Source organism: Acidovorax sp. SDU_ACID1 (assembly GCF_045291395.1).
GTDB lineage: Bacteria > Pseudomonadota > Gammaproteobacteria > Burkholderiales > Burkholderiaceae_C > MR-S7.
The window spans coordinates 2030095-2476856 of record NZ_CP152342.1 but is presented as its reverse complement, the minus strand read 5'-3'; the positions used below and the strand labels follow the sequence as shown (position 1 = coordinate 2476856).

424 protein-coding genes, 6 tRNA genes, 22 pseudogenes and 3 riboswitches (2 of these 455 only partly in view) are annotated in these 446762 nt (G+C 68.0%); of the genes and pseudogenes, 257 read left to right on the top strand and 195 right to left on the bottom strand.

Annotated elements, in window-relative coordinates; all coding sequences use genetic code 11:
- The 6 genes from AAG689_RS12220 to AAG689_RS12195 form a co-directional block, all read left to right on the top strand.
- Window positions 1–2638 carry the 3' portion of an indolepyruvate ferredoxin oxidoreductase family protein gene (locus AAG689_RS12220; protein ID WP_406626171.1) on the top strand. 809 nt of this gene lie to the left of the window's left edge, so 2638 of the gene's 3447 nt are visible here — the last part of the coding sequence; the start codon falls outside the window, past its left edge; it ends in the stop codon at window positions 2636–2638.
- A gap of 118 nt (window positions 2639–2756) precedes the next feature.
- On the top strand, window positions 2757–3668 hold the full coding sequence (gene dapA / locus AAG689_RS12215) for a 4-hydroxy-tetrahydrodipicolinate synthase (RefSeq protein WP_406626170.1): 912 nt from the start codon (window positions 2757–2759) through the stop codon (window positions 3666–3668).
- Window positions 3669–3747: 79 nt separating this feature from the next.
- Window positions 3748–4236, top strand: coding sequence for a hypothetical protein (locus AAG689_RS12210; RefSeq protein ID WP_406626169.1), 489 nt, complete (start codon window positions 3748–3750; stop codon window positions 4234–4236).
- 273 nt (window positions 4237–4509) lie between these two features.
- On the top strand, window positions 4510–5049 hold the full coding sequence (phaR, locus tag AAG689_RS12205; protein ID WP_020227545.1) for a polyhydroxyalkanoate synthesis repressor PhaR: 540 nt from the start codon (window positions 4510–4512) through the stop codon (window positions 5047–5049).
- A gap of 307 nt (window positions 5050–5356) precedes the next feature.
- A complete protein-coding gene (rimO, locus tag AAG689_RS12200; RefSeq protein WP_406626168.1) occupies window positions 5357–6760 on the top strand; it encodes a 30S ribosomal protein S12 methylthiotransferase RimO in 1404 nt (467 codons plus the stop codon).
- A gap of 133 nt (window positions 6761–6893) precedes the next feature.
- Window positions 6894–7547 (top strand): FABP family protein, encoded by a 654-nt coding sequence (locus AAG689_RS12195; RefSeq protein WP_406626167.1) that lies wholly within the window; start codon window positions 6894–6896, stop codon window positions 7545–7547.
- Between the two features lie 13 nt (window positions 7548–7560).
- Here the strand turns inward: AAG689_RS12195 and AAG689_RS12190 are convergent, their stop codons facing one another.
- Entirely contained in the window at window positions 7561–8859 is a 1299-nt protein-coding gene (locus AAG689_RS12190) for an MATE family efflux transporter (protein WP_406626166.1), read from the bottom strand.
- 314 nt (window positions 8860–9173) lie between these two features.
- Here AAG689_RS12190 and AAG689_RS12185 point away from each other — a divergent pair, with 314 nt between their 5' ends.
- The 3 genes from AAG689_RS12185 to AAG689_RS12175 are packed head-to-tail and all read left to right on the top strand — an operon-like array spanning window position 9174 to window position 11878.
- Window positions 9174–10337: an SPFH domain-containing protein gene (locus tag AAG689_RS12185; protein WP_406626165.1), complete on the top strand. Its 1164-nt coding sequence runs from the start codon at window positions 9174–9176 to the stop codon at window positions 10335–10337.
- On the top strand, window positions 10338–11621 hold the full coding sequence (locus tag AAG689_RS12180) for a TFIIB-type zinc ribbon-containing protein (RefSeq protein ID WP_406626164.1): 1284 nt from the start codon (window positions 10338–10340) through the stop codon (window positions 11619–11621).
- A gap of 5 nt (window positions 11622–11626) precedes the next feature.
- Window positions 11627–11878, top strand: coding sequence for a hypothetical protein (locus tag AAG689_RS12175; RefSeq protein ID WP_406626163.1), 252 nt, complete (start codon window positions 11627–11629; stop codon window positions 11876–11878).
- 54 nt (window positions 11879–11932) lie between these two features.
- On the opposite strand, the gene efp is transcribed toward AAG689_RS12175, so the two are convergent.
- From efp to AAG689_RS12160, 3 genes are all read right to left on the bottom strand, one after another.
- Window positions 11933–12487 (bottom strand): elongation factor P, encoded by a 555-nt coding sequence (gene efp, locus AAG689_RS12170; protein WP_406626162.1) that lies wholly within the window; start codon window positions 12485–12487, stop codon window positions 11933–11935.
- A gap of 169 nt (window positions 12488–12656) precedes the next feature.
- Window positions 12657–13736, bottom strand: coding sequence for an elongation factor P maturation arginine rhamnosyltransferase EarP (earP, locus tag AAG689_RS12165; RefSeq protein WP_406626161.1), 1080 nt, complete (start codon window positions 13734–13736; stop codon window positions 12657–12659).
- Window positions 13733–14617 (bottom strand): LysR family transcriptional regulator, encoded by an 885-nt coding sequence (locus tag AAG689_RS12160; protein WP_406626160.1) that lies wholly within the window; start codon window positions 14615–14617, stop codon window positions 13733–13735. The genes earP and AAG689_RS12160 overlap by 4 nt, the downstream gene beginning before the upstream one ends.
- Before the next feature lie 96 nt (window positions 14618–14713).
- On the opposite strand from AAG689_RS12160, the gene AAG689_RS12155 reads away from it, so the two are divergent.
- The 10 genes from AAG689_RS12155 (at window position 14714) to AAG689_RS12110 (ending at window position 24744) form a co-directional block, all read left to right on the top strand.
- Window positions 14714–15940: a CaiB/BaiF CoA transferase family protein gene (locus AAG689_RS12155; protein WP_406626159.1), complete on the top strand. Its 1227-nt coding sequence runs from the start codon at window positions 14714–14716 to the stop codon at window positions 15938–15940.
- Window positions 15937–16914, top strand: a complete 978-nt coding sequence (locus tag AAG689_RS12150; protein WP_406626158.1) for a hydroxymethylglutaryl-CoA lyase — start codon at window positions 15937–15939, stop codon at window positions 16912–16914. The genes AAG689_RS12155 and AAG689_RS12150 overlap by 4 nt, the downstream gene beginning before the upstream one ends.
- 26 nt (window positions 16915–16940) lie before the next feature.
- A complete protein-coding gene (locus AAG689_RS12145) occupies window positions 16941–17918 on the top strand; it encodes a Bug family tripartite tricarboxylate transporter substrate binding protein (RefSeq protein WP_406626157.1) in 978 nt (325 codons plus the stop codon).
- 124 nt (window positions 17919–18042) lie between these two features.
- Window positions 18043–19311 carry a putative DNA modification/repair radical SAM protein gene (locus AAG689_RS12140; RefSeq protein ID WP_406626156.1) on the top strand — a complete coding sequence of 423 codons (1269 nt, stop codon included), beginning with the start codon at window positions 18043–18045 and terminating at the stop codon, window positions 19309–19311.
- A 1-nt stretch (window position 19312) separates the two neighbouring features.
- Window positions 19313–20131: a TIGR03915 family putative DNA repair protein gene (locus AAG689_RS12135; RefSeq protein ID WP_406626155.1), complete on the top strand. Its 819-nt coding sequence runs from the start codon at window positions 19313–19315 to the stop codon at window positions 20129–20131.
- Window positions 20132–20215: 84 nt separating this feature from the next.
- Complete coding sequence (gene uvrC, locus AAG689_RS12130; RefSeq protein WP_406626154.1) at window positions 20216–22156, top strand: excinuclease ABC subunit UvrC; 1941 nt, start codon at window positions 20216–20218, stop codon at window positions 22154–22156.
- A 32-nt stretch (window positions 22157–22188) separates the two neighbouring features.
- Window positions 22189–22758, top strand: coding sequence for a CDP-diacylglycerol--glycerol-3-phosphate 3-phosphatidyltransferase (gene pgsA, locus AAG689_RS12125; protein ID WP_020227528.1), 570 nt, complete (start codon window positions 22189–22191; stop codon window positions 22756–22758).
- A 312-nt stretch (window positions 22759–23070) separates the two neighbouring features.
- A complete protein-coding gene (locus AAG689_RS12120) occupies window positions 23071–23343 on the top strand; it encodes an HU family DNA-binding protein (protein ID WP_011805814.1) in 273 nt (90 codons plus the stop codon).
- A 15-nt stretch (window positions 23344–23358) separates the two neighbouring features.
- Window positions 23359–23434 (top strand) — tRNA-Val (locus AAG689_RS12115).
- Window positions 23435–23607: 173 nt separating this feature from the next.
- Complete coding sequence (locus AAG689_RS12110) at window positions 23608–24744, top strand: site-specific integrase (RefSeq protein WP_406626153.1); 1137 nt, start codon at window positions 23608–23610, stop codon at window positions 24742–24744.
- Here the strand turns inward: AAG689_RS12110 and AAG689_RS12105 are convergent.
- Window positions 24665–24943 carry a helix-turn-helix domain-containing protein gene (locus tag AAG689_RS12105; RefSeq protein ID WP_406626152.1) on the bottom strand — a complete coding sequence of 93 codons (279 nt, stop codon included), beginning with the start codon at window positions 24941–24943 and terminating at the stop codon, window positions 24665–24667. The genes AAG689_RS12110 and AAG689_RS12105 overlap by 80 nt on opposite strands.
- Before the next feature lie 80 nt (window positions 24944–25023).
- Between AAG689_RS12105 and AAG689_RS12100 the strand changes: the two genes are divergently transcribed.
- Together AAG689_RS12100 and AAG689_RS12095 are read left to right on the top strand one after the other, a co-directional pair.
- A complete protein-coding gene (locus AAG689_RS12100) occupies window positions 25024–25968 on the top strand; it encodes an HNH endonuclease (RefSeq protein WP_406626151.1) in 945 nt (314 codons plus the stop codon).
- Window positions 25969–26151: 183 nt separating this feature from the next.
- Complete coding sequence (locus tag AAG689_RS12095; RefSeq protein WP_406626150.1) at window positions 26152–26394, top strand: hypothetical protein; 243 nt, start codon at window positions 26152–26154, stop codon at window positions 26392–26394.
- Here the strand turns inward: AAG689_RS12095 and AAG689_RS12090 are convergent.
- Window positions 26356–26610, bottom strand: coding sequence for a hypothetical protein (locus AAG689_RS12090; protein WP_406626149.1), 255 nt, complete (start codon window positions 26608–26610; stop codon window positions 26356–26358). The genes AAG689_RS12095 and AAG689_RS12090 overlap by 39 nt on opposite strands.
- A 138-nt stretch (window positions 26611–26748) precedes the next feature.
- Here AAG689_RS12090 and AAG689_RS12085 point away from each other — a divergent pair, with 138 nt between their 5' ends.
- Entirely contained in the window at window positions 26749–27318 is a 570-nt protein-coding gene (locus AAG689_RS12085; protein ID WP_406626148.1) for a hypothetical protein, read from the top strand.
- Window positions 27319–27324: 6 nt separating this feature from the next.
- Here AAG689_RS12085 and AAG689_RS12080 read toward each other — a convergent pair whose 3' ends face one another.
- The 14 genes from AAG689_RS12080 to AAG689_RS12015 form a co-directional block, all read right to left on the bottom strand.
- Entirely contained in the window at window positions 27325–28233 is a 909-nt protein-coding gene (locus AAG689_RS12080; protein WP_406626147.1) for a recombination-associated protein RdgC, read from the bottom strand.
- A 172-nt stretch (window positions 28234–28405) separates the two neighbouring features.
- Entirely contained in the window at window positions 28406–28897 is a 492-nt protein-coding gene (locus tag AAG689_RS12075; RefSeq protein ID WP_406626146.1) for an NUMOD4 motif-containing HNH endonuclease, read from the bottom strand.
- A complete protein-coding gene (locus tag AAG689_RS12070; RefSeq protein WP_406626145.1) occupies window positions 28890–29303 on the bottom strand; it encodes a hypothetical protein in 414 nt (137 codons plus the stop codon). Before AAG689_RS12070 ends, AAG689_RS12075 begins: the two co-directional genes overlap by 8 nt.
- Before the next feature lie 42 nt (window positions 29304–29345).
- Window positions 29346–29933: a hypothetical protein gene (locus tag AAG689_RS12065; protein WP_406626144.1), complete on the bottom strand. Its 588-nt coding sequence runs from the start codon at window positions 29931–29933 to the stop codon at window positions 29346–29348.
- Between the two features lie 72 nt (window positions 29934–30005).
- On the bottom strand, window positions 30006–30293 hold the full coding sequence (locus tag AAG689_RS12060; RefSeq protein ID WP_406626143.1) for a hypothetical protein: 288 nt from the start codon (window positions 30291–30293) through the stop codon (window positions 30006–30008).
- A 26-nt stretch (window positions 30294–30319) separates the two neighbouring features.
- Window positions 30320–32083: a YqaJ viral recombinase family protein gene (locus AAG689_RS12055; RefSeq protein ID WP_406626142.1), complete on the bottom strand. Its 1764-nt coding sequence runs from the start codon at window positions 32081–32083 to the stop codon at window positions 30320–30322.
- Between the two features lie 3 nt (window positions 32084–32086).
- Window positions 32087–33256 carry a hypothetical protein gene (locus AAG689_RS12050; protein ID WP_406626141.1) on the bottom strand — a complete coding sequence of 390 codons (1170 nt, stop codon included), beginning with the start codon at window positions 33254–33256 and terminating at the stop codon, window positions 32087–32089.
- Entirely contained in the window at window positions 33253–33447 is a 195-nt protein-coding gene (locus tag AAG689_RS12045; protein WP_406626140.1) for a hypothetical protein, read from the bottom strand. Before AAG689_RS12045 ends, AAG689_RS12050 begins: the two co-directional genes overlap by 4 nt.
- A 102-nt stretch (window positions 33448–33549) precedes the next feature.
- Window positions 33550–33777: a hypothetical protein gene (locus AAG689_RS12040; protein ID WP_406626139.1), complete on the bottom strand. Its 228-nt coding sequence runs from the start codon at window positions 33775–33777 to the stop codon at window positions 33550–33552.
- Window positions 33774–34061, bottom strand: coding sequence for a hypothetical protein (locus tag AAG689_RS12035; RefSeq protein WP_406626138.1), 288 nt, complete (start codon window positions 34059–34061; stop codon window positions 33774–33776). Before AAG689_RS12035 ends, AAG689_RS12040 begins: the two co-directional genes overlap by 4 nt.
- Entirely contained in the window at window positions 34058–34252 is a 195-nt protein-coding gene (locus AAG689_RS12030; protein WP_406626137.1) for a hypothetical protein, read from the bottom strand. Before AAG689_RS12030 ends, AAG689_RS12035 begins: the two co-directional genes overlap by 4 nt.
- Before the next feature lie 531 nt (window positions 34253–34783).
- Window positions 34784–34963 carry a hypothetical protein gene (locus AAG689_RS12025; protein ID WP_406626136.1) on the bottom strand — a complete coding sequence of 60 codons (180 nt, stop codon included), beginning with the start codon at window positions 34961–34963 and terminating at the stop codon, window positions 34784–34786.
- 789 nt (window positions 34964–35752) lie between these two features.
- Entirely contained in the window at window positions 35753–36178 is a 426-nt protein-coding gene (locus tag AAG689_RS12020) for a hypothetical protein (protein ID WP_406626135.1), read from the bottom strand.
- On the bottom strand, window positions 36175–36480 hold the full coding sequence (locus AAG689_RS12015; protein ID WP_406626134.1) for a hypothetical protein: 306 nt from the start codon (window positions 36478–36480) through the stop codon (window positions 36175–36177). The genes AAG689_RS12020 and AAG689_RS12015 overlap by 4 nt, the downstream gene beginning before the upstream one ends.
- Before the next feature lie 179 nt (window positions 36481–36659).
- Between AAG689_RS12015 and AAG689_RS12010 the strand changes: the two genes are divergently transcribed.
- Window positions 36660–36857, top strand: a complete 198-nt coding sequence (locus tag AAG689_RS12010; RefSeq protein ID WP_406626133.1) for a hypothetical protein — start codon at window positions 36660–36662, stop codon at window positions 36855–36857.
- 404 nt (window positions 36858–37261) lie between these two features.
- Here the strand turns inward: AAG689_RS12010 and AAG689_RS12005 are convergent, their stop codons facing one another.
- The 4 genes from AAG689_RS12005 to AAG689_RS11990 form a co-directional block, all read right to left on the bottom strand.
- A complete protein-coding gene (locus AAG689_RS12005) occupies window positions 37262–37885 on the bottom strand; it encodes an IPTL-CTERM sorting domain-containing protein (RefSeq protein WP_406626132.1) in 624 nt (207 codons plus the stop codon).
- Window positions 37886–37950: 65 nt separating this feature from the next.
- Window positions 37951–38442, bottom strand: coding sequence for a thermonuclease family protein (locus tag AAG689_RS12000; RefSeq protein ID WP_406626131.1), 492 nt, complete (start codon window positions 38440–38442; stop codon window positions 37951–37953).
- 2 nt (window positions 38443–38444) lie between these two features.
- Window positions 38445–38684, bottom strand: a complete 240-nt coding sequence (locus AAG689_RS11995; RefSeq protein ID WP_406626130.1) for a hypothetical protein — start codon at window positions 38682–38684, stop codon at window positions 38445–38447.
- A gap of 10 nt (window positions 38685–38694) precedes the next feature.
- The gene (locus AAG689_RS11990; protein ID WP_406626129.1) at window positions 38695–39444 is read right to left on the bottom strand and encodes a helix-turn-helix transcriptional regulator; all 750 of its coding nucleotides are present in this window, start codon (window positions 39442–39444) and stop codon (window positions 38695–38697) included.
- An 84-nt stretch (window positions 39445–39528) separates the two neighbouring features.
- On the opposite strand from AAG689_RS11990, the gene AAG689_RS11985 reads away from it, so the two are divergent.
- Window positions 39529–39807 carry a transcriptional regulator gene (locus AAG689_RS11985; protein ID WP_406626128.1) on the top strand — a complete coding sequence of 93 codons (279 nt, stop codon included), beginning with the start codon at window positions 39529–39531 and terminating at the stop codon, window positions 39805–39807.
- A gap of 113 nt (window positions 39808–39920) precedes the next feature.
- Here AAG689_RS11985 and AAG689_RS11980 read toward each other — a convergent pair whose 3' ends face one another.
- Window positions 39921–40217, bottom strand: a complete 297-nt coding sequence (locus AAG689_RS11980) for a hypothetical protein (RefSeq protein ID WP_406626127.1) — start codon at window positions 40215–40217, stop codon at window positions 39921–39923.
- A 247-nt stretch (window positions 40218–40464) separates the two neighbouring features.
- Here AAG689_RS11980 and AAG689_RS11975 point away from each other — a divergent pair, with 247 nt between their 5' ends.
- The 31 genes from AAG689_RS11975 (at window position 40465) to AAG689_RS11825 (ending at window position 65537) form a co-directional block, all read left to right on the top strand.
- A complete protein-coding gene (locus AAG689_RS11975) occupies window positions 40465–40722 on the top strand; it encodes a hypothetical protein (protein WP_406626126.1) in 258 nt (85 codons plus the stop codon).
- Window positions 40722–41063, top strand: coding sequence for a hypothetical protein (locus tag AAG689_RS11970; RefSeq protein WP_406626125.1), 342 nt, complete (start codon window positions 40722–40724; stop codon window positions 41061–41063). Before AAG689_RS11975 ends, AAG689_RS11970 begins: the two co-directional genes overlap by 1 nt.
- Entirely contained in the window at window positions 41060–42061 is a 1002-nt protein-coding gene (locus AAG689_RS11965; protein ID WP_406626124.1) for a hypothetical protein, read from the top strand. Before AAG689_RS11970 ends, AAG689_RS11965 begins: the two co-directional genes overlap by 4 nt.
- Window positions 42054–42518: a hypothetical protein gene (locus AAG689_RS11960; RefSeq protein WP_406626123.1), complete on the top strand. Its 465-nt coding sequence runs from the start codon at window positions 42054–42056 to the stop codon at window positions 42516–42518. Before AAG689_RS11965 ends, AAG689_RS11960 begins: the two co-directional genes overlap by 8 nt.
- Complete coding sequence (locus AAG689_RS11955; protein ID WP_406626122.1) at window positions 42509–43213, top strand: hypothetical protein; 705 nt, start codon at window positions 42509–42511, stop codon at window positions 43211–43213. Before AAG689_RS11960 ends, AAG689_RS11955 begins: the two co-directional genes overlap by 10 nt.
- Window positions 43210–43413, top strand: coding sequence for a hypothetical protein (locus AAG689_RS11950; RefSeq protein ID WP_406626121.1), 204 nt, complete (start codon window positions 43210–43212; stop codon window positions 43411–43413). The genes AAG689_RS11955 and AAG689_RS11950 overlap by 4 nt, the downstream gene beginning before the upstream one ends.
- Window positions 43404–43856: a hypothetical protein gene (locus tag AAG689_RS11945; RefSeq protein WP_406626120.1), complete on the top strand. Its 453-nt coding sequence runs from the start codon at window positions 43404–43406 to the stop codon at window positions 43854–43856. Before AAG689_RS11950 ends, AAG689_RS11945 begins: the two co-directional genes overlap by 10 nt.
- Window positions 43849–45135 carry a hypothetical protein gene (locus tag AAG689_RS11940; RefSeq protein ID WP_406626119.1) on the top strand — a complete coding sequence of 429 codons (1287 nt, stop codon included), beginning with the start codon at window positions 43849–43851 and terminating at the stop codon, window positions 45133–45135. The genes AAG689_RS11945 and AAG689_RS11940 overlap by 8 nt, the downstream gene beginning before the upstream one ends.
- Before the next feature lie 22 nt (window positions 45136–45157).
- The gene (locus AAG689_RS11935; protein WP_406626118.1) at window positions 45158–45493 is read left to right on the top strand and encodes a hypothetical protein; all 336 of its coding nucleotides are present in this window, start codon (window positions 45158–45160) and stop codon (window positions 45491–45493) included.
- The gene (locus AAG689_RS11930) at window positions 45490–46278 is read left to right on the top strand and encodes a terminase small subunit (RefSeq protein WP_406626117.1); all 789 of its coding nucleotides are present in this window, start codon (window positions 45490–45492) and stop codon (window positions 46276–46278) included. The genes AAG689_RS11935 and AAG689_RS11930 overlap by 4 nt, the downstream gene beginning before the upstream one ends.
- A complete protein-coding gene (locus AAG689_RS11925) occupies window positions 46275–47654 on the top strand; it encodes a PBSX family phage terminase large subunit (protein WP_406626116.1) in 1380 nt (459 codons plus the stop codon). The genes AAG689_RS11930 and AAG689_RS11925 overlap by 4 nt, the downstream gene beginning before the upstream one ends.
- 567 nt (window positions 47655–48221) lie before the next feature.
- The gene (locus tag AAG689_RS11920) at window positions 48222–50432 is read left to right on the top strand and encodes a hypothetical protein (protein ID WP_406626115.1); all 2211 of its coding nucleotides are present in this window, start codon (window positions 48222–48224) and stop codon (window positions 50430–50432) included.
- A complete protein-coding gene (locus AAG689_RS11915) occupies window positions 50429–50722 on the top strand; it encodes a hypothetical protein (RefSeq protein ID WP_406626114.1) in 294 nt (97 codons plus the stop codon). The genes AAG689_RS11920 and AAG689_RS11915 overlap by 4 nt, the downstream gene beginning before the upstream one ends.
- A complete protein-coding gene (locus AAG689_RS11910) occupies window positions 50722–51363 on the top strand; it encodes a lysozyme (protein WP_406626113.1) in 642 nt (213 codons plus the stop codon). The genes AAG689_RS11915 and AAG689_RS11910 overlap by 1 nt, the downstream gene beginning before the upstream one ends.
- Window positions 51360–51938 (top strand): hypothetical protein, encoded by a 579-nt coding sequence (locus AAG689_RS11905; protein WP_406626112.1) that lies wholly within the window; start codon window positions 51360–51362, stop codon window positions 51936–51938. The genes AAG689_RS11910 and AAG689_RS11905 overlap by 4 nt, the downstream gene beginning before the upstream one ends.
- Window positions 51935–52897: a hypothetical protein gene (locus tag AAG689_RS11900; protein ID WP_406626111.1), complete on the top strand. Its 963-nt coding sequence runs from the start codon at window positions 51935–51937 to the stop codon at window positions 52895–52897. The genes AAG689_RS11905 and AAG689_RS11900 overlap by 4 nt, the downstream gene beginning before the upstream one ends.
- Window positions 52898–53171: 274 nt before the next feature.
- Entirely contained in the window at window positions 53172–54287 is a 1116-nt protein-coding gene (locus AAG689_RS11895) for a N4-gp56 family major capsid protein (protein WP_406626110.1), read from the top strand.
- A 38-nt stretch (window positions 54288–54325) separates the two neighbouring features.
- On the top strand, window positions 54326–54784 hold the full coding sequence (locus AAG689_RS11890; RefSeq protein WP_406626109.1) for a hypothetical protein: 459 nt from the start codon (window positions 54326–54328) through the stop codon (window positions 54782–54784).
- A 69-nt stretch (window positions 54785–54853) separates the two neighbouring features.
- A complete protein-coding gene (locus AAG689_RS11885; protein ID WP_406626108.1) occupies window positions 54854–55240 on the top strand; it encodes a hypothetical protein in 387 nt (128 codons plus the stop codon).
- Window positions 55241–55247: 7 nt separating this feature from the next.
- Entirely contained in the window at window positions 55248–55865 is a 618-nt protein-coding gene (locus AAG689_RS11880; RefSeq protein WP_406626107.1) for a hypothetical protein, read from the top strand.
- Complete coding sequence (locus AAG689_RS11875; protein WP_406626106.1) at window positions 55856–56488, top strand: DUF6682 family protein; 633 nt, start codon at window positions 55856–55858, stop codon at window positions 56486–56488. Before AAG689_RS11880 ends, AAG689_RS11875 begins: the two co-directional genes overlap by 10 nt.
- Window positions 56489–56508: 20 nt before the next feature.
- On the top strand, window positions 56509–56925 hold the full coding sequence (locus AAG689_RS11870) for a hypothetical protein (RefSeq protein WP_406626105.1): 417 nt from the start codon (window positions 56509–56511) through the stop codon (window positions 56923–56925).
- Window positions 56926–56938: 13 nt separating this feature from the next.
- On the top strand, window positions 56939–57556 hold the full coding sequence (locus tag AAG689_RS11865; protein ID WP_406626104.1) for a hypothetical protein: 618 nt from the start codon (window positions 56939–56941) through the stop codon (window positions 57554–57556).
- A gap of 3 nt (window positions 57557–57559) precedes the next feature.
- Window positions 57560–57835, top strand: a complete 276-nt coding sequence (locus AAG689_RS11860) for a hypothetical protein (protein WP_406626103.1) — start codon at window positions 57560–57562, stop codon at window positions 57833–57835.
- A 2-nt stretch (window positions 57836–57837) separates the two neighbouring features.
- Window positions 57838–59064: a hypothetical protein gene (locus AAG689_RS11855; protein WP_406626102.1), complete on the top strand. Its 1227-nt coding sequence runs from the start codon at window positions 57838–57840 to the stop codon at window positions 59062–59064.
- Between the two features lie 71 nt (window positions 59065–59135).
- Window positions 59136–59591 (top strand): hypothetical protein, encoded by a 456-nt coding sequence (locus AAG689_RS11850; RefSeq protein ID WP_406626101.1) that lies wholly within the window; start codon window positions 59136–59138, stop codon window positions 59589–59591.
- The gene (locus AAG689_RS11845; protein WP_406626100.1) at window positions 59591–60187 is read left to right on the top strand and encodes a DUF4376 domain-containing protein; all 597 of its coding nucleotides are present in this window, start codon (window positions 59591–59593) and stop codon (window positions 60185–60187) included. The genes AAG689_RS11850 and AAG689_RS11845 overlap by 1 nt, the downstream gene beginning before the upstream one ends.
- Before the next feature lie 13 nt (window positions 60188–60200).
- Window positions 60201–62906 (top strand): hypothetical protein, encoded by a 2706-nt coding sequence (locus tag AAG689_RS11840; RefSeq protein WP_406626099.1) that lies wholly within the window; start codon window positions 60201–60203, stop codon window positions 62904–62906.
- On the top strand, window positions 62903–64681 hold the full coding sequence (locus AAG689_RS11835) for a hypothetical protein (protein WP_406626098.1): 1779 nt from the start codon (window positions 62903–62905) through the stop codon (window positions 64679–64681). Before AAG689_RS11840 ends, AAG689_RS11835 begins: the two co-directional genes overlap by 4 nt.
- Window positions 64678–65094 (top strand): tail fiber assembly protein, encoded by a 417-nt coding sequence (locus AAG689_RS11830; protein WP_406626097.1) that lies wholly within the window; start codon window positions 64678–64680, stop codon window positions 65092–65094. Before AAG689_RS11835 ends, AAG689_RS11830 begins: the two co-directional genes overlap by 4 nt.
- The gene (locus tag AAG689_RS11825; RefSeq protein WP_406626096.1) at window positions 65073–65537 is read left to right on the top strand and encodes a GNAT family N-acetyltransferase; all 465 of its coding nucleotides are present in this window, start codon (window positions 65073–65075) and stop codon (window positions 65535–65537) included. Before AAG689_RS11830 ends, AAG689_RS11825 begins: the two co-directional genes overlap by 22 nt.
- 30 nt (window positions 65538–65567) lie before the next feature.
- On the opposite strand, the gene AAG689_RS11820 is transcribed toward AAG689_RS11825, so the two are convergent.
- A complete protein-coding gene (locus AAG689_RS11820) occupies window positions 65568–65831 on the bottom strand; it encodes a hypothetical protein (protein ID WP_406626095.1) in 264 nt (87 codons plus the stop codon).
- A gap of 249 nt (window positions 65832–66080) precedes the next feature.
- On the bottom strand, window positions 66081–66257 hold the full coding sequence (locus tag AAG689_RS11815) for a hypothetical protein (protein WP_406626094.1): 177 nt from the start codon (window positions 66255–66257) through the stop codon (window positions 66081–66083).
- A gap of 130 nt (window positions 66258–66387) precedes the next feature.
- Between AAG689_RS11815 and AAG689_RS11810 the strand changes: the two genes are divergently transcribed.
- Window positions 66388–67503, top strand: a complete 1116-nt coding sequence (locus AAG689_RS11810) for a tail fiber domain-containing protein (RefSeq protein WP_406626093.1) — start codon at window positions 66388–66390, stop codon at window positions 67501–67503.
- On the top strand, window positions 67503–69071 hold the full coding sequence (locus tag AAG689_RS11805; protein ID WP_406626092.1) for a hypothetical protein: 1569 nt from the start codon (window positions 67503–67505) through the stop codon (window positions 69069–69071). The genes AAG689_RS11810 and AAG689_RS11805 overlap by 1 nt, the downstream gene beginning before the upstream one ends.
- Window positions 69072–69092: 21 nt before the next feature.
- Here the strand turns inward: AAG689_RS11805 and AAG689_RS11800 are convergent, their stop codons facing one another.
- Window positions 69093–69278 carry a hypothetical protein gene (locus tag AAG689_RS11800; protein WP_406626091.1) on the bottom strand — a complete coding sequence of 62 codons (186 nt, stop codon included), beginning with the start codon at window positions 69276–69278 and terminating at the stop codon, window positions 69093–69095.
- Between the two features lie 119 nt (window positions 69279–69397).
- Window positions 69398–69652 (bottom strand): hypothetical protein, encoded by a 255-nt coding sequence (locus AAG689_RS11795; protein ID WP_406626090.1) that lies wholly within the window; start codon window positions 69650–69652, stop codon window positions 69398–69400.
- A 248-nt stretch (window positions 69653–69900) separates the two neighbouring features.
- Between AAG689_RS11795 and AAG689_RS11790 the strand changes: the two genes are divergently transcribed.
- The 7 genes from AAG689_RS11790 to AAG689_RS11760 all read left to right on the top strand — a co-directional run bounded on the left by AAG689_RS11790 (window position 69901) and on the right by AAG689_RS11760 (window position 84599).
- Entirely contained in the window at window positions 69901–70833 is a 933-nt protein-coding gene (locus tag AAG689_RS11790; protein WP_406626089.1) for a DNA-processing protein DprA, read from the top strand.
- Window positions 70834–70838: 5 nt separating this feature from the next.
- Entirely contained in the window at window positions 70839–71522 is a 684-nt protein-coding gene (locus AAG689_RS11785; protein WP_406626088.1) for a hypothetical protein, read from the top strand.
- 76 nt (window positions 71523–71598) lie between these two features.
- Entirely contained in the window at window positions 71599–72075 is a 477-nt protein-coding gene (locus AAG689_RS11780) for a hypothetical protein (RefSeq protein ID WP_406626087.1), read from the top strand.
- A 42-nt stretch (window positions 72076–72117) separates the two neighbouring features.
- Complete coding sequence (locus AAG689_RS11775) at window positions 72118–72558, top strand: hypothetical protein (RefSeq protein ID WP_406626086.1); 441 nt, start codon at window positions 72118–72120, stop codon at window positions 72556–72558.
- 152 nt (window positions 72559–72710) lie between these two features.
- Entirely contained in the window at window positions 72711–82364 is a 9654-nt protein-coding gene (locus tag AAG689_RS11770; RefSeq protein WP_406626085.1) for an LPD38 domain-containing protein, read from the top strand.
- 186 nt (window positions 82365–82550) lie between these two features.
- The gene (locus AAG689_RS11765; protein ID WP_406626084.1) at window positions 82551–84473 is read left to right on the top strand and encodes a SurA N-terminal domain-containing protein; all 1923 of its coding nucleotides are present in this window, start codon (window positions 82551–82553) and stop codon (window positions 84471–84473) included.
- 50 nt (window positions 84474–84523) lie between these two features.
- Window positions 84524–84599: transfer RNA gene (locus AAG689_RS11760), tRNA-His, on the top strand.
- Between the two features lie 56 nt (window positions 84600–84655).
- On the opposite strand, the gene AAG689_RS11755 is transcribed toward AAG689_RS11760, so the two are convergent.
- The gene (locus AAG689_RS11755; RefSeq protein WP_406626083.1) at window positions 84656–84958 is read right to left on the bottom strand and encodes a hypothetical protein; all 303 of its coding nucleotides are present in this window, start codon (window positions 84956–84958) and stop codon (window positions 84656–84658) included.
- Window positions 84959–84994: 36 nt separating this feature from the next.
- Here AAG689_RS11755 and AAG689_RS11750 point away from each other — a divergent pair, with 36 nt between their 5' ends.
- The 3 genes from AAG689_RS11750 to AAG689_RS11740 all read left to right on the top strand — a co-directional run bounded on the left by AAG689_RS11750 (window position 84995) and on the right by AAG689_RS11740 (window position 87109).
- Entirely contained in the window at window positions 84995–85390 is a 396-nt protein-coding gene (locus tag AAG689_RS11750; RefSeq protein ID WP_406626082.1) for a hypothetical protein, read from the top strand.
- Between the two features lie 381 nt (window positions 85391–85771).
- A complete protein-coding gene (locus AAG689_RS11745; RefSeq protein WP_406626081.1) occupies window positions 85772–85921 on the top strand; it encodes a hypothetical protein in 150 nt (49 codons plus the stop codon).
- A gap of 64 nt (window positions 85922–85985) precedes the next feature.
- A protein-coding gene (locus tag AAG689_RS11740; protein WP_406622737.1) for an IS3 family transposase occupies window positions 85986–87109 on the top strand; the annotation gives its coding sequence in 2 pieces (ribosomal slippage) (window positions 85986–86241 and window positions 86241–87109; 1125 coding nt in all).
- Between the two features lie 40 nt (window positions 87110–87149).
- Here the strand turns inward: AAG689_RS11740 and AAG689_RS11735 are convergent.
- The 12 genes from AAG689_RS11735 to AAG689_RS11680 all read right to left on the bottom strand — a co-directional run bounded on the left by AAG689_RS11735 (window position 87150) and on the right by AAG689_RS11680 (window position 95213).
- Complete coding sequence (locus tag AAG689_RS11735; RefSeq protein WP_406626080.1) at window positions 87150–87584, bottom strand: hypothetical protein; 435 nt, start codon at window positions 87582–87584, stop codon at window positions 87150–87152.
- 187 nt (window positions 87585–87771) lie between these two features.
- Entirely contained in the window at window positions 87772–88407 is a 636-nt protein-coding gene (locus AAG689_RS11730) for a hypothetical protein (RefSeq protein WP_406626079.1), read from the bottom strand.
- A complete protein-coding gene (locus AAG689_RS11725; protein WP_406626078.1) occupies window positions 88404–90266 on the bottom strand; it encodes a DUF927 domain-containing protein in 1863 nt (620 codons plus the stop codon). The genes AAG689_RS11730 and AAG689_RS11725 overlap by 4 nt, the downstream gene beginning before the upstream one ends.
- Window positions 90263–91168 (bottom strand): toprim domain-containing protein, encoded by a 906-nt coding sequence (locus AAG689_RS11720; protein ID WP_406626077.1) that lies wholly within the window; start codon window positions 91166–91168, stop codon window positions 90263–90265. The genes AAG689_RS11725 and AAG689_RS11720 overlap by 4 nt, the downstream gene beginning before the upstream one ends.
- The gene (locus tag AAG689_RS11715) at window positions 91165–91440 is read right to left on the bottom strand and encodes a hypothetical protein (protein ID WP_406626076.1); all 276 of its coding nucleotides are present in this window, start codon (window positions 91438–91440) and stop codon (window positions 91165–91167) included. Before AAG689_RS11715 ends, AAG689_RS11720 begins: the two co-directional genes overlap by 4 nt.
- Before the next feature lie 409 nt (window positions 91441–91849).
- Window positions 91850–92074: a hypothetical protein gene (locus tag AAG689_RS11710; protein ID WP_406626075.1), complete on the bottom strand. Its 225-nt coding sequence runs from the start codon at window positions 92072–92074 to the stop codon at window positions 91850–91852.
- A gap of 150 nt (window positions 92075–92224) precedes the next feature.
- Complete coding sequence (locus AAG689_RS11705) at window positions 92225–92374, bottom strand: hypothetical protein (protein WP_406626074.1); 150 nt, start codon at window positions 92372–92374, stop codon at window positions 92225–92227.
- Window positions 92375–92474: 100 nt separating this feature from the next.
- Window positions 92475–92732, bottom strand: a complete 258-nt coding sequence (locus tag AAG689_RS11700) for a HigA family addiction module antitoxin (RefSeq protein ID WP_406626073.1) — start codon at window positions 92730–92732, stop codon at window positions 92475–92477.
- Between the two features lie 65 nt (window positions 92733–92797).
- Window positions 92798–93076, bottom strand: a complete 279-nt coding sequence (locus AAG689_RS11695) for a type II toxin-antitoxin system RelE/ParE family toxin (protein WP_406626072.1) — start codon at window positions 93074–93076, stop codon at window positions 92798–92800.
- 81 nt (window positions 93077–93157) lie between these two features.
- Window positions 93158–93436 carry a helix-turn-helix domain-containing protein gene (locus tag AAG689_RS11690; RefSeq protein ID WP_406626071.1) on the bottom strand — a complete coding sequence of 93 codons (279 nt, stop codon included), beginning with the start codon at window positions 93434–93436 and terminating at the stop codon, window positions 93158–93160.
- Window positions 93433–93780 carry a type II toxin-antitoxin system RelE/ParE family toxin gene (locus AAG689_RS11685; RefSeq protein WP_406626070.1) on the bottom strand — a complete coding sequence of 116 codons (348 nt, stop codon included), beginning with the start codon at window positions 93778–93780 and terminating at the stop codon, window positions 93433–93435. The genes AAG689_RS11690 and AAG689_RS11685 overlap by 4 nt, the downstream gene beginning before the upstream one ends.
- Entirely contained in the window at window positions 93777–95213 is a 1437-nt protein-coding gene (locus AAG689_RS11680; protein ID WP_406626069.1) for a tyrosine-type recombinase/integrase, read from the bottom strand. Before AAG689_RS11680 ends, AAG689_RS11685 begins: the two co-directional genes overlap by 4 nt.
- A gap of 446 nt (window positions 95214–95659) precedes the next feature.
- Here AAG689_RS11680 and thrS point away from each other — a divergent pair, with 446 nt between their 5' ends.
- The 10 genes from thrS to AAG689_RS11630 all read left to right on the top strand — a co-directional run bounded on the left by thrS (window position 95660) and on the right by AAG689_RS11630 (window position 104457).
- The gene (gene thrS / locus AAG689_RS11675; RefSeq protein WP_406626068.1) at window positions 95660–97591 is read left to right on the top strand and encodes a threonine--tRNA ligase; all 1932 of its coding nucleotides are present in this window, start codon (window positions 95660–95662) and stop codon (window positions 97589–97591) included.
- Between the two features lie 78 nt (window positions 97592–97669).
- Window positions 97670–98272, top strand: coding sequence for a translation initiation factor IF-3 (infC, locus tag AAG689_RS11670; protein WP_082176391.1), 603 nt, complete (start codon window positions 97670–97672; stop codon window positions 98270–98272).
- A gap of 181 nt (window positions 98273–98453) precedes the next feature.
- Window positions 98454–98657, top strand: a complete 204-nt coding sequence (gene rpmI / locus AAG689_RS11665) for a 50S ribosomal protein L35 (RefSeq protein WP_019428895.1) — start codon at window positions 98454–98456, stop codon at window positions 98655–98657.
- A gap of 26 nt (window positions 98658–98683) precedes the next feature.
- Complete coding sequence (gene rplT / locus AAG689_RS11660) at window positions 98684–99043, top strand: 50S ribosomal protein L20 (protein WP_005795139.1); 360 nt, start codon at window positions 98684–98686, stop codon at window positions 99041–99043.
- A 102-nt stretch (window positions 99044–99145) separates the two neighbouring features.
- Window positions 99146–100198: a phenylalanine--tRNA ligase subunit alpha gene (gene pheS, locus AAG689_RS11655; RefSeq protein WP_020227524.1), complete on the top strand. Its 1053-nt coding sequence runs from the start codon at window positions 99146–99148 to the stop codon at window positions 100196–100198.
- A 120-nt stretch (window positions 100199–100318) separates the two neighbouring features.
- A complete protein-coding gene (gene pheT, locus AAG689_RS11650) occupies window positions 100319–102745 on the top strand; it encodes a phenylalanine--tRNA ligase subunit beta (protein WP_406626067.1) in 2427 nt (808 codons plus the stop codon).
- Entirely contained in the window at window positions 102742–103095 is a 354-nt protein-coding gene (locus AAG689_RS11645; RefSeq protein WP_034690144.1) for an integration host factor subunit alpha, read from the top strand. Before pheT ends, AAG689_RS11645 begins: the two co-directional genes overlap by 4 nt.
- A 98-nt stretch (window positions 103096–103193) precedes the next feature.
- On the top strand, window positions 103194–103598 hold the full coding sequence (locus tag AAG689_RS11640; RefSeq protein WP_406626066.1) for a MerR family transcriptional regulator: 405 nt from the start codon (window positions 103194–103196) through the stop codon (window positions 103596–103598).
- Between the two features lie 26 nt (window positions 103599–103624).
- Window positions 103625–103701 (top strand) — tRNA-Pro (locus AAG689_RS11635).
- Window positions 103702–104109: 408 nt separating this feature from the next.
- Window positions 104110–104457, top strand: a complete 348-nt coding sequence (locus AAG689_RS11630) for a DUF2200 domain-containing protein (RefSeq protein ID WP_406626065.1) — start codon at window positions 104110–104112, stop codon at window positions 104455–104457.
- A gap of 21 nt (window positions 104458–104478) precedes the next feature.
- Here AAG689_RS11630 and arsH read toward each other — a convergent pair whose 3' ends face one another.
- From arsH to AAG689_RS11595, 7 genes and pseudogenes are all read right to left on the bottom strand, one after another.
- Window positions 104479–105201 carry an arsenical resistance protein ArsH gene (gene arsH / locus AAG689_RS11625; protein WP_406626064.1) on the bottom strand — a complete coding sequence of 241 codons (723 nt, stop codon included), beginning with the start codon at window positions 105199–105201 and terminating at the stop codon, window positions 104479–104481.
- Window positions 105194–105616 (bottom strand): arsenate reductase (glutaredoxin), encoded by a 423-nt coding sequence (gene arsC, locus AAG689_RS11620; protein WP_406626063.1) that lies wholly within the window; start codon window positions 105614–105616, stop codon window positions 105194–105196. Before arsC ends, arsH begins: the two co-directional genes overlap by 8 nt.
- Before the next feature lie 27 nt (window positions 105617–105643).
- Window positions 105644–106861: an MFS transporter gene (locus AAG689_RS11615; protein WP_406626062.1), complete on the bottom strand. Its 1218-nt coding sequence runs from the start codon at window positions 106859–106861 to the stop codon at window positions 105644–105646.
- A gap of 3 nt (window positions 106862–106864) precedes the next feature.
- Entirely contained in the window at window positions 106865–107944 is a 1080-nt protein-coding gene (gene arsB / locus AAG689_RS11610) for an ACR3 family arsenite efflux transporter (protein ID WP_406626061.1), read from the bottom strand.
- 8 nt (window positions 107945–107952) lie between these two features.
- The gene (locus AAG689_RS11605) at window positions 107953–108450 is read right to left on the bottom strand and encodes an arsenate reductase ArsC (RefSeq protein ID WP_406626060.1); all 498 of its coding nucleotides are present in this window, start codon (window positions 108448–108450) and stop codon (window positions 107953–107955) included.
- Between the two features lie 12 nt (window positions 108451–108462).
- On the bottom strand, window positions 108463–108933 hold the full coding sequence (locus AAG689_RS11600) for an ArsI/CadI family heavy metal resistance metalloenzyme (protein ID WP_406626059.1): 471 nt from the start codon (window positions 108931–108933) through the stop codon (window positions 108463–108465).
- Between the two features lie 12 nt (window positions 108934–108945).
- Window positions 108946–109274 (bottom strand): annotated as a pseudogene (locus AAG689_RS11595) (ArsR/SmtB family transcription factor).
- 370 nt (window positions 109275–109644) lie between these two features.
- On the opposite strand from AAG689_RS11595, the gene radC reads away from it, so the two are divergent.
- From radC to AAG689_RS11560, 7 genes and pseudogenes are all read left to right on the top strand, one after another.
- Window positions 109645–110154, top strand: a complete 510-nt coding sequence (gene radC / locus AAG689_RS11590) for a DNA repair protein RadC (protein WP_406626058.1) — start codon at window positions 109645–109647, stop codon at window positions 110152–110154.
- A gap of 277 nt (window positions 110155–110431) precedes the next feature.
- Window positions 110432–110824, top strand: a complete 393-nt coding sequence (locus AAG689_RS11585) for an ATPase (RefSeq protein ID WP_406626057.1) — start codon at window positions 110432–110434, stop codon at window positions 110822–110824.
- Between the two features lie 293 nt (window positions 110825–111117).
- Window positions 111118–111474, top strand: coding sequence for a DUF2958 domain-containing protein (locus tag AAG689_RS11580; protein WP_406626056.1), 357 nt, complete (start codon window positions 111118–111120; stop codon window positions 111472–111474).
- Window positions 111475–111571: 97 nt separating this feature from the next.
- Window positions 111572–112042: an SRPBCC family protein gene (locus AAG689_RS11575; protein ID WP_406626055.1), complete on the top strand. Its 471-nt coding sequence runs from the start codon at window positions 111572–111574 to the stop codon at window positions 112040–112042.
- 513 nt (window positions 112043–112555) lie between these two features.
- A complete protein-coding gene (locus AAG689_RS11570; protein ID WP_406626332.1) occupies window positions 112556–113380 on the top strand; it encodes a DUF932 domain-containing protein in 825 nt (274 codons plus the stop codon).
- Between the two features lie 76 nt (window positions 113381–113456).
- A pseudogene (locus AAG689_RS11565) lies at window positions 113457–115489 on the top strand (ParB N-terminal domain-containing protein).
- Between the two features lie 62 nt (window positions 115490–115551).
- The gene (locus tag AAG689_RS11560) at window positions 115552–115761 is read left to right on the top strand and encodes a hypothetical protein (RefSeq protein ID WP_406626054.1); all 210 of its coding nucleotides are present in this window, start codon (window positions 115552–115554) and stop codon (window positions 115759–115761) included.
- Window positions 115762–115852: 91 nt separating this feature from the next.
- On the opposite strand, the gene AAG689_RS11555 is transcribed toward AAG689_RS11560, so the two are convergent.
- A complete protein-coding gene (locus AAG689_RS11555; protein ID WP_406626053.1) occupies window positions 115853–116785 on the bottom strand; it encodes a hypothetical protein in 933 nt (310 codons plus the stop codon).
- 850 nt (window positions 116786–117635) lie between these two features.
- Here AAG689_RS11555 and AAG689_RS11550 point away from each other — a divergent pair.
- Window positions 117636–117950: a DUF736 domain-containing protein gene (locus tag AAG689_RS11550; RefSeq protein WP_406626052.1), complete on the top strand. Its 315-nt coding sequence runs from the start codon at window positions 117636–117638 to the stop codon at window positions 117948–117950.
- Window positions 117951–118500: 550 nt separating this feature from the next.
- On the opposite strand, the gene AAG689_RS11545 is transcribed toward AAG689_RS11550, so the two are convergent.
- Both AAG689_RS11545 and AAG689_RS11540 read right to left on the bottom strand, forming a co-directional pair.
- On the bottom strand, window positions 118501–119412 hold the full coding sequence (locus tag AAG689_RS11545) for a hypothetical protein (RefSeq protein WP_406626051.1): 912 nt from the start codon (window positions 119410–119412) through the stop codon (window positions 118501–118503).
- Between the two features lie 45 nt (window positions 119413–119457).
- Window positions 119458–119751 carry a helix-turn-helix domain-containing protein gene (locus tag AAG689_RS11540; RefSeq protein WP_406626050.1) on the bottom strand — a complete coding sequence of 98 codons (294 nt, stop codon included), beginning with the start codon at window positions 119749–119751 and terminating at the stop codon, window positions 119458–119460.
- A gap of 220 nt (window positions 119752–119971) precedes the next feature.
- Between AAG689_RS11540 and AAG689_RS11535 the strand changes: the two genes are divergently transcribed.
- The 10 genes and pseudogenes from AAG689_RS11535 (at window position 119972) to AAG689_RS11490 (ending at window position 127618) form a co-directional block, all read left to right on the top strand.
- Window positions 119972–120319, top strand: coding sequence for a DUF2958 domain-containing protein (locus AAG689_RS11535; protein WP_406626049.1), 348 nt, complete (start codon window positions 119972–119974; stop codon window positions 120317–120319).
- A gap of 338 nt (window positions 120320–120657) precedes the next feature.
- Window positions 120658–121422, top strand: coding sequence for a DNA -binding domain-containing protein (locus AAG689_RS11530; protein WP_406626048.1), 765 nt, complete (start codon window positions 120658–120660; stop codon window positions 121420–121422).
- An 83-nt stretch (window positions 121423–121505) separates the two neighbouring features.
- Window positions 121506–121796 carry a helix-turn-helix transcriptional regulator gene (locus tag AAG689_RS11525; RefSeq protein WP_406626047.1) on the top strand — a complete coding sequence of 97 codons (291 nt, stop codon included), beginning with the start codon at window positions 121506–121508 and terminating at the stop codon, window positions 121794–121796.
- A gap of 26 nt (window positions 121797–121822) precedes the next feature.
- A complete protein-coding gene (locus tag AAG689_RS11520) occupies window positions 121823–122656 on the top strand; it encodes a replication initiator protein A (RefSeq protein ID WP_406626046.1) in 834 nt (277 codons plus the stop codon).
- A 250-nt stretch (window positions 122657–122906) separates the two neighbouring features.
- On the top strand, window positions 122907–123545 hold the full coding sequence (gene parA, locus AAG689_RS11515) for a ParA family partition ATPase (protein ID WP_406626045.1): 639 nt from the start codon (window positions 122907–122909) through the stop codon (window positions 123543–123545).
- Window positions 123542–123814, top strand: a complete 273-nt coding sequence (locus AAG689_RS11510) for a chromosome partitioning protein ParB (protein WP_406626044.1) — start codon at window positions 123542–123544, stop codon at window positions 123812–123814. Before parA ends, AAG689_RS11510 begins: the two co-directional genes overlap by 4 nt.
- Window positions 123733–124287: a DUF2840 domain-containing protein gene (locus AAG689_RS11505; RefSeq protein ID WP_406626331.1), complete on the top strand. Its 555-nt coding sequence runs from the start codon at window positions 123733–123735 to the stop codon at window positions 124285–124287. Before AAG689_RS11510 ends, AAG689_RS11505 begins: the two co-directional genes overlap by 82 nt.
- Window positions 124284–124811 (top strand): S26 family signal peptidase, encoded by a 528-nt coding sequence (locus AAG689_RS11500; RefSeq protein ID WP_406626043.1) that lies wholly within the window; start codon window positions 124284–124286, stop codon window positions 124809–124811. The genes AAG689_RS11505 and AAG689_RS11500 overlap by 4 nt, the downstream gene beginning before the upstream one ends.
- Window positions 124812–125259: 448 nt before the next feature.
- Window positions 125260–127238, top strand: a pseudogene (locus tag AAG689_RS11495) (DUF3363 domain-containing protein).
- A gap of 197 nt (window positions 127239–127435) precedes the next feature.
- Entirely contained in the window at window positions 127436–127618 is a 183-nt protein-coding gene (locus tag AAG689_RS11490; RefSeq protein ID WP_406626042.1) for a hypothetical protein, read from the top strand.
- A 155-nt stretch (window positions 127619–127773) separates the two neighbouring features.
- Here AAG689_RS11490 and AAG689_RS11485 read toward each other — a convergent pair whose 3' ends face one another.
- Together AAG689_RS11485 and sodC are read right to left on the bottom strand one after the other, a co-directional pair.
- Entirely contained in the window at window positions 127774–128637 is an 864-nt protein-coding gene (locus AAG689_RS11485) for an OmpA family protein (RefSeq protein ID WP_406626330.1), read from the bottom strand.
- Window positions 128637–129149: a superoxide dismutase [Cu-Zn] SodC gene (gene sodC / locus AAG689_RS11480; RefSeq protein WP_406626041.1), complete on the bottom strand. Its 513-nt coding sequence runs from the start codon at window positions 129147–129149 to the stop codon at window positions 128637–128639. The genes AAG689_RS11485 and sodC overlap by 1 nt, the downstream gene beginning before the upstream one ends.
- Window positions 129150–129327: 178 nt before the next feature.
- Here sodC and AAG689_RS11475 point away from each other — a divergent pair, with 178 nt between their 5' ends.
- The 23 genes from AAG689_RS11475 (at window position 129328) to AAG689_RS11365 (ending at window position 151805) form a co-directional block, all read left to right on the top strand.
- Complete coding sequence (locus tag AAG689_RS11475) at window positions 129328–130383, top strand: LuxR C-terminal-related transcriptional regulator (RefSeq protein WP_406626040.1); 1056 nt, start codon at window positions 129328–129330, stop codon at window positions 130381–130383.
- On the top strand, window positions 130380–131504 hold the full coding sequence (locus tag AAG689_RS11470; protein ID WP_406626039.1) for a helix-turn-helix transcriptional regulator: 1125 nt from the start codon (window positions 130380–130382) through the stop codon (window positions 131502–131504). The genes AAG689_RS11475 and AAG689_RS11470 overlap by 4 nt, the downstream gene beginning before the upstream one ends.
- Before the next feature lie 81 nt (window positions 131505–131585).
- Window positions 131586–132722, top strand: coding sequence for a LuxR C-terminal-related transcriptional regulator (locus AAG689_RS11465; RefSeq protein ID WP_406626038.1), 1137 nt, complete (start codon window positions 131586–131588; stop codon window positions 132720–132722).
- A gap of 112 nt (window positions 132723–132834) precedes the next feature.
- On the top strand, window positions 132835–133593 hold the full coding sequence (locus tag AAG689_RS11460; protein ID WP_406626037.1) for a choice-of-anchor R domain-containing protein: 759 nt from the start codon (window positions 132835–132837) through the stop codon (window positions 133591–133593).
- Between the two features lie 308 nt (window positions 133594–133901).
- Window positions 133902–135245 carry a hypothetical protein gene (locus tag AAG689_RS11455; protein ID WP_406626036.1) on the top strand — a complete coding sequence of 448 codons (1344 nt, stop codon included), beginning with the start codon at window positions 133902–133904 and terminating at the stop codon, window positions 135243–135245.
- Between the two features lie 211 nt (window positions 135246–135456).
- The gene (locus AAG689_RS11450) at window positions 135457–136368 is read left to right on the top strand and encodes a LysR family transcriptional regulator (protein ID WP_406626035.1); all 912 of its coding nucleotides are present in this window, start codon (window positions 135457–135459) and stop codon (window positions 136366–136368) included.
- A 286-nt stretch (window positions 136369–136654) separates the two neighbouring features.
- Complete coding sequence (locus tag AAG689_RS11445; protein WP_406626034.1) at window positions 136655–138673, top strand: conjugal transfer protein TraG; 2019 nt, start codon at window positions 136655–136657, stop codon at window positions 138671–138673.
- The gene (locus tag AAG689_RS11440) at window positions 138670–139116 is read left to right on the top strand and encodes a CopG family transcriptional regulator (RefSeq protein ID WP_406626033.1); all 447 of its coding nucleotides are present in this window, start codon (window positions 138670–138672) and stop codon (window positions 139114–139116) included. Before AAG689_RS11445 ends, AAG689_RS11440 begins: the two co-directional genes overlap by 4 nt.
- The gene (gene trbB / locus AAG689_RS11435) at window positions 139113–140162 is read left to right on the top strand and encodes a P-type conjugative transfer ATPase TrbB (protein WP_406626032.1); all 1050 of its coding nucleotides are present in this window, start codon (window positions 139113–139115) and stop codon (window positions 140160–140162) included. The genes AAG689_RS11440 and trbB overlap by 4 nt, the downstream gene beginning before the upstream one ends.
- Complete coding sequence (locus AAG689_RS11430) at window positions 140159–140542, top strand: TrbC/VirB2 family protein (protein ID WP_406626031.1); 384 nt, start codon at window positions 140159–140161, stop codon at window positions 140540–140542. The genes trbB and AAG689_RS11430 overlap by 4 nt, the downstream gene beginning before the upstream one ends.
- Window positions 140539–140835 (top strand): VirB3 family type IV secretion system protein, encoded by a 297-nt coding sequence (locus tag AAG689_RS11425; protein ID WP_406626030.1) that lies wholly within the window; start codon window positions 140539–140541, stop codon window positions 140833–140835. Before AAG689_RS11430 ends, AAG689_RS11425 begins: the two co-directional genes overlap by 4 nt.
- Window positions 140836–140847: 12 nt before the next feature.
- Window positions 140848–143283 carry a conjugal transfer protein TrbE gene (gene trbE, locus AAG689_RS11420; RefSeq protein ID WP_406626029.1) on the top strand — a complete coding sequence of 812 codons (2436 nt, stop codon included), beginning with the start codon at window positions 140848–140850 and terminating at the stop codon, window positions 143281–143283.
- On the top strand, window positions 143280–144020 hold the full coding sequence (gene trbJ, locus AAG689_RS11415) for a P-type conjugative transfer protein TrbJ (RefSeq protein WP_406626028.1): 741 nt from the start codon (window positions 143280–143282) through the stop codon (window positions 144018–144020). The genes trbE and trbJ overlap by 4 nt, the downstream gene beginning before the upstream one ends.
- A 7-nt stretch (window positions 144021–144027) precedes the next feature.
- Window positions 144028–144303, top strand: coding sequence for an EexN family lipoprotein (locus tag AAG689_RS11410; protein ID WP_406626027.1), 276 nt, complete (start codon window positions 144028–144030; stop codon window positions 144301–144303).
- A complete protein-coding gene (trbL, locus tag AAG689_RS11405) occupies window positions 144300–145601 on the top strand; it encodes a P-type conjugative transfer protein TrbL (protein WP_406626026.1) in 1302 nt (433 codons plus the stop codon). The genes AAG689_RS11410 and trbL overlap by 4 nt, the downstream gene beginning before the upstream one ends.
- Window positions 145602–145631: 30 nt before the next feature.
- Window positions 145632–146336, top strand: a complete 705-nt coding sequence (trbF, locus tag AAG689_RS11400; RefSeq protein ID WP_406626025.1) for a conjugal transfer protein TrbF — start codon at window positions 145632–145634, stop codon at window positions 146334–146336.
- The gene (trbG, locus tag AAG689_RS11395) at window positions 146333–147322 is read left to right on the top strand and encodes a P-type conjugative transfer protein TrbG (protein ID WP_406626024.1); all 990 of its coding nucleotides are present in this window, start codon (window positions 146333–146335) and stop codon (window positions 147320–147322) included. Before trbF ends, trbG begins: the two co-directional genes overlap by 4 nt.
- Before the next feature lie 2 nt (window positions 147323–147324).
- Entirely contained in the window at window positions 147325–148581 is a 1257-nt protein-coding gene (locus tag AAG689_RS11390; RefSeq protein WP_406626023.1) for a TrbI/VirB10 family protein, read from the top strand.
- Window positions 148581–148859 (top strand): DUF2274 domain-containing protein, encoded by a 279-nt coding sequence (locus AAG689_RS11385; RefSeq protein WP_406626022.1) that lies wholly within the window; start codon window positions 148581–148583, stop codon window positions 148857–148859. Before AAG689_RS11390 ends, AAG689_RS11385 begins: the two co-directional genes overlap by 1 nt.
- Before the next feature lie 146 nt (window positions 148860–149005).
- Window positions 149006–149689, top strand: a complete 684-nt coding sequence (locus AAG689_RS11380; protein ID WP_406626021.1) for a YfbU family protein — start codon at window positions 149006–149008, stop codon at window positions 149687–149689.
- Window positions 149690–150039: 350 nt separating this feature from the next.
- Complete coding sequence (locus AAG689_RS11375; RefSeq protein WP_406626020.1) at window positions 150040–150411, top strand: helix-turn-helix domain-containing protein; 372 nt, start codon at window positions 150040–150042, stop codon at window positions 150409–150411.
- 124 nt (window positions 150412–150535) lie between these two features.
- A complete protein-coding gene (locus AAG689_RS11370; RefSeq protein ID WP_406626019.1) occupies window positions 150536–151078 on the top strand; it encodes a hypothetical protein in 543 nt (180 codons plus the stop codon).
- Between the two features lie 364 nt (window positions 151079–151442).
- Window positions 151443–151805: a helix-turn-helix transcriptional regulator gene (locus AAG689_RS11365; protein ID WP_406626018.1), complete on the top strand. Its 363-nt coding sequence runs from the start codon at window positions 151443–151445 to the stop codon at window positions 151803–151805.
- A gap of 197 nt (window positions 151806–152002) precedes the next feature.
- Here the strand turns inward: AAG689_RS11365 and AAG689_RS11360 are convergent, their stop codons facing one another.
- Entirely contained in the window at window positions 152003–152812 is an 810-nt protein-coding gene (locus tag AAG689_RS11360; protein ID WP_406626017.1) for a hypothetical protein, read from the bottom strand.
- A gap of 38 nt (window positions 152813–152850) precedes the next feature.
- Complete coding sequence (locus AAG689_RS11355; protein WP_406626016.1) at window positions 152851–156639, bottom strand: hypothetical protein; 3789 nt, start codon at window positions 156637–156639, stop codon at window positions 152851–152853.
- 229 nt (window positions 156640–156868) lie between these two features.
- Here AAG689_RS11355 and AAG689_RS11350 point away from each other — a divergent pair, with 229 nt between their 5' ends.
- Together AAG689_RS11350 and AAG689_RS11345 are read left to right on the top strand one after the other, a co-directional pair.
- The gene (locus tag AAG689_RS11350; RefSeq protein WP_406626015.1) at window positions 156869–157408 is read left to right on the top strand and encodes a hypothetical protein; all 540 of its coding nucleotides are present in this window, start codon (window positions 156869–156871) and stop codon (window positions 157406–157408) included.
- Window positions 157409–157450: 42 nt separating this feature from the next.
- Complete coding sequence (locus tag AAG689_RS11345) at window positions 157451–157942, top strand: hypothetical protein (RefSeq protein WP_406626014.1); 492 nt, start codon at window positions 157451–157453, stop codon at window positions 157940–157942.
- Between the two features lie 357 nt (window positions 157943–158299).
- Here AAG689_RS11345 and AAG689_RS11340 read toward each other — a convergent pair whose 3' ends face one another.
- Window positions 158300–159862 (bottom strand): tyrosine-type recombinase/integrase, encoded by a 1563-nt coding sequence (locus AAG689_RS11340; protein WP_406626013.1) that lies wholly within the window; start codon window positions 159860–159862, stop codon window positions 158300–158302.
- 737 nt (window positions 159863–160599) lie between these two features.
- Between AAG689_RS11340 and AAG689_RS11335 the strand changes: the two genes are divergently transcribed.
- Together AAG689_RS11335 and AAG689_RS11330 are read left to right on the top strand one after the other, a co-directional pair.
- Entirely contained in the window at window positions 160600–160926 is a 327-nt protein-coding gene (locus tag AAG689_RS11335) for a transcriptional regulator (RefSeq protein WP_406626012.1), read from the top strand.
- Window positions 160907–161191 (top strand): helix-turn-helix domain-containing protein, encoded by a 285-nt coding sequence (locus AAG689_RS11330; RefSeq protein ID WP_406626011.1) that lies wholly within the window; start codon window positions 160907–160909, stop codon window positions 161189–161191. The genes AAG689_RS11335 and AAG689_RS11330 overlap by 20 nt, the downstream gene beginning before the upstream one ends.
- Window positions 161192–161351: 160 nt before the next feature.
- Here the strand turns inward: AAG689_RS11330 and AAG689_RS11325 are convergent, their stop codons facing one another.
- The 7 genes from AAG689_RS11325 to AAG689_RS11295 all read right to left on the bottom strand — a co-directional run bounded on the left by AAG689_RS11325 (window position 161352) and on the right by AAG689_RS11295 (window position 166808).
- Window positions 161352–161819, bottom strand: a complete 468-nt coding sequence (locus tag AAG689_RS11325; RefSeq protein WP_406626329.1) for a copper chaperone PCu(A)C — start codon at window positions 161817–161819, stop codon at window positions 161352–161354.
- A gap of 119 nt (window positions 161820–161938) precedes the next feature.
- Complete coding sequence (locus tag AAG689_RS11320) at window positions 161939–163219, bottom strand: hypothetical protein (protein WP_406626010.1); 1281 nt, start codon at window positions 163217–163219, stop codon at window positions 161939–161941.
- The gene (locus AAG689_RS11315) at window positions 163220–164419 is read right to left on the bottom strand and encodes an MbnH family di-heme enzyme (protein ID WP_406626009.1); all 1200 of its coding nucleotides are present in this window, start codon (window positions 164417–164419) and stop codon (window positions 163220–163222) included.
- A 2-nt stretch (window positions 164420–164421) separates the two neighbouring features.
- Window positions 164422–165360 carry an MbnP family copper-binding protein gene (locus AAG689_RS11310; RefSeq protein WP_406626008.1) on the bottom strand — a complete coding sequence of 313 codons (939 nt, stop codon included), beginning with the start codon at window positions 165358–165360 and terminating at the stop codon, window positions 164422–164424.
- A gap of 161 nt (window positions 165361–165521) precedes the next feature.
- Window positions 165522–165953 (bottom strand): DUF2946 family protein, encoded by a 432-nt coding sequence (locus AAG689_RS11305; RefSeq protein ID WP_406626007.1) that lies wholly within the window; start codon window positions 165951–165953, stop codon window positions 165522–165524.
- 21 nt (window positions 165954–165974) lie between these two features.
- Entirely contained in the window at window positions 165975–166118 is a 144-nt protein-coding gene (locus AAG689_RS11300) for a hypothetical protein (protein ID WP_406626006.1), read from the bottom strand.
- Window positions 166119–166442: 324 nt separating this feature from the next.
- Window positions 166443–166808 carry a DUF2946 family protein gene (locus AAG689_RS11295; protein WP_406626005.1) on the bottom strand — a complete coding sequence of 122 codons (366 nt, stop codon included), beginning with the start codon at window positions 166806–166808 and terminating at the stop codon, window positions 166443–166445.
- A gap of 140 nt (window positions 166809–166948) precedes the next feature.
- On the opposite strand from AAG689_RS11295, the gene AAG689_RS11290 reads away from it, so the two are divergent.
- The 5 genes and pseudogenes from AAG689_RS11290 to AAG689_RS11270 all read left to right on the top strand — a co-directional run bounded on the left by AAG689_RS11290 (window position 166949) and on the right by AAG689_RS11270 (window position 172923).
- Window positions 166949–167329, top strand: coding sequence for a hypothetical protein (locus tag AAG689_RS11290; RefSeq protein WP_406626004.1), 381 nt, complete (start codon window positions 166949–166951; stop codon window positions 167327–167329).
- 203 nt (window positions 167330–167532) lie between these two features.
- Window positions 167533–169629: a TonB-dependent receptor gene (locus AAG689_RS11285; RefSeq protein ID WP_406626003.1), complete on the top strand. Its 2097-nt coding sequence runs from the start codon at window positions 167533–167535 to the stop codon at window positions 169627–169629.
- A 2-nt stretch (window positions 169630–169631) separates the two neighbouring features.
- Entirely contained in the window at window positions 169632–171125 is a 1494-nt protein-coding gene (locus AAG689_RS11280; RefSeq protein ID WP_406626002.1) for a PepSY-associated TM helix domain-containing protein, read from the top strand.
- A 167-nt stretch (window positions 171126–171292) separates the two neighbouring features.
- A pseudogene (locus AAG689_RS11275) lies at window positions 171293–172082 on the top strand (mechanosensitive ion channel family protein).
- 262 nt (window positions 172083–172344) lie between these two features.
- A complete protein-coding gene (locus AAG689_RS11270) occupies window positions 172345–172923 on the top strand; it encodes a hypothetical protein (RefSeq protein ID WP_406626001.1) in 579 nt (192 codons plus the stop codon).
- A 77-nt stretch (window positions 172924–173000) separates the two neighbouring features.
- Here the strand turns inward: AAG689_RS11270 and AAG689_RS11265 are convergent, their stop codons facing one another.
- Window positions 173001–173684, bottom strand: coding sequence for a hypothetical protein (locus tag AAG689_RS11265; RefSeq protein ID WP_406626000.1), 684 nt, complete (start codon window positions 173682–173684; stop codon window positions 173001–173003).
- Window positions 173685–173967: 283 nt separating this feature from the next.
- Here AAG689_RS11265 and AAG689_RS11260 point away from each other — a divergent pair, with 283 nt between their 5' ends.
- The 5 genes from AAG689_RS11260 (at window position 173968) to AAG689_RS11240 (ending at window position 176799) form a co-directional block, all read left to right on the top strand.
- Window positions 173968–174441, top strand: coding sequence for a CBS domain-containing protein (locus tag AAG689_RS11260; RefSeq protein WP_406625999.1), 474 nt, complete (start codon window positions 173968–173970; stop codon window positions 174439–174441).
- A 40-nt stretch (window positions 174442–174481) separates the two neighbouring features.
- On the top strand, window positions 174482–175090 hold the full coding sequence (locus AAG689_RS11255) for a hypothetical protein (protein ID WP_406625998.1): 609 nt from the start codon (window positions 174482–174484) through the stop codon (window positions 175088–175090).
- Between the two features lie 5 nt (window positions 175091–175095).
- A complete protein-coding gene (locus AAG689_RS11250) occupies window positions 175096–175677 on the top strand; it encodes a cysteine hydrolase family protein (RefSeq protein ID WP_406626328.1) in 582 nt (193 codons plus the stop codon).
- Between the two features lie 20 nt (window positions 175678–175697).
- Window positions 175698–176174: a DUF421 domain-containing protein gene (locus tag AAG689_RS11245; RefSeq protein ID WP_406625997.1), complete on the top strand. Its 477-nt coding sequence runs from the start codon at window positions 175698–175700 to the stop codon at window positions 176172–176174.
- Between the two features lie 184 nt (window positions 176175–176358).
- Window positions 176359–176799: a hypothetical protein gene (locus AAG689_RS11240; protein ID WP_024001688.1), complete on the top strand. Its 441-nt coding sequence runs from the start codon at window positions 176359–176361 to the stop codon at window positions 176797–176799.
- 3 nt (window positions 176800–176802) lie between these two features.
- Here AAG689_RS11240 and AAG689_RS11235 read toward each other — a convergent pair whose 3' ends face one another.
- Entirely contained in the window at window positions 176803–177018 is a 216-nt protein-coding gene (locus tag AAG689_RS11235; protein ID WP_406625996.1) for a hypothetical protein, read from the bottom strand.
- A 186-nt stretch (window positions 177019–177204) separates the two neighbouring features.
- Here AAG689_RS11235 and AAG689_RS11230 point away from each other — a divergent pair, with 186 nt between their 5' ends.
- Entirely contained in the window at window positions 177205–178176 is a 972-nt protein-coding gene (locus tag AAG689_RS11230; protein WP_406625995.1) for an SDR family oxidoreductase, read from the top strand.
- A gap of 35 nt (window positions 178177–178211) precedes the next feature.
- Here AAG689_RS11230 and AAG689_RS11225 read toward each other — a convergent pair whose 3' ends face one another.
- From AAG689_RS11225 to AAG689_RS11205, 5 genes are all read right to left on the bottom strand, one after another.
- Complete coding sequence (locus AAG689_RS11225) at window positions 178212–178535, bottom strand: serine/threonine protein kinase (RefSeq protein ID WP_406625994.1); 324 nt, start codon at window positions 178533–178535, stop codon at window positions 178212–178214.
- A 129-nt stretch (window positions 178536–178664) separates the two neighbouring features.
- Complete coding sequence (locus AAG689_RS11220) at window positions 178665–179048, bottom strand: KGG domain-containing protein (protein ID WP_406625993.1); 384 nt, start codon at window positions 179046–179048, stop codon at window positions 178665–178667.
- Between the two features lie 153 nt (window positions 179049–179201).
- The gene (locus AAG689_RS11215; RefSeq protein WP_020229353.1) at window positions 179202–180119 is read right to left on the bottom strand and encodes an SPFH domain-containing protein; all 918 of its coding nucleotides are present in this window, start codon (window positions 180117–180119) and stop codon (window positions 179202–179204) included.
- Window positions 180120–180145: 26 nt separating this feature from the next.
- Window positions 180146–180577: an NfeD family protein gene (locus AAG689_RS11210; RefSeq protein WP_406625992.1), complete on the bottom strand. Its 432-nt coding sequence runs from the start codon at window positions 180575–180577 to the stop codon at window positions 180146–180148.
- 104 nt (window positions 180578–180681) lie between these two features.
- On the bottom strand, window positions 180682–182361 hold the full coding sequence (locus AAG689_RS11205) for a SulP family inorganic anion transporter (RefSeq protein WP_406625991.1): 1680 nt from the start codon (window positions 182359–182361) through the stop codon (window positions 180682–180684).
- Between the two features lie 141 nt (window positions 182362–182502).
- Between AAG689_RS11205 and AAG689_RS11200 the strand changes: the two genes are divergently transcribed.
- Entirely contained in the window at window positions 182503–182964 is a 462-nt protein-coding gene (locus AAG689_RS11200; protein ID WP_406625990.1) for a BON domain-containing protein, read from the top strand.
- A 28-nt stretch (window positions 182965–182992) separates the two neighbouring features.
- Window positions 182993–184207 carry a PLP-dependent transferase gene (locus AAG689_RS11195; protein WP_406625989.1) on the top strand — a complete coding sequence of 405 codons (1215 nt, stop codon included), beginning with the start codon at window positions 182993–182995 and terminating at the stop codon, window positions 184205–184207.
- Between the two features lie 51 nt (window positions 184208–184258).
- Here the strand turns inward: AAG689_RS11195 and AAG689_RS11190 are convergent, their stop codons facing one another.
- Window positions 184259–184888 carry an arylesterase gene (locus tag AAG689_RS11190; protein ID WP_406625988.1) on the bottom strand — a complete coding sequence of 210 codons (630 nt, stop codon included), beginning with the start codon at window positions 184886–184888 and terminating at the stop codon, window positions 184259–184261.
- 21 nt (window positions 184889–184909) lie between these two features.
- Between AAG689_RS11190 and AAG689_RS11185 the strand changes: the two genes are divergently transcribed.
- Genes AAG689_RS11185 through AAG689_RS11175 form a run of 3 tightly spaced genes read left to right on the top strand, consistent with a single transcriptional unit; the run spans window position 184910 to window position 187098 of the window.
- Window positions 184910–185605 carry an ABC transporter ATP-binding protein gene (locus AAG689_RS11185; protein ID WP_406625987.1) on the top strand — a complete coding sequence of 232 codons (696 nt, stop codon included), beginning with the start codon at window positions 184910–184912 and terminating at the stop codon, window positions 185603–185605.
- Between the two features lie 9 nt (window positions 185606–185614).
- Window positions 185615–186364: a 23S rRNA (guanosine(2251)-2'-O)-methyltransferase RlmB gene (gene rlmB / locus AAG689_RS11180; protein WP_406625986.1), complete on the top strand. Its 750-nt coding sequence runs from the start codon at window positions 185615–185617 to the stop codon at window positions 186362–186364.
- 2 nt (window positions 186365–186366) lie between these two features.
- Complete coding sequence (locus AAG689_RS11175) at window positions 186367–187098, top strand: SIR2 family NAD-dependent protein deacylase (RefSeq protein ID WP_406625985.1); 732 nt, start codon at window positions 186367–186369, stop codon at window positions 187096–187098.
- Here AAG689_RS11175 and AAG689_RS11170 read toward each other — a convergent pair.
- The 4 genes and pseudogenes from AAG689_RS11170 to AAG689_RS11155 all read right to left on the bottom strand — a co-directional run bounded on the left by AAG689_RS11170 (window position 187084) and on the right by AAG689_RS11155 (window position 189359).
- Window positions 187084–187674 (bottom strand): chromate transporter, encoded by a 591-nt coding sequence (locus AAG689_RS11170; RefSeq protein WP_406625984.1) that lies wholly within the window; start codon window positions 187672–187674, stop codon window positions 187084–187086. The two genes, AAG689_RS11175 and AAG689_RS11170, sit on opposite strands and share 15 nt — an antisense overlap.
- Window positions 187671–188194 (bottom strand): annotated as a pseudogene (locus AAG689_RS11165) (chromate transporter). The gene AAG689_RS11170 and the pseudogene AAG689_RS11165 overlap by 4 nt, the downstream one beginning before the upstream one ends.
- Window positions 188195–188365: 171 nt before the next feature.
- Window positions 188366–188728 (bottom strand): ribbon-helix-helix domain-containing protein, encoded by a 363-nt coding sequence (locus AAG689_RS11160; protein ID WP_406625983.1) that lies wholly within the window; start codon window positions 188726–188728, stop codon window positions 188366–188368.
- Window positions 188729–188777: 49 nt separating this feature from the next.
- A complete protein-coding gene (locus AAG689_RS11155) occupies window positions 188778–189359 on the bottom strand; it encodes a DJ-1/PfpI family protein (protein WP_406625982.1) in 582 nt (193 codons plus the stop codon).
- A 111-nt stretch (window positions 189360–189470) separates the two neighbouring features.
- Here AAG689_RS11155 and AAG689_RS11150 point away from each other — a divergent pair, with 111 nt between their 5' ends.
- Together AAG689_RS11150 and AAG689_RS11145 are read left to right on the top strand one after the other, a co-directional pair.
- Window positions 189471–190316 carry a fumarylacetoacetate hydrolase family protein gene (locus AAG689_RS11150; RefSeq protein ID WP_406625981.1) on the top strand — a complete coding sequence of 282 codons (846 nt, stop codon included), beginning with the start codon at window positions 189471–189473 and terminating at the stop codon, window positions 190314–190316.
- Between the two features lie 6 nt (window positions 190317–190322).
- Window positions 190323–190655, top strand: coding sequence for an SMR family transporter (locus tag AAG689_RS11145; RefSeq protein WP_020229331.1), 333 nt, complete (start codon window positions 190323–190325; stop codon window positions 190653–190655).
- 61 nt (window positions 190656–190716) lie between these two features.
- Here the strand turns inward: AAG689_RS11145 and AAG689_RS11140 are convergent, their stop codons facing one another.
- From AAG689_RS11140 to AAG689_RS11130, 3 genes are all read right to left on the bottom strand, one after another.
- Window positions 190717–191280, bottom strand: coding sequence for a DUF1569 domain-containing protein (locus AAG689_RS11140; protein ID WP_406625980.1), 564 nt, complete (start codon window positions 191278–191280; stop codon window positions 190717–190719).
- Between the two features lie 70 nt (window positions 191281–191350).
- A complete protein-coding gene (locus AAG689_RS11135) occupies window positions 191351–192664 on the bottom strand; it encodes a type II toxin-antitoxin system HipA family toxin (protein WP_406625979.1) in 1314 nt (437 codons plus the stop codon).
- 3 nt (window positions 192665–192667) lie between these two features.
- Window positions 192668–192970 (bottom strand): helix-turn-helix transcriptional regulator, encoded by a 303-nt coding sequence (locus AAG689_RS11130; protein ID WP_406625978.1) that lies wholly within the window; start codon window positions 192968–192970, stop codon window positions 192668–192670.
- A gap of 74 nt (window positions 192971–193044) precedes the next feature.
- Here AAG689_RS11130 and AAG689_RS11125 point away from each other — a divergent pair, with 74 nt between their 5' ends.
- Window positions 193045–194394, top strand: coding sequence for a D-serine ammonia-lyase (locus tag AAG689_RS11125; protein ID WP_406625977.1), 1350 nt, complete (start codon window positions 193045–193047; stop codon window positions 194392–194394).
- 21 nt (window positions 194395–194415) lie between these two features.
- Window positions 194416–195544 (top strand): annotated as a pseudogene (locus AAG689_RS11120) (NAD(P)/FAD-dependent oxidoreductase).
- Between the two features lie 12 nt (window positions 195545–195556).
- Here the strand turns inward: AAG689_RS11120 and AAG689_RS11115 are convergent.
- The 3 genes from AAG689_RS11115 to AAG689_RS11105 all read right to left on the bottom strand — a co-directional run bounded on the left by AAG689_RS11115 (window position 195557) and on the right by AAG689_RS11105 (window position 197929).
- Window positions 195557–195763 carry a putative motility protein gene (locus tag AAG689_RS11115; protein WP_406625976.1) on the bottom strand — a complete coding sequence of 69 codons (207 nt, stop codon included), beginning with the start codon at window positions 195761–195763 and terminating at the stop codon, window positions 195557–195559.
- Between the two features lie 65 nt (window positions 195764–195828).
- Window positions 195829–197253: a dihydrolipoyl dehydrogenase gene (locus AAG689_RS11110; RefSeq protein ID WP_406625975.1), complete on the bottom strand. Its 1425-nt coding sequence runs from the start codon at window positions 197251–197253 to the stop codon at window positions 195829–195831.
- Window positions 197254–197341: 88 nt separating this feature from the next.
- Entirely contained in the window at window positions 197342–197929 is a 588-nt protein-coding gene (locus tag AAG689_RS11105) for a YigZ family protein (RefSeq protein ID WP_020229323.1), read from the bottom strand.
- 162 nt (window positions 197930–198091) lie between these two features.
- Here AAG689_RS11105 and azu point away from each other — a divergent pair, with 162 nt between their 5' ends.
- Together azu and AAG689_RS11095 are read left to right on the top strand one after the other, a co-directional pair.
- Window positions 198092–198547, top strand: coding sequence for an azurin (gene azu / locus AAG689_RS11100; protein ID WP_406625974.1), 456 nt, complete (start codon window positions 198092–198094; stop codon window positions 198545–198547).
- Window positions 198548–198621: 74 nt separating this feature from the next.
- Window positions 198622–201056 (top strand): annotated as a pseudogene (locus tag AAG689_RS11095) (YgiQ family radical SAM protein).
- Between the two features lie 7 nt (window positions 201057–201063).
- Here the strand turns inward: AAG689_RS11095 and AAG689_RS11090 are convergent.
- The 3 genes from AAG689_RS11090 to AAG689_RS11080 all read right to left on the bottom strand — a co-directional run bounded on the left by AAG689_RS11090 (window position 201064) and on the right by AAG689_RS11080 (window position 202932).
- Window positions 201064–201474, bottom strand: a complete 411-nt coding sequence (locus AAG689_RS11090; RefSeq protein WP_406625973.1) for a hypothetical protein — start codon at window positions 201472–201474, stop codon at window positions 201064–201066.
- 163 nt (window positions 201475–201637) lie between these two features.
- The gene (locus tag AAG689_RS11085; protein WP_406625972.1) at window positions 201638–201982 is read right to left on the bottom strand and encodes a DUF1294 domain-containing protein; all 345 of its coding nucleotides are present in this window, start codon (window positions 201980–201982) and stop codon (window positions 201638–201640) included.
- A 74-nt stretch (window positions 201983–202056) separates the two neighbouring features.
- Window positions 202057–202932 carry a CoA transferase gene (locus tag AAG689_RS11080; protein ID WP_406625971.1) on the bottom strand — a complete coding sequence of 292 codons (876 nt, stop codon included), beginning with the start codon at window positions 202930–202932 and terminating at the stop codon, window positions 202057–202059.
- 48 nt (window positions 202933–202980) lie between these two features.
- Here AAG689_RS11080 and ygiD point away from each other — a divergent pair, with 48 nt between their 5' ends.
- The gene (gene ygiD, locus AAG689_RS11075; protein WP_020229318.1) at window positions 202981–203817 is read left to right on the top strand and encodes a 4,5-DOPA dioxygenase extradiol; all 837 of its coding nucleotides are present in this window, start codon (window positions 202981–202983) and stop codon (window positions 203815–203817) included.
- A gap of 46 nt (window positions 203818–203863) precedes the next feature.
- Here ygiD and AAG689_RS11070 read toward each other — a convergent pair whose 3' ends face one another.
- The 3 genes and pseudogenes from AAG689_RS11070 to AAG689_RS11060 all read right to left on the bottom strand — a co-directional run bounded on the left by AAG689_RS11070 (window position 203864) and on the right by AAG689_RS11060 (window position 205654).
- Window positions 203864–204022 (bottom strand): hypothetical protein, encoded by a 159-nt coding sequence (locus tag AAG689_RS11070; protein WP_406625970.1) that lies wholly within the window; start codon window positions 204020–204022, stop codon window positions 203864–203866.
- A gap of 2 nt (window positions 204023–204024) precedes the next feature.
- A pseudogene (locus AAG689_RS11065) lies at window positions 204025–204324 on the bottom strand (nucleotidyltransferase family protein); the annotation flags it as partial.
- Between the two features lie 133 nt (window positions 204325–204457).
- Window positions 204458–205654, bottom strand: a complete 1197-nt coding sequence (locus AAG689_RS11060; RefSeq protein ID WP_406625969.1) for an amino acid aminotransferase — start codon at window positions 205652–205654, stop codon at window positions 204458–204460.
- Window positions 205655–205763: 109 nt separating this feature from the next.
- Here AAG689_RS11060 and uvrB point away from each other — a divergent pair, with 109 nt between their 5' ends.
- The 11 genes from uvrB (at window position 205764) to AAG689_RS11005 (ending at window position 214616) form a co-directional block, all read left to right on the top strand.
- A complete protein-coding gene (gene uvrB, locus AAG689_RS11055; protein ID WP_406625968.1) occupies window positions 205764–207845 on the top strand; it encodes an excinuclease ABC subunit UvrB in 2082 nt (693 codons plus the stop codon).
- Window positions 207846–208082: 237 nt separating this feature from the next.
- Complete coding sequence (gene iscR, locus AAG689_RS11050; protein ID WP_020229314.1) at window positions 208083–208619, top strand: Fe-S cluster assembly transcriptional regulator IscR; 537 nt, start codon at window positions 208083–208085, stop codon at window positions 208617–208619.
- A 63-nt stretch (window positions 208620–208682) separates the two neighbouring features.
- Entirely contained in the window at window positions 208683–209903 is a 1221-nt protein-coding gene (locus AAG689_RS11045) for an IscS subfamily cysteine desulfurase (protein WP_406625967.1), read from the top strand.
- A gap of 19 nt (window positions 209904–209922) precedes the next feature.
- Entirely contained in the window at window positions 209923–210324 is a 402-nt protein-coding gene (gene iscU, locus AAG689_RS11040; protein ID WP_020229312.1) for a Fe-S cluster assembly scaffold IscU, read from the top strand.
- 5 nt (window positions 210325–210329) lie between these two features.
- Complete coding sequence (iscA, locus tag AAG689_RS11035; RefSeq protein ID WP_406625966.1) at window positions 210330–210653, top strand: iron-sulfur cluster assembly protein IscA; 324 nt, start codon at window positions 210330–210332, stop codon at window positions 210651–210653.
- 159 nt (window positions 210654–210812) lie between these two features.
- Complete coding sequence (hscB, locus tag AAG689_RS11030) at window positions 210813–211331, top strand: Fe-S protein assembly co-chaperone HscB (protein WP_020229310.1); 519 nt, start codon at window positions 210813–210815, stop codon at window positions 211329–211331.
- 43 nt (window positions 211332–211374) lie between these two features.
- Window positions 211375–213243 (top strand): Fe-S protein assembly chaperone HscA, encoded by a 1869-nt coding sequence (hscA, locus tag AAG689_RS11025; RefSeq protein ID WP_406625965.1) that lies wholly within the window; start codon window positions 211375–211377, stop codon window positions 213241–213243.
- A gap of 17 nt (window positions 213244–213260) precedes the next feature.
- A complete protein-coding gene (gene fdx / locus AAG689_RS11020; RefSeq protein ID WP_406625964.1) occupies window positions 213261–213599 on the top strand; it encodes an ISC system 2Fe-2S type ferredoxin in 339 nt (112 codons plus the stop codon).
- Between the two features lie 84 nt (window positions 213600–213683).
- On the top strand, window positions 213684–214412 hold the full coding sequence (gene dnaQ / locus AAG689_RS11015) for a DNA polymerase III subunit epsilon (RefSeq protein WP_020229307.1): 729 nt from the start codon (window positions 213684–213686) through the stop codon (window positions 214410–214412).
- Between the two features lie 23 nt (window positions 214413–214435).
- Window positions 214436–214510, top strand: a tRNA-Val gene (locus AAG689_RS11010).
- A gap of 31 nt (window positions 214511–214541) precedes the next feature.
- Window positions 214542–214616, top strand: a tRNA-Val gene (locus AAG689_RS11005).
- Between the two features lie 61 nt (window positions 214617–214677).
- Here the strand turns inward: AAG689_RS11005 and AAG689_RS11000 are convergent.
- Together AAG689_RS11000 and AAG689_RS10995 are read right to left on the bottom strand one after the other, a co-directional pair.
- On the bottom strand, window positions 214678–215871 hold the full coding sequence (locus AAG689_RS11000) for an MFS transporter (RefSeq protein ID WP_406625963.1): 1194 nt from the start codon (window positions 215869–215871) through the stop codon (window positions 214678–214680).
- Between the two features lie 32 nt (window positions 215872–215903).
- Window positions 215904–217070 carry a metallophosphoesterase gene (locus AAG689_RS10995; RefSeq protein WP_406625962.1) on the bottom strand — a complete coding sequence of 389 codons (1167 nt, stop codon included), beginning with the start codon at window positions 217068–217070 and terminating at the stop codon, window positions 215904–215906.
- 156 nt (window positions 217071–217226) lie between these two features.
- On the opposite strand from AAG689_RS10995, the gene AAG689_RS10990 reads away from it, so the two are divergent.
- Window positions 217227–218567 (top strand): NAD(P)H-dependent oxidoreductase, encoded by a 1341-nt coding sequence (locus AAG689_RS10990; RefSeq protein WP_034690031.1) that lies wholly within the window; start codon window positions 217227–217229, stop codon window positions 218565–218567.
- 32 nt (window positions 218568–218599) lie between these two features.
- Window positions 218600–222589 carry an ATP-dependent RNA helicase HrpA gene (hrpA, locus tag AAG689_RS10985; protein ID WP_406625961.1) on the top strand — a complete coding sequence of 1330 codons (3990 nt, stop codon included), beginning with the start codon at window positions 218600–218602 and terminating at the stop codon, window positions 222587–222589.
- A gap of 6 nt (window positions 222590–222595) precedes the next feature.
- Here hrpA and AAG689_RS10980 read toward each other — a convergent pair whose 3' ends face one another.
- The 3 genes from AAG689_RS10980 to lexA all read right to left on the bottom strand — a co-directional run bounded on the left by AAG689_RS10980 (window position 222596) and on the right by lexA (window position 224273).
- On the bottom strand, window positions 222596–223090 hold the full coding sequence (locus AAG689_RS10980) for a pyridoxamine 5'-phosphate oxidase family protein (RefSeq protein WP_406625960.1): 495 nt from the start codon (window positions 223088–223090) through the stop codon (window positions 222596–222598).
- Window positions 223091–223103: 13 nt separating this feature from the next.
- Complete coding sequence (locus tag AAG689_RS10975; protein WP_406625959.1) at window positions 223104–223439, bottom strand: hypothetical protein; 336 nt, start codon at window positions 223437–223439, stop codon at window positions 223104–223106.
- Between the two features lie 159 nt (window positions 223440–223598).
- Window positions 223599–224273 carry a transcriptional repressor LexA gene (lexA, locus tag AAG689_RS10970; protein WP_024000973.1) on the bottom strand — a complete coding sequence of 225 codons (675 nt, stop codon included), beginning with the start codon at window positions 224271–224273 and terminating at the stop codon, window positions 223599–223601.
- 68 nt (window positions 224274–224341) lie between these two features.
- On the opposite strand from lexA, the gene AAG689_RS10965 reads away from it, so the two are divergent.
- The 6 genes from AAG689_RS10965 (at window position 224342) to AAG689_RS10940 (ending at window position 229944) form a co-directional block, all read left to right on the top strand.
- On the top strand, window positions 224342–225316 hold the full coding sequence (locus tag AAG689_RS10965) for an asparaginase (protein ID WP_406625958.1): 975 nt from the start codon (window positions 224342–224344) through the stop codon (window positions 225314–225316).
- Window positions 225317–225340: 24 nt separating this feature from the next.
- Window positions 225341–225943: an isochorismatase family protein gene (locus AAG689_RS10960; RefSeq protein WP_406625957.1), complete on the top strand. Its 603-nt coding sequence runs from the start codon at window positions 225341–225343 to the stop codon at window positions 225941–225943.
- 11 nt (window positions 225944–225954) lie between these two features.
- On the top strand, window positions 225955–227001 hold the full coding sequence (locus AAG689_RS10955; protein WP_406625956.1) for an alpha/beta hydrolase family esterase: 1047 nt from the start codon (window positions 225955–225957) through the stop codon (window positions 226999–227001).
- A 189-nt stretch (window positions 227002–227190) separates the two neighbouring features.
- Window positions 227191–228072, top strand: coding sequence for an oxaloacetate decarboxylase (locus tag AAG689_RS10950; protein WP_406625955.1), 882 nt, complete (start codon window positions 227191–227193; stop codon window positions 228070–228072).
- Between the two features lie 56 nt (window positions 228073–228128).
- Window positions 228129–229088 carry a tripartite tricarboxylate transporter substrate binding protein gene (locus tag AAG689_RS10945; RefSeq protein ID WP_406625954.1) on the top strand — a complete coding sequence of 320 codons (960 nt, stop codon included), beginning with the start codon at window positions 228129–228131 and terminating at the stop codon, window positions 229086–229088.
- A 37-nt stretch (window positions 229089–229125) separates the two neighbouring features.
- Window positions 229126–229944, top strand: a complete 819-nt coding sequence (locus AAG689_RS10940; RefSeq protein WP_406625953.1) for an IclR family transcriptional regulator — start codon at window positions 229126–229128, stop codon at window positions 229942–229944.
- Window positions 229945–229954: 10 nt separating this feature from the next.
- On the opposite strand, the gene AAG689_RS10935 is transcribed toward AAG689_RS10940, so the two are convergent.
- From AAG689_RS10935 to AAG689_RS10910, 6 genes and pseudogenes are all read right to left on the bottom strand, one after another.
- Window positions 229955–231919, bottom strand: coding sequence for a response regulator (locus tag AAG689_RS10935; RefSeq protein ID WP_406625952.1), 1965 nt, complete (start codon window positions 231917–231919; stop codon window positions 229955–229957).
- Window positions 231920–231942: 23 nt separating this feature from the next.
- Window positions 231943–232842: pseudogene (locus AAG689_RS10930) on the bottom strand (sensor histidine kinase); the annotation flags it as partial.
- Entirely contained in the window at window positions 232799–233821 is a 1023-nt protein-coding gene (locus AAG689_RS10925; RefSeq protein WP_406625951.1) for an ATP-binding protein, read from the bottom strand. The pseudogene AAG689_RS10930 and the gene AAG689_RS10925, both read right to left, overlap by 44 nt.
- Window positions 233812–234192 (bottom strand): anti-sigma regulatory factor, encoded by a 381-nt coding sequence (locus AAG689_RS10920; RefSeq protein WP_034690036.1) that lies wholly within the window; start codon window positions 234190–234192, stop codon window positions 233812–233814. The genes AAG689_RS10925 and AAG689_RS10920 overlap by 10 nt, the downstream gene beginning before the upstream one ends.
- Before the next feature lie 13 nt (window positions 234193–234205).
- On the bottom strand, window positions 234206–234583 hold the full coding sequence (locus AAG689_RS10915; protein ID WP_406625950.1) for an STAS domain-containing protein: 378 nt from the start codon (window positions 234581–234583) through the stop codon (window positions 234206–234208).
- A gap of 13 nt (window positions 234584–234596) precedes the next feature.
- Entirely contained in the window at window positions 234597–235445 is an 849-nt protein-coding gene (locus AAG689_RS10910) for an STAS domain-containing protein (protein WP_406625949.1), read from the bottom strand.
- Between the two features lie 163 nt (window positions 235446–235608).
- Between AAG689_RS10910 and AAG689_RS10905 the strand changes: the two genes are divergently transcribed.
- The gene (locus tag AAG689_RS10905) at window positions 235609–237504 is read left to right on the top strand and encodes a propionate--CoA ligase (RefSeq protein ID WP_406625948.1); all 1896 of its coding nucleotides are present in this window, start codon (window positions 235609–235611) and stop codon (window positions 237502–237504) included.
- 56 nt (window positions 237505–237560) lie between these two features.
- Here AAG689_RS10905 and AAG689_RS10900 read toward each other — a convergent pair whose 3' ends face one another.
- The 6 genes and pseudogenes from AAG689_RS10900 to AAG689_RS10875 all read right to left on the bottom strand — a co-directional run bounded on the left by AAG689_RS10900 (window position 237561) and on the right by AAG689_RS10875 (window position 245676).
- Window positions 237561–241403, bottom strand: a complete 3843-nt coding sequence (locus AAG689_RS10900) for an EAL domain-containing protein (RefSeq protein WP_406625947.1) — start codon at window positions 241401–241403, stop codon at window positions 237561–237563.
- 175 nt (window positions 241404–241578) lie between these two features.
- Window positions 241579–242487, bottom strand: a complete 909-nt coding sequence (locus tag AAG689_RS10895; protein WP_406625946.1) for a DMT family transporter — start codon at window positions 242485–242487, stop codon at window positions 241579–241581.
- Between the two features lie 182 nt (window positions 242488–242669).
- Complete coding sequence (locus AAG689_RS10890; protein WP_406625945.1) at window positions 242670–243179, bottom strand: methylated-DNA--[protein]-cysteine S-methyltransferase; 510 nt, start codon at window positions 243177–243179, stop codon at window positions 242670–242672.
- 60 nt (window positions 243180–243239) lie between these two features.
- Window positions 243240–244734 (bottom strand): annotated as a pseudogene (locus AAG689_RS10885) (AlkA N-terminal domain-containing protein).
- Window positions 244735–244798: 64 nt separating this feature from the next.
- Entirely contained in the window at window positions 244799–245485 is a 687-nt protein-coding gene (locus AAG689_RS10880; RefSeq protein WP_406625943.1) for a LysR substrate-binding domain-containing protein, read from the bottom strand.
- Window positions 245398–245676, bottom strand: coding sequence for a LysR family transcriptional regulator (locus AAG689_RS10875; RefSeq protein ID WP_406625942.1), 279 nt, complete (start codon window positions 245674–245676; stop codon window positions 245398–245400). The genes AAG689_RS10880 and AAG689_RS10875 overlap by 88 nt, the downstream gene beginning before the upstream one ends.
- A gap of 100 nt (window positions 245677–245776) precedes the next feature.
- Between AAG689_RS10875 and AAG689_RS10870 the strand changes: the two genes are divergently transcribed.
- Together AAG689_RS10870 and argH are read left to right on the top strand one after the other, a co-directional pair.
- A complete protein-coding gene (locus AAG689_RS10870) occupies window positions 245777–246700 on the top strand; it encodes a Bug family tripartite tricarboxylate transporter substrate binding protein (protein ID WP_406625941.1) in 924 nt (307 codons plus the stop codon).
- Window positions 246701–246772: 72 nt separating this feature from the next.
- Window positions 246773–248275, top strand: coding sequence for an argininosuccinate lyase (gene argH / locus AAG689_RS10865; RefSeq protein WP_406625940.1), 1503 nt, complete (start codon window positions 246773–246775; stop codon window positions 248273–248275).
- A 77-nt stretch (window positions 248276–248352) separates the two neighbouring features.
- On the opposite strand, the gene AAG689_RS10860 is transcribed toward argH, so the two are convergent.
- Window positions 248353–249216: a MurR/RpiR family transcriptional regulator gene (locus AAG689_RS10860; protein WP_406625939.1), complete on the bottom strand. Its 864-nt coding sequence runs from the start codon at window positions 249214–249216 to the stop codon at window positions 248353–248355.
- Window positions 249217–249287: 71 nt separating this feature from the next.
- Between AAG689_RS10860 and iolC the strand changes: the two genes are divergently transcribed.
- The 6 genes and pseudogenes from iolC (at window position 249288) to AAG689_RS10830 (ending at window position 258718) form a co-directional block, all read left to right on the top strand.
- Window positions 249288–251243 carry a 5-dehydro-2-deoxygluconokinase gene (gene iolC / locus AAG689_RS10855; RefSeq protein WP_406625938.1) on the top strand — a complete coding sequence of 652 codons (1956 nt, stop codon included), beginning with the start codon at window positions 249288–249290 and terminating at the stop codon, window positions 251241–251243.
- Complete coding sequence (gene iolB, locus AAG689_RS10850; RefSeq protein ID WP_406625937.1) at window positions 251240–252046, top strand: 5-deoxy-glucuronate isomerase; 807 nt, start codon at window positions 251240–251242, stop codon at window positions 252044–252046. The genes iolC and iolB overlap by 4 nt, the downstream gene beginning before the upstream one ends.
- 94 nt (window positions 252047–252140) lie before the next feature.
- Entirely contained in the window at window positions 252141–253112 is a 972-nt protein-coding gene (locus AAG689_RS10845) for a Bug family tripartite tricarboxylate transporter substrate binding protein (RefSeq protein ID WP_406625936.1), read from the top strand.
- Window positions 253113–253187: 75 nt separating this feature from the next.
- Entirely contained in the window at window positions 253188–254576 is a 1389-nt protein-coding gene (locus AAG689_RS10840; protein ID WP_406625935.1) for a phosphomannomutase/phosphoglucomutase, read from the top strand.
- A 10-nt stretch (window positions 254577–254586) separates the two neighbouring features.
- Window positions 254587–255933: a 3-deoxy-D-manno-octulosonic acid transferase gene (locus AAG689_RS10835; protein ID WP_406625934.1), complete on the top strand. Its 1347-nt coding sequence runs from the start codon at window positions 254587–254589 to the stop codon at window positions 255931–255933.
- Window positions 255934–255998: 65 nt separating this feature from the next.
- A pseudogene (locus AAG689_RS10830) lies at window positions 255999–258718 on the top strand (GNAT family N-acetyltransferase).
- 3 nt (window positions 258719–258721) lie between these two features.
- Here the strand turns inward: AAG689_RS10830 and AAG689_RS10825 are convergent.
- The 9 genes from AAG689_RS10825 to AAG689_RS10785 all read right to left on the bottom strand — a co-directional run bounded on the left by AAG689_RS10825 (window position 258722) and on the right by AAG689_RS10785 (window position 265818).
- Entirely contained in the window at window positions 258722–259891 is a 1170-nt protein-coding gene (locus AAG689_RS10825; RefSeq protein WP_406626327.1) for an acyltransferase family protein, read from the bottom strand.
- Window positions 259892–259966: 75 nt separating this feature from the next.
- A complete protein-coding gene (locus AAG689_RS10820) occupies window positions 259967–261004 on the bottom strand; it encodes a MerR family transcriptional regulator (protein ID WP_406625933.1) in 1038 nt (345 codons plus the stop codon).
- Between the two features lie 7 nt (window positions 261005–261011).
- A complete protein-coding gene (locus AAG689_RS10815; RefSeq protein WP_406625932.1) occupies window positions 261012–261425 on the bottom strand; it encodes an FKBP-type peptidyl-prolyl cis-trans isomerase in 414 nt (137 codons plus the stop codon).
- 136 nt (window positions 261426–261561) lie between these two features.
- Complete coding sequence (locus AAG689_RS10810) at window positions 261562–262161, bottom strand: protein-S-isoprenylcysteine O-methyltransferase (protein ID WP_406625931.1); 600 nt, start codon at window positions 262159–262161, stop codon at window positions 261562–261564.
- A 174-nt stretch (window positions 262162–262335) separates the two neighbouring features.
- Entirely contained in the window at window positions 262336–262602 is a 267-nt protein-coding gene (locus AAG689_RS10805) for a hypothetical protein (protein WP_406625930.1), read from the bottom strand.
- A gap of 260 nt (window positions 262603–262862) precedes the next feature.
- On the bottom strand, window positions 262863–263369 hold the full coding sequence (locus AAG689_RS10800) for a hypothetical protein (protein ID WP_406625929.1): 507 nt from the start codon (window positions 263367–263369) through the stop codon (window positions 262863–262865).
- A gap of 92 nt (window positions 263370–263461) precedes the next feature.
- Window positions 263462–263908, bottom strand: a complete 447-nt coding sequence (locus tag AAG689_RS10795) for a hypothetical protein (RefSeq protein WP_406625928.1) — start codon at window positions 263906–263908, stop codon at window positions 263462–263464.
- Window positions 263901–264377 (bottom strand): hypothetical protein, encoded by a 477-nt coding sequence (locus tag AAG689_RS10790; protein WP_406625927.1) that lies wholly within the window; start codon window positions 264375–264377, stop codon window positions 263901–263903. The genes AAG689_RS10795 and AAG689_RS10790 overlap by 8 nt, the downstream gene beginning before the upstream one ends.
- Window positions 264378–264822: 445 nt before the next feature.
- Complete coding sequence (locus AAG689_RS10785) at window positions 264823–265818, bottom strand: hypothetical protein (RefSeq protein ID WP_406625926.1); 996 nt, start codon at window positions 265816–265818, stop codon at window positions 264823–264825.
- A gap of 141 nt (window positions 265819–265959) precedes the next feature.
- On the opposite strand from AAG689_RS10785, the pseudogene AAG689_RS10780 reads away from it, so the two are divergent.
- Window positions 265960–266979: pseudogene (locus tag AAG689_RS10780) on the top strand (integron integrase).
- Window positions 266980–267051: 72 nt separating this feature from the next.
- Here AAG689_RS10780 and gcvP read toward each other — a convergent pair.
- The 5 genes and pseudogenes from gcvP to AAG689_RS10755 form a co-directional block, all read right to left on the bottom strand.
- Window positions 267052–269950: pseudogene (gene gcvP / locus AAG689_RS10775) on the bottom strand (aminomethyl-transferring glycine dehydrogenase).
- Window positions 269951–270079: 129 nt separating this feature from the next.
- Window positions 270080–270454, bottom strand: a complete 375-nt coding sequence (gene gcvH, locus AAG689_RS10770; RefSeq protein ID WP_406625925.1) for a glycine cleavage system protein GcvH — start codon at window positions 270452–270454, stop codon at window positions 270080–270082.
- Window positions 270455–270539: 85 nt separating this feature from the next.
- The gene (gene gcvT / locus AAG689_RS10765) at window positions 270540–271679 is read right to left on the bottom strand and encodes a glycine cleavage system aminomethyltransferase GcvT (RefSeq protein ID WP_406626326.1); all 1140 of its coding nucleotides are present in this window, start codon (window positions 271677–271679) and stop codon (window positions 270540–270542) included.
- 24 nt (window positions 271680–271703) lie between these two features.
- A riboswitch (glycine riboswitch) is annotated at window positions 271704–271820 on the bottom strand.
- Between the two features lie 15 nt (window positions 271821–271835).
- Window positions 271836–271925, bottom strand: a riboswitch (glycine riboswitch).
- 10 nt (window positions 271926–271935) lie between these two features.
- Entirely contained in the window at window positions 271936–273213 is a 1278-nt protein-coding gene (locus AAG689_RS10760) for a TRAP transporter large permease (protein WP_406625924.1), read from the bottom strand.
- A pseudogene (locus AAG689_RS10755) lies at window positions 273210–273610 on the bottom strand (TRAP transporter small permease). Before AAG689_RS10755 ends, AAG689_RS10760 begins: the two are co-directional and overlap by 4 nt.
- Here AAG689_RS10755 and AAG689_RS10750 point away from each other — a divergent pair.
- Window positions 273513–273746, top strand: coding sequence for a hypothetical protein (locus AAG689_RS10750; RefSeq protein ID WP_406626411.1), 234 nt, complete (start codon window positions 273513–273515; stop codon window positions 273744–273746). The pseudogene AAG689_RS10755 and the gene AAG689_RS10750 sit on opposite strands and share 98 nt — an antisense overlap.
- 25 nt (window positions 273747–273771) lie before the next feature.
- On the opposite strand, the gene AAG689_RS10745 is transcribed toward AAG689_RS10750, so the two are convergent.
- Window positions 273772–274743, bottom strand: a complete 972-nt coding sequence (locus tag AAG689_RS10745) for a TRAP transporter substrate-binding protein (protein WP_406625923.1) — start codon at window positions 274741–274743, stop codon at window positions 273772–273774.
- 303 nt (window positions 274744–275046) lie between these two features.
- Between AAG689_RS10745 and AAG689_RS10740 the strand changes: the two genes are divergently transcribed.
- The gene (locus AAG689_RS10740) at window positions 275047–275502 is read left to right on the top strand and encodes an Lrp/AsnC family transcriptional regulator (protein ID WP_020230283.1); all 456 of its coding nucleotides are present in this window, start codon (window positions 275047–275049) and stop codon (window positions 275500–275502) included.
- Between the two features lie 59 nt (window positions 275503–275561).
- Here the strand turns inward: AAG689_RS10740 and AAG689_RS10735 are convergent, their stop codons facing one another.
- The 4 genes from AAG689_RS10735 to AAG689_RS10720 form a co-directional block, all read right to left on the bottom strand.
- Window positions 275562–276356, bottom strand: a complete 795-nt coding sequence (locus tag AAG689_RS10735; RefSeq protein ID WP_406625922.1) for an ABC transporter ATP-binding protein — start codon at window positions 276354–276356, stop codon at window positions 275562–275564.
- Window positions 276357–276367: 11 nt separating this feature from the next.
- Complete coding sequence (locus tag AAG689_RS10730) at window positions 276368–277252, bottom strand: ABC transporter permease (RefSeq protein ID WP_034691476.1); 885 nt, start codon at window positions 277250–277252, stop codon at window positions 276368–276370.
- A 72-nt stretch (window positions 277253–277324) separates the two neighbouring features.
- Window positions 277325–278293, bottom strand: coding sequence for an ABC transporter substrate-binding protein (locus AAG689_RS10725; protein WP_406625921.1), 969 nt, complete (start codon window positions 278291–278293; stop codon window positions 277325–277327).
- Between the two features lie 164 nt (window positions 278294–278457).
- Entirely contained in the window at window positions 278458–280164 is a 1707-nt protein-coding gene (locus tag AAG689_RS10720) for an electron transfer flavoprotein-ubiquinone oxidoreductase (protein ID WP_406625920.1), read from the bottom strand.
- 193 nt (window positions 280165–280357) lie between these two features.
- Here AAG689_RS10720 and AAG689_RS10715 point away from each other — a divergent pair, with 193 nt between their 5' ends.
- Window positions 280358–280777, top strand: coding sequence for an acyl-CoA thioesterase (locus AAG689_RS10715; protein WP_406625919.1), 420 nt, complete (start codon window positions 280358–280360; stop codon window positions 280775–280777).
- Here AAG689_RS10715 and AAG689_RS10710 read toward each other — a convergent pair whose 3' ends face one another.
- Both AAG689_RS10710 and AAG689_RS10705 read right to left on the bottom strand, forming a co-directional pair.
- Window positions 280778–282109 carry a sensor histidine kinase gene (locus AAG689_RS10710; protein ID WP_406625918.1) on the bottom strand — a complete coding sequence of 444 codons (1332 nt, stop codon included), beginning with the start codon at window positions 282107–282109 and terminating at the stop codon, window positions 280778–280780.
- Window positions 282106–282780, bottom strand: a complete 675-nt coding sequence (locus AAG689_RS10705) for a response regulator transcription factor (RefSeq protein WP_020230290.1) — start codon at window positions 282778–282780, stop codon at window positions 282106–282108. The genes AAG689_RS10710 and AAG689_RS10705 overlap by 4 nt, the downstream gene beginning before the upstream one ends.
- A gap of 89 nt (window positions 282781–282869) precedes the next feature.
- On the opposite strand from AAG689_RS10705, the gene AAG689_RS10700 reads away from it, so the two are divergent.
- Both AAG689_RS10700 and AAG689_RS10695 read left to right on the top strand, forming a co-directional pair.
- On the top strand, window positions 282870–283568 hold the full coding sequence (locus tag AAG689_RS10700; RefSeq protein ID WP_406625917.1) for a phosphatase PAP2 family protein: 699 nt from the start codon (window positions 282870–282872) through the stop codon (window positions 283566–283568).
- Between the two features lie 46 nt (window positions 283569–283614).
- Complete coding sequence (locus tag AAG689_RS10695; RefSeq protein WP_406625916.1) at window positions 283615–285351, top strand: phosphoethanolamine transferase; 1737 nt, start codon at window positions 283615–283617, stop codon at window positions 285349–285351.
- Window positions 285352–286125: 774 nt separating this feature from the next.
- Here the strand turns inward: AAG689_RS10695 and AAG689_RS10690 are convergent.
- Window positions 286126–286749, bottom strand: coding sequence for a tRNA-uridine aminocarboxypropyltransferase (locus AAG689_RS10690; protein WP_406625915.1), 624 nt, complete (start codon window positions 286747–286749; stop codon window positions 286126–286128).
- On the bottom strand, window positions 286746–287510 hold the full coding sequence (locus AAG689_RS10685) for an IclR family transcriptional regulator (RefSeq protein ID WP_406625914.1): 765 nt from the start codon (window positions 287508–287510) through the stop codon (window positions 286746–286748). The genes AAG689_RS10690 and AAG689_RS10685 overlap by 4 nt, the downstream gene beginning before the upstream one ends.
- Before the next feature lie 113 nt (window positions 287511–287623).
- On the opposite strand from AAG689_RS10685, the gene AAG689_RS10680 reads away from it, so the two are divergent.
- The 13 genes and pseudogenes from AAG689_RS10680 to AAG689_RS10620 all read left to right on the top strand — a co-directional run bounded on the left by AAG689_RS10680 (window position 287624) and on the right by AAG689_RS10620 (window position 300131).
- Window positions 287624–288604 carry a Bug family tripartite tricarboxylate transporter substrate binding protein gene (locus tag AAG689_RS10680; RefSeq protein ID WP_406625913.1) on the top strand — a complete coding sequence of 327 codons (981 nt, stop codon included), beginning with the start codon at window positions 287624–287626 and terminating at the stop codon, window positions 288602–288604.
- Between the two features lie 30 nt (window positions 288605–288634).
- Window positions 288635–289507: pseudogene (locus tag AAG689_RS10675) on the top strand (amidohydrolase family protein); the annotation flags it as partial.
- 30 nt (window positions 289508–289537) lie between these two features.
- Window positions 289538–290536, top strand: a complete 999-nt coding sequence (locus tag AAG689_RS10670) for a Bug family tripartite tricarboxylate transporter substrate binding protein (RefSeq protein ID WP_406626325.1) — start codon at window positions 289538–289540, stop codon at window positions 290534–290536.
- Window positions 290537–290568: 32 nt separating this feature from the next.
- The gene (locus AAG689_RS10665; protein ID WP_406625912.1) at window positions 290569–291255 is read left to right on the top strand and encodes an RraA family protein; all 687 of its coding nucleotides are present in this window, start codon (window positions 290569–290571) and stop codon (window positions 291253–291255) included.
- Window positions 291252–292169 carry an NAD(P)-dependent oxidoreductase gene (locus tag AAG689_RS10660; RefSeq protein ID WP_406625911.1) on the top strand — a complete coding sequence of 306 codons (918 nt, stop codon included), beginning with the start codon at window positions 291252–291254 and terminating at the stop codon, window positions 292167–292169. Before AAG689_RS10665 ends, AAG689_RS10660 begins: the two co-directional genes overlap by 4 nt.
- Window positions 292170–292195: 26 nt before the next feature.
- Window positions 292196–293185, top strand: a complete 990-nt coding sequence (locus tag AAG689_RS10655) for a Bug family tripartite tricarboxylate transporter substrate binding protein (RefSeq protein ID WP_406625910.1) — start codon at window positions 292196–292198, stop codon at window positions 293183–293185.
- Window positions 293186–293365: 180 nt separating this feature from the next.
- Complete coding sequence (locus AAG689_RS10650; RefSeq protein WP_406625909.1) at window positions 293366–294334, top strand: Bug family tripartite tricarboxylate transporter substrate binding protein; 969 nt, start codon at window positions 293366–293368, stop codon at window positions 294332–294334.
- Window positions 294335–294367: 33 nt separating this feature from the next.
- Window positions 294368–295324, top strand: coding sequence for a tripartite tricarboxylate transporter substrate binding protein (locus AAG689_RS10645; RefSeq protein ID WP_020230303.1), 957 nt, complete (start codon window positions 294368–294370; stop codon window positions 295322–295324).
- A gap of 5 nt (window positions 295325–295329) precedes the next feature.
- The gene (locus AAG689_RS10640) at window positions 295330–296205 is read left to right on the top strand and encodes an amidohydrolase family protein (RefSeq protein WP_406625908.1); all 876 of its coding nucleotides are present in this window, start codon (window positions 295330–295332) and stop codon (window positions 296203–296205) included.
- Between the two features lie 13 nt (window positions 296206–296218).
- The gene (locus AAG689_RS10635) at window positions 296219–297127 is read left to right on the top strand and encodes an SMP-30/gluconolactonase/LRE family protein (protein WP_406625907.1); all 909 of its coding nucleotides are present in this window, start codon (window positions 296219–296221) and stop codon (window positions 297125–297127) included.
- A gap of 165 nt (window positions 297128–297292) precedes the next feature.
- A complete protein-coding gene (locus AAG689_RS10630; RefSeq protein WP_406625906.1) occupies window positions 297293–298015 on the top strand; it encodes an IclR family transcriptional regulator in 723 nt (240 codons plus the stop codon).
- A gap of 104 nt (window positions 298016–298119) precedes the next feature.
- Window positions 298120–299097: a Bug family tripartite tricarboxylate transporter substrate binding protein gene (locus AAG689_RS10625; RefSeq protein WP_406626324.1), complete on the top strand. Its 978-nt coding sequence runs from the start codon at window positions 298120–298122 to the stop codon at window positions 299095–299097.
- Window positions 299098–299105: 8 nt separating this feature from the next.
- Entirely contained in the window at window positions 299106–300131 is a 1026-nt protein-coding gene (locus AAG689_RS10620; RefSeq protein WP_406625905.1) for an amidohydrolase family protein, read from the top strand.
- An 8-nt stretch (window positions 300132–300139) separates the two neighbouring features.
- Here AAG689_RS10620 and AAG689_RS10615 read toward each other — a convergent pair whose 3' ends face one another.
- The 3 genes from AAG689_RS10615 to AAG689_RS10605 all read right to left on the bottom strand — a co-directional run bounded on the left by AAG689_RS10615 (window position 300140) and on the right by AAG689_RS10605 (window position 303191).
- Window positions 300140–301129 carry a tripartite tricarboxylate transporter substrate binding protein gene (locus tag AAG689_RS10615; RefSeq protein ID WP_406625904.1) on the bottom strand — a complete coding sequence of 330 codons (990 nt, stop codon included), beginning with the start codon at window positions 301127–301129 and terminating at the stop codon, window positions 300140–300142.
- A gap of 14 nt (window positions 301130–301143) precedes the next feature.
- A complete protein-coding gene (locus tag AAG689_RS10610) occupies window positions 301144–302358 on the bottom strand; it encodes an alpha-hydroxy acid oxidase (RefSeq protein ID WP_406625903.1) in 1215 nt (404 codons plus the stop codon).
- A 68-nt stretch (window positions 302359–302426) separates the two neighbouring features.
- Window positions 302427–303191 carry an IclR family transcriptional regulator gene (locus AAG689_RS10605; RefSeq protein WP_406625902.1) on the bottom strand — a complete coding sequence of 255 codons (765 nt, stop codon included), beginning with the start codon at window positions 303189–303191 and terminating at the stop codon, window positions 302427–302429.
- 106 nt (window positions 303192–303297) lie between these two features.
- Here AAG689_RS10605 and AAG689_RS10600 point away from each other — a divergent pair, with 106 nt between their 5' ends.
- Complete coding sequence (locus AAG689_RS10600) at window positions 303298–304485, top strand: lactonase family protein (RefSeq protein ID WP_406625901.1); 1188 nt, start codon at window positions 303298–303300, stop codon at window positions 304483–304485.
- Window positions 304486–304504: 19 nt separating this feature from the next.
- Here AAG689_RS10600 and AAG689_RS10595 read toward each other — a convergent pair whose 3' ends face one another.
- Entirely contained in the window at window positions 304505–305956 is a 1452-nt protein-coding gene (locus AAG689_RS10595) for a catalase (RefSeq protein ID WP_406625900.1), read from the bottom strand.
- Between the two features lie 162 nt (window positions 305957–306118).
- Between AAG689_RS10595 and AAG689_RS10590 the strand changes: the two genes are divergently transcribed.
- Window positions 306119–307399 carry an NAD(P)/FAD-dependent oxidoreductase gene (locus AAG689_RS10590; RefSeq protein WP_406625899.1) on the top strand — a complete coding sequence of 427 codons (1281 nt, stop codon included), beginning with the start codon at window positions 306119–306121 and terminating at the stop codon, window positions 307397–307399.
- Between the two features lie 91 nt (window positions 307400–307490).
- On the opposite strand, the gene AAG689_RS10585 is transcribed toward AAG689_RS10590, so the two are convergent.
- On the bottom strand, window positions 307491–308036 hold the full coding sequence (locus tag AAG689_RS10585) for a LuxR C-terminal-related transcriptional regulator (RefSeq protein ID WP_406625898.1): 546 nt from the start codon (window positions 308034–308036) through the stop codon (window positions 307491–307493).
- A gap of 83 nt (window positions 308037–308119) precedes the next feature.
- Here AAG689_RS10585 and AAG689_RS10580 point away from each other — a divergent pair, with 83 nt between their 5' ends.
- From AAG689_RS10580 to AAG689_RS10545, 8 genes are all read left to right on the top strand, one after another.
- Window positions 308120–308827: a CoA transferase subunit A gene (locus AAG689_RS10580; RefSeq protein ID WP_020230316.1), complete on the top strand. Its 708-nt coding sequence runs from the start codon at window positions 308120–308122 to the stop codon at window positions 308825–308827.
- Window positions 308828–308830: 3 nt separating this feature from the next.
- Window positions 308831–309469 (top strand): 3-oxoacid CoA-transferase subunit B, encoded by a 639-nt coding sequence (locus AAG689_RS10575; RefSeq protein WP_024002166.1) that lies wholly within the window; start codon window positions 308831–308833, stop codon window positions 309467–309469.
- Between the two features lie 110 nt (window positions 309470–309579).
- Window positions 309580–310911, top strand: a complete 1332-nt coding sequence (locus AAG689_RS10570) for an HD-GYP domain-containing protein (protein ID WP_406625897.1) — start codon at window positions 309580–309582, stop codon at window positions 310909–310911.
- Between the two features lie 8 nt (window positions 310912–310919).
- Window positions 310920–311615: a helix-turn-helix domain-containing protein gene (locus tag AAG689_RS10565; protein ID WP_406625896.1), complete on the top strand. Its 696-nt coding sequence runs from the start codon at window positions 310920–310922 to the stop codon at window positions 311613–311615.
- 48 nt (window positions 311616–311663) lie between these two features.
- The gene (locus AAG689_RS10560; protein ID WP_020230344.1) at window positions 311664–312134 is read left to right on the top strand and encodes a DMT family transporter; all 471 of its coding nucleotides are present in this window, start codon (window positions 311664–311666) and stop codon (window positions 312132–312134) included.
- A 52-nt stretch (window positions 312135–312186) separates the two neighbouring features.
- Window positions 312187–312951: a translesion DNA synthesis-associated protein ImuA gene (imuA, locus tag AAG689_RS10555; RefSeq protein WP_406625895.1), complete on the top strand. Its 765-nt coding sequence runs from the start codon at window positions 312187–312189 to the stop codon at window positions 312949–312951.
- Window positions 312914–314245, top strand: coding sequence for a DNA polymerase Y family protein (locus tag AAG689_RS10550; RefSeq protein WP_406625894.1), 1332 nt, complete (start codon window positions 312914–312916; stop codon window positions 314243–314245). The genes imuA and AAG689_RS10550 overlap by 38 nt, the downstream gene beginning before the upstream one ends.
- Window positions 314242–317436 (top strand): error-prone DNA polymerase, encoded by a 3195-nt coding sequence (locus AAG689_RS10545; RefSeq protein ID WP_406625893.1) that lies wholly within the window; start codon window positions 314242–314244, stop codon window positions 317434–317436. Before AAG689_RS10550 ends, AAG689_RS10545 begins: the two co-directional genes overlap by 4 nt.
- 67 nt (window positions 317437–317503) lie before the next feature.
- Here the strand turns inward: AAG689_RS10545 and AAG689_RS10540 are convergent, their stop codons facing one another.
- From AAG689_RS10540 to AAG689_RS10525, 4 genes are all read right to left on the bottom strand, one after another.
- Entirely contained in the window at window positions 317504–318715 is a 1212-nt protein-coding gene (locus tag AAG689_RS10540) for a tetratricopeptide repeat protein (RefSeq protein WP_406625892.1), read from the bottom strand.
- Window positions 318716–318745: 30 nt separating this feature from the next.
- Window positions 318746–320449 (bottom strand): DUF4384 domain-containing protein, encoded by a 1704-nt coding sequence (locus tag AAG689_RS10535; protein ID WP_406625891.1) that lies wholly within the window; start codon window positions 320447–320449, stop codon window positions 318746–318748.
- 88 nt (window positions 320450–320537) lie between these two features.
- Window positions 320538–320957, bottom strand: a complete 420-nt coding sequence (locus AAG689_RS10530; RefSeq protein ID WP_020230350.1) for a hypothetical protein — start codon at window positions 320955–320957, stop codon at window positions 320538–320540.
- 63 nt (window positions 320958–321020) lie between these two features.
- Window positions 321021–321635 (bottom strand): hypothetical protein, encoded by a 615-nt coding sequence (locus AAG689_RS10525; protein WP_406625890.1) that lies wholly within the window; start codon window positions 321633–321635, stop codon window positions 321021–321023.
- A 643-nt stretch (window positions 321636–322278) separates the two neighbouring features.
- On the opposite strand from AAG689_RS10525, the gene AAG689_RS10520 reads away from it, so the two are divergent.
- Together AAG689_RS10520 and AAG689_RS10515 are read left to right on the top strand one after the other, a co-directional pair.
- Window positions 322279–322995 (top strand): LuxR C-terminal-related transcriptional regulator, encoded by a 717-nt coding sequence (locus AAG689_RS10520; protein ID WP_406626323.1) that lies wholly within the window; start codon window positions 322279–322281, stop codon window positions 322993–322995.
- A 48-nt stretch (window positions 322996–323043) separates the two neighbouring features.
- Complete coding sequence (locus AAG689_RS10515; RefSeq protein WP_406625889.1) at window positions 323044–323829, top strand: sensor histidine kinase; 786 nt, start codon at window positions 323044–323046, stop codon at window positions 323827–323829.
- A gap of 51 nt (window positions 323830–323880) precedes the next feature.
- Here AAG689_RS10515 and AAG689_RS10510 read toward each other — a convergent pair whose 3' ends face one another.
- Window positions 323881–326064 carry an AsmA family protein gene (locus AAG689_RS10510; protein WP_406625888.1) on the bottom strand — a complete coding sequence of 728 codons (2184 nt, stop codon included), beginning with the start codon at window positions 326062–326064 and terminating at the stop codon, window positions 323881–323883.
- 203 nt (window positions 326065–326267) lie between these two features.
- Between AAG689_RS10510 and AAG689_RS10505 the strand changes: the two genes are divergently transcribed.
- Window positions 326268–326522 carry a hypothetical protein gene (locus AAG689_RS10505; RefSeq protein WP_020226665.1) on the top strand — a complete coding sequence of 85 codons (255 nt, stop codon included), beginning with the start codon at window positions 326268–326270 and terminating at the stop codon, window positions 326520–326522.
- 39 nt (window positions 326523–326561) lie between these two features.
- Window positions 326562–327521 carry an RluA family pseudouridine synthase gene (locus tag AAG689_RS10500; RefSeq protein WP_406625887.1) on the top strand — a complete coding sequence of 320 codons (960 nt, stop codon included), beginning with the start codon at window positions 326562–326564 and terminating at the stop codon, window positions 327519–327521.
- Here the strand turns inward: AAG689_RS10500 and AAG689_RS10495 are convergent.
- A tRNA-Gly gene (locus AAG689_RS10495) sits at window positions 327488–327561 on the bottom strand. The two genes, AAG689_RS10500 and AAG689_RS10495, sit on opposite strands and share 34 nt — an antisense overlap.
- Window positions 327562–327713: 152 nt before the next feature.
- Here AAG689_RS10495 and AAG689_RS10490 point away from each other — a divergent pair.
- Window positions 327714–328841 (top strand): ROK family protein, encoded by a 1128-nt coding sequence (locus tag AAG689_RS10490; RefSeq protein WP_406625886.1) that lies wholly within the window; start codon window positions 327714–327716, stop codon window positions 328839–328841.
- Between the two features lie 162 nt (window positions 328842–329003).
- Window positions 329004–331626 (top strand): annotated as a pseudogene (gene alaS / locus AAG689_RS10485) (alanine--tRNA ligase).
- Window positions 331627–331679: 53 nt separating this feature from the next.
- On the opposite strand, the gene AAG689_RS10480 reads toward alaS, so the two are convergent.
- The 5 genes from AAG689_RS10480 to AAG689_RS10460 all read right to left on the bottom strand — a co-directional run bounded on the left by AAG689_RS10480 (window position 331680) and on the right by AAG689_RS10460 (window position 336493).
- A complete protein-coding gene (locus AAG689_RS10480) occupies window positions 331680–332684 on the bottom strand; it encodes a diguanylate cyclase (RefSeq protein WP_406625885.1) in 1005 nt (334 codons plus the stop codon).
- 34 nt (window positions 332685–332718) lie between these two features.
- Complete coding sequence (gene trmB, locus AAG689_RS10475; protein WP_406625884.1) at window positions 332719–333486, bottom strand: tRNA (guanosine(46)-N7)-methyltransferase TrmB; 768 nt, start codon at window positions 333484–333486, stop codon at window positions 332719–332721.
- Window positions 333456–334421: a tRNA glutamyl-Q(34) synthetase GluQRS gene (gene gluQRS / locus AAG689_RS10470; protein ID WP_406625883.1), complete on the bottom strand. Its 966-nt coding sequence runs from the start codon at window positions 334419–334421 to the stop codon at window positions 333456–333458. Before gluQRS ends, trmB begins: the two co-directional genes overlap by 31 nt.
- Entirely contained in the window at window positions 334418–335485 is a 1068-nt protein-coding gene (locus tag AAG689_RS10465) for an NAD(P)/FAD-dependent oxidoreductase (protein WP_406625882.1), read from the bottom strand. The genes gluQRS and AAG689_RS10465 overlap by 4 nt, the downstream gene beginning before the upstream one ends.
- 69 nt (window positions 335486–335554) lie before the next feature.
- Complete coding sequence (locus tag AAG689_RS10460; RefSeq protein WP_020226609.1) at window positions 335555–336493, bottom strand: LysR family transcriptional regulator; 939 nt, start codon at window positions 336491–336493, stop codon at window positions 335555–335557.
- Window positions 336494–336610: 117 nt separating this feature from the next.
- Between AAG689_RS10460 and AAG689_RS10455 the strand changes: the two genes are divergently transcribed.
- A complete protein-coding gene (locus tag AAG689_RS10455) occupies window positions 336611–337312 on the top strand; it encodes a pirin family protein (RefSeq protein WP_406625881.1) in 702 nt (233 codons plus the stop codon).
- Window positions 337313–337360: 48 nt separating this feature from the next.
- Window positions 337361–337774, top strand: a complete 414-nt coding sequence (locus AAG689_RS10450; RefSeq protein ID WP_406625880.1) for a DoxX family protein — start codon at window positions 337361–337363, stop codon at window positions 337772–337774.
- Window positions 337775–337842: 68 nt separating this feature from the next.
- Here the strand turns inward: AAG689_RS10450 and AAG689_RS10445 are convergent, their stop codons facing one another.
- From AAG689_RS10445 to dapC, 9 genes and pseudogenes are all read right to left on the bottom strand, one after another.
- Window positions 337843–338586, bottom strand: coding sequence for an arginyltransferase (locus tag AAG689_RS10445; RefSeq protein WP_406625879.1), 744 nt, complete (start codon window positions 338584–338586; stop codon window positions 337843–337845).
- A complete protein-coding gene (gene aat, locus AAG689_RS10440; RefSeq protein WP_406625878.1) occupies window positions 338583–339335 on the bottom strand; it encodes a leucyl/phenylalanyl-tRNA--protein transferase in 753 nt (250 codons plus the stop codon). The genes AAG689_RS10445 and aat overlap by 4 nt, the downstream gene beginning before the upstream one ends.
- 127 nt (window positions 339336–339462) lie before the next feature.
- A complete protein-coding gene (locus AAG689_RS10435) occupies window positions 339463–339801 on the bottom strand; it encodes a YggL family protein (protein ID WP_020226604.1) in 339 nt (112 codons plus the stop codon).
- Window positions 339802–340119: 318 nt separating this feature from the next.
- Window positions 340120–342102 (bottom strand): ABC-F family ATP-binding cassette domain-containing protein, encoded by a 1983-nt coding sequence (locus AAG689_RS10430; RefSeq protein WP_406625877.1) that lies wholly within the window; start codon window positions 342100–342102, stop codon window positions 340120–340122.
- 78 nt (window positions 342103–342180) lie between these two features.
- A pseudogene (gene prmB / locus AAG689_RS10425) lies at window positions 342181–343065 on the bottom strand (50S ribosomal protein L3 N(5)-glutamine methyltransferase).
- Window positions 343062–344236: pseudogene (dapE, locus tag AAG689_RS10420) on the bottom strand (succinyl-diaminopimelate desuccinylase). The pseudogenes prmB and dapE overlap by 4 nt, the downstream one beginning before the upstream one ends.
- 63 nt (window positions 344237–344299) lie before the next feature.
- Window positions 344300–345460 (bottom strand): PilT/PilU family type 4a pilus ATPase, encoded by a 1161-nt coding sequence (locus AAG689_RS10415; RefSeq protein ID WP_406625876.1) that lies wholly within the window; start codon window positions 345458–345460, stop codon window positions 344300–344302.
- A 27-nt stretch (window positions 345461–345487) separates the two neighbouring features.
- Window positions 345488–346321 carry a 2,3,4,5-tetrahydropyridine-2,6-dicarboxylate N-succinyltransferase gene (gene dapD / locus AAG689_RS10410; RefSeq protein WP_406625875.1) on the bottom strand — a complete coding sequence of 278 codons (834 nt, stop codon included), beginning with the start codon at window positions 346319–346321 and terminating at the stop codon, window positions 345488–345490.
- Window positions 346322–346329: 8 nt separating this feature from the next.
- The gene (gene dapC / locus AAG689_RS10405) at window positions 346330–347532 is read right to left on the bottom strand and encodes a succinyldiaminopimelate transaminase (protein WP_406625874.1); all 1203 of its coding nucleotides are present in this window, start codon (window positions 347530–347532) and stop codon (window positions 346330–346332) included.
- Window positions 347533–347699: 167 nt separating this feature from the next.
- Here dapC and AAG689_RS10400 point away from each other — a divergent pair, with 167 nt between their 5' ends.
- Window positions 347700–349202 carry a methyl-accepting chemotaxis protein gene (locus tag AAG689_RS10400; RefSeq protein ID WP_406625873.1) on the top strand — a complete coding sequence of 501 codons (1503 nt, stop codon included), beginning with the start codon at window positions 347700–347702 and terminating at the stop codon, window positions 349200–349202.
- 10 nt (window positions 349203–349212) lie between these two features.
- Here AAG689_RS10400 and AAG689_RS10395 read toward each other — a convergent pair whose 3' ends face one another.
- From AAG689_RS10395 to AAG689_RS10385, 3 genes are all read right to left on the bottom strand, one after another.
- A complete protein-coding gene (locus AAG689_RS10395) occupies window positions 349213–349833 on the bottom strand; it encodes an RnfABCDGE type electron transport complex subunit B (protein ID WP_406625872.1) in 621 nt (206 codons plus the stop codon).
- 29 nt (window positions 349834–349862) lie between these two features.
- Window positions 349863–351167, bottom strand: a complete 1305-nt coding sequence (locus AAG689_RS10390) for a polyhydroxyalkanoate depolymerase (protein ID WP_406625871.1) — start codon at window positions 351165–351167, stop codon at window positions 349863–349865.
- A gap of 179 nt (window positions 351168–351346) precedes the next feature.
- Window positions 351347–352405, bottom strand: coding sequence for a GTP pyrophosphokinase family protein (locus AAG689_RS10385; RefSeq protein ID WP_406625870.1), 1059 nt, complete (start codon window positions 352403–352405; stop codon window positions 351347–351349).
- A 184-nt stretch (window positions 352406–352589) separates the two neighbouring features.
- On the opposite strand from AAG689_RS10385, the gene AAG689_RS10380 reads away from it, so the two are divergent.
- Window positions 352590–353996, top strand: coding sequence for a CHASE domain-containing protein (locus AAG689_RS10380; protein WP_406625869.1), 1407 nt, complete (start codon window positions 352590–352592; stop codon window positions 353994–353996).
- Window positions 353966–355264, top strand: a complete 1299-nt coding sequence (locus AAG689_RS10375; protein ID WP_406625868.1) for a putative bifunctional diguanylate cyclase/phosphodiesterase — start codon at window positions 353966–353968, stop codon at window positions 355262–355264. Before AAG689_RS10380 ends, AAG689_RS10375 begins: the two co-directional genes overlap by 31 nt.
- 3 nt (window positions 355265–355267) lie before the next feature.
- Here the strand turns inward: AAG689_RS10375 and dusA are convergent, their stop codons facing one another.
- Together dusA and AAG689_RS10365 are read right to left on the bottom strand one after the other, a co-directional pair.
- A complete protein-coding gene (dusA, locus tag AAG689_RS10370) occupies window positions 355268–356272 on the bottom strand; it encodes a tRNA dihydrouridine(20/20a) synthase DusA (protein ID WP_082176299.1) in 1005 nt (334 codons plus the stop codon).
- Window positions 356273–356378: 106 nt separating this feature from the next.
- Window positions 356379–357302: a LysR family transcriptional regulator gene (locus AAG689_RS10365; RefSeq protein WP_406625867.1), complete on the bottom strand. Its 924-nt coding sequence runs from the start codon at window positions 357300–357302 to the stop codon at window positions 356379–356381.
- A gap of 136 nt (window positions 357303–357438) precedes the next feature.
- Here AAG689_RS10365 and AAG689_RS10360 point away from each other — a divergent pair, with 136 nt between their 5' ends.
- The 13 genes from AAG689_RS10360 (at window position 357439) to AAG689_RS10300 (ending at window position 374255) form a co-directional block, all read left to right on the top strand.
- Window positions 357439–358209, top strand: a complete 771-nt coding sequence (locus tag AAG689_RS10360; protein ID WP_406625866.1) for a glutaredoxin domain-containing protein — start codon at window positions 357439–357441, stop codon at window positions 358207–358209.
- 31 nt (window positions 358210–358240) lie between these two features.
- Complete coding sequence (locus tag AAG689_RS10355; protein WP_406625865.1) at window positions 358241–359212, top strand: Bug family tripartite tricarboxylate transporter substrate binding protein; 972 nt, start codon at window positions 358241–358243, stop codon at window positions 359210–359212.
- A gap of 6 nt (window positions 359213–359218) precedes the next feature.
- Window positions 359219–360154 (top strand): thioredoxin-disulfide reductase, encoded by a 936-nt coding sequence (gene trxB / locus AAG689_RS10350; protein ID WP_406625864.1) that lies wholly within the window; start codon window positions 359219–359221, stop codon window positions 360152–360154.
- Window positions 360155–360363: 209 nt separating this feature from the next.
- Window positions 360364–360628: riboswitch (cobalamin riboswitch) on the top strand.
- 350 nt (window positions 360629–360978) lie between these two features.
- The gene (locus AAG689_RS10345) at window positions 360979–363045 is read left to right on the top strand and encodes a TonB-dependent receptor (RefSeq protein WP_406625863.1); all 2067 of its coding nucleotides are present in this window, start codon (window positions 360979–360981) and stop codon (window positions 363043–363045) included.
- Between the two features lie 8 nt (window positions 363046–363053).
- Window positions 363054–363983, top strand: coding sequence for an ABC transporter substrate-binding protein (locus AAG689_RS10340; RefSeq protein WP_406625861.1), 930 nt, complete (start codon window positions 363054–363056; stop codon window positions 363981–363983).
- On the top strand, window positions 363983–364987 hold the full coding sequence (locus AAG689_RS10335) for a FecCD family ABC transporter permease (protein ID WP_406625860.1): 1005 nt from the start codon (window positions 363983–363985) through the stop codon (window positions 364985–364987). Before AAG689_RS10340 ends, AAG689_RS10335 begins: the two co-directional genes overlap by 1 nt.
- Window positions 364984–365751 carry an ABC transporter ATP-binding protein gene (locus AAG689_RS10330; RefSeq protein WP_406625859.1) on the top strand — a complete coding sequence of 256 codons (768 nt, stop codon included), beginning with the start codon at window positions 364984–364986 and terminating at the stop codon, window positions 365749–365751. Before AAG689_RS10335 ends, AAG689_RS10330 begins: the two co-directional genes overlap by 4 nt.
- A gap of 90 nt (window positions 365752–365841) precedes the next feature.
- Complete coding sequence (locus AAG689_RS10325; RefSeq protein ID WP_406625858.1) at window positions 365842–366747, top strand: LLM class flavin-dependent oxidoreductase; 906 nt, start codon at window positions 365842–365844, stop codon at window positions 366745–366747.
- The gene (locus AAG689_RS10320; RefSeq protein WP_020226582.1) at window positions 366740–367504 is read left to right on the top strand and encodes a (2Fe-2S) ferredoxin domain-containing protein; all 765 of its coding nucleotides are present in this window, start codon (window positions 366740–366742) and stop codon (window positions 367502–367504) included. The genes AAG689_RS10325 and AAG689_RS10320 overlap by 8 nt, the downstream gene beginning before the upstream one ends.
- A 33-nt stretch (window positions 367505–367537) precedes the next feature.
- On the top strand, window positions 367538–368593 hold the full coding sequence (cobW, locus tag AAG689_RS10315) for a cobalamin biosynthesis protein CobW (RefSeq protein WP_406625857.1): 1056 nt from the start codon (window positions 367538–367540) through the stop codon (window positions 368591–368593).
- A 58-nt stretch (window positions 368594–368651) separates the two neighbouring features.
- Window positions 368652–372455, top strand: coding sequence for a cobaltochelatase subunit CobN (cobN, locus tag AAG689_RS10310; RefSeq protein ID WP_406625856.1), 3804 nt, complete (start codon window positions 368652–368654; stop codon window positions 372453–372455).
- Window positions 372452–373687, top strand: a complete 1236-nt coding sequence (locus tag AAG689_RS10305; protein ID WP_406625855.1) for an ATP-binding protein — start codon at window positions 372452–372454, stop codon at window positions 373685–373687. Before cobN ends, AAG689_RS10305 begins: the two co-directional genes overlap by 4 nt.
- Window positions 373623–374255, top strand: a complete 633-nt coding sequence (locus AAG689_RS10300) for a vWA domain-containing protein (protein ID WP_406625854.1) — start codon at window positions 373623–373625, stop codon at window positions 374253–374255. The genes AAG689_RS10305 and AAG689_RS10300 overlap by 65 nt, the downstream gene beginning before the upstream one ends.
- A gap of 24 nt (window positions 374256–374279) precedes the next feature.
- Here the strand turns inward: AAG689_RS10300 and AAG689_RS10295 are convergent, their stop codons facing one another.
- On the bottom strand, window positions 374280–375194 hold the full coding sequence (locus AAG689_RS10295) for an ABC transporter substrate-binding protein (RefSeq protein WP_406625853.1): 915 nt from the start codon (window positions 375192–375194) through the stop codon (window positions 374280–374282).
- A gap of 388 nt (window positions 375195–375582) precedes the next feature.
- Here AAG689_RS10295 and purL point away from each other — a divergent pair, with 388 nt between their 5' ends.
- Window positions 375583–379590, top strand: coding sequence for a phosphoribosylformylglycinamidine synthase (gene purL, locus AAG689_RS10290; RefSeq protein WP_406625852.1), 4008 nt, complete (start codon window positions 375583–375585; stop codon window positions 379588–379590).
- Window positions 379587–380516 (top strand): hypothetical protein, encoded by a 930-nt coding sequence (locus tag AAG689_RS10285; protein ID WP_406625851.1) that lies wholly within the window; start codon window positions 379587–379589, stop codon window positions 380514–380516. The genes purL and AAG689_RS10285 overlap by 4 nt, the downstream gene beginning before the upstream one ends.
- Here the strand turns inward: AAG689_RS10285 and AAG689_RS10280 are convergent.
- The 4 genes and pseudogenes from AAG689_RS10280 to pcaC all read right to left on the bottom strand — a co-directional run bounded on the left by AAG689_RS10280 (window position 380517) and on the right by pcaC (window position 382638).
- A pseudogene (locus AAG689_RS10280) lies at window positions 380517–380926 on the bottom strand (hypothetical protein). It lies immediately after the preceding gene.
- Window positions 380927–381007: 81 nt separating this feature from the next.
- Window positions 381008–381130, bottom strand: a pseudogene (locus tag AAG689_RS10275) (glutathione S-transferase); the annotation flags it as partial.
- A 234-nt stretch (window positions 381131–381364) separates the two neighbouring features.
- Window positions 381365–382228: an NAD(P)-dependent oxidoreductase gene (locus tag AAG689_RS10270; RefSeq protein ID WP_406625850.1), complete on the bottom strand. Its 864-nt coding sequence runs from the start codon at window positions 382226–382228 to the stop codon at window positions 381365–381367.
- Window positions 382229–382239: 11 nt separating this feature from the next.
- Window positions 382240–382638 carry a 4-carboxymuconolactone decarboxylase gene (gene pcaC / locus AAG689_RS10265; protein ID WP_020227469.1) on the bottom strand — a complete coding sequence of 133 codons (399 nt, stop codon included), beginning with the start codon at window positions 382636–382638 and terminating at the stop codon, window positions 382240–382242.
- Between the two features lie 156 nt (window positions 382639–382794).
- Between pcaC and AAG689_RS10260 the strand changes: the two are divergent.
- From AAG689_RS10260 to egtB, 5 genes and pseudogenes are all read left to right on the top strand, one after another.
- A pseudogene (locus tag AAG689_RS10260) lies at window positions 382795–383459 on the top strand (GntR family transcriptional regulator).
- A gap of 100 nt (window positions 383460–383559) precedes the next feature.
- On the top strand, window positions 383560–384537 hold the full coding sequence (locus AAG689_RS10255) for a DUF808 domain-containing protein (RefSeq protein ID WP_406625849.1): 978 nt from the start codon (window positions 383560–383562) through the stop codon (window positions 384535–384537).
- A gap of 115 nt (window positions 384538–384652) precedes the next feature.
- The gene (locus tag AAG689_RS10250) at window positions 384653–385270 is read left to right on the top strand and encodes an OmpW/AlkL family protein (RefSeq protein ID WP_406625848.1); all 618 of its coding nucleotides are present in this window, start codon (window positions 384653–384655) and stop codon (window positions 385268–385270) included.
- Window positions 385271–385430: 160 nt separating this feature from the next.
- Window positions 385431–386438: an L-histidine N(alpha)-methyltransferase gene (gene egtD, locus AAG689_RS10245; protein WP_406625847.1), complete on the top strand. Its 1008-nt coding sequence runs from the start codon at window positions 385431–385433 to the stop codon at window positions 386436–386438.
- A complete protein-coding gene (egtB, locus tag AAG689_RS10240; protein WP_406625846.1) occupies window positions 386425–387684 on the top strand; it encodes an ergothioneine biosynthesis protein EgtB in 1260 nt (419 codons plus the stop codon). Before egtD ends, egtB begins: the two co-directional genes overlap by 14 nt.
- Window positions 387685–387726: 42 nt before the next feature.
- On the opposite strand, the gene AAG689_RS10235 is transcribed toward egtB, so the two are convergent.
- From AAG689_RS10235 to AAG689_RS10225, 3 genes are all read right to left on the bottom strand, one after another.
- Window positions 387727–389007, bottom strand: coding sequence for an O-acetylhomoserine aminocarboxypropyltransferase/cysteine synthase family protein (locus AAG689_RS10235; RefSeq protein WP_406625845.1), 1281 nt, complete (start codon window positions 389005–389007; stop codon window positions 387727–387729).
- A 92-nt stretch (window positions 389008–389099) separates the two neighbouring features.
- Window positions 389100–389714, bottom strand: coding sequence for a 3'-5' exonuclease (locus AAG689_RS10230; RefSeq protein WP_406625844.1), 615 nt, complete (start codon window positions 389712–389714; stop codon window positions 389100–389102).
- Window positions 389715–389775: 61 nt separating this feature from the next.
- Window positions 389776–391764, bottom strand: coding sequence for a U32 family peptidase (locus AAG689_RS10225; protein WP_406625843.1), 1989 nt, complete (start codon window positions 391762–391764; stop codon window positions 389776–389778).
- Between the two features lie 167 nt (window positions 391765–391931).
- On the opposite strand from AAG689_RS10225, the gene AAG689_RS10220 reads away from it, so the two are divergent.
- Genes AAG689_RS10220 through AAG689_RS10200 form a run of 5 tightly spaced genes read left to right on the top strand, consistent with a single transcriptional unit; the run spans window position 391932 to window position 395559 of the window.
- A complete protein-coding gene (locus tag AAG689_RS10220) occupies window positions 391932–392744 on the top strand; it encodes a sulfite exporter TauE/SafE family protein (protein ID WP_406625842.1) in 813 nt (270 codons plus the stop codon).
- A gap of 52 nt (window positions 392745–392796) precedes the next feature.
- Window positions 392797–393030, top strand: coding sequence for a hypothetical protein (locus AAG689_RS10215; protein WP_020227479.1), 234 nt, complete (start codon window positions 392797–392799; stop codon window positions 393028–393030).
- Window positions 393031–393090: 60 nt separating this feature from the next.
- A complete protein-coding gene (gene tadA, locus AAG689_RS10210; RefSeq protein ID WP_406625841.1) occupies window positions 393091–394137 on the top strand; it encodes a tRNA adenosine(34) deaminase TadA in 1047 nt (348 codons plus the stop codon).
- Complete coding sequence (locus AAG689_RS10205) at window positions 394124–395104, top strand: LD-carboxypeptidase (protein ID WP_406625840.1); 981 nt, start codon at window positions 394124–394126, stop codon at window positions 395102–395104. Before tadA ends, AAG689_RS10205 begins: the two co-directional genes overlap by 14 nt.
- Window positions 395105–395112: 8 nt before the next feature.
- Entirely contained in the window at window positions 395113–395559 is a 447-nt protein-coding gene (locus AAG689_RS10200) for an SRPBCC family protein (protein ID WP_406625839.1), read from the top strand.
- A gap of 41 nt (window positions 395560–395600) precedes the next feature.
- Here AAG689_RS10200 and AAG689_RS10195 read toward each other — a convergent pair whose 3' ends face one another.
- From AAG689_RS10195 to AAG689_RS10180, 4 genes and pseudogenes are all read right to left on the bottom strand, one after another.
- The gene (locus AAG689_RS10195; protein WP_406625838.1) at window positions 395601–396908 is read right to left on the bottom strand and encodes an efflux transporter outer membrane subunit; all 1308 of its coding nucleotides are present in this window, start codon (window positions 396906–396908) and stop codon (window positions 395601–395603) included.
- A 64-nt stretch (window positions 396909–396972) separates the two neighbouring features.
- The gene (locus AAG689_RS10190) at window positions 396973–398091 is read right to left on the bottom strand and encodes an HlyD family secretion protein (protein ID WP_406625837.1); all 1119 of its coding nucleotides are present in this window, start codon (window positions 398089–398091) and stop codon (window positions 396973–396975) included.
- Window positions 398088–399835: pseudogene (locus AAG689_RS10185) on the bottom strand (MFS transporter). The gene AAG689_RS10190 and the pseudogene AAG689_RS10185 overlap by 4 nt, the downstream one beginning before the upstream one ends.
- Complete coding sequence (locus AAG689_RS10180) at window positions 399832–400386, bottom strand: TetR/AcrR family transcriptional regulator (protein WP_406625836.1); 555 nt, start codon at window positions 400384–400386, stop codon at window positions 399832–399834. The pseudogene AAG689_RS10185 and the gene AAG689_RS10180 overlap by 4 nt, the downstream one beginning before the upstream one ends.
- Window positions 400387–400506: 120 nt before the next feature.
- On the opposite strand from AAG689_RS10180, the gene AAG689_RS10175 reads away from it, so the two are divergent.
- Window positions 400507–401391, top strand: a complete 885-nt coding sequence (locus AAG689_RS10175; protein ID WP_406625835.1) for a pirin family protein — start codon at window positions 400507–400509, stop codon at window positions 401389–401391.
- A gap of 67 nt (window positions 401392–401458) precedes the next feature.
- Here AAG689_RS10175 and AAG689_RS10170 read toward each other — a convergent pair whose 3' ends face one another.
- The 3 genes from AAG689_RS10170 to AAG689_RS10160 all read right to left on the bottom strand — a co-directional run bounded on the left by AAG689_RS10170 (window position 401459) and on the right by AAG689_RS10160 (window position 403484).
- Window positions 401459–402310: a MinD/ParA family protein gene (locus AAG689_RS10170; protein WP_020227488.1), complete on the bottom strand. Its 852-nt coding sequence runs from the start codon at window positions 402308–402310 to the stop codon at window positions 401459–401461.
- 10 nt (window positions 402311–402320) lie between these two features.
- Window positions 402321–403094 (bottom strand): GGDEF domain-containing protein, encoded by a 774-nt coding sequence (locus AAG689_RS10165; RefSeq protein ID WP_406625834.1) that lies wholly within the window; start codon window positions 403092–403094, stop codon window positions 402321–402323.
- A gap of 165 nt (window positions 403095–403259) precedes the next feature.
- On the bottom strand, window positions 403260–403484 hold the full coding sequence (locus tag AAG689_RS10160; RefSeq protein ID WP_406625833.1) for a YdcH family protein: 225 nt from the start codon (window positions 403482–403484) through the stop codon (window positions 403260–403262).
- Between the two features lie 142 nt (window positions 403485–403626).
- On the opposite strand from AAG689_RS10160, the gene AAG689_RS10155 reads away from it, so the two are divergent.
- Window positions 403627–404565, top strand: a complete 939-nt coding sequence (locus AAG689_RS10155) for a DNA ligase (RefSeq protein WP_406625832.1) — start codon at window positions 403627–403629, stop codon at window positions 404563–404565.
- A gap of 7 nt (window positions 404566–404572) precedes the next feature.
- On the opposite strand, the gene AAG689_RS10150 is transcribed toward AAG689_RS10155, so the two are convergent.
- The gene (locus tag AAG689_RS10150) at window positions 404573–406924 is read right to left on the bottom strand and encodes an Orn/Lys/Arg decarboxylase N-terminal domain-containing protein (RefSeq protein ID WP_406625831.1); all 2352 of its coding nucleotides are present in this window, start codon (window positions 406922–406924) and stop codon (window positions 404573–404575) included.
- 135 nt (window positions 406925–407059) lie between these two features.
- The gene (gene fabI / locus AAG689_RS10145; protein WP_406625830.1) at window positions 407060–407860 is read right to left on the bottom strand and encodes an enoyl-ACP reductase FabI; all 801 of its coding nucleotides are present in this window, start codon (window positions 407858–407860) and stop codon (window positions 407060–407062) included.
- Between the two features lie 45 nt (window positions 407861–407905).
- Between fabI and AAG689_RS10140 the strand changes: the two genes are divergently transcribed.
- Window positions 407906–409726 (top strand): extracellular solute-binding protein, encoded by a 1821-nt coding sequence (locus tag AAG689_RS10140; protein WP_406625829.1) that lies wholly within the window; start codon window positions 407906–407908, stop codon window positions 409724–409726.
- Window positions 409727–409785: 59 nt separating this feature from the next.
- Here the strand turns inward: AAG689_RS10140 and AAG689_RS10135 are convergent, their stop codons facing one another.
- A complete protein-coding gene (locus tag AAG689_RS10135; protein WP_406625828.1) occupies window positions 409786–410955 on the bottom strand; it encodes a diguanylate cyclase domain-containing protein in 1170 nt (389 codons plus the stop codon).
- Window positions 410952–411839 (bottom strand): amino acid ABC transporter substrate-binding protein, encoded by an 888-nt coding sequence (locus AAG689_RS10130; protein ID WP_406625827.1) that lies wholly within the window; start codon window positions 411837–411839, stop codon window positions 410952–410954. Before AAG689_RS10130 ends, AAG689_RS10135 begins: the two co-directional genes overlap by 4 nt.
- A gap of 60 nt (window positions 411840–411899) precedes the next feature.
- Here AAG689_RS10130 and AAG689_RS10125 point away from each other — a divergent pair, with 60 nt between their 5' ends.
- The 3 genes from AAG689_RS10125 to AAG689_RS10115 are packed head-to-tail and all read left to right on the top strand — an operon-like array spanning window position 411900 to window position 415592.
- Window positions 411900–412931, top strand: coding sequence for a microcin C ABC transporter permease YejB (locus AAG689_RS10125; protein WP_406625826.1), 1032 nt, complete (start codon window positions 411900–411902; stop codon window positions 412929–412931).
- Complete coding sequence (locus AAG689_RS10120) at window positions 412915–413955, top strand: ABC transporter permease (protein WP_024001023.1); 1041 nt, start codon at window positions 412915–412917, stop codon at window positions 413953–413955. Before AAG689_RS10125 ends, AAG689_RS10120 begins: the two co-directional genes overlap by 17 nt.
- A gap of 2 nt (window positions 413956–413957) precedes the next feature.
- Window positions 413958–415592, top strand: coding sequence for an ABC transporter ATP-binding protein (locus AAG689_RS10115; RefSeq protein WP_406625825.1), 1635 nt, complete (start codon window positions 413958–413960; stop codon window positions 415590–415592).
- A gap of 6 nt (window positions 415593–415598) precedes the next feature.
- Here the strand turns inward: AAG689_RS10115 and AAG689_RS10110 are convergent, their stop codons facing one another.
- The 11 genes from AAG689_RS10110 to AAG689_RS10060 form a co-directional block, all read right to left on the bottom strand.
- Window positions 415599–416705: a YeeE/YedE family protein gene (locus tag AAG689_RS10110; protein WP_406625824.1), complete on the bottom strand. Its 1107-nt coding sequence runs from the start codon at window positions 416703–416705 to the stop codon at window positions 415599–415601.
- A 97-nt stretch (window positions 416706–416802) separates the two neighbouring features.
- The gene (gene soxB / locus AAG689_RS10105; protein WP_406625823.1) at window positions 416803–418530 is read right to left on the bottom strand and encodes a thiosulfohydrolase SoxB; all 1728 of its coding nucleotides are present in this window, start codon (window positions 418528–418530) and stop codon (window positions 416803–416805) included.
- 16 nt (window positions 418531–418546) lie between these two features.
- The gene (soxX, locus tag AAG689_RS10100; protein ID WP_406625822.1) at window positions 418547–419227 is read right to left on the bottom strand and encodes a sulfur oxidation c-type cytochrome SoxX; all 681 of its coding nucleotides are present in this window, start codon (window positions 419225–419227) and stop codon (window positions 418547–418549) included.
- 17 nt (window positions 419228–419244) lie between these two features.
- Window positions 419245–420045 carry a sulfur oxidation c-type cytochrome SoxA gene (gene soxA, locus AAG689_RS10095; RefSeq protein ID WP_406625821.1) on the bottom strand — a complete coding sequence of 267 codons (801 nt, stop codon included), beginning with the start codon at window positions 420043–420045 and terminating at the stop codon, window positions 419245–419247.
- An 81-nt stretch (window positions 420046–420126) separates the two neighbouring features.
- Entirely contained in the window at window positions 420127–420438 is a 312-nt protein-coding gene (gene soxZ / locus AAG689_RS10090) for a thiosulfate oxidation carrier complex protein SoxZ (protein ID WP_024001025.1), read from the bottom strand.
- A 30-nt stretch (window positions 420439–420468) separates the two neighbouring features.
- Window positions 420469–420936 (bottom strand): thiosulfate oxidation carrier protein SoxY, encoded by a 468-nt coding sequence (gene soxY, locus AAG689_RS10085; RefSeq protein ID WP_406625820.1) that lies wholly within the window; start codon window positions 420934–420936, stop codon window positions 420469–420471.
- 50 nt (window positions 420937–420986) lie between these two features.
- Entirely contained in the window at window positions 420987–422057 is a 1071-nt protein-coding gene (locus tag AAG689_RS10080; protein ID WP_406625819.1) for a c-type cytochrome, read from the bottom strand.
- A complete protein-coding gene (gene soxC, locus AAG689_RS10075) occupies window positions 422041–423396 on the bottom strand; it encodes a sulfite dehydrogenase (RefSeq protein WP_406626322.1) in 1356 nt (451 codons plus the stop codon). The genes AAG689_RS10080 and soxC overlap by 17 nt, the downstream gene beginning before the upstream one ends.
- 40 nt (window positions 423397–423436) lie before the next feature.
- Complete coding sequence (locus AAG689_RS10070) at window positions 423437–423748, bottom strand: c-type cytochrome (protein WP_406625818.1); 312 nt, start codon at window positions 423746–423748, stop codon at window positions 423437–423439.
- Between the two features lie 137 nt (window positions 423749–423885).
- The gene (locus tag AAG689_RS10065; protein WP_406625817.1) at window positions 423886–424356 is read right to left on the bottom strand and encodes a hypothetical protein; all 471 of its coding nucleotides are present in this window, start codon (window positions 424354–424356) and stop codon (window positions 423886–423888) included.
- Window positions 424353–425345: an MBL fold metallo-hydrolase gene (locus AAG689_RS10060; protein WP_406625816.1), complete on the bottom strand. Its 993-nt coding sequence runs from the start codon at window positions 425343–425345 to the stop codon at window positions 424353–424355. Before AAG689_RS10060 ends, AAG689_RS10065 begins: the two co-directional genes overlap by 4 nt.
- A gap of 47 nt (window positions 425346–425392) precedes the next feature.
- Here AAG689_RS10060 and AAG689_RS10055 point away from each other — a divergent pair, with 47 nt between their 5' ends.
- The gene (locus AAG689_RS10055; RefSeq protein ID WP_406625815.1) at window positions 425393–426502 is read left to right on the top strand and encodes a YeeE/YedE family protein; all 1110 of its coding nucleotides are present in this window, start codon (window positions 425393–425395) and stop codon (window positions 426500–426502) included.
- Between the two features lie 87 nt (window positions 426503–426589).
- A complete protein-coding gene (locus tag AAG689_RS10050; protein ID WP_406625814.1) occupies window positions 426590–427003 on the top strand; it encodes a DsrE family protein in 414 nt (137 codons plus the stop codon).
- A 12-nt stretch (window positions 427004–427015) separates the two neighbouring features.
- Here the strand turns inward: AAG689_RS10050 and AAG689_RS10045 are convergent, their stop codons facing one another.
- Window positions 427016–427339: a metalloregulator ArsR/SmtB family transcription factor gene (locus AAG689_RS10045; protein ID WP_020227513.1), complete on the bottom strand. Its 324-nt coding sequence runs from the start codon at window positions 427337–427339 to the stop codon at window positions 427016–427018.
- A 176-nt stretch (window positions 427340–427515) separates the two neighbouring features.
- A complete protein-coding gene (locus tag AAG689_RS10040; RefSeq protein WP_406625813.1) occupies window positions 427516–428403 on the bottom strand; it encodes a LysR substrate-binding domain-containing protein in 888 nt (295 codons plus the stop codon).
- A 109-nt stretch (window positions 428404–428512) separates the two neighbouring features.
- Between AAG689_RS10040 and AAG689_RS10035 the strand changes: the two genes are divergently transcribed.
- The 5 genes from AAG689_RS10035 to AAG689_RS10015 are packed head-to-tail and all read left to right on the top strand — an operon-like array spanning window position 428513 to window position 433039.
- Window positions 428513–429508, top strand: coding sequence for a tripartite tricarboxylate transporter substrate binding protein (locus AAG689_RS10035; protein WP_406625812.1), 996 nt, complete (start codon window positions 428513–428515; stop codon window positions 429506–429508).
- Complete coding sequence (locus tag AAG689_RS10030) at window positions 429505–430425, top strand: alpha/beta fold hydrolase (RefSeq protein ID WP_406625811.1); 921 nt, start codon at window positions 429505–429507, stop codon at window positions 430423–430425. The genes AAG689_RS10035 and AAG689_RS10030 overlap by 4 nt, the downstream gene beginning before the upstream one ends.
- A complete protein-coding gene (leuC, locus tag AAG689_RS10025; RefSeq protein WP_406625810.1) occupies window positions 430426–431844 on the top strand; it encodes a 3-isopropylmalate dehydratase large subunit in 1419 nt (472 codons plus the stop codon).
- Entirely contained in the window at window positions 431841–432518 is a 678-nt protein-coding gene (leuD, locus tag AAG689_RS10020; protein WP_406625809.1) for a 3-isopropylmalate dehydratase small subunit, read from the top strand. Before leuC ends, leuD begins: the two co-directional genes overlap by 4 nt.
- A gap of 59 nt (window positions 432519–432577) precedes the next feature.
- Window positions 432578–433039 carry an SRPBCC family protein gene (locus tag AAG689_RS10015; protein ID WP_406625808.1) on the top strand — a complete coding sequence of 154 codons (462 nt, stop codon included), beginning with the start codon at window positions 432578–432580 and terminating at the stop codon, window positions 433037–433039.
- A 49-nt stretch (window positions 433040–433088) separates the two neighbouring features.
- Here AAG689_RS10015 and AAG689_RS10010 read toward each other — a convergent pair whose 3' ends face one another.
- Together AAG689_RS10010 and AAG689_RS10005 are read right to left on the bottom strand one after the other, a co-directional pair.
- The gene (locus tag AAG689_RS10010; protein ID WP_406625807.1) at window positions 433089–433955 is read right to left on the bottom strand and encodes a universal stress protein; all 867 of its coding nucleotides are present in this window, start codon (window positions 433953–433955) and stop codon (window positions 433089–433091) included.
- Between the two features lie 134 nt (window positions 433956–434089).
- Window positions 434090–435010, bottom strand: coding sequence for a LysR family transcriptional regulator (locus AAG689_RS10005; RefSeq protein ID WP_406625806.1), 921 nt, complete (start codon window positions 435008–435010; stop codon window positions 434090–434092).
- 83 nt (window positions 435011–435093) lie between these two features.
- Here AAG689_RS10005 and AAG689_RS10000 point away from each other — a divergent pair, with 83 nt between their 5' ends.
- The 3 genes from AAG689_RS10000 to AAG689_RS09990 are packed head-to-tail and all read left to right on the top strand — an operon-like array spanning window position 435094 to window position 437830.
- Complete coding sequence (locus AAG689_RS10000) at window positions 435094–436446, top strand: acyclic terpene utilization AtuA family protein (protein ID WP_406625805.1); 1353 nt, start codon at window positions 435094–435096, stop codon at window positions 436444–436446.
- A 4-nt stretch (window positions 436447–436450) separates the two neighbouring features.
- Window positions 436451–436816: a hypothetical protein gene (locus tag AAG689_RS09995; RefSeq protein WP_406625804.1), complete on the top strand. Its 366-nt coding sequence runs from the start codon at window positions 436451–436453 to the stop codon at window positions 436814–436816.
- A gap of 36 nt (window positions 436817–436852) precedes the next feature.
- Window positions 436853–437830 (top strand): tripartite tricarboxylate transporter substrate binding protein, encoded by a 978-nt coding sequence (locus AAG689_RS09990; protein ID WP_020229536.1) that lies wholly within the window; start codon window positions 436853–436855, stop codon window positions 437828–437830.
- 2 nt (window positions 437831–437832) lie between these two features.
- Here AAG689_RS09990 and AAG689_RS09985 read toward each other — a convergent pair whose 3' ends face one another.
- Both AAG689_RS09985 and AAG689_RS09980 read right to left on the bottom strand, forming a co-directional pair.
- A complete protein-coding gene (locus tag AAG689_RS09985) occupies window positions 437833–440082 on the bottom strand; it encodes a diguanylate cyclase domain-containing protein (protein WP_406625803.1) in 2250 nt (749 codons plus the stop codon).
- A 44-nt stretch (window positions 440083–440126) separates the two neighbouring features.
- Window positions 440127–441188 (bottom strand): AI-2E family transporter, encoded by a 1062-nt coding sequence (locus AAG689_RS09980; protein WP_406625802.1) that lies wholly within the window; start codon window positions 441186–441188, stop codon window positions 440127–440129.
- 222 nt (window positions 441189–441410) lie between these two features.
- Between AAG689_RS09980 and AAG689_RS09975 the strand changes: the two genes are divergently transcribed.
- The 3 genes from AAG689_RS09975 to lpdA all read left to right on the top strand — a co-directional run.
- Window positions 441411–444290, top strand: a complete 2880-nt coding sequence (locus AAG689_RS09975; protein WP_406625801.1) for a 2-oxoglutarate dehydrogenase E1 component — start codon at window positions 441411–441413, stop codon at window positions 444288–444290.
- Between the two features lie 54 nt (window positions 444291–444344).
- Window positions 444345–445598, top strand: coding sequence for a 2-oxoglutarate dehydrogenase complex dihydrolipoyllysine-residue succinyltransferase (gene odhB / locus AAG689_RS09970; protein WP_406625800.1), 1254 nt, complete (start codon window positions 444345–444347; stop codon window positions 445596–445598).
- 69 nt (window positions 445599–445667) lie between these two features.
- Window positions 445668–446762: the 5' portion of a dihydrolipoyl dehydrogenase gene (gene lpdA, locus AAG689_RS09965; RefSeq protein ID WP_406625799.1), read on the top strand. Its footprint extends 333 nt past the window's final position; only the first 1095 of its 1428 coding nucleotides appear in the window; it begins with the start codon at window positions 445668–445670; the stop codon falls past the right edge of the window.

The following is a 446762-nucleotide window of genomic DNA, read 5'->3' as shown; positions in this document are numbered from 1 at the left end:
CAACCGCATCGACCGCGTGGCGTTCGGGCAGCGCGAGGGCGCGCGCATCGGCATCGTCACCTCGGGCAAGAGCTGGCTCGACTTGCGGCAGGCGCTGGCAGACTTGGGGCTGGACGAGGCGCGCGCGCAGGCGCTGGGCCTGGCGGTCTACAAGGCCGGCCTGGTCTGGCCGCTGGAGCCCGAGGGCATCGCCGAATTCGCGCTGGGGCTGGACAAGGTCATCGTCATCGAGGAAAAGCGCGCGCTGCTGGAGGCGCAGCTCAAGGACATCCTCTACGGCCGACCCGGCGCGCCGCAGGTCATCGGCAAGAAGGACGAGCGCGGCGCCAAGCTGTTCCGCACGGAACTGGCGCTGGACGCCGCGATGATCGCCCAGGTGCTGGGCCACCGCCTGGCCGAGATCGACCCGGCGCTGCTGGAGACGACCCACGCGCTTGCGCGCCGCAAGCCCGTGCTGGGCGCGGTGGACGTGATGGCGCGCAGCTTCTACTTCTGCGCGGGCTGCCCGCACAACACCTCCACGCGCATCCCCGAGGGCAGCCGCGGCTACGCGGGCATCGGCTGCTCGTGGATGGCGCAGAGCATGGACCGCGGCACGCTGGGCTATACGCAGATGGGCGCCGAGGGCATGGCCTGGGTGGGCGAGGCGCCGTTTTCCAAGCGTCCCCACATGTTCCAGAACATGGGCGACGGCACCTATTTCCACTCGGGCCTGCTCGCCGTGCGCGCGGCCGTGGCGGCCAAGACCAATATCACCTTCAAGCTGCTCTACAACGACGCCGTCGCCATGACCGGCGGTCAGCGCCACGACGGTCCGCTGGACCCCGTGCGCATGACCCAGCAGGTGCATGCCGAGGGCGTGGCGCGCATTGCCGTGGTGGTGGACGACCCCGGCAAATACGGCGGCGTGACAGGCTGGGCGCCGGGCGTGACCATCCACCACCGCGACGAGCTGGATGCCGTGCAGCGCGCGCTGCGCGAGGTGCCTGGCACCAGCGTGCTGGTCTACGACCAGACCTGCGCGGCCGAGAAGCGCCGCCGCCGCAAGCGCGGCGAGTTCCCCGACCCCGACATGCGCCTGGTCATCAACGAGGCCGTGTGCGAGGGCTGCGGCGACTGCGGCGCGAAGTCCAATTGCGTGGCCGTGGTGCCGGTGGAAACCGAGTTCGGCCGCAAGCGCGCCATCGACCAGTCGGCCTGCAACAAGGACTTCTCGTGCCTCAAGGGCTTCTGCCCCAGCTTCGTCACCGTGCGCGGCGGCAAGCTGAGGAAGGGCAGCGGCACGGGGAGCGACAGTCTCGAATCACCCCTGCCCGAGCCCGCGCTGCCCGACCTGGCGCAGGGGGTCTACAGCCTCGTCATCACCGGCGTGGGCGGCACGGGTGTGGTCACCATCGGCGCGCTGCTGGGCATGGCCGCGCACCTGGAAGGCAAGGGCGTGGGCGTGCTCGACATGGCGGGCCTGGCGCAGAAGGGCGGCTCGGTGTGGACGCACATGCGCTTCGGCGCCAGCCCCCAGGCGATCGCCGCCGTGCGCGTGGCGCCGGGCGGGGCCGACGCGCTGATCGGCTGCGACCTCGTCGTGGCCGCCGCGGGCAACACGCTGACCATGACGCGCAAGGGCGCCACGCGCGCCATCATCAACACGCAGGAGGTGATGCCCGGCGCCTTCACGCAGAACCCGGACATGCAGTTCCCCGCCAACCCGCTGGTCAAGACCATCGCGCGCGCCATCGGCGAGGGCAACCTGGAGCTGGTGGACGCGGGGCGCCTGGCGCTGGCCCTTTGCGGCGATGCCATCGCCACCAACCTGTTCATGCTCGGCGCCGCGTACCAGCGCGGCCTGGTGCCGGTAAGCGCGCAGGCCATCGAGCGCGCCATCGAGCTCAACGGCGCCGCCGTGAAGATGAACCTCGCCGCCTTCCGCTGGGGCCGCCGTCATGCGGTCGATCCGCAGGCCGTGGCGGCCAGCGCGGGCGCCGTGCAGCGCAAGCAGGCCGCCAGCCTCGACGAGGCCGTGCAGCGCCGCGTGGAGTTCCTCACCGGCTACCAGAACGCGGCCTACGCCGCGCGCTTCAAGGCGTTGGTGGATGCGGTGCGCGCGCACGAATCGCGCGTGTGGCCCGGCCAGGAACAGTTGACCAGCGCCGTGGCCCGGAGCTTCTTCAAGCTCATGGCCTACAAGGACGAGTACGAGGTGGCGCGCCTGTATGCCGCGCCCGCGTTCCGCGCGCAGATCGATGCGCAGTTCGAGGGCGCGCCGCGCCTGGCCTTCAACCTCGCGCCGCCGCTGCTGGGCCAGAGGAAGCGCGAGTTCGGCGCGTGGATGCTGCCCGCCTTCGGCATGCTGGCGCGCCTGAAATTCCTGCGCGGCACGGCGCTCGACCCCTTCGGCCGCACGGAGGAGCGCCGCCACGAGCGCGCCATGATCGGCGAGTTCGAGGCCCTGGTGCAGCGCCTGCTGAAGGAAGCGCGGCCAGACCAGCACGAGCTGGCAGTGCAGATCGCCCAGGCGCCGCTGCAGGTGCGCGGCTATGGCCATGTGAAAGAAGCCGCGCGCCAGGCCTACGAGGCCGAGCTGGCGCAACTGCTGCAGCGCCTGCAGGAGCCCCAGGTGGTGCGCCTGCGCGCCGCGTGATTCTCAAAATTCATAGCTAGTAGCGCTTGGTATGCAAGGGTTTCGCATGGTTTTCATGCGGAGATCATTGAATACTAAGCGCGAGCAGCTCCTGTTTCCATAGTCTCCTGAATTACCCATGCACACACCGCCTGTTCCCGGCGTGCGCCCGGCTCTGCCTCGCGGCAGCCTGGTGGCGCTGCTCACGCCGTTCACCGACGACCTGCGCCTCGATCTGCCCGCGCTGCGCCGTCTGATCGACTGGCACATCGGGGCGGGCACGGCCGGTATCGTCATCGCCGGCACCACGGGCGAATGCGCCACGCTCTCGCACGCCGAGCACCGCGAACTGCTGGCGGCAGCGGTGGCGCACGCGGCGGGCCGCACGCACGTCATGGCCGGCGTGGGCGCCAATTCCACGGCCGAGGCGGTGGCGCTGGCGTGCTTCGCCGAGGAATGCGGCGCGGATTCGCTGCTCAGCGTGGTGCCGTACTACAACAAGCCCACGCAGCGGGGGCTGGTGGCGCACTTCAGCGCGCAGGCCGACGCGACCGCGCTGCCGCTGGTGCTCTACAACGTGCCGGGCCGCACGGTGATCGACCTGCAGGTGGCCACCCTGGCCGAGCTGGCGCGCCACCCGCGCATCGCGGGCCTCAAGGACGCGACGGGCGACATGGCCCGCGCGGCCGACGTCGCGCTGGCCGTGCCGCCGGGCTTCGCGCTGTACAGCGGCGACGATTTCACCAGCCTGCCGTACCTCGCGTTGGGCGGGCAGGGCGTGATCTCGGTGGTCGCCAACATCCTGCCTGCCGAAGTGGCGGCACTGTGCGCCCACGTGGATGCGGGCCGCCTGCCCGAGGCGCGCGCGCTCTTCGCGCGCATGCTGCCGCTCACGCGCGCCCTGTTCGCCGAAAGCAGCCCCGGCCCCGCCAAGCGCGCTGCGCAACTGCGCGGGCTGTGCGGCGGTGGCTTGCGGCTGCCAATGTGCGAGGTGTCGCCTGCCACGGCAACGGCCGTGCGCGCGGCGCTGGAGGCGTGGCTTGTGGAATAGAGTAAAAAAAGTGCCCCAAAATTTGGCAGCATGTTCGGGAGGCTTGGCTCCCCAAGTGTTGACTGTTCAAAGGCTGCCTATGCAGGACGCCTATGGGGGCGTCGGCATCACCGTACCGTTCTCGGTGGTGGCTGGCGCGCTGACCGGCACCGGCACCGAAGTGGAGGCCGTGCGCGCGCTGACAGGCATGGGAGTTGCCGAGACAGGGGCGAAACAGCTACTCAAGGCTCCTCTCAAAGAAGGTGGCCAGCAGGCAAGCCAATGCAGCAACACCGAGCCGGCTTGGCGACTGATGAGGCTACCTGCGGGACCGCTGCCGCACGCACTGCTTCAATGCGAGGAGCGCGCGCCCATCGGGTGTCAGCCCGTGGACGGTGGCGTAGCGTGCGCCAGTAGGGAGGACGTGAAGAACTCCCGTGACCAGCTCTTGCGCCCGCAGGGCCAGGAAGGTGTCGATATCCGCGTGTTCGACCAGCACGACGGCATGCCCGGTGCGGGCAGAGGCCTCAAGCAGCTTGGTATCCATGCCGTACTTTCGTTGCTGCAGCAAGGGTGCAGCGGAAGCTGAAAATCAGAAGCGTGGTTTCAAGGCGCTTGAGATGCGTAGCCCCACTGTATCCAGGCGGTGCCAAAAAGGTGGCAATGGCGTTGTGCGATTGTGTGCGCTGGTAACCGGCCGCAGCTCGCCGCCATGCTTGTGCGCTTGCGCTGCCGCAGCGCGCCGTGGCGGCTTTCACGGCCGGGCCTCAGGGTATTCCTGCGCGCTGCGCAGGCACCGCCTGCCTAGAATCTGTTGCACTGCAATACAACGCCTGAAGGGCAACGAATCCAGGAGCCGCCGGTGCCAGACCAGAACCCCGCACAAGAACCGAAGCCTACGCAACGCGTCATCAAGAAATACCCCAACCGCCGGCTGTACGACACCTCCACCTCCACCTACATCACGTTGACCGAGGTCAAGCAGCTCGTGATGGAGGGCGAGAACGTGGTGGTGCGCGATGCCAAGAGCAGCGAAGACCTCACGCGCAGCATCCTGCTGCAGATCATCCTGGAGGAGGAGGCGGGCGGCGCGCCCATGTTCAGCGAGGCGGCGCTGGCCAACATCATCCGCTTCTACGGCCATGCCATGCAGGGCTTCATGGGCGCCTACCTCGAAAAGAACGTGCAGATGTTCACCGAGATCCAGGCCAAGCTGGCCGAGCAGTCGCAGGGGCTCACGCCCGAGATGTGGGCCCAGTTCATGAACCTGCAGTCGCCGCTGGTGAAGGGCATGATGGGCAATTACGTGGAGCAGTCGCAGAACATGTTCCTGCAGATGCAGGAGCAGATGCAAAAGCAGACCGAGCAGATGCTGGGCGCGTTCGGCCTCAAGAAACGCTGAGAGCGTGTTCAAGGTCTTTTCATGGAGCCCGTTGCCCCACCCAGGGGGTAGCTGTTAGGCGCAAAGTGTAGCCGGGCTGGTGGCCCGGCAAGCATTTGCGCGGCCGGCCAGGCAACGCGGCAGATGCCCCCTGGGCGGGGCAACCCTGCGGGCAAGGCAGCAAACAGCCGCACTCGTCGTTGCGCACCTTGCCCAGGCCGCCTGGCATGGCCTGCGGTGCGCGCCTAGATTGCGGCTGTTTGCTGCCTTGCGGGCTCCATGAAAAGACCTTGAGCACGCTCTGAGGCGGAACTGGGACAATACGGGGATGAGCGAAGTACTCTCCCCCACGAAAATTTCCACGGCGGCGCCCAAGGTCGGGTTCGTTTCCCTCGGATGCCCGAAGGCGCTGACCGACTCCGAGCTGATCCTCACCCAGCTCAGCGCCGAAGGCTACGAAACCTCCAAGACCTTCGCCGGCGCGGACCTGGTCATCGTCAACACCTGCGGCTTCATCGACGATGCGGTCAGGGAAAGCCTGGACACCATCGGCGAGGCGCTGGCCGAGAACGGCAAGGTGATCGTCACCGGCTGCCTGGGCGCCAAGGCGGGCAAGGACGGCGGCACGCTGGTGCAGGAGGTGCACCCGAGCGTGCTGGCCGTGACGGGGCCGCACGCCACGCAGGAGGTCATGAACGCGGTGCACCAGCACTGCCCCAAGCCGCACGATCCGTTCATCGACCTGGTGCCGGGCGGCTTCGGGGAGGCGGGCATCAAGCTCACGCCCCGGCACTACGCCTACCTCAAGATCAGCGAGGGCTGCAACCACCGCTGCACGTTCTGCATCATTCCCTCGATGCGCGGCGACCTCGTCTCGCGCCCCGTGGGCGACGTGCTCAAGGAGGCCAAGGCGCTGTTCGAGGGCGGGGTCAAGGAGCTGCTGGTCATCAGCCAGGACACCTCCGCCTACGGCGTGGACGTGAAGTACCGCACGGGCTTCTGGGACGGCAAGCCCGTCAAGACGCGCATGCTGGAGCTGGTGCAGGCGCTGGGCGAGATGGCGCAGGCGCACGGCGCCTGGGTGCGGCTGCACTACGTGTACCCGTACCCCAGCGTGGACGATATCCTGCCGCTCATGGCCCAGGGCCACGTGCTGCCCTACCTGGACGTGCCGCTGCAGCACAGCCACCCCGACGTGCTCAGGCGCATGAAGCGCCCCGCCAGCGGCGAGAAGAACCTGGAGCGCATCCTGCGCTGGCGCGAGGCGTGCCCGCAGATCGTGATCCGCAGCACCTTCATCGCGGGCTTTCCCGGCGAGACGGAAGAAGAGTTCGAGCATCTGCTCGACTTCGTGCGCGCCGCGCAGATCGACCGCGCGGGCTGCTTCGCCTACAGCGACGTGGAGGGCGCCACGGCGAACGCGCTGCCCGGCATGGTGCCCATGGAGTTGCGCGAGGAGCGCCGCGCGCGCTTCATGGCCGTGGCCGAGGAGGTTTCCACCGCCAGGCTGCAAAAGCGCGTGGGCCAGACGCTGCAGGTGCTGGTGGACCAGTCCATCGGCCTGGGCAAGAAGGGCGGCACGGGCCGCAGCTATGCCGATGCGCCGGAAATCGACGGCGTGGTGCACCTGCTGCCGCCCGAGAAGATCAGCAAGACCTACAAGGTGGGCGACTTCGTGAAGGCGCGCATCGTGGGCACGCAGGGGCACGACCTGGTGGGCGTGCCGGTGTGATGCCCTGAAAAAATGAGCTGCCTGCGCTTGCTGCACAAGGGTTTCAGGTGGTTTTTCGCCTGAAACCATTGCATGGAAAGCGCAGCCAGCTATTGTTTTGATAGTTCCATCGATCCTTCTAGCGCCTCAGGCCATGCATTCGTACCCCCAAGATATCTACACCGAGCCGGAACAGGACGTGCACACCCTGGCCTGCCTGGGCCCGCTGGCGCCCCTGGCGGGCGTCTGGACGGGCGCGCGCGGGCTGGACGTGAACCCCAAGGCCGACGGCCCCGAGCGGCAGGCGTTCATCGAGCGCATCGAGCTGCAGCCGATCGACGCCCAGACCAACGGGCCGCAGCTCTACTACGGCCTGCGCTACCACACGCGCATCGTCAAGCCCGATGATGTGGAGACTTTCCACGACCAGGTGGGCTACTGGCTGTGGGAGCCCGCGACGGGCACGGTGATCCAGACGCTGACGATCCCGCGCGGTCAGACGGCCCTGGCCATGGGCCAGGCCGCGGCGGATGCGAAGGCCTTCCGCCTGGAGGCGGTGCGCGGCTCCACGGTGAACGGCATCTGCTCCAACCCGTTCCTGGAGCAGGCGTTCCGCACCGACCGCTATGTGGTCGAGGTCACGGTGCATGACGACGGCACCTGGTCGTACGAGCTGACGACCACGCTCGTCACCCCGGACCGGGCCGAGCCCTTCCTGCACACCGACCGCAACCGGCTCACCCGGATCGGCGCGGCCCAGCCCAACCCCACCGCGGCGGCCGCCGAGGGCGCGGCGCTGCGCGCCTGAAGGCCCGCGCGCGTCAGACCATCTGGCGCACGGGCTTGCGCTTCCACACGCGGTGGTAGTAGGCGGCCTGCAGCGCGAGCGTGAGGCTGTAGGACAGGGGGAACGCCATCCACACGCCCGTCAGGCCGAAGTGGCGGCTGAGCAGCCAGGCCAGGGGCAGCTCCAGCACCGCGAGCACGCCGATGGTGATGGCCGTGGGCACCAGCACGTCGCCGCTGGCGCGCATCACCGACGAGAGCACCACGAAGCAGCCGAAGACCAGCCCGCTCCACAGCACGATGTGCAGCAGGTGCGCTGCGGTTTCCACCACCTGCGCGTCGGTGAGGAACAGGCCCAGCAGCGGCCGCGCGAACACGGTGCCCGCCAGGGCCAGCGTGGCGCCGATCGCCAGGTTCATCCAGATCGCCGTGGCCGTGATGGTGCCCAGCCGCTGGGGCCGGCCCGCGCCGATGGCTTGCGCGCCCAGTATGGAGGCGGTGATCGCCACCGAGATGATGGGGAACTGCGCGAAGCCCATGATCTGGTTCACCGCGCCATAGGCCGCCGTGGCGCTGGAGCCGAAGCCGTTGACCAGCGACACCACCACCAGCGACGCGAACGAGGTGGCCACCATCAGCACGCCCGTGGGCACGCCCACGCGCAGGATGGTGCGCAGCAGCGCGGGCTGGATGCGCACCGCGCTCCACAGCGCCCGGCCGGGCGCCAGCGGGCTCTGGATGCGGCGCAGCCGCCAGCCCAGCCACAGCAGCGCCAGCGTGAAGCCCAGGATCATGGATACGCCAGCGCTCATCACCCCGAGCCGGGGCAGCCCCCACCAGCCCGCGATGAGCGCGGGCGTGACCACCAGCCCCACGCCGGTCGAGAGCAGCAGGGCCCACATGGGCGACACGGTGTCGCCCACGCCGCGCAGCAGCGAGGTGGCGAGTAGGAACACGCACAGCCCCGGCATGCCCAGCAGCACCACGCGCGCGTAGGCGGTGGCTGTCTCCAGCACGTCGGGCGGCGTGCCCAGCAGCCGCATGGCGGGCGCGGCGAACAGGCCGCCGAGCACGGCCGCCGCGAGGCCGAAGAGCACGCCCACCGCCAGCGCCGTGCCGGCGATGGCGCGCACCTTGTCCGGCTGGCGCGCGCCCCAGGCCTGGCCGATGGGCACCGACGCGCCCGCGCCCAGGCCGATCATGAAGGCGATGAACACGAACAGCACGGGAAAGAACGCCGATGCCGCCGCCAGCGCCTGCACGCCCAGCATGCGGCCCAGGAACACGCCGTTGAGCGTGCCCGACAGCGACTGCAGCAGGTTGGCCAGGACCATGGGGCCCAGGAAGCGCAGGAATACGCGCCACAGCGGGGCGGGGGAGGGGGCGGGGCGCTCATTGCCACAGCGGCGCCGCCAGGCGGTGCTGGCGCATTGCGGGCCGGGCGCCGTGCGGCATGCGGCGCGGGATCTGGAAGGCGGTGGGGTGCTGGTGCATGGCGCCAGTATTGCCCGGGTTGTGCCGCGTCTTTCCTTTCAGCCGCCGGCATGGCTGCATCGGCCCCCTCCAGGGACGGCCGCCGCTGCGCTTCGGATATGCTTTTGGCGTCCCGCCACCTCCCGGCGGTGCGCATTGACACAAGGAAAGCATCATGGGCCTCATCCAGGCAGCGGTGGGTTCGGTCGGCGGAGCGCTGGCCGACCAGTGGAAGGACTTCTACACGGTGCCGGACGGCCTGCCGCCCACGGCGGCGCTGTTCGCGGCGGTGCCGCGCGGCACCAATGCCGGGCGCGGCGCGAACACCAAGGGGTCGTCGAACATCATCACCAACGGCTCCAGGATCGTCGTGCCCGAGGGCTACGGCCTGCTGCTGCTGCAGGATGGCGCGATCACCGGCTTCGCGGCCGAGCCGGGCGCCTACGAGTGGAATTCGAGCGATCTCAATTCCCAGTCCATCTTCACGGGCGGCGGCCTCATGGATGCGCTCGTCAAGCAGAGCTGGGAGCGCTTCAAGTTCGGCGGCCAGCCGGGTTCGCAGCAGGCGGCGTTCTTCGTGTCGCTCAAGGAGCTGCCGGACAACCGCTTCGGCACGCAGTCGGAGATCTACTGGGACGACGGCTATCTGAATGCCCAGGTGGGCGCCATCACGCGCGGCAGCTATACGCTGAAGATCGTCGATCCCATCCTGTTCGTGAAGAGCTTCGTGCCGGCCGCGTACCTGCAGCCGGGCCAGGTGTTCGACTTCACCGACCTGGACAACGCTGCGGCGGGCCAGCTTTTCAACGAGGTGGTGGCCTCGCTCGCGCCGGCCTTCAGCCTCTATACCAACGACCCGGCCAAGGGCAACCGCATCACGAAGATCCAGCAGGACTCCGTGGGCTTCGCCCAGAGCCTGTCGGACGCGGTCGAGCGCGCCTACCAGTGGAAGTCCGGGCGCGGGCTGGCCATCATCCGCACGGCCATTGTCTCGATCGAGTACGACGCCCATACCCGCGAGCTGCTCAAGAGCGTGCAGCGCGCCGACGCGCTGGCCGGCGCGCGCGGCAATTCCAACCTGCAGGCCTCGGTGGCCGCGGGCATCCAGGGGGCGGGGCAGAACGCCGGGGTAGGCGGCCTCATGGGCATGGGCATCGCGACGGGCGGGCTGGGCGGGCTGGCGGGCCTGCAGCAGCCGGTGGCGCCTGCGCCCGCGCCCGCGGCACCGGCGGCGGACGACCCCGTCGCCCGGCTCACCAAGGCCAAGCAGATGCTCGACGCGGGTCTCATCACCCAGGCCGACTACGACGCGGTCAAGGCCAAGGCGCTCGGCCTGTAGATGCCGGCCTCCCTTCCGAGCGGGCCGGGGTCGCCGCGGGACGTGCCGCCCGCCCCCGGCGAGTTCCCGGTGGACCCGGCCACGCTGCCGGAGCCGATCCGCGACGAGCTGCTCGCGCCCGATCCCGTTGCCATCGACACGGCCTCCAGGGAGCTGCGCGACGGCGTCAACCGCTGCCCCAAGTGCGGCTCGACCGAGATCCGCCAGCGTGCGGGCACCGACAAGCTGGTCTGCCTGTACTGCCGCCACGAGTGGACGGCGGCGCGCGTGGAGGAGGCGTTCGGCCTGGGCGAGGGCATCGGCGAGCTGAAAGGCACGCAGATCGCCTCCGGCGCGCAGAACATCGCCGCCGACGCGGCCAGCCTGCGCACCTACCACTGCGCCGGCTGCGGCGCCGACGTGGTGGTCAACACCGAGACCGCCATGACCGCGCGCTGCCACTGGTGCCGCCACATGCTGGGGGTCAACGAGCAGATCGACAACGGCGCGGTGCCCGACGCGGTGCTGCCCTTCCACATCAAGAAGGACGACGCGGTGGCCCGCATCCGCCAGTTCGTGGGCAAGCGCCGCATGTTCGCGCTCAAGGCGTTCAAGGAGGAGTTCGCGCCGGAGAACGTGCTGGGCGTCTACCTGCCCTATATGGTGGTGGACGCCAACGCCAGCGCCGACGTGGCCGGCTTCGGTGAGGTGGAGACGCGCCGCTACACGCGCGGCGAGGGCAAGGACCAGAAGACCTACTACGACGCCGACGTGTACCGCGTGCAGCGGCACGTGGACTTCACGGTGGACGACCTGACGCTGGAGTCGAGCGCCAAGCGCGGCAACCTCGACACGCAGGCCAACACCCACAACGTCATCAACGCCATCCTGCCGTTCGACACCAAGAACGCGGTGAAGTGGAATGCCTCGTACCTCGTCGGCTACACCTCGGAAAAGCGCGACCGCGACGTGGAGCACCTGCACCCGCGCCTGGAGGACCAGCTGCTCTCCATCGCGCGCGCGCAGGTGCAGGCATCGGTGCGCCGCTACGGCCGCGGCGTGCGCTGGGAGCAGGAGCGGCTCGACGTGCACGGCACGCGCTGGGTGGCGATGTACCTGCCGGTATGGCTCTATTCCTACCACCAGCCGGGCCGGGGCGGCGGCATGCTGCACTACATCGCGGTGAACGGCCGCACGGGCGAGACCATGGGCAGCGTGCCGGTGCAGCAGTGGAAGCTCGTCACCGCCGCGCTCGCCGTGGGCACGTTCGTCGAGGCCCTGGTCCTCTGGTTCATCGGGCGCTGAACACCATGAACGACGACAGCATTCTTTTCCTGCTGGCCCTCGGGCCGGCCAGCGCGGTGGGGCTGTACTGGATGCTCTACCGCTACTACCGCAATACCGACAAGTCGCACGGCTTCGAGCACGAGACCCACATCACCGCCCAGCCCGCCACGGGCGCCGATGCGGATGCGAAGGTGAGCGAAGTGCGGGGCACGCAGGCCACGCAGATCACCGGCAACAACGTGGGCGACTACCGCCGGCGCGTGAAGCGGGTGTAGAAAAACAAAAAGGCTTCCCGGAGGAAGCCTTTTTTGAAGCAGCGCAGCGCGCGATCAGACGCGCTTGCGGTATTCGCCGGTGCGCGTGTCGATTTCGATCTTGTCGCCCTGGTCCACGAACAGGGGCACGGGCACCTCGAAGCCGGTGGCGATCTTGGCGGGCTTGAGCACCTTGCCGGACGTGTCGCCCTTCACGGCGGGTTCCGTCCAGGTGATCTCGCGCTCCACGCTGGTGGGCAGTTCCACGGAGATGGCCTTGCCGTCGTAGAACACCACTTCGGCGGACATGCCGTCTTCCAGGTAGCTGATGGCGTCGCCCATGTTGGCGGCTTCCACTTCGTACTGGTTGTACTCGGTGTCCATCCAGACGTACATCGGGTCGGCGAAGTAGGAGTAGGTGCACTCCTTCTTGTCGAGGATCACGTTGTCGATCTTGTCGTCGGCCTTGAAGACGACTTCGGTGCCCATGTTGGACAGCAGGGCCTTGAGCTTCATGCGCACGGTGGCGGCACCACGGCCGCCGCGGGCGTATTCGGTCTTGAGGACGATCATGGGGTCTTTGCCCTGCATGATCACGTTGCCGGCGCGGATTTCTTGAGCGATTTTCATGGCGTGCTTGGGAGTGAAAGGTTGGGCCGCTCCACAAGTCGGGGCGGGCGGGCGTGGCCCGTGGTGTTGCGTCAGCAGGGCCGCCTTCCACCCCGGCGCATGTTCCGCGGCGGGGGCGCCGGCTGGGCACGCTCGCGTGCCGCCTTGGTATGGCGCAAAACCACGGATTCTAGCTTTTTTCGCTGACGAACCCCAGCAGCTGGGTCAACAAGTCGCTCTGCTGCAGCAGCCGCGCGCGCGCGGCGCGCACGCAGGCGCCCCACTCGGCGAGCAGGGCGGCGTCCAGCGGCGGCAGCGCGGGCGCCTGCGGCAGGCCTTCCAGCCCGTTCCACAGCGCGTGCGCATGCCGCAGCGAGGCGGGGGCCTGCAGCCAGTCCAGGAAGGCGTGCAGCTTGGCGTGGTGCGCGCCGTCGTGCTGCGGGTAGATGTGCCAGACGAAGGGCTGGCCCGCCCAGAGGGCGCGCACCAGCGAGTCCTCGCCGCGCACGAAGTTCAGGTCGCAGGCCCAGAGCATTTCGTCGAAGGCGCTCTGGGGGCAGGGCTCCAGGTATGAAATTGATAGCTGCTCGCGCTTGCTGGATAAGCGCTGGAGGTCAATTTCGTTCAAAACTGCTGCGGTGGCACGTCCCGGCGTGACGAGCAGCCGCGCGTCGCCGCGTGCGCGCAGTTCCTCGAGCAGCAGGGGCAGGGCGGGCGGCTCGTAGCAGAACAGCGAGACGGCCAGCGCGTGCGGCGCGATGCCGCGGCGCGCGCGCCAGCCCTGGCGGTCGAAGGCGCGCTGGCGTTCGGCCAGGCCGCCCTCGCGCAGCAACCCGCCGGTGCGCGGCGTGAAGCCAGGGTAGAAGAACCAGCGCACGAGGCCCGCGCCGGGGCTGCTCATCAGGGGCGAGGGCAGGCGGTGGCAGCGCTCCACGTAGCCTTCGGCGCTCAGGTATTCGAGGTTGATCCACACCGGCCTGCGGCGGGCGATGGCGGCCACGAAGCCGGGGGCGATCTCGCAGCCGAAGGCTTCGACCACCACGTCGCCCGGGCCGTCCTCGGGCGCCTCTGCGGGCCAGGGCCGCACCTGCACGCCGGGCGCGCCTTGCGGCGCCATCCAGGCGAGGGCGCTGGCGTCGTCCACCCATAGGCGCACGGCGTGGCCGCGCGCGCCCAGGTCGGCGGCCAAGCGCCAGCACACGCCGATGTCGCCGTAGTTGTCGATGACCTGGCAGAACAGGTCCCAGCGCAGCACGGCCGCCTGGCTCATGGCGCGCGCAGGTGGTCGACCAGCAGCCGGGCGACGCGGGTGAGCGATTCTTCCGAGCGCACGCACAGCGATAGCCGCCGCCGCGCCCAGGGCTCGGCCAGGGGGATGGCGCGGATCGCCAGCGTGCCGCGGTAGATCTGCGCGCTGCCGCGCGGCAGCATGCCCACGCCGAGCCCGGCGGAGACCATGAGGCACAGCGCGTCGTAGCCGGTGACCTGCATGCGCAGCTTGAGCGGCATCTCCAGCTCCGCCGCCGCGCGCGTGAGCAGGTTGTTGATGGCGCTGCCCGGGTGCATGCCCACGAAGTCGCAGGGCAGGGCGTCGGCCAGGCGCACGCGCTGCCTGCGTGCGAGGCTGTGGCCCGCGGGCACGATGAGGACCAGCTCGTCCTCGCGGTAGGGCAGCAGCGTGACGCGCTCGCCGTAGCTGCCGTGGGTGAGGATGCCCACGTCGGCCGCGTTCTCGGCCACCGAGCGGGCCACGGCGGTGCTGATCTGCTCGTGCAGCCGCACGTCGACCTGCGGGTGCGCGGTCATGAAGCGCTGCAGCTCGGCGGGCAGGAACTGGGTGATGGCCGAGATGTTGGCCACCACGCGCACGTGGCCGCGCACGCCGGCGCGGAAGTCGCGCATCTGCGCGGCGATGCCGTCCATCTCGTTGAGCACGCCGCGCGCCATGTGCAGCAGCGCGTAGGCGGCGGCCGTGGGTTCGGTGCCCCGGTTGCTGCGCGTGAACAGCTCCACCTGCAGCGCGGCTTCCAGCTCGGCCAGGCGGCGGCTGGCGGCCGAGGGGGCGATGTGCTCGCGCGCGGCGGCGCGGGCGATGGCGTTTTCTTCCATCACCGCGACGAACAGGCGCAGGGAGACCGGGTCGAGCTTCATGGCTGGCGATGGTACTGCCGGCCATGCCGGTTTGCGATGGCAGCTTCGCAATCGAGCGTTTTGCGCCGCGCGCGGCGCGCCGCATCATCCGCCGCCATGCAACAGACACCAGAGACAACCACCCCCGCCGCGCCTGCGGCCGCGCTGGCCGGCGTGCGCGTGATCGAGATGGGCCAGCTCATCGCGGGCCCGTTCTGCGGCAAGACGCTGGGCGAGTTCGGCGCCGAGGTCGTCAAGATCGAGGCGGTCGGAGCGGGCGACCCGCTGCGCAACTGGCGGCTCATCAAGGAGGGCACCTCGGTCTGGTGGCAGGTGCAGTCGCGCAACAAGAAGTCGGTGGCGCTGGACCTGCGCCAGGCCGAGGCGCAAGCGATAGCGTGCAAGCTGATCGCCGAGGCCGACGTGCTGATCGAGAACTTCCGCCCCGGCACGCTGGAGGGCTGGGGCATGTCGCCTGCCGAGCTGCACGCGCTGAACCCGGGCCTGGTCATCCTGCGCATCTCGGGCTACGGCCAGACGGGGCCGTACCGCGACCTGCCGGGCTTCGGCGTGATCGGCGAGGCCATGGGCGGCCTGCGTCACCTCACGGCCGAGCCGGGCCGCGTGCCGGTGCGCGTGGGCGTGTCGATCGGCGACACGCTGGCGGCGCTGCACGGGGCCATCGGCGTGATGATGGCGCTCTACCACCGCAAGGTGAATGGCGGCGCGGGCCAGGTGATCGACGTGGCGCTGCACGAGGCGGTGTTCAACTGCATGGAAAGCCTGATCCCCGAGTACAGCGCCTTCGGCGCGGTGCGCGAGGCGGCGGGCAGCGCGCTGCCGGGCATCGCGCCGAGCAACGCCTACCCGTGCCAGGACGGCTGGGTGCTGGTGGCCGGCAATGGCGACAGCATTTTCAAGCGGCTGATGGCGACCATCGGCAGGCAGGATTTGGCGGATGACCCGCAACTGGCCGACAACGCGGGCCGCGTGGCGCGCGTGGGCGAGATCGACGCGGCGATTGGCGCCTGGACGCAAGCGCGCACCGTGGCCCAGGTGATGGAGCTGCTGGCCGCCGCGCGCGTGCCGGCGGGCAAGGTCTACACGGCCAAGGACATTGCCGAGGACCCGCACTACCAGGCGCGCGGAATGCTGCTGACCCAGCAGACGCGCGACGGCCACGAAGTAACCGTGCCGGGCATCGTGCCCAAGCTCTCGGGCACGCCGGGCACCATCCGCAGCAGCGCGCCGCACCTGGGCGACGACACCGACGCGGTGCTGGCCGAGGCGGGCCTTTCCACGGAACAGATCGCGCTGCTGCGCGGCAAGGGAGTCATCCAATGAACAGCGTCTGGAACGGCGCGGGCCGCCGCATCGAACTGTGCGACGTGGGCATGCGCGACGGCCTGCAGATGGAATGCCAGTTCGTGCCGACCGAGGACAAGATCGCGCTGGTCAACGCCCTGTCGGCGGCAGGCCTGCCGAAGATCGAGGTGACCTCGTTCACCTCGCCCACGGCCATCCCCGCGCTGCGCGATGCCGAGATCGTGATGCGCGAGATCGAGCGCGGCCCCGACACGGTCTACACCGCGCTGGTGCCCAATGCGCGCGGGGCCGAGCGGGCCATCGAGGCGCGCACGGACGAGCTGAACCTCGTCATGTCGGTGAGCGAGACGCACAACCTGTGCAACCTGCGCATGACGCGCGCGCAGTCGTTCGCCGCGCTCTCCATGGTGATCGCCATGGCGCAGGACGCGCGCGTGGCGGTGAATGTCTCGCTTTCGTGCGTGTTCGGTTGCCCGATGGAGGGCGACGTGCTGCAGGAAGAAGCCTTCGCCTGGGTGCAGCGCTTCGCGGATCTGGGCGTGCAGGGCGTGACGCTGTGCGACACCACGGGCATGGCCTATCCCACGCAGGTGGCGCAGCTCACGGCAGGTGCGCTCGCGCGCTGGCCGGGAATGGCGTTCACGCTGCATTTCCACAACACGCGCGGCATGGGCCTGGCCAACGTGCTCGCGGCCATCGACGCGGGCGCGAGCCGCTTTGATGCCTCGCTGGGCGGCCTGGGCGGCTGCCCCTACGCGCCGGGCGCGTCGGGCAACGTCTGCACCGAGGAGGTGGCGCATGCGCTGCAGCTCATGGGTTATGGCACGGGGATCGATCTGCCCGCGCTGCTGGCCGTGGCGCGGCGCCTGCCGGCGCTGATCGGCCACGACATTCCGGGCCAGATCGCCAAGGCCGGCCAGCGGCTGGATCTGCACCCGGCGTCCGCCGACTTCGAGGCCATCCGCGAACGCGCGCTGGCACGGAACACCTGATTTTTTTACCAGAGGAGACACGCACCATGCGCATCACACGCAAGCAATTCACCACCCTGGCGCTCGCCGCCGCAGCCCTGGCCTGCGCCGGCGGCGCTGCAGCGCAGGGCTACCCGGCCAAGCCCGTGACCTTCGTCGTGCCCACGGCGGCGGGCGGCACCACCGACCTGTCTGCGCGCATGGTCGCGCAGGCGCTGGGCCCGGTGCTGGGCCAGTCGGTGGTGGCGGACAACAAGGGCGGTGGCAACGGCGCCATCGCCGCCAGCATCGTCAAGCGCGCGGAGCCCGACGGCTACACGCTGCTCATGCAGTACTCGGGCTACCACGTCATCTCGCCGCACCTGACGAAGGCGCCGCAGTGGGACCTGAAGGACTTCCAGCCCATCGCCAACGTGATCTCGGCCCCGCAGATCATCGTGGTGCGCGACGGCCTGCCGGTGAAGACGCTGCCCGAGCTGATCGCCTACGCCAAGGCCAACCCCGGCAAGCTCAACTACGCATCGTCCGGCAACGGCTCGCTGCAGCACGTGACCGGCGCAATGCTGGAGCAGCAGGGCGGCGTCAAGATGGTGCACGTGCCCTACAAGGGCACCGGCCCCGCGCTGCAGGACCTGCTGGGCGGGCAGGTGGACCTGACCTTCGGCACCGCGCCGCCGTTCATGCCGCACATCCAGTCCGGCAAGCTGCGCGTGCTGGCCGTGACGGGCAAGGAGCGCCTGCCCAGCCTGCCCAACGCGCCCACCACGGCCGAGGCGGGCTACCCGGGCGTGAACGCCACGTCGTGGTTCGCGCTGTTCGCGCCCGCCGCCGTGCCCAAGCCGGTCATCGACAAGCTGGCCGCCGACCTGAAGAAGGTGGTCGAAGACCCGGCCTTCCGCAAGAAGGCCGAGGAGCAGGGCGCCACGGCCGACTACCTGGGCCCGCAGCAACTGGGCGAGCGCGTGAAGGCCGACTACGCCAACTGGGCGGGCGTGATCAAGAGCTCCAGGATCGAAGCCGAATAAGCCACGGGTTTCAAGCCAAATCGGCTTCCAGCGCTTGTGCAGCAAGCGCTGGAAGCTATTTTTTATGTAGTAAAAGAAATGGCCGGGCTTGGCATGCGGGAATGATTTACTGTAAATTCATACAGTGAATTTGCAATCCAAGCTCGCCATCCTGGCCGATGCGGCCAAGTACGACGCTTCCTGCGCGTCCAGCGGCGCCGCGCCGCGCGATTCCGTGGGCGGGCGGGGCATGGGCTCCACCGAGGGCATGGGCATCTGCCACAGCTACGCGCCGGACGGGCGCTGCATCTCGCTGCTCAAGGTGCTGCTCACCAACTACTGCCAGTACGACTGCCTGTACTGCGTCAACCGCGTCAGCAGCAACGTGCCGCGCGCCCGCTTCACCGTGGCCGAGGTGGTGGCGCTCACGCTGGACTTCTACCGGCGCAACTGCATCGAGGGGCTGTTCCTCTCCAGCGGCATCATCCAGAGCCCCGACTACACCATGGAGCAGGTGGTGGAAGTGGCCCGCGTGCTGCGCGAGGAGCACGACTTCCGCGGCTACATCCACCTGAAGACCATCCCCGACGCAGCGCCCGAGCTGCTGGAGCGCGCGGGCCGCTACGCCGACCGCCTGAGCATCAACGTGGAACTGCCCACGCGCGAGGGCCTGGCCGCGCTGGCGCCGCAGAAGAACGGTGCGGCCATCACGCGCTCCATGGCGCGCATGGCGGTGCGCATCGAGGACGCGCGGCAGGCGCGCAAGGAGCAGGCGCGGGCCCGGCCCTCGTCCGCCGCCCCGCGCCGCGCCGCCGCCCCGCACTTCGCGCCCGGCGGGCAGAGCACGCAAATGATCGTGGGGGCAGACGCCGCCGACGACCGCACCATCCTCGCCGCGAGCAGCGGCCTCTACGGCGCGCACCGGCTGCGGCGCGTCTATTACTCGGCCTTCAGCCCCATCCCCGACGCGGCGCGCGCCCTGCCGCTGGCTGCGCCGCCCGTGGTGCGCGAGCACCGGCTCTACCAGGCCGACTGGCTCATGCGCTTCTACGGCTTCACGCACGAGGAGATCGTGCCCACCCGGCATGGCGACGGCATGCTGGCGCTGGACATCGACCCCAAGCTCGCCTGGGCCCTGGCGCACCGCGAGCGCTTCCCCGTCAACCTGAACACCGCCCCGCGCGAGCTGCTGCTGCGCGTGCCCGGCCTGGGCGTGGCCACCGTCGACCGCCTGCTGGCCGCGCGCCGCGTGCGCCGCCTGCGCCATGCCGATCTGCTGCGGCTGCGCGTGCCGTTGAAAAAGGTGCTTCCCTTCGTGGAGGCGGCCGACCACCGCCCCGGCCGCGCGCTGGATGCCGCCGACCTCGCCGCGCGCTTGGCTTCACCCCCTGCGCAACTCCCGCTGTTTAGCTGACATGCACACCGTCACCCTGGCGCATCCCACGGATTGGCCAGGCTTTCGCCGCGCCGCCCGCGCGCTGGCGCAGGCCGGCGTGCCGCCGCAGGAGGTGTTGTGGCGCACCGCGCAGGATGCCGAGCACGACCTGTTCGCCGCGCCCGCAGACCCATTGCCATCGCCGCCCGGCCCCGCGCCGCACGTGCCCCAGAGCTTCGTGCGCCTGTGCGAGCGCATCGTGCTGCACCGCGACCCTGCGCGCTTCGCCCTCATGTACCGCCTGCTGTGGCGCCTGTCGCGCGATGACGCCCTGCGCCGCGATCCGCTCGACGCAGACCGCGTGCAGGCCCGCCACATGGCCCACGCCGTGGCGCGCGACATGCACAAGATGCACGCCTTCGTGCGCTTCCGCCCCGTGGCGGACGGCGCGGGCCGCACCGTGCAGGTCGCCTGGTTCGAGCCCGACCACTACATCACCGAGGCCAACGCCGGCTTCTTCGTGCGCCGCTTCACGCAGATGCACTGGGCCATCCTCACGCCCGACGCCAGCGTGCGCTGGGACGGCGCCGCGCTGCACGTGGGCCCCGGCGCCCAGCGCGCCGACGCCCCGCCGCCCGACGCGGGCGAGGCGCTGTGGCTCACCTATTACCGCAGCATCTTCAACCCCGCGCGGCTGAAGACCGGCATGATGAAAAAGGAGATGCCCCGGCGCTACTGGCACAACCTGCCCGAGGCCGTGCTGATCGACGAGCTGGCCCACGGCGCGCACGAGCGCAGCGCGCGCATGGTGGCGGCCGAGGCGACCGCGCCGCGCCGGCGCATCGTGCAATCCCTTTGAAGTGCTTCGGGCCTCCAGCGCTTATCCAGCAAGCGCGAGCAGCTATTTTTTCAGGAGCGCCATGGCGGCGGACACAATAGCGCCATGTCCCCCTCGCATTCCGAAGAACTGCTGGCCCAGGTGGCGGCCCTGCCGCCGCTGCCGGGCGTGTACCGCTATTTCGACGCACAGGACGCGCTGCTCTACGTGGGCAAGGCGCGCAACCTGAAGAAGCGCGTCGGCAGCTACTTCACCAAGCAGCACGGCGGCACGCGCACCGGCCACATGGTGGGCAAGATCGCGCGGCTGGAGACGACCGTGGTGCGCTCCGAGGCCGAGGCGCTGCTGCTCGAAAACAACCTCATCAAGTCGCTGAACCCCAAGTACAACATCCTGTTCAGGGACGACAAGAGCTACCCCTATCTCAAGATCACCGGCGTGGCGGCCAAGGACGGCACCGGCGACGCGCCCGGCCAGCGCTACCCGCGCATGGCCTACTACCGCGGCGCGGTGGACAAGCGCCACCGCTACTTCGGCCCGTACCCCGGCGCCTGGGCGGTCAAGGAGACCATCCAGCTGCTGCAGAAGGTGTTCCGCCTGCGCACCTGCGAGGACACGGTGTTCGCCAACCGCACGCGGCCCTGCCTGCTCTACCAGATCAAGCGCTGCACCGGCCCCTGCGTTCAGCTCATCTCGCCCGAGGCCTATGCGGGCGACGTGCACAGCGCCGAGGCGCTACTGCGCGGCGAGACCCAGGAGCTGCTGCAGGCGTTGGAGCAGCGCATGCTGGCGCATTCGGAGAAGCTGGAGTTCGAGCAGGCGGCCGAGGTGCGCAACCAGCTCACGGCGCTGTCGCGCGTGCTGCACCAGCAGGCGGTGGAGACGGTGTCGGACAAGGACGTGGACATTCTCGCCGTGCGCGTGCAGGGCGGGCGCGCGTGCGTGAATCTGGCCATGGTGCGCGGCGGCCGCCACCTGGGCGACCGCGCCTATTTCCCCGTGCATGTGGAGGAGGCGGCCGGCGTGTTCCAGGCGGAGGAGCCGGCCGAGGGCGAGGCCGCCGAGCGCAGCGTGGAGGCGCAGGTGCTGGAGGCCTTCATCGCCCAGCACTACCTGGGCGTGCCCGTGCCGCCCACGCTGATCGTCAGCGAGCCGGTGGGCCAGACGCTGCTCGACGCGCTGGCGCAGCAGAGCGGCGTGCGCGTGTCCGCCATCCACCAGCCGCGCGAGCAGCGCCGCGCCTGGCTGGAGATGGCGCAGCAGAACGCAGAGATCCAGCTCGCCCGCCTGCTGGCGGAGGAGGGCTCGCAGCAGGCGCGCACCCGCGCGCTGGCCGAGGCGCTGGACCTGGACACCGAGGGTCTGGAGGCGCTGACCATCGAGTGCTTCGACATCTCGCACACGGCGGGCGAGTCCACGCAGGCCTCGTGCGTGGTGTTCCACCACCACAAGATGCAGAGCAGCGAATACCGCCGCTTCAAGATCGAGGGCATCACAGGCGGCGACGACTACGCCGCCATGCGCCAGGTGCTCACGCGGCGCTATCGGCACGTGGCCGAGGCCCAGCGCGAGGCCGGCGGCGCCGAGGCCAAGGCGCACCTGCCCGACCTGGTGCTCGTCGATGGCGGCAAGGGCCAGGTGAGCATGGCGCGCGAGGTGTTCACCGAGCTGGGGCTGGACATCTCGCGCATCGTGGGCGTGGAAAAGGGCGAGGGCCGCAAGGTGGGCCTGGAGGAGCTGGTGTTCGCTGACGGCCGCGAGAAGGTCTATCTGGGCCGCGACTCCGCCGCGCTGATGCTCGTCGCCCAGATCCGCGACGAGGCGCACCGCTTCGCCATCACCGGCATGCGCGCGGCGCGCGCGCGGGTGCGGGTGGGCGGCAGCCGGCTGGAGGATATCGCGGGCGTGGGCCCCAAGAAGCGCGCGCGGCTGCTGCAGCGTTTCGGCGGCGTGCGCGGCGTGCAAGATGCCAGCGTGGACGATCTGGCCACGGTGGAGGGCATCTCGCGCGACCTGGCCGAAGAGATCTACCGCGCGCTGCGCTGAAGCGGCCGCGCGGGCGTGACACAATCGCCGCCATGTTCTGGACGATTCCCACCCTGATGACCTGGACGCGCATCGTCGCGATCCCCCTGATCGTGGGTGTGTTCTATGCGCCTTTGGCGCCCGCCACTTGCAACCTCATCGCCACGGTGATGTTCATCGTCTTCGCGGCCACCGACTGGCTCGACGGCTACCTGGCGCGCAAGCTCGACCAGACCTCGGCCTTCGGCGCCTTCCTCGATCCGGTGGCCGACAAGTTCCTCGTCTGCGCCTCGCTGCTGGTGCTGGTGCACATGCAGCGCGCCGACGTGTTCGTGGCCCTCATCATCATCGGCCGCGAGATCGCCATCAGCGCGCTGCGCGAGTGGATGGCCCAGATCGGCGCGAGCAAGAGCGTGGCGGTGCACATGCTCGGCAAGCTCAAGACCACGGTGCAGATGGTGGCCATCCCCTTCCTGCTCTACGATGGGCGCCTGTTCAACATTGTTGACACGGGCGTCTGGGGCACCTGGCTGATCTGGCTGGCCGCGGTGCTCACCGTGTGGTCCATGGTGTATTACCTGCAGAAAGCGCTGCCCGAGATACGGGCGCGCGTGTCCCGGTGAGGCAGGATCTGCGCGGCATACGGCGGTTTGTCAATTCGGAATCGGCCTAGACCGGCGTTTGCGAGACAAAAACCGCTGCGCCCGCCCGGAGGATGGGGCAATTGCGACTAGAATTTGCAAACAAGTTGACGCTGAGCGGTACGTCATATTGACACCCCGAAACGCGCTGGCTTTAATCTGAGGCGGCAATTTCTGACGCTGCCCCAGCCCCTTCCCGTTTCGAGCGCCTGCGGCCCTCCGGCCAGCGCGCACGCGTGAAGACACCAGATTTGCATAAGGCATTCCATCCACTCCTTTCCCGAGAGGCTTCTTGTGAATAAAACCGAACTGATTGAGCACATCGCTAACAACGCAGATATCTCCAAGGCGGCCGCGGCGCGTGCGCTGGAGTCCACGATCGAGGCGGTCAAGAAGACTCTGAAGAAGGGTGGCACGGTGTCGCTGGTCGGTTTCGGCACGTTCGCGGTGGGTAAGCGCGCAGCGCGCACCGGCCGCAATCCCCGCACGGGCGCTACGATTAAAATCAAGGCTGCTAAAGTGCCGAAGTTCCGTCCGGGCAAGGCATTGAAGGATGCCCTGAACTGATAGGTGAGATATGGGGGGTGCTTAGCTCAGTTGGTAGAGCGGCGCCCTTACAAGGCGTAGGTCAGCGGTTCGACCCCGTTAGCACCCACCACCCCGAAGGCTAAAGAAATCAAGGGCTTAGAGAAATCTAGGCCCTTTTTCTTTGCCCTGCTTACCGCCCTGAATGGACGCCCCAGGACGCATCCACCAACCTGAAAACGTGGGTTACCAACCTGCCTAGGCGTAGAATCGCGCTCCCTGGCAGGCAGGGCCTGAGGAGGGGTGATGGCAAATAAGCGACAGCTTTCAAATGGAACGTGGCAGTACACGTTCAAGCGCAAGGGTGTGCTGGAAAAGCCTCTGTACCTGACCTTCGGCAACGAGGCGGAAGGTGACGAGTACGCAGCAAGGCTTGAAGCGCTGCTGGCCAGGGGCATCGTGCCGACAGAGCACCAGCGGCGCGAGCGGGTGCTGACCATCGCGGAGCTGGTGCGCGAGTACGAGCGGGATTCTCACCCCTCGAAAAAAGACCAGGGCGCCTTGGGGCCTGTGCTGCGCGATCATGGCGATAGCTCCGTGACGGTCATCAATGTGGACTGGGTGGATGCCTGGATCGCCACGATGAAGCGCGTAGAGACGCTGGCTCCAGCGAGCATCAGGGCGCGCGTGGGCGCTCTGGCCCGTTGTACGGATTGGGGCGTGCGCAAGAAGCTCCTGACGTTGCCGGATACGCCGCTGCGCAATCTGCCGGATGGCTATGCCCAGTACACGAAGACCGATGAGGCTGAGGCCGGCGTGAAGCGCGAGGACGTAGAGCGTGACCGACGCCTGGAGGTCGGCGAATACGAGAAGATTCTGGGGGTAATCGAGGGCGGGGTATTGGCGCGCAAGCAGCGCCCCATGCCGCTCGAGCACAACAAAGCGTTGCGCTGCCTGTTCATCCTGGCCTTGGAGTCGGCCATGCGGATGCGTGAGATGTTCACGCTGACGGTCGGCCAGGTGGACCTGCCGCGGCGCACGGTCTTCCTCGACCGGACGAAGAATGGCAGTAAGCGCCAAGTGCCGCTGACGACTGTGGCGGTCGCAGAACTACGGGGCTATCTGAAGAAAGTGCATGGGTCTGCGCCTGACCCTACTGCACGGCTGTTCCCCTGGTGGAGTGGGGGAGCGAAGGACATGGACGCCACCAGCGACTACCTGAGCAAGTTGTTCCACAACGAGCGGAACCCTGGCATCTTCGATGTCGCTGGGTGCGTGGATTTGAAATTTCACGACTTGCGGCACGAGGCTACAAGCCGGTTGTTCGAGCGCACGAAGCTGTCGGAGACGGAAATCATGAAGATCACTGGGCACAAGAGCCACCGGATGCTGATGCGCTACGCGAACCTGCGCGCCTCCGACTTGTCGAAGGCGCTCTGGTAGTTCTGCTGCGCAGGCGGTCGGCAGTCTGATTGATGATGATCTTCTCGGCATAGGCGAGCACGTCGCGGGTCATCAGGACGTACGCGCGCCCGACCTTGCCGGCTGCTATCTCGCCGCTGCGGATCAGCTTTTCCAATGAGTGCGGATGGATCTTGAGGGTCTCGGCCGCTTCGGCCAAGCCCATCGTGTGGGTGGTCATGTTGGTGTTCCCTGAAAACAAGAAAGCCCGCTATGCGGGCTCTCGGTGGGTGTTGCGCCGGTCGTAGAAGGGAGGCGGAAATGAACTATTGGTGGGTGAACCACAAGCAAACCTACAAACACGAGGTGCTGGGCGGGTACATCTGGAGTCCGAAGACGAAGGCAAATGGACAGGCCAATGAGAGCTATCTCACGTTGACGCGTGTTCAGCCCGGCGACGTTGTGATCTCTTACGCTGATGGGCAGATCAAGGCTTTGGGTGTAGCTACCGGAGCTTTCCGTGAAGAAGGCAAACCCGAGAGCTTCGGCGCGGCTGGCGATGTATGGGCCACTGCTGGATGGTTGGTACCTGTGGAATGGGAACTCCTGCGGCAACCCTTGCGCCCGAAAGATCACCTGGCAGAGATCGCACCGCTGCTACCCACCAAGCATTCGCCTATTCGCAAAGAAACCGGCGATGGCAACCAGGGGTGCTACCTGGCAGCCATAAGCTCAGAGCTTGGTAAGCTGCTTCAGCGGTTGATCGCTCCGTCAGACTCCGCCGCGTTGGAGGTACTGGCTCGCCAGACTACGCAGGCGTCTGAGGACGCCCAGGAAGCGGCTATCGTGGCATCTGGCGGAAATCCGACCGAGGTAGAGCAACTTGTGCGCGCTCGCCGTGGGCAAGGCCGATTCCGCATCAACGTGCTGGCGGTGGAGAAGCGCTGCCGACTGACGGGCGTTGAGCTGGAGCCATTCCTCGTCGCCAGCCACATCAAGCCATGGGCTGCGTCATCTGATGCCGAGCGCCTGGACGGCAGCAATGGCCTAATGCTCGCGCCACATGTAGATCTGCTGTTCGACCACGGCTGGATTTCATTCGCTGATGACGGCTCTGTCTTGGTGGCGAACAGCGAGGCCGCGGCAATGCTGGCAATTTGGGCTTTGCCGGGCGACTCTTTCGTGCCCATTCCGTTCACCATGAAGCAGCAAGGCTATCTGGCCTTTCATCGTGAACATGTATTTCGCAAGGGTTTTGTGCTTTGATTTGCGGGTTTCAAGGGAAACTACGCTAGCTCCAACGCATCGAACAGCGAGGGCATCGTGGCCTCGCGCTCGGCCGCGCTCAAGAAGTCATGAGCGCGGATGTAGTACCTGTCCTCGTCGCATAGTTCGTGGTTGAGTTGTAATACTGCCGTCATACTGAGTTCTGTTGCACAGGAGAAATGCATGGTTGCTGGATCAATCATTGGGCATCCGTTTCAATTTGAATTCCAAGGCAAGCGGTACACAGCGTTTATCTCTTTCGAGGCCTTGCAGGACTACTTTTATGGCGTTGGGCGTCCTCCAGCAGAAGCGTATGCAGACAATGCTGCTGCCATCAATCAAAAGGCCATTGAAATCCTCCAGCGAGGCGAGCATCGCAGCCCATTTCTACTCGTCACCACGGACTTCAAGCTGCCCGGCCAGTGACGCTGTTTCGCGTTCTCTAAACGCGGCCACCGCTCTCCGCTGAACTTCCTGGATCACCAGCGCCGCGCGCGGCTCCCGGAACCACTGGCGCACCTTGTCCAGGCTCTTGATGACCTCGGACTCGCAGGCGTGGCGCTCGGGTTTTCCAGGCGGCCAAGTGGCCAGCTCAATGGCGGACTGCAGCGCGCGTTGTCGCCACATTCGGCGGCGCAGCATCAGGCGCTTGGTGTCGCGGTGCAGGCGTACTTTTGCGGGGGGAGGGGATATGGAGCGGTCATCGTGAACCCATGAAAAATGCCCTCGCAAGGAGGGCAGGTGGAGTGGATACCATCGACTCAAAACTGGAGGAGGTCGATGGACGCAAATCAGCTAGCAGACGCGCTCGCGCGCGCTGTAGAGGTGGCAAAGCCTGCTCAGGAATACTGCTTCCTGTGGATCGACTGGTGGGCCACATGCATGACCAAGGCTGAGTGGTCAGGATGGATGCAAGCGATTGGCTCTCTTGTGGCGTTGATCATCGCCATCGCGCTGCCATATTGGCAGACAAGGCAAAGTCACCGGAAGAACCACCGGCTTGCCAAGCACTGCCTGCTCCAGCAGATCGCACTGCTTCATGCAATACGAACTTCTTCCGCCTCCGCTGGGCCAAGGAAGGCTTTGTATAGGAGCCGAGAGTCGGTCGAAACGCTTTCGCTGACCTATCAAGAAGTCCGGGTATCTGAATTGCCTGTCGAATCTCTTCCGTCGTGGCTTAGCGCGCGTACGACGGCAGGCCAGCTCTCTTCATTGATTGCAGAATTGCCCAAATTGGGCGGGTCAGAGGATGGTCTGGCTGTCATCATCGACGGCTATTTGACTACGACTACGAAAAATCTTGATGATTTTTCGAGAAGTGGTCTTGATAGGGACCAGAGGAGGCAATGAGTGCGTTTATGGAGCGCCGCCTAGGTTTGCGCGCCCCTCGCCGCCCAGCGCCTCGATCAGGTCGGGGATGAGCTTGGACAGCTCGCCCGTGGCGATGGCCACGTCGGCATCGAAGCCGCCATCGTCCTGGCCCTGCCCCTCGAACACCGTGTCGAGGAAGGCCACTTTCTTGAGCTGCAGGCCCTCGGTGAGCACGAAGCTCACGCGGTCGTCCCAGGTCATGGCCAGCTTGGTGGGCAGCTTGCCGGCCTGGATGTGGGCCTGCACTTCCTCGATGTCCAGCGGGTGGCGGGCGTAGCGCACCACCGCCTTGCTCTCGTCGGCCGCCTTCAGCTCGCATTCGCGGTCGATGGAGAAGCCCGCGGGCGGCTCCTGCTCCTTGAGCCAGTGGGCCATGGCGGCCTGCGCGGAGGTCTGGGTGTCCAGCAGCGCCACCGACAGGCCGGGCAGCGCCTCGACCAGTGCGGTGACGATCTCGTCGGCGCGTCCCTGCGCGCCCGTGTCCAGCACCAGCAGGCGCGCTTCGCGGTCGATCCACACCCAGGTGGAGCCCTGCTTGGTGAAGGCCATGGGCAGCAGGTCCAGCTTGGCCTCGTCCTTGAGCTCCTTGGTTTCCTTCTTGCCGGGCTTGCGGCCGGTCTGCTGCTCGATCTGCGCGGCCTTTTCCTTCACCTTGCGCGCCAGCACCGTGCCGGGGAGCATCTTGGCCTCGGTCATGAAGCGCAGCACCCACTGCCCGCCCACGCTCTCGGCCAGCAGGCCGTGGGCCTCGCCGCGCGGCGGCACCCAGCCCGCCGACTTCTCTTGAGTGGGGCCGCATTCTGCGAATGGCGTCCTGCTCAAGACGCCCTCGACGGTCTGTAGATCAGGTGCCCAGCCTTGGGCGATGCGATAGATGATGAGGTCAGAAAACATGGAGACTCCACGAGAAAAGGCCGAGTGGGCGGCCGGGGACAGATCGGGGGCTTGAAGCAGGGATGTCCCGGCGAAAGGCCTTCTCAAGATGCAAGCCATCGACGGCATGCCCGCGTCTGAGCAGCGCGCGGCAGACCAGTGCCTGCTCGTGGTGGCTGTGGCTGGCCTGGCCTCAAACGTGGCGCCAGGTTTCTCCCCGCACGATGTAGCGAATCAACGCGCCTGTGACGCCAAAGTCCTTGGCGATGGCATTTGATCCATCCTCGCGCGAGCCTCGCTGATACCGCGCGCGGATTGCCTGGACATCCGCCGTGCACAACTTGGCTTGGTGATGGCGCTCTCCCAGCAGCGCAGTGCCATGCCGCACCTTGTCCTGCTCGTTCTCCGAGCGTGTGCCGTACAGCAGGTTGTCCGCCCGGTTGTCGTCGTTCGCGCCATTTCGGTGACGCACGACATGGCCAGCGGGAGCCGGCCCGTGGAATGCCAGCGCCACCAAGCCGCTGACACGTAGGTTCTTGGCCCTGGAGTGGCTCCACAGCTTCACCTTTAGGTAGCCCTTCGGATCCCTGAACGGCACCTTGATGCCGTTCGAGGACCGCACCCTGCCCGTGGAACTGGCTTCGTACCCAGGCCAGCCGGGTATCCCGCGCCATTCTTCAGTCATCGCTGAGCGTGAACGAGCGGAAGGGGCGGACACGGAACTCGTCGTGCCGGTCGTAGCGGTTCGTGGTGCCGTGCTCGAAATCGACCGCCCACGGCCAGCCGTGGTGCTCGCTGCGCGACCAGTACCAGGAGGACTTGTCGAAGTGCTCCCGGGCATTGATGTAGGCCAGCATCAGGTCTTCCTGATCGGGCGCGCGCCAGTCGCTGTGGCCGTTCAGTTCATCACCTTCGTTCACCACCTGTTCGACGCGGCTGAAAGGGACGTCCTCATGATCGAACTCCACGCCGCCGGGGATCACGACGTGGTGCACGGCACCATCGATCAGGCGCGAGCCGATGTAGATGCCGCCCTGCTCGGGCCAGGGCTGGTTGAGGGCGGGAATGCGGGTTTCGACTGCTGCGTTCATTGCAGGCTCCTGTGGTGAGGTTGAGGGAAAGGGGTGAAGGGATCAGTAGATGAATCTGCGGAAGGGGCGGACACGGAACTCGTAGCGCCGGAAGCCGTGGCTCGTGGGGCCGAGCTCGAAATCGACCGCCCACGCATAGCTGCCGCTGTAGGGCGTGCTGGACCAGTACCAGGAGGACTTGCCGAATTTGTCCGGCACGTTTGCGGCTGCAAGGTGCAGCTCGCGGCGCGCGGGCAGGTAGAAGTCGCTGTGCTCGTCGCGGGTGTACCCGGCGGCCAGCTTGGCGGCGGGGCAGGACTCGACCAGGGCGGCTGTGTTGGCCAGGCCATCCCAGTCCGTCAGGTTGGGCATGTCACCTTCGTGGGCCCAGCGTGCCCTGCCGATGTCCTCCTCCGCGCCCACGATCAGGCCGTAGACGGAGCCATCGCCGCCGCGAAAGTCGCCGGCGTAGATGCCGCCTTGACCTTCCCAGTACTCGCCGATCTGCGGCGGGCCGGCCACTGCCTGGGCCGCTGCTGGCGCTGTGGTGTCAGGGTCTTCATCGGTGGGCATCAGCGCGGCGAAGAACGCACGGCCCAGTGCTGGCGCTGCATGGAAATTGAATGTCGGATGGTTGATGGTGATGTTCACGGGAACTCCTTGCCCGACGCGGGCGAAAAAAGCCCGCATGGCGGCGGGCATGAGGTGGTGAATCGGTAGCGCTCAGTGCGCCTGTGCCTTGATCTGGTTCTCGTAGCCCTCAAACAGGGGCGAAAGTTGCACGCGGAGGTCTACGCTCTCATCGAGGACTGCGTCGTAGCAGGCCAGCGCAACACCAGCGGCGTAGAGGCAGCCGAACAAGGCGTTGGTCGCCCCGTGCTGCTTGCTGTATTCGTTCAGCACGTCGATGATGGATTGCGCCACGCCTTCTACGGCGCGGTTCACGTCTTCTGCGTTGATGATGTTGGTTTCGCGCCGGATGCCGGGCGGCAGGGTGGTTTCGTCGCTCATATTGAGTCCTTGAGGTTGGCGGGCTATCACGCAAGCACGGTTTGCGATGGCTCTGCAGCGGCTTCCATCGCCCGCTGCGCGATGGCGCGGCAGAGCGCCGGGAATCGGAAGGCAGGCAAGTGCACGGCGGCTTTCACGCGCGTGACCGCGAAGCCCATGGCCTCCAGCCCGGCCGCGTCCAGCTTGATTGGTGCCAGCCGAGCGTTGATCTGGCCAAGGGTGATCGTCTTGTCCATCGCTGCAGCGCTGGCCTGGGCGGCGCCGATGGCTTGTCGCGTGTCGATGGCGGAGACGGCATCGGCGCGCAGGTCGCTGGCCAGGTTGCTCAGGTCGTCCAGTAGCGGGGCGGGAAGCGCATCCGTGGCGCGCGCCTCGGCAATTCCGGCCTGGGCATCGCGCTCGGCTTGGATCAGCTTCTCGCGCATTTCCTTGTCCGCCCGCTCGTGCTCCTCGCGCTCCAGCCGCTCCGCCTCGGCTTTCTGGTGTTCGCTGATGCGCAGCGCGGCCAGCGCGCGGAAATCCTCGTGCTCCTTCTTGCCTACCGTGGCGAAGTCGGGGAACAGGGTGATCCAGTCGCGGCCCTCGGCGCGGATGAAGTCGCGGTTGAGCGCCAGCAGGTGAGATTGAGCGGTTGCCTCGGCCTGAGCGGAGCCCAGCGCGGCGCGCACCTTGTCCTCCATCGACTGCAGCGACTTCAGTCCCTTGACCACCGGGGCGAAGATGCCGCGGGGCAGGGGGATGTAGTTGGCGCCCATCTGCTGGTTCAGGCTGTCGATGTGCGTTTTCAGGTCCGCCTCGGCTGCGAGGATGATCTTCTCCTTGCGCGAATCCTTCTCGGTCTTGACCTTCTTCTCCAGGTCGAGGGCCTTCTGCGTCGAGAGGGCGTCCAGGTGCTCCAGCACGCGCAGCACTTCGTCCACCGATTCCATGCCGGCGCGCACGCGCTGCACGGCCGCCTTCATGCCGGCGGCGACATCGCGGAGCCACTTCGCGTCGGCGTCGGCGTCCGCGAAGTGCTGGTCCGTCTCCAGCTCGGTGTTGATGCTGTTGATGCGGGCCATGGCGATAGCCTGGAACTCGTCCAGGTTGCTGGCCGTGATCTCGCCGCGTGCGTCGATGCGCAGCGCGGGCAGCGCCTGCTGCAGCTTCGGCATGGGCTTCTCGGCCTGGGCCTCACTGCTCGGGTCGTAGGCGGCCACATCCTGCTCCAGCAACTTCCAGCCGGCGACGATCTTGGCGCGCAGCTCGGGGTTGGGTGTGTACCAGCAGTGGCGCTCCTCAACCAGCACCCATTCGCCAGTCTCGCGGTTCTGCACCCACTCCGAAGCCATGAACAGCACGCGCTCGGTGGCCGTGCTCACCATGCACTGGTGTTCCATTTGCACCTGGTAGTCCAAGGGCAGGTCGGTGCCGGTGCAGCCATCGAACATTGCTTCGCGCAAGCGCGCGTTGAGGCGCTTGTGTTCGAGCGCATCGACCTCCAGCATCGTCAGCCCGTCCAGGCTGGCGCTGTAAGGGCCCTCCACGCCGACCACCGGGTAGAGGTCTTCGCCCACGACCTTCTCGGCCAGCGGCCGCGCCAGCCGCTCGAATACATGGCCGCTGTTCAGAATGGCCTGCTGCGCGTGGCTGAAGTCCTGTCGGATGCCCGTCGCCAACTCGCGCACCAGCTCGGAGCGCGACTTGTACGGGCTGCAGTCCATCATGGCCGGCGCGTCGCTGGCGTTGAAATGCTGGGCCCGGTGGGCATGCCATTCAGGTGAGCCTTGTACGAGTTTGACAATGCGCATGGATCATCCCTCCAGCTCGGCCAGCCGAGCGTTGAATACGGTGTTCAGGTGCTCCAGCCGGTCGGCGGGCGCGGCGTCGAGAAGGCTTGCGGCCTCGTAGAGCGCGTCCAGATCGGCGGCTTCCTTCAAGCGCTTCTCCAGCGCTTCGGGGTCAACGTCGAAAGGCGGCTTGTTGCTGTCCTTCGGCGTCGGCTCCTTCACCACGGCATCCTGCGGCGCCAGTGCAGCCACGGCGGCCTGCAGCCGCTGCTTCTGCTCGTCGGTCAGCGAGGCCTTGGATTCCAAGGTGGCCACGAGGTCGGCCATGCTCTTGCGGCCGTCTGCAACGACCTTGGCCCAGCCCGGCAGGCCCTTGTCGAAGTCCGCAGCGGGGTAGCTGTCGGGTTCCTGACGCACATCGCCTGTGGTGTTGATCGTGCCGGCGCTCTTGGGCACGAACTGGCGGCCGGCGTGCACCACGTTGCCCTCGGCGTCCTGCACGAACACGTCTTGCACTTCTTCCGTGGTGGGCAGGCCCATCAGCAGCTCGGGCGCGTAGATGCGGCCGAAGAATGCGGCGCTGCGGTAGCGCAGCATCAGGTCGGGCATGCTGCGCCACTTGCTGCCGTTCTTGCTGTACCAGCCTTCGTTCACGGCCATTTCGATGGTCACGGGCGCCGACTCCAGGCGCTCGCCGGTGGCCTTCTCGATGGCCCAGGCCACGCAGCGCGCGTTCTTGATGCGCACCTTGTGCTTCTTCTCGACCTTCTGCCGGTTCTCCCACTCGTAGGTGGAATAGGTGGCGTCCATTTCCTCCAGCCACTCCACGTCGAAGCGCAGCGGCGAGAATTTCCCGCAGGAGTTGATGGCCGCGATGATGAACTGGCTGGACCAGCTCGGCTTGCCTTCGATGATGTGCAAGTTCTGCATGACCTGCAGCGGGTTGGCGTTCATCCGCTGGGCCATGTCCAGTGCGATCATGCAGTTGGGCACGGCGGCGGCATTGGGCTCGACGGTGGCCCGCTCGCCATAGCCCTTCGTCACCATCGCCTGATAGGCGGTGGGCACCATCGTGCTGTTGGCAAAGGCCTTTGCGCTGCGCTGCAGGAATTCGAAGCTGGCCACGTCGCCAAAGCCCATCGTGACGGGCGACTGCGTGGCCTGAGGTTGGGTGGTGATGGAGTTCGGGGTCATGCTCGTTCTTTCAGGTACTGGTCTTCGGTGATCTGGTCGCAGCGGGCCTTGCCGCCCTCCTTGGCGGCTTCGGCGGCGCGCGCAGCAAAGAAGCGCCCGGCGCTCCAGACGCGGTGACGCGCGACGTAGGAATTGCCTTCCTTGCTGGTGTGGCGTGCGTACACGTCGCGCGGCGTGAATTCGGTGGTCATTCGGAGCTTCCAATCAGGGGTTGATCTGCGCGAGCGCGCAGGCGAATGCGAGGGTGGTTGCGGCGAGCCAGACCCACAGGGCGGCGAGGAGGGTGAGGAGCCTCATGGCCGGCCTTCCGCCACGCTCACGGGGTCCAGATTGCGCAGGCACCGCAGGGTCATGTCGTCCAGCCACTCGGGCGTGGCATGCGGGCCGCAGGCCTGCTGGCCGGCCCAGTCGCGGCTTGCCAGGGCCTCGGCGTCTTGCCTGTCGGCTTCGGCGTCGTGGCCGGCGATGGCTCCCATGCCCAGCGTGAACACGGCGGCGATTAGCCAGAGTGCGTACTTCATGCGGGCTCTCCTTGTTCTATCGAGTTGGCGTCGAGGTCGGCGCCGATGGCGACAGCGCTGGGCGGCAGGGCCGTGTGCGCGTCCTGGCGCGCCTCGATCAGCGCGGCGCGCGCGCCGCCAAAATGGTTCGCGCAGTCGATGCCGTTGCCGCCGTGGAGGCCGATGAAGTCCAGGCCTTGGTCCAGCAGCCAGCGCAGCAGCTCGGCGTCATCACGGTCGGCTGTTTCCTGCTTGGCGCGGGCCTGCGCGGCCGCACAGGTGCGGCATGCTTGTGCGAGGCTCATAGCGGGCTCCCGGGGTACGCCTGCTGGCGGATCTGGAAGTCCAGCTCCATCGACTCGCGGATGCGTTCGCGGTGGTGCTGGTGCTGGATGTCGGCGTGCACGCGGGCCGCTTCGGTGGGATGCGTGTCGGGCTCGATGAGCGGCATGTGGCCGCGCAAGGCCTCGACCATCACGGGGTGGAGGTAATCCATGGGGGCTTCCTTGGGACGAAAAAAAGCCCGCTGGTGCGGGCGGGAAAAGAAAGAACCGCTGCCCCATCAGGGCGTGCCGGGGGAGTGAGAGAAGGGAGGGAGGAGACGATCCCCGGCGCGGTTGGAAAGTGGGGCCGTCTCTCCGGCCTGTCACGTCTACTACCTCACGGGGCCTACCGCGCCAGGACGTTCGGCGCTGCTACTGCCGTGACAGGCTCCGCACATCGCCAGCTTTGGCGGAGCATCCCTTTGCCACCCGAGGGTGCGCGGCGCGGGAAAGTGGGTGATGGTGCCTGCCGCTCTGCCAGCAAAGTCCAAAATCGGACTTTGCGCATCGGTCCCAGGGCTTGAGCACTGCTGGGGCAGGAACTCCGTCAGGCTTTCGCCTTCACCATCAAGAAAAAGAGCGGTATCTGCCTTGGTGACGCCTGCGGCGGGGTGCGATAGGCGATTCGCATTGATCCCAGGCAGCAGTCTTTTTGCCGCGCCGCGCTCTTTCTTGATGGCCCTGGCTTCTGCCAGGGCGGGCGATCAGGCGAGCGTGACGCAGCCAGGGCGCGTCATGAACGGCTTTTCGTCTTTGTTGTCGGGCTTGATCGTGACCCACTTGCCGTTGCTCGCTGCGGAGACTTCGGTGATGGTGCCGGCCACTTCGCGGGTGCCGCGCATCGTGCGCGCCTTGACGCGCTGGCCCTTCTTGAGTTCGCTCATAAGCTCTCCACTGGGTGAAAGTTGTTCGGTTTGCCCCGATGCGCTCGGGGTCGGCGTTGCCGGGATTCCAACCGGCATGACCATTCCTGTTCTTGGGCGTCTACCCCTCACCGTTGTCGAGCCGTTTACCGCGCTTTGGCGGACTGGCAGCGGGCCGGACTGCCCGCGCTCGCCCAGGCCCATGCCCCAGGTTCGCTCTTGTGCCCGATGAAGCGCCGCAGGTGGCGCAGCAACATGGGCATGCACGTTGTGAAGGAGCCTGCCAGGCGCTGCCGATCCAGCCCCACCGCGCTGCACTGGTCACAGACCCCATCCCTGCCATTGCGTCCTGGTCGGCTGCGGCCCCGTGTCGCTGGGCCTGAGGTGGTGTGCGTTGTTGCGCGTTGAGGTGTAATTTAGCGATACGCAAAATAGAAGTCAATAGCGTTACGCAAAATAAACGCCTACACTCCTCCCACGCCCGCACTCCACGGGCGCAAAAAAAGCCGCCTCGGTGGGCGGCTATGGAAGGAGTAGATATGGAAGCTGATGAACTGCTTTTTGAGCTACGCGGCCCCAGTGGCGAGGTGTGGCGTCTCTACCTGGATGGTCGGGCCGAGGGCTTCCCGGAGGGAACCGTAGTCGCGAACCATGCGTTACCGCTGGCTTCTCGGATGCTCGGGGAAGTGAACAAACAGCCCGTCTCCCTCCCCGCACAGTAGCCCCATGCTGTACTAATTGAGAGCAGGCTTCTCGCATGGTCGGGCTCCAAACTGTGTCGCAAGTGCGCTGGCGGCTGGGGTTCGCCCGTCAGAACGGCGGATACGGGTTGTCGATCACCTGCGCAGGCCCTGCGCCATCGAACACCACTTCCCCTGTTGCGCGCACCTTCACGATGGAGCGACCGCCCTCCTGGTTCTGCACGCTATAGGCCTCGGTCGGCAACGTCAGAGGCCGCTCATCCAGCACTGTGGGATTTGCCCAGAACGGAAAGCGGAGCAGGGTAGGGCCTACAGGGTGCTCAGGTTGTTGAGCGCCCTCGAAGGGGCGCATGTACATGCGCTGGTTCATTTCTGCGGTGGTTTCCGGGATCTGCCTCGTGACCTTCGTGTGGTCAATGCGGACCGCCTCCGGATGCTCCTTGCGGATCTGCTCCTCGCTGGCCTCGTGCCTGGTCGTGAACCACTTCCCGAGGTGGTTCTTCACTCGCCACCTATAGTAGTCCACGGACTTCATGACAGGCGCACCTCGAAGTAGGCTTCCTCGACTTCGCCGATCTGGGCCAGGGCGCGGTCGCGGGCGACAGTCGAGGCCTTCTGCCAGCGCTCGGCCAGCTTCTTGTCGGCGGCCGTGATGACGTCCGCGCCCTCCAGCGAGTAGATGGAGTCGAGCGCAGCGGCCACCTGGTCGGGGCCGCCCAGCGCGCGCTCCAGCTCGCGGGCGTAGCGGGTCTCCGCAGCGATCTTGGCGGCAGCCGGCAGGCTGTCAGGGGCGTCGCGCAGCGCGACGATGTACTGGGTTTCGGTGACGGTTTCCATGGTCAGCTCCTGGTAGAAGACTGTATATTTAAACAGTATTCTGTGGAGCTGTGTGGGCTGTTACATGGGAGGGTTCGCCCCAGGCTAACTTTTCGAAGTGCGCGGTTTAAGGTCTTTATTCGGAGTACTGTGAGCGTAGGCAAGTCGATCCGACTTGCCACCCTAGACCGGAGGTCTATATGTCAACACGCGCCATCCCCATCGGTAGTCTTTCCTTCTGGGAAGTCACGAAGAACATGCTGTTCCCCATGGCCGGCAACCCGCCGCCACAAGAGCAGCAAAAGCCATCGCCTCCAGGCAAGAAGGAGGAGGAAGAACAGCAGCAACAGATTTCAGCTCTGCGCCATACAGTGATGGCGCGTGAGATCTATGGGTAAGCGGTAGCTCTGCCTGTGCGGTCGCCTTAGGGCGACTTTTTTCGCCCAGGCTCAGTACACCCCGTACCGCCAGGAGAAGTACAGGGCCGCCAGAATGCCAATGATGGCCAGGATCGTCATTGCCCTTCCCATGATGCCTCCTTGGTGAAAGCGCATGGTAGCCCCAGACGTGAAAAAGCCCGCTCGGGGCGGGCTAGGTGTTGGCCGTGGGCACTTACGCGGCCCACGTTACGGCACATCCTATGCAGGAAGCTCTCTTTGTTTTTCTCGTCGTGAGGGCTCTTGTTCGACGTGCCGTTGCGTTCGGCGTTGCCTGCAGGCAATTGGTGAGGCAATCCCACCAAGGGCGGATTGTAGCAGGCTGCCTCTCGCCCATGAAAAAGCCACCCGAAGGTGGCTCTTGGTCAGCGCTGGCGCCGCCGCATCCTTGAGAAGCCCAGCATGGCCAGGATGGACGACAGCCCGATCAAGGCCCATTCAGAGAGCGTGGGGATTGCTGCTGGTGCAACTATGGCGCTATCGTCCGCACATACAGCGTAGTAGCCGACCCAGCCAATCCCTTGATGTGTCAGCGTGAGTGACGTAATCGAGGCGGGAGGGGAGTTGGTCATAGAAACAATAGCTGAACCTTCCCCCGATAGATTGACCACTTGCCCTCCGGATGCGCTAAGAGTGGCGCCGCCGATTGCGCCCGGAATGGGACCGCTTACGTCGGCGGCAATGACCGAGTAGGCCCCGGTGTTCGTGCTGATGGACGTGCTTTCGCCAGCATCGATATCCGCCATGTGAATGCGCATTGATGAGGTTGCTAGCGGCTTGCTGAATGTATACGTGCAAGCTGCGTCATCCCAGATCTCAATGGCCTGCATCCCGCCAGGGAAAGCGGTGGCGGATGTGATAGTACAGCTCCCAGAGGTCGTAACGGTCACTGCACCGTATGTGCCTGGACCTGCGAAGCACTGGGTGGCCGCCTGTATGGGCATGGCTGCCAACGTTGTGATTGCCAAAGCTACAAGCTTGAGTCTCATCCGCGTCTCCTCCGGTCAGGCGCTGTCTATTGGTGGTGAGGGATAATAGTAACCGTAAGAAAGTGTCAGTGCGATAGCTTTTTTCGATTTCGCCACTCCCACGGCGCTACCGGATCCTGATCTGCCCACAGCCCTGCGCGCTTGGCCCTGGCTTCTTGTTCCGCAAACTCGTACTGTCCGCGGGCTTCGGCCGTCTGCTCCCGCGAGTAGGCCCGATACCACCAAGCCATGCCCTGGGTGACCATGGCAAGCCCGGCATCGAGCGTCCTGGGGCCGTCAGGGGCCGATGCTGGTGCGACCCACACGGTGCACACCTTGCGGCGGTAGCGGTCGGTCTTCGGGCAGTCCAGCCGGGCCTGCTTTTGGAAGGTCAGCTCGGACAGAGCCTGGCGCGCGCGATTGCCGTAGGGCTGCTTCTTTTCAGGCGCATCTATCCCTTGAATGCGTACTTTAAGTTGCTGGTACGGGTGCGCAGCGTCTTCGGTCGGGCAGCGAGCGGTGAGGGTGTCGCCGTCCGCAATAGCAACAACAAGACAGAGAAGGGTAGCCGTCAGCACGGCTATTCGCGCTTTTCGTTTCTGCCTTCATTTCGGTGCAGAAGGCTTGCAAAAGCTGATCCGAGAAACACCGTGATGAAATAGGCAGGGGCCAAATAAGCGCCGCCGAGCACCCCCGCCACAATTAAATCTCCACGAGTGCATGCCGATTCCAGGCAGGAATACTGGCCAGCAGCAAAAAACAAGATGGCAATCCAAATTGCTCCCGCCACGGCGAAGCCTTTTTCGCTTAGAGACTGCATATTGTCCTAATTAAAATTGCTCGCTTCGCCATGCCGTGAGAATTTTTCCGAAGACTTCAAAATCCATCTTTCTTGTAATATCAAATGGATCGTAGTCTTTGTTAAATGACTTCGCACGCAATACCAACCCGTTCTCCGTAGGAATGCGCTGGAGTTGCTTGATAAAGCCGTGGCCGTCGACGCGGAAGAAATACACTCCGTCCACTTCAACATTGCGCACACCACGATCGCACAGCAGTGGATCGCCTGGGTTGTAGCGTGGCTTCATCGAGGGACCGAAGCCCGTCACGATGCACAAGTTCTCGATGCTGGTGTAAACCGGCACGTTCATTCGCAGCCATTCGTGGGTCACGCGCCAACTGCGGATGAGTCCTGGTGGGTTTTCTTCCAGGGCGAATCCATGCCCCATCGCTCCACCGGTGCTGTACTCGGTGATGACGAGATCTGGTTCTCCACCGTTCGGATTTGCAGCCTCGTGCGGGGCGGAGGCGACATGCCGAGTTGACGCGCCACCGGATGGTTGAACAGAGTGATCTGTGTCCAACCACCCCGCTGGCTTCTTCGCGCACTCTTCAATCCGACGCGCTGTCTCCTTCCTCATGCCCCGGGGCTTGCCGGTCTTGGAGTCTTTGGCGCCGTCCCGGAGGTTGGCGAACTGTGAAGGCGACATGCCGCAGAGTGTGGCGGCTTCAGTGGTGCCGCCCGCCTCACTCTCGATGAGGCGCATGTTCTCCCGCCGGATCACGTCGATGTCTTTCATGGTGCGGATTTCATAGCAATACGCGAAATTGGTATATGCGCGTAACGCTGTTGACTGGTTTTGCGAAACGCGAAACAATGCGGTATGCAACTCGCTACCTACTTCGCGCAAACACGCGGCGCACAGGCTGGCCTAGCGCGCGCACTGAGGGTGCCGCAGTCACTTCCGAGTGCGTGGGCGGCTACGGACCCCGAAAAGCGCCGCCCGGTTCCGATTCAGCACTGCGTTGCAATCGAGCGCGCCACCGGCGGCGCCGTCACGCGCCGCGATCTCCGCCCCGACGACTGGCAGAGCATCTGGCCGGAGCTGGCGTCGCCGGCCAGCGTGCATCCCGCCGCCGCAGGGGAGGTGGGCCATGGGTGATCGCGAAACCTGCCAGTGCGACGCCTGCCGTGGCGGCGTGCTGCATTGCTGCGGATGTGCCGTGCACCGCGCTCCTGCCGAGCCTGTGGGCCCGTGCGATTGCGGGGCCCTGGCTAAAGCTGAGCGTAGATACGCCGCATGGGTGGCTTGTCTCGCGCGTAGCCGGGTCGAGAGTTGGGAAACGAGACTTCGGACATGGTGGTGGCGCGTATGTCGCTGATGTTCAGCAGCTTCCAGCCTTGGCGCTCCCCGGAATCGCTGCCTCCACTGATCTGCCAGCAGAGGAGTTTTTCTTCGCCCTTGCTGTCCACGCCGTATGTATGCGGCTCGACTGAGCGGCTCCATCCGCTGTACCGCAATTCGACCAATTGCCGCTTGTTTATGGCTTCTGCCAGCAGAGGCTGTTTCATGTCCGCCCTCCTTGCGGTGGTTGATGGTTGCTGTGGAAAGCCCATCGTAGCCCAGGGAGTGGTGGGCGCCCCTCACAAGGAGGTCACCCATGGCTGACCATTCCCCCGACCTGTCCGCCATTGAGGCGGACGCCGCACGCCAGATCCTGGACCTGCTCAGCGCATTGGACGCGGGGCAGGCCGAGCGCGTGCTGGCGCATGTGGAGCACGAGCTGGCGGCGCGCGAGCGCCCCTGTTCGCGCGCACGGTGGCCGGCCCGCTCGGAAAGCTCGACACCCCAGTCAAGACGTGGCTGGACAGCGGCACCGCCGACCTGTTCCGCCGAAAGGCGGCCATGCGCAAGCAGGACGGCTCTGCCGCCATGCGCGACTGCGTGTACGCCTGGGTGCACGGCAAGACCTATACGTTGATGGTGGCGGAAAAAGCATTGCATGACGCCGATGCTATGGACGTTCTGGCGCACCTGACAGGGCCATTTGAGGGCCGCGAAACGGGAGGGCGCTGATGCTGCCTTTGGACATACGTGTGCGCGTGGCGCGCAAGCTCGGTGACGAGGCGGGCAATGCCTGCCTGGCGAAGGCCGAGGACAAGGACCCGGCTTTCTCCCAGAAGGCCTACGACTTCATCACGGCCCACATCCGCGAGCACGGGCCAGTGTCGGGCGAGTCCGCGACGCTGGCGGCGGTGCTGGCTGGCATTGCGCCGGCCGACCATCGCGCCTTCGGCCCTGTGTATGCCCGCGCGTTGCGCGAGGGGGCCATCCGTGTCGTTGGCGACGTGCCGCGCGTGCGGGGGCATGGCTCTGCTGGTGGGAAGGTCTACGCGGCGGGGGAGGGCGCGACATGAAGATGCCATGGTTCCGCGCCTACACGAAGATGGTGGACGACGAGAAGCTGCGGCTGCTGGCGTTCGAGGACCGCTGGCATTTCGTGGCCATCCTGTGCCTCAAGGGTGCCGGTGTGCTGGACGAGAACGACCCGCTGCTCATGCGCAAGGTGGCGGTGAAGCTGGGCCTGGATCTGCGCGCCCTCGATGAGGCGGTACGCCGCATTGCCGAGGTTGGCCTGATCGACCGCGAGACGCTGCAGCCGATCAAGTGGGACGAACTGCAGATGCGCAGCGACGCGGACACCACCGCTGCCGAACGCAAGCGCCGCCAGCGGCAGCGCCAGCGTGAGGCCTCGCACAGCAGCACCGATCCCGATCCTGGAGACGGTGAAAACCGCGACACGGAGGTGTCACGCGTGACGGGTACGGATGTCACGCGTACAGATACAGATACAGATAAAGAAGAAGACATAGCTGTGTCTTTGGATGTTGTTGGTGCCCCTCCGGCCGCCGCGGCGCCGCCTGCGGCTCCGCCGACACCCGCGCCGAAGCCTCGCCGCGCTGAGCCGGTGGGCACACGGCTGCCTGCGGACTGGGCGTTGCCGAAGCCGTGGGGCGAGTGGGCGCTGGCCGAGCGGCCAGACATGGCGGCGGACGATGTGCGCCGGGAGGCCGCGTGCTTCGCCGACCACTGGCACGCCAAGGCGGGCAAGGATGGGCGCAAGGCGGATTGGCTGGCCACCTGGCGCAACTGGATTCGCCGCTGCGACGGCGGCGCGCCCCGCACGGCGCGCGGCGGCCGGGCGGGGGTGTTCGATCCGCATGCGCAGGTCGAGACGTTCGCCCAGCGAGCGGCGCGCCAGCGCATGGAGGAGGTGGCGCCGATGGCGGCACGTAAGGCCCCAGGCGGCGGATTCGACGCAGCGCAGCGGTTCATGCGCGGCGGCGACGTGGTCGATGTAACGCCTGCGGCTCAGGGCCGGGACTTGGCGCTGGCGGGAGGTGCCCATGGCTGACACCTTCGTGGAAGTCATCGATGCCATCTTCGCCAAGATGGCGGTGCGCTACGGCGCGGCCTGGCTGCGGCAGTGGGACGGTCTAGACATGAACACGGTGAAAAGCGACTGGGGCTCGGAGCTGTCGGGCTTTTCCCGCAACCTGGAGCCCCTGCGCTATGCGCTGCGCAACCTGCCCGAGCGCTGCCCGAACGTGGGCCAGTTCCGCGCCATCGCCAATGCATGCCCGCTGCCGGAGTTCAAGCAGCTGCCGGTGCCCAAGGCGGATGAACGCGTAGTGGCGGAAGAGATCGCCAAGCAGACGAAGCTGCGGGAGGCCGTGGCGCCGGCGGCAGACGGCAAGGCTTGGGCGCGCTCGCTGGTGGCGCGTGCCGAAGCCGGGGAGCGCATCCGGCCGATCACGTTGCGCTTCGCCCGCGAGGCCATCGGCATGGAGGGCCGGCAGGTATGGCAGTGAAGCAGTACCGTTTCAGCAGGTCGGCCGTGCTCGCGCGCGTGCGCCTCGGGCCGGTGAAGCTGGCCGAGCTGGCGCAGGGTTCCGAAAACCACCTGGTGCGCAAGCGCCTGATGCGTCACGTTGAAAAGCTGCTGGCCGAGGGCGTGGTCAAGAAGCGATGGATGAACGGCTACCCGCACTACCTGCTGGCTGACGCTGAGCCTACCGTTGATCAGCATGTGCAGACGTTGCTGGACAACTGCAAGCCTATCGACGGCTGCATGGTGTGGGCCGATCACATTGACCCGCAGCGCGGCCCAATCGGGCGGGTGGATGGCAAGGTTGTGTCTGTGCGTCGCTTCATCTGGCGGTCCAAGCGCGGCGAGATTGGCCGCGACCAGATTGTCCGGATGCAGGACACCTGCGAGCACGGCTGCTGCGAATACGCGCACATGACGTTGGGTGCCCGCGGCGAGGCCCAGCGCGGCCGCGTGCTACAGCCCTCCCTGGTGCTGCGCATAACCGAGGCGGTGCGCCGCGCCAAGGGCAAGCTGGATTGGGCAGCAGTGCGCGCCATCCGCGCGAGCGACGAGCCGCAGCATGTTCTGGCCTCGCGGTATAGGGTTTCGCCTTCGCTCATCGGGCAGGTGCGTCGGCACGAGGTATGGAAGGAGCCGGGCGGCATGTTTACCGGCTTGATCCGGAGGGCGGCATGACGGGATTGCTCGAAACCCAGCGCCACCAGTGCGAGGTGCGCACGCTGATCCGCGCGCGCCGGGAGCCATCTCGCGGCGAGGAGTGGGTGCGCGGCTACCTGCGCGATCCCAAGGTGGCCGGCCGGCGCGCCGCGCTGATCCGGGACATCAAGGGCCAGCTCGACAAGGGCAGCACCGGCAAGGAGGGCTCATGGCTCTGATTCTGGGTGTGGACCCTGGCGCCAGCACGGGCGTGGCGCATTTCCTGGATGGCGATCTGGTGCGCCTGGACACCATCGGGCCGCACGAGATCGACCGGGCGATCCGCGAGGTGATGCCGGCCCGGGTGGTGTTCGAGGACTCCCGCCTGCAGACGCACGCGTGGACCGCGCAGGCCAAGGCGGCCCGCGGTGCGGCGCTGGCCACGGCGCGCAGTCTGGGGCAGGTGGACGCGTGGTGCCGGCTCATCAGCGAAATCTGTGGCGAGTTGGGTATTCCCGCCCACGGCATCAGCCCGGCGGGCAAGGGCGCCAAGCGCAACGCCGAGGCCTTCGGCATCGTCACGGGCTGGACGCGCAGCAGCAACCAGCACGAGCGCGACGCGGCCATGGTGGCCTGGCCCTACCGGAGGGCAGCCGATCTGCGGGGAGGGCGGCATGCCTGAAATCGTTCTCGTGCGCCAGGAGGCGGCCCAGATCACCGAGCAGGACGCCGCCGTGGCGCGCCGCGTCATCTTCGGCATCGTGGATGGCCTGGGCGACAAGGGCCGCAAGCAGTGGCGCCGCCTGTGGAATCGCATCATGGGCCTGGAGCCCGGCGAGATGATGGAGATCACCACGGTGCAGCCACGCCTGGGCTGGTATCACCGCAAGCACATGGCCCTGGAGCAGGCGGTATTCGAGGCGCAGGAGCGATTCGAGGACTTCGAGAGCTTCCGCACCTGGCTCAAGGTGGGCGCTGCGTTCGTGGACTGGTACCCCGGGCCCAAGGGCGGCGTGATCCCCGTGCCGCGCTCGATCAGCTACGCCAAGCTGGAGCAGGGCGAGATGGAGCAGTTCCACGGCGCGGCGGTGGACTTCCTGCGCACCGAGCATGCCGGGCGTACCTTGTGGAAGCACCTGAGCGAGCGCCAGCGCATCGACATGATCGAGACGATCCTGGGGGCTTCAACGAATGAACAACCACCTGACGGCCCGCGAGCGTACGCACCTGCAGCGGGTGAAGTCGCTCCCGTGCTCGGTGTGCGATGCGCCCGGGCCCAGCGAGGCGCACCACATCGCACAGGGCCAGCAGTACACGGCCGTAGCCCTGTGCGAGAGCTGCCACCGCGGCGCCCTGATGGGCCTGCACGGCCAGCGCCGCATGTGGGCGATCAAGAAGATGGACGAGCTGTCCGCCCTGAACAAGACCATCGAAAGGCTCCAGTGACCCCTTTGAAATTCCGCCAGCGCCTTGCTGGCCAGACCGCCATCGCGCAGAAGGTGTTCGAGCACGTCCCGGTGCAGGAGGCATGGACGGCCCAGGCCATCTACCAGGCCGCGCACCGCGCCGCCGGCATGAGCATGGATTTCCGTGTGTTCCAGGGCTGCCTCAAGGCGCTGGAGGACGCGGGCCTGATCCGTGCCGAAGCGCTTGGCGCATACCAGCGCGATCCGCTCCCCATCGTGAAGACCATTCAGCCCCAGCAGCCCAAGGAGAAAGCCGAAGTGACCGCAACTGCCGCCCGCACCGTTATCGCAAAGCCCGCGCCGAGCAAGCCCAGCAGCGCCATCGACGCCTTGGCCGGCCCCTTGGCCCGCCTCGCGGCCGTCGTGGCGGAGATCAAGGGCATCGTGAGCGACCTGGAAACCGCGGCGCTGGCCATCGATGAGCGCGGCCAGGAGCACGACGGCGAGGTGCAGAAGCTGCGCCAGCTCAAGACGCTGCTCAAGGAACTGGGCTGATCCGGATCGCGCCAGGGAGCATATGAACGATCCTATCGATTGGCTCGCCGGCCAGTTGGGCCGCGAGCAGGAGCCGGGCAAGCCCCGCCACAACAACCCTCGGCCGCCGGGCGTCATCCGGCCCGGGAGCGGCACGGACGTGTTGCTGCGCTACCTGCGCCAGCACCCGCAACGCTGGTTCTTCCATCCTGAGCTGGTACTGGCGCTCGGCCGCTCCAAGGGGGAAATCGACTGGGCGCTGCAGTACCTCGCGGGCCAGGGGCTGCTCGATGCCGAGATGGCGGAACTGCCGGGGCGCAAGGCAGTGATGCGCTATGCGCTGTCGGAGCGTGCCAAGCCTGCCATCGTGGCGGAATGAGCAAATCCACCCCCAAGCCCGCCAAGCCCAAGCGCGCGAAGGCAGGGGCAACCCCCAAGAAGCCACAGATCACGACTGAAGACCGTCATCGGGCCTTCGCGCGTGAGTACGTCGCATCCGGGTTCAACGCCACTCAGGCGGCTATTGCGGCGGGCTACAGCGCCAACACGGCAGCTTCGCAGGGCGCACGCCTGTTGAGAGATGCCAAGGTGCAGGAATATGTGGCCGAGGTGAAGGCCCTTGTGGTCGAGCGTGCCGAGGTGAAGGCGGAAGACGTGGTGCGCCGGCTGAACCAGATGCTGATGGCGGATCCGCGGGAGCTGGTGGAGGTGTTCGTCGCCTGCTGCCGCCACTGCTACGGCGCGGGGCACGAGTACCAGTACACCCTGGCCGAGTACAACACCAAGCGGGAGAAGTGGATCGACGGGGGCAAGGCGCCCGAAGAGTTCCCGGAGCTGGGCGGCATCGGCTACGACGCCAGGAGGCCGCCGCACCAGGAATGCCCCGAGTGCTTCGGCGCGGGCCAGTCGCGCACGGTGCTCAAGGACACGCGCACGATGTCGGCTGGGGCGGTCGCGCTGTTCGCGGGTGCGAAGGAGACGCGCAACGGCCTGGAGATCAGCCTGCATTCCCAGCTCGACGTGGCTGAGAAGCTGATGCGCTACCACGGCAACTACGACAAGGACAACCGGCAGCGCGGCGCGGGCGGTGGCGTGGGCCACTTCGAGCTGCACTTCGTGGAGCCGCCCAAGCGCGAGAACGATCCGGGGGCCGCCAGGCCATGAGGCTGTCGCCCATTCGGGGCACGACGCAGCCGTCTATCCTGGCGGCGACACTGGCCGATGCCTACGACGGCTCGGCCGTGGCCGACTTCGCCCAGGACTACGAGGTAGAGCGCGCGCGGGTGCGCATCGAGTTCCCGGTGAAGCTGCGCGGGCTGTTCGAGCCCCGGCGCTTCAAGGTGCTGTATGGCGGGCGGGGTGGCGCCAAGTCGTGGTCGGTGGCGATGGCGCTGCTGGTGCTGGGCAGCAACCGGCCGCTGCGCATCCTGTGCGCGCGCGAGGTGCAGAAGTCGATGCGCGACTCGGTGCACCGGCTGCTTTCGGACCAGATCGCCGCGCTGGGCCTGGGCGGGTTCTACGATGTGCTGGACACGGAGATCCGGGGCGCCAACGGGACGCTGATCCTGTTCGCGGGCCTGCAGAGCCACACGGTGGACTCGATCAAGTCCTACGAGGCCATCGACATCGTGTGGGTGGAGGAGGCCCAGTCGGTCAGCGCGCGCTCGTGGGAGGTGCTGGTACCGACGATCCGCCGGCCGGGCTCGGAGATCTGGCTGACCATGAACCCGGACATGGCCAGCGATCCGACGTACAGCCGCTTCATCACGAACGCGGACGCGGACACCTGGTTGTGCGAGATCAACTGGCGGGACAACCCATGGTTCCCGGAGGTGCTGGAGAAGGAGCGCCAGCGGCATTTCAAGCGCGACCCGGACACCTATTGGAACGTTTGGGAGGGCAAGCCCAAGCGCGTGGTGGCCGGGGCGATCTACGCCAAGGAGGTGGAGCGCCTGTACAACAACGGGCAGGTGTGCCGCGTGCCCTACAACCCCAAGCTGCCGGTGCACCGGGTCTGGGACTTGGGCTGGGCGGACAACATGGCCATCGCCATGGTGCAGCGCACGCCGATGGATTTCCGGGTCATCGACTATCTGCAGGACAACCAGCGCACGCTGGAGAGCTACATCGAGGAGATGGAGAAGCTGCCCTATCGCTGGGGCACGGACTTCCTGCCGCACGATGGCGCGCACGGCGATTTCAAAACCGGCCAGACGGCCCAGCAGATCCTGGAGGACATGGGCTGCGAGGTGGAAGTGCTGGAGCGCTTCGGGCTGGAAACCGGCATCCGTCTGGCGCGCGGCATCTTCGCGCAGGCCTACATCGATGAGCAGAAGTGCGCCGCGCTGTTGAGTTGCCTGAGCCGGTACAAGCGCCAGATCGACACGCGCACGAACGAGCCTGGCGCTCCGTTGCACGACGACGCCAGCCACGGCGCGGACGTGTGGCGGTACGTGGGCATGGCGCTGCCGCGCATGGACAACGACACCCAGGGCAAGCGCCCGCCGCCGTCGCGCAGGGGATCGAGCATGGCGCGCTGATCCCGTACCAAGCCTGCCAGATTCGCAGGCCATGCCCGCATGTATCGACCTCCGAAAAGCCCACCTGCACCGCCAGCATGGCGACCTGCTGGCCGTCTACACCTGGATCAACGGCGAGCGCGCCCTGGTGCTGATTCCCGCCCTGCGCAAGAACGCCCCCTGGTATGTCGTACTGGAGAGTGCGGCCTATCGCTACGACGACCCGGGGTATCTGGCCCGGCAGTGCGTGGTGGCCTGCGACGTGCTGGGGATCGAGCCCAGCAAGAGCAACTGGGTGCGCATCGCCACGATCATCAACGAGGGCCTGCCTGATCTGGTGAGCATGCCTTCGGAGCCGGCCGCAGAGCGCCGCGGGCGCGAGTTCGGGGAACTGGTCGTGAAGGCGGATGGCCAGGAGGTCCACCGCGAGGCGCTGGTGGTCGAGGACAAGGGGCGGAATATGTCCCTGCTTGAGGTCCGCATCAACCGTAAGGTGGCCCCGGGCGAGAACGTCGTGGGGGAAGACGGCGCCGTCGAGCTGGACGTGAGCGCCCCCTGCATCCTCTGGACCAACCCGCCGCGCGCGAGGTGCTGCGCAAGTGCCTGGGCTGGTACTACCGCGAGCGCGAGATCCAGGCCGAGAACCGGCTGCAGATGGCGGTCGATGCCGATTTCTACGACGGCGACCAGTGGGATCTGGCGGACGCTGCCGTGCTGGAGGAGCGCGGCCAGGCGCCGCTGGTGTTCAACGAGGTGGCGCCGATGGTGGACTGGCTGATCGGCACGGAGCGCCGGGCCCGGGTGGACTGGCGGGTGCTGCCGCGCACCGAGGACGATGTGGAGATGGCCGACGTGAAGTCGAAGGTGTTCAAGTACGTCTCCGACGTGAACCGCAGCACCTTCAACCGCTCGCGCGCGTTCGCCGATGCGGTCAAGGTGGGCGTGGGCTGGGTGGACTCGGGCGTGCGCAACGATCCCACGAAGGACATCCTCTACGACAAGTACGAGGACTGGCGCAACGTGCTGTGGGATTCCATGGCCATTGAGCAGGACCTGAGCGATGCCCGCTACCTGTTTCGCACCCGCTGGGTGGATGAGGATGTAGCGCTTGCCATGTACCCCGGGCGCAGGAACGTACTGGAGCGCGCGGTGATGCGGGACCAGGAATTCAGCGCCCAGCAGTGGAGCGAGGACGAGTTTTACTTCCAGGGCTACACGAGTGCGAGCCACGCGGGCACGGCCAGCGGCAGCTACATCGGAGGCGGCCGCGGCACCGTGGACACCGAGCCGCGCAGCCGCATCCGGCTGATCGAGTGCCAGTTCCGCATGCCCGCGGCGGTGAAGGTGGTGACCAGCGGGCAGTTCAAAGGCGCTTTTGTAGAAGGCTGGGACACGGCACTGATGAATGCGATCGGCCAAGCCGGCGGCTCCATCGTGGACCGGGTGGTGATGCGCATGCACGTTGCCGTGATGACGGAGGGCCACCTGCTGGCCCTGGGCCCGATGCCGATGCGGCACAACAGTTTCAGCCTCACGCCGATCTGGTGCTACCGCCGGGGGCGTGACCGCCAGCCCTACGGCGTGGTGCGGCGCGTGCGCGACCTGCAGATGGATCTGAACAAGCGCGCGTCCAAGGCGTTGTTCCTTCTGTCCACCAACCAGGTGTTCGCGGAGAAGGGTGCGGTGGACGACATCAACGTAGCGCGCGAGGAGGTGAACCAGCCGGATGGGTTCATCGAGTACAGGGCGGGCAAGAAGCTGGAGGTGCACCGCGACAGCGAGATGGCCGCCGGCCAGGTGCAGATGATGACCCTGGACGCGCAGGCCATCCAGCGCAATGCCGGCATCAGCAACGAAAACCTGGGCCGCCAGACGAACGCCAGCTCGGGCGAGGCGATCAAGGCACGGCAGATGCAAGGCTCGGTGGTCACCACGGAGCCGTTCGACAACCTGCGGCTCGCTACCCAGGTGCAGGGGGAAAAGCTCCTGTCTCTGATGGAGCAGTGGTACACGGAGGCGAAGGTGATCCGCCTGTCGGGCCACAAGGGGCAGTTGGACTGGGTGAAGATCAACCAGCCCGAGGTGCAGCCTGACGGCAGCGTGCGCTACCTGAACGACATCACGGCCAGCATGGCGGATTTCGTGGTGTCGGAGCAGGACTATGCCGGCACCTTGCGGCAGGTGATGTTCGAGGCCATGAACCAGATGGCCGGGCGTCTGCCGCCCGAGGTGGCCCTGCGCGTCATGACGCTGGCCATGGAGTATTCGGACCTCCCGAACAACGACCAGATCGCCGACGAGCTGCGCAAGCTGACGGGCGAGCGCGACCCCAACAAGCCGCTGACGCCCGAAGAGCAGGCGCAGATGCAGCAGCAGATGCAGGCCCAGGCCGAGGCCCTGCAGATGCAGCAGGAGAGCGCACGCCAGGCGCTGGCCGAGCAGCAGGCCAAGGTGCGCGAGATCAACGCCCGCGCCGCGAAGCTGGAGGCCGAGGCGCGCGCAGCGGCGGCCGGTGGCGACACGGCACTGGCCAGCCAGATGGAGGGCGCGGCTGCCACCGCGCGCCGCGACGCGGACCAGGAGTTGGAGCGCGTGCAGCGGCAGCTGGCCAAGACCCAGGCCGACCTGGCGAACAAGACGCTGCAGATCACGCAGGACGCCGATGTGCGCCTGCAGGTGGCGCGCATCGAGGCGGACTCGCGCGAGCGCGTGGCCCAGATCCAAGCAAGCAGCCGTGGGCGACTGGACGCCGTGAGCCAGCGGCTCGACCAATACCAAGCACCGGAGGAGCGCGCGTGAACCAAGACGACTATGGGAACCTCATCCCCAGCAAGACGACCACGCTTTATCAGCGGCTGGAAGAAGGGGATGCGCGGATGGCGCGCATTGAGGGCGACGTGGCCACGCTGCGCTCCGACCTGCAAGCTCTGCGCGAGCAACTGGCAGAGCTGCTGGAGTTCTTCCAGGCAATGAAGGGAGCTTTCAAGGTGCTCAACTGGCTGGGCAAGCTGGCAAAGCCCGCTGCCTACATCGTGGGCCTGGGGGCCTCTATCGTCGGCCTCTGGACCGCCATGAAGGGGCATCGGTGATGGGCTCCAAAGTGCCGCAATGGCTCGCATCGCGGCTGGCAGCACTGGTGATCGGCGCGGGCATCGCCGCGGGCGGCTACTGGGCTACCCAGGCGACCGACGAGGCACTGCGCGACGAGTACGTGCAGGCCGTGGCCACCGACCCCGCCACCAGCGCGGCCGTGAAGGTGGCCATGGTCATGGGCTCTTACTACGAGAGCAGCGGCAAGCACATCGGCACGCCCTATGTGGACAAGCTGGGCAAGGGCCAGCCCCTGACGGTGTGCAACGGCATCACGGGCGAGGGCGTGGTGGCGGGGCGCTGGTACAGCCCAAGCGACTGCTACCTGCTGGAGCGCAGGCGCTATCTGCAGGCTGAGCGTGAGGCGCAGGCGCTGCTGACCTACTGGCGCGGGTATGACCCGTTCGTCCAAGGCACGTTCATCGACTTCGTGCACAACAAGGGCGCCGCCAACCTGGAGGCCAGCACCATGCGCGCCAAGGCCAACGCGGGCGACCTGGAGGGCGCGTGCCGGCAGAACCCGCGCTGGAATCGCGGCACTGTGCGCGGCGTCTCCACCGTGCTGCCTGGCCTGCAGTTGCGCGGTGACTCCAACGACGAGATTTGCCGCGAGTGGCGCGTGGCAGGAGGTCCGACGTGATACCGGCGATCTACACCCACCTGATCGCGGCTGGCGCCGCCCTGGCGCTCGGCGCATCTGGCGCTTGGTGGGCGCAGGCCCAGCGTTACGGCCTGGAGATCGAGAAGCTGCAGCACCAGCAAACCAGCGCCGACCTGCAGGGAGAGCGCCAGGCCGTGCAGGACATGGCCAGATTTCAGAAAGGACTGGACGATGCACTCGCCAATTTCCAAGCCACGGGCCGGCGCAACGCCGCGGCGCAGCAAGACCTTGATCGCAGCCTGCGTGACCTGCGCGGGACTACTGCAGGGCTGCGGGGCGACTTTGCTGGCCTCCCCGAGCGCATCGCCGGAGCTGCCCAGCCCACCCTCGCTCAGTACGCCAGCACCTGCACAGCCCTACTCGAAGGACTGGCAGAGCGAGGTGGACGAATGGCAGAACGCGGTGCAGACATCGCGCGAGCGGCTGATGGCCACGCCGCTGACGCCGCGCTGATCCGCGACGCATGGCCCACGAAGAACCGGCTTGAAGCACCCCAGGCCGTACCAAGCCTGCAAGCATTCCCCAGCACATTGAATAGGAGAACGAACCCATGAGCGTTTCCGACGAAGACCGCCAGCGCATCTTGAGCCCCGAGGAGCAGGCCGCGATGAATACGGACGACTACGACCCGGACGAGGACAACGCTGCCGCGCTGGCCGAGATCGGGCGCGGCACCATCGCTGCGGACGATGACGCAGCCGATGACCCGGCGGGCAAGCCCGCTCCCGGGACAGAAGCGCCCGCAGGTGTTGACGATCCGGCCAAGGGAGCTGCCGCTCCTGCGCCCGCCGCCACCCCCGCAGCAGCGCCAGCCGCCGCACAGGAGCCGGCTGCAGCTACTCCGGCGCCGGCTCCGGCCGCAGCGCCGCAGGCTGCGCCTTCCTATGCAGCTGAGCTGCCGGCCGACTACGAGGACCAGGTGAAGGCCAACAAGACCGCCATGGCCGATCTGCGCAAGAAGCTGGACGATGGCGAGTTGGACCGGGCTGAATACGACTCGCAGTTGGATGCGCTGCAGGACAAACGCGACGACCTGCGCGACATGAAGACCCGCGCCACGATGGCCGCCGAGATGCGCCAGCAGAGCGAGCAGGCCGCATGGCAGAGCGCCATCGGCACATTCATGGCCGACGCTGGCAAGACGCCCGAGATGGGCATCGTGGATTACGCCAAGGACAAGGCCAAGCAGGCCGACCTGGACACGTTCGTGCGGGCCCTGGCCAATGCACCTGAGAACGCCGACAAGCCCTACCGCTGGTTCCTCGATGAGGCGCACAAGCGCGTGGTGGCGCTGCACGGCATCCCGACGACGAAGAAGCCGGCGGACCCTGAGCGCCGCCCCGATGCGACGGCCGTGGTGCAGAACCTGGCCGAAGTGCCGGGCGGAGCAGGGGACGCCGACCCGGTGGCCAATGAGTTCGCCGAGATCGACAAGCTCGAAGGCCTGGACTACGAACGTGCGCTGCGCGCCATGCCCGCCGACAAGCGCGAGCGCTACCTGCGGATGTCCTGAGACGCCATGCACCACGCCACCGAGTCCACTTCCCACGCGCGCCGCATGCACATAGAGCTGCGCACGGGGGATGTGCTGTCCCTGCCGGGTTGCGAGATCCGGTTGGTTTTCAAGCGCGGCCAGGTGGCGCGCATGGAAGTGTGCGCGCCGCCCGACACGACGGTGAAAAAATTCCCGCAGCGTCGCGGCCCGTACCAAGCCTGCCAACCTGAGGGCCTGAACTTTCTTTGCAACCGGAGCGCTGGAGTGCTCACTACCACACTAGGAGCAATCCATGGGCAAAACCGTTGTGGGCGTGAACAGCCCCCGCGCCGTCAAGCGCTTTTCCGGTGACCTGACGCTGGACATCTCGCAGGAATCGTATTTCGGCCGCAAGTTCACGGCCGTGGGTCAGAACGCCAAGGCCCCCATCCAGATCCTCACCGATCTCGAATCCGAGGCGGGAGACCTCATCAGCTACGACCTGCTGGCCGAGCTGACCATGGCGCCCGTCGAAGGCGATGACACGCTGGAGGGCAAGGAGGAGGGCCAGAAGTTCTACACCGACCAGCTCTACATCGACCAGGCCCGCGGCGGCGTGAACACGGGTGGCCGCATGTCGCGCAAGCGCACGCTGCACGACCTGCGCATGCGTGCCAAGCAGCAGCAGGCCGGCTGGTGGGCGCGCTTCCAGGACGAGCTGACGTTCGCCTACCTGTCGGGCTCGCGCGGCGTGAACGAGAACTTCATCCTGCCGCGGGGCTGGGCCGGCCGCGCCAACAACCCCCTGACGGCGCCGACCGTCAACCACCACTTCTTCGGCGGCGACGCCACGGCCGTGTCCAACATCGACGTGTCGGACAAGTTCGGCCTGAACGTGGTGGACCGTGCCATCACCCGCGCACAGACGCAGGGCGGCGGCGCGACGGGCATCCCGGTCATCAAGCCCTGCGTGGTGGACGGCGAGGAGGTGTTCGTGCTGGTGATGCATACCTGGCAGGAGGACGATCTGCGCAAGGAAACTGGCGTGGCCGGCTGGCTGGAGCTGCAGAAGGCTGCGGCCGGCGCGATGGGCGCGAAGTCCCCGCTGTTCAAGCAAGCCCTGGGCATGCACCGCAACGTGGTGCTGCACAGCCACCGCAACGTGATCCGCCACACCACGCACGGCGCGGGCGCCAACGTGGCGACGGCTCGCGCGCTGTTCATGGGTGCGCAGGCCGGCGTGATCGCGTTCGGCTCTCCCGGCACGGGCATGCGCTACGGGTGGCACGAGGAAACCCGGGACAACGGCAACCAGGTGGTCATCACCACGTCTTCGATCTTCGGCGCGAAGAAGTCCACGTTCGACTGGGAAGGTACCAAGCACGACCAGGGCGTGTACGCCATCGATGCGGCGGCCGAGCCCCGCTGACCAGCGAACGCATCACTTCCATTTCCAAGGAGCAAGACATGGCATTCGTTCAAAAAAGCGCTGTGGCCGCTGGCCATCAGAACCCCCTCACGCCCGGCGGTCCCGAGCTGGTGCGCGCCCGCTTCGGCCAGCCGCTGGCTGCGGCCGACCACGAAGCGGGTCGCGTCGGTGTCATCGGCGTGCTGCCGGCCGGCACGCTGCCGGCACACCTGTATGTGCGCGTGCCGCAGGCGTTGGGCGCTGGCTTCAAGGCGTCCATCGGCCTGGCCAATGCCGCCGGTACCGATTTCAGCGCCGATGCGGACGACGGTGGCGCGGCCTGGGTGGTGGAGGACACCACGGGCGTGGCCGGCGGCTACGTCCAGGTGGTGCCTGCTGCCTTCACCAAGGTGGTGCCCAAGGACTACGACCGCAAGCTGCTGCTGAAGGTGGTGGCCCCGGGCACGGGCACGCCCGCCGGCCTGTTCGCGGTGGACTTGGTGTACGGCAACGCCTGATTTCTGCGCTGGAGCCTTACCCCCGGGGGCGTGGCCTTCGGGGGCCTTTTCAAACCTAGGAGAAGAACCGTGAAACTGTTCACCCAACTGCCGGCGCGCAAGGATGGCTCGCTAATCGTGCGTGTTCCCGGCGCGAGCGAGCCCTACATCTTCCGCGGCGAGCCGCTGTGCTGCGACGTGGAGGACGAGGACCATCTGGAGTATCTGCGCGTGCAGGGCTTCATGAGCCAGGACGAGTACGAGGCCGAGGCGGAATTCCAGCGCCGCAACGCCGAGCGCGAGGCCAAGCGTGTCGCGCTCGGGCTGCCGTCCGCGCCGGGCACGTTCACGCCGCGCATCGGCGATGGTGACGAAGACGACTTCCCGGCCAATCCCGCCAGCGGTCCCATCGAGGGCAACACCGCGCCCACGGGCCGCGTGCGCCGCGCCGCGCGTGCTTCCGTCGTGACGGGCTGAGACAGCAATGGCGGGCTGGGAGCAGTGGATGCCCGAGCTGGGACTGGTGGCGCCTGCCGCCCCCCAGCCGCTGGTGCATCTGTGTCTGAACCGGGCCGCCCGCACGTTCCTGCGTACCACGCGCGCCTGGCAGGAGTGGCTGGAGCCTGTCGAGGTGACGGGCGAGGCGTTCCGTGAATACACGTTCGAGCTGCCGCAAGGTGGCGAGTTGGTGCGCCTGGAGCGTGCCACGATGGGCGGGCGTCCTCTGGAGGTGGCTCACGCCCGCGACCTGCCTGCAGATCCGTGGCGCCACGCGCGCCAGGGCGTGGCCTACCTGGTGTCGTCCGACTTGACCAGCTTCACCGTGGGTGCCTGTGCTGGTGGACCGGTGCAGGTCTACGTGTCGCTGATGCCGACGATTCGAGGCAGCACAGTGCCTGATTTGGTGGCGTCGAAATACCACGAGGCCATCCGCGAGGGCGCCAAGGCCGAGCTGCTGAACACCAGCGGCACGGACTACTACAGCCCCGATCAGGCCGCGGTGTCGCTGGCGTTCTTCCTGCGCGCCATGGATGAAGCGACCTCGGACGTGTGGCGCTCCCACACGGGCCGCGTGCCGCGCGGGAGGGCGCTATGGCTCTGACCGTGGAGTTGCTGATCGATGCCGCGGCACTCGCGCTGCTGGATGCCAAGCATGTCCGCTGGAAGCGGTCCGAGCTGCTGGCCTACTTCAACGCGGGGCAGCGGCGCCTGGGCGAGCTGCGGCCCGACCAGCTCGTGCAGCCGCGCGACCTGGTGCTGGCGGCGGGGTGGCGGCAGGAGCTGCCTGCGGACGTGCAGACGCTGATCGACATCACGAACAACGTCAACACCACGTCGCGGCGGATCACGAAGACCGATCTCTGGACCCTGGACGCTGTGGCGGGCGGCTGGCGTGCCATGCAGCCTGCGCGTGAGGTGCTGCACTTCATGTACGACCTGAAGGCGCCCCGCGAATTCCTGGTGTATCCCCCGGCCGCAGCCGGCATCAAGGTGCGCGCACTGGCCAGTTCGATGCCCAGCGACCTTTCCGCAGAGGCAGAGGCGCCCACGGTGCCCGAGCGCTGGATGGACGCGCTGCTCGACTTCGTGCTGTTCCGTGCCTATTCCAAGGATGCGGAGTATGGCGGCAACGCGGCCCGGGCCGCGGCGCACCTGCAACTGTTCCATACCGCCCTCGACGTGCAGGTGAAGACCGCATCCGAGATGGCGGCCCCCAAGAACTGATTCAACGAGAGGACGATCTCATGGCAGGTTTCTCCAATTCCCTGGCCAACGCCATCATCAACTGGACGCTGCGCGGCCAGGCGGCACCGGCCATCCGCACGCGCTATTTCGCCCTGTTCATTGCCGACCCGACCGATGCGTTCACCGCAGGCACGGAAGTGAGCGCGGCCTGGTATCAGCGCCAGGAAGCGGGCGACTTCGCCGCGCCGGCCAACGGCGTGACCTACAACGCCACGCGCGTGGAGTTCCCGCCCGTGGTGGGCGCTCCTGTGGATGTGAGCCACATCGGAATCGTGGAGGGCGCCTCGCCCACCGACCCGACCGCCACGCTGCTCTACAGCAACGCGCTCCCGGAGGTCAAGCGGCTGACCGTCAACGACAAGTACCAGGTGGACAGCAACCCCTCGACGGGGGATTTCACGCTGACCCTGGTGTAAAGGAGCGGGCCCAGTGAACCGCAGCCGCTTCAACTCGGTAGCGCTCAACGCGGCACCGCGGGACGTGGCGGTGCGTGTTCTCGTGGATGCGCTCGCCTACGCAAGCGTGGCCGTGAAGCCGCGCGCGGTGCGTGCTGCGGTGGTGGGCGCGCTGGCCAGCGCCGATGTGCAGGCACGCGTGGCGGGGCTGGTGGGGGTCGCTGCCCAGGTCACGGCGCGGGCAGTCGCTGCCGGTGCCGGGCATGTCGTGGCGCGGGCCCTGCTCGCGCTGCAGGGCCGCGCCGAGATGGTGGTGCGCACCCCTGCGGTGCGCTCGCTGGTGCATGCGACTGCCGGGGCGGTCATCGCGCTGTCCGCAGGCACGGTGCGCCGCTCGCAGCATCAGGCAGTGGCGCGCGCAAGCGCGGACATCGCGCCGCGGGCGCTGGTGCGCGGGATGGCGGCAGGACTTGCGCGCGCCGAGCCCGTGGCCCTGCTGCGCCGGCTGCGCACGGCACCGGTGGTGGTCCTGGGCGAGGCGCAGATCTATGTCCAAGGGGGCGTCGTCAAGCGGGTGCAGTTCGATGAGCCGGCCGTCGATGCGCAAACCTTCATGGTTGCGTTCACCGACAACGTTTTTTATGTGAGGTAACGGGTGCCATTTGCCGCTACTCAACAGCCGCGCGATGTCCGCGACTACGACCTGGACTACAGCGAGTTCCTGCCGCCGGACGACATCCTGGTGGACGCCGAAGTTTTCGTGGAGCCGCCGACCGGCCTCTCTGTGACGTTCGCGCTCTCGCACCCCCGGGTGAAGGTCTGGGTGCAGGGCGGCGCAAACGGTGATGTCTACAAGATCACCGTCGTGGCCTACACCAACGATGGCCGCGCGAAAGAAGAAGAGCTGAAGGTTCGCATCAAGGATTACTGACCATGGCCAAACAGCTTTTTCTGAACGATTTCGGGTCGCGCTTCGTCGCTTCGGTGAAGGATGCGCCCACCACCGGCACCCCGGAGACGGAACTGGACTATGGCGTACTTCGCCTGTCGGATGGCGCTGCGGGGACGCTTCTCAACCCCACTGGCGGCGACTGGTATGTGCTCACGGCGTACAAGCGCTCCGGATCGGATGAGTCCAGCGTCGAGATCATGCGCTGCACGGCCGTGGACAACGCCACGCCGGGCGAGTGCCGCATCACTGTGCAGCGCGGCCAGGAGGGCACAACGCCTCAGGCTTATGTGAGCGGGGACTTCGTGGAGCTGCGGTTCACCCGCGGAGGCGCGGAGCGGTTCATCCAGGTGGGCGGGGCATCTGACCTGCCAGCGTCCGGCATTGCATTCACGCCCGCAGGGGGCGTCGCTGCCACAGACGTGCAGGCGGCCATCGAGGAACTGGACGGCGAGAAGGAGCCGAAGGCTGCCGCCGGGACCGCTGCCCAGTATTGGCGCGGGGACAAGAGCTGGCGCGACTTCTTCACCGACGTGCGCGCGGCCACGCTCACAGGCCTGTCCACCGCCACCAACGCGGCCATCGCGGCAGCGGACACGGTGCTGGTGGCGCTGGGGAAGCTGCAGCGGCAGATCACGGACCACGTCGGCCTGGGCGGCGCCGCGCACGCTGCGGCCACCACCGCTACGGCGGGCTTCATGTCCGCCGCCGATAAGACGAACCTGGACGCAGCCGGCGTGGCCATCGGGACGCTGGGGACGGCGGCCACAAAGAACACGGGCACGAGCGGCGACACGGTACCGTTGCTGAATGCTGCCAACGCATGGTCGGGCCGGCAGGATATGAATGGTGGGGCGCGGGCCAAGTACGTCCACTTCGGCGGTGGTGGGTACTACAACGCGGGGAACTCGGGCTCAGCAAAGACTATCGATTTTTCCAACGGCCAGAAGCAGGGCGTGACGCTGACGGCCAACTGCACGATCACATTTACGGCGCCCGGGCCCGGCAACTACCAATTGCTTCTTGGGCAGGACGCCACGGGCGGGCGCTCTGTCACCTGGGCTGCGCAAGGGGGCATCGTCGCTTTCGTGGGATCAGCCACAGCTCCCGCCATCCACACTAATGTCAATAGCTACACGATGGTTTCGCTGTTCTTCGACGGCGTGACGAACGGAAATGCGTGGCTCGCCGCCGCGAAAGTGAATGCCTGATGCCTACAGTGCGCGTGTGGCCGAGTGCCGTTGTTTCCGGAGTGGGGTTCACGGTCGCAGACCTTGCGAACGTGAACGGCAACAGCGCGACCGCTGCGGTGCACACGGGCTCGGTTGCGGTCAATGACTACATCGGCGGCAATTTCCGCTTCCCTATCTCAGGAGCTGTGCCAGAGAGCTCCGTGGTGAATTCGATTGCTATTGGGTGGCACCTAAACCCTAATGTGGCGAATGCACGGGAGTTTGCTTTTGTACGGGTGATATCGCCTGGTGGGCCGGATGGGTTATTTGGCGCGTCGCTGATGGCGCCCGTGGGCGGCGCATGGCAATCGTCTTCCATCACCTCTGGCGAATTGAATTCGCGTGACTTCACCACGGAGCGCATTCGTTCTCCCAGCGCCTCGTGGGAGTTCGTTTTCGCCTCAAAAAGCGTCGCAAGTGTCCAGTCGCGCTGGGCGCATGCCTATCTCGACATCGACTACACGCCTGCGACGCTGAGCGCACTTTTCTTTGGGGAGAACTTCTGATGTTCTACGAGCCTTCCATTGCCCGCGAGTTCGTGTCGCTGCACGACTTCCGGTTGGCACACCGAAACACGTCTTACGGTGAGCTCGCCACCGAAGACGAGCGCAACGCGGCGGGCCTCTACACCCTGACTGACGAGCAGCCCGAGCACAACCCCGCCACGCATGTGCTGCAGCCGGGCTGCATCGAGGCGCGCGGCGCAGCGTGGGTGCGTGTCTGGCAGGCCCAGCCGCTGCCCGTTGAGGACGTGCGCGCCAACCTGCAGCGCGCTGTCACGGACATGCGCTGGCAGCGCGAGACGGGGGGCATCACGTTGCCCGGCGGCATTACGGTCGGAACGGCCATTGACGATCAGAACCGGATCACCAGCGTCATCGCCAATGCGCAGGCGGCCGGGGTGGAGTCGGTGGATTTCAAGTCCGCGTCCGGCTGGTTGACGCTCACCGTAGCGGAAGTGCAGGCCATCGCCGCGGCCATCGCAGTGCACGTACAGGCATGTTTCAGCGCGGAGCGCGCCCACCATGAGGCCATCGCCGCAGCCAGCGCCGTAGAACTGCAGGTCTACGACATCGAAGCGGGCTGGCCCGCGGGCGCTTGAAGGGGGCGCGCTGATGCCATCCATCGTCCTTTCCTCATTCCTGGGAGAAAACCGCGCGGCCGAGGCCAAGCTGATCCCCGAGGGCCAGGGTGCGGTATCGCTCAACCAGAAGCCGGGGCGCGGCGATCTGCGCCCCTGGCGCGAGCCCGCCCAGGTCTTCGCGGCGCCTGCGGGCACACAGACGATCTACCGCATGGGCCGCGATGCGCCCAGCGACGAGCGCTACTGGCTGGCCTGGCCCAAGCTGGTGCACGCGGCCATGGGGTTCGACATCGAGGACGTGTCCGAGCGCACGGTGTATTCGGGCGACGGCTATCCGAAGGTGACGGACAACTTGGCGCTGTCGGCCGCGAACCCGTCAGTGAACCCTGTGGCGCACCGCCCGCTGGGCGTGCCCGCGCCGGCGCGGGCCCCGGCCGTCTCGGTGAGCGAAGCCGAAGTAGACCCCGACGTGGGCAAGTACCGTGTGGCCTACCCAGAGGCGAACGTCCGCGCCTCGGCGCTGGGCGTGCGGTGCGTGGCGCGCGTCAAGGGCCTGCCTGACCAGTCCTTCACCATCGGCACGCCGGGCGGGCCGGAGATGACGCCCGAGGCATTCGCGGCCACGTTCGACGCGCTCGATGGGCTGCGCGCCTATGTGGCAGGAAGCGACGACGAGCAGATCCCGGGGGGCGTGTGGGTGATCGCCGATGCCGTGGGCGTGCCCTTCAACGTGGCGGCAGTGGCGGGCAGCAAGACGGACTACGACCCGGGCTCCACCTCGCTTTCCGACTTGCTCTCCGCCGTGGGCGGTGCCGGCGGCTCGGATGGAGGGGCCACGCTGTATTCCGTCAATGCGGTGACGGCGTCCATCTACAGCCTGTTCGTGCCCGAGGCTGCGCTTGCGACGCTGCAGGCCGGGGACACGCTGGCGGGCTTGGTGTCCGGGGTGCAGCGCTGGTCTGTGAAGCTCACGGGCAATTCCAAATCCAGCATCGTCGCCGCGCTGATGGCGGCCGGCGTATCGGCCAGCGACCAAGTGTATGTGCCCGAGAGCTACAACCCCGAGACGAGCACGAGCACCGGCCAGGCCAGCGGCGTGTGGATGGTGATGGGCGCGACCACGACGGGTCAGTCCATCGTCATCAAGCGCAATCCCCCCAGGGCGGCGGCTCTGGTGGTAGGCAGGGACTGGCTGGGCACCAACGCCGCTCCCGGGGATCGGTGGCAGGTGGCAGTGAATGCCGCTGCGCCTGTGTCGATCACGCTTACCGCGGGCGCTGGCACCTACCCGCCGGTGGTGACAGCGGCATCGCTCAGGAGCGCGCTCGCCCCCGTCCCGGGCCTGAAGCTGACCGACGAGGTGGACGCAGGCGGCGCGCCGCAGCTGCGCATTGAAACCACGGAGGCGGGTGCTGGTTCGGCCATCGCGATCAAGAAGATCGTGCCCGCGACGGCCGAGGTGTACCACGAGGCGCTGGTGGCCACGCTGTACATCGGCAGGAAGCGCGTGGTGGAGGACTACTTCTACGTCTACACCTACGTCAACGACTGGGGCTGGGAGAGTGCGCCGAGCCCGGTCAGCGCGGTGGTCGAGCGCACGGTCAAGGAGACGGTGACGCTGTCGGACTTCGCCGCGCCGCCCACCGGGGGCTATGGCATCAACCGCATCCGCGTGTACCGCACCCAGGCGGGCAGCACGGGCGATGCGGACTTCTTCTTTCTGCTGGAGGCCGCGTGGCCCGCCAGCACCGCCATGGATGCCAACCAGGATTTGGGCGAGGTGCTGCCCAGTAAGACCTGGCTCACCGCGCCGGGCGTGCCGCGAGGTGGCGGTGATGACCACGTCGAGGAGCCGCTGCGCTGTCTTACGCCCATGTGGAACGGCATGCTGGCGGGCATCACGGGCAAGTCGGTGCGGTTCTGCGAGGCGTATACGCCCTATGCGTGGCCGATTGCCTACGACGCAGTGCCGGCCGATGCCACGCCGGTGGGCCTGGGCGTCTACGGGCAGAACATGCTGATCCTGACCACCGGCAACCCGCTGCTGGTGACAGGCTCGTCGCCCGAGCTGCTGGACCAGGTGCCGCTGGAGGTGCCGCAGGGCTGCATCGCGCCGCGCTCCATCGTGGGCATGGGCGCGGGGGTGGCGTGGGCCTCCAACGACGGGCTGTGCTGGTTTGGCGCGGGCGGGCCGCGCATCCTTACGGCAGGCCTGCTGCTGCGCGAAGACTGGCTCAAGATGCGGCCGCACACGCTGATAGGCCAGATGTACGAGGGCCTGTACTTTGGGAGCTACGAGCCGGAGCCCGGCCAGCCGCGCAAGGGGTTCCTGATCGACCCGGCCGGGGGAGCGGGGATTTTCTTCCTGGAGGAGGGGTTCGACGCTGCGCACTTCGACAAGCTGCAGGACCAGCTCTACGTGCTGCGCGGCACGCGGATCATGAAGTGGGAGGGTGCGCAGGCGCTGATGCGCGCCACCTTCCGCTCGAAGGTGTTCCGCGTGCCCCGCCCGGTGTCCTTCGCGGCGGCAGAGGTGGTAGCGTCTACCTACCCGCTGACACTGACCGTGTGGGCCGATGGGGAGCAGGTGTTCGAGGATGCCGTGGAGGGGCGTGACGTTTTCCGGCTGCCGGCGGACTTCCTGGCATCGGATTGGCAGGTGCAGGTGTCCCTGGAGGAGGGCGGCGTGCAGCGCGTGGTGCTGGCCACATCCACGCAGGAGATCGCGGAGCTATGAAGCAGCGCCGCAAGATCGACATCCCGGCCACTTCGGCGGGTAACTTCAATACCCGCATGCGCGAGGTGGTGCAGGTCTTCATGGGCCTGCGCGGCGATCCGCTCGACCGGGCGGTGACCGTGCGTGACCTGGAGGCGCTGGGCCTGGCGTCGGCCGGCGGCCCCGATGGCGACGGTGATCTGGCCCCCGGCCCGGCGATCCCGCGCCCGCCGGCTGATGGCGCGCTGCCGGTGGATGCCACGCCGCCTCCCACGCCGACAGGGTTCGCGCTGGACGCGGGCATCACCAACGTGTTCGTGACGCACGACCGGCCCGGATACACCCATGGCGGCGGCCACGACCGCACGGTGCTGTACGGGGTGCGGCTGAACCCCGGCGATCCTCTGCCCACGTTCGCCGAGGCGGCCAAGTTGTCGGACTTCATGGGCGAGATCTACGCCTATCCCTCCGACCCCGCGACGAGCTGGCGCATGTGGATCACCTGGCGCTCGGTCGGCGGCGTGGAATCGGTGACGCCAGCCGGCGGGGTCAACGGCCTGCCGGTGCGCACGGGCGAGGACGTGCAGCGCCTGCTGGATGCGCTCGCCGGCCAGATCACCGGCAGTGAGTTGAACCGCGAGCTGTCGGCCACTATCGATGACGCGACCGAGGGCGTCGCCTACCTGGGCACCCAGTACGGCATGCGCGTGCAGGTGGCGGCGGACGGCCGGCGCCTGGTGGGCGGCTACGGGCTCATGGGCTCCAACAGCGCCGAGCGCGGGCCGTCCATCGACTTCGGCGTGCTGGCCAACCGCTTCTACGTGGGCGCGCCCGCGCAGGATGGCAACGTCAGCTCGGTGCAGCCCTTCGTGATTCAGACCACGCCGGTGACCATCAACGGCGTGCTGGTGCCGGCCGGGGTGTACATGGCCGATGCCTTCATCAAGAACGGCACGATCACCAACGCCAAGATCGCCAACGCGGCCATCGATGACGCCAAGGTGGCCAGCCTGTCGGCCAGCAAGCTGCGCGCGGGCAGCATCAGCGTGGGCGAGTACATCCAGAGTTCGAACTACGTCAGCTCGGGCGGTGTCAACGGCTGGCGCATCGATGGCAGCGGCAATGCCATTTTCCGCAACGCGACGATGTACGGCGGGGTGTACGCGAACTACGGCCAGATCGGCGGCATCACCATCAGTGGTGGGGCGCTGTACACGTCGGCCTATGGCAGCGGCGGCGGCTTCTACCTGGGCAGCGATGGGCGCTTCTCTCTGGGGAGCAAGCTGACATGGAATGGCACCACGCTTTCCATCAACGGCAGTGGCACGTTCAGCGGAGCGCTGCAGGCGGCCACGGGCACCTTCGCGGGGGCCTTGATGGCGGCCAGCGGGACGTTCACTGGCGCGCTGCAGGCGGCCACTGGGACGTTCAGCGGCAAGCTGACGGCGCAGGCCATCGACGCGGTGCAGACGATCAACATTGCAGGCAATGCAGTCACAGTCCCCGCATCGGCCACGGGCTCCTACATGGCATCCGTTTCGATGTATTTCCCCGAGGCTACGCCCGTCACGCTGGTGGGCACCTTCACGCAGGGGGATGGGCGCCACCAGAAGAACTGGTATCTGGTGATCGATGGCACGGTGGTCTATGGGCCGGAGAACCCGATTGCGGGCACGCTGGGGGCAATGTCGCTCGCGGTAACGGTTGGCCAGGGCTCCCACTACTTTGCGATCCAGACGGACTACCAAGGGGGTGACGCGCGGTGTGCCATCGTGGCACTGGGGACGAGGCGATGATCGACTTCTACTTCGCGGCGGCCAATGGCCGCATCCTGATGACTGGGCGCTGCCCCAAGGAGCATGTGCGTCTGCAAACGCTGCCCGGGGCCGAGCGGCATATCGGGAAGGCGGATGCGTTTCTCCAGCGCCACGAGCCTGGCGTTGGGCCTGTAGCGCTTCCCGCGAAGCCCTCGAAGTGGCACGTCTTCGACTATGGCGCCAAGCGGTGGGTGCTGGAGGAAGCCGCCGCCTGGGCGGCAGTGCGGCTGGAGCGTGACGCGCGCCTGGCAGCCTGCGACTGGGTCGCGCTGCGCGCACAGGAGCGCGGCGAGCCGGTGCCGCCCGAGTGGCTGGAGTACCGCCAGGCGCTGCGCGACATCACCCAGCAGCCGGACCCTGCCGCCATCGCGTGGCCTGTGGCGCCCGCCTGAGCCGTGCCAAGCCTGCCACGCTGGCGGGCATGCTGGATTACGAGCTGGGCACGGTGCTGCCGTTCATGCAGGGCTTGATCCCGGGGTTCCATCCCGGCGCCGACGTGCGGGTGATCGGCCTGCGCCGCGGCGGCGCGCTGGTGGCCGGCGTGGCCTACGAGGGGTTCAACGGGCACAACATGTGGATTCATGTGGCTGCCGTGCCGGGCGCGCGCTGGCTGGTGCGCGAGTACCTGCGTGCGTGCTTCGCCTACCCGTTCCTCGTGTGCGGCGTGCGGCGCCTGAGCGGCTACGTGAACGAGAGCAACGCGCTGGCGCGCCGGTTCAATGAGCACCTGGGCTTCCACGAGGAGGCGCGGCTGCGCGGGGCGGCGCCCGATGGCGGGGATGTGATCTTGATGGTGATGTGGAAAGAGGAGTGCAGGCATGTCGCGCTCTTCTGATCCGCCTGTCTGCATAGCTTGGATGGTTCGTCAGCGCTTCTTGACTCGCCGCCGAGCAGGCCTTTGCGCTGCTGGTGTTGGGTTAGGCGTTGTGCTCTTTGGACTTTCCATTGGAGCGTTGGCCGCAGGTATATAGGGGGGGCCGACGAATTCCAACTGCGGCGCTTGCTGTTTGGAGGTGTGTCGGTCTTCGAGAAGGGCAAAAAGGGCAAACCCTCCGGCAATCGACAACGTAATCTTGTTGCCGTTCAGCAGTGCTTCGGTGAACTTTGAAGAAAAGATGGACAGAGTCAACAGGAGCAGGGGAAAAATCGATGCTGCATTCACGAACTCAACGCCCGTATCGCGGCATATGAAGGGGCCCCGCCTGTCTCGGGGGCGGCGCACCCATTGGCGGGTGACCAGCACTAAGGCCATGATGATCGAGCAGATGTCTACCCAGCTCCCATCTACGTAGGTGAGGAGCTTTCCCAGCGCATTTACATACGTGTCTGGGTCACCAAGGGATGCTGATATGGTTGACGCCAATGGCTCACCTTGAGCTCAGAGGACATGGGCGACTTTGGCGTAGATTCCCGCCACTGCACCGAGGACGGCGCCATATGAGCGGATGTCGCCAGGGACATCAACCCAACTCAGAAACGCGCCGGACAAGATCGCGCCCATGAGAGCGCAGCCAGCCACGACGCGAAGAGAGCCGAAAACTTTCTTGTCATTCATGGTGTTGATCCTGAGGTTCTGGGGAAGGCTTTGTAGCTACATGTTGCTACAAAGTGTGATTAGTTTACACGAGCCGCAATAAGCCACGTACCAAGCCTGTCAACCTCGCTGAGCAAAGGAGCCTAGTTCTATGACGCGCTGGCACGCAAACGAATTTGATTTTTACCCTGAGCAGTCTTTCTGCCCGCGCCCCGGCGGCGGGATGACGCTGGAGGGTGGCAAGGGCGGCAACAGCGCCCCCGCGCCCGATCCGCGCCTGGTGGAGGCGCAGATCCGCTCGATGGGCATTCAGGACAACGCCATCCAGCGCATCCTGGCCAACTCCGAATCCATGGCGCCGCTCCAGCAGGAGCAGATGCAGTTCGCCCTGGATTCCGCCCGGGAGGCGTATGCGGATTCCCGGGATGACCGGGCGTGGATGACCGCGCGGCGCGGCGTTCTCAGCGGCCTGCAGGATCGGCTTGTGGCGGATGCCAACGCCTTCGACAGCGGCGAACGGGCCCAGCAGCTCAAGGCCGAAGCGCAGGCGGATGTGAACTCCGCCTTCAGCAACGCGCGTGAGCAGGGGACACGGGCGATGGCGCGCATGGGCATCAATCCGAATTCCGGCAAGACCCTGGCGATGAACAACCAAACGTCGCTGGCCCAGGCATCGGCGCTGGCCGGCGCGAGCCGGCAGGCGAACACACAGGCGCGCCAGGAGGGGTATGCGCTGACCGACCGGGCGACCAACGCACTGGCAGGCTACCCGGCAATGGGGATGCAGGCTACCGGAGCCGGGGCGGGATATGGATCGTCGGCTCAGATGATCGCCAACAACGGGCTGGCAGGGCTGAATTCGGGATTCGGCGCCGCCGGCGGGCTTGCCGGGCAGATGGGCAGCAACGCCACCAGCATGTGGGGGGCGCAGGCGAACTACCACGCCAACATGCAGCAGCAGGGCGAATCCTTCGGCGGCATCCTGGGCGGACTCGGCGGCTTCGCCGCGGGCATGGCCAAGACCGGGATTTTTGCCCCTTCTGACCGCCGGCTGAAGTGCGACATCGAGCCTGTTGGCACCGATGAGCGCACGGGCTTGGCCCTGTACGAGTTCAGCTACCGCGACGACGCGCAGGGCCGGCGCTACCGCGGCGTGATGGCGGATGAGGTGCAGAAGGTGCACCCCGACGCGGTAGCGGTGGACGAGTCGGGCTACATGAGCGTGGACTACGCCCGCCTGGGCATCGACTTCAAGGAGGTAGCGTGATGCGCCGTGGACGTTCTTCTGTTTCCGATTTCCTCACGAACTTCAACGCGGCCTTCGACACCGTCAACAAGGTGGGGCGCGAGATCGAAACCAGCCGGATAGCGAGTGCCAAACCGGAAGAATCGACGGGCTTCACTGCGCAGCAAGGGCAGGAACTGGAGAGCCTGGCCAAGAACGGGTTCGACAACATCACGTTCGATGACGCCAGCAAGTCCTACGTGGCGAAGAACGCCGCGGGCGACACCAAGACGGTGGCCATGCAGGGTGTGACGGACTTCATGGGAGCCCGCCATGCGGGGCAGGGCCAACCGGTGGTGGACAACGCGCGGATGCAGGCCTACGCCAACGCGATGGAAAAGTATGGCGACCCCGAGGCTGGCATGAAGATGCGCAATGCTGCGAACATCCAGGCCTTCCAGGCCAAGCAGCAGGCGCGCACGCAGAAGGCATGGGCACGCGAGGACGGCATCGAGGCGCTGGACAAGCAGCTCGGAGAGGATTTCGAGAAGGGGCTGATGGGCACGGACGGCCAGCGTCGCACGCCCACGTTCTCCGACTTCCTGGGCAACCAGGAGAAGCGGGCCTTCATGCTGGCCCAGGGCGGCTACGGCAAGGAAGCGCAGGAGGCGGCCCAGAAGGCGCTGGCCACCAGCTACTCCAAGGCGCAGCTCGAAACCGAGGAGCGACGGCAGGCCCTGGGCCCGGCCGTCGCTGCGTTCGCGGCGGGCAACTACGCGCCGACCATCGACTACCTGAACCGTTTCGCCCTGGGCGGCGCATCGAGGATCACCGGCATCGAGCGCGGCCAGGACGGCGCCATTGTTATGAACATGGTAGGCGTGGACGGCAAGCCGCTGCCGCCTGTGCAAACCACCGCCGACCAGGCGGATGCCATGCTGCGCTCCACCGTGGACCCCTCGGCGGTCTACAAGCTGAACCACGACAACTTCCAGCGGCAGTTGCAGGTGAACCAGGACCGCCGAGCAGACAACGCCGACCGCCGGGGCGACCGGGCGGATGCGCGCGCGGCCGCTGCGGATGGCCGGGCCGCAGCAAACCATGCGCAAGCACGGGCGGATAGGCAGGAACTGCGTCAGGTGCGGGGCGGGCTGGCGCGCGAGGCTGATCCAAACATTTCCGCCGAGAAGCTACGCGCCATCGAGTTGGGAGTTCTGCCGGCTCCTGGAGCCGGCGTGAGCCGCGAGGAGCGGATGCGCTACACCAGCCTGCTCGGCGAAACCAGCCGCCGGATCACCGACGCACAGAAGACGCTCTCCGCTCTTCAAAAAGACTTCGCGTATTCCTCTGCCAAGCCGGGCAGTCCGCAGCACGCCGAGTTGCAGGGGCTGCGCGACACCATCGCCGCGCTGTCCGAGGAGCGCAAGACGTACCAGAGCATGTTGGCGGGGTCTCAGGGGCCGGCAAAGTCGGCGCCGGCCGCGGTCAGGGGCGGGGTGGTGCATGCGCTGCCCGAAGGGGCCAAGCAGATCGGCACCGCTGGCGGACGGCCGGTGTACGAGTTGCCTGGCGGGAGGCGCGTGGTGGAAGAAGTTCCAGTGCGACGGTAAAACGGTGGGTGGGCCAACCGCCTACGGCTTCCAGCCGAACAAGCTTGCAATTGATGTCACCACGAGCATGCCGGCAAACGCTGCCCAGGAAATGACAGCGCGATATCCCATGTCGCCTCCGCCCTTTGCTGTCATGCCGCGGAAGAGGTTGTACAGCAATAGTGCGAGAAGAGCGATGAGCAACGCTCCGACGATGAGGTCTAGCACGAGGCTCTCCGCGCCCCATACCTGAACAGCCAAGCCACGAGCACCAGAACGGCAGCGATCACGAGGTCGAGGTGCTTGGGGTTCATGGGGCTTTCGTTCCGATCCAAGACTCTAGCACCTCACCCCAGCGAGAGGATGAAGGCTCCTCCGGTCACGGCATAGAACACCACGCCGACGAGCAACTGCCCGGTGTCGGTGATGAACCGCTGGCCGTTCGCCTGGTAGCTGAGCAGGCCAGATGGGCGTGGCGCAGTGCGCGTGCTGGGCTCATCGCAGCGCCAACGCCCATTTGAGGCCAGCGGGATCAGCACTCGGGCTGTGCCGAGGATGATGCGCTCAAGTATCTCGAAGGCTGCGTGGGCAAGGGCTTCCATGCTGGCTCACCTGGCTGCAGCAAGCAGGGCGGCGAGGGCAAGGGTGGCGCGCATGGGAGGAATGTAGCAGGACATCGCTCGCAGGAGCGGGTTGGCCTCAATCGCTATGAAAATAATAGCATTTATGCAAGTTTTGCTGCTAATCCGAAGCGTTCGTGGGCAATCTGTAAAGCCGCTTGATAGGCCGGCATCTGGCATGATATGGGGTATTGTGAGATACTGTTGTTTTATACAGTGGAGCAGCAAGCATGCTTGATACGCATCCTGACCGGCCGTCTTCGGCGGCTCCCGATGCCGGTCATCATGATTGGAGCCTGATCTTCAAATCAAAGCCCGTGGATGTACACACGGAGCTTGGGGCATACGAACACCTATGGTTGCAAAACAAGACCACGGTGAAGCGTATGGCGGAGCTATTCAGCGAGCATCCGGATGCGTTGCCATCTGATCTTGTTGACCTAGATGTCGCAGTAGAGACTGCCAAGCGTGTGGTGGCCCTTTTCCTTGCCAAAGGCTTGGAAGACTTCGGCGTTCGTGTGCACGGGGCTGATGAGTACCCAGACAGCCTGCGGGATGCGGTCGAGCCCATTGAAGTGTTGTACTACCAAGGCAACTGGGATCTCGTTGAGTCTCCGAAGCGCGTTGCTGTGGTAGGAACTCGTGGCGTGTCAACCGAAGGCGCAGCGCGGACTCGCAAGCTTGTTCGTGCTTTGGTGGACCATGATTTCACGGTGGTATCTGGTCTTGCCAAAGGTGTGGACACTATTGCTCATACGACAGCAATTGAATCTGGCGGAAGAACTATTGCCGTCATTGGAACGCCTATTGGAGAGTTTTATCCCAGGGAAAATGAGGAGTTGCAGCGTAAAATAGCTGCCGATTACTTGCTCATCAGTCAGGTGCCTTTGCTGAGATATATGCAGCAGGATTATAGGATGAACCGGTTTTTCTTCCCGGAGAGAAATAAAACAATGTCCGCATTGACAAATGCGACCATCATTGTTGAGGCGGGAGAAACATCTGGCACGCTGATCCAGGCAACGGCAGCCCTAAAGCAAAAGCGTAAGCTTTTCATATTGGAGAGCAATTTCCACAACCCCAACATTACGTGGCCATCCAAGTTTGAAAACCTTGGTGCTATTCGTGTTCGAAATTTCGACGACATTCTGGCAAATCTATAGTGGGTATGCGCTTGCAAATCGTTGGTGAAATTGAGAGGCGGCAGCATTACTATCTGACTGCAGAGCATAGGTGTTACTTCTTTGGTGAATATACCCCTCATGAATACACTAATGGTGCTAGGGCTGCATACTCCGAGACGAATCAGCATATCGGCAATTTAAAAAAGCCTCCTTCTCGTAGAGGCCAGACTGACTGGCCCTATAAGGGTAAGGCTATACGACTGGCGGGGCAGCGTCTTTATGATGCAATAAAATGGGATGCTCCAGGCATGAGGTTGGCAACCTTTGTGCCAGTTCCTCCATCTAAAACAAGGCAGGATGCGAATTATGATGACAGAATTTTGCAAATTCTGAATAATCTCAATGGGCACCTTCCTTTTGATTTGGATATCCGTGATATGCTAATTTCGGATGGCAGTTTAAGAGCGAGCCATGAAAATTTTGAGAGAGCTGCGCCTGCGGATATTCGTAGATCATTAGTGTTGAATGCGGAACTTGCGCGGAAAGCACCTAATCCAAAATCTATTTTTCTTGTGGATGATGTTTTAACTACAGGCGCTCATTTTGTTGGGATATCAGATCTATTGTCTGAGAGCTTTCCTGGTGTACCTGTCATTGGTATTTTTATGGCTAGGACGGTGAGGCCAGTTGTGGAAAATTTCTCACTTGATGGTTTTTCTATTGAGTGAGGGATGCTGATGGCCCGCTCCGGCGGGCTTTTTCACGTCTAGCTCCTCTGCTAGAGTCTCCTCAGGAGGGAACCACATGCGACTCACGCTCTGTAGCCTTGCGCTCGCCTTGGCGAGCATGGCTCCGATCGCCCAAGCGGCTTGCTACACCGTCTATGGCAAAGACGGGAGCATGATCTACCGCGATCAGGTGACGCCCGTCGATCTTGGCCGCCCTGTTGGAGACGCTGTGCCCGAACGTTTCGGAACGGGGGCCTCGATGGTCTTCAGCGCGACAGATCTGGACTGCTTGCCCTTCGCGGCTGCTGGCGTCCAGGCGCCTCCGACTGCATCGCAAGCGGCCGAGATGGTGGCGAGCGCTTATGAAGCGAACATCCTCGCATCGCTCAACGACGCCCCGCCAGCGCTTGCAGGCCTGCCAGGAGGCTACGGCACTTCGTCTCTCAGCGGAGGAGGGTACCGTGGTGCGCAGGGGCCGATCCAGACGGGGCCGCGCGGCGGGCGGTTCTACATCAACTCCGGCGGCAACAAGACCTATGTGAAACGCCGGTAGAGCAAGGCACTGCTCCTTCTGTCCCACGTTAGTGGATGTAACATGGGTACAACCTTTGGAGGGAGCATGAAAACAATACCGGTTTTGCTGATTGCATTTGCGTCACTTGCTGGCGGGTGTGCAGCGCCAGTTTCTCGAACGAGCTACTACACCCCTGAGCCTGCCGCGGCCGCAGGCCCTTCGGTGACCGTGCTGAGAGCAGATCTCGACGTATCCCGCAAGCAGCTCCAAGGTCTACAGGACCGCCTAGGACGGACTTATTCCCCCACGGAGGGAGAGATTCTGCGTGCGGAGATTGATGCGCTCAAAAAGCGCATTGAGGAACTGGAAGCGCAGCTTGCGCAAGAGCCTTCGCAGATCTCCCCGAGCTATCAAGCAACACCGGGGCGGAACTATGGAACCTCTCCCGTGTACACGGGGCCAAGAGGTGGACGCTACACCATCACTCCTTCTGGGAAGAAGAGCTACATCCGTCGTAAGTAGCGGATGGAGGTGGATAGTTGACACGGTAACCTCCGGTTTTTAGGCATCGCGCTTCGAGGATGACTCAACAAGAAGCCCGCCCCGTGCGGGCTTCGTCGTATCTGGGGCGTACCAAGCCTGCCACGCTCCTCCAGCTACAGGAGCGCGAAGCAATGGCATACGAAGATTTCACGGGCGAGCTGGACGCTCCGAGCGGCGGCTACATCGAGTTCACGGGCAAATTGGATACAGACGCCCCCAACGCGCGCCGCGATGTGCCTGACGCCACAGTAGGCAGCGTGGCGCGCGACATTGCCGCTGGCGCGCTGCAGATCGGCCCCACTGCGATCAAGGGTGTAGCTGACATCGCGCGGCTGGCCACGGGCGACCGCGTGGGCAAGGACACTTCCGAGTATCTGGAGCGCGGCATGGGCGCCATCCGCGACATGGTGGGGTCCGAGCGCGCCGCGGCCCAGCGCGAGAACTTCCAGCGCGACATGGCCGACGACGAGGTCGGCATTGGCGAGGCGCTGATGCGCAACAAGGGCGCCCTGGCCGACCAGATCCTGCCCACGGTGGGCAGCATGTTCCTGCCGGTGGGTGTTGCCGGAGCGGCCGGAAAGGCGGCCACTGTCACCAAGGCGGCGAAGGCCTTGGATGCAGCGGCGCTCGCGGCGCGCGTGGCGCAGGTGCAAAAGGCCGCAGGCATAGGCGCGACGGCGGCGCAGAACGCGGCCAGCACCTTCGCAGAGCTGGTGGACAAGGGCGTGCCCATGGAGGATGCCTACCTGGGCGCGGGCATCACCGTGCCGTTCTCGCTGGTGGCCGGCGCGCTGACCGGCGGCGGCGCCGAGGTGGCCGCCGCCCGCGCGCTGACGGGCTCTGGGGCAGCCAAGATGGGCGCGCGCCAGCTCGGCAAGGCGGCGGGGCAGGAAGGCGCCCAGGAAATGGGCGAAGAGCTGGGCCAGATCGCGGGTGAGGCGGTAGCTACCGGCGAGACGCCGAGCGCCGTGGGCGCTGGCAAGCAACTGGCCGTGGCCGGCACGCTGGGCGCCGTGATGGGCGGCGGCGTGGACGTGGCAACGCAGGTCGGGCAGCGCGCGCAGCCAGGCGCTGCGCCCGGTCAGCCTGCACCGGAAAATGAAGAGAATCCCTCTCCAGCGCTTGAAAAGCAAGCGTCGGACGCTAGCAATTCCGGAGCGGATGAGGCGGCGCGCGCCCGCCAGCCTGACGGCGCGCCTGCGGCGATGGACGACGCCACCGCCGCCACGCGCCTGGCCGAGTTGGAGGTGATCGACAGCACCACGGGGCTGAACCCGGAGCAGCAGGCCGAGCGCGAGGCACTGGCGCAGCGCGCGGAAGCACAGGCGGCGCGCGAGGCAGAGCTGGAGGCCATCGGGGCGCCTGCAGAATCCCAAGAAAATCCCCATCCAGCGCTTGACCATCAAGCGCTGGATGCTAGCAATTCAGGAGCAGAGGCGGCGGCGCCGGCTTTCAACCCTGCAACCGTCCAGGCCAAGACCTTCCCCCAATTCCAACTCGAACGGGGCTTCAAGCCCTCCGAGATGCGCCGCGGCACGCCGGAGTGGGACGCACTCCTGGCCGAATGGGCCGCCGTCAAGACGGCGCGCGCAGGCACGAACCCCGAGGGCACGGGCGCGGTGGGCGCGCCGACGCCGGAGATCCAGAACCGCGACCGCAGCCGCCCGGCCAGTGTGGTGCAGATGCAGGGCATGGCCCAGAACCCCGACTACATGCGGCTGGGCGTCTCGCGCTCGCCCGAGTCGGGCGCGCCCATGGTGTTCGCCGTGGGCGACCAGGCGCATGCGGCGCAGGCCCTGGGCCGGGGCGACACGGCGGTGATGAGCGACGGCCAGCGCGTGCCGTTCCAGTACGCGGTGATGGAGGCCGCGGATGTGCAGCCGTCCAACTTCGCGGATGGCTCGGTGAACCCGCTGTTCGACGCGGCGCACCCCGGCACGGTGAAGGCGCTGAACAACGGCCGCACCGCGGGCCTGCGCGCGGCCTACGAGCGCGGCACGGCCGAGGGGTACAAGCAGGAGCTGATGCAGGATGCTGCCATGCACGGCATTGACCCCGAGGTCATCGCCGGCATGCGTGCGCCCGTGCTCGTGCGGCTGTACTCGGAGCGTGAGAACCAGACCAACATGGGCGCCAAGAGCCAGAGCCAGGCGCTTGGGCTGTCGGCGGCCGAGCAGGCGGCCACCGATGCCGCGCTGGTGGATGCGGGCGTGCTGGAGGTGTTCGAGGCGGGCGGGCTGGACAGCGCCAGCAACCGCGATTTCGCGCGGGCGTTCATCGGCAAGCTGCAGGCCGAGGGCCAGGACGTGGCCGGCATGATGGATGCCGGCGGCGCGCTGTCGCCGGCCGGCGTCACGCGGCTGCAGGCGGCCCTGGTGCACAAGGCCTACGGCGACGGCGACCTCGTGGAGTCGATGTTCGGCAGCACGGACAACGACATCCGCGCCATTGGCGAAGCGCTCAAGGAGGTGGCCGGCGAGTGGGCCAACCTGCGCGCGGCGGCCGAGGCCGGCGCGGTGAACCCGCAGGTGGATGTGACGGGCAACCTGCTGCAGGCCATCCGCATGGTGCAGAAGGCCCGGCGCGAGCGCGCATCGCTCTACGACGCGATCCAGCAGGTGGACATGGTGACGGGCGACGTGCCCGACCCGCTGACCATCGGCATGCTGCGCCTGCTGTACACCGGCCACTACATGACCCGGCCGGCCGGGCGTGATCGCCTCATCGAATCCCTGCGCCAGTACCTGGGCGCTGCCCTGGCCACGCGCGCCGAGGGTGATATGTTCGGCGAGCAGGTAGGGCCTGACGCCATTCTTGCCGCCTTGAGCGGCCAACCCGCACCTTCCACGAACCATGACCAACCCCGCACAGAGCCAGTCCGCCAACCCGACCCCGCGCAAGGCAGCGGACAACCCGCTGGCGGCGACCCTGCTGGCGGCGGTGTTGATGGACCAGGGGGGCAAGAGCGGGGACAAGGCGCAGATCGCGCAGGCCAAGCAGCTGCTGACGCTGGCGGACGCGGCCAAGGGCAAGATGCCCACGATCCCGTCCGACAGCAAGATGGCCAAGGCGATCAAGGAGCTGGCGAAGACGGGCGTGGTGAAGTAGCGCTCCGCGGCGATGAACTGGGCCCGGGGCTTGCTGGTCGGGCTCTGCGGGAAGCCGCGAAGGATTTTGCACGCACACGGCTGGCTGATACCACTGCGCACAATCTGGAAACGAACCAGGATATTGCGTTGCCATGGCAGGGGCTCAAGCATGCGATCTCGAATGCCAACGACCCTGAGCTGAGGCTGATTGCAGCCCTGCCTGAGTTGCTGAGGGTGGCTCGCTTGCAGCAGAGTCTGCCTGACAAGGCAGGGCGCCCGGACATCGTGGCGGCGCATCGCTTTGTCGTGAAGGCCCGCCTGGGCGATGAGACGCTGGATGTCGGCATCGTCGTGCGCGAGCACCGGGACGGGCATCGTTTCTACGATCATTTCATCGTCGGAAACAAAAACCCCACCGGTATCTCTGAGGCCACTACTGGAGCAAACCAGCAGTTGGGCGTTCAGCCTGCGGTGGGGTCGGCGCCAATTCTAACGCAAGGCGGCCCGGCGCTCCAGAGCTACACCGCCGAGGAGGTTGCCGCGCGCGAGGTCGCGCAGAACCAGGCCGAGCAGCAGCGCGTGCGCGAAGAGCGCGACGCCGAGCAGCGCGCCCAGGCGGACGCCGAACGGGACAGCTTCACGCTGACGGGCAGCGACCGCGCCGCAGATGTGGCTGAGGCCCGGGGCCAAGCGCCGATGTTCAGCCGGCGCGACATGGCTGGCCAGACCGAAACGCCTGAGTTCAAGCGCTGGTTCGGCGACAGCAAGGTGGTGGACGAGGACGGCCGGCCGCTGGCCATGTACCACGGCACCAGCGCCAACGAGGACGGCCAAGCCTTCACCATGTTCGACACCTTCGCATCGAACTATGGACTCATGGGGCAGGGCGGCTATTTCACTGCGGACCCGGAAGTGGCCAGCAGCTACACCAGCAAGGGTAAGGGCGCTACGCCCACGGTCTACAAGGTGTATCTGTCGATCAAGAACCCGCTGGACATGGACGCCGAGGCCGATGCACAGGCCTGGCAGAAGCAGTTCCCGGACGCCGCAGACTTTCACGAAGGTGGCATCACGAACGAGAGCTGGTATCGCGCCGCGGAGGAAGCCTTGCGCGATCAGGAATTGCCGATGTGGGAAGGCGCGGAGATCATGCAAGAAGGTCTGCGCGCCATGGGCTTCGACGGCATCACCCATGTGGGCGGTGGCCGCGTGCAGACACACGGCGTGCGGCACCGGGTTTTCATCGCCTTCGAGCCCGAGCAGGTCAAGAGCGCCATCGGCAACAACGGCGACTTCGACCCGGCGAACCCGGATATCCGGTTCAGCTTCGCCGGACAGAACGCGTCCACTGTCGACAAGCTGTCGCTCGCCAGCGCCCAGCGGCGCATCGAGGCAGGCGAGGATGCCGAGGTCGTGCGCAGGGACACGGGCTGGCACCAGGGGGCGGATGGCAAGTGGCGCTTCGAGATCAGCGATAAGCTCGCCCACCTCAAGGGCGCAGGCATCTTTGGCGAGGTGGTTATGCGCCGCCTCGCCGCGTTGGAGCAGGCTGGAGTGCGCCAGCCGGGCGATCCGGTGCGGCTGGGCGACGTGATGTATCACGGTAGCCTGTTTGCCGCCTACCCCAGCCTGAAAGACATCGAGGTCCAGTTCGCCCCACGCGGCACAACTGCAAAGGGGCGCCTGGCGCAGGACGGCAGCTCCACCATCATCCAGGTGCGCGAAGACCTGCCCGGTGACGAGGCGTTGTCGGTGCTGCTGCATGAGGTGCAGCACGGCATCCAGAACATCGAGGGGTTCGCCTCGGGCGGCTCCCCCGATGCGTGGATGATCGGCCAGCTCAATCCAAAAACGCGAGAGGCATACGAACGCGCGCTCGACGCGCTACCGGATGATGCAACGGAAGCCGAAGTTAAAGCGCTCGCAAGGGACGTTTATCGCCGCCTGGCCGGCGAAGTCGAAGCTCGCAACACCCAGGCCCGCCAGGCGCTGACCGACGAGCAGCGCCGTGCCACGCCGCCCAGCAGCACGGCGGATGTGGCCGACGCTGACGTGATCGTGACCTTCAACGGCAAGGAGATGGCCAGCGCGCCACCGCCCGCGAATGTGACCGATGACTTCGACGTGCAGGGACTGCAGCAGGCCATGGGGGAAGGCGATGCCGCGGCCGAGCAGGCGGTAGCTCAGGCCCAGGCCCGGGCCGACGCCATCACTGCGGGCTGGGCCAGGAAGCCCGACGTGCAGGTGGTGTTCGACCTGTCGGACCCGAGGGTGCCCGCCGGGGTGCGCTCGGACGCGTGGGCCAAGAAGGCCCAGGGCGCCAGCGGCGAGCCGGCGGGTTTCTTTTACGGCGGCAAGGTGTACCTGCTGGCCAGCCAGTTGCCGACCGAGGCGGAACTGCGCCGCGTGCTGTTCCACGAGGCGCTGGGCCACTACGGCCTGCGCGCCCTGTACGGCAAGGCGCTGGATGGGATCTTGCAGCAGATCGTTGAGGTGCGCGCGAAGGAGGTGCGCAGCAAGGCCGAGCAGTACGGACTGGACTGGAGCAGCCGCGAGGATCGGCTGGTGGCCGCCGAGGAGGTGCTGGCCGAGATGGCGGAAAAGTCGCCCCAGCTCGGGTTCGTGCGCCGGGCAGTGGCTGCCATGCGCTCCTTCCTGCGCCAGAACGTGCCAGGGTTCAAGGGCCTGCGCGTGAGCGACGCCGAGATCATCCGCGACTACCTCCTGCCGGCGCGCGGCTGGGTGGAGCGCGGGGCGCGGGAGGCGGCCGACACCGAGCAGCGCGGCCGGCGGCCGGCGTTTCAGCCAGCGTTCAGCTGGCAGGAGGATGCCGGGCGCAAGGCCCTGGCGGAATTCTCCAAGGCCGACGATCTGTTTGCCCTGCCGAAGTCGGACAAGGACACGGTAGAGGGGATTGCGGCGGACAACGACCCGCAGATCAAGGTGGGCAAGCCCAAGAGCGTGGCGGGCCGCGTGGAATACACGCTGACCATGCCCGACAACTCGGAGGCCACGTTGTCCGTGCGCGATCCCAATCCTTGGGGCGGGGAGCAGGTGTACGACACCATTTATTCGGATGAGGGAATGGAGCTGGTTCCGGGGCGGCCTGGCGAGAACCCCGAGGATGTTCCACCTACTGGGGACGTGTGGATCAATGTATCGAACTTGAAGACAGGTGACGACGGTGGCGCCAAGGTGTACAACATCGCTGCCACCTACGCCCACAACACGGGGCGCATCTTCATTGGCGATCCACACGGGCTGAGCAAGGTGGCGTTGCGCCGCCGCCTGGAGCAGATGATCTCCAGCGCGCTCAAGTTCGGCACCACGGCGCATCTGGCACCCCATCCCGACCAGACGCGCGGCGGTCATGGCGTGCCGCCGCTGCGCTGGGTGTACGGTGATGACGTGGGCAACGTCGAGCGGATGATTGCCGCCAGCGTGAAGGGGCTAGATAATGCCTTCCCGACCTCCAACAAAATCGCATATGACCCCGACCAAGGTTTCTACCGTACCGACACCGGAAGACCTCTGGCTCGTGGACAACTGGATATCGTTCTCAGACGAGCCGCCTCCACCCATCGAGTGGGTCATGGCGCAGAGGGAGCGGGACAAGCAGGTTGGCGAACTATTGCGCGAGCTAGCCTTTTTCGTTACCTCCAATCCCAATCCGCCCTTGGAAGCACAGGGGTTCGAGAGCGTGGAAGCGTATTGGACCTGGCGAGCGCGGAACGCGCCAGGCTACGAAGTGACGGATCTGCAGGCCCGATTGGCTCGCCTGAAGAACGAAAAACTCGCATCTTCTACGCCCGCAAGCCTGCCGGCGGCGTAAATCCCAGCGGCCAGACGCCGCCCCCTTTCCGCAACAAGCTGTCCCAGCTGCAGGACAAGGTGCGCGAGCTGACGGGCTACAACTCCGTCGATGACGCGCTGTACGCCTGGCAGGACAAGTTCATTGACCTGAAGCGCATCCAGGCGCGCATCAAGGCACTGAACGGCGTGGTCAGCGAGACGAACGACGCCTACCGCGGCGAGGAGCTGTATCACAAGCGCGTGGCCAAGCGCACGGCCAACTTCGAGCGCGACGAGGTGGCACCGCTGGTGCGCGCGATGAAGGCGGCCGACGTGGGCAAGGAGGAGCTGGAGCAGTTCCTGCACGCGCGCCACGCGCCCGAGGCCAACCGGGTGATGGCCGAGCGCAACCCTTCGCAGGCGCAGATCGACGCCGAGCGCGCGCGCGCCGACAAGCAGGTGAACGACCTTCGCCTGCAGCTGCAGCGCGCACAGGCACAGGGCACGGCCGCCGTACCCGTGCAGAAGGCGCTGGCGCAGGCCCTGCTGGAAAAGGAACGGTGGGACAGCGCCCAGGCATTCCAGGGTACCGAGGATGAGCGGCTGTCCTTGTCCGGCATGAGCGACGCGCAGGCCCAGGCGATCATGGGCGCGCTGTCGCCCGAGCGCCGCCAGCAGTTCGACGCCCTGGCCGCGCGCGTGGACCGCATCAACGCCGGCACGCTCAAGGTGCTGGAGGACTACGGCCTGATGGAGCGTGCCACGCTGCAGGCCTGGCGCGACACCTACCAGCACTACGTGCCATTGCACCGCGACGAGGCCCACCCGGACAGCAAGGCCCATCCGATCGGGCAAGGCTTCTCGACCAAGGGCGAGGCGGGCAAGAGGCGCACCGGCTCTAACGAGAAGGTGACCAACATCCTGTCGCATGTGCTGATGCAGCGCGAGGCAGCGCTGATGCGCGGCGAGAAGAACAACGTGATGAAGCGCCTGTACCTCCTGGCCGCTCAGAATCCGGATGACAACCTCTGGTCGTTCGACCTACCCAAGAAGAAGGTGGTGGACCCGGACACTGGCTTGGTCAGGACCGTGGTGGACCAACTGGCAAAGACGGAAAAGAACGTATTGAGCGTGCGCATTGGCGGCCATGACAAGCACATCGTGTTCAACCCGCGCAACGACCAAGCCGTGCGGCTCGCGCAGGCCATGAAGAACCTGGACGCGATGGAGCTGGACCGCTTCACGCGCACCATGGGCAAGCTCACGCGATGGTTTGCCGCCGTGAACACACAATACAACCCGGTGTTCGGCGCCGTGAACCTGATCCGGGATACCCAGGGCATGCTGCTGCAGCTTTCCACGACGCCCCTGGCAGGCAAGCAGGCGGAGGTGCTGCGCAACGTGGGAGCGAACCTGCGGGCGATCTACGCCGACCTGCGCGCGCAGCGCAAGGGCGCCGGGCCGGGGCAGGGCGCCTGGGCGCGGCTCTTCGAGCAGATGCAACTGGACGGTGGCACCACCGGCTACCGCGATCTGTACGCAACGCCCGAAGATCGCGCCAAGGCGCTGGAGAAGGAGCTGAAGAAGCTGGATCAGGGCAATGCCCGTGCTGCGGCCCAGGGACTGGTGGACTGGCTGTCTGACTTCAACGAGGCGATGGAGAACACGACGCGCCTGGCCGTCTACAAGGCGGCGCTCGACCAGGGGCTGAGCCGACAGGAGGCAGCCAGCATCGCCAAGAACATCACGGTGAACTTCAACCGTAAGGGCCGCAACACGGCCGTGGCAGGGAGCTGGTTCGCGTTCCTGAATGCGGCGATCCAGGGTAACAAGCGCATGGTGGAAACGCTGGCCGGCCCGGCCGGGCGGCGGGTGATGATCGGCGGCGTGGTGCTGGGGATGTTTTCGGCCGCCGCGGGCATGGCCATGATGGGCGGTGGCGATGGGGCGGATGACGAGTGGAAGAAGATCCCCGAGTTCGTGAAGGAGCGCAGCCTTGTCATCCCGCTGGGCCGCCAGGACTACGTGACGATCCCGATGCCGCTGGGGTTTCACGTCTTCCCCAACATCGGCCGCAAAATGGTGGAGTTCGCCACGCACGACGATCCGGTCAAGAGCCGCGCCGGCTACCTGGCCGACATGGCGCTGATCGCGCTGAACGCCTACAACCCGCTGGGCGGCGCCGACAACCTGATGCAGATGATTACGCCTACGCCGTTTGACCCCGTGGTGGCCGTGGCGACCAACAAGGACTGGACGGGCCGCGCCATCGAGCGCCCGAAGCGCGGCGAGGGTGACATCACGCCCGGCCACGCGCGAGCCAAGGACGCCGCCAGCCAGCCGGCGCGCTTGGTGGCACGCGGCATCAACGCCGCGACGGGTGGCAATGAGTGGAGGGAAGGCGCCTGGAGCCCGACCCCTGACGCCATCGACTACCTGTTCGGGCAACTGTTTGGCGGCGTGGGCCGCGAACTGGTGAAGGCCGGCAAGATGACAGCCGCCGCCGTGACGGGCGAGGAGCTGGCGGCGCACCAGGTCATTTTCGCCGGCCGTTTCTACGGGAATACGCGCGGCACAGCCGGGCAGTCGCAGGCGTACTACGACAACCTCAAGCGCATCAACGGCGACATGGCCGAGGCCAAGGGCCGCGTGGAGCAGGGCGAAGATGCCGACGCCGTGCTGCGCGACGTGCCGCTGGCCATGCTGGACGGGCCGGCCGACAGGGTGGACAGGGAGATTTCCAACCTGGTGAAGATGCGCCGCAAGATTCAGGCTGGCGACGACCCGGACCGGCGGGAGCAGGTCAAGGCGATCAACGGCGAGATTCAGCAGCGCATGTACCTGCTGAACCAGGCCGTGGAGGATGCCCTGGCAAAACGGCGTGAACTACTACCCGTGCAGTAAAATGGATTCGTTTCCCGTCACAGATGGCGGGTGCTAGTTGGTAGGCTCTGTAACCTGTTGATTTGTAAGAAAGGTCTGATCCCTTACAAGGCGTAGGTCAGCGGTTCGACCCCGTTAGCACCCACCACCCCAGACAAAGGCGAACGTGAGTTCGCCTTTTCTTTTGCAGCCGTTGAAAGATTGACCATGTTCGAATCCATCCGCAAGCACTCCAAGATCGTGATGTTCTTGCTGTTCTTGCTGATCATCCCTTCGTTCGTTCTCGTGGGTATCGACAGAAACTACTTCTCGAGCCCTAGCCCGGTGGTGGCCCGCGTGGACGGCAAGGACATCACGCAGGCGGACTGGGACAGCGCCCACCGGATGGAGAGCGACCGCCTGCGTGCGCAGTCGCCGGGCATCGATGCCAAGCTGCTGGATTCGCCCCAGGCCCGCTACGCCACGCTGGAGCGCATGGTGCGCGACCAGGTGATGCAGGTGGCGGCGCAGAAGATGCACCTGGTGACCAGCGACGCCCGCCTGGCGCGCGAACTCCAGGGCATCCCGCAGATCGCCGCGCTCAAGCGCCCGGACGGCACCCTGGACGCCGAGGCCTACCGCGCCCTGGTGGGGGCGCAGGGGCTGACGCCGGAGGGCTTCGAGGCGCGTGTGCGGCACGATCTGTCCATCAACCAGGTGATGGGCAGCGTCATGACCACGGCGTTCAGCGGCGGCGCGGAAGCCCGGCTGGCCCTGGAGGCGCTGCTGCAGCGCCGCGAGATCCAGGTGGCGCGCTTCAATGCCGCCGACTTCTCCGCCAAGGTCGCGGCGACGGATGCCGAGCTGGAGGCCTACTACAAGGCGCATCCGTCCCAGTTTCAGCAGGCCGAGCAGGCCGCTGTGGAATACGTGGTGCTGGACCTCGATGCGGTCAAGGCAGGCATCACCCTCAACGAGGACGACCTGCGCACCTACTACAAGGAAAACGTCGGCCGCTTGGCAGGCAAGGAAGAGCGCCGCGCGAGCCATATCCTGGTCAACGCCACCAAGGATGCCGCCGCCTCCGACCGCGAGAAGGCCAAGGCCAGGGCCGAGGAACTGCTGGCAGAGGTGCGCAAGACGCCCGCCAGCTTTGCGGAGGTGGCCAGGAAGTCGTCGCAGGACCCCGGCTCGGCACCTTCGGGCGGGGACCTGGGCTTCTTCGGCCATGGCGCCATGGTCAAGCCGTTCGAGGATGCGGTGTTCGCGCTGAAGAAGGGCGAGATCAGCGGCGTGGTGGAGACCGATTTCGGCTACCACGTCATCATGCTGACGGACATCAAGACGCCGCGCCAGCCCAGCTTCGAGGAGCTGCGCGCTTCGCTCGAATCCGAACTCAAGCAGCAGCAGGCGCAGCACAAGTTCGCCGAAGTGGCGGAATCGTTCGCCAATGCGGTGTACGAGCAGCCCGACAGCCTGCAGGCGGTGGCGGACAAGCTCAATCTCAAGGTGCAGACCGCCACGGGTGTGACGCGCACGCCGCAGCCCGGAGGGCAGGGGCCGCTGTCCAGCCCCCGCTTCCTGGAGGCGCTATTTCAGCCCGATACGCTGCAGAACAAGCGCAATACCGAGGCCGTCGAAATCGGCTCCAGCATGCTCGCCGCCGGCCGCGTCACCGAATACCAGCCGGCCATGCTGCTGCCGCTGGACAAGGCCAAGGAGAAGGTGCGCACGCTCTACGTGGCGGAGAAGTCCGCGCAGCTCGCGCGCGCCGAGGGCGAGGCCAAGCTCGCGGCCTGGAAGGCCGCTCCCGGCAGTGCCGCAGGCCTGTCTGCGCCGGTCACCGTGTCGCGCGACCAGCCTCAGAACCAGCCGGCTCCCGTGGTCACCGCAGCCCTCCATTCCCCGGTGGACAAGCTGCCTGCATGGGAGGGCGTGGACCTGGGCCCGCAAGGCTATGCCGTGCTGAAGGTCAACCGCATCGTGGAGCGCGAGTCCTTGGACGACGCCCAGGCCCGCATGGAGCGCCAGCAGTACACCCAGGCCTGGAGCACGGCGGAAGCGCTGGCCTACTACGAGCTGCTCAAGCAGCGGTTCAAGGTGCAGATCAAGGCGCCGCGCCCTACGGCTGAAAGCGCCGCACAAAACTGACGCGCTTTTTCAAAAGAGGGCGATTTATCCGGCTATAATGCAAGGCTACGGTGGCTGTAGCTCAGTTGGTAGAGTCCAGGATTGTGATTCCTGTCGTCGTGGGTTCGAGTCCCATCAGCCACCCCAGAAAAATAAAGAAAAGCGCGCTATTAAATAGGTAGCGCGCTTTTTTCTTTTTTGCATCATGTAGCCATGGTGTAGCCACCAGTACAGGGTTTGCCGCCTGTTTTCCCACCTACGGCATTACTCATATCGGTCACTTCACCCTCCGAAGACATACCTTTGTATCCGGGAGCCAGCACGGCGCTGCGCACACCGTTCAACTGCAGAGGGTCAGCCAGGCGCAGTCGGATCTCACGCCCTTTGAGACTGGCATCAGGTGAGCAATCAACCTGCCACTGACGGAGCACATAGCCGGTCACGGCCGCGTGCAAGGTCACGCGCAGACGGCCGCCACGCATGCCAGAATCCCGCTCGATGGACACCGGCTGCGGGTGCGGTCGCAGGTCTTCGATGCGCGCGTGGCACGTGACCACGAAAAATACGCCCCATTCCACCGGCCCACTCCAGAGCGACGCCACAAGATCACGACTTTCCTGTCCAGGTTACCCATCGGTCTGGAGCGGCATGATCTGCGGGTGATTCATGCAGCCTGGCAGGAGGCTCAGATCGAAGCTGGCAGACGCTTGTCGCTGGGCTGCGTGCGCGACGAGTACGACTGCTGGGAACAGGTAGCCCAACAGCAGGCCCAGGAGACCGCGCTGGAGGAGCGCATGTCCAAGGAGCTTGAGCAATGGCAGCACGGCCTGGAAAACAGCCAGTACCAGCCTCCCTTTCTGCATGCCCATGCCGAGCACGAGGCAAACAAGCAAATACTAAACCCTCTCAAGGTGCTGACTTCAGGCGTGGAGCAGTAAGGCACGGTGCCTTTCTTTTCCAGCGGCAAATGGCGCTTTGCCGAGCGCATGCCCTGGTGGGACGTGTACAGTGACCCGCCGCCGGTCGTTGTGGGCCGCTACTGGCGGCTGGGTATTCCGGAGCATCGTGACCGCTCGTTCCGGGCCATCGTGACCGGGCGCTCCGCTCGAACGTGACCGGTGATTCCGGGCTGAACGTGACCGATTTCCGGGTGGTCCGCAATCCCCGGTCACGATGCCGGAACCAGCGGTCACGGCATCGGAACGCTGCCGTACGCCATCGTGTTGGTGTTGCGCATTTCATCCACCCGAAGTGGGTAGCCTGCCCGGCTTTTTGCCGGAGACAGCTACACCTTCACCTGCGCGACGCCGCGCGAGACCATGGCCGACTGGCTGCAAGGCTGTGCGCGCGCCCTGAGCTTCTTCGGCGGCGTGGCGCAACTGATCGCCGATGCGATCCTCGACCGGCTGATGCAGCAGAACCACCGGCTCACCCTCACGGGTGAGTCCTTGCGGCAGAAGCCAAAATGACCTGCTCCCCATAGGGCGTACCAGTTGAAGGTTAGTAGAGTCCGTTTTCAGAGGAAGAACGGACATGAAGAAGAGCAGATTCACCGACGAGCAGATCATCGGATTTCTCAAGCAGGCCGAGGGCGGCATGCCGGTCAAGGAACTGTGCCGCCTGGGCGGCTTCAGCGATGCGACCTTCTACAAGTGGCGTGCCAAGTTCGGTGGCATGCAGGCCAGCGAGGCCACGCGGCTGCGCGAGATCGAGGGCGAGAACGCCAAGCTCAAGAAACTGCTGGCCGAGGCCCATCTACACATCGAAGCGCTGAAGGTGGGCTTCGGGGTAAAGCGCTGACCCCGCAGGCCAGGCGCGAGGCCGCTGCCAGGATGGTTCAAGAACTGTCCATCAGCGAGCGCCGCGCCTGTCGCTATGCGGGGTTGTCCAGAACCAGCTACCGGGAGCCGCCCAGCATGAACGAGTCCACAGCCAGCCTGAGCACGCGCATCGTCGAGTTGGCGCATGAGCGCCGGCGCTTCGGCTACCGGCGCATCCATGACCTGTTGGCCCTGGAAGGCCATCAGGTGAACCACAAGCGCGTGTGGCGCCTGTACAAGCTGGCCAACCTGTCGGTGCGCAAGCGCCGCAAGGTCAAGCGTCCCACGGGCGAGCGTCAGCCCTTGGTGAGCAGCCGCCATGTCAATGACACCTGGAGCACGGACTTCGTGATGGACGCACTGACCAATGGCCGGCGCATCAAGTGCCTGACGGTGGTCGATGACTTCAGCCGCGAGTGCGTGGACATCGCGGTGGATCACGGCATGGGCGGCGAGTACGTCGTGCGCTTGCTGGACCAGGCCGCGCAGTTCCGAGGCTATCCACTGGCCATCCGCACCGATCAGGGGCCGGAGTTCACCAGCCGGGCTTTCATTGCGTGGGCAGCGGCACGAGGCGTGCGGCACCTGCTCAACGATGCAGGCTGTCCGACCCAGAACGCCTACATCGAGAGCTTCAACGGCAAATTCAGGGATGAGTGCTTGAACGAGCAATGGTTCGAGACGCTGGTGCAGGCTCGCCAGGAGGTGGCCCGATGGCGGCGTGACTACAACGAGGTGCGGCCCCACAGTTCACTGGGGCGCATCTCGCCGGCCAGCTTTGCTGCCTTGCATCGCCAGCGCGCTGGCGATGCAAGGCAATCACCGGAGATCAAGTAGTCTCCACAACCTTGGACTCGCTAACTCGGGACTGGCACGTCTAACGGGGGCAGGTCAGCAAGGCCAGCCGGATCAAGTCGCAGCGCATCCGGTGTGCGTCACGCAGCGCGAACGGGGCCTTCACCTTGATCTTGCCGTCCGCCCCCTTCGTCAGCGCGAACTCGCGTAGCAGTTGGGCATCGTGCTCCAGTTCATCGATCATTCGCCAGAAGTTCAGGGCTCGGCGCGCCACGGGCACGGGGTCCGCCAACGCCGGCACCAGTTGCTCGGGAGCCGGGATCGATGCCCGAACCTCGTCCGCCAAGCCGACCATCGCTGCGTCATCGGCTTCGCGCTGCTCCGAGACGCTGCCAACCCCTTCCTGCCGCCAACGCCCCCACGAACCGGCCGGCACGCGCTGGTACTGCGCGCGCGCCAAGCGGCAGCCCTCCTTGACGCCGTGCTTGGCAGTCAGTTTGCGGATCGCGGCGATCACTTCGCTTTTCAGGGGCTTTCGGGGCGGGCCATCGGTACTCCAGAATTCTGAACAACTGCTACGGAGTTTCGATTCACGACTGCGCTGGCGGCGCGCCGATTCGAAATTCCGGCTTCATCCGCCGAACCCGCTCAGCACCGCGCCAACGCACCCGACACGCCGGGATCAACTCCAAGGATGGCGCCGTTCATCGGGCACCCCAAAACCCAGGGCAGCGCTGCAACTGCGTCGCCATGCCTTCGGGTAGCCTTGGCTTCCCCAGGCCGGCGGCGCGCCAATTGCCGCACCGGCCAGCGTGGTCGTGCGAGCATTCCAGGCAGGTGCGCCGGCCGTCGCCATCGCGGTCGTGCCGCACCAGGCGATTCGCCAGAGCCTCGGCACTGTCGGGGCGCAGGCCCTTGCCCATGAAGGCCACCAGGCGGGCGCCGAAGCGTTCAATCTCGGCGGTGTTCATCGCCGGGCTGTGCGGCCAGCAATCGCGGTCTGGGTCTGGGTCAGGGCCACCGGCAGCGGCAATCTGCCGATCCAGGGCGGCGCTACCCCTGGCAAACCGATCCAGGGTAGCGGCGGGCGCGCCCTCGTGGCCCTGCACCTTGGCCCGCTCGATCCACGCGGCGATGGCGTCGCCGGGGTCGTTCGCGGCCTGCGTCGCAACCCGTTTGCCGGAATCGTCAAAACGTGCCGTTTCAGCCGTTTCAGGCGTACAGCCCAATGCTGGCGCGGGTTTCGCTGAAACGTCTGGTGAAACGCCTGCCGTTTCAGGTTCGGCATGCTGACGCTGGTGCAGATGCTCAAACAGACTCTTGAGGACACCCAAGCTCATGATTGGCTCTCCAACCGGCTCGCATTGATGGTGTACACCTTGATGGGACGCCCCCCGATGCGGCGCGGCTTGGCGCGCTCTCCGTTGGCGCCGGGCGCAGGTAGTGCGCCGGCCTCTTGCAGAACATCGAGCCCGCGTGCGAAGTCGAAGCCCTTCAGCGCCTCGCGCATGCCCTCGGCGGTGAATAGATAGACGCGGGTGCCGTCCACGTCCTGCCACCAGCCGGCGCGGTCACGCACGAACACGCCCTCGTCGCGGGATGCATCCGCGTTCGAGAAACGACCGTCCCCATGTCGATCCACAAACCCCGCCACGCGCTGCAATACCTGCGTGCGCTCCAGATTGCGGGGCGCCGGACCACGCAGCGACTTCCATGCCGTGAAGCATTCTGCGGCGGCGGTTGTGGCCTGCCCTGCGGGCCAGCCGGTTACTCCATAGCTCGTAGCCAGTTCGCCAGCCAGCGCCAGCAGTGAGAATCGAGCGGCGGCGCGCTTGTCCTGCCCGTCCTGTGCCTGAAACCCGTCCAACGCCTTCATGATCTCCAGGGCGGTGGCAATGTCTGTCTCAGCGTCACTCGTCAGCGCCCGCAGGAACTGGCGCCCTGCATGCCCGTAGTTGGCCTTGCTGGCGGCCCGCAATGCGTCCGACAGGGCGGCGCCGCTGGCGTGACCGTGCAGTTCGTCCCAGGCCCCATGCTGGCGCTGCGCGGGCACGTCCAGCAGGCGCACGATCTGCCCGGCCTTGATGCGGTGCCCACCCTCGGCCATGGTCGTGCCGATGGTGCGCTCGCCGCTGGACAGCACGCTGCACCGCCACCGGGCCACGGATCGGGCGGTGCCGGTCTTGCTGGCGCGTTGCTTGCCCCTGCCGTTGCCCAGGCTGTAGACGATGGCGCCGACTTCGCGCGGGTCGCACTCGCTGATTTCATCCAGCGCCAGCAGCGAGTCGTTGAAAAGCGCAGCAACACCTTCCATGCCGTTGCTGGTGGCCCGCCACGATCGACGGTAGTTGACACCGCCCCAAACTGAGCATGCGGCCTCGATGGCGGTCGTCTTTCCGGTGGACGAATCGCCCACCAGATGCACACCACCGCTTTCGGCATTGGCGCGCGCCAGTACCGGCCCGGCGAACGCGGCAGAGATGGCCAGCGCCAGCAGCGGATTGTCAACGGCCAGCGCCGCAACGCCCGTGCGCCAGCCTTGTAAGGTGCCGTGAACGGCGTACTCGTCCGTGCCACGCTCGCCGGACTGGTAAGCCACACCAGCCGCGCCGGGGCCGATCACTTCATCGGGCAGCACAAACACCTTGTCGCTGGCCCAGCCGGTTTGCAGGGTGCAGCGGATGCGCCTGGTGGGCGTGAGGGATTGCAGGTAACGGGCAAGTTCCCGATGCGCGCTCGGGTCGATCTCCACGCCCATCGCCAGCAGCTCACCGCACAGGTCGGCGCCGTCTGCGCGCAGTAGCTCCATGGGCATCGCCCAGGTTTTCCACTTGTCCAGCGTCGTGCGCAGGCGCAGCAGGCGCCCGAAGTTTCCTTCGTGGGCATCCGTCGTCACGGCCTCGACGTGCAGGGGACTGCACACCCAAGTTTGCGTCAGCGTGGGAGGCGCCTCGCCCTTTCCAGCACGCAGGCCAAAGTGCCACACACCGGGGCGCAGCTTCTTGCCGTCGTGCTCCGCCCCGTCGTCCCATGCTCGGAAGCAGGGGCGCCCGTCCTCGCCGGGAACGACTGAAACGGCTGAAACGTCTGCCGTTTCAGGTGCCGTTTCACCGGAACCCGCATGGATATTGGGCTGAACGGCTGAAACGGCTGAAACGTCCGAATCTGACGACCCCAGAGAATCAAGCATCGCGCTCATGCTTGCACCTCCATTTCGGCCAGGCAGGCGCGCACCGCGTCAGGCCCGGCAAGCTTGTGCAAGTCATTGAAGTCACAGGACGCACCCGGATCGCGGCGCGGGTGCATCGGCACCACCACACCGCCGACGGCGAGCGCGGCTTGCTCGGCGTAGGTGCGTCCGGGGTTGCCGGTCGTTGCCGCGTCATCGTCAGCGGCCACCACCAGCTTGAGGCACGGGAATTTGCTGCGCAGCGCTTTCGCCACGTCCATCAGATTCCCGGCGTTGAAGGCTACGGCCACGGCATGCCCGCTGTCCTCATGGATCGACGCACCGGTCGCGTAGCCCTCGCACACGACCAGCCGGCCCGCAGGTTTGCCGATGGCGTGATACAGGCCCTTCACGCGCTGGCCGGGCATGAAGCGCTTGGTGCCGTCCGGGGCGATGCCCTGCACGCCGTGCAAGCGGCCTAGGGCATCGCGCATGGGCACCAGCAAGGTACGGCCCGCCTCGATGCGCAGTCCGTGCGCCTGAACGTCTTTGTGGGCTAGATAGGGATGCTCCGTCGCCGGGGTGGCTGCGTCCCAGCGGGTCGCGGCGGAGGCGGCTGCATTGGCGTGGCGCTGGCGCTGGTCGGCGTCACGCTGGCGGCGCATGACTTCGATGCGCTGCGCCAGTGCCTTGCGCTCGGTGGCGCTCAGCTCGCTCTCGCGCTTGGCGCACCAGCATTGCGAGAAGCCGCCACGCCAGTTGCCGAAGGAACCAGCAGGCACGCCGCCCAAGTGCAGCACGTACCACGCGGCATCGTCGCGGCGCTTGCCGGTGGGGCTGAAGCGGTGGATGCGGCCATCGGCCACCACCTCGGCCGGGGGCTCCATGCCGGCGCTGGCGATGGCGTTGCGGAAGTCGTCGGCCGGGTTCATTGCGCACCCCCAATCTGCACCAAGAACGCCTCGGCGGCATCCAGGCTGGCCAGGAGCCGGATCAAGCCCCAGTGCGTGGCGTAGAGGGGCGCTAGGCCGTCGCCGGGCTGCGTGCGCAGCAGGCAATGCCCGGCCAGCGCGTAGCGCGCGGCCAGGGTAGCGAAGCGCTTTTCGTTCGTACTACCATGCGGTAGAATTGCGGCGTCAGTAGTCTGGTTTTTTGCCTTCGAGGCCTCGCCCGCCAGCGGGGTTTCGTTCGTCTGGGGGGCCATCAAGCAACCCCCAGCACGCGTCGAATGTCGTCCACGGACCAGGCTAGGCGGCCATTGATGCGACGGGGCCGAATCGGGCCGTCTTCGCGGCAGGCCCAGCAGCGCAAAGTCTGGGATCTCCGATTTAGCCAGTGGGCAGCAGTGGCTGTATCCACTGCGGGTCGGGTTTCACATTCCAGCGGTGGGAATTGCCGGGCCTCAGCTACAGCGCGACGGGTATCGGCGCTGTGTAGGGTTGCAGGTTGCATTTGGAACCATCCTTCCGCACATCGGCGTGTTGTTGATGGTTCCGAACTATTTGGGCGCACCCCCGTTGCGGTCAAAGGCGCAACCCCATTGCAGAGCACAACGCCTTATTTCATGCGGGTTTCAAGACAGTAGGCGCAACCCCAAGCGCAACCCCTCGCGCCTACCTCATGTGGCACGTAAAGGCGCTGTAACCCTTCGCCTTGGGCTTGTTGCCGGGCAATAGTTTGCGGATACGCTGCTCTGAAACTCCGTAATGCTGAGCGGCCTTTTTGGTGCCGTGCTTCTCCCGATAAGCCTTCACCTCGGCCAGTTTTTCAGGAGTCCACACCTTCTTACTACTGCCGGGTACATTGCTCGCGTTCTCAGTCACCACGGGCGCGGGCATTGCAGTCTGGTTGCAGCCTTCCTCAACCAGCAGATCAGATCCGGTCGCAACTCGACGAAGATCACTCGGTGTCAAAACTGCTTGTTCTGCATAGTCTGCGGGCAGGATTCCAGTGGTATCCAGCGGCGCCAAAGTAAGCGAAAGCCGCCCCTAAATCTCACCACTATGGGCTTTGGCCAATAGCAGATTGAGCCAGGCACGCACGCCATATGGGTTGTCTGGGCAAACTGCGTCTGCCAGCAATTGCGCGGCCTGCATCAGCGTGATCGGCTTTTCGGGAATTTGAAGTGTTGCTGTCATCGCCCCTCCCGGTGTACTCCCATGTAGGTGCCCCAGCAGGCCAGCGGGAGGCACTGGCTTTTCGGCAGGATTGCGGCCCTGCCTAGCCGGGGCGAAACGGTCAGGCCATAGCGGGTGCTGGTTGAACGTGCATGGGGTGTTTCTTGAGTCGCTGTGCGGCCTGCCACATGTCATAGGCGCTTTGCTCGGCCAGCCATACGCGGGCATCCCCGCCGCGCTCAACACCTAGCCATGCCTCAATGCGCAAGGCCATTTCAGGCGAGATTGCGGCGCGGCCATTGAGCACCCGCGACAAGGTGACGCGAGACACATCCAATTGCTGTGCAGCCTGCGTGACACCCAGCCCCAGCGCGGGCAATACATCGTCACGCAGTGTCAGGCCGGGATGAGGGGGGCGAACATACGTGCCATCGTCATTACTCCTTAGTGGTAGTCCTGATAGTCCACCAATACGGCGTCCACGCCTTCAAAGGTGAAGGTCATGCGCCAATTGCCATTCACGGACACTGACCAATGCCCGGCGAGATTGCCATGCAGCGAATGCAACCCCCAGCCGGGAAGGTTCATATCCTGGGGCAGTTGCGCTTGGTCGAGTCGGGCCAGTTGCCGGGCCAGCTTTGATGCATGGGCAGCCTGTATGCCCGCCTTGCTGCCTCGCTCGAAAAAGGCTTGCAACCCCTTGTGACGGAATGACTTAATCACGAGTGTATTGTAGCGCGTAACGATACGCGATGCGCATCAAACCACGGCGCGTCGTTTGCCAGGCGCGGCTGGGGCGAAAACTCAGACGCGCTCCAGGCGCACCACGGCGCGGCAGCCGATGGCATGGGCATAGCGCTGCACGCTGCGCAGCGACGGCGTAGCTTTGCCGCCCTCCAGCCGGGCGACAGTGCTTTGCGTGGTGCCCATGCGTTCGGCCACGTCCGCCTGTGTCAGCCCGGCGCGGGTGCGCGCTGCAATCAGTTCGCGGGCAATCGCAAATTCTTCGGCCTGGGCTTCATACTCGGCGCGGGTTTCCGGGTTGACCAGCAGTTCGGCCTTCAAGGCTTTGAGCGTCTTCATTGGTGCGCCTCCAGTCGTTTCAGAGCGGTTTCAATCGCGCCGCGCGGCGTGGTCTGCGTCTTCTTCACGAACGCATGCAGCGCCAGCAGGCGGCGGCCTTGGACGGCGGCGTACACGGCGCGGGCAATGCCGTCGCGGCCCTGCATCCGCATCTCCCACAGCTTGCTTTCCAGCGGGCGGATATGCGGCAGGCCCACGCGCTGCGGGCCAAACGTTTCCAGCATCTCGGCTATGTGCAGAAACCGGGCCTGCATGTCAGCGGGCAAGGCCAGCAACTCCGGCTCAGCCAGCGGGTGAAGCGCTACCGTCCAAGTCTCCGTATTATCTCTTTTTTGCGATTTCATGCCGTAACCACTTTCAGCTTGCCGGGCTCGGCCTTGGCGTCGAACTGCACGCCTGCCTGTTCCAGAATCCACCCCTCTAGGCGCTCATGATGAACACGCAGCAGGTCGAGCGGGCGGACGCGGTAATGCTTTTCCGCCGTGGCGCTGGGCTTGTGGCCTTGAATTTGCGCCACCACGCCAGCGGGCAACTCTAGCCACTCCGACAAGGTGCCAAAGCTGCGGCGCAGGCCATGCAGCGTCAGGCCGTCGATTCCCGCCACGGCGCAGGCGTCGGCTAGGCGCCGATGCGGGCGGCTTGTGGGCTGGGGCAGGGTTTCGCTTGAAAACACCCATTCGCTACGGCGGGGCAGGGGAGCCAGCAGGTGCCAGACATAGGGCGTCAAAGGAATGACGCGCACACCATCAGCTCCGCCTTTGCTGGCGTCCTTGTCCCGGATGGTCAGGCCCTTCCATGTGGTGTTCACCTCCTCCCAGCGCAGCGCCAGCAGTTCGCCAGGGCGAGCACCTGTCAGCAGCAGCGCCAGCAGGTAGGCGCGAACGGCGGGGCTTCGCAGGCCTTGTATGGCTTGGAAAAAGGCTGGCAGTTGCTCTTTCAGCAGCGCATCTTGTTTTGCGCGTGGCTTGCCCAGTGCTTCGCGGGCGCGGCGGTTGCGGGCAGGGTTCTTGTCTGGCACCAGGGCGGCATATCTCGGTTGTTCGCTGCACCAGTTCAAAAACGCATGGAACAAGTGCAGCCCCAGCCGGGCGCGAGTAGGGCGCGTGCGTGATTCACTATCGGCCCATGCTTGGATGGCCTCGGCTGTGACATCGGCTAGGCGCAGTGGCGCGAAGTGTGCGAGCGGCCCCGGTTCGGTGATACCTTTGCCGCGCTTCTTGTGCTCGCCTCCTGGGGCCATCATGCCCACGTTATCACGTAGGTGTAGTTCTCCCCAGTGCGGACGACGGGCTTCAACGTAGGCAGCCCATACATCGCCCACGGTTGCGGCCTGGACAGCGGCTGCGGCCTTCTGTTCAGCCTTTTCGGCTTGTTGCTGGCGCTCAATCTCTCGGGGGTCTTGCCCGCCATCCAATACCACGGCAAGGCGGCGGGCTTCGGCGCGGGCCTGCTCAATGCTCCACAGCTTCACGTCCCCAATGGTGCGGCGGATGGTTTGCCGGTTCAGCTTGGCCTCATAGACAAACGACTTCGCACCAGCAGCAGTTACCCGCACGCGCAGGCCGGGCACTTCGCTGTCGCGCATGAATGCCTGCTGCTTGCCAGCCGGGCAGGCCAGGCGCTCAATTGCGCCAGCGGTCAGATTCACCCGGTTGGTAAGGTCTGGGGCTTCGCTTTTCTTTGGTCGTGCCATGTTGATTGCTCCCGTGATTTTGGCTACACGGAGGTCCATGTAGCCACCATGTAGCCAAAAATTCCCAATTCTGTGGAATTTCAATCAACGTATTGGCTACTCTTTCATCCAGTCATATTGGTGTAAGTTGTTGATGTGTATTGATTATATCTGCGCTCATCAACATGGGAAAATGTTAAGAATCAAGGATTGTGATTCCTGTCGTCGTGGGTTCGAGTCCCATCAGCCCCAGATAAAAGCAAACGCGCTGGCGCTTCAAAGCCCGGCGCGTTTTGTTTTGCGTGCTGGAAATATGCCCATCGGCAAGTCAGGTTAGAATGCAAGACTCTGCAACGCACAAGGGTGAGAAAGGCAATCTGGTTATGACGCCGCGAACTACGACGGAGATGTCTGCCAGCCGCTGAGGCCGGCCGTTCGCGCCTGCACGAGATTTCTCATATCGAAAGCGCGGACCGTGTTCCGCGCTTTTTGCTTTTCAGGATACGGAAGGCGCGACCTCACCCCAAGGTTTTGACAAGGATTCCCACACCATGATTCACATCACGCTTCCCGATGGTTCGCAGCGCGAGTTTCCCGGCCCGGTGACGGTGGCCGAGGTGGCCGCTTCCATTGGCTCGGGCTTGGCCAAGGCGGCGCTGGCCGGCAAGGTGGGCGCTGGCAACGAGGCGCAGGTGGTCGACACGAGCTACCGGATCACGCAGGACAGCCCCTTGTCCATCGTGACGGCCAAGGATGCGGACGGGCTGGATGTGATCCGCCACTCCACAGCGCACTTGCTGGCCTACGCGGTGAAGGCGCTTTTCCCGGATGCCCAGGTCACCATCGGTCCCGTGATCGAGAACGGCTTCTACTACGACTTCTCGTACAAGCGCCCGTTCACGCCCGAGGATCTCGTGGCGATCGAAAAGCGCATGGGCGAGCTGGCTGCGAAAGACGAGCCGGTCGTGCGCCGCGTGCTGCCACGCGACGAGGCCGTGGCGTATTTCAAGAGCATCGGCGAGCACTACAAGGCCGAGATCATCGCCAGCATCCCGACGAACGAGGAGGTGAGCCTGTACCGCGAGGGTGGCTTCGAGGACCTGTGCCGCGGGCCGCACGTGCCGAGCACCGGCAAGCTCAAGCACTTCAAGCTCATGAAGGTCGCGGGCGCCTACTGGCGCGGCGACCACCGCAACGAGATGCTGCAGCGCATCTACGGCACGGCCTGGGCCACGAAGGAAGAGCTGCAGCAGTACCTCACGATGCTGGAGGAGGCCGAGAAGCGCGACCACCGCAAGCTCGGGCGCGAACTGGACCTGTTCCACATCGACGAGCATTCGCCCGGCACGGTGTTCTGGCACCCCAAGGGCTGGACGCTGTGGCAGCAGGTGGAGCAGTACATGCGCCGCGTGTACCGCGACAACGGCTACCAGGAGGTCAAGGGGCCGCAGATCCTCGACAAGACGCTGTGGGAGAAGACGGGCCACTGGGACAAGTACCGCGAGAACATGTTCGTCACGGAGAGCGAGAAGCGCGACTACGCGCTCAAGCCGATGAACTGCCCCGGCCACATCCTGATCTTCAAGCAGGGGATCAAGAGCTACCGCGACCTGCCGCTGCGCTACGGCGAGTTCGGCCAGTGCCACCGCAACGAGCCCACGGGCGGCCTGCACGGCATCATGCGCGTGCGCGGCTTCACGCAGGACGACGGCCACATCTTCTGCACGGAGGACCACGTCCTGGCCGAATGCACGGCCTATACGGCGCTGCTGCAGAAGGTCTACAAGGACTTCGGCTTCACGGACATCATCTACAAGGTGGCGACGCGCCCCGAGGCGCGCATCGGCTCCGACGAGAGCTGGGACAAGGCCGAGCACGCGCTGATGGAAAGCCTGCGCGCGTCGGGCTGCGCCTTCGAGATCGCTCCGGGCGACGGCGCCTTCTACGGGCCGAAGATCGAATACACGCTCAAGGACGCCATCGGGCGCCAGTGGCAGTGCGGCACCATGCAGGTGGATTTCTCCATGCCCGAGCGGCTCGATGCCGAGTACGTGGGCGAGGACGGCGGGCGCCACCGCCCCGTGATGCTGCACCGGGCCATCGTGGGCAGCCTGGAGCGTTTCATCGGCATCCTGATCGAGCAGCACGCGGGTGCGCTGCCCGTCTGGCTGGCGCCCGTGCAGGTGGCGGTGCTCAACATCACCGACGCTCAGTCCGACTACTGTCGCGAAATCGCCGCAAAGCTGCAAAAAGCACTGCCGAATCAAGACCTTAGGGTGGTGACTGATCTGCGCAATGAAAAGATCACGTATAAAATACGGGAGCATGCACTGCAAAAGCTCCCTTACATCCTCGTCGCGGGCGACAAGGAGAAGGCGGCCGGCGCTGTGGCAGTGCGCGCCCGGGGTAACAAGGACCTCGGCGTGATGTCCGTCGACGCCTTTGTCGACCTGATCGCACAGGACATCGCCTCCAAAGTCTGAGTGTTGTGTCAAAGCACGCTTTGGTGCGCGCCGCGGGTGCGTGAGCAGCTACGCTTTTTGTAGTATTTTTGATCAAGGGTGAGAACCATCGCTACCGAATTTCGTGATCGTCGCCAGCGTGAAGAGCGCAAGCACCGCCTGAACCGTGAAATCATGGCGCCCGAAGTGCGCTTGTCCGGCCCGGACAATGAACCTCTGGGCATCGTGAGCCTGCAAGAGGCTTTGCGCATGGCGGGCGAACTGGACGTCGATCTGGTCGAGATTGCAGCCACCGCGAATCCGCCGGTCTGCCGCCTGATGGACTATGGCAAGTTCAAGTACCAGGAGCAGAAGAAGGCGGCCGAGGCCAAGGCCAAGCAGACGGTCATCGAGATCAAGGAAGTGAAGTTCCGCCCCGGCACGGACGACGGCGACTACAACATAAAGCTGCGCAACATCCGCCGCTTCCTCGCGGAGGGCGACAAGTGCAAGATCACGCTGCGCTTCCGCGGCCGCGAGATCACGCACCAGGAACTGGGTCTGGCGCTGCTCAACCGGCTGCGCGACGACCTGGCCGACACGATCGTCGTCGAGCAGTTTCCGAAGCTCGAAGGCCGGCAGATGATCATGATGATCGCGCCGGCGCGCAAGAAGCCTGCGGCGGGCAAGCCCGCGGCGGAAGGGGCGCAGGCAGGCGCCTGATGCACAGGGATTTGGCGGCGAGGCCTTCGCAAGAGGGCTCTGGCCGCCGATAGGCGGCGCGCAAGCGCCGCCGCACGGCAGGGCTGCGAAGCCTGGCCGTTTTTTAGAAGTGGCTCGGGGCCAACAAGGTTGCACAGCGGTGTGCAAACGCCTCACGAGCACAACCATAAGGAGCATTCACATGCCCAAAATGAAGACCAAGAGCAGCGCGAAGAAGCGTTTTCGCGTTCGTCCGGGTGGTACCGTCAAGCGCGGTCAAGCCTTCAAGCGTCACATCCTGACCAAGAAGACCACCAAGAACAAGCGCCACCTGCGCGGTGCGGTTGCTGTGCATGAGACCAACATGGGTCACATCGCGCAGATGCTGCCCATGGCTGGCCTGTAATTCACTGACGAACAAGGAGAAAACACATGCCTCGCGTCAAACGTGGTGTAACGGCACGCGCCCGTCACAAGAAGGTTCTGGCTCTGGCCAAGGGTTTCCGCGGCCGCCGCGGCAACGTCTTCCGCATCGCCAAGCAGGCGGTGATGAAGGCTGGGCAATACGCCTACCGTGACCGCCGTACCAAGAAGCGCGTGTTCCGCCAGCTGTGGATCGCCCGTATCAACGCCGCTGCCCGTGAACTGGGCCTGACCTACAGCCAGTTCGCCAACGGCCTGAAGAAGGCATCCATCGAGATCGACCGCAAGATGCTGGCCGACCTCGCGGTGCATGACAAGGCTGCCTTCGGCAGCATCGTGGAGCAAGTCAAGGCCAAGCTGGCCGCTTGAGTTCACGACTGCCGGCTATGATTTTCATAGCTGGCAGCGCTCAAACAGCAAGGGCTAGGGCTTGAAAAGGCGCTAGCCCTTGTTTCTTTTTCAAGAGTCGATATGAACGAGTTGGATTCCCTGGTGCAAGGCGCGCGCGAAGCGTTCGCGCAGGCCGCAACCCCCGCCGATCTGGAGAACGCCAAGGCGCTGTTCCTGGGCAAGTCGGGCCGCCTGACCGAGCTGATGAAGGGCATGGCGCAGCTCTCGCCCGAGGAGAAGAAGACGCGCGGCGCGGCGATCAACGTGGCCAAGCAGGGCGTGGAGGCGCTGCTGACCGAGCGCCGCCAGCAACTGGCCGACGCCGAACTGCAGCGCCAGCTCCAGGCCGAGGCGCTGGACGTGACGCTGCCCGGCCGCAGGCAGGGGCGCGGCGGTCTGCACCCCGTGTCGCTCACGCTCGAGCGCATCGAGGGCATCTTCGGCTCCATGGGTTTCGACGTGGCCGACGGCCCCGAGATCGAGACCGACTGGTTCAACTTCACCGCGCTGAACACGCCCGAGGACCACCCGGCGCGTTCCATGCACGACACCTTCTACGTCGAGGGCGGCACGCCCGAGGCGCCCCACCTGCTGCGCACGCACACCAGCCCGATGCAGGTGCGCTACGCCGTGCAGCACGTCAAGAAATACCGCCACCTGATCGACGCGGGCCAGCCCATGCCCGAGATCCGCGTGATCGCGCCGGGCCGCACCTACCGCGTGGACTCGGACGCCACGCACTCGCCCATGTTCCACCAGTGCGAGGGCCTGTGGATCGGCGAGAACGTGAGCTTCAAGGATCTGAAGGTCGTGTTCACGGGCTTTTGCAAGACCTTCTTCGAGAGCGACGACCTCGTGCTGCGCTTTCGGCCCAGCTTCTTCCCGTTCACCGAGCCCAGCGCGGAGATCGACATCCAGTTCCAGAGCGGTCCGCTGGCCGGCCGCTGGCTGGAGGTCGCAGGCAGCGGCCAGGTGCACCCGAACGTGGTGCGCAACATGGGGCTGGACCCGGAGCGCTTCATCGGCTTCGCCTTCGGCATGGGGCCGGACCGGCTGACCATGCTGCGCTATGGCGTGAACGACCTGCGCCTGTTCTTCGACGGCGACGTCCGCTTCCTGTCCCAGTTCCAGTAATGCAAGAAAGTGAGCTGCCAGCGCTTGCCAGCAAAGGGTTTGAGCATGTTTTCCTATTGAAAACAAGGCCCATCGAGCGCAAGCAGCTCTCTTTTCAAGAGCACGCCAAAGAATCCGACTATGCAATTTCCTGAATCCTGGTTGCGCGAGTTCTGCAACCCGCCCCTGACCACCCAAGAGCTGGCCGACACCCTGACGATGGCGGGGCTGGAGGTCGAGGAACTGCGGCCCGTGGCCCCGCCGTTCACGAAGATCGTCGTGGGCGAGATCAAGGAGGCCGTGCAGCACCCCGACGCCGACCGCCTGCGCGTGTGCCAGGTGGACGTGGGGCAGGGCGGCCTGCTCACCATCGTCTGCGGCGCGCCCAATGCGCGGGTGGGCATCAAGGTGCCCTGCGCCATGGTGGGCGCCGAGCTGCCCCCTGGCGAGGACGGCAAGCCCTTCCTCATCAAGATCGGCAAGCTGCGCGGTGTGGAAAGCCACGGCATGCTGTGCTCCGCGCGCGAGCTGAAGCTGTCCGAAGACCACGGCGGCCTGCTGGAGCTGCCTGCCGACGCGCCGCTGGGCCAGGACATCCGCGCCTACCTGCAGCTCGACGACACGCTGTTCACCCTCAAGCTCACGCCCAACCTCGCGCATTGCCTGAGCGTCTACGGCGTCGCGCGCGAAGTCTCCGCGCTGACTGGCGCGCCTTTGAAGGCGCCGCAGTTCCCGCCCGTGGCCGCCACCATCGGCGACCGCCTGCCGGTGCGCGTGAGCGCGCCCGACCTGTGCGGGCGCTTCTCCGGCCGCGTGGTGCGCAACGTCAACCCGCGCGCGCAGACGCCGCAGTGGATGGTGGACCGCCTCGCGCGCTGCGGCCAGCGCAGCGTGGCGCCGCTGGTGGACATCTCCAACTACGTGATGTTCGAGCTGGGCCGGCCCTCGCACATCTTCGACCTGGACAAGATCCACGGCGGCCTCGACGTGCGCTGGGGCAGGGTGGGTGAGCCGCTCAAGCTGCTCAACGGCAACACCGTCACCGTGGACGAGAAGGTTGGCGTGATCGCCGACGCCGCCCAGGTGGAGTCGCTCGCCGGCATCATGGGCGGCGACGCCACGGCCGTGACCGACGACACGCGCCACATCTACGTGGAAGCCGCCTTCTGGTGGCCCGAGGCCATCGCGGGCCGCTCGCGCCGCTACAACTTCTCCACCGACGCGGGCCACCGCTTCGAGCGCGGCGTGGATCCCGAGCTGACCGTGGAGCACATCGAGCGCATCACCCAGCTCGTCATCGACATCTGCGGCACACCCGAGACGGCTCTGGGCCCCATCGACGACCAGCGCGTCAACGTCCCCGCCCAGGCGCCGGTGCGCATGCGCGTGGCCCGCGCCGCCAAGGTGATCGGCATGCCGCTCACGCAGGCGCAGTGCGTGGACGCGCTGCAGCGCCTGGGCCTGCCGGTGGCGCAGGAGGAGGGCGCGGTGACCGTCACGCCGCCGTCGTTCCGCTTCGACCTGCGCCTGGAGGAAGACCTGATCGAGGAAGTGGCCCGCATCGTGGGCTACAACACCCTGCCCACCACGCCGCCGCTGGCACCCATCACGCCCAAGCTGCGCCAGGAGTCGCGCCGCAGCAGCTTCGCGGTGCGCCGCGAGCTGGCCGCGCTGGGCTACCAGGAAACGATCAACTTCAGCTTCGTGGAAGAGCGCTGGGAGAGCGAGCTGGCCGGCAACGCCGCGCCCATCAAGCTGCTCAACCCCATCGCCAGCCAGTTGAGCGTGATGCGCTCGTCGCTGCTGGGCTCGCTCTTGCAGGTGCTCAAGTTCAACCTGGACCGCAAGGCCGGCCGCGTGCGCGTGTTCGAGCTGGGCCGCGTCTTCCTGCGCGATGCGGGCGTGCAGAACACCGACAGCACCGTCGAAGGTGTGTCGCAGCCCATGCGCGTGGCCGCGCTGGCCTACGGCGCGCAGGACGCGCTGCAGTGGGGCCGCAAGGACAAGGCCGTGGACTTCTACGACGCCAAGGGCGACGTGGAGGCGCTGCTCGCGCCGCTGCGTCCCACCTTTGAGCCGGCCGAGCACCCCGCGCTGCACCCCGGCCGCTGCGCCCGCGTGCTGCTGGACGGCCGGGCCATCGGCTTCGTCGGCGAGCTGCACCCGCGCTGGCGCCAGTCGTGGGACCTGCCCGGCGCGCCCATGCTGTTCGAGCTGGAGCTGGAGGCCGTGCAGCGCCGCCCGGTGCCCAGCTTCAAGCCGGTGGCCAAGCGCCAGCTCGTCGAGCGCGACATCGCGGTGGTCGTGGCCGAGCGCGTCACGCACGGCGAGGTGGTGCGCGCCGCGGAGGCGGCCTTGCCCGGCGAACTGCTGCGCTCGTGCGTGCTGTTCGACGTCTTCCGGCCGCAGGGCACGTCCACGGGCGGCCTGGCACAGGGCGAGAAGAGCCTCGCCATCCGCCTGACGCTGGGCAGCGACGCCGCCGCGCTGACGGACGCCGAGATCGACACGGCCGTGCAGGCCGTGCTGCAGGCTTTGGCGCAACACACGGGAGCGAGGCTGCGATGACTTTGGGCATGGAACCAGGAGCGATGGTCGAGTTCGCGGTGGAGAGCCTGGAGTCTCCCGCGCTGACCAAGGCCCAGCTGGCCGATCTGCTCTTCGAGCACATCGGCCTGAACAAGCGCGAATCCAAGGACATGGTGGACGCGTTCTTCGACCTGATCGCGCAAAGCCTCGTGGACGGGCAGGACGTCAAGCTCTCGGGCTTCGGCAACTTCCAGATCCGCACCAAGGCGCCGCGCCCCGGGCGCAATCCGCGCACGGGCGAATCCATCCCGATCGAGGCGCGGCGCGTGGTGACCTTCCACGCCAGCAGCAAGCTCAAGGAGCAGATCCAGGGCACGCCCAAAACGTGAGCTTTTGTCCATGCCCGTGAAGGATTGCCCCGCGCCGTATGGCGCAGGGCGCGCGGGTGCAGTACGCTTGCGGGCTTTACCGCATCCTTCGTGAGTCCATGAGCACACCGCTGCCTCCCATCCCGGCCAAGCGCTACTTCACCATCGGGGAAGTGGCCGAGCTGTGCGGCGTCAAGCCGCATGTCTTGCGGTACTGGGAGCAGGAGTTCACGCAGCTGCGCCCCATGAAGCGGCGCGGCAACCGCCGCTACTACCAGCACCACGAGGTGCTCATGATCCGGCGCATACGCGAGCTGCTGTACGACCAGGGCTTCACCATCAGCGGCGCGCGCAACCGCCTGCAGGAGCTGGCGCACGAGCACAAGGAGGCCGCCCGCGACAACGTGCCGCCGGAGCTGCCGCAGGAGGCCGCGGCCGGTGCGCTGGCGGGGCCGCTCGCCCTCAGCGCTGCGGCACTGCGCAAAGAATTGGAAGAAATTCGCTCACTTCTTTTTCGGGCCTGATTTTCGATATACAATCTAAGTCTTGTCGGCGTGTAGCGCAGCCTGGTAGCGCACTTGCATGGGGTGCAAGGGGTCGCGAGTTCGAATCCCGCCACGCCGACCATTTTTTCTCAATGAAATCAACGGGTTACAGCAGAAATGCCGTAACCCGTTTTTCTTTGTCCGAGGGCGTTTTGGGCTGAGGGGTAAACCGAGGGGTAAACCGGATTGAGCCCCCGCGGATTGTCAAGGCCTGTGGGGTGCGTGAGACACCTTAGGTTTTGCCCGGGCTCGCTGCAGTTGTTTGCCCATGCTGGCCAGATGACACCAACCCTGTGGTGCTTTGTGCCGATGTACCCTAAAGGCAAGGCTTCGCACCTCACGAAGCAATGGGAGTGCCTGGATGTCTGGCGGATAGTCGTATCGCTGATACGACAATTGAGTCCATTTGCCAGACAGCGTCTGGCGAATCCTCCTCCATGCCGTCGTCTGGCTGTTCGCCGTCCCCCTTCGTTTCGCAGGAGCAATGAAGATGGCTGAGCATCGAATTTTCACGACAGCGTTCTCGTCCGTGTATCCGCTCTACGTTCAGAAGGCGGAGCGCAAGGGGCGCACCAAGGACGAGGTGGACCAGATCATCCGCTGGCTGACGGGCTACGACCAAGCCGGGCTGGACGCGCATATCGACCAGCACAGAGACTTCAAGACATTCTTCGCCCAGGCGCCGGCCATCCATCCGAATGCGGCGCTCATCAAGGGCGTCGTATGCGGTGTGCGTGTGGAGGAAGTCCAAGACCCGTTGATGCAGAAGATCCGCTACCTGGACAAGCTGATCGACGAACTGGCCAAGGGCAAGGCCATGGAGAAGATTCTGCGATGACGCGGACGAGCGGCGTGTTCGTCAGATCGCCGCTTGCTGAACGCGCCGGCTCAACGCCTCCGCGCTTTCCTTGCGCTCGCTGTAGCGGTCGACCAGGTAAGGCGCGGCATCGCGCGTGAGCAACGTGAACTTCATCAGCTCCTCCATCACGTCCACGATGCGGTCGTAGTAGGCCGATGGTTTCATGCGCCCGGCCTCATCGAACTCTTGGTAAGCCTTGGCGACCGAAGACTGGTTGGGGATGGTCAGCATGCGCATCCAGCGGCCCAGCACGCGCATCTGGTTGACGGCGTTGAAGGACTGCGAGCCGCCCGAGACCTGCATCACCGCCAGCGTCTTGCCCTGGGTGGGGCGCACCGCGCCGGCCGACAGCGGAATCCAGTCGATCTGCGTCTTCATCAGGCCGGTCATGGCGCCGTGGCGCTCGGGTGAACTCCACACCATGCTCTCGGCCCATTGGGCCAGCTCGTGCAGTTCCTTGACCTTGGGGTGATCGGCGGGCGCGTCGTCCACCAGCGGCAGGCCCGAGGGGTTGAACATCCGCGTCTCGCCGCCGAGCGCGCGCAGGATGCGGGCCGCTTCCTCGGCCGCCAGGCGGCTGAACGAGCGCTCGCGCAGCGAGCCGTAGAGCAGCAGAAAGCGCGGCGCATGCGTGGCGCGCTGGGGCGCAAAGAGCTGCTGCGTATCGGGCTGCCGGAACAGCGCGGGGTCGAGGTGGGGCAGGTTCATGCGGGGCTCAGACACGGCGGCCCTCCGCGTTCACGACCGCCTCGCCGTCTTCCTTGTTGAACGCGCCGCGCTGCGGCTGCGGCAGGATGTCCAGTACGGTCTCCGACGGCCGGCACAGGCGCGTGCCCAAGGGCGTGGCCACGATGGGGCGGTCGATGAGGATGGGGTGCTGGAGCATGAAATCGATCAACTGTTCGTCGCTCCATTTCGGATCGTCCAGGCCCAGCTCCGCGTAGGGCGTGCCCTTCTCGCGCAGTACGGCGCGCACGGGCACACCCATCGCGGCGATCAGCGCCGTCAGCGTCGCCCGGTCGGGCGGGGTTTTCAGGTACTCGATGATCTTGGGCTCCTCGCCGCTGTTGCGGATCAGGGCCAGCACATTGCGCGACGTGCCGCAGGCGGGGTTGTGGTAGATGGTAATGTTGCTCATAAAGCCTCCAGAGACAGAATGCAAAACTCAGCCGGGCTGATGGGCCGGCGACGGTGTGGGCGGTGTTCGCAGCAGTATCAAGGCCGCGAATGCAGCGGTGCCGATGGCGCTGGAAAGCCACAGGGCGCTGGCTCCCCAGGCATCGAGGGCCAATCCGAATAGAAATGGAGCCAGGGCCTGCGCCACCCGTGCCGGCAGCATCAGCCAGCCTTGGCGGGCGCCATAGCCCTGCGCGCCGAACAGCGCGAGCGGCAAAGTGCCCTTGGCGATGGTCAGAATGCCGTTGCCCGCGCCGTGCAGGACGGCGAACACCGAGGCGAGCGCAGGCCCCGCCGTCAGCAAGACCGCCGCGCCAATGGGATGGGCCAGCGTCGCCAGTCGCGCCGACAGTAGCGGATGGACGTTGCGCAGAAAGCCAAACTCCAGCATCCGCGCGGCCACCTGCGCCGGCCCGATCAACGCGCCGATGCCGACGGCCACCGCCAGCGTCATCCCCGTGGCCTCCAGCATCCGGGGCAGGTGCGTGGCGACGGCCGTGCTGATGAACCAGGTCGTGGCAAAGACAAAGGCCAGGATCACAGTGACCATTCCCGGCGGGGTTTGTGTAGCGGGCGCTGCAGAAACGGGAGGTGTCTGATCTTCGGCCCGTACTTCAGCTTGCGGCCCATCCGCCTTGGCCGCGACCGCCGTGCGCGGTAGCCAGGCATTCAGCGGCAGCCCGAGCAACAGGTGGATGGCCGCCCAGCCAAGGCAGGCGCCCCGCCAGCCAAACTGCACTTCCATCCACGCCGACAGCGGCCATCCCACCGTGCTGGCAAAGCCCGCGATCAGCGTAATGCCGGTGATCGCGCTGCGGGCATCGCGGCCGTAGAGCCGTACCAGACTGGAGAACGCGGCCTCGTACAGACCCGCCCCCATCGCCACGCCGATGACCAGCCAGGCGGCCACCATCATCCAAGGCCCTGGGGCGAGGCCCAGCATGGCCAGGCCCAAGGCGAACAGCAGGCTGGTGCCGACCAGAACGATGCGGCCACCATGGCGGTCAATCGCGTGGCCGGCCAGCGGCCCGACCAGCGCCGAGGCCACCAGGGCGCCTGAGAATGCCGCATAGACAGAGGGCGTGGTCACGCCCAGCTCCCGGGCCATCGGCGCCGCCAGCATGGCCGGCAGGTAGTACGAAGACCCCCAGGCCAGTGTCTGCGCGACGCCTAATGAACCGACAACCCGGGCGGGTGCGCCTGCCACGGGTCAACCCCTGCGGGCACCGGCTTCGTACCAGCCCTTGCTTTGGTTGACGATCCGCACGACCAGCAGCATCACCGGCACCTCGATCAACACGCCTACCACGGTGGCCAGCGCCGCACCGGACTGGAAGCCGAACAGGCTGATGGCGGCGGCCACCGCCAGCTCGAAGAAGTTGGAGGCGCCGATCAGGGCCGAGGGGCAGGCAATGCTGTGCTGTTCGCCTGCTTTGCGGTTGAGCCAATAGGCCAGGCCGGAATTGAGGAACACCTGGATCAGGATCGGCACGGCCAGCATGGCGATCACCAGCGGCTGACGCAGGATGGCCTCGCCCTGGAAGGCGAACAGCAGCACCAGCGTGAGCAGCAGCGCCGCGATCGACAGCGGGCCGATGCGCTCCAGCGCCCGGTCGAAGGCGGCCTGGCCCTTGCTCAGCAGCGCACGGCGCCAAAGCTGGGCCAGGATGACGGGAATCACGATGTACAGGCCGACCGATACCAGCAGCGTGTCCCAGGGCACGGTGATGGACGACAGGCCCAGCAGCAGGCCGACAATGGGCGCGAAGGCAAACACCATGATGGTGTCGTTCAGCGCCACCTGCGACAGTGTGAACACCGGATCGCCGCCGGTCAGCCGGCTCCAGACGAAGACCATGGCCGTGCAGGGCGCAGCGGCCAGCAGGATCAGGCCGGCGATGTAGCTGTCCAGTTGATCGGCGGGGAGCCACGCGGCAAAGACATGCCGGATGAACAGCCAGCCCAGCAGGGCCATGGAGAACGGCTTGACGGCCCAGTTGATGAACAGCGTCACGCCGATTCCACGCCAGTGCTGCTTGACCTGGCCCAATGCGCCGAAGTCCACCTTGAGCAGCATCGGGATGATCATCACCCAGATCAGGATGCCGACCGGCAGGTTGACCTGGGCGACTTCAAGGCGGCCAATGGCCTGGAACACGCCCGGCGCGAACTGGCCCAAGGCCACGCCCAGCACGATGCACAGAAACACCCACAGCGTCAGATAGCGCTCGAAGGCAGACATGGAGGATGCGGCCGGCGTGCGGCAGGCCGTTGCGGCTTGTGTAGGCATACCCATCCTCATTGCTTGCCGATGTCGCGCAACTCGTGCTGCAGCGACATGGCATCCAGGCGCTGCAATGGCAGCGACAGGAACAGCTCGATGCGCCGGCGCAGCGTCAGCGCCGCATCCGTGAATGCCTTGCGCTTCTGCTCGTCGGTGCCTTCGGCGGCCGCAGGGTCGGGCACGCCCCAGTGCGCCGACATCGGCCGTCCCGGCCACACGGGGCAGACCTCGCCGGCGGCGTTGTCGCAGACCGTGAAGATGAAATCCAGCTCCGGCGCACCGGGTGCCGCGAACTCGTCCCAGTTCTTGCTGCGGTAGCCGGCGGTCGGCATGTGCAGCCGCTCCAGCGTGGCGAGTGCCAGCGGATGGACTTCGCCCTTGGGGTGGCTGCCCGCCGAGTAGGCGCGAAAGCGCCCCTGGCCCAATTCGTTGAGGATGCCTTCGGCCAGGATGGAGCGGGCCGAGTTGCCCGTGCAGATGAACAGGGCGTTGTAGGTTTTGTTGGTGGTCATGGATGTCTCGCATCAGCAGCAGGAGGAAGCCGGCTTCACCGCAACGCCCACCGGCTTGCCGCGCGCCGGGGCGCAGCAGGCTGCGGCAGAACCCGTTGCAGGCGCCGCTTCGTTGAAGACCGGGATGCTGCCCAGCGTATGAAAGTGTTCCCAGGCCACGCCCTGCGGATCGGTGACCCAGTGCTTCTCACTGCGCGCGTAGCAGCAGGTGGTGGTGCCTTCGTCGAGCAGCGCCATGTCGGCCGCCTCGGCGCGGGCTTTCAGCACGGCCAATTCCTCGGCATCGTCGGTCTGGATGCCCAGGTGGTCGATGCCCGGCTTGTTGCCGCGTGTGGAGATGGCGAAGTTGACCGGCGGGTCTTCGAGCATCCACTTCGCGTAGTCGCCCTCGACACGGGCCGGCTGCGCGGCGAACAACTGGGAATAGAAGCCGATGCTGCGGTTCAGGTCATCGACGTGCAGGTGGACGTGGAAGCGCTTCATGGGGAAATCCTTTCAGCAGGAAGTACAGGCGGGGAGGAATCACTGACCTCGCACGTGCTGCCTTGGCAGCAGTGCTTGGTCAGGTAGCCGAGCAGCCCGTTCATCTGGGTGAAGTCGGCGCGGTAGATCAGGTTGCGGCCCTGCTGCTCGATGGTGACCAGGCCCGCATGGGCCAGTTCCTTCAGGTGGAAGGACAGGGAGTTGCGGGCCACGTCGAGCTGGTCGGCCAGCACGCTGGGCGTCAGCCCCTCGGGGCCGGCGACCACCAGGGCGCGGAACACGCGCAGCCGCTGGGTATGGGCCAGGGCGCCGAGGGCGGAAACGGCTCGGGTCTCATTCATATTTCGATAATACAACATTTATTGAATCATTGGCAAGACGCCTTCAATTGAATGGAGCCTGCGCGCTTGCGAGGCTTGACTTTCAAGACAGTTGCTGACGCCTGCGGCCAAGCTCGTTGATCCAGGCCTGCGCGCTGCGCTTGCTGCGAATCACCAAAAACAAAAGACAAAAACCAAATATCCGATGTGTAGTGGGCGGGGTGTGGGCGGTCTTGCTGTCCCTTTCACCGTAGCACGGCGTTCTCGCACTCAAGGGCTTCGCGTGCAGGCACGCTTGCGTCCTGCGGCCGTCCCTGACCCCTGACTGCTTGCGCTGCGCCGTGCTCTCCACGGTTCCGGGCAATTCCGCCCGAGCAACCGGAGCACGACCATGTCGCAACTGTCCTTTTCCTCGTTCGATGCCTCGCTGATGGTGCGTGACGCACAGGGCCGCTACCTGCTGGCGACCACCGACCAGATCCTGGAGGCCGCGCGCCAGGCCATCGAGCACAAGCTGCAGCGCGGTGCGTCGTTTACTGCGCCGGCGACGGTCAAGGAATACCTGTGCGCCAAGCTGGCGGGCTTCGAGCATGAGGTGTTCGCGGTGCTGTTCCTCGATTCCCAGCTCTGCCTGATCGAATACGCCGAGATGTTCCGCGGCACCATCAGCAGCGCATCGGTGCATCCGCGCGAGGTGGTCAAGGCAGCGCTGCGGGCCAATGCGGCGGCAGTCATCCTTTCTCACAACCATCCCAGCGGCAATCCCGAGCCGAGCGCGGCCGACCAGTCGATGACCCAGCAGCTCAAGGCGGCGCTGAAGCTGGTGGACGTGCAGGTGGTGGATCACGTCATTGTCGGGGGCAGCCGCACCACGTCGTTCGCCGAGAAGGGCCTGCTTTGACCTCGGGGGCGTCGCCCCCTTTTTGCTGCGCCTGAGGGACGCAGCTCTGGCCCTTGCGTGCCTGCGCGTGCCGCGCACTTGCCGCAATACCGGGGTGGGTGGAGGTACGGGGTGGGCGGCTTGCAGTCCCCTTCACCGTACCACGCCGTTCTCGCAGTGCAAGGGCTGCGCGTGCAGGCACGCTTGCGTCCTGCGGCCGTCCTTGACCCTTGACTGCTGCGCTGCGCCGTGAGGCCGACGGTTCCGGGCAATTCCGCCCGAGTAACCGGAGTCCATCATGAGCGACAAATCACACGTTTCCCTCGAACAACACGTTTGCCTGGTCTGCGGCGCGGCCTTCGACACGGGCAATCTGCTGCTGGATCGCCGTTTGCGCGCGAGCATGGAGCGCCATACGAAGACAGGCTGGGGCCTGTGTCCCGAGCACCAGAAGTTGGCGGATGACGGCTTTGTGGCGTTGGTCGAATGTGACCCGCAGCGCAGCGGTGCCCAGGCTGGTGGACGCATGAAGCCCGAGCAGGCGTACCGCACGGGACGGCTGGCGCATCTTCGGCGGGCAGTGTTCGCGCAGGTGTTCAATGTGCCGATCGCGGATGCGCAGGCTTGCGTGTTTGTGGAGCCGGGCGTGATCGAGCAGTTGCAGGCGATGACGGCTTCGGTCGAGGGCTGACCGCACCCGGTGCAGCGCGCCGCCCTGCGGGGCGGCGCTTTTGTTCTGCGGTGCCTGGTGCGAGGACTTCGCGCCTGCGGCGCTGCGCGCTGTGCTTGCCAATACAGGGGGACTGGGGGCTGAGTGTGGCGGCTTGCTGTCTCCCCATCGTGCCACGGCGTGCTCGCCGTGCAAGGGCGGCGCGTGCTCTGCACGCTGGCGGCCTGCGGCCGTCCATGACCCTTGACCGCTTGCGCTGCGCCGTGACCCCGAGGGGCTGGGCAATTCCGCCCGGCATCCTTTCAGGAGTTCACATGAACAACGTCCTCATCACTGACGAGCAGCGTGCGCTGCTGCTGGCCAATGGCCGCGAATCCCTGCAGAACCCGGATTTTGATCCGGCGCCCGTGGTCAAGCTGTTCACGCCGGATGCCGGCGCGACCTGGTTGATTTCCGAGCTTGATCCTGACGACCTTGAGGGCAACCGTGCATTCGGTTTGTGCGATCTGGGTCTGGGGATGCCTGAAATGGGCTGGCTTGACCTCTCCGAGTTGGCTTCGGTGCGCGGGCGGCTGGGGTTGCCGGTCGAGCGTGATCTGTATTTCCGCGCCGAGAAGCGCTTGAGCGCCTATGCGCGCGATGCGCGGCTGGCGGGGCGGATCGTGGTCTGATCCGGGCATGGGGTGTCATGCCCCTTTTTTCCGTCTTGGCGGTCGGGTTGAAGCGCATCGCCTAGAGTGTCGTTGGAGCTGTCCCTTGGAGAAGGCCATGACCGATTCGACGCGCCGTGATACGGCGTCCAGGTTCATCGAGGCATTGCCTTCGAAGGTGTATGCAGCCTTCGTGACGCCCGAGGCCGTGGCGCAGTGGCTGCCGCCGGAGGGCGCGACGATGGAGATCCAGGCCTTCGAGCCGCGCGCCGGCGGGCGCTTCCAGATGACGCTGACCTTTGCCGCCGCGTCCGGCAAGTCGACGGCCCACACGGATGTGGTGGTCGGGCGCTTTGTCGAACTGGTGCCGCGGCAGCGCATCGTCCAGGCGTTCGAGTTCGACTCGCCCGATCCGGCGTTCGCCGGGACGATGACGATGCGCTGGGGGCTGGAGGCCGTGGAGGGCGGCACCGTCGTTACGGTCATTGCCGAGGCTGTTCCAGCCGGTATTTCTCCGGCAGACCATGAGGTCGGCATGCATTCATCGCTGGCCCATCTCGCCGTCTACGTCGAATCGCAAGTTCCATAAGGGCGTCCCCGGCCAGGGAGATATGGCCGGTCGCGCTCTCGTGCTGGCGCATCGAGCCTCCGCACCCTGCGGTCACGGCGTCTCGCCCCCTGCGGGCTTCGATCGTCCCCTCCCTCTGGTCGGCTGACGCCTTCGGCCCGGCTTCCAGCTTCGGGCCTGCGCGCTTCGCTTGCCGTGCGGTCGGCGTGTTGAGAGGCCATTGCCATGTCCAGCCGTCTTCCCTGACTTCATCACCTTGTCCGCGACTGTAGCCCGCGGCCGTGGGCCGTCAAGGCGCGCAGGGCCGTGTCCTCGGCTGCGCCTGCGGGCCGCACCCACCCTGCGCTGGTTTCCTTGACGGCCCCCGTCCACGGGCTCCCTTTCGTCGCGGGCGATGAACTCAGGAAAGACGGTGGCAACGAGGCCAACCGGGTTCCTCGTGCCGACCGCACCGAACAGCCGGAAGGCTGGGCTCCGAATCTAGGAATCCGGTGTGCGGTTTTCTTCAACAGCCTTTTTGTTCAGGAGAACGACATGCTTGCAACCCGTTTCGCTTCCCACTTCCCCGCGCTGCGCAGCGACTACCCGCTGTCCGATGACCAGATTCGCAGGGTGGCCCCGTCCATCTTCGCGGATGCCCCGCACCAAAGCCGTTCCGAGCGGTACGCCTATATCCCCACGGCGGCGGTTCTGACTGAGCTTCGCAAGGAAGGGTTCCAGCCCTTCATGGTGTGCCAGACCCGTGTACGCAACGAGGGGCGGCGCGAGCACACGAAACACCTGCTACGCCTGCGCCATGCCAGCCAGATCAACGGCGCGGAGGCCAACGAAATCGTGCTGCTGAACTCGCACGATGGCACGAGCAGCTATCAGATGCTGGCGGGCCAGTTCAGGTTCGTTTGCAGCAATGGCCTTGTGTGTGGCGACACCGTGGCCGATGTGCGCGTGCCCCACAAAGGGGACGTGGCGGGCCAAGTCATCGAGGGCGCTTTCGAGGTGCTGCGCGGCTTTGACCGCGTGCGCGATTCCCGCGATGCCATGCGCACCGTCACGCTGGATGACGGAGAGGCCGAGGTGTTCGCTCGAGCGGCCCTGGCCCTCAAGTACGACGACCCGGACAAGCCCGCGCCTGTCACCGAATCTCAGATTCTGATGCCGCGCCGGTTCGAGGATCGCCGCCCGGATTTGTGGAGCGTGTTCAACCGCACGCAGGAGAACCTGACCAAAGGCGGATTGCATGGCCGTTCGGCCAACGGACGCCGCCAGCAGACCCGGCCCGTGCAAGGCATTGATTCCGACATTCGCCTGAACCGCGCCCTGTGGCTGCTGGCCGATGGCATGCGTGCCCTCAAAGCCTGAACCCCTTTCGGACGTTTTCCCCGCCGGAGGGGCGGTTCCCCTCCATTCCCTTGTTTCACTCGATTGGAGATACATCATGAATGCCACCACGCAAACCGAAGCCCGCGCCGTCAACACCGCAGCCAGCAGCGCCGCCAACGTGCTGCAAGCCGCCGACCCGAGCAAGCACATGATCCTGGTTCCGCTGTCGCGGCTGGTGCTGCGCCCCACGGGCCGCAACGTGCGCAAGACACCGCGCATGTCCATCCCCGAACTGGCCGCGAGCATCCAGCGCGTGGGCCTGCTGCAAAACCTGATCGTGATTCCCGCCGCCGATGGCGAGCATTACGAGGTGGTGGCTGGCGGGCGCAGGCTGGCCGCATTGAAGCTGCTGGCGAAGAAGCACCGCATCGCCAAGGATTGGGATGTGCCTTGCCTGCAGGTGGCCGATGGCACGGCCCGCACCGCCAGCCTCACCGAGAACGTGCAGCGCGAAGCCATGCACCCGGCAGACCAGTTCGAAGCCTTCGCGGCACTGGTGGCCGAGGGGCGTCCCATCGAAGACATTGCGGCGGACTTCTCCGTCACGCCGCTGGTGGTGCAGCGCCGCTTGAAGCTCGCCAACGTGTCGCCGCGATTGATGGCTGACTATCGGGCGGATGCCGTGAGCCTTGACCAACTGATGGCCCTTTCCATCACTGACGACCACGCCGCGCAGGAAAGCGCGTTCTACGATGCGCCGCAATGGCAGCGCCAACCGTCCGCACTGCGCGAACGCCTCACCGAGCGCGAAATCGACGCCTACCGGCATCCGCTGGTGCGCTTCGTCGGGCTGGACGCCTACGAGCAGGCAGGCGGTGGCGTGCGCCGTGACCTGTTCGCGGAAGGCGATGCGGGCGTGTACTTGACCGATGCCGCCTTGTTGGAACGGCTGGCGCAAGACAAGCTGGCAGGCATTGCCGCCACTGTCCGCGCCGAGGGTTGGGCGTGGGTCGATGCCACGCCGGGCGTGACCCATGCCGACCTGCACGCCTTCCAGCGTGCGCCGAGGAGCGGCGCGAGCCGAACAAGCGCGAAGCCGCACGCATCGAGAAGCTGCAAACCAAGATGCACGAGCTGGCCGAAGCCGTGGATGCCGCGCTGGACGCCGAGGACGAGGACAGGGCCGACGCCTTGCAGGAGGAAGGCGAAGCCCTGGGCGAGCAGTTGCAGGCATTGGAGGATGGCTTGCTGGATTACAGCCAGACCGTGAAGGCCGCAGCCGGGGTCATCGTCACCATCGATCGCAACGGCGAGGCCGTGATTCATCGCGGGCTACTGCGCGAAGCCGAGGCCAAGGCGCTGCGCACGCTGGAAAAGCTGCGCCAAGGTTTCAGCGACCCGGTCGCCGCGAACGATGACGAAGGCGAGGAAGACGAGCAGCCCAAGGCCGCAGCGATTTCCGACCGGCTGGCCCAGCGCCTGAGCGCCCATCGCACCGCCGCGCTGCAAATCGAAGTCGCCCGGCATCCGCAGGTGGCGCTGGCCGCCCTGGTGCATGGGATGGTACAGACCGTCTTGCAAGAACGTCACTACGGGCACGACCTGCCGCTGGGCGTGCGCCTCACGGTGCAAGCCCGGCTGGAAGGCATGGCCCCGGACTGGCCCGAGTCGCCCGCTGCCGTGGCGCTGCGCGAACTGCAGGAAGCCTGGGATGGCAAGCTGCCCGAGAACAGCGCCGACCTGTTCGCCGCGCTGCTGGCGATGGAGCAAGGCGAATTGGTCAAGCTGCTGGCCGTGTGTGTGGCTTCGACGGTGGATGTGGTGACGCCGCGCGCCACGCAGCAGCAACCGGGCGCGGAACTGGCGCAGGCAGTGGGCCTCGACATGGCCGTATGGTGGCAACCGACTGCGGAAGGCTACTTCAAGCACGTTCCGAAGGCGGCTGTTCTGCAAGCCGTGGGCGAGTTCGCGCCCGAGAGCGTCACCCGGCTGGCGAAGCTCAAGAAGGCCGACATTGCCAGCGAGGCCGAGCGGCTGGTGAACGGCAAGGGCTGGATGCCTGCCATCTTCAAGGCCGGAGGGCCGCAGGATGGTGCGGAGGAAGTCGCCATCGAGGCGGATGAACCCGCCGAAGCGCTGGCCGCCTGAACCGCGCCGAATGCAAGCGCTCCGGCCTCGACCGGGGCGCTTCGCTGCAAGGAGTAACCTCCATGACCCGCACCACCACCAGCCGCCCGCGCATGGCGGCGATCTACGCTCCCGGCACGGTACGCGCCCGCCGCTGGCACGGCAATGGCGACGTGCGCGGCCACCGTCCGCCTTCGGGCTGGACGGCCCGCGCCGACCTTACCGACATTCACCCCATCACGGGCCGCGCCTTGCCGCGTGCCGTGTGGTGGCTCATCGAGACGAAGGAATGACAGCGATCAACACCGCGCCGAGGCCGTTGCGGCCTGGGCGCGGTGTTGAAGCCGAACAGCCCAGCCAGAATGCCGCCGCCTTCGCATGGACTCAGGCAGCGGTTTTGGCGCTCTTGGCCTTGAACGCTACGGCCATCAAGTCCGGCAGCGCCTCCAGATAGGGGCGGCTCGTGAGCGTGGAACTGGATGCGTTGATCGTGATGACTTCGCCAGTGCCTTCATCGGTGGAGATTCCATCCAATGGTGTCACCACAAATAGCCTGAAGCACCCGAACAGTTCAACGGAAGTCACCAGCCCAGCACTGAACACGGCGCATGTGATGGCATGTTCACTGTGTCCTGCGGAACGAGCAAGCCCCGGTGGTAGATCGACTCCACCAGTAATTCCGATGGCAGCCAGAGCCTCGTCGGTCTCAGCCATCATCGCGGCTCGGAGTTGCTGACCACTTGACCCGGTGATCGCTTCATCGCCGAAAATTCGGACGGTCATGAGATAGGCAATCTTGAACAGTTGCCGCTGGATCATGAGCATGTCGCCGCCCAAACCCAGGTCGAGTTGAGGCCGCCCTTGGCTGGTTTCTGGCCCAAGCTCGACGGCAATGCCCTTTTTCGCATAGTTCGCCGCGATCTGCTCGGCCATCTTCCTGGCATCTTCGCCAAAGCCGCGCACACCGATAACTCGCCCTTGGCTGTCGGTGTCCACCGGTGGATGGAACTTTAGATCCACACCGTTCTGAGAAAACGTGGCCTTCACGCTTTCGCCGCTGCCGCGAACTGCCCCATCCACAGTCGCTCTGACGCTGCCGGAGCGGGAGGTCACCCCCTGGGACATCGCCATAAAACGAACCAGCGGATCGATGATCGTCGGCTCGTCGATGAGGTCATTCATGCGGCTGTTTTCCGCGACAAGCGCGCGAACCGTGAAGTTGTCCGGAGCGCCCAAGGCAACGGGAAGGATGTGCTCGTCGTTGCTTTCCCCCGCTGTGAGTGGCGTCAGGGCATATGGGCACAGTGTCTGAGTCATTGTTAAACGTGTTGGGGTTATTCGATTTGCGCTGATGTCGATTCCAGCCGTTACATGGTGCCCGGTGCTGGTGTTTCAAGCGTGTCGGCGCACGGCGCCACCGGGCTTTGCGGGCTGCGCCCCGTGCCGTCTTTGCCGTCACGGCCATTCGGCTTCAATCCCTCACGCCTTCGCGCCTGTGGCGCTGCGCGCTTCGCTTGCCTCCGGGGGATCGGCCAAGGCCCATCCCCGCCGCGCGAGCTTGGCGCCCCTCGATGCCGCCGAACCGGCTGCGCCGGATCGGCCAGGCCAGTGCCCCGCCGCGATGGACGGGGCACTGGCGCATACGCCGGGGCTTGCTGCGGCAGGTTGTGCGAATGCGTGCCGTCCTCAACGCTGGCGGTTCTTGCCCATCACGTCACGAAGGACGGTTCATGGACATCTCGCCCGGCATCGCCATGGAGCTTCCACGCCACGCCTCAAGACCGGCGCCGCAAGGTGCGGCAGGGGCGTTCTCGCCTGTCGTCGGGTGGCTGACCTGGCCCGCGTCAGTGGGCGAGCCGGTGCAGCCTTCGTGCGGGGATGCCGGGCCTGCCCTGTCTCCTTTCGATGCGGTTCGGCCCAAGGCGTCCTTGTGTTGTTGTGAATCCTGGCGGGGGCGCGGCTGCGCCTCGGGCTTCATGGCTGCAACCGTCCAGCGAAAACAATTTCCCCTCTGTTGCGCAGATTCCTCGCGGGACAAATTTTTTTCGCCTCTCGGCTCTCCACTGCGTTGCGACCGCAAGCGGTGCAGCTCGCCCGTCCCCCGCCGGCCGGATCACAACAAGGACGCGATGGGCGCGAACCTTGTTTCACCAAAAGGAGATCCATCATGGCCAACATCGGCAGCTTCACCGCAGACAAAGACGGCTTCACCGGCACGCTTCGCACCCTGACGCTCAACGTCAAGGTCAAGCTGGTGCCCAACGACAAGGGGGACAACGAGAAGGCCCCAGACTTCCGCCTGCAGGCCGCCAGCCACGACATCGGCGCGGCGTGGAAGAAGACCAGCGAGGCCGGGCGGCCCTACATCTCCGTGACCCTGGATGATCCCTCGTTCCCGGCCACGGTCTATGCCCGCCTGATCGAAGGCGAGGACGACACGCACGACCTGATCTGGTCGCGCAGCAAGCCCCAGGTGGCCTGACGGCCGCCAGCGCCCCGCCCATTGCGGCGGGGCGCAGTGCTGCTGATATGCAGCGCTGTATCCGTTGTCGGGAAGGGGCGGCCAGTTGCAACCGCCCTCGGCCAATGCAATTCGATGCGATACCATGTTGCCAGCAAGACTTGGCAGCAATGCTGTCTACCGTTACCTCAGTCCAAGACCTTGTAAACGGCCTGGCGTTTTCTCTCCTTGTTCTGGTTAATTTCTCTTTCACCATCAACCTGGAGTTCATTATGAAGACTAACCTGCTCACCGTTTTCGAAGCTGTGAAGTCCGAGTGCGCGTCACTACATGGGGGTTAAAGCGCCGGGCCGAAAGTGCAGGGATAGCTGAGAGCGGGGTGATAGTTGTCAAGAGATGACGGCCTCCACCAATACCAACCCCATCGGACAGTAAGTTCGATGGGGTTTCCTCTTGGGCTCGGCCTACGTGCCGCAATCACGGATCTTCCGCAGGGCTTTGCGGGCTGCGCCCGTGCTGACTTCGCTGCCACGGCCATCTGGCCTTCATGTCAGCGGCGCTGCGCGCTCCTCTACGCTAACTCCAACACGGTTGCTATATCGTGCAGAGGGCCAAGCTCAACAAAGAATGGCTTTAGATCGCTAGAGTCCTCCGGCTTCCATGCAAATCGATATTCTTTTTGATAGAGATAGCGAAGATGTTTGCTGAAAATAGGAATGAGTTGCGAGCGATGTGCGGTATAGGGATCGTAGTACCTAATCTCGCCTGATGCAAATACGGCTGAAGGAAGTTGGGCATGCACAGCATCTATAAATCTTTTTATGAATGCATTGATGTCTTTCACAATCAATGCCGCATCTGCACCAAATTCTTTGAATAGCCTGGCGTCATACCCTAATCCGCAGCACCAAACGTAAAAATTCGGAACCTCCATGTATCTGAAGAGTTCAAGAGGCTTGGCCTGCAGTTCAACTTGATGCCCTTGCTTGTCTAGGCCAAACAGTTTGAACTTGATCTGTTCATTGGGAGTCTGGACATGGTGGCTCAACTCATCGTCTTTTTGTGCAGGGTTTAAGGACGGATCTTGATATGATTGTGCGGGGGCAATGCGAAGGAGGCCCTTGTTAAGGGCATCTAAAGCATATTTTTTCTTGGTAAATTTTGCGAGGCATGTCGGCTCGAAGTCGACGGGGTTTTTCAATTTTGGCGGAGAATATTTTTCGGACATTTTTCTCCGCAAATTAGCCTCATTGAACTCCAGGTCGGCAGGATTTCTCAAATGTTGCTCATGAAGCGTATCGATATATAGCTTTAGCAAGGTTGCTCGATGCGCTTGATCACGGGTTGAGATTACATTTCCATCGCGATCTGTTGACCATAGATTTAGGCCGATATCTTCAAGTCGCTTGACCAAGGCCTCGTCTTTCGCATTGCGCAGGTAGCGAGTGGCCTTGTATTGCTGAAGTTGTTCTTCAGGATTCATCCGTCTTTTCCTCCGATCTAGGCGCAGCGATTGGGTTCTTGAGCCTTACGGTGTGCTGCCTTGGCCGATTACAGCTTCCAGTTCCTGCCGTACTAGCATCAGAAGCTGGTCAGCGTTGCGTGTGTTGCTGCCGGCGTAGGCCAGCGTCAGCAGCGTGAGCGGATGCACTTCCATCACCTCGCACAGCTCGGCCAGCTTGTTCAAGGTGGGGCTTTTGAGGTCGCGCTCCAGCGTACTCATGTAGGTGCGGCTGGAGACGTCGGAGAACGCTTCCTGGCTCAAACCCCGCGCCTTCCGGATGGTCTTCAAGGCCTCCGACAATGTGTGCTGCGCTGCCAACCTAGATCTCCCCAAAATCCAAGATGACAGCCGATTGCGCCCTATGGGGCTACAATCTATAGTGTTCGTTTTGAGGTTTTCCGGTTTGGCTCTTTTACGGAAATCCGCCTTTGCGGATTCCCACGCAAGCACAGAGCCGCATTTGTGCATCAGCGCAAATCTGCCGATACGGCTTTACGCTTTCACGCTTTGGCGGATGCGTTCAAAGAAGGAGACGCCCATGAACCGACTCATCACCGACGAGGAGCGCGTGCAACTGCTGGCCCACGGCCAGGCGCGTGCCGCTGGCCGGGCCATCGACCCACTGCCCGTGGTACGGCTGTTCACGCCGGACGCGCATGCCACTTGGCTGCTGGCGGCGCTCGATCCTGAGGACGGTGATACCGCCTGGGGTGTCGTGGACTTGGGGATCAGCATGCCCGAGTTGGGGATCGTGAAGCTGTCCGACCTTGCCTCCATCGTCGGCCCCAACAAACAGCCCGTGATGCGGGATCGGTATTTCGAGGCGGTGCGCCCGCTGTCGGAATATTTGCGGCTGGCCCAGGAGAACGGCTCCATCGTGGATTGAGCATGCGCGCCACGGCTAGGCTGGGCGCATTGAGACTATTTCGGTCTTATTCAAGACCCGTTGGGTCTTGATCCGCAAAGTACGGTGAAAGCAGTACAAACCAGACGCAAACGGTCATGATGCAGCGGGCGGTATATGGCAGCGTGGATGGCGCAGGAGGAGGCTTTTCTCATGCGTTGCCGCTGCATCCAGACGGTTTGCACCATACACCGGATTCAAATCGTCTTGACACAGAAGTTACGCCTAGTCCGGTTTTCTCGCAACCGGATTCTTTCGCCGTAATGCTTGCGTGGTAACGCCTGTGGCGCCGCTCCTGTGGTTTCACAGGAACTGGCGTCATGGTCGATCCGCAGCATCACGCGCACTGGTATCCCACCGCGGCCTACCTCTACATCCTGGGCCTGGACATGCTCGCGCTGGCCTGGGAGTACCTGCGCCGCCATCCTGACTACCGGCTCGACTGGCTGCGCCACCATCGCCGGCCGCACGCTGCCCAGCAGGCGGCGCAGCCCTGGGGCCTGCGCCTGTGGGAAGACCCAGCCCTCGATGCGCGCGACGCGCACCCGGCCTGGCTGCCCGGCCATGAGGCCGTGGTGCAGCTCTACCCGGATGCCGACCCGCCGCCGGATGCAGCTACTTTTGACTTCTGGCACATCCACGGCCACAAGCAATTGATCCACGATGGCCGGGCCCTGGCGCTGATCGCGTGCAGCCCCGGCTGCTGCCTGCGCTACGTGCTCGCGCCCGGCCTGGAAGACGGCATGGTGGTCGCCTATGCCCAGCGCGGCCGTGGTGCCCCGCACGTGCCCGATGCGCCCGCGCCCATGGCCCGCCCCCGGCCGCCGCCTGCGGCGCTGCTGGAGCTGCACACCTTGCAGGCGCTCGACGCCACCCTGGCGGGTGCGTCCTTGCGCGAGGTGGCCGAGGGCTTGTTCGGCACCGACGCCGTGGCGGCCGACTGGCATGCCGACGGCGAGCTGCGCGCCCGCGTGCGCCGCCTGGTGCGCAGGGGCAATGCGCTCATGCGCGGCGGCTACCGCCGCCTAGCACGAATCGACCCGCCTGGGAAGGGACGTTTTGCAGGGGACGCAAAACGTCCCTGAGCAAGAGGGCTTCGTTTTCTGAGACTGCCTCCATCCGGTTGCGCTGTGTGGCCGGAGCTTTGAAAGCCATGGAGGTTTCTGTCATGCGTCCCGCTCCCTTGCGGCCTGCCGCCGCTCTCGCTCCCACATCGACCGCTGCAGCGCAGCCGCAGCGCTATCTCACCAACGACGAAGCCGCAGACTACCTGCGGCTGTCGCCGCGCACGCTGGAAAAGCAGCGCGTACTGGGTGGCGGCCCCAAGTTCCGCAAGTTCGGCCGCCGCGTCATGTACGCCGTGGCCGACCTCGATGCCTGGGCCGCCGAGCGCAGCTTCGAGAGCACGTCCGACCCCGAGTACGCCGAGCACCATGCGGCGGACAGCCGTGCGCGCTGACCGGCGGTGCGCGGGTGGCCTTCGCCATGTCCAACCCCTCGCAGGAGCGCGAACAGCTCGACCTGTTCCGCGCCCTGCCGGGCGAGATGGCGCCGCGCGACAGCCAGGACTTGATGGCCTTTCCGTTCTTCTCGCTGGCGAAGTCGCGGCGCACGGCGCCGATCGACTTCCGCGCCAGCGGCGTGACGATCCGCGTGGAGGGTACGGCCGAGCATGGCATTGCCACCATCTGGGATGCGGACATCCTGATCTGGGCGGCCTCGCAGATCGTGGAAGCGCGCGACGCGGGCTTGCGCCCGTCGCGGCTGATGCAGGTGCGGCCCTACGAGATCCTGCGCTTCATCGGGCGCGGTACGGGCTTGCGCGACTACCAGCGCCTCAAAGCGGCCTTGGATCGCCTGCAATCCACGACCGTGGCCACATCCATCCGGGAGACGACCGGCAGGCGGCTGCACCGCTTCTCGTGGATCAACGAGTGGAAGGAGCTGGCCGATGCCAAGGGCACGCCCCTGGGGCTGGAGCTGATCCTGCCGGACTGGTTCTATGGCGGGGTGATGGACGCTGCCTTGGTGCTGACGATAGACCCTGCGTACTTCCGGCTGACGGGCGGGATCGAGCGCTGGCTGTATCGGCTGGTGCGCAAGCACGGTGGGCGGCAGGAGTCGGGCTGGTGGTTCGACTTCCGGGCGCTGCATCGCAAGTCGGGCAGCACCGCCAAGCCTGCCGACTTCGCCTGCGACCTGCGCACGCTGGTCGCGCGGCAGTCGCTGCCGGGCTACCGGCTGGGTATCCAGCGCATGGCGGGCAGCGGAGCCGAGTTGCTCACCTTCCGGCCCGTGCCGCCCACGGCACGGGGATAACAGGGGCAAAGCCTGTGGACGGGCTCGTGCTATCAGGCGTGCGGGGTCTCGTGCTATCGGGCGTGGAACCCTCGTGCTATCAGGCGTGGCTATGGGCCGCGAGGCCAATGCTGGCGCGGGTTTCGGGCGCCTATAACGTATTAACTCCAAATACCATAACTGGTAAGAGCGCCGCGCCCCGGTGGATAAGCGGCCAGCGGCACGGCCGCAGCGCGCGCGGCCCCGGTCTTCCAACTCGGAGGGCCAGGCCATGATCGTCGCGCTGCTCAACCAGAAAGGCGGCGTGGGCAAGACCACGCTCGCCACCCACATCGCCGGCGAGCTGGCGATGCGCGGGGCATCGGTCATCCTGCTGGATGCCGACCCGCAGGGGTCATCGCTGGACTGGACGCAGCGCCGCAGCCAGCAAGGCTTGCCAAGGCTGTTCAGCGCCGTGGGCCTCGCACGCGAAACGCTGCACCAGGAAGCGCCAGAACTCGCCAGGCGGGCCGATCACGTCGTCATTGATGGGCCGCCCAGGATCGCGGCCCTGGCGCGTTCCGCGCTGCTGGCGGCCGAGCGGGCGCTGATCCCGGTACAGCCCAGCCCCTACGACCTGTGGGCCAGCGCCGAGATGGTGGCGCTGATCCGCGAAGCGCAGGTGTTCCGGCCTGCGTTGCGCGCGGCCTTCGTCATCAACCGGCGCGTCAGCACCACCGTGATCGGGCGGGAGGCACGCGGCGCGTTGGCCGAGCAGCCGCTGCCTGCGCTGCGCTCGGAAGTGCGCCAGCGCATCGTGTTCGCCGACAGCGTGGCCGCTGGCCGGCTCGCACGCGAGACGGCGCCCGACAGCGCAGCCGCGCGCGAAATCACGGCGCTGGTGGACGAACTGCTGCGGTGGCCGTCATGACCGAAAAGCCATCACCCAGCAGCAAACGCGCTGTCAAGCGCGTCGGCATCGGTGCGCGTCCGCCGGCGAATCCGCACGCTGAGGCGTGGATTCGCCAGGGCGACGCCGCTGCGCTGAACAAGGGCGACCTCTACACGGCCCGCCTGACCCTCGACATCACGCCCGCCATGCGCTCGCGCATCAAGGTATCGGCCTTCACGCAAGGCGTGACCGTGGCCGACCTGCTGCGCGCGCTGCTAGAGCGGGAGTTTCCGGAGAACAAGCCATGAACGCATCCGCTGCAACGCCGCTGACGCGCGTTTCGCTGGCCTACGTTGAACAACGTTTCAAGCTCTACCTGCGCTTTGGCGAACCGGCACGCACGCTGCGGCTCGACCGCTGGCGTAGCCTTGCCATGTTCCTGCCGGGCGCCGTGTTCTGCCGCATCCGCTGGCAGTCCAACGACTTCGGCACGTTCCGCTGGCAGCTCATGGTGCTGCAGGCTTGCACGCTGCTGGACGCTGCGCAGCGCATTCCCGGCGTGCGGCCTGGAGCGCGCCTGCTGCTGCACGCGGGGGGCGACAAGAATGTGCGCGCTGTGCTGGAGCGCATCGACGCTATCGAGGCGCTGGGCATCGCGCCGTCCGCCGCTTCGCCTGCGTACTGGCGCACGCTCGCCAACCGGCTCGCGGCGCGCCTGCCTCTGCCCGAATACAGCGCCGAGCGGCATACCGCCTGGCAGGCCGGGAGGGCGCTGTCATGATCGCCCGTCCTCGCTCTCGCCTCGTGCTGGCGGGCCTGTCCGCCTGCGGCCTCGCGGCGCTTGCTTGGGTGGCCTTCGTGCAGCCGCTGCCGCGCCTGGTCTACAACCCGTCCGACAGTGTTCCGGTCGGCTGGTACCGCATCGGGCCTGCCGATGCGCTACACGTTGGTGCCATCGTTCTGACCACGCTGCCGCCAGAAGCCGCCGCGCTCGCTGCGCAGCGCGGCTACCTGCCCGCGCGCGTGCCGCTGCTCAAGCGTGTGGGCGCCGTCGCGCCGCAGCACGTGTGCGTGTTCGATGCGCTGGTGTGGATCGACGGCGTGCCGGTGGCCACCGTCCTGGCTGCCGATCGGTTGGGCCGCACGCTGCCATCCTGGCCGCATTGCCGCCGCTTGGAGCCGGGCGAGCTGTTCCTGCTGAGTAGCACCAACCCGGCGTCGTTCGACAGCCGGTATTTCGGGCCGGTCAGCGCAGCCACCGTGATCGGCGTTGCGCGCCCGGTGTGGCTGGAGAGGCGCCCATGACCGCTGCCGATTTGATGCACACCAACATGCATTCCGTCGTGCTATCGGGCGTGTCGCTCCGGTGGATGTCCGTGTGCATTTGCGCGTGCAGTGCGGGTGCATCCGCGCCGCACTTCGCACTGCATTCTCACGTGCAGGCATCTTGCCTTGAACGCGCCTGGCCTGCGGCTTTCGTCGCGTGTGTCCGCGCGTTCCCCGGCGCGCTGGCTGCGCACGCAGCAGCGGCGCCGGGGCGGCTCTGCCGGGAGCGGATGCGGGAGGCAGGGATGCAAGGCAAGATTGAAGGGCGCGGCACCAGGGTGCGCGCAAGGCCAGTCTGCACGTGGGTGTGGCGCGGCACGCGCCATAGGGAGGCTTCGTGCCGCCAATGGCGCCAAGACCTTGCGGGCATTGGGCCCGCCGTGTGCCGCATCCGCTCGGGCGCGATGGGCTTGGCGGGGGCTACATCATGAGCCAGCGCGGAAACCCAGATGGCGATGACCGCTTCCGCGTGCGGCCAGGCAAGCCGAAGCAGCGCGGCGACACTTTCATTGCGCAAGTGCTGCGCCAGACCAGCAAGGCCGCCGGTACTACGGGCAGCAGGCGCAAATATGGCGGCAAAACCAGTGGCAAGGCGCCCGGCTCGCGCCTGGGGCGCGGGCATACGGCGGCGCGCTTCACTGGCCAGTCGCTGACGGCGTTTTCACGCCGGGCCACGGTCAAGGTGCGGCTGGTGTATTTGCAGCAGGCCAGCGGTAAATCCACGGTGCAGCACCTGCGCTACATCGAGCGCGAAGGCGTGGACCGCCAGGGGGACAGGGCCGCGCCTATGGCGCCATCACCGACGAGGCGGACACGGCCGCCTTCGAGGAGCGGGGCAGGGGAGATCGCCACCAGTTCCGCTTCATCGTCTCGCCCGAGGACGCGGAGCAGCTCGAAGACCTGCGCACCTACACCCGCCACCTGATGCAGCGCATGGAGGCCGACCTGGGCACCCGGCTGGACTGGGTGGCGGTCGATCACTGGAATACCGACAACCCGCACACCCATGTGGTGCTGCGCGGCAAGGACGACACCGGCAAGGATCTCATCATCTCGCAGGAGTACATCACCCGCGGCATGCGCGAGCGGGCGATGGAACTGGCCACCGAGTGGCTGGGGCCGCGCACTGAGTTGGAGATCCAGCGCACGCTGGCCCGCGAGGTGGAACAGGAGCGCTGGACCAGCCTGGATCGCACCTTGCATCGCGAAGCCGTGGACGGCCTGCTCAAGGTCGAATGCTTCGACGCTCCCAAGCTGCAACGCCAGCGCCTGCTACTGGTGGGCCGCCTGCAGCGCTTGCAGCGCATGGGCCTGGCGACGGAAACTCAGCCCGGCACCTGGGCCGTGCATGCCGAAGCCGAGCCGACCCTGCGGGCCATGGGCGAGCGCGGCGACATCATCCGCACCATGCAGCGCGCGATGGGCGGCAAGCCGCGTGACCTGGCCGTGTTCCAGCCGGGCGAGGACGGGCACTCCATCATCGGCCGCGTGGCGGGAAAGGGACTGGCCGACGAGCTGTACGACCGGGGTTATCTGGTGGTCGATGGCATCGACGGCAAGGCCCACTACGTGGCGCTGCCGGCCAGGACAGAGCTGGAGCAGTACCCCATGGGCGCGGTGGTCGAGGTGAATGGCTCCGCCGAGGTGCGCACGGCAGACAAGACCATTGCCGCATTGGCAAGCAATGGCCTGTACCGCACCGACCATCACCTCGCCATCGCGCAAGGCCAGGCTAAGGAGGGCCGCGATCCGCAGGAAGTGGTGGCGGTCCATGTCCGCCGCCTTGAAGCCCTGCGCCGCGCCGGCATCGTGGAGCGTGTGGCCGAGGGGCTATGGAAGGTGCCCGATGACCTGCCCGAGCGTGGCCGCCAGTACGATGCGCAGCGCCTGGGCGGCGTGGCGGTGGAGTTGAAATCCCACCTACCCATCGAGCGGCAAACGCGCGTGATCGGTGCCACCTGGCTGGATCAGCAGTTGATCGGCGGTGGCCAGGGCCTGGGCGACCTGGGCTTTGGCAGCGAGGCCAAACAGGCGCTACAGCAGCGCGCCGATTTCCTGGCGGAACAGGGCTTGGCCGAACGGCGCGGGCAGCGCGTGATCCTCGCCCGCAACCTGCTGGGCACGCTGCGCAACCGGGAACTGGCGCAGGCCGCCAAGGACATCGCCGCCGAAACCGGCCTGGAGCATCGCCCGGTGGCTGACGGTCAGCGCGTGGCAGGCATCTATCGCCGCAGCGTCATGCTTGCCAGCGGGCGCTACGCCATGCTCGACGACGGCAAGGGTTTCAGCCTCGTACCGTGGAAGCCGGTCATCGAGCAACGGCTGGGGCAGCGCCTCACTGCTACGGTACGCGGTGGTGGAGTTTCATGGGAGATCGGACGGCAGCGTGGCCCCAACATTTTCTGACTGCAACGAGAAGACAGCCGAGGTGCCGGTGCTGCCATTCCTTCAAAACACTGCAGCGATGAAAGCCCAAGCGTAGCAAAAGGAGACCACCGCACATCCCCAAGCCAGGGGGAGGCGAGGCATTTTCTTCGTGCTGTGGAAAATTTCTCCACGTTCCTTTCGAGAAAAGCTGCTTTCAGGCGTTCTCCCTCCTAGCTATGCCGGTTTCTGCTGGCGGGGCAGCTCCGGCGCTGTTCAACATCGCCTCTCTAAAAGACGAGGTGATCGTTGCTGTGAACGATGCAAGCGCGCCGCGCGCGGAGGCAAGCGCCGTCGGGCAGGCGCTTGCAGACAAAGGCACAGCTTACGCTGTAGCAGTACACCACGAGCAGGGTGAATGATGGTGTGCTGGAGATGACGCCGCTCAGGAGGATCCGTGTGCTGCGCCACGACAGCTTGCGCTTGGCGCCTCATGCGGCGATGGTGCGCGTGGTGCCGCTGCAGCGAAGCACAAGCGTTGTAGTGGATCTTACCCTTCTTAGTGAGCCTTAAGTGGTCAAAATCGCACCAGCACCACGCGCCGATTCTGCGCCCGGCCTTGCTCGGTGCGGTTGGCGGCCACGGGCGCGCCATCGCCCCAGCCCTCGGCGCGCAGGCGCGCGGGGGCCACGCCTTGGGCCGTGAGGTGCTGCACCACGGCCTCGGCGCGGCGGCGCGAGAGCTGCAGGTTGGCCTGGGGCTGGCCTGTGTTGTCGGTGTGGCCCTCCACCATGAGCTTGAGCGCACCATCCTGCTTCAACAGCGCCGCCACTTCGTCGAGCTGTGGCTTGGATTCGGGCCGGATCGTCGCCTTGCCCGTCTCGAACAGAATGCCGTGCAGCGCCACCCGCCCGCCCTGGCGCAGGGCGTCCCGCATCTGCGCGGTGGAGAACTCCAGCGTCTGCGCCATCGCGCCCACATCCAGCAGGTGGACCTGGTAGCGAAAGCCGTCGTTCTGGATGTCGATCTGCACCCAGCGCTCGCCCCCTTCCGGGCGTGCCAGCCGGTACACCGCGCTTTGCTGCCCTCCGCTCGCGGGGCTGCGGAAAACCAGCGCGCCGCTCGCCTGCTTGGCCGCGTTCTCGTGGTTGCGCACCAGCTCCAGCGCGCTGGGCTGACGTGCGCCGTCGTTGAGGATGTAGTCGGCGAACCAGTAGCGGCCCTCCTTGGCGTCGCCCGCCTCGGGGTCGTCCACCGCGCGCTGCGTGGTCGTGAAGCGGAACTCGCCGAAGTCCCGGTGCTGGCTGCTGTCGATGTGAAAGCCCGGGAAGCGCGGCAGGCCGGGCGGCTCGGCACTGCCTTCGGAGTCTTGCGGATCGCGGGCCGCTAGGGCCGCGGTGCACAGGCCGGCAAGCAGCAGCGCGGCCAGGGCGCGGCGCATCACCGTGTGCCTCCGATCACGCCGCAGGCCACGCGCGCGCCGCCGCCGCCCAGTGGGGCGGGGTGGTCGGCATGGTTGTCGCCGCCCGCGTGCACCATCAGGGCGCGGCCCGCCACGTCGGCCAGTTTCAGGCGCGGGGCCAGCACGGGCATGGCGGCGCGGCCTTCACCATCCACGTAGAGCGCGGGCAGATCGCCCAGGTGCCCGTCGCCCCAGGGCGTGTCGTGCCTGCCCGTGCCCTGTGGGTCGTAGTGGCCACCCGCCGCGCCTGCGGGTACGCCCTGCGCGGAGGGCGCGCAACTGCCCTTGTCGTGCACGTGGAAGCCATGCAGGCCCGGCGGCAGGCCCTGCAGCGCAGGGGTGAGCACCAGGCCGTGGGGTGATTCGGCCAGGGCCACGGTGCCCACGGGGCGGGTGGTGCCGGTGGCGTCCACCAGGTCGAGGGCCACGGTGGTCTGGGCCTGGGCGCTGGCGGCGGCGCACAGGAGGAGGCAGGGGATGAGGCGATGCATGGTAGGGCGGTAGAGTAAAAACCTTCAGCGTATGCACTCGGCGCCCGAAAAAGCCTATCCCATCGGGATAGGGCCGTTCGCGGCGCGTCTTTGCCACAGTGCCGGGATGCACAGATATGTACCGCATACGCCCTCCCGCCGCAGCGACAGAAAGCAGGCCGCCGCCCGCCTGCACCAAATGGCTTGCCTGGACTTCAACGGGCCGCAATGCATCGCGCCCGTGCTGCAGCAACTGCACCGGCTCATCGGCTTCGACTCGGCTGGCTATTTCTATCCGGGCAGCGACGGCGAGTTGCAGGCGCACCTGGAGAACCCCGCGCTCGCTGCCGCCATGCCCGACTATTTCGACCCGCGCATGCTGGCCAGTGAAAGCCAAGTGTTCCACCGCAGTTTGCGCCGCTTCGGCGACGTGGTGCGCCACGAGCACGGCCCGCATGTGCTGGAGCAGCTCATCAAGGTACCGTATGCCGCGCTGCTGAAGAGCGACTACTACAACGTGGTGCTGCGCCCCGCCCAGGTATCGAACTGGATGAGCCTGGTGCTGCGCACCCCGCAGAGCCTAGGCCTGGGAATGCTATTTCTCTACCGCCACGGCGCAGCGCCGCCGTTTGGGCGGCAGGAGACCGCCGTGCTCGCGCAACTCGAGCCCTGTCTGGCGCGCCTGCTGCAGCCCGGCGAGCTCGATGCCGAAGACAGCGCGGTGGCCGAAAGCGGCCTGCTCATCGCCACGCCGCTGGGTCGCCTGCTGTGGATCTCGCCCGAGGCCGAGCGGCTCATGCCCCTGGCCTTCGGCTGGCGCTGGCACCATGCGGGCGCGGGTGCAAGGCAACTGCCCCTGGCGCTGCAACTGCTGCTGCAACGCCTGCATTGGGCTTGGCAGGGCGAGGCGGGCCACTTGGGGCCGGTGCTGCCGCAGATGGAGTGGCGCAACGCGGGGGGCTGGTTTTCCTTGCGCGCCACCCAACTGGCGCCGGCAGCAGGCCAGGCCCAGGCCGTCGCCATCCACATCACGCAGCGCGTGGCGCGTGCCGCGCGGCTCCTGCAGGCACTGGAGCCGTTTACGCTGCCCGCGCGCCAGCTTGAGTTGGCCTACTGGATCGCGCGCGGCTGGAGCGAGCCGCAGATCGCCGCGCGCATGGGTGTGGCCGAGCCCACCGTCGTCTACCACCGCCGCGCGTTATACGAACGCCTAGGCGTGCGCGACAGGCAGGGGCTGCTGGAGCGGCTGATATGAACCATCTCCTGCCCACCCTGCGCCGCTCCCAGCAACACGCGATCGCCCGCCTGCATCAGATGGCGTGCCTGGAAGGCACCGGCCCCCACTGCATTGGGCCAGTACTGCGTGAGTTGCGCCGCACCATCGCGTTCGACTCGGGCGGCTACTTTTACCCGGGTGATAACGGCACCCCCCATGGGTATGTGGAAAACCCCGGCCTGCAGGCCGTGATGCCTCGCTATTTCGACGTGCACGTACAGCGTAGCGAAGGGCAAGTGCTGTCGCGCCGGTTGGGCAATTTCACGGACAACGCGGTGCGCTGTCAACGCCGGGCATGGACGCTGGAGCCGGGCCAACTGCTGGCCGTGCCGCGCGCCGAACTGCTGCGCAGCGACTTTCACGAGGCCATCATGCAACCCGCAGATCTGTCCACCTGGGCTGTGCTTGCCCTGAGTACTTCGCAAGGCCGGGGGCTGGGCAAGCTGGCGCTGTTCCGCCATACGGGGGCGCCTGCGTTCTCATCGGAAGACTTGGGCTTGCTCGCATCGCTCGAATCCTGCCTGGCGCGCGTGCTACAGCCTTGCGAACTGGGTACAGACGATGGCGAAGAACTACCTGCCGGCCTGCTAGTCGCAAGCCCCGAAGGTCGCCTGCTGTGGACGACTCCCGAGGCCGAGAGCCTGCTGCCCTTGGCCTTCGGCTGGCGTTGGCGCGACACAGGCTTGCCCCCCGTGTTACGGCCACTGGTGCAGCGCGTTTTATGGATCGCGGAAGGTAGGCCAGACACCCCTTTGCCGCAAATGGAATGGCGCCACGCAGGCGGCAGCTTCTCACTGCGCGCCACGCACCTCGCCGCCGCGACAGGCTCTGAGGAAGCCATCGCCATCCACATCACCCAGCACGTGGCGCGCAACACCCGTGTACTGCAGGCCCTGCAACCGCTGGCCCTGCCGCCGCGCCAGCATGCGCTGGCTTGTGCCATTGCCCTGGGGCGCACCGAGGCGCAGATTGCCGCGCACCTGGGCGTGAGCGCCGCCACCGTGGTGCACCACCGCCGCGCGCTGTACGAGCGGCTTGGCGTGCAGCACCGGCAAGGGCTGCTGGCGCTGCTGCGGCTACCCTCTATCGCGCAGACCTGAGATATGGTATGGGCTTTGGTGTGGGTTTTGGAGTGAGTTTTGGCATAGTGGTGGTTTCTCTGTACGACAGAACCACACCATATGCTCGCCGGCCGCGCCCAGCAACAGGCCATCGTCCGTCTTCGCCAAATGGCCTGTCTGGATGGCACGGGCCCTCAGTTCATCGCGGCAGTACTGCGGGAACTGCACCATGTCGTCCCTTTCGACTCGGGCGGATACTTCTACCCCGACACGAGCGGCACGCTTGACGCCTATGTTGAAAGCCCCGCCATGCAGGCGGTGATTCCCGACTACTTCGACCCGCGTGTGCGCAAGAGCGAAGGCCAGATTCTGTGCCGCAGCCTGTTGAACTTCTCCGAAATGGTGCGGTGCCAGCATGGGCCGCTCGCGCTGGAGCCCGGGCAGTTGCTGACCGTGTCACGTGCCGCACTCTGCCGCAGTGACTACTACGACGCTATCCTACGCCCTGGTCAGGTCACCACTTGGCTGGCGCTGGTGTTACGCACACCCCAAGGTCAAGGGCTGGGCGTACTTACGCTATATCGCCATTCAGACACTACGCCATTTCGGCAATTCACGCAGGAAGAACGGGCCGCGCTCGCGTCTCTCGAAACTTGCCTGGCGCGCGTGCTGCAACCCGGTGAACCTGACGCCGACGATAGTGAGGTGCGGGCCACAGGCTTACTCATCGCCACGCCTCAGGGACGTCTGCTATGGATATCACCAGACGCCAAGCGCCTATTGCCTCTGGCTTTTGGTTGGCGCTGGCGCGAAGCGGGCGCGCAGGCTAGGCAATTGCCGCATGCCCTGCAGCTCCAACTGCAGCGTTTGCGATGGGCATTGGAGGGACAAGCGAACACGCCGCTGCCGCAGATGGAGTGGCGCAACGCAGGCGGTGCCTTCTCTTTGCGTGCTACGCGCATGAGCGCTGCGGATGGACAGAGCGATGCCGTGGCCTTGCACATCACCCAGCGCGTGGAGCGCGGCATGCGCCTGCTCGAAGCGTTACAAGGCTGGGGCTTGCCGCCGCGCCAGCACGCTCTCGCCTACTGGATGGCTAGGGGCTGCTCTGAACCTCAGATCGCTGCGCACCTAGGCGTGAGCTTGTCCACTGTGGTGCACCATCGGCGTGCCCTGTATGAGCGTTTGGGCGTGCATGACCGGCAGGGAATGCTGGCGCGGGCATTTGCCAAACATTACCCTCTCCCGACGGGATAGGAACCGCGCACAGTCGCGAAAAAAGGCGCCTGCCATCCTCTCGCTTGGAGCGCAGGTGGTCCTGGGCACCGCGATAGTCATGGCTCTTTCACTACGCCTTGCATTGACGGCCATGACCCGTATGACCTTGAAACACCTCGCACGCGCCCTGGCCGCGTGCGCCTTCGCCGTGTTGGCGACACATCCTGCTACCGCGCAGCAAAGCACCACGGTGCTGCGCAACCTAGGCGAGAGCCTTGACGCCTGCAGCAGCCATCCGGGTGCCACAGACCTAGCCTCGCGCTTCCAGACCGGCGCCAACGCACTGAGCGTTGATGCCGTTGAGATCAGCTGGGACCACGCGGGCGACCCGGGCTACAACCGCGTGGGCATCTTCTCGCACGACGCGGGTACGGGCCGTCCGGGCTCCCGGGTCGGCAGCACCTGGCTGGAGCATATTTCGCCCACGACGGACGGCGGCATCATGACTTATACCGCCTCAGGCGCCACCATTGCGCTACAGCCCAACACGGACTACTGGGTGGTGCTGCAGATCGCTGATGGCGCAGTACCGTCGTGCACAGTGTCCAGCAGTTTCTTCGCCGAGCCTGCGGCGGGCAATCCGTCGCTGCTGCGCCAAATGGCGGCTGGCAGCCTCAACAATGGCGTCTGGCAGGATGTTGCTGACGGACAGGCGTTGGCGTATGGGCTCTCAGCCATCATCGGCGCAATTGGACCTGGACCTGGACCTGGACCTGGACCTGGACCTGGCCCCGGCAATCCCGGCAACGTCCAAGCCGTGCCCACACTCACCGAATGGGGTGTGCTGACGGTCAGCGCTATTTTGATCGGTGGCGCTCTGTTGACCATGCGTCGCCAGCGGAGGGGTTGAGTATGGCGCGCGGGATATCCATGTACACGATTGCTCAGTGTTGTGCATTGAGTTGCGCCCTGGCCTTTGCCGCACCTGCTGTCTGGGCAGGCGGAGCAGGCGGCGGCGGGGCCAATGCAACCACGGGCGGCGGCGGTGGCGGCGGCCAGGGCGGAGGGCGTGGGGGACATGGTGGCAATCGCGTGCTCGACAGCGGGGGCGCGGGCGGCGCAGCGGGCCTACCGGGCTTGGGTGGTGCGGGCGGTAATGACGGGGTAGCTGGCCCGCCGGGCAGCCTGGACGGTGGAACAGGTGGCCGGGCCAACACGTTGCCTACGCCTCCGTCGGCAGCAGGTGGCAGTGGCAGCAAGGGTGGCACGGGCCACGATCTTGCTGCAGGTGGGCCGGGCAACGGCGCTGGTGGCGGCGGTGGTGGAGCGGACGGCACGGCCGCTTGCCTGGCCGGCGTGCCCAGCCTGGTCGGCCATGCCGGCGGCCGGGGCGGCAACGGTGATGCGGTGGACAGCGGCGGCGGTGGCGGCGGCGGTGCTGGCGCGGGCATGCTCGTGCGCACCAACGGCTTCACTTGCTACACGGACGCAGGGCGCATCTGGGGCGGCACGGGCGGCGCAGGCGGACGCGGCACCAACGTGGGTGGTGGTGCGGGCGGCGGCGGTGCGGGGCTGCATGTGGCGGCCGATGATGCCAGCATCACCTTGGAGTGGATGGTGCTCGGTGGCGATGGGGGCGAGGGAGGCCGCGGCGGCGACTTGGGCGGGGGCCATGGCGGTGACGGCGGCACGGGCATCTTCGTGCGCGGCAACCGCAACACCATCGTGGTGAAAGGCTCGGTGGATGCAGGCGGTGGCGGTGCAGGTGGCCTGGCCGATGGGGGCGGGCCGGCCGGTGCCGATGGCGCCACTGGCGCGTCGGCCGACATCGCAGGCTCGGGCAATGCGCTGGTGCTGGCGCATGACCAAGTGACCCTGTACGGCGACCTGCGCCTGGGCGCGAGCAACACTCTGCGAGGCGAAGGCTACGTAGGCGGCCGCGTGCTGGCGGGTGAGGCTGTCGTAGTGCCCGGGGCGGCGGCGGCCACGGGCGGCCTCTATGTGGGGGCAGGGCTGGACCTGCGGGGCGGCACCTTGGCGGTGCGCATCGACGCAGCCGCGCAGCGCATCGACCTTGTCGACGTGAACAATGGCGGCGCCGACATTACAGGTGCCCGCTTGCGCGTGAACCGCCTGGCGGGCACGCCCGCTGTGGGGCAGGTCTATACCCTGCTGAAAGCCCTGGATGGCATCACCGGCACCTTTGTCTTGGACGTGGCGCCGGGCACCTTGCCGCCTGGTACGCAGGCGCGGCTGGTGTACCTGACGGCAGGCAACCTGACCAACAAGGTGAACCTGGAAATCGTGGTCGCCGACCCCGCCTTGCCGCCAGGGCCGGGCGGAGCGGTGGCCGTGCCCGCGCTGTCGCCATGGAGTCTGGGTGCACTGGGAATGCTGTTGGCAGGTGGTGGCTTAGGTAGATTGGGGTGCCGGAGCCTATCCAGTAAGCGCAAGCATCTATTGAGTGACCGCCTATACCGGGAAAGAAGAAATGCAGAAGGGGACGCGGCAACTCCCATGACCAGGGAAGGAAACTCCGGGCCTTTTGGCGATCATGAATGAGCCGCTACCTAATTGAGCGCGTTTTTCATATCGTCAAACCGCAATGGAGTCCGCGTATGAGCCCTGCCACTCTCACCGGCTTGGAACTACTGCACGCCACAGGCGCGGGCAAACGCCGCATCGTCGTGGAGGCGCAGGCCGATGAGCAGCGCCTGAACGCGCTGGGTCGCAAAGGCCGGCCTGGAGGGGGGCGCACAAGGAATGACGTGTTATGGAGATCAGACATTTGCGCTGTTTTCTGGCGGTGGCCGAGGAGCTTCACTTTGCCCGCGCCGCCGAGCGGCTGCACATGGAGCAGTCGCCGTTGTCGCGCACCATCCGGGAGCTGGAGGAAGACCTGGGCGTGCAGTTGTTCGTGCGCACCAGCCGCAGCACGCGGCTGACGCTGGCGGGCCGTTTTTTTCTGGAGCATGTGCCGCGCGTGCTTGCCGTCCTGGAACAGGCGCGTGAGAGCGTGAAGGCGGCAGCCAATGGCTTCCAGGGGCAATTGCGCATTGCGCTGTCCGACTGCGTGACGCCGTTCCGGCTGTCCGGCCTGCTGGCGCGCTGCCGGGAGGAAGACCCGGACATCGAGATCCGCCTGTTCGAGGTGCCCCTGGCCCAGCAGCTCCAGGGGTTGCGCGACGAGCTGTACGACGCGGGTTTCTCGATGGCCGACGAGGTGGGCGACGGCCTGATCGTGGAGCCCGCCTGGGAAGACGAGTTGATGATGGCGCTGCCCGCGCGCCACCCCGCGCTGGCCCACAAGCGCATTCCGTTGGACGAGGTGCTGCGCTACCCCCTGGTGCTGGGCGACCCGGCGGTCTGCGAGGGCTACGCCCGCCAGGTAGATCGGGTGCTGCGCACGCAGGAGCAGGAGCCGCTGCTGGTGCAGCGCGTGGCTTCGCCCGAGATGATGATGGCGCTGGTGTCGGCGGGGCTGGCCCTGGGGTTTGCCGGTGCCGCGTACATCGCTGCCAACCGCGAATCCAACGTCGTAGGCCGGCCGCTGGCGGGCGAGCCGCCCATGCTGACGACCTATTTGCTGCGCCGGGATAAGGCGCCTTCGCAAGCGCTGGCTCGCTTCATCGAGCGCTTGCAGTCGGGCCCGGCCCAGGGCAGTGCCGCGAACGACGAGAAATAGCAGAGGTGCGCCATGCGCAAGCGCTTCCAGGACAATGGCACGCCGTACACCCCACCCAAGACGTCGCCCAAGTTCTGACTGTGGGCCGCCTGCAACGCAGGCTGCACTTCTTGCCCGATACGCCGCAATGCGCTTTCGCTTGCGGCGTTTTTGTTGGGTGCGCCCCTGCTGGGAATCTGCTTTTTTGCAGCAGCTTGGTGCCAATAACGGTCTTTGACCGGCACCAGACCAACCACTGATCCTGATGCCTGCGGCACGTTGTTGTGCCGCATGTGGAGGCAGGGCTATGCAAGGGACGAACGTGCTGTTCGGTCAGATTGCCGTGGTGTTCGGCATCGTGATCGCCGGAGTGTGGAGCGCCACGCAATGGACAGCAGCGGTCCTGGGTTACCAGCTACGCCTGGGCTTGCCGTGGTTCGAATTCCTCGGCACGCCGGTCTATCACCCGTGGCGGCTGTTCGAGTGGTGGTTCTTCTTCGACGCCTATGCGCCGCATGTCTTCGACGTGGGCGGGGCCATTGCGGCGGGCAGTGGCCTGCTCGCCGTGGTGGTTGCCATCGGCATGTCAATTTGGCGCTCGCGACAATCGAAGTTGATCACCACCTACGGCTCAGCACGCTGGGCCAATACAGAGGACATTCGCAAGGCGGGCCTGGACCATCCTGCGGGCGTGGTCCTCGGCCTGCATCGCCAGCAGTACCTGCGGCATGAAGGCCCGGAACACGTCCTGACCTTCGCGCCCACGCGTTCGGGCAAGGGTGTGGGCCTGGTGGTGCCCACCTTGCTGTCCTGGCCAGCGTCCGCCGTCATCCACGACATCAAGGGCGAAAACTGGAGCATTACCGCGGGTTGGCGCTCGCGCTTCTCGCACTGCCTGCTGTTCAACCCGACGGATAGCCGGTCGGCAGCCTACAACCCGCTGCTGGAGGTGCGGCGCGGCGCGCATGAGGTGCGCGACGTGCAGAACATCGCGGACATCCTGGTCGATCCCGAAGGCGCGCTGGAGCGGCGCAACCATTGGGAGAAGACTTCGCACGCGCTGCTGGTTGGAGCCATCCTGCATGTGCTCTACGCGGGCGAGGACAAGACGCTGCGCGGCGTCGCCAACTTCCTCAGCGATCCAGCCTGCCCGTTCGAGCTGACCCTGCATCGGATGATGACCACGCCGCATATGGGCCTGGATCAAGGAGGAATGCCGCATCCCGTTGTCGCTTCGGCGGCGCGCGAAGTGCTCAACAAGAGCGACAACGAACGCTCCGGCGTGCTGTCCACGGCCATGTCGTTCCTTGGCCTGTACCGCGACCCGACCGTGGCGGAGGTCACCTCGCGCTGCGATTGGCGCATCGCCGACCTGATCGCGGCCGAGCATCCGGTGTCGCTGTATCTCGTGGTGCCGCCTTCGGACATTTCGCGGACGAAGCCGCTGATCCGCCTGATCCTCAACCAGATCGGCCGGCGGCTGACGGAATCGCTCGATGGCAGCGACGGCATCCAGCGCCGCCACAAGCTGCTGCTGATGCTCGATGAGTTTCCGGCGCTGGGGCGCCTGGACTTCTTCGAGACGGCCTTGGCCTTCATGGCGGGTTATGGCATCCGCAGCTTCCTGATCGCGCAGTCGCTCAATCAGATCGACAAGGCGTATGGGCAGAACCATTCGATCCTCGACAACTGCCACGTGCGCGTGACCTTCGCCACCAACGACGAACGCACGGCCAAGCGGATATCCGAAACCTTGGGCACGGCCACCGAGCTGCGCGCGCAGCGCAACTACGCAGGCCACCGGTTGGCCCCCTGGCTGGGGCACCTGATGGTCTCGCGCCAGGAGACTGCCCGCCCGCTGCTGACGCCGGGCGAGGTGATGCAGCTACCGCCCGACGAGGCCGTGGTGATGGTCTCCAGCGTGGCGCCGATCAAGGCCAAGAAGCTGCGCTACTACGCGGACAGCAATTTCAAGCGGCGGGTGCTGCCGCCGCCCGTGCTCGCGGCCGGGCGCTATGCCGACGTTCCTCCTGCGCGGGCCGACGACTGGAGCGGACTGGCAATTCCTGCGGTGCCCACCGCACCGGCTACGGCATCCGCTGACGGCCTGGAGAACCTGGGTTCGGCCGATGACGGCGGCCCGCGCCGTCAGCCCGAACTCTCCGAAACCGTCGCCTACGACCCCGACCTGGTTGCGCCCGCAGCCGACCTCGGGCTGCTCGATGACGACGACATGCCGCTCCCCCTTCCGCGCCAGCTCGACCCGGCCCTGCAGCGCACGGCCCGGCTGGCATCCCTCGACCCCAACGACGGAATCGCGCTATGAGCCAGCACCGCTTGAATCTCTTCATCCAGCCCGAGCACGCCAAGCGGCTCGACGAGCTGGCTGCCACCAAGGGCGTGTCCAAGTCCAGCATCGTCGCGGCGGCGCTCGCATCCTGGCTGTCGCCCGATGCGGGGGACCAGCGCGAGGCAGCGATTGCCAAACGCTTGGATCGCCTGTCGCGTCATGCCGAGCGAATGGAGCGCGACCAGAACATCCAGATCGAGACGCTGGCGCTGTTCATTCGCTACTTCCTCACGGTGAGCACGCCCGTGCCGGAGGCCCATCAGGACGCGGCCCGCGCCCAGGGCAAGGCCCGCTTCGAGCAGTTCGTGGAGCAATTGGGCCGCCACCTGCTGCGCGGGCGCAGCCTGGTGCGCGACGTGGTGGAGGAACTGCATCCCGACCCCACGCGCATGGATGAAGCGCAGGAGCGTGCTGTATGAGCGCCGTTCCTTCCTTCACCGCCGTTTCGCTGGACCGCCGCATCCAGATGCTGCGCACGGCGATGGGGCCACTGATCGCCGCCGCGCTGGAAGACCCGGACGTGGTGGAAATCATGCTCAACCCGGATCGCACCTTGTGGATCGACCGGCTTTCGTCGGGCCGCGCGCCGATGGGCGTGGAACTGTCCGAAGCGGATGGCGAACGCATCATCCGGCTGGTGGCCGCCCACGTCGGCGCGGAAGTGCATCGGGGCCAGCCGCTGTTGACGGCAGAACTGCCCGAGACGGGCGAACGCTTCGAGGGCATCCTGCCGCCCGCTGCGCCGGGGCCGGCCTTCGCCCTGCGCAAGCGCGCCGTGGGCGTGATCCCGCTGTCGCGCTACATCGAGGACGGGATGATGACCGCCGCGCAGGCGGGCTTGCTGGTGCGCGCCGTGCGCGAGCGCCAGAACATCCTGATCGCCGGTGGCACCAGCACGGGCAAGACCACGCTGGCGAATGCGCTGCTGGCCGAGATCGCCGCCACCGGCGACCGTGTGCTGGTGCTCGAAGACACGGTGGAGCTGCAATGCGCGGCGCGCGACCACGTGCCGCTGCGCACGCGCCAGGGCATCGTGTCCATGACCGAGCTGGTGCGCTCGTCCATGCGCCTGCGGCCTGACCGCGTCGTGGTCGGCGAGGTACGCGGCGCCGAGGCGCTGGATCTCATCAAGGTGTGGGGCACCGGCCATCCGGGCGGCATTGCCACGATCCACGCCGGCTCCGCGCTCGGCGCATTGCTGCGCCTGGAGCAACTGATTCTCGAAGTGGCGGTGAACCCGCCCCGTGCGCTGATCGCCGAGGCGGTCAACGTGGTCATCCACATCGCCGGGCGCGGGCGCAAGCGCCGCATCGAGAGCATCGCCCGTGTCGTCGGTTTCGACGGCGTTGGGTATCACCTGGCGGACGCACTGGAAACGCCGTTCCCTGAGCTGCCGCTGGTTTCCCCCGCAGTGCCTGCCACTGCACTTCCCCTGTCCCCTGACCAACCTGGAGAACTGCCATGACGCAGATGATCGTTCCTGCTTTCCGTATTTCCGCAAATTCGTTGCCCCGGCCCGCACGACTGGATAGCTTGGCTCGCCCGGCCCTGCAGGGCCTGCTGCTGGCCGCGCTGCTACTGCTGCTTGCCAGTGCTGCCCAGGCCGCTGGCTCCAGCATGCCCTGGGAGAAGCCGCTGCAGGCCATTCTCGAATCCGTCCAGGGGCCGGTGGCCCGGATCATCGCGGTCATCATCATCATCGCCACGGGCCTGGCGCTGGCCTTTGGCGACACCTCGGGCGGCTTCCGCAAGCTGATCCAGATCGTCTTTGGCCTGTCCATCGCGTTTGCCGCGTCCTCGTTCTTCCTGTCGTTCTTCAGCTTCTCGGGCGGGGCCGTCGTATGAACGCGGCCCACGATGGCGTGCAGGGCAATTCATACGGGACTTTGCCCGGCTTCGAGGTGCCGCTGCATAGGGCTCTGACCGAGCCGATCCTGATGGGCGGTGCGCCGCGCACCGTGGCCATCACCAATGGCACCTTGGCCGCCGCCGTGGGCCTGGGCCTGCAGATGTGGATTCCAGGCGTGGTGCTCTGGATCGCCGGCCATGCGCTGGCGGTCTGGGGTGCACGCGTCGATCCGCAGTTCATGCAGGTCTTCGCCCGCCACATCAAGCACCGGCCGCTGCTGGACGTGTAGGGGGATGCCGCCATGCTGAACCTTGCCGAATACCGCCAGCGGCCCGCGCTGCTGGCCGACTGGCTGCCCTGGGCCGGGCTGGTGGCGCCGGGCGTCGTCTTGAACAAGGACGGCAGTTTCCAGCGCACGGCGCGGTTTCGGGGGCCTGACCTCGATAGCGCGACGCAGGGCGAGCTGATCGCCACGTCGGCGCGGTTGAACAACGCGCTGCGCCGCTTAGGTTCGGGCTGGGCTTTGTTCATCGAAGCCGAGCGGCGGCCCGCTGCCAACTACCCGCACTCGGAGTTTCCCGAGCCGTTGTCCTGGCTGGTGGACGAGGAACGCCGGGCCGCTTTCGAGGACTCCGGCAACCATTTCGAGAGCGGCTATCACCTCACGCTGGTGTATCTGCCGCCGGAGGAGGCCCATGCCCGCGCAGCAGGGATGCTGTACGAGAACCGGCCCACCGAAGGCGTGGACTGGCGCGAGCGGCTGACGGCCTTCGTGGCAGAGACGGATCGCGTGTTTGACCTGCTTGATGGCGTGATGCCGGAGATTGCGTGGCTCGATGACAGCCAGACGTTGACCTACCTGCACGCCACTGTTTCGAGGCGGCGCTACCGCGTGGGCGTACCGGAGGTGCCATTCCACCTTGACGCGCTGCTGGCAGACGCGCCGCTGATCGGTGGACTGGCGCCGATGCTGGGCGACCAGCACCTGCGCGTAGCGACGGTGCGGGGCTTTCCGACCTCGACCTGGCCGGGGATTCTGGACGACCTCAACCGCCTCGGCTTTGCCTATCGCTGGTCAACCCGGTTTCTCTGCATGGACAAAGCCGATGCGGAAAAAGAACTCTCCCGCCTGCGCCGCCAGTGGTTCGCCAAGCGCAAGAATGTGATCGCCTTGCTGCGTGAAACCATCTTCCAGCAGGAAACGCCGCTGGTCGATACCGACGCCAGCAACAAATCGGCCGACGCGGACGCCGCGCTGCAGGAACTGGGCAGCGACCAGGTGGCCTTCGGCTACCTGACGGCGACTGTCACTGTCATGGATGCGGATGCGGCCGTGGCCGACGAGAAGCTGCGCATGGTGGAGCGCGTTATTCAAGGGCGCGGCTTCGTGACCATCCCCGAGACCTTGAACGCAGTCGATGCCTGGCTGTCGTCCATTCCGGGCCATGCCTACGCCAATGTCCGCCAGCCCATCGTCTCGACGCTGAACCTGGCGCACCTGATGCCGGTATCGGCGGTATGGGCCGGGCCGGAGAAGAACGCCCACCTCGACGGCCCGCCGCTGATCGTGACCCGCACCGAAGGCGCGACGCCGTTCCGGCTGGTAACGCATATCGGCGACGTGGGCCACACCCTGGTGGCCGGGCCGACCGGTATGGGCAAATCGGTGTTGCTTGCGACCTTGGCGATGCAGTTCCGTCGTTATCGCGGCTCGCGCATCTTCGCCTTTGACATGGGGCGCTCGATGCGCGCCACGATCCTGGGCCTGGGCGGCGAGTACTACGACCTGGGGATGGATGGCGAGATCGCCTTCCAGCCGCTGGCCCGCATCGACCGTGAGGGCTATCGCACCTGGGCGGCCGAATGGATTGAAGGCCGCTTGCGGCACGAGGGCGTCGCGGTCGGCCCCGATGAGAAGGTGGCTATCTGGCCGGCGCTCGGCAGTCTCGCCGGTGCACCCGTGGAGCAGCGCACGATGACTGGTCTGTCGGTGCTGCTGCAATCGAACGCGCTGCGCCAGGCGCTCACGCCCTACGTGCTGGGCGGCGCCCACGGCAAGCTGCTGGATGCGGACTCGGATCGTTTGGGCGCTGGCTCCGTGCAGTGCTTCGAGATGGAGGAGCTGATGCACAGCAAGGCCGCCGTCATGGCCGTGCTGCATTACCTCTTTGCCCGGTTCGATGAGCGCTTTGACGGCGCGCCCACGCTGCTGATCCTCGATGAGGCGTGGCTGTTTCTCGATGACCCGGTGTTCGCGGCCCGCATCCGCCAGTGGCTCAAGACGCTGCGCAAGAAGAACGTCAGCGTCATCTTCGCCACGCAGAGCCTCGCCGACATCAAGGATTCGAGCATCGCGCCCGCGATCATCGAAAGCTGCGCCAGCCGCATCTTCCTGCCCAACCCGCAGGCCACCGAGCCGCAGATCAGGACGATCTACGAGGGCTTCGGCCTCAACAGCCGGCAGATCGAGATCGTCGCCACTGCGGTTCCGAAGCGCGATTACTACTACCAATCCCGTCTCGGCAACCGCCTGTTCGACCTCGACTTGGGGCCGGCGGTACTGGCTTTCGCCGGAGCTTCGACACCGCAAGACCAGCGCGACATGGATGCGGTTCTCGCAGCTGCGCATTCCGATTCCTCTCCCTTCGCAGCCGCCTGGCTGCGCCATCGCGGCCTGTCATGGGCCGCCGACCTGCTGTCCTCGTTCCCTTCCCACCCACAGGAGATCTCGTCATGAAACCCCGCATCCTTCCCGCCGCGTTGGCCGCCGTGCTGTCCGGCTCGCTGATGTTCGCCCAGCCGGCCGCGGCCCTCATCGTGTTCGATCCCTCGAACTTCGTGCAGAACATGCTGACGGCCATCCAGACGCTGCAGCAGCTCTATAACCAGATCAAGCAGTTGCAGAACGAGGCCAAGATGCTGGAGAACCAGGCGCGCAACCTGGCCAGCCTGCCGTTCAACGTGACGAGCCGTCTGCATGCCAACCTGGCATTGACGCAGCGGCTGATCGACCAGGCCAAGGGTCTGGCCTACGACGTGGCCAGGATGGATCGGGACTTCGCCCGGTTGTATCCCGAGCAGTACAGCGCCACTGTGAGCGGCGACCAGATGTACCGCGATACACAGGAGCGTTGGAAGAACACGCTCAACAGCTTGCAGACGGCCATGCAGGTGCAGGCCCAGGCCTCGCAGAACGTCAAGGATGATGAAGGCGTGCTGGCCGATCTGGTGGACAAGAGCCAATCCGCCGTCGGTGCCTTGCAGGCGATGCAGTCCACCAACCAACTGCTGGCCCTGCAGGCCAAGCAGTCCATCCAGACGCAGCGGCTGCAGCTCACGCAGGATCGCGCGGCCTCGCTGGAACTGGCCCGGCAGGCGGCGGCGGCCGAGCGCGGGCGGGAGGTGCGCCGGCGCTTTCTCGGAAGCGGCACGCCCTATACGCCCTACACGGTGAACTTCTACAACCACCAGTGAGGCCGCCATGCGCAGAAATCTCCTGTTCGTGGCCGGTGCCTTCGCACTGGCACAGGCATTGTTGCTGACGGCTTGCAGCAAGCCTGCTCCCATCGAATCGGCCGAGGCGCTGGCCGAGAACCCCGAGCGGTTGAAGGAACTGCAGGCCGAGTGCCGCGTGGATCGCGCACGGGTCGGCGAGGCGCAGTGCATGGCGGTGGCCGATGCGGTGCGCAAGCGCTTCATGCGCCCGAGGCCTTCGCCCTATGCGAAGGATCCCGTCCAGCCGGGGACGGCGCCATGAACGACGTCGCGGTTATCGACCGCTTCCTCGATACCTTCTCGCGCTACATCGACTCGGGCTTCGGGTTGCTGCAGGGCGAGGTGGCGTTCCTCACGGCCACGCTGATCGCCATCGACATGACGCTCGCCGGGCTGTTCTGGGCGATGGGCCACGCCAGCGGCCAGGGCGAGGACGTGATCGCCAAGCTGCTGCGCAAGGTGCTCTATGTGGGCGCCTTCGCCTACATCATCGGCAACTTCAACAGCCTGGCGGGCATCGTGTTCAGGTCTTTTGCGGGGCTGGGCCTGACCGCATCGGGCTCGGGCCTGAGCCAGGCGCAGCTGCTGCAGCCCGGACGGCTGGCGCAGGTCGGCATCGAGGCCGGGCGGCCGATCATGGAGCAGATCGGCCAGATGGCGGGCTTTCCCGAGGTGTTCGTCCATCTGGACACCATCGCGGTGCTGTTCCTGGCCTGGCTGGTGCTGATCCTGTGCTTCTTCGTGCTGGCCGTGCAGCTCTTCGTGACGCTGCTGGAGTTCAAGCTGACCACGCTGGCGGGCTTCGTGCTGGTGCCGTTCGCGCTGTGGAACAAGACGGCATTCCTCGCCGAGAAGGTGCTAGGCAATGTCGTGTCCTCGGGCATCAAGGTGCTGGTGCTGGCCGTCATCGTCGGGATCGGGACGGGGCTGTTCGCCGAGTTCAAGGCGCCGGCGGGGGCCGAGCCCTCCATCGACCACGCGCTGGTCATCATGCTGGCCTCGCTGGCCATGCTGGCGCTGGGCATCTTCGGGCCGGGCATTGCGACCGGGCTGGTGTCCGGCGGGCCGCAGTTGGGTGCGGGGGCCATGGCTGGAGCCGCTGTTGGCGCTACAGGTGCCGCCGTGGCGGTCGGCACTGCTGCCACGGGCGTTGGCAGCGCCGTTGCCGCAGGTGCGCGCATGGCCCCGGGTGCTGCTCGCTCCGTGGCTGCAACCGCCGGCAGTGCCAGGTCGGCGTTCGAGGCCGGCTCCGCCGCTGCGGGCGGCGGCCTCAAGGGTGCAGCCGCCGGCGTGGGCAATGTCGCCAAGACCGGCGCGCGCTCGATGAAGGAGCGCATGGCCGCCGCCTTCTGGCCCGAAGGCGCGGCATCAGCATCCGGGGCCGGTGGCGCCGCACCGGGCGCAAGCTCGGCGCCATCCACCGAACAGCCCGCCTGGGCCAAGCGCCTGCATCGAAGGCAACAGCTCACCCATGCCGCTACGACCGCCGCCCACACGCTGCGCGGTGGGGACGGCGGCAGCTCCAGCCAAGGGCCAAGCCTGCGCAGTCCTGACGAATGACGCGATTCCTGATCCTCAAGGAGAACTCCCATGCGATTCAAACGACCGCAGGTGCGCTACGCCGACACGCCGCAGCCTGCCACCCCATACCAGTCGGCTGCCCAGGTCTGGGACGAGCGCATCGGCTCGCCGCGCGTGCAGGCGAAGAACTGGCGCCTGATGGCCTTCGGCTGCCTCGCGCTCGCGCTGCTGATGGCCGGCGGCCTGGTCTGGCGCTCGGCGCAGTCCATCGTGACGCCCTATGTGATCGAGGTGGACCAGTCGGGCCAGGTGCGCGCCGTGGGCGAGGCCGCCACGCCGTACCAGCCCGGCGATGCCCAGGTGGCCTACCACCTGGGCCGCTTCATCGGCCTGGTGCGCGGGCTGTCCATTGACCCCATCGTGGTGCGCCAGAACTGGCTCGATGCCTATGACTACACCACCGACAAGGGTGCCGTGGTGCTCAACGAGTACGCGCGGGCGGCCGATCCGTTCTCGCGCATCGGCAAGGAGTCGGTGACGGTGCAGGTGTCCAGCGTGACCCGCGCCAGCGAGGCGTCTTTCAACGTGCGCTGGACGGAGACGCGCTTTGTGAACGGGGCGCTGGAGCGCACCGAGCGCTGGAACGCGGTGGTTTCCACGGTGCTGCAGACCCCACGCACGGAGCAGCGCGTGCGCAAGAACCCTCTGGGTATCTACGTCAATGGCCTGGCGTGGAGCCGTGAACTCGATTCTTCCGAAGGAGCCAGACCATGAATGTGCCTTTCAGCTTTTGTGTTTCCGTGCTGACACTTGCTGCCCTCGCGGGCTGCGCCACGCAGGGCAAACCGCCGTTGATCTCGCTGGATGAACCTGTGCAGGCCCAGCCGCTGCCCGAAGCACCGAAGCCGGTGGAAGTGGTCAGCGTGCCTGAACCCCTGGCACTTCCTGGCCAGATGAAGCCGTTGCCCGGTTCAGCGGACGCCAAGGCGTCGCCCGAACCTTCCGACGAGAAGGTGCGCGTGACCCGCGCCAATGCCGAGGCGCGCATTGCGCCCACGCGCGAAGGCTATGTGAACGCTATCCAGGTCTGGCCGTTCACCGATGGGGCGCTGTACCAAGTCTATGCGGCCGTCGGCCGCGTGACCGTGGTGGCGCTCCAGCCGGGCGAGGAACTGGTGACGGTGGCCGCCGGTGACACGGTGCGCTGGATCGTCGGGGACACGTCCAGCGGCAGCGGCGATGCGCTGCGCGTGAACGTGATGGTCAAGCCGATCCGCTCGGGCCTGAAGACCAATCTGGTCATCACCACCAGCCGGCGCACCTACCTGTTGGAGCTGACCTCGACCGAGAAGACATGGATGGCGTCGGTGTCCTGGGAGTACCCGAAGGACAGGATGCTGGCCCTGCAGCGCCAGGCGCAGGCGGCCAGTGCTGCGGCGCCGGTCGATGCCGGGCTGTCGCTGGAGAAGATCCGCTTTCGCTACGCGGTCAGCGGCAGCAATCCGCCATGGAAGCCGCTGCGCGCTTTCGACGATGGCGAGAAGGTCTATATCCAGTTTCCGGCGGGCATCGCTCAAGGCGAGTTGCCGCCGTTGTTCGTGATCGGCGCACAGGGCGACGGGCAGTTGGTGAACTACCGCTTCCGCTCGCCGTACTACATCGTGGATCGCCTGTTTGGCGCGGCCGAACTGCGCCTGGGGGGAGACAGGGGCGACGTGGTGCGGATTGAGCGCACCGATGGCGTGGCACGGAGGAATTGAGCATGAGCCAAGACAACACCCCCGACCATGCCACTTCTCAGGAGGGCAAGGTGGCGCCCGAGGCCGTAGCGCTACGTGCCCAGCCGCGCCCGGTCACGCGCCTGAACCGGCGCACCTTGGCCATCCTCACCGGCGGCCTGTCGGTCGCGGTGCTCGGGGCCACGATCTGGGCTCTGCAGCCCCACCGGCGCGGCGCAGGCTGGCAGAACGAGCTGTACAACGTGGATCGTGTCTCGAAGTCCGAAGGGCTGGATGGGTTGCCGTCCGACTACTCCAAGCTGCCGAAGGTGCCCGAGCTGGGGCCGCCGCTGCCGGGCGACCTGGGGCCGGCCATCGTGGCCGCGCAGCAGCCCACCTACATGCCGCCGGGCCACGACCCCAACGATGCCTTGCGCAAGGAGGCCGAAGCGGCGGCGGCCTCGTCGGTGTTCTTCCGCTCGGGCCAGCAGGGCAAGGCCGCAGCGCCTGGCGCGGCCCAAGTCGCGGCGGCTTCGCCCGGTAGCGCCTTGGCGGGCTTCGATCCGCTGGCAGCCGGGCCGGGCTCGACGGCGGCCCAGCCATCCGACCCGACCGCTGTGCAGAACCGGCAAGACCAGAAAGAGGCTTTCCTGAAAGGCGGCTCTACGGAAACCCGCAATTCCGGCCATCTCCAGATGCCGGCCTCGCCGTACCAGGTGATGGCTGGGACGGTGATCGCGGCGGCGTTGGTCACTGGCATCAAGTCCGACCTGCCGGGCGACGTGATCGCCACGGTGACGGAGCCGGTCTATGACTCGGCCACGGGGCGCTTCCTGCTGATTCCGCAGGGCTCGCGCGTCTTGGGCAAGTACAACAGCCAGGTGAGCTACGGGCAGAGCCGCGTGCAGATGGTGTGGAACCGGATCATCCTGCCGGACACGTCTTCGCTGACGCTGGACAACCTCGTGGGCACCGACCCTGCGGGTTACGCGGGGCTGGAGGATGATGTGGATCGCCACTGGGGCCGCATCCTGGCAGGGGCGGCGCTGACCACGCTGCTGGGCGTGGGCGCTGAGCTGGCCGCGCCGGAGAACCGGCAGGACGGCAACCGGATCATCATCGCCGGGCGCGACAGCGCGCAGGACAGCATCAACCAAGTGGGCCAGGAACTGACCCGGCGCAACATGAACGTCCAGCCGACGCTGACGGCGCGGCCGGGCCTGCCGGTGCGGATCATCGCCAGTCGCGATCTGGTGCTCCGCCCGTACCAGCCTTTGTTCCTTCAGCGGGGAGGCATGTAATGAGCACGGCGAAAAAACTCCGCCTGGGACCGCTGCCATCCAACAGCAGTGCGAAGTTGACCTTCACCTGTCCGGCCAGTTTGCGAGCTGACCTCGACCGTTACGCAATACAGCATGCGCAGGCGTATGGCGAAGCGGTAGACGCGGCCACGCTGATTCCCTACATGCTTGAGGCATTCATAGCTGGAGATCGGGGATTCAGGCGAGTGGATGCCAAGCGTGAGACTCCATTTGCGCCGACCGGGTCGTCGTCTAATCAAGGCGGCTCACCGGAATGACCTCGCAAACTAACTCTTGTTGCAACAGCCAAATTGCGAAAAGTTGCGGGCTCCCTCTGGAGGCGCTGTGGCTCTTGCTTTAAAAACATGATTGCCGTACATTTGTACGATAACTGTGTTTTTGCCGTATTGCTGGAGGTTTGTACATGGGAAGAACTGAGCGACTGGAACTGCGCCTGGACGAGGAACTGCTACAGCGTATTGATGAATGGATGGAGCGAACGGGCCGCGCCAGCTCCCGCTCGGACGCGGTTCGCCAGCTCGTGGACCTTGGGCTGAATACCATCACGGGTAAGAGCATTGACCTGACTGCGGGCGACAAGCTGAACTTCATGTTGCTGCGCGACCTTGTGAAGCACCTGAAGGTGCCTACCGAGACCAACGTCGATTTCGTTGCGGAGTCGATCTACGGTGGTCACTACTGGGCGCCCACGTGGGATATGCATGGGCTCTTCCACAACCACGCTGACCGCCCGGCCGATGTCACCTTGGTTGTTAACGTGCTGGACACCTGGGACTTCATCGAAGGCAGGCTGGAGAAGCTGTCCGCCGAGGATGTGGAAAAGGTCAAGGCGGCTAACCACGGATACATGCCGGAGTTCGCCGGCTTCGACGGCAACGAAGAGAGCGGGCTGATGAGGATCGCGCGATTTCTTGTCGAGGAGATGGGGCGGTTTTCGCGCTTCAAGGGGCGCGACTTCAACTCGCATGCCCCGACGGCACCCGGGTATCGCCGCATGGCTGCAGCGTTTGCACCTATCCGGGCGACTCTTGGCATGGGCCGCAGCCTCAGCGCTGACCAGATCATTGAGATCCTGAAGGCCGAGTGAGCCGAGCCTGCTTGTGAGCAGCCTCGATGACTTGGGGATGGTGTCGGCCTTCCACCCATTCAACCCAGCTAAATCCGGCGGTCTGATGTTGTTTCTACACATGCCAGACCACCTATTATCTCTACGGTGGGAGGCATTAATGCTCCCCAGTGGGGTGTGAAGATACCTCCCATATGGGGGGTGTCCATGCCCCACGAAGAAGGATGCAATGCAAGCACATCAAGCAGGACCACACGGAACATAGATAAGCGGGTGGGGGGCGTTGATACCCCGGTATGGCTTGGCCTGACCCTAGGGATTACGGCGATAACTTGCTTATGCTGAAGCCATCGAACGAAATGGAGAGTGTCATGAGCGTTGTCGCAGCCGTACCTGCGCCCGAGCCGGAGTCCGATCCGAAGGCCGCGGTCCGAGAGAACGAGAAAAAGTGGGGCAAGACCTTGATGGACGCCGGCTGGACCTGCATTCCCAGCACGATCATCCTGCGCCAGCGAGCGCTGGGCCTGGACCCGGTTGACATGAATATCGTGTTGGTCATCGCAGCGCACTGGTGGAAGTCCAGTCAGCTCGCCTTTCCATCCAAGAAGCTGATCGCTGACACGATTGGCAAAGACCCGACGACGGTGCGCCGCCGGCTGGCAAAGCTGGAGAAGGACGGAATGATCGAGCGTATTCTGCGGCCGCAGCCGGGGGGCGCCACAACTCCAACGAGTACCGGCTAACGGGCTTGATCACGGGGGCAGAACCCTATGCGAAGGAAGAAATCGCCAAGCGTGCCGAGGGCAAGGCCTATCGGAAGGCGCGTGCGAGCAGGAAGGGGGTGGGTCTCGTGCCCACGGACAAGTCATGATTGCATGGAAGCCATTCACCCACGAGGGAGCAAGCTACGACCTGTCCCACCTGCACCCGTTCGTCCATACCTTCGAGCAGGCCGAACAGGTTGGCAAGCCTGCGCGCAGCTACCCGGTGCAGGTGATCTTCAGCCTGCATTGCTTCACGCGCGGCGCGGATGGGGTCGAGGACCCGAAGGGGCCGCTAGGGTACGCGGATTCTCGCGAGACGCGCATTTTCGACTTCGGGCGCTACGCGCAGTCTCGGCAGTTGCCTGAGATCGTGCGTGCCTTGCCCACGTCGCCGTGCTACCACACTAACCATGGCAACTTCTTCACGGTGAGGCTGCTCAACCCAGCAACTGGCCAGGAAGACACGTACGAGGTGTATTTCACCGCCTCGCGGTCCAGCTCGAAGGCGGTTCCGTTGAACCTGTTCGTGCAGAGTGCCTATGTGCGCGACAGGCTGCACGCAAACAGGCCCTCGCGCAAGAAGATCGGGTTCTTCGTGATCCTGCACAACATACTGAATGGTCGGCCGATCAAGGTCCCGAAATGAAAACGCCCTCCGTAGGGGAGGGCGTTGGAAATAAATCGGACCTCTTGGCTATCCCTACGCTTGGGTGGGGACCCCTGGCGGGGTGGGATCAACGCACAGCTCTCGCTGCTCCGTTCATACGCTGACAGGCCAATGATAGCGCATTGGGGAGCGCAGGGCAATTTTCGCTCGGCCTCTTGAAGGAAGGGTATCAGGGTCTATCGACCGGTGGCACGCGGCACAGGCGTTTTGACCGGCCTTGTCGCTCGTGGGTGGCTACGCTTGGCTTGGCTGTGTCAGGTTGGCTGTTGTGGCCGTTCCCGGCACGCTATGGACTACCGGCGATGGGAATGAATGCTGTCGCTGCACGGGAAGGAGAAGTTCCATGCGAGCCAGGATTTTGAACGGCCAGCCAGAAGCACCGCCAGCGCGGTTTGTCGCACAGGGCCAGGGCCTTGACGATGACCGAGCCATGCGCGCGGCACATCTTTTGCAGGAGGCGCTTGACCTGCTAAGTCAGGAGGCGGTGCAGCCATTGGGGTCAGCGTCGGATCGGCATGACCGGCTCCTGCGCTTGCCCGAGGTGCAGCGGCTGACCGGTCTGGGCCGCTCCGTGATCTATCAGCAGATGCGGGACGGGGTTTTTCCGCGCTCGATCAAGATCGGGCCGCGTGCAGCCTCCTGGTCGGAAGCCGCCGTCTATGGATGGATTCAGCAGCGGCTGTCGACAGGAGGTCACTCAGCTTGAATGATTGGATGTTGTTCTAATTTACAAACATGGATGGAAGTTCGAGGCATCAGGTAATCAAACGGTTGCGGGCGGACTTGCTTCGCGGGTCACTGTTCGATTTAACCACCTTGGCGCAGTTCGAGGTATCGTCCCAGTTCGCCACGCACTACGCCGAGGAGGCTTGACTGGCGTGGTTGGCCTACGGGGTCTATGGCCTATTGAACTAACTCACCGCTCGGGCATAGCAGCCTGAACCAATGTGCAAGCTTCTTTTCGCGAGTTGCAAATGCTCCCTCAAGGATGCCTAGGGCAAGGGCCTGCGCGTCATGCAGGTCGTGCTCAAGTCGCTCGTTCACGCCGTTACTTAGCATCTGGCGCACCTGTCCTTGGTATCTGATGTGCCAGTCCACGGAGAAGAGTAACTCCACCTGTAGCCATCGGAAATGCGCCCAATGTGGTCCAATAATGGACGTGTTTGGAAACACGTATCCGAGGTCTGAGGAGGCCAGCTGGTCATAGAAATTCAGGATAAATTCAGTATCCGCGATGCTTGCCAGAGCAGAGTCGAGGGCTTGCTGTCGATTGGTATCGCTGCCAATCAACAGATTATTGAACAACGAACTTACGGTTTCCGATAGACCAATCAGTCGGAACTTCTCTTCTTCGAGCTCAGCCGCTTCCTCTTGCATGGATTCCTGTGCTTCCGGAGGCAGTTCGTAATCTTTATCCGCGAGAGCTGGGTTAAAGCGAAACTGAATGTCGATAGCATGTTCAGAAGGCTTGCCGCAGGAGCGTTGGTGTTGTTGCTCATATCGGAGAAGCATGCCAACGTGGTCTACGAGCAATACGGGATTTTCAATTGCCGGGAGCTTGCTGAAGCAGCGCTGCCGCTTTTCTGTTGACGTATCCAACAGTTCATAGAACAGGGCGCCAGACATCACAAGTTGCCGCTGTTCGCGCAGCATCTGAATGTCGCTGCGATTTGCTCCTTGCAGGTAGCATTTGTCCAGAATCACGCTCTTCATATCGATTGACTTTCTCTTCGCTGGCACTTACCTGTTCATCACTCGAAGGATTCCTCGCTGAGCCTGTCTATAGCTCGGTCTGATTCGATTCGCTTTTGTATGTGCTCCAGATTCTCATTTGCCCAATTGGCTATGGTTGCATCGGAATGAGCCGCAAGACCCTCAAGGAGCAGGATGAACGGCTCCAGTGCTTGAGAAAGGCTACCGGACCATTGCCAGGGATGGAGGCTCTTATTGAATGCCTCCAGTATGGATCTCTTGTCGGAAGCAAGTTCCAGGAGTTGGTGTGCGAGTGGGCTCAGTTGTATTCCGCTGGTACCTTGGGGGGCAATGATGTTGATTTCTGCGGCGACAAGTGGAGCTCGACTCGCAGGATCAACCTGCACCCAACTGAGAATGGCATCCTCCGGAGCGCACTGCAGAACAGGGCTGTGACGCGCAGTGAAACGAGAGCGGAATCCGAAATTCTGTCTCTTGGATGCTTTGCTTAGAAAGGCATCCAAGGCAATAGCGGGTTGGAGCTTAAAGAGGGTGCAAGCCAGATCGCCAAATTCTCCTCCAGGCCTTGAGTAGTCCTCCATGGCGGCAGCAAGCCGGCTCGCTAACTGAGCTGCGGCCTCCTTGGCGTCTGGGCCGGCTAAAGCTATCTTCGCCAGTTCGTTCACACGCCACGCGACACCATGGTCACGAATATCGGAGTCAAACCTGCTGAGGAGGCTGCGCCCCAGCTGTACCAGCTCCATAGGCTGTGGCGTACCTGCGATCCTCCATCGACGGAGCTCGGTGTCGAGCTCATCAATGGATGCGACCAAGCCATCTGGCATGCGGGAAAGCACCTCACTGGCTTCGCAGAACTTCTGCAATGAGAACCCGAACGCTTCGCTATGTCTGATGCGCAGGGCAAAGTGACACGGGTTTGCCACTTGCCGCTTCATGGCTGCTATCAACCTGTCGCCGTCCTCGTCATCTTGAGGCACGCCAAGAATGATGGGGTAATACGGATCCAGCCTAGGGTCTCCAGCCACGCTATCCAGGATTTGAACCGCGGCTGAGTAGTCCTTGGTGCGTAGGCCCTGGACAAAACCCGCGAGTACGGTAACGTTCGGCGTGTCGGTAGCTGCGGTGAAGGCGTCATAAAGAAGTTCCCATTGATGTCGGGGATTTGGAGATCCAATACCAAGGCCGCGTCCGAATAAATACTGCCGGCCGTTTCCCGCTGCGAGAAGCTCTGGAATGATTTTTAGTAAGACGGCTTCGTCATGGGCGGCTGCCTCTCCCAATGCGATGACTTTGTTATCTGCTCGGTGCCAAGCATCAACAGGATTTTCGTCCTCGGCTTTGTTGGACTCATCCAAGGCATCAGTCACATTCAGAAAATCACGCGTGTGGTTCAGAGCGTAGGTGCGGATTTCCTGAAGCAGTCCTGTCGGGGTGAGCTTGGTTTCCAGGTTACGAAGAGCACTCAGCATCCCAGGTTCCATCGTGTCGCCGTCAAAGTGCAACGCGCTCCTAACGGCGATCCATCCTGCCGGCCAGCCGTCCTCCTGAGCTAGTTCGAGTGTCATTGCAGATAACTGGGGATATATCTCACGTCTCCATAGTTCACGAAAGTGCGCCGTGATCGCGGTTCGCGCTCGCTCCAGTTCTTCCGCGCCCGATGCGGCTATGCTGCGGATGAGAGTAAAGGCGCTCTCAAGCCAAGCCTTGACTTCGTCGACGCTGGAGGGCTCCCAACCATACCCGTGTGGGCGGGCTCCAAATGAAAATTCATGCGAGGAATCGATGGGGCCAAATTCCAGCATGGCCTCTACCGCGTCCCAGACGAGTTCTCTGCGCTTCCCCGATGTGGAGGTCAGCAAGCGATTGAGTAACCGTACACGTTGTTCCGGTGGCGCCATCGTGCCAGACAGCCCAATTCGAAAAATTTCCTTCCATGCACGGCGCAGGTCAATGGTTCTGCCATCTTCATGCTCTGCGAGGATCAGTAGCAATGGTGCAGCCCTGTCGAATGCCTGGGGCTCATAGGCCAAGTGCCGTAAGAGCGTGCCCCACTCCTGCAGTGAACCATTCTGTCGAAGCAAGAAATCAGACGAGGTCCCAGGGCCGAGAGCACGCTCCAGGGATTCAAGAGTTTTCTGAGGCGACAGCGGGGCAAGGTTGATAAACAGCTTTCGCCCAAGCGCATTCAGCATTGCAGGCTTAGCAAGCCACTGCTCATCCTCCATCCAGCGATTCCCGATTGAGCGGGCTTCGTTGCTGCTGTGCAGGTATTCAAGTCTTCGACTGAACGAGACAAGAAGTCTCTCGTGGAGTGCGAATGCGTTGGTAATGTCAGAGGAGGGAATATTCTGGAGCGCGGATTCTGCAAGGCGGTTTGCAAGGGCTGGCGGCAACAGGGCGCGCCATTTGCCACGGGATTGCACCAGATCACGGTTTCGGAGCGTGCTTACATGGCGATAGAGCTCATTCACGCTCATGCCAGCCAGATTGGCCAATACCTGGAGCTCTGACAGGTCGCTCTTGGTGTCTGTTCCATCGAACGAGTAGACCAAAGAGCAAACCTCCGCCGCTCTCAGCAACTTTTCGTCATGTGTTTGTTTTTGGCGAAACAAGCGTCGAAAGAGTTCCGGATCAGTCAAGGTCCCAAGCGTTTCTCCCCGGGCAACCGTTCGCGCAAGAGCTAGTGCAATGCGCGCGTTGCCACCAGCGATCTCCGTAATGCGGTATCTATCAGGCTCCGTCAGGTGGGGAGCGAGATGCTCAAGGATTTTGCTCAATACATGACTCGATGCAGGTGCCAGTTCATAGACATTGGTTGCCTCGGGGACATCTTCATCGGCGACGTCATACTCGACCGTCAGGAGGCTAAGATGCGTGGGATATTGGAGAACCACTTGCGCCAATACCTTATGGGTGGCTGGATTGCAGTTGTCCACGACCACGATGGCCCGCTGTCGCGATGTTCCCAAACGCAGGAGCATTTCACGCGCGTTCGGCTCAGGTGAGTCACCCAGATCTGTATACAGCGCCAGGGCCGGATCAAGCGGGGCTTCGCTTCCTGTTCCCGGCTCGAAAAGTGCCTGTACTAAGCGGGTCTTTCCCGTGCCAGACAGGCCCACGATGCGGGCTACATGGCCGGGCTGTTTCATGACCTTGCGCAGCCGGTCAAGGCCTTCCGTCACCGGAAGGGCCGTGGGAGGGCCGCCATCCGTGCGCTCTACCAGTCTGGCCGTGTCGTCATACAGATACTTGCCTGTGCGGTCGCCGGACCACGCTGTGTAGCATTGCCACCCCTGCAACCGGGCATTGATCTGTTCGCGTACCCACATTTCGACGCCTGGGTACTCGCGGGCCCAGCGTGCAAGCCGATTCCGATCATAGAAGTCCACCAAGAGTTTCGCGGCGTCGGGTTGATCAGCGATTGCATTGCGCATCGCTTCCCGGCGTCTGCCCAAAGAGGAGTCCGTGACGGATCCTTTGGAGCTGACGATGACATACGCACCACCACAGGAAATCAAGTCCTTGATGGCTTCCCGTAGCTCACCCTTTGGGCGCATTTCCTTGGTGATTTCACCGGCTGGCATGTCTTCGCACTTCACCTGGAAGCCGGTATCTGGCCGCGGGATGAAATCCAGAGCAGCGGTAGTCGGTGCGAGTTGGACACGCACATCGATGCCGCCATCCTTCGCTGTCTGATTGCCTCCGTCCAGCACCGAGGAGGACGGAAGGCCATTCCTGCGAAGCTCTGCCTCGCAGAGCTTGGTGACCAAAAGTCTGAGGTCCTCGTCGCCAAGGCGTGCTATGTGCTCTCCGGTGAGTTCCAGCATTTCACTCCCTCGTTAATTTGCTCAGATCAATGATATCGTTGGCTAAGCGCCACTCAGCTCCCACGCTTTCAGTGAGTGCAAATGGGAAGCGCGGCAAGGTGTGATCGCAGGCGGCACAATTGGTGCCGCCCTAAAACTCGGCAAGCGCGAAGCATAGGTCCGGTTGCAGGAAAACCGTGAAGTGCATCTGCTGGATTTCCTGTATCAGTCTCTAAGTCAGAACCTTCACATGACCGACCGCGAAAAACCAACTCGGGACTTCCTTAAAGAGGCGCTGGCCGCCGATTTCGAGGTGTATGAGAAATACAGTGGCTGGCACAAGCATGGTGGCGAGAAGGTGTACTACGACTTGGTGTTGCGAGCCAAGGACCATCTGGTGCAGCAAGGCTTCGATCCCGGCTACTTTGTCATTGAAGTAAAGCTTTTCAATCTCGATGATGTCCAAAAGCATGATGTCAAGGCAAGAGACATGATGTGGCAATGCGTGGCGTACTCGTTCAGTGACATCGAGCTGCCTTCAGGGGAGTTGGTACGGCCCTTGTTTGTCCTCTACTACATAGACGGATCCGGCGTTAAACCCGAATACGAGAAGGAAATCAATGCGCTCCATCACTTCGTGCAGCGAGGTGGCGTTGGCCGCTTGGTCTTTGAGCGCATTGACCCTGGTCAATGGCTGTTGAACTTCGGTGGCTCTCGGTACTTCAGCAAGCGGCGTGGCCGAGGGTCGCACAATGTAGGGGTCAAGCGGCAGACGGGATCGTCAAGATAGGGGCTGGATGCAATATGCTTGCCAGCGTATCCAGGGGAAATGATGACTCCCGACGAATATGACGAATTTTTGAAAAAGGCTTTCGAGGCCTATCTGCGGGTTCGTGCGCAGGAAGCCTGCCAGCCGTCACGAGCATATCTGCCATACAACGTAGTCGACTTGAGCGCTCCCCGATGGTCGGCGATGGGCGATATGTTGATCAAGGACGAACTCAGAGAGCTTACCAATATCCTGAATGCATGGTTGGGTACTCTCAGGCACTGGCATGCATGGCTGACTGTGTCGCAAGGCTACTCCGACGAGGACACTTGGCAGTTGGAATACGAATTCATCGCACCGCTTGCGACCTATTGTCTTTTCCAACCAAGCGCGATTCGCGACACCTTCACGTTTGTTGTAACGAACGGGATGCACCAGGTGCTTCTGGCGACTGACTCCTCATACAAAGATCGGCTGATCCTAGATCAGGCTCCTTGGGAGGAGCGCAAATATCCGACGCGGCGAAAAAAGAAGAACAACTGGCGAGTGTCATAAACAGGTGGCCGAAAGGAAGGAGCCTACTGGACAATCTGCGGAGACTGGACGACGGCACGACGCGGGATGCAACTTCGGACTTCCGCAACCGTTCGAGCCACAGCATTGCCCCCAGATTCTCAAGAGGCACTACCCGCATGGTTACACGCACAATTGAGCAGGCGACGCGGATGGAAAGGCGGGCAGATGGGGGATGTGAGTGGGTTCCCGTTTCAGGGAAGACTGCGGTCTGCTACGGTTTTGGCGGAACGGAGCCGCTCGACCTTGATCAGGTGCGGCAGGTCAATTTGGCCCAGTTTGATATCGCTGTGGCTTGTTTCGATCTCTATCTTGCTCTCCTGACAAAGACCACTGCTGCTAGATCGTCCGCATGAGCTCGTCTCCTTGAATCTGTACGGTGAACAGGCCAAAGGCTGACTCATATGGAGTTGCGGATGGGCGGCTTTCGTTGGGTAGAGCGCTCCCAATATCATCAGGAAAGACGATGGAGAGGTCGATGATCGGCGAAGCGGCTAGGATCTCTTCCAGCTTGGCTCCGAGCACGCGCCAGGCTTCGCGTTTTTCATCGGCGTAGTCGTGGTGCAGGTAGTGCCTGCGCACCCGGCTGCCCTTCATCACATGGTTCTGGCAGCGGTCAATCACATCGGGGTTGATGCGCAAGGCTTGCATCATCGTGGCAGCCGTGCGGCGCATATCGTGGGGTGTCCATTCTCCGTTGGTGCCCTTGGCTAGCACCAGGGTGTTGTCGTGGCGGCGCTTCTTCAGCGGTTTTGTCCGCTTTTTGAATTGGGTTTGCCGATCGCCCACTTGCTTGGAGATGGATTTCACGCACACATGGCTGTCCTTCACGTGCCTGGCAGGGAAGCACCAGCGAGTATCGCCGGTGAGGGCGTGCAGGGCCTTGAATTGGCGCAAGGCGAAGTCGGACAGGAAGACCAACTGATCCTGCTTTTTGCCGATGCGGCCCTTGACGTTCTCCCGGGGGATGAACCACTCGCCTTTTTTTATATCGACGTGCTTCCATTCGGCCATCAGTAGTTCGCCGATCCGGCAGGTGGTGCCCAGCGAGATCCACAGTGCGAGTTGGCTTTCCTGTTGCAGGGGGCGCGTCGTGGAGCGTTTGTTGGGAGCGGTGTCGTAGTCGGCCTGCATCTGCAGGAAGATGTCGCGCAGCTCGCGGATTTCGTCGGGGCACAGGATGCGTTCGCGCTCGCCGTCGAGGTCGTAGTCGCTCGGCAGCAGCTTGGCGATTTCGACCAGTTCTGCTGGGTTGCCCTCAATCATCAGGCCGCGCCAGGGCTGACGCCTCTCGGCCCAGTGGAACATCTGCACCAGATCGTTGTAGAGGCATATGGCCATGCGAAAGACTCCGCGTCGAATGACTGCGCGCAGCAGATCACGCAGGTGGCTTTCAGTGACTTGGCGAACGGGCAGGTGCCCGATGACCGGCAGGAGGTCTTTCTCGAAGGAGCGCTTCAGTTCCGCGTTGTCGTCCTTGCGGTTGACGCCATCGGCCATCCAGGCATCGAACATTTGCTGTACGGTGGCGTCGGCGGCATCCTGCCGGGCCTTCTCGGCGATCACAGCCTCGACGCGGGCTTGGGCCTCGATGCGCTCGGCTTTCTTGTGGTCGCGGGGATCGACGCCGGAGCGCACCTGTTCGCGGGCGTCGTCGCGGGAGCGGCGGATGGATTCCAGGCTCACGGTGGGCCAGGTTCCGCACTGGTGCCAGGCGACTTTGCCTTCCCATTTGAAGGCGCTTTTGAATCGGATGGACACGGCACCGTCGCTGGCAACGCGGACTTCGCCAGTCAGGCCATCACCATCGCTGAGGGTATCGCCCTTCCACTCGACGGGGATCGCTTCCAGCTCCTTGATGGTCCATTTGCGGCCTTTGCCGGCCTTGGGATAGCGGGTCATAAATGCTCCTGAGGGGTAAACCGAGGGGTAAACCAGCCGCTGGCTACCCCCGGATTTCATTGAACCTCAGAAGACGAAGATTCCGATTTAACCTATTGAATACAAAGGGTTTTTTAATCCGGCAACGTCCGAGGACGTTCGGGGAAAAAGTGTAATTAATTCGATGGGGTGCAAGGGGTCGCGAGTTCGAATCCCGCCACGCCGACCATTTAAAATCAAGGGGTTACAGCAGTTTTTGCTGTAACCCCTTTTTCTTTTTCTGGCATCGTGTCCTTGCCGTGTCCTAGAAGTCATGCTGTCGTCGGCTATGCCAATTGGCACCAAGCTCGTTAGCGCACCGGTCAGCATCGTAGGCAGGAGTCGTTGTTTCTAGAGAGGCTCCCAGGGCGAACGACCCGGGGCAACTGAAACTAAGCGAGCTTCTGCGGCAATCAGTTCGTCGCCTAGGAGGCTGATGTAGTTCGGCAGCATGCTCGGCATGCTCCTCCAACTGGGCTACTTCGGTACCGGTCATGCCCGGTACTGGGCAACTACAAGAAGCACCTGCCAGATGTAGAGCGTCATCTCCCATCAGTGCCATGGAGACGCCTTGGATGCTTGGATGTACGGTAGTGACTTCAAAACGCACCGTGGTAGCAAGCTGACTGCTGCTTGGCCACCTGAGGAATTCGGGATGCTGCTCCTGGGGAGCCTCTTTCCATTACCTGCATTATACGTCAATGACGTATAATGCAGCCATGTACACCATCATCGAAACGCCTATCTTCAGCGCAGATGCAAAAGATATTTGGGCGGAAGGTGAGCGCGGAGAATTCTGCGCATGGCTTGCGCTCAATCCTGAAGCTGGCGACGTGATTCCTGGCTCGGGCGGTTGTCGCAAAGTGCGCTGGGTGCGCAACGGCATGGGCAAGCGCGGCGGGGTGCGAGTGATTTATTTCAACCGGCTGGACAAAGGCGTGATTCACCTGCTGGTGATCTATGCCAAGGCGGTGCGCGGCAACATCCCGGTGCACATCCTCAAGGCCATCAAGCAGGAGATCGAGAATGCCTACTACCAAGCGTGAATCCATGACGGGCGAAGAGCTGGGCCTGAAGCTGCTGGCATCGGTCAAGCAGATGCGCGCAGGCCAGGGTATGGTGGTGCATTCGCCGGTGGCCAGTGTGCGTGCGGCCTCGGAGCTTTCGCAGGCGCAGTTTGCCGCGCTCATGGGTGTGTCTGTGCGCACCTTGCAGGAATGGGAGCAGGGGCGCCGTCGCCCCAGTGGCGCGGCGCAAACGCTGCTGGCTGTAGCGCAGCGCCACCCCGAGGTATTGCGCGAGCTGGTCTAGGCATGAAGCGGTGTCACAAGGGCGGCTTCAGGCTGGTTGCAGTCTTTCGAAGGCGCCGACTGAATGACTGCTTGAGCTGGAAGCGGTCAACTGCAATTGCTCGCTCCAGTTCAATCAGCAGTTGATTGCCTGACTCAGAGTTTGAAAGAGCGTTGTAGATCTAGTGCTTGTGCCCGCTTTCGCTTCCCTGCGATCTTGGCTGCTGCACCCACGCCTTCACCGTTCTCTCGCCCGCCTTCTCGAACTTCAGCGTCAGGTCGAACCGGTCGCCCACCTTCAGCGGCTGGCGCAGGTTGATGAGCATCAGGTGGTAGCGCTGGCCGTGGCGCAGCTGCACTTCCTGCCCGGCGGGCAGGTCGATGGCGGGCACTTCGCGCATGCGCATCACATCGCCTTCGGTGCTCATCTCGTGCAGCTCCACGCGCTCGGCCACCGGCGTGCTGGCGGCCACCAGCCGGTCGGGTGCGGAACCCCGGTTGCGGATGCCGCGCAGGTAGGCCGCGCCGTTGGGCGTACCCGCCAGCGATGGCGTGGCATAGGGGTGATCGATGACGAGCTGGCCCGCGCGGAAGTCGTGGGCGTGGGCGGGCGTGAAGTGCGCTGCACCCAGCAGCGCCAAGGCTGCCATGGTGTGCAGCACGCCGCGGCGGGCGGGCGAGAGGGAAGTTGTTGTCATGCGGTGTGTTTCTGTATCGATGGTTTGAGGAGCGCTGAAGTTTCAGCGGGCTGGGGTGTGGGGCCGGGGCATCACCAGCTTCTCTCCAACAGCGGGCCGGGTGTGTAGACCAGCCGTAGCGCTACCAGGCTGTTGCCCTGGCCTGCGATGCGCTCGCGCCCTGCCTCCACAGCCAGCAGCACGCTGGGGTGGGGGCGCCAGCCCAGCATGGCGGTGAAGCGGCGCGCGGGGTGGTAGGGCAGCAGGTTGGCGTCGGTGGCCACCAGGGTGGCGCCGGGGCCGTCCAGGCTGTGGGTGCTGCGCAGCCATTCCTGGCGCACGGCCACATCCCACTGCGCAGTAGGTTGCCACAGCGCCTCCAGCCAGCCACCGCTGGTGCGGCCCTTGTAGCGGGTGTCGCCGTTTTGCGAATACAGGTTGCCAAGCTCGTTGCGCAGCACGCCCGCCGCCGTCAGGCGCACGCCGGGCAACGGGGTGGCCCAGCTGGCGCTGACGCCCAGCAGGTCTACGGTGCCGTCGAAACAGGTGATGTCGCGCAGGCTGGCGCTGCACTGGGGCGCGGTGTGGATGTGGCCGCTGTTGCTGCGCTGCACGTAGGCGCCGCGCCCTTGGGGTTCCAAGCGGCTGTAGAAGGCGTCGGCCTCCCAGTCACCGGCGTTGCCCCACAAAGCGCCCGCCGCGCGGGCACGGACGGTGGGCGCCCATGCCGCGTTTTCACTGCCCGGAAAGCGGCGCGCGCGCCACAGCCCGGCGTCGATGCCCTGCAGCCATTCGAACGCGCCTTCCAGATGTGGGCGCCAGGACAGGTTCACACCGTCCTCGATCCAGTCGCCGTTGAACGCCGCGCGCTTGATGAGTGGCATCTGGCCAAAGCGGTCCAGGTGACCGGCGTTGCCGATCACGGGGCCCAGCGGCATACGGTTGCGGCCCGCGCCCAGGGTGAAGTCGGAGTCTGCAGACGGACGTGCCTCCACCCACGCCGCCTCGGTGTGGGCGCGCTCGCTGCCATGTTTGCCAAAACTGACGGTGGCGCCCAGCAGCGGCGTGAGCCGCACGCCGGCGCCCAGTGTGCCGTGTTCCAGCGCCCAGCCACGCTGGTCGGTGGGGGTGTCGCCCAGGCCCAGCACGCCCGTCAGGCGCGGTGCGGGCACGGGCTGGTCGGAGTGCTGATAGCCCACGGCAGCTGCAGCGTTGATTTGCAGACCGGGTGTGGCCGGAATGCTGGCGTCGCTGGCGTCGTGCGCCCGCGCCGGGTTCAGCGAGAGCAGGCACAGCGTGGCCGCTGCCACAGCACAGGCGCGTGCCTGCAGTGGTCGTGCTCCATCTGCCAAGGTGGATAGAGAGTGCGCCATTTATTTCGCTCCTGCCGCCGCGAACGGGTCGGACAGCTTGGGGTTGGTGAGCAGATCGTGGTCCGTCAGCGTTTTCAGAAAGGCGACGATGTCCGCTCGCTCCTGCACGGTGAGGTTGATCTGGTTGATGAAGTCGTTCTTGTTGGGGTTGGCGCGGCCATCTCCCGCATGCGGGCCTGAAGTGATGTTGCGCCCGCCAGCGGCGTAGAAGTCCAGCACGTCTTCTAGCGTGGCGATGCTGCCGTCGTGCATATAGGGGCCGGTGACATCCACATTGCGCAGGCTGGGCGCACGGAACTTGCCCATGTCTTTCACCTGCTGCGTCAGCTCGTACACGCCCCGGTTGGGTTCGGGGAACGCGCCCGTGCCGCCGATGTTGTACAGGCCCGTGTTGTGGAACGGTGTCTCCACGATGCGGCTGCCCGCGTGCACGATCTGGTCGTTGAAGTTGAAGCTGCTGTGGCAGTGAAAGCACTCGGCCTTTTCGCCAAAGAACAGGTTCATGCCGCGCTCAGCTGCGGGGGGCAGTGTGGCCTTGCCTTGCAGGTACTGGTCGTAAGGGCTGTTGCCCGACAGGATCGTGCGCTGGAACGATGCTATGGCGTGGATGGCGTTGCCCCAGTTGATGGGCGCGTTCTGGCCGGGGTACGCCTTGGCGAACTTGTCCTTGTAGCTGCCATCGGCCGCCAGCCGAGCCAGGATCTCGTCCTTGTTGCCGTCGTTCACGCCCATCTCGATGGGGTCAGTGCCAAAGAGTGGAGTCTCCATCTGCTTTTCCAGCGTCACCAGCGAAGGGTTGGCCCAGGTGAGCGTGGCGTTGTAGACCACGTTGGCCAGCCCCTGGGCGTTGCGCGGGTGGTGCTGGCCGGTGGAGCCAATGGAGGTGGTCAGCCCGTCCGTGAACGCCTTGGACTGGACATGGCAGCTGGCGCAGGCCTGCGTGCCGTTGCCTGACAGGCGGCGATCGTAGAAAAGGAAGCGGCCCAGGTCCACCTTGGCTTCGGTGATGGGGTTGGCCTCGGGCACCTTGGGGGTGGGGAAGAAGGATGGCAGAACCCAGGACCAGCTGGTGCTGGTGCCCGAGTTGTCGCTGACGGAGGTGCCCCCTCCGCCACAGCCGCCCAGGGCCAGAGCCCCGAGCAGGCTGGCCAGGCCAGCGGCCTGGGCGGCCATCCGCGTGAGCGAATGGTGGTGTGCCATGGTTATTTGGCCTCTGCGCGGAACAGGGTCTGGCCGCTGCCGCCGTTGATCGGCTTGCCGGTCATCAGGTCGAGCGCAAGCACCTTGTAGATGGCGTTGCACTCAGGGTCGGTGGCGCCGGACATGCAACCAGGCGCACCGCCCAGGTCCTCGTTCAGGTTGGTGCCGGTGTACAGCGCGGCCAGGTCCACCACCACCTTCTGCGTGGCGGTGTTGAAGTTGGCGAAGCTGAAATCCATGCGGTTGGGGCGGTCGCAGCTCACGGTTTCGCCGGTCACGGGGTTGCCCGTGCAGCCGGTGGAGCCTAGGTGCACGTAGAAGGTGTTGCCAGGGGCTGCTGGTGCTGGGCGCACCACGCCACCCGTGGGGTTCACCTCGATCTGCGCGAACTTTCGGCCTGCCTGCCACGACCACGCCATGGCCTGCACGTCCATGGGCTTGGTGGCCACGGCGTAGTCGGTGTGGTTCAGACTGGCGGGAACACCCACGGTGAGCTTCACACCCGTGTAGGTGCCAGCAGGCACGGTGCCCTTGATTTGCGGGTTCATGGCCTTGGTGCCAGCGTCGGCGCAGCCGCCGGTGCCGTCTTCCAGGTCCACCAGTGCCACATCCTTGGTCTGCCAGTCGCTCACGTCCAGCGTCACGGGCACGGTTTCGCCCTTGTCATTCACCAGCGCGACGTTGCTCACGTAAAAGCGCAGGTCGTGCAACTGGGCGCTGACCTTGGCGTTGCCCAGACCGGTGATGGCGGTGCCGCATTTCACATCTTGCGTGCCAGCCTTGGCGGCGAAATCGATGGTGATGCTCTTGGGGCCGCTGGGGGCAGGCGTGTCGCTGCCACCACTGCCACCTCCGCAGGCGGACAGGACCAGGGGTAGCGCCATGGCGAGGGCCATGAACAAGGAGTTGCGACGGGGAATGGAGTTTTGAATATGTGTCATGGCGATTCTTTTGAATGGCCGGTGCGCAGGTCAAAAGCGGCGCACACGGTCGAGCAGATTCCGCAGGGCCGCATCTGGCCTTGCACTGAATAGAAACCTTGTGATGAACATGAGGTGCCCACGCCGATGCCTTGAGGGCGGCATGTGGGAACCAGCAGGGATCAGCCTGAGGACGGGGGTGGCGCGCGCGGTGGCGCTGTCAGCACTACTCTTTCGGCGGTGCTAAGGAAGAACGGCGTATCCGGCGGCCGTACGCGGTAATCGAGCGGTGGTTCAAACCGGAGATCACTGCGCGCGAGGTCGGGCAACGCATCGCCTAAGAAGCGGCACAACGGGCAATGCGGGTTGCCATCTGCATTGGCGCTGACCCCTTCGATCGAGTCGGCAGTTATGGCCATGTCGCCCGCAGAGGCTTGCACGCTCACCCATCGCACGCCCTGGTTGGTGCACACCTCCACCATCGCTGCACCGCTGCCGCCGCGCGCCATTACCAGCGTGGCGGCCAGGGCAGAGTGCAGGCTGACAAGAGTCATCCAGACGATCAACCAACAGGCAAGTCGGCGGGCCAGCGGACGGGAAAAGGGGCGGTACATGCAGGTGCCCGTGCGGACGGATCAGCGGCGAGCAGCAGGGGGCAATGTGCTGACCGGGACCAGCGTCATGCGTCCGAGGTGGTGCACGGCGTTGTGGCCGGGAGCGTTGGCCGTCAACTCGTGGCCCTGCGCCTGGATGGCGGCGGCTGCGTAGGCAGCACCCAATGCAGCAAGGTGGGCACAGAAAAATGCCGCGATGAAAAGGCTGCTGTGAAGCGGGAGCGATGGCAGACGGGATTGGGAAGTGGGCGCTGGGGCTGCGTTTGGCATGGAAAATCGGTTCCGGGTTCAATGAGCTCCACTTCATGCGCCACGCCGCTCGCGCCACCGGGCGCAAGCGAACCCACGGATGGCGCGAGTAAAGTGCGATGAAGGGTATAAAAAAGCACTTGGGCCGCATCAGCACACGCGAGGACCGCGCGTACGAATGTATGCACCAAAGTACGGATGCAACTGCCAGATCAGCAGCGCAACCCGAGGGCTCTCAGATCAGGAAACGAATGTCGGAGGACCGCGCGGCGGCAAGGGCGCGCCAACCAGCGCAGCAATGGTCGCCTTGACAGCGGGGAGCAGCGCATGGGCCAAAGGCTGCTGCGGCTCCACTGCAGTCTGGGCTTGCGGAGCGGGGGCAGTAAAGTGCAAGCACAACGGACAGTCCAGAGCATGGTGTCCGGCCGGGGCCGCGTCAGCTCCGTCATCACCAACCACCACCAGCTTCATAGCGCTGCCTGTAGTACAGACCAGTTGCAGCTCTTGCGGGTGCACGATGGGAGATGCAATGGCGGCACCAATGGTCACCATGAACCACGCCAGGATGAGGCGGCCCAACAATGACGACGTGCGCAGCGTATGCATGCTTAGGATTATTACCGTGATTCGGCGCAAATTGCACTCGCGATTTGTTTGCCATCAACCATGGTCCATGCGCCAGAAGTGCTTTTCATGCAGATTCGCAGCCAAGGTCTCGCTCGGTTGGCAGCGATAATCTGAGTGCTATGCATCGCCTGCGCTCCTCCCCACTGATTTCACGCCTGGTGCTGGCGTGGTTTCTCTGCGCGATGGGAATGGCGGGTGCCGCGCCGCTGATTCATCCACAGTCGCTGGAGCTGGTCTGTGGTGCGTCTGGTGCCGTCAAGCTCGTGGTCGTTGGCCAGGCGGGCGACGATGATGCGCCACGCCCGCAGGCCCTCGGTCCCCACGGGCTCGATTGCTCTTTGTGCTTGCAGTTGCAGGCTCCCGCGCCGCATGTACCTCCGGTCGTGCCGCCAGCCTCGGTGCGGCTGCAAAGGGGACCTGTTCTAGCGCTGGCGCACCGGCTGCAATGGGATGGCACGGCCTTGCCTGCGCGCGGGCCGCCTCGGTTCACGACGGTCTGATCCTCCTTTTTGTTGGCCTGTGCACTGCGCTACCTTGTGGTGGTCCTGAGCACTGGTTAGCCCGTCTTTTGCGCTCCCCTTGCTGCTCTGCACTGTTGCAGGCCAGGGCTATTGCGCGCCGGTGGCTGTCCTGGTGGGACTGCCGGCGCCCGCTGCCCATGGCCGCCGCGGTACCGCAGACAAGGGTGCGCCGTGTGAAACCTATGACAAGCCATTCCCGCTCCACTCCATCTCTGCCAGTGCGTCATGCTCTGGCCCTGGCCGCTTCAGCCACCATCGCCACCCTTTCTGCGCCTGTGTGGGCCCAGTCAGCTGCTTCGCCCGCTTCTGCCACCGAGGCGCCCGCAGACGCCGCCCTCACGCTGGGCACCATCACCGTGCAGTCTGCCCCTTCGGGCGTGCTCAACGTGCGCAATGTGTTCAGCTCGGTGGACATCCTGGGCGCCAGCGTGCTGCAAGACCAGCATGTGGACTACAGCTGGGAGCTGCTCACCCGCGCCCCCGGCGTGCAGGTCACGCAGTTCAAGCAAGGCACCGACGCCGGGCGGTTCTCGATGCGCGGCTTCAATGGCGAGGGCCGAGTCAACGCCGTCAAGCTGCTGATCGACGGTATACCCAGCAACGACAACGCGGGCGGCATGCCGTTTCTGGACGCGGTGTTTCCACTGGACATCGAGGCCATCGAGATCGTGCGCGGCACTAACGACCCGCGCTACGGCCTGAACAACATCGCGGGCAATGCCAACGTCCTCACCCGCCAGGGCGGCAACGACGGCCAGGCCAGCGTGACGCTGGGCAGCTTTGGAACGCGTGAATTGCAAATCGCCAAGGGATTTGAAAGCGGCAACTGGAGCCAGAACTACTTCGTGGCCACCCGCGAATCCGATGGCTACCGCGACCATGCCGACGCCGATAAGAAGGCGCTGTCGGGCAAGTGGTTCTACACCAGCGACAGCGGCCAGTGGCGTGCAGGCGTCATCGCCCGCTACTACAAAAACAAGGCGCTCGAATCCGGCTACCTCACGGCCGAGCAGGCCGCCAGCGCACCGCGCAGCTCGCCCGCCTATGCCGCGTGGGACCGCAGCGAGCGCGAGACCACGCAACTGAGCGCGCACCTGGACGGGCAACTCGCCAACGACCTGGCCTGGACCGCCAAGGCCTACACCCAGCACTACGAGAACCAGCGCTTTGTGCGTTTTTCTGAAGCCGGTGTGCAGCAAGAGCGCGGCAACGACGAAACCCACAAAGGCTTGATCACCACGCTGACCTGGCGCCCCAAGGTGGCCTGGGCTCATGCCTTCACGCTCGAAGGCGGGCTGGATGCCCAGTGGCAAGACAACGCTGCAGAGCGCTACCGCACGCTGCAGCAGGCGCGCACCTCGCAGATCCGCGCTTGGGACTTTGACCTGAACACCCGGGGCGCCTACGTGCAGGCCGTGGTGCAGCCGGTGCAGGCGCTCAAGATCATTCCCGCGCTGCGGGTGGATCGCGTGAGCGGCAGCTTCACCGACGGCCTCACCAAAGTCACCTCGCCCGTGCACGACTACGGCACCATCACCCAGCCCAAGATCAGCGTGGTCTACGCCGTGCGGCCCGACACCAGCGTCTACGCCAACTGGGGGCGCACGTTCCAGATCGGCGCGGGCATCGACAGCTACCGCACCGCATCGCAAAGCCGCAACCTGGACCCATCGCTCAACGACGGCTGGGAGGTCGGTGTGAAGTGGCAACCCGCCGCAGGCATCGAAACCCGCGTGGCCTATTGGGAACAGCGCGCCAGCGGTGAAGTGGCCCGCGTGCTGGGCGTGAACGGCCTGCCCGACCCCGGCGGCCAGGGCAACGTGGGCCGCACGCTTCGCAAGGGGCTGGATATGCAGCTCAACGCACGCCTGAACGCGCAATGGAGCGGCTGGGTCGGCTACTCCTCGCAAATCGCACGCATTGTGGAGCCCGACCCGAGCGCCCCCGCCACACGCGGCAAAGAGATTGAAAACGTGCCGCACTACCTGGCCACGCTGGGCGTGGACTACCAGGCCAGCACACAGCTCAAGCTCAGTGCCTCGGCCAACGCCCAGGGCAACTACTACCTGGAGCGCACCAACACCCTGGGTCGTACCGGCGGCTACGCGCTGCTCAACCTGGGTGCCACCTGGCGCTTGTCGCCCACGCTGGATGTGGGCGTGCAGCTCAAGAACGTGACGAACCGCAAGTATGTCTATGCGTGGTACGACAGCGGCTCGTCCGGCTACTCGCCGGGCGATGGCCGCAGCGCCTACGCCAGCCTGAACTGGAAGTTCTGACCATGGCGCGCGCTCTCACTGCTGCGCCTGATGTGCCCGATGGGCCAGCGGAACCCGGCACGGCGCTCACCCGCAGCAGCCTGTACCGCGCCGTGTGGCGCTGGCACTTCTACGCCGGGCTGCTGGTGCTGCCCCTGCTGATCTGGCTGGCGGTGACGGGCGCGCTGTACGTGTACCACGACGCCATTGACCAGCGCGTGCATGCAGACTTGCTCACAGTGCCTGCCGCATCGGAGTCTGCCCCGCATAGCGCCGTGCTGGCCGCTGCTTTGGCAGTGCAGCCGGGGGCGTGGTTCAAGTACGTGCCCCCAGCTGCGCCGGGCCGCTCTGCCGAGGTGGGAGTGCGCACCGCCGATGGTGCCAAGGTGGCCGTGTACTTGAACCCCGCCAACGCCCAGGTGCTGGGCACCCTGAGCGACCGGGGCACATTGGGCTGGACGATTCGCAAGCTGCACAGCCTCAAGTACTTTGGCCCCGTGCAGCGCGGCTTCATCGAGATGGCGGCGGGCTGGGCCATTCTGCTGGTGCTCACCGGCCTGTACCTGTGGTGGCCGCGTGGGCGGGGCTCCGTGGCACGAGGCGGCGTGGTCAGCTTGCGCGGAACGCCGCGCCAGCGGGTTTACTGGCGCGATCTGCATGCCGTCACCGGGCTGGTGGTGGGCGTGGGCCTGCTGTTCCTCGCCATCACCGGCATGCCGTGGTCGGTGCTGTGGGGCGCGCAGGCTAACCAATGGGCCAACGGTCACAACTTTGGTTACCCGGCTGGGGTGCGCGTGCAACTGCCCCTGTCCGGCCAACCGCTGGCCGATGTAGCGCACCTGCCGTGGACGCTGCAGCAAACGCAGCAGCCGGGTAGCATAGGCAATGAAGGTCATGAAGGCCACGCAAGCCATTCAGCGCATGCGCAGGCCAAGGCAGAAGACAACACGCGCGCCCTGCATGGCGAGGGGGCGGATGCGCAACCCGCGCCCGCATCGTCTGGCCCTGCACGCACTGCGTTGGGCATCGATGTCGTGATGGCCCAGGTGCAGCGCCTGCAACTGGCCCCCGGCTATACCGTCAACCCGCCCCAGGGCCCGCAGGGCGTGTTCACCGCCTCCGTCTACCCACACGACCTGGCCCGCCAGCGTGTGGTGCACCTGGATCGGTTCACCGGCCAGCCGCTGCTCGACATGTCGTACGCTGACTATGGCCCGCTGGGGCGTTGGCTGGAGTGGGGGATCAACATCCACCTGGGCCAGGAATGGGGCGTGGTCAACCAGTTGCTGTTGGTGGCGGTGTGCGCGGGCATTGTGTTGTTGTGTGTGTCGGGCGCGGTGATGTGGTTCAAGCGCCGACCTGCGGGTGGTGTGGGCGTTCCGCCGTTGCCTGCACAGCGTCGCGCTCTGGTGGGAGTGGTGGCTGTGCTGGCGGTGGGTGGGGTGGTGTTTCCGCTGGTTGGCGCCTCTATGGTCGTGATTGGTCTCGTAGATGCCATGGTGGTGAAGGGGCGGTAAGACCTGTGTACGTTCAGGCATTTGCCGGAGATCTCAGTTGCGACTTGGTCGACGTCAAGGCATAAACGTGACTGCTCGCCGCGTACAGATTTGCCGCCAGCAGTAGTTCTGAGCACACTATCGCGAGACCGCAAGTCAGCGTGCCGAAGGGCCACTGCCGTGCCAATTTGTGCCCTAGGCTGACGGCTATCATCCGGCTGCTGACGGCCATCGTTGCCTGGATCATCGGCCGCTGGCTGATCGCGGTGGCGGTCGGCCTGATGGGCAAGGTGTTCGAGCGCGGCGGCAAGATCGACGCCACGCTCGCGCACTACCTCAAGTCCATCACCTCGGTGCTGCTGAACATCGTCCTGATCCTGGCGATCCTGGACATCTTCGGGGTCAAGACCACCTCGTTCGCGGCGCTGCTGGCGGGCGCGGGCCTGGCCATCGGCGCCGCATGGAGCGGCATGCTGGGCAACTTCGCCGCGGGCGTGTTCATGCAGGTGCTGCGGCCTTACAAGGTGGGCGATTTCATCTGCGCCGGCGGCGTGACCGGGACGGTGAAGGAGCTGGGCCTGTTCGCCACCACCATCGTCACGATGGACAACGTGGTGACCGTGGTGGGCAACGGCAAGGTGTTCGGCGACAACATCCAGAACTACAGCGCCTTGCCGGTGCGCCGCGTGGATTGCGTGGCCAAGGTGGCCAACAGCGTGAACCCGCTGGACGCCATCGCGCGCCTGCGGCCGGTGATCGCCGCCATTCCCAACGTGGCCGCCACGCCGGCGCCGGACATCGAGATCCTGGACTTCACGCCCGAAGGCCCCCCGCCTGTGCGTGCGCCCCTATACGCACACCGACCACTACTGGCAGGTCTATTTCGACACGCACAAGGCCATCGTCGAGACCTTCGGAGCGGCGGGCTATCCGGTGCCGGAAACGCCCCTGGCATACCGCAGCGTGCCGGCGCAGTAACTTTTTGATAGCGGCCTGCGCTTGCGGGGCTTGGTTTCGCAGGGGCAATGCGCCTGCTTCCCGGCGCTGGAGCGCACGGGCTGCTCACTTTCCTGTAGCGGCCATGGGAAGGCGCGGGATGTCGGCACATCGCTACAAAGCGTGTCCAAGGGCTTTACCTGGGCCGCTGCCTACGCGAGACTGAAAAGAAAACGCTGGCGCGTGCACGGCCTGCCTTCCGTTGCGCATGGTCCGCCCGCCGCATCCCGCACGGAGATTGCCAATGACATCCCCCACCCTCTACCAGGACCTGCACAAGAAGGCGATGGCCTGGTGCCGCGAGTTCGAGCAATACAAGGAAGAGTGCAAGGTCTTCGCGGAGCAGCTGCGGGTGGACTACCTCACCTACCTTGGCGCGAAGTCGACGGACCTGGAGTTCCACGTGCTCGACGAGCGCCTAGAGCGCATGCCCTCGGAGGGCACGACGCTGTCGCCCCGCCTGCAGGTGGGGGACGACGGGTTCCTCTACTTCGGCGTGACGCTGTTCTTCAAGGAGGCGTGCCATTGCCTCGATGAGCACGTCCGCGTGGGCATTCAGCGCTCCCGCGGCCAGTGGAAGGTGCGCTGGGGCCGCATTGAGGCACCTTATGCGGTCAACGGATCGCACGCGGCGTTCTTCGACCGCGTGACGGCCGCGCTGGCGGAGAAGTTCGCCACGCCGTTCCACAAGTTCCGCGGGCAGCTGGGGTTCGTGCCCTCCATGGGCAGCAACGACCACCTGGTGCTGGTTCCCGTGGGCGAGGCGCGCATCGCGGCGGAGGCGGGGCACGAGGACGACAAGAATCCGGCAGGCGCCGCCTAGCCGGCGGCGGGCTCGGCCCATGCGAATGCGGCCTGGCATGGAGACATGCCAGGCCGCAGTGCTTTCACGGGGCGGAGTTATTTGGCCTGCTCCTTGCCCTTGTTGTGCGCGTCGCCCTGCTGGGTCTTGTTGTCGGCAGGCCGGTTGCTGCGCCAGGTGTTGAAGTCCTCGGAGAACTTCTTGTAGCGCTCGCCGCGCCAGCTTTCATAGTCGTTGTCGAGGTTGCGGATCTGCTCGTCGCGCCACTGCTGGTAGTCGGGGTCGTATGCGGACTGCGACCGGCGGGATTGCGAGCCCGTGCTGGAATTGTCCGGGTCGCCATGGCCGCCATGGGCGTGGCGGTCATAACCCTGCGGATAGCCGCGGCCGCCGTAGGACTCGCTGCCGTACTCGCGCGAGCGCATCTGGCCATAGCCATGGCCCTGGTCGTAGCCCTGCCCGTAGCCCTGGCTCTGCTGCTGGTCCCAGCCGCCGCCCTGGTTGCCGTAGCGTTCACGGTCCATGCCGCCTTCCTGCCAGCCGAAGCGGCGGTTGTCGTCGTCGCCGGGGCCGTAGGCACTGCCGCGGCCGCCCGCGCCGTAGCGGCCGGAGCCGCCTTGCTGCGAATACTGCTGGCGCCCTTCGTTGCCATAGCCGCCGTACTGGCGGGAGCCGCCCTGTCCCCAGTGGTCGTTCTGACGCCCACCATAGCCCTGGCGGCCATCGTCGTGGTCGCCTCCCTGGCGGCGTTGATAGTCCTCGTCGTAGTTCCGGTTAGCCATTTGCGATCTCCCAAAGAAGTCCAAAAAAACGGCATGGGCGAATTCCTCATGCGGCCTTCATGCTCCGGTGGGGGGCAGGGTGCCCCCGTAGGTGGGGGCTGACACCGGCGTAGGGGCAGGGCAATGCGGCGCCGCCGGGCTTCCTACGGCGGGGCGCGGTGCGGTTGCTGCCTCCTTCCTACGGAAATGTCGGAGATGGCCCACGCACCGCAGCGCGTGCCGCCAGCACAGTGGCCCTTGCATGCCCTGCGTGCGATTTCCCTTTGTCTCTGGAGAACACCCTATGCAAACCGTATCCGAAATCATGACGCGGGGCGTGCGCACCATGGCCCCTTCCGATTCGCTGACGCTGGCGGCCCAGGCCATGCGGGAGTTGAACGTGGGCTCGCTGCCGGTGTGCGAGGACGAGCGCCTGCTGGGCGTCGTGACCGACCGCGACATCGCGGTGCGGGCGGTGGCCGAGGAACTGACCGGCGCACACATCGGCGACATCATGACGAAGGAGCCGCTCTACTGCTTCGAGGACGATCCGCTGGACCAGGCGCTGCTCACCATGAAGAGCGAGCAGGTGCGCCGCCTGCCCGTGCTGAACCGCGACAAGCAGCTGGTGGGCATCGTGGCGCTGGCGGACGTTGCCACCGTCTGCGACAGCCAGCGCAGCGCCGATGTCATCCGCAACATCTCCGAGCCCGCCGCGCCCGAGCGCTACAGCCAGTCGGCGGCCAGCGGCAGCGCGGGCGGTGGCCAGACGCATTGATGCGCGCCGCCAGGCAATCCCTTTTTCCCGGAGACGACACATGACCAAGCCACGCTATGACAAGGCCCAGCTCAAGGACCTGCTGCTGCAGATGATGGAAACGGAGCTGGGAGGAGAGCAGGTGTACCGCACCGCGCTCACCTGCGCCATCAACGGAGACCTGAAGAAGGAGTGGGAAGAGTACCTCGACGAAACCCGGAGCCACCAGAACGTGGTGCGCATGGCCTGCGAGAGCCTGGGTATCGATGCGGACGAGGCGGTTCCCTCGCGCCTGGTCGTCCGGCACATCGGCCAGTCCCTGGTGAAAGCCATGGAACTGGCCAAGCAGGGCGGCGGCCCGGCCGCGGCGCAGCTCGTGGCCTGCGAGTGCGTGGTGCATGCGGAAACCAAGGACCACGCCAACTGGGAGCTGCTGGGCAAGGTCGCGCAAGCGGCCAGCGGGCCCGTGGGCCAGGCCTTGAAGGACGCGCACGACAAGGTGGAGAAGGACGAGGACCACCACCTCTACCACACGAAAGGGTGGTGCCGCGAGCTGTGGATCGAGAGCCTGGGCATGCCGGCGGTGCTGCCTCCGCCCGAAGAGGTCAAGCAGGTGGAAACCGCCATCGGTGCGTCCCGCGCGGAGCAGCAGCGCAGCAAGATGCTGTGACGCCCGTGCCGCGGCCCGCCTCGCTGAAGCGTACCTCCTTGCCGCGCAGCAAGGAGGTGCTTTTGCTGGTGGACGTGATCAATCCGCTGAACTTCCCCACGGCCCGCGACCTTTTGCCGGGCGCCGTGGCCGCGTCGCACGCGATTGCCCGGCTCAAGGCGCGGCTTGCACGGCGCGGCGTTGCCGCCATCTATGCGAACGACAACTACGGCACATGGCACAGCGAGTTCCGCGACATCCTGGCCGCCTGCTCCAGCCTGCTAGGCGAGCGCGGGGAGATCGCCCGCCTGCTGGCGCCTACCTGCCAGGACCTGGTCATCCTCAAGCCCCAGCACTCGGCGTTCCATTCCACGCCCTTGCAGCACCTGCTGGACAGGATGGGAGCCGAAAAGCTCGTCATCGTGGGCGTGGCCGCAGACATGTGCGTGATGCTCACGGCCACCGACGCGCGCATGCTGGGCTACAAGGTCTGGGTGCCGCAGGACTGCACGGCCGCGGAGTCGGAGCGCCGCAAGGGCGATGCGCTGCGCCAGCTCCATGGCGTCTTCAAGTGCTCCGTGCATGCCGCCGTGCGGCGCCGCGCGTGAGATCCGCAAAGGGGGCGCCCATGCTGGACTTCGATCTCCCTGGCGTGGAACTGGTGATCCGTGCCGCCGTGGTCTACGGCGTGCTGCTGCTGCTGATGCGCGCCAGCGGAAAGCGCACCGTGGGCCAGTTCACTCCCTTCGACCTGCTGGTGGTCATGCTGGTCAGCGAAGCGGCCGGACCGTCGATGACGGGCAAGGACCAGTCCCTGTGGGGCGGCCTCGTGGTGTGCCTGGTGCTGATCGGCCTGAACACCGTGGTGGGCGTGGTCACGGCGCGGTTCCGCCTGGCCGAAAAGCTGCTCGAAGGGGAGGCGGTGCTGCTGGGGCGCGATGGGGAGATCTTCGACTCCGCGCGGAAAAAGCACCGCGTCTCGCAAAACGATATCGAAAAGGCCCTGCGCGAGGCGGACTGCGACCTGCAGGAGCTGCGCTATGCGTTTCTGGAGGCCGACGGCAGCATCAGCGTTCAGAAAAAGAAAAAATCCGGGGAGGGATGATTTTCAACCATGGAAAGTGACAAGGGCAACATGGTCGCAATATATGAAGCGAATGGTTGCATCCGCTTTGTTTTGCCGGACGCTGGCAACCGGAGCCGATCTTGTCCGACAGAGAGGGTTAGGGTTTCTGTTTATTTTTGGGCTTTCAGGCTCTCTTGGGAGTCATCGAAATATGGAGCAATGAATGATCTCCCCTCAAACCACCCGCCCCTGGGGCAAATCGACATTAAAGCCGCAGGATTTCAGCCATGATTGGGAAAATTATGTGACCATCAAGGTGAAAAGCGTCCGGGCCGTTGCTCTTTCAGGCCTGCATACATTTTCACAGGGGTCTTATTCCGTGGCGCAGGCCACGGGTTTCATCGAGTTGCTGGGCTCGCGCGCAGGCCCGCTGCGCACCTTGCTACAGATCGGTTTCACGAATGCGGCGGAACTGCCGCCGCCGGGATTCGGCTTGTACGAGTCCATCGCCATCGGCACGCTCACGCTGCCGGCGTCGTGTTTTGGCTCCGTCCTTCAACTGGTCAATAACCCCGCTGCGCATTTTCGAATCGGCGGCGATGGCCGTGAAAATGCCATTGCGACGGAGGCCCCTCTGCTGCAAATGGATAGCGCTGAAAAATAGGCGCTATCCAGGTTTCGCCATGCTTTTATCCAGGGCAGCTTTACCTTCCGGCGTAATGGCGAACACTTGCGCGCACTGGGCCTCGCTTTCCACATCCGGCAGCTGGGCTTCTACCAAGCCTGCGGCCGCGAGCACCCGCAGTTTGTCGACGTCTGCTGGATTATCCACGGCAGTAGGGAATTTGCCGCGTGCCAGCGCCACCATGAGTTCCATGGGCATCGGGTCACTCCTTGCAAGTTGCACAGATTGTCAGTGACGTGGAGGGCTTCGATAAATCACGGAGCAGAACATTACATGAACGCACAACTGCGTACAAGTGAGGGGTATAGGGCGGATTAGCCGATTTTTATGGGTGCCCTGCATGCGATAGCCCGGGTGCACCATTTACTTTCCGAGGCCACCACCATGACACTGCAAAAGCAACGGCAAATCCAGGAACGCCAGGACAAGAAAAAGGCCGCGCCCGCCAAGGCCGGCGCAGGCAAGGCATCCGGGCGCAGCGCCCCGGGGCCTGGCCGCGCCGAGCCCAAGCCGCCCCTGCCCAGGCAGCACCTCGCCAAGCCCGGGGTGGAAAAAGACATGCAGCTGAGGCCGCGGTTCCAGGCGCCCCATTACCGCGGCAGCGGCAAGCTCCAGGGCTTTGCTGCGCTGGTCACGGGGGGCGATTCCGGCATCGGGCGGGCGGTCGCCGTGCTGTTCGCCCGCGAAGGAGCGGACGTGGCCATCGTCTACCTGAGCGAGCACGAGGACGCGCAGGAAACCTGCCGGCTGATCGAAGCCGAAGGCGGGCGCAGCCTGGCCATGGCCGGCGACGTGAAGGACCCCCGGTTCTGCAAGAAGGCGGTGCAGGCGGCCGTGAAGGCGTTCGGCCGGCTCAACGTGCTGGTCAACAATGCCGCGTTCCAGGAGCATGCGCAGTCGCTGGAGGACCTGACCGAGGAGCACTTCGACGAGACGTTCAGGACGAACATCTATGGCTACTTCCACATGGCCAAGGCCGCCTTGCCGCACTTGCAGCCGGGCGACTGCATCATCAACACCGGCTCGGTCACGGGGCTGCGGGGCAGCAAGGAGCTGCTGGACTATTCCGCGACCAAGGGGGCCATCCATGCATTCACCAAGGCCCTGGCGCACAACCTGGCGGACAAGGGCATCCGCGTGAACGCCGTGGCCCCGGGGCCGGTCTGGACGCCCCTGAACCCCGCGGACAAGCCGCCCGAGGAGATCGCCAAGTTCGGCGAGGGCACGCACCTTGGCCGGCCCGCGCAGCCGGAGGAGATTTCCCCGGCGTATGTGTTCCTGGCGGCGCCCGCCTGTTCCAGCTACATCACCGGCATCGTGCTGCCCATCACGGGCAATGCGGGAGACGGCGCATGAAGTGCGGCGCGGCCCCCGGCGGGGGCCGTGGCGCCTTACCGGCGGTAAGAAGGGGGCGGCGTGGAGGACATTTCCGAGGGCGGCTTGAGCCTGCCCTCATCGGTTCCCTCGGCATCCCAGCTGCCGCCCGTGCGGCGCGTGTCGCCCCGCGGGTGGCCCATGTCGGTGCCGTCGTCGAAATTCAGCGGGCCGTCGTTCGGCAGGTCGTCGAGGGCATGCGCGGAAAGGTCGTTCACGCCGTCCGCCACGTCGGTTTCCGCACTCAGGTGGTCGTTGAGATCTTCTCCGCTCGGAAGATCGGCTGCCGTGCGGTCCGAGGGATCGACGGCCGGTTCGCGGGATGTGCTGGGTATGCGCATGGAAGCCTCCTTGGAAAAACGCCACGCCGCACGGTGGGCTGCAGGGTGCTGTGCACCCGAGGGGCCCTGAGTGCCGCGTGGCGCGGAGCCGAAAGGCCCTGCGGGCCTTCCGGTCAGGTCAGAACACCGTCAACGGTCGTTCTTGTGGCTCTGGCTGCCGGCACGTGACGGCTGATCGCTGGAGCCGCCGCGGGTGCTGCCCGTGCTGGAGGCGCTGCGCGTGTTGTTGGCGGCCTGCGAGGAGGCCTGGTTGCCGCCGTGGCTCTTGGAGCCGGCTTCGCGGGCTTCCTGCGAGCTGAACTCGTGGGCATTGCCCGAGGCATGTGCGGCGCGGCCGCCTTCCGCCGCGATTTCGCGCTGGCGTTCGGGGTCCATCGATGCGAAGCCGCGGCCACCCGACTGATTGCCCTGGTTGCTTTGGTTGCTTTGGTTGCTTTGGTTGTGGCTCTGGCTGCCCTGGCGGTTGCTCTCGTTCGTGTGCTGGTTATGTCCCTGAGGATTGTTGGTAGGCATTACATATCTCCTATGGAGTTCCCAAGAAAAAGAAGCATGCTGGCGAATTCCAACCTGCGGAGATAAATGTGCGCCGCCGGTTTTGGCGGCCCCGTAAGCGCTATCCGACGTGGGGGTAGGCCCCGTGCGGCGATGGCCGCACAGGCTCCGGGCTCACCCGCGCTGCGTGCCCGCCTGCACCATCTTCATGGCCGACGTGATGAGCGCGGAGACCTCGGTCATGTTGCTCGGCACGACCAGCGTGGTGGTGGCGTCCTGCGCCAGCCTGCCGTAGGCGGTGACGGCCTGCTCGGCCACCTTGAGCTGCACCGCCTGTTCGCCGCCCGGCTGGCGGATGGCCGCGGCCACGCGCTCCAGCGCCTGCGCGGTGGCGTCGGCCACGGCCTTGATGGATTCGGCCTCGCCCTGGGCCTTGTTGATGACGGCCTGCTTCTCGCCTTCCGAGCGGGCGATGAAGGCCTCGCGCTCGCCGGTGGCGATGTTGATCTGCTCCTGGCGGCGGCCTTCCGACGCGGCGATCAGCGCGCGCTTCTCGCGCTCGGCGGTGATCTGCGCCTGCATGGCGCGCAGGATCTCGGCGGGCGGCGTCAGGTCCTTGATCTCGTAGCGCAGCACCTTCACGCCCCAGTTCAGCGCGGCCTCGTCGATGGCCGACACCACCTGCGCATTGATCATGTCGCGCTCCTCGAAGGTCTTGTCCAGCTCCAGCTTGCCGATCACGCTGCGCAGCGAGGTCTGCGCGAGCTGGGTGACGGCCATGATGTAGTTGGACGAGCCGTAGCTGGCGCGCATCGGGTCGGTCACCTGGAAGTAGAGGATGCCGTCCACCTGCAGCTGCGTGTTGTCCTTGGTGATGCAGATCTGGCTGGGCACGTCCAGCGGGATCTCCTTGAGGCTGTGCCGGTAGGCGATGCGGTCCACGAAGGGAATGATGAACTTGGGGCCGGGCGTGAGCGTGCCGGCGTACTTGCCCAGGCGCTCCTTCACCCAGGCGTGCTGCTGCGGAACGATCTTGACGGCGCGCACGATGAAGATCACGGCGATCACGAAGAGGACGATGGCGATTTCCATGGAGTGTCTTTCTGCGAGGGAATGGATCAAAGGGGATCGACCAGCAGCCGGTTGCCCACCAGTTCGGCCACGCGGTGCGGGCCCGTGGCGGGCGTGATGCCGGGGCGGTGGATGGCCGTCCAGCTCGCGCCGCGGTATTTCACGGTGGCGGTGCCGTCGGGCTGCCAGGCGTCGATGTGGACGGTTTCGCCCACGTCGAGGTTGACGCTGCGGTCCGCGCGGGCCGAGGGCTCGCCCGGGCGGCTGCGGCGCGCGAAATACGCGCCGAGCACGGTGGCGACGCCGACCACGGCGCTGGCCAGGATCTGCGCCGCCGTGCCCAGCCCGGCATGCGCGGCCACGGCGCCCGCGGCCAGGCCGATGGCCAGCATCAGCAGGTAGAAGGTGCCGGTGAGCAGTTCGGCCACCACGGCAGCGCCGGCCAGAAGCCACCAGTATGTGGATGCGTCGAGGTTCATGTCCCTTGAATGGAAAAAGTAAAGCCGGCCCATTCTGGGCGAAATGCGGCGGTTTTCAAAGGATGGACGGGCAGGGGCGCGGGGCATGCCCGCGCCTGCCGGTGTCAGGCGGGCGCCGGAGCGGCCTTTTGCAGCGCGGCGATGGCCTCCGCGTCGGTGCGGTAGGTGGCCAGGTGGGGGCCTTCGGCGAGTGCGCCCGCGCTCTCCAGCGTGCGCTGCACGGGCAGCTTGAGGCCGCTGACGTGCAGCGTGCCGCCGTGCGTCTGCAGCAGGTGGTGCAGGCGCACGAAGGCCTCCACGCCGGTGACGTCGATGCGGTTGATGGGCAGGGCGAACAGGCACAGGTGCCGCGTGTCCGGCCGCGCGGCCAGCTCGTCGGCCACGCGCCGTTCCAGCGCGTTGGCCGAGGCGAAGTCCAGCTCCGCGTCCATGCGCAGCGCCAGCACCTGCGGCGCCAGCGGGGCGAGCTGCCACAGGTGGCGGTCGCGCAGGCTGCCGTCCGGGTGCAGGCCGACCTCGATGATGCGCGGGTGCAGGCGCTGGTAGAGGAAGTGGCTCAGGTTCATCAGCAGGCCCACCAGTACGCCCCAGTACATGCGCGGCGCCGTGGCCAGCGTGAGGCCGAAGGTGACCAGGCCGATGGCGGTTTCCACCCGCGAGATGCGCCACAGCCGCAGCATGGACATGGGCTTGATGAGCCCCGTGACGGCCGTCACCACCACCGCCGCCAGCACCGACTGCGGCACGTGGTAGAGCGCGGGCGTGAGCCACAGCAGCGTGGCCAGCACCAGCAGCAGTGCGAACAGCGTCGCCCAGCCGCTCTTGGCGCCCGCGTAGAGGTTGATGGCCGAGCGCGAGAACGAGGCGCTGGTGGCGAAGCTGCCGCACAGCCCTGCGCTCATCTTGGCCATGCCGTGGGCGATCAGGTCCTGGTTCTCGTTCCAGCGGGTGCCGCCGCGGCTGTGCTCCACCTTGGCGCTCGACGCCGTTTCCAGGAAGCTCACCAGCGTCACCACCATCACCGGCATGACCAGCCCGCCCAGTTCGTCCCACGGCAGCCATCCCGGCCAGTAGGGCGAGGGCAGGCCCGAGGGCAGGTGGCCCACCACGGCGCCGTCGGCATCGGCGTAGCCCATGGCCCAGCTGGCCAGCGCCGCCAGGGCGATGACCACGATGGCGGCCGGAAAGCTCGGCCGCCAGCGCCGCGCCAGCACCAGCAGCGCCAGGCTGCCCAGGCCGAAGGCCAGCGCGCGCAGGTCGAAGTGGTGGACCGACGGGTCGGACGCCAGCGCCCCCCAGGTGGTGCGCAGGCCCAGCAGCGCGGGCAGCTGCGAGGCCAGGATGAGCAGCGCCGCCGCCTGCGTGAATCCACCCAGCACCGGCGAGGTGACCAGGTTGAGCAGCCAGCCGAAGCGCAGGGCCCCCAGCAGCAGCTGCAGCAGGCCCGACAGCAGCGCCATCCATGCCGCGAGCTGCACCCAGTGCGCGCTGCCCGGCTCGGCCATGCCCGTGAGCGATGCGCCGATGAGCAGGCTTGTGAGCGCCGTGGGCCCCACGCCCAGCCGCGTGGACGAGCTCCAGAGCACGGCCACCAGCGCCGGCACCAGCGAGGCGTAGATGCCCGTGACCAGCGGCATGCCGGCCAGCGCCGCGTAGGCCACGCCCTGCGGCACCAGCATCAGCCCGACGGTCATGCCGGCCCAGAACTCTCCTTGCAGCAGCGCTGGCGTAGGGCGGGGCCAGGCGAGGAACGGGAACCAGCGGTGCAGCAGCGGGGCGGACATGGGGGGCGATTGTCGTCTCCCGCGCGACAGGGTGCTTGGCGGGGCGCCCTTGTCCTACTGCGGATTCGGTCCTCTCCGACCCGCACGGCGGGCCTGCCGGTCCTACAGTGGCAGGCATATCCACTGGAAGGAGAGACCGTTATGAATACCTCGCGTTTCCAACCGCACACCCTGCCGCGCCTGGGCGCGCTCGCCTCTGCCCTGGCCCTGGCCGCAGGCTTGGCCGCCTGCAACAAGACAGAGGAGCCCACCGCTGGACAACGCCTGGACTCCGCGATCGAGAAGACCGAGCAGGCCGCCCAGGAAGCCAAGCAGAAGATGGAGTCCGCCGCGCACGAGGCCGGCGATGCCACGCGCTCGGCCGCCGCCGACGCCGCCGCGCTCATGGACGATGCCGGCATCACAGCCAAGGTGTCCGCCGGCTTGGCGCAGGACCCGGACCTGAGCGCCATCAAGATCGACGTGGACACGCGCGCCGGCGTGGTCACGCTCAACGGCCCGGTGAAGACCGAGCAGGCGCGCGAGCGCGCCACGCAGATCGCCCAGGGCGTGCAGGGCGTGAATTCGGTGGTGAACAACCTCACCATCAGCAGCGGGGGATAAGCCCCTTTCCTGCGGCTACCATGCGTGGATGAGCGAGCAACCCATCCACGACCTGCCCACCCGCCTTGTCCACCACGAGTACACCCCGCCCGCGGGGTTCGCTGCGCCGCAGCCCGCGGTGCACAAGGCCTCCACCGTCATCTTTCCCAACGTGGCCGCCATGCGCGAGCGCGAGTGGAAGGACAAGAGCGGCTACACCTACGGCCTGCACGGCACGCCCACCACCTACCTGCTGGAGGAGCGCTTGGCCACCCTGGAAGGCGGCCGCCAGTGCCTGCTGGTGCCCAGCGGCCTCGCGGCCATCGCCACCGTGTCGCTGGCGCTGCTGCGCCAGGGCGACGAGGTGCTGATCCCCGACAACGCCTACGGCCCCAACAAGGCGCTGGCCGAGGTGGAGCTGCGGCACTACGGCATCACGCACCGCATCTACGACCCGCTGGACCCGGCCGACCTCGCCGCCAAGATCAGCGAGCGCACGCGCCTCGTGTGGCTGGAGGCGGCGGGCTCGGTGACGCTGGAGTTTCCCGATGTGCCTGCGCTGGCGCGCATCTGCCGCGAGCGCGGCGTGATGAGCGTGCTCGACAACACCTGGGGCGCGGGCCTCGCGTTCAATGCGTTCGACCTGGCGGGCGACGGCCGCCTGGGCGTGGACGTGTCCGTGCACGCGCTCACCAAGTACCCCAGCGGCGGCGGCGACGTGCTCATGGGCAGCATCGTCACGCGCGACGAGGCGCTGCACCTGAAGATCAAGCTCACCCACATGCGCCTGGGCCTGGGCGTGGGCGCCAACGACGTGGAGGCCGTGCTGCGCTCCCTGCCCAGCATGGCGCTGCGCTACCGCGCGCACGACGCCGCCGCGCGCGAACTGGCGCGCTGGATGGGCGCGCAAGGCCCCGTTGCCCAGGTGCTGCACCCGGCGCTGCCCGGCTCGCCCGGCCATGCCCACTGGCAGGCGCTGTGCGGCAAGGCGGACGCGGCGGCGGGCCTCTTCAGCGTGGTGATCGACGCGCGCTACACGCAGGCGCAGGTCGATGCCTTCTGCGACGGGCTGCGCCTCTTCAAGCTGGGCTACAGCTGGGGCGGGCCGATGAGCCTGGTCGTGCCCTACGAACTGCCCGCCATGCGCGCGGGCGCCACGCCGCACCTCAAGCCCGGCACGGTGGTGCGCTTTTCCGTGGGACTGGAAGCGGTGGAGGACCTGCGCGCCGACCTGGCCCAGGCGCTGCGCCAGGCCTTCGCGTAAAGTTTGAATGAAATCGGGCTCCAGCGCTTGCCAGACAAGCGCGAGCAGCTCCTATTTCAGGAGCTTGTGCAGCTCCGGCCAGACGTTGTCCAGCATGCGCGGGTGCGCCTCGGCGCGGGGGTGGATGCGGTCCGGCTGGAACAGGCGCGTGGGGTCCGGCCCGTCGGCCACGCCCTGCAGCAGGAAGGGCACCAGCGCCGTCTTCTGCGCCTGGGCCACCGTCCCGAACAGCGCGGCGAAGCGGCGCCCGTAGTCCGTGCCGTAGTTGGGCGGCACCTGCATGCCCACCAGCAGCACGCGTGCGCCGGCCTTCTGCGACTCGGCGGCCATCGCGGCCAGGTTGTCCTCGGTGCTCTTGAGCGGCAGGCCGCGCAGCGCGTCGTTGCCGCCCAGCTCGATCATCACGTGCGTTGGGGCGTGGGTCTTGAGCAGCGCGGGCAGCCGCGCGCGCCCGCCCGCCGTGGTGTCGCCGCTCACGCTGGCGTTGACCACCGTGGCGGCGATCTTCTCCTGCGCCAGCCGCTTTTCCAGCAGCGCCACCCAGCCCGTGCCGCGCGCCAGTCCGTATTCGGCCGAGAGCGAATCGCCCACGACCAGGATCACGGGCTGCTTCTTCTGGCCCCAAGCTGCAGCGCCGCCCAGGGCCATTGCTCCCGCCACGATAAAGTCACGCCGATTCATCGAAACCTTTCCATTGCCTGTATGCCAGAGAACCACGCCCCGATCATCGCGGTGGAGCACGTATCCAAGTCCGTCACCGACTCCACGGGCACGCTGGACATTCTGCGGGATATCGATTTCCGCCTGGCGCCCAGGGAAACCGCCGCCATCGTCGGCGCCTCGGGCTCGGGCAAGAGCACGCTGCTGTCCATCATCGCGGGGCTGGACACGCCCACGCGCGGCACGGTGCGGCTGGCGGGGCAGGACCTGTTCGCGCTGGACGAGGATGAGCGTGCCGCGCTGCGCGCGCGGCAGGTGGGCTTCGTGTTCCAGAGCTTCCAACTGCTGGGCAACCTCACCGCGCTGGAGAACGTGATGCTGCCGCTGGAGCTGGCGGGCGAGCGCGACGCGCGCAGCCGCGCGCAGGAGATGCTCGCGCGCGTGGGCCTGGGCCAGCGCCTGTCGCACTATCCCAAGGTGCTCTCGGGCGGCGAGCAGCAGCGCGTGGCGCTGGCGCGCGCCTTCGTGGTCGAGCCCGCCGTGCTGCTGGCCGACGAGCCCACGGGCAGCCTGGACTTCGCCACGGGCGAGACCATCATGGAGCTGATGTTCGCGCTCAACCGCGCGCAGGGCACGACGCTGGTGCTGGTCACGCACGACCGCGGCATCGCCGCGCGCTGCGACCGGCGCATCACCATCGAGGCCGGGCGCATCGCCGATCTCTCCACGCCCGGATAATCGGCCCCCATGTCCACCCCCAAAGTCCTCTTCGGCTTCCACGCCGTCGGCGTGCGCCTGAAGACTGCGCCGCAATCCATCATCGAGATCTACTACGAGCCCACGCGCCGCGATGCGCGCATGCGCCAGTTCCTGGAACGCGCGCGCGAGGCCGGCACGCGCCTCATCGAGGCCGACGGCCTGCGCCTGGCCAAGCTGGCCGGCAGCCACGGCCACCAGGGCGTGGCCGCGCGCGTGGAGTCCGTGGCGCAGGTGCGCTCGCTCGACGAGCTGCTGGACGACCTGCAGGAGCAGGGCGTGAAGAACCCGCTGCTGCTGGTGCTCGACGGCGTGACCGACCCGCACAACCTCGGCGCCTGCCTGCGCGTGGCCGACGGCGCGGGCGCGCATGCCGTCATCGCGCCCAAGGACCACGCGGCGGGCATCAACGCCACCGTGGCCAAGGTGGCCAGCGGCGCGGCCGAGACCATGCCGTACTTCATGGTGACCAACCTCGCGCGCACGCTCAATGAACTGAAGGAGCGCAACATCTGGATCATCGGCACCAGCGGCGACGCGCCCAAGACCCTCTACCAGGTCGATCTGAAGGGCCCCGTGGCCCTGGTGCTGGGCGCCGAGGGGCCGGGCATGCGCCAGCTCACGCGCAAGACCTGCGACGAACTGGTGGGCATCCCCATGCAGGGCGCCGTGGAGAGCCTGAACGTCTCCGTGGCCAGCGCCGTGTGCCTCTACGAAGCGCTGCGGCAAAGGGGCGGTTGAGCATGCTGGAGACGGTGCGCGGCTGGATCGCACAGGCGCAGCGCATCGCCGTGCTCACCGGCGCGGGTGTGAGCGCCGAGTCGGGCGTGCCCACCTTCCGCGACACGCAGACCGGCTACTGGGCCCAGTTCAACCCGCAGGAAATGGCCAGCGAGCGCGGCTTTCGCGCCGCGCCCCAGCGCGTGTGGGACTGGTACGAACACCGCCGCGCCATGCTGGTGGGCGTGCAGCCCAATGCCGGCCACCAGGCGCTGGCGGTCTTCGCGCGGCGCCATCCGGGGCGGCTCGCGCTCATCACCCAGAATGTGGACGGCCTGCACCAGCGCGCGGGCAGCGAGGGCGTGCTATGCCTGCACGGCGACCTGGCCGCCAACCGCTGGCTGGACCGGCCGCGCGTCTGCTGCGACCTGGCCCGCGCGCAGCCGGGCAGCCCGCCGCGCTGCGCCGCCTGCGGCAACCTAGTGCGCCCTGGCGTGGTCTGGTTCGGCGAAGACCTGCCCCCTCAAGTGCTCGACGCCGCGCAGCAGGCCGCCCAGGCCTGCGAGCTGATGCTGGTGGTGGGAACGGCCGGCGCCGTCTATCCCGCCGCGGGCCTGGCCCACCAGGCCCGGCAGGCGGGCGCGCGCGTGGTGGTGGTCAACCCCGCGCCCAGCGAGCTGGACGGTGTGGCGCACGCCGTGCTGCGCGGCACGGCGGCGCAGCTGCTGCCGGCACTCCTGTCAGACCCAGCCTAGCGCGCCCAGCAGCGCCCCGGCGCCCAGCAGCCACAGCAGGTGCAGGCGCGTGCGCCACACCAGCACCATGGTGGCCGCGGTGAGCAGCCACAGCGGCCAGTCGGTGGCCGGGTTGCCGTGCGCGCTGCCCAGGATCCAGGCCGTGGCCAGCAGCAGGCCGATCACCACGGGCGCCATGCCCTGCTTGAAGGCGCGCACGCCGCGCCGGTCGCGGTTGCGGTGGCCCCAGCGCGTGGCCAGCCAGGTGAGGGTGGTGCTGGGCAGCATCACGCCGACCATGCACAGCAGCACGCCGAGCGCGCCGCTGGCCCAGCCGATGGCGCCGGCGCCCCCGGCGTTGAGGCCCACGTTCCAGCCCAGCAGCGCGATGAACAGCACGTTGGGGCCCGGCGCGGCCTGGGCGATGGCGATCGAGGCGTTGAACTGCACGTCGGTCAGCCAGCCCTGGCGCTCGACCAGGAAGCGGTGCATGTCGGGCGCCGCCGCGATGGCGCCGCCCACGGCCAGCAGCGACAGCGAGATGTAGTAGAGGAAGAGGTTGAGCCAGTCGAGCGGCTGCAGCGCGATGGCGTTCATGCGGGAATCTTCCGCCAGGTGAGCGCGCAGGCCGTGCCGCCGAGCACCGGCAGCACCCAGGCCAGCGGCAGCCGCAGCAGCGCCATGCCGCCGAAGGTGAGCGCCGCCACCAGCACGCAGCCGACCGCGCCCAGTGGGTGGCGGCGCAGCGCCATCGCCAGCTTGAGGCCCACGCCAGCCACCAGGCCCGCCGCCACCGCGCCCATGCCGCGCAGCGCGCCGGCCACGGCCGGGTGGCTGGCGAACTGGGCATAGGTGATGGCCAGCACCAGCACCAGCAGCAGGGGAAGGTGAGCATGCCCGCCAGCGCGGCCACCGCGCCGCGCAGGCCGAAGTAGCGGTCGCCGATCATCACCGAGAGGTTGACCACGTTGGGGCCGGGCATGATCTGCGCCACGGCCCAGTCCTCGACGAACTCCTCGTTCGTCATCCAGCGCTTCTTCTCGACCAGCTCGCGCTGCACCACGGCCAGCACGCCGCCGAAGCCCTGCAGGGCCAGCCAGGTGAACGACCAGAACAGATCGCCGGTGTTGCGCGGCCGGGGCCGCTCCTCGGCGGCGGGGGAGGGGGCTGGGGCTCGGGCATGCGGGTCGGATCGGTCTGTGGGCGCCCGATGGTACGGCCGAAACGGGCAGCCCGCCGCGCGCCAGCCATCGCTGCGCGCGATGTGGGCATGCGTGAAACAGATGGGTCAGGTCATCGCGGCGGGCGCGTGCCGCGGCTCGGTGGCGAGCACGCTGCGCGCGTCCAGGCTGCGGATGGGCACGCTGCGGTCGCGCGGGATGCCGCCCGAGAGCTGCAGCGCGAGGTAGCGGCCGCAGCACACGCGCAGGAACGAGGCGAAGTTGTCCACCCCGCCGCGCTCGTGCTCCAGCTCGTCGTGCAGCCGCGCGCACAGCTGCGGCACGGTCATGCCGTCGCGCGCGGCGATTTCCTCCAGCACCTGCCAGAACAGGTTCTCCAGCCGGATGCTGGTGGCCACGCCGTGCAGCCGCACCGACCGTGCCCGGCTCTCGTACAGGCGCGGATCGGCGCTGATGAACACCTCGCACATGCTTTGTCTCCTCGCGTCCCGCAGGAAGGGGCGCCGCCGCACATTGTGCTCAGTGCGTGATGCGCGTGCCCAGCAGGGCGAGGAATTGGGCGATCCAGGCCGGGTGCGCGGGCCAGGCGGGGGCGGAAACCAGGTTGCCCTCGGTGTGCGCCTGGTCCACCGCGATGTCGGCATAGGTGCCGCCGGCCAGCTCCACCTCGGCGCGGCAGGCGGGGTAGGCCGAGCAGGTGCGGCCCTTGAGCACGCCCGCGCCGGCCAGCAGCTGCGCGCCGTGGCAGACGGCCGCCACGGGCTTGCCCGCGTCGAAGAAGTGGCGCACGGCGGCGCACACCGCCGCGTTGTTGCGCAGGTACTCAGGGCCGCGTCCGCCGGGGATGACCAGGGCGTCGTACTGCTCGGGCTTCACGTCGTGGAAGCTCGCGTTCAGCGTGAAGTTGTGCCCGGGTTTCTCGCTGTAGGTTTGCGCGCCCTCGAAATCGTGGATGGCCGTCTTGATGTGGTCGCCGGCCTTCTTGTCAGGGCACACGGCATGCACCGTGTGGCCCACGGCCTGCAGCGCCTGGAAGGGCACCATGGTTTCGTAGTCTTCGCAGTAGTCGCCGCAGACCATGAGGATTTTCTTGCCAGCCATGCTTGTCTCCTTGTCGGTGGTTGCTGATGGCTGGACATTCTTGCGGCGCTGGCTGCGGCGCGGGTGTTAGCGGGTTACTACACTCGGCGCTTTGCCCGCAGGAGGACACACATGAAACTCGTCCGCTACGGACAGCCCGGCGCCGAGCGCGCCGGCGCGATCGATGCGCAGGGCGTGCTGCGCGACCTGTCGATGCTGCTGCCCGACATCGGCCCCGCGCAGCTCGCGCCGCGCACGCTCGCGGCCCTGGCCGCGCTGGACCTCGCGCGCCTGCCGGCCGTGGAAGGCGCGCCGCGCCTGGGCTGCCCGGTGGGCGGCGTGGGCAAGATCGTCTGCGTGGGCCTGAACTACGCTGACCACGCGGCCGAGGCCGGCCTGCCCGCGCCCGCCGAGCCCGTGCTGTTCATGAAGGCCACCAGCGCGCTGTGCGGCCCCACGGATGCGGTGCGCATCCCGCCCGGCGCGCTCAAGACCGACTGGGAGGTGGAGCTGGGCATCGTGATCGGCACGCGCATGCGGCATGTGCAGGAGGCCGATGCGCTGGCCCACGTGGCGGGCTACGTGCTCGCCAACGACGTGTCCGAGCGCAGCTACCAGATGGAGCGCGGCGGCCAGTGGGACAAGGGCAAGAGCTGCGACAGTTTCGCCCCCGTGGGCCCCTGGCTGGCGACGGCCGACGAGGTGCCCGACCCGCACGCCGTCGCCCTGTGGCTGGAGGTGAACGGCGAGCGCATGCAGGACGGCAGCACGCGCAACTTCATCTTCGGCGTGCCCACGGTGCTGGCCTACATCAGCCGCTTCATGACGCTGGAGCCGGGCGACCTGGTGCTCACCGGCACGCCGGCGGGCGTGGGGCTGGGCTGCAAGCCCGCGCCGCGCTTCCTGCGCGCGGGCGATGTGATGCGCCTGGGTGCCGTAGGGCTGGGCGAGCAGCGGCTGGCCTGCGTCGGGGGCTGAGCCGCCATGCACCCCTATGTGCTGCTCGGCATCTCCATCGTGGCGGAGGTCGTGGCCACCTCGGCGCTCAAGTCTTCGCAGGGGCTCACGCGGCTGGCGCCCAGCGCGCTGGCGGTGCTGGGCTACTGCGTGGCGTTCTACCTGGTGTCCAAGGTGATGAACCACATGGCCACGGGCGTGGTGTATGCGGTGTGGTCGGGCCTGGGCATCGTGCTGATCTCGCTGGTGGGCTGGCTGCTCTATGGCCAGAAGCTGGACCTGCCGGCCGTTGCGGGCATGGCCATGATCGTGGGTGGCGTGCTGGTGATCCAGCTGCTGTCCAAGACCACCGGGCATTGACCGCCAAAAGTGCCTCCAGCGCTTGTCCAGAAAGCGCAGGCAGCTATCGATGGAGGAGCGTTCAGGCCAGCGCCTGCGCGTCGAACTCCGACAGGTGCTCGGCCAGGTGCATGGCGTGCGCCGCCTCGTACTGGGCCCTGGTGAGCGTGCCATAGGCGAAGTGGGGCTGCAGCGGTCCCGCCCACCGGCCGAAGGCGGCGATGGCGGCTTCCAGCCGCGCGAGCGCGGCGCCGGCGTCGCCCTGGACGGGCAGCGCGGGCGCGCCCGGAATGGGCTCGGCCAGGTCGTGCGCCATGCGCCCGCGCCAGGCGAAGACCGCCAGCGCGGCGGGCCCCACGGTGCGCCGGAACAGCGCGGACCTGGGCTGGGGGTAGCTCGCCATGGAGTATTCGATGCTCTGCGCGCAGTGCACCAGCGTGCCGGCCCAGTCCCACCGGGCGGAGGACACGCGCTGCGGCGCCCGCGCCAGGCGCAGCACCTCGGCCTGCGCCTCGGACAGCGAGGACCACCGCAGGGCGCGGTCCACGGCCTGGGCCGGGCCGCACCCCATGGCGGCCAGACCCGCCGTGGCAGCCGCACCGCCCAGGCCCAGGCGCAGTACGCGCCGGCGTTGTGAAGAGGGCATCGTTTCTCCGTGGTTCGTGGACGAGGGCCCGACTATCGGCCTTTCGGGCCCGGCTGTGCGGGGCCCGGTGTCACGCGCGCGCCAACGCCACGCCGCCGGCCAGCCGCGCCTGCACGGTGCGCTGCATGGCCTCGGGCGCATCCGCCAGCAGCGCCGGCCAGTCGGCCTGCGCGCGGCGCACGAGGTCGCGCAGCAGGGCCAGGTGGCGGGGCGCGCGCAGCAGCCCGGCGGCCTGGATGAGGGCCTGCAGGCCGTCCCAGTCCAGCGCCTGCATGCTGCGGTCGATGGCGCGGTTCACCGCGTACTGGTGCTCCGGCGCGCTCTCGAAGAAAGCTGCCACGCAGACGGGGTCGTACAGCGGCGCCAGGCGCGGCGTGCGCCCATCCGGGTAGACCAGCGCCCAGTTCTTGAGGTGCGCATCGGTGTTGCCCATGAGGACGAAGGCCGCCATGCGCGCGAGGAATTCGCGCGTGTCCTGCACGGGCCGGGCGCTCAGGCGGTCGACCACGCGCAGCATGGTCGCCCAGTCCTGCAACAGGCCCTTGCCGTATTTCTGGCGCGGCGCGTAGCCCAGGGCCTGGTTGAACTCCTCCATGTGCACGCGCGAGCCGTCCGGCAGGTGGTCGAAGCGCTGCACGGCCAGGATCTCGCCGAACGGCACGGCCTCGGGCAGCTCGGCCTCGGCGCGGGTGATGACGCGCGCCTGCGCGCAGTCCAGCCCCAGGCTGCCCGCGAGGCGGTAGCAGGCGAATTCGTTGGCCACGAGGTCGGGGTGGGCCGTGGTGGGCAGCTTGAGGATCACGCTGCCGGCCGCGCCCCGGCGCTTGACCAGGTAGCGGCGGCCGTCGTGCACGGCGCTGAACTTGGTCACCACGCCGGGCAGGGAGGCGGCGTCCTCCACCGGGTATTCGACGAAGCCGGGCTCCAGCACGTCCAGCCCCTGGGTGGTGTGCCAGTGGCGCACCACGTCGGGCACGCCCTCCTGCGGGGGCAGAGGCTCGACCTCCAGCGCGCCCATCAGGTCGTGGCCGGCGGCGGCCAGCAGCTCGAACTCGTCGTCGCTCGCGCAGCCGCGCTCGCGCGCCAGGCGCTCGCGGTTGTGGCCCTCGGGCAGCAGGTTCTGGAAGTACACGGGCCAGCGCCCGTCGGTGCGCACCAGGCGCGCGTCGCGGGCCGAGCGCAGGATCTGCTGCGTCTGCGCGTCGCTCGCGCCCTGGTAGCTCAGCGAGAGCGTGGGCCGCGCGGGGTCGGCGATGTAGTCCTCGTCGAACGACACGCGCAGGATGTCGCCGTACTGCGAGAGGTAGCCGATGGCACGCCGTCCGCCGCCCTGCGCCGCGGGCCGGTGCAGGTACAGGCGCAGGTAGCGGATGGCGGTGGACACGGGTCAGCGCCCCAGGCTGTCCACCACCGAGGGCGGGGCGTCGGCCCCCGGCGGCTGGGCCAGGAACCTGCCGCCGGACTGGATGAAGGCCTGCAGCGCGGGGCGCAGCGCGCTGGGCACGGCGATCAGGTCCATGTCCAGCACGCGGGCCATCTCGGCCAGGGTGGAAAAGCGCGGGTCCACGTCGCCGGTTTCCGTGCGCTGCACGGCCATGCGCGACAGGCCGGCCTGCGCAGCCAGATCGGCCTGCGTCATGCGGCGGGCCTTGCGGGCGTCGGCCAGGGAGGAGATCAGATCGTGTTGCATGATCGTTTTTATACTCTTTTTTGTTGAAAAGATATTCAAGAGTGGCTTTTGTGGTACGGAAAGCATCCGTCACAATGGCCCGCATGCAGCCTTCCGACACCCGCTCCGACACCGTCCGCCGCGCATTGCGCCAAGCCGAGCCCTGCCTGTGGCTGAACCCGCAGCGGCAGCACGCCGTGGCTGCGGCCCAGCCCGTGGCGGGGGCGCACCTGCGCCTGGAAGACACCCAGGCGGCCGCGGCGCGCTTCGCGCGGTTCGCCCCCGTGCTGGCGCAGGTGTTTCCTGAGCTGCAGGCCTGCGGCGGCGCGGTCGAGTCGCCGCTGCTGGCGGCCGATGCGCTGCACGCCGCGGCGGGGCTGGCGCCCGGGCAGGGCCGCCTGTGGATCAAGGCGGACCACCGGCTGCCCGTGGCCGGGTCGATCAAGGCGCGCGGCGGCATCCACGAGGTGCTGGAGTTCGCCGAGGGCCTGGCGCTGCGGCAGGGCCTGCTGCCCGCGCAGGCCGGCCCGCAGGACTACCTGGCCCTGGCCGGCGCGCAGGCGCGGGCGCTGTTCGGGCGCTACACGGTGGCGGTGGGCTCCACCGGCAACCTGGGCCTCGCCATCGGCGTGGCGGCATCAAAGCTGGGCTTTCGCGCCGTGGTGCACATGTCGGCCGACGCCAAGGAGTGGAAGAAGGAGCGCCTGCGCCAGCGCGGCGTGCAGGTGGTGGAGCATGCGGGCGACTACGAGGGCGCCGTGGCGGCCGGCCGCACGCAGGCCGCGCAGGACCCGCTGTGCCACTTCGTCGACGACGAGCGCTCGCTGTCCCTGCTGCTGGGCTACAGCGCCGCCGCACCGCACCTGCAGCGGCAGTTGGCGCAGGAAGGCATCGCGGTGGATGCGCGCCACCCGCTGTTCGTCTACCTGCCCTGCGGGGTGGGCGGCGCGCCCGCGGGCATCACCTTCGGGCTGCGGCACGCGCTGGGCCAGCACGTGCACTGCTTCTTCGCAGAGCCCGTGCAGTCGCCCTGTTTCCTGGTGCAGATGCTGGCCGGGCCGGGCGAACACCCTTCGGTCTACGACCTGGGCCTCACCAACCGCACCGAGGCCGACGGCCTGGCCGTGCCGCGCGCGTCGCTGCCCGCCGCCGAGCTGATGGCGCCGCTGCTGTCGGGCGCCTTCACGGTGCGCGACGACACGCTGTTTCGCCACCTCGTGCAGGTGCTGGACACCACGGGCGAGCGCATCGAGCCCTCGGCCGCCGCGGGGTTCAGCGGCCCGGAGATGCTCGCGGGCACCTCTGCCGGCCGGGACTGGCTGGCCGCGCACGGGCTGCTGGAGCACCTGCCGCAGGCCACGCACCTGGTCTGGACGACCGGTGGGCTGTTCGTTCCCCCCGTGGAATATGAGCGCTTCGTGCAGCGGGGCCGCATGCTGGCCTGAACGGGGCCGTATCCTCGCCCCATGCAACCCTGCGATTTCATCGTCATCGGCGCGGGCATCGCCGGCGCCTCCATTGGCTGGGAACTGGCCGCGCACCGCCGCGTGCTGCTGCTGGAGCGCGAGGCGCAGCCCGGCTACCACACCACCGGGCGCTCGGCGGCGCTGTACTCGGCCACCTACGGCACGCCCCGCATCCGCGCGCTGACGCGGGCCAGCCGGGCGTTCTACGACGCGCCGCCGCCCGAATTCGGCACCGCGCCCATCCTCACGCCGCGCGGCGTGGTGTTCCTGGCGGGGCCGGACCAGATGGACCTGCTGGCGGCCGCGCCCATGCCGAGGCGCTGCCGCGCAACCCCCAGGTGCGCCTGCTGGCGCGCGAGGAACTGCTCGCCATGCTGCCCTGCCTGCGCCCCGAGGCCGTGGGCGGCGGCCTGAGCGAGCCCGGCGCTGCCGACATCGACGTGCACACCCTGCACCAGGGCTACCTGCGCGGCCTGCGCCAGCGCGGCGGCGAAGTGCGCACGCATGCGGAGGTCACGGGGCTGCAGCGGCAGGCAGAGGGCTGGCGCGTCACCCTGGCGGGCGGCGAGACGCTGGCGGCCGGCGCCGTGGTCAATGCCGCCGGCGCCTGGGCCGATGCGGTGGCCGGCCTGGCCGGCGTGCCGCCCATCGGCCTGGAGCCGCGGCGGCGCACCGCGTTCACCTTTCCCGTGCCGGCGGGCATGGACGCCACCGGCTGGCCGGCCGTCATCGGCATCGACGAGGGCTACTACTTCAAGCCGGACGCGGGGCAGCTCCTGGGCTCGCCCGCCAATGCCGACCCGGTGGCGCCCCACGACGTGGTGCCGGAGGAGCTGGACGTGGCGCTGGGCATCCACCGCATCGAGGAGGTCACCACCTTCACGATCCGGCGGCCGTCCCATGCCTGGGCAGGGCTGCGCTCCTTCGTGGCCGATGGCGATCTGGTGATCGGCTGGGACAACCACGTGCCTGGCTTCTTCTGGCTGGCGGCGCAGGGGGCTACGGCATCCAGAGCGCGGCGGGCGCGGCGCTGCTCGCGCGGCAGCTCGCGCTGGAGGAGCCTTTGCTGCCGTGCCTGGCGGACGAGGGCATCACGCGCGATGCGCTCTCGCCCGCGCGGCTGCGTTGACGCGGGCGCGCGTCAGGCGTAGGTGTCGAGCTGGTGGCCCAGCGGGCCGGCCGGCGTGGAGGCGGGCGGCTGCGGCACGGCCTCCAGGAGCGTCATGGCGGCGCCTGCCTGCGCCTGCATCGCCTTCTTGAGCACGGCCACCTGCAGGGCGTCTGACGTCTCGCGCTGGTTCTGCGCGGCGGCAGTGTGGAGGATGGAGGAGGTCAGGGCGATGTCCATGGGTGGGCCTGTGAAAAGCGCAGGGGCAACTCTTTGTATCGGCAGTTCGCCGTTCTTCTTGAGGACTAGTCGAGCGCGCTGGAGCCGAAGGCCTCGCAGTCCGACAGGTCGGAATCGCTCGCGGGCGCCAGCTGCCGGGCGGCGTCGCGCAGCGCCGTGCGCAGGCCTTCCTCCAGCACGGGGTGGTAGATGGGCATGCGCAGCAGCTCGTGCACCGTGAGTTCGCGGTCGATCGCCAGCGCCAGCAGGTGCGCGAGGTGTTCGCCCGCGGGCGCGCACATCTCCGCGCCCAGCAGGCGGCCGGTGCCGGCCTGGGCGTAGAGGCGCAGCAGGCCGTAATTGTGCTGGGCCACGCGGGCGCGGCCCTGGCGCGCGAAGTCCACCTCGCCCACTAGGTGGGGCTGCCCCTTGAGCTGCGCGTGGCGCAGCCCCACGGCGGCCGCGTTGGGCTGGCTGAACACGATGGACAGCGGCGTGCGCCGGCGGAACCGCCGGGGCGGCTCGCCCTGCGCGGCCAGCACGGCGTTGATGCCCGCGATGTGCCCCTCGTCGGCGGCCTCGTGCAGCAGCGGGCGGTCGCGGTCGGCGTCGCCGGCGATGAACACCGGCAGGTGGCCGACCTGCAGGGTGCAGGGCTCGATCGGCGGCAGGCCGTGCGCGTCCAGGGGCACGCCGAGCGTCTCCAGCCCCAGGCATTCCAGGTTGGGCTGGCGGCCCATGGCGGCCAGCACCTGGTCCACCACCACCGGGCCGGCGTCGTTGCACACCTCGATGCCGCCAGCCACCTCGCGCAGGCGCACCTCCCCGTCCACGCTGATGATGAATTCCTGCTTGAGCCGCGCGAGCAGGGCGTCGTTGACCGCCGGGTCGCCCAGCCCCGCCACCTGGGCGCGGGTGCCGAACGCGGCCACCTCCAGGCCCAGGCGCGCCAGGGCCTGCGCCAGCTCCACGCCCAGCGGCCCCAGGCCGACGACGGCCACGCGCGGGCCGAGCGTGGGCTGTTCGAACAGCGTGTCGGTGGTCAGGATGCGGTCGCCGAACGCCAGCCACTCCTGCGGCACGATGGGGCGCGAGCCCGTGGCGACGATGATGCTGCGCGCCTCGTGCACGCGACCGTCGATGTCCACGCGCGCGGGGCCGAGCAGCCGCGCGCTGCCGGACAGGGCGTGCGCGCCCGCGTCGCTGGCGCGCAGCGTGCCGGCCACGAAGTCGTCGCGCAGCGCGCGCACGCGCTCCAGCACGGCCGCGATGTCGGCCGACAGCCCCTGCGCGCCGCGCAGGCCGAACGTGTCGAACGTGTGCCGCGCATGAAAGGCGTTGGCTGCTTCGATCAGCATCTTGGAGGGCATGCAGCCCACGCGCGCACAGGTCGTGCCCCAGGGGCCTTCGTTGACCAGCAGGAAGCGCTGCGTGCGCTTGCGCACTTCGCGCAGCGCCGCCAGGCCGGCGGAGCCGGCGCCGATGATGAGGGTGTCGAGGTCCGAACGCATGGGCAGGCCTTGCAAAAAGCCCTTGGGCGGGCGACCCGGGCAGTGTCGCCGCAGGGAGGCGGCCGGGCTGTAGGCCTGCAGGCCGAAGTCAGTCCGGCAGCCAGGCCACGCGCCCGTGGCCCAGGTCGTTCACCCGTGCCACGAAGCCTTCCGCCTGCGGCTGCGGCAGGCGCAGGTGCAGCTCCACCAGCGTGCCGTGGGACACGTCGAGCAGCTGCGCGCCCGCGGCCTCGATCTCGCGGCGCAGCAGGCCTTCCAGCGGGTAGGGCACGCTGCAGCGCAAGGTGCTCTGGCGCTGCAGCGGGATCTTCTCGGCCTGGAGCAGCGCTTGGGCCACGGTGTCGGTATAGGCGCGCACCAGGCCGCCCGCGCCCAGCTTCACGCCGCCGAAGTAGCGCACCACCGTGGCCAGCACGCCTTCCAGCTCCTGGTGGCGCAGCACGTCCAGCATGGGCCGGCCGGCGGTGCCGCTGGGCTCGCCGTCGTCCACGGCGGCGGACTGCCCTCCCGCCAGCAGGGCCCAGCAGACGTGCGCGGCGCCCGGGTGCTGCTGCCACAGCGCAGCCACCACGGCCTGGGCGCCGGCGCGGTCGGCCACGGGCTGCACGCAGCCGATGAAGCGGCTTTTCTTGATGACGAGTTCGCTGTGGGTGGGCGCCAGGAGGGTCTGCGGCATGACGCGGGGACTGTACCGCCAATGCCGGGCCGGCCAGCGCGGACCCGCCCGGCACACCTGTTTGCGGAATTGACATGCATCAACAGGGTGCGCGCCAGGAATGCCTATGATTGATAGTCGTTCTCATCTATTGAGCCCGTTTTTTACGAAGGAGAAAAGCACATGACCCGATACTGGAAGCCTCTCGCGCTGGCGCTGGCCCTGTCCGCAACGGCACCCGCATGGGCCGCCGACTGCGCGGTGGAGATCGAAGGCAACGACGCGATGCAGTTCAACAAGCAGGCGATCAGCGTGCCTGCCAGCTGCAAGCAGTTCACCGTCAAGCTCAAGCACGTGGGCAAGCTGCCCAAGGCCGCCATGGGCCACAACTGGGTGCTGACCAAGACCGCCGACATGCAGGGCGCCGTGACCGACGGCATCGCCGCCGGCGCCGCCAAGGACTACGTGAAGGCGGGCGACGCGCGCGTGCTGGCGCACACCAAGCTGATCGGCGGCGGCGAGACCGATTCGGTGAGCTTCGCCACCAGCGCGCTCAAGGCCGGCGAGTCCTACAGCTACTTCTGCTCCTTCCCCGGCCACGCCGGCATCATGAAGGGCACGCTGACGCTGGCCAAGTAAGGCCCGGCCGTCCTTGTGGCGGGCAGGGAAAAGGCCAGGCACCTAAAATGCCCGGCCCCCACGAAAGCCCGCCGATGAACGCCCTCGTAGACGTTTCCTTCTTCCCGCGCGACGCCAAGCCCCTCACGAGCTACCGCCCGTACTGGGCCAGGCGCTTCGGCACGGCCCCCTTCCTGCCCATGAGCCGGGCAGAGATGGACCAGCTCGGCTGGGACAGCTGCGACATCGTGCTGGTCACGGGCGACGCCTACGTGGACCACCCCAGCTTCGGCATGGCCGTGATCGGCCGCGTGCTGGAGGCGCAGGGCTTTCGCGTGGGCATCATCGCGCAGCCCGACTGGCACAGCAGCGAGGCCTTCCAGGCGCTGGGCAGGCCCAACCTGTTCTGGGGCGTGACGGCGGGCAACATGGACTCGATGATCAACCGGTACACGGCCGACCGGAAGATCCGCAGCGACGACGCCTACACCCCCGGCGACGTGGGTGGCAAGCGCCCCGACCGCGCGGCCATCGTCTACAGCCAGCGCTGCCGCGAGGCCTACAAGGACGTGCCCATCGTCCTGGGCGGCATCGAGGGGAGTCTGCGCCGCATCGCGCACTACGACTACTGGAGCGACAAGGTGCGCCGCTCCATCGTGGTGGACAGCAAGTGCGACCTGCTGCTGTACGGCAACGCTGAGCGCGCGCTGGTCGAGGTGGCCCACCGTATCGCCGCGCGCGAGCCCATCGAGCAGATCACCGATGTGCGCGGCACGGCCTTCGTGCGCCGCGCCTCGGGCGGCGACTGGTTCGAGATCGACTCCACCAGCGTGGACGAGCCCGGCCCGCTGGCCCCGCCTGTGAACCCCTACATGACCACCAGCGAGCAGGCCGCCGCCCAGGGGCAGGGCTGCGCCAAGGAGGATGCTCCTGATTCGGGAGCTGCCAGCGCTTGCCAGACAAGCGCTACAGGCCAAAATGGCATTGAAAAGGTGGTGCAGTTCCTGCCCCCCGCGCGCGCCAGGGGCGCGCAGCCGCCGCGCGAGCGGACCGTGATCCGCCTGCCCAGCTACGAGCAGGTCAAGAGCGACCCGGTGCTCTACGCCCACGCCAACCGCGTGCTGCACCTGGAGACCAACCCCGGCAACGCCCGCGCGCTGGTGCAGGCCCATGGCGAGGGCGCGACGGCGCGCGACGTGTGGCTGAACCCGCCGCCCATCCCCCTGACCACGGCGGAGATGGACTGGGTCTTCGGCCTGCCGTATGCGCGCAGCCCGCACCCGCAGTACGCCGACGAGACCGGCAGCCACGACGGCGCCACCAAGATCCCCGCGTGGGAGATGATCCGCGCCTCGATCAACATCATGCGCGGGTGCTTCGGCGGCTGCACCTTCTGCTCCATCACCGAGCACGAGGGGCGCATCATCCAGAGCCGCTCGGAGGCCTCCATCCTGCAGGAGGTGGAGGACATCCGCGACAAGGTGGCCGGCTTCACCGGCACCATCTCCGACCTGGGCGGCCCCACGGCCAACATGTACCGCCTGGGCTGCCGCAGCCCCGAGATCGAGGCCGCCTGCCGCAAGCCCAGCTGCGTGTTCCCCGGCATCTGCCAGAACCTGACCACCGACCACGGCCCGCTGATCCGCATCTACCGCCGCGCGCGGGCCCTCAAGGGCATCAAGAAGATCCTGATCGGCTCGGGCCTGCGCTACGACCTGGCGGTGCAGTCGCCCGAATACGTGAAGGAGCTGGTGCAGCACCACGTGGGCGGCTACCTCAAGATCGCGCCCGAGCACACGGAAGAGGGGCCGCTGTCGAAGATGATGAAGCCGGGCATCGGCAACTACGACCGCTTCAAGCAGCTGTTCGAGAAGTTCAGCGAAGAGGCGGGCAAGAAGCAGTTCCTGATCCCGTACTTCATCGCCGCGCACCCGGGCACCAGCGACGAGGACATGATGCACCTGGCCCTGTGGCTCAAGAAGAACGGCTTTCGCGCCGACCAGGTGCAGACCTTCTACCCCAGCCCCATGGCCACGGCCACGGCCATGTACCACACGGGCCGCAACACGCTCACCCGCGTGCGCCGCCGGATGCGCGACGAGGCGGAGGAAAGCGTGGACATCGTGCGCGGCGAGAAGCGCCGCCGCCTGCACAAAGCCTTCCTGCGCTACCACGACCCGAACAACTGGCCCCTGCTGCGCGAGGCGCTCAAGAGCATGGGCCGCGCCGACCTGATCGGCAACGGCAAGCACCACCTGATCCCCACCTTCCAGCCGATGGTCGACGGCAGCTACCAGAGCGCGCGCAGGAAGAACAGCACGTCCGCGAAGGGCGGCGGCGGCGTGGGCTACGCCATCAACAAGGACGGCAAGCCGGTCGCGCTGCGCCGCCGTCCCGAGGAGCCGCAGGAGCAGAAGGACGACGTGCGCTTCCGCAGCAGCGCCCCCAGCCGGGCCGCCTGCTCACCCAGCACACCGGCCTGCCGCCGAGGGCCGGCACGGGCGGCAAGGCGCCAGGCCGCAGGCGCTGACGCGCGTTCACACCGGCTGGGGAATCAGGTCCTCGATCACCAGCCGGCGGTAATAGAACGCCGCCACCGCCCCCAGGGACTGCAGCAGCGCGCCCAGGCTCTCGGGCGAGTCGCCGTCCTGCGCCTTCAGGAACAGCGCATGCGCGCCCTGGCTCGCATGCTTTGCGATACGGCGCACGATCACGCCCTCCGCGCCCACCGAGGGCAGCGGCTCGTCGGCGTTGCCCAGCGTGCGCACCACGTGCTGCAGGATGGCGTCCGGCGCAGCGTGGGCCACGTCGTCGCGGCCTTGCGCCTGCAGGGCCTGGCCGGCCGAGCGGGCGGCGGCCTCGTCCGCGAACAGGGCGAACACATAGCCCGTGGGGTAGAACGTTCCGGCGGCCGAGGTCATGCTGGGGTCGAGGGCGAAGGGCTTCATGGCGGGCTCCAAAATCTCTGTGGATACCCATCGATTGAAGCCGCAGGCGCGCGAGTGCGGCTGTCGGGGACAGAGCGACAGCCGTGTCGGACGGTGCCGCGCCGCGTGCGCCGTTGATTGAAGTCAAATCGGCCTCGAGCGCTTGCCCGGAAAGCGCTGGCAGCTACGAAAACCGAAGCAAATCGGGCCGCCACGCCAGGGCCGCGAACCCCGCGCAGTTCAGCAGCACCGTGGCCCAGTAGACCGTGCGGAATTCGCCCTTGGCGGATTTGTGGCGCAGCCACTGCTGTGCCCACCAGGCCGCGGGCCAGCCGCCGAGCAGGGCCAGCAGGTGCAGCCGGCGCTCGCTGGTGCGCCAGGCGCCGCGCCGGGCGGCGCTCTTGTCCGCCGCGTAGAGGAGGAAGGTCAGCCCGTTCAACGCGGCCACGGCAGCCACCAGCCCGGGCGGAAAGCGCTGCGTCCAGGCGCCCCAGGCCAGCAGGGCAAGCCAGCCCAGCATCAGGGCCATGGCGAGGCCCGCGCCTGCTGGGGCGCGCGGAGCTGGGTGGGAGCGGCTGCGCTCCCGTGCGCGCGCGGGGCCCTTCAATCGCTTGCCAGCGTATGCAGCGGAATGTCCCGCTCCTGCGCCAGCGCATCCAGTGCCGCGCGGCTGTGGCCGCGCAAGAAGGCGGCAATGGCCGCGTGCGTGGCTGCGGCGCGCGGGTCGGCGGCGGGCGGCAGGCCGGCGGCTTCGCACAGGCGGGCGGCGAAATGCGGCTCCAGCGCCGCGACGGCCACGCGGCCGTCGGCGCAGGCATAGACGCGGTAGCCCGCGTGGGCGCCGCCCACGTCGCCGGCAGCCACCGTGAGGCCCCAGCCGCGCGGCTGGGCAAGCCAGGCGGCGGCGTCGGCCAGGGCGATCTCCACGCATTGGCCCAGGCCGGTGGCGGCGCGCGCCAGTTGCGCCTGCAGCACGGCTTCGCTGGCCATCAGGGCGCCGGCCATGTCGGCGTAGAGGGTGGGAGGCATGGCGGTGCCGGTGACCAGGCCCGCGTCGGCCAGGTAGGTCAGGTCGTGCCCCGGCTCCTCGGCGCGCGCGCCCGCCGTGCCCACGATGCGCACCAGCGACAGGCGCGGGTAGCGCGCGTGCAGTGCTTCCCAGCCCAGCCCGAGCTTGGCGAGGGCCGAGGGGCGGAAGGACGTGAGCAGCACGTCCGCGCGCTCCAGTTCGGCCTGCAGCGCGGCCTGGCCCTCGGTGGTCTTCAGGTGGGCCTGCAGCACGCGGATGCCTTCGTGCAGCGCGGCGTAGGCGCCGGGGCTGTAGAGCGCCATGGGATCGGCGCTGGCGTGGCCTGCCGGGGCGGGCGGCTCCAGCTTGGTGCAGTCGGCGCCCATGCGGCGGCAGCGCAGCAGGGCGGCGGGGCCGGGCAGGTTCAAGGCCAGGCTGAGGATGCGGGTGTGGGCGAGAGGTTGGAGCATGGCGGGCGGCTTGGAAACACAATGGCGGGCATTGTTTCAGGAAATTCCATGACTTCTTCCGTGCTGGAGGCGCTCGGTCCCTCGCCGCGCATGCCTGTGCTGTTTCTGGGCCACGGCAGCCCGATGAACGCGATCGAGGACAACGCCTGGCGCCGCACCTGGCAGGACCTGGGCGCGGAGCTGCTGGCGCGCGCGCGGCCGCAGCTCATCCTGTGCGTGTCGGCCCACTGGCTGACGCGCGGCGGCTGGTTCCTGACGGGCATGGCCGCGCCGCGCACCATCCACGACTTCGGCGGCTTCCCGCGCGAGCTGTTCGAGCAGCAATACGCCGCGCCGGGCGCGCCCGCCGTGGCGCGGGCGCTGGCCGCCGAACTGCGCTCGCCCGCGACGGGCAGGCCGCTGGGCGTGGACGAAGCGGAGTGGGGGCTGGACCATGGCGCCTGGGGCATCCTCCAGCCTTTGTTCCCGGCGGCGGACATCCCGGTGCTGCAGCTCAGCATGGACTACGCCCGCCCGCCCTCCGAGCACTGGGCGCTCGGCCGGCAGCTGCGGCCGCTGCGCGAGCGCGGCGTGCTCATCGTGGCCAGCGGCAACGTGGTGCATAACCTGCACGCCATGCGTCCCGGCACGGGCATCAACGCGGCCTACGAATGGGCCAACGCGTTCGACCTGCGGGTGGTGGACCAGGTGCAGAGCGGCCGGCTGGAAGGGCTGGCGCAGTTCCAGCAGTGGGGGCCGATGGCGCAGCTCGCGCACCCCACGCACGAGCATTTCCTGCCGCTGCTGTATGCCGCGGGCGCCGTGGAGCCGGGCGAGGCGGTGCGCTTCTTCAACACGGGGTTCCAGGGCGCGTCGATCTCGATGCGGTCGATGCTCTGGAGTTGATAGCTGCCCGCGCTTGCTAGATAAGCGCTGGAGGCTAAAAACATGCTTATTCCGCCGTGGCCGCAGGTTGCCGGATGCCGAGCCAGTGCCACCGGTCCCGGTAGCTTCGCGCCTTGGCCTGGAACAGCGGCAGGTGCGGGCACAGCGGGTTGGGCCGCAGCAGGCCCGCGTACAGCTCCTCCAGCCCGTTGGGCGCATGCAGCACGGAGCTCTGCTGCTCGGGGAGGGTTGCAGGCCCACGCAGGTGCAGGGGATCAGGAAGCGCTCGATGCCCTCGCGCGACGAACGCAGCGCGCCATAGGGGTGGCCGAACCAGTCCTCGTACCAGAGGTGCACGCGCGCCTGGTTCTTGGCTTCGACGGTGATGGGCAGATCGGCGAAGAGCGCGCTGGCCCGGGCCTGCACGGCCTGCTCCGCCTGCGCGGACAGGTCGGCCGCGTCGAAATAGAACAGGTCGTAGTCCTTGATGTGCGCCGTGGGCGCGAAGCCCGAGCGCAGGTTCCACACGGTCTGGAACAAGCAACCCGCCACCAGCCAGGCATCGGGCAGGCCCAGAAGCGGCAAGCGCTCCAGAATGGCCGCGTTGTACGGGTTCTGGAGCGCTTCGCCCACGAAGCGGCGCCGCAGCGCCGCGTTGTCGTCAGATGACCTTGGCAATGGCCTGGCAGACGTAGTCGATGTTCTTGCTGTTCAGGGCAGCCACGCACATGCGGCCCGTGTCGGTGCCGTAGACGCCGAACTCGCTGCGCAGGCGCACCATCTGGTCCTTGGACAAGCCCGAGTAGCTGAACATGCCGATCTGCGTGGTGATGAACGACATGTCCTGCTGCACGCCGGCGGCCTTGAGGCCATCGACCAGCTTCTGGCGCATGGCCTTGATGCGCACGCGCATCTCGCCCAGTTCCTTCTCCCACTGGGCGCGCAGTTCGGAGTCGTTCAGCACGGCGGCCACCACGGCGCCGCCGTGCGTGGGCGGGTTCGAGTAGTTGGTGCGGATGACGATCTTGAGCTGGCTCAGCACGCGCGCGGCTTCGTCCTTGTCGTTGGCGACCACCGAGAGGGCGCCCACGCGCTCGCCGTACAGGCTGAAGCTCTTGGAAAACGAGGTGGAGACGAAGATGTTCAGGCCGGCGGCGACGAACTTGCCGATGACGGCGCCGTCTTCCTGGATGCCGTGGCCGAAGCCCTGGTAGGCCATGTCGAGGAAGGCCACGAGGCCGCGGGCCTTGACCGCCTCGATCACCTGGTCCCACTGCGCGGCCGTGATGTCGTAGCCCGTGGGGTTGTGACAGCAGGCGTGCAGCACGGCGATGGTGCCGGGCGCGGCGGCGTTCAGGTCGGCCAGCATGCCGTCGAAGTCCACCGAGCGGGTGCCCGCGTCGTAGTAGCGGTAGCTGCCGACCTCGAAGCCAGCGTTGGTGAAGATGGCGCGGTGGTTTTCCCAGCTCGGGTCGGAGATGAGCACCTTGGCGTTGGGGCTGATCTTCTTGAGGAAGTCCGCGCCGATCTTCAGGCCGCCCGTGCCGCCGATGGCCTGCACGGTGGCCACGCGGCCGGCCTTGACCACGTCGGAGTCGGCGCCGAACACCAGAGCCTTGACGGCGTTGTCATAGGCGGCGATGCCGTCGATGGGCAGGTAGCCGCGGGCGGCGGGCTTGTCCATCATGGCCTTCTCGGCGGCCTGCACGCACTGCAGCAGGGGGAGCTTGCCGTTGTCGTCGAAATACACGCCCACGCCCAGGTTGACCTTGTTGGGGTTGGCATCTGCGGCGAATTGTTCGTTCAGACCCAGGATCGGGTCGCGGGGGGCCATTTCGACGGCGGTGAACAGAGACATGGAAAGTCCTTGGGAGGGTAGAAATCGGACGGCGTGACCCCAGCTACGGTAGTCTTTCGGGTCAACCCGCAATTTTAACGGCCGCCCCCGCGTGCCGTTGACCGCCGCCATGCATGAAGTCGCCACCGAGCCCGCCGCCGGGCAGTTCGTCCAGTTTCCCGACTCGCCGTTCCAGCTGTTCCAGCCGTACCCGCCGGCGGGCGACCAGCCCGAGGCCATCGACAAGCTGGTGGAGGGCGTGCGCGACGGCGAGGTGTTCCAGACCCTGCTGGGCGTGACCGGCTCAGGCAAGACCTTCACCATGGCCAACGTGATCGCGCGCCTGGGCCGCCCGGCCATCGTGTTCGCGCCCAACAAGACGCTGGCCGCGCAGCTCTACAGCGAGTTCCGCGAGTTCTTCCCGAAGAACGCCGTGGAGTATTTCGTCAGCTACTACGACTACTACCAGCCCGAGGCCTACGTGCCCCAGCGCGACCTGTTCATCGAGAAGGACAGCGCCATCAACGAGCACATCGAGCAGATGCGCCTGTCGGCCACCAAGAGCGTGCTGGAGCGGCGCGACGTGGTGATCGTGGCCACCGTGTCGGCCATCTACGGCATCGGCGCGCCGGAGGACTACACGCAGATGCGCTTCATCATGCGCGTGGGCGACGAGATCGGGCAGCGCGACGTGATCGCGCGGCTGATCCGCATGCAGTACACGCGCAACGAGCAGGATTTCGCGCGCGGCACGTTCCGTGTGCGCGGCGACACCATCGACGTGTTCCCCTCGGAGCACAGCGAGCTGGCGATCCGCATCGAGCTGTTCGACGACGAGATCGAGGCGCTCTCGCTGTTCGACCCGCTCACCGGCCGCATCCAGCAGAAGGTGCCGCGCTTCACCGTCTACCCCAGCAGCCACTACGTGACGCCGCGCGACAAGGTGCTGGCCGCCGTGGAGACCATCAAGCAGGAGCTGGACGGGCGGCTGAAGTGCTTCGTGGGCGAGGGCAAGCTGGTGGAGGCCCAGCGGCTGGAGCAGCGCACGCGGTTCGACCTGGAGATGCTCAGCGAGGTCGGGCACTGCAAGGGCATCGAGAACTACACGCGCCACCTCTCGGGCGCGCAGCCGGGCGACCCGCCGCCCACGCTGACCGACTACCTGCCGCCCGACGCCCTCATGTTCCTGGACGAAAGCCACCAGATGATCGGCCAGCTCTCGGCCATGTACAACGGCGACCGCTCGCGCAAGACCACGCTGGTGGAATACGGCTTCCGGCTGCCCTCGGCGCTGGACAACCGGCCGCTCAAGTTCGAGGAATTCGAGCGGCGCATGCGCCAGGTGGTCTTCGTCTCGGCCACGCCGGCGGACTACGAGAAGGAACACTCCGGCCAGGTGGTGGACCAGGTGGTGCGGCCCACGGGCCTGGTGGACCCCGAGGTGGAGGTGCGCCCGGCCACGCACCAGGTGGACGATGTGCTGCAGGAAATACGCATTCGCACAGAAAAGAATCAGCGCGTACTCATTACCACGCTGACCAAGCGCATGGCCGAGCAGCTCACCGACTACCTGGCCGACAACGGCGTGAAGGTGCGCTACCTGCACTCGGACATCGACACCGTGGAGCGCGTGGAGATCCTCCGCGACCTGCGCCTGGGCGCGTTCGACGTGCTCGTGGGCATCAACCTGCTGCGCGAGGGGCTGGACATTCCCGAGGTGTCGCTGGTCGCCATCCTCGACGCCGACAAGGAAGGCTTCCTGCGCGCCGAGCGCAGCCTGATCCAGACCATCGGGCGCGCGGCGCGCAACCTCCACGGCAAGGCCATCCTGTATGCAGACCGCGTCACCGACTCGATGAAGAAAGCCATCGACGAGACGGAACGCCGGCGCGCCAAGCAGATCGCACACAACGAGGCCATGGGGATCACGCCGCGCAGCATTGTCAAGCAGGTGAGAGACCTGATTGACGGCGTGTACAGCGAGAAGACGGGGCAGGAGGCGCAGCGCCTGGAGCAGGAGGCCGCGCGCCATGCGGAGCTGGAGGAGATGTCCGAGAAGGACATCGCGCGCGAGATCAAGCGGCTGGAAAAACGCATGCTGGAGCACGCGCGCAACCTGGAATTCGAGCAGGCAGCCCGTGTGCGCGACCAGCTGGCGAAGCTCAAGGACCGGGTCTTCGGCGCCCACGGCGGGGACCACGTCGCGGCGTGACGGAGCAGGCGAAAACGCGACCGCGCGGTTCATTTACCCGACAAAAACAATAGGGATTTGTGCTATACTCGGGTCAATTACTCAGGAAAGCAAACCCCACGACACGAAGAAGGGCCCCAGACGGCTGCCACAGCGGCGGTTGATTTGCGGGAAAGGGCGGGGACGGTGCCAGGACGCGGTCACAAGCCCGCTCCATGGCGTTTTCATAACGATCAAGCCAAACCAAAGGAGCTTGCGATGCGTCTCACCACCAAAGGCCGTTTTGCGGTCACCGCCATGATTGACCTGGCCCTGCGCCAGAACAACGGCCCCGTCACGCTGGCGGCCATCAGCCAGCGCCAGCAGATCTCGCTGTCCTACCTGGAGCAGCTCTTCGGCAAGCTGCGCCGCCACGAGCTGGTGGAATCCACCCGCGGCCCCGGCGGCGGCTACACCCTGGCGCGCAAGGCGGCCGACATCACCGTGGCCGACATCATCGTCTCGGTGGACGAGCCCATCGACGCCACCCAGTGCGGCGGCAAGGAAAACTGCCTGGGCGAGGCCGGCCGGTGCATGACGCACGAGCTCTGGGCATCGCTGAACCAGCGCATGGTCGAGTTCCTCGACTCCGTCACCCTGCAAAAGCTCGTGGACGACCAACTCGCCAAGGGCGTGCAGATCGAGGACAAGCCCGTCGCGCGCCGTGCGATCTCCACCACGCCGGTGGTCAAGCCGATCCGCGTGAACGCGCCCAACTCGGTGTTCGCCCTTGGCAATGCATTTGCCAAGTCGTGATTTCTGCAACGCCTTCGCTAAATCCCGTTTTTTCCGCCAGCCAGAACCGATCCTGAGCCAGCCATGGACATGACCCCGCATTTCCCCATCTACCTGGACTACGGCGCCACCACGCCCGTGGATCCGCGCGTCGTCGACGCGATGATCCCGTGGCTGCGCGAGCACTTCGGCAACGCCGCCTCGCGCAGCCATGCCTGGGGCTGGGAGGCCGAAGAAGCCATCGAGAAGGCCCGTGGCCACGTGGCCGACCTGATCGGCGCCGATGCGCGCGAGATCGTCTGGACCAGCGGCGCCACCGAGTCCATCAACCTCGCGCTCAAGGGCGCGGCCCACTTCTACCAGGGCAAGGGCAAGCACCTGATCACCCTGAAGACCGAGCACAAGGCCGTGCTGGACACCATGCGCGAGCTGGAGCGCCAGGGCTTCGAGGTGACCTACATGGACGTCAAGGACGACGGCTTGCTGGACCTGGACGCCTTCAAGGCCGCCCTGCGCCCCGACACCATCCTGGTGAGCGTGCTGTTCGTGAACAACGAGATCGGCGTGATCCAGGACATTCCCGCCATCGGCGCGATCTGCCGCGAGAAGGGCATCCTGTTCCATGTGGACGCTGCGCAGGCCACGGGCCGCGTCGAGATCGACGTGAAGACCCTGCCCATCGACCTGATGAGCATGACCGCGCACAAGACCTACGGCCCCAAGGGTGTGGGCGCGCTCTACGTGCGCCGCAAGCCGCGCGTGCGCCTGGAGGCGCAGATCCACGGCGGCGGGCACGAGCGCGGCATGCGCTCCGGCACGCTGCCCACGCACCAGATCGTGGGCATGGGCGAGGCCTTCCGCATCATCAAGCTCGAAATGGACGAGGTGAACGCCAAGGCCCGCGCCCTGCAGCAGCGCCTGCTGGACGGCCTGAAGGACATCGAGCAGGTGTTCATCAACGGCAGCATGGAACACCGCGTGCCGCAGAACCTGAACATGAGCTTCAACTTCGTCGAGGGCGAATCGCTCATCATGGGCATCAAGGGCCTGGCCGTCTCCAGCGGCTCGGCCTGCACCTCGGCGAGCCTGGAACCCAGCTACGTGCTGCGTGCCCTGGGCCGCAGCGACGAACTGGCGCACAGCAGCCTGCGCATGACCATCGGCCGCTTCACGACCGAGGAGGAGATCGACTACGCGATCTCCGTCATCCGCCACAACGTGGCCAAGCTGCGCGAACTGAGCCCCCTGTGGGAGATGTACAAGGACGGTGTCGACCTGAGCACCATCCAATGGGCAGCCCACTGAAAGACAAGGAGAACACACCATGGCTTACTCTGACAAAGTGATCGACCATTACGAAAACCCCCGCAACGTCGGTTCGTTCGACAAGGGCGACGACACCGTGGGCACCGGCATGGTGGGCGCGCCCGCCTGCGGCGACGTGATGAAGCTGCAGATCAAGGTGAACCCGGACACCGGCGTCATCGAGGACGCGCGCTTCAAGACCTACGGCTGCGGCTCGGCCATCGCTTCGTCGTCGCTGGTCACGGAATGGGTCAAGGGCAAGACGCTGGACGAAGCAGCGCAGCTCAAGAACAGCGAGATCGCGCAGGAGCTGGCGCTGCCGCCCGTGAAGATCCACTGCTCCATCCTGGCCGAAGACGCGATCAAGGCCGCCGTCAACGACTACAAGGCCAAGCACGGCGCGGCCATGGAAGCCGCCTGAAGACCATGGCCATCACGCTGACCGAAGCCGCCGCCCGGCATGTGAACCGCTACCTTTCCCGCCGGGGCAAGGGGCTGGGCGTGCGCCTCGGCGTCAAGACCACGGGCTGCTCGGGCCTGGCCTATAAGCTCGAATACGTGGACGAGGCTGCGCCGGAGGACATCGTGTTCGAGAACCACGGCGTCAAGGTGCTCATTGATCCCAAGAGCCTGGCCTACATCGACGGCACCGAGCTGGACTTCGTGCGCGAGGGGCTCAACGAGGGCTTTCGCTTCAGCAACCCCAACGAGCGCGACCGCTGCGGCTGCGGGGAGAGCTTTCGCGTCTGACGCCGAGCGTTCCGAGCAGACCGCCACCGCTGACCGTGCTGGCGGTTTTTTTATGGACGCTTTTCAAAAAAGTGAGCTGCCTGCGCCTGTCGCAAGCCAGTTTTCATATGAAAAGCACCTGAAAACGAGTGTCAGCCAGCGCAAGCCGCTCACATTTTTATGAACCTCCAATCCGACGACTTCGAGCTCTTCGGCGTGCCGCGCCGCTTCGCCCAGGACCGCGCGTTTCTCGATGCGCGCTGGAAGGAACTGCAGCGCGAGGCCCATCCCGACCGCTTCGCCGCTCAGGGGCCGGCCGCGCAGCGCGTGGCCATGCAGTGGTCGGTGCGCATCAACGAGGCCTACCAGCGCCTGAAAGACCCGCAGCGCCGCGCCGCCTACCTGTGCGAACTGCACGGCGCGCCCATCCGGGCCGAGGACAACACGGCCATGCCCGCCGCCTTCCTCATGCAGCAGATGGAGTGGCGCGAGGCTCTGGACGATGCACGGGGCGGCGACGCGCTCGACGCACTGGACGACGAAACCCAGGCCGCCCGCCGCGCCGCGCTGGAGCGCCTGGCCACGCTGATCGACGACCGGCAGGACTGGGCCGGCGCGGCGCGCGAGGTCAGAGCCCTCATGTTCATTGCGCGATTCGCGCACGACATCGAACTGCGCCGGGAGCAACTGGGACAATAGCCCCCGCACCTCCACGCACACGACCACAAGAACCACATTCCCCATGGCGCTCCTGCAGATTTCCGAACCCGGCCAGTCCCCCGACCCGCACCAGCGGCGCGTTGCCATCGGCATCGACCTGGGCACCACGCATTCGCTGGTGGCCGCCGTGCGCAACGGCGTGGCCGAATGCCTGCCGGACGCGCAGGGCAGGGTGCTGCTGCCCTCCGTCGTGCGCTACCTGGAGAACGGCGGCCGGCAGATCGGCCACGAGGCCGCCGCCGCCCACCTGCAGGACCCGGCCAACACGCTGGCCTCCGTCAAGCGCTTCATGGGCCGGGGGCTGGCGGACATCGCCGGCCATGACAAGCTGCCCTACCGATTCGCCCTGCCCGAGGGCGCGGGTGGCATGCTGAGCCTGCAGACCGCGGGCGGCGTGAAGTCGCCCGTGGAGGTGAGCGCCGAGATCCTCGCCACGCTGCGCTTCCGTGCGGAAGACAGCTTCGACAGCGACATCCATGGCGCCGTCATCACCGTGCCCGCCTATTTCGACGATGCCCAGCGCCAGGCCACCAAGGACGCGGCCAAGCTGGCCGGCCTGCACCTGCTGCGCCTCATCAACGAGCCCACCGCCGCCGCCATCGCCTACGGGCTGGACAACGCCGCCGAGGGCATCTATGCCGTGTACGACCTGGGTGGCGGCACGTTCGACATATCGGTGCTGCGCCTCACGCAAGGCGTGTTCGAGGTCATCGCCACGGGCGGCGACTCGGCCCTGGGCGGCGACGACTACGACGCGCTGCTCGCCGACTGGGTGCTCGGCCAGCTCGGCCTGCAGGCCACGACGCCCGAGGACAAGACCGCCGTGCGCCTGGCCGCGCGCGCCTGCAAGGAGGCACTGACTGCTTCGGAAACCGTAGCATTCAGCGCTTGCCTGGCGGGCGCTACCGTCCAATTGGATGTCAAGCGTTCCGACTTCGCCGCCGCCACAGACGTGCTGACCCAGCGCTCGCTCGCCGCCGTGCGCCGCGCGCTGCGCGACGCGCAGATCGGGCGTGACGACGTGCAGGGCGTGGTGCTCGTCGGCGGCTCCACGCGCATGCCGCAGGTGCGCGAAGCCGTGGCCCAATTCTTCGGCCGCGAGCCGCTCACCAACCTCAACCCGGACGAGGTGGTGGCCATCGGAGCCGCCATCCAGGCCAACCAGCTCGCGGGCAACGACGCGGCGGGCGACCTGCTGCTGCTTGACGTGATCCCGCTGTCGCTGGGCATCGAGACCATGGGCGGGCTGGTGGAGCGCATCATCGGCCGCAACGAGACCATCCCCACCGCCAAGGCGCAGGACTTCACCACCTACAAGGACGGGCAGACGGCGCTGGCCATCCACGTGGTGCAGGGCGAGCGCGACCTGGTGGCGGACTGCCGCAGCCTGGCGCGCTTCGAGCTGCGCGGCATCCCGCCCATGGCGGCGGGCGCGGCGCGCATCCGCGTCACCTTCACCGTGGATGCCGACGGCCTGCTGAGCGTCGGCGCGCGCGAGCAGACCAGCGGCGTGGAGGCACGCATCGACGTCAAGCCCTCCTACGGCCTGTCCGACGAGCAGATCGCGCGCATGCTGCAGGAAGGCTTCGCCACCGCCCAGCAGGACATGCAGGTGCGCGCGCTGGTCGAGGCGCGCGTGGACGCCGACCGCCTGCTGATCGCCACCCGCTCCGCGCTGGAGGCCGACGGCGACGTGCTCTCACCAGCGGAGCGCGTGGACATCGACGCGCTCATGCAGGCGCTGCAGGATGCGCTGCAGTCCGGCGCCCCCGCGGCCGCCATCGAGGCCGCGACCAGCGCGCTGGCCAAGGGCACCGAGGCCTTCGCCGCCCAGCGCATGAACCGCGGCATCCGCGACGCCCTGGCCGGCAAGAACGTCGGCTCGCTCTGAATTCCTGGACACATCCCATGCCCGTCATCAAGATACTGCCCCACCCCGAATACTGCCCCGAAGGCGCGCAGGTCAGCGCGCCCGCCGGCACCTCGATCTGCGAGGCGCTGCTCGAAAACGGTATCAAGATCGAGCACGCCTGCGACATGGTCGCCGCCTGCACCACCTGCCACGTCGTCGTGCGCCAGGGTTTCGATTCCTTGAACGAGGCTGACGAGCAGGAGGAAGACATGCTCGACCGCGCCTGGGGCCTGGAGCCGCAATCGCGCCTGTCGTGCCAGGCCATCCTCGCGCAGAGCGACGTGACCGTGGAGATTCCCAAGTACTCCATCAACCACGCCAAGGAAAACCACTGATGAGCGCAGCGCCGGGCCGCCCCAAGCAAGCTCGCGCCCCCTGGGGGGCAGCGAGCACACGAAGTGCCGAGCGTGGGGGCACGTATGACGCGCCAGATCGTCTTCGACACGGAAACCACGGGCCTGTCGGCCGAGAACGGCGACCGCATCATCGAGATCGGCTGCGTGGAACTGCTCAACCGCAAGCTCACCGGCAACCACCTGCACCTCTACATCAACCCCGAGCGCGACAGCCACGAGGACGCGCTGCGCGTGCACGGGCTGACGACGGAGTTCCTGCGCGACAAGCCCAAGTTCGCCGAGGTGGCCGACGACATCCTCGCCTTCATGCAGGGCGCCGAGATCATCATCCACAACGCGGCGTTCGACGTCGGTTTCATCAACAAGGAACTGGAGCGCCTGGGCCGCCCGCCGTTCACCACCTACGTTGGCGGCATCACCGACACCCTGGCCATGGCCAAGGAGATGTTCCCCGGCAAGCGCAACTCGCTGGACGCGCTGTGCGACCGCCTGGAGGTGGACAATTCCGGCCGCACGCTGCACGGCGCTCTGCTCGACGCCGAGCTGCTGGCCGACGTCTACATCAACATGACCCGCGGCCAGGACGCGCTGCTGATCGCAGACGATGCGCAGGGCAGCGAGGGCGGCGTGCGCGTGGCGGCAGTGGACCTGAGCCGCATCGCGCTGGTCGTGCTGCCCGCCAGCGCCCAGGAGCTGGCCGAGCACGAGGACGTGCTGGCGCAGATCGACAAGGCCAGCGGCGGCAAAACAATTTGGCGATCTTTCCAGGACGGCCTGAAAGCTGTGCCATAATCGCAGGCTGTCGCAAACGACACGGGTGATTAGCTCAGCGGTAGAGCACTGCCTTCACACGGCAGGGGTCACATGTTCGATCCATGTATCACCCACCAGTTTTTTCGAAGCGGGCCGCAGGCCCGGTTCGGGTGATTAGCTCAGCGGTAGAGCACTGCCTTCACACGGCAGGGGTCACATGTTCGATCCATGTATCACCCACCACATCGAAGACCAAGGGCCTGGAAGCGATTCCAGGCCCTTTGTCTTTTCCGGCCTTCCGGTGCTACGCGGCAGGCGCGATGCGTGCCTGGCGCCGGGCCTGCCACAGCAGCAGCGCCAGCACGGCGCCCACCAGCGGCAGCATGCCCGCGTTGATGCCCTCCCAGCCCACCGTGTGCAGCAGTTGGCCCGAGCCGAACGAGGCCACGGCCACGGTGCCGAAGACGAGGAAGTCGTTCAGCGCCTGCACCTTGGCGCGCTCGCTGGGGCGGTAGCACTCGGTGAGCATCGCCGTGGCGCCGATGAAGCCGAAGTTCCACCCCAGCCCCAGCAGCACCAGCGCGCCCCAGAAGTGCGTCAGCGCCAGTCCCATCAGCGCCATCAGGCCGGAGGCGGCGATCAGCACCAGCCCCAGCCCGGTGATGGCCCGCTTGCCGTAGCGCGCGATCAGCCGGCCCGTGAAGAAGCTGGGCCCAAACATGGCCAGCACGTGCCACTGGATGCCCAGCGCCGCCTCGCCCACGCTGTGGCCGCAGCCCACCATGGCCATGGGCGCGGCCGTCATCAGGAACGACATCAGCCCGTAGCTCACCACGCCGGCGATGGCCGCCACGGCGAACTGCGGCGTGCGCGCGATCTCGCCCAGCGGCCGCGCGTCCCCGGCCACGGCTCGCGGCGGCGCGGGCGGCAGGCGCAGCGCCAGCAGCAGCGGCAGCGCCAGCAGCGCCAGGGCCGCCTGGCTGTAGAAGCTGCCCGCGAAGGGCGTGGCGGGCAGCGCGTCGCGCGTCCAGATGACCACCTGGGGCCCGATGACGGCGGCAACCAGCCCGCCCACCATCACGCGCGAGATGGCGCTGGCATGGCGTGAGGGCTCGCCCACCGCGTCGGTGGCGGCGAAGCGGTAGCTTTGCACGCAGGCCCCGTAGAAGCCCGCCAGTGTGGTGCCCAGGCAGAACAGCACGAAGTCCGACTGCGCGATGCCCCAGGCGGCCACCAGCCCCGAGAGCATGCCCATCGCCGCCCCCAGCGCATAGGCCGTGCGCCGCCCCGCGCGGTGCATCAGCCAGGCCGCGGGCAGCGTGGACAGGGCCAGGCCCAGCTGGTAGAGGCTCACGGGCAGCGTGGACGCGGTGGGCGTGCTCGACAGCATCTGCCCCACCAGCCCGCCCAGCGAGATGATGATGGGCGGGGATGCGCCGCCCAGCGACTGGGCCGCGACGAGCAGGCCCAGGTTGCGGCGTTCGAGGGAGGAGGTCATGGCTGCGGCAGAAAGAATGGTTTGGCGGCAGTCTACCGGCGGCGCAGCACCAGCAGGTCGATGCGCGGCGGAACGCCCAGGCGCACCGCGAAGCCGGCCCACAGGCCCGCGCCGCTGCTGACGAACAGGCGCATGCCGTCCACCGCGTACTCGCCGCGCACGAAGCCGTTGTTGGCGGGTGCGACCAGCCAGCGGTCCATGCCCAGGATGTGGCCGCCGTGCGTGTGGCCCGAGAGCTGCAGCCCCACGCCGTGGGCCGCGTTGTCGCGCGCGAAGCGGGGCTGGTGGGCCAGCAGCAGGTGGAAGTCGGCCCCGGCTTCCCGCGCCAGGCGGGCGACGGCGGCCACGTCGGGCGGCACGCCCTCGGGCACGCGCGGGTCGGCGTTGCCCGGCGAGGTGCGGCCGTAGACCGGGTCGCCGATGCCCGACAGCGCCAGCCGGGCGCCGCGCACCTCCAGCACCTGGGTCTGGTTGGCGAGCAGGCCCAGGCCCAGGCGGCGGAACTCGGCCATCCATGCGTAGTAGCCGCTGTAGTACTCGTGGTTGCCCGGCGCGGCCCAGACGCCCAGGGGCGCGCGCAGGCGCGCCAGCGGCGCCACGTGGGCCGCGCTGCTGCGCACGTCGCCATCGACCAGGTCGCCGGGCAGCACGACCAGGTCGGGCCGCGCGGCCAGGGTGCGCTCCACCACGGCCTGCACATAGCGTGTGTCGTTGATGGGGCTGGCGTGGATGTCGGCCACCACGGCCACGCGCAGGCCGTCCAGCGCCGAGGGCAGCCCGGGCAGGGCGAGCGTGCGCTCTTGCATCTCGGGCGGCTGCAGCGCGGTCCACACGCCGCCGGCACCCACGCCCAGGGCGAGCACCAGGGCGCCTGCGGTGAGCGCCGGCGCATGCAGATGCCGCGCCCACGCGCCGGCGCGGGCCGCGCGCGCGGCCAGCCAGGCCGCGTCGCGCAGGAGGACGAACGGGGTCATCAGCAGCAGCGTGGCCAGCACCCAGCCGCCGGGTACCTGCAGGTAGGCCACCACGGGGTAGGGCAGCGCGCCGCTTTGCAGCACCCGCAGCAGCAGGGCGGGCGCGCAGCCCAACAGGGCGGTGGCGGCAACGGCCAGCATGCGCGTGCGCCGAGGCAGCGGGCCGACGGGCCACCAGAGCCAGGCGGCGAACAGGGGAATGACCAGGGTGACGAGCGTGACCATGCGGGGCGCGGGAGCGAGGGCAAACGGGCGAGCATATCGCGCACACATCGCGCGCATATCGGGCGCACGTGGCCTCAGGTCTTGTCCCGAGAGACGCACGGCGCTGCTTGCGCTAGGGTGCCCGTGGCTATCTTCTCAACCCCTTTCCCCGCACCCATGAACCTTCACCACCAATTGCAGCAGCGCGCCCAGGAAGGGCGTCCCATCCGCATCGGCCTGATCGGCGCGGGCAAGTTCGGCGCCATGTACCTCGCGCAGGTGCCGCGCATGCCGGGCGTGCACCTCGTGGGCATTGCCGACCTGTCGCCCGACAACGCCCGCGCCAGCCTGGCGCGCGTGGGCTGGCAGCCCGGGCAGTCCGCGGCCCGCTCCGCACAGGAGGCGCTGCAGGACGGCACCACCTGGATCACCGACGACTGGCAGGCCCTGGTGAGCCACCCGCAGATCGAGCTGATCGTGGAGTGCACGGGCAACCCCATGGCGGCGGTGGACCACATCCTGGGCGCTTTCGCGCACGGCAAGCACGTGGTCAACGTGACGGTGGAGGCCGACGCCTTCTGCGGCCCGCTGCTGGCGCGCAAGGCCGCGCAGGCGGGCGTGGTGTATTCGCTGGCCTACGGCGACCAGCCCGCCATGATCTGCGAACTGGTGGACTGGGCGCGCACCTGCGGCTTTCCGGTGGTGGCGGCAGGGCGCGGGCACAAGTGGCTGCCGCACTTCTGCGAGTCCACGCCCGAAACCGTCTGGGGCCACTACGGATTGAGCCCCGAGCAGGCCGCGCGCGGCGGGCTCAACCCCAAGATGTTCAACAGCTTCCTCGACGGCTCCAAGCCCAGCATCGAGAGCACGGCCGTCTCCAACGCCACGGGCCTGGCTGTGCCCAGCGACGGCCTGCTGTACCCGCCCGCCAGCGTGGAGGACATTCCCTACGTCACCCGCCCCGTTTCCGAGGGCGGCGTGCTGGAGAAGAAGGGCATGGTGGAGGTCATCTCCTCGCTGGAGAAGGACGGCCGCAAGATCCCCTACGACATTCGCATGGGCGTGTGGGTGACGGTGGAGGCCGAGACCGACTACATCAAGCACTGCTTCGAGGAATACAACGCCCACACCGACCCCACGGGCCGCTATTTCACGCTGTACAAGCGCTGGCACCTGATCGGACTGGAGGTGGGCATGTCGGTGGCCAGCGTGGCGCTGCGCGGCGAGCCCACGGGCGTGCCGCGCGCCTGGAACGCCGACGTGGTGGCCACCGCCAAGCGCGACCTGCGCCCCGGCGACCTGCTGGACGGCGAGGGCGGCTACACCGTCTGGGGCAAGCTGCTGCCGGCGGCCACTTCGCGGCGCATCCGCGGCCTGCCGCTGGGCATGGCGCACAACGTCAAGGTGCTGCGCCCCGTGGCCAAGGGCCAGCCGCTGTCCTGGGACGACGTGGACAGCGACACCACCACCCACGCCTGGAAGGTGCGCCGCGAGATGGAGACGATGTTCGCCGGCTGACCTTGAGCGGGCCTGGGATAATTCCCGCCCCTATGCCCCTCACGATCTCCTTTCCCGAGTCCCTCCCCGTATCCGCCCGCCGCGACGAGATCATGGCGGCGATGCACAAGCACCAGGTCATCATCGTGTGCGGCGAAACGGGCTCGGGCAAGACCACGCAGCTGCCCAAAATCGCCCTCGCGCTGGGGCGTGGCCGCTGCAACGCGCCGGAGGGCACGCGCGGGCGCCTGATAGGCCACACACAGCCGCGCCGCATCGCCGCCAGCAGCGTCGCCAAGCGCATCGCCGAGGAGCTGAAGACGCCCCTGGGCGAGGTGGTGGGCTACAAGGTGCGCTTCCAGGACACGCTGCAAAAGGGCGCCTCGGTCAAGCTGATGACCGACGGCATCCTGCTGGCCGAGACGCAGGCCGACCCGCTCCTGAAGGCCTACGACACGCTCATCATCGACGAGGCGCACGAGCGCAGCCTGAACATCGACTTCCTGCTGGGCTACCTCAAGCAGATCCTGCCCCAGCGGCCCGACCTCAAGGTGGTGGTGACCTCGGCCACCATCGACGCGGAGCGCTTCGCCAAGCACTTCGAGGGCAAGCAAGGCCCCGCGCCGGTCATCATGGTCTCGGGCCGCACCTATCCGGTGGAGATGCGCTACAAGCCCTTCGAGGAAAGGAAGGACTTCGACCTCAACGACGCCATCGCCGATGGTGTCGATGAACTCTGGCAAGGCGGCAAGGGCGGCGACATCCTGGTCTTCCTGCCCGGCGAGCGCGAGATCCGCGAGGCGGCCGACCACCTGCGCAAGCATCTGCAGCATTCGCCCATCTTGAGGAGTGCCGAGGTGCTGCCGCTGTTCTCGCGCCTGTCGCAGGCCGAGCAGGACCGCATCTTCGACGGCCACACCGGCCGGCGCATCGTGCTGGCCACCAACGTGGCCGAGACCTCGCTCACCGTACCCGGCATCCGCTACGTGATCGACGCGGGCACGGCGCGCGTGAAGCGCTATTCCTTCCGCAGCAAGGTGGAGCAACTGCTGGTCGAGCCCATCAGCCAGGCGGCCGCCAACCAGCGCGCCGGGCGCTGCGGGCGCGTGGCCAACGGCATCTGCATCCGTCTCTACGGCGAGGACGACTTCAACCAGCGCGACCGCTTCACCGACCCCGAGATCCTTCGCTCGTCGCTGGCCGGCGTCATCCTGCGCATGAAAGCGCTGGGCCTGGGCGACGTGGTGAACTTCCCGTTCCTGGAGGCGCCCTCGGGCCGCGCCATCGCCGATGGCTACCAACTGCTGCAGGAGCTGGGCGCGGTCGATGAGCGCGGGCGCCTGGAGCCCATGGGCCAGGAGCTGGCGCGCCTGCCGCTGGACCCGCGCGTGGGCCGCATGATCCTGGAGGCGCGCGCGCGCGGCGCGGTGGCCGAGGTGCTGGTCATCGCCTCGGCCCTGTCGGTGCAGGACGTGCGCGACCGGCCGCTGGAGGCCCAGCAGCAGGCCGACCAGCAGCACGCCAAGTTCGACGACGAGAAGAGCGAGTTCACCGGCTACCTGCGCCTGTGGAACTGGCTGCACGACGCGCGCGGCGGCAAGGCCGTGGCCATGAGCCGCAAGGAAATGGCGGCGCAGGGCGCCGCCCCGGCCCCGGCGCGCAACCAGCCCTTCCTGCCCGTGGCGCAGCGGCAGGCGCAGGCGCCCGCCGCTGATCTCGCGGAGGTGCCGGCCCACAAGCTCAGCAACCGCCAGTGGGAGCAGCTGCTGCGCCAGAACTTCATCAACATCCGCCGCGTGCGCGAGTGGCGCGACATCCACTCGCAGCTGCTCACCGTGGTCAAGGAGCACCGCTGGCCGGTGAATGACAAGCCCGCGGGCTACGAGGCGGTGCACCTGTCCATGCTCTCGGGCCTGCTGGGCAACATCGGGTTCAAGGGCGAGGAAAGCGAGTCCTACCTGGGCGCGCACGGCATCCGCTTCCACCCGCACCCCGGCGCGCACCTGTCCAGGAAGCCCGGGCGCTGGATCGTCGCGGCCGAGCAGGTCGAGACCTCGCGCCTCTACGGCCGGGGCATCGCCGCCATCGAGCCGCAATGGCTGGAGGAAGTGGGCGGCCATCTGCTGAAGAAGCAGCTGCTCGACCCGCACTGGTCCAAGAAGCAGGCCGACGTGGTGGCCTACGAGCGCGCCACGCTCTACGGCCTGGTGGTCTACAACGGGCGCGGCGTGAGCTACGGCCGCATCGACCCGCACGAGGCGCGCCAGCTCTTCATCCGCCGCGCGCTGGTCGATGGCGAATGGGACACGCACTGGCCCTTCCTCGCGGCCAACCACAAGCTGGTGCGCAAGGTGGAGGAGCTGGAGCACAAGAGCCGCCGCCAGGACGTGCTGGTGGACGACGAGCTGGTCGTTGCCTTCTACGACCAGCACATTCCCGAGGGCATCTACAGCGGCGCCACCTTCGACAAGTGGTTCCGTGCCGCATCCAAGGCCGCGCCCAGCCTGCTGCAGCTGCAGGAGGGCGAGCTGATGCGCCACGAGGCGGCGGGCATCACCACCGAGAAATTCCCCAAGACCGTCAAGCTCGGCGGCGTGGACTGCTCGGCCGCCTACCTGCACAGCCCCGGCGACGCGCGCGACGGCATCACCGTCACGGTGCCACTGTTCGTGCTCAACCAGGTGAGCGAGGAGCGCGCCGAATGGCTCGTGCCCGGCATGCTCAAGGACAAGATCCAGGCGCTCCTGAAGAGCCTGCCGCAGCGCCCGCGCAGCCGCCTCGTGCCGCTGCCCGAAAGCGCCGCGCGGCTCGCGGCCTTGTTCACCGAAGAAGGGCGCTGGGCGCAGGGCGGTTTGATCGACGCGCTGCTCAAGCAGGTGCGCGATGAAACCTCGCTCGACGTGAAGCGCGCCGACTTCAAGCTGGACATGCTCAGCCCGCACCTGTTCATGAACTTCCGCGTGACCGACGAGCACGGCCGCCAGCTCGGCCAGGGGCGCAACATCGCCGCGCTCAAGGCGGAATGGGGCAGCAAGGCGCGCGGGGCGTTCCAGGCGCTTGCTTCATTAAAGATAGCTGGTCGCGCTGGCCAGAAGCCGGTTTCCGATGAAAAACCATCGGAAAACAAGGCAGGACAAGCACAAGCAGCTATCAAAAATGAAAAGGCCGCCCCGGCCGAGCCGCCGCGCAAGGCCGATGCCCGGTACACGCAATGGAGCTTCGGCGAGCTGCCCGAGCTGATGGAGATCAAGAAGGGCGGCCAGACGCTGATCGGCTTTCCCGCGCTCATTGACCAGGGCGATGCCGTCGCCATCGAGGTATTCGACGAGCCCGAGGTGGCGGCGGCCCGGCACCGCGCGGGCCTGCGCCGCCTGTTCGCGCTGCAGATCCGGGACGCGCTCAAGTACCTCGAGAAGAACATCCCCGACTTGCAGAAGATGGCCGTGGCCTACATGCCGCTGGGCACGCAGGAGGAGCTGAGGCAGCAGATCATCGACGTCGCCATCGACCGCGCCTTCCTGCAGGAGCCGCTGCCCGCCGATGAAGCGCAGTTCAAGCAGCGCGTGCAGGACGGGCGCGGGCGCCTCACGCTCATCGCCAACGAGGTGGCGCGCATGGCGGCCGGCATCCTCGCCGAATACGCCGTGGCCGCCCGCAAGATCAAGGACACCAAAAACGCTCCGGAGGCGACGAAGGACGCGGGCGAGCAGCTGCAAAGGCTGGTGCCCAAGCATTTCATCGCCGTGGCCCCGTGGGCGCAGCTGCAGCACTACGCGCGCTACCTCAAGGCCATCACCACGCGCCTGGACAAGTACCGCGCAGACCCGGCGCGCGACGCCGCCAAATCGAAGGAGCTGCAGCCGCTGGAGCAGCGCTACTGGCGCCTGGTGGCGGAGCGCAAGGGTCAGGTGGACGCGCGCATGCAGGAATACCGCTGGATGCTGGAGGAACTGCGCGTGAGCTTCTTCGCGCAGGAGCTGCGCACGCCGTATCCGGTGAGCAGCAAGCGGCTGGAGAAAGTCTGGCAGCAGTTGATGCTGTGACCTTTCTCAGGTACCCATCAGGGCCAGCAGCTCCTGCCGCGACACGTCGCGTGCCGCGCCGAACCCGGCGATGTGGCGTCCCGCCAGCGGGTCGATGGCGACGAAGCGGAAGTCGCCCAGTGTGGTCATGAACTCCGCCTCGGGAAAGCGCGCCAGGTAGGCGTCGCGTGCCGACGCCCAGGCCGGGCTGCCGGGTTCCAGCAGCCGCGCCTCGCCCTCGATGCCGACGCGCTCCAGCGCGTGCACCGGCTGGCCCGCCTCCTCGGGCGCGGCGATGAGCAGGGCCACCGCGGCGTGGGCCTGCATCTGCCGGGTGTGCGCCGCCCGGGCGCTCACGTGCAGCACGAAGCAGCCCTGCGCCGCGTCCATGGCGAAGGGCACGAAGGACGCTTGCGGCGCCGCCGTGCGCGCCGCATCCTGCAGCAGCGTGGCCAGCGCCGCCGTGCGGCGGCCGTGCACCAGGTGGCGCAGCGCCGCGGCCAGGCGGGGTTCGTGGGGCATGGCGATGGCTCCGTCAGGGCGCCGGCGCGGCCGCAGGGTCGAGGGAGGGCACCAGCCGCTCCAGCTCCGCGCAGACGTCGGCCATGCGGCCGGAGATCACGATGCGCGGGCTGCCGTCCTCCAACGTGCGGAGCATCACGCGCACGGGCCGCGCCGGGGGCGGCGCCTGGATGGCGGCGGGCGCGGGCGCTTCGCCCGGGCAGGGCTGCGGAACGAGGATGCGCGCCACGGCCGGCGCGGGCCGCGCCGATGGGGTGGGGCTGGCGGCTGCGGGGCGCGGAAAGATCCAGCGCGCGACGGCGCCCAGCGGGTGGGCGAGGGTGGCGAGTGCGGGGAGAGCGAATCCCATGTGAAGACTCCATCATGCGCATGGCATGCAAGGTGGAACACAGGCAGGATTGCCAACGGGAAACCACGCTCGCGCAGGGTTGGCATGCGGCAGCCCCGTGGGGCCTTCCACCTGCCAGACGCCCGCCACCTGCGCCAGCGCACGAAAGGGGTGGCGCTGCTACATCAGCATGGTGTTGCGGATCAGGCCCACGGCCAGGCCCTCGATCTCGAAGGGCTCACCCGGATCGACCTGGATCACGGGGTAGTCGGGGTTCTCGGGCAGCAGCTCGATGTGTGTGCCGGTGCGGCGCAGGCGCTTGACGGTGACCTCGTCGCCCAGGCGCGCGACGATGATCTGCCCGTTGCGCGCCTCGCGCGTGGCCTGCACGGCGAGCAGGTCGCCGTCCATGATGCCCGCGTCGCGCATGGACATGCCGCGCACCTTGAGCAGGTAGTCGGGCTTGTGTTGGAACAGGCTGCCTTCCAGGGTGTAGGACTGGTCCACGTGCTCCTGCGCGAGAATCGGCGAGCCGGCGGCCACGCGCCCGATGAGCGGCAGCGTGAGCTGCGACAGGCCGGGAATGGGCAGGCTGAACTGGGCGCCGCGCGCCGCGTTGATGTGGCGCACGGTCTCGCCGCGCAGCCGGATGCCGCGCGAGGTGCCGCTGACCAGCTCGATCACGCCCTTGCGCGCGAGGGCCTGCAGGTGTTCCTCGGCCGCATTGGCGGACTTGAAGCCCAGCTCGGCCGCGATCTCGGCGCGCGTGGGCGGCGCGCCGGTGCGCGCGATGGCGGTCTGGATCAGGTCCAGGATCTGCTGTTGGCGGGCGGTGAGCTTGGGACTGTCGAGCATGGCGGGCTCCAGAGGTGGATAACTGTTTTTCGATCCAGTAACTGTATTTTTGAACAGTTTTTGAAAGGGTGCAAGTGGGTCAGGCAAGAAAAATCGTGGTGCTGGGCACCGGGGGCACGATCGCGGGCACGTCCGAGGTGGCCGGCGCCAACGTGGGCTACACGGCGGCGCAGATCGGCGTGGCCCAGCTTCTGGCCGCCGTGCCGGGGCTGGAGCGCGCGGCGGGCGGCGCGGAGCTGGCGGCGGAACAGGTCGCGCAGATCGACAGCAAGGACATGACGCACGCCGTCTGGGCGCGCCTGGCGGCGCGCTGCGCCGCGCTGCTGGCGGATGCGTCGGTGGCGGGCATCGTCGTCACCCACGGGACGGACACGCTGGAGGAGACGGCCTGGCTGCTGCACAGCGTACTGCCCGCGGACAAGCCCGTGGTGCTGACCTGCGCCATGCGGCCCGCCACGGCACTCGCGCCCGACGGGCCGCAGAACCTGCTGGATGCGGTGGCGCTGGCGGCCGAGCCGTCCGCGCGCGGCGTGCTGGTGGCGGCGGCGGGCGTGGTGCACGGCGCGCGCGAGGTGAGCAAGGTGCACCCGCTGCGGCTGGACGCGTTCGACTCCGGCGACACGGGGCCGCTGGGCTGGGTGGAAGCGGGGCGCGTGCGCTGGGCGCATGGCCGCGCGCCCGCGGCGCAGGCGCCTGCCCACGGCGCGCTGGCGCAGGCCCTGGAGGCACGGCCCTGGCCGCGCGTGGAGATCGTCCTGAGCCATGCGGGCGCCGACGGCGCGCTGGTGGACTGGCTGGTGCAGGGCGGCGCGGCGGGCATCGTGGTGGCCGCCACGGGCAACGGCACGCTGCACGCGGCGCTGGAGCAGGCGCTGGCGCGCGCCGCTGCGGCGGGCGTGCGGGTGCGCGTGGCCTCGCGCTGCCCGCAGGGGCGCATGCTGGCGCTGCAGGACGCGCGCTGGCAGGACGCGGACGGCCTGAGTCCCGTCAAGGCGCGCGTGTCCCTGCTGCTGGAACTGCTGGCTGCGACAATGCCCGGATGATCTCTTTCAGGACACTGCCTAGCCATGCTGCTTGACGCCTCCGAATCCCAACTCGTGCTCGTGGACTACCAGGAGCGCCTGATGCCCGCCATCTTCGAAGGCGCGGCCGTGCTGGACAACGCCCGCCGCCTGGCCCAGGTCGCCCGGCTGGTGGACGTGCCCGTCTGGGGCACGGAGCAAAACCCCTCGCGCCTGGGCCCGAACGACGCCGCGCTGCGCGCCCTGTGCCAGAAGACCCTGGCCAAGATGCATTTCAGCGCCACCGAGGAAGGGCTGGGCGAGTGGCTGCGCCCGCCGGCCAAGCCGCAAGGCGGCAATGCGCGCAGCCTGCCCAAGCACCTGCAGAAACCCGCGCAGCAGGCGCCCGAGCGCGCCAGTATCGTCATCGCGGGCTGCGAGGCGCACGTGTGTCTGCTGCAGACGGCGCTGCAGCTCATCGAGGACGAGTTCGACGTCTGGGTGGTCACCGACGCCTGCAGCTCCCGCACCGAACGCAACCGCGATGCCGCCTTCGACCGCCTGGCCGGCGCGGGCGCCGAGCTGGTCACCACCGAGATGGTGGCGTTCGAGTGGCTGCGCAGCTGCGAGCACCCGGCGTTCAAGGACATGCTGGGGCTGGTCAAGTAGGAGGGGGCGCCATGGCGCGGCGCTCCCGGTTGTTTTCCCTGTCCGCGCTCACGCGGGCGTACCAGCGCAACCTCAAGGCGCTGGCGCGTGCCGCGCGGCCGGCCCGCCCGGCACGGCGCAAGGCCGCCGTGGCGCCGCTGGCCGTGCCCGCCAAGCGCCCGGCGCGCGCCCCCGGCGACTGGCTGCCCGGCGTGGCGCCGGGGCCTGCCGGCGCGCGGCGCTACCACCTGCACATCCCGCCCGGCCTGGCGCTGCGGCCCGGCGAAAAGCTGCCGCTGCTGGTCATGCTGCACGGCTGCGGCCAGACGGGGCGCGACCTGGCGGCCGCCTCGCGCATGCACCGGCTGGCCGCGCGCGGGCGCTTCCTGGTGCTCTACCCGGAGCAGGAGCGGGTGGCCAACGCCCACGGCTGCTGGAACTGGTTCGAGCGCCGCAGCGGCAAGGCCGCGGCCGAGGCCGCCACGCTGCTGGCGGCCATCGACAAGGTGGCCCACCGGCACCCCGTCGATCCGGCGCGCGTGGCCGTGGCGGGCCTGTCGGCCGGGGCCGGCATGGCCGCGCTCATGGCCGCGCTGTACCCGCAGCGCTTCTGCGCCGTGGCCGTGCATTCGGGCGCCGCGCCGGGCACGGCCGAGTCGGCGGCCACCGCACTTGCCGCCATGCAGGGGCGGCGCGCGGCGCGCCTGCCCGCGCCGCTCATGCCGGGATGCCCCGCGCCGGCTTCCCCTGCGCTGCCGCCGCTGCTCGTGCTGCATGGCGATGCGGACGGCGTGGTGTCGGTGCGCAACGCCGCCGCCACGGCGCAGCTCTGGGCCGAGGCGCTGGGCGCCCGCCCGGGGCCCGAGCGCGTGCAGCAGCGCGGCCAGCGCTACGCCATGCGGGTGACAGAATTCAAGGTCCGCGGCCGCGCCGTGGTGGTACTGCGCGAGGTGCTGGGCCTGGGGCACGCCTGGAGCGGCGGGGCCGCGCACCGGCCCTACAGCGACCCGGCCGGGCCGGATGCCTCGGCGCTGATCTGGGCCTTCGCCGCGCGCCAGTTCGGCCGCAGCGAGGTATGAGTGAAATAGGGCTCCAGCGCTTGCCAGACAAGCGCGGGCAGCTATTGAAAATGTAGTCGCGCGGCGCGCAGGCAGGCCAGGGCCGGGGCCTGCCCGGTTTCACATATGTGAAAAAGCGGCCGGGTGCTGGACGCTGGCCGGGCGGGTGCAAAGAATACGCGCCCATCGACTGCCCGCCGCATCCCGCCCATGTCTCCTGCCCAGCGCCTGCACGAACTCATCGTGCGTCCCCCGCTTCTCGTCATGCCCGCCGCGTACGACGCGCTCTCCGCCCGGCTGGCGCAGGAGGCGGGCTTCGAGGCCCTGCAGGTGTCGGGCCTGTCGCTGTCGGCGGCGGACGGGCTGCCCGATTTCAGCATCCTGTCGATGCGCGAGATGGCCGACCGCACGCGCCGCATCGCCGCCGCCGTGGACATTCCCGTGATGGGCGATGGCGACACGGGCTATGGCGGCGTGGTGAACGTGTGGCACACCGTGCGCGAATTCGAGGCGGCGGGCGCCGCCGGCATGAACCTGGAAGACCAGAGCTTTCCCAAGCGCTGCGGCCGCGTCGAGGGCAAGGAGCTCATCCCCTTGCGCGAGATGTGCGCCAAGCTCGACGCGGCAGCCTCGGCGCGGCGCGACCCATATTTCGTGCTCAACGCGCGCACCGACGCGCTGGGCATCGAGGGCATCGATGCGGCCGTCGAGCGCGCCAACGCCTACCTGCGCGCGGGCGCCACCATGGTTTTCATCCAGGGCGTCTCGCGCGTGGACGAGGCCGAGCAGCTGGCGGCCGCGATCGACGGGCCGGTGGGCATGAACCTCATCGAGCAGCACCCGGACTGCGCCGGGCTGACCTTCGAGCGCCTGCAGGCGGCGGGCGTGGCGCGCGTGAGCCTGTCGGCCTCGCTGATGCTGTCGGCCATCCACGGCATGCGCGAGGGGCTGCGGCGCATCCGCGAGTGGGGCGGCACGCGCGTGGACGCGCAGGTGTTCGCCCCGTTCGACGACCTGCACACGCTCTGCGGCACGCCGCAGGCCCTGGCCATCGAGCGGCGCGCGCGCGCCTTCATGGATGCGGGCGGCTGAATTTCCCTGCCGGCCGCGCCGCGGCCACACCCATAGACCCGAAGGAGATTGGATCCATGCGCAACTCCCCGCGCCGCATCTTGCTACTGGCAGCCCTGGCATGGGCGCTGCCCGCCGCCGCCAGCGGCTTCCCGAGCAAGCCGCTCAAGATCATCGTGCCCTTCGCCGCGGGCGGCCCCACGGATTCCGTGGCGCGCGACGTGGCGGTGCGGCTCGGCGAGCACATGGGCCAGAGCGTGGTGGTGGACAACATCGGCGGCGGCGCCGGCCTGCCGGCCATGCAGGCGCTGAGCCGCTCGGCGCCCGACGGGCACACCATGATCCTGGCCGGCGCGAGCCACGTGACGATCCAGACCCTGCTGACCAAGGCCGGCGCCGATGCCGCCGCCAGGCTCGCGCCGGTGTCGCTCGTGTCCACCAGCCCGCACGTGCTGTTCGTCAGCAGCCAGCTGCCGGTGAAGACCTTCCAGGAGTTCCTCGACTACGCCCGGGCGCGGCCGGGCCGGCTCAACTATGCGTCCGCGGGCGCGGGCGGCGTGTCGCACCTGGGCATGGAGGTGATCCTCGCGCAGGCGGGCATCCAGGCCACGCACGTGGCCTACCGCGGCATCTCGCAGGCCACGGTGGACCTGGCGGCCGGGCAGGTGCAGTTCATGCTGAGCAGCATGGCCTCGCTCAAGGGCCTGATGGAGAAAGGGCGCGGTGCGTCCGATCGCACTGACCTCGGCCACGCAGGCGGCGGACAGCAGGCACCTGCCGCTGGTGTCGTCGCTGCTGCCGGGCGCGCAGTACACGACGTGGTATGCCATGTACGTGCCCGCGGGCACGCCCGCGCCCGTGGTGGCGCGCCTGCACCAGGCCCTGGCGGCCGTGCTGGCCGAGCCCGGGCTGAAGGCCAAGTTCCGCGAGATGGGCACGGACCTGCAGTCCAGCACGTCCGAGGAGCTGACCGAGCGCACCCGGGCGGAGATGGAGCTGTGGCGCAAGGCCATCGCCCAGGGCGGCATCAGCGTTGAATAAGATCGTCAGCACGTTCTAAGCCAGAATCGGCCCATGCCGGGCTTGATCGACAAGGGGCTGCTCACGCGCAGGGCGCCCACGCAGAGCGACAGGGGGATCACCAAATCCGCCATGCGCGTGTGCGAGGTCTTCGAGCTGTTCGCCCAGCGCCAGGCGCCGCTGCCGCTCAAGGAGGTGACGCGCAGCCTGGGCTACCCCGCGTCGAGCGCGTCGGCGCTGCTCAAGAGCCTGGTGGAGATGGGCTACCTCGAATACGACCTGCGCCAGCGCACCTATTTCCCCACGATCCGCATGTCCAGCATGGTGAGCTGGGTGGAGCGGGCGCGCTTCGGCACGGGCGGCATCCTGCTGGCGATGCAGCGCGTGCACGCGGCCACGCAGGAAACCGTGAACCTGGGCACCCAGAGCGACCTGTATGCGCAGTACATCTGCCAGATCGCCTCGCAGCTGCACGTGCCGCACGAGCGCATCCGCCAGACGGTGCGCTCGCTCGACCGCTCGGGCACCGGCTGGCTCATCCTGAGCGCCTACGGCGACGAGGAGGTGGAGCACCTGCTGCGGCGCGTGCAGCACGCGCGGCGCGGGCGCAACCCGCCGGACGTGGCGGCCGTGCTCGCGCAGGTGCGCACGATCCGGCGCGACGGCTACGTCTTCTCGCGGCACACGGTGGTGCAGGGCGCGGGCATGATCGGCATGCTGGTGCCGCAAGAGCCCGGCGCGCGGCCGCTGACCATCAGCGTGCATGCACCCGTGGAGCGGCTGGAGCGCAAGAAGCGCGTCATCCTGGACGAACTGTCGGCGGTCATGAGCGCGGCCTGCGCGCTGGGGCTGCCGCAACTGGGCATGGGGTGAGGGTAGGGATTCAGCCGCTCAGCGCGCTGACCAGCACGTGCGGCTGCAGCGGCTTGTCCAGGTGCTGGTCGAAGCCCGCGAGCAGGGCGCGCTCGCGGTCCTGCGGGCGGGCGAAGGCGGTGAGGGCTACGGCGCGCATCGGCGGGCGGCCCTGCTGGCGCTCCAGCGCGCGGATGGCGGCGATGAGCTCGTAGCCGTCGCGCCCGGGCAGGCCGATGTCGCTCACGAGCAATTGCGGCCACGCCGTGTCCAGCTGCGCCATCGCCGAATCGTAGTCGCCGGCCAGGCGCACATGGGCGCCCTCGTCGGCCAGCACCACGTTCAGCATCTCGCGCGTGTCGGCGTTGTCCTCCACCACCAGGATGTCCTTGCCCTGCAGCAGGCGCTGGCCATTGCCCGCATCGCCGCCGCCGGCGGGCGCGGGGGCTGCGCTTTCCTGGTGGGCCACGTTCATGCGCACCGTCATCGTCGCGCCCTGGTTGGCGCCGGCGCTGGCGGCGGCGACGGTGCCGCCGTGCAGCTCCACCAGGTGCTTGACGATGGACATGCCCAGCCCCAGGCCGCCGTGCGCGCGGTTGCCGGGCGTGTCGCTCTGGGTGAAGCGCTCGAACATGTAGGGCAGGAATTCGGGCGCGATGCCGATGCCCTGGTCCTGCACCTCCAGCAGCAGCTCGTCGCCCCTGCGCGCCAGGCGCACCGTGACGGCGCCGCCGTGCTGCGAGAACTTGATGGCGTTGGTGACGAGGTTCCACACGATCTGCTGGAAGCGCGTCACGTCCAGCCAGGCCGCCTCGTCCACGCCGGCGGATTCGATGACCAGGGCGATGTTCTTGAGCTGCGCCTGGTCGCGCAGCGCGTCCAGCGAGGTCTGGGTCAGCTCCAGCGGCCGCGCCCATTCGCGGTGCAGCCGCAGCTTGCCGGAGGCGATGCGGGAGACGTCGAGGATGTCCGAGATGATCCGGCCCTGCGCCTTGGCGCCGCGCTCGATGGCGTCCAGCCCGCGCGCCAGGCCGTCGGGCGTGGGCGCGGGCCTGGCGCGGCGCAGCATGTGCACCCAGCCGGTGATCAGGGTCAGCGGCGTGCGCAGCTCGTGCGAGAGCACGGCCACGAAGTCGTCCTTGGTGCGGCTTTGCCGCTCGGCCAGCACGCGCGCGGCCTGTTCGCGCTCCAGCAGCTCCTGGCGGCGGCGCTCGAAGTCGATGCGCTCGGTGAGGTCGCGCGCGATGCCGATGCGCACGCCGGGCTCCTCGTGGTCGGAGAGGTTCCACGACAGCAGCATCTCGCCGCCGTCGGCGCGCAGCATGGGAAATTCGCCCTGCCAGGGCATGGTTTCCTGGCCCGGGCCGTGCTCGAACAGCCGCTGCGCGAAGGCCCGCCACGCGGGCGGCGCCAGCGCGGTGACGGACGCGCCCACCAGCTCGTCGCGCCCGCGCTGGAACAGCGCCTGCGCGGCCGGGTTCACGTCGGCGAAGCGGCCCGCCGTGTCGATGAGCATCATGGCCACGGGCGCCTGGTCGTAGATGGCGCGAAAGCGCGTCTCGGAACGGCGCAGCTCGTCCTCGGCCGTGCGCGCGCGGATCAGCGCCTGCAGCGTGGCCAGCAGCAGGGCGGGCTCGGCCGGGTGGACCATGTAGGCGTCGGCCCCGGCGTTGAGGCCGGCCACGCGGTGCTCGTTCTGCACGTAGGCGGCCGACAGGTGCACGACGGGCGTGAGCGCGGTGCGCGCGTTGGCGCGCAGGCTGCGGCAGACCTCGAAGCCGTCCATGTCGGGCAGGTGCACGTCCAGCACCACCGCCGCGATGCCCGTGCCGGCCTGCGCGAGCGCCTGCGCGCCGGTTTCCGCCTCCACCACCGGGAAGCCGGCGGCGCGCAGCACGCGCGACGTGGCGTAGCGGGTGGCGGGGTTGTCATCGACCACCAGCACGGTGTGCAGGCTGCGGTCGATGGTGGGCGCGATCCATTGGGAATCAGGCATGGTTCATCCTCGCTCTCGCCGTGCGGGGCGTCCGTGGTGAGGCGCGCGGGCACGATGACCGAGAACACGGAGCCCCGGCCCAGCTCGCTTTGCGCCTCCACCGACCCGCCCAGCAGGGTGGCGAGCTGGCGCGACAGCGCCAGGCCCAGGCCGGTGCCGCGCAGGCGCTTCTGGATGGGCGAGTCCACCTGCGAGAAGTCGTTGAACAGCCGGGGCAGGTATTCGGGCGCAATGCCCACGCCCGTGTCGGTGACGGAGAAGCGGATCATCCCCTGTCCCTCGGTGCGGGCCGAGACGCGCACCTCGCCGTGGGGCGTGAACTTGACGGCGTTGGAGATGTAGTTGCGCAGGATCTGCGAGAGCTTGCGGTCGTCGGTGTACAGGCGCGGGATGCCCTCGGGCTCCTCGAACACGAGGTTGAGCGCGTGGTTGGCGAGGATGGGCTTGAACATGCCGCGCAGCGCGGCGAACAGGTCCATCATCTCGAACCATTCGGGCGAGATTTCCAGCCGGCCGGCCTCGATCTTGGCCAGGTCCAGCAGGTCGTTGACCATTTCGGAAAATTCCTCGCAGGTGCCGGCGATGAAGCGCACCTGGCGTTCCTGCTCGGGGGTGAGCGGGCCGTCCACGCGGTCCAGCAGCAGCCGCGTGATGCTCAGCGTGGCGCCGATGGGCGTGCGGAACTCGTGGCTCATGTACGACAGGAACCGGCTCTTGAGCTGGGTGGCGCGGCGCAGCTCCTCGGCCTGGGCGTCCAGCTCCGCATAGAGGGCCACCACGCCGCGGTTGGTTTCCTCGACCTCGGCGCGCAGCGCCTCCACTTCGAGCCGCAGGGCCTCGGCCTCGGCCCGGCTCGCGCGCAGTTGCGCCTGGGTGTCTTCAGTCAAAGGCTTCTCCCGGTTGCAGGACGAGCACGGTGGCATCGTCGCGTCCGCGTCCGTGCCGCCAGGCGATGGAGGCGGCCAGCAGGGCCGGGTCGCGCGGCAGCAGGGCGGCGAAGTCCTCGCTCCGCCAGCGCGTGGCCACGCCATCGGTGCAGACCACGGCTACGGCATGCGCAGGCAGCGGCTGTACGGAAGACTCGGCCTTGAGGCGCATCTGCAGGCCCGCCGTGCCGTGCGGCGTGGTCAGGGTGTTGTCGGCGGTGCCCGAGACCAGCCGCCCCAGGACGTTGCCCGCGCCCGTCCAGCACATGCTGCCGGGCGCGGTCAGATGGGCGGCGAACACGGCGGCCCCGCGCGTGGTGCGCAGCGCCGCGTGCAGCTGCGGCAGCAGGGCGTCGGGGCGGGCGAAGGGCTGCTCCAGGAATACGTCCACCGCCGCGCAGGCCGCCACGGCCGCCAGCGGCCCGTGGCCCAGCCCGTCGGCCACGAGCAGCGACAGGCGCCCCTCGTCCAGCGCGGCGGCCCAGCCGTCGCCGCACACCGTCTCGCCGGGCGCGCACAGGCTCACGGCGCCCAGCCGGGCGGCGGGCCGCCGGGTCGTGCGGGCAGGGGGCAGGCGCACCCGCGCCACGCAGACCGTGCCCTCGGGCGAGGAGGCCAGGTCGAAGTCGTCGGCCAGTCGGCGCAGCGCGCCCAGGCCGGTGCCGGGCGAGCCGGTGCCGGTGGAGTGGCCGTCCTGCATCGCGCGCGGCAGGTCGGCGATACCCGGCCCCCTGTCCAGGGCGAGTACCTCCACTTCCTGCAGCCCGTCCTTGACGGCGATCCACAGCGCGCCGTCCACGGCGTGGCGCATCAGGTTGGTGCCCAGTTCGGTCACGACCAGGGACAGGCGGCCCGCGTCGGCCTCGGGCCAGCCCCAGGGCTCGATCGCCTTGGCGGCGAAGCGCCGGGCCTCGCCGACGCGGCTCGCGTCGGTGACGGGAAAGGCGTGGTGGCACCAGCCACGGATCACTTCCACTGGGTGATGCTCACGCGGGTGCCCTTGCCGGGGGCGGAATCGACCACGAAGTCGTGGACCAGCCGCTTGCTGCCCGGCAGGCCCAGGCCCATGCCCGCGCCGGAGGTCCAGCCGTCGGTCATGGCCAGCTTGAGGTCGGCGATGCCCGGCCCCTCGTCCTCGAAGTGCAGCGCCAGGCCCGCGCGGCCGTCGCGCGCGAGCAGCTCCCAGCGCATGCGCCCGCCGCCGCCGTGGATCAGGGTGTTGCGCGACAGCTCGCTGGCGGCGGTGATCATCTTGGTCTGCTCCACCAGCGACAGCTTGATCTGCTGGCACAGCTGGCGCACGGTCTGGCGGGTGAGCACCACGTGCTGCTCGGTCGTGAGCGGCATCGTGCCGGTCGGATCAATGGCGGCCAAGGCGGCTCTCCTCCTGCGCGCGGCGCAGCAGGGCCATGCCGCGCTCCACGTCGAGCGCGGTGCGCACGCCGTCGAGCGACAGGCCCAGCTCCACCAGCGTGATCGCTACCGCCGGCTGCATGCCCACCACCACCGTGGCGGCCGACAGGATGCGCGCGATGCCCGAGATGCTGGTGAGCATGCGGCCCACGAAGGAGTCCACGATCTCCAGGGCCGAGATGTCGATCATCACGCCCGTGGCGCCGGTCTTGGCGATGCGGTCGGCCAGGTCCTCCTGCAGCCTGAGCGCGGTCTGGTCCTGCATGTCGAACTGGATGGTGACGAGCAGCGTGTCGCCCATGCGGAGGATGGGGATGCGGTCCATGGTGGCGCCCCGCTCAGTGCTGGCGGCTGAACTGCCAGCCGGTCTTCTGCAGCGCCAGCGCCAGCGCGTCGGCCAGCGTGGCCTTGGTGGCGATGCCCTGCAGGTCGATGCCCAGGTGCACGATGGTCTGCGCGATCTGCGGGCGGATGCCGCTGATGATGCAGTCCGCGCCCATGAGCCGCAGGGCCGTCACCGTCTTGAGCAGGTGCTGCGCCACTAGCGTGTCCACCGTGGGCACGCCGGTGATGTCGATGATGGCCAGCTCCGAGCCCGTCTCCACGATCTTCTGCAGCAGCGTCTCCATCACGATCTGCGTGCGGTGGCTGTCCAGCGTGCCGATGATGGGCAGGGCCAGGATGCCGTCCCAGAGCTTGACCACCGGGGTGGACAGCTCCAGCAACTCCTCCTGCTGGCGCACGATGATGCTCTCGCGCGCGGCCTGGAAGGTGGAGACGGTGTACTGCGCCATGCTGTCCACCAGCCGCGTCAGCTCCCAGAACAGCGCCGGGAGCTGGACGCTGTCCAGCCTGGCGATGTGCGCCTGCAGCGCGGTGAGCAGCGGCTTCTTGAGCGCCAGCACGAAGACGCTGGTGTCCCCCGCGCTCTGGCCCTGGGCCGCGCGCGAGCGCGACAGGTCCGACAGCACGCCGTGCAGCTCGGACCACTGCGCGTCGTTGAATGCATTCGCGTCGGCGCCGGCGCGCAGCGCCTTGGCCAGGGCGGCCACGATCTGCGCCGCGTCCGCCGAGGCCGTCCGGATGGCCGTGGGGTTGCCGGCCTTGGCTTCGGTCAGCCATTCCTGGATCACGGCGGCGGCGTCGTTCTCCAGTGTGCTTACAACAAGATCGGCGATTTGGGTCATGGTGGTGGATCCGGTAGGGGGAGGGCGAAAAATCATTGTAGGAGAGAAGATCCACGCTGCCGGGCGCGCGTCAGGTTGCCGCAAGCCCTTCATGAATAATTATGGATAGCGGACCTGCCACCATGCCGCAGGCCGAGCCAGAACGCCCAGGAGACACCCCGCCATGAGCACGCAGTACGCCGATTTCCACCGCCGCTCCATCGAGGACCGCGACGGTTTCTGGGCCGAGCAGGCCCGCCTGATCGACTGGCAGGCCCCGCCCGCGCAGATCTGCGACTGGAGCAACCCGCCGTTCGCCAGGTGGTTCGTGGGCGGCACCACCAACCTGTGCCACAACGCGGTGGACCGCCACCTGGCCGCGCGCGCCGGGCAGAACGCGCTGGTGGCCATCTCCACCGAGACGAACACCGAGCGCGCCTACACCTATGGCGAACTGCACGCCGAGGTGCAGCGCATGGCGGCGGTGTTGCAGGCGCTGGGCGTGAAGCAGGGCGACCGCGTGCTGATCTACATGCCCATGATCGCCGAGGCGGCCTTCGCCATGCTGGCGTGCGTGCGCATCGGCGCGATCCACTCGGTGGTGTTCGGCGGGTTCGCCTCGTCGTCGCTCGCCTCGCGCATCGAGGATGCCGAACCCACGGTGATCGTGAGCGCCGACGCGGGCTCGCGCGGCGGCAAGGTGGTGCCCTACAAGCCGCTGCTGGACGAGGCGATCGAGCTGTCGGCCCACAAGCCCGCCGCCGTGCTGCTGGTGGACCGGGGCCTGGCCCCCGCCGCCATGCGCGCTGGGCGCGACCACGACTGGGCGGCCCTGCGGGCGCGGCACATGGATGCGCAGGTGCCCTGCGCCTGGGTGGAGTCCACCCATCCGAGCTACACGCTCTACACCAGCGGCACCACCGGCAAGCCCAAGGGCGTGCAGCGCGACACGGGCGGCTACACCGTGGCGCTGGCCTCGAGCATGCGCCACATCTTCCAGGCCGACGCGGGCGACACGTATTTCTGCACCAGCGACATCGGCTGGGTGGTGGGCCACAGCTACATCATCTACGCCCCGCTGATCGCGGGCATGACCACCATCCTCTACGAGGGCCTGCCGATCCGGCCCGACGCGGGCATCTGGTGGAGCATCGTCGAGAAGTACCAGGTCACGCACATGTTCTCGGCGCCCACGGCGGTGCGCGTGCTCAAGAAGCAGGACCCCGGGTACCTGAAGAAGCACGACCTCTCCAGCCTCAAGGCCTTGTGGCTGGCCGGCGAGCCGCTGGACGAGCCCACGGCCACGTGGATCAGCGGAGCCCTGGGCGTGCCCATCATCGACAACTACTGGCAGACCGAGACGGGCTGGCCCATCCTCACGCTGTGCAACGGGGTGGAGCAGCAGCCCTCGCGCTTCGGCAGCCCCGGCAAGGCCGTCTACGGCTACAACGTCAAGCTCATCGACGAGTCCACGGGCGAGGAGCTCACCGAGCCCAACCAGAAGGGCGTGGTCGCCATTGAGGGGCCGCTGCCGCCCGGCTGCCTGCAGACCGTGTGGCGCAACGACGAGCGTTTCGTGGACACCTACTGGAAGAGCATTCCCGGCCGGCTGGTCTACAGCACCTTCGACTGGGGCATCCGCGACGAGGGCGGCTACTACTTCATCCTGGGCCGCACCGACGACGTGATCAACGTCGCGGGCCACCGCCTGGGCACGCGCGAGATCGAGGAGTGCATCTCCGGCCACCCGAACATCGCCGAGGTGGCGGTGGTGGGGGTGGCCGACCAGCTCAAGGGCCAGGTGGCCATGGCCTTCGCCGTGCCGCGCGATGCATCGGGCCTGGTGGACGATGCGGCGCGCCTGCAGTTCGAGGGCGAGGTGATGAAGCAGGTGGACGGCCAGCTCGGCGCCGTGGCCCGGCCGGCGCGCGTGCTGTTCGTCACCGCGCTGCCCAAGACGCGCAGCGGCAAGCTGCTGCGCCGCGCGCTGCAGGCCGTGGCCGAGCGGCGCGACCCGGGCGACCTGACCACCATGGAAGACCCGGCGGCGCTGCAGCAGATCAAGGAACTGGTCGGCTGATCTGCTGCCGTTTCAATAGCATCTCGCGCTTGCTGCACAAGCGCTGGAGGCTGTTTTCATGCATATTCCCGCCAGGCCCTGGGCGCGTGCCACGCGGCCGCCCAGGCGGCGAATTCCTCGGCCGGCATGGGCCGCGCGATGCAGTAGCCCTGCGCCAGCGTGCAGCCCATCTGCAGCAGCATTTGCCCCTGCTCCACGGTCTCCACCCCCTCGGCCACGATCTGGTAGCCGAAGGAGCGCGCCAGGCCGATCACCCCCTGCACGATGGCCCGGTCGCCCGGGTCGGTGGTCATGCCGGCCACGAAGCTGCGGTCGAGCTTGAGGTGGTCCATCGGCAGGCGGCGCAGGTAGGCCAGCGATGAATAGCCGGTGCCGAAATCGTCGAACGAGATGCTCATGCCCAGCGCGCGCAGGCGCGTGAGCTCGTAGGCCACGTGGTCCATGTCGTAGAGCGCCGCGCTTTCGGTGAGCTCCATGTTCAGCAGGTAGGCAGGCACGCCGGGCCGCAGCGCCAGGCGCGAGGCCATCCAGTCGGCGAAGCCGCTGCGGCGCAGGTGCTCGGGCGTGATGTTGATGCTCACGGGCACGGCCAGGCCCTGGCCCATGAGGCCGGCCACGATGGCCAGCGCCGTGTCCACCACCCATTCGCCGAACAGGGCCTGCAGCTCCGCATGGCCTTCGATGAGGTGCAGGAACTGCGCCGGCGCGAGCACGCCGCGCTCGGGGTGGTGCCAGCGCGCCAGGGCCTCGGCGCCGACCACCGTGCCGCGCCGCATGTCCACCTTGGGCTGCAGGTACAGCCGCAGCTCGCCGCGCTCCAGCGCGGCGGCGAACTGGGCGCTCTGCTCGCGCTGGGCCTGCAGGGCGCGCTCCTGCACGGCGTCGAAGGCGTGGAAGCGGTTGCGGCCGGCCTGCTTCGCGGCGTACATGGCCTGGTCGGCGTGGCGCAGCAGGGTGTCGGTGTCGGCGCCATCCTCGGGGTAGACCGTGTAGCCGATGCTGGCCGTGATGAGCACGCGCTCGGCGTCCAGGGTGTAGGGCGCGGACACGCCGTCCATCACCATGCGCAGGTGCTGCTCGCATTCGGCGGGCGAGGCCAGGCCGGGCAGCAGGATCACGAACTCGTCCCCGCCCAGGCGGGCCACGCAGTCGCAGGAGCGCAGGGAGCGCTTGAGCCGCTCGGCCACGATCACCAGCAGCCGGTCGCCCGCCGCGTGGCCCAGCCGGTCGTTGACGGGCTTGAAGCCGTCCAGGTCGAGATAGGCCACGCCGAGCTGCTGGCCGCGCGGGTGGCACTGCTCCATGGCCTCGCGCAGGCGGCGCTCCAGCAGCACGCGGTTGGGCAGGCCGGTGAGCGCGTCGTAGTGGGCCATGCGCTCGAGCTGCTGCTCCTGCGTGCGCTCGCTGGTCACGTCGATGGACATGCCCACCATGCGCGCGGGCCGGCCGTTGGCATCGTGCGCCACGATCTTGCCCAGGCTGCGGATCCAGCGGTTGCCTCCCTGGGGCAGCAGGATGCGGCAGGTGACGTCGAAAGGCGCGGCCTGCTGCGCGATGTGGCGCTGCAGCGCCTGGGTGACGGCGTCGATGTCCTCGGGAGCGATGCCCGAGGTCCAGGGCACGGGCGGGGAGGTGCCGTGCACGGGCTCGGGCAGGCCGTTCATGGCGCGCCAGCGCGCGTCGCCCGTGATCCCACCGCCGTGCAGGTCCCAGTCCCACAGGCCCAGCGCCGCGGCGGCGATGGTGAGCGACAGCAGCTCCTCGCGCTCGCGCACGCGCTGCTCGGCCTGTTTGCGCTCGGTGATGTCGTGCAGCGCGAACAGCCAGCAGGCCTCGCCGTTCACGTCGACCGGGCTCATGGACTGCAGCACGGTGCGCTTCTCGCCGCTGCGCGTGGTCAGGTCCACCTCGTAGCTCACGAGCTGGCCCTGCCGCACGGCGGCTTCCAGCAGCTTGGCGCGCGCCTGGGCCTCGTAGATGCCCAGCCCCACGACGGTGTTGCCCAGCGCCTCGTCGCGCGTGAAGCCCAGGGCCTGCTCCCACGCGGGGTTGACGTCGAGGTAGACGCCGTCCTCGCGCCGGGAAAAGCCCAGCGGGTAGGGCATGACCTTGAAGATGAGCGCCAGCCGCTCCTCGGAGGAGCGCAGCCGCTCCAGGGCGCGGCGCCACTCGTCGATGTCCTGCAGGATGCCGCGGATGCGCACCACGCGGCCCGCCTCCACCACGGGCTCGCCGTGCACGCGCACCCAGATCGGGCGCCCGTCGGTGCGCAGAATCTCGATTTCCAGGTTCCACACCGCATGGTCCCGCAGGCAGCGGCGCATGGCGGCGCCCATGGCTTCGCGCCAAGCGGGCGTGACGAACTCGTGCAGGTAGTCGCGCGGCAGCGGGTGGCCGGGCGAGAGCCCGTGGATGTCGAAGCACACGTCCGACCAGTAGGTGATGCCCAGCCCCGGCATCTCCTCCCACACGCCCAGGCGCGCCATGCGGCCGGCCTGGCGCAGCAGGCTGTTGGCCGCCAGCAGTTCGTCGCGCACGCGCTGCTCCTGCGTCATGTCGTGGAAGACGAAGACCAGGCAGTCTTCCTCGGCGATGCGCGCGGTGCGGGCAGACATGAGGCCGGGAATGTCCTCGCCGCCGCGCTGCGCCGTCATCGGCAGGCCGCGCACCTCGCCCTGCTTGCGCAGGGCCTCAAGCAGGCGGTCGCGCTCGCCCGCATGCGGCCAGACGCCCAGCTCCAGCGAGGTGCGGCCCAGCGTCTCGGCGCGGGTGCGGCCGAGCAGGCGCTCGAAGGCGGGGTTGATGTCCAGGTAGGCGCCGTCGCTCAGGCGGGTGATGCCGGCGGCATCGGGCAGCGTCTGGTACACGGTCGTGTACTTCGCTTCGGAGGCGCGCATGGCCTCGCGCATCTCGTAGTGCTCGGTGACGTCCAGGTCCATGCCCGCGAGCAGCAGCACGCGGCCCTGGGCATCGCGTTTCACGGCGCGCCCGCGGGAGATCAGCCAGCGCCAGCGGCCCTGCTCGTCGCGCAGGCGGAATTCCGCGTGGTGCATCTCCTCGTGCCCGTCCAGCACGCGGCGCAGGTAGGGCCGCAGCCGGGCGCGGTCGTCGGGGTGGCAGCGCTCGTGCCAGCGGCGGCCGGCGTCCAGGTCGCTCACCGTGTAGGGGGGCGAGAGTTCGCTGTCGTCCGGGCAGCCTTCCATGCCGAAGGTGCGGTAGAAGCGCCCGTAATACGAGAACTGGCGCCGGCGGATGTCCCACTCCCAGCGCCCGCCGCCGGAGGCGCGGATGGCGCGCAGCAGGTCTTCCTCGCGCTGGCGCAGCGTGCGCAGCGACTGCGCGCGGCTGCGCAGCAGCTCGGCGCCGCCGCACAGCACGATGGTGCCCATCACGTAGCGCCAAGGCGTGGCGTGCAGCAGCATGTCGCCCAGCGAGGCCGCCAGGCCGGGGTCGGCGTTGACCCACGGCAGCAGCGCCGGAGGCAGCGTGAAGGCCAGGCCGGCCACCGCCGCCCACACCGCCAGGTGCCCGCGCTGGCGCGCGAGCCGCCAAGCCAGGCCCAGCGCCGTGGTGGCGCAGGCCAGGCCCAGGCCGGTGGACCAGTCGGGCGTGTCCGCCAGCCACTGGCTGCCCAGCGAGGCGGCCGCCGCCAGCACCCCGGCGCAGGGGCCGAGCAGGAACGCCGCCGAGGCCACCAGCGTGGGATGCATGTGCCGCACGCCCTCGGCATAGGCGGGCAGGCCCTGCAGCGCCACCAGCACCGAGGCCAGGCCGCAGGCCAGGCCCATCGCACCGCGCTGCAGGCGCGTCGGCGCCAGCAGCACCTGCTGCGGCAGCGCGGCCAGGGCGGCGATCAGAGCCAGGTGCACCAGCCCGGTGACGAGCACCTCGTCCGTCATGCGGCGATGCCCGGCGTGCCGGTTCGGCCTGTGGAGGGCGGGAAAAGCGCTACCGCCGGTGGCATGGAAGGCGACGGCACGGGGGCGGCGAAACTCGACATGTGTCAGAGTGTATTTCGCTCCGGGCGGGTCTCCGGTGGCGGCATACCCTGGGTGTTGGTTTGGCGCTCCGTGGTCAGCCGGCGCGGGGGCGCGGTCCCACCAAGCCGGTGGAGAGCATGGTGCCGCAGACGATCACCGCGCCGCAGCCCAGCATCCACGGCGTCACGGCCTCTCCCAGGAACACCGCGCCGTAGAACACCGCGAAGACCGGCGCCAGGAAGGTCACGGCCAGCGCCCGGCTCGGGCCCGCGCGGGCGATGAGGCGGAAGTACAGGATGTAGGCGATGCCCGTGCACAGCACGGCGATGGCGCCGACGGCGGCCCAGGCGCGCGGCCCCGGCATCTGGGCGGGCCAGTACAGCAGCGTGGGCAGCGCCAGCCCGAGCGCCGCGCCGAGCTGGCTGCCCGTGGCCGTCGCCAGCGGCGGAATGCCCGTGAGGTAGCGCCGTGCGTAGCTGGCCGCCACGGCATAGCAGGTGGAGGCCAGCAGGCATGCGGCGATGGCCCAGCCGGCATGGCTGGTCCTGAAGCCCGTGCCCGCCGGCGCGCGCCAGGCCAGCAGCGCCACGCCGACGAAGCCCAGCGCCAGCCCGAGCCAGCGCAGGCGGTTGATGCGGTCGCCCAGCCACACCCAGGCCACCAGCGCGCCGAACAGCGGCACCGTGGCGTTGAGGATGGAGGTGAGCCCGGTGGCGATGTGCATCACGGCCCAGGCGAACAGCGCGAAGGGAATGGCCGAGTTGATCACCCCGGCCAGCAGCACCGGCCGCCAGTGGCGCCGCAGCGCGGGCCATTCGCCGCGCTGCAGCAGGATGGGCCAGAGGAACAGCGTGGCCAGGGTCACCCGCAGACCGGCCATGGGCAACGGGCCGAACTCGGACGCGCCCAGGCGCATGAACAGGAACGAGGCGCCCCAGAGAGCGGCGAGCAGGACGAATTCGCCTACCCAGGGGGCGGGGCGGGCGCAGGTGGAAGCGGTCATATCAGTTTTTCGCTGTGCGTTGCGCGGCCTGCGGCGCAGGAAACGGGCGCGCGCCAGGCCAGGGCCGCCGTGCAAGGGCCTGAGCCGGCCGCACCGCCCCGCCGCACGGGCGGCGTCCCCCTGCCCGCATTGCGCAGCAATGCGAGAGCGGGGGAAGCGGCGTAGCCGCACAGGGGGGTGTTTCACTTCAACACGCCTTCCAGTTGCAGCAGCGCCGTCTTGCGCGGCAGGCCGCCGGCATAGCCGGTGAGCGCGCCGCCGCCGCCCAGCACCCGGTGGCAGGGCACGGCCACGCTGATGGGGTTGCGCCCCACGGCGGCCCCCACGGCGCGCACCGCGGCCGGGTTGCCGAGCTGGCGGGCCAGCGCGCCGTAGGTGGTGCTGCCGCCGCGCGGGATGGCCAGCAGCGCCTGCCATACGGCTTGCTGGAAGGGCGTGCCGCCCGCCAGGCACAGCGGCAGGTCGAACCGGGTGCGCGTGCCCTGCAGGTACTCGCGCACCTGCTGCGCGGCGGCGCGCAGCACGGGGTGCGTGGCGTCTTCGGGCCAGGCATGGGGGCCGTCGAGTTGCGCCGGCAGGTGGCGCTGGCCGTCGAACCACAGCCCCACCAGGCCCTGGGCGCAGGCAGCCAGGCGGACGTCGCCCAGGACGGTGGGGGTGCGGGCTTGCACCGTATCGGGAGGGAAGTGCATGGTGGAACCTCTATTAGAAGCGAAATCGGCCGTTGGCGCAGGCGGGGCAAGCGCAAGCAGCTACGGATTGGATAGCGCGGCCCAGGCCCGGATCACGCCGTAGCTGCGCCATGGGCGCCAGGCCTGCGCCGCCTCCAGCGCGGCGCGCGCGGGCTGCGGCGCGCCGCGCACGCCCAGGGCCTTGTGCAGCGCCACGTCGCCGGCGGGAAAGGCGTCGGGCCAGCGCAGCGCGCGCATGGCGATGTACTGGGCCGTCCAGTCACCGATGCCGGGGAGCTGGCGCAGCGCGGCCGTGGTGGCCTCCACGTCGCTGCCCGCGTGCAGCGCGATGCGGCCGTCCAGCACGGCCCGCGCCAGCGCCATGATGGCCGCCTGCCGCTGGCGCACGATGCCCAGTTGCCCCAGCGCATCGCCCTCGGCGGCGGCCAGGGTGGCGGGCATAGGGAACAGCAGGCGCAGCCCGGGCCAGGGCGTGGCGATGGGCTCGCCGAAGCGCTCCAGCAGCCGCTGCGCCAGCGCGCGCGGCGGCCACCGTGATCTGCTGGCCCAGCACGGCGCGCACGGCCAGCTCGAACCCGTCGAAGCAGCCCGGCACGCGCAGCCCGTCGCCCAGGGGGAAGGCCGGGTGCAGCACGGCGTTGATGGCGGCCGGGTCGGCATCCAGGTCCAGCAGGGCGCGCACACGGGCGATCACCTGGGGCAGGGCGGGCAGCAGGCTGTCGCTGGCGGTGAGCGCCACGCGGAGGCCGGGCTGATCTTTGGGGTCGAACCGGGCATCGATCCAGCCCGTGTACTGCACGCCGCCCACGGCCAGCCGCACCGTGCGGCGCAGGCCCTGCGGGTCCACGCTTTCCATGCCGTGGATCTGGCGCGTGGCCAGAAAGCCCAGCAGCGCCGCCGCGTCGTACGGCGGGCGCAGCCCCAGGTGCACGGGGCGGGCCGCGCCCGTGTGCGCGCCGCCCTCGCGGCGCAACTGCGTGGGGTTGAGCCCGTAGTGCGTGCTGAAGGCAGCATTGAAGCGCCGCACGCTGGCGAAGCCGCTGGCCAGCGCCACCTGGGTGACGGGCAGGCGCGTGTCGGTCAGCAGCTGCTTGGCCGCCAGCAGCCGGCGCGTCTGCAGGTATTGCAGCGGCGACACGCCCAGGGCCGCCTCGAAGATGCGGCGCAGGTGCCGGTCGCTCACGCCCAGGCGGTGGGCCAACTGCGCCACCAGGGCGCCGCCGCCGTCGGTGCTCCAGGCCTCGGGCGCATCCAGCAGGCGCAGCGCCTGGCGCATGAGGATGCCCGAGGCGTCCTGCACCGACCACGCCAGCGCTTGCGGCGCCAGCTCGGGCCGGCAGCGCAGGCAGGGCCGGAAGCCCGCGCTCTCGGCCTGCGCGGCGAGCGTGAAGAAGCGGCAGTTCTCGCGCCGCGGCGTGCGCACGGCGCAGACCGGGCGGCAGTAGATGCCGGTGGAGGTCACGCCCGTGAAGAAACGCCCGTCGAAGCGCGCGTCGCGCGCCTTCAGAGCGAGGTAGCGGGCGTCGTCATCGTCGGCGGGAATGTCGGTGGGCATGGAACGCATGATAGGCCGCGCACCGGCGCAAACTCGCCGTTTCCGGACATGTGCCTGCAGGGTCTCACGGCTCTTCGATGGCGCTCCTGGCGGCAGAGACGAAGTCCGCCGCAAGTGCCTGGGCAGGGCGCTGCCTGGCCCGGATGACGTAGCAGCGGAAATGGATTTCGGGCTTGAAGGCAATGGCGGTCACTCCCGGGAGCGAGAGTTCTTTCAGGAGCAGGGGATTGATGACGCTGACGCCCAGCCCGCGCGCAACCATCACACAGATCGTGCTGGCCTGTGTGGTTTCGATCTCCAGCTTGCGGATTTCAGGTAGGAAAAGCCTGTCGATGGCATGGCGAGCGATGTCGTATGAAGGCATCGATATGAAGCATTCCCCCGCGAGATCTGCCGGCTTCACGCTGCGTTTGCGTGCCAGCCGGTGGCTGGTGGGCACGACGCACACCGCGCTCTGCGTATGGATCAGTTCGCTGTCCACCTCCTGCGGCAGCGCGACCGCCGCGGACAGACCCAGGTCGCTCGCTCCCGAGGCGATCGCCTTGCAGATCGTCGCCGAGTCGGCCGTGGCGATGGCGACATGGACGCCGGGGCGCGCCGCCCGAAAGAGTTCGAGCGCCCTGGGAATGAGGCTGATGGCCAGGGCCGGGGAGACCGACACCCTCAGTCCGTCGACTCCGAAGGTGCGGATCCGCGCGGCGGCTTCGTGGATGGAAGCCAGGCCGAGAAATGACCGCTCGACCTCACGCATGAGCGCCTGCGCTTCGGGGTGGCCGCGACCCGGATGCCGGCCCGCTCGAACAGCTTCAGGCCGGTCTCCCGCTGGAGCATGGCGATCGACCGGCTCACGTTGGATTGCGAGGTGTGCAACTGGGCCGCCGCGGCCGTCATGGAGCCCGTCAGCATCACGGCCCGGAATGCTTCGATCTGCTTGTAATTCATATCAGAAATGCATCGATGGACCGAATATTCTCATTTGACCGGGTAGATGCACAAACCAATACTCGATCGCATCGGCACTTCAACAACCCACGGAGGCAAGATGACCATCGCCGCATATTTACGAAGCGCATCGAGACGGGTGCTGGTTGCATTGGGCAGCGTATGCCTCGCCTTCGGGGCCGCCGCGCAGAAATACCCCGACCACCAGATCGAACTGGTGGTCCCCTTCGCGCCAGGAGGTTCGACGGACGCGATGGCGCGCCTTGTGGCGCCCAAGCTGTCGCGGCAGCTCGGCGTACCTGTGGTGGTGGTCAACAAGCCCGGCGCAGGCGGGACCATCGGCACTGCATACGTGCTGGCCGCGCCCGATGGTTACCGGATCATGACCGGAGGCAACTCGAACCTCGGCCCGGTGCTCGCGCTGGGAGAGTCCGTGGGATATAGGCTCGGCGACGTCGCCGGCCTCGGGCTGGGGACGACCAACCCGCTGGCCATCGTCGCCCGTCCAGAGCGGTTTGCCGACTTCGGCGGCTTCGTGTCGGAGGTGGGGTCGAAGCCCGCGGGAGCGCTGACCGCAGCGTCGTGGGGCCTCAAGACGCCTTCGCATTTCTACATTGCGCTGCTCGGGCAGCAATTGAAGGGGGAATTCCTGCATGTCCCCTTCGATGGCGGCGCCAAGGCGATGCTGGCCGCGATGGCCGGCCAGGTGGACTTTGCCATCGTCACGGTGGCGACGGCCCTGACCAATGTCCAGGCGGGCAAGCTCAAGGCGCTGGCGGTCACGTCCGGCGCGCGCTCGCTCGACTTGCCGTCGGTGCCCACCGTGAAGGAGCTTGGCTATCCGGGGGCGAGTATGTGTCTTTCGACGGATTCGCCACCAGCGCGAAGCTGCCCGCCGAGCGTCTGGAACTGCTGCGGGCCAGCTTCTCCGTCCTCCTCGACGACCCTCAGTACAAGGAGGGCATTCGCAAGATGGGCGCCGAGCCTGCGTTCCTGCCGGGCGCGGCCTACGACGATTTCCTGAGGAAGAACCTCCAGACGCTCAGCGAAGTGGCGTCGAGAACACCGATCAAGGACTGACAGGCAGGAGCAGACCATGGGACGAATCAATTCCGAGGCCAAGGCGCCTGAACTGGTGGAGCACGTGATGCGCTCGTTCCTCCAGGACATGGGGGACTATTTTCACGTCCACCTGAGCATCCACAAAGCGCACACAGTGATGCTGGTCGAACAGGCGCTCGTAACCGCGGACGAAGGCGCCCAGATATTGCGTGCCCTGCGTGAGCTGGAAGACGGAGGGAAGAAAGGGCTGCAGTTGCACCCCGATACGGATCTCTATATGCAGATGGAGGCGTTCATCCGGTCGCGAGCTCCGGAGGCTGGCGGCAAGATGCACATGGGCCGCAGCAGGAACGACCTCTATGCCTGCGGCGCGCGCATCATGACGCGCAACAAGCTGCTTCCCGTATGCGCCGATGCGATAGGACTGCAGCGGGCGGTGCTCGAGAAGGCCAGGGAGCATGTGCAGACGGTGATGCCGGGCTATACGCACCTGCAGCATGCCGAGCCCGTCACGCTGGGGCACTTTCTCGTTGCCTTCCATGATGTTCTGGAACGTGATGTGCGGCGCGTCCAGGCTGCCTTCTGCAGCGCCAATCAGAACGCCCTTGGCGCGAGTGCGCTGGCGGGGTCGAGCTTCACGCTCGACCGGGTGCGCACGGCGGAGCTGCTGGGGTTCGACGGCGTGGTGGAAAACTCATACGACGCGGTTGCGGCCAGGGACTATCTTGTCGAAGCGGTGGCAGCGCTGGCGGTAATGGCCTCCAGCATCACGCGGGTCGTCGATTCCTTGATTATCTGGAGCACCTCGGAATTCGGCATGATCGACATGCCTGACAGCTATGGATATACCAGCAGCATCATGCCGCAGAAGCGCAACCCGGGCTACTTCCTGGAAAGCGTCAGATCGAAGTCTGCCCGCATTACCGGTGAATTGACCAGCGCGATGTGCACGCTGAAGGGAACGACGTTCGCTCAGTCCCGAGATACCAGCTTCGAGATCACCATTCCGGCATTTCGGGCCTTCGCGGAGGCGGTGGCAATCCTCAACGTCATGAAGGGTGTGGTCACGCGCATGATCGTCAATCGTGATGCAATGCAGGCGAATTGCGCCAGCGAGTTTTCCGGAGCGACGGAAATCGCGAATCTGCTGGTCAAGGAGCGGGGGCTGGATTTCCGCTCCGCGTATCTGGTGGTAGCCAACACCGTGCGCATAGCGTCCGAGCAGGGGATGCGGCCCAAGGATGTCAGGGCTTCGTTGATGGACGAAGTGGCGGTGTCTTCCTGCGGACAAGCTGTCCATCTGACGGATGCGCAGGTGCGGATGGCGCTCGACCCCGCCCGCAACGTCGAGCTCAAGCGAACCCTCGGCGGTCCTGCCGCGATGGAGGTCAGGCGGATGATTGACGTCCGGTTTGCCCGCCTGGAGAAAAAGGAGCAGGAGCATCTGGCGTTGATCGACCGGCTGGATGCCGCGGCCAGCGAACTCGACCGGACCATGACGGCGAGCATCGAGGGCGCCCGTGCATTGGGTGTCTGACTCTTGGAGGGTCGCCGGATCGGCATCCAGGTCGAGCAGGGCAGGCGCGCGGACGTTCGCCAGGGCAGGGTGCGTGGTCAGTTGACCAGCTCCATGCGGTACGCCAGCGCGATGAACAGCGACTGCGCCAGGCACAGCGTGCCCGTGAGCGAGCGGAAGCCGAAGGTGGCGCTGTCCTGCGCGATCAGCGTGACGCTGGCGCGTGCGGCCAGCGGCGAGAGCGGGCTGTCGGTCAGCGCGATCAGGCGGGCGCCGCGCGCGATGGCGGCATCGGCCAGTTCCAGCGTCTCGCGCGCATAGGGGTCGAACGACACGGCCACGATCACGTCGCCCGGCGCCATGGCGCGCAGCTCGCCCATCTGCATCGCGCCCAGGCCGTGCAGCCAGTGCACGGGCTTGGCCGTGTGCTGCAGCGCATAGGCCAGGTAGGCGCCCACGGGAAAGGCCCGCCGCGCGGCCGCGAGCCAGAGCGCGGGCGCGGCCGCGAGCAGATCCACCGCCGCGTCGATGGGCGCATCGGCCAGCCCGGCCTGCAGCGCCTGCAGGCTGGCGAGGCTGCCTTCGACCACCTCGTGCGCGATCTGCGCGCCAGGCAACGGCCCCACGCCCGCGTCGATCAGGCTGCGGATGCGGTCCTGGTAGTCGCGCTGCGGCGCGAGCTGGCGCGCCGCCCCGGCGCGAAACAGCGTCTGGAGCTGCGTGTAGCCATGGAAGCCGAAGTGCTTGGCGAAGCGCACCACGGCCGAGGGCTGCACGCCGCAATCCTGCGCCACCTCCTGAATGCCCTGCAGCGCGATGTGCGCGCCGCTGTGCTCCACGTGGCGCGCGATGGCCTGCAGCTGGCGGCTGAGGCGCGGGTACTGGGCGCGCAAGTCGGCCAGGAAGGCATCCGCGCTGGCATAGGCGGCGTCCGTGGTTGGATGTTTTTTTCTGTTTTCCATTGAATTGGAAAAATATTTCTATTTGAGGCTATGATCGGCCCATTATCTGGCGCTGCCTCGCTTCCAAGACCATGCCCACCACGCTGAACTTTCCCCCGGGCCGCACGCACGACGTGGCCTGCCTCGGCCGCCTGGCCGTGGATCTCTACGCGCAGCAGATCGGCTGCAGCCTGGAGGACGCGACGAGCTTCTCCAAATACCTGGGCGGCTCGTCGGCCAATATCGCCTTCGGCACCGCGCGCCTGGGCCTGCGCTCGGCCATGGTCTCGCGCGTGGGCGACGAGCAGAACGGCCGCTTCCTGCTGAACACGCTGACGAACGAAGGCTGCGACGTGAGCCAGGTGCAGATCGACCCGCAGCGCCTGACCGGCATGGTGCTGCTGGGCATCAAGGACCAAGACACCTTCCCGCTGCTGTTCGCCCGCGAGAACTGCGCCGACATGGCGCTGGACGCCGCCGCCATCAACGAGGACTTCATCGCCGGCTGCCGCAGCCTGCTCATCACCGGCACCCACCTGAGCACCCCCACGGTGCTGGCCGCCAGCCGCCGCGCGCTGGAGCTGGCGGGCAGGCACGGCGCGGTGCGCGTGCTCGACATCGACTACCGCCCCGTGCTCTGGGGCCTGACGGGCAAGGGCGACGGCGAGACGCGCTACGTGGGCAGCGATGCGGTCAGCCGCCACCTGCAGGCGCAACTGCCGCTCTTCGAGCTGATCATCGGCACCGAGGAGGAATGGCTGATCGCGGGCGGCGAGGGCGAGCTGATGGCCGCGCTGCGCCGCGCGCGGCAGCACACGCAGGCGGTGTTCGTCGTCAAGCGCGGCGCGCTGGGCTGCAGCATCATCGAAGGCGAGGTGCCCGCGCGCATCGACGACGCGCTCACCGTGCTGGGCGAGCGCATCGAGGTGCTCAACGTGCTCGGCGCGGGCGATGCCTTCGCCTCCGGCCTGCTCTCTGGTCTGCTGACCGGCAAGGGCTGGGAGGAATCGGCGCGCATCGCCAACGCCTGCGGCGCCATCGTCGTCTCGCGCCACGGCTGCGCGCCCGCCATGCCCACGCAGGCCGAACTGGCGCACTGGTTCACCAGCGAGCGCCACGTGCGTCCGGACCAGGACGCCGACCTGGCCCACCTGCACCGCGTGAGCGTGCCGCGCCGCCAGTGGCCCGAGCTGTACGTGCTGGCCTACGACCACCGCTCGCAGTTCGAGGACATGGCGCGCGAGGCGGGCGCCGACGCGGCGCGCATCCCCGCGCTCAAGAAGCTCATCAACGGCGTGGTGGCCGACCTTGAAAGCTCCGACGCCAGCGTGCGCGGCAAGCTCGGCGTGCTCATCGACGGCCGCCTGGGCGAGGCCGCGCTGCACGACGCTACGGGGCGCGGCTGGTGGCTGGGCCGGCCCGTCGAGCGGCCGGGCTCGCGCCCGCTGCGCTTCGACGGCACGCATTCGCTGGCCTCGCAGCTCGCGCACAGGCCGCGCGAACAGGTCGTGAAATGCCTGGTCTTCTATCACCCCGACGACCCCGAGGCGCTGCGCGCCGAGCAGGAGGAATGGCTGCAGCAGGTGTGGGAGGCTACGCGCGCGAGCGGGCATGAGCTGCTGCTGGAAGTGATTCCGCCGCGCGAGATGGCCGGCGACCCCGGCGAAGCCACGGTGCGCGCGATCCGCCGCTTCTACGGCCTCGGTTTCCGCCCCGAGTGGTGGAAGGTGGGCGTGATGGCCGCGCAGCACTGGCAGGCGCTCGACGCACTGGTGGCCGAGCGCGACCCATACTGCCGCGGCGCGGTGATCCTGGGCCTGTCGCAGCCGCTCGACCAGCTCGTGGCGGGCTTCGCCGCGGCACGCGGCAGCCGCATCGTGCGCGGTTTCATGATCGGCCGCAGCGTCTGGGCCGATGCCAGCCGCGAATGGCTCGCAGGGCGCATCGGCGACGCCGAATTCCAGGCCCGCGTGGCAGCGAACTTCGGCCAGCTCATCGAAGGCTGGCGCGCCGCCCGGCAGACACAACCGCAGAAGGAGACCGCATGACGATCAGCCCGCTCCTGGTCAAGGCCGCGCGCACCGGGCGCGTGGTGGCCGACATCACGCCCGCATCCGCCGGCTGGTGCCACGTGGGCTTCCGCGCGCTGCGCCTGGAGGCAGGGGAGGAAGAAGCGTTCGACCTGCCCGCGAACCGCGAGCTGTGCATCACCATCCTCACCGGCCAGGCCGACGTGCAGGTGGACGGCGCCCTGTACACCGCCCTGGGCGGCCGCGCCTCGGTGTTCGACGACGCCGCGCCCGCCGCCGTCTACGTGCCACCGGGGCGGCGCGTGCGCATCGCGGCGCGCGGCGCGGCCGAGGTAGCCCTCTCCACCGCGCCCGCCGAAGGCCGACTGCCCCCGCGCGTGATCGAACCTGGCCAGATGAAGCGCAGCGTGCGCGGGCAGGGCAGCAACACGCGCTACGTGTGCGACATCCTGCCCGAGGGCGAACCGGCCGAGGGCCTGCTTGTGGTCGAGGTGGTCACGCCCGCGGGCCACTCGTCGAGCTACCCGCCGCACAAGCACGACACGGCGCGCGAGGGCGAGACGTCGCTGGAGGAAACCTACTACCACATGCTGCGGCCCGAGCAGGGCTTCGCCTTCCAGCGCGTCTACACCGACGACCGCAGCCTGGACGAATCCATGGCCGTGGAGCACCGCGACACCGTGCTGGTGCCGCGCGGCTACCACCCCTGCGTGGTGCCGCACGCCTACGACCTGTACTACCTCAACACCATGGCCGGCCCGCAGCGCCGCTGGGCGTTCTGGAACGACCCGCAGCACGCCTGGATGCTCGAAGCGCGCTGACCTCATTGCTACTTTATTCATAGCTGCCAGCGCTTGTCCATCAAGCGCTGGAGGCCAAAAACATCCCAAATCCACCTGAAGGAGACACAAAGCCATGAAACGCAAGACCTTTTGCCTGATCGCCGCCGCGCTGCTGGCCGGCAGCATGGGCGCGCACGCCCAGAGCCCTTACCCCAGCCAGCCCGTGAAGTGGATCGTGCCCTACGCGCCCGGTGGCACCACCGACGTGATCGCGCGCAACCTCGCCACCCGCATGGGGCAGGACATGGGCCAGCCCGTGATCGTGGACAACAAGCCCGGCGCGGCCAGCATCATCGGCGCCACCTTCATCGCCCGCTCGCAGCCCGACGGCTACACCGTGGGCACGGCCGACTCGGGCACGTTGGCGTTCAACCCGGCGATGTACGCCACGCTGACCTACGACGCGGCCAAGGACTTCACCTACATCGGCGGCCTGGGCAAGATGCCGCTGGTGCTGGCCGTGGCGCCGAACTTCCCGGCGAAAAACATGCAGGAGCTGCTGGCGCTGGTGAAGAAGTCGCCGGGCAGCATCTCCAGCGCGTCGTCGGGCCCCGGCTCGCCGCTGCACGTGGCGCTGGAGCTGTTCAAGCAGCGCACGGGCACCGACATGATGCACGTGCCCTACAAGGGCTCGGCCCCCGCGCTGCAGGATCTGATGGCGGGCCAGGTGCAGACCATGTTCGTCGACCTGCCGCCGAGCCTGTCGATGATCAAGGGCGGCAAGATCCGCGTGCTGGCCGTCGCCACGCCGCAGCGCCTGTCCATCCTGCCCGACGTGCCGACGATGGCCGAGGCCGGCGTGCCTGGCTTCGAGGCCTATGCGTGGCAGGGCTTCGTCGGCCCGGCCAAGCTGCCCGAGGCGGTGGTGGGCAAGCTCAACGCGCGCCTGGTGGCCGCGCTCAAGCACCCGGAAATGCGCGCCAGGCTGGAGGAGCTGGGCATCCAGCCGATGCCCATGACGCCCGCCGAGTTCACCGATTTCGTGCGGTCGGAGCAGAAGCTCTGGAGCGGCGTGATCAAGGCCGCGAACATCCGCCTGGACTGATCCGGCGCACCGGCCCGGGCGGGGAGGGCGGCCTACAATGACCGGCTCCTTCCCACTCCCACCACAGGCAGGCCCGTGCAGCTCTCCCCCTCGATCTTCAAAGCCTACGACATCCGCGGCATCGTCCCGAGCACCCTGAACGAATCCGTGGCCCTGGGGCTCGGGCGCGCGTTCGGCACGGCCGCGCGGGCCGAAGGGCAGACCGTGGTGGCCGTGGGCCGCGACGGGCGCCTGTCGGGCCCGGGCCTCGCGGCCGCGCTGATCCAGGGGCTGGTGGACAGCGGCGTCGAGGTCATCGACATCGGCATGTGCACCACGCCCATGCTGTACTTCGCGGCGGCCACGCTGTGCCAGAGCGGCATCCAGATCACGGGCAGCCACAACCCCAAGGACTACAACGGCTTCAAGATGGTGCTGGGCGGCCGCGCCATCTACGGCGAGGAGATCCAGCGGCTGCGCCGCACGATGGAGGAGGAGTCCTGGCAGCTCGCGCCCGCGGGCAGCGTGCGCCAGGCCGACGTGCTGTCTTCCTACGTGCAGCGCATCGTGGGCGATGTGAAGCTCGCGCGGCCCATGAAGATCGTGGTGGACTGCGGCAACGGCGTGGCGGGCGCTTCGGCGCCGGGCATCTTCCGGGCGCTGGGCTGCGAGGTGATCGAGCTCTTTTCCGAGGTGGACGGCAACTTCCCCAACCACCACCCCGACCCCAGCAAGCCCGAGAACCTGCGCGACCTGATCGCCAAGCTGCGGAGCACCGACGCCGAACTGGGCCTGGCCTTCGACGGCGACGGCGACCGCTTAGGGATCGTCACCAAGGACGGCCAGAACATCTTCCCCGACCGCCAGATGATGCTGTTCGCGCAGGACGTGCTCTCGCGCGTGCCGGGCGGCACCATCCTGTTCGACGTGAAGTGCACGCAGCGCCTCGCGCCCGCCATCCAGCAGGCGGGCGGCCAGCCCCTCATGTACAAGACGGGCCACTCGCTCATCAAGGCGCGCATGAAGGAGGTGAACTCACCCCTGGGCGGCGAGATGAGCGGCCACATCTTCTTCAAGGAGCGCTGGTACGGCTTCGACGACGGCACCTACGCGGGCTGCCGCCTGCTGGAGATCCTGAGCCGCGGCAGCGACCCCAGCAGCGTGCTCAACGCGCTGCCCACGAGCCATTCCACACCCGAACTCAACGTGCAGTGCGCCGAGGGCGAGCCGCACCAGCTCACGGCCGAGCTGCAGGCGCTGGCGGGCGAGGCCTTCGCCGCGCCCGCGCAGGTCAGCACCATCGACGGGCTGCGCGTGGACTGGCCCGACGGCTTCGGCCTGATCCGCGCGAGCAACACCACGCCCGTGCTGGTGCTGCGCTTCGAGGGCCACACCGACGCGGCGCTGCACCGCATCGAGGCCGCCATGCTCGCGCTGCTGGAGCGCGTGAAGCCCGGCGCCCAGGTGGGCAGCGCCGCGCATTGACGGCGGCGCCATGCAGCGCATCGCCCTGTGGCTCTACGGCCTGGTCACCTGGCTGGCCACGCCGCTGCTGCTGCGCAAGCTGCGCCGCCGTGCACGCACCGAATCCGGCTACGGCGTCGCGGTGGGCGAGCGCCTGGGGCGCTATCCGCGCTCCATGGACAGCGTGGTGCCGCTGGCCAGCCGCGACCCGGCCGAGCGCTTCGTCTGGATCCATGCCGTCTCGTTGGGCGAGACGCGCGCCGCGGCCATCCTGCTGAAGGAGCTGCGCGCGCTGCTGCCCGGCATGCGCCTGCTGCTCACGCACGGCACGGCCACGGGCCGCGCCGAGGGCGCCAAGCTGCTGCTGCCCGGCGACGTGCAGGTCTGGCAGCCATGGGACACGCCCCGCGCGGTGCGGCGCTTCCTGCGGCTGCTGCGCCCGTCCATCGGCATCCTCATGGAAACCGAGGTCTGGCCCAACCTCGCGGCGGGCTGCCGCGCGCAGGGCGTGCCGCTGGTGCTGGCCAATGCGCGGCTCAACGAGAAGTCGCGTGCTGGGGCGCTGCGGCTGTCGTGGCTTTCGCGCCCGGCCTATGCGGGCCTGGCGGCCGTCTGGGCCCAGACCGAGGGCGACGCCCAGCGGCTGCGCGACGTGGGCGCGCGGGTGGACGGCGTGTTCGGCAACCTGAAGTTCGACGTGGTGCCGGACGCCACGCAGCGCGCGCAGGGCCGCGCCTGGCGCGACGCCGACCCCCGCCCCGTGGTGCTGCTGGCCAGCAGCCGCGAGGGCGAGGAGGCGATGTGGCTGGAGGCCTTGAAGCAAAAATGGCCTCCAGCGCTTGCCGGGCAAGCGCAAGCAGCTATTGAATCAGGAGCGGGCATGCCCGTGCAGTGGCTGGTCGTGCCGCGCCACCCGCAGCGCTTCGACGAGGTGCAGCGCCTGTGCGAAGACGCGGGCCTGCGCGTGTCGCGGCGCAGCCAGTGGGTGGGCGCGCCGGGCGAGGCCGATGTGTGGCTGGGCGACTCGCTGGGCGAAATGGCCCTCTACTATGGCTTGGCCCACGTGGCGGTCCTGGGCGGCAGCTTCGCGCCGCTGGGCGGGCAGAACCTCATCGAGGCCGCGGCCTGCGGCTGCCCCGTGGTCATGGGGCCGCACACCTTCAATTTCGCCGAGGCCGCGCGCCTGGCCGAGGAGGCCGGCGCGGCCCAGCGCGTGGCGGACATGGCCGGGGCGGTGGCTGCCGCCTGCGCCCTGGCGCAGGACCCGCAGCAACGCGCGCGCCTGGCCGCGCTCTGCGAGACTTTCACCGAGAGCCACCGCGGCGCGGCCCTGTCCACCGCCATGGCCGTGGCCGGCCTGCTGCGCTCGGCCGACTGACGCAGCGCAAGGCCGCCGCGCGGCACATCGCCAAACCCCGGGCGATGGCAGAGAATCCGCACATCATGATGGACAAACACTACCTGACGCCCCTGTTCGCGCCCACCTCGATCATCGTGCTGGCTGGACGCGCGGACGCGCCCGAGACGCTCACGCCGCAGGCCCGCGCGCTGCACCAGGCGCTGCGCGCGCAGCGCTACACGGGCACGCTCACCTTCATGGACATCCAGACCAGCGGCACGCTGGCCGACTTGGCGCAGACCCGCGCGGACCTGGCGCTGATCGCCTTGCCCGCGCAGGACGTGGCCGCTGCGCTCGAGGTGGCCGGGCGCATCAACTGCCGCACGGCCGTGGTGCTCTCCAGCGGCATCGGCGCGGCGCAGGCCGAGCAGTGGCGCAAGATCGCGCGGCGCGAGGGCATGCACCTGCTGGGCCCCAACTCGCTGGGCATCCAGCGCCCTGCGCTGCAGCTCAACGCCAGCGCCGCCGGGCCGCTGGCGCGCGAGGGGTCGCTGGCGCTGGTGTGCCAGTCGGGCGCGCTCACCGCCTCCATCCTCGACTGGGCCAGCAACAACGCCGTGGGCTTCTCCAGCGTGGTCTCGCTCGGGCCGCACACCGACCTGGGGCTGAGCGAGGCGCTGGACTTCCTGGCCAACGACCCGCGCACGCAGAGCATCGTGGTCTACATGGAGGGCATCCAGAACGCGCGCCGCTTCATGAGCGCACTGCGCTCGGCTGCGTTCGCCAAGCCGGTGGTGGTGCTCAAGGCCGGCCGCAAGCCGGCGGGCAACGAGGCGGCGCAGACGCACAGCAGCGCCATCGTGGGCAGCGACGACGTGTTCGACGCCGCCCTGCGCCGCGCCGGCGCGGTGCGCGTGCGCTCGTTCGTGGAGCTGTTCTCCGCCGCCAAGTGCCTGGCCTCGCGCTACCGCCCCGTGGGCAAGCGCCTGGGCCTGGTGACCAACGGCGGCGGCCCCGGCGTGCTCGCGGCCGACTGGGTGAACGAGATCGGTCTGGAGCTCGGGCGGCTGTCGCCCGAAGCGGCGCAGGCTCTGGCGCCGCAGCTGCCCGCGCTGGCTTCGCTCACGGACCTGATGGACCTGTCGGAGGAGGCCGGCCCCGAGCACTACCGCCAGGCGCTGGAGGCCGCGTTCCGCGACCGGCAGATCGACGGGGTGCTGGCCCTGTTCTCGCCCAAGGAGGGCGTGGATGCCTGCGCCGTGGCCGAGGCGCTGGCCCAGGCCAAGCGCCTGGCGACCAAGCCGCTGCTGTCGTGCTGGATGGGCGATGCCTCGGTGGTGCCCGCGCGCGAGATCCTGCGCACCGCGCAGATCCCCAACTTCCGCACGCCCGAGGCGGCGGTGGGTGCGTTCGGCAACATCGCCTCGTTCTACCAGAACCAGCAGCTGCTGCAGCAGACGCCGCCGCCGCTCACCGCCCTGGCCAAGCCCGACATCGAGGGCGCGCGCCTGGTGATCGAGAGCGTGCTGGCCGAGCGCCGCAACGTGCTCACCGAGATGGAATCCAAGACGCTGCTGGCGGCCTTCCACATCCCCGTGACCAAGACGCTGCTGGCACGCAGCGCCCACGAGGCGATGATGATCGGCACGCAGCTCGGCTTTCCGGTAGCGCTCAAGATCGATTCGCCCGACGTGGCCCACAAGTCCGACGTGGGCGGCGTGGCGCTCAACGTGCAGGGCGGCGCCGCGGCGCGCGACACGTATACCGACATGGTGCAGCGCGTGGCGCGCCTGCAGCCGGATGCGCGCATCAACGGCGTGACGGTGCAGAAGATGGCGCGCGCGCGCGCGGGCGCGAAATCTGCATCGGCCTGGTGACGGACGAGCCCTTCGGCCCCGTCATCACCTTCGGCGCCGGCGGCACCATGATCGAGCTCATCAACGACCGCGCCATGGAGCTGCCGCCGCTCAACCAGTTCCTGGCGCGCCGCCTGATCGACCGCTCGCGCGTGGCCGAGACCCTGGGCGAATGGCGCGGCGCCGGCGCCGCGCACCGCGAGGCGCTGGAGCAGGTGCTGCTGCGCGTGTCCGAAATGGTCTGCGCGCTGCCGCAGCTGCGCGAGATGGACATCAACCCCATCATCGTCGACGAGCTGAGCGCCGTGGCCGTGGATGCGCGCATCGTCATCAGCGACACCGCGCCGGGGGCCAGCGGCGGGCGGGGCGACGGACCCGGCGGCCTGGGGCTGGCGCACTACGGGCACCTGGCCATCCTGCCGTACCCCGCGCGCTACGAGCAGATCTGGCCGCTACGCGGCGGCGGCGAATACCTGGTGCGCCCCATCCGCCCCGACGACGCGCAGATGGTGCAGCGCCTGGTCAAGGAGCTCTCGCCCGAGAGCCGGTACTTCCGCTTCGTCTCGCAGCTCGCGGAGCTGCCGCCTTCGATGCTGGCGCGCTTCACCCTCATCGACTACGACCGCGAGATGGCCCTGGTGGCCGTGCACCGCGAGCGCGTGGTTCATGACGATGGCGAGGTCAGCCACAAGGAGCGCATCGTCGGCGTCTCGCGCTACGTGACCAACCCCGACCATGCGAGCTGCGAATTCGCACTGCTCGTGGCCGACGACTTCGCCGGCCGCGGCTTGGGCTCGCGCCTCATGCTCAGCATCATGGACGTGGCACGCGAGCGCGGCCTGGCCGAGATCCAGGGCCTGGTGCTGGCCAACAACCCCAACATGCTCAAGCTGATGCGGCGGCTGGGCTTCGAGGTGCGCGCGTTCGAGGAAGACCCGGAGTTCCGGCTGGTGGTGCACCAGCTCTGAGCGCTAGGTATTCCGGGCGGCCTGCCCCAGCAGCAGTGCCGGGCGGGCATGGCGCCTGCCGTTCAGCAGCGCGCCCACGGCGGTGTAGCGCACCAGCAGGTGGTAGCTGGCCAGGCTGAGAAGCGAAGTGGCTGCGATGTTGATACCGATCTTCGCCCCGGCGGGCCATTCCAGCCCGAACAGCAGCGCGCCGAAGCCGATGGTCATGGGCATGTGCACCAGGTAGACCCAGTAGGAGCTGTCAGCCAGGTAACCCAGCCAGGCGCTGCGCCGGGGCACGTGCGCCAGGAAGCCGCCGATGAGCGCCAGGCTCCAGCACCAGGCGGTGGCATTGTAGGCCAGGGCCACGCCCAGGCGCAGCGCCTCGGGCAGGCCTTGGGTGCCGCGCGGCCGGGCCTCGAACAGCGCGCCCGTGGCGAAGAACAGCGCCAGGCCTGCCCCGGCGTACCAGGGCCAGCGCCGCACGTAGTGCGCCAGCAGCGCCTCGCGGTGCGCGTACAGGGCCAGCCCGAAGCCGTAGAACAGGCCGTTGTGCAGCCATTCGGTCCAGGGGGGCATGAAGGCGCCGTTGGGCTGCAGCAGTCCGTCGGGGTAGAGCATGCCGGCGCCCGCCAGCGGCAGGGTCAGCAGCGCCAGGCCCCAGGGCGTGCGGCCGAGCCGCGCCATGGCCCGGCCCAGCCAGTGCGGTACGGCGGGCGCGAGGCGCGCCAGCGCGGCGTGGGCCAGGGCCGTGGCCAGGCTGAGCCACAGCAGCATCCACAGGAACCACATGTGCATGGTGGAAAGCCCGGCGGGCGTGCTGGGCGCGGTCTGCATCAGCGCCGGGTCCAGGCCCCAGGTGCCGCGGGCCATGCGGTGCATGAAGGCCAGGGCCAGCACGCTGCAGAGCGCGAAGAGGGGCGGCCAGAACAGCGCGAACGGCAACGCCAGGCGCTGCAGGCGGTTGCGCACCATGGCGCGCGTGCCGCGCCGCTCGATCATCAGGGCCACGAAAAAGCCCGCCAGGATGAAGAACACCGGCATGCGGAAGGCGTGGATGAAGGCCAGCAGCAGGTCGGCCACCGGGGTGGTCCGGTTGTCGCGCCAGGGCAGGGGCGAGGGGCCGGCGAGGTAGATCACCGCCACGTGCAGCACGATGCCCAGCCACATCATGGCGGCGCGCAGGTTGTCCAGGGCATGCAGTCGCTCGGGGCTGCGCGGGGAGGGGGCATGGTCGGCTTTGTCGGCATGGGGACCGACTCTAGGGCCTCACGTTGCGTGAGGGTCAAGCGCTATTTGCGGTGGCTGTGGCAGGGCGGCGGCATGGCCGATGAAGGCTCGCACCGCAGGGCTCAACAAGGCGCTGGACTGCAGCAGGGGCTCGGTGGTCCATGCGTGCAGCAGCTTGGCGCGCAGGGCCGGGCGGTTGCCGCAGAGCCGGTCCATGAGGCGGCTCCAGTGCGCCACGGCCGCGTGCGTCGCGGGGCTGGCGAGGGCTTCGCCGCGGGCCAGCAGAGCGGCCACTTCGCCCTCCAGGGCTTGCCAGTGCGCCAGCGGCACAAAACCGAACAGCCCCATTTCGGCGCGTGTGAAGTGCCGCTCCAGCGCCTGCATGCGCAGGGCGATGGCCTGCTCCACGAAAACCATCATGGCGCCGCTGGGGGCAGAGTGGATGCTGTGCGTGCTGGGCTCCTGGCGGTACATGCGGCCCCAGCGGTCCAGCAGGTCCATGTCGCCGCCCATCCACTCCAGGATCAGCACCATCCAGCGGTGGGTGAGCTTTTGCACGGCAGGGTCGTCGATGGGCAGGCCTTGGCGCATGGCCGCGTCCACCTGGTCGATCAGCGGGCGCCATTCGCCCTCGATCAGCGGCCAGCGCTCGAAGATGCGCTTGAGCTCGGCCGCGCTGAAGTACTTGCCGTAGGTGGACATGAGGGACAGCGTTTCGAGCCAGTTGCCCATGTCGGGGGCGGAGCCCGCCACCATGCCGTCGCGCATCAGGGCCAGGCGGCCGCGCAGCTCGGTGGCCTGCTGGATCTGCACATCCAGCGCGTGGATCTGCTGGGACAGCACGCGCTGGGGGTCGAGCTGGTCGTCGCCCAGCAGCTCGCCGATATGGGCCAGCGGCAGCCCCATGTGGCGCAGCGCCTGGATTGCGTGCAGGCGCTGCACGTCGGCTTGGCTGTACAGGCGGTAGCCCGATTCCGAGCGCTCCGACGGCGCGAGCAGCCCGATCTCGTCGTAGTGGTGCAGCGTGCGGACCGTGAGGCCCGTGCGCCGCGCCAGTTCGCCGACCTTCAGCCGCATGCGGCGCTCAGCGGCGCACCGAGACCAGTTCCACCTCGAAATGCAGCGTGGCGTTGGGCGGGATCACGTTGCCCGCGCCGCGCGCGCCGTAGGCGATGGCCGGGGGGCAGACCAGCTTGGCCTTGCCGCCCGGCTTCATGCGCTGCACGCCCTCGGTCCAGCAGGGGATGACGCGGTTCAACGGGAACTCAGTGGGCTCGCCGCGCTTATAGGAGCTGTCGAACTCCTTGCCGTCGGGGAAGGTGCCGCGGTAGTGCACCTTCACGGTGTCGGTGGCCTTGGGCGATTCGCCCGTGCCCTCTTGCAGCACCTCGTACACCAAGCCGGAAGGGGTGGTCACGGGTACAGCGGCGGGCGTGTTTTGCGCCCAGGCCGCGGGCGCGAGGAACAAGGCGGAGAGCAAGAAAGCAGGCAAGCGCATGGCGAACATCCGAAAAAAGCAAAGGCTCGATGGTAGGGCCTTTGGGGGAGGCGCTGCCGTGTGATAGGGGCCGTGTGGGATCAAAAATTAACGCTCAAGGTAAGCGGCGCCGTCAGGCGTCCGCTTGACTGCACTGTTAGGCATCGTTTTTGGGGATGAAGCGCGGAAGAATACCGCCGCTTCGAAGCATGTACCTGCGGTACTCCTCGCCAAAGCCTTTGATCATCAGTGCCTCCTCGTTCGGTTTGCGCACTATGTACAGAAGAATCGTAGCGGCGAGTGCTGACCATCCCGCCACCCAGTTGGATAGAAGGAAGCCCTGCGCGATAGCCATTGCAAAGAAGGATGCATACATCGGATGACGAATGACGCGATAAACGCCGCTAGTCACCAACTTGTGCTCGCGGTAAAGATCAAGAGAAACTGACCAATTTCTACCAAGATCAGCGTGTGACTTCCAGAACAGGCAAAGACCAGTCACAAAGACGATCGCTCCAACCCATGTAGCCAAAGGTGGAGACCGATAGCTCGCCCATTCGAGCAAAGACGTAGTCATGAAGATCAGGGGCAGCGCCACTTGCCCGATGACAACCAGGATCACAAGAGCCTTATCGCCCTTACTCGATCTTTTTTCCACTTTCTCTTGAGTAGAAATAGGGCGCTGAAATTTTGCGCGTACAAGCAAATAGCAGGCTAGACCAATTAGGAAAAATAAGTGAGGAAGTGCGATAGACATTGCGGCTCCTGAAAAGTCTTTGACAAATGTCGGCGCGACTTCTGTGCGGCACAATAAGCAGACGACGAAATGAAATTTGAAGGCGCGAACCGCTTCCAACTGGCGCCAACGGTAGCTCGATGCCTAACGCCCTGAGTTCAGCCGCCGCCGTAGGCGGTCGGCTGCGACGAAATGTTAGGTGTTTTTTGAAAACCAAATTTCTAAAAATCGCTTTTCGCTTCCTTTGAACCAAAGCCATGCCCCCGTCCACATAGTGCCAGCTATGATGCTAAGAATTATGAAAACTAGCCATTCACTTGTGGTTTTTTCTGTGGTTTTGTCATTCATGAGAAGAACCAATTCTTTGAAAGGTTCTGCCAAACCGGCAGCAAGAAAGAATAAAATGCCAGCGGCAAGCATTGTACTTAAAAAATAACCAAATAGCGGGATTGTTTTTTTCATGTATATATTATCCTAACGCCTGAATTAAGCCGCGCCGCGAAGCGACGCCGGCTTGAATGAATTGTTAGACCTTAACTTGCTGAACTATTTCAGGCCCAAGTGTTAGTGCACCCGGTGATGCTCCACCAAGATAAAGTTTAGCCGCAGTGTCAGCGGCTTTATGTGCAAGCTTCACGAGCTCTGCAACCATCTCCTTGTCTACCTCTTTAATTTCCTCGCTGTGTTCAACGACTACGTGGGGCTGGAAAGCGGGAATGCCATTAACGAGGAGCTGGTATTGATATCCAGTATAGCTTTTGTGGCTGTCCCAAATTACCCCTACGTCCTTTTCGATCTTTACGTAAGGTCGTATCTCCGAATGCCTTTACTTGGGCCTCGTGCTCTAGCTTGGCCACCGCGCGACCGCGCTTTTCAGCCTCAGCCTCGCGCTGGGCGAGTTCATCCCGATGAGCGGCTCGAAGGTTTGTAATTTCAATCAAATGATCTTTCTGGCTCGATGCTACGCCATGCTGGAGCCCCTCTTTGTAATGCTCCTCTCGTGCTCGTTTAGCGAGGTTATGATGTTCTAGTTCGAGGTCGTTCTTAGCCTTCAGATGCGTAGCCTCAAGCCGGTGAAGCTGCTTCTGGTGTTCATTTGCTTCTGCTTCAAGTGCAGCGATTCGCATTGCGGCAGTACGAGACTGTCTAGCGTAAATGAAGCTCAAGACGATTGACGCCAGAACAACCGAACCTATGGCTACCGCCATCAATACCGCGATTGAATCCACAAGATTCCCCTATTGTTGAAATTAAGATCTAACGCCTGAATTAAGCCGCGCCGCGAAGCGGCGTCGGCTCGAATGAATTGTTAGCTGCCTGCTTACAGCTGAGGGCTATCTTGAACTTCACGAGCCAATACAACTGGGTCTCCTGTTTTTACATAACTCATATCTTCATCAAGATCTTCCCAAGTCTGTTCAGTCGTTTTGAGGGTTTCGTACCTTTTTACATATTTGGGCGGCATGAGCATTGAGGAAATTCTTCCCAATCCGGCGAAATCTCCCGCGCCGCCGATATTGACTTCGGTGGATTTGTAGGTTGAGGCGACCGATAGCTTCTCTTGAACAGAAACAATCTTCACTCGAACCTTTGGACGTTGGAGTGAGCCAAGTATTTCATTTGTATCGGGGTCTCGGATATCTTCACCTTTAGGGTCAAGAACATCAAAGAGCATTCCTTCCTTAACGCCGTCAGTGGTCCCAATATTTAGCGCCAATTCTCGTGAATTGAGGATTCGCGCAACCTTCCCGTGAATAGTTTTACTCATTTTCATTAGCTCCGATCGTCAGTTCGCGTTTTGAATTGACGCCGACCTTGTTCAATTCTTCTGGAAGGATGTCTTTCCAGTCTTCAAGTGCGTCATCTGCGGTGGAAAGCTGTTCTATGACAATTCCTTGCAGCATTTGAAGTGAATGTAGGGCTGCTTTGTTGCTAGGCATTTGTTCTTTTTGATTCTCGATGGCTGTGGCAAGCCTCGAAAGACTGTTGTAGAGACTTAGCACCCGTCTGAATGCGGATCGCGCATGAGGCTTGATCATGTCCTCAGCAGCTTTCTTTGCTCCCTCGCGGCCGATGATGAATGAGCCCGTTAAGCCAAGCGCAAGAGAGAATATTTGAAGAAGTGTGTTTTCAAGACTCGTTAGTTGCCTGAAAGTTGAAATGCCGATGAAGATCAACGACATGACAATTGAGGCCGCTACCAACCAGAAGCCTTGGCTTTTTGTTGGATGTTGCACGAAATTCCCCTGTGGCAGCTAACGCCTTGAGTTCAGCCGCCGCCGTAGGCGGTCGGCTGCGACGAATTGTTAGGTGTGACTCTAGCCATGAAAAGGTTCATCGGTGCGAGGGGCTTCAGGTGCTTGTTTGTCTAGCGATTCTCGGTACTTGACGCAGCCACGCATAAAGTGAGGCCACTCTGGCACAGTGATTTTGGGCTCTACCTTCTCGGGAAGAAGTGCCCAGAGAGCCGGATGGTGCCAGCACAGATCATGACCGGTGGTGTCTCTGTGGGCTCGGATCCCCTGACGAAGTTTTATAACCTCTGTCACGAGTTGTTCGCGAGACATTTCTAGCAAATCAGTATCCATCCATGACCTCTTCGTTTATGGCGGACAAAAAATACACCTAACGTTTGAGTTCAGCGGCCGCCGGAGGCGGTCCGCTGCAACGATGGGTTAGGTTTTATATGAGCTTTTCCAGTTTGCTTGAAATTATCCCAAGGACAATCGATCCTATGCAGCCAAATATTAAGCGAAACCAAGCTCTCTGCTTCGTGGATGAGGCCTCTTCGATCAGTTTTTCATCGCCCTTGTTGAGTTTTAAATAGGAGAGCTCCGGATAGGTGTCAATTGCCTCTTCCACGAACTCTGCGGATGCTTTCACCAGAGTTGCGATAATGTAGGATCCGCCGCTGAAAATAACAAAAAAACGTGCGACCGTTGCTGGTGAAGAATTATCACCAAAAACTGCAGGTATCGCTTGTAGCGCAAATATTACGATTACGGCAACTACGGCCAACTGGGCAATCTCCGGGATCCGATGTGAATGGTGACGAAGGGCTTGAAGTGCCTTGGATTTTGGAGTTGCCTTACATCCTGAAATCCACTCGTCAAATGCTTCTAGGAAGCCCCGCGCGACAACGTAGTCTGCATAGTCAACCGTCACTTCGGCAACACTTCCGGCCATGTAACCAAAGAATCTACCGCGCATGAATGGCGGCGCTTCATCTTCGATTTGTTTTACTGCGGCAACCCGAGAAGTGAGCCGAACAGATATCACATACTCCTGTGGGCGCTCCAAGCCAGCAGGAATTATCGAAAAATTGTATCTGAACACGACATTGACAGACGGGCTTGTCGCATTTCCGTTATATGCGCGGAAGCGTTCAAAAGATGTAAATAACTCTTTTCGCTCTTTATCGTGAAACACTGAAATGGTTTCATTTTGGGCGACTACGTGATGCACATCGCACAGCTGGGCAATCTTGTGATGAAGCTGCTCAAGGTCTGAGAAATCAACAAGGATGTTGTCTGTATACCGCTTGCGAATTTGCTCGGTACGTCCCGTGACTTGATGATATATATCTTGATAAACCTTCAGCGAGACTTGCGCTTGGGTATGACCTACCCGCACTGTGCGGCCGTTCCCGGCATCTTCGTGTTCGATGAGTTCGCTCATATCTTTGATATTTTTGAAACCTAACTATAAATAGACGACAACTGCACCACGCGGCGCTGTCGGATAGTACAAGCACATGTTACATCGCCAATAGGAAAAGTACGAAGATGCATCCGTTTAGTCAAACCTAAAATTCTGCGGATGCATGACAACGCCGCGATCCCCACTCCGGCAGACCCTGCCCGCCAGCCCAAGCTGCTGGAGCGCATGCGCATTCACCTGCGCACGCGGCATTACAGCATTCGCACGGAAGAAGCCTATATCGACTGGGCGCGCCGCTTCATTCTGTTTCATGGCAAGCGGCACCCACAGGACATGGGCGCGGTGGAGGTGGAAGCGTTTTTGAGCCATCTGGCGCTGGACAGGCAGGTATCGGCATCCACACAGAACCAGGCCAAGGCGGCGATTCTGTATCTGTATAAGCAGGTGCTGCAGATCGAATTGCCCTGGCTCGATGAAGTGGTGCAGGCCAAGCGGCCCCGCCGTTTGCCGGTGGTGTTGACGCCCAGTGAGGTGCGTGAGTTGCTGTTGCACGTGGATGGCACGGCGGGGCTGGTGGCGCAACTGCAGTATGCACGGGCATGCGGCTGATGGCGGCAGTGCGTCTGCGCGTGAAGGACGTGGAGTTTGCGAGGCGCGAAATCATCGTGCGCGAGGGCAAGGGCAACAAGGGTCGCATCACGGTGCTGCCCGAGAACCTGATAGCCCCCTTGCAGGCGCAGTTGCAAAAAGCGCGAGCCTTGCATGAAAAGGATGTGGCGGCGGGCCTGCCGGGCGTGCATTTGCCGCATGCGCTGGCGGTGAAGTATCGGCAGGCTGACAAAAGCTGGGCCTGGCAGTGGGTGTTTCCGTCGCCGGTGCGTTCCACCGACCCGCGCCCGGATGCGCGCACGGGCGAACTGCTGGAGCGGCGCCGCCATATCTATCCAGAATCGGTGCAGCGCGTGGTGCGGGCGGCGGCGCGGCGGGCGCAGATCGCCAAGCCGGTGTCGCCGCACGTGCTGCGGCATTCGTTTGCCACGCATCTGCTGCAATCGGGCTATGACATCCGGCACGGTGCAGGAACTGCTGGGCCATGCCGATGTAAGTACCACCATGGTTTATACGCATGTGCTCAACAAGAGCGGGCGCGGCATTTTGAGCCCGCTCGATGCGCTATAAAACAACAAAGGCCCATTACCGGGCCTTTGTTGTTTGGTGGGCAGCGCCATGGCGGCGCTGGTTTGGCACGCTTTACGCCAATTCGCTGACCGGCACGCAACTGCAGAACAGATTGCGGTCGCCGTAGACGTTGTCCACGCGGCCCACGGGGCTCCAGTACTTCGCCCCGCGCAGGCTGGCGACGGGGTAGGCGGCGGCCTCGCGCGTGTAGGGGTGCGCCCAGTCGCCCGCGAGCAGGCTGGGGGCGGTGTGCGGGGCGTTCTTGAGCGGGTTGTCATCCTGCGGCCAGGTGCCGCTCTCGACCTGGCGGATCTCCTCGCGGATGGCGATCATCGCGTCGATGAAGCGGTCGATCTCGGCCAGGGTTTCGCTCTCGGTGGGCTCCACCATGAGCGTGTTGGCCACGGGGAAGCTCAGCGTGGGCGCGTGGAAGCCGTAGTCGATCAGGCGCTTGGCCACGTCCTCGGCCATTACGCCGCTGGTTTCCTTGAGCTGGCGCAGGTCCAGGATGCACTCGTGCGCCACGTGGCCGTTGGCCGAGGCGTACAGCGTGGGGTAGTGGTCCTTGAGGCGCGCGCTGATGTAGTTGGCGCTGAGGATGGCGGCTTCGGTGGCGGCCGTCAGGCCCTCGGCGCCCATCATGCGGATGTACATCCACGAGATCGGCAGCACGGCGGCGTTGCCCAGGGGCGCAGCCGATACCGCGCCCACGGCGCCGTTGCCGCCCGCCAGGCCCGCGGTGGCGTGGCCGGGCAGGTAGGGCACGAGGTCTTCCACCACGCACACCGGGCCCACGCCGGGGCCGCCGCCGCCGTGCGGGATGCAGAAGGTCTTGTGCAGGTTCAGGTGGCTCACGTCGCCGCCGAACTCGCCGGGCGCGGCCACGCCGACCAGGGCGTTCATGTTGGCGCCGTCCACGTACACGCGGCCGCCGTGCTGGTGCACGATCTGGCACAGCGCCTTCACCTGGGTCTCGAACACGCCGTGCGTGCTGGGGTAGGTGATCATCACGCAGGCGAGGTCCTGGCTGTGCTGCTCGCACTTGGCCTGCAGGTCGGCCATGTCCACGTTGCCGTTCTCATCGCACTTGGTGACGACGACCTGCATGCCCACCATCTGCGCGCTGGCCGGGTTGGTGCCGTGGGCGCTGCTGGGGATCAGGCAGACGGTGCGGTGGCCCTGGCCCTGCGCGGCGTGGTAGGCCTTGATGGCCAGCAGGCCCGCGTATTCGCCCTGGCTGCCGGCGTTGGGCTGCAGGCTCACGCCGGCGTAGCCCGTGGCCTGGCACAGCCAGGCGCGCAGCTGTTCATCGAGCTGGCGGTAGCCCGCGAGTTGGTCGGCGGGCGCGAAGGGGTGCACCTGGGCGAACTCGGGCCAGGTGATGGGGATCATCTCGCTGGTGGCGTTGAGCTTCATGGTGCACGAGCCCAGCGGGATCATGCTGCGGTCCAGCGCCAGGTCCTTGTCGCTCAGTGCGCGGATGTAGCGCAGCATGCCGGTTTCGCTGTGGTGCGTGTTGAACACCGGGTGCGTGAGGAAACTGCTGGTGCGGCGCAGTTCGGCAGGGATGAGGTCGTTGCCGTCGTCGAGCGCCTCGATGCCGGGGAGCGGCTGGCCGTCCTTGGCGAAGATGCTCCAGAGCAGTTCGATGTCGGCGCGCGTGGTGGTTTCGTCCAGCGAGATGCACAGGTAGTCGCCCCACGCCTTGCGCAGGTTGGCGCCCTTGGCGACTGCGCGGGCGGCGATCGCATCGGTAGCGCCGTCGGTCTTGAGGCACAGCGTGTCGAACGCCGTGGTGTGGTGCTGCGCGGTGTAGCCGAGCTGCGCCAGGCCCCGGCTCAGGATGGCCGTGAAGCGCGCCACGCGCCGCGCGATGCGCGCCAGGCCGTCGGGGCCGTGGTAGACGGCGTACATGCTGGCGATGACGGCGGGCAGCACCTGCGCGGTGCAGATGTTGGAGGTGGCCTTCTCGCGGCGGATGTGCTGCTCGCGCGTCTGCAGCGCGAGGCGGTAGGCGCTCTGGCCGTGCACGTCCACGCTCACGCCGACGAGGCGGCCGGGCAGGCTGCGCTTGAACTCGTCGCGGCAGGCCATGTAGGCGGCGTGCGGGCCGCCCGCGCCCATGGGCATGCCGAAGCGCTGCGTGGTGCCCACGACGATGTCGGCGCCCATTTCGCCCGGCGTTTTCAGCAGCGCCAGCGCCAGCAGGTCGGCGGCGAAGATGGCGGCAGCGCCCCGTGCGTGGATCCTGTCCACCTCGGCGCTCCAGTCCATCAGCCAGCCGCTGCTGGCGGGGTACTGGATGAGGGCAGCGAAGTAGTCGTCGGCGGCGATGGCGGCGTCCCACTCGGCGGCGGAGTTGGCGAGCTTGACCGACAGGCCCAGCGGCGCGGCACGGGTTTGCATCACCTCGATGGTCTGCGGGTGCGCGTCGCCGCTCACCACGATGGCGCTGCCCTTGGCCTTGACGGAGCGGCGCGCCAGCGTCATGGCCTCGGCGGCGGCCGTGGCCTCGTCGAGCATGGAGGCGTTGGCGATCGGCATGCCCGTCAGGTCGCACACCATGGTCTGGAAGTTGACCAGCGCCTCCATGCGGCCCTGCGAGATCTCGGCCTGGTAGGGCGTGTAGGCGGTGTACCAGGCCGGGTTCTCCAGGACGTTGCGCAGGATGACGCCGGGCGTGTGCGTGCCGTAGTAGCCCTGGCCGATGAAGCTCCTGAGCACCTGGTTCCTGCCCGCGATGGCCCGGAGCTCGGCCAGCGCCTGCGCCTCGGTGGCCGGGGGGCAGGTCCATGGGCTGCGCGCGCGCGATGGAGCGCGGCACGATGGAGTCGATCAGCGCGCGGCGCGAGGCCTCGCCGATCACCGACAGCATGTGCGCTTCGTCCTGGGCGTCGATGCCGATGTGGCGGGGCTGGAATTCGGCCGCGTTTTCCAGCGCGGCAAGGGGCAGGGCGGCGGGCATCTGCATGGGGGACCGATCTCGATGGCTATGGAAAAAGGAGCTGCTTGCGCTTGATATGCAAGGGTTTCAGGTGCTTTCTACTCTGAAACCCTTGATTGAGAAGCGCGAGTAGCTATGGTTTTTGAAGTGGCGGGCTCAGGCGCTGGCGGCGAAGGCGGTGTAGGCCGTTTCGTCCATCAGGCCGGCGAGTTGGCCGGCGTCGGCCAGCTTCACCTTGAAGAACCAGCCTGCGCCCAGCGGGTCGCTGTTGGCCAGCGACGGATCGGCGCGCAGGGCCTCGTTGACTTCGACGATCTCGCCGGCCACGGGCATGTATACGTCGGCTGCGGCCTTCACCGACTCGACCACGCCGGCCACGTCGCCCTGCGCGAAGGTGGTGCCCACGGCGGGCAGGTCCACGAACACCACGTCGCCCAGCGCATCCTGCGCGTGGACGGTGATGCCGACGACGGCCGCTGCCGGGTCGGCGGCGTTGATCCATTCATGGTCCTTGGAAAACTGGATGCTCATGGGGGCTCCGTAAGAAAGTGGGAAGAAAAAGAGGGATTCGAGAAAGGCCAGCGCGCACTTTAGCCGCGCTTGCCGGCCGCGTTTGTCAGCCGCGGTAGTAGCGCGTCGGCACGAAGGGGGTGGCCGCCACCTCCATCGGCACGGCCTTGCCGCGCACGATGGCGTTCACGCGCGTGCCCACGGCCGCGAAGGCGGGCGCCACGTAGGCCAGGGCGATGGGCTTGTCGGCCGTGGGGCCCAGCAGGCCGCTGGTTACCTCGCCGATGCGCTGGCCGTCCTCGCTTTGCAGCTCGGTGTGCTCGCGCACGGGCACGCGCTCCAGCGCGATGAGGCCCACGCGCTTCCTCGCGAGGCTGGCGGGGGTGTCGATCTGCGCCAGCACCTTGTCCGCGCCGGGAAAGCCGCCCGCGCGCGCGCCGCCCGTGCGGCGCACCTTCTGGATGGCCCAGTTCAGCGCGGCCTCCGGCGGGGTGGTGGTGGTGTCGATGTCGTTGCCGTACAGGCACAGCCCGGCCTCCAGGCGCAGCGAGTTGCGCGCGCCCAGGCCGATGGGCTTGACTTCGGGCTGGGCGAGCAGCGCGCGCGCCAGGGCCTCGGCCTGGGCTGCGGGCACGGAGATCTCGAAGCCGTCCTCGCCCGTGTAGCCGCTGCGCGTGACGAAGCAGGGCGCGCCGGCGATGGTGAAGTGGCCGCCGGTCATGAACACCAGCTGCTCCACGCCGGGCGCAAGCCGCGCCAGCGCCGTGGCGGCCTGCGGGCCCTGCAGTGCGAGCAGGGCCTGGTTGGGCAGCGGTCGCACTTCGCAGCGCTGGCCGATGCGCGCCTGGATGTGGGCGATGTCGCCGCCCTTGCACGCGCCGTTGACGATCACGAACAGCGTGTCGTTGCCCTGGTTGAAGAACATCAGGTCGTCGATGATGCCGCCCTCGTCGTTCAGCAGCAGCCCGTAGCGCTGCTTGCCCACGGGCAGATCGACCACGTCCACGGGCATCAGCGTCTCGAACGCGGCCGCGGCATCGGGGCCGACCAAATGGAGCTGGCCCATGTGCGACACGTCGAACAGGCCCGCCGCCGTGCGCGTGTGGTGGTGCTCGGCCATCAGACCGGAGGGGTACTGCACGGGCATGGAATAGCCCGCGAAGGGCACCATGCGGGCGCCCAGTTCGATGTGCAGGGCGTTGAGGGGGTGGTGAGCAGGTCGGACATGGCAGTGGCGAAGGCAAATGGTGGAGCGATCTCTCGATCGCCGATTTGCCCCGCTGTCCGCTTTACCTGAGAGATTCACCCCGCCTGCATGGCATGTCGCGGGGCTTGCTCCTTCGGTGGGCCGCATGCTGCGCTGCGGCCTCTCTCCAGCAAGGGAAACGCCCGCATCCCTGCGGGCGTGTCGCCAGTCCTTTTGCCTGAGCGTTCGGCTGCTGCCTGCGCCTTCGGCGGCTTCCCTGGAGAAGCTCTCTCCTGGCGGGATGTGATTCTAGCCGCTAGCGCGCGTACACCAGGTCGCGCAGGAACAGCGAGATCGACGGCACGTAGGTGATGACCATCAGGCACGCCAGGATCACGCCCACGAAGGGCAGCAGGTGGCTGATGATGCGGTCCAGCGAGATGCGTGCCACCGTGCAGGCCGCGAACAGGTTCACGCCGAAGGGCGGGGTGATCATGCCCAAGGCCAAGTTCACCACCATGATCAGGCCGAAGTGCACCGGGTCGATGCCGAAGTGCATCGCCACCGGCGCCAGGATGGGCGCGAGCACGATGATGGCGGCGCTGGTCTCGATGAACATGCCGATCACGAACAGCGCCGCGTTCACGCCCAGCAGGAACAGGGCGGGGCTTTGCAGCACCTCCTGCAGCCAGCGGCCGATGGCGTCGGGCACGCCCGCGCGCGTGATGAGGAAGGCGAACAGCCCGGCGTTGGCGATGATGAACATGATCACCGCCGACGAGATGGCCGACTTGCGCAGGATGGCGTAGAGGTCCTTCACCCCGATTTCGCGGTAGATCAGCATGCCGACCACCAGCGCATAGAACACGGCCACGGCCGATGCCTCGGTGGGCGTGAACACGCCGCCGTAGATGCCGCCCAGAATGATGACGGGCATCAGCAGCGCCCAGCCGGCCTGCAGCAGGGCCTTGCCGAAGGGCATGCGGCCGTCGCCGTCATGCTTGCCCCAGCCCTTCCACTTGCAATACACCCACACGAACAGCATGAGCGCGCCGCTGATCAGGATGCCGGGGCCGAAGCCGGCGATGAACAGCTCGCCGATCGACACCTCGGCGCTCACGCCGTAGAGGATCATGGGGATGGACGGCGGGATGATCACGCCCAGCTCGGCGCTGGTGGCCTGCAGCGCGGCGGCGTAGCTCGTGGGATAGCCGTGCTTGATGAGCGCGGGAATCAGGATGGCGCCGATGGCGAATGTGGTCGCCACCGACGAGCCCGACACGGCCGCGAAGATCATGCAGGTGAGCACGCAGGTCATGGGCAGGCCGCCCTGCACGCCGCCGACGATGCTCTTGGCGAACTCCACGAGCCGGCGCGAGATGCCGCCGGTCTCCATGAGGTTGCCCGCCAGGATGAAGAAGGGGATGGCCGCCAGCGGGAACTTGTTGATCGAGGTGAACATTTCCTTCACCGCGATCAGCATGTTGGCATTGGCCGCCTGGATGCCCAGGATGGACGCGAGGCCGATGGACACGGCCACGGAAATGGTGAGCGCGAAGCACAGCACCATGGTCGAAATCATCACGGCGGTCATTGCGCGGTCTCCAGTTCTTCACGGCGCGGGTCGAGCAGGTTGCCCACGATGCCGGGAATGCAGAACAGCCCCCCACCGGAATGGCGAGATACGCCCAGAACATGGACACCGACTCCAGCCCGGCCATGGTCTGCACGCCGCCGCGCTGGGCGTAGTCCCAACCCCACCAGATCAGCACGCCGATGAGGGCGAGCGCAGCCAGGCACACCACCCAGTCGAGCGCGCGGCGGATGGCGGGCGGGCTCCAGCGGTAGAGCACGTCCACGCTGACCATGGCGCCCTGGCGGAAGGCCAGGGGGATGGCGAGGAACACCATCCAGATGAGGCTGAAGCGGATCAGCACCTCGGTCCATTCGGCGGGTTCCTCGAAGACGAAGCGCATCAGGATCTGGAACATGCCGAGCGCCGAGGCGATCGCCAGCATGGCGCAGGCGCCCGCCATGGCGATGCCCGTGCTCCAGCGTTCCAATGTGAGAAAGGCGTTTTTCATGAAAGAAAAAGCCCGCTGGCGCTATACCGGCGGGCGTGAATAGCTATCGAAAATGAAGCGGCAAGAGCTTACTTGTAGTTGCGGATCTTGTCGAGGTTGGCCTTGCCGAAGTCCTTCTCGAACTGCGCGTTCACGGGGGCCAGGGCTGCCACGAACTTGGACTTGTCCAGGTCGTCGATCACCGTCATGCCCTTGGAGCGCAGGTCGGCCACGCCCTTGGCGTCGTCCTCGTCCACGCGGGCGCGGTTGGCCTTGGTGCCTTCCTTGGCGGCTTCGAGGAAGGCCTGCTTGTCGGCGGCCGAGAGCTTGTCGAACACTGCCTTGTTCATCACGAAGATGCAGGGCGAGTACACGTGGCCGGTGAGCGACAGGTGCTTTTGCACCTGGTCGAACTTGGCCGAAATGATGACGGGCAGCGGGTTCTCCTGCCCATCCACCGTGCCCTGCTGCAGGGCGGTGAACACCTCGGGGAAGGCCATGGGCGTGGTGATGATGCCGAAGCCCTTGTACGCGGCGATGTGCACGGGGTTTTCCATCGTGCGCATCTTCAGGCCCTTGAGGTCCTCGGGGCCCTTCACGTCGCGCTTGCTGTTGGTCATGTGGCGGAAGCCGTTTTCCGCCCAGGCCAGGGCCTTGAAGCCCTTGGCGTCGAACTTGGCCAGCAGGTCCTGGCCGATCGGGCCGTCGAGCACGGCGCGTGCATGTGCCTTGTCGCGGAACAGGAAGGGCACGTCCAGGATCTTGGTCTCGGGCACGAAGTTGGGGATGGGGCCGGTGGAGCTGAAAGCCAGCTCCTGGGTGCCGAGCTGCACGGACTCGATGGATTCGCGCTCGCCGCCCAGCGACCCGTTGTAGAAGGTCTGCACCTTGTAGCGGCCGCCGGTGCGCTTCTCGACTTCCTTGGCGAAGGTGTCGATGGCTACGCCCTGGTGCGAGTTCTGCGCCACCGAGATGCTGATGCGCATGGTGGTTTGCGCATAGGCGGTGGCGGTGATACCCAGTGCCAAGCCCAGGCCCAGCGCGAGTTTGGTCAATTGCATGCTCTCTCCTGTCGATGTGCGTGAATCCATAATTACGGGAAAATTATGGCGGTGCAGCATGGCCATCGCCATCCGGGTTTCTGCTGGGATGGTGGCGAAGAGAGCAGGGAGGGGAGGTCTTGCCAAGCCCCCGCCCGGCGGTAACCGGGCGGGGTCTCGTCAATGTCGTGCGCCCCGGTAAGAGCGCCTTGATGCGGCAAGTATGCGTTCCACGAGGCGGATGGATTTGCTGAATTTCTCCTATGTTTATGCATTTGCAGAAAATTTTTCTGCAGAACGCGCTTTGAAGGAATAATCGGGCGCATGGACCGCCTCGACCGAAAAATCCTCTCCGTCCTGCAGGCCGATGCGCGCGCCAGCCTGCAGGAGATCGGCGCCGCCGTGGGCCTGAGCCCCTCGCCCTGCTGGGGGCGCATCAAGAAGATGGAAGAGGCCGGCGTGATCGAGGGCTACACCGTGCGCCTCAACCCGCAGGCGCTGGACCTCGCCGACACGGTGCTGGTGCAGGTGACGCTGGACAGCCACTCCGACAACACGCTGGAGAAGTTCGGCGAGGTGCTCGCGAGCATCCCCGAAGTGGTGGAGGCGCATCTTGTTTCGGGCGACTACGACTACCTGCTGCGCGTGGTGGTCAAGGACACGCGCGACTACGAGCGCCTGCTGCGCGAGAAGCTCTACAAGATCAAGGGCATACGCCACAGCCGCTCCAGCTTTGTGTTGCGCACGCTGAAGAAGGCCGATCTGCCGCTCGGGGTTTAGAGAAAAATTGGCCTCTAGCGCTTGCCTGACAAGCGCTGGCAGCTATCAAAAGGGGAGCTTCAGCCGAGCAGCAGCGCGTCGTCGGCGAGCTTCTCGCCGCGCACCTTCTCGAACATCTTCAGCAGGTCGGGCACGTCCAGGCGCGCGCGCTCGTCGCCCGACACGTCCAGCACCACCTGGCCCTGGTGCAGCATCACCGTGCGCTGGCCCACGTCCAGCGCCTGGCGCATGCTGTGCGTGACCATCATGGTGGTGAGCTGGTTCTCGGACACGATGCGCGCGGTGAGCTGCAGCACGAAGTCGGCCGTGCGCGGGTCGAGCGCGGCGGTGTGCTCGTCCAGCAGCAGGATGCGCGAGGGCTGCAGCGCGGCCATGAGCAGGCTCACGGCCTGGCGCTGGCCGCCCGAGAGCAGGCCGATGCGGTCGGTCAGGCGGTTCTCCAGCCCGAGGCCCAGCGTGGCCAGGCGGTCGCGGAACAGCGCGCGCTCGGACTGCTTCACGGCCCCGCGCAGGCTGCGGCGCGTGCCGCGCTGCTGGGCCAGGGCCATGTTCTCCTCGATGGTCAGGTCTTCGCAGGTGCCGGCCATCGGGTCCTGGAATACGCGCGCCACGCGCTGGGCACGCGACCACACGGGCTGGCGCGTCACGTCCTGCCCGTCGATGGCGATGCGGCCGGTGTCCACCCCCAGGTCGCCTGAGATGGCGTTGAGGAAGGTGGACTTGCCCGCACCGTTGGAGCCGATCACGGTGACGAACTGGCCCGCGGGGATGTCCAGCGACATGCCGCGCAGCGCGCGCGTCTCGATGGGCGTGCCGGGGTTGAAGGTGATGTGCAGGTCTTGGGCGCTCAGCATGGCGATTCCTTTCAGCGGCGCGCAGCCAGCTTGCGCTTGAGCTGGGGAATGACGAGTGCGATGGTCACGAGCACGGCGGTGACCAGGTTCAAGTCCTGCGCCTTGAGGCCGATGAAGTCGCTGTTGAGCGCCAGCGCGATGAAGAAGCGGTAGACGATGGCGCCGATGATGACGGCCAGCGTGGCCAGCACCAGTTTGCGCGAAGGCAGGATGCTCTCGCCCACGATGACCGCCGCCAGGCCGATGACGATGGTGCCGATGCCCATGGAAATGTCGGAGCCGCCCTGCGTCTGCGCGAAGAGGGCGCCGGCCAGCGCCACCAGCGCGTTCGACACCGCCATGCCCAGCAGCACCATGGCGCCGGTGTTGATGCCCTGTGCGCGCGCCATGCGTGCGTTGGAGCCCGTGGCGCGGATGGCCAGGCCCCGCTCGGTGGAGAAGAACCAGTCCATCGCCAGCTTGGCCGCCACCACGATCACCAGCAGCAGCAGGGGGCGCGACCAGTAGTCCTCCAGCCCCGGCGGCTGCAGCAGGGTGAACAGCGTGTCGTCGTTGATCAGCGGCACGTTGGGCCCGCCCATGATGCGCAGGTTGATGGAGTACAGCGCGATCATCATGAGGATGGAGGCCAGCAGGTCCATGATCTTCAGGCGCACGTTGAGCCAGCCCGTGGCGAGGCCTGCCACCGCGCCCGCCGCCGCTGCGGCCGCAGTGGCCACGTAGGGGTTGGTGCCCGAGGAGATCAGGATGGCGCAGACCGCGCCGCCCAGCGGGAAGCTGCCGTCCACCGTCAGGTCGGGAAAGCGCAGCAGCCGGAACGAGATGAACACGCCCAGCGCGACGAGGCTGAAGATCAGGCCGATCTCGACGGCCCCGAGCAGGGAAAAGAGTGACATGAGCAGCGGCGGCGTTCGGGGAAAACAAAACAGGAGCCGCATGCGGCTCCTGCGTCTACAAGACTTGCGACTTTACTGGATCACCTGGGCGGCGGACTTCACCAGCGATTCGGGCAGCTTCACGCCCTGCTTCTCGGCCGCGCCGGGGTTCACGTACAGCTCCATCTTGGTGCTGATCTCGGGCTTGATGTCGCCGGGCTGCTCGCCCTTGAGGAGGCGCACCACCATGCGGCCGGTCTGCTCGCCCAGGTCGCGGTAGTTGATGCCCAGGGCGGCGATGGCGCCGCGCTTGACGCTGTCGGTGTCCGATGCGACCAGCGGCAGCTTGGCCTCCTGGCCCACCTTCACGAGCGCCTCGTAGGCCGAGACGACGTTGTTGTCGGTGTTGGTGTAGATCACGTCGGCCTTGCCGATCAGGCTGCGCGCGGCGCTGCCCACGTCCACGGAGCGGGGGGCGGAGGCTTCCACCAGCGTCATGCCCAGCTTGGGCAGCAGCGCCTTGAGTTCCTTGACCACCACCACCGAGTTCGCCTCGCCGGGGTTGTAGACCATGCCCACGCGCTTGGCACCGGGCACGACCTGCTTGAGCAGGTCCATCTGCTTGTCCAGCGCCAGCAGGTCGGACACGCCGGTCACGTTGGTCTTGGAGGGCTCCCAGCTCTTGACGAGCTTGGCGGCCACGGGGTCGGTCACGGCGGAGAACACCACGGGCACGCTCTTGGTGGCGGCCACCACGGCCTGGGCCGAGGGCGTGGCGATGGCGACGATGGCGTCGGGCTTGTCGCCCACGAACTTGCGCGCGATCTGCGCGGCCGTGCCGGTGTTGCCCTGCGCGCTCTGGTATTGCCACTTGAGGTTCTTGCCTTCCTCGAAGCCGGCGGCCTTGAGGGCGTCCTTCACGCCGTCGCGCACCGAATCCAGGGCCGGGTGCTCGACGATGGCCGTGATGGCCACGGACTTCTGCTGCGCGTGGGCTGCGGGGGCGAGGGCGGCGATTGCCAGTGCGAATGCGCCCAGCGGCGCCCAGGACAAGCTCTTCATTTCTATTCCATCTCCAATGTGGTCTGAGGGGCCGCCCCGGGATGCGGGGCGGACGGGGCGCAAGTCTACAGGCTGGGCAGCCTGGGCACGGGTTGAAGACCGGATCGACCGCTTGCGCCCATGCAGCAAGCGCTGGCAGCTATCTTTTGGGTAGCGGCCGGCGCTCACATGCCCGAGTAGTTCGGCCCGCCGCCGCCCTCGGGCGTGACCCAGACGATGTTCTGCGTCGGGTCCTTGATGTCGCAGGTCTTGCAGTGCACGCAGTTCTGCGCGTTGATCTGCAGGCGCTGGGCATTGCCGCCCTGGGCCTCGTCGGGCACGAACTCGTACACGCCGGCGGGGCAGTAGCGCGCCTCGGGGCCGGCGTATTTCGCCAGGTTCACGTTCACTGGCACGCTCGCGTCTTTGAGCGTGAGGTGCGCGGGCTGGTCCTCGGCGTGGTTGGTGTTGCTGATGAACACGCTGGAGAGGCGGTCGAAGGTCAGCTTGCCGTCGGGCTTGGGGTAGACGATGGGCTTGCACTCGGCCGCCGGCTTGAGGTAGGCGTGGTCGGGCGTGTCGCGGTGCAGCGTCCAGGGGATGTGGCCCTTGAGCACGAACTGCTCGATGCCGTTCATGACCGTGGCGGTGAACAGGCCCTTCTTGAACCAGGCCTTGAAGTTGCGGGCCTTGTTGAGTTCCGTATAGAGCCAGCTCGCCTCGAAGGCGCGGGGGTAGGCGGCCAGCTCGTCGTGCTGGCGGCCGGCCGTGATGGCCTCGTAGGCCGCCTCGGCGGCCAGCATGCCGGTCTTGATGGCGGCGTGGCTGCCCTTGATGCGGCTCACGTTCAGGAAGCCCGCGTCGCAGCCCACCAGCGCGCCGCCGGGGAACACGAACTTGGGCAGGCTCATGAGGCCGCCGGCCGTGATGGCGCGCGCGCCGTAGCCCAGGCGCTTGGCGGGCTTGATGCCCTTGGACTCGTCGCCCTCCAGGTACCAGCGGATGTTGGGATGCGTCTTCCAGCGCTGCATCTCCTCGAAGGGGCTCAGGTAGGGGTTGCTGTAGTCCAGCCCGGTGATGAAGCCCAGCGTGACCTTGTTGTCCTCCATGTGGTAGAGGAAGGCGCCGCCGTAGGTCTTGCTGTCCATGGGCCAGCCGGCGGTGTGCAGCACGAAGCCGGGCTGGTGGCGCTTGGAGTCGATCTCCCACAGCTCCTTGACGCCGATGCCGTAGGTCTGCGGGTCGCGTCCCTCGTCGAGCTGGTAGCGCGCGATGAGCTGCTTGCCCAGGTGGCCGCGCGCGCCTTCGGCGAAGATGGTGTACTTGGCATGCAGCTCCATGCCGAGCTGGAAGTCGCCGGTGGGCTCGCCGTCCTTGCCCACGCCCATGTTGCCGGTGGCCACGCCCTTGACGGAGCCGTCGTCGTTGTAGAGCACCTCGGCGGCGGCGAAGCCCGGGAAGATCTCCACGCCCAGGCTCTCCGCCTGCTCGGCCAGCCAGCGCACCACGTTGCCCAGGCTGACGATGTAGTTGCCGTGGTTCTGGAAGCACTCGGGCAGCACGAAGTTGGGCGTGCGCAGCGACGATTGCTCGCCCAGGAAGACCATCGCGTCGTCGGTCACGGGCTGGTTCAGGGGGGCGCCCTTGGCTTTCCAGTCGGGGATCAGCTCGGTGAGCGCGCGCGGGTCCATGATGGCGCCCGAGAGGATGTGCGCGCCGGGTTCGGAGCCTTTTTCGAGCACGACGACGGAGACGTCCTGTCCGTTCGTTGCGGCCATCTGCTTGAGGCGGATGGCCGTGGCCAGCCCGCCCGGGCCGCCGCCGACCACCACCACGTCGTATTCCATGGCTTCGCGCGGGCCGTAGGTGCTGAGGATCTCGTCGTTCGTCATGGGTGTCTCTTTTCGCTTCGATAATTGTGAAAACGTGCGAACGGCCCCGCGGGGAGCGGCAGTCCGGCTTGCGGCCGATTGTATTCACCGCTGCTGCAGAAAATCGCACGATCGTTCCATTTTGTGCCGCAGGGGAGACAACGGCCGCGTGCCGTGCGCCCGGGCGCCCGGGCGCCCACGCACACCCTAACCCATGAAGATAGACATTCCCGAACGCAAGAAGCTGGTCCTGGAAACGCGCTTTCCCGTGCGCTGGGGCGACATGGACGCCATGGGCCACGTGAACAACGCGGTGTACTTCCGCTACATGGAAACCGCGCGCATCGACTGGATGGTGTCCGTGGGCTGCAACCCGGGCCCTCAGGGCCAGGGGCCGGTGGTGGTCAACGCGTTCTGCAACTTCCACCGCCAGTTCGCCTACCCGGACGAGGTGCTGCTCAAGCTGTATGTGAGCGACCCGGGCCGCACCACGTTCGAGACCTGGGCGACCATGGAGCGCGCCGCCGAGCCCGGCGTGGTGTGCGCCGCGGGCGGGGCCACGGTCATCTGGGTGGACTTTCTTCTGCAGAAGGCGGCCACGCTGCCCGGCTGGCTGCGCGCGGTGGTGGAGTGACTATGCGGGCTGGAGCACCAGCCGCGCCTCGAAACCGCTGCTGCGGCCCTCCAGCGGGGAGGTGAGCGTGAGCCGCGCGTCGTGCTTGTGCGCGATGGTGGCCACGATGGACAGTCCGAGCCCGTAGCCCGCGCGGTCCGCGCTCTGGCGCACGTGGCGCTGCTGCAGGGTCTGCAGCCGGTCGGGCCCCACGCCGGGGCCGTGGTCGCGCACCGCGAGCACGGGGCCGGGGCCCACGACGATCTCCACGGGGCTCCGGGGTGCGTAGTTCAGCGCGTTTTCCACCAGGTTGCGCAGCGCGATCGCCAGGGCGTCGAAATCGCCCAGGGCCATGGGCGCGCCGGCCTCGCCGGCCGTGGTGAGGTCGAGCCGGTCGGCCGCACGCTCCTCCTGCCAGAACTCCTGCGCCACCGTGGCGGCCAGCCGGGCCAGGTCCACGGGATGGCGGGCGAGGGGCGCGCTGGATTCGGCGCGCGAGAGCTGCAGCAGCTTCTCGGTGCGGTGGCTCAGGGTCTGCAGCGCATCCACGGCGGCCTGCACGTCCGCACGGTGCAGGCCGTGCTCCAGCGCGGTCTGCAGCCGCAGGCGGGCGGTGGCCAGCGGGGTGCGCAGCTCGTGGGCGGCGTTGGCGGCCAGCGCGCGTTCCACGTCCAGCGCCTGGTCCAGGCGCTCCAGCAGCAGGTTCACGTCTTCACCCACGGCCTGCAGCTCGGCCGGCAGGCCCGCCAGCGCCAGCGGGCGCAGGTCGCCGCCGCCGCGCTCACCGATCTGCCGCTGCAGTCGCTCCAGCACCTTCAGCTCGCGCGTAGCGACGCCGGGCAGGGCCCAGGCGAGCGCCGCGAGCGCGATGACGGCGGCCACCAGCAGCACCAGCAGGGTTTCGCGCCATTCGTGGTTGCGCTCCGACAGCGGGTCGGCCAGCAGGAAGAAGAGCGCCTGCCGGGGGTGGCGCACCACGTGCAGGCGCCATTCTTTCGTGTCGTGGAAGCCTGGGGCCAGGGGCGCGGCCAGCACCTGCGCGGGGGCCTGGCGCGAGCGCAGCAGCACGTTCCCCTGCGCATCCGCGATCTGGTAGACCAGTGGGGCATCGGGAAACAGCGGCTCGTCGGCGATCACCGGCTGCCCCGCGGCAGCGCCGGGCGCGGCGCGCTGGAGCTGGAACATGGCCACGTCGAACATGCGGTGCGCGCTCTCGGCCAGCTCGGCGTCGAAGTTCTCCTCGATCTCGTGGTTCAAATAGAAGGCGACGGCCAGCACGCACAGCACCCACACCAGGGCCAGCCGCAGCACCAGCGCGCGCGCCAGCCGGTGCGCCAGGGTGGAGGTTGTCATGCGGCGCCCGGCCCGCCCAGCGCCAGCCGGTAGCCCAGGCCGCGCAGCGTCTCGATGTGCTCGCGCCCGAGCTTGCGCCGCAGGCGGCTGATGAACACCTCCAGCGTGTTGCTGTCGGTCTCGTCGCCCCAGCCGTAGAGGGCGTCCTGCAGGTTCTCGCGCGTGTGGATGCGGCCGGGGCGCGTGGCCAGCACGCGCAGCAGGGCCCATTCCTTGTGCGTCAGCGCGATGGGCACGCCGGCGCGGCGCACCTGCTCGCGCGCCAGGTCGATCTGCAGGTCGCCCAGCGCCAGCACCGGTGCGTCGGCGGCGCCGCGGCGGCGCTCCACGGCGCGCAGGCGCGCCAGCAGCTCGCCGGGGTCGTAGGGCTTGATGAGGTAGTCGTCCGCGCCCGCGTCCAGCCCGCGGATGCGGTCGCTGACCTGGTCGCGCGCGGTGAGCACGATGACGATGGGGCGCTCCTGCAGCGCGCGCACCTGCGGCAGCAGGGCCAGGCCGTCGCCGTCGCTCAGGTGCAGGTCCAGCAGCACGGCGGCGTAGCGGGCGGTGCGCAGCAGGGCGCCGGCCTGCGCGAGGCTGGGCGCAGCGTCCACCACGAAGGCCTTGGCGCGCAGGTAGCCGCACACGGCGTCGGACAGGGCCAGATCGTCTTCGACCAGCAGCACACGCATGGGGGTTCCGAGGGGTTGTCTTGCCAGCGGCGAGTGTAGTGGGGCGCCCGTTCAGGGGGCGTTCAGGCGTGGCTCCTAGGCTCGCGCGCATGCTCCATTCTTCCCGGCGCAGGCTTGCGCTGACGCTGCTGCTGCTCGTGCCCCTCCTTGCCTGGGATGCCTCGGGCCTCGATCTGCCCCTGGCCCGCCTGTTCGGCACCGCCCAGGGCTTTGCCTGGAGCGGCCAGCCGGCTTTCGTGCTGCTGCTGCACAAGCTGCCGCGCGCCCTCAGCACGGCCGCGGTGCTGGCGCTGGCGTGGGGCGTCTGGCGGCCCTGGGGCTTTCTGCGCGCGCTGCCGGCGGCGGACCGGTGCCAGCTCGTGCTCTCCGTCGTCCTGGCGATGGTGGCTGTCACCGCGCTCAAGCGGCTGTCGGCCACGAGCTGCCCGTGGGACCTGGCGGAGTTCGGCGGCGTGGCGCGCTATGTGTCGCACTGGCATTGGGGCGTGTACGACCAGGGGCCGGGGCATTGCTTCCCGGCGGGCCATGCCTCGGCGGGGTTCGGCTTCGTGGCCGGCTGGTTCGTGCTGCGCCGTGCCGTGCCGCGCCTGGCAGGGCCCTGGCTGGCGGCGGCGCTGGCGTTCGGCTGCGTGCTGGGGCTGGCGCAGCAGGTGCGTGGCGCGCACTACATGAGCCACACGCTCTGGTCGGCCTGGGCCTGCTGGGTGGCGGGGCTGCTGGTGGAGGAGGCCGTGCAGGCCTGGCGGCGCGCTCCCGCCATGGCGGATACAAAGCTGAACGGAACCTGAGCGCGGCATTCAGCGACGCTTCAGCGCCGGAAAAGACGATGGCGCGATGCTCCGTTTCGCCGCCGCTCCCGCCAACGCCTCCCCCTTCTCCGCGCACCACAGGCTGATCCAGCCGCTGCAGGCTTGCCTGCGCCGCATCGACGGCTGGATGGCCGCGCCGCTGTCGGCCCAGCAGGCGGTGCTGCGCCTGTCGCTGTACCTGGTGCTCGCGGCCAACTGGCCGCTGTGGCTGCAGGTGGCGCGCATCGGCGGCGGGCCGGGTGCCGTGCTGCGCACCAGCGCGGCCCTGGCGGTGCTGGTCGCCTGCGGCATGGCGGCCATCCTGGCGTTCACTGCCTGGACGCGCGGAATGAAGCTGCTCTGGTGGCTGGTGGCGCTGGTGGCTGCGCTGGCGCAGCACTACATGCTGACCTACGGCGTGGTGATGGACCCCGGCATGGCCGCCAACGTGCTCCAGACCGACGTGCGCGAGGCGGCGGACCTGATCGGCCCGCGCATGCTGGTGTCCGTGGCGGCCGTGATGCTGCTGCCCACCTGGTGGCTGCTGCGCCTGCGCATCCCCGCCATGCGGCCGCTGCGCCAGGCGGGGCGCAACGCGGGGCTGCTGGTGCTGGCGCTGGCCATGGCGGCGGGCACGGTGGCGGCCACCGCGCGCGACCTGGCGCCGCTGATGCGCAACCACCCCCAGCTGCGCTACCTCATGAACCCGCTGGCCAGCCTGTATTCCACGGCCGCTGCCGCCGTGCGGCCCGCCTTGGCGCGCAACCGCGCGCTGCTGCCCATGGCGCAGGGCGCGGCGCTGGGCGCCACGCATGCGGCCGGCGCGCGGCCGCTGCTGTTCGTGCTGGTGGTGGGCGAGACGGCGCGGGCCGACCACTTCGGCCTCAACGGCTACGGCCGCGACACCACGCCCGCGCTGGCGGCGCGCGACGTGCTGAGCTGGCGCAACGTGCGCTCGTGCGGCACCAGCACGCTGGCGTCGGTGCCGTGCATGTTCTCGCCGCTGGGCAAGGACGCGTTCGAGTCGCGCAAGGACGATACCGAGAACCTGCTGGACGTGGTGCAGGCCGCCGGCCTGGCCGTGCTCTGGCTGGACAACCAGTCCGGCTGCAAGGGCGTGTGCGACCGCGTGCCGAACGCCTTCGCCTCCGAGGGCCTGCCGCGCGAGGCGCGTGCCGCCCTGTGCCCGGGTGGCGAATGCGGCGACGAGGCGATGCTGCACGGCCTGGACGAGCGCCTGGCCGCCTTGCCCGCCGGGCAGCGTGCGCGGGGCGTGTTGCTGGTGCTGCACCAGATGGGCAGCCACGGGCCGGCGTACTACAAGCGCTCCACCGCGCAGGCCAAGCGCTTCCTGCCCGAGTGCCGCACCGAGGTGCTGGCCGACTGCGCGCATGGCGAGCTGGTCAACGCCTATGACAACTCCATTGCCGCCACCGACGCCTTCCTGGGGCGCACCATCGACTGGCTGCGCGCCCAGTCGGCGCGCTACGACACGGGCCTGCTGTACCTGAGCGACCACGGCGAGTCGCTGGGCGAGTACGGGCTGTTCCTGCACGGCATGCCTTACAGCGTGGCGCCCGATGTGCAAAAGCACGTGCCCATGGTGGCGTGGCTGGACGCATCGCTCGCGCGCCGCGAGGGCTTGTCTACCGCCTGCCTGCGCGCGGGGGGCGATGCGGCGCTGACGCATGACCATCTGTACCACACGGTGCTGGGGGTGTTGGATGTGCGTTCGCCTACCTATCAGTCTGCGCTGGATGCCTTTGCGGGATGTAGGGAGTAAAAATGGGCTCTGGCGCTTATTTGGCAAGCGCGAATAGCTCTCTTTTTTGAGTCTTTGCTTTGGGTTGTGACGTTGTCGGCCGGGATGTGCGCCCGGCGGCGCAGTAACTTTCTTTCGTCTCGCCGAAAGAAAGTCACCAAAGAAAGGGCGACCCTACTGCCCGTGTCCCTCCGCTGCGCTGCGGGCAACCTGCGATGCTCGGACGCGGGGCGTGCCGCAGAACTCGCTGCGCGCTGCGCGCTCCGCTCAAACAACTGCGGCAAGTCAGTTCACGAAGCATGGGCGCTCCGACGCCCATGCCGCCCCGCGCCCTGCGCCTCTCGGCACGGCCAGAAGGGAACCCGGCGACTCGGGCCATCGCTGCGCTCGGCTTGGCCTTCGCGGCGCGAAGCGCCTGCGCGTTGGGGGCCGAGCGCAGCGATGGCCCGGATCGTCCCCTACCCCTGTGGCTGCGCCTGCGGCGAGGGGCTTGCGGGGTGTGCATGGGCGTCGGAGCGCCCATGCTTTGTTGTCTAGCTCGCCGTGGCTGTTTGAACGGAGCGCCGCAGGCGCGCAGTGAGTTCCACGGCGCACCCCGCAAGCCCCTCGCCGCAGGTTTGCCCCGTAGCGCAGCGAAGGGGTCGCAGACTTGGGGCGTGCTTCTTTTGCCTCCTTTTCTTGCACGAGCAAGAAAAGGAGGTCGCCCGCCGGCGAGTCCCGGCTAGCGACATAAAAACCAACAGCAAATCTTCAAAAAAATAGCCGGATATCCCTGCAGAGCCCAGTAGACAAGCGCTAGCAGCTATGGTTTTTGAAGAAATACCCCCGCTGCATCTCCATGAACGCCTGCATCGCTTCCCCCAGCGCAGCGATGGCAGCATTGCCAGGTTCGAGCTGGCGCAACGCGCACTCCACGGCCTCCAGCGTGCTGAGCTGGTGCGGCGCATGCGCCTTGCGGATGGCGTAGCGTGAAGGCGGCACATCGTCCAGCGCCAGGCGCGGCAACCGTTGCAGCGCGGGGTTGGCCCAGAGCATGCGGCGGCTCTTGCGCCAGGTGCCGTCCAGCACCACCAGGCGCAGGCGCGCGGGCTCGGCCAGCCATTCGAGGGGCAGGGCGGGTGCGGGGTGCATGGGGTGCTGCGCATCGGGCGGCGTGGGCGGGTAGAGCAGCAATGCGTGGCGCGGCGGGTCGGCCGCGTGCCAGGGCTGCGCCAGCACGGCAGGATCGAACGCCTCGCCCACGATCACCCGGCTGCCCGGCAGGCACAGGTGCAGCAGCCGCCCCGTGTTCTTGGCATGGCCCGCTTCCTGCGGGTGCATGAGGACCAGCACCTGCACCGCATGCGCCACGGGCCGCACGGCGGCGCACAGGCAGGCCGTGGCGGGGCGCAGGCAGCGCGCGCACGCAGGGCGTTTCATGGATGCCACTGCGTCGGCCGCACCTGGCTGGGCGAGGGTGCGGCCGCGTTGCCCGCGAGCGCGTAGGACAGGCGGTTGGCCGCCGTGATCACCGTCTGCGCCAGCGCTTCGAGCCGCTCGGCAGGCAGGCGCGAGGCGGGGCCGGAGATGCACACCGAGCCCATCAGCCGCCAGTGCATGCCGAACACGGGCGCCGACACGGTGGCCACGCCCTGTTCGCGCTCGCCGATGGACCAGTGATAGCCCTTCTGGCGGATCTGCTCGTAGATCGCGCCGGGCTCGCCCGAGAACGCCAGGATCACGCGGCCCGGCGAGCCCTTGTCCAGCGGCAGCCCCTCGCCCATGCGCGCGTGGTGGCGCAGCGCCTGCGGGCCTTCCACGCGCACGAGGCAGGTGCGCACATTGCCCTCGCGCACGTAGAAGGCCGCGCTCTCGCCGCTGGCCTGCGTGAGTTCGCGCAGCGCGGGCTCCAGCACGTTCTGCACGTCGAAGCCCGCCTGGTAGCGCGCGCCCAGCCAGCCGGCGGCCGGGCCCAGGCGCCAGTCGCCGTCCTCGCGCTGGACCATGTAGCCCGACTGCGCCAGCGTGCGCGCCAGACGCAGCACCGTGGTCTTGTGCAGGCCCGCGCGGCGGCTCAGCTCGGCCAGCGACAGGCGCGATTCGCCCAGGGCGAAGGCTTCCAGCAGTTGCAGCGCGCGGGTGACGGCGGTCACGCCGCCGGCGTCGGATTTCGGGGGGCAGGAGGGTTGCTCATGGCGCAATGCGTTGCGTTGTGCGAAACACAATTGTATGGGTTGAAACGTTTGCCTAAAGTCGCGCCCCAATGCCGGGAAGCATGCCGGCATCCGCTTCACCACCCACCAGGAGACAACCCATGCTCATCCGCACGTTCTCGCGCTCCCTGTGCGCGGCCGCCCTCGGCCTGGCCGCCGCCACCGGCGCACTGGCGCAAGCCGCCTATCCCGCCAAGCCGATCCGCCTGATCGTTCCGTTCCCGCCCGGCGGCGGCACGGACATGATCGCGCGCACCGTCGCGCAGAAGGTGGCCGACACGAACAAGTGGAACGTGATCGTGGACAACCGCCCCGGCGCGGGCGGCAACCTGGGCGTGGATGCGGCGGCCAAGGCCGCGCCCGACGGCTACACGCTGGTCATGGGCCAGACCAGCAACCTGGCGATCAACCCCTCGCTCTATTCCAAGCTGCCCTACGACCCGCTCAAGGACCTGGTGCCGGTGGCGCTGGTGTCGTCCGCGCCCATCGTGATGGCCGCGCCCGCCAACACGCCCTACAAGACCTTCGCCGACCTCGTGGCCGCCGCCAAGGCCAAGCCCGACGGGATCACGCTGGGCTACTCGGGCAACGGCACCGTGGCCCACCTGGCGGGCGAGCAGGCCGAGAACGCGGCCGGCATCAAGCTGCGCCACATCCCCTACAAGGGCGCCTCCCAGGCCATGACGGACCTGGTGGGCGGCAATATCGACCTGTACATGTCCGCCGTGCCCACGCTGCTGGGGCAGGTGCGCAACGGCAAGCTGCGGCCCATCGTCGTCACGTCGCTCAAGCGCTCGGCCCAACTGCCGGACACGCCCACGCTGGCCGAGTCGGGCTACAAGGATTTCGAGGCCATCTCCTGGTACGGCGTGCTGGCGCCCGCGGGCACGCCCGACGCCATCGTGCAGCAGCTCAACAAGGCCATCAACGAGGCCCTGAAGCAGCCCGACGTGGCCGAGAAACTGCGCTCCGAAGGCGGCGACGTGCTCGGCGGCACCTCGCAGAAGTTCGACCAGCTGCTGCGCGCCGAAGTGCCGCGCTGGAGCAAGATCGTCAAGGACTCGGGCGCCAGCCTGGACTGACCGGCATCGACGCCACCGCGCGAGAAGGCCATGGAGACCGTGCCTTTCTCCGCCGGCTGGCAGCGGCCACAGGCCGCGCTGCCCGCCGGTGCCTGCGACTGCCACGTGCACGTCTACGACGGCCGCTACCCCGCGGCCCCCGGCGCGAAGCTGCTGCCGCCCGATGCCTCTGCGCGCGACTACCAGGCGCTGCAGCGGCGCATCGGCACCACGCGCGTGGTGCTGGTCACGCCCTCCACCTACGGCACCGACAACCGCTGCATGCTGGACGGCCTGGCCGCGCTCGGCCCCCAGGCGCGCGGCGTGGCCGTGATCGCGGGCACCGAGAGCGAGGCCGAGCTGCGCCGCCTGCACACGCTGGGCGTGCGCGGCGTGCGGCTGAACCTGTCGCTGGGCGTATCGGGCACGGCGGACCTGCTGGAGCCGCTGGCGCGCTGCATCGCGCCGCTGGGCTGGCACCTGCAGCTGCTGATGGCCCCCGAGCTGCTCGCGGCGCAGGGCGACGTGCTGCGGCGCCTGCCCGTGCAAGTGGTGTTCGACCACTTCGGGCGGATCCCGCCCGTGTCCGCGCCCGGCGGGGCAGGGCAGGCGGCGCATGCGCTGCTGCGCGAACTGCTGCAGCGCGGGCGCGCGTGGATCAAGCTCTCGGGCGGCTACATCGTGAGCGCGCGCCACACGGTGGAAGACCCCGCGCTCGACCCGCTCGCCGTGAGCTACCTGCGCTGCGCGCCCGGGCGCGTGGTGTGGGGCAGCGACTGGCCGCATGCCACCGCGTCGGCCGGCGTGCAGCCCATGCCCGACGATGCCCGGCAGATCGACCGCCTGCACGACTGGCTGCGGCAGGCCGGCGTTTCGCCGCAGCGCGTGCTGGTGGACAACCCGCAGGCGCTCTACGGCTTTCCCCTCTTTGAACCCAGACAGGAGACGCATTCCATGAACGCACCGCATTTTTCTGCCACGCGCCGCAGCGTGCTGGCCGCCCTGGCCGCCGCAGGCGCCACGCTCGCTGCCGGCCCCGCGCTCGCGCAGGAGTGGCCCGCCGGCAAGGTCATCACCTACGTGGTGCCGTACCCGGCCGGCGGCAGCACCGACGTGCTGGGGCGCAACATCGCCCAGCGCCTGGGCCCTCTCCTGGCCACCAACGTAATCGTGGACAACAAGCCCGGCGCCACCGGCACCATCGGCGCGGCCTTCGTGGCGCGCGCCCAGCCCGACGGCCTCACGCTGCTGGGCACCACCATCGGGCCGCAGGCCATCGCGCCGCACCTGATGGGCAAGCTGCCCTACGACCCCATCGCCGGCTTCGAGCCCGTCATCACGATCGGCACGATCCCGCACATCCTCGTGACGGCCGTGGGCCAGCCGTTCCAGAGCGTGGCCGACCTCGTCGCGGCGGGCAAGGCGCAGCCGGGCCAGCTGGCCTACGCCTCGGGCGGCAACGGCACCATCCTGCAGATGCAGGCCGAGCTGCTGCAGCAGCAGACCGGCACGCGCTTCATCCACGTGCCCTACAAGGGCGATACGCCCGCGCTGCAGGACACGCTGGGCGGGCAGGTGCAGTTCCTGTTCGCGCCCGCCGCCGCGGCGCTGCCGCACATCCAGGCCGGCAAGCTGCGTGCGCTGGCCGTCACGTCTGCCCAGCGCCTGTCGGCGCTGCCCCAGGTGCCCACGATGGGCGAGTCGGGCTTCAAGGACTTCGTGGTCGAGCAGTGGCACGCCGTGTTCGCGCCCGCCAAGACCCCGGCCGCCATCGTGCAGCGGCTGAACGCCGAGATCGCCAAGACACTGAAAGACCCCGCCGTCACCGAACTGGCCGGCAAGCTGGGTATCACCCTCGCGGGCGGCACGCCCAAGCAGCTCGGCGACCTGCAGCGCGCCGACTCCGCCAAATGGGCCAAGGTGATCCGCGACGGAAACATCAAGGCCGACTGAATTTCTCCCTCTTCTCCACCCAAGGAACCACCATGAGCCAACTCCCCGAAATCGTCCGTGACATCCAGCGCGTGAGCTTTGATGTCGTGCAACAGGCCGCCGGCTTCCAGGCCGCCATCCTCGCCGACGTGGCGGGCCGCCGCGGCACCATGCACGCCCGCGTGGCGCCCGTGCACGAGCGCATGCAGCTCGCCGGCCCGGCGTTCACCGTCGAGGTGCGCCCCGGCGACAACCTGATGATCCACGCGGCCATCGCACTCGCGCAGCCCGGCGACATCCTCGTCATCGACGGCAAGGGCGACCAGACCGCCGCCCTCATGGGCACGCTGATGATGAGCGCCTGCAAGAAGCTGCGCCTGGGCGGCGTGATCGTGGACGGCGCGATCCGCGACAAGCTGGAACTGCTGGAGCTGGACTTCCCCGTGTTCAGCGCGGGCTTCAACCCGGCCGGCCCGACCAAGTTCGTGCCCGGCCGCATCAACCATCCCATCTCCTGCGGCGGCACGGTGGTGAACCCCGGCGACCTCGTGGTGGGCGATGCCGACGGCGTGGTCGTCATCGAGCGTGCCAAGGCGCCCGCGATGATGGCCCTGGCCGCGAAGAAAGTGGCCGACGAGGCCGCGCGCATCGAAGCCATCGCGCGTGGCGACACGGCCTCCAAGTGGCTGCCCGCCGCGCTGCGCGCCGCTGGCGTGCTGAAAGAAGGGGAAGCACTGTGAGCCGCGCCGCCATCCTCATCACGGCGGCCGACCTCGCGCCGCAGGCGCTCGCGCTGCTGACCGACTACGAGATCGTCTACGCGGGCAAGACGCCCACGGAAGACGACATCGTCGCCCTGTGCCGCCAGCACAACCCGGTGGCCATCATCGTGCGCTACAGCAAGGTGGGCGCGGCGGCGATGGATGCGGCGCCCGCGCTCAAGGTCATCTCCAAGCACGGCAGCGGCACGGACACCATCGACAAGGTGGCGGCCAAGGCGCGCGGCATCGAGGTGGTGGCCGCCGTGGGCGCCAACGCCGCGGCCGTGGCCGAGCAGGCGCTGGCGCTGCTGCTGGCCTGCGCCAAGTCGGTGCCGCAGCTCAACGAGCGCATGCACGCGGGTCACTGGGACAAGGCCACGCACAAGGGCCTGGAGCTGGGCGGGCGCACCATCGGCCTCATTGGCCTGGGCGCCATCGGCCTGCGCTTCGCGAAGATGGTGGACGCTTTAGGCATGCGCGTGCTCGGCTTCGATCCGTTCGCCAAGAACCTGCCGGACTTCGTGCAGCTCGCCGATCTGGAAACGATCTGGCGCGAGAGCGATGCAATTTCGCTGCACTGTCCGCTGACCGATGACAACCGCGGCTTGCTCAATGCCGATACGCTCGCGCGCTGCAAGCAGGGCGTGATCGTGGTGAACACCGCGCGCGGCGGCCTGATCGACGAGGCCGCATTGCTCGTCGCCGTGCAAAGCGGCCAGGTGCGCATAGCGGGGCTGGACAGCTTCGCCGTCGAGCCCATGACCGCCGGCCACCCGTTCCAGCACCAGCCGGGCTTCATCCTCAGCCCGCACATCGGCGGCGTGACCAGCGACGCCTACGTGAACATGGGCCTGGGCGCGGCGCGCAATGCGCTGGCGGTGCTGAACCGCTGACTGTCGTGATTCCCAAGGAGACAAACATGCAATTCAATAAGAAAAGGCCTCTGGCGCTTGTGGGACAAGCGCTAGCAGCTACTATATTGGTAGCATCCAGCGCTTGCTTTGCGCAGGCCTACCCCTCCAAGCCGTTCAAGCTGGTGGTGGGCTTCGCCGCCGGCGGCCCCACCGACGTGGTGGCCCGCGCCTTCGCCGACCACGCCAGCCGCGCACTGGGCCAGCCCTTCGTGGTGGAGAACAAGCCCGGCGCCAACACCATCCTGGCCGCGCAGGCCGTGGCCACGGCGCCGGCCGACGGCTACACGCTGCTGTTCGGCGCCACCAACCACACGATGATCCCGGCGCTCTACGGCGACCGCGTCAAGTTCGATGCGGTGAAGTCCTTCCAGCCCGTGTGCACCGTCGCCACCAGCCCCACGGTGCTAGTGGTGGGCCCGGCGATGCAGGCGCGCACGCTGGCCGCCTACGTCACCAAGGCGCGCGCAGAGCCCGGCCGCGTGACGGCGGGCACGCCTGGCGTGGGCAGCTCGGGCCACTTCGCCACCGAGTTGTTCGCGCGGGCCAACGGCCTCAAGCTCAACCACGTGCCCTACAAGGGCGCGGCGCCTGTCGTCAACGACCTGCTGGGCGGTCAGCTCGACAGCTCGTTCGCCACGCTGGGCTCGGTGCTGCCGCAGGTCGAGGGAGGCAAGCTCACGGCGCTGGCCGTGGCATCGCCCAAGCGCTCGGCGCTGCTGCCGCAGGTGCCCACCTTCGCCGAGGCCGGCGGCGGCGATTTCTCCGCCGATGCGTGGTACGGCGTGCTGACCCCGGCGGGCGTGCCGGCTCCCATCGTGCAGGCGCTCGAACGCGCGGCCACGGCCTTCGCCAGGAACCCGGCCACGGCCGACAGGCTGCGCGGCCTGGGCCTGGAGGCCGCGTCGCTGTGCGGCGTGCCATTCGCCGAGCAGGTGCGCCGCGAGGCGGCCACCTACACCCGCATCGCGCGGGAGCTTGATCTCAAGGCTGATTGAAATGAAACACCCCCTGAGCGGCTGCGCCGCTTCCCCGCTCTCACGCTGCGCGTGGGCAGGGGGACGCCGCCCGTGCGGCGGGGCGGCCCTTGCACGGCGGCCCTGGCTTGGCGCGCGCCAGTTTCATGGGTAGTGCGCAGCCCTATGGGTAACTGACATTTTCAGAAGGAGACAGCTTCCATGAACCGCATGCATTTCCCCCTGTGCGCCGCTCTGGCGCTGGTGTGCGCCGCCGCCGGCGCGCAGGCGCAGACCTACCCCGACAAGGCCGTCAGGATCGTCGTGCCATACCCGCCCGGCGGCGCGGTGGACCAAGTGACGCGCCGTATCGCGCAAAAGCTCACCGAGCAGACCGGCCAGAGCTTCTACGTGGAGAACAAGGCCGGCGCCACCGGCACCATCGGCGCAGTGCAGGTGGCGCGCTCGCCCGGCGATGGCTACACGCTCATGGCCAACGACACCACGTACTCGATCCTGCCGCAGGTCTTCAAGAAGCTGCCGTGGGACTACGCGCAGGACCTGGTGCCCGTGGCCGGCTTCAACTTCGCGCCCACGGCGGTGGTGGTGGCGGTCAATTCGCCGTTCAAGACGCTGGGCGACATGGTGGCCTATTCGCAGGCCAACCCCGGCAAGCTGAACTACGGCACGGGCGGCGCGGGCACCATGCCGCACTTCGCCACCGTGGCGCTGGAAGGCGCCAGCGGCCTGAAGGCCACGCACGTGCCGTTCAAGGGCGCGGGCGAGGCCACGCTGGCGCTGCTGAGCGGCACCATCGATTTCCAGATCGCCTCCACCCCCGGCGTGATGGGCCAGGTGCGCGGCGGCAAGGTGCGCCTGCTGGCCGTGAGCGGCGACCAGCGCCTGAAGGCGCTGCCCGACGTGCCCACCTTCGCGCAGGCGGGCGCGCCGGACTACAAGGTCGTCAACTTCACGGGCCTGTGGGCCGCCAAGGGCACGCCCGAGCCGGTGCTGGAGAAGCTGCGCAAGGAAATCGCCACCGCCATGGCCAGCGCCGACGTGCAGTCGTTCGCCGACGACCTGGGCGCGGTGCCCGGCGTGGTGAGCGGCAAGGCCTTCGCCGACAAGCTCAAGGCCGATGCCCAACTGTGGGAGGCCGTGGCGGCCAAGGTCGGCATCGACAAGCAGTGACGGCCCCTTATTCCTTTTTTATCCGGAGACTCCATGAAATCCCTCAAGAAATACCTGCTGGCCGCCTGCGCCTGTGTCACCCTGGCCGCGCACGCCGCGTTCCCCGAGCGCCCCATCACCATCGTCGTGCCCTATGCACCGGGCGGCGCGGCCGATGCCGTGGCCCGCGTGATCGCCAGCCGCATGGGCACCAGGCTGGGCGGCAGCGTGATCGTGGACAACAAGGCTGGCGCCAGCGGCACCATCGGCGCGAGCTACGTGGCGAAGGCGCAGGCCGACGGCTACACCATGCTCTACGACGCCACGCCGTACTCGATCAACCCGCATCTTTTCCCCAAGATGCCGTACGCGGCAGATGCGCTGCAGCCGCTGTCGCTGGTGCTGCTGGCACCCAACATGCTGATCGTGCCGGCCAACTCGCCGTTCAAGAACGTCGGCGAGCTGATCGCCAAGGCCAAGGCCGAGCCGGGCAAGCTCAACTTCGCCTCGGGCGGCAGCGGCACGGTGCAGCGCCTGGCCTCCGAGCTGTTCCGCCAGAAGCTCGGCCTGGACATGGTGCACGTGCCCTACAAGAGCGGCGGCCCGGCCATCGCCGACACCATGGGCGGGCAGGTGGACTTCATGTTCAGCACCATCGCCGCGTCGTACCCGCTGGTGGCATCGGGCAAGCTGCGCGCACTGGCCGTGTCGGCGCCCGAGCGCTCCAAGCGCCTGCCCGACGTGCCCACGGTGGCCGAGGCCGCGATTCCCGGCTACGAGGCGTATGAGTGGAACGGCATGTTCGTGCCCGCAGGCACGCCCGCGCCCATTGCCGCGCAATTGCAGAAGGCCTTGGTCGAGGTGTTGCAGGAGGACGAGGTGAAGCAGCGCCTGGCCGACCTGGGCGCGCAGCCCATCGGCTCCACGCCGGCCGAGTTCGCCGCCTTCCTCAAGAAGGAAGACGCGAAGTGGGGCGAGGTGGTGCGCAAGGGCCACATTAAATTGGACTGAGCGCCATGCCTCCGCTCTCCACCCCCGTGCCGCATTCCGTGGGCCTGAACCGGCCCGCGCGCACGCTGCCGCCGCTGGCGTGCGACAGCCACATGCACATCTTCGACACGCGATTCGCCCCGTCGCCGCACTGGAAGCGCACGCCGCCCGATGCGCCCGTGGCCGCCTACCGGCTGCTGCAGCAGCGCCTGGGCACGCAGCGCACGGTGGTGGTGACGCCCTCGACCTACGGCACGGACAACGCCTGCACGCTCGATGCGCTCGACCAGTTCGGCGACAGTGCGCGCGGCGTGGCCGTGGTGACGCACGGCGTGGGCGATGCGGAGCTGGATCGCCTGCACGCGCGCCGCGTGCGCGGCCTGCGCGTGAATTTCGTCACGCCGCAGTCCTGGGGCGAGACCACGCCCGAGATGCTGACCACCTTGGCCCGCAAGGTGGCGCGGCTGGAAGGCTGGCACATCCAGGTCTTCATGCACCCGGAGCAGATCGTGGCGCTGGAGGGCGTGCTGGCCGCGCTGCCCGTGCCGCTGGTTGTGGATCACCTGGGCCGCATCGACCCGGCCGAGGGGACTGCCGCTGAAGGCTATGGCGTGCTGCGCCGGCTGCTGGACGGCGGCAACACCTGGGTCAAGCTCTCGGGCGCCTACATGCGCTCCACGGTGCACGGCCCCAGCTATGCCGATACGCTGCCGCTGGGCCGCGCGCTGGCGCAGGCCGCGCCCGAGCGGCTGGTGTGGGGCAGCGACTGGCCGCATACCACCGAGGCGCCGGGCACGGTGAACGATGCCGACCTGGTGGACCTGCTGCACGCCTGGGCCGGGCCGGATGCGGCGATGGACCGCATCCTCGTGGACAACCCGGCGCGCCTCTACGGTTTTTGAAAAGGAATCCGCCATGTTTCTGCTGCAAGCCCCCCAGGTCCGTGAACTGGAGCTGTTCACGTCCATGCCCGAAGCGCTGCGCCGCCGCGAGCGCAGCGACTGGTCCGACGCCAACCGCGGCGGCGCCGTGGCCGATTCGTTCCTCGAAGGCCCGGTGTTCGACGGCGCCGGCAACCTCTACGTGACCGACATCCCCTGGGGCCGCATCTTCCGCATCGACCCGCAGGGCGCGTGGACGCTGGTGGCCGAGTACGACGGCGAGCCCAACGGCATGAAGTTCCTCGATGCCGGCACGCTGCTCATCACCGACTACAAGAACGGTTTGATGCGTCTGGATGTGGCGACGGGCCAGGTCACGCCGTACCTGCAGCGCCGCAACAGCGAGCGCTTCAAGGGCGTGAACGACCTGATCTTCGACAGCGCGGGCAACCTGTATTTCACCGACCAGGGGCAGAGCGGGCTGCACGATCCGAGCGGGCGCCTGTACCGCTTGCGGCCCAATGGCCAGCTCGACCTGCTGCTGGCCAACGTGCCCAGCCCCAACGGCGTGGCGCTGTCGCCCGACGAGCGCGTGCTGTACCTGGCCGTCACGCGCGGCAACTGCGTGTGGCGCGTGCCGCTGCTGCCCGACGGCAGCGTGGCCAAGGTGAGCCAGTTCTTCACCTCCTACGGCCCTAGCGGCCCGGACGGGCTGGCGGTGGATACCAAGGGTCGCGTGCTCGTCGCCAACCCGGGCCTGGGCTACGTCTGGGTGCTCAACGGCCGGGCCGAGCCCGTGCAGGTGCTGCGTGGCGCGCCGGGCAGCTCCACCACCAACCTGGCCTTCGGCGGGGCCGACCGGCGCACGCTCTACGTGACCGACTCCACGCACGGCCGCATCCTGCGCGCCGCGATGGATGCGCCGGGGCTGCCGCTGCACTGAGAAGGTGTGAACGAATCCGCCATGCTCGCTCATCCCGCGAAAACACGCCTGCTCGTCGTTGCAAATGCTCGCCATAGCCCGAGCTATGGCTGCGCTTTGCGCCTAGAGCAGCCGCGTTTTCGCGGTCTGCTCGGGCACGCCGGATTCATTCACACCTTCTGAGCCATGCAGGGCGCCATGGAACAGGTGCAGTCCGTGGCGCGGGCGCTCGCGGTGCTCAAGGCGTTCTCGGGCGACGAGGCTTTCGTGCCGCTGGCCGAACTGGCGCGGCGCACCGGCATGCACAAGCCCACGGTGCTGCGCCTGGCGCGCACGCTGGCGGCCCAGGGCTTCCTGGTGCAGCGCGCCGACGGTGCTTGGCGCCTGGGCCCGAGCGCGGGCGCGATCGGTGCGCGCTACCAGGCGCAGTTCGACGTGAACGCCATCATCGAGCCGCAGCTCATGGAACTGTCCGCGGCCACGGGTGAGAGCGCGTCGTTCCACGTGTACGAGGACAACATCCGCAGTTGCCTGCTGCGCTGCGAGGGGCCGCGCGGCATACGCCACCACGTGCGCCCGGGCGAGCTGCTGCCGCTGGAGCGGGGCTCGGCGGGCCGCGTGATCCTGGCCGCGCTGGGGGAGGGCGGTGCCGTCTACGACTGCATCCGGCGCGAGGGCTACGGCATCACGCGCGGTGAACGCAGCGCGGGCGCGGCCAGCGTGTCGGCGGCGGTGCAGGGCGCGCAGCGCGCGGTGCTGGGCTCGGTGAGCATCTCCGGCCCCATCGAGCGGCTGACGCAGGAGCTGCTGCAGGCCTGCGCGCCCGCCGTGGTGCGCACGGCGGCGCAGCTGTCGTGGAAGCTGGGCGGCGTGTCGGTGGCGGCGCTGCGTTCCACCTGGCATCCCTGACCCTGCGGGCGTTACGCCTGCCGTAACGTGCTTCGCAGCGCGCCGCATCGTTCCTACCATCGCGCCGCGGCCCCATGTGGAGGGCCCTCAGGAGACACACCGTGATGACGAAGCGAGCCGTATTCGGCGCAGCCCTGTGCGCATGCACCGCCTTGATCGCCCCGCAGGCCCTGGCCCAGGCGGACGCCTATCCCGCCAAGCCCATCCGCGTGGTCGTGCCCTTCGCCGCGGGCGGCCCGGCCGACGTGATCGCGCGCGAGATGGCCCAGTCGCTGGGCAAGGATCTGGGCCAGTCCATGGTGGTGGAGAACATGGGCGGCGGCGCCGGCGTGCCCGCTCTCAACACCGTGGCGCGCGCACCGGCCGATGGGCACACGCTGCTGTTCGCGGCATCGGGCAACGTGGTGATCCAGCCGCTGCTGGCCAAGAACCGCGTGGACATCCTCACGCAGCTCGCGCCCGTGGGCATGGTGACCACCAGCCCGCACGTGCTGGTGGTGTCCAGCAAGCTGCCCGTGCGTACGGTGAAGGAGCTGACCGACTACGCCAAGGCGCACCCGGGCGCGGTGAATCTCGCCTCGGCCGGCGTGGGCGGCCTCGCGCACCTGGGCGCCGAGCTGTTCAAGCGCGCCGCCGGCATCGAGGCGCGGCATGTGCCGTACAAGGGCACGTCGCAGGCCATGACCGACCTGGCCTCGGGCGAGGTGCAGGCCATGTTCAGCAGCCTGCCGTCGATGAAGGGCATGATCGACAAGGGCGCGATCCGCGTGGTGGCCGTCACCGGGCCCTCGCCGTCGCCCGCGTACAAGGACATTCCCCTGATCAGCAAGGCCGGCGTGCCCGGCTTCGAGTACACGACGTGGTACGCCCTCTACGCCCCGGCGGGCACGCCCGCGCCGGTCATCGCCCGGCTCGGCAAGGCGCTGTCGGCGCTCGCCGCCGACAAGGCGTTCGACGACCGGCTGCAGGCCCAGGGCGTGGACCTGCACGTGACCTCGGCCAAGGAACTGGGTGAGCGCACGCGCAAGGAATCGGCCGAGTGGGACAAGGTGATCCGCGAATCCGGTATCGAACTGAACTGAGCCCGTCCATGATCATCGACTGCCACGGCCACTACACCACGGCGCCCAAGGCGCTCAACGACTACCGCGCGCGGCAGGTGGCGCTGCTCGCGGAGCCGGGCGCGCCCGCACTGAGCCCGGACGTGCGCATCAGCGACGACGAGATCCGCGCCAGCCTGGAGCCGAACCAGCTCGCCACGCAGCGCCTGCGCGGCGTGGACATGACGATCTTCTCGCCCACGGCCGGCGCCATGGCGCACCACGTGGGCAACGCGGTGACCAGCCGGCACTGGACGCAGGCGTGCAACGACTTGATCCACCGCGTGACGCGCCTCTATCCGCACGAATTCGCCGCCGTGTGCCAACTGCCGCAGTCGCCGCGCTCGGGCATGGCGCAATGCGTCGTGGAGCTGGAGCGCTGCGTGAACGAGCTGGGCTTCGTGGGCTGCAACGTCAACCCCGATCCTTCGGACGGCTACTGGACCGATCCGCCGATGACGGATCGCTACTGGTACCCGCTCTACGAAAAGATGGTGGAGCTAGACGTGCCCGGCATGGTGCACGTGAGCTGCTCGTGCAACCCCAACTTCCACCACACGGGCGCGCACTACCTGAACGGCGACACGGCCGCGTTCATGCAGTTCGTGCTGTCGGATCTGTTCAAGGACTTCCCCACGCTGCGCCTGGTGATCCCGCACGGCGGCGGCGCCGTGCCCTACCACTGGGGCCGCTACCGCGGGCTGGCGCAGCAACTGAACCGCCCGCCGATGGAGGAGCTGCTGCGCAACGTGTTCTTCGACACCTGCGTGTACCACCAGCCGGGCATCGACCTGCTGCTGAAGGTGATCCCGGCGGACAACGTGCTGTTCGCCTCGGAGATCTTCGGCGCGGTGAAGGGCGTGGATCCCCAGACCGGCTTCAACTTCGACGACACGCGCCGCTACGTGGACGCGGTGCAGGGCGTCTGCGACGCCGAGCGGCACAAGCTCTTCGAGCAGAACGCGCGCCGCGTGTACCCGCGCCTGGATGCGCTGCTGCGCGGGCAGGGGCGCTGACGCAGGATTCACTCCGCCGTCAGCAACCCCGACTGGATGAGCCCGGCGTAGGTTTCGGCTTGGCGCGCCAGGAACCTCTCGAAGTCCGCCGTTGCCATCCTGGTCGGTACGCCGCCGATGTCTTCCACGCGCTTGCGCGTGGCAGCGTCGGCCAGCACGGCGTCGTTGGTCTCGATGAGCCTGTCCACCACGGCCTGGGGCACGGCGCGCGGCGCCATGACGGCGGTGAAGGGGGCAATGTCCACCTCGGGCTGCCCCGCCTCGGCCATGGTGGGTACGCCGGGAAGCGAAGGCACCCGCTGCGGGAAAACCACGCCCAGCGCGCGCAGCTTGCCGCCCTTGACCAACTGCAGGGCCGAGGGCAGATCCGTAGCGACGGCGTCGAGCTGGTTGCCCAGCAGATCCTGCACGGCGGGGCCGGCGCCCTTGTAGCCGGCGATCACGAACTGCGTGCCCAGCGCCTTCTGCATCTGCAGGATGTTGACGTGGCCCGCCGTACCGTTGCCCGGATGGCCGATCCGCACCTCACCCGGACGGGCCCTGGCATGGGCCGCGAAGTCCTGCCAGGTCTTGAGGGCGGAGCCGGCATTGACCACCAGCACGCCCGGCACCAGCGTGAGCAGGGCTACGGGCTTCATGTCCTTCAGGCCATACGTGGCCGCCTTGCCCGCCATCTGCCAGCTGGAGACGATGGGCCCGGTCGTGCCCATGAGCAGGGTGTAGCCGTCGGGCTCGGAGCGCACCATCTGCGAGGTGCCGATCATGCCGCCCGCCCCGCCGCGGTTGTCGATCACGAAAGGTTGGCCCAGGCGCTGGCCGTAGGCCTCGGCGAAGATGCGCGCGGTGCTGTCGGCATTGCCGCCGGGCACGAAGGGCACGATGACCTTGACGGGCCGGGCGGGGTAGCCGCCCGGCTGGGCCAGCGCGTTGGGCAGCGGGCCGAATGCCGTGGCGAGCGTGGCCGCCAGTGCGGCGCGCCGGGTGAGGGTGGTTTGCATGGGTGTCTCCTTCTTCAAGCGGGGATGAGGTGGCCGTCGTTCAGCTCGGCCAGCGAGGACACGCCCAGCAGGGCCATGTCGCGGTGGATCTCGTCGTACAGCAGGCCGATGGCGTGCGCCACGCCGGCCTGCCCGCCCACCGCGGCGGCATAGGCCATGGGGCGGCCGACAAACACGTGGTCCGCGCCCAGGGCCAGGGCCTTGAGCACGTCGGTGCCGCGGCGCACGCCGCTGTCGAGCATGAGCGCCATGCTGCCCTTCACGCGAGCTGCTTCGGACACGGTGCGCAGCGGCGGCGCCGTGCCGTCGAGCTGCCGGCCGCCGTGGTTGGAGAGGATTACGCCGTCGGCGCCGGCCTGCTCGGCCCGCCGCACGTCGTCTGCCGAGATCAGTCCCTTGACGACGAGCTTGCCCGTCCACAGGCGGCGGATGAGGGCGAGGTGTTCCCAGTTCAGGTGGTCGCGCAGGCCGAACTGGCGCACCACGCTGCGCGAGATGATGGGAACGCCCCGGCCGGCGCCGGCGTTCTCGAAGTGGGGCATGCCGTTCTTCACCAGCGTCTGGGCGAGCGTGCCCAGCAGCCAGCGTGGGCGGATGAGGCCATCCCAAGCCAGGCGCAGACTGGGGCGCAGCGGCGTGGAAAACCCCACGCGCACGTTGTTCTCGCGGTTGGCGAGCGTGGCGGTGTCCACCGTCACCACCAGCGTACGAAAGCCTGCTTGCGTGACGCGCTGCACCAGCCCCTCGATGTGCGCGGGCTCGCCGGGAATGTAAGCCTGGAACCAGCCGCAGGTGGGCGCGGCCTGCGCAACCCGCTCCATGGGGGTCAGCGACGCGCCGCTCAGCACGAACGGAATGCCGGCGGCCTCGGCGGCGCGGGCCAGGGCCAGGTCGCCCTCGAAGGCGAAGAGCGCGCACAGGCCCATGGGCGCGATGCCGAAGGGCGCGCGGTAGGCCGTGCCCATGAGCGTGGTGGCCTGGTCGCGGCGCGAGACGTTCACCAGCACGTTGGTGCGGAACAGCCATTGGCGGAAGGCCGAGGTATTGGCCTGCAGCGTGACGTTGTCCTCCACGCCGCCTTGCAGGTAGCCGAAGATGGGGCGCGGCAGCGTGCGGCGGGCGGCAGCTTCGAGGTCGCCCAGCGAAAGGATGCCGCGCAGGCGGGGAGGCAGGTGGCTGCGGGCGTTCGGCGCGGGGCCGAGCTGCTGCCGGGGCGGGTTTGGGGTCATGGGGGCGCATTGGAATCCGGCGCCGACGGCAGCTGCAATGCGTTACGCAATGCGTAATGGCAAAGGGCTTACGGATGCCAGGTGGCGCGCAGCGCCGTGGCCGGCATGCCGCCGAGCGCCGCGCCCAGTTGCCGCGCGGCGGCCACGGTGTGCGGTGCATGGCGGCGCAGCAAGGCGATGGTCAGCCGCTCCACGGGGCCGGACGTGCTGATGGCGCCCAGCACCATGCCCTGCGCCCCGCGCACGGCCGCTGCCACGCTGGCCGCACCGGTGGCCCGCTCGGCGCGCGCGTAGTGGTAGCCGCGGCGGCGGATGCGTTCGTACATGTCGCCGGGTTGGCCGAGGGCCGCGAGGATCACGCGGCCGGGCGCGCCCAGCTCCAGCGGCAGGAGTTCGCCGGAGCGTGGATGGTCGGGCCGCGCGGTGGGGCCGTCGCAGCGCATGAGGCAGCTGCGCAAATTGCCTTCGTAGACGTAGAACGAGGCGCTTTCGCCGGTGAGCGCGGAGAGCTGGCGCAGGATGGGCTCGATGGCCGATTCCACGTCGAACTGGGCCTGGTAGCGCGAGCCGATCCAGCCCGCGGAAGGGCCCAGCCGCCACGCGCCGTCGCCCCGCTGCACCAGGAAGCGCGAGAGCGCCAGCGTGCGTGCGAGCCGCAGCGCCGTGGGCTTGTGCATGCCGGTGCGGCGTGCCAGCTCGGCCAGGGGCAGGAACTGCTCGTCGCCGTGGAAGGCGGTGAGGATGGACATGGCGCGGTGCACGGCCTGCACGTGGTCGCGGGACAGTTCCGGTGGTGTGCCACTGGTTGGCTGGAGCAGCGGGCGTGTGGACATGGAGGCATGGTAGCCATGCGGCAGGGTGTTACGCAATGCGTAACGGATTGGCAGGCGGGATGGGTATCGCCATCATCGCCAGGCATACCTTTACAAGGAGACGTTCGTGGCGGGCACTTCCCCATCGTTGGCCGAGGGTGAGGAATACTTCTTCGCGGCAGTCGGCGACCGACTGATCCGCTACGCACTGGATGCGGACGGCCGCATGCGCGAGATCGCCGCGCTGGCCATGCCCTGCAACGTGCAGTACGCCTGCCTCGACCCCGCGCGTGCGCTGCTGTACGTGGCCTGCAGCAATGGCGGCGTGGACAGCCGGGGCGACCGGCACTGGCTGGCGCTGGTCGCAGTGGATGGGGCGATGCGCATGCTGATGGATCCCATCGCCCTGCCGCACCGGCCCATCCATGCAGCGCTCGATCTTGCAGGGCATCGGTTGCTCATCGCCTACAACCTGCCTGCCGCGGTGACCGTGCATGCGCTGGACGGGGAGGGCAGGGTGGACCGATGCATCGGCCATTGGGAAGGGGCGGATCTCGTGGGCTGGTTCCCGCACCAGATCCTGCCCGTGCCCGGCAGCGACGAGGTGCTGTTGACCTGCCGCGGCGACGATGCCACGGCGGAGCGTGCAGAGAACCCCGGATCGCTGCGCGTGCTGCGCATCGAGCAGGATCAGGCGAGGCTCGTGCAAGTGGTCTCGCCACGGGGCGGCTTCGGTTTCGGTCCGCGCAACTGCGCGTTCCATCCCACGGCGCCCTGGATGTATGCCGTGCTGGAGCGGCAGAACGCGCTGGCCATGTTCCACGTCTGCAAGGGCCGTATCGCCGCGCAGCCGGCCTGCACCGTGGGCATGCTGCAGCACCCGGAGCGCATCCACCGCCCGCAGCTCGCCGGTGCGCTGGAACTGCATCCCAACGGCCGCTTCGCCTATGCGGTGAACCGCTCGCACGCCGTGGTGCCGGATGGGCCCCACATGGTCTGGGCGGGTGGCGAAAACAGCATCGTGGTCTTCCGGCTCGATGCGCGCACGGGCGAGCCGGTACGGATACAGACCACGCCGCTGCACGGCCTGCACGCGCGCTGCATCGCCATCGCGCAGGGCGGCCGGCTGCTGGTGGCTGCCCTGCGGCAGGCCAGCCAGCGGCGCACGGACACGGGCGTCGAGGACTGTCCGGCCGGCTTCAGCATCTTCCGCATCGGCCATGACGGCTGCCTGGCGCTGCTCGATCACGTTGCGGTGCCGGTCGGGACCGGGCAGCTTTTCTGGGCCGGCAGCGGCCAGGACGGGGAGCGCTGAGCGCCCCCGGCTGCCGCGTTTACAGCTTGCCTGCGCGCTGCGCCTCGATGGCGGCCTTCACGCCCGCGCCGTAGGCCGGGTCGGCCTGGGTGCAGTGCGCGATGTGCTTGTCCACGATGTGCTGCGGCACGCCCGCGATGGCGCGTGCGGTGTTCTCGAACAGCAGTTGCTGCTTCTCGGGCGTCATCAGGCGGAACAGGTCGCCGGGCTGGGTGAAGTAGTCGGCGTCGTCCTCGCGGTAGTTCCAGCGGCTGGCGTCGCCGTAGAGCTTCTCGACGGGCTCGGCGTACTGCGGCTGCTCCTGCCACTCGCCCTTGGTGTTGGGTTCGTAGGCGATGGTGCGGCCGAAGTTGCCGTCCACGCGCATGGCGCCGTCGCGGTGGTAGTGGGCCACGGGGCAGCGCGGCGCGTTCACCGGGATCTGGTGGTGGTTCACGCCCAGGCGGTAGCGCGCGGCGTCGGAGTACGAGAACAGGCGCGACTGCAGCATGCGGTCGGGCGAGGGGCCGATGCCGGGCACCAGGTTGCTCGGCGCGAACGAGGCCTGCTCGACCTCGGCGTAGTAGTTGTCGGGGTTGCGGTTGAGCTCCATCACGCCGACTTCGATGAGCGGGTAGTCCTTCTTGCTCCACACCTTGGTCAGGTCGAATGGGTGGAAGCGGTAGGTCTGCGCCTGCTCCTCGGTCATGATCTGCACGCACAGCTTCCACTTGGGGAAGTCGCCGCGGTCGATGGCTTCGAGCAGGTCGCGCTGGCTGCTTTCGCGGTCGCCTGCGACCACTTGGGCGGCATCGGCGTCGGAGAGGTTCTCGATGCCCTGCTGACAGACCCAGTGGAACTTCACGTAGTGGCGCTCGCCGGCCTGGTTGATGAGGCTGTAGGTGTGCGAGCCGAAGCCGTGCATGTGGCGGTAGCCGCGCGGGATGCCGCGGTCGCTCATCACGATGGTGACCTGGTGCAGCGCCTCGGGCAGGCCGGTCCAGAAGTCCCAGTTGCTCTCGGGGCTGCGCAGGTTGGTGTAGGGGTCGCGCTTGACGGCCTTGTTCAGGTCGGGGAACTTGAGCGGGTCGCGGAAGAAGAACACGGGCGTGTTGTTGCCCACGAGGTCCCAGTTGCCTTCCTCGGTGTACATCTTCACGGCGAAGCCGCGGATGTCGCGCTCGGCATCGGCCGCGCCGCGCTCGCCCGCTACCGTGGAAAAGCGCACGAACAGATCGGTCTGCTTGCCGACATCGGAGAACACCTTGGCGCGGGTGTAGCGCGTGATGTCGCCGGTGACGGTGAAGGTGCCGTAGGCGCCCGAGCCCTTGGCGTGCATGCGGCGCTCGGGGATCACCTCGCGGTGGAAGTGGGCGAGCTTCTCCAGGTGCCACAGGTCCTGCAGCAGCATGGGGCCGCGCGGGCCGGCGGTGAGCGAGTCCTGGTTGTTGGCGACGGGGGCGCCGGCTGCGGTGGTGAGGCGGTGGGTCATGGTCGTACTCCTTCTTTCAGTGGCGATAAATAGATAACAACTATTTATTTTTAGAAAATTATTGCCATTTACTATGTTGAGGGCAAGACAAAAGCCATTGAATTTCTGCAACGCCGCCATAGCCGCTGCCTTCTACACTGCATGCAAGGAAAGGATGGGCGCATGCATTTCGACATCGTGATCGTGGGCGGCGGCGCGGGCGGGCTGGAACTGGCGGCGCGGCTGGGGCGCCAGCTCGGGCCGCGCCAGGGGCGCGAGCGCGTGCTGCTGGTGGACCGGTTCGCGTTCCATATCTGGAAGCCGACCTTGCACGAAGTGGCGGCCGGCACGCTTGATGTGCATCAGGAGGGCCTGTCGTACACGGTGCTGGCGCGGCGCAACCACTTCAGCTTCGCCATGGGCGAGCTGGCGGGGCTGGATGCCGGGCGCAGGACGCTCGCCCTGGCGGCCCTGCACAACGCGCGCGGCGAGGAGGTGGTGCCCGCGCGCACGCTGAGCTACACGCGCCTGGTGCTGGCGCTGGGCAGCGGCTCCAACGCCTTCGGCACGCCGGGCATCGAGCACGCCTACCTGCTGGAGAACGTGCGCGACGCGCAGCGCTTCCACGCCGACTGGCTGAGCGCCTGCGCACGGGCCTCCTTCTCCGAGGCGCGCGCCTTGTCCATCGCCATCGTGGGCGCGGGCGCCACGGGGGTGGAACTGTCGGCCGAGCTGCTCGAAGCCCATGCCGAGCTGCTGGAGAGCCTGGGCAGCAGCCAGCGCTTCCGCCTGGACGTGACGCTGGTGGAGGCGGGCGAGCGCATCCTGGGCGGCCTGCCCGAGCGCATCTCCAGCCAGGCCGCCGTGGCGCTGCGCCGCAAGCAGATGCGGGTGATGACGGCCACGCGCGTGCTAGAGCTGCGCCCGGGCGTGCTGGTCACCTCCGCGGGCGAGATCCAGGCCGACATGGTGGTCTGGGCCGCCGGCATCAAGGCGGCCGACATGAACGCCACGCTGGGGCTGGAGGTCAACCGCCTCAACCAGTTCGTGGTGGACGAGCGGCTGCACACCTCTTCCCCCGGCGTGCTGGCGCTGGGCGACTGCGCCGCCTGCCCGTGGGTGGACGGCCGCACGGTGCCGGCGCGCGCGCAGGCCGCGCACCAGCAGGCGGACTACCTGGCGCGCGTGCTGGTCGCGCTGCTGAACGAGCGCGAGGTGGCCGAGCCGTTCCGGTACCGCGACTTCGGCTCGCTCGTCTCGCTGGGCGAGAACAAGGGCGTGGGCAACCTGATGGGGGGCCTGGCCGGGCGCAACTTCTTCGTCGAGGGGCTGATCGCCAAGTGGATGTACATCTCGCTGCACCTGAACCACCACCGCGCCATCCTTGGGCTGGGCAAGACGGCGGTGCTGGCGCTGGCGCGGCTGCTGCAGCAGCGCGTCTCGGGGCGGCTCAAGCTGCACTGAAAACGATAGCTGCTTGCGCTTGCTGTACAAAGGTTTGAAGGTGTTTTTGCCATGAAACGCTTGCCTGGCAAGCGCAAGCAGCTATCGTTTTTCAACCGGCCATGAGTTTTTGCACCAGGTCGGCCGCCGTGGAGGCGCTGTACTTGCGCATCAGGCGCGCGCGGTAGATCTCCACCGTGCGGTGGCTGATGTCCAGCGCGCGGCCGATTTCCTTGGAGGTCATGCCGTCCAGCAGGCGCGCGGCCACCTCGCGCTCGCGCGCGGTGAGCTCGGCGCGCACGGGACGCTGGGCACTCAGGTCCTCGAAGCTCCAGATGCCCGAGGAGTGCGGGTCTTCGCGGTTGAGCGCGCGGCCCGACACGTGGCACCAGAAGATCTCGCCGCTCGCCCGCTTCATGATGCGGTTGTCGGCGTAGTGGCCCTTGGCGTTCAGGATGGGCTCCATGCGCTTGCCCAGGCGCTCGTACTCGTCGGCCGTGGGGTAGAGGATGCGGAAGGACTGGCCGATGAGCAGCTCGCGCGAGGCGCCGAACATCTCGCACACGTGGCGGTTGCAGTCCACCATGGTGCGGTTGCGCGAGATCACCAGTCCCACGGGAGCCATCTCGAAGGCCAGGCGGTAGTCGGCAACGTCCATGGGTACAACTATTTAGGGAAAACTACTTAAAGGGGTACGTAGTATCGTAGCGCATTCAATACCCCCAAACCAGGAGACACGCAGTGAAAAAGCTCTATCCCTCCGCGGCCGAGGCGCTCAAGGGCGTGGTCGCCGACGGCCAGCTCATGGCCGTCGGCGGCTTCGGCCTGTGCGGCATCCCCGAGGCCTTGATCGAGGCGCTGCGCGACAGCGGCGTCAAGGACCTGACCATCGCGTCGAACAACGCGGGCGTCGACGGCTTCGGCCTGGGAAAGCTGCTGGAGACGCGCCAGATCAAGAAGATGATCGCCAGCTACGTGGGCGAGAACAAGGAGTTCGAGCGCCAGTACCTCGCAGGCGAGCTGGAGCTGGAGTTCACGCCCCAGGGCACCCTGGCCGAGAAGATGCGCGCGGGCGGCGCCGGCATCCCCGCCTTCTTCACCAAGACCGGCGTGGGCACGCAGGTGGCCGAAGGCAAGGAGCTGCGCGAGTTCGACGGCCAGACCTACGTGATGGAGCGCTCCATCGTGGCCGACGTGTCGCTGGTCAAGGCCTGGCGCGCCGACACCTCCGGCAACCTGCAGTTCCGCCTGACGGCGCGCAACTTCAACCCCGCCGCCGCCACCTGCGGCAAGGTCTGCATCGTGGAAGTGGAGGAGGTCGTGGAGCTGGGCCAGCTCCAGCCCGACGAGATCCACCTGCCGGGCATCTACGTGCACCGCATCGTGCACAACCCTACGCCCGAGAAGCGCATCGAGAAGCGCACGATCACCGAAAAAGCAGGAGCCTGAACCATGCCTTGGACCCAAGACCAGATGGCCGCACGCGCGGCGCAAGAGCTGCAGGACGGCTTCTACGTGAACCTCGGCATCGGCATTCCCACGCTGGTGGCCAACCACACGGGCGACAAGGAAGTGTGGCTGCAGTCCGAGAACGGCATGCTGGGCATCGGCGCGTTCCCCACCGAGGACCAGGTGGACGCCGACCTCATCAACGCCGGCAAGCAGACGGTGACGACCATCCCCGGCTCGTCCATCTTCGGCTCCGACCAGTCGTTCGCCATGATCCGCGGCGGCAAGATCAACCTGTCCATCCTGGGGGCCATGCAGGTCAGCGAGCGCGGAGACCTGGCCAACTGGATGATCCCCGGCAAGATGGTCAAGGGCATGGGCGGCGCCATGGACCTTGTGGCCGGCGTGGGCCGCGTGATCGTGCTCATGGAGCACGTGGCCCGCAAGAAGGACGGCACGACCGACCTGAAGATTCTGCCCCAGTGCACGCTGCCGCTGACCGGCGTGGGCGTGGTGGACCGCATCATCACCGACCTGGGCGTGTTCGACGTCACCCCCCAGGGCCTGAAGGTGGTGGAACTGGCGCCGGACGTGGGCTTCGACGAGGTGCAGTCCAAGACCGGCGTGACGCTGCTGCGCTGAGAGGGTTGCGGGCCCTGCGGGCCCGAGCCGGGAAGCCGGGCGCATGCCCGGCTTTTTCATGGGCGCCGCCGTTATAGTCGGCGGCAACATCCGCTGACATTTCCCCCTGCATGAACGCCCCCGAGCAGACCCTCGCCCCCGATGGCGCCGAAGACAACCCGCACTACCTGCGCGCCGTCACCGACATGGCAGACCGCTGCAACGTGGTGACGAACGAGGCCATCTACACGGACAAGGGCATCAAGCTGGTGGACAAGGGAGCGCGCGTGGACAGCCGCCTCTACGACCGGCTGGTGCGCTACAAGCTGCGCGGGCGCATCGACAGCCACCTCGCGGTGGACAACGCGGTCACGGTGCCCGCGCTCGTGCAGCTGGCCAGCGCGCAGTGCGAGAGCGACACCCTGGCCTACCTGCTGGTCCACACGCTGGAGGAGGGCGCCCGCGACCGGCTGCTGGTGCCGCTGCGCGGCCTGCTGCTGCCGCCGCCGCTGGCCTTCAAGCTCACGGTCATGCGCGAGCAGCACCCGGCCCTGTTCGAGCACAGCGTGCGCATGATGCTGATGGCCGTGTACCTGGGCATCAAGAGCGGCTGGAGCGACCGCGAATGCGTGCCGCTGGCGACGGCGGCGCTGCTGCACGACATCGGCGTGCTGCACATGGACCCGGTCTGGCACGACCCCACGCACAAGGTCACGGGCGTGGGGCGCAAGCAGCTCACGGCCCACCCGGTCACCGCCATGGTGGTGGTGCGCTCGCAGGGCCTCTACCCCAAGTCCGTCGAGCAAGCGGTGCTCGAGCACCACGAGTGCATGGACGGCAGCGGCTATCCGCGTGGCATGCGCGGGGAGGAGATCTCGCCCATGGGCCAGATCCTGCTAGTGTCCGAGGTGGCGACGGCCTTCTTCGAGAAATACGCCGATGACGCGCCCGCCCAGCGCCTGTCGCTCACCCTGCGGCTGAATCACCGCAAGTTTCCTCCCGCGCTGGTGGCCTGCCTGCTGCCCGTGCTGCAGATCAAGGCCGTGCAGGCCCAGGTGGACGTGGCCCTGGACGAGGTGGAGCACATCGTCGCGCTGCTGTCCGACGCCTTCGGCACCTGGGAATCGCTGTGCGCCCCGCTGCCGCCCGAATGGCTGGCCGCCGATTCCGGCCGCGCCTGCGCCTTCGTGGCGCGGCGGCTGGACGCGCTGCAGAAGACCCTCTACGAGGCCGGCTCCCACCCCGAGCAGCAGGCCGAGGCGCTGCCCCACCTGCAGGGCGACAGCCAGAGCCTGGCCGAACTGGCCCTGCTGGGGCGCGAGGCGCTGTGGCAGCTGCAGGTCATCCTCGACGCCACCCACGGCCGCTGGCCGAAGCTGGCCGAGCGCGCCGACATCGGCGACGCCGCCGTCGCCGACTGGCGCGACGCCTGCACCGCGCGCCTGAAGCCTGCCGCGGCCTGACCGGCGGCATGGCGGGCCCCTGGTCCTATTGGCGCGCCCCGGCGGCGGCGCACGCGGTGGAGATCGGCACCGTGGCCGGACGGCAGGTGGCCCTGCCGCCCCATTTCCATGAAGAAGACCAGTGGGTGCTCGTGCTGCAGGGACGGCGGCGCATCGCCGTGGGCGGCGTCCTCCATTGCGTGGAGGCGGGCCAGGCGCTCTGCATTCCTGCCGGGGCCATCCATCGCTCCTTCGCGGAGGCGCAGGGCGTCCGCTGCGTGAACCTGTACCTTCCGCCCGGGTGCCATGCCGGGCATGCCCTGCGCCTGGACCTGGAGCGCGCCTGGCGCGCGGGCCGGGTGGGAGATTGGCAAGACGTGCTGGCGCTGGCCCAGGCGCACCGGTGCGCGGATGCGGTGCCAGCGGACGTGCGGGAGCACCGCGCGGAACGCCTGTGGATCGCACCGGCGGCGAGCGTGGCGGCGGCGGCCAACGCGCGCGGCATCAGCCGAGAGCACTATTCGAGGATGTTCCGTGCGCAGCACGGCGTTGCGCCCCAGGTGCACAGGCTGCTGCAGCGCCTGAACCTGGCGCGCAGCGGCTTGCGCGCCGGGGCCGCCATCGCAGACGCCGCGGCGGGCGCCGGCTTTGCCGACCAGAGCCACCTGACGCGCGCATTCAGGCAGGCATTCGGCGTGAGCCCGGGGCGCTATCTCCGCGCCTGATCACATGCGTTCAAGACGGGGCCGGGGACGGTCCCTACGCTTGAATGCATGAAAACCTTCCTTCCCGCCATCCCGCCTCTCCTGTCTTCGCTGCTCGTCGTCCTGGCGGGCATGAGCGTGGCCCTGCAGCAGGTGCTCAACGCCAGCCTGCGCACGCAGCTCGGCTCGCCCTGGTGGGCGGGATTCGTCAGCTACCTCGTCGGGTGCGTCGCGATGGCCGCGGTCGCGCTGGCAGCGCCCGGCCCCGGCCTGTCCCTGGCGGGCCTGACGCCGGCGCCTGCGTCGTGGGTCGCGTGGTGCGGGGGGCTCTTCGGCGCGTTCTTCATTGCCGTGGCGATCCTGATGGTGCCCCGGCTGGGCGCGGCCCAGGTGCTGTCCCTGATCGTCGTCGGGCAGATGGCGGGCTCGCTGCTCCTCGACCATTTCGGCGGCTTCGGGCTTGCGCGGCAACCGATCAGCGGGCAGCGCCTGGCAGGCGGTGCGCTGCTGGTCCTGGGCGTCGTGCTCGTGCGCGCATGACAGGATCCAGGCGCGGTGATAGACTGTATTTTTATACAGTATTTTCGTCGCAATGTCCGCCCCTCCCACCCTTTGCCCAAGCGCGCTGCCCGGCGTCTGGCGGGGCCAGGCCTGGGCGGACGCACAGCAGCGCACCGTGGACACGGGCCACGCGGCCCTCAACGCGCAGCTGCCCGGCGGCGGCTGGCCCCTGGGCGCCTTGAGCGAGGTGCTGCAGCCGCCCCAGGCGCACCACGAATGGACGCTCTTGGCGCCCGCCCTGGCCGCCCACCTGGCGGGCGGGGCAGGGCGCGCCGTGCTCGTGGCGCCGCCGCTGGAGCCGTTCGCCCCCGCGCTGCGGCAGGCCGGCATCGCGGCGCAGCGGCTGTGCTGCGTGCATCCCGCGCCGGGCGGCAGGGACGCGGGCGCCGCCTGGGCCTGCGAGCAGGCGCTGCGCTGCGCCGACGTGCGGGCCGTGCTCGCCTGGCTGCCGCAGGCCAGCGCCGCCATGCTGCGCCGCCTGCAGCTGGCGGCCGCGCAGCAGCAGCGGCTGCTGTGGGTCGTGCGCCCCGAGGGCATGCGCCAGCAGGCCAGCCCCGCGCCCCTGCGCCTGTGGCTGCAGGCGCGCGGCGACGTGCTGCAGGTGCATGTGCTCAAGCGCCGCGGGCCGCCGCTGGAGCAGCCCGTGGCGCTGCCCGCACGCGGCGAGCGGCTGGCCGCCGCCCTGCAGGCGCAGGCCTGGCGGCGCCGGCAGGCGCAGATGGCGGCGTGGGGCATGGCGCCGCCCCGGGAGGAAAGCCATGTACTGGCTGGCCTGGCACTTGCCGCCGGCCGCTGACGCCGGCCTGCCCGCCGGCGCCCAGGGCTGGTGGGCGCTGCGCTTCACGCCCTGCGTGGCGTTGCTGGACGAGGCCCTGCTGTTCGAAGTGAGCGGCACCGAGCGCCTCTGGGGCGGGCGCGGCGCCCTGCGCGCGCTGCTGCGCCAGCAGGCGCCGCAGCCCTCCGGAGGCGGTCCGGGCGACCTCGGCGACGGGGACTGGGCCGAGGCCCCCACGGCCCTGCAGGCCCTGGCGCTGCTGCGCCTGCGGCGCGCGGGCCGCCCCGCGCCCCGGCGGGTGCCGCACGACCTGCCCGTCGCCACGCTGACGGCGCTGCGCCCGCACGCCGGCGCGCTGCAGCACCTGGGCTGCCGCACCTGGGGCGCGCTGCGTGCGCTGCCCCGCGCGGGCGTGGCCCGGCGCTTCGGCGCTGCCAGCCTGGAGGCGCTGGACCAGGGCTGGGGCGACAGGCCGCTGCCGCTGGACTGGATCGTGCTGCCCGAGCGCTTCGACCTGGAGGTGGAGCTGCCCGCGCGTGCCGAAACGGCCGACGCGCTGCTGTGGGCCGGCCAGCGCCTGCTCGACGCGCTGCAGGGCTGGCTGCGCGCGCGCCACCAGGGCGTGCTGGCCCTCGAAGTGGCCTGGCACCACGACCTGCGCCGCATCGACGGCGTGGACCTGCCCGCTTGGCAGCGCCTGGAGCTGCGCACCGCCCAGGCCGTGCAGGGCACGGCCCACCTGCGCCGGCTGCTGGCCGAGCGCCTGGCGCGCCAGCGCCTCGCCGCTCCCGCCGACCGCCTGGCCCTGCGCAGCCTCCAGACGGCCGCGCTGCCCCAGGACAGCGCCAGCCTGCTGCCCCCGCAGGGGCAGGCGCAGCCGGGCGAGCCCTGGCACCAGCTGGTCGAGCGCCTCTCGGCCCGCCTGGGGCCGCAATGCGTGCAGGTGCCCGAGCCCGTGCAAGACCACCGCCCCGAGCGCATGCAGCGCTGGCAGCCCGCATTGCAGGCCCCGGCCGGCGGCGCGCCAGCCCTGCCCGAGGGCGCCCAGGCGGGCACGCCCTGGCCGGCCTGGCTGGTGCGCCCGCCGCGCCCGCTGGCGCTGCGGGGCGACCGCCCCTGCCTGCACGGCCAGCCGCTGCGCCTGCTGGCCGGCCCGCAGCGCGTGGAAGCCGGCTGGTGGGAGGCTCCTGGCGAGGCCGAGGAGGGCCTGGCGCAGCGCGACTACTTCGTGGCCCACGGCCCCGAGGCCGGCTGGGTCTGGGTGTTTCGCGACCGGGCCACGGGCGGCTGGTTCCTGCAGGGGGTGTACGCATGACGGCCCTGCCTGGCTATGCGGAGCTGCACTGCCTGACCCACTTCAGCTTCCAGCGCGGCGCATCGCACCCGGCCGAGCTGGTGGAGCGGGCGGCCCGGCTCGGCTACACGGCGCTGGCCATCACCGACGAATGCTCCGTGGCCGGCGTGGTGCGCGCGCACCTCGCGGCGGCGCGCGAGCCGGGGCTGCGGCTGATCGCGGGCAGCGAGTTCCGTTGGGGCGGCCTGTGCATCGTGGCGCTGGCGCGCGACCTGCAGGGCTGGGGCGATTTGTGCGAATTCATCACCGCCGCGCGCGCGCAGGCCGGCAAGGGCGGCTACCGCGTGGACGCGCAATCGCCCTGGCCGCTGCTGCGCGGCTGCGAGCTGCTGCTGGCGCCGTGCCGCGAGGCGCTGCCGGATGCTTCCGATTTGATAGCTGCTTGCGCTTGCCTGGAAAGCGCCAGAGGCCTGTTCGGCTGTGGAAACTGCTGGCTCGCCGTGGAGCTGCACGGCGCCTGCGACGACGCGCTGTGGCTGCGCACGCTGGCGCAGGCCGGCGCGCGGCTGGGCCTGCCGCTGGTGGCCGCGGGCGACGTGCACATGCATTCGCGCCAGGCCAAGCCGCTGCAGGACGTGATCACCGCCGTGCGCCTGGGCCGCCCCGTGGCGCAGTGCGGCTTCGCGCTGCAGCCCCATGCGCAAAAGCGCCTGCGCCCGCGCGCCGAACTCGCGGGCCTGTACCCGCCGGCGCTGCTGGCGGCCACGCTGGAGGTGGCGGCGCGCTGCACCTTCCGCCTCGACGAGATCCGCTACCGCTACCCGCAGGAAACCGTGCTGTCCGGCATGACCGCGCGGCAGACCCTGGCCTGGCTCACCTGGGAGGGCGCGCGCGGCCGCTACCCGCAGGGCGTGCCCGAGGGCGTGGCCGAGCAGCTCGCCAAGGAGCTGGCGCTGATCGCGGAGTGCGGCTACGAGATGTACTTCCTCACCGTGCACGACATCGTGCGCTACGCGCGCAGCGAGGGCATCCTGTGCCAGGGCCGGGGCTCGGCCGCCAACTCGGCCGTGTGCTACTGCCTGGGCATCACCGCGGTGGACCCGTCGCGGACACGCCTGCTGTTCGAGCGCTTCATCAGCAGGGAGCGCGGCGAGCCGCCCGACATCGACGTGGACTTCGAGCACGATCGGCGCGAGACGGTGATCCAGTACATCTACGAAAAATACGGCCGCGAGCGCGCCGCCATCGCCGCCGTGGTCATCACCTACCGCACGCGCAGCGCGCTGCGCGACGTGGGCAAGGCCCTGGGCGTGGCCCACGCGCTGGTGGACGCCTTCGCCAGGGAGCACCACTGGTTCGACGACGTGCACGCGCAGGACCACCTGCAGGCGCTGGCCGCCGGCCTGGGCGAGCCCCTGGGCGCGCACACCGCGGCGCTGTGGCTGGAGCTGGCGCGCGCGCTGCGCGGCACGCCGCGCCACCTGAGCCAGCACGTGGGCGGCTTCGTGCTCACCGAGGACAAGCTCACGCGCCTCGTGCCCGTGGAGCCCGCCGCCATGGAAGGGCGCTCCATCATCCAGTGGGACAAGGACGACCTGGACGCCATGGACCTGCTCAAGGTGGACGTGCTCGCCCTGGGCATGCTGAGCGCGCTGCGCCGCTGCTTCGACGCGCGCGCCGCCCTGCGCGGCGAGCGCTGGGACCTGGCCGACATCCCGCAGGACGACGTGGCCACCTACGACATGATCTGCCGGGCCGACACCGTGGGCGTGTTCCAGATCGAAAGCCGCGCGCAGATGAGCATGTTGCCGCGCCTGCTGCCGCGCGAGTTCTACGACCTCGTGGTGCAGGTCGCCATCGTGCGGCCCGGGCCCATCCAGGGCGGCATGGTCCACCCCTATTTGCAGGCGCGCGAACGCCGCCGGCAGTTGTGGAAAAAGGACCCCGACGCGCAGTTCCCCATCGAATACCCGAAGCTGAGCGACGCGCTGGAGCGCACGCTGGGCGTGCCCATCTTCCAGGAGCAGGTGATGCAGATCGCCATCGACGGCGCGGGCTTCACCGCAGGCGAGGCCGACGAGCTGCGCCGCTCCATGGCCGCGTGGAAGCGCAAGGGCGGCGTGCACCGCTTCGAAGACAAGTTCAAGCAAGGCTTGCTTGCGCAGGACTACCCGCTGGAATTCGCCGACCGCCTGTTCCAGCAGATCCTGGGCTTCGGCGAATACGGCTTTCCCGAAAGCCACGCCTACAGCTTCGCCATGCTGGCCTATGCCAGCAGCTGGCTCAAGCGGCACGAGCCCGCGTGCTTCCTCGCCGCGCTGCTCGACTCCCAGCCCATGGGCTTCTACCCCCCTTCGCAGCTCGTGCAGGATGCGCGCCGCCACGGCGTGCGCGTGCTGCCCGTGGACGCGGCGGCCAGCGGCGTGGACTGCACGCTCGAAGGCCCCCTGGCGCCGATGCGCGGCGTGTGCGCGCCGCAGCCCGCCGTGCGCCTGGGCCTGCGGCTGGTGGCGGGGCTGGGTAAAGCGGCGGCCGAGCGGCTCGTGCAGGCGCGCGAGGCCGGCGCCTTCGCCAGCGCCGAAGACCTGGCCCTGCGCGCCCGCCTGAATCGCCACGAGATGCAAGCCCTGGCCGCGGCCGACGCGCTGCGCGCGCTCTCGGGCCACCGACGGCAGCAGATGTGGGACGCGGCCGCCCAGCTGCGCGCGCCGCCCCTGCTGCAGGACGCGCCTTTCGGCGAGGCCGCGCTGGCGCTGCCCGCCGCGCCCGAGGGCGAGGACATCCTGTTCGACTACGCCGCCACCGGCCTCACCCTGCGCCGCCATCCGCTGGCCCTGCTGCGCGAGCGGCTCGCGCGCCTGCGCGTCGCCACCGCGCTGCAACTGCGCGCCGCGCCCCAGGGCCGGCGCGTGCGCGCGTGCGGCATCGTCACCGTGCGCCAGCGGCCGGGCTCGGCGCAGGGCACGATGTTCATCACGCTGGAGGACGAGACGGGGCCGGTCAACGTGATCGTCTGGCCGGCGCTGCTGGAGCGCTGGCGGGAGGCGCTGCTGCGCTCGCGCCTGCTGGCGGTGGAGGGCGTGTGGCAGTGCACCCGGGCTCCGGGGGCCGAGGCGGCCGTGCGGCACCTGGTGCTGCAGCGGTGCCGGGACCTGACGGGGATGCTGGGGCGACTGGCAGGGGTGTTGGAGGGAAGCCGCGACTTCCACTGACCATTTAATGCCAAAAAGGGCTCCAGCGCTTGTCCAGAAAGCGCGAGCAGCTATCAATATTGAAGAATCACCGCGGCCCCACGGCCCGCCCCGCCCGCCACTCCTGCGGAATCAGCACGAACAGCGGCGTCGGATCCCGCACGAACAGCTGCGGCGTGGGCGGCGCCTGCAGCGTAAGCACCGACCCCTCGGGCGACACCTCCATGGTGGCGAGCTGCCGCATCCAGGCCACGTCGATCGTGCCGCCCGGCGCGGGGCGCGAATAGATCAGCTCCAGCATGCGCTTGGCTGGCCGGCTGCCGCTGGCCGCCGCGATCTGGTAGAGGCGGATGGCCTCGGTGTAGTTGGAGGGCACGCCATCGCCCCGGTGGTAGCGGCGCGCCTGCGCGAGCCACTCGTCGGCAGCCTGCGGCGCGGTGGAGGAGGGCACGCTCTGCTGCTGTAGCCGGCTGGCCAGCAGCCGCGCGTTGGAGGCGGCGGCGGGCGAGCGGCCGGCCGCCGCGCGGAACTGGGCCATGGCCTCGGGCAGGCGCGCGGCGGTCAGGTGGGCCAGGCCCTGCTCGTTGATGGCGTCGGCGTTGCCCGCCTGGGCGGCGCGCTGCAGCAGCTGGGCATGGGCGTCGGCGCCCGCCTGCGGCCCGCCGTGCGGGCGGGGCACGTGCAGGGGCGCCAGGCGCTCTTCCACCCACCATTCCAGCAGCAGCGCCAGGCCCGCGTCCACGGAGCGCAGCTGGGCGATCCAGGGGCGCGCGGCCGCGGGGTTGGGCGGGCCCTGGCAGCCGTCGATCTGGCACCAGGCCAGCCCGGCGCTGGCGCGCGGCTCGCCCAGCGCCTGGGCGCGCTCGAACCAGCGCTGGGCCTGCAGGCGGTCCAGGGGCACGCGCTCTCCGTGCAGGTAGAGCAGGCCCAGCAGCCAGGCGCTGCGCGCGGCGGCCTTTTCGGCGCTGCTGCCGCGCCGGGCGCTGGCCAGGGCCGAGGCGCGCAGCTTCTGTAGCTGCGCCTGCGCGGCAGCATCGTCCGGCTCGGGCAGGCGCAGTGGGTCGGTCTGCGGGCTGCCCGAGGGCTGGATGCGCGGCGCCGTGGCGGAGCCGGACGGCTGGATGGCCGCGGGCTGGGGCTGCCCCGCGGGCTGCGGCGGCGCGGGAGCGGCCTGCACGGCCGGCTCCATCGGCGGCGGCAGCACGGGCTCGACGCGCGCCTGGGCGCGCGCCGGCAGCGCCAGCAGGGCGATGCCGATCGCACACATCGCGGTGCAGGCGGCAAGGGGGGCGGGCGTCATGGCGGCGTCCTTCAGCGGCGTGCGTGCGGGTCAGCGCGTGGCGGCCTGGGGTGCCGTGGCCGGGGCGGGCTGGGCCTTCTTGGGGATGACCTTCCAGTGCAGCCCCGACTGCACGTAGCCGCCTTCGCCCAGCCCCTGGCCGAAGGCGTTGGCCACGTCCTCGATGGAGCGGTAGCCCTGGATGTTGACCAGTGCCGAGCCCTGCAGCGGCGCGGGCAGCCGGGGCATGGCGTCGGACTCCGAGGCGAAGCAGGCGACGCGCTCGGTGCCGGGGCGGCTGGCGTCCATGATGAACGCCGGGTTGGGCACCAGCCAGTCGGGCAGGCGCACGGCCTGGTGGGCCGCCACCAGCGAGTGCGGGGTGACCATGTTGGGCGTGAGCCGCATCACGTTGCCGCCGGCGTCGGCGAAGTAGCAGTACATGTGCGAGGTGCGCGATACCGTGGCCGAGACGAAGATCTGCTCGCCGACCTCGAAGGTGGGCTCCATGCCGGGCGGCAGCGTGTTTTCGAGCTGCATGTCGATCACGCGCGGCGGAGGCGCGGTGGCGGTGAGCGAGAGGCTGGAGGTGCGCACGGGCGCGGCGCCCGCCTTGGCCTCGGCCATGGCGCCGGTGGGGCCGGAAGGGCCCCAGCCCACGCGCTGCAGCGCGCCGTCGGGGCCGAGCGCGACGAAGTGGCGCATCGCGCGCTCGTAGGTGTTGAAGTCGAGCACGCCGGTGGGCACCAGCAGGTTGTCGATCTGGAACTGGGCGAGCGCGGTGCGCAGCGCGGGCGAGTCCATGGCCAGCACGTCGGCGCCCGTCTGCAGGTAGCCCTGCGCGATGAGCGAGCTTTGCACCAACTGCGCCTGGCCCACGCCGCCGCTCTCGTCGTACCAGTCGCGCATCTGGCGCTGGAAGTCGGGGTGGGTCTGGTCCAGCGTCAGGCACTGCCAGTAGGGCACGCGCGCCCACTTGCCCACCAGCTCGATGGTGGCCAGGTCGATCAGCGTGCGCATGGCGCCGCCCGCGCCCAGTGCGTAGTCGCGCCCCACGTTGAAGTTGACGCCGTAGCTGCCGATGCGCCCGGCCACGTCCAGGCCTTGGCTGCCGCTGCCGATCACCACCTCGTTGGCCGAGTCCAGGCCCGGGATGAGCGTGCGCGTGCGGAAGTCGCCCAGGTGCATCTCCAGCCCGATGACGGTGGCCGTGCGGTTCTGGCTGTAGCCCGTATCCAGGCGGCTGGCGGAGGTGCCGGCGTCGAAGCGGTTGGTGACCACGTTCTGGTCCACGAAGGCGATGGCGCCCGAGACGTACAGCGCCGGGCGCTGCAACTGCATGAGGTTGTTGTTGAGCAGGATGGTGGTGAGGTTCTGCACCGTGTCCTGGCGCACGATGTCCACTTCGTAGTCCACGTAGCGGAAGGCATTGGACACGCGCGACATCTGCGAGAGGGCGGTGACGATCATGTCCTTGGCCGCCACGGGCACGCGGCTGGAATAGTCGATCACCTGCTTGCTGGTGATGAGCGTGGTGGGCACCTGCGCGGCGCGCAGCATGTGGTCCATGCACATCAGCGAATCGGAAAAGCTCGACACCGAGCGCGTGGGCCGCACCACGGGCCGGTTGGTGGTGTAGGCGGCGTTCTGCAGGCGCGCGTCCTTGCGCGGGTCCATGGGGGTGGTGCAGCCTGCGGCGAGCAGCGTGCCCGCCAGCAGCAGCCACAGCATCCGGGGTGTACGGCGGGTGTTCATGGCAAGGCCCTCTCTTCCCTGCACCAGCGTGATCGGACCCTGTTGCCAGCGCCGGGTGCCGCACGGCGCCAGCCAGGGGAAAACGGGCTCACCAGCAGATGTTGACCAGGTCTCCGCGCAGCACCACCACCTGTTCGGTAGGCTTGCCGCCGGCACCCGTGGGGGCCGCCGCGCCGCTGGTGCTGCCCACCGACTGCGAGCACACCACCTTGGAGCCCTTGGTGTCCACGGCGTTGACCACGTCCTTCTCGGTCAGGATGCCGGTGGTGTCGCCCGAAAAGGCCTTGGCCACGTAGCGCGTGAGGCGCGCCTGCTGCCACGCGGCCAGGCCGTTGTTGTAGTTGATGTAGCCCGACCGGGTCTCGGACCCCCAGGGCTGCATCTGCACGGTCACCTTCTTCTGCAGGACCACCGGGTCTTCGCCGGGAGCGGACCATGCGGGTGCCATTGCGCCCATGCCCAGCGCCCAGGCGCCGAGCAGCAGGCGGGTCATGATGCGGCTGTCCATGGCGACTCTCCTGTTGTGGATCGACATGGCGCCGGAGCCCGGCCGGGCCCGGCGCCTCCGGGCTTACCACTTGCCGCCAGGCTTGCCGGGCTTGGTGGGAGCGCAGTTGCCGCCAGGGCAGGGGTCTTCGGCGCAGGCATCGTTGGAGGAGATGTTCTGCACGGCGTAGGAGTTGCTTCCCAGCGCCTTGTTGATGGCGCTGCCGCCGCTGTTGAAGTTGGCGGTCTGGTTGGAAGCCGCGGCCACCACCACGTGCCCGAAGTTGGAGGCGATGTTCTGGCTGGCCTTGGCGCCGCTGCCGTCGGCCAGGTTGCTCAGGGTGCCGCCGTTCGTGTTCACGGTCTGGTTGGATGAGCTGCGGATTTCCACTGCGCCGTTGTTGCTGGCCAGGTTCTGCCGGGCCACGGCGTCGTCGCCCCGGGCTTCGTTGGACACGGTACCGCCGTTCAGGTTGGCCTGCTGGTTGGACGAGCCGCCGGCGAACACCTGGACGGGGCCGGCGTTCGATGCGACGTTTTGCATCGCCTCGTTGCGCGCACCCGAGGTGTTCGTGAGAGTCGCACCGTTGACACTGGTGTTCTGCGTGGACGGGCCGCTCAGCGTGATGGTGCTGGCGGGCTGGACTGCCATCGCTGCGGTTGCCACGGCGCTCAAGGCAAAGAATGCAAGAACTTTCATGACTGTCTCTCCTGTAACGTGTCGAAAAAGCCGAGCGTCCAGTGTCCCGGGGGACATAACCGGTGCCGCGGCTGGCCTGGACAAGGAGGCGGTCTGCCGTTGCCGGCGGGTCTGCCCTTTGTCTGGTTCCAGTGTCTGCAATGCCGCGCGCCGCAAACATCTCCGAAACGGGGTAGCCGGTTGCGGGTCCTTTGCCGCTCCCGTGCGCTGCCGCGCGGCGGCTCTTGAGAGAGGAAACAGAGGGACAAGACCCACGCGCCGCAAAGGTAGTGTCTTTCTGTAACGTTCGCATCTCCGAGAAGGGGATGTGTTTTCTTCCACCCACTGCGAATGGAAGCGCGCGGCGCCGCTGTGCGCCCAGGGCTGAAAGGCGGCGGGGCGGCCGCCTCCCGCGTTCATGGTGTTTTCCAGATGTGAATTGCGTAACTCCCGCGGGGCCACATGGCACAGCCGCTTGTCATCGGGTGTAATTTCTGCTGCCGCGCGGCCAGGGACGGCGGGCTCCGCGGTGTTGCAGGACTGTGTGTTGTGTGCTTTTTTCAAGTGCGCCGTCCGGGAGATCCACATGCTGAGCTCGATGGGAACCAACGCTTGCGGCCTGGGACCGCTGGCGAGAAGCAGTCCGGACCAGGGGCCGTTCGCCATGCACCAGAGCCCGCCGGTCATCTGGCCGGATTTCCTGGCGGGGCAGACGGCCAAGCCCGTGCGCGTGCTGCTGGTGGACGACGACGCGCACATGCGCCAGGTGATCGCGCAGGAACTCATGGCCGATGCGCGCACGCTGCTGGTCGCGCAGGCCGCCAGCGTGCGCGAAGGGCGCCGCGCGATCAAGCAGCACGAATTCGACGTGATGCTGGCCGACATCCACCTGGGCGACGGCGAGGGGCTCTCGCTGATCGACTACATGAAATCCATCCGGCCGTCGGCCGAGGCCATCGTCATCTCCATCATGGAGAACGACGACCAGGTGCTGCACGCCTTCGAGCTGGGCGCCACGGGCTACCTGGTCAAGAACTCGTGGTTCGGCAACTACCCGCAGGCCGTGCTGCAGGTGGCCAACGGCGGCGCCTCCATCACGCCCCACCTGGCGCGCCGGCTGCTGCAGCGCTTCGACGGCAATGGCGCCTCGGCGGCGGCGCATGCGCCGCGGCGCGCGGAGCACGAAACCGAGCGCCTGTCGCAGCGCGAGAAGGAGGTGCTGCGCATGGTGGCCAGCGGCTACACCAGCACGGAGATCGGCACCCGGCTGCTCATCAGCGGCCTCACGGTGAACACGCACATCAAGAGCATCTACCGCAAGCTGCAGGTGCGCACGCGCGCGCAGGCCGTGCGCTTCGCCTCGCTGCGCGGCCTGTTCTGAAGGCTGCGCCGTGCTCGCCCTCCAGCCCCCGCATTCGCGCTGGTCTGCGTGGCCCTGTGGCTGGTGCAACTGGCGCTGGATCTGCTGCTGCTGTTCTTCGGCGACGGCCTGGAGCGCGACGCGGCGCAGCGCTGGCTGATCGTGAATGCCTGCGGCGCCGCGTTGCTGGGCGGGCTGCTGGTGGGGCAGCTCCCGCGCGCCTTGCGCTGGCGCCCCCGGCGCAGCGTGCGCCCCAGCCCGGAGCTGAAGCAGGAGCGCCAGCGCATCGCGCGCGGCCTGCACGACCAGGTGGGATCGCAGCTCGTCAATGCCATGGCGCTGGTGGATGCGCGCGACCCCACGGCGCAGCCGCTGGTGCGGGCGCTGGAGCAGTGCCTGCTCGACTTGCGCCTGCTGGTGGACTCCATGGACGGGGACGACGACGCGCTGCCCGACTGCCTGGCACGGCTGCGGCACCGCATCCAGCCCGCGCTGGACCGGCGCGGCATCGCGCTGGCCTGGGACATTGCGCTGCCCGACGGCGTGGCCGTGCCCACCGGGGCGCCCGCGCGCGCGCTCACGGGCATCGTGCAGGAGGCCGTGAGCAACGTGCTGCAGCATTCGGGCGCATCGCTGCTGCGCATCGCCCTGCGCCACGCGGGCCCGCCGCAGGGGGGCGAATGGCGGCTGGAGGTGGCGGACAACGGCCGGGGCCTGCCGATGGATGCGCCGCACGGGCCGTCGGGCCACGGGCTGGCGGGCATGCACCGCCGGGCGGCCAGCGTGGGAGGTACGCTGTGGCTCGCGCCGGCCGAGGGCGGCGGCACGGCGGTGCAGGTGCGTGTGCCGGGGTAAGGGTGCTTCTTTTTTAATAGCTTCTCGCGCTTGTCCAGTAAGCGCTGGAGCCTATTTTCGAGGTGATTTCCCTTGGCCTGCCGGGGCGGCTGGCGGGCTGCCTGCGAGCAGCGTGGCGCAGTTGGCATCGTCTTCCGCTGCAGGCACGGTCACCGGCACCAGGGCCAGGGCGGCAGGCGCCACGACCGCTGCAGCCACGGCCGCGCCGGCGCGCAGCAGCAGCGGGCCGGGCTCCACGCCCACCTGCGGATCGGCGAAGGTGCCGCGCACGTACAGCGGCGTGCGCAGGGAGAAGAACTTCCATTTCAGCGATTCCGGCTTGATGCGCAGGTCCAGCCCCTCGCTCTCCAGGTCGATCTGGCCCGTGGCCTCGACGATGGCTTCGTCCGTGTTGAGCTTCACGTTGCGGGTGCGCGCCACGCCGTCCTGCACCGCCAGGTCGGCCACGGCGCAGCGCAGCTGCACTTCCTTGTTCTCCCCGAACAGCTTGGCCACCATGACGCTGCCCAGGTTGAGCGCGGCCAGGTCAAGCATCTGCTTGCTGAACGTGCCGTCGCGGATGTAGACCCGCGCCTGCCCTGAGCTGCTGCCCAGCAGCTTGGCGACCGAGTTGCCGGTGCCGGCCAGCGCCAGGCCACCGTCCAGGCGGCCCAGGCTTTTCTCCATCAGCTCCACCTTGGGGAAGAGGGCGGACAGCCGCAGGCCGTTCACCGAACCCTGCAGCGTGGCCTTGAGGGGCTTGGCGCGTCCGTCCAGCTCCACTTCCGAATCGATGCGCCCGTGCGCCACGCCGAAGCGCAGCGGCGTGAGCCGCAGCCGCCCTCCGTCCAGCACGGCACGCACGCTGAGGTTCTCCAGCGGCAGGCTTTCGGGCCGGATGATCTTCTGGCCCGAGAAGGCCAGGTCCAGGTCCATCGCGTTCCAGCGGTCCGTGGCGAAGGCCGCGTCGGGCAGCACCTTGCCGGGCCGCTTGTCCGTGCCCTTTTCCTGGGGCCGCTTGCCGCTGGGCGCGCCCAGCACCGGCCCCAGGTCGGCCAGCCGCAACTGCTTGGACACCATGTGCCCCTGCAGCTTGGGCCGGGGCTTCGCGGAGGTGTAGGTCAGGCTGCCGTGCAGGTCGCTGTTGCCCACGGTGCCGTCGAAGTCGCGGTATTCCCACACCGCCTTGCCCGGCGCAAGGCTGCCGATGAGGCGGCCGCGGGTCTGGAACGGCGGCGTGTTGGGAAGCACCAGGCCGGTCAGCTCGTACAGGTCGGCCATGCTGGCGCCCTTGAGCATCACCTGCAGGTCCATGCCCGAGAGCGCTGCAGGATTGGCCAGCACGCCCTCCGCCTGGGCCTGCACGCTGCCGGTGCGGGCCTGCAGGCGCAGCGGGTAGTTGACCGTGCGTTCGCGCAGCGTCAACACCGGGCCGGCGACGCCGTGGCCCTCGATGGGCGCCTTGCCGTAGCGGCCCTGCAGCGCGACACGCACGCCGTAGCGGCCCTGTGCGGCCTCCGGGTCGCCGGGCGCCAGGGTGTCGATGCGCGCGCGCAGCGCCAGGTTCTTGATGCCGTCCACGTAGCCGACCCATCCCTCGCGCACCACCAGCTGGTCCACGCGCAGGCGCCACGGCGTGCGGTCTTCGGCGGGGACGTCGGGGCGGCGGAACGTCCAGTTGTTGCCGCCGTCGTCCTTGCGCGCCAGCACGATGTCGGGCGCCTCCAGCACCACGGTATCGAGCATGAGGGTGCGCGAGAGCAGGGGCAGCAGGCGCAGGGTGGCGCTGGCGTTGGCGATCGTGCCCATGGTGCGGGCATCGCGCGGCGGGGCGCTGGCGTCCGCATCGGCGTGCCGTGCGCCGTCCGCACTGGGCCGGGGCGGAGCGGGCAGCAGCGGCAGCCCGTCGGAAACCTTGGCGGGCGCTTCGGCCACCTCCATGCCCTCGGGGTTGCCCATCGACAGTTGCTGGGCCCGTACCGTCACGCCGGGCACCCAGCGCTGCCAGCCGCTTTCGAGCGGCTGCGGCCAGTGCCATTCGGCCGACAGATCGCCGCCGATGGCGAAGCTGCGCCCCGTGGCTTCCGAAACCTTGCGTTCCACCCACGGCTTGGCCTGGTTCCAGTCCCAATACGTGAGCACCACGATGCCGAGCACCAGCAGGGCGAACAGCGCGCCCAGCGTTCCTGCCGCCCAGCGCCATGCGCGGCGGCGGCGCGCTGGAGCGGGGGCGGGCGGCGAGGCGGATGCAGGCATGGGCGTACGGATGTTGAGGTGGTGTGGAACATCCTAGTGGCGCGGTGCCGCCTTTGCGCACCCATGCCGCGTTTCCCGCGCTTGTCCTACATGGTCACCCCAGGGGCCTGTCCGTCGAAATGCGCCGTCGGCCTACATCTGCACACCATTTGTTGCAGCAGACTTCTCGTCACTTCTTTATGGACCGACCCCGGTGGCATGCCATGCGCGCAGCAGACGCTCTGACCCAGGAAACCATCTTCGGCATGGCCGACGGTGCGACCTATTCGGGCACGCTGTGCCTGAGCCGGGATGGCAAGCGCTATTACTTCGCCCAGGCCCAGGTGGACGGCCACAACATCCCCCTGCCCGGCGACCATTGGCGCACCCGCGAAGCTGCGGTGCGCGGGCTGGCGGACATCGCCTGCGGCGCGCGCAAGCCCCGATCCGACAGCAGCCCGCAGCCACCGGCGGATTGACCTGCCCGCGGCGGGGGCCGTCACTACAATGCGGGCCCGATGCACAACAGCCACGATCCCCGCGTATTGCCCATGCGCGACGGGGTCAACCCGAGTTGCGTCGTCCTGCCTTCGGCGGGGCAGGGCCTGCTGCTGGATTTCCTCGTGGAGCGCCTGCCGGCAGTGCCGCGCGAGGACTGGCTGCGCCGCATGGCGGCCGGCGAGGTGGTCGATGAATTCGGCGTGCCCGCCCGGGCCGGCACCCCCTTCGCTGCGGGCGTGCGCTACTACTACTACCGCGAACTGCCCGAAGAGCCGGCCATTCCCTTCGAGGAGCGCGTGCTGTTCCAGGACGAGCACATCCTGGTGGCCGACAAGCCGCACTTCCTGCCCGTGGTGCCCAGCGGCCGCTACCTGCAGCACACGCTGCTCGTGCGGCTCAAGCGCAGGCTGGGCCTGCGCGAACTCTCGCCCGTGCACCGCATCGACCGCGATACGGCGGGGCTGGTGCTGTTTTCCACGCAAAGGTCCACACGCGGGCGCTACCAGGCGCTGTTCAGGGAGCGTGACGTGGCCAAGGTCTACGAAGCCATCGCACCCTGGCGGGCAGACCTCGCGTTCCCGCGCATCCATGAGAGCCGTCTGGAGGAAAGCGCCCAGTTCTTCCGCATGCACGAGGTCCCCGGCGTGCCGAACGCCATCACCCGCATGGACCTCCTGGAGCGCGCAGGCGCCTGGGCCCGCTACCGCCTCGCGCCGGTCACCGGCAAGCGCCACCAGCTGCGCGTGCACATGGCCGCGCTGGGGCTGCCGCTGTGCGGCGATGGGTTCTATCCGGAGGTGCGCGACCCGGCGCCGGGCGACTATTCCAACCCGCTGCAGCTCCTGGCCCGCGCGCTGGAATTCACCGATCCGGTGACGGGGCAGGCGCGGCGCTTCGAGAGCCGCTTGCAGTTGCGGCCGCTGGTGGAATTTGGGGAGGGAAGTGGAGCGGGTGAAGGGAATCGAACCCTCGTATGAAGCTTGGGAAGCTGCCGTTCTACCATTGAACTACACCCGCACGAGCCGCGCATTCTAGCGCACGGCGGGCCCGCCAAAAGCCGGATGCGCGCCTGTCCGCGGCGCACACGGCATATGGGCTGACGTGCCGCGCGCCCGGATGGCGCCACCATGGCCGCATTGCCCGCGCGGCGGGCGCCAAGAGAGGGCTGCATGGCGGTGAAGAACCCATCCAGGGATGCAACGAAGGGGCGCGGCCCCGTGAGCGAGCGCGAGGCGCAGGCACTGCTGGAACTGCGCACGCTCGGCCCGCATGGCGAGCTGGAACTGCCCTCGGTGCGCATTCTGGGCTACAGCCTGGAGTTGCGCGACGGCAAAGGCGGTTTCGTGGGCGACAGCGCCAGCAGCGCGGCCTTTCGCGGCATGCTCGATGCGTGGCGTGCGCTGTTCGCTGCCATGGCAGGGCGCGATCCGCTGGGCTCCAGGCCGACCGATGCGCTGGACAAGCGCAAGCTGGACGCGCTGCTCAAGGAGGGTGGGCCGGCCGCGCAGGCCATCGCGGCAGCGCAGGAGGATTACGCGCTGCAGCTGGCCGACGTGGTGTTGCGCTTCCTGCGGCACAAGAGCTGGCGCGGCGTACGCCGCGTGATCGTGGGCGGAGGCTTTCACCAGAGCGTGGTGGGCGAGCGCGCCATTGCACGCGCTGCCGAACTCGTGGGCCGCAAGCGCTCCACGGTGGAACTGCGCACGTTGCACCATGACGCGGACGACGGCGGCCTGATCGGCTGGGTGCATCTGGCCCCCATGGCGCTGCTGCAGAGCTACGACGCCATCCTGGCCGTGGACCTGGGGGGCACCAACGTGCGCTGCGGCGTGGTGCTCACGCACCTGCACAAGGCGCCCGACCTCTCGCGCGTCGAGGTGCTGCTGCGCGACAAATGGCGCCATGCCGAACACGGCCCCCGGCGCGACGAACTGGTGGACGGCATCGCGCAGATGCTGGCCGATCTGGCCGCGCAGGCCGAGCGCAAGGGCGTTCGCGTGGCGCCCTTCATCGGCGTGGCCTGCCCCGGGCTGGTCTGCGAGGACGGCTCGCTGGCCGGTGGTACGCAGAACCTGCCGGGCAACTGGGAGAGCGCGCGCTTCCACCTGCCGCAGGACCTGTGCGAGCGGCTGCCCGAGATCGGCGACGGGCGCACGCAGGTCTGCCTGCACAACGACGCGGTGGTGCAGGGCCTGTCGGAGCTGCCGTTCACGCAGGACGTGCGGCGCTGGGCGGTGGTCACCGTGGGCACGGGGCTGGGCAACGCCAGCTACGCCAACCGCGCGCCCAAGGTTTGAAGCGTTTTCGGCCTCTAGCGCTTGTGCAGCAAGCGCGGGCAGCTATCGAAAGCGTAGTAACCGGCGCGCAGGGCCGGTGCCGGCGAAAATCTATAATGTCCGGTTGGTCACGACGGGGCGGGCCACCGCCGCACGCGCCCGCCCACGAACCCCCTACACACCATGAGCACTCCCACCTTTTCCGTCGCGGACATCCGCAAGACCTTCCTGGACTTCTTCGCCGCCAAGGGGCACACCGTGGTGCCTTCGAGCCCGCTGGTGCCGGCCAACGACCCGACGCTGATGTTCACCAACTCGGGCATGGTGCAGTTCAAGGACGTGTTCCTGGGCACCGACAAGCGCCCCTACAACCGCGCCACCTCGGTGCAGACCTGCCTGCGCGCCGGCGGCAAGCACAACGACCTGGAGAACGTGGGCTACACCGCGCGCCACCATACCTTCTTCGAGATGCTGGGCAACTGGTCGTTCGGCGACTACTTCAAGCGCGAGTCGCTCAAGTGGGCGTGGGAACTGCTCACCGAGGTCTACAAGCTGCCGCCCGAGCGCCTGCTGGCCACCGTCTACGCGGAGGACGACGAGGCCTACGACATCTGGACCAAGGAAATCGGCCTGCCGCCCGAGCGCGTGATCCGCATCGGCGACAACAAGGGTGGGCGCTACAAGAGCGACAACTTCTGGATGATGGCCGACACCGGCCCCTGCGGCCCGTGCTCGGAGATCTTCTACGACCACGGCCCCGGGATCCCCGGCGGCCCCCCGGGCAGCCCCGACGAGGACGGCGACCGCTTCATCGAGATCTGGAACAACGTGTTCATGCAGTTCGACATGAAGGAGGACGGCTCCGTCTCCCCGCTGCCCGCTCCCTGCGTGGACACCGGCATGGGCCTGGAGCGCCTGGCCGCCATCCTGCAGCACGTGCACAGCAACTACGAGATCGACCTGTTCGACGCGCTCATCAAGGCCGCCGCGCGAGACCGGCACGAGCGACCTGGCCAACCCCTCGCTCAAGGTCATCGCCGACCACATCCGCGCCACCGCCTTCCTGGTGGCCGACGGCGTGATCCCCAGCAACGAGGGCCGGGGCTACGTGCAGCGCCGCATCGTGCGCCGCGCCATCCGTCACGGCTACAAGCTGGGCCGCAAGACGCCGTTCTTCCACAAGCTGGTTAAGGACTTGGTGCAGCAGATGGGCGACGCCTATCCCAAGATCCGCGAGCAGGAGGCGCGCATCACCGACGTGCTGCGCGTGGAGGAAGAGCGCTTCTTCGAGACCCTGGCGCACGGCATGGAGATCCTCGACGCGGCGCTGGAGGGCGGCACGCAGGTGCTGCCCGGCGACGTGGCGTTCAAGCTGCACGATACCTACGGCTTCCCGCTGGACCTGACCAACGACGTGTGCCGCGAGCGCGGCGTGGGCGTCGATGAAGCGGGCTTCCACACCGCCATGGAGCACCAGAAGAACACCGCCCGCGCGGCGGGCAAGTTCAAGATGGACCGCGCGCTGGAATACACGGGCGCGGCCAACGCATTCACGGGCTACGAGCATCTGGCCGAAAGCGCCAAGGTCGTCGCGCTCTATGTGGACGGCACTGCCGCGGCGGCCCTGCGCGCCGGCCAGAGCGGCGTGGTGGTGCTGGACCGCACGCCGTTCTATGCCGAGAGCGGCGGCCAGGTGGGCGACCAGGGTGTGATCGCCGTGGGCTCCGCGCGCTTCGTGGTGGCCGACACGCAGAAGATCAAGGCCGACGTTTACGGCCACCACGGCGTGCTGGAGGCCGGCACGCTCAACGTGGGCGACACGGTGCAGGCGCAGGTGGACACGCAGCTGCGCGCGGCCACCATGCGCAACCACTCCGTCACCCACCTCATGCACAAGGCCCTGCGCGAAGTGCTGGGCGACCACGTGCAGCAGAAGGGCAGCCTGGTGAACGCCGAGCGCACGCGCTTCGACTTCGCGCACAACGCGCCGGTGACCGGCGCGCAGATCCGCGAGATCGAGCGCCGCGTGAACGCCGAGGTGCTGGCCAACACGGACACGCAGGCGCGGGTGATGGACATCGAATCGGCCCAGAAGACCGGCGCCATGATGCTGTTCGGCGAGAAGTACGGCGAGACCGTGCGCGTGCTCGACATCGGCGCCAGCCGCGAGCTGTGCGGCGGCACCCACGTGCGCCGTACGGGCGACATCGGCCTGTTCAAGGTGGTGGCCGAAAGCGGCGTGGCCGCCGGCGTGCGCCGCATCGAGGCGGTGACCGGCGAGAACGCGCTGGCCTACCTGCAGTCGCTGGAAACGACGGTGGACGATGCCGCCGCCGTGCTCAAGGCTCCCGTGGCCGAACTGACCACCCGCATCGGCGGCGCGCTGGAGCAGATCAAGGCGCTGGAAAAGGAGCTGGCCGCGCTCAAGGGCAAGCTGGCGTCCAGCCAGGGCGATGAACTGGCGGGCCAGGCGGTGGAGGTCAAGGGCATCAAGGTGCTGGCGGCCAAGCTCGACGGCGCCGACGCCAAGACATTGCGCGACACCATGGACAAGCTCAAGGACAAGCTCAAGACCGCCGCCATCGTGCTGGCCGCCGTCGATGGCGACAAGGTGCAGCTGGCCGCCGGCGTGACGGCTGACAGCACGGGCCGCGTCAAGGCGGGCGAGCTGGTGAACTTCGTCGCCGGCCAGGTGGGAGGCAAGGGCGGCGGCAAGCCCGACATGGCCATGGCCGGTGGCACCAACGCCGCGGCGCTGCCGCAGGCGCTGGCCTCGGTGGCGGGCTGGGTGGGCGAGCGCGCGTAACCCGCGGCCGCATCCCATGCGAAACACCCGCCTGACGGCGGGTGTTCTTTTTTCTAGAAGAGCTCCACCTCGTCGTGGGCGACCTTGGCCTGCAGCGCGCCGCTGTGCAGCAGGTCGTCGTAGAAGCAGACGCGGTTGCGGCCGTTTTCCTTGGCGTGGTAGAGAGCCTGGTCGGCCCGGCCCAGGATCTCCACGGGCGAGCCCGCCTGCGTGGCCGCGAAGCCGATGCTGATCGTGATGTGGCCCACCTGCGGAAAGGTGTGCTCCTGGATGGCGGCGCGCAGCCGCTCCAGCGCCTGGCGTGCCTGCCCGAGCGTGACCGAGCGCAGCAGCACCACGAACTCCTCGCCGCCGAAGCGGAAGATGCGGTCCTGGCTGCGGAACAGCGAGCGCAGCCGGTTGGCCACGAGGATCAGTACCTCGTCGCCGTACAGGTGCCCGAAGCGGTCGTTGACAGCCTTGAAGTGGTCGATGTCGATCACGGCCAGCCACTGGCGGGGCGGGTCGTCGCCCTGCGCGGCGTCCGGCCGGGCGCCGGCCTGGCGCGCGAACTGCTCCTCGAACGTCTTGCGGTTGAACAGGCCCGTGAGCGCGTCGCGCTCGCTGTAGTCCAGCAGGCTCTGGTAGTTCTGGTAGACGAGGAACACCCCCATGACCACGTCGCGCTGGTGCCGTGTGAGGGCGCGCGACTGCGTGATCTCCAGGCAGGCGTGGGCGCGGTCGGCCAGCCACACGGGCAGCCACAGGGTGTGGCGCCCGGTGGCGGAATGCTGGGCGCTGGCCTGGCGGCTTTCGATGCACTGCGCCAGCTCCGGCAGCTGCGTGAGCGGCACGCCCTGGGGATCGGAGCAGGCATCGTGCGCGCTGGAGACGATCTGCCCGTCCTGGCTCCAGCTGCGCGGGCGCAGCATGGTGACCTGGTCCTGCACGAAGAACTCCAGCGCCCGCACCTGCACGATGTGCCCCAGCTTGAGCAGCGTGGACAGCACCGACACCTCCAGCCGCAGATGGTCCCGGTGGCCGGTCATCTCGACCAGGTTCTGCAGTATGGGTTTCATCGGCGGGGCTTTCAGGAGGTGCGTGGCAGTAGGGCTAGCGCCGCGCGAACACCAGGTCCCACACGCCGTGGCCGAGCCGCATGCCGCGGTTCTCGAACTTGGTCAGGGGACGGTACTCGGGCTGCGGCGCATAGCCGTCGGCCGTGTTGGCGAGCAGCGGCTCGGCCGACAGCACCTCGAGCATCTGCTCGGCGTAGGGCTGCCAGTCGGTGGCGCAGTGGATGTAGCCGCCAGGCTGGAGCCGCTCGGCCAGCTTGGTCACCAGCGGCGGCTGGACCAGGCGGCGCTTGTTGTGGCGCTTTTTGTGCCAGGGGTCGGGAAAGAAGATGTGCACGCCGGCGAGCGAGGCCGGCGCCAGCATGTGGTCCAGCACTTCCACGGCGTCGTGCTGCAGGATGCGGATGTTCTCGATGCCGTGCTCGCCGATGCGCTTGAGCAGCGCGCCCACGCCGGGCTCGTGCACCTCGCAGCACAGGAAGTTGTCGCCAGGGCGTGCGCGCGCGATGTGGGCCGTGGCCTCGCCCATGCCGAAGCCGATCTCCAGCACCAGCGGCGCGCTGCGGCCGAACGCTGCGGTGGCGTCCAGCCGGGCGGGCGCGTAGTCGAGCACGAAGCGCGGGCCCAGCTCCTCCAGCGCCTTGGCCTGGCCGCTGGTGGTGCGGCCGGCGCGGCGCACATAGCTCTTGATGCCCTTGGGGTGGGCGACGTCTGCCGGCGCTTCGCCGGGGGCGGAAATGGGGGCCTGTGCGGCTTCGGGAGGGAGTGTTGCGATCACGGTGCGCGATTGTAGATTCGAGCCCATGCCTTGGACCAGTGCGCGAGCGCATCTCCCACGGTGGCGGCGGCGCCCGCTGCCGGAGCGGGCAGGCCCAGCACCTGCGCCGCGGCCGCCAGCGCCTGCAGCGGCCGGCTGGCGTCGAAGGGCGGGGCGCCGTGCTGCTTGGAGAGCTTCTCGCCGTCCGCGGCGCGCACCAGCGGCGTGTGCAGGTAGCGCGGCGTGGGCAGGCCCAGGGCCGACTGCAGCAGGATCTGGCGCGGCGTGTTGTCGGCCAGGTCCTCGCCGCGCACCACGTCGGTGATGCCCTGGTCGGCATCGTCCACCACCACGGCGAGTTGGTAGGCCCACAGGCCGTCGGCGCGGCGCAGGACGAAGTCGCCGGTGTGGCGCGCCACGTCCTGCTGCTGCGGGCCCAGGCGCCTGTCGGTCCAGCGGACGCCATCGTTCGCTATCGAAAAAGGAGCTGCTTGCGCTTGACTGTCAGGCGCTGGAGGCTGTTTTGACTGGTACTGCGTGGTATGGAAGCGCCAGGCGCGCGGCGCCCGCCCGCCCAGGCCTTTTCCGGATTCGGGACAGCAGGTGCCGGGGTAGGGCAGTTCCTCATGGCGCTGGCGCGCGTGGCCCTGGGCGGCCAGCGCCTGCGCGATGTCGCGCCGCGTGCAGGCGCAGGGGTAGGCCAGGCGGCAGGCCACGAGCTTGTCCAGCGCCTGCTGGTAGCGCGCGCCGCGCGCGGACTGGTAGAGCGGCGGCGCGTCCGGCACCAGGCCGCAGGCCGCGAGCTGGGCCAGGATGCGTCCGGCCGCGCCGTCCATGCAGCGCGGCAGGTCCACGTCCTCGATGCGCACGAGCCAGCGCCCGCCGGCCGCGCGCGCGTCCAGCCAGCTGGCCAGCGCGGCGACCAGCGAGCCGGCATGCAAGGGTCCCGTGGGCGAGGGCGCGAAACGGCCCACGTAGCTCATGCAGCGGCCAGCGCCAGCTCCAGTCCGGAGACGAAGGCGTCCTCCAGGCGGTGGCCCAGGCACCAGTCGCCGCAGGCGCCCAGGCCCGTGGCCGCATCCCACAGGAAGGGGCGGCCCAGGGGCGACTGGGTCTGGGCGTAGGACCAGCGGCGCACTTCGCTGTGCGTGGGCACCGCGCGGATGCCGGTCACCTCGGAGAAGGCCTTGAGCAGCTTGGCCTGCACGCGGGCTGCGTCGTCCTGCAGGTGCTCGCGCGACCAGGCGGGGCTGGCCTGCACGGTCCAGCGCTCGACCTGCGAGCGGCCGGGCTTGCTGGACTCGCGCGCCAGCCAGGCGATGCGGTGGTGGGTGCTGCGCGCGGCGTTCCACTGCGGGCCCAGGGTGGTCAGGCCCGGCCGCACGGCCTGGGCGAAGCCGAGCATCAGCGTCCAGCAGGGGGCGATGTCCACGCCGGCCAGCGCCGGGCCCCAGGGCGCGGCGAGGGCCGACTGCTCCAGCAGCGCCTGGGCCTGCGGCGCGGGCAGCGCGAGCAGCACGGCGTCGAAGCCGGCATGCACCTGCGTGGCGCCCTCCAGCGTTTCGGTGCGCACCTGCCAGCCGCCGGGGCGCAGGCTGTCGCGCTCGATGCGCGTGACGGCCGTGCGCGCCAGCAATTGGCCTGCCTGCGCCAGCGGCTCGGCCCAGGTGCGCACCAGCGCGTCCATGGCGGGCGTGGCGACCCAGTGCGGCTCGCCGGGCGGCGGGGCAGCGGCGGCCACGCGCCCTGCGGCGTCGAGCACGCGCACGGTAGTGGCGCTCCAGGGGCGGCACAGGCCGGGCACGGTGTCCAGCGCGCGCTGGAAGCGCGCATCGCGCACGGTGAAGTACTGTGCGCCCGCGTCGAAGCTGCCGCAGGGCGATTCCTGCGCCGTGGTGCGGCCGCCGGGCCGCAGGGCCTGCTCGAACACGGTGACGGCATGGCCGGCCTGCGCGAGCGTGCGCGCGCAGGCCACGCCGGCCATGCCGGCGCCGACCACGGCGAAACGGCGTGCGGGCTGGCTGGAGCGGGAAAGGGGACGTGTCATGGGAAGGAGGTGCGAAGAAGGGTGCGCCACACTCTACACGCGCGCCGGCCCGCCGTCGCCCCGGGCGGGTCAAACGCCGTGGTGGTTTTCCAGAAGGGCGCGGCGCGTGGCGGTGCTTTGCAACTGCTCCAGCCACCACTGCAGCGCGCGCCCCGGCGCGGCCTGGCTGGCGCCGCCCCAGGCGTAGCTCACCGGCACTTCGCGCGCGGGACGGGCCACCGCGCGCACCACCAGGTGCCCGGCCTCGACGTAGGGCCGGATCATGGGCTCGGGCAGGAAGCCCCCGCCCAGGCCGCGCAGCTGGGCCTGGATCTTGGCGCGCAGCGTGTCCACGGTGAAGACGTCCTGCCCCGCCAGGATGCCCATGGTCACGCTGCTGCGCCGCGCGGAGTCGGCCACGGCGATCTGGCGGTGGGCGCGCAGCACGGCGTCGGTGAGGGGCTCGGGCAGCCGGGCCAGCGGATGGTGCGGCGCCACGGCGAAGACGAAGCGCACGCCGCCCAGCGGCGCGCTCTGCAGGCCGGCCACGGTGGGCGTGCCGACGGCCACGCCGATGGCCAGGTCGGCATGGCCCGAGGTCAGCGCCTCCAGCGTGCCGCTCAGGATGCCGTCGCGCCACTTGAGCTGCGTGGGCGGATCGAGCGCATAGAACGCCTCCACCAGCTCCAGCATGGTGGTGGGGGAGATCACGCCGTCGACCGACAGGGTGAGCTGCGGCTCCCAGCCCGTGGCCACGCGGCGCACGCGGTTGGCGATGGCGTCTGCGTCCTCCAGCAGGCGCGCGCCCTCGCGCAGCAGCTCGGTGCCCGCCGCGGTGGGACGCGCCTGGCGTGCGCTGCGGTCGAACAGCAGCACGTCCAGCGCGTCCTCGATCTGGCGCACGCGGTAGGTGAGCGCGCTGGGCACCAGGCCGAGCTGCCGCGCCGCAGCGGCGAAGCTGCCCGTGTCGGCGATGGCCTGCAGCATGGAGAGGTTGTCCGGGGTCAGTGCATCGCGGGCGTTTTGCATGGTGGAGGGTGTTTCGATTCAAACCATTTGAATGATGCCTTCAAGTCGGCTGTGCCTGCAACCGGGCGGGCGCGCCTACAGTGAAGCCATACCCCAACACCCCCAGGAGAGCGCACCATGCTGACCATCCGCAAATCGCAGGACCGGGGCCATGCCGACCATGGCTGGCTCCAGTCGCACCACAGCTTCTCGTTCGCGGGCTATCACGACCCGCGCCACATGGGCTGGGGCAACCTGCGCGTCATCAACGAGGACCGCATCGCCCCGGGCACGGGCTTCGGCACCCATGGCCACCGGGACATGGAGATCATCAGCTACGTGCTGTCGGGCGAGCTGGCCCACCAGGACAGCATGGGCAACGTGAAGGGCATTCCGCCCGGCGACGTGCAGCGCATGAGCGCGGGCTCGGGCGTGATGCACAGCGAGTTCAACCATGCGCAGGGGCAGGTCACGCACTTCCTGCAGATCTGGATCGAGCCCAACGTGCGCGGCATCGCCCCGAGCTACGAGCAGAAGCGCTTCACCGATGCCGACAAGCGCGGCCGGCTGCGCCTCGTGGCCTCGCCCGACGGGGCCGAGGGCTCGGTCTCCCTCCACGCCGATGCCTCGCTCTACGCCGGCCTCTTCGACGGCGGCGAGAGCACCCGCCTGGCCGTGGCGCCGGGCCGCAAGGCCTATGTGCACCTGGTGCGCGGCGCGCTGCGGGTCAACGGCCAGCCCCTTCAGGGCGGCGACGCGGCGTTGCTGGACAATGAGGACGGCGTAGCGCTCGACGGCGGGCACGACGCCGAGGTGCTGGTGTTCGATCTGGCCGCTTGAGACACATCCGGCGGCCAGCCAGTTTTTCCCTTTCCAAGGAGCTTCACCATGTTCACTGCCCTGCAAAACCCTCTGGCCCTGGCGGGCCGCATTCTCCTGGCGCTGCTTTTCGTGCCCGCGGGCTACGGCAAGATCGCCGGCTTCTCCGGCACCGTGGGCTACGCCGCGTCCATGGGCATGCCGCTGCCCTCGGTGGGCGTGGCCGTCGGCCTGGCGATCGAGCTGCTGGGCGGGCTGGCGCTGCTCATTGGCTGGGGCACGCGCTGGGCGGCGCTGGCGCTGGCGGTGTTCACGCTGGCGGCCAGCTTCGTCTTCCACGCCTACTGGAGCCTGCCGGAAGCCCAGCAGGCGACCCAGCAGCTGATGTTCTTCAAGAACCTCGCCATCACCGGCGGGCTGCTGGCCTTCGCGGCCTTCGGCGCCGGCGCCTGGAGCGTGGACGGTACGCGCCGCATCCGCTGAGTGCTCCTGAAAGGTGAGCATCCGGCGCTTGCCTGTCAAGCGCTGGATGCCGATTTGGCCATGAAACGCTAGGCGGCCGCGGGCCGCTGCCACTGGCCGTCGATGCGCAGCTCGTGCGGCATGAAGCGCGACTTGTAGTTCATCTTCGGGCTCTGCGCAATCCAGTAGCCCAGGTAGACGTAGGGCAGGCCCAGCGCGCGGGCCTGCTGCACCTGCCAGAGCACGTTGTAGGTGCCGTAGCTGGCGCTTTCCTCGGGCTCGTAGAAGGTGTAGACGGCGGAAAGGCCGTCTTCCAGCACGTCGAGGATGGAGACCATCTTCAGCGCCCCCGGCTGGCCGTCGGCGTCCGTCTCGCGGAACTCGACCAGGCGCGAGTTGACGCGGCTTTGCAGCAGGAACTGCGTGTACTGGTCGATGCTGTCGTGGTCCATGCCGCCGCCCGCATGGCGCAGGGTCTGGTAGCGCAGGTAGAGCTGGTAGTGCTCGGGCAGGTAGCACAGGCGCAGCACGCGCGCCTGCAGGCTGCCGTGGCGCTTGAAGGCGCGGCGCTGGCTGCGGTCGGGGCGAAAGCCCTCTACCACCACGCGCAGGGGCGTGCAGGCCTGGCAGCCGTCGCAGTAGGGGCGGTAGGTGAACATGCCGCTGCGCCGGAAGCCCTGCGCCACCAGGCCGGAATAGACCGCGTTCTGGATCAGGTGGCTGGGCGTGGCGACCTGCGAGCGCGCCTGTCGCCCCGGCAGGTAGCTGCAGGGGTAGGGGGCGGTGGCATAGAACTGCAGGCTCTGCAGCGGAAGGTCGTTGAGCTGGGTCACGCCGGAGGGTTCGCGTCAAGAAGCGCGTCCCAGTATACGGACTGGAAGCGCCAGTCGCAGGGCGGCTGCTCCCTGGCCTCCTGCACGTGGCGCAGGAAGCCGGCACGCGCCACCTCGCGCGCGCCCAGCGATGCCAGGTGCGGCGTGTTCTGCTGGCAGTCGATCAGCGCCACCCCCTGGTGGCGGCACAGGCCCACCAGGGCGGCCAGCGCGATCTTGGAGGCGTCGGTGGCGTGGGCGAACATGGATTCGCCGAACACCGCCCGGCCGATGGCGATGCAGTAGAGCCCGCCCACCAGCCGGCCGTCCACCCAGGTCTCCACGCTGTGCGCGTGGCCGGCGGCGTGCAGCGCCTCGTAGGCGGCCACCATGGGCGGCACGATCCAAGTGCCCGACTGGCCCGCGCGCGGCGTCTGCGCGCAGGCGCGGATCACGGCGGCGAAGTCGCTGTCGATGCGTACTTCGCAGCCCGCAGTGGTGCGGAAGCGCTGCAGGGTCTTGCGCAGCGAGCGGTGCAGCCGGAATTCCTGCTCGTGCAGCACCATGCGCGGGTCCGGGCTCCACCAGAGGATGGGCTGGCCGCTGCTGAACCATGGGAAGATGCCGTGCGCATAGGCCGAGCGCAGCCGGTCCACGTCGAGCGAGCCGCCGGCCGCGAGCAGGCCCGGCGCGGGCGAGTCGGGGCCCCAGCTGCGGGCGGGCGGGGGAAACGGGTCTTGCGGACCCAGCCAGGGGAGCGGCGTGGTCATGTGCTGCATTGTGGCCCCGCACCTGGACGAAAGCCGCCAGCCCTGCGGAGGACTGGCGGCTTTTTTGCTTCCAAAAGGGGAGCTGCCTGCGCTTGGCTGGCAGGCGCTGGAGGCCGAAAAGGCTTGCTTAGCCCTCCACGTACCACGCATCCTTGAGCGCGCTCACCGTGGCTTCGGCCACTTCGGGCTGCGCCGCGAGCCAGGCCTGGGTGGCCTGGCGGTCGTCCTCGGTGGCGCAGCCGCGCCCGTAGGCCGTCACGAAGCCGTCGCGCACCCAGCCGGCGGCGGCCAGGTTGCGGGGCACGAGCAGTTCGCGCACGAAACGGTCCATCAGCACCTCTTCCTGCTCCGCGGCCAGGGCCTGCTTCACCTTCAGCTCGTACTCGAAGCCGAGTTCCTGGAATTCGCCCACGCGCATTTTCTTGCGGAGGCGGCGGCTGCGTTGCTTGTTGGGAGGCAGGGACATGGAGGAGGGGCCAATGAAAATGCCAGCCGCATGGACTGGCATGGTTCGGGGAGGGCGGAATTCTTGCGCGGCCTGGGCGGCCACGGGGGCCGCTTACAGGCGGGCGGGGGAGCGCTTGCGGTCGCGTTCGTCTTCAGGCCAGGCGGAGAGCATTGCGGTGGTGTTCATGGAAAAACTCCTTTGATGTACCCACAACGCGGCCCGTCCGCCCGGCGTTGACAGGCCCCCTGCAAAAAAATGCAACCCTGTCTTGCTCATTAAAAATGATAGCTGCTAGCGCTTTCTGGAAAAGCGCTAGAGGCCAAAAACACCCCAAAATCAACCTGCTGCCGCGGCCTCTTCCAGCGCGGTGGAGACTTCAAGCCAGCGCTCTTCCAGCGCCTCGGTTTCGTCGTTGGCGGCTTTCAGGCGGCGGCCGCATTCGGCGATTTCCACCGGGGGCAGGGCTTCTTGCGTCAGTTTTTGCTCCAGCGCAGCGCGCTCGGCGGCCAGGGCGGCCAGGCGTTTGTCGATTTGCTCCAGTTCTTTCTTCAGGGGGCGGGTCTTTTCGGCAAGCTGCTGGCGGGCCTGGGCGTCTTGCTTGCGCTGGTCGCGGCCATCGCGGGGCGGGGTGGGCGCCGGCGCAGCGGCGGGTGGGGCTTCGGGCGCGGCCTGGGCTTGCTCGGCCAGGCGGGCTTCTTCGCGCAGGCGCTTGGATTCTTCGAGCAGGTAGCGCTGGTAGTCGTCCAGGTCGCCGTCGAACGGACCGACCACGCCCCGGCCCACCATCCAGAAGTCTTCGCAGACCGAGCGCAGCAGCGCGCGGTCGTGGCTGACGAGCATGACGGTGCCGTCGAAGTCGTTCAGCGCCATGGCCAGGGCCTCGCGGGTGGCCAGGTCCAGGTGGTTGGTGGGCTCGTCCAGCAGCAGCAGGTTGGGGCGCTGCCAGACGATCATGGCCAGCACCAGGCGGGCTTTTTCGCCGCCGCTCATGGTCCCCACGGCCTGCTTGACCATGTCGCCGGTGAAGTTGAAGCTGCCCAGGTAGCTGCGCAGGTCCTGCTCGCGGCTGGGCTGCCTGGCGTCCGGCCCCAGTTCCTTGGCGAGGCGGACCATGTGCTCCAGCGGGTTGTCGGCGGGCCGCAGCACGTCCAGCTCCTGCTGGGCGAAGTAGCCGATGCTCAGGCCCTTGCCTTCGGTGATGCTGCCGGCCAGCGGCTTCATGGTGCGGGCAATGGTCTTGACCAGGGTGGACTTGCCCTGGCCGTTGGCGCCCAGGATGCCGATGCGCTGGCCCGCCAGCACCGAGCGGTTGACGCCCGTGAGGATGGTGGTGGGTGTGCTTTCGTCGTCCACGTAGCCGAACGCTGCATCGCTGATGGCGAGCATGGGGTTGGGCAGGCTGGCGGGTTCCTTGAACTCGAAGGTGAACTCGGCCTCGGCCAGCACGGGGCCGATTTTTTCCATACGTTCGAGCTGCTTGACGCGGCTTTGCGCCTGCTTGGCCTTGCTGGCCTTGGCCTTGAAGCGATCGATGAACTTTTGCAGGTGGGCCATCTTCTCCTGCTGCTTGGCAAAGCTGGCCTGTTGCAGTTCGAGCTGCTGGGCGCGCAGCTCTTCGAACTTGCTGTAGTTGCCGCCATAGCGGTTCAGCTCGCCCTGCTGGATTTGCAGGGTGACGTTGGTGATGGCGTCGAGAAACTCGCGGTCGTGGCTGATGACGATCATGGTGCCCACGTAGCGCTTGAGCCAGGCTTCGAGCCAGACCAGGGCGTCCAGGTCCAGGTGGTTGGTGGGCTCGTCCAGCAGCAGCAGGTCGCTGGGGCACATCAGCGCGCGGGCCAGCTGCAGGCGCATGCGCCAGCCGCCGGAGAAGCTGTTGACCGGCTGGTCCAGCTCGCTCACGCGAAAGCCCAGGCCCAGGATCAGGGCCTGGGCGCGGGCCACGGCGTCGTGCGCGCCCGCGTCGTGCAGGTCGGAATACGCATGGGCGATGGCCATGCCGTCGTCGCTGGCCTCGGCCTGGGCCAGCTGCTGCTGCACCTCGGCCAGGCGGGTGTCGCCCTCCAGCACGAAGTCGGTGGCAGACTGGTCGGTTTCGGGCATGTTCTGCGCCACCTCGGCCATGCGCCAGCTGGCGGGGATGTGGAAGTCGCCCCCGTCTTCGTGCAGCTTGCCGCTGAGCAGCGCGAACAGGCTGGATTTGCCCGCGCCGTTGCGGCCCACCAGGCCCACGCTTTCGCCGGGGTTGATGGTGGTGGACACGCTGTCGAGCACGACTTTGGTGCCGCGGCGCAGGGTAACGTTCTTGAGGGTGATCATTCGGGGTTCAGAAAAGACACACCCGCGCGAGGCGGGTGGCGTGCAATCAACAGGGGGCCGGCGGGGCGGCCCAGGCCGCTATTGTGCCGTGTGCTGGTGGTGGGCCGCCAGCGCCTGCCGGGTGACCAGCAGAACCTGGTCTTCGCCCGCGCTGGTTTCCAGCCAGAAAACAGGCAGCTGGGGGAAGGCGGCCTCGAAGTAGGGGCGCTCATTGCCGATTTCGAGCACGAGCACCGCATTTTCGCCCATGCGCGCGGGCGCGTCGGCCAGCAGCTGGCGGATGAAGTCCATGCCGTCGTCGCCCCCGCCAGGGCCAGCTCGGGCTCGGCGCGGTATTCGGGGGCAGGGCAGCCATGCTGGCGGCGTTGACGTAGGGCGGGTTGCACAGGATCAGATCCCATGGGCCGGGCAGGGCGGCGAGGCCGTCGGACTGCGCCAGTGTGATGCGCTCCTGCAGGCCGTGCCGGTCCACGTTGGTGCGGGCCACGGCCAGCGCGTCGAGGGAGAGGTCGGCGCCCGTCACTTCCACCTCGGGCCAGGCCATGGCAGCCAGCACGGCCAGGCTGCCGTTGCCGGTGCACAGGTCGAGCACGCGGCGGGTCTGGTCGCTGAGGAATTCGTCGATGCCGCCGCCCGCGATCAGTTCGGCGATGAAGCTGCGCGGCACGATGGCGCGTTCGTCCACGTAGAAGGGCACGCCTTGCAGCCAGGCCTCGCGCGTGAGGTAGGCGGCGGGCTTGCGGGTGGCGATGCGTTCTTCAAAAGCGTAGCTACCTGCGCTTGGCTGGCGGGCGCTACGGGCTGATTTTTCATGGAATCGAGGTCGCTGTCCAGCGGCAGGCCCAGGCGCCACAGCACGAGCCAGGCGGCCTCGTCGTGCGCGTTGGTGGTGCCGTGGCCGAAGGCCACGCCGGCTTGTTCCAGCTGGCGCGCGCCGCTGGCGATCAGTTCGCCCAGTGTCATGCCGCAGCCTGCGCGTTGAGCAGCTCGAGCGTGCGGCGGTAGATGTTCTTGAGAGGCTCGATGTCGGCCAGGCGCACGTTCTCGTCGATCTTGTGGATGCTGGCGTTGGGCGGGCCCACTTCGACGACCTGCGGGCAGATCTGGGCGATGAAGCGCCCGTCGCTGGTGCCGCCGGTGGTGGAGAGCTCGGTGCGCAGCCCGGTTTCGCCTTCGATGGCCTGCTGCACGGCGGTGAGCAGGTCGCCCGGCGTGGTGAGGAAGGGCTGGCCGCCCAGCGTCCAGTCCAGCGTGTAGTCCAGTCCGTGGCGGTCGAGCACCGCGTGCACGCGCTGCTGAAGTCCCTCGGCGGTGGATTCGGTGCTGAAGCGGAAGTTGAAGTCGATCACCACCTGGCCGGGGATCACGTTGGTCGCGCCCGTGCCGCCGTGAATGTTGCTCATCTGCCAGCTCGTGGGCGGGAAGAAGGCGTTGCCCTCGTCCCAAGTGGTGGCGGCCAGCTCGGCGAGCGCCGGCACGGCCTGGTGGATGGGGTTGCGCGCGAGCTGCGGGTAGGCGATGTGGCCCTGCACCCCTTGACGGTGAGGCGGCCCGAGAGCGTGCCGCGTCGGCCGTTCTTGACCATGTCGCCGGTCTGCTCGACGGAGGTGGGTTCGCCGACGATGCACCAGTCCAGGCGCTCGCCGCGCGCGCGCAGGTGCTCGACGACGACCTTCGTGCCGTCCACCGAGGGGCCTTCCTCGTCGCTGGTGAGCAGCAGCGCGATCTGGATGGCGGGGGCGGGCGTGGCGGCGAGGAATTCCTCCACGGCCACGACGAAGGCGGCGATGGAGGTCTTCATGTCGCTCGCGCCGCGCCCGTAGAGCCGGCCATCGCGGTGCGTGGGCGTGAAGGGCGGGCTGCTCCATTGCTCCACGGGGCCGGTGGGCACCACGTCGGTGTGGCCCGCGAAGACTATGGTTTTGATAGCTGCTTGCGCTTGTCCATCAAGCGCTGGAGGCCGTTTTGCCCACAAGTTGCTGACGCGGAACGTGTCGGGCCCGCTGTCCGGCCGCTCGCAGGCGAAGCCCAGCGGCACGAGCCGCGCGGCCAGCAGGTCGAGGCAGCCCGCGTCGTCGGGGGTGACGGAGGGGCGGGAGATGAGCTGTTCCGTGAGTAGCAGGGTGGGGGACATGGCGGGGCGGGAGCAATGAGAAGGCCGCGCGCGCCTGCACGCGGCCTGTCGGGGTGGGAGGGCTCAGGCGGGTTTGACGTCCAGCACGATCTCGGTGAACGAGGGCTCGTCGTCCTCGGACGCCTGGGGTTCCTTGCGCGCCTCGGCGGCCTTGGCGGCGATGGAGAAGTCGTTCTGCAGGCGCCACATGAGGTTGGTGGGCGAGTCGGCGTAGGCCAGGCCTTCCTTGCGGTCGATCTTGTTGTCGAGGATCAGGCGCGCCAGCGCCTCCTCGAAGGTCTGCGAGCCTTCGGCCATGGACTTTTCCATGGCCTCGCGCACGCCGGAGAAGTTGCCCCTTTCCACCAGGTCGGCCACGAGCTTGGTATTGAGCATCACCTCCACGGCGGGCATGCGCTCGCCCGTGAAGGTGCGCACCAGGCGCTGTGAGACGATGGCCTTGAGCGCCGAGGCCAGGTCGCCGAGCATGGTCGGGCGCACCTCGACGGGGTAGAAGGACAGGATGCGGTTGAGCGCGTGGTAGCTGTTATTGCCGTGCAGCGTGGCCAGGCATAGGTGGCCCGACTGGGCGTAGGCGATGGCGGCGGACATGGTCTCGCGGTCGCGGATCTCGCCGATCAGGATCACGTCGGGTGCCTGGCGCAGCGCGTTCTTCAGGGCGGTTTGCAGCGACTGCGTGTCGCTGCCGATCTCGCGCTGGTTGACGATGGATTTCTTGTTCTTGAACTGGTATTCGACCGGGTCTTCCACCGTGAGGATGTGGCCCGTGAGCGTTTCGTTGCGCTGGTCGATCATGGAGGCCAGCGTGGTGCTCTTGCCCGAGCCGGTGGCGCCCACGATGAGGATCAGGCCGCGCTTTTCCATGATGAGCTCGCTGAGCACCGGCGGCAGGTTGAGCGTGGCGAGCTGCGGGATCTGCTGCGTGATGAAGCGCACCACCACCGCGTAGCTGCCGCGCTGGCGCATGGCGCTGACGCGGAAGCGCCCGACGCCGGTGAGCGGCACGCCCATGTTCAGCTCGCCGGTGTCTTCCAGCTCCTCGATGCGGTCGGGCGGCACGATCTCGGAGAGCAGGTTCTTGGGCGCGTCGGGCGGAAGGACCTGGCTGTTGATGGGCACGCACTCGCCGTTGATCTTGATCAGTGCCGGTGCATTGGCCGACAGGTAGACGTCGGAGGCTTTCTTTTCCGCCATGAGGCGAAGAATCCGTTCCATCGTGCTCATGGCGTGCTCCCTCCTTCGTTGCCGGTATCAGTCGCGCAGCAGGTCGTTCAGGCTGGTCTTGGAGCGCGTCTGCGCGTCCACCGTCTTGACGATGACGGCCGCGTACGTGCTGTAGTCCTGGCCGCCCTTGGTCTTCTTGGGCAGGCTGCCGCTGATGACCACGCTGCCCGAGGGCACGCGGCCGTAGCTGATCTCGCCCGTGTCGCGGTTGAAGATGGGGGTGCTCTGGCCGATGTACACGCCCATGCCCAGCACCGAGTTCTCCTCGACGATCACGCCCTCGACCACCTCGGAGCGCGCGCCGATGAAGCAGTTGTCCTCGATGATGGTCGGGTTAGCCTGCAGCGGCTCCAGCACGCCGCCCAGGCCCACGCCGCCCGAGAGGTGTACGTTCTTGCCGACCTGCGCGCACGAGCCCACGGTGGCCCAGGTGTCGACCATCGTGCCTTCGTCGACGTAGGCGCCGATGTTCACGTAGCTGGGCATCAGGATCGCGCCCTTGGCGATGAAGCTGCCGCGCCGCGCCACGGCCGGCGGCACCACGCGCACGCCGGTGGCTGCGATCTCGTCGGCCGACTGGCCTGCGAACTTGGTGGGCACCTTGTCGAAGAAGGCCAGGTCGCCGGCCTGCATCAGGGCGTTGTCCTTGAGGCGGAACGACAGCAGCACGGCCTTCTTGATCCACTGGTGCACGGTCCACTGGCCCACGCCTTCGCGCGTGGCCACGCGCAGGCGGCCCGAATCCAGTTCGGCGATCACGTGCTCCACGGCATCCACCACCTCCTTGGGAGCGGCGGCGGGGGAGAGGCTGGCGCGGTTGTCCCAGGCGTTGTCGATCAGGGTCTGCAGTTGCTGTGTCATGGATTCGTTCAGGGATGGGATTGGATGAATTGCACGATGCGTTGCGCGGCTTCCACGCATTCGCCGGTTTCGGCCACGAGGGCCATGCGCACGCGCTGCGCGCCGGGGTTGACGCCATCGGCCTCGCGGGCCAGATAGCTGCCGGGCAGCACCGTCACATTGTATTGAGCCAGCAGGGCCTGGGCGAAGGCGGCGTCGTCGAGGCCCAGGCGCTCGGGCACCTTGGCCCAGAGGTAGAAGCCGGCGTCGGGCAGGGCGACGTCCATCACGCCGGCCAGCAGCGGCGTGACTTCGGCGAATTTCTGGCGGTAGAGCGCGCGGTTGTCCACCACGTGCGTCTCGTCGTTCCAGGCAGCGATGCTCGCAGCCTGCACGGCGGGGCCCATGGCGCTGCCGTGGTAGGTGCGGTAGAGCAGGAAGGCCTTGATGAGCTTTGCGTCGCCCGCCACGAAGCCGCTGCGCAGGCCGGGCACGTTGCTGCGCTTGGACAGGCTCGTGAATGCCATCAGGTTGCGGTAGTCCGTGCGGCCCAGGCGGGCGGCGGCCTCCAGGCCGCCCAGCGGCGGCTCGTCGCGGAAATAGATCTCGCTGTAGCACTCGTCCGAGGCGATCACGAAGCCGTGGCGGTCGCTCAGCGCGAACAGCTTGTCCCATTCGTCCAGCGGCATCACCGCGCCCGTGGGGTTGCCGGGCGAGCACACGAACAGCAGCTGCGTGCGCTGCCACACGGCCTCCGGCACGCTGTCCCAGTCCACGGCGAAGTTGCGCGCCGGATCGCTGGGCGCGTAGTACGGCGTGGCGCCGGCCAGCAGCGCCGCGCCTTCGTAGATCTGGTAGAACGGATTGGGGCAGACCACCGTGGCGCCCGGGCGGGAAGCGTCGACCACCGTCTGCGCGAAGGCAAACAGCGCCTCGCGCGAGCCGTTGATGGGCAGCACCTGCGTGGCCGGGTCCACGGCGACGCCGTAGCGGCGCTGCATCCACGCCGCGCAGGCCTCGCGCAGGCGCGGCTCGCCCGCGGTGGACGGATAGCTCGCCAGCCCGGCCAGGCCGTCCGCGAGGGCTTCCTGGATGAAGCGCGGCGTGGCATGGCGCGGCTCGCCGATGCCCAGGCTGATGGGCCGGTGGGCCGCCGAGGGTGTGACCCCCGCGAAGAGTTGCCGCAGCCGCTCGAACGGGTAGGGCTGCAAAAGAGAGAGCAGGGGATTCATGGCGGCGATTATCGGGGATGGCGCCGCAGCCGCACGGGTGCGCGCAGGGCCGGAGAATGGCCGGTTTTTCGCGCTCTTTTCTTCGTTTGCGTAAGGTTACAAATAGCATCATTTGCCATAATGCTTCGGGCACCTTTCATCACAGCAACGGTGGAGACACACGAACAATGGCGGGCTCACTCATCTTGCGGCCAGGTATGTGGCTGATGCGCCGCTTGCGCTTCGGGGCCAAGCTGGCCCTGCTGGGCGGCGTGGCGATCGTGGCGTTGCTGGCGGTGGCTGCGGCACAGGGCCTCGGGCCGGCCGCCGTCTGGCCGGTGTGCGGCGCGGCAGTGCTGACCACGGCCTACCTGGCCGCGGCGCTGTGGGCGAGCGCGGCGGCGGACCTTGCGCGGCTCGGGGAGGTCATGGACAGCGCGGCGGCGGGCGACCTGCGCGCACGCGCCGCCATCGTGGGGCAGGACGAGCTGGCCGGCATGGGCGCGCGCCTGGACCGCATGGTGCTTACCCTCTCGGCCATGGTGGCGGACATCCGCAGCAACGCGGCCCTGGTGGCCCACGCGGGCCGCAGCCTGGCGGCCGACAACCGCGAGCTGTCCGACCGCACGGAGCAGCAGGCCGCCAACTTGGAGCAGACGGCGGCCAGCGTGGAGCAGCTGTCTTCGGCCGTGAACAGCAATGCCCAGGCCGCAGAGACGGCCGACCGGCGCGCGGTGCAGGTGCGCGAAGCGGCCGACGCGGGCGCGCAAACCATGGCGCGCGCGGTGGAATCGGTGCAGGGCATCCGCAGCGACGCGCGCCGCATGAGCGAGATCATCGGGGTGATCGACGGCATCGCCTTCCAGACCAACATCCTGGCGCTCAACGCGGCGGTGGAGGCCGCGCGCGCGGGCGAGCAGGGGCGCGGTTTCGCCGTGGTGGCGGGCGAAGTGCGCATGCTGGCCAGCCGCTCGGCCGAGGCCGCGCGGGAGATTCGCGGGCTGATCGGCACGTCGGTGCGGCAGGTGGAGGCGAGCGCAGGCCTCATCGGCTCGGCGGGCGAGGGCATCGCCTCCATGGCCGAGGGCATCCGCAGCGTGGCGGCCAACGTGAGCGAGATTTCGCATTCGGTGAACGAGCAGGGCACGGGCCTGCGCGAGATCAGCGCGGCAGTGCAGCAGATCGACCAGATCACCCAGCGCAACGCGCAGATGGTGGGGGAGGCCCTGCGCCAGGCCCAGGCGCTGGAAAGCCGCGCCTCCACGCTGTCGCAGGCGGTGATGAGCTTCCGGCTGCAGCAGGGCACGGCGGACGAGGCGGTCGCGCTCGTGGAGCGGGCGGCCGGGCTGCACCGCAGCGGCAGCCAGGAAGCTTTCCTGCGCACGCTGACCGATCCGGCCCAGCCCTACCACGACCGCGACATGTACGTGTTCGCGCTGGATGCCGCGGGCACCTACCTCGCCTTCGGCGGCAACCCGGCCAAGGTGGGCACGCGGGTGCAGGACATTCCGGGCATCGCGGGCGACCAGCTGCTGCGCGACATCATCGCGCAGGCCGAGCGCGGCCCGGGCTGGGTGGAGTACGACATCACCAACCCCGCCACGGGCACGGTGCAGACCAAGATGTCTTTCGTGCAGTGCGCCGGCGATCTGTACCTGGGCTGCGGCGTCTACAAGACGCTCACCGCCTGAGCCGCTCGGCTCAGCCTTGGGCGGTGCGCTGCGCCCGTGCACGCGCCAGCGCCGCGGCGATGGCCGCACGCTTGGGGTCCTGTTCCGCCGGAGCCTGCGGCGGCGCGACGGGAACTGCCTGCTCTGCCTCGCACGCCTCGCGCTGCAGGCGCGCCTGGCGGCCCCGGTAGCGCGCGCGGGCATGCTCGGCCTGGGGCAGCGACCAGGCGGCCCAGCCCGTGGCCTGGCCGCTGGCGTTTTCCATCTGGATGCAATCCACCGGGCAGACCGGCAGGCACAGCTCGCAGCCGGTGCAGTGCGGCGTGATGACGGTGTGCATGCGCTTGTTGAGGCCCACGATCGCATCGGTGGGGCAGGCCTTCAGGCACAGCGTGCAGCCGATGCACCAGTTCTCGTCGATCACGGCCACGGTGCGCGGCGCTTCCTGGCCGTGCGCAGGGCTCAGCGGCAGGAGGGACCTGCCGGTGAGGGCGGCCAGCCGCGCGATGCCCTGGCTTCCGCCCGGGGGGCATTGGTTGATTTCGGCTTCGCCGCTGGCCACCGCGCGCGCGTAGGAGGCGCAATCCGGATAGCCGCAGCGCGTGCATTGCGTCTGCGGAAGGGCGGCGTCGATGCGGTCCGCGAGGGACATGCAGGCCCCCGCGGGGGCCATGGCCACGTTCAAGCGGCGTTGCGCGCGCGCCGTGCACGCTGCGCGGCGGCGGCCTGCTGCGCGAGGATGAAGTCGCGCACCTGCGGGTAGACCAGCTCGCGCCAGCGGCGGCCGCTGAAGATGCCGTAGTGGCCCGCGCCCTTGACCTCGAGATGGTGCCGGCTGTCGGCCGGGACGCCGGTGCACAGGCCCTGGGCCGCCTCGGTCTGGCCGGAGCCGGAGATGTCGTCGAGCTCGCCCTCGATGGTCAGCAGCGCCGTGCCGGTGATGTCCTGCGGGCGCACGCGCTCCGGCGTGCCCTCGGGCGAGCGCACGTCCCAGGTGCCGTTGACGAGGCTGTAGTCCTGGAACACCGTCCGGATGGTCTCCAGATAGTAGTCCGCGTCCATGTCGAGCACGGCGTTGTACTCGTCGTAGAACTTGCGGTGGGCCTCGGCGCTGGCGTCGTCGCCCTTGATGAGGTTCTTGAAATAGTCGTAGTGGCTGGTCGCGTGGCGGTCCGGGTTCATGGCCACGAAGCCCGTGTGCTGCAGGAAGCCGGGGTACACGCGGCGGCCGGCGCCAGGGAAGTTGCTGGGCACGCGGTAGATGACGTTGTTCTCGAACCACTCGAAGCTGCGCTGCGTGGCGAGGTTGTTCACCGCTGTGGGCGAGCGGCGCGCGTCGATGGGGCCGCCCATCATGGTCATCGACAGCGGCGTGGCCTCTCCGCGGCTGGCCATGAGCGAGACGGCCGCCAGCACCGGCACCGTAGGCTGGCACACGCTCATGACGTGGCAGTTGCCGTAGGTGGCCTGCAGGTGGCGGATGAATTCCTGCACGTAGTTCACGTAGTCGTCGAGGTGGAACTCCCCCTCGGACATCGGCACCATGCGCGCATTCTTCCAGTCGGTGATGTAGACCTTGTGGCCGGTGAGCATGGTGCGCACGGTGTCGCGCAGCAGCGTGGCGTAGTGGCCGGACAGCGGCGCGACGATCAGCACCACGGGCTGGTCCTTGAGCTTGGCGAGCGTGGCGGGGGCGTCCGAGAAGCGCTTGAAGCGGCGCAGCTCGCAGAACGGCTTGTCGATCTCGATGCGCTCGTGGATGGCCACGCCGACACCGTCGACATCCACCGTGCGGATGCCGAACTCGGGCTTCTCGTAGTCCTTGCCCAGGCGGTACAGCAGTTCGTAGCCCGCGGACATGCGCTGGGCGAACTGTGTCTGGCTGAGGGGCGACAGGGGGTTGCTGTAGAGCTTGGCCGTTGCCTGCGCAAGGTCGGCGAACGGCTCCATCAGGGAGCGCTGGGTCTCGTAGAGGGTGTACAGCATGGGGCGGCCGGGGTGTTATGTTGCAGTGCAATATAACAGCTGTGGCATTTGCTTGCTCGTCGTGCAAATACGGATGAATTGTCACTTATGCGACAGAATTTCACGAATGCATGTCCGTGCTGATGCTTGCGTTTTGATAGCTGGCGGCGCTTGCCAGTATTGCGCTGGAGCCGTTTTTTCTATGTGGCCGCAGAAGCTTCGTGCTGCAGCCACGCCTCGAAGGCCTCGCGCGAGCTGTTGCGCAGCGCCCGGCGGAAAACCACCTTGTCCCCCAGGTACAGGCAATGGCGCATCACGGTATACGGGTTGAAGCTGCCCTCGGGGTTCTGCGCCTCGTAGAACTGCTTGTAGCGCTTGACTGTGCCGATGGACTCGCGCAGCAGCGCGTTGAAGCCGGCCCGCGTGATGCCGGGCGACCAGGCGCGGATGTCGTCCACGAACAGATCCACCTTGTGCGCATCGAATTCCTGGTCGTTGAAGAAATGGCGGGCGATCTTCAGGAAGGTGAAGGCGTTGAGCTCGCTGCCGGGCGCGGGGGCGCGGGCGGTGTCGGTTTCCGGCTCGGCGGTCTCGTCGGGGGCGCCGAGCAGCTCGGCGTCGGTGGCGTCGCGGATCTGGCGGAATTCCCGGTCCGCAAGCTCGAACAGGGCCGCCAGCACGTTGATGCGCCGCTTGAGTTCGGCAGGGATGGATTTCTTGTATTTGATCTTGTGGTCCAGCACGCTCCAGGAGTCCTGGACGATGGTGCGCACCTGCAGCTCGAACGGCAGATGCTGGGGCGCGCCGTCCCGCGGCTGCGCCGGGCGGGTGCGCAGGTCCAGGTGCAGGCCCTTGTAGCCGAACGAGGATTCCGTGCCCTCCAGGGCGCTGACCTTGTCGGTCACGTCGATCACGTCGAAGTGCGAGCGCACGATCTGGGCCACCTTCTCCAGCTCGTCCTCGTAGAGGCAGACCACGCGCACGCCGATCAGGTCGGTGATGCAGTCCTGGATCTCGTACGGCGCGCCGCTCTCCTCAAGGGCGGCGCGGTACTTGCGCGAGAACTTGCGGATGCACTCGTCGCGGTCCTTCACCCGGCCTTCGACCTTGGCGATGTCGATGTGGCGGGCCTTGGACAGCAGGGACTGCAGCAGCGCCACGCGGGCGGCGCAGGTCTGCTCGAGCGCGGCGCGCTCGCGCGCATAGTAGGCGTGGAACGCCGCTTCTTCGGGGGTGAGGTGGGAGGAGGCTGCGGACATGCAGTGCTCTGTGGGAAAGGAGGGCAGCGCCCATGGTAGTGCAACGCGGCGGCCCGGGCGTTGCAATGTGTGGAGCCCCCTTGTCTTGGCGCGGGGGCTATGCCACTCTCCGCCCCTCATGAATACAGTGGCGCATCACGACCCGTCCCCTCCCTTCGACCGCACAAGCCCCTGGCACCCGGGGATGATCGCCGCGCCGCTGCTGGCCCTGGTGCTGCTGGGGGTGACGTCCCTTTTCTGGCTCAACGAGGAGCGCGCCCGGCACGAGCGGCGCGTGCACGTCTTCGGCACCGCCGTGGAGCGCGTGGTGTCCAACCTGTCGGACCGCCTGGCGGCTTTCGAGATCGTGCTGCGCGGCGTGAAGGGCTATTACGAGGGCTCCGACACCATCGATCCTGCGGAATTCCATGCCTACTTCGAAGCGCTGAAGCTGCCCCAGTCCCGGCTGGGCCTGCAGGGCATCGCCCTGCTGGCGCAGGTGCCGGCCGCGCAGCGCGAGCAGCACGAGGCCCAGATGCGCGCGCTCGGCCTGGCCGGCTACCGCATGCATCCCCGCAGCGACCAGCCGGTGCAGGCCCCCGTCACGCACGTGGAGCCGCAGACGCCGTCCAACCAGGAGCAGCTGGGGCAGGATGCGATGGCGCATCCCGCCCGCCGCGAAGCGCTGGAGCGTGCGCGCGATTCGGGCGGCATGGCATTGACCGGGCCGCTGAACCCCGCGGACGCGCCCGTGCTGCTGGCCATCTACCTTCCCCTGTACCCTCCGGGCGCTCCCCAGGCCACGGTGGCGCAGCGCCGCGCGGGCATCGAGGGCTGGGTGGTCGCGCGGTTCTTTATCGCCGAGGTCATCCGAGGCTTGGCTCAGGAGCTCGACACCGACCTGGCCCTGGCCATCCACGACGGGCCTTCGGTGGCGGGCGGGGAGCAGATATTCGCCTCCCGCGCGGACTATGCCCCCGCCGCTGTCAACGGCGGGCTGGAGTCGGTGCGCAGCCTGGACGTGGGTGGGCGGCGCTGGACCCTGGTGCTGTACCCGCAGCCATCGTTCGAGCAGCGCTTCGAGGGCTACACGCACCACCTCATCGCGCTGCTGGGCGTTGCCTTCAGCCTGCTGGCGGGCTGGTTCCTGGGCATGCAGATCAGCGCCCGCCGCCGCGCCGTGGCGCTGGCGCACGGCATGACGCGCGAGTTGCGCCGGGCGCGGGATGCGCTGGAGGACACGCTCAACGCCGTGCCCGACCTGCTGCTGGAGCTGGACGGCGACGGGCGCATCCACCACTACCGCTCGGCCCGCTCCGACCTCGCCTGCGTGCCGCCCGAGGACCAGATCGGCCGCCTGCTCGCAGAGGTGCTGCCGCCGGAGGCGGCGGCCGAGTTCATGTCCGCGCTGGCCGAGGCGCGTGCCCAGGGCCACTCCGAGGGGCGCCAGTATTGCGTGCCGATGCATGGCGCGCTGCGCTGGTTCGAGCTGTCGGTGGCGCGCAAGGAAGGCGAGGGGGCTCCCTGCGCTTCATCGCGCTGGCGCGCGATGTCAGCAGCCGCCACGAGGCCGAGGCTGCCATGCACCGCCTGGCCCATTTCGATGCGCTGACGGCGCTGCCCAACCGCCGCCTGCTGCTCGAGCAGATGCATGCCGTGCTGCTGGCCGCGCGCAACGGCGGCGAGCTGGGCGGGCTGTTCTACATCGACCTGGACAATTTCAAGCAGATCAACGATGCGCGCGGCCACGAGGTGGGCGACCACCTGCTGGTGCAGGCGGCCAAGCGCCTGCGCGACCTGGCCGCGCCGGCGGACACCGTGGCCCGCCTGGGCGGGGACGAGTTCGTGATGCTGGTGCCGCGCCTGGGGCGCGACCCCGGGGCGGCGCGCCTGCAGGCGCTGCAGTTCGCGCAGCGCCTGCGCGACAGCCTGGACGCGCCCTACACCATGGACGGCGCGCGCTACAGCAGCTCGGCCAGCATCGGCGTGACGCTGTTCCCCAAGGGCGCGGAGGGCGTCGCCGACCTGCTGCGCGAGGCCGACACGGCCATGTTCCGCGCCAAGGACCAGGGGCGCAACCAGGTGTGCTTCTTCGAGCAGGGCATGCATGCCGCGGTGCAGGAGCGCCTGGCGCTGGAGCAGGACCTCAAGAGCGCGGTGGCCAATGATGCCCTGGCCACCTACGTCCAGCCTCAGGTCGATGCCAAGGGGCGCCTCACGGGCGGGGAGCTGCTGTTGCGCTGGAGCGATCCCGTGCGCGGCGCCGTGCCACCCGCGCGCTTCATCGCGGCGGCGGAGGAGGCGGGGCTCATCGCCCGCATGGGCGCCCGCGTGATCCACCAGGCCTGCGCCGCGCTGGCGGAGCTGGCGCAGCGCGGGCGGGCGTTGTCGATCTCCGTCAACGTGAGCCCGCGCCAGTTCCGCCAGGTGGACTTCGTGGCGCAGGTGCGCCAGGCGCTGGCCGACACCGGCGCGCCGGCCCATCTGCTGACGCTGGAGGTCACCGAGGGCCTGCTGGTGGAGAACTGGCAGGACACGGCCGAGCGCATGAACGAACTGGTGGCGCTGGGCGTGCGGTTCTCGATCGACGATTTCGGCACGGGCTATTCCAGCCTGGCCTACCTGAAGAAGCTGCCGCTGTACGAGCTGAAGATCGACCGCAGCTTCGTGCAGGACACGCCGGGCGATCCCAACGATGCCGCCATCGTGCAGGCCATTCTCTCGGTGGCCGGCCACCTGGGGCTGCGTGTGGTGGCCGAAGGCGTGGAGACGCAGGAGCAGGCCGACTTCCTCACCTCCCGCCACTGCGACGGCCTGCAGGGCTACCTGTTCGGCAGGCCCGAGCCTCTGGCGGGCTGGCTCGCCCGCATCGCGGCCTGAGGTTCAGGCGCCGGCCGCGGCGACACCGGGCTTGGTGCGGGCCAGCGCCATCACCTCGCGGGCGGGAAGGTGCTTGAGGCGGTGGTCGCTCCACACCTGGCGCCAGCGGCGGGCACCCGGCAGGCCGTTGCGCAGGCCCAGCATGTGGCGCGCGACCGCGTACCAGTGCGTGCCGTGCCCGGCGGCCTCGCGCTCCATGTAGGCCACCATGTCCTCTTCCACCTGCTCGCGCGTCAGAGCGGAGGGCGGGGCACCGAAGAACTGCGCGTCCCAGCGCGCCAGCCACCAAGGGTTGTGGTAGGCCTCGCGGCCTACCATCACGCCGTCCACCTGCGCCAGCTGCGCGTGCACCGCCTCGTCCGTCTGGAAGCCGCCGTTGATGGCGATGGTCAGGTGCGCGAAATCCTGCTTGAGCCGTGCCGCGACCTCGTAGCGCAGCGGCGGGATCTCGCGGTTTTCCTTGGGGCTCAGGCCCTCCAGCCAGGCGTTGCGCGCATGCACAGTGAAAACGCGGCAGCCCGCTTCGGCCACGGTGCCCACGAAGTCGCGCACGAAGCCGTAGTCTTCGCTTCGTCCGATGCCGATGCGGTGCTTCACCGTCACCGGCACATCCACAGCGTCCGCCATGGCCTTCACGCAGTCGGCCACCAGGCGCGGCTCGTTCATCAGGCAGGCGCCGAAAGCGCCGCGCTGCACGCGCTCGCTGGGGCAGCCGCAGTTCAGGTTGATCTCGTCGTAGCCCCACTGCGCACCCAGGCGCGCGGCATGGGCCAGATCCGCAGGCTCGCTGCCGCCGAGCTGCAGCGCCACAGGGTGCTCGGCATCGTGGAAGCGCAGATGGCGCGGCACGTCGCCATGGATCAGCGCGCCGGTGGTGACCATCTCGGTGTAGAGCAGGGCGTGGTGCGAGAGCAGGCGGTGCAGGTAGCGGCAGTGGCGGTCGGTCCAGTCCATCATGGGGGCAACCGAAAGTCGCCACATCGGAAATTTCTCTTGTTCTTTAGGCATGAAGCGCTCTGGCATGGGGTTGCGGCTATTTTCGTTTTTCCTGATTTCCCCAAGTTTTACCTGGTGTCATCGCGCTTTGCCTGCGGGCAGGTACTTTGTGAAAAATCTAGGGTTGCCGCTCTTTTTCGCTGCCAGCCTGAAGGGGAGCGAGCAAATGGTCCATCAGGAGCTGCGCCGCCGCCGGCAGCGTCGTCCGACTTCTGACGCACAGGGCGAACTGCCTCCGGGCCCATGGCTCGTCGAGACGGCATATGTGCAGTGGAACTGTCCTGGCATTGCGTCGGGCCATGCTCTCGGGAAGCAGCGCGATGCCGAGGCCGGTGCTGACCATCGTGCAAAGCGCGTCGAAACTGGTCACCTGGATCTTGATGTTCACCTCGCGCCGCGCTTCCTGGGCGGCACGATTCAACAGGATGTTGATCGCGCTGCCCGTGTGCAGCCCGATCAGGTCATGGGCCAGCAGGTCGGGCAAAGTGACAGCCTTGCGCAATGACAGGGGATGGCCCTTGGGTGTGATCAATGCCAGGCGGTCGGAGTGGTAGCCGTGCTGCTCCAGGTTGGGCGGCATTGCGACCAGGGGAAGAAAGATGCCCACATCGGCCGCGTTCTCCGCCACCGCTTTCACGACCATGGGGCTCAGCCTCTCTTCGAGCTGCACCTGCACGTTGGGATGTTCGTCCAGGAACGAGCGCAACGGCTCCGACAGGAACTGGGTGATGGCCGACATGCTTGCACACACCCGAACCAAGCCACGCACCCCTGAGGAGAAGCTCTCCATCTGCACCCGCACTTGATCGAGCTCAGCCAGTGCCGAGCGGGCAAGCTTGGTCAGGGCCAAGCCGGCTCCCGTGGGCTCCACTCCCTTGTTCGTGCGTTGCAGGAGCTGGCTGCTGAGCACCGTTTCCAATTCGCTCAGGCGCTTGCTCACGGCTGCGGCAGACAGGTGTTCGGCCTCGGCAGCCGCGGCGATGGTGCCGGTCTCAACCACGCGGATGAAAAGCCGCAGGCTGACAGGATCGATCTGGTTCATGGTGGCGGTCGGTCTCCAGCCGTAACTTTACGTGATGGCAGGCTCGAAAAATGTCGCTTTTCTGCTGGTCGCCCGGTCTCGAGAATCTGCGCAACCCATCACTGCGCAACCAGCGCCAAACCTCACGAGGCCATACATGGAAACAGCGTCTTCATCGTCAACCAGGATCAAGGTCTTCTGGCAGCCGGGCTGCTCATCGTGCTTGCGCACGAAGGAGTTCCTCACCAAGCATGGCATCGATTTCGAGTCGATCGATGTGCATGGCAACCCCCAGGGAATGGCGCAATTGCGAGCGCTCGGCGCGCGCAGCGTGCCGGTCGTATCGCTGGGAGAGAAGTACACGCTGTGCCAGTCGTTCGATGACGTAGTGAAGTTCCTGGGCTTGAATGTCCAACTCGCGGAGCGCCTTCCACCTGAGGTGCTGGTACAGAAGCTGCTCACCGTTTTGGCCGCTGCCGCGCGCTACACGCTCCAGTTTCCCGAGGACAAGTTCCGTTTGTTTTTCCGCGAGCGCAAGCGTTCGGCGGCAGACACTGCGTTCCACGTCTTCCGCGTTGCCGAGATGGGGCTGGAGGCTGGCGAGCAGAAAGAACTCGAGTTCGACGGCTTCAATGACCTCCCTCCTGCAGACTGGACCGCGCAGCAGATCGCTGATTTCGGCCTCGGCGTGCGCGACCGCTTTGCTGCGTGGTGGGAAAGCTGCGCCGACAAGACGATGCAGTTCACCGTGCCGACCTATTACGGCCGGCACACCATGCACAACGTCATGGACCGCACTACCTACCACGCAGCGCAGCACACGCGCCAGCTCATTCTCATGCTGGAGGACTATGGCGTTACAGCTGCCGGACCGCTGACCCCCGAAGACCTCCAAGGGCTGCCACTGCCCGAGAAGGTATGGGGCTGACCTTCTTCGAACTATAAATACTGGAGACACGATGAAGTTCCATTCGATTCGCAACCTGGGCGCCATTGCCTGCCTCGCGCTCGCCACCGTCGCCGCAGCAGACCCTTCCTATCCCAACCGGCCTATCCGCGTAGTCATGCCGTTTGCTCCGGGAGGCGGAGGCGATCTGGTCATCCGGTCGCTGACGGACAAGCTCGGCCAGCGGCTGGGGCAACCAGTCGTCGTCGACAACAAACCAGGCGCATCGGGCTTCATCGGCGCTGCCATCGTTGCCAAGTCGCCGGCGGATGGGTACACGCTGCTCATGGGCTTCGATGGATCCTTGGTGACTGCCACTCACCTGATCAAGCCGCAGTTCGATCCGCTGAACGATTTCGTTGCCGTCACCAAGCTTGCCGACGCTCCCCTGGTTTTGCTTGCCCACTCGTCGGTCAAGGAAAACACCCTCGCTGAATTGGTGACGGCAACGAAGAACATGCCTGGGGGCATGGCCTATGGTTCTGCCGGGCGCGGCACGACCCATCACTTGGTCGGGGAACTCCTGGCCCTCAAAACAGGGGTGAAACTGACCCATGTGGCCTACAAGGGCGGTGGCCAGGCGGTGGCGGACGCCGCGGCCGGACAGGTCCCCCTGCTGGTGACGGTCATTCCCACCGCAGCGGCATTCATGAAGGAAGGGCGGCTGAAGCCCATCGGCATCACGAGCCGCGAGCGGTCTCCCACCCTGCCTGATGTCCCGACTCTGATGGAGCAAGGCGTGCGCGATTTCGACGTCATGTCTTGGTACGGCATCTTTGCTCCGGCCAAAACTCCGGCCGGCATCGTCGATCGGCTGCAAAAGGAACTCGCAGCAGTTCTTGCCGACCCGGAAGTACGTGCGGTCTACGCCCGCGCAGGATTCCAGCCGGTGGGCAACACCCCTGCTGAGTTTGATCGACAGTACAAGGCAGACTACAAGCGGTGGGCGCAGGTGGTCAAGGAAGCCAACATCCAGGTGGACTGAGCGGAAATGACACATGCGAAATTGATCATCTTGGGATCCGGCCCGGCAGGCTACAGCGCGGCCGTCTACGCGGCGAGGGCGAATCTTCAGCCCTTGCTCATCACAGGACAGGCCGAGGGTGGCCAACTGATGACGACCACAGACGTTGACAACTGGCCTGCGGATGCTCATGGCGTGCAAGGGCCCGAGTTGATGAAGCGATTCATGGAGCACGCACAACGGTTCAAGACGCAGATCGTGATCGACTACATCGACAAGGTCGACTTGCAAAAGCGGCCCTTTGCGTTGACCAGCGCCAGCAGGTCTTACACGTGCGACGCGCTCATCGTGGCAACGGGTGCTTCAGCGAAGTACCTGGGGTTGCCGTCCGAGCAGCAATACATGGGACGCGGGGTTTCGGGCTGCGCAACTTGTGATGGATTCTTCTATCAGGGCCAGGACGTCTGCGTCGTCGGTGGCGGGAACTCAGCGGTCGAGGAAGCGCTGTATATGTCCAACATCGCGAAGTCGGTCACCCTGATCCATCGCCGCGACAAGTTCAGGGCTGAGCCTATCCTCGTGGACAAGGTTTATGAGAAGGTGGCGGAAGGAAAGATCACCCTCAGATTGCACAGCGCTGTCGACGAGGTCCTCGGTGACGACTCCGGGGTGACCGGCGTACGCATCAGGAATGTATTGACTGGCGAGTCTGAGGATTTGGCGCTACAAGGCTGCTTTATCGCGATCGGTCACCACCCGAACACCGAGATCTTCAGGGGCCAACTGGAGATGAAAGACGGCTACATCGTCACCCGTTCCGGCAACCAGGGAATGGCAACCATAACAAGCCTGCCAGGCGTATTCGCAGCCGGCGATGTTCAGGACCATGTGTACCGGCAAGCAATCACCAGTGCTGGCACGGGGTGCATGGCTGCGCTGGATGCTTTGAGTTTTCTGGAGTGATGGCCGTCCGTGTTGCGAAGGCTGGTTTGCTTCCTGTGCGACAAGGCCCAGCCCTGAGGAATAGCGCTCCCTGCACGTGTGCTCCACCAATTTGTCGCAGTTGGCCTTCCTACAAACCAGATCAGGTTTTTCCGAGATAATCGCGGCCAAGCATTCTTCCGAAGCCTGCCGGTTTTGGACGGGACGCTTGGATTCGAAGGTGCCTGTAATAGGGCTGCGATGTCAAAAGCATCCAGTTCCCCAGGTTAAACGGGAAGCAGGTGAGCGGCCTTCATTGGCTCGCGATTCCTGCGCTGCCCCCGCAACGGTCAGCGAAATCTCCGGTTCTCATGCCACCGGCTCAATGAGCCAACGGCGGTCACTGCGCTCCTTACGGCGTGGGAAGGCGACGAACCGAGTCTGCGCATTTGTCAGTAGCACGACTGCGCAGGCGTTTCGCAAGCCCGGATACCGGCCTTTGTTATCGCTTCGGACGCCGCGGGAGGGCGCAGTCCGGGCTGGCCGGCAAGGGGCTGCGCATGACTCGTGGTGTACGCGGGGACGTGGTGACATGCTGGGCCTACCCGTGGAATGTGCGGAATGCGGCGTGTTTTGACAACACGGCCAGTGGCTTCGCGGGTGTGCGAAGCGTGGCTCAGGAACATCGCATGCCTTCCTTCGATATTCAGCGGGCTGTACGCCGCCACGCTTTCGGGTCTCTCCTTCCATTCCATCTGCAGCGTGGTGCTGTGCTGTGCGCTGTGGCCTGGGCGGTCACCTCGGCCATGGCGCAGGAGCAGCGTTCTCATGCTGATTCCATAGGCCAGCCCAAAGCACTGGAAGAGGTGTTCGTCACCGCTACGGCGCGTCCCGAGGATCGCTCCCGTATCGCGGCCACGACCCAGACGATCGGCCGGGAAGACATCGAACGCTCGTCCGCCAGGTCGATCACCGATCTGCTGGCCGAGCACGCCGTCGGGTTCCTGAGCGAATGGACTGCGGCGCAGACTTCGCTGAACCTGCGCGGCGCTGCGACGGACGGGCAGGGGCGCGACTACCGTGGCCAGGTGCTGGTGCTGCTCAATGGCCGCCGCGCGGGTACGGCCAACCTCTCCAAGCTGAGCCTGTCCGACGTGCAGCGCATCGAGATCGTGCGCGGGCCCGCTTCGGTGGTGTACGGCAGCCAGAACATGGGGGGTGTCATCAACATCATCCTGCGCAACGGCGCAGACGGCGGGCGCAACCGCGCGCAGGTGGTGGCCAGTGGGTGGGGTGGCTGGCGCACCGACGCGCAGATCGGCGGCGCGACCGACAAGTGGGACTGGTACGTGGGTGCCAGTGCCGGCGGGCGTGACGACTACCACTCCGGCAGCGGCGGCTCCGAGATGAAGAACACGAGCTGGAAGCGCCGGGGGGCGACGGGCGCGCTGGGCTGGCAGATCGCTGATCTGCACCGCGTGGAACTGCAGGCTCGCACAGATGGCATCTACAACGCGGGATTTCGCGGATCGGGGGGGAATATCCACAGCCGCGACAACCGCTATAACCAGTCTGCCGACCTGAAGTACGAGGGCGCGCTGCCGGGTGAGCGCGTGAGCTGGCTGGCGCACCTCTACACCTTCCGCGACGTGGATGAATTCAACTGGGCCTCCCCAGTCATCAGGTCGGGCGTCAATGCCGTACCAGGCACGTCGCGCGACTACAACCACCGCGCCCTGGACGCCACGGGGCTGCGGCTGCAGCCGCGTTTGCGGCTCACGGATACGAACGACCTGCTGTTCGGCTTCGACTACGAGAAGAACCGCCTGCGCTCGGACCGTGAGCGCGATCCCATGCCTGGCGGCCCCACGGGGCAAGTCGCGCCCTACGACAACAATCAGACCGAGCACACCAAGGCGCTGTATTTCGAAGATGCGCAAAGTTTCTTCGACAAACGCCTGACGCTGCGTGCGGGCGCACGCAAAACATGGGGCGAAACACGCTTCGACCAGACGCCGAATGTGCCCATGGCCGTGACGACGGCGCGGGACTACGACAAGCTCACCTGGTCGACAGGCGCGACGTGGAAGGCGACCGGTGCATGGAGCTTGCGCGCGGGTGCATCCACGGGCTTCCGCGCGCCGACGGCCAGCGAGCTGTCCGCGGATTTCACGGCGGTGGGCGGCGGCCGCATCTTCGGCAACCCCAACCTCAAGCCTGAATCGAGCCGCCAGTTCGAGATCGGCACCACGTACCGGCAAAGCGCATGGAGGTTCGATGCGGCGCTGTTCCAGAACACGATTTCCGACCGCATCATCACCGTGTCGCGCGGCCCGACCACCAATACGTCGGATTACGCGAACAATGCCGCGGACATCGTCGCGCGCGGTCTCGAAATCAGCGCCAACGCCGATGTGGGCAAGCTGCTCGGCCTGCCGCTGGGCGGGCACGCCCTGACGGCTTTCGGCAACGGCTACTACCACTTCCAGATGAAGGACAAGGGTGCAGCGGCGACGGCCAACACCGACCGCGTGCAGCGCATGTACAAGTACGAAGCCTCCGCCGGCATGCGCTATGCGCGCGGCATGGACCGCAATGCCGGCGACTGGAGCATGCAGCTCACCGCGCTGCTGCGCGGCCCGATGTGGTACGACACGGAAGAGAACCTGCTCGTTCCCCTGGGTGAGCCGAGCAGCACCTGGATCCACCGCAAGGGCGCCTTCACGGTGTGGAACATGCGTGCGGATTACCGCCTGAGCCGCAGCGTGAAGCTGTTCGGCGGCGTGAACAACCTCTTCAACCTCAACCGCCACCCCATCTTCATTGCGCTGGACCAGCGGCCCTGCATCGCCAATCCCCTCTTCCAGAACGGCAGTTGCGGCACCTCCATGCCGGGCCGCGAATGGATGGTGGGCTTGCAGGCCGACTTCTGAAGCCGGCGATGCAGTTGCAGGCAGGACGCAGCCATGTCCGGCGGCTGAGCCGGCGCAGCCTGGTGGGCGCTGGTGTCGCGCTGGGCGTGGCTGCGCATTGGCCTGCTGCGAACGCGGCGCCCATCGCCCTGCGCGACGCACTGGGCCGCAGCGTGGAGCTGGCGGCACCGGCGCGGCGCATCGTGACCATCTTTTCGTCGAACACGGAGCTGGTCGCATCGCTGGGCTTGGCGGACCGGATCGTCGGCGTGGAGGACTACACGCGCTTTCCGCCCGAAGTCGCCGGCCTGCCCAAGGTGGGCGGGCGGCTCGGGTTCTCGGTGGATGCCGTGGTGGCGCGCCGGCCCGACCTGGTGATCGTCACGCCTGCGCGCCAGGCTGCGCACCAGCTCGTGGACCCGATGGAGCGCATCGGCGTGCCCATCATGGTGCTGCTCAGCCGCACGCTGGACGAGGTGATCGGCAACGTGCGGCTGGTGTCGCAGGCGACAGGCGTGCCCGCGCGCGGCGATGCGCTGGCCGCTTCGCTGGAAGAGCGCCTGCGCGCCGTGGATGCGCGCATGGCGGGCCGCGCCGCGCCCAGCGCGCTGATGGTCACCGGCCGCATGGGCAACGGCATGCTGCTCGTGGCAAGGCCCAAGACCTATACCGGCGAGGCCATCGTGCGCGCAGGCGCGCGGCATGCGATGCCGGACATCGGCACGCTGGCCCAGGTCTCGCCCGAGGCGGCGCTGGCCTCCAACCCCGACGTGCTGCTGTTCGCCGGCACCCAGGCCGCGCTGGACGACCTGGTGCAGAGGCCCGGTTGGCGCGACATGCGCGCGGTGCGGGGGCGCCGGGCCATCACGGTATCGCGCTCGGAATTCCTGATCCCCGGGCCGCGCACGTTCGACGGCATCGAGACGCTGGCCCAATGGATACGCGGGAGCCAAGGCTGATGCGGCCCAACGCAGTCTGGCTCCCGGCCCTGGCCGTGCTGGCGCTGTGCCTGCTGCTGGGCGCCTGCGCGGGCCACCAGTGGGCCACGCCCGCCGAGATCTGGCGCGCGTTCACCGACAGCGACACGCTGCGCAGCCGCCTGCTGTGGGAATGGCGGCTGCCGCGCGTGCTGGCCGCCGCCTGCGTGGGCGCGCTGCTGGGGCTGTCGGGGGCGGTGTTCCAGGGCGTGTTCCGCAACCCGCTGGCCGAGCCCTACCTGCTGGGCGCCTCCGGCGGCGCGGCGCTGGGCGCCACGGTAGCGCTGCTGGTGCCGCTGGGGCTGCCGCAACCGTGGCTGCTGCCGCTGCTCGCATTCTGCGGGGCCTGGGGCGCCACGGTGCTGGTGCTTGCCGTGGCGCGCGTGGCGGGCGCGCTCGATGCGCCGGGCATGCTGCTGGCCGGCGTGGCCATGGCGGCGATGCTGGGCGCCATCCGCTCCTTCCTCATGCTGGCGCTGTCGGACGAAACCGTGAGCCTGCAGGTCGTCATGAGCTGGGTGCTGGGCGGCATACAGACGCCCACCTGGAAGGGCTTCGCCATGCTGGCGCTGATCACGCTCGCGTGCCTGGCTGTCACACAGGGCGCCGCACGGGGGCTCGACCTGCTCGGGCTGGGCGACGCGACGGCCCAGGGCTTCGGCCTGGACGTGAAGCGCTTCGTGCCGCGCGCGGTGCTGCTGGGCTCGCTGGTGGTCGCGGCCGCCGTGGCGTATGGCGGGCTGGTGGCCTTCGTGGGGCTGGCGGCGCCGCACATCGCGCGCTGGTTCGTGGGCACGCGGCACCGCAGCGTGCTGCCCGCCAGCGCCCTGGCCGGCGCCATCGTGGTGACGGTGGCCGATGCCATCGCGCGCAGCGTGCTGCCGCCGGCCGAGGTGCCGCTGGGCCTCATCACCGCCGTGGCGGGCGGGCCGTTTTTCATCGTGCTGCTCGCGCGCCGCCTGCGCGCGCAGGGGAGCCGCGCATGACGGCGCAGTCCATGCTGGCCGCGCGCGGCCTGACCCTGGCGCGGCAGAACCGCACGCTGGTCGATGGCGTTTCGCTCGGCCTGTCCGCCTGCGGCGCGGTGGCGCTGATCGGGCCCAACGGCGCGGGCAAATCCAGCCTGCTCAACCTGCTGGCCGGGCAGGCCGCGCCCAGCGCGGGCGAGGTGCTCTGGCAGGGCCAGCCCCTGGCCGCGCTCGGCGTGCCCGAGCGCGCGCGGCGCATCGGCTACATGCCGCAGCGCTTCGACCCGTATTGGGACGTGACGCTGGCCGACCTCGTGGCCATGCGCGTGCAGGGCCGCGCGAGCGCCGCGCAGGTGCTGGAGGGCGCGGGCCTGCAGGCCTTCGGCGCCAGGCGCTGGAGCACGCTCTCGGGCGGCGAGCGCGCGCGCGGCATGCTCGCCGCGGTGCTGGCCACCGACCCGCCCGCGCTGCTGGCCGACGAGCCCGGCGCCGCGCTCGACGTGCAGCACCGGCTGGCGCTGGTGGAATCGCTCGCGGCGCGTGGGCGCGAGCGGCTGGTGGTCGTGGTCATGCACGACCTGGACCTGGCCTTCGAGTGCTTCGACCGCGTGGTCGTCATGCACGAGGGCCGCATCGCGCTGGACGGCACGCCGGGCGATCTGCTGCACCACGCGGCGCTCGACGACGTGTTCGGCGTGCGTTTCGAGCGCATCGCCATCCCGCCGCAGACCCTGCTGCGCGCGCGGCGCAAGGCCATGGAGGAGGGCGCTGGTGCGCATTGACCTTGCAGGCTGGACGCGCGAGGCCACGGCCGGCGACAGCCAGGCTTTTTCTCGCTCTTCGAGCGCGCCGACCGCCTGGGCTACCACGGCGTGTGGTTCAGTGAATTCCGTGTGCCGCGCGCGCCGTGGCCTTACCCGTCGCCGCTGCTGCTCGCCGCCGCGCTGCTGGCGCGTACCGAGCGGCTGCGCGTGGGCACGTCGGTGCTGGTGCTACCGCTGCACCACCCGCTGGTGCTGGCCGAGGAGATCGCGCAGGTGGACTTCCAGAGCGGCGGCCGGCTGGACGTGGGCATCGGCCGGGGCACCGAGCCGGATTCGCTGGAGTGCCTGGAGATTGACCCGCAGTCCACGCGCGAGCGCTTCGAGCAGGGCGCGCGCATCCTGCGCGACGCTTTGCGCGGCGATACCGTCGAGGCGCGCGAGGGTCCGTGGCGCTTCGCACCGCGCACGCTGGGCATGCCGCCCGTGCAGCGCCCGCATCCGCCGATCTACGTCGCAGCCTCGACGCCCGAATCCATCGCGTTCGCGGTGCAGGAGGATTTCCCCCTGCTGCTCAGCCTGGAGCCGCCCGAGACCACGCAGCTCGAACGCCTGGACCACGCGGCGCTTTCGCTGGGGCAGGGCGGCACGGCCTTGCGCGCGCGCTCGTCGCTGGCACGCTACGTGTGCATCGGCGCCAGTGCGCAAGCTGTGCAGGAACAACTCGGCACGCTGTGGGACAAGCTGCATGCGCGCCGCGTCTTCTTCGCGGGCAAGCGCGGCGTGCCCGCATCCGAGGTGCCGCCGATCGATGTGGCTAAGGTGCTGGCCGAGCAGTTCGTCTGGGGCACGCCCGAGCAGTGCCATGCGCAGATCGCCGCGCTGCGGGCGCGCACGGGCATCGCGCAGTTGCGCTGCGTCTTCAACGGCAATGGCCTGTGGAACAACGAACAGGCGCTGCAAGGCATGGAGCTGTTCGCGCGCGAAGTCATGCCTGCGCTGGGCCGCGATGACTGAGCTTGCGCCGATCGCCGTAATCCTCCTGGCCCGGGGCGGCGTCTACTCGGCCGCCGCCAGCGATCTGGCGCAACTGGCCGAGCGCGTGCACGAGGCGCTGGCCGCCCAGGGCAGCGCGCCGACGCGGGTGCAGCCTGCGTTCGCCGACCGTCTGCACCCCTCGCTGCCCGAGGCGCTCGACGCCTGCGCCGCTGCCCGCACCGTCGTCATCGTCCCCGTCATGTCGCCCGACGAGCCGCCGCTGCGCCGCTGGCTGCACAAGCTGGTCATGCGTTGGCGCGCGGGCCGCGCCGATGGCCCCCGGCTCGTCTTCGCCGACCCGCTGCTGCAGACGCCGCAACTGCCCGAGATGCTGGCCTGCACGGTGCGGCGCTCGCTGGCGCTGCCGGACGTGGCCGCCGTGACCGGAGAAGACGCCTGGGAGCGCGACCCTGTGGGCTGGTCCAGCGTGCCCGAGCATCGGCACCACGTGCTGTGGTGCATGGGCCCGCGCTGCGCGGCCAAGGGCGCCGTGCAGCAGTGGCCGCAGCTCGCGCAGACGGTGCGCGAGACGCCGGCCCTCAAGAAGCGCGTGATGCTGCTGCAGACCAGTTGCCAGCACCCCTGCAACCATGGTCCGCTCATGATCGTCTACCCCGAAGGTGTGTGGTACGGCCCATTGGCCGAGGCCGATATGGGGCGGGTGCTCACGCAGCACGTGCTGCATGGCCTGGTGGATGAGGCGCTGCGCGTCCACGGCCCGAAGGCCTTGCCCTGATTTTTGAGTTTCTTCTTTCTCGGAGCCCGATCCATGCAAACCACCAAGATCCCCGCCACCATCGTCACCGGCTTCCTGGGCAGCGGCAAGACCACGCTGATGCGCCACATCCTCGAACAGGCCAAAGGCCTGCGCGTGGCCGTCATCGTCAACGAGTTCGGCGAGCTGGGCATCGACGGCGAAATCCTCAAGACCTGCGCCATCGGCTGCAAGGAAGAAGGCGGCGCCGACGCATCCGAAGGCCAGATCTACGAGCTGGCCAACGGCTGCATGTGCTGCACCGTGCAGGAGGAATTCTTCCCCGTGATGAAGGCGCTGGCCGAGCGCCGCGACGCCATCGACGTGTTGCTGATCGAGACCAGCGGCCTGGCCCTGCCCAAGCCGCTGGTGCAGGCCTTCCAGTGGCCCGAGATCGCGAGCGTCTTCACCGTGGACTCGGTCGTCACCATGGTGGACACTCCCGCCGCCGCCGCAGGCCAGTTCGCGCACGACCCGCATGCCGTTGATGAACAGCGCCAGGCCGACCCCAACCTCGACCACGAGGCCGACTTGCACGAACTGTTTGAAGACCAGCTTTCCGCCGCCGACCTGGTCGTGCTGTCCAAGGCCGACTTGGTCAGCCTCGAAGAACTGGCCCAGGTGCGCGCCCTCGTCGCTGAAGAAGTGCCCGCCGCCGTCAAGATGGTCGAGGCCGTGCAAGGCAGCGTGCCCCTGGCCGTGCTGCTGGGCCAGCACCGCGCGGCAGAGGCGCACATCGACGAGCGCCACTCCAACCACGACCACGATGAAGACCACGACCACGACGCCTTCGACTCGCTGCACATCGACCTGGGCGCGGTGGACAAGGAGCGCCTGATGCAGGCGCTGCAAGCCATCGTGCAGCAGCACGCCGTGCTGCGCGTCAAGGGCTTCGCCGCGCTGCCGGGCAAGAAGATGCGCCTGCTGGTGCAGGGCGTGGGGCGGCGCTTCGACGCCTACTTCGACCGCGCCTGGAAGGACGGCGAGGCGCAGGCCACGCGGCTGGTGTTCATCGGCCAGCACCTTGACGCGGCGGTGCTGCGCGCAGCGCTGGCGGGTGCGGAAATTTAAGGTCAAATTGGCCTCTAGCGCTTATCCATCAAGCGCAAGTAGCTACCATTTTTGAAGCATGCACCTACTCAGCACCCGCCCTGGCGGCTTTGTCGAAGACGAGAGCATCGTCACCCGGCTCGACCAGACGCCCGCCGACATGGTGGTGCTCAGTTCCGCCGACACCACGCTGTCGCTGCTGGCCGATGCCTACCGGCTGTGGCAGCAGGCCGAGCCCGACGCGCCCACGCTGCGTCTGGCGAACCTGCTGCACTTGCGCCAGAGCGCGTCGCTCGACCTGTACATCGACGAAGTGCTGCAACATGCCAGGCTGGTCATCGTCGATCACCTGGGCGCGGAGTCGGCCTGGCCCTATGGCATGGAGCAACTGCGCAAGCTCGCGCAGCAGCAGGGGCAGAAGCTGGCGATGTTCTCGGGCGACAGCCAGGAAGATGCCGAACTGCTGGTCAAGGGCACGCTGGCGCCCGAGCACAGCCGCGCGCTGTGGCAATACCTGCGCGCCGGGGGCCTGGGCAATGCGCGCGAATTCCTGCGCATGGGCGCAGCCTGGGGGCTGGGCCGTGCCGTGGAGGGCGCGCCGGTGCGCGTGCTGCCGCCCGTGGCCGTGCATGTGCCGCTGGCCTGGATGGGCGATGCGCCGGGCCGCGTTCCCGGCCTCGACGATTTGCAGGCGCGCTGGAAGCCCGGCGCGCCCGTGGTGATGCTGGTGTTCTACCGCTCGCACCTGCTGGCCGCCAACACCGATGCCTTCGACGCCATGGCCGGGGCGCTTCTCGCCGAGGGCCTGAACCCGCTGCCGTTGGCGCTCGAATCGCTCAAAGACGCGCTGTGCCTGGAAACGTTGCGCGCGCTGTGCGTGGCGCACAACGTACAACTCATCCTCAACACCACGGCCTTCGCCGCGCTGGGCGAGCACGCGCGCGGCGGCGGCGATACGGATGCGCTGGCGGGCGACGTGCCCGTGCTCCAGGTGATCGCCAGCGGTGCCAACCGCGACGACTGGCTGGCCGACGCCCAGGGCCTGCGCCCGCGCGACATCGCCATGCAGGTGGTGCTGCCCGAGATGGACGGCCGCATCATGACGCGCGCCATGAGCTTCAAGGGCCTGGCGCACCGCTGCGAGCTCACGCAGACCGACGTGGTGGCCTACCAGCCTGAGCCCGACCGCGTGGCATGGATCGCGGAACTGGCGCGGCGCTGGTGCGCGCTGCGCAGCAAGAGCGCCGCCGCCAAGCGCGCCGCGCTGGTGCTGGCCAACTACCCCGGCAGCGAAGCGCGCATGGGCAGCGGGGTAGGGCTGGACACGCCTGAATCCGTGATCGCGCTGCTGGCGCAGTTGGAGCGCGACGGCTGGAGCCTGGGCGGTGCGGCAGAGCGCCCCGCCAGCGGCCAGGCATTGATGGAGCGCCTGCAGCAAGGCATTGCCAACGACCCCGCCAAATGGCCGCTGCGCCGCGCGCGGCAGGGCTATTCGCTGCACGCCTACCGCGAGCGGCTGGCGCAATTGCCCGAGGGCATGGCCGATGCGATCACCGCCCAATGGGGCACACCTGAGCAAGACCCCCTGCTGCGCGACGGCTGGTTCATGGTCGCCGGGCTGCAACTGGGCAACGTCTTCGTGGGCATACAGCCCGCGCGCTCGCTCGACGGCCGCAACGACTACGCCCAGTACCACGACGCCGAACGGGTGCCGCCGCACCACTACCTGGCGTTCTATTTCTGGCTGCGCGACAGCTTCTCCGTCGATGCCGTCGTGCATGTGGGCAAGCACGGCAACCTCGAATGGCTGCCGGGCAAGAGCCTGGCGCTGTCGCAACACTGCTGGCCCGACGCCATCCTGGGGCCGCTGCCGCACGTCTATCCGTTCATCGTCAACGACCCCGGCGAGGGCGCGCAGGCCAAGCGGCGCAGCCAGGCCGTCATCATCGACCACCTGATGCCTCCCATCACCCGCGCCGAGAACCACGGCCCCATGCAGGAGCTGGAGCGGCTGGTGGACGAGTACTACGACGCGCTGCTGGTCGACCAGCGCCGGGCCGTGCTGCTGCGCCGCCAGATACTGGACTGCGCGAAAGGCCAGGATTTGCTGAGCGAGCTGGGCGTGGATGCCGCGCAGGACGATCAAGTCCTGGAGCGCATCGACGCCTATCTGTGCGAGCTTAAAGAAACCCAGATACGCGACGGCCTGCACATCTTTGGCCGCTCGCCTGAAGGCCATCTGCGCGACTCCACGCTGCTGGCGCTGGCGCGCTACCCGGCTGCTGGCGAGCAGGGCTTGCTGAATGCGCTGGCGGCCGACCTGCTGCCCGGCTGCGACTGGAACCCGCTGGACATGGACGCGGCCGCCGCCTGGCCCGGGCCGCGCCCGCAGGTGCTGGCCGAACTCGACCCCGGCCCCTGGCGCCACGGCGGCGACACGCGCGAGCGGCTGGAACTGCTGGCCTTGCAAGTGCTGGCCCGGCCCGAGACCGCCCAGGACTGGCCGCAGACACGGCAGGCCCTGCACCGCATCCACGCACAGATCGCCCCCGCGCTCGACGCCTGCGGCAGCGAGGAACTGCGACAGTTCTCGCGCGCGCTGCAAGGCCGCTTCGTGCCGCCGGGGCCCAGCGGCTCGCCCTCGCGCGGGCGCTGCGACACCTTGCCCACGGGGCGCAATTTCTACACCGTCGATACGCGCGCGATTCCCACGCAGACCGCCTGGGCGCTGGGCCAGCAGGCCAGCGAGCGGCTGATCGCGCGCTATCTGCAGGAGCACGGCGAATACCCGGCGGCCATCGGCCTCTCGGTCTGGGGCACGGCTACCATGCGCACGGGCGGCGACGACATCGCCCAGGCCTTCGCGCTGATAGGCGTGCGTCCCAAGTGGGCGCCGGGCAGCCAGCGCGTGGTGGACTTCGAGGTCGTCCCGCGCGTGGGCCTGCACCGCCCGCGCGTGGACGTGACGCTGCGCATCAGCGGCTTCTTCCGCGATGCCTTCCCCGGCGTGGTGCAGATGTTCGACGCCGCAGTGCGCGCCGTGGCCGAACAGGAGGAGGACGCCGAGGACAACCCCATCCGCGCCCGCGTGCTGCGCGATGCTGCGCAGTGGACACAGCAAGGCATGGACGGCGCCGAAGCCCATGAACAGGCGCTGTGGCGCATCTTCGGCGCGCCCGCGGGCAGCTACGGCGCCAGCATGCACGAGTTGCTGCGCTCGGGCCGGTGGAGCGACGCGGGCGACTTCGCGCGCCACTACCTGCACTGGGGCGCGTTCGCCTACGGCCGGCAGGCCGACGGCGTGCCCGCGCGCCAAGCCTTGGAGCGCCGCATGCAGACGCTCGACGTGGTGCTGCAAAACCAGGACAGCCGTGAGCACGACCTGCTCGACTCCAGCGAGTACTACCAGCACCAGGGCGGCATGGCCGCCGCCGTGCGCCACCTGGGCGGTGGCGAGCCCGCCATCTACCACGGCGACCACGGCAACCTGCAGTCCGCCAAGATCCGCTCGCTGGCCGAGGAGATCGGCCGCGTGGTGCGCGCCCGCGTCACCAACCCTAAGTGGATTGCCGGCGCCATGCGCCACGGCTACAAGGGCGCATTCGAGATGGCAGCCACGGTGGACTACCTGTTCGGCTTCGACGCGACTACGCAGCTCGTCTCCGACACGCACTACGCGCTGGTCACGCAAGCCTATGTGCAGGACGAGGCCGTGCGCCAGTTCCTGCGCGAGCACAACCCGCAGGCGCTGGGCGACATCGTGGGCCGGCTGCTCGAAGCCATCGACCGCGGCATGTGGGAGCAGCCCGGCGATCTGCATGACGCGCTGCTCGCGCAGATGCTCGCGCAGGAAGAATTCATGGAAGGACGCGCGCCGCAATGACCCCGACATTTCCGCTATCGGCGATTCAAGGCCAGCCGCAACTGGTGCAGGCGCTGCTACTGGCCGCCATCGAGCCCGCGCTGGGCGGCGTGCTGATCCAGGGCCCGCGCGGCACGGCCAAATCGACGGCGGCGCGCGCGCTGGCCGACGTGCTGGCGCCTGCGCCCTTCGTCACGCTGCCGCTGGGCGCGTCCATCGAGCACGTGGTCGGCAGCCTCGACCTGTCGAAAGCGCTGGCAGGCAGCGAGGTGGCCTTCGCGCCCGGCCTGCTGGCCAAGGCACACGGCGGCGTGCTCTACGTCGATGAAATCAACCTGCTGCCCGACGCCATCGTTGATGTGCTGCTGGACGTGGCCGCATCGGGTATCAACCGCGTGGAGCGCGACGGCATCTCGCACAGCCACGCGGCGCGCTTCGTGCTGATCGGCACCATGAACCCCGAGGAGGGCGCGCTACGCCCGCAGTTGCTGGACCGGCTGGGCCTGTGCGTGCAGCTTGCCAATGCGCAGGACCCGCGATTGCGCAGCGCCATCGTCAAGGCGCGGCTGCGCTTCGACCTCGACCCTGCGGGTTTTCTGCAAGACCATGCGCAGGAGCAAGCCCGTACCGCCGAACGCCTGCGACAGGCGCGTGCGCGCTGTGCCGATGCCGGCCAGTTGCTCTGGAGCGATGCCGTGCACGAGGAAGTGGCGCGTCAATGCATAGAAGCGCAGGTGGACGGCCTGCGTGCCGACCTTGTGATGCTGCGTGCGGCGCGCGCGCTGGCCGCGTGGGAGGGCTGCGACGCGATCACGGAGCACCATGTGGCCGAGGTCACGCCCTTGGTGCTGCTGCACCGCGCCGGGGAGCCTCAACGCCAAGCTCCACCTGCTCCCGCATCGGCACCCTCTCCATCCTCTGCGCCTGTGCCTGGGCCCCAGGCGCGCTTCAGCAGTACGGCCAACTTTCATCAGAACAATGCCGCCACGCATAGCCAGGAACAGCCGCCCCTTGATTGGGGCGAACCTCAGCCCGTGGCCAGCGCTCCGGTGGATGCACAGCAGGCCGACGCATTGGCGCTGGCTGCCCTGGAGGCACTGGCCGCAAAAAAGCCCGCGCCCCCGGCCCGCAGCGCTGACGCCAGCGGCGCACCGCCCCGGCCGGGGGCAACAGGACGCAGCGTTCTTGATGGGGAACGGACTCGCAAGCCATGCGCAAGTCACGGCGCAGCGCTTCCCCGGCGCCACGCTTGACTGGCCCGCCACGCTGCGCGAGCGGCGCAGCCGGCCGCTCGCGCCCGCGCATTTGCGCTGGCGCCAGCATTTCGGCCAACTTCATTCGCTGCATGTGTTCGCACTCGACTGTTCGGGCTCGATGCGCGAGAGTGGCGCCTTCGCCCAGGCCAAGGGCCTGCTGCTGCAATGGATGCGCTGGGCCTACGTGCAACGCACGCCGGTCGCGCTGCTGTGCTTTGGCGCGGGCCAAGTCCAATGGCGTCTGCCGCCGCGTCGCGCGCCGCAGTGGAATGCCGATCTGATCGAGCCGCTGCCTGGTGGTGGAGGGACCCCGCTGGCCCAGGCGCTGCATGCGGCCTGGGCGCTGATTTCCAGGCGGGCCGAGGAGCGCAAGACCCTTTGGGTGCTCAGTGACTTCCGCAGCCCTGACGTGCTGTCGCTGGTCAGGCAGCCCCCTCCACTGCGGTTGCGTCATGTGCTGGTCGATGGAGAGGTTCCGGCGCGCGCCAGCCACCGTGTATTCGGCGGAGCACAGCGTTTGGTGCAGGCCTGGCCGGGTGCGGTGCGGATCACCGCCAATGGATGAGGCTCGGACAAGGGGGGTGGGCGGCTATTGTTTTGACATGGCAGCATTCGGTAGCGCCAGCCGTTGCAAGCACTGCACGATCAACCTCGCCGCTTCGTCGATGCGCGGGCCCGGGCGCACCAGGATGTCGTATTCGTCATTCGGTATGCGGCAATGGCCGTTGTTCCTCAGTGCCGCAATGCGATTCCAGCCCTGGCGGTTTGACGGCGGTATGGCAGTCTCTGCCATGGTGATGATCAGATCGGGATTGGCGCGCACCACGTATTCCGGATTGAGCCGGGGGTACATGGGCAGGTCTCGCCCCGCAATATTCACCAAGCCCAGGCCTTGCAGCGTCTGGCCTATGAACGATGCCTCGCCAGCGGCCGTGGCAGATGTGCCGCCGTGCAGTTCGAAATACACCTTTTTGCCCTGCCACTTTGGCGGGATCTGGCGCTGCAGCATGGCCAGTTGCTCGCTCGTCCGCCGCCATAACCGTATGCCCGAGCCAGGCCGGCCGAGCAGAGCGGCGAGAGTCTCCAGTACCTGAGCCATGTCTTCGTAAGTCTGCGCATCCAGCGTCAGCACCCTGATACCTAGGCCTTCCAGGCGGTCGTCTACCCTGTGCCCGGGCCTGGACAGCACCACGTCGGGCCGCAGGGCCACGATGCGCTCGATATCTGGGTCGCGCAGGCTTCCGACCTTGGGCAGGGCGCTGACCTGCTGCGGCCACAGGGAGAACCGGTCCACGCCCACCAGTGCGTCGCAGCCCCCGAGCGCGCAGATGGCTTCGGTGAATGACGGTTGAAGCGAGACAATGCGCGTTGCGGGCCGAATGAAGGAATTGCTCGCGTGCTGTGCATCGACGGGGCCATGCTTTTCTTGCGGAACAGCCTTGGCAGGCGCCGCAGACATCCAGATGGGGCAGGTCAGTGCCAGAGCTTTGAGTAGTGTGCTCATGTTGTCGTTGTGGGTTCCCCGGATAAAGCAGGGCACCTGGACGATGGGGGTCAGCAGAGAGTTTCCGACCTCTTCTCCGGTCCTGGTCGGCAGGGCGCGATGGACCATCCGCTGCGGCCGCTGGCGAGAGGGGCCGGGCGCATTCGGGCAGCGGACTTGGCGCAGCGAACTGCACGTCTGGAAGACTGCCGCCCTGGTCGTGGCGTCGGACCGGGGAACCGGCCGACTGGCGGATGGCAACCGTGCTTGCCGAAGCATGGACAAGGGGCGCGCGATTATCCGCGACCTCGCCTTGCCTTAAAATCAAGGGCTTTTCTCCCGTGGGCGCCGCCCCGGCGCGGAAGACCGCTCCATCCCTCCCGAACCTTCCCCAAAAGGCCGCTCCACCGTGACCTTGCACCTGATCCCGCTTGCCGGGGGCAACGCCCTCAGTCCTTTCCGCGCGCAGCAACTCCAAGGCGCCCTGGCGTCCGTCCATCCCAGGATCACCGGCATCGCGGCGCGCTTCGTGCACCTGGTGGCCCTGGATGCCGAGCCCACCCCCGCGCAGCGCGAACGCCTGGAGGCGCTGCTGACCTACGGCGAAGCCTACGCGGGCCCCGGGGAGGGCGTGCCCCTCATCGTCACGCCGCGCCTGGGCACCGTGTCGCCCTGGGCGTCCAAGGCCACCGACATCGCGCGCAACTGCGGCCTGGCGGTGCATCGCGTGGAGCGCATCACCGAATACCGCCTCACGTTCAAGAGCGGACTCCTGGGCGGCACGCCCGAGCTGTCGCCCGCGCAGCTGCAGCAGGTCGCCGCGCTGCTGCACGATCGCATGACCGAATCGGTGGTGGCCAGCCGCGCCGAGGCCGAGCGCCTGTTCACCGAACTGCAGGCGGAGCCGATGGCTTTCGTGGATGTGCTGCAGGGCGGGCGCGCCGCGCTGGAGGCCGCCAACAAGGCCTGGGGCCTGGCGCTGGCCGACGACGAGATCGACTATCTCGTGAGCGCCTTCCAAGGCCTGCAGCGCAACCCCACGGACGTGGAGCTGATGATGTTCGCCCAGGCCAACAGCGAGCACTGCCGCCACAAGATCTTCAATGCGCAGTTCACCATCGACGGCCAGGCGCAGGAGAAATCGCTGTTCGGCATGATCCGCCATACCGAGCAGACTTCGCCCCAGCACACCATCGTGGCCTATGCCGACAACGCCTCCATCATGGAGGGCAGCGAGGTCGAGCAGTTCATTGCCAAATTCGAGTCTTTCGCAGACAGGATCAGTGCGCCCAGCTATCAAAAGCGGAGTGCCACGCACCACGTGCTGATGAAGGTGGAAACGCACAACCACCCCACGGCCATCTCGCCGTTCCCCGGTGCCGCCACCGGCGCGGGCGGCGAGATCCGCGACGAGGGTGCGACGGGGCGCGGCTCCAAGCCCAAGGCGGGCTTGACGGGCTTCACCGTCTCCAAGCTCTGGGGCAGCGAAGTGGGCAAGCCCGAGCACATCGCGAGCCCCTTGCAGATCATGACCGAGGGGCCGCTGGGCGGCGCCGCGTTCAACAACGAGTTCGGCCGGCCCAACCTCACGGGCTACTTCCGCGAGTACGAGCAGCAGGTGGGCGGCGTGGTGCGCGGCTACCACAAGCCCATCATGATCGCGGGCGGCCTGGGCGTGATCGACGCGCGGCTCACCAAGAAGATCGAATTCCCCGCCGGCACGCTGCTGATCCAGCTCGGCGGCCCCGGCATGCGCATCGGCATGGGCGGCGGCGCGGCCAGCTCCATGGCCACGGGCACCAACGCGGCGGAGCTGGACTTCGACTCTGTGCAGCGCGGCAACCCCGAGATCGAGCGCCGCGCGCAGGAGGTCATCAACCACTGCTGGGCGCAGGGTGACCAGAACCCGATCCTGGCAATCCACGACGTGGGCGCGGGCGGCCTGTCCAACGCCTTCCCCGAGCTGACCAACGACGCCGGCCGCGGCGCGCGCTTCGACCTGCGCGCCGTGCCGCTGGAGGAGTCGGGCCTGGCGCCCAAGGAAATCTGGAGCAACGAGAGCCAGGAGCGCTACGTGCTCGCCATCGCGCCCGAGTCGCTGGCGCAGTTCACCGCGTTCTGCGAACGCGAACGCTGCCCCTTCGCCGTGATCGGCACCGCCACCGAGGAGCGCCGCCTGGTGCTCGAAGACACGGCCGTGGCCGCAGGCGCGCAGCAATACCCCGTGGACATGCCCATGGACGTGCTCCTGGGCAAGCCGCCCAAGATGCACCGCGACGTGGCCAGCGTGCAGCGCCCGCTCGCCCCGGTGAACCTGGACGGCCTGCCGCTGGAGAAGGCCGTCATCGAGGTGCTGGCGCACCCCACGGTCGCCTCCAAGCGCTTCCTCATCACCATCGGCGACCGGGCCATGGGCGGCCTCACGCACCGCGACCAGATGGTCGGCCCCTGGCAGGTGCCCGTGGCCGATGCGGCCGTCACGCTGGCGGATTTCAAGGGTTTCGCGGGCGAGGCGATGGCAATGGGCGAGCGCACGCCGCTGGCTGCCATCAATGCTCCCGCATCGGGCCGCATGGCGGTAGCGGAAAGCATCACCAACCTGCTGGCCGCGCCCATCGAGCTGCCGCGCGTGAAGCTCTCGGCCAACTGGATGGCCGCCTGCGGCGAGCCCGGCGAGGACGCCGCGCTCTACGCCACCGTCAAGGCCGTGGGCATGGAGCTGTGCCCGCAACTGGGCATCTCCATCCCCGTGGGCAAGGACAGCCTGTCCATGCGCACGCAGTGGAGCGAGGGCGGCGCGCTGAAGAAGGTTACCTCGCCCGTCAGCCTCATCATCACCGCCTTCGCCACGCTGCAGGACGTGCGCGGCACGCTTACGCCGCAGCTCGACGCGCAGGAAGACGACACTTCCCTGGTGCTCATCGACCTCTCGCGTGGCAAGATGCGCATGGGCGGCTCCATCCTCGCGCAGGTGCTGGAGCAAAGCGGCGACGAGGTGCCCGACCTGGACGATCCGCAGGACCTGATCGCCCTGGTGAACGCCGTGAACGCGCTGCGCGCGCAGGGCCGCATCCTGGCCTACCACGACCGCGGCGACGGCGGCCTGCTCGCCACCGTGGCCGAGATGGCCTTCGCGGGCCACGTGGGCGTGGCGATCAACGTGGACATGCTCGTCACCGAAGGCGACGGCATCAGCGACAGCCGCATGGAAACCGGCGACGCCAAGAACTGGGCCCAGCAGGTCAGCGGCCGCCGCGAGGAACTCACGCTGCGCGCGCTGTTCAACGAGGAGCTGGGCGTGGTGCTGCAGGTGCGCACCGCCGACCGCACGCAGGTCATGCAGACGCTGCGCGAGCACGGCCTGGCCACCTGCAGCCACTTCGTCGGCAAGACGCGGCCCGCCAACTCGCCCATCGATGCGGGCAAGGGCGAGCTGCAGGTCTGGCGCGACGCCAAGGCCGTGTTCAGCGCCTCGCTCTCCGACCTGCACCAGGTCTGGGACGCCGTGAGCTGGAAGATCTGCCAGCAGCGCGACAACCCCGCCTGCGCCGACAGCGAGCACGCGGCGGCGGGCGACCCGGCCGACCCCGGCATGCACCTGCACCTGGCGTTCGATCCGGCCGAGGACGTGGCCGCTCCGTACCTCAATCTCGCACGCCCGCGCGTTGCCGTGCTGCGCGAGCAGGGCGTGAACTCGCACGTGGAGATGGCCTATGCCTTCACCGAAGCGGGCTTCGAGGCGTTCGACGTGCACATGACCGACCTGCAGACCGGCCGCGCCGACCTAGCCGATTTCAAGGGGGTCGTCGCCTGCGGCGGCTTCAGCTACGGCGACACGTTGGGCGCGGGCATCGGCTGGGCGCGCTCCATCACCTTCAACGAACGCCTGTCCGAGCAGTTCCAGCGCTTCTTCGGCCGCGCCGACACCTTCGCGCTGGGCGTGTGCAACGGCTGCCAGATGTTCGCCGAGCTGGCCGACATCATTCCGGGCGCCCAGGACTGGCCGCGCTTCACCACCAACCAGAGCCACCGCTTCGAGGCGCGCCTGTCGATGGTGGAAGTGCTCGACTCGCCCAGCCTGTTCTTCTCAGGCATGGCCGGCAGCCGTCTGCCCATCGCCGTGGCGCACGGCGAGGGCTACGCCAACTTCCAGCACCGCGGCAACGCGGACCGCGTGGTGGGTGTCATGCGCTACGTGGACAACCACGGCCAGCCCACCGAGCGCTACCCGTTCAACCCCAACGGCAGCGCGGGCGGCCTCACGGCCGTGACGACAAGGGACGGCCGCTTCACGGCCATGATGCCGCACCCCGAGCGCGTGTTCCGCAACATCCAGATGAGCTGGACCAGCGGCGACCCATCCGCCCTGAGCCCGTGGATGCGCGTGTGGCGCAACGCGCGCAAGTGGGTGGCATGAGGGCCGCGGCGCCCGGGCTCGCGCTGGCCGCCGCCTTGGCGGGCTGCGCGGCTCCGCCCGCGCCCGTGCCGCAGGACGAGGCGCGCCCGCCGCACCGCATCGTCAACAACACGCCGCTGCCCCATGTCACGCTCACCGGCATCGACAAGTTCGGCGAATACACCTCGCTGCTGCTGAAGATGACCTGGGTCTTCGACGAGCACGGCCGCATGCGGCTGGAGGAATCGGCGCAGGAACCCACCATCGGCCAGCACACGCCCACCGACCAGGAAACGGCCTGCCTGCCGCACGGCGCCGCGTTCAACCAGCGTACGACCTGGTTTCCCGACACTGGCCTGTTCCTCTCCGGCGCGCGCTGGGTGGGCATCGCGGCCGCCGGCAGCCAGCCGCGCCCGCTGGTGGCCCTGAGCGAGGGCGACGGCGGCACGATGAGTGTCGCCGGCCCGCAGGCGCGCGAGATCGAATACGGCTACGTGCCCTGCGTGGGCGAGCGCCGCGTGCGCGAGGGCCACCGTACTGTGGGCTACGTGGCCCCGGGCGACTGGCTGGAGGTGCAGCCCGCCGGTGCCAAGGGCACGCTGCGCCTGCAGATTCCGCCCGACCCGATGCCCTACGTGACCCTGCGCTTCGCGGGCCGCCCGACCCAGCAGGCCCTGGTGCCGGGCCGCATCGTGCTGCTGACGCTGGACGTGGCCCGCCGCCGCCTGGTGCTGCAATACCAGGCCACGGCAGCCCTGCGCCCGCAGGTGGCACAGGCGACGTGGGACGTGACGCTGCCTCGCCAGATACTGGCGCGGCTGGAAGAAAAAGACGCCCGCCGCCAGCGCGCCGTCAAGGAGTACCTGGCCGCCTGCATCGCGCCCAACAAGCCCATGGACCCGTGCGCCAATCCGCACGGTGCCGTCGCGGAAGCCCTGCGGGACTGATCAGCAGCCGCCGAGCGCCTGGCATTCGGGCACGACGCGCCCCTGGGCGTCGCGCCATTGCACGGCCGGGCTGCCGGGGGCGCGGCGGGTTGCGGCCGTTGCGGGTCGTGCAGCACGGTCGAAGAGCCCACGCCCGCGCCCACGCGCGCACCACCCACGGGCACCGAGGCGCCCACGCCCGCATGCCCCGTGACCTGCCCGCCCTGGTGCACGCCCACGCCGACGCCCACCGGGCCCACGCCCGTGCCGACCCCGGCGGACACACCGCCCGAGCCCACGCCCACCCCCACGCTGAACGGCCCCACGGGCACGCCCACGCCCACGCGCGCCGAGGGGCCCGCGCAGGCGGACAGCAGCAGCGCCAGAGCGGCGGCGAGGGGAAGTGCGGTGCGATGCGTCATGAAGGGCATTGTGCCCTTGCACATAGAGATTCAAAAATGTGAGCTGCCAGCGCTTGTGCACCAAGCGCTGGAGCCCGATTCGACTCAATATCAGGCCAGCGACTGCCGCACCGTGGGCCGCTCGCCGGTGCGCTGGAAATGGCCATGCACCTGGGGAAAGTCGGCGATGTCCACGCCGTCTCCTTCCAGCCAGCCCGCGACGGTGAACAGGTAGGGCACGACGATCAGCAGGGGCTTGGTGGGAAAGCCGTTGGCGGATGCAGCGAGGGACGCGGCCGCCAGTGCTGCGGCGAGGAGGGGTTTGAGGATCTTGCGCATGCTTGTCTCCAGGAATCGGGATGAGGTCGCCCCGCCCGTGCGGCAGGGACGGGATGAAAGCGCTCAGGGCGAAGCGGCGGCGCGGCCGCTTGTCGCATGGGACGAAGGGGAAAGAGGAAGAGGGTGCGGTCAGGCAGGGGCCACGAACCGATAGAGCTCGGTGTGGTCGGCGCCCGCACCCAGCCGTCGCGAGGCTTCGGACGTCATGGCGCTGACCTGCTGCGCCAGCGCCATCGGTACCTGCAGCGACTCGCCCAGCGCGGCGGCGATGCCGACGTCCTTGGCCTGCAGCAGCAGCGAGAAGCCCGAGTTGAACGCCCCGTTCAGCATGAACTGGTGGGCCTTGTTCTCGGTGGTGTTGTTCTTGCCGGTGGAGGCGTTGATCACGTCCACGATCGTCGCCGGGTCGATGCCGAAGGCCGTGCCCGCATGGATCGCCTCGGCCGTGGCGATGAGCGCGGCGGCGGAGACGTAGTTGTTCAGCGCCTTGAGCGCGTGCCCTGCGCCCACCGGCCCCACGTGGGTGATGGCCTGGCCCATGCGTTCCAGCAAGGGCCGGTGCCGAGCGAAGACCGCCGCGTCGCCGCCCACCATGATGGCCAGCGTGCCGTTGACGGCCTTCTTCACGCCGCCCGAGACCGGCGCGTCGATCAGTGCCACGCTGCGCTCGGCCAGCAGCGCCGCCAGGGCGCACGTGCGCACGGGGTCGGCGGAGCTCATCTCGATGACGCAGGCGCCGCTCCGCAGGTGCGGGGCCAGCTCGCGGACCACCGCGTCCACGATGTCCGAGTTGGGCAGCATGGTGATCACCGCGTCGCAGCCAGCGAATGCCGCGGCGTCCTGCGCGATGGCAACGCCCGCGTGTTCCGCCGCAAAGCCCGCGGCGGCGTCCGGGTTGGCGTCGCGCACCACCAGCGACAGCCCCGCGGCATGGAGCAGGTGGGCCATGGGGCGGCCCATCATGCCCAGGCCGATGAATCCGATACGGGTCATATGCGGCTCCTTCAGAGGTCCATTTCCTTGAACACTTCCGATGCCACGCGGAAGGAATCGATCGCGGCAGGCACGCCGCAGTAGATGGCGACCTGCAGGAACACCTCCTTGACCTCGTCCTTGGTCAGCCCGTTGTTGATGGCGCCGCGCACGTGCAGCTTCAGCTCGTGGGGGCGGTTGAGCGCCGAGATCATGGCCAGGTTGAGGAAGGAGCGCGTCTTGCGGTCCAGCCCCGGGCGGTTCCACACGTCGCCCCAGCAGTACTGGGTGACCAGTTCCTGCATGTCGATGTTGAAGTCGGTGGCGTTCTTGATCGAGGCATCGACGTACTCGGCGCCCAGCACCGCGCGGCGCGTGGCGAGGCCTTGGTCGAACAGGGCCTGGTTCTTGGGGGCGTAGGGACGGGTCATGGGACGGGAGCTCCAGGTAAAGGGCTGCGGCATGCAGCGGATGAGAAAATATATTCTGATTGTCAGACAATATGATTGAGTGAAAATGGGAATGGCACTACGGTGGGTTTTCGTGTAAGACAATCCTGCTGTCAGCCATTCCTACTCCAGGTGCCCATGAACCCCACGCTGCGTGTCCCCCGCGAAGAAACCTCGCTGCGCCAGAGAACGACGCAGACACTGCGCACGGCCATCCTCGATGGCGTGTTCGCGCCCGGGCAGAAGCTGTCGGAGCGGGAACTGTGCGAAAGCCTGGACGTGAGCCGCTCGTGCCTGCGCGAGTCGCTGCAGCACCTGCAGGCCGAAGGGCTCATCACCATCGTCCCGCACAAGGGGCCGGAGGTCACCAGCATCTCCGCCAGCGAGGTGCGCGACATCTACGCCGTGCGCGCCAGCCTGGAAAGCCTGGCGGGCAGGGGGTTCGCAGAGCATGCAACGCCCCCGCAGCGGCCGCGCTGCGTGCCAAGCTGACCGAACTGCAGGCGCTGGACCCGCAGCAGGACCGGGCCGCGGTGCTCACGCTCAAGAACCAGTTCTACGACATCCTGCTGGAAGGCTGCGGCAACCTCGTGGCCGGGCAGATGCTCAAGCAGCTGAACAACCGCGTGACGGTGCTGCGGCGCATCTCCATGGCCCAGCCGGGCCGCCTGCCGCGCACGCTGCGGGAGATCGGCGCCATCGTCGATGCCATCGAGGCGCGCGATGCCGACGCCGCCGCGCGGCTGTGCGAGGAGCACGTGCGCCATGCGGCCGAGAGCGTGATGCAGAGCATGCATGCGTGATGGACGCCAAGTTGCAAAAACAATAGCTGTCAGCGCTTGTCCCACAAGCGCTGGAGCCCGATTACGTTCACAATCCGGGCTTCTTGAAAGGAACGCCCCCATGGCCGCTGGCAGCCTGCTGACCCTGCTCGACGACATCGCCACCGTGCTCGACGATGTCGCCCTCATGACCAAGGTGGCCGCCAAGAAGAGCGCCGCGATGGCGGACGACGTGTCGGCCATGACCAAGGTGGCGGCGCAGAAGACGGCCGGCGTGCTGGGCGACGACCTGGCGCTCAACGCCCAGCAGGTGACGGGCGTGCGCGCGGACCGCGAGCTGCCCGTGGTCTGGGCCGTGGCCAAGGGGTCGCTGGTGAACAAGGCGATCCTGGTGCCTGCCGCGCTGTTCATCAGCGCGTTCGCGCCCTGGGCCGTCACGCCGCTGCTCATGGTGGGCGGCGCGTTCCTGTGTTTCGAGGGCTGCGAGAAGCTGGCGCACAAATTCCTGCACAGCGCCCATGAGGACGAGGCCGAGCACGAGAGCCACGCCAAGGCCAGCGCCAACCCGGCGGTGGACATGGCCGCGTTCGAGAAGGACAAGGTCAAGGGCGCCGTGCGCACCGATTTCATCCTTTCGGCCGAGATCATCGCCATCACCCTCGGCGCGGTGGCGGGCGCGCCGTTCGCGCAGCAGGTGGCGGTGCTGGTGGGGATCGCAGTGCTGATGACGCTGGGCGTCTATGGCCTTGTGGCGGGCATCGTGAAGCTGGACGACCTGGGCCTGTGGCTCAGCGGCCGGGCCAGCAGCGCGGCGCGCGCGCTGGGGCGCGGCATCGTGGCGGCGGCGCCGTGGCTCATGAAGGGGCTGTCGGTGGCGGGCACGGCGGCGATGTTCCTGGTGGGCGGCGGCATCGTGGTGCACGGCGTGCCGGCGCTGCACCATGCGGTGGAAGCGGCGGGCCAGGCGGCGGTTACGTGGCCGCTGGGCGGGCTGTGGGCGGTCGTGCTGCCCCACGTGCTCAACGCGCTGGCGGGCATGGCGGTGGGGGCCGTGGTGCTCGCTGCATGGACGCTGCTGGGGCGCCTGCGCGGCCGTTGAGCTGCGTCATGCTGCAGCGCAGCGAAGGTTTGATCTACGGCAACATTGACCTGACGGTTCATAGGCTTAATAGCTGCACGGGGGCCGTCCCCGTTCAACAACCACATTCAGCCCTATGAAAAAGAATCTTCTGGCCCTGGCCGTTCTGTGTGCAATGACCTCCGGCGCTGCCTTCGCGCAGCAGGCCGCTGAAGGTTCCTGGATGGTGCGCGCGCGCGCCGTCAACCTCGACAGCGCCAACAAGGACAGCACGGGCCTGGGCCTGTCGATCAACGACAAGGTCATCCCCGAAGTGGACGTGTCGTACTTCTTCACGCCCAACATCGCGGCCGAGCTGATCCTGACCTACCCGCAGAAGCACGACCTGCGCGCCAATGGCCTGGGCAAGATCGGCTCGCTCAAGCACCTGCCGCCCACGCTGCTGGCCCAGTACCACTTCACCAACTTCAGCGGCTTCAAGCCCTACGTGGGCGCCGGCATCAACTACACGCGCTTCTCCAACGTGCGCTTCGACCCGGCCGTGCAGGCCGCGCTGAACCCCTCCATCGACAAGGACAGCTGGGGCGGCGCGCTGCAGGTGGGCGTGGACATTCCCCTGTCCAAGAACCTGTACCTGAACTTCGACGTCAAGAAGGTGTTCATCAAGACCGACGTGTTCTCCGCCGGCAACAAGGTGGGCACGTTCAAGGTGAACCCGGTGCTGGCCGGCGTGGGCCTGGGCTGGCGCTTCTAAAAAAACACAGCGCATTTTTTCAGTTCTTCATGGTGGGGTGGGCCGGTGCCGCAGGGTGCCGGCCCTTTTTTATGAGGCGGGCGATGCGGCCCTGTCCTACAAGCGCGGGGCGTCTTGGCTTGCCCGGCGCCGAAGGGGCAGGGGACTACGCTGGACCGACATGCCCACCGTCCAGAACCACCCCACGACATCCATCGACAGCGGGCGCGCCGCCCTCGGCGCGCTGCCCCCAGGAGGCGCGCACGCGCGGGCCTCTCCCTCCGAGCGGGCCGCCATCGCGGCAGGCCTGCAGGATGCGGCGGCAAGCATCTCGCCCAAATACTTCTACGACCAGCGCGGCTCGGAGCTGTTCGAGGACATCACCGGCCTGCCCGAGTACTACCCCACGCGCACCGAGCACGCGCTCCTGCGCCAGCATGGCGGCGACATCGCCCGCGCGGCGGGCACGGGCGGCGTGGTGATCGAGCCCGGGGCGGGCAGCTGCGAGAAGGCGCGGCTGCTGTGCCGCAGGCTGCGGGCCTCGCATTTCGTGGGCGTGGACATTTCCGAGGACTTCCTGCACGGTGCCGTCGCGCGGCTGCGCGCGGCGCTGCCCGGGCTGGACGCGCGCGCGGTGGGCGGCGACATCACCGCCGGGGTGCAACTGCCGCCAGACATTCCGCGCGAGCGGCGCCTGGTGTTCTACCCGGGCTCGTCCATCGGCAACTTCGATCCGCCGCAGGCGCTGCGGCTGCTGCGGCACATGCACGCGCTGGCGCTGGACGGCGGGGGGCTGCTGATCGGCATCGACCTGCCCAAGGACGTGGCGGTGCTGGAGGCCGCCTACGACGACGCGGCCGGCGTCACCGCCGAGTTCAACCGCAACGTGCTGGCGCACGTGAACCGGCTGATCGGCAGCGACTTCGACCCGCGCCAGTGGCGCCACCGTGCCTTCTTCAATGCCGCCGCCTCGCGCATCGAGATGCACCTGGAGGCCATGGGGCCGCAGCGCGTGCGCTGGCCTGGCGGCGGGCGCGACTTCGCCGCGTGCGAGCGCATCCACACCGAGAACAGCTACAAGTACCCGCTGCCCGCCTTCACCGCGCTGCTGCGCGAGGCGGGTTTCGGCGAAACCCGCCACTGGACCGACCCGCGCGGCTGGTACGCCCTGGTCCATGCGCGCGCTTGACGCGGCGCGAAAGGAGTCCCGCGCCGTGCGCTATCCCTCCGACACCCCCCAGGCACCCGAGGCGCAGGCGCTGCACTGCTATGCCGCCGTGCGCGCCGCCACCGAGGCGCTGGCCCAGCCGCTGTCGCCCGAGGACTGCTGTGCCCAGTCCATGCCCGACGCCAGCCCCGCCAAGTGGCACCTGGCGCACACCACGTGGTTCTTCGAGACCTTCATCCTGGAGACGCACGAGGAAGGGTTCCAGCCCTTCGACCCGGCGTTCCGCGTGCTCTTCAACTCCTACTACCAGGGCGTGGGCCGCCAGCACCCGCGCCCGCAGCGCGGCCTGCTCACGCGGCCCTCGCTGGCCACGGTGCTGGCCTACCGCGCCGACGTGGACGCGCGCATGTGGCGGCTGCTCGCGCAGGGTGCGCCGCAGGTACTGGGCCTGCTGGAGCTGGGCCTGCACCACGAACAGCAGCACCAGGAACTGCTGCTCACCGATGTCCAGCACCTGCTCTCGTGCAACCCGCTGCTGCCCGCCTACAGCCCCGACGCGCCAGCACCGGCGCAGGGCCCGGCAGCGCTGGAATGGCTGCGGATGGAAGGCGGGCTCACGGAGATCGGCCATGCGGGCGGCGGCTTCGCCTTCGACAACGAAAGCCCCCGCCACCGCGTGTACCTGCAGCCGTATGCGCTGGCCTCGCGCCTGGTGACCAACGCCGAGTTCGCCGCGTTCATCGACAGCGGCGGCTACCGTGATCCGGCGCTGTGGCTGGCCGAGGGCTGGGACTGGCGCACGGCCCTGGGGCTGGAGCGGCCGCTCTACTGGCAGCGCGCGGAAGGCGGCGCCTGGCATGCGTTCACGCTGGCCGGCCTGAGGCCGCTGGAGGCGGCGGGGCCAGCCGTGCACCTGTCGTACTACGAGGCCGACGCCTATGCGCGCTGGGCCGGCGCGCGCCTGCCCACCGAGGCGGAATGGGAGCACGCGGTGCAGACGCACCCGGAGAACATCGCGCAGCGCTGCGACGCGGCATGGCAGTGGACGCAGTCCAGCTACGCGCCGTACCCCGGCTTTCGCGTGGCCGAGGGCGCGGTGGGCGAATACAACGGCAAGTTCATGGTGAACCAGTACGTGCTGCGCGGCGGCTCGTGCGCCACGCCGGCGGGGCATGTGCGCCCCACCTACCGCAACTTCTTCCCGGCCACGGCGCGCTGGCAGTTCAGCGGGCTGCGGCTGGCGCGCGACGTGCTATCGGAAAAATAGCTGCCAGCGCTTGGTTGGCAAGCGCTGGAGGCTGAAAACACCTTAGACCGCGTCCAGCGCCCGGTGCAGGTCTTCGAGCAGGTCGTCGATGTGCTCGATGCCCACGGACAGGCGCACCATGCCCTCGGTCACGCCGGCCTTGGCGAGTTCCTCGGCGTTGAGCTGGCGGTGCGTGGTCGATGCCGGGTGCGTGGCGAGCGACTTGGCGTCGCCGATGTTCACGAGGCGCGTGAAGAGCTGCAGCGCATCCAGGAAGCGCGCTCCGGCCGCGCGCGGGTCGCCCTCGGCCTTCAGGCTGAACGACAGGATGCCCGAGGCCCGGCCGCCCGACTGGCGCTGCACCAGTGCGTGGTCGGGGTGGTCCTTCAGGCCCGCGTAGCGCACCCATTCCACCTTGGGGTGCCGCTGCAGCGCCTCGGCGATCTTCTGGGAGTTCTCGCAGATGCGGTCCATGCGCAGCGCCAGCGTCTCGATGCCCTGCAGGATCAGGAAGGCGCTGTGCGGCGCCAGCGCCGCGCCCGTGTTGCGCAGCGGCACGACGCGTACGCGGCCGATGTAGGCGGCCGGGCCCAGGGCCTCGGTGTAGACCACGCCGTGGTAGCTCACGTCGGGCTCGTTCAGGCGCTTGAAGCGCGCCTTGTGCTCGGCCCAGGGGAACTTGCCGCTGTCCACGACGATGCCGCCGATGCTGTTGCCATGGCCGCCCAGGTACTTGGTGAGCGCGTGCACCACGATGTCGGCGCCGTGCTCGATGGGGCGCAGCAGGTAGGGGCTGGGCACGGTGTTGTCCACGATCAGCGGCACGCCGTGGGCGTGGGCCACGTCGGCCAGGGCCCGGATGTCGGTCACGTTGCCCAGCGGGTTGCCGATGGATTCGCAGAACACGGCCTTGGTGCGCGCGTCGATGAGCTTGTCGAAGCTCGCCGGGTCGCGCGGATCGGCGAAGCGCACCTCGATGCCCTGCTGGGGGAAGGTGTGGGCGAACAGGTTGTAGGTGCCGCCATAGAGCGTGCTGGCGCTGACGATGTTGTCGCCCGCCTCGGCGATCGCCTGGATGGCGTAGGTGATGGCCGCCATGCCCGAGGCCACGGCCACGGCGGCGATGCCGCCTTCGAGCGCCGCGACGCGCTTTTCCAGCACGTCGTTGGTCGGATTCATGATGCGCGTGTAGATATTGCCCGGCACCTTCAGGTCGAACAGGTCGGCGCCGTGCTGCGCGCTGTCGAACGCATAGGCCACCGTCTGGTAGATGGGCACCGCCACGGACTTGGTGGTCGGGTCGGGCGAGTAGCCTGCGTGGACGGCCAGGGTTTCGATGCGCATCGGTGTCTTCCTTGGATGTGATGTGAAGCGCGCATTGTCGGCCAGGGCCGCCCGCCGTGGAACGACGCGCTGGCTATGTGCTTATGCGCCGCTTACGCGGGCGCCTGCGCGGCCTCCCACGCGGGCAGGGCGTGGAACAGCACGGCGGGCGCATGGGCGTCGTTGGCGGCGTAGCGGATCTGGCTGGGCGTGAGCTGGCGTGCGGCCCAGTTGGAGGTGCTGGTCTTCTTGGACTTGCGGAAGTTCTGCCCGAGCACCAGCGCCACGGCGGCGCGCACGCCCGTGTTGCGCCCGAAGCCGTGGCGGCCGAACACGCGGTCCAGGTCCACCAGGTGCTCCAGCTCGACGCCCAGGCGGCGCGGCAGGCTGTGGCGGTCGTTGTCCAGCCCGAAGCCCACCTTGCGGATGCGCGCGTCGGCCAGCACGGCGCGGGCGATCTCCAGCGCCTCGGGGTGGTGCAGTTGCAGCAGCCACGCGGCGTCGGGCGTGGCGAACTGCACCACGTGCGGGCCCGTGTCGTCCTGCCCGGCGTTGAACAGGGGCCGGCTCTCGGTGTCGAAGCCCAGCACTGGCGCGGCCAGTAGCGCGGCGCGCGCGACAGCGAACGCCTGCGGCGTGGCGGGCACGTGGATGGCCGCATCGGGCAGCTGCGCGAAGGGCGGCAGCAGCGCGGAGTCTTCCTTGGTGGGCGCTTTGCGGCGCGGCATGTGCTATGGGTTCAGGAGCTGCTTGCGCTTGCCAGATAAGCGCTGGAGGCCGATTCGGCTATCAATCGCGTTGCGCCTGGGGGCGCGTGCGGTAGAACTGCATGGGGTGTTCCTGCATGTCCCTGCGGTGCTGGTTCAGCACCGACTTCTTCATGCGGCCCACCACGTGCATTTCGCAGGGCTTGCAGTCGAAGCGAAGCGTGAGCTTTTCCTTGCCGTTGACGAGCTGCAGCGGCTCGGCCTTGATGGTGCCCTTCACACCGATCACGCCCTTGGCCTGCTTGGGGCACAAGCTCATGGAAAAGCGCACGCAGTGCTTGGTGATCATCAGGCTGACTTCGCCTTCTTCCTCTTTCGATTCGTAGGCGGCGTCGATCACCTTCACGCCGTGCTTCACATAGAAGTCATGCGCCTTGTGGTTGAACACGTTGGCGAGATACGTGAGCGTGTCCTCGGGGAAGGGCGCGGGCGGCTCCACGGGCGTGGCGCGCGGCAGGCGCACGAAACCCTTGGCGCGCGCCTGTTCGAGCGCGGCCAGCGCGTCGCGTCGCAACTGGTTGAGCGCGGAGGCGGGAACGAACCAGGGCTGCGAGAGCCGCAGCGCGATGTCGTGCACGGCGAAGAGGGTCGCGCCGAAGCGGCCCAGTTGCTCGCGCAGCGTGGCCTCGGCCTTCGCCGCGTCCGTGGCGCCCTGGTGCGCCTGCGCTATGGCGGCGTGGCCCACGAAGCCGTCCTCGTCCGTCAGCGTGAGCGCGAAGCCGCCCTCGGTTTCGCTGAATTCGGCCCACAGGCCGATGCGCCGCTCGCTGGACTTCTTCTCCAGCGTGCGCACCCAGTCCATGTCGCGGTTGCGGTTGATCTCCAGGCCCTTGCGCAGGTCCTTGAATCCGTCGATCGCGTCCTTGGGGAACACGCGCCAGATGCCTTTCTTCGGATGCACGGACTCGGCCCGGTTGATGTGCACGCCCACCAGTTCCTTTTGCAGGTCGTAGTAGCACAGGCCGTCGCCGTTGTGCAGCACGGTGGCCTTGTCGCTGGTTTCCAGCTCGAACCACTTGTCGCCGACCTGGGTGACCCAGCCGATGGCGCGGCCGGGTGTCTTGGGCGTGTCGAAGGCGCCGATATCCTGATGGCGGCCATTGACGAAGTAGTCGGTGAACTCGCGGTTGAAGTTTTGTTGAGGGTCGGGCGTGAAGCTGAACGTGGTGCGCCCGCTGGAGGAGCGCGTGAACGCGCCCTGTTCGATGCTCTCGTCGAGCAGCCTGCGGTAGTGGGCCGTGATGTTCTTCACGTAGCCCATGTCCTTGTAGCGGCCCTCGATTTTGAAGCTGCGCACGCCCGCGTCGATGAGGGCGCGCAGGTTGTCCGACTGGTTGTTGTCCTTCATCGAGAGCACGTGCTTTTCGTGCGCGATGATGCGGCCCTGGCCGTCCAGCACCTCGTAGGGCAGGCGGCAGGCCTGGTTGCAGTCGCCCCGGTTGGCGCTGCGGCCGGTGTGGGCGTGGCTGATGAAGCACTGGCCCGAATAGGCCACGCACAGCGCGCCGTGCACGAAGAATTCGATGGTGGTGCGCGCCGGGTCGGTAGCTGCCCGGATGGCCTGGATCTGCTGCAGATCCAGCTCGCGCGCGACCACGATCTGCGAAAGGCCCGTGTCCTGCAGGAAGCGCGCTTTTTCCGGCGTGCGGATGTCGGTCTGCGTGCTGGCGTGCAGCTGGATCGGCGGCAGATCCAGCTCCAGCAGGCCCATGTCCTGGATGATGAGCGCGTCGGCTCCGGCCTCGTAGACCTGCCAGGCCATGCGGCGCGCGCCCTCCAGCTCGTCGTCGCGCAGGATGGTGTTGAGCGTGACGAAGATGCGGCTGTTGAAGCGGTGTGCGTGCGTGATGAGCCGCTCCAGGTCGCGCAACTCGTTGCCTGCCGTGGCCCGCGCGCCGAAGGCGGGGCCGCCGATGTAGACGGCGTCGGCGCCGTGGTTCACGGCCTCGATGCCGATGTCGGCGTCGCGCGCGGGGGAAAGCAGTTCGAGCTGGTGGGGCAGGAGGGACATGGCGGGCTGTGTCTCGTGGGGCGCGAATTATCCCAGGGGAGCCGCAAACGCGCTGGCACAATGCCTTTTGCGCCGCGGCGTGCACGCGGGCCCGGTCGGCGCGCCTGGCTTCATGGCGAAGCGCGCTGCCGGTGCAGCTTGGCTCGGGTAACTTATTGGGTGGCGGTATGTCCTGGCTGTTGTTGATCGAACTCGTGCTGCTCGGCCTGTGCAGCGGCTTCCTGGCGGGACTGCTGGGCATCGGCGGGGGCATGGTGATGGTGCCCTTCATCACCTTCTTTCTGTCCAAGCAGGGCGTGCAGGCCGACCTGGCGGTCAAGATGGCCATCGCCACGTCGATGGCGACCATCATGTTCACGTCGCTCTCCAGCGTGCGCGCGCACCACAGGCGCGGCGCGGTGCGCTGGGACCTGGTCAGGACGCTGGCGCCCGGCATCGTCATCGGCAGCCTGCTGGCCAGCCTGGGCATGTTCGCGCTGCTCAAGGGGAGCAGCCTGGCCATCTTCTTCGGGCTGTTCGTGGGTTTCTCGGCCACGCAGATGTTCCTGGACAGAAAACCCCAGCCCACGCGGCAGTTGCCGGGCACGGCCGGGCGGCTGGGGGCGGGCGGGGCGATCGGCTTCTTGTCCGGGCTGGTCGGCGCGGGCGGCGGTTTTATCAGCGTGCCCTTCATGACGTGGTGCAACGTGCCCATCCACAGCGCCGTGGCCACCAGCGCGGCGCTGGGCTTTCCGATCGCGCTGGCCAACGTGGCGGGCTACGTGGTGGCAGGGCAGGATGCACCCGGCCTGCCCGCGGGGGCGCTGGGCTACGTGTGGCTGCCCGCGCTGGCGGTGATCGCCTGCGCCAGCGTGCTCACCGCGCCGCTGGGCGCCAAAGCCGCGCACGCGCTGCCGGTCAAGTCGCTCAAGCGCGTGTTCGCCTGCCTGCTGTACCTGCTGGCGGGCTACATGCTCTACAAGGGGCTGGCGGGCCGCTGACACGGGCTGTGCCGGTGCCCGGGCATATTGATCTTCGAAGGAGGGAAGCGCCATGCGCGGAGCATTCGGGCTGATCGGCCTCGTCATCGTGCTGGCCCTGGTGGGCCTGCTGGTCAAGAAACAGATGGCGGCCATGCAGGTGGCCGCGCCAGTGCCTGCGCCCGCAGGGCAGGGCGCGGGCGGCTCCGTGCGTGAGCAGAGCCAGCAAATCCAGCAACAGGTGAAGCAGCAGATGGAGGCGCTGATGCAACAGCAGCGCCCCAGCCCAGAGGACCTGGAGAAATAAGTGGAAAAATCGGCTCCATCGCTTGTCCATCAAGCGCTTGAAGCTATTGATCGAGTAGCAATGACCGAGGAAAACGACGCGCACTGGATGCGCCTGGCCCTGGAGCAGGCCCGGGCCGCCGGCGATGCAGGCGAAGTGCCCGTGGGGGCGGTGCTGGTGCGCGGCGGCGAGGTGATCGCCACCGGCCGTAACGCGCCCATCGCGGGCCACGACCCCACGGCGCATGCCGAGATCGCGGCGCTGCGCGCGGCGGCCGCGCTGCAGGGCAACTACCGGCTCGACGGCTGCACGCTCTACGTCACGCTGGAGCCCTGCGCCATGTGCAGCGGCGCCATGCTGCACGCGCGGCTGCCGCGCGTGGTCTATGGCGCGGCCGATCCCAAGACGGGCGCGGCGGGCTCGGTGGTGAACCTGTTCGCCGAGCCGCGCCTCAACCACCAGACGCAGGTGACGGGCGGCGTGCTGGCCGGGGAGTGCGGCGCGCTGCTGCAGGCCTTCTTCAGCGAGCGCCGCCGTGCCCAGCGCGCGCAGGCCCAGCCGCTGCGCGAGGACGCGCTGCGCACGCCCGCAGCGCGCTTCACCGGCCCCGAGGGGCACTATGCGCTCTTCGACGGGCTGCGGCTGCATTACCAGGACGCGGGCCCGCGCGACGCGCCCGTCACCTGGCTGTGCCTGCACGCCAGCCCGGCGTGGAGCGACGCCTGGCGACACATGCTGCCCGTGTTCCTGCGCGCGGGCCACCGCGTGGTCGTGCCCGACCTGATCGGCTTCGGCCGCAGCGACAAGCCCAAGAAGGAGGCCGCGCACCACCTGGACTGGCACCGGCAGGTGCTGGGCGAATTGGCGCAGCGGCTGGCGCTGCGCAACGTGGTCATCGCGGCCCAGCCGGGCGCGGTGCTGCCCCTGCTGGACGCGCCCGTGCTGCGCGTGCGCGAAGGCGCGCGGGACGACGCGGCACCTTTCCCCGACGCAGGCCACCGCGCCGGGCCGCGCGCGTTCGCGCGCTTCGCCGTGGACGATGCGCCGCCGGCGCTCACCGTGCCCGACGCCAGCGCGGCTTCGGCCGAACGCGCTGTGGAATACTTCGCCCGCTATGCACGACCATGACCACTGCGGCCACGACTGCCACCACGCACACGGCCCCCAGCACATCTACATCTATTCCCCGTCCAGCGCCGTGCGCGACAAGGCCGCCTTCAAGCGCGGCATCGCGCGCCTGAAGGCCCTGGGCCACGAGGTGGAGGTGGACCCCGACGCGCTCGCCACCCACACGCGCTTCGCGGGCGACGACGCCACGCGGCTGGCCGCCATCCACCGTGCCGCGGCCAGCGGCGCCGACGTGGCGCTGATCTCGCGCGGCGGCTACGGCCTCACGCGCATCCTGCCGGGCATCCAGTACAAGCAGGTGGCCAAGGCCATCGCGCGCGGCATGAAGTTCGTGGGCGTGAGCGACTTCACGGCCTTCCAGAGCGCGGTGCTGGCGCGCACCGGCGCCACCACCTGGGCGGGCCCCGCGCTCACGGCCGACCTGGGCGTGCAGGGCGAGCCCGACGACATCATGCTCGCCTGCCTGGACGACCTGCTCACCGGCCATGGCGAGGGCAGCGGCTGGCGTATGAACGCCGAAAAGCCCCTGCCGGACGGCCGGCCCGCCGTGCGCGACATCTACGTGAAGCAGGCGCAGCTCTGGGGCGGCAACCTCGCCGTGCTGTGCTCGCTGGTGGGTACGCCGTATTTCCCGCAGGTCAAGGGCGGCATCCTGTTCCTGGAAGACGTCAGCGAGCACCCCTACCGCGTGGAGCGCATGCTGACCCAGCTTTTGCACGCGGGCGTGCTGGCCCAGCAGAAGGCCGTGGTGCTGGGCCAGTTCACCAACTACCAGTTGGCCCCGCACGACAAGGGCTTCAAGCTGCAGAGCGTGGTGGACTGGCTGCGCACGCAGATCAAGGCCCCCGTGCTCACCAACCTGCCGTTCGGCCACGTGCCCACCAAGGTGCTGCTGCCGGTGGGCGCGCAGGTGTCGCTGTCGGTGGAAGGGCGCGACGCGCTCCTCTACTGGGGCCACGCGCACTGAACGGCGGCATGCCCACGCATCGCATCGCCACGGAGATCGGCACGCGCGCATCCCCCGCGCAGGTCTGGAGTGTGCTGACGGACTTCGCGCGCTACCCGCAGTGGAACCCCTTCATCCGCGAGGCCGAAGGCGAGCCGCTGGCGGGCTCCAGACTCAAGATCCGTATCCAGCCGCCGGGCCAGGACGGTGGCATGGTCTTTCGCCCCCAGGTCTTGCGGGTGGAGCCTGAACGGGAATTCGCCTGGCTGGGCCACCTGATCGTGCCGGGCCTGTTCGACGGGGAACATTGCTTTCGCATCGAACCCTTGCCAGGCGGCGGCTGCCGCGTGCACCAGAGCGAGAACTTCAGCGGCCTGCTCGTGCCGCTGTTCCGAAAGAGCCTGGACGGCGGCACCCGCCAGGGATTCGAGGCTATGAACGCGGCCTGGGTGGCGCAGGCCGAATCGGCTTCATAAGCCAAAAGTGCTTCCAGCGCTTGCTGGGAAAGCGCGGGAAGCTATGGTTTTTGATCCGGCTGCCAGCCGCCGCCGAGCGCCTTGTAGAGCAGCACGCGGTTTTCCAGCTCGGCCTGGCGCAGCTTCACCACCTCCAGCTCGGCCTGGAACAGGTTGCGCTGCGCGTCCAGCTCTTCGAGGTACGAGGCGTAGCCCGCCTCGTAGCGGTCGTGCGCGAAGCCCAGCGAGCGCTGCAGCACGCCGCGCCGCTGCACCGCGTGCTCCGTCTGCCGCGCCAGGCGCCTGCTTGCGGTAAGGGCGTTCTCCACGTCGGCGAAGGCGGCCAGCACGGCGCCGCGGTAGGCGTAGGCGGCCTGGTCGCGCTGGGCGGTGGCGGCGTCCAGCGCGGCTTCGCGGCGGCCGCCGTCGAACAGGGGGGCGAGCAGGCTGCCGCCGAGGCTCCAGACGGTGAGCGGGTTGTAGTCGAGTGCGTTGACGAGCAGGCTGCCCGCGCTGGCGCTCAAGGAGACCTGCGGCAGGAAAGCGGCGCGCTGCGCTTCGAGCGTGTGGCCGGCGGCGGCCAGCAGGTGCGCGGCGCGGGTGATGTCGGGGCGGCGCTCCAGCAGCTGCGAGGGCAGGGTGGCGGGCACGGGCGGCAGGCGCAAGCTGCGCAGCGGCACGCCGTCGGGAACGGCGCCGCCCGCGCGGCCCAGCAGCAGGTGCAGGGCGTTGGCCTGCCGGCGCGCGGCCAGGTCGAGCTGCTCGGCCTGCTGCAGCACGCTCTGCAGCTCGGATTCGGCCTGGGTGAGCTGCAGTTGCGAGATGTAGCCCACGCGCTGCTGGTCCTGCGCCAGGGCCAGGGCCTTTTCGCGCGACTGCACGGTGGCCTGGGCGATGGCAAGCTGCTCCTGCAGCGAGCGCAGGCCCACGTAGGTTTGCGCCGTGGCGGCGGCCACGGCCAGGGTCACGGCGTCGCGGTCGGCCTGGGTGGCTTGCAGGCGCTCGCCCGCGGCCTGGCTCTGCGCCGATAGGAGGCCCCACAGGTCCGGCTCCCAAGCGGCCTGCACGCCGGGCTGCACGGAGCGCGTGTGCGTGGGGCCGAGGGCGCCCAGGCTGCGGCCGGCCTGGGCGGTGGTGGAGAAGTTCAGGCTGGGGCTGCGCGCGGCGTCGGCAGCGGCCTGGTTGGCGCTTGCCTCCTGGACGCGGGCCAGGGCGGTCAGCAGGTCGTTGTTGTTCGCCAGGGCTTCGGCGACCAGCGCGTCGAGCTGCGCATCGCCCAGTTGCCGCCACCATGTGCCATCGATGGCGTGGCTGCCGGGCGCGGCCTCGCTCCAGGCGGCGGGCAGGGCGACCTGGGCGTTGTCGGGCACGGCGCGGGGCAGGGGGCGCAGGCGGCCAGCAGCAGCGAGAGAGCCCCGGCGCTCAGGCGTGCATTCATGGCTGCTCCCGGGCCGGGGCCGTGTCGATGCGCGCGACGACCGACATGCCGGGACGCAGCCGCTCGGCCAGGGGCTGATCGGGGTCGATGGCGATCTTGACGGGCAGGCGCTGCACGACCTTGGTGAAGTTGCCGGTGGCGTTGTCGGCCTTGAGCACGCTGAATTCCGAGCCGGTGGCGGGGGCGATCTCCAGCACCTTGCCGGTGAGGCGCTTGCCTTCGAGCGCATCGACGGTGAAGCTGGCGGCCTGGCCCGGGCGCACGTGGGCCATCTGCGTTTCCTTGAAGTTGGCCGTCACCCAGAGCTGCCGGGGCACGACGAAGAGCAGCTGCGAGCCCGCCGCCACGTACTGGCCGACGCGCACCGAGACGTCGCTGGCCTGCCCGTCGGCGGGCGCGTGCACGGTGGTGTTGTCCAGGTTGATGCGCGCCTGGCGCACCTGGGCCTGGGCCATCTGCACCTGGGCTTCGAGCGCGGCGCGGTTCACGGTGGTGGCCTTGATCTTCTCGGCGGCGATGGCGATGTCGGCCTGGGCCTTGTCCACGTTGGTGGCGGCCAGCTTGGCGGCGGCGCGCACGCGGTCGCGCTCGCTCAGCGAAACGGAGCCGCGCGCGGCGAGCTCCTCCACGCGGCGCAGGTCGGCCTGGGCGCGCTCGGCCTCGGCGCCGACGGCGGTCAGGCCCGCGCGGCTGGCCTGCTGCGCGGCGCGGTTCTGCGCCTGGGTCTGGTCGGAGTTGGCGAGCTGCGCCTGCGCGTTGGCCAGCTGCGCCTGGGCCAGCGCCAGCGCGGCCTCGTAGCTGCGTGTGTCGATCCTTACCAGCGGCTGGCCGGCGGCGACCTGCTCGTAGTCCTTGATCAGCACCTCGGTCACGTAGCCGTTGACCTGCGGCGCGAGCACCGTGACCTGGCCGCGCACGTAGGCGTTGTCGGTGGAGATGACGTGGCTGTGGAATGGCCCGAGGTCCCAGGCGCGTAGCACGAGCAGGATGCCGGCCACGGCGACGGCCAGGGCGACGAGCGCGCTGCGCAGCGTGGGGCGCGTCTTCTTGGGCGTGGGGGAGGGGCCTGGCGCGGCTGGAGTCGGCACAGGTGGGGTGGTGGCGTTGTCGCTCATGGTGTTTTCTCGTTGGAAGGGCCGGAGGCCGATTCGGGCTCGGGCGCGTCGGTGATCGCTGCGTCGGTGCCCACCTCGCCGTCGGCCCCGCCCGCCGTGGCGGGCTGGTTCTGCAGGGCGGCCCGGGCGGCGGCGCGCTGGGCCCGGCGGGCCTGCCAGAGCGACCAGGCCAGGTAGGCGAAGGCCACCAGCGCCACGACGTGGAAGACGTCGTTGTAGGCGCGCACGTTGGCCTCGCGCCGCACGACCTGGCCGAGCTGCGCCGCGCCCTGCGCGGCACGCAGCTGCGCGTCGCCCACCTGGGGGGCCAGTGCCTGCTGCTGCAGCTGCAGGCGCGCGGCCACCACCGGGTTGGCAGGGTTCACCTGCTGCGTCAGGGCCACGGAATACTGCTGCTCGCGGAAGGTCTGGTAGGTGCCCAGCATGGCCGAGCCCGCCAGCCCGCCCAGCGCCTGCGTGAGCGAGATGGTGATGATGGCCGTGAGCATGTGGTTGGGGCCGTACTTCAGGCCCTGCACCACGCCCGTGAGCATGAGCGGCCCCATGAAGATGCCCGAGCCCATGGCCAGCAGGAACTGGCTGACGTAGAAGTCCGCCGGCCGGTCCAGGCTGGTGCGGCCGAAGTCCATCACCGCTGCCACGCCCAGCAGCACGAGGGCGGCGAGCAGCTGCCGGCCCACGTTGTCCACCGTGAAGGTGAGGCTGGACAGCGCGATGCCCGCCACCGTGCCCACGAGGATGACCGCGAACAGCGGCTGCATCTGGTCGGGCGCCATGCCCAGCGTGCGCAGCATGCCGACCACGCCGTAGCTCTGCTCGGTGGTCAGGAAGCGCAGCACGATGGCGCCGATCACGAAGCGCACGGTGGCGCTCTGGGTGAACCAGCGCGTGTGCAGCAGGGGTTGGTGCGGTGGTGCTCCAGGTACAGCCCCGCGCACAGCAGCGCGATGGCGCCCGAGAGCATCCACGCCAGCTCCGGCGCGTTGCTCCACCAGCGGATCGTGCCCTGCACCAGCACGGCCACGAGCAGGCCCACGCCGGGGATCAGCAGCGCCATGGACAGGAAGTCCAGCCGCTCGAAGGCCTTGATGCGCACGCCCGTGGGCAGCTTGAGCATCACCACGGCGGCGAAGGACAGCAGGGCCAGGCCCGCCTCCAGCAGGTACAGGTTGTGCCACTGCCCGTGCTCCAGCAGGCTGGGCGAGAGCACCCAGGCGAGCGGAGTGGCCACCTGGGAGATGCCCACGCCCAGCACCAGCATCTTGAGCACGTAGGTGCGCGGCAGCGCCTGCAGCATGTAGAGCGTGCCCAGCGACGTGCAGGCCGCCGCCGCCAGACCGCTGGCGGCGCGCAGCAGCAGCAGGCTTTGCGGGCTGCCCAGCAGCAGGTGCAGCACCGACAGCACGGCGTACACGCCCAGCCCGATCTCGGCGAAAAGCCGCATGCCGTACTGCTGGCGGAACTTGTAGACCAGCAGGTTGGCCGTGACATTGAAGGTCACGTAGGCGCCCGTGAGCCATGCGGCCTCGGCCGAGGTCAGCCCCAATTGCCCCTGGATGGTGGGCAGGTTGGCCGTGAACAGCGCATTGCCCAGGCCGCCGGTCAGCCCGACCAGCACGGCCACCAGCGCGTAGCAGGCGCGCTCCCACGGCGGGTGGTAGGGCATGGCGGGCGAGCCGGGCAGGGTAGGCTTCTCGTGCTCTTCCCAGTCGGGCGGGCGCTGCAGATAGACGGGCTGCGTCATGGCAGGGGGCGGAGCCCGTGGGTGAGAAAGTCGAGGGCGCGCTGCACCAGCCGGCGGCGCTCGGCTTCGGTGGCGCCGCGCAGGGCCGCGCCCAGCATGCCGGAGAGCAGCGTCAGATCCTGCGGCTCCACGTCGGCGCGCAGCAGGCCGGCGGCCTGGCTGCTGCGCAGCGCGTCGGCGAAGGCGCCCGCGGCGCGCTCGCGCACGGGGGTGAAGCGCGGGTCGCGCAGCCCGGTCGTGCGCCAGTAGTCCGACAGCGCGGGCGAATGCACGATGCGGTCGGCCAGGTACTGCAGCAGCACGAAGAAGGCGTCCGGCTGGCCGCGCAGGCTGTCCACCTTGGCGTGCAGGCGCTCCACGGAGCGTTCCATGAGCGCGAGCAGCAGCGCGTGCCGGTCGGGGAACTGCCGGTACAGCGTGGCGCGGCCCACGCCGGCCTGGGCCACCACCAGCTCCAGCGGCGCATGCACGCCGTGGATGCGGAACACGGCGTCGGCCGCGTCCAGCAGCTGCGTGCGGCGGGTGGCGGCGTCGGGGCGCTTGGTGGACATGGGGGTGAATTTTCGGACAAAGTTGTCCGTTTTTTCGGCGCCGCCGAAATAACCCTGGCCCCGCGCTGGGCATGCCTTGGCGGGAACGCGTTTACAGTGGGCCGAGGAGGTATCGACACCATGACCCAGCCGCTGCGCCTGACGGGGCATTTCAAGGACCTGGGCGGCGGCTTCACCGTGCGCCGCCTGCTGCCCGCGCTGCAGTGCCGGTCGGTGGGGCCGTTCGTGTTCTTCGACCACTTCGGGCCGGTGACGGTGGCGCCCGCGTCGGAATTCGACGTGCGCCCGCACCCGCACATCGGCCTGGCCACCGTCACCTACCTGTTCGAGGGGGTGATCCTGCACCGCGACAGCCTGGGCTCGGTGCAGCAGATCGAGCCCGGCGCGATCAACTGGATGACGGCCGGGCGCGGCATCGTGCATTCCGAGCGGCGTCCGCCGGCGCTGGCCGGCAGCACCTACGTGAACCACGGCATCCAGCTCTGGGCCGCGCTGCCGCAGGCGCACGAAGAGGCGGAGCCGGCCTTCGTCCACACCCCGGCGGCGGACATTCCGCACCACCAGGGCGAGGGCTGCACCGTGCGCGTGCTGGTCGGCTCGGCCTTCGGGCTGGCTTCGCCCGTCGCCACGCTCGCGCCCACGCTCTACCTGGACGTGCAGCTCGCGCCGGGCGCAGGGCTGGAGCTGCCTGTGCTGGCGCCGGAGATGGCGCTCTACACCGTGGACGCCGGCCTGGTGCTGGACGACGAACGCATCGACGCCCAGACGCTGGCGCTGCTCGCGCCCGGACAGGCGGCACACCTGCGTGCCGGGCCCGGGGGCGTGCGCTGCGTCGTCATCGGAGGGGCGCCGCTGGACGGCCCGCGGCATATCTGGTGGAACTTCGTGTCCAGCAGCAAGGACCGCATCCTGCAGGCCGCGCAGGCCTGGGAGGACGACCGCCTGGGGCATGTGCCCGGCGAGACCGAGCGCATCCCGCTGCCGCCGCGCCATTTCAAGCCTTGAACGCCGAATCACCCCCAGCGCTTGCGTGGCAAGCGCGGGAAGCTCCCTTTCAGGAGCGCGGGCCGCGTCAGGCGGCAGGCTTGAGCAGCGTGGACTCGACCTTGTTGGCCAGCTGGGCCACCGCCAGGGCTGCGGGGCAGCCGGGCATCTGCTGCAGCAGGAGCTGGCGGCGCATCACGGCGTCGCGCACCGAGGGGTCGGCCGGGATGTCGCCCATGTGGATCAGCCGCATGGGGCGGCCGGAATCGGTGGTCACGAAACGGTCCAGCACCTGCTGCAGCTGGCTGGTGATGGCCCGGCCGTCGCCGGCGCGCGCGGCCTGGTTGACCACCATGCGCACGTGCTGGCGCTTCTGCTGGGTGGCCAGCACCTTGATGGCGGCATAGGCGTCGGTGAGCGAGGTGGGCTCGGGCGTGGCCACGATCAGCACCTCGGACGCGAGCGAGACGGAGAACAGCACCACGTCGGAGATGCCCGCGCCGGTGTCCAGCAGCACGACGTCGTAGCGCGGCGCGAGGGTCTGGATGACGTTGAGGAATTCGCTGCGCACCTCGGGCGTGAGGCGCGAATACTCCACCATGCCGGAGCCCGCCAGCACCACGGAAAAGCCTCCTGGCGCCTCGATCACGGCATCTTCCAGCTGGGCCTTGCCGGTGAACACGTCGTGCAGGGTGATCTTGGGGTGCAGGTTCAGCACCACGTCCAGGTTGGCCAGGCCCAGGTCGGCGTCCAGCACCAGCACGCGGTGCCCGCGGCGCGTGAGCGCGGCGGCCAGGTTGGCGGACACGAAGGTCTTGCCGACGCCGCCCTTGCCGCTGGTAATGGCAATGATGCGTGCTTCGGCCGGGGAGGCGGCTTGGGGGGCGGGCATGGGCGAGCCGGCAGGGGAAGTCGGTTGCGGGGACAGCGCGTCGTTCATCGCTTGGCTTTCAAAAGGCGCTGCCTGTGGGAGTGTCCAGAGGTGGGGGCAGGTCGCCCCAACCCGAGGGAGTGTATAGCGGGCCGAACAGGAGGCTTTTCTCCTCGGCGCTTACCGTGCTGTCGGGCTGCTCCTCGATGCTGATCCGGTTGCGCCCGCCCTGCTTGGCCTTGTAGAGTTCGGCGTCGGCGCGGTCGATCCAGAGCGGGGCGGTGCTGCGGATCCACTGCAGCGCGAATGCGCCGCCGATGCTCACCGTGACGTTCAGCGTCAGCGTGGGCGAGATGCGCACCGGCGTGGATTCGATCGCGCGGCGCACGCGCTCGGCCACCACGCGGCCGAAGCCGAACTGGCAGGCGGGCAGGATGACGGCGAACTCCTCGCCGCCGTAGCGGGCCACGGTGTCCATGGGGCGCAGGCACGACTCGAGGGTGTGGGCGACCGACTGCAGGACCATGTCGCCCGCCAGGTGGCCGTGGACGTCGTTGACGCGCTTGAAATGGTCAATGTCCAGCATCAGCAGCAGCGCCGCTTCGCCGGAGCGGGCCACGCGGTCGATCTCGCTTTCCAGCACCGACCGCAGGTGCCGCCGGTTCGGCAGTCCTGTGAGAGGGTCCTTGAGCGACAGCTCGCACAGGCCGTCGATGAGGTTCTGCAGGTAGCGCAGCGGCGTGTCGGCGCGCAGCGGCAATTCGGAACCTATGGACTGCGCTACCAGCGCATGTGCGGTGCCCAGACGCAGGTCGCTGAGCTTGACGGTGGCGGTGTACGCAGGCTTAGACACAAAGTGAAACAAATGGCTCTGCGCCGAGTGTAGCAGCGTCCGTAAAACCCGGCGTGGGCCCAGCCTGCCGGTATACGTGCTCCTCCATGGCGCAAGCGCAGTCCGGGCAGGCGCAGGCAGCTATCGTTTCCGGAGCAACTAGGCCGGGCAGAGCGGAAACGATGCTCAGGCTTGCGCGCCCTCCGCGCTGCGCAGGTGCGCGTAGATCCGGTCCTTGAGCTGGAGCTTTTCCTTCTTCAGGGTCTCGATCTCCACCGCCGTGGCCTGGACGACGCGCGACTCCATGTTCTTGATCAGCTGATCCATGTCGTTGTGCTTGTCGAACAGGCGGGTGAAGTGGGCGTCGCTGCCCTTGAGCTTGGTGATCAGTTCGCGGTATTCGGGAAACATCGGCTCTCCTGGGGTTGCTGGCGATTCCATTCTAGAGAGGCGCCCGGTCCGTGGTATTGCGGCGCGAACACACCGTGATCTGGATCAAGCGGGGAAAACCACGGCCACACGGCGCGCGGGCGCGCGTGAGAATTCCGGTGCCATGCGACCGTCCCCTGTTTCCTGCCTGCAGCGCCTATCCATGGGGCGCGGGCAGCTGTGGTTTCTGGTGCTCCTCGGCACGGCGCTGGCCCGCGCGCAGCCTGCGCCGCCCACGCTGGCGCAGCACTATCGGCCCGGCATCGACGTGGCAGCCTACTGGGTCAGCGAGAAGTACGACGGCGTGCGCGCGCTGTGGACGGGCACCGAACTGCAGAGCCGCCAGGGCCTGCCGATCCGCGCCCCCGCATGGTTCACCGCGGGCTGGCCCGCCACGCCGCTCGACGGCGAGCTCTGGGCCGGCCGCGGCCGCTTCGACGCAGCGCAGTCCGCCGTGGCCCAGGCCGTGCCGCAGGATGCGCAGTGGCGCACGTTGCGCTACATGGTGTTCGACCTGCCGGGCCACGCGGGCGGCTTCGATGAACGCCTGCCGGCACTGCGCCGTACCGTGGCCGCGCTGGGCCAGCCCTGGGTGCAGGCCGTGCCGCAGTGGCGCGTGGCGAGCCACGCAGCGCTGATGAAGCAACTGCACGACCACGAGAAGGCCGGCGCCGAGGGCCTGATGCTGCGCCGCGCCGATGCACCCTACCGGGGCGGGCGCAGCGACGACCTGCTCAAGCTCAAATCCTTCGACGACGCCGAGGCCGTGGTCGTCGGCCACGCGCCCGGCAAAGGCAAATACGCGGGCCAGACCGGCGCGCTGGTCGTGGAGCTGCCGGACGGCCGCCGCCTGCGCCTGGGCAGCGGCCTGCCCGATGCGCTGCGCCGCGCGCCACCGCCCTTGGGCACGGTGGTGACCTACCGCTACAACGGCACGCACGCGAGCGGCCTGCCGCGCTTCGCGCGCTTCTGGCGGGTGCGTGCGGATGCGCCGCCCGCGTCAGAAATATCAGGAAAATCGGCTGCCAGCGCCCGCCAGACAAGCGCTGGAAGCTCCCGATAAAGTAGCGTCAGATGGTGCGGCCGAACGGGCCGTCGCTGCCCACCTGCACCAGCTTGCCCTTGGGCTTGGCCGTGCGGCCTTCCTCGGCCACGCAGTCGGCGTAGTAGCGCACGTGGCCGTTGTCGTCCTCGATCTCCACGAGGCCGTGGATGTCGGTCTCGAAGCCGGGGCACATCTTGGCGAATTCGCGCGCGAACTTGAGGTAGTCCACGATCTTCTTGTTGAACACCTCGCCGGGGATCAGGAGCGGAATGCCGGGCGGGTAGGGCGTGATCAGGCTGGTGGTGATGCGGCCTTCGAGGTGGTCGATCTCCACGCGCTCGGTCTTGCGGTGGGCGATGTGGGCGTAGGCGTCGCTCGGGTTCATCGCGGGCGTGAGGTCCGAGAGGTACATCTCGGTCGTCAGGCGCGCGATGTCGTACTTGGCGTAGAGCTGGTGCACGTGCTGGCACAGGTCCTTGAGGCCCATGCGCTCGTAGCGCTTGTGCTGCTGGCAGAACTCCGGAAGGATGCGCCACATGGGCTGGTTCTTCTCGTAGTCGTCCTTGAACTGCTGCAGCGCGGCCAGCAGCGTGTTCCACCGGCCCTTGGTGATGCCGATGGTGAACATGATGAAGAAGCTGTAGAGGCCCGTCTTCTCCACCACCACGCCGTGCTCGGCGAGGTACTTGGTGACGATGCTCGCGGGAATGCCGGTCTTGTCGAACTTGCCGTCGAGGTTCAGGCCCGGCGTGACGATGGTGGACTTGATCGGGTCCAGCATGTTGAAGCCGTCGGCGAGCTGGCCGAAGCCATGCCACTTGCTGCCGTTCTTCCTGCCCTTGCCGTCGCTGCGGATGATCCAGTCCTCGGCGCGGCCCACGCCCTCGTCGGCGAGCTTCTCCGGGCCCCAGACCTTGAACCACCAGTCGTCCTTGCCGAACTCTTCCTCCACCTTGCGCATGGCGCGGCGGAAGTCCAGGGCCTCGACCAGGCTTTCCTCCACCAGCGCGGTGCCGCCGGGCGGCTCCATCATCGCGGCGGCCACGTCGCAGCTGGCGATGATGCTGTACTGCGGGCTGGTCGAGGTGTGCATCAGGTACGCCTCGTTGAACAGGTGGCGGTCCAGCTTGGTGGTCTGGCTGTCCTGCACCAGCACGTGCGATGCCTGGCTGATGCCGGCCAGCAGCTTGTGGATGGACTGCGTGGCGTAGACCACCGAATGCTGCGGACGCGCGCGCTTCTTGCCCATGGCGTGGTAGCTGCCGTAGAACGGGTGGAAGGCCGCGTGGGGCAGCCAGGCCTCGTCGAAGTGCAGGTTCTCCACGTAGCCGTCGAGCATGCCCTTGATGGTCTCGGTGTTGTAGAGCACGCCGTCGTAGGTGCTCTGCGTGAGCGTGAGCACGCGGGGCTTGACCTTCTTGGCATCCACGCCCTTGAGCAGCGGGTTGGCCTTGATCTTGGCCTGGATGGCCGCCGGCTCGAACTCGCTTTGCGGGATCGGGCCGATGATGCCGAAGTGGTTGCGCGTGGGCTTGAGGAAGACCGGGATGGCGCCGGTCATGATGATCGAGTGCAGGATGGACTTGTGGCAGTTGCGGTCCACCACCACCACGTCGCCGGGCGCCACGGTGTGGTGCCAGACCATCTTGTTGCTCGTGCTGGTGCCGTTGGTCACGAAGAAGCAGTGGTCGGCGTTGAAGATGCGCGCGGCGTTGCGCTCGGATTCGCCAATGGCGCCGTTGTGGTCCAGCAGCTGGCCCAGTTCCTCCACCGCGTTGCACACGTCGGCGCGCAGCATGTTCTCGCCATAGAACTGGTGGTACATCTGGCCCACGGGGCTTTTCAGGAAAGCCACGCCGCCCGAGTGGCCGGGGCAGTGCCAGGAATAGGAACCGTCTTCCGCGTAGTCCAGCAGCGCCTTGAAGAACGGCGGCTGCACACCCTCCAGGTAGCTCTTGGCCTCGCGGATGATGTGGCGTGCGACGAACTCCGGCGTGTCCTCGAACATGTGGATGAAGCCGTGTAGCTCGCGCAGGATGTCGTTGGGCAGGTGGCGCGCGGTCTTGGTCTCGCCGTGCACGTAGATGGGCACGTCCACGTTCTTGCGGCGCACTTCCGCGATGAAGGTGCGCAGGCTGTGCACGATCGGGTCCTGCCCGGTGCCCAGCGTGAATTCCTCGTCGTCGATCGAGAGGATGAACGCGCTCGCGCGGCTTTGCTGCTGGGCGAACTGCGACAGGTCGCCGTAGCTGGTCACTCCCAGGACTTCGAAGCCCTCCTGCTCGATGGCCTGCGCCAGCGCACGGATGCCCAGGCCGGAGGTGTTCTCGGAACGATAGTCCTCGTCGATGATGACGATGGGAAAGCGGAATTTCATGCGCTGCCTCCGGCAACCGGGTGAGAAAAACGAAACAGGCGCGAGTGTAAGGAATCTACGTGATCGGCCCGTGAAAGAAAGCGCCCCGCAAGCCGCTGCGGGCCTGCGGGGCGCTGGAGCAGCAGGCGGCCGGGCTTACACCTGGTCCGCCGACAGGCCGGCGGTCTGGCTGAAGCCGCCGTCCACGTAAGTGATCTCGGCCGTCACGCCGCTGGCGAGGTCGCTCAGCAGGAAGGCGGCCACGTTGCCCACGTCCTCGATGGTCACGTTGCGGCGCAGCGGGGCGGCGTCGGCCACGCGGCCGAGCAGCTTGCCGAAGTCCTTGATGCCGCTGGCCGCCAGGGTCTTGATGGGGCCGGCGCTGATGCCGTTGGCACGGATGCTGCGGCCGTCCGTGGTGCGGCCCACGGCCTCGGCCAGGTAGCGCACGCTGGCCTCCAGGCTGGCCTTGGCCAGGCCCATGGTGTTGTAGTTGGGAATGGAGCGCAGCGCGCCCAGGTACGACAGCGTGAGCAGCGAGGACTTGTCGTTCAGGTGGGGCAGGGCGGCCTTGGCCATGGCCGGGAAGCTGTAGGCGCTGATGTCGTGCGCGATGCGGAAGCCCTCGCGGGAGAGGCCTTCGAGGAAATTGCCCGCGATGGCCTCGCGCGGCGCGAAGCCGATGCTGTGCACGAAGCCGTCGAACGTGCCCCAGGCGGCGGCGAGGTCGGCGAACATCTTCTCGATCTGCGCATCGTCGGCCACGTCGCAGTCGAAGACGAGCTTGGAGTCGAACTCTGCGGCGAATTCGGTGATGCGGTCCTTGAAACGCTCGCCCACGTAGCTGAAGGCCAGCTCTGCGCCCTGCTGGTGGCAGGCCTTGGCGATGCCGTAGGCGATAGAGCGGTTGGACAGCACGCCCGTGACGAGCAGCTTCTTGCCGGCGAGGAAACCCATTGTTGTTCTCCTGAGGATGCGGTGTGTGTGATGCAGAATTGTCGCATGCGGTACCGGCTGATCTGTTCACTGTCCTTCCTATGTCTGGCCCCGTTGCTGGCGTGCTCCGCATGGGCGGCGCACGCCTATGCGCTGTGGGGCGAGCCGAAGCTGCCGGCGGGTTTCACCCACTTCCCCTACGTGAATCCCGACGCGCCCAAGGGCGGCGAGCTGCGCCTGGTGAGCAACCTGCGCGTGTCCACCTTCGACAAGTACAACCCGTTCACGATCCGCGGCAACGCGCCCGCCTACCTGAGCGAGCTGATGTTCGACACGCTGCTGTCTGCCTCGCTGGACGAGCCGGCCACGGGCTACGGCCTGCTGGCCGAGGACGTGGCGGTGGCGCCCGACGGCCTGTCGGCCACCTTCCGCCTGCGGCGCGCGGCGCGCTTCCACGACGGCAAGCCCGTGCTGGCGCAGGACGTGAAGCACAGCTTCGACACCCTGGTGGGGCCCTACACCTCGCCTGCCTACAAGACCCTGATGTTCGAGGTGGCCGGCGTGGACGTGCTGGACGAGCGCACCGTGCGCTTCCGCTTCAAGCAGCCCAACCGCGAGCTGCCGCTCACGGTGGGTACATTGCTGCCGGTGTTCAGCCGCGACTGGGGCAAGGGCAAGCCCTTCGACCAGGTGGTGATGGAGCCGCCCATCGCCAGCGGCCCCTACCGCGTCGGCCCCGTGAACTTCGGCAAGGACATCACCTACGTGCGCGATCCGCAGTACTGGGCGCGCGATCTGCCCGTGCGCCGCGGCACGGGCAACTTCGACCGCATCCTGGTCAAGATCTACAAGGACAACACGGCGCGGCTGGAGGCGCTGAAGGCGGGCGAGTTCGACCTCATGCGCTTCTTCAGCGCGGGCGACTGGGCGCGGCGCGTCAATGGCCGCAAGTTCGATTCGGGCGAGCTCGTCAAGGGCGAATTCGCCAACAGCCTGCCCACCGGCTTCCAGAGCTATGTGCTCAACACCCGCAGGCCCTTCCTGCAGGACGTGCGCGTGCGCGAGGCGCTGGGGCTGGCGTTCGACTTCGAGTGGATGAGCCGCCAGCTGTTCTATGGCGCCTACCGGCGCGTCAACGGCATCTTCGGCAACACCCCGTGCGAGACCCGCGGCGAGCCATCGCCGCAGGAGCTGGCCCTCATGGAGCCCTACCGGCAGGAGATCCCCGCCGCCGCCTTCGGCCCCATGACCGTGCCGCCCAGCACGGACCCGCCCTCGTCGCTGCGCGCCAACCTGCGCCGCGCGCAGGAGCTGCTTCGGCAGGCCGGCTGGGAGGTCAAGGGCGGCGTGCTGCGCAACGCGCAGGGCCAGGCCATGGAGCTGGAATACCTGGACAGCGGGGAGACGCGGATCAACACGGTGGCCTCGTGGATGCGCAACCTGGCCAAGCTCGGCATCACGCTGCGCTTTCGTGCAGTGGACTACGCGCTCTACCAGCAGCGGCTGCAGAAGTTCGATTTCGACATCACCACCATCGCCTACCAGGGCACGCTCAACCCGGGGCAGGAACTGGCCGACCTGTTCGGCTCGCGCGCGGCCGACACCGAGGACTCGGGCAACTTCCCCGGCGTGCGCAGCCCGGCGGTGGACGCCATGGTCGGCGCCATCGTGGGCGCCAAGTCGCAGGAGGCGCTGCTGCCCGCTTGCCATGCGCTGGAGCGCATCATCGCCCACGGCCACTACCTGATCCCGCAGTGGTACGGTGCTACCCACCGCATGGCCTACAACGCCTGGCGCCTGCAGCGGCCCGACGTGGTGCCACCGTATTCTCCCGGCGAGCTGTGGGCCATCGGCACCTGGTGGGCCGCGCCGGCAGCGAAGCCCTGATGCTCCTTGAATAATAGCTGCCAGCGCTTGGTGGATAAGCGCTGGAGGCCGATTTGTCTCTATGCCTTTGGCGCGCGGCGCTTGCCCTGCTTGGCCGCGTACATGGCCTCGTCGGCATGCATGAGCAGCGCCAGGCTGGTGCGGCCGTCGTCGGGAAAGCGCGCGGCGCCGATGCTGGTGCCCACGCGCAGCAGGCCTGCGCCGGAGGCGATGGGTTCCTCCACCGCACGGGCCACGCGGGCCATGAGGTCGGACAGGCCGGGCTGCGGCCCCTCGGCGACGATGACGAACTCGTCGCCGCCCAGCCGCGCCACCATGTCGGTGCCGCGCGTGGCGGCGCGCAGGCGCCGGGCCACGGTCTGCAGCACGAAGTCGCCCACGGCGTGGCCATGGGTGTCGTTGATGGGCTTGAAGCCGTCCAGGTCGAGCAGCAGCACGTAGCCGTGCCCCCCGTGCGTGACGGCGCGCTCGATGGCGCTGGCCAGATGCTCCTCCAGCACCACGCGGTTGCCCAGGTCGGTCAGCGGGTCGTGCCGCGCGAGGCGGCGCAACTCGCGCACCAGCTCGTCGTAGGCGTGGGTCACGTCCGTCAGCTCGTCGGCGAAGCGCGCGGGCGCGGGCGCGTCCTCGTGCACGGGGCGGTGCGCCAGAATGGCCTCGCGGAAGCGCGCCAGCGGCCGGCCGATGATGCTGCGAAAGACCAGCGCCGCGCCCGCCAGCACCACGGCCAGCATGGCGCCGAAGATGGCCAGCTGCTGCAGCAAGCCCTGGCTGGCCGTGCTGGCGACGGAGAACGGGTGGAACTGGATCGCCAGGTGCCCCACGGTGAAGGCGCGGCCCTGCTCGTCGCGGTGCACCACGGGCGTCTGCAGCAGGTCGGGGTCCGCGGTATCGGGAGCGGCCACGCTGCCGGTCTCCACGGCGGTGTCGGCGCATACGTCCTGCAGGCGCACGCCGCGCACGATGGGCAGTTGCGCCAGCGTGTCCGCGATGCCCTGGGCGGTGGCGCCGTCGCAGTCCCACAGCGGCTTGACGAGCGAGCGCGCGAAGATGGCCAGCGTCTGCGCCCGCTGGGTGTCCTGCTCGCTCTTCTCGGCGTGGTAGCCCACCAGCGCGGTGACCGAGGCGGCCAGCACGAACGCGGTCACCAGCGGCCACAGCAGCCGCCGCACGAACTGGGCGTGCAGCGTGCGGCGCCGTACGGGCGCAGAAGGGGCTGCTGCGGTCATGGGCGGTCCTGCTGCACGAGCAGATGGCGGTAGCGCTCGGGCACCAGCGTCTGGTCGTAGAACGGGTTGGGGATGTCGATGACGGTGCGGCTTTTGAAGACCTCCGGGGCCGGGGGCTGGCGGTGCCGCGCCCACACCTGCAGGAAGCTGCCGTCGGCCACGATGCGGTCGAACCCCGCCAGCAGCGCCGCGTGCAGCGCGTCGGTGCGCGGACCCGGGGCGATCCAGACGAAGCGGAACCAGGGGTAGCGCACGAGGATGTAGGGGTCCACCGTGAGCTGGGGGTAGCGCTTGCGGAAATGCGGCAGGAAGTAGTTCAGCGTCTCTTCCAGGCCCAGGGGAAAGAGGTCGAGGAAACCCGCCTCCATCTGCTCGGCGAACTCGCCGTCGCTCCAGCGCTTGACCTCCTTGGTGGGAATGCCCGCCGCCCGGTAGATCTCCACGTCCATCCAGCCCACGTTCTGCCCCATGGAAAAGTGCGCCAGGTCGGCCACGGTGCGCACGTGGGCGAGCCTGGCCTTGTGCGTCTCCAGCAGCAGGTTGATGCGCCAGCCCAGCAGGCCGCGGTCCAGCGGCACGGGCACCATGCGCAGCCGGCCCTGCTGCACGAGGCGCAGCCGCGCGGGCGTGGCGGGCATCATGTCCACGTGGGTCTGGCCCTGGCTGATCTGGAACAGGTTGCGCCGCTCGTTGCCGCGCGGCGCATCGGTGAACTCGGCCTGCATGCCAGCGGCCTGCAGCGCGGCGCGCACCAGCGCGCGGGCGTGCGCCAGGTGCGGCTCGTTCTGCACCACGAACGTGGCCGGGCCGGCCGCATGGGCGGGCAGGCTGGCGCCGGCCAGCAAGGCGAGCGCGGCGCGGCGGGAGCAGGGGCGGGTATCCATGTGTCCAAATGAAACAAACAGGGGCAGCTTAATGGAATCCGCACGACATAATCGTCAACCATGTTTGCCTACGTTCTCAAGCGCGTCCTGCTCATGCTGCCCACGCTGCTGGGCGTGCTGCTGCTGACATTCGTGGTCATCCAGTTCGTGCCCGGCGGCCCGGTGGAGCAATACCTGGCCGAGGCCAAGGCGGGTGCCGCCGGCAGGGGCGGCGAGGGCGGGGGCATGGCCTACCGCGGCGCGCAGGGCGTCGACCCGCAGCGGCTGGAGCAGATCAAGCAGCTCTACGGCTTCGACAAGCCCGCGCACGAGCGCTTCTTCCAGATGCTGGGCCAGTTCGCGCGCTTCGACCTGGGGCGCAGCTTCTTCCAGAACAAGGACGTGTGGCAGCTCGTGAAGGAAAAGCTGCCCGTCTCCATCAGCCTGGGCCTGTGGACGTTCCTCATCAGCTACCTCGTGGCCGTGCCGCTGGGCGTGGCCAAGGCGGTGCGCGCGGGCTCGCGCTTCGACTTCGTGACCACGCTCATCATCCTCGTGGGCTATGCGATTCCCGGCTTCGTGCTCGGCGTGGCGCTGCTCGTGGTCTTCGGCGGGCAGCTGCAGTGGTTCCCGCTGCGCGGGCTCACCTCGGCCAACTGGGACGAGCTGCCCTGGGGCGCGCGCATCGTCGACTACCTCTGGCACATCACGCTGCCCGTCACCGCCATGGTGGCCGGCAGCTTCGCGGTGACGGCCATGCTGACCAAGAATGCCTTCTTGGAGGAGATACGCAAGCAATACGTGCTGACCGCGCGCGCCAAGGGCCTGTCCGACCGGCGGGTGCTGTGGAAGCACGTGCTGCGCAACGCGCTGATCCCCATCGTCACCGGCTTTCCGGCGGCGTTCATCGGCGCCTTCTTCGCGGGCTCGCTGCTCATCGAGACGCTGTTCTCGCTCGACGGGCTGGGCCTGCTGTCGTACGAAAGCGTGATCCGCCGCGACTATCCCGTGGTGCTGGGCACGCTCTATCTGTTCACGCTGATCGGCCTGGTGACCAAGCTGATCAGCGACCTTTGCTACGTGTGGGTGGATCCGCGTGTCAAGTTCGACTGATTCGGTTTCCCTGTCGCCGGGCCGCCGCGCCTGGCGGCGCTTCCGTGCCAACCGCCTGGGCTTCTGGAGCCTGGTGGTGTTCTGCGTGCTGGTCGTCGTCAGCCTGGGGGCCGAACTGGTCAGCAACGACCGGCCGCTGCTCGTGCGCTACGAGGGGCAGTTGTACTTCCCCATGCTCCACGACTATCCGGAGACCACCTTCGGCGGCGATTTCCAGACGCCCACGGACTACCTCGACCCGTTCATCCGCGAGCGCCTTTCGGCGGGCGGCAACTGGGCCATCTACACGCTCAACCGCTACGGGCCCGGCACCCTGAACTATTTCGCCAAGGAGCCCAACCCCTCCGGCCCTTCGCGCGACAACTGGCTGGGCACCGACGACCGCGGGCGCGACCTGCTCGCGCAGCTGCTCTACGGTTTTCGCGTGAGCGTGCTGTTCGGTATTGCCCTCACGGTGGTGGGCGTGGTGCTGGGGGTGGCGGCCGGGGCCGTGCAGGGCTTCTTTGGCGGCAAGACCGACTTGGCCTTCCAGCGCTTCATCGAGATCTGGGGCTCCATGCCCGAGCTGTACCTGCTGATCATCTTCAGCGCCGTGTTCGCGCCCAGCATCACGCTGCTGCTGGTGTTGCTGTCGCTCTTCGGCTGGATGGGTCTGTCGGACTACGTGCGCGCCGAGTTCCTGCGCAACCGCCAGCTCGACTACGTGAAGGCCGCGCGGGCGCTGGGCGTGGGCAACGGGCAGATCATCGGGCGCCACATCCTGCCCAACAGCATGACGCCGGTGGTCACCTTCCTGCCGTTCCGCATGGGAGCGGCCATCCTCGCGCTCACCTCGCTCGACTTCCTGGGCCTGGGCGTGCCGCCGGGCACGCCCAGCCTGGGCGAACTGCTCTCGCAGGGCAAGAACAACATCGATGCGTGGTGGATCTCCATCTTCACCTTCGCTGTGCTCGTCACGACGCTGCTGTTGCTCACCTTCATGGGCGACGCGCTGCGGGACGCGCTGGACCCTCGCAAGAACTGAACATGCGCGCTACGCCCCCGCTTTCCCCATCTCCCGCGCCGCTCGTGCAGGTGCAGGACCTGCACGTGCGCTTCGGCGCCAAGGAGGTCGTGCGCGGCGTGAGCTTCGACATCCTGCCCGGCGAGAAGCTCGCGCTGGTGGGCGAGTCGGGCTCGGGCAAGACCATCACCGCGCTGTCGTTGCTGCGGCTGGCGGGCGACGCGCAGCTCGCGGGCCGTGCGCTCATGCAAGGGCGCGACCTGCTGGCGCTGACGGAGCGCGAGATGCGCGGCGTGCGCGGCGGCGACATCGCCATGGTGTTCCAGGAGCCGATGACCGCGCTCAACCCGCTCATGACGGTGGGCGAGCAGGTGGCCGAAGTGCTGGTGCTGAAGCAAGCCCTCAGCAAGGCGCAGGGCGCACAGGCCGCCGTCGAACTGCTGGCGAGCACGGGCATCCCCGAACCCGGGCGGCGTGCGCGCAGCTATCCGCACCAGCTCTCGGGCGGGCAGCGCCAGCGCGCCATGATCGCCATGGCGCTGGCCAGCCGGCCGCGCCTGCTGCTGGCCGACGAGCCCACCACGGCGCTGGACGTGACGCTGCGCGGCCAGATCCTCGACCTGCTCTCCGACCTGCAGCGCCAGACCGGCATGGCCGTGCTGCTCATCACGCACGACCTGCCGCTGGTGCGCCGCTTCGCCGACCGCGTGGCCGTCATGGAGCAGGGCGTGCTGGTGGAGCAGGGCACCGTGGCGCAGGTCTTCGGCGCGCCGCAGCATGCCTATACGCGCCGCCTGATCGGCAGCGCGCCCCGGCGCGACGTGATCGAAGGCGTGGTGGCCGAAGGCGTGCCGCCCGCCGCGCAGGCCGGCGCGCTGCGCGTGGCCTACCCCGTGCCGCTGCCCGGTGTGCGCGGCTGGTTCGCCAAGGGTGAGTTCGTGGCCGTGAAAAGCGCGGGCTTCCGCATCCCGCGCGCACGCACGCTGGGCGTGGTGGGCGAGTCGGGCTCGGGCAAGTCGACGCTGGCGCAGGCGCTGCTGGGCCTGCTGCCGCATTCGGGCGAGCTGCAGGTCGCCGGCCAGCCGTGGCAGCAGCCCGCGCACCGCAACACACCGCACAACCAGCAACTGCGCAGGCAGGTGCAGGTGGTGTTCCAGGACCCGTTCTCGTCGCTCTCTCCACGCATGACCGTGGAGGAAATCGTGGGCGAGGGCCTGCGCGTGCATGCGCCGGAGATGCCCGCGCCCGAGCGCCGCGCGCGCGTGGTGGCCATGCTGGCCGAGGTGGGGCTGACCGAGGCGCAGTTCCCCGGCCTACTCGCGCGCTACCCGCACGAATTCTCTGGCGGCCAGCGCCAGCGCCTGGCGATCGCGCGGGCGCTGGTGGTGGAGCCGCAGCTGCTGGTGCTCGACGAGCCCACGAGCGCGCTCGACGTGACCATCCAGCAGCAGGTGCTGGGCCTGCTGCAGCGCCTGCAGAAGGAGCGGGCGCTGTCGTACCTGCTCATCACCCACGACGTGGCCGTGGTGCGCGCCATGGCGCACGAGGTGATCGTGATGAAGGACGGCGAGGTGGTGGAGAGCGGCCCGGTGCGCCAGGTGCTCGACGCGCCGCGCCACCCCTACACGCGGCAACTGGTGGAAGCCGCCGCCGCGTAATACCGGCTACATGCGCTCCAGCCGCCAGTTCTGGTAGCGCAGTGCCGCGGCGGCTCCGCCGATGATGGCAAGCACCGCCGGAAAGCTCGCCAGGTGCAGCGTGGAGATCGCGCTGACGCCCTGGCCGATGGTGCAGCCCATGGCCGTCACGCCGCCCACGCCCATGAGCGCGGCGCCCGCGAGGTGGTGCGCCAGGTCATCCGTGCCCGCGAAGCCCTGCCAGCGGAACTCGCGCGTGCACAGCGCATGCACGGCCGCGCCCGCGATGACGCCGAGCACCGACACCACGCCCACGGTGAGCACCTTGTTGCGGTCGCTGAAGAACATCAGCCAGTCGAGCGTGTGGGCTACCGGCGTGGCGAAGCTCAGCGCCTCGATGCGGCCCGTATAGGTGGCCGCGTACAGGTGCTCCAGGGTCTGCGGGTGTTCCTGCACCTCGGCCCAGTGGCCGCTGAGCCACCACGCGGCCACCGCCAGCGCGCCGATGCCCGCACCGCCGAGCAGGCTGCGCGCGTCGCGCCGCCCACCCAGCGCCCAGGCGATCAGCAGGCCGCCCAGCAGCAGGCCAGCGCCCAGCCGCAGCATCGGCAGCGGCGCACCCGACCAGCGCGCCAGCACGTCGGGCAGGAAGGCCTGGCCCTGCAGCGGCCACTGCACCGCATCGACGGTGAGCACGCGCAGCACGGCCGTGATGCCCTTGAGCGTGGCGAACGCGGCCAGGCCCATCACGACGAACACCACGAGCGACTTGAGGCTGCCGCCGCCCAGGCGGATCAGGTTCTTGCTGCCGCAGCCCGAGGCGATCACCATGCCGAAGCCGAACAGCGCACCGCCGACGAGGGCCGAGAGCCACAGCACGCTGGTGGAGGCGTAGAGCGTGTGGGCCGGGTCCACCCAGCCGATCCGGGCCAGCACCGCGAAGCCGCACATCGCCACGCCCACGGCCATGGCCCACTGGCGCATGCGCGACCAGTCGCCCAGGCTCACCGCGTCGCTGATGGCGCCCATGGTGCAGAAATGCGTGTGCCGCGCCACGGCCCCGAACAGGGCCGAGATCACGAAGGCGAGGGCGAGGGTGGAGGTGACGAGGGCTTGGAAGTCTGCGGGAGCCATGCGGGATTCTAGGGACCGCGCAGGGGAATGACAGGAATTCAAAAAGAGAGCTGCCAGCGCTTGACTGGCAAGCGCTGGAGCCCTTTTTTATCTCAATTCAGGCGATTCCCGGGTTGGGCAGCACGTTCTTCAGCGCGGGCTCGTTGAGCTTGCGCGGCGCGATGACCTTCTTGGACTGCAGCCAGGGCTCGACCACTTCCCAGATCTGCTTGTTGCCCGCGCTCTTGGCTTCCTCGGCCACGGGCGCCCAGCCGGCCACCTTGTAGACGCGGTCGGCTTCCAGCAGGGCATCTCCCAGCCGCAGGTTGTCGATGCGCCGGCCCATGCCGGCCGTGGGGTCGCAGGTGTAGCTGAGGCCCCCCACGCGCACCATGTCGCCGCCCTGCTGGTAGTAGGGGTCTGGGTTGAAGAGGTTGTCGCACACGTCTTCCAGCACGGTCTTGATGGTGGCGCCTGTCATCTCGCTCACGGTGGCATAGGAATACGTGGTGGCGGTCATGTCCATGAGCCACTCGCGCGTGATGTCCTGGCCCGGCAGCAGCGTCGTGCCCCAGCGGAAGCCCGGCGAGAACGCGATCTGCGCGCCTTGCACCTCCATCATGGCGTCGAGCAGCAACTGGTCGCCCGTGCCGTTGAAGTTGCCGCGCCGGTACAGCGTGCCGTCGGTGCGCGCGAGCACCTCGGCCAGCTTGGCCTCGTAGGGCGCGCGGATGCGCGTGATGAGCGCATCCATGGCCTTGTCGGCCGGCAGCAGGTTGGCGAAAACGGGCAGCAGGCGGTAGCGGAAGTCGCGCACCTGGCCGCCCTGCACGTCGAAGTCGAGCACGCCGAGGAACTTGCCATTGGAGCCCGCGTTGGTCACGATGGTCTTGCCGCCCGCGTTCTCGACCAGCGTGGGCACGGGCATGCCGTCGTGCGTGTGGCCGCCCAGGATGGCGTCGATGCCGCGTACGCGGCTGGCCATCTTGAGGTCCACGTCCATGCCGTTGTGCGAGAGCACGACGACCACCTTGGCGCCTTTGCCACGCGCCTCGTCCACCATCTTCTGCAGGTTGTCGTCCTGGATGCCGAAGCTCCAGTCGGCCACCATGTAGCGCGGATTGGCGATGGGCGTGTAGGGAAACGCCTGGCCGATGATGGCGCAGGGCACGCCGTTGATCTCGCGGATCACGTAGGGCTTGAACACCGGATCGCCGAAGTCGGCGGTCTTGACGTTCTGCGCCACGAAATCGACCTTGCCCGCGAAGTCCTTCTCGACGATCTCCTGCACGCGCTCCATGCCGTAGGTGAACTCCCAGTGGCCGGTCATCACGTCAACGCCGAGCAGCTTGCAGGCATCGACCATGTCCTGCCCGTTCGTCCACAGCGACGTGGCCGATCCCTGCCAGGTGTCGCCGCCGTCGAGCAGCAGCGCGCCCTTGCGGCTGGCTTTCATGCGCTGCACCAGCGTCGAGAGGTGCGCGAAGCCGCCCACGCGGCCGTAGCGGCGCGCGGCCTGCTCGAAGTCCAGGTAGGTGAACGCGTGCGCGCCCGGCGTGCCGGGGCGCACGTTGACGGATTTCAGCAGCGCCTCGCCCACGAGGTGCGGGCGCTGCCCCTTCATCGCGCCGATGCCGATGTTGACATTGGGCTCGCGGAAGTGGATCGGCCGCAACTGCGCATGGCAGTCGGTCATGTGCAGGAAGGAGACGTTGCCGAAGGCGGGCACGTCGTACAGGGCGTTGCCCGCCGTGGCGGCATCGGCCTGGGCAGGGGTGCCCAGGGCCATGCCGGCCGCGCCGGCGGCGCCCAGCACCTGCAGGAATTCACGCTTGGAAAGGTTCATGGCACGCCGCGGCTGGTCAGCGGTTGACGGGAGACTTCGGGTCGAGCAGCAGGGCTACGATGTGGCGCACCTGGTTCTCGTCGAGGATGCCGGCATGGCCGGCGCGCGGCATGTTGGAGCAGGCGTTGTAGGCCTTGCTGTTCCAGATCTTCCCCCAGGTGTATTTGACGATCTCCAGCGTCTGCGGGCTGTTCGGATCGGTCACGCCGCGGATCTTGCCGTAGTTGTAGAGGCTCGGGCCGATGGTGCCGAAGGAGATTTCCTCCTTGGTGATCTGGTGGCAGTTGTAGCAGTTGCCGCCGTTGGCCGCTCCGGCCTTGTCGGTCCAGGTGCGGCCGCGGCCGCTCTGGGCGATCTTCTCGCCTTCCTTCCAGTCGCCCAGGTACTTGCCGTCGGCGGGCCAGCGGATGGTCTTCATGTTGAGCGCCTCGATCTCCTTGGCGCGTTCGGCGGACAGCGGCTGCCCGGCCACGTCGGACGCGTCGCACGCCCGGGTGGTGGGGTCGTCGGCGAACGCCTGGCTGACCTTGACGATGCCCTTGTCGCGGAAGGACTCCTTGACGACCTTCTGGGTCAGCGCATCGAGCTCGGCCGGGGTCATGCCGGCGCCCTGCTGCATGCTGCCGGCGCAGCCCGCCAGCACCAGGCCGGCAGCAGAGAAGGCGAGGGAAAAGCGGAGGGTGTTCTTGCGTGTCATCGTGTGCTCCTTTCGCCTCAGCGCTTGATGGCCGGAACGGCGGACTTCGTGCCCCTGGCGTTCACGCCCAGGTAGACGCCCAAAGCGATGGTGGCGTCGCTGGCGTAGATGGGCTCGGGGAAGCGCTGCTGGCGGTAGCAGTCGTTCAGGCGGTGCTGCATGGTCCACATCTCGCCGCTGGAGACGCGGTAGGCCGGCCAGGCCGCGAAGCCCACGCCGTCTTCGGCCTTGCCGCTCAGGTGCGGCAGGTCCTGCAGGCGGATGCGCTTGCCTTCCTCGCCGTGGCACGACGCGCAGGAGAAGTCGTGCGAGCCGCCGCGCTGGAAGAACAGGCGCTTGCCCACCTCGTAGAACGCGCGCTCCTGCTGCTGCGACTGCGGCAGGTTGAACTTCATGTCCTTGGACTGCGAGCCGACCCAGGTGGCCAGCGCGGTGACGTTGGCACGCTCGCCCTTGCCCCAGGCGCCGTCGATGACTTCCTTGGGGTCGATGCCCTGCAGCTGGCTCATGCAGGTGACCAGGCGCGACTCCAGGTCCTGCACCTTGCCGGTGTCGGCGAAGTAGCGGGGCAGCTCCACGAAGGCGCCCTTGACGACGCCGGGCCCCTTGCCCAGGTCGCAGCGTTCGAGCGACGCTTTCCTGGGGCCGCGTTTCTGTTTCCACAGGTCTTCGCCCTTGGCTTCGAACAGCTCGGCGGGGTTGCCGTCCTGCAGCATCTCGCGGTATTCGGCGATGCCGTCGGACGTGGATTTCTGCGCCCACGCGTGGGGCGCGAACGCGGCGAGCGCCAGCACGGCGCACAGTGTTGTCTTCCTCATGGGGCCACCTCTCCTTGTAGTGCTTTTGGCAAAAAACCGCGGCCGCCCGCCGGGATGGGCGGGCGGCCGGCACGGCGGGCGTCAGCTCACCGTGGCTTCGTCGGTCCGCGTGTCGCCGCGGTTGTCCTTCCAGGTCACGGCGATCTTGTCGCCGGCCTTCGCGCCCTTCACGGTGAACTGCATGAAGGGGTTCTTCGACACGGCCGGGCCCCATTCGGCGGTCAGCACCGGCTTGCCGTTGAGCGAGGCGGTGACTTCCTGGATGAACCAGGCGGGAATGGTCTTGCCGGAAGCGTCCTTGCGCTGGCCGGTTTCCATCTCGTGGGCCATGAGCACACGCACGGTGGCGTTGCCGCCGGAGGCTTGGGCGCGGATGCGCATCGGATCTGCCATGTTCTTCTCCTGTGCAAAAGGGTGGTGGGATCAGCCGCCGCAGCCGCCGAGGGTGACCTTGACTTCCTTCTTGGCGTAGAAGGCCTTGCCGTCGTTGGTGATGGCCACGGCGTACACGTCGGACGACTGGCCGAGCTTGGCGCGCGTGAGGAAGTTGGGCTCCACGGCATCGGTCACGTTGAAGGCTGCCACCATGGTGTTGGGGTTCTTCTCGACGAGCACGAGCAGCTGCTTCACGCCGGCCAGCGTGGTCGCGGCGCCCAGCGGCACCACGGCGCCGTTCTCGGCGATGTCGGGGCCGGTGATGGTCACGTCCTTGCTCTCGGCGGGAGCGCCGGCGCCCAGGGCCTTGACCACATCGGCCACGGTCTTGGCGTCGAAGGCTTCCTTGTTGTAGGCCAGGGCCGTGCGCGGCAGCACGCCTGCGGCCACCAGCATGCCGGCGACGGCCAGGCTCTGCTGGAGGGCTGCTCTGCGAGAGGTCTTGCGAGAAATCATCGTCGTCTCCTGTTGCAATGAATCTGGGATGGGGGGAGGGGATTGTGCGGTTACGGCTGGGCCGCGGCGCCGGCCAGCCAGCGCGCGATGGCCTGCGCCTCGTCGTCGCCGAGCGTTTGCGGCGGCATGGGGATGTTGCCCCACATGCCGCTGCTGCCCGAGCGGATGCGGCCTGCGATGTGGTCGGCCTGGCCGCCGTATTTCTTGGCGATGTCGGCGAAGGAGGGGCCCACGAGCTTGCTGTCCGCCGCGTGGCAGGCCGTGCAGGCGTTCTTTTCGAGCAGGGCGGTCGGCGCCGCGGCGCCTGCGGCCGCTGCCGGCTTGGCGGGGGCGGCGGCCGGGTCGGCCGTCTGCACGCCGCGCTGGGCGCCCACGGGCCGGTTCTGGTCCGCGAGGTTGCCGTGGTTGTTGCGCGCGAAGTCCGGCAGGCGCGACGCCACCTTGGGCTCCACGGGGCAGTCGCGCATGCAGGCCTTGGCGGCCGTGTCGGGCTTGCGGCCCTTGCCGAACTCGGGGCCGGGCCACAGGGCGTGGTCGGTCGTCATGCCGTTGCGGTTGGGCATGCGCGCCTGCACCTGGGCGATGTTCTTGTCCGAGAGCGTGAAGTCGTCGGGCACGATGCCGCCGAGGTTGAGCAGATAGGCCGTGACGGCATAGACCTCCTCGGTGTTCAGCGTCTTGGGCTGGTTCCAGGGCATGGCGCGGTGAATGTAGTCCCACAGCGTCGAGACGGTGGGCACCTTCATGAGCGTGGTGCGCCCCGGAAAGCCCGTGTCGCGCAGCCGCGCCACGCGGCCGGTCTGGATGTCCTCGGGCGTGGTGCCGCCCACGAGCGGGCTGAACACCTCGTTGGATTCGCCGAACACGCCGTGGCACGAGGCGCACTTGGATTCCCACACGTCCTGGCCGCGCTGCACGCTGCCGGAGCCGGTGGGCAGGCCCTTGAAGTCGGGACGCACGTCGATGTCCCAGGCCGCCACCTCCTTGGGCGTGGCGTCGCGGCCGATGCCGGGATACGCGGCGGGGGCGCTGCCGGGCTTGCCCTGGGCCTGCGCGCCCAGGCCTGCGCAGAGGGCGGCCGCCAGCACGGCGGCGCGCAGCAGATCAGGAGAGCTGGACATTGATCACCTCCCCGTTGGCCTGCACCGCCCAGGACTGGATGGCGTTGTTGTGGTAGATCGAGCGCGAGCCGCGTGCGGCGCGCAGTTGCTGGTAGCTGGGCTGCACGTGGCCGGTGTCGTCCATGGCGCGGCTCTGGATGATGGCGGGCTGGCCGTCCCACACCCAGTCGATGTTGAAGCGCGTGAGGCACTTGGACAGCACGGGCGACTCGAGCCGCGCGGTGCGCCAGTTGCGCCCGCCGTCCACGCTCACGTCCACGCGCTGGACCTTGCCGCGGCCGGACCAGGCCAGGCCGGTGATGTTGTAGAAGCCCTTGTCCAGCAGCATCTGGCCGCCCGAGGGCGTGGTCACCACGCTCTTGCATTCCTGGATGCTGGAGTATTGGCGGTGCTGGCCGTCGGGCATCAGGTCGATGTAGTGCACGGCCTCGTCCTTGGCGGCCCAGGGCTGGTCGCCCACCTCGATGCGGCGCAGGTATTTCACCCAGCTCACGCCTTGCACGCCGGGCACCACGAGGCGCAGCGGGTAGCCCTGCTCGGGCCGCAGCATCTCGCCGTTCTGGCCGTAGGCGACGAGCACCTCGCCGGACTCGATGAGTTCCATGGGGATCGTGCGCGTCATCGACGAGCCGTCCGCGCCCTCGGCCAGCACGAAGCGGCCTTTCTTGAGGTCGGCGCCCGCCATCTGCAGCAGCGTGATGAGCGGCACGCCCGTGAACTCGCTGCACGAGAGCATGCCGTGCGTGTACTGCACCGTGGGCACGGCCACGTTGCCCCATTCCATGCCGGTGTTGGCGCCGCACTCGATGAAGTGGAAGCGCGACACCGAAGGCAAGCGCATGATCTCGTCCATGGTGAAGACCTTGGCGGCCTTGACCATGCCGTTGACCATGAGGCGGTGCTGGGACGGGTCGATGTCCCACCAGCCCTGGTGGTGGCGCTCGAAGTGCAGGCCGCTGGGCGTGACGATGCCGAACAGCGACTGCAGCGGCGCGAACGACACCGATGCCTGCCGCGTCTGCGTCAGGCCCGGGCTGGTGCGGCGCTGCACGTTGGTTTCGTATTTCGAGGGCTTGCCGTAGCCTTCCGCGGCCACCGGCTGGCCCAGGCCCGTGCTGTGCGCGGGCAGCTTCAGGATGGCGGGATCGCCGTCGCCCGCGGCGGCCGCGCCTTGGGCGATCGCCGCGCTGGCGGCCACGCCCGAGGCCGCCGCGGCGAACGCATTGCGGATGAAGTCGCGCCGGCCGGCACGCGCCTCGGCGAAGACGGTGCCCACGCCGCTGCCCGGTATGAAGTTCTCGGGTGCCTTGCGCACCCGGCCTGAGATCCATGTCTGCAGATTCACGTCTGCTCCCGGCAATTGAAGAAGAGGGTGTGCATCAGCGTGCGCCCGTGAGGACCCAGGCGGCCAGGGTCTGGGCTTCGCTCTCGCTCAGCGTGGGCTGCGGCGGCATGGGCACGGGGCCCCACTTGCCCGAGCCGCCGGCCTTGATGCTGCGCGCCAGCGCGGCCTCGGCGTCCTTCTGTCCGGCGTACTTCTTCGCCACGTCCTGGAAGGCTGGGCCGACCAGTTTCTTGTCCACCGCGTGGCAGGCCAGGCAGGCCTTCTGCTGGGCCAGGGCCTGGTTGGCGGAAGCGGCGAGGGGGCTCAGGGCTGCGGCCAGTCCCAGGGCGGCCAGGGCCGGTTTCATCGAGGGCGTCACTTGGGGTACTCCTTGGATCCGCTCTGCGGCGGTTCGTTAAATAAGTATATGTTTATGTAATGATTCTAGAGGCGAAGACGGGGCCTCGCATGGCCGATCGCCTCAGTGAAAACCCTTGATGCGGGTCAGGCGCGGACCGCTGCGCGGGCCTGGGCCATGCGCTGGTCGAGGTAGGCGCCGTAGAAGTCGGAGATGTAGCTTCCGCTCAGGCGCTCGGCCACCTCGCGGCCCGCGCGGCCGAAGAACAGCACGGTGGGCGCCACCGTCACGCCAAGCTCCTTCACCAGCGCGCCCTGCGTGGTCGCGCGGCCTTCCCAGTCGCGCACGGGCCGCGGGTCGCGGAAGTCGATCTGCACGACGGCCATGCCTTCGCGCCATGCCGGCAGCAGGTAGTGCTCGCGCACGATGCGGCAGAACGGGCAGCCTGCGAGGCTGGCCATCACCACCAGCGGCTCGCGCCGCGCCAGCGCGGCCGCCAGGGCGCCGGCCATGGAGGAGGGCACGGGCAGCGCGCCCTCCGCGGCCAGTGCCGCAGGCAGCGTGCCGGCGAGCCCCACTCCCAGCAGCCATTCGCGCCGGCGCCAGGTCGGATTCATTGCGCCTCCCGCTCCATCAGCAGGTAGGTGTTGTAGGCATTCATGCGGTTGGCGGCCTGGAACAGGGGCAGGTGCGCGAATGCCGACCAGTCGGCCGCCTGGTAGGCCTCGTCGAACGGCGTCATGTCGCGCGCGGCCTGTCCCATCGACGTGCGCAGGTAGGCCAGGTAGTCGCGCGTGAGCCGCATGTCCTTGGCCGCCTCGGTCGAGGCCGGCCCATGCCCGGGCACGACCACCGTGGCGCCGAAGGCCAGCAGCTTGTCCAGCGACGAGATCCAGTTGCGGCTGTCGGCCTGGCCGACGAAGGGAATGCGGTTGCGGAACACGAGGTCGCCCGCGTACAGCACCTGGGTAGCCGGTACGAACACCGCCAGATCCTCGGGCGTGTGCGCCGGCCCCACCGGCTGCACGACGAGGCGCGTGCCGCCGATGGTGAGTTCGCGCCGCCCGTCGATCCATTCGGTGGCGGCCACCAGGCGGGTCTGCGCGTCGATCCAGGGGGCCAGTTCCTCGCGAGAAGCTTGCAAGCGCAACTGCGCGGTGTCGGCGTAGAGGTACTCGCGCCCGGCCTTGTGCGCGATGATGCGCGCGCCGGCCTCCTCGAACACCTGCAGGCCGTACACGTGGTCGGCGTGGTAGTGCGTCAGCACCACGTGCGTGACCTTCTGCGGCGTGATCTTGGCGATCTCGGCCAGCAGGCGGCGCGCCAGGGCTGGCGAGCCGAGCGCGTCGATCACCACCACCCCTGCGGGCGTGACCACGAAGCCGGCGTTGGAGATGAAGTTCTGGTTGGCCGGCGATCCCAGCGCCGACAGGCCTTCCACATACCAGCAGCCGGGCGCCACCTCGCGCGGCACCATCGGCGGCGCAGCGGCGGGGCCACTGGCGGCGGCTTCCGCATAGCGCGCCCAGGCCAGCCCCAGGCCCGCCGACAGCGCCGCGCAACCGCAGCGCTGGAGAATTTGACGCCGATCAATCACGGATCGCATGAAGTCCCCTTACCATTTATCAGTTATTGCTTATTTAATTATTGAATATGGCGGTCGAACTGGCAAGCATGGTGGAGCGCTACGGTACCAGCGCTGCGTTGGCCGTGGGCGGCGCGGGTATCGGGGTGCTGTTCGGTTTCTTCGCGCAGCGCTCGCGCTTTTGCCTGCGCGCGGCGGTGATCGAGTTCTGGCACGGCAAGTTCGGCGAGAAGCTCTCCGTCTGGCTGCTGGCGTTTTCGACGGCGCAGGTGGCCGTGCAGGTGCTGATCCTGGCCGGTGGCCTGGACGTGGGCAACGCGCGCCAGCTCGCCAACCGCGGCAGCCTCTCGGGCGCGCTGGCGGGCGGGCTGCTGTTCGGCGCGGGCATGATCATGACGCGCGGCTGCGCCAGCCGCCTGCTGGTGCTGTCGGCCAACGGCAATTTGCGCGCGCTGCTGTCGGGGCTGGTGTTCGCGGTCACGGCGCAGGCGGCGCTGTCGGGCAGCCTGGCACCGCTGCGCCTTGCGGTCGCCGGCTGGTGGACGGTGGAGGGCGGGGCGTCGCGCGATCTGCTGGCCCTGCTCGGCGCGGGCCGCCTCGCGGGGCTGGCCTTCGGCCTCGCGTGGATGGCGGTGGCGGTGTTCTTCTCGCTGCGCAGCGGCAACCGGCCGTGGATGTGGGTGGGCGGCGTGGGCAGCGGGCTGGCGGTGGCGCTGGCCTGGTGGTTCACCTATGCGGTGTCGCAGGCCAGCTTCGACGTGGTGCAGATCCAGGGCCTGACCTTCAGCGGCCCTTCGGCCGAATGGCTGATGCGCGTGCTGGCGAGCCCGGCGCCGGCGTTCGGATTCGACGCGGGCATGCTGCCCGGCGTGTTCGCCGGCTCGTTCATCGGCGCGCTGGTGGGGCGCGAGTTCAAGGTCGAGGGCTTCAAGGACGGCTACAGCATGGCGCGCTACATCGCCGGCGCGATGGCGATGGGCTTCGGCTCCATGCTGGCCGGCGGCTGCGCCGTGGGGGCGGGGATGACCGGCGGCGCGATCTTCGCCCTGACCGCCTGGCTCACGCTGCTGGGCATGTGGGGCGGCGCCGGCCTGATGGAGCACTGGCTCGCCGAGCCGGTGCAGACCGCGCAGCCGCCCACGCAGCAGGCGCCGGTGGTGACGCCGGTGGCGCCGTAACCTGGATCTGTGGGTGCTAATATAAGTGACGGGCGATTGAAAAGCGCCTGTCCCGCAAGCCCCACAGAATCACAAGGAGACGACACCATGAGACAAGCCTTCTTCGCCCTGCTGTTCGCGTTCTGCGCCGCCACCGCCGGCGCGCAGGACATCAAGGCCGTGTACCACGTGAACACCGGCGTCGAATCGGCGTCGCGCATCCTGGGCAACGTCACCAACCATCTCAATGCCGATCCGAAGGCCAAGATCGTGGTCGTGACGCACGGCGCGGGCATCGACTTCCTGCTCTCCGACGCCAAGGACGCGCAAGGGCGCGAGTTCAGCGGGCAGGTGAGCGCGCTGGCCTCGCGCGGGGTGGAGTTCCGCGCCTGCGGCAACACGATGGAGTCGCGCAAGATCGACGAGAGCCGCCTGCTGATGGAGGCCAAGGTCGTGCCCTCGGGCGTGGCCGAGGTGGCGCGCCTGCAGGCCAAGGAAGGCTACGCCTACCTCAAGCCTTGAGGGCCGTCTCCGTCACTCCTGGTCGATAGCGATCTGCACGCAGATGCTGCGGCACATCTGCACGACGTTGTCGTTGGTGATGAAGTAATAGATGCTCACGCCCTCGCGGCGACGGCCCAGCACGCCGGCCTGGTACAGCGTGTTGAGGTGCTGGGACATGTTGGGCTGCGTGGTGTCGATCTCGGCGAGCAACTCGCTCACGTTCTTCTCGCCGTTGCACAGCAGGCTGATGATCTTGAGCCGCATGGGCGCGGCCATGGCGCGGAACAGTTCCGCAGCGGTCTCAAAGACGCTGTCATCCTCGATCGCCGTTGATGTGGTGTGCGTGGTGCCCATGGAAGCCTGCCTTGTTTCCCGCGGGCCGGACGGCCTGCGGTGCCATTGGGTTCGTAGTCTACGCGGGAATACGCGATAGCCTCCTATACCGCTATATAAATCTGGATATTGCGAAAAAACGGGCTTGATCGCTTGCTGCACAAGCGCAAGCAGCTATCGAAAGAGAAGTGCGGTGGTCAGCGTGCGAACCACTCGCAGAGAAATTCCGAAAGCGCCCGCGTCTTGGCCGACAGCTCGCTGCGCGTGGGATGCACGAGGTAGATGTCCGCTGGCGGAAGCTTCCACGTGGGCAGCACGGGGCGCAGCAGGCCGCTGTGCAGCGCATCTTCCACGTTCCACAGCGAGCGCAGCAGGATGCCCTGGCCGTCCAGCGCCCAGGCCAGCGCGGCGCCGCCGTCGTTGGTGCTCAAGGGGCTGGCGACCTTCACCGTCTCCTGCCGGTCGCCCTGGCGCAGATGCCACGTGCCGTAGGTCTCGTCGGCCTCGCGCAGCACGATGCAGCGATGGCGCAGTAGGTCGGCGGGCATGCGCGGCTCGCCGGCGGCGTCGAGGTAGGCGGGGGCGGCGCAGAGCACGCGCTCGTTGTCCATGAGCTTGCGGGCCGTCAGGCGCGAATCGGGCAGTTCGCCGAAGCGCACCACGGCGTCGAAGCCTTGCTCGACGAGGTTCACGGGCCGGTCGGTCAGGTGCAACTGCAGTTCCACCTCGGGATAGCGCCGCGCGAAGGCCGAGAGCGCGGGCGCGAGCAGCAGCCGCCCGAATCCCAGCGTGGCCGCGATGCGCAGCAGCCCGCGCGGCGTGCTGCGCGCGCCGGAGACGGTGCGCTCCAGCGCGTCCAACTCGGCCAGCACACGGGCGCCCTCCAGCAGATAGGTCTCGCCCTCGGGCGTGGGGCGCATGCGCCGCGTGGTTCGGTGCAAGAGGCGCACGCCCAGGCGCTTTTCCAGCAGCGCCAAGCGCCGGCTGACGGCGGGCGCCGTCAGGCCCATCTGCTGCGCGGCGGCGGCGAGGCTGCCTTCCTTCATGAGCAGGGCGAAAAAGCGCAGGTCTGAAAAGCCGTCCATGGCGGATTCATGCGTTTGATTTATGAATGAAATAAACCGGCAGGACTTTATGCGATTTTTATTCACTCATACCATTGGCCCGATACCCACAAGCACAGGAGACAAGCCCATGACCATCCACTCCACCTCTTTCCCCCGCGCCACCCGCCGCTTCGCGCTGGGCGCGCTGGCCGGCCTGGCGCTGGCCGCCACGGGCGCCATCGCGCAAAGCTATCCGACCAAGCCGGTCAGGCTCGTCGTGCCCTACGCGGCGGGCGGCAGTGCCGACATCGCCGCGCGGCTGATCACCGACGAATGGGCCCGCGCGCTCAGCGGCACGATGTTCGTCGAGAACAAGGGCGGCGCGGGCGGCAACATCGGCGTGGACATGGTGGCCAAGGCCCCGGCCGACGGCTACACCATCGGCCTGCAGACCGTGTCGCTGGCGATCAACCCGTCGCTCACGCCGAAGATGCCCTACGACACGCTGAAGGACCTGGCGCCCATCGGCATGGTGGCCAGTTCCCAGCACGTGCTGGTGGTGAACAACGACCTGCCCGCGCGCGACGTGAAGGAGCTGGTGGCGCTGCTCAAGGCCCAACCGGGCCGGTATTCCTACGGCTCGGCGGGGCCGGGCAGCACCTTCCACATGTCGGCCGAGCTGTTCAAGGCCGTCGCGGGCACGGACGTGGTGCACGTGCCCTACCGCGGCGGCGGCCCGGCGCTGGTGGACACCATGTCGGGCCAAGTGGCGATGAGCTTCCCCGTGCTCTCGGCCGCGCGCCCGCACGTGCAGGCGGGCAAGCTGCGCGCGCTGGGCGTGACGGGGCCGCAGCGCTCGGCGCTGCTGCCCGACGTGCCCACCATCGCCGAGGCCGGCGTGCCCGGCTATGCGTTCGAGACCTGGTTCATGGTCTTCGCGCCCGCCGGCACGCCGCAGCCCGTGCTGGACAAGCTCAATGCCACGCTGAACCAGGCGCTGGGCTCATCCGCGCTGAAGGAGCGCATGGTGCGCGAAGGCTTCGATCCCCTGCCCACCACCCCCGCGCAGGCGCGCACGCGCCTGCAGAGCGAACTGGGCCAGTGGGCCAAGCTGATCAAGGAGCGTGGCATCACCGCCGAATGACGACCATGACCGACGACCTCGCCAGCCTCTACCCTGGCTTCGCCGCGCAGCACGTTCCCGTGGGCGGCGGCGTGCAGCTCCACGCCCTCACGGGCGGCGAGGGGCCGCCGCTGCTGCTGGTGCACGGCCATCCGCAGACCCTGGCCATCTGGCACAAGGTGGCGCCGCGCCTGGCGCGGCATTTCTCGCTGGTTCTGGTGGACCTGCGCGGCTATGGCGACTCCGCCAAGCCCGCGCCGGGCGAGGGCGGCGAGGCCTATGCCAAGCGCCTGATGGCCGCCGACCTGCTGGCCGTGATGCGTCACCTGGGCCATGCGCGCTTCGCCGTGCTGGCCCACGACCGGGGCGCGCGCGTGGCGCACCGCCTCGCGGCGGACCACCCCGGCGCGGTGCGGCGCCTGGCGCTGCTGGACGTGGCGCCCACGCTGGCGATGTACGAGCAGGCGGGTGACGCCTTCGCGCGCGCCTACTGGCACTGGTTCTTCCTGATCCAGCCCGCACCGCTGCCCGAGCGGCTCATCGAGGCCGACCCCGCCGCCTACGTGCGCGACGTCATGGGCCGGCGCAGCGCCGGGCTGGCGCCGTTCCACGCCCGCGCGCTCGCCGAATACCAGCGCTGCATCGCGCTGCCCGGCGCGGCGGCGGGCATCTGCGGGGACTACCGTGCCAGCGCCGGCATCGACCTGGCGCACGACCGCGCCGACCGCGACGCAGGCCGGCTCCTGCCCATGCCGCTGCTGGCCCTGTGGGGCGAGCAGGGCGTGGTGCACCGCTGCTTCGACCCGCTGGCCGAGTGGAGCCGCGTGGCGCGCGACGTGCGCGGCCACCCGCTGCCCTGCGGCCACTACATCGCCGAGGAAGCGCCCGACGCGCTGCTGGACGCGGCGCTGCCTTTCCTTTTGCAAGGAGACGACTGAATGAGCACCCCGCGCACCCTCTACCGCAAGCTGGTCGACAGCCACACCGTGGCCGCGCTCGACGCGCAGAACGTGCTGCTGTTCTGCGACCTGCACCTGATGAACGAATACACCAGCCCCCAGGCCTTCGCCGGCCTGCACGCCGCAGGGCGCGGCGTGCCCGTGCCGGGGCAGAACGTGGCGGTGGTGAGCCACATCATCCCCACGCACCCGGTGCGCCACCGCGTGATCCAGGACCCGCCCTCGGCCCTGCAGGCCACGAACCTCAAGGCCAACTGCGACCGCCACGGCATCCCGCTGTTCGACACCAACGACCCGCTGCAGGGCATCGAGCACGTGGTGGCGCCGGAGCACGGCATGGTGCGCCCCGGCATGGTCATCCTCTGCGGCGACAGCCACACCACCACCTACGGCGCGTTGGGCGCGCTGGGCTTCGGCATCGGCACGTCGGAGGTCGAGCACGTGCTGGCCACGCAGACCCTGGCCTACCGCCTGGCGCGGGACATGCGCATCCGCGTGGACGGCGCGCTGCCGCCCGGCACCACGGCCAAGGACCTGGTGCTCTGCCTCATCAGCCGCATCGGCGCGCAGGGCGCGCGGGGCTACGTGGTGGAGTTCTGCGGCGCGGCCATCGAGGCGCTGTCGGTGGAGGCGCGCTTCACCCTGTGCAACATGGCCGTGGAGGCCGGTGCGCGCGGCGCGCTGATCGCGCCGGACGACAAGGCCATTGCCTACGTGCTGGAGCGCGCGCCCGACGTCGCGGGCGAGGTGCGCGCGCAGGCCCTCGCGCACTGGGCCACGCTGCGCAGCGACGAGGACGCGCCGTTCGACGTGGAGCACCGCCTCGACGCCGCCGATGTGGCCCCCTTCGTCACCTGGGGCACCAGCCCCGACCAGGCCGTGGCCGTCACCGGCACGGTGCCGCTGCCCCAGAGCCTGCCCGACCCGGTGCAGCGCGCCAGCGCCGAGCAGGCGCTGCGCTACACGGGCCTGGCGCCCGGCGCCGCGCTGGACGGCGTGCCGGTGCAGCACGTGTTCATCGGCTCGTGCACCAATGCGCGCATCGAAGACCTGCGCGAGGTCGCCCGCGTGGTCGGCACGCGCCACGTGGCCGAGGGCGTGCGCGCCATGGTCGTGCCGGGCTCGGGCGCCGTGCGCCGCCAGGCGGAGGAGGAGGGCATCGCCCAGCGCCTGCAGGCCGCCGGCTTCGAATGGCGCCAGCCCGGCTGCTCCATGTGCCTGGCGATGAACGACGACGTGCTCGCCCCCGGCCAGCGCTGCGCCTCCACCACCAACCGCAATTTCGAGGGCCGCCAGGGCCGGGGCGCGATCACGCACCTGATGAGCCCCGCCATGGCCGCCGCCGCCGCCGTCACCGGCCGCATCACCGACGTGCGCCGCCTGGAGCCCACCGCATGAACACAGCACCCGAGAAGCACACCGTGATCCACGGCCGCGCCGCCGCCCTGGACATCGCCAACCTGGACACCGACCAGATCATGCCCAAGCAGTTCCTGCGCGGCATCGACAAGGCGGACCTCGCCCAGGGCCTGCTCTACGACCTGCGCTTCGACGCGCAGGGCCGCGCGCGGCCGGACTGCGTGCTCAACCGCCCCGCGTTCGCCGGCGTGAACGTGCTGCTGGCCGGCCCCAACTACGGCTGCGGCTCCAGCCGCGAGCATGCGGTGTGGGGCATGCAGCAGTTCGGCTTCGAGGCGGTGGTGGCGCCGAGCTTCGGCGAAATCTTCTATTCCAACGCCGTCAACAACCGCCTGCTGCCCGCCATGGTCTCCGAGGCCGACGCCGCCGCGCTGCTGCGTGAGGCGGCCGCCAGCGACGCGCCGCTGGCGGTGGAGATCGACCTGCAGCGCCTGCAGGTGCGCACGCCCGCGCTGTGCGCGCCGTTCACCCTGTCGGAGCGCCACCAGTGCATGTTCCTCGACGGGCTGGATCTGATCGGCGCGTCTCTCACCCACGCGGCGCAGATCGCGGCCTTCGCCCAGGCGCACTGGCGGCGCCAGCCCTGGGTGCGCGACGTGGCGGCGCGCACGCGCGCGCGGCTGGCTGGCGCAACTGGTAACACGGGCGGGTGACGGCGTGCCACCATGGACCCACGGCGCATGTGCGCCGCGTGCCTCCGGGAGCCTTTGCGATGAATTCCTCCGCTGATTCGCCATCCACCGTGTGCCTGCACCGCGTGCTGCGCGCACCGCCCGAGCGGGTGTACCGCGCCTTCCTGGACGCGGACGCCATGGCCAAGTGGCTGCCGCCCTTCGGCTTCACCGGGCGCGTGCACAGCCTGGACGCGCGCGTGGGCGGCAGCTACCGCATGTCGTTCACCAACCTGAGCAACGGGCAGCAGCATGCCTTCGGCGGCACCTACCTGGAGCTGGTGCCGGGCCAGCGGCTGCGCTATAGCGACGTGTTCGAAGACCCCGGCCTGCCCGGGGAGATGATCACCACGGTGGAGCTGCGTGCGGTGTCCGTGGGCACGGAACTGGCCGTGGTGCAGGAAGGCATTCCCGCCGTCATTCCAGCCGAGGCCTGCTACCTGGGCTGGCAGGAGTCGCTGCTGCAGCTGGCGCAATTGGTGGAAGCACAGGGAGAGGGTTGAGCATCAGATCGCCCTCCAGCGCTTGGCTGGCAAGCGCTGGCAGCTCTCATTAATGGAGCACCACGACCGGTACGGTGCACAGCCGCAGCAGGGCCGTGGTGGTGCTGCCCACGATGAGCTGGCGGATGCGCGAGTGCCCGTAGGCGCCCAGCACCAGCAGCACGTTGCCGTGCGACTGGAGCAGGGCGGGGATAGCCTCCTCGGGCACGCCGGGCACGATCTGCGTGGTGATGTCGAAGCCCGCCTGCTCCAGGCGCGCCTGCGCGCCCTGCATGCGCTCGAGCATCTCCACCGTGGGCTCCCCCGCCATCGCCAGCAGGCCGGGCATGCCGCGCAGCAGCGGGCTGCGTGCGACGGCTTCCACGGCGCGGTGGGCGGTGGCGCTGCCGTCGTAGGCGAGGACGAAGCCGCCCGGCGCAGTGAAGTCGGGCATGGTCATCACCATGACGGGCTGGCGCACGTTGCGGATCACGCTCTCCACGCGGTGGTCCAGCCGCAGCTTGCGCGGGCTGCTGGCGCGGTAGTTGCGCCCCAGCACGAACAGGCGTGCGCTGGCTTCGTGCTCCAGCAGCACGTCGGTCAGCTCGCCGTGGCGCAGCAGCACGTCCAGCGCGGGCACGCTGTCTACTTCGACGCGGGCCTGCGCATCGGACAGCATGCGCCGCGCGGCCTCCTGGGCCACCTGGCTGCGCTCCTCGTCCAGGGCGTTGAGCCGCTGCAGCAGCAGGTCCTGCGCGCCCATGCCGATCACCCCACTGTAGTCGCCCACGGGGGGCATGGGTTCGGGCCGCTCCAGCGCGTGCAGCAGCGCCAGGGGCGCCTGCAGCCGGCGCGCGGCCCAGGCGGCGCCGTCCACCACGGCGTGGGTGGTGGCCAGGCCGTCGATGCAGGCGTAGATGGTGTTGGGCGTGGTCATGGTCTTCTCCTGGAGTAGCGGGCCTGGCCCGAGTGTGTCACCGGGGGCGCGGCAGTGCCAAGCCGGTACCGCCGACCAGGGTGGGGAATATGCATGAAAAATGCCTCCAGCGCTTATGTGGCAAGCGCGAGAAGCTATCGTTTGGATAGCATCTCCTGCGGCGGGCGCTGGCGCATCACCTGCGTATAAAGCGCCTGCGCCGCCACCGACAGGCCCCGGTCGCGCCGGCGCACCAGGTAGATCTGCCGCGTCAGGCCCGGCAGGTGCAGCGGCCGCGTGACCAGCCCTTCCTGCTGGAAGTGGAACAGCGTGAGCGTGGGCACCACGCTGATGCCCAGCCCCGCGCGCACCATGCCCATCACGGTGGCGAGCTGCTCGACCTCCATCAGCGTGTGCATGGCCTGCGGGTGGAAGGCGGCCTCCAGGTACTGCCGCACGCTGCTGTGGCGCGCCAGGTGGATGAACGGCCAGGCGGCCAGCGCGCGCAACTGGGCCGCGCCGGCGGCGGGCAGGCGCCGCCGGGCCAGAGGATGGTCGGCCCGGCACACCAGGTGGAAGCCGTCGCTGCAAAACGGCTCGGCCTGGAGCTCGGGCGTGTCGGCGCGGATGGCGGCCAGCGCGAAGTCGGCCTTGCCCGTGGCGACGCGCTCGATGCAGGACTCGGAGAGCACGTCGGCGATGTCCAGCTCGATGCCCGGGTGCTCCGCGCGGTAGCGCGCCAGCACGCCGGGCAGCCAGCCCGCCGCCAGCGAGGGCAGCAGCGCGATCGCCACGCGCCCGCGCCGCAGCGTGGCCGCGTCGCGCATGGCGCCCAGGGCGCTGTCCACCTCGGCGCGGATGCGGCGGGCGGCCTCCAGGAAATTCTCGCCCTCGGCCGTCAGGTCCACGTGGCGGGTGCTGCGGTCGAACAGGCGCAAGCCCAGGCCGTCCTCCAGCGCGCGGATGAGGGCGCTGAAGGCGGGCTGCGACAGGTGGCACTGCGCCGCCGCGCGCGTGAAGCTGCGCTGCGCGGTCAGCGCCAGGAAAGCGTCGATCTGGCGGGAGGAGATATTCATTCGAAATACAGATGAATTGATCCTGACAATCTATTTCACAAAACAACGCCGCCAGCCTACATTGGCTTGCAGGAGACAACCAGATGGACAACACGCAACCCCTGCACATCGGCTGCGCGGCGGGCTTCTCGGGCGACCGCACCGATGCGGCGGCGCCCGTGGTCGAGGCGCTGATCGCCAGCGGCCGCCCGGCGGTGCTGATCTTCGAGACGCTGGCCGAGCGCACGCTGGCGCTCGCCCAGCTGGCGCGCCGCAGCCAGCCGGACGCAGGCTACGAGCCGCTGCTGGACGACCTGCTGCGCCCCGTGCTCGCGCGCTGCCTCGCGCACGGTGTGCGCATCGTGAGCAACTTCGGCGCGGCCAATCCCCACGGCGCCGCACGGCGCATCGTCCAACTGGCGCAGGAGCTCGGCGCCCGCGCGCCGCGCATCGCGGTCGTTCACGGCGACGACCTGAGCGGCCCGCAGCACCGCGGCATGCTGGCCCAGGCGCTGGGCGATCGCATGCCCACCGAGCCCATCGCCAGCGCCAACGCCTACATCGGCGCGCAGCCCATCGCCGATGCGCTGCGTGCGGGTGCCGACGTGGTGGTCTGTGGCCGTGTGGCCGACCCTTCGCTGGTACTGGGCCCGGCGCTCGCGCATTTCGGCTGGCGCATGGACGACTGGGATCGCCTTGCGCGCGCCACCATGGCCGGGCACCTGCTCGAATGCGGCTCGCAGGTCACGGGCGGCTACTTCGCCGACCCTGGCTACAAGGACGTGCCGGGCCTCGCGCGCCTGGGCTATCCCATCGCCGAGATCGACCCCGACGGCCACTGCACCATCGCCAAGCCCGCGGGCACGGGCGGGCGCATCGACGAGCGCACGGTCAAGGAACAGCTGCTCTACGAACTGCACGACCCCGCCGCCTACCTCACGCCCGACGTGGTGGCCGACATCACGGCTGCCCGCGTAGCGCAGGCCGGCCCGGACCGCGTGCGCCTCGAAGGCGTGCGCGGCCATGCGCGTCCCGACACGCTCAAGGTCAACGTGTGCTTCGAGTCGGGCTGGTTCGCCGAGGGCGAGATTTCCTACGCCGGCCCCCGCGCCGCCGAGCGCGCGCGGCTCGCGGGCCAAGTGCTGCGCGAGCGGCTGGCCGGCGTGGCGCCGCTGCGCATCGACCTGATCGGCGTGGCCAGCATCTTCGAGGGCGACGACAGCGCCTGGCTCGAAGGCCCGCTGCCGCCGGGAGTGCAGGACGTGCGCCTGCGCGCCGCATGGCAGTTGCCCTCCCATGCCGATGCCCAGCGCCTCGTGCGCGAGGTCACCGCGCTCTATTGCGCCGGCCCTGCCGGCGGCGGCGGCGTGCGCACGGCCATGCGGCCGCGCCTGGGCACCGTCTCATGCCTGGTGCCGCGCGCGGCCGTCGAAACCGGCTTCACGATGATGGAGTGACGCGATGACCGATACCGTATTCACCGTGCCCCTGTACCGCCTGGCCCACGGCCGCACCGGCGACAAGGGCGACCGCTCCAACATCAGCGTGATCGCATGGCACCCCGCGCTCTGGGATCTGCTGGCCGCGCAGGTCACCGAGGAGGCCGTGGCCCGCCAGTTCGCGCGCCGCCGCCCCTCCCGCGTCACGCGCCACTTGCTGCCGAACCTGCACGCGATGAACTTCGTGCTCGACGGCGTGCTCGACGGCGGCGTGAACGACGCGCTGAACCTCGACAGCCATGGCAAGGCGCTCTCGTTCCTGCTGCTGGACATGCCCGTGCAGGTGCCCGCCAGCCTGCAGCCGCATCTCGCGGGCCCGCCCGCCTGACCTCTTTCCCATCCACGAACCCAAGGAGACAAAACCATGAACCGCACCGCATCCCGCCGCCACGCCATTGCCGCAGCCGCCGCGCTGGCCTTCTGCGGCCTGGCGCACGCCCAGGCGCCTGCCTATCCGGCCAAGGCCATCACCTTCGTCGTGCCGTTCGCGGCGGGCAGCGCCACCGACCAGCTCGCCCGCGCGCTGGGCCAGTCCGTCACCACCGACACCAAGCAGCCCGTGGTGGTGGACAACAAGGCGGGTGCGAGCGGCATGATCGCCGCGCAGGCCGTGGCCAAGGCGCCGGCCGACGGCTACACGGTGCTCATCACCACCAATACCACGCATGCGGCCAACGAGCACCTGTACAAGAAGCTGTCCTACGACCCGGTGAAGGACTTCGCACCCGTGACCGGCCTGGGCAAGGGCGGCCAGGTGCTGGTGGTGAATGCCGGCGCTCCCTACAAGAGCGTGGCCGACGTGCTGGCCGCCGCGAAGAAGAGCCCGGGCAAGCTGACCTTCGGCAGCGGCAGCTCCTCCAGCCGCATGGCCGGGGAGATGCTCAAGCAACTCGCGGGCGTGGACATCCTGCACGTGCCCTACAAGAGCAACCCGCTGGCCATCACCGACCTGCTGGGCGGGCAGATCGACCTGATGATCACCGACACCTCCACGGGCGTGCCGCAGATCAAGGCGGGCAAGCTGCGTGCGCTGGGCTATTCCACCCAGAAGCGCAGCACGCAGCTGCCCGACGTGCCCACCATCGCCGAGGCGGGCGTGAAGGGCTACGACATGGGCTATTGGTTCGCGGCCTACGTGCCCGACGGCACGCCCGCCCCCGTGGTGGCGCGGCTGAACGAGTTGCTGGGCAAGGCCACGAAGAGCGCGGCGGCGCAGTCGTTCTTCGCCACGGCGGGTTCCGAGGCATGGACGACGACGCCCGAGGAGCTGGCCAAGTTCCAGACCGAGGAAACGCGCAAGTGGGGCCAGGTCATCAAGGCGGCGGGCATCGAGCCTGAATGAGGTCAGGCGGACGCGGGAACCCGCTCGGGTTCGGCGTCCGCACCCACGTAGAGGCGGAACTGGCTGCGCCCGTTGCGCTTGGCGGCATACATGGCCGTGTCGGCGCAGCGGGCCAGCTCCTCGAACGTCTGCCCGGGGCCGGGGTAGAGGGCGATGCCGCCGCTCAGGCCGATGCGCACGGCCCGGCCTTGCAGGTCGAAAGGGGCTTCGCACGCAGCCATCATCTTGCGCGCGACCACGCAGGCCTGCTCCGCAGTGTCCAGCGCGGGCAGCAGCACCACGAATTCGTCGCCCCCCTGGCGGCACACGGTGTCGGAGCCGCGCACGGCAGCGGTGAGGCGCTGCGCCACCTGCACCAGCAGCAGGTCGCCCGCGTCGTGGCCCAGCGTGTCGTTGACCTGCTTGAACCCGTCCAGGTCGAGGTACAGCAGCGCCAGCGTGTGGCCGTCGCGCTTCGCGTGGGCCATGGCCTGCTGGGCACGGTCCTGCAGCAGCACGCGGTTCGGCAGGTTGGTGAGCACGTCGTGCTGCGCCAGATGCGCCATGCGGCGCGACAGGGCCATGGCCTCGGTCACGTCGCGCAGGACGATCACCGCGCCGGTGACCTGCCCGTGGCGGTCGGTGATGGGGCTGGCGGATTCCTCGATGTCCACCAGCCGGCCGTCGCGGCGGCGCAGCACCAGCCCGCGCTGGGAGGCGGCGCCCGAGCCCGCGAGCACGCGCACAACGGGGCTGGAGGCATCGCCCTGGTGCGCGGGCATCTGCAGCGGGGCCACCTCGTCCACGTGCCGGTCGGCGGCGTCGAAGGCCTGCCAGCCCGTGGCCAGCTCCGCCATCGGGTTGAGGTAGGTGACGTGGCCGCGCGCATCGGTGCAGATCACGGCGTCGCCGATGGACTGCAGCGTGAGCCGCACCATCTCCTTTTCCTCGAAGAGCAGGTCCTCCATGTGCTTGCGCTCGGTGAGGTCGTCGATCTGCACGAAGAAGCCCTGCACCTGGGCGTCCTCGACGTCGGGGATGTAGGAGACCTGCAGGTGGCACTCCTGCCCCGAAGGCAGGCGCACGCTGCGCTCATAGGTCTGCCGCTGCCCTTCGAGGGCCCGCTCCACATGGGAGCGTATCTGCCCGTAGGTCAGCTCGCCGACGATCTCGGGCAGTTGCTGGGCACGCAGTTGCTCGGCGCTGACGCCCAGCCAGTCCTGGTAGGCCTGGTTCGCGAAGCGGTTGCGCAGGCCCCTGTCCCAGTAGCCGACGAAGGAGGGCAGGTTGTTCAGGATGGTGCGCAGGTCGTGTTCCGCCTGCTTGAGCTGCGTGCCGATGTCCTGGCGGCGCCGGAGCTCGCGCGCGAACAGCTGCGTGAGGCCCACGCCACAGGCCATGAGCAGCAGCGCGAAGCCGCCCAGCACCAGCGCGCTGCGGCGCCACTGGGCCAGGATGGTGTCCACCGACTGGCCCACGCTCACGATGAGCGGGTAGCCGTCCACGTGCCGGAAGGCGTGCAGGCGGCGCTCGCCGTCCTGCACGTCGGGCCCGGTGAAGGTGCCGTGCCCGCTGGCATTCAGCCAGGCGAGGTGCTGGGCGTCGAGGAGGGCGGGCTCCTGCGGCCCCGCGGGGAACTGGGCCACGGCACTGCCGTCGTGGCGCCACAGGTCGATGCGGCTCATGGCGCCCAGGTCCACCGAGGCGAACAACTCCTTGAAGTATTCGATGCGGATCGCGCCGACCACCACGCCAGCGAAACTGCCGTCGCTGTGGAAGTAGGCGCGGCTCATGGGCAGGCTGTGGGCACCGTCCGCCAGCCGGGAGCGGATGGGCGCGCCGATGTACAGCCCCTGGTAGCCGTCGCGCAGGTGGGCGCGGAAATACTCCCGGTCGGCCAGGTTGATCTTGCGCGGTGCGGCGTATTCGGAGTCGAGCACCACGTCGCCGTTGGCGTCCAGCACGGCGACGGAGCCCAGGCCGCGGGTGCGCAGCGAGTGGTCGAACAGCAGCGCGTGGCGCATGCCCGGCGGGATGGCCTGCAGGTCGTACTGGCCCAGCGTGTTGACGACGCCCGCCAGCGAGTGGTCGAAGCCGGTGACGGTACGCGCGATGTTCTGCTCGATCGTGTGGGCCAGCGTGGAATTGATGTGCCGCGCGTAGGCCCACTGGTCGTCGCGGATCGTGAGGATGGCGCGGGCGAACAGGGCGCCCACCCCGAGAGACAGCACGAGTGCCAGGGTGACCAGGCTGCGGGACGACGCGATGCGCATGGGAGGGTCTGTGGCGCGTGGATGTCAGCGCGCCGTGCGGAGCGTCATTCGGCGGGGGGCGGAGCGGGTGGCGGGGCGAACAGGTCCCATGTGGCCATGAACAGGGCAGCGATGACGGGGCCGATCACGAAACCGGTGAGGCCGAACAGCGCCATTCCGCCCAGCGTGGAGATGAGCACCACGTAGTCGGGCATCTTCGTGTCCTTGCCCACCAGAACGGGGCGCAGCAGGTTGTCCACCAGCCCGATGACGCAGATGCCGTAGGCCGTGAGCGTGATGGCCTGCCAGGTGGCGCCTGTGGCCAGGAAATAGATGGCCACGGGGCCCCAGATCAGGCTGGCGCCCACGGCGGGCAGCAGCGACAGGAAGGCCATCAGAACGCCCCACATCACGGGTCCCTGGATGTCCAGCACCCAGAAGATCAGCCCGCCCAGCGCCCCCTGGGCGGCGGCCACCGCGATGTTGCCCTTGACCGTGGCACGGGTCACGGTGATGAACTTGCGCGCCAGCTGCCGCTTGTGCTGGTCGTCCATCGGGATCGCGTCGCGCACGCGGGTGGCGAGCTGCACGCCGTCGCGCAGCAGGAAGAACAGCAGGTAGAGCATCACGCCGAAGCTCACGATGAACTGCAGCGTGTTCTGGCCCACGTCCAGCGCCTTGGTCGCCAGGAACTGGCTGGCCTGGGCTCCCACAGAGGCCAGCCGCGCCTGCAGCTCGGCCACGGAGGTGAGGTGGAAGCGGTCCAGCAGCGCCAGCAGCCAGGCGGGCAGCGCCGCCAGCACCTGCTGCAGGTAGGCGCCGTAGTTGAGCTGCCCCGAACGCATCCGTTCGTAGGCGACGCTGGCTTCCTGCGCCAGGGACACGCCGATGAGGGCCATCGGCAGGATCACGATCAGCAGGCAGACGCACAGCGTCACGAAGGCCGCGAGGTTGCGCCTGCGCGGCATGCGCCGCAGCAGCTTGCGGTGCAGGGGCGCGAACAGAATGGCGAGCACCACGCCCCAGAACACCGCGCCGTTGAAGGGCCACAGGATGGCGGCGAAGGCCACCGTCACGGCGGCGAGCAGGAGCAGCAGGGTGCGGTTCTGGAGTGCGGAGGACGTCATGTGCGGGTCACGGAAGGGACAGCGCAAATGTAAGCCAGGAGCGCTCCAGGGGGATTCCCCAGGCCGCACGAGGCCACGTGCTGCGGCGTTCGGTGGCACAATAGCGCCCGCAACCAGGCCCCTTCCCCTGCCACAGTCGCATCCGCAAACCGGTTCAGCCGTGACGCGGAAGGTTTACCAACCAGCTAAAGCTTCCTTCAGGGAAGCGGAGGTCAGCGGAATATGAGCGAACCCACGTCCGTCTACCAAGCCTACCAAGGCAACACCTATCTCTTCGGCGGCAATGCGCCCTACGTCGAGGAGATGTACGAAAACTACCTTGCCAACCCGGGTAGCGTGCCGGATTCCTGGCGCGAATACTTTGATGCACTGCAACATGTGCCCGCGGTAGACGGCAGCAATGCCAAGGACGTTCCCCATCTTCCGGTCATCAACGCCTTCGCCGAGCGTGCCAAGCAAGGCGGCACCAAGGTCGTTGTGGCGGCCGGCGCCGATTCCGACCTGGGCCGCAAGCGCACTGCCGTCCAGCAGCTGATCGCCGCCTACCGCAACGTGGGCGCCCGCTGGGCCGACCTGGACCCGCTCAAGCGCACCGAGCGTCCCGAGATTCCCGAGCTCGACCCCGCTTTCTACGGCTTCACCGACGCCGACCAGGAAACCGTGTTCAACACCAGCAACACGTTCTTCGGCAAGGAAAGCATGTCGCTGCGCGAACTGCTCAATGCGCTGCGCGAAACCTATTGCGGCACCATCGGCGTCGAATACATGTACGCCACCGAGCAGAACCAGAAGCGCTGGTGGCAGCAGAAGCTCGAGACGATCCGCAGCAAGCCGAATTTCTCGGCCGAGAAGAAGAAGCGCATCCTCGACCGCCTCACGGCCGCCGAAGGCCTGGAGCGCTACCTGCACACCAAGTACGTCGGCCAGAAGCGCTTCTCCCTCGAAGGCGGCGAGAGCTTCATCGCCGCGATGGACGAGCTCATCAACGACGCGGGCACCCGCGGCGTGCAGGAAGTGGTGATCGGCATGGCCCACCGCGGCCGCCTGAACGTGCTGGTCAACACCCTGGGCAAGATGCCCGGCATGCTGTTCGCCGAGTTCGACCACACCGCGCCCGAGGATCTGCCCTCGGGCGACGTGAAGTACCACCAGGGCTTCAGTTCCGACGTGTCCACCCCCGGCGGCCCGGTGCACCTGTCGCTGGCGTTCAACCCCTCGCACCTGGAGATCGTGAACCCCGTGGTCGAAGGCTCGGTGCGCTCACGCATGGATCGCCGCGGTGACCCCAAGGGCAAGCAGGTGCTGCCCGTGCTGGTGCACGGCGACGCCGCCTTCGCCGGCCAGGGCGTGAACCAGGAAACGCTGGCGCTGGCCCAGACCCGAGGCTACACCACGGGCGGCACGGTGCATCTGATCATCAACAACCAGATTGGCTTCACCACGTCCGACCCGCGCGACACGCGTTCCACGCTCTACTGCACCGATATCGTGAAGATGATCGAGTCGCCCGTGCTGCACGTGAACGGCGACGATCCCGAGGCAGTGTGCCTGGCAGTGCAGTTGGCGCTCGAATTCCGCATGGAGTTCGACAAGGACGTGGTGGTCGACATCGTCTGCTTCCGCAAGCTGGGCCACAACGAGCAGGACACCCCCGCGCTCACCCAGCCGCTGATGTACAAGAAGATCGGCCAGCACCCCGGCACGCGCAAGCTCTACGCCGACAAGCTGGCCGCGCAAGGCCTGGGCGAAACGCTGGGCGATGACATGGTGAAGGCGTACCGCGCCGCAATGGATGCGGGCAAGCACACGGTCGATCCGGTGCTGACCAACTTCAAGAGCAAGTACGCGGTGGACTGGAGTCCCTTCCTGAACCAGAAGTGGACCGACGCCGGCGACACCGCCATCCCCCTGGCCGAATGGAAGCGCCTGGCCGAGAAGATCACCACCATCCCCGCCAGCGTCACGCCGCACGCCCTCGTGAAGAAGGTCTATGACGACCGCGCCGCCATGGGACGCGGCGAGGTCAACGTGGACTGGGGCATGGGCGAGCACATGGCCTTCGCCTCGCTGGTCGCTTCGGGCTACCCCGTGCGCCTGTCGGGCGAGGACTGCGGCCGCGGCACGTTCACGCACCGCCACGCCGTCATCCATGACCAGAAGCGCGAGAAGTGGAGCGAGGGTACCTACGTGCCGCTCTCGAACGTGGCCGACAACCAGGCGCCGTTCGTCGTCATCGACTCCATCCTTTCCGAAGAGGCCGTGCTGGCCTTCGAATACGGCTACGCGTCGAACGACCCCAACACGCTCGTGATCTGGGAAGCGCAGTTCGGCGACTTCGCCAACGGCGCGCAGGTCGTGATCGACCAGTTCATCGCCTCGGGCGAAGTCAAGTGGGGCCGCGTGAACGGCATCACGCTTATGTTGCCGCACGGCTACGAGGGCCAGGGCCCCGAGCACAGCTCGGCCCGTCTGGAACGCTTCATGCAACTCGCGGCCGACGCCAACATGCAGATCGTGCAGCCGACCACGGCCAGCCAGATCTTCCATGTGCTGCGTCGCCAGATGGTGCGCAACCTGCGCAAGCCTCTGGTCATCATGACCCCGAAATCGCTGCTGCGTAACAAGGACGCGACCTCGCCGCTGTCCGAGTTCACCAAGGGCGGCTTCCAGACCGTGATCCCGGAGCAGAACGAGGCCATCGTGAAGAACGCGGCCAAGGTCAAGCGCGTGATCGCCTGCTCGGGCAAGGTGTACTACGACCTCGTGAAGAAGCGCACCGAGAAGGAATCCACCGACGTGGCCATCGTGCGCGTGGAGCAACTCTACCCGTTCCCGCACAAGGCCTTCGCCGCCGAGCTGAAGAAGTACCCCAACGCGACCGACGTGGTGTGGTGCCAGGACGAGCCGCAGAACCAGGGCGCCTGGTTCTTCATCCAGCACAACATCCACGAGAACATGCTCGACGGCCAGAAGCTGGGCTATGCCGGCCGCGCCGCTTCCGCGTCGCCCGCCGTAGGTTACTCGCACCTGCACCAGGACCAGCAGAAGGCGCTGGTCGAGGCCGCGTTCGCCAAGCTCAAGGGTTTTGTCCTGACCAAGTAAGGCCGCAGAACCACACCTCCTCAGAACAAAACACCTGATTGAAAGAATTCCAAAATGGCTATCGTAGAAGTCAAGGTTCCCCAACTGTCCGAATCCGTGGCCGAGGCCACGATGCTGCAATGGAAGAAGAAGGCCGGCGAGGCCGTCGCTGCCGATGAAATACTGATCGAGATCGAGACCGACAAGGTGGTGCTCGAAGTGCCCGCGCCGTCCGCCGGCGTGCTCGCCGAGATCGTGGTGGCCGATGGCGGCACGGTCACGTCGGACCAGCTCATCGCCAAGATCGACACCGAAGGCAAGGCCGGCGCCGCCGCGCCCGCACCTGCCGCGGCTCCGGCACCCGCTGCCGCTCCCGTGGCTGCAGTTCCCGCCGCAGGCGGCAGCAAGGGCGACGTGGCCATGCCCGCCGCCGCCAAGCTGCTGGCCGACAACAACCTGTCCGTGGGCGCCGTGACCGGCACCGGCAAGGACGGCCGCGTGACCAAGGGCGACGTGCTGGCCGCCGTGGCCGGCGGCGTGCAGTCCACCGCCTCCGTGATCCCCACGGGCGTGCCCACCAAGGCGCTGCCGCAGGTGGCGGCCCCTGCCTCCAAGGAAGACCTGGGCGACCGCCCCGAGCAGCGCGTGCCCATGAGCCGCCTGCGCGCCCGTGTGGCCGAGCGCCTGCTGCAGTCGCAGTCCACCAACGCCATCCTGACCACGTTCAACGAAGTGAACATGGCCCCGGTGATGGAGATGCGCAAGAAGTTCCAGGACGCGTTCACCAAGGAACACGGCGTGAAGATCGGCTTCATGTCCTTCTTCGTGAAGGCTGCCGTGCACGCGCTGAAGAAGTTCCCGGTGCTCAACGCCTCGGTGGACGGCAACGACATCGTCTACCACGGCTACTTCGACATCGGTATCGCCGTCGGTTCGCCGCGCGGCCTGGTGGTGCCGATCCTGCGCAACGCCGACCAGATGAGCTTCGCCGACATCGAGAAGAAGATCGCCGAATTCGGCAAGAAGGCGGCCGAGGGCAAGCTGGGCATCGAGGAGATGACCGGCGGCACGTTCTCCATCTCCAACGGCGGCACCTTCGGCTCGATGATGTCCACCCCCATCATCAACCCGCCGCAGTCGGCCATCCTGGGCGTGCACGCCACCAAGGACCGCGCCGTGGTCGAGAACGGCCAAGTGGTCGTGCGCCCGATGAACTACATGGCCATGTCCTACGACCACCGCATCATCGACGGCCGCGAAGCCGTGCTGGGCCTGGTGGCGATGAAGGACGCGCTGGAAGACCCGTCGCGCCTGCTGTTCGACCTGTAACTCCTACAGGCCAAGGCACTGAAACCCACCTCGCGTGGGTTTTTTCAAGATACCGAGAGACACTGAACCATGAGCAAGCAATTCGACGTCATCGTCATCGGCGCCGGCCCCGGCGGCTACATCGCGGCCATCCGTGCCGCGCAACTGGGCTTCAACGTGGCCTGCATCGACGAGTGGAAGAACGACAAGGGCGGCCCCGCGCCCGGCGGCACCTGCACCAACGTGGGCTGCATTCCCTCCAAGGCGCTGCTGCAGTCCAGCGAGCATTTCGAGCACGCCAACAAGCACTTCGCCGAACATGGCATCACTGCCAAGGACGTGAAGATCGACGTGGCCACGATGATCGGCCGCAAGGACACCGTCGTGAAGCAGAACAACGACGGCATCCTCTACCTGTTCAAGAAGAACAAGGTCACGTTCTTCCATGGCCGCGGCTCTTTCGCCAAGGCGGTCGAGGGCGGCTACGAGATCAAGGTGGCGGGCGCCGCCGAGGAAACCCTGGTGGGCAAGCAGATCGTCGTCGCCACCGGCTCCAACGCCCGTGCGCTGCCCGGTGTGGCGTTCGACGAGGAGAACATCCTCTCCAACGACGGCGCACTGCGCATCGGCGCCGTGCCCAAGAAGCTGGGCCTGATCGGCTCCGGCGTGATCGGCCTGGAGATGGGTTCCGTCTGGCGCCGCCTGGGCGCCGAGGTGACGGTGCTCGAAGGCCTGCCCACGTTCCTGGGCGCGGTGGACGAGCAGATCGCCAAGGAAGCCAAGAAGGCCTTCGACAAGCAAGGCCTGAAGGTCGAGCTGGGCGTGAAGGTCGGCGAGATCAAGAACGGCAAGAAGGGCGTCAGCGTGGCCTACACCAACGCCAAGGGCGAGGCGCAGACGCTGGACGTGGACAAGCTCATCGTCTCCATCGGCCGCGTGCCCAACACCACGGGCCTGAATGCCGAGGCCGTGGGCCTGCAGCTCGACGAGCGTGGCGCCATCGTCGTGGACGGCGACTGCAAGACCAACCTGCCCGGCGTGTGGGCCGTGGGCGACGTGGTGCGCGGCCCCATGCTCGCGCACAAGGCCGAGGAAGAGGGCGTGGCCGTGGCCGAGCGCATCGCGGGCCAGCACGGGCACGTGAACTTCAACACCATCCCCTGGGTCATCTACACCAGCCCCGAG

Excerpts from the sequence above, each read along its gene's own strand:
- AAG689_RS10285 (WP_406625851.1), top strand. The coding sequence starts at position 379,587 with ATGAGGGCCGCGGCGCCCGGGCTCGCGCTGGCCGCCGCCTTGGCGGGC.
- AAG689_RS10110 (WP_406625824.1), bottom strand. The coding sequence starts at position 416,705 with ATGGCTCCCGCAGACTTCCAAGCCCTCGTCACCTCCACCCTCGCCCTC.
- AAG689_RS11155 (WP_406625982.1), bottom strand. The coding sequence starts at position 189,359 with ATGGCTGGCAAGAAAATCCTCATGGTCTGCGGCGACTACTGCGAAGAC.
- AAG689_RS11725 (WP_406626078.1), bottom strand. The coding sequence starts at position 90,266 with ATGAGCGCGATGCTTGATTCTCTGGGGTCGTCAGATTCGGACGTTTCA.
- trxB (WP_406625864.1), top strand. The coding sequence starts at position 359,219 with ATGACACATGCGAAATTGATCATCTTGGGATCCGGCCCGGCAGGCTAC.
- pgsA (WP_020227528.1), top strand. The coding sequence starts at position 22,189 with ATGTTCTGGACGATTCCCACCCTGATGACCTGGACGCGCATCGTCGCG.
- AAG689_RS11185 (WP_406625987.1), top strand. The coding sequence starts at position 184,910 with ATGCCAGAGAACCACGCCCCGATCATCGCGGTGGAGCACGTATCCAAG.
- AAG689_RS11445 (WP_406626034.1), top strand. The coding sequence starts at position 136,655 with ATGCAAGGGACGAACGTGCTGTTCGGTCAGATTGCCGTGGTGTTCGGC.
- AAG689_RS12160 (WP_406626160.1), bottom strand. The coding sequence starts at position 14,617 with ATGAAGCTCGACCCGGTCTCCCTGCGCCTGTTCGTCGCGGTGATGGAA.
- AAG689_RS12090 (WP_406626149.1), bottom strand. The coding sequence starts at position 26,610 with ATGCTGCGCCGCCGAATGTGGCGACAACGCGCGCTGCAGTCCGCCATT.
- AAG689_RS11230 (WP_406625995.1), top strand. The coding sequence starts at position 177,205 with ATGACACTGCAAAAGCAACGGCAAATCCAGGAACGCCAGGACAAGAAA.
- AAG689_RS10045 (WP_020227513.1), bottom strand. The coding sequence starts at position 427,339 with ATGGGCACCACGCACACCACATCAACGGCGATCGAGGATGACAGCGTC.
- AAG689_RS11110 (WP_406625975.1), bottom strand. The coding sequence starts at position 197,253 with ATGCGTTCGGACCTCGACACCCTCATCATCGGCGCCGGCTCCGCCGGC.
- AAG689_RS11970 (WP_406626125.1), top strand. The coding sequence starts at position 40,722 with ATGCTGCCTTTGGACATACGTGTGCGCGTGGCGCGCAAGCTCGGTGAC.
- AAG689_RS10700 (WP_406625917.1), top strand. The coding sequence starts at position 282,870 with ATGCTCCATTCTTCCCGGCGCAGGCTTGCGCTGACGCTGCTGCTGCTC.
- AAG689_RS11500 (WP_406626043.1), top strand. The coding sequence starts at position 124,284 with ATGATCGCCCGTCCTCGCTCTCGCCTCGTGCTGGCGGGCCTGTCCGCC.
- AAG689_RS10565 (WP_406625896.1), top strand. The coding sequence starts at position 310,920 with ATGGCGGGCCCCTGGTCCTATTGGCGCGCCCCGGCGGCGGCGCACGCG.
- AAG689_RS11260 (WP_406625999.1), top strand. The coding sequence starts at position 173,968 with ATGCAAACCGTATCCGAAATCATGACGCGGGGCGTGCGCACCATGGCC.
- AAG689_RS11490 (WP_406626042.1), top strand. The coding sequence starts at position 127,436 with ATGCCGGTTTCTGCTGGCGGGGCAGCTCCGGCGCTGTTCAACATCGCC.
- AAG689_RS10545 (WP_406625893.1), top strand. The coding sequence starts at position 314,242 with ATGACGGCCCTGCCTGGCTATGCGGAGCTGCACTGCCTGACCCACTTC.
- AAG689_RS11535 (WP_406626049.1), top strand. The coding sequence starts at position 119,972 with ATGAACCGACTCATCACCGACGAGGAGCGCGTGCAACTGCTGGCCCAC.
- AAG689_RS10645 (WP_020230303.1), top strand. The coding sequence starts at position 294,368 with ATGAAATCCCTCAAGAAATACCTGCTGGCCGCCTGCGCCTGTGTCACC.
- arsB (WP_406626061.1), bottom strand. The coding sequence starts at position 107,944 with ATGCCTACACAAGCCGCAACGGCCTGCCGCACGCCGGCCGCATCCTCC.
- rlmB (WP_406625986.1), top strand. The coding sequence starts at position 185,615 with ATGTCCACCCCCAAAGTCCTCTTCGGCTTCCACGCCGTCGGCGTGCGC.
- AAG689_RS10805 (WP_406625930.1), bottom strand. The coding sequence starts at position 262,602 with ATGAAAAAAACAATCCCGCTATTTGGTTATTTTTTAAGTACAATGCTT.
- soxA (WP_406625821.1), bottom strand. The coding sequence starts at position 420,045 with ATGAGGAAGACAACACTGTGCGCCGTGCTGGCGCTCGCCGCGTTCGCG.
- AAG689_RS12035 (WP_406626138.1), bottom strand. The coding sequence starts at position 34,061 with ATGAGCCTCGCACAAGCATGCCGCACCTGTGCGGCCGCGCAGGCCCGC.
- AAG689_RS10060 (WP_406625816.1), bottom strand. The coding sequence starts at position 425,345 with ATGCGATCCGTGATTGATCGGCGTCAAATTCTCCAGCGCTGCGGTTGC.
- AAG689_RS11350 (WP_406626015.1), top strand. The coding sequence starts at position 156,869 with ATGACCGACCGCGAAAAACCAACTCGGGACTTCCTTAAAGAGGCGCTG.
- AAG689_RS12210 (WP_406626169.1), top strand. The coding sequence starts at position 3,748 with ATGCAGGACGCCTATGGGGGCGTCGGCATCACCGTACCGTTCTCGGTG.
- AAG689_RS10180 (WP_406625836.1), bottom strand. The coding sequence starts at position 400,386 with ATGTCCACCAAGCGCCCCGACGCCGCCACCCGCCGCACGCAGCTGCTG.
- AAG689_RS11315 (WP_406626009.1), bottom strand. The coding sequence starts at position 164,419 with ATGGCACACCACCATTCGCTCACGCGGATGGCCGCCCAGGCCGCTGGC.
- AAG689_RS11365 (WP_406626018.1), top strand. The coding sequence starts at position 151,443 with ATGCGAGCCAGGATTTTGAACGGCCAGCCAGAAGCACCGCCAGCGCGG.
- AAG689_RS11130 (WP_406625978.1), bottom strand. The coding sequence starts at position 192,970 with ATGCAACACGATCTGATCTCCTCCCTGGCCGACGCCCGCAAGGCCCGC.
- AAG689_RS12110 (WP_406626153.1), top strand. The coding sequence starts at position 23,608 with ATGGCAAATAAGCGACAGCTTTCAAATGGAACGTGGCAGTACACGTTC.
- AAG689_RS11645 (WP_034690144.1), top strand. The coding sequence starts at position 102,742 with ATGACTTTGGGCATGGAACCAGGAGCGATGGTCGAGTTCGCGGTGGAG.
- AAG689_RS11780 (WP_406626087.1), top strand. The coding sequence starts at position 71,599 with ATGCGACTCACGCTCTGTAGCCTTGCGCTCGCCTTGGCGAGCATGGCT.
- fdx (WP_406625964.1), top strand. The coding sequence starts at position 213,261 with ATGCCCGTCATCAAGATACTGCCCCACCCCGAATACTGCCCCGAAGGC.
- AAG689_RS11285 (WP_406626003.1), top strand. The coding sequence starts at position 167,533 with ATGACAAGCCATTCCCGCTCCACTCCATCTCTGCCAGTGCGTCATGCT.
- AAG689_RS11000 (WP_406625963.1), bottom strand. The coding sequence starts at position 215,871 with ATGACCTCCTCCCTCGAACGCCGCAACCTGGGCCTGCTCGTCGCGGCC.
- hrpA (WP_406625961.1), top strand. The coding sequence starts at position 218,600 with ATGCCCCTCACGATCTCCTTTCCCGAGTCCCTCCCCGTATCCGCCCGC.
- AAG689_RS10500 (WP_406625887.1), top strand. The coding sequence starts at position 326,562 with ATGCACAACAGCCACGATCCCCGCGTATTGCCCATGCGCGACGGGGTC.
- AAG689_RS10955 (WP_406625956.1), top strand. The coding sequence starts at position 225,955 with ATGGCGCGGCGCTCCCGGTTGTTTTCCCTGTCCGCGCTCACGCGGGCG.
- AAG689_RS09975 (WP_406625801.1), top strand. The coding sequence starts at position 441,411 with ATGAGCGAACCCACGTCCGTCTACCAAGCCTACCAAGGCAACACCTAT.
- AAG689_RS11105 (WP_020229323.1), bottom strand. The coding sequence starts at position 197,929 with ATGCCGCAGACCCTCCTGGCGCCCACCCACAGCGAACTCGTCATCAAG.
- AAG689_RS10570 (WP_406625897.1), top strand. The coding sequence starts at position 309,580 with ATGAACGCCCCCGAGCAGACCCTCGCCCCCGATGGCGCCGAAGACAAC.
- AAG689_RS11265 (WP_406626000.1), bottom strand. The coding sequence starts at position 173,684 with ATGGCTAACCGGAACTACGACGAGGACTATCAACGCCGCCAGGGAGGC.
- AAG689_RS11520 (WP_406626046.1), top strand. The coding sequence starts at position 121,823 with ATGTCCAACCCCTCGCAGGAGCGCGAACAGCTCGACCTGTTCCGCGCC.
- AAG689_RS10920 (WP_034690036.1), bottom strand. The coding sequence starts at position 234,192 with ATGCCGCTCACGACCGAGCAGCACGTGGTGCTCACCCGCCAGACCGTG.
- AAG689_RS12180 (WP_406626164.1), top strand. The coding sequence starts at position 10,338 with ATGCCGGCCTCCCTTCCGAGCGGGCCGGGGTCGCCGCGGGACGTGCCG.
- AAG689_RS10400 (WP_406625873.1), top strand. The coding sequence starts at position 347,700 with ATGGCGGGCTCACTCATCTTGCGGCCAGGTATGTGGCTGATGCGCCGC.
- AAG689_RS11150 (WP_406625981.1), top strand. The coding sequence starts at position 189,471 with ATGAAACTCGTCCGCTACGGACAGCCCGGCGCCGAGCGCGCCGGCGCG.
- AAG689_RS10900 (WP_406625947.1), bottom strand. The coding sequence starts at position 241,403 with ATGACGGACGAGGTGCTCGTCACCGGGCTGGTGCACCTGGCTCTGATC.
- AAG689_RS11330 (WP_406626011.1), top strand. The coding sequence starts at position 160,907 with ATGCCTACTACCAAGCGTGAATCCATGACGGGCGAAGAGCTGGGCCTG.
- AAG689_RS10460 (WP_020226609.1), bottom strand. The coding sequence starts at position 336,493 with ATGCAAAACGCCCGCGATGCACTGACCCCGGACAACCTCTCCATGCTG.
- AAG689_RS10225 (WP_406625843.1), bottom strand. The coding sequence starts at position 391,764 with ATGTCCCTCCTGCCCCACCAGCTCGAACTGCTTTCCCCCGCGCGCGAC.
- AAG689_RS11730 (WP_406626079.1), bottom strand. The coding sequence starts at position 88,407 with ATGAGCTTGGGTGTCCTCAAGAGTCTGTTTGAGCATCTGCACCAGCGT.
- AAG689_RS11410 (WP_406626027.1), top strand. The coding sequence starts at position 144,028 with ATGCGCAGAAATCTCCTGTTCGTGGCCGGTGCCTTCGCACTGGCACAG.
- AAG689_RS12010 (WP_406626133.1), top strand. The coding sequence starts at position 36,660 with ATGTCAACACGCGCCATCCCCATCGGTAGTCTTTCCTTCTGGGAAGTC.
- AAG689_RS11840 (WP_406626099.1), top strand. The coding sequence starts at position 60,201 with ATGCCATCCATCGTCCTTTCCTCATTCCTGGGAGAAAACCGCGCGGCC.
- AAG689_RS10115 (WP_406625825.1), top strand. The coding sequence starts at position 413,958 with ATGCGCGCTACGCCCCCGCTTTCCCCATCTCCCGCGCCGCTCGTGCAG.
- AAG689_RS10385 (WP_406625870.1), bottom strand. The coding sequence starts at position 352,405 with ATGTCCGCAGCCTCCTCCCACCTCACCCCCGAAGAAGCGGCGTTCCAC.
- AAG689_RS10820 (WP_406625933.1), bottom strand. The coding sequence starts at position 261,004 with ATGCGGCTGAAGGTCGGCGAACTGGCGCGGCGCACGGGCCTCACGGTC.
- AAG689_RS11290 (WP_406626004.1), top strand. The coding sequence starts at position 166,949 with ATGCATCGCCTGCGCTCCTCCCCACTGATTTCACGCCTGGTGCTGGCG.
- AAG689_RS10890 (WP_406625945.1), bottom strand. The coding sequence starts at position 243,179 with ATGCACTTCCCTCCCGATACGGTGCAAGCCCGCACCCCCACCGTCCTG.
- AAG689_RS11745 (WP_406626081.1), top strand. The coding sequence starts at position 85,772 with ATGGCCGACTGGCTGCAAGGCTGTGCGCGCGCCCTGAGCTTCTTCGGC.
- AAG689_RS10065 (WP_406625817.1), bottom strand. The coding sequence starts at position 424,356 with ATGAATCCGACCTGGCGCCGGCGCGAATGGCTGCTGGGAGTGGGGCTC.
- AAG689_RS11190 (WP_406625988.1), bottom strand. The coding sequence starts at position 184,888 with ATGAATCGGCGTGACTTTATCGTGGCGGGAGCAATGGCCCTGGGCGGC.
- AAG689_RS12005 (WP_406626132.1), bottom strand. The coding sequence starts at position 37,885 with ATGAGACTCAAGCTTGTAGCTTTGGCAATCACAACGTTGGCAGCCATG.
- AAG689_RS10550 (WP_406625894.1), top strand. The coding sequence starts at position 312,914 with ATGTACTGGCTGGCCTGGCACTTGCCGCCGGCCGCTGACGCCGGCCTG.
- hscB (WP_020229310.1), top strand. The coding sequence starts at position 210,813 with ATGAACCTCCAATCCGACGACTTCGAGCTCTTCGGCGTGCCGCGCCGC.
- AAG689_RS11560 (WP_406626054.1), top strand. The coding sequence starts at position 115,552 with ATGACCCGCACCACCACCAGCCGCCCGCGCATGGCGGCGATCTACGCT.
- AAG689_RS10430 (WP_406625877.1), bottom strand. The coding sequence starts at position 342,102 with ATGATCACCCTCAAGAACGTTACCCTGCGCCGCGGCACCAAAGTCGTG.
- AAG689_RS11225 (WP_406625994.1), bottom strand. The coding sequence starts at position 178,535 with ATGCGCATACCCAGCACATCCCGCGAACCGGCCGTCGATCCCTCGGAC.
- rpmI (WP_019428895.1), top strand. The coding sequence starts at position 98,454 with ATGCCCAAAATGAAGACCAAGAGCAGCGCGAAGAAGCGTTTTCGCGTT.
- AAG689_RS10215 (WP_020227479.1), top strand. The coding sequence starts at position 392,797 with ATGCGCGGAGCATTCGGGCTGATCGGCCTCGTCATCGTGCTGGCCCTG.
- AAG689_RS11630 (WP_406626065.1), top strand. The coding sequence starts at position 104,110 with ATGGCTGAGCATCGAATTTTCACGACAGCGTTCTCGTCCGTGTATCCG.
- rimO (WP_406626168.1), top strand. The coding sequence starts at position 5,357 with ATGAGCGAAGTACTCTCCCCCACGAAAATTTCCACGGCGGCGCCCAAG.
- AAG689_RS11390 (WP_406626023.1), top strand. The coding sequence starts at position 147,325 with ATGAGCCAAGACAACACCCCCGACCATGCCACTTCTCAGGAGGGCAAG.
- AAG689_RS11175 (WP_406625985.1), top strand. The coding sequence starts at position 186,367 with ATGCTGGAGACGGTGCGCGGCTGGATCGCACAGGCGCAGCGCATCGCC.
- AAG689_RS10035 (WP_406625812.1), top strand. The coding sequence starts at position 428,513 with ATGACCATCCACTCCACCTCTTTCCCCCGCGCCACCCGCCGCTTCGCG.
- AAG689_RS10235 (WP_406625845.1), bottom strand. The coding sequence starts at position 389,007 with ATGCGCATCGAAACCCTGGCCGTCCACGCAGGCTACTCGCCCGACCCG.
- AAG689_RS09990 (WP_020229536.1), top strand. The coding sequence starts at position 436,853 with ATGAACCGCACCGCATCCCGCCGCCACGCCATTGCCGCAGCCGCCGCG.
- AAG689_RS10150 (WP_406625831.1), bottom strand. The coding sequence starts at position 406,924 with ATGAAATTCCGCTTTCCCATCGTCATCATCGACGAGGACTATCGTTCC.
- AAG689_RS11965 (WP_406626124.1), top strand. The coding sequence starts at position 41,060 with ATGAAGATGCCATGGTTCCGCGCCTACACGAAGATGGTGGACGACGAG.
- AAG689_RS10450 (WP_406625880.1), top strand. The coding sequence starts at position 337,361 with ATGTTCACTGCCCTGCAAAACCCTCTGGCCCTGGCGGGCCGCATTCTC.
- AAG689_RS10905 (WP_406625948.1), top strand. The coding sequence starts at position 235,609 with ATGAGCACGCAGTACGCCGATTTCCACCGCCGCTCCATCGAGGACCGC.
- AAG689_RS11605 (WP_406626060.1), bottom strand. The coding sequence starts at position 108,450 with ATGACCACCAACAAAACCTACAACGCCCTGTTCATCTGCACGGGCAAC.
- AAG689_RS11910 (WP_406626113.1), top strand. The coding sequence starts at position 50,722 with ATGGGCTCCAAAGTGCCGCAATGGCTCGCATCGCGGCTGGCAGCACTG.
- AAG689_RS11935 (WP_406626118.1), top strand. The coding sequence starts at position 45,158 with ATGAACGATCCTATCGATTGGCTCGCCGGCCAGTTGGGCCGCGAGCAG.
- AAG689_RS11360 (WP_406626017.1), bottom strand. The coding sequence starts at position 152,812 with ATGAAGAGCGTGATTCTGGACAAATGCTACCTGCAAGGAGCAAATCGC.
- AAG689_RS10080 (WP_406625819.1), bottom strand. The coding sequence starts at position 422,057 with ATGTCCAGCTCTCCTGATCTGCTGCGCGCCGCCGTGCTGGCGGCCGCC.
- AAG689_RS11340 (WP_406626013.1), bottom strand. The coding sequence starts at position 159,862 with ATGACCCGCTATCCCAAGGCCGGCAAAGGCCGCAAATGGACCATCAAG.
- hscA (WP_406625965.1), top strand. The coding sequence starts at position 211,375 with ATGGCGCTCCTGCAGATTTCCGAACCCGGCCAGTCCCCCGACCCGCAC.
- AAG689_RS12175 (WP_406626163.1), top strand. The coding sequence starts at position 11,627 with ATGAACGACGACAGCATTCTTTTCCTGCTGGCCCTCGGGCCGGCCAGC.
- AAG689_RS10870 (WP_406625941.1), top strand. The coding sequence starts at position 245,777 with ATGACCATCGCCGCATATTTACGAAGCGCATCGAGACGGGTGCTGGTT.
- AAG689_RS11710 (WP_406626075.1), bottom strand. The coding sequence starts at position 92,074 with ATGCCCGCGCCCGTGGTGACTGAGAACGCGAGCAATGTACCCGGCAGT.
- AAG689_RS12100 (WP_406626151.1), top strand. The coding sequence starts at position 25,024 with ATGAACTATTGGTGGGTGAACCACAAGCAAACCTACAAACACGAGGTG.
- AAG689_RS10735 (WP_406625922.1), bottom strand. The coding sequence starts at position 276,356 with ATGCTGAGCGCCCAAGACCTGCACATCACCTTCAACCCCGGCACGCCC.
- AAG689_RS10940 (WP_406625953.1), top strand. The coding sequence starts at position 229,126 with ATGCCGGGCTTGATCGACAAGGGGCTGCTCACGCGCAGGGCGCCCACG.
- AAG689_RS11715 (WP_406626076.1), bottom strand. The coding sequence starts at position 91,440 with ATGGCCCCCCAGACGAACGAAACCCCGCTGGCGGGCGAGGCCTCGAAG.
- AAG689_RS10205 (WP_406625840.1), top strand. The coding sequence starts at position 394,124 with ATGCACGACCATGACCACTGCGGCCACGACTGCCACCACGCACACGGC.
- gluQRS (WP_406625883.1), bottom strand. The coding sequence starts at position 334,421 with ATGAGCTACGTGGGCCGTTTCGCGCCCTCGCCCACGGGACCCTTGCAT.
- AAG689_RS10990 (WP_034690031.1), top strand. The coding sequence starts at position 217,227 with ATGAACCTTCACCACCAATTGCAGCAGCGCGCCCAGGAAGGGCGTCCC.
- AAG689_RS10190 (WP_406625837.1), bottom strand. The coding sequence starts at position 398,091 with ATGAGCGACAACGCCACCACCCCACCTGTGCCGACTCCAGCCGCGCCA.
- AAG689_RS12020 (WP_406626135.1), bottom strand. The coding sequence starts at position 36,178 with ATGAAGTCCGTGGACTACTATAGGTGGCGAGTGAAGAACCACCTCGGG.
- AAG689_RS11530 (WP_406626048.1), top strand. The coding sequence starts at position 120,658 with ATGGTCGATCCGCAGCATCACGCGCACTGGTATCCCACCGCGGCCTAC.
- iolC (WP_406625938.1), top strand. The coding sequence starts at position 249,288 with ATGCCCACCACGCTGAACTTTCCCCCGGGCCGCACGCACGACGTGGCC.
- AAG689_RS11425 (WP_406626030.1), top strand. The coding sequence starts at position 140,539 with ATGAACGCGGCCCACGATGGCGTGCAGGGCAATTCATACGGGACTTTG.
- AAG689_RS10560 (WP_020230344.1), top strand. The coding sequence starts at position 311,664 with ATGAAAACCTTCCTTCCCGCCATCCCGCCTCTCCTGTCTTCGCTGCTC.
- AAG689_RS10715 (WP_406625919.1), top strand. The coding sequence starts at position 280,358 with ATGAAGATAGACATTCCCGAACGCAAGAAGCTGGTCCTGGAAACGCGC.
- AAG689_RS11280 (WP_406626002.1), top strand. The coding sequence starts at position 169,632 with ATGGCGCGCGCTCTCACTGCTGCGCCTGATGTGCCCGATGGGCCAGCG.
- AAG689_RS10745 (WP_406625923.1), bottom strand. The coding sequence starts at position 274,743 with ATGCAATTGACCAAACTCGCGCTGGGCCTGGGCTTGGCACTGGGTATC.
- AAG689_RS10910 (WP_406625949.1), bottom strand. The coding sequence starts at position 235,445 with ATGACCCAAATCGCCGATCTTGTTGTAAGCACACTGGAGAACGACGCC.
- AAG689_RS10810 (WP_406625931.1), bottom strand. The coding sequence starts at position 262,161 with ATGTCTATCGCACTTCCTCACTTATTTTTCCTAATTGGTCTAGCCTGC.
- AAG689_RS11790 (WP_406626089.1), top strand. The coding sequence starts at position 69,901 with ATGCTTGATACGCATCCTGACCGGCCGTCTTCGGCGGCTCCCGATGCC.
- AAG689_RS10520 (WP_406626323.1), top strand. The coding sequence starts at position 322,279 with ATGCACCAGAGCCCGCCGGTCATCTGGCCGGATTTCCTGGCGGGGCAG.
- efp (WP_406626162.1), bottom strand. The coding sequence starts at position 12,487 with ATGAAAATCGCTCAAGAAATCCGCGCCGGCAACGTGATCATGCAGGGC.
- AAG689_RS11125 (WP_406625977.1), top strand. The coding sequence starts at position 193,045 with ATGGCCCGCATGCAGCCTTCCGACACCCGCTCCGACACCGTCCGCCGC.
- AAG689_RS12135 (WP_406626155.1), top strand. The coding sequence starts at position 19,313 with ATGCACACCGTCACCCTGGCGCATCCCACGGATTGGCCAGGCTTTCGC.
- AAG689_RS11450 (WP_406626035.1), top strand. The coding sequence starts at position 135,457 with ATGGAGATCAGACATTTGCGCTGTTTTCTGGCGGTGGCCGAGGAGCTT.
- AAG689_RS10175 (WP_406625835.1), top strand. The coding sequence starts at position 400,507 with ATGACCCAGCCGCTGCGCCTGACGGGGCATTTCAAGGACCTGGGCGGC.
- AAG689_RS11985 (WP_406626128.1), top strand. The coding sequence starts at position 39,529 with ATGCAACTCGCTACCTACTTCGCGCAAACACGCGGCGCACAGGCTGGC.
- AAG689_RS10005 (WP_406625806.1), bottom strand. The coding sequence starts at position 435,010 with ATGAATATCTCCTCCCGCCAGATCGACGCTTTCCTGGCGCTGACCGCG.
- AAG689_RS11545 (WP_406626051.1), bottom strand. The coding sequence starts at position 119,412 with ATGAATCCTGAAGAACAACTTCAGCAATACAAGGCCACTCGCTACCTG.
- AAG689_RS12060 (WP_406626143.1), bottom strand. The coding sequence starts at position 30,293 with ATGAGCGACGAAACCACCCTGCCGCCCGGCATCCGGCGCGAAACCAAC.
- cobW (WP_406625857.1), top strand. The coding sequence starts at position 367,538 with ATGCAAACCACCAAGATCCCCGCCACCATCGTCACCGGCTTCCTGGGC.
- AAG689_RS11470 (WP_406626039.1), top strand. The coding sequence starts at position 130,380 with ATGAACCATCTCCTGCCCACCCTGCGCCGCTCCCAGCAACACGCGATC.
- AAG689_RS12085 (WP_406626148.1), top strand. The coding sequence starts at position 26,749 with ATGGACGCAAATCAGCTAGCAGACGCGCTCGCGCGCGCTGTAGAGGTG.
- trbB (WP_406626032.1), top strand. The coding sequence starts at position 139,113 with ATGAGCGCCGTTCCTTCCTTCACCGCCGTTTCGCTGGACCGCCGCATC.
- AAG689_RS10540 (WP_406625892.1), bottom strand. The coding sequence starts at position 318,715 with ATGACGCCCGCCCCCCTTGCCGCCTGCACCGCGATGTGTGCGATCGGC.
- AAG689_RS10915 (WP_406625950.1), bottom strand. The coding sequence starts at position 234,583 with ATGGACCGCATCCCCATCCTCCGCATGGGCGACACGCTGCTCGTCACC.
- AAG689_RS11945 (WP_406626120.1), top strand. The coding sequence starts at position 43,404 with ATGGCTCTGATTCTGGGTGTGGACCCTGGCGCCAGCACGGGCGTGGCG.
- AAG689_RS10230 (WP_406625844.1), bottom strand. The coding sequence starts at position 389,714 with ATGCCGCGCCGCAAAGCGCCCACCAAGGAAGACTCCGCGCTGCTGCCG.
- egtD (WP_406625847.1), top strand. The coding sequence starts at position 385,431 with ATGCCCACCGTCCAGAACCACCCCACGACATCCATCGACAGCGGGCGC.
- iscU (WP_020229312.1), top strand. The coding sequence starts at position 209,923 with ATGGCTTACTCTGACAAAGTGATCGACCATTACGAAAACCCCCGCAAC.
- AAG689_RS11990 (WP_406626129.1), bottom strand. The coding sequence starts at position 39,444 with ATGAAAGACATCGACGTGATCCGGCGGGAGAACATGCGCCTCATCGAG.
- pcaC (WP_020227469.1), bottom strand. The coding sequence starts at position 382,638 with ATGACCCGTCCCTACGCCCCCAAGAACCAGGCCCTGTTCGACCAAGGC.
- fabI (WP_406625830.1), bottom strand. The coding sequence starts at position 407,860 with ATGGGTTTCCTCGCCGGCAAGAAGCTGCTCGTCACGGGCGTGCTGTCC.
- AAG689_RS11270 (WP_406626001.1), top strand. The coding sequence starts at position 172,345 with ATGACATCCCCCACCCTCTACCAGGACCTGCACAAGAAGGCGATGGCC.
- AAG689_RS11775 (WP_406626086.1), top strand. The coding sequence starts at position 72,118 with ATGGGTACAACCTTTGGAGGGAGCATGAAAACAATACCGGTTTTGCTG.
- AAG689_RS10875 (WP_406625942.1), bottom strand. The coding sequence starts at position 245,676 with ATGAATTACAAGCAGATCGAAGCATTCCGGGCCGTGATGCTGACGGGC.
- AAG689_RS09980 (WP_406625802.1), bottom strand. The coding sequence starts at position 441,188 with ATGACGTCCTCCGCACTCCAGAACCGCACCCTGCTGCTCCTGCTCGCC.
- AAG689_RS11870 (WP_406626105.1), top strand. The coding sequence starts at position 56,509 with ATGGCAGGTTTCTCCAATTCCCTGGCCAACGCCATCATCAACTGGACG.
- AAG689_RS11205 (WP_406625991.1), bottom strand. The coding sequence starts at position 182,361 with ATGTCCGCCCCGCTGCTGCACCGCTGGTTCCCGTTCCTCGCCTGGCCC.
- AAG689_RS11720 (WP_406626077.1), bottom strand. The coding sequence starts at position 91,168 with ATGAACCCGGCCGACGACTTCCGCAACGCCATCGCCAGCGCCGGCATG.
- leuC (WP_406625810.1), top strand. The coding sequence starts at position 430,426 with ATGAGCACCCCGCGCACCCTCTACCGCAAGCTGGTCGACAGCCACACC.
- odhB (WP_406625800.1), top strand. The coding sequence starts at position 444,345 with ATGGCTATCGTAGAAGTCAAGGTTCCCCAACTGTCCGAATCCGTGGCC.
- AAG689_RS12145 (WP_406626157.1), top strand. The coding sequence starts at position 16,941 with ATGCGCATCACACGCAAGCAATTCACCACCCTGGCGCTCGCCGCCGCA.
- AAG689_RS10505 (WP_020226665.1), top strand. The coding sequence starts at position 326,268 with ATGCGCGCAGCAGACGCTCTGACCCAGGAAACCATCTTCGGCATGGCC.
- AAG689_RS10620 (WP_406625905.1), top strand. The coding sequence starts at position 299,106 with ATGATCATCGACTGCCACGGCCACTACACCACGGCGCCCAAGGCGCTC.
- AAG689_RS11830 (WP_406626097.1), top strand. The coding sequence starts at position 64,678 with ATGATCGACTTCTACTTCGCGGCGGCCAATGGCCGCATCCTGATGACT.
- AAG689_RS11475 (WP_406626040.1), top strand. The coding sequence starts at position 129,328 with ATGGCTTGCCTGGACTTCAACGGGCCGCAATGCATCGCGCCCGTGCTG.
- argH (WP_406625940.1), top strand. The coding sequence starts at position 246,773 with ATGGGACGAATCAATTCCGAGGCCAAGGCGCCTGAACTGGTGGAGCAC.
- AAG689_RS11940 (WP_406626119.1), top strand. The coding sequence starts at position 43,849 with ATGCCTGAAATCGTTCTCGTGCGCCAGGAGGCGGCCCAGATCACCGAG.
- AAG689_RS11255 (WP_406625998.1), top strand. The coding sequence starts at position 174,482 with ATGACCAAGCCACGCTATGACAAGGCCCAGCTCAAGGACCTGCTGCTG.
- AAG689_RS11375 (WP_406626020.1), top strand. The coding sequence starts at position 150,040 with ATGAGCGTTGTCGCAGCCGTACCTGCGCCCGAGCCGGAGTCCGATCCG.
- AAG689_RS10730 (WP_034691476.1), bottom strand. The coding sequence starts at position 277,252 with ATGTCACTCTTTTCCCTGCTCGGGGCCGTCGAGATCGGCCTGATCTTC.
- AAG689_RS11335 (WP_406626012.1), top strand. The coding sequence starts at position 160,600 with ATGTACACCATCATCGAAACGCCTATCTTCAGCGCAGATGCAAAAGAT.
- AAG689_RS10640 (WP_406625908.1), top strand. The coding sequence starts at position 295,330 with ATGCCTCCGCTCTCCACCCCCGTGCCGCATTCCGTGGGCCTGAACCGG.
- AAG689_RS10725 (WP_406625921.1), bottom strand. The coding sequence starts at position 278,293 with ATGAAGAGCTTGTCCTGGGCGCCGCTGGGCGCATTCGCACTGGCAATC.
- AAG689_RS10155 (WP_406625832.1), top strand. The coding sequence starts at position 403,627 with ATGCGACCGTCCCCTGTTTCCTGCCTGCAGCGCCTATCCATGGGGCGC.
- AAG689_RS10200 (WP_406625839.1), top strand. The coding sequence starts at position 395,113 with ATGCCCACGCATCGCATCGCCACGGAGATCGGCACGCGCGCATCCCCC.
- AAG689_RS10680 (WP_406625913.1), top strand. The coding sequence starts at position 287,624 with ATGCTCATCCGCACGTTCTCGCGCTCCCTGTGCGCGGCCGCCCTCGGC.
- AAG689_RS11950 (WP_406626121.1), top strand. The coding sequence starts at position 43,210 with ATGACGGGATTGCTCGAAACCCAGCGCCACCAGTGCGAGGTGCGCACG.
- AAG689_RS12070 (WP_406626145.1), bottom strand. The coding sequence starts at position 29,303 with ATGAACGCAGCAGTCGAAACCCGCATTCCCGCCCTCAACCAGCCCTGG.
- AAG689_RS11785 (WP_406626088.1), top strand. The coding sequence starts at position 70,839 with ATGCGCTTGCAAATCGTTGGTGAAATTGAGAGGCGGCAGCATTACTAT.
- AAG689_RS10705 (WP_020230290.1), bottom strand. The coding sequence starts at position 282,780 with ATGCGTGTGCTGCTGGTCGAAGACGATCTGGCCCTGTCCGACGCCGTG.
- cobN (WP_406625856.1), top strand. The coding sequence starts at position 368,652 with ATGCACCTACTCAGCACCCGCCCTGGCGGCTTTGTCGAAGACGAGAGC.
- AAG689_RS11465 (WP_406626038.1), top strand. The coding sequence starts at position 131,586 with ATGCTCGCCGGCCGCGCCCAGCAACAGGCCATCGTCCGTCTTCGCCAA.
- AAG689_RS10295 (WP_406625853.1), bottom strand. The coding sequence starts at position 375,194 with ATGAGCACACTACTCAAAGCTCTGGCACTGACCTGCCCCATCTGGATG.
- AAG689_RS10130 (WP_406625827.1), bottom strand. The coding sequence starts at position 411,839 with ATGGATACCCGCCCCTGCTCCCGCCGCGCCGCGCTCGCCTTGCTGGCC.
- AAG689_RS10305 (WP_406625855.1), top strand. The coding sequence starts at position 372,452 with ATGACCCCGACATTTCCGCTATCGGCGATTCAAGGCCAGCCGCAACTG.
- dapD (WP_406625875.1), bottom strand. The coding sequence starts at position 346,321 with ATGACACAGCAACTGCAGACCCTGATCGACAACGCCTGGGACAACCGC.
- AAG689_RS11900 (WP_406626111.1), top strand. The coding sequence starts at position 51,935 with ATGAGCGTTTCCGACGAAGACCGCCAGCGCATCTTGAGCCCCGAGGAG.
- AAG689_RS11090 (WP_406625973.1), bottom strand. The coding sequence starts at position 201,474 with ATGAAGCCCTTCGCCCTCGACCCCAGCATGACCTCGGCCGCCGGAACG.
- AAG689_RS10375 (WP_406625868.1), top strand. The coding sequence starts at position 353,966 with ATGCACCGCCTGGCCCATTTCGATGCGCTGACGGCGCTGCCCAACCGC.
- AAG689_RS10595 (WP_406625900.1), bottom strand. The coding sequence starts at position 305,956 with ATGACCCACCGCCTCACCACCGCAGCCGGCGCCCCCGTCGCCAACAAC.
- AAG689_RS11765 (WP_406626084.1), top strand. The coding sequence starts at position 82,551 with ATGTTCGAATCCATCCGCAAGCACTCCAAGATCGTGATGTTCTTGCTG.
- AAG689_RS11440 (WP_406626033.1), top strand. The coding sequence starts at position 138,670 with ATGAGCCAGCACCGCTTGAATCTCTTCATCCAGCCCGAGCACGCCAAG.
- trbJ (WP_406626028.1), top strand. The coding sequence starts at position 143,280 with ATGAAACCCCGCATCCTTCCCGCCGCGTTGGCCGCCGTGCTGTCCGGC.
- AAG689_RS11930 (WP_406626117.1), top strand. The coding sequence starts at position 45,490 with ATGAGCAAATCCACCCCCAAGCCCGCCAAGCCCAAGCGCGCGAAGGCA.
- AAG689_RS11705 (WP_406626074.1), bottom strand. The coding sequence starts at position 92,374 with ATGACAGCAACACTTCAAATTCCCGAAAAGCCGATCACGCTGATGCAG.
- AAG689_RS10710 (WP_406625918.1), bottom strand. The coding sequence starts at position 282,109 with ATGACAACCTCCACCCTGGCGCACCGGCTGGCGCGCGCGCTGGTGCTG.
- AAG689_RS10135 (WP_406625828.1), bottom strand. The coding sequence starts at position 410,955 with ATGACCGCAGCAGCCCCTTCTGCGCCCGTACGGCGCCGCACGCTGCAC.
- aat (WP_406625878.1), bottom strand. The coding sequence starts at position 339,335 with ATGACCACGCCGCTCCCCTGGCTGGGTCCGCAAGACCCGTTTCCCCCG.
- AAG689_RS11555 (WP_406626053.1), bottom strand. The coding sequence starts at position 116,785 with ATGACTCAGACACTGTGCCCATATGCCCTGACGCCACTCACAGCGGGG.
- iscR (WP_020229314.1), top strand. The coding sequence starts at position 208,083 with ATGCGTCTCACCACCAAAGGCCGTTTTGCGGTCACCGCCATGATTGAC.
- AAG689_RS11460 (WP_406626037.1), top strand. The coding sequence starts at position 132,835 with ATGACCCGTATGACCTTGAAACACCTCGCACGCGCCCTGGCCGCGTGC.
- trbL (WP_406626026.1), top strand. The coding sequence starts at position 144,300 with ATGAACGACGTCGCGGTTATCGACCGCTTCCTCGATACCTTCTCGCGC.
- AAG689_RS10040 (WP_406625813.1), bottom strand. The coding sequence starts at position 428,403 with ATGGACGGCTTTTCAGACCTGCGCTTTTTCGCCCTGCTCATGAAGGAA.
- AAG689_RS12095 (WP_406626150.1), top strand. The coding sequence starts at position 26,152 with ATGGTTGCTGGATCAATCATTGGGCATCCGTTTCAATTTGAATTCCAA.
- AAG689_RS11115 (WP_406625976.1), bottom strand. The coding sequence starts at position 195,763 with ATGGACATCGCCCTGACCTCCTCCATCCTCCACACTGCCGCCGCGCAG.
- AAG689_RS10695 (WP_406625916.1), top strand. The coding sequence starts at position 283,615 with ATGCTCCGTTTCGCCGCCGCTCCCGCCAACGCCTCCCCCTTCTCCGCG.
- AAG689_RS10895 (WP_406625946.1), bottom strand. The coding sequence starts at position 242,487 with ATGACCGCTTCCACCTGCGCCCGCCCCGCCCCCTGGGTAGGCGAATTC.
- AAG689_RS12155 (WP_406626159.1), top strand. The coding sequence starts at position 14,714 with ATGCAACAGACACCAGAGACAACCACCCCCGCCGCGCCTGCGGCCGCG.
- AAG689_RS10535 (WP_406625891.1), bottom strand. The coding sequence starts at position 320,449 with ATGAACACCCGCCGTACACCCCGGATGCTGTGGCTGCTGCTGGCGGGC.
- AAG689_RS10390 (WP_406625871.1), bottom strand. The coding sequence starts at position 351,167 with ATGCTGTACACCCTCTACGAGACCCAGCGCTCCCTGATGGAGCCGTTC.
- AAG689_RS10380 (WP_406625869.1), top strand. The coding sequence starts at position 352,590 with ATGATCGCCGCGCCGCTGCTGGCCCTGGTGCTGCTGGGGGTGACGTCC.
- AAG689_RS11585 (WP_406626057.1), top strand. The coding sequence starts at position 110,432 with ATGAGCGACAAATCACACGTTTCCCTCGAACAACACGTTTGCCTGGTC.
- AAG689_RS11795 (WP_406626090.1), bottom strand. The coding sequence starts at position 69,652 with ATGGAAGCCCTTGCCCACGCAGCCTTCGAGATACTTGAGCGCATCATC.
- AAG689_RS11570 (WP_406626332.1), top strand. The coding sequence starts at position 112,556 with ATGCTTGCAACCCGTTTCGCTTCCCACTTCCCCGCGCTGCGCAGCGAC.
- AAG689_RS10995 (WP_406625962.1), bottom strand. The coding sequence starts at position 217,070 with ATGGTCACGCTCGTCACCCTGGTCATTCCCCTGTTCGCCGCCTGGCTC.
- AAG689_RS10975 (WP_406625959.1), bottom strand. The coding sequence starts at position 223,439 with ATGGGATTCGCTCTCCCCGCACTCGCCACCCTCGCCCACCCGCTGGGC.
- AAG689_RS10835 (WP_406625934.1), top strand. The coding sequence starts at position 254,587 with ATGCAGCGCATCGCCCTGTGGCTCTACGGCCTGGTCACCTGGCTGGCC.
- AAG689_RS11600 (WP_406626059.1), bottom strand. The coding sequence starts at position 108,933 with ATGAAGCGCTTCCACGTCCACCTGCACGTCGATGACCTGAACCGCAGC.
- AAG689_RS11835 (WP_406626098.1), top strand. The coding sequence starts at position 62,903 with ATGAAGCAGCGCCGCAAGATCGACATCCCGGCCACTTCGGCGGGTAAC.
- AAG689_RS10670 (WP_406626325.1), top strand. The coding sequence starts at position 289,538 with ATGAACGCACCGCATTTTTCTGCCACGCGCCGCAGCGTGCTGGCCGCC.
- dnaQ (WP_020229307.1), top strand. The coding sequence starts at position 213,684 with ATGACGCGCCAGATCGTCTTCGACACGGAAACCACGGGCCTGTCGGCC.
- AAG689_RS11305 (WP_406626007.1), bottom strand. The coding sequence starts at position 165,953 with ATGTACCGCCCCTTTTCCCGTCCGCTGGCCCGCCGACTTGCCTGTTGG.
- AAG689_RS11510 (WP_406626044.1), top strand. The coding sequence starts at position 123,542 with ATGACCGAAAAGCCATCACCCAGCAGCAAACGCGCTGTCAAGCGCGTC.
- AAG689_RS11325 (WP_406626329.1), bottom strand. The coding sequence starts at position 161,819 with ATGGCAGCCTTGGCGCTGCTGGGTGCAGCGCACTTCACGCCCGCCCAC.
- AAG689_RS11215 (WP_020229353.1), bottom strand. The coding sequence starts at position 180,119 with ATGGAAATCGCCATCGTCCTCTTCGTGATCGCCGTGATCTTCATCGTG.
- AAG689_RS11640 (WP_406626066.1), top strand. The coding sequence starts at position 103,194 with ATGAGCACACCGCTGCCTCCCATCCCGGCCAAGCGCTACTTCACCATC.
- AAG689_RS10465 (WP_406625882.1), bottom strand. The coding sequence starts at position 335,485 with ATGACACGTCCCCTTTCCCGCTCCAGCCAGCCCGCACGCCGTTTCGCC.
- AAG689_RS11880 (WP_406626107.1), top strand. The coding sequence starts at position 55,248 with ATGGCGGGCTGGGAGCAGTGGATGCCCGAGCTGGGACTGGTGGCGCCT.
- AAG689_RS10360 (WP_406625866.1), top strand. The coding sequence starts at position 357,439 with ATGGAAACAGCGTCTTCATCGTCAACCAGGATCAAGGTCTTCTGGCAG.
- AAG689_RS11815 (WP_406626094.1), bottom strand. The coding sequence starts at position 66,257 with ATGAATGACAAGAAAGTTTTCGGCTCTCTTCGCGTCGTGGCTGGCTGC.
- AAG689_RS10365 (WP_406625867.1), bottom strand. The coding sequence starts at position 357,302 with ATGAACCAGATCGATCCTGTCAGCCTGCGGCTTTTCATCCGCGTGGTT.
- AAG689_RS10980 (WP_406625960.1), bottom strand. The coding sequence starts at position 223,090 with ATGCCCCACGAACCCCGCCTGGCCGCGGCGCTGCGCCACCTGGTGCAC.
- azu (WP_406625974.1), top strand. The coding sequence starts at position 198,092 with ATGACCCGATACTGGAAGCCTCTCGCGCTGGCGCTGGCCCTGTCCGCA.
- AAG689_RS10395 (WP_406625872.1), bottom strand. The coding sequence starts at position 349,833 with ATGTCCCTCGCGGACCGCATCGACGCCGCCCTTCCGCAGACGCAATGC.
- AAG689_RS10340 (WP_406625861.1), top strand. The coding sequence starts at position 363,054 with ATGCAGTTGCAGGCAGGACGCAGCCATGTCCGGCGGCTGAGCCGGCGC.
- AAG689_RS11525 (WP_406626047.1), top strand. The coding sequence starts at position 121,506 with ATGCGTCCCGCTCCCTTGCGGCCTGCCGCCGCTCTCGCTCCCACATCG.
- AAG689_RS10605 (WP_406625902.1), bottom strand. The coding sequence starts at position 303,191 with ATGTCCACACGCCCGCTGCTCCAGCCAACCAGTGGCACACCACCGGAA.
- AAG689_RS10610 (WP_406625903.1), bottom strand. The coding sequence starts at position 302,358 with ATGACCCCAAACCCGCCCCGGCAGCAGCTCGGCCCCGCGCCGAACGCC.
- trmB (WP_406625884.1), bottom strand. The coding sequence starts at position 333,486 with ATGGGCTCGAATCTACAATCGCGCACCGTGATCGCAACACTCCCTCCC.
- AAG689_RS11200 (WP_406625990.1), top strand. The coding sequence starts at position 182,503 with ATGAATACCTCGCGTTTCCAACCGCACACCCTGCCGCGCCTGGGCGCG.
- AAG689_RS10650 (WP_406625909.1), top strand. The coding sequence starts at position 293,366 with ATGAACCGCATGCATTTCCCCCTGTGCGCCGCTCTGGCGCTGGTGTGC.
- ygiD (WP_020229318.1), top strand. The coding sequence starts at position 202,981 with ATGACTTCTTCCGTGCTGGAGGCGCTCGGTCCCTCGCCGCGCATGCCT.
- uvrB (WP_406625968.1), top strand. The coding sequence starts at position 205,764 with ATGCATGAAGTCGCCACCGAGCCCGCCGCCGGGCAGTTCGTCCAGTTT.
- AAG689_RS10050 (WP_406625814.1), top strand. The coding sequence starts at position 426,590 with ATGAGACAAGCCTTCTTCGCCCTGCTGTTCGCGTTCTGCGCCGCCACC.
- AAG689_RS11160 (WP_406625983.1), bottom strand. The coding sequence starts at position 188,728 with ATGTGCGAGGTGTTCATCAGCGCCGATCCGCGCCTGTACGAGAGCCGG.
- AAG689_RS10250 (WP_406625848.1), top strand. The coding sequence starts at position 384,653 with ATGAAAAAGAATCTTCTGGCCCTGGCCGTTCTGTGTGCAATGACCTCC.
- thrS (WP_406626068.1), top strand. The coding sequence starts at position 95,660 with ATGATTCACATCACGCTTCCCGATGGTTCGCAGCGCGAGTTTCCCGGC.
- AAG689_RS11235 (WP_406625996.1), bottom strand. The coding sequence starts at position 177,018 with ATGCCCATGGAACTCATGGTGGCGCTGGCACGCGGCAAATTCCCTACT.
- AAG689_RS12075 (WP_406626146.1), bottom strand. The coding sequence starts at position 28,897 with ATGACTGAAGAATGGCGCGGGATACCCGGCTGGCCTGGGTACGAAGCC.
- AAG689_RS11320 (WP_406626010.1), bottom strand. The coding sequence starts at position 163,219 with ATGGCGCACTCTCTATCCACCTTGGCAGATGGAGCACGACCACTGCAG.
- AAG689_RS12050 (WP_406626141.1), bottom strand. The coding sequence starts at position 33,256 with ATGACCCCGAACTCCATCACCACCCAACCTCAGGCCACGCAGTCGCCC.
- AAG689_RS11145 (WP_020229331.1), top strand. The coding sequence starts at position 190,323 with ATGCACCCCTATGTGCTGCTCGGCATCTCCATCGTGGCGGAGGTCGTG.
- lexA (WP_024000973.1), bottom strand. The coding sequence starts at position 224,273 with ATGCTCGACAGTCCCAAGCTCACCGCCCGCCAACAGCAGATCCTGGAC.
- AAG689_RS10300 (WP_406625854.1), top strand. The coding sequence starts at position 373,623 with ATGGGGAACGGACTCGCAAGCCATGCGCAAGTCACGGCGCAGCGCTTC.
- leuD (WP_406625809.1), top strand. The coding sequence starts at position 431,841 with ATGAACACAGCACCCGAGAAGCACACCGTGATCCACGGCCGCGCCGCC.
- AAG689_RS10760 (WP_406625924.1), bottom strand. The coding sequence starts at position 273,213 with ATGACCGCCGTGATGATTTCGACCATGGTGCTGTGCTTCGCGCTCACC.
- AAG689_RS10750 (WP_406626411.1), top strand. The coding sequence starts at position 273,513 with ATGGCGAGGAACACCATCCAGATGAGGCTGAAGCGGATCAGCACCTCG.
- AAG689_RS10525 (WP_406625890.1), bottom strand. The coding sequence starts at position 321,635 with ATGAAAGTTCTTGCATTCTTTGCCTTGAGCGCCGTGGCAACCGCAGCG.
- AAG689_RS11810 (WP_406626093.1), top strand. The coding sequence starts at position 66,388 with ATGACGCGCTGGCACGCAAACGAATTTGATTTTTACCCTGAGCAGTCT.
- gcvH (WP_406625925.1), bottom strand. The coding sequence starts at position 270,454 with ATGAGCATCCAGTTTTCCAAGGACCATGAATGGATCAACGCCGCCGAC.
- AAG689_RS11295 (WP_406626005.1), bottom strand. The coding sequence starts at position 166,808 with ATGCATACGCTGCGCACGTCGTCATTGTTGGGCCGCCTCATCCTGGCG.
- AAG689_RS12040 (WP_406626139.1), bottom strand. The coding sequence starts at position 33,777 with ATGAAGTACGCACTCTGGCTAATCGCCGCCGTGTTCACGCTGGGCATG.
- AAG689_RS10945 (WP_406625954.1), top strand. The coding sequence starts at position 228,129 with ATGCGCAACTCCCCGCGCCGCATCTTGCTACTGGCAGCCCTGGCATGG.
- AAG689_RS11875 (WP_406626106.1), top strand. The coding sequence starts at position 55,856 with ATGGCTCTGACCGTGGAGTTGCTGATCGATGCCGCGGCACTCGCGCTG.
- trbF (WP_406626025.1), top strand. The coding sequence starts at position 145,632 with ATGCGATTCAAACGACCGCAGGTGCGCTACGCCGACACGCCGCAGCCT.
- AAG689_RS10330 (WP_406625859.1), top strand. The coding sequence starts at position 364,984 with ATGACGGCGCAGTCCATGCTGGCCGCGCGCGGCCTGACCCTGGCGCGG.
- AAG689_RS10860 (WP_406625939.1), bottom strand. The coding sequence starts at position 249,216 with ATGGAAAACAGAAAAAAACATCCAACCACGGACGCCGCCTATGCCAGC.
- AAG689_RS10720 (WP_406625920.1), bottom strand. The coding sequence starts at position 280,164 with ATGACGAACGACGAGATCCTCAGCACCTACGGCCCGCGCGAAGCCATG.
- AAG689_RS11045 (WP_406625967.1), top strand. The coding sequence starts at position 208,683 with ATGGACATGACCCCGCATTTCCCCATCTACCTGGACTACGGCGCCACC.
- AAG689_RS11980 (WP_406626127.1), bottom strand. The coding sequence starts at position 40,217 with ATGAAACAGCCTCTGCTGGCAGAAGCCATAAACAAGCGGCAATTGGTC.
- iolB (WP_406625937.1), top strand. The coding sequence starts at position 251,240 with ATGACGATCAGCCCGCTCCTGGTCAAGGCCGCGCGCACCGGGCGCGTG.
- rplT (WP_005795139.1), top strand. The coding sequence starts at position 98,684 with ATGCCTCGCGTCAAACGTGGTGTAACGGCACGCGCCCGTCACAAGAAG.
- AAG689_RS11960 (WP_406626123.1), top strand. The coding sequence starts at position 42,054 with ATGGCTGACACCTTCGTGGAAGTCATCGATGCCATCTTCGCCAAGATG.
- AAG689_RS11310 (WP_406626008.1), bottom strand. The coding sequence starts at position 165,360 with ATGACACATATTCAAAACTCCATTCCCCGTCGCAACTCCTTGTTCATG.
- AAG689_RS10690 (WP_406625915.1), bottom strand. The coding sequence starts at position 286,749 with ATGAAACGCCCTGCGTGCGCGCGCTGCCTGCGCCCCGCCACGGCCTGC.
- egtB (WP_406625846.1), top strand. The coding sequence starts at position 386,425 with ATGCGCGCGCTTGACGCGGCGCGAAAGGAGTCCCGCGCCGTGCGCTAT.
- soxZ (WP_024001025.1), bottom strand. The coding sequence starts at position 420,438 with ATGGCAGATCCGATGCGCATCCGCGCCCAAGCCTCCGGCGGCAACGCC.
- AAG689_RS10455 (WP_406625881.1), top strand. The coding sequence starts at position 336,611 with ATGCTGACCATCCGCAAATCGCAGGACCGGGGCCATGCCGACCATGGC.
- AAG689_RS10320 (WP_020226582.1), top strand. The coding sequence starts at position 366,740 with ATGACTGAGCTTGCGCCGATCGCCGTAATCCTCCTGGCCCGGGGCGGC.
- AAG689_RS09995 (WP_406625804.1), top strand. The coding sequence starts at position 436,451 with ATGACCGATACCGTATTCACCGTGCCCCTGTACCGCCTGGCCCACGGC.
- pheT (WP_406626067.1), top strand. The coding sequence starts at position 100,319 with ATGCAATTTCCTGAATCCTGGTTGCGCGAGTTCTGCAACCCGCCCCTG.
- AAG689_RS10015 (WP_406625808.1), top strand. The coding sequence starts at position 432,578 with ATGAATTCCTCCGCTGATTCGCCATCCACCGTGTGCCTGCACCGCGTG.
- radC (WP_406626058.1), top strand. The coding sequence starts at position 109,645 with ATGTCGCAACTGTCCTTTTCCTCGTTCGATGCCTCGCTGATGGTGCGT.
- soxB (WP_406625823.1), bottom strand. The coding sequence starts at position 418,530 with ATGAACCTTTCCAAGCGTGAATTCCTGCAGGTGCTGGGCGCCGCCGGC.
- AAG689_RS11080 (WP_406625971.1), bottom strand. The coding sequence starts at position 202,932 with ATGCTCCAACCTCTCGCCCACACCCGCATCCTCAGCCTGGCCTTGAAC.
- dusA (WP_082176299.1), bottom strand. The coding sequence starts at position 356,272 with ATGCCTAAAGAACAAGAGAAATTTCCGATGTGGCGACTTTCGGTTGCC.
- pheS (WP_020227524.1), top strand. The coding sequence starts at position 99,146 with ATGAACGAGTTGGATTCCCTGGTGCAAGGCGCGCGCGAAGCGTTCGCG.
- AAG689_RS10030 (WP_406625811.1), top strand. The coding sequence starts at position 429,505 with ATGACGACCATGACCGACGACCTCGCCAGCCTCTACCCTGGCTTCGCC.
- AAG689_RS10490 (WP_406625886.1), top strand. The coding sequence starts at position 327,714 with ATGGCGGTGAAGAACCCATCCAGGGATGCAACGAAGGGGCGCGGCCCC.
- AAG689_RS10795 (WP_406625928.1), bottom strand. The coding sequence starts at position 263,908 with ATGAGTAAAACTATTCACGGGAAGGTTGCGCGAATCCTCAATTCACGA.
- AAG689_RS11240 (WP_024001688.1), top strand. The coding sequence starts at position 176,359 with ATGATCTCCCCTCAAACCACCCGCCCCTGGGGCAAATCGACATTAAAG.
- AAG689_RS11685 (WP_406626070.1), bottom strand. The coding sequence starts at position 93,780 with ATGAAATCGCAAAAAAGAGATAATACGGAGACTTGGACGGTAGCGCTT.
- AAG689_RS12025 (WP_406626136.1), bottom strand. The coding sequence starts at position 34,963 with ATGAGCGAACTCAAGAAGGGCCAGCGCGTCAAGGCGCGCACGATGCGC.
- AAG689_RS10270 (WP_406625850.1), bottom strand. The coding sequence starts at position 382,228 with ATGACCCGTATCGGATTCATCGGCCTGGGCATGATGGGCCGCCCCATG.
- AAG689_RS10415 (WP_406625876.1), bottom strand. The coding sequence starts at position 345,460 with ATGAGCACGATGGAACGGATTCTTCGCCTCATGGCGGAAAAGAAAGCC.
- AAG689_RS11575 (WP_406626055.1), top strand. The coding sequence starts at position 111,572 with ATGACCGATTCGACGCGCCGTGATACGGCGTCCAGGTTCATCGAGGCA.
- AAG689_RS11370 (WP_406626019.1), top strand. The coding sequence starts at position 150,536 with ATGATTGCATGGAAGCCATTCACCCACGAGGGAGCAAGCTACGACCTG.
- AAG689_RS11380 (WP_406626021.1), top strand. The coding sequence starts at position 149,006 with ATGGGAAGAACTGAGCGACTGGAACTGCGCCTGGACGAGGAACTGCTA.
- dapC (WP_406625874.1), bottom strand. The coding sequence starts at position 347,532 with ATGAATCCCCTGCTCTCTCTTTTGCAGCCCTACCCGTTCGAGCGGCTG.
- AAG689_RS10935 (WP_406625952.1), bottom strand. The coding sequence starts at position 231,919 with ATGCCTGATTCCCAATGGATCGCGCCCACCATCGACCGCAGCCTGCAC.
- AAG689_RS10125 (WP_406625826.1), top strand. The coding sequence starts at position 411,900 with ATGTTTGCCTACGTTCTCAAGCGCGTCCTGCTCATGCTGCCCACGCTG.
- AAG689_RS11845 (WP_406626100.1), top strand. The coding sequence starts at position 59,591 with ATGTTCTACGAGCCTTCCATTGCCCGCGAGTTCGTGTCGCTGCACGAC.
- AAG689_RS11550 (WP_406626052.1), top strand. The coding sequence starts at position 117,636 with ATGGCCAACATCGGCAGCTTCACCGCAGACAAAGACGGCTTCACCGGC.
- AAG689_RS10785 (WP_406625926.1), bottom strand. The coding sequence starts at position 265,818 with ATGAGCGAACTCATCGAACACGAAGATGCCGGGAACGGCCGCACAGTG.
- AAG689_RS11855 (WP_406626102.1), top strand. The coding sequence starts at position 57,838 with ATGGCCAAACAGCTTTTTCTGAACGATTTCGGGTCGCGCTTCGTCGCT.
- AAG689_RS10000 (WP_406625805.1), top strand. The coding sequence starts at position 435,094 with ATGGACAACACGCAACCCCTGCACATCGGCTGCGCGGCGGGCTTCTCG.
- AAG689_RS10160 (WP_406625833.1), bottom strand. The coding sequence starts at position 403,484 with ATGTTTCCCGAATACCGCGAACTGATCACCAAGCTCAAGGGCAGCGAC.
- AAG689_RS10480 (WP_406625885.1), bottom strand. The coding sequence starts at position 332,684 with ATGAAACCCATACTGCAGAACCTGGTCGAGATGACCGGCCACCGGGAC.
- AAG689_RS12045 (WP_406626140.1), bottom strand. The coding sequence starts at position 33,447 with ATGACCACCGAATTCACGCCGCGCGACGTGTACGCACGCCACACCAGC.
- AAG689_RS10655 (WP_406625910.1), top strand. The coding sequence starts at position 292,196 with ATGCAATTCAATAAGAAAAGGCCTCTGGCGCTTGTGGGACAAGCGCTA.
- AAG689_RS10220 (WP_406625842.1), top strand. The coding sequence starts at position 391,932 with ATGTCCTGGCTGTTGTTGATCGAACTCGTGCTGCTCGGCCTGTGCAGC.
- AAG689_RS10815 (WP_406625932.1), bottom strand. The coding sequence starts at position 261,425 with ATGCGCTTGCCTGCTTTCTTGCTCTCCGCCTTGTTCCTCGCGCCCGCG.
- AAG689_RS12055 (WP_406626142.1), bottom strand. The coding sequence starts at position 32,083 with ATGCGCATTGTCAAACTCGTACAAGGCTCACCTGAATGGCATGCCCAC.
- AAG689_RS12105 (WP_406626152.1), bottom strand. The coding sequence starts at position 24,943 with ATGACCACCCACACGATGGGCTTGGCCGAAGCGGCCGAGACCCTCAAG.
- sodC (WP_406626041.1), bottom strand. The coding sequence starts at position 129,149 with ATGCATCGCCTCATCCCCTGCCTCCTCCTGTGCGCCGCCGCCAGCGCC.
- earP (WP_406626161.1), bottom strand. The coding sequence starts at position 13,736 with ATGAGCCAGGCGGCCGTGCTGCGCTGGGACCTGTTCTGCCAGGTCATC.
- soxX (WP_406625822.1), bottom strand. The coding sequence starts at position 419,227 with ATGACACGCAAGAACACCCTCCGCTTTTCCCTCGCCTTCTCTGCTGCC.
- AAG689_RS11385 (WP_406626022.1), top strand. The coding sequence starts at position 148,581 with ATGAGCACGGCGAAAAAACTCCGCCTGGGACCGCTGCCATCCAACAGC.
- AAG689_RS10950 (WP_406625955.1), top strand. The coding sequence starts at position 227,191 with ATGTCTCCTGCCCAGCGCCTGCACGAACTCATCGTGCGTCCCCCGCTT.
- AAG689_RS11170 (WP_406625984.1), bottom strand. The coding sequence starts at position 187,674 with ATGAACGCCATCGCGCTGCAGCCGCTCGACTGGCTCAACCTCTTCCTC.
- AAG689_RS11955 (WP_406626122.1), top strand. The coding sequence starts at position 42,509 with ATGGCAGTGAAGCAGTACCGTTTCAGCAGGTCGGCCGTGCTCGCGCGC.
- AAG689_RS12195 (WP_406626167.1), top strand. The coding sequence starts at position 6,894 with ATGCATTCGTACCCCCAAGATATCTACACCGAGCCGGAACAGGACGTG.
- AAG689_RS11140 (WP_406625980.1), bottom strand. The coding sequence starts at position 191,280 with ATGCCCTCTTCACAACGCCGGCGCGTACTGCGCCTGGGCCTGGGCGGT.
- AAG689_RS10575 (WP_024002166.1), top strand. The coding sequence starts at position 308,831 with ATGCCTTGGACCCAAGACCAGATGGCCGCACGCGCGGCGCAAGAGCTG.
- parA (WP_406626045.1), top strand. The coding sequence starts at position 122,907 with ATGATCGTCGCGCTGCTCAACCAGAAAGGCGGCGTGGGCAAGACCACG.
- AAG689_RS10590 (WP_406625899.1), top strand. The coding sequence starts at position 306,119 with ATGCATTTCGACATCGTGATCGTGGGCGGCGGCGCGGGCGGGCTGGAA.
- AAG689_RS11895 (WP_406626110.1), top strand. The coding sequence starts at position 53,172 with ATGGGCAAAACCGTTGTGGGCGTGAACAGCCCCCGCGCCGTCAAGCGC.
- AAG689_RS10960 (WP_406625957.1), top strand. The coding sequence starts at position 225,341 with ATGCTGCTTGACGCCTCCGAATCCCAACTCGTGCTCGTGGACTACCAG.
- AAG689_RS11925 (WP_406626116.1), top strand. The coding sequence starts at position 46,275 with ATGAGGCTGTCGCCCATTCGGGGCACGACGCAGCCGTCTATCCTGGCG.
- AAG689_RS09985 (WP_406625803.1), bottom strand. The coding sequence starts at position 440,082 with ATGCGCATCGCGTCGTCCCGCAGCCTGGTCACCCTGGCACTCGTGCTG.
- AAG689_RS11995 (WP_406626130.1), bottom strand. The coding sequence starts at position 38,684 with ATGCAGTCTCTAAGCGAAAAAGGCTTCGCCGTGGCGGGAGCAATTTGG.
- AAG689_RS10010 (WP_406625807.1), bottom strand. The coding sequence starts at position 433,955 with ATGACCACGCCCAACACCATCTACGCCTGCATCGACGGCCTGGCCACC.
- AAG689_RS11195 (WP_406625989.1), top strand. The coding sequence starts at position 182,993 with ATGAGCGAGCAACCCATCCACGACCTGCCCACCCGCCTTGTCCACCAC.
- AAG689_RS10630 (WP_406625906.1), top strand. The coding sequence starts at position 297,293 with ATGCAGGGCGCCATGGAACAGGTGCAGTCCGTGGCGCGGGCGCTCGCG.
- AAG689_RS12030 (WP_406626137.1), bottom strand. The coding sequence starts at position 34,252 with ATGGATTACCTCCACCCCGTGATGGTCGAGGCCTTGCGCGGCCACATG.
- arsC (WP_406626063.1), bottom strand. The coding sequence starts at position 105,616 with ATGAGCAACATTACCATCTACCACAACCCCGCCTGCGGCACGTCGCGC.
- AAG689_RS10665 (WP_406625912.1), top strand. The coding sequence starts at position 290,569 with ATGAGCCAACTCCCCGAAATCGTCCGTGACATCCAGCGCGTGAGCTTT.
- AAG689_RS11805 (WP_406626092.1), top strand. The coding sequence starts at position 67,503 with ATGCGCCGTGGACGTTCTTCTGTTTCCGATTTCCTCACGAACTTCAAC.
- AAG689_RS10845 (WP_406625936.1), top strand. The coding sequence starts at position 252,141 with ATGAAACGCAAGACCTTTTGCCTGATCGCCGCCGCGCTGCTGGCCGGC.
- AAG689_RS10530 (WP_020230350.1), bottom strand. The coding sequence starts at position 320,957 with ATGGACAGCCGCATCATGACCCGCCTGCTGCTCGGCGCCTGGGCGCTG.
- AAG689_RS10355 (WP_406625865.1), top strand. The coding sequence starts at position 358,241 with ATGAAGTTCCATTCGATTCGCAACCTGGGCGCCATTGCCTGCCTCGCG.
- AAG689_RS10070 (WP_406625818.1), bottom strand. The coding sequence starts at position 423,748 with ATGAAACCGGCCCTGGCCGCCCTGGGACTGGCCGCAGCCCTGAGCCCC.
- AAG689_RS12150 (WP_406626158.1), top strand. The coding sequence starts at position 15,937 with ATGAACAGCGTCTGGAACGGCGCGGGCCGCCGCATCGAACTGTGCGAC.
- AAG689_RS11060 (WP_406625969.1), bottom strand. The coding sequence starts at position 205,654 with ATGTCTCTGTTCACCGCCGTCGAAATGGCCCCCCGCGACCCGATCCTG.
- AAG689_RS11355 (WP_406626016.1), bottom strand. The coding sequence starts at position 156,639 with ATGCTGGAACTCACCGGAGAGCACATAGCACGCCTTGGCGACGAGGAC.
- AAG689_RS10740 (WP_020230283.1), top strand. The coding sequence starts at position 275,047 with ATGGACCGCCTCGACCGAAAAATCCTCTCCGTCCTGCAGGCCGATGCG.
- AAG689_RS11210 (WP_406625992.1), bottom strand. The coding sequence starts at position 180,577 with ATGAACCTCGACGCATCCACATACTGGTGGCTTCTGGCCGGCGCTGCC.
- AAG689_RS10510 (WP_406625888.1), bottom strand. The coding sequence starts at position 326,064 with ATGCCTGCATCCGCCTCGCCGCCCGCCCCCGCTCCAGCGCGCCGCCGC.
- AAG689_RS11345 (WP_406626014.1), top strand. The coding sequence starts at position 157,451 with ATGACTCCCGACGAATATGACGAATTTTTGAAAAAGGCTTTCGAGGCC.
- AAG689_RS10255 (WP_406625849.1), top strand. The coding sequence starts at position 383,560 with ATGGCCGCTGGCAGCCTGCTGACCCTGCTCGACGACATCGCCACCGTG.
- AAG689_RS11430 (WP_406626031.1), top strand. The coding sequence starts at position 140,159 with ATGACGCAGATGATCGTTCCTGCTTTCCGTATTTCCGCAAATTCGTTG.
- AAG689_RS10435 (WP_020226604.1), bottom strand. The coding sequence starts at position 339,801 with ATGTCCCTGCCTCCCAACAAGCAACGCAGCCGCCGCCTCCGCAAGAAA.
- AAG689_RS10170 (WP_020227488.1), bottom strand. The coding sequence starts at position 402,310 with ATGAACGACGCGCTGTCCCCGCAACCGACTTCCCCTGCCGGCTCGCCC.
- uvrC (WP_406626154.1), top strand. The coding sequence starts at position 20,216 with ATGTCCCCCTCGCATTCCGAAGAACTGCTGGCCCAGGTGGCGGCCCTG.
- AAG689_RS12190 (WP_406626166.1), bottom strand. The coding sequence starts at position 8,859 with ATGGTCCTGGCCAACCTGCTGCAGTCGCTGTCGGGCACGCTCAACGGC.
- AAG689_RS12015 (WP_406626134.1), bottom strand. The coding sequence starts at position 36,480 with ATGGAAACCGTCACCGAAACCCAGTACATCGTCGCGCTGCGCGACGCC.
- AAG689_RS12080 (WP_406626147.1), bottom strand. The coding sequence starts at position 28,233 with ATGTTTTCTGACCTCATCATCTATCGCATCGCCCAAGGCTGGGCACCT.
- AAG689_RS10585 (WP_406625898.1), bottom strand. The coding sequence starts at position 308,036 with ATGGACGTTGCCGACTACCGCCTGGCCTTCGAGATGGCTCCCGTGGGA.
- AAG689_RS11770 (WP_406626085.1), top strand. The coding sequence starts at position 72,711 with ATGGCATACGAAGATTTCACGGGCGAGCTGGACGCTCCGAGCGGCGGC.
- AAG689_RS11580 (WP_406626056.1), top strand. The coding sequence starts at position 111,118 with ATGAACAACGTCCTCATCACTGACGAGCAGCGTGCGCTGCTGCTGGCC.
- AAG689_RS10140 (WP_406625829.1), top strand. The coding sequence starts at position 407,906 with ATGCGGTACCGGCTGATCTGTTCACTGTCCTTCCTATGTCTGGCCCCG.
- dapA (WP_406626170.1), top strand. The coding sequence starts at position 2,757 with ATGCACACACCGCCTGTTCCCGGCGTGCGCCCGGCTCTGCCTCGCGGC.
- AAG689_RS10635 (WP_406625907.1), top strand. The coding sequence starts at position 296,219 with ATGTTTCTGCTGCAAGCCCCCCAGGTCCGTGAACTGGAGCTGTTCACG.
- AAG689_RS12185 (WP_406626165.1), top strand. The coding sequence starts at position 9,174 with ATGGGCCTCATCCAGGCAGCGGTGGGTTCGGTCGGCGGAGCGCTGGCC.
- imuA (WP_406625895.1), top strand. The coding sequence starts at position 312,187 with ATGTCCGCCCCTCCCACCCTTTGCCCAAGCGCGCTGCCCGGCGTCTGG.
- soxY (WP_406625820.1), bottom strand. The coding sequence starts at position 420,936 with ATGATTTCTCGCAAGACCTCTCGCAGAGCAGCCCTCCAGCAGAGCCTG.
- AAG689_RS10055 (WP_406625815.1), top strand. The coding sequence starts at position 425,393 with ATGGCGGTCGAACTGGCAAGCATGGTGGAGCGCTACGGTACCAGCGCT.
- AAG689_RS10625 (WP_406626324.1), top strand. The coding sequence starts at position 298,120 with ATGACGAAGCGAGCCGTATTCGGCGCAGCCCTGTGCGCATGCACCGCC.
- tadA (WP_406625841.1), top strand. The coding sequence starts at position 393,091 with ATGACCGAGGAAAACGACGCGCACTGGATGCGCCTGGCCCTGGAGCAG.
- AAG689_RS11690 (WP_406626071.1), bottom strand. The coding sequence starts at position 93,436 with ATGAAGACGCTCAAAGCCTTGAAGGCCGAACTGCTGGTCAACCCGGAA.
- iscA (WP_406625966.1), top strand. The coding sequence starts at position 210,330 with ATGGCCATCACGCTGACCGAAGCCGCCGCCCGGCATGTGAACCGCTAC.
- AAG689_RS11485 (WP_406626330.1), bottom strand. The coding sequence starts at position 128,637 with ATGCGCCGCGCCCTGGCCGCGCTGCTGCTTGCCGGCCTGTGCACCGCG.
- AAG689_RS10880 (WP_406625943.1), bottom strand. The coding sequence starts at position 245,485 with ATGCGTGAGGTCGAGCGGTCATTTCTCGGCCTGGCTTCCATCCACGAA.
- AAG689_RS11245 (WP_406625997.1), top strand. The coding sequence starts at position 175,698 with ATGCTGGACTTCGATCTCCCTGGCGTGGAACTGGTGATCCGTGCCGCC.
- trbG (WP_406626024.1), top strand. The coding sequence starts at position 146,333 with ATGAATGTGCCTTTCAGCTTTTGTGTTTCCGTGCTGACACTTGCTGCC.
- AAG689_RS11085 (WP_406625972.1), bottom strand. The coding sequence starts at position 201,982 with ATGGCCCTGATGCTGGGCTGGCTTGCCCTGCTGGCCTGGGGCGCCTGG.
- AAG689_RS10615 (WP_406625904.1), bottom strand. The coding sequence starts at position 301,129 with ATGCAAACCACCCTCACCCGGCGCGCCGCACTGGCGGCCACGCTCGCC.
- AAG689_RS11220 (WP_406625993.1), bottom strand. The coding sequence starts at position 179,048 with ATGCCTACCAACAATCCTCAGGGACATAACCAGCACACGAACGAGAGC.
- AAG689_RS10335 (WP_406625860.1), top strand. The coding sequence starts at position 363,983 with ATGCGGCCCAACGCAGTCTGGCTCCCGGCCCTGGCCGTGCTGGCGCTG.
- trbE (WP_406626029.1), top strand. The coding sequence starts at position 140,848 with ATGCTGAACCTTGCCGAATACCGCCAGCGGCCCGCGCTGCTGGCCGAC.
- AAG689_RS11890 (WP_406626109.1), top strand. The coding sequence starts at position 54,326 with ATGGCATTCGTTCAAAAAAGCGCTGTGGCCGCTGGCCATCAGAACCCC.